The organism is Rhodococcus sp. KRD175 (assembly GCF_017168275.1).
Classification (GTDB): domain Bacteria; phylum Actinomycetota; class Actinomycetes; order Mycobacteriales; family Mycobacteriaceae; genus Rhodococcoides; species Rhodococcoides fascians.
In genome coordinates, this window is record NZ_JABFAQ010000007.1 from 195,092 (window position 1) to 540,997 (window position 345,906).

Sequence of the window (345,906 nt, forward strand, 5' to 3'; positions counted from 1 at the left end):
GCCCCAGCTACCGGCTCAAAGACCGGCAAGGGCTTGTCACACCAGTGGAGGCACCGGCATCATGAACCTGCCGGACACCGACACGTCAGGTCGTACACAGACCGACACGTGAGGTCGTCCACCGATAACGCGAGCAGTACACCGGGGGCAACGTCGAAAGCAACATAGTGGGGACTGGTGAAAGTCGGTTCGATCTCGAACAGGTCGCTGTAGAAGGCGGTGGCGGCCTGGGTCTCCCGGACGCCGATCAAGAACAGGTTCGGTGCAGGCATGGAGGGCTCCTCGAGTGGATGTCGTATCGATACCGAACCATCCAATCGCCTCATCGCGACAGAACCTGTCACCTTTTTCTGCCAACATCGGTCCGCATGAAGGCTTCGAGGCTGCTGCATATCTTGCTGCTCCTACAGACCCGTCAGCGCATGACAACTACCGAGCTCTCCGACCGTCTGGAAGTGTCTCGGCGCACTGTGCCGCGAGACGTCGAGGCGCTCTCGGCGGCTGGTGTGCCCGTCTATGCCGAACGCGGACGGAACGGCGGGATTGTCTTGCTCCCCAATGCACGACTCAACGCATCCCATCTGGATCCACCAGAACTCGAGGCCCTCTCCATAGCCGGTTTGGACAGCGCGCAGCTCGAACGTTTGGGGCTGTCTGCGGTATGGGAGTCGGCCGCGCGCAAGATCGCCGCCCGGCAGGCTGCGGCACCGGATATACCGGGCATGCTGGGTCTGGCGGACCTGGTACTGGTCGACAGCACCGCATGGTTCGCCGACTCGGAAACAGCGATCGACGTATCGGACCTGGCCTCGACACTTCGACGCCGACGACGACTGCAAATCCAGTACCGGCGTAGCGCCGAGAATCAGGCCTCGACGCGGGTGGTCGACCCGTACGGGATCGTAGCGAAATCAGGTCGCTGGTATCTCGTCGCCGACGACCAGGGAGACGGTCGACTGTTCGCGCTGGAACGGCTCTCGACCTACGAACAACTCGCCGCACCAGCTGCTGTTCAACCCGGGGAAACCCTCCGCACGAAATGGGCAGCGTTGAAAGGTCGCACCGAGAGACGAGGTCACGTGAGCGTCACCGTCCGCCTGCCGGAGAAAGGCCTCGACCTGGCTCGACGGGTACTCGCCGGTCGCATCCACGAGGTCTCCGCCGCGAAAGACGGCTGGTGCACCGTCGTCGTCCGCTATCCCGATATCGAGTCGGTACGTCAACTACTTCAATTCGGCGATCACATCGAAGTACTCACACCAGCCGCAGCTCGCGAACGCATCGGTCAGCTCGCCACAGTTCTGGCCGAAAAGCACTCGACCCCCGCCGGCTGACCCGGTCGGAATGCCCCTGCACTCGAGCGATGTCCCCGGTGTGCACGTTCCAGCACAGAAAAGGGCCCCGATCGCTCTCGTGAACGATCGGGGCCCTTTTCGGGTGTCTACAGGTCAGTGGCGTTCGGCACCGATGTGGTACTCGAAGACCAATCCAGCGGCCGAGGCGATGACGCACACGACGCCCAGAGCAATCAACCAGGGCTGGAAGAAGGCAAAGCCCAGAGCGGTGATCGACGCCGCCACGGCCAGCACGAACGGCCAGAAGCTGCCGGGGCTGAAAAAGCCCAGGTCGCCTGCGCCGTCACTTACCTCGGCGTCGTCGAAGTCTTCGGGCCGAGTGTCGAGCCGTCGCGCGACGAATCGGAAGTACGTTCCGACGATCAGCGTCAGGCCGACCGACAGGAAGATCGCCGTGACGCCTGCCCACTCGACGCCGGTTCGGCTCAATCCTGTGAACAGCGCATACACGATGCCGACCAGGAGGAAGAAGACCGTGAGGATCTCGAAGATCTTCGCTTCGATTTTCATATCAGCATGCTTCCTTGGTCAGTTGCCTTCGGCGACGGTGGCGGTACGGACGGTGCGATCGGTCTCGAACGGCGAGGTGCTGGTCGCGAGCGGGCTCTCGCCGATGGCTTCCAGTGCCTGCGCGTTGGTCAGCGCTTCGCCACCCTCGGACAACGGCTTGCGCAGCTCGATGTACTGCTCGAACTTGTCCGGGGACACGGCGCGAACCTCGAAGTTCATCATCGAGTGGAACGTGCCGCACATCTCCGTGCATCGACCGACGAACGAACCTTCGCGCTCGATTTCGCTGATCTGGAACACGTTGTCGGAATGGTTCTCCTCGGGGTTGGGGAGAACGTCACGCTTGAACAAGAACTCCGGAACCCAGAACCCGTGGATGACGTCCGAGGATGCCAGCACGAATTCGATGCGCTTTCCGGTGGGAAGGACGAGCACCGGAATCTCGGCGCTGGAACCGACCGTTTCGATCTTGTTGTAGTGCAGGTAGGACAGATCCTGGGGAATGGCACCGTGGATCGCGCCGGGCACGAACTCGCCGTCCTCGCTACCCTCGGCGCCTTCGCCGGGAGTTGCGGCGGCTTCTGCGGCGGCCTGCTCCTCTTCGTCGGTGCCCTCGTACTTGGCGGCACCGTCCTTGAGGTCGATCGTCCGGTATCCGAACTTCCAATTCCACTGGTATGCGGTCACGTCGACCTGGACGTCGGGATCTGCCTGCTTCTCGTCGACGTAGTTCTGCACCACGACGGTGAAGTAGAAGAGCACGGCGATGATCACGAACGGAACCGCCGTGTAGAACAGCTCGAGCGGAACGTTGTACGCGGTCTGACGCGGGAACTCCGGGGAGCTCTTCTTCTTACGGTGGAAGAGCACCACCCAGAAGATCAAGACCCACACGACGATGCCCATGACCAGGGCGGCGATGACCGACCAGGTCCACAGGTCGCCGATGCGTCGTCCCTGCGGAGTGACGCCCGAGGCGAAACCGAAATTGAGTACGTTGTCACTGCTGATGGAACAGCCCGACAGCATCAACGCGGCTACACCGAGAAATGCTGTCAGCCCCGCTCGCCGAAGGATCCGACTATGCGCCACGTTCACGCCTTCCTGATTGCCCACCACTGAAGAATAAGGGCTTCCACATGGAGATGCCCGAGTACTACGCAGCGTAGACCAAAGCTGACGCGGAGCCACCCTTGGGTCGTTACCTAGGTTCGAGCGTGTCTGCGGCATACTCGGTTGCTGATCGACCGTCCCGCTGACGACACGCGGAGATCCGGCCCCCGGCATTGTCCCCAACTGCGAGAAGAGGTAGCAGACGCTGTGTGTGGACTGCTCGGAGTACTGACATCTCACGGAACGACCGCCGCCGGCGTCGAGCTGGTGAGCTCGGCGACTCACTGCATGCGCCATCGAGGCCCGGACGAGCCCGGTGGCACCTGGCACGACGACGACGTCGTATACGGCTTCAATCGACTCTCGTTCATCGACATCGAACACTCGCATCAGCCGATGCGGTGGGGACCTCCGGGTTCACCCGACCGGTACGCGTTGGTGTTCAACGGCGAGATCTACAACTACCTCGAGTTGCGTGCTGAGCTCGCGCGCGATCACGGTGCAGAATTCGCCACCGAAGGTGACAGCGAGTCGATCGTCGCGGCATTTCACTACTGGGGCGCTTCCGCCGTGCAACGTCTGCGAGGAATGTTCGCCTTCGCCATCTGGGACACCGAGACTCGCGAGATGTTCATCGCGCGCGATCCCTTCGGCATCAAGCCGTTGTTCTACGCCACGGGCCCGGGTGGAACCGCGTTCGGCAGTGAGAAGAAGAGCGTTCTCGAACTGATGGAGCTGCTGGGCGTCGATCTCGACCTCGACCCGCGGGCCATCGAGCACTACACCGTGCTTCAGTACGTCCCGGAACCGGAGACGCTGCACGCGGGGATCAGGCGGCTCGAGTCGGGTTGCTACGCCACCCTCTCCCCCGGTACGCCGCCGAAGATCACCCGATACTTCACACCGACGTTCCCGGTGAAGCCTTTCGCTCCCGGCAGCGAGAAGGCTCGCTACCAGGAGATTGCCGAGGCGCTCGAAGATTCGGTCGCCAAGCACATGCGAGCCGACGTGACCGTCGGTTCCTTCCTCTCGGGCGGCATCGATTCCACGGCCATCGCGGCACTGGCGATTCGACACAATCCGAACTTGATCACCTTCACGACCGGCTTCGAGCGCGAGGGTTACTCCGAGGTCGACGTTGCAGCGGAGTCGGCAGCCGCGATAGGTGCTCGGCACATCGTGAAAGTGGTCGGACCGGAAGAGTTCGCGGCGTCCATTCCCGAGATCGTCTGGTACCTGGACGACCCGGTGGCCGATCCGGCGCTCGTACCGCTCTACTTCGTCGCCAAAGAAGCTCGCAAACACGTCAAGGTCGTGCTGTCCGGAGAGGGTGCGGACGAACTGTTCGGCGGCTACACCATCTACCGCGAGCCGCTGTCGTTGAAGCCGTTCGAGTCTCTACCCGCATTTCTACGCCGCGCAGCCGGATCGTTGAGCGAGCGCATTCCCGAAGGCACGCGCGGCAAGAGCTTGCTGCACCGAGGATCGATGACCCTCGAGGAGCGCTACTACGGCAACGCACGCAGCTTCAACGACGCGCAGTTGCGATCGGTGCTGCGTGAGTTCCGTTCGGAGTGGACGCATCAGGACGTCACCGCGCCCATCTACGCGCAGTCGCAGGGGTGGGATCCCGTGGCTCGTATGCAGCATTTGGACCTGTTCACCTGGCTTCGTGGCGACATTCTGGTCAAGGCCGACAAGATCACCATGGCGAACTCGCTCGAGCTGCGCGTCCCGTTCCTCGATTCCGAGGTCTATCGCGTGGCAGAGAAGTTGCCACTGGAGCAGAAGATCACCAAGAGCACTACCAAATACGCGCTGCGCCAGGCGCTGGAAGGCATCGTTCCCGGTCATGTTCTGCACCGCGCCAAGCTCGGTTTTCCGGTGCCACTGCGCCACTGGCTGCGCGGTACCGAACTCTTCGACTGGGCTCACCAGCAGATCGCCGAGTCACAGACCGATCACCTTCTGAACAAGGCCGCCATCGTCGCCATGCTCGACGACCATCGGGCAGGCAAATCGGATCACAGCCGTCGCCTGTGGACGCTGCTCATCTTCATGGTGTGGCACGGGATCTTCGTGGAGAAGCGCATCGTGCCGCAGATCGCCGAACCGGAGTACCCGGTCAACATCTGACGTGAGGCGACCGTGCCCGTCTCACCCATCCTCTGCGGATGGGTGAGACGGGCACGGTAAGCCTGAGACTCAGGCGGGCAGCAACGCGCCGATCTCCTCGCCGGCTTCGGCACCGTACGCCGCGCTCAAGCGCTTGATCGCGTCGTCGCGGTTGAGACTCCATTCCTGCGTTCCGGTGGTCTCGAGGACCAGCACGGCTACCAGAGAACCGAGTTGAGCAGCTCGTTCGATGCTCGCTCCGGCGAGGTGGCCGGTGAGGAACCCGGCACGGAACCCGTCGCCCACTCCGGTGGGATCGACCTTGCTCGTCTCGGGCACGACACCGATGTGGGTATGCTTCCCGCCCTTTTCGACGATATCCACGCCCCGCTTGCCCAGCGTGGTGACCCGCAGGTCCACCTTGTCCGCGATATCGGCGTCGGACATCCCGGTCTTCTGCTTGAGCAGTGCCCATTCGTATTCGTTGGTGAACAGGTAGGCCGCCCCGTCGATCAGGTCGGTGGCCTGTGCGGCGTCGAGTCGCGCGAGTTGCTGGGACGGGTCGGCGGCAAAGGGAACACCTGCCGCGCGGCACTGGTCCGTGTGGGCGGTCATCGCATCCGGATCGTTGGCCCCGATCAGCACGAGATCGAGCTCGTGCTGTGCGGCCAGCGCGTCGATGGAGATGTCGCGGGCTTCGCTCATGGCACCGGGATAGAACGACGCGATCTGCGCCATGTCCTCGTCGGTGGTGCAGACGAAGCGTGCTGTGTGCGCGGTGGCAGACACACTGACGCCACTGCAGTCGACTCCGTGCTCTTCGAGCCAGGTCCGATACTCGGCGAAGTCCGGCCCCACGGCTCCGACGAGGAGCGGAGAGCCGCCGAGGACCCCGAGTGCGTAGGCGATGTTTCCGCCCACTCCCCCTTTACGGATGACCAGGTCGTCCACCAGGAAGCTCAGCGAAATGTTCGCGAGCTGATCGGCGACGATCTGCTCGGCGAACCGACCGGGGAATCGCATCAGATGGTCGGTTGCAATCGAGCCGGATACCGCGAGAGTCACGAAGAAGAGCCTTTCGGAGTGAAGTTCTGGATGACCGACGAGCAGACACGACTGTGACCGATACACGAATACGTGTATCGGTCACAGTCGAGAGCGAGTCAGCTCAGTTGAACGAGTCGCCGCACGCGCACGATCCGGTCGCGTTCGGGTTGTCGATCGTGAAGCCCTGCTTCTCGATCGTGTCCACGAAGTCGATGGATGCACCCTCCACGTAGGGAGCGCTCATCCGGTCGACTGCGAGGGTGACGCCGCCGAAGTCGACCGCGAGGTCGCCGTCGAGGCTTCGGTCGTCGAAGAAGAGCTGATAACGCAGTCCTGCACACCCACCGGGCTGTACAGCAATGCGCAGCGCGAGGTCGTCGCGGCCCTCTTGATCCAGCAACGCCTTGGCCTTGGCCGAAGCGGTCTCCGTCATGGTGACCTTGTGCGCCGTGGTTTCGGTCGTTGTGGTCTCATTCGAAACGGTCATGGGCTCTCCCTATCAGTCGTACCAAACCCGTGAACAAACTCAACCGTACTCCGGGTTGCTCTATTCCTTGCGCGCGCCGCCCCTGTTCGAGGGCCCGGCAACAGCACTGCTCGCCACGTGCGCGGCCAGCTTCTCGAGCTGATTGGCCGCATCGGTCATGGCCACCTCCACAGACCCGGCGAACTCGCTGATCGAGTGAGCGGCCGAGATACCGGCCGACGCCAAGTCGTCCTTGCTCAACGTCACCTGGCCGGCGAGCACCACGGTCTCGATTCCGGTGGCACCGCCTGCAGCGGCGATTCTGGTCACCAACTTGCCTCGCAGCGACTGCGAATCGAACTTTCCCTCGCCGGTCAGCACAAGGTCGACGGAGTCCAGGAGTTCCCGCTGACCGGTTCGTTCCGCCACGACGGCAGCACCCGGCACCTGCCTGCCACCGAGCGCGAACAGGGCCGCCCCCATCCCGCCCGCGGCACCCGCACCGGGACGGTCTGCCACATCGTGGCCCGCAGCCGACAGAACGGCAGCCCAGTCGGCGTTCAGTTCTTCGAGTCGCTCGACCGTCTCGGTGTCGGCGCCCTTCTGCGGCCCGAACACCCGAGCAGCACCGGCATCGCCGAGCAGGGGGTTCTCCACGTCCGACGCGGCGACGAGGTCGATTCCCGAGAACCGTTCGATTGCCGACCCCAGCCCGCCGAGTGCGCGGATCATCGCTCGTCCACCGTCGGTGCAACTGCTCCCGCCGAGTCCGACGACGATCGACGTGGCGCCACTGTTCAACGCCTCGCTCAGCAGCTGTCCGACGCCGTAGCTGTTCGCCTTCAATGCCGACTGCGGAGTCAGTGGACCGTCGACGAGGTGCAGCCCGCAGGCCTGAGCAGATTCGATGTACGCCACCGTGCCGTCGAGCAGCCAGCGGGCCTGCACCGGCGTCCCGAGCGGTCCGTCCACGTCGGCGACGTGGACTGTGCCGATGCGCGAGGCCAGTACCTCGACGAACCCCGGTCCACCGTCGGATTGGGGTGCCAGTTCCAGCTCGTCACCGCTCCGGACGCCCGCCCATCCTCTGGCAATGGCGGCGGCTGCATCTGCGGCAGTCAGGGTGTCCCCGAAGGAGTCCGGCGCAATCATCACTCGCATTCTCGGAAGTGTAGGACCGCGGTACCCGAACAGCATCCGGTGCTGCGCCGCTGACCTGGCCGGTGTTCGAGGACCTCCGCTCATCCCATACTCTGGTTGCGTGAAGCTGCTACGCCGTGGAAACTCTGACAATTCGGACGGACAGGACTCGAACGAGCCCGAGTCGACTGTGTCCGCCGGCGAGGCGACCTCGCCGGTGTCTCTCGGCAAAGGCCGACCGACCCCCAAGCGCCGTGACGCCGAGGCCCGCCGCCGCGGGCCGGTCGCTCCGGCTCCCCTGACGAGCAAAGAGGCACGAGAGCGCCGCAAGGCGAACAAAGGCAGCAAGGAAGACCGTAAGGCTGCCTCGAACGAACGGCGTGCAGCAGCTGCGGAGCGTCGGGCGCGCATGCTTGCGGGCGACGACAAGTATCTGCTGCCTCGTGACAAGGGCCCGGTGCGTGCCTACGTTCGCGACATCGTCGATGCGCGGCGCAATCTTGTCGGCTTGTTCATGCCGCTCGCTCTCATTCTCATCTTTGCGCTGTTCCTGCAGCCGCAGGTACAGCAGTACGTCACTCTCGGCATGTTCGTGATGATGCTGTTCATGGTCGGCGAGGGCATCTATCTCGGCAAGATGATCAACAACCGCATTCGCGTCCGGTTCCCCGACACTCCCGACGGCGGCTTCAAGATCGGCTGGTACGCCTTCGTACGGGCGTCGCAGATTCGGAAGATGCGTGCCCCCAAGCCGCGAGTGAGCGCCGGCGAGGCCGTCTGACGTCGGTGGCCGTGCCGTCTCGAACGCTCGTCCTCGGCGGAGCCAGATCCGGTAAGTCCGCGCACGCGGAATCGTTGGTCACGACCCGCCCGGTCCGTTACGTCGCGACCGGACAGCGCGATGCGTCCGACGAAGACTGGCAGCAGCGCATCGAACTCCATCGTGCGTCGCGTCCGCCTGAGTGGACCACGGTCGAAACCGTCACCGGGCTGGCGGCGGTGGTGGCTCAGCGCTGGGGCGGCACCACGATGGTCGACGATCTGGGCACCTGGCTGACGGGAATGCTCGACGACGCAGCGGCCTGGGACCTGCCTCGCGGGACGATCGCTCCGGCCGTGGACGACTTGGTCGCGGCGGTCTCGGACTGCAGGTCGACTCTCGTGATCGTCAGCCCCGAGGTCGGCATGTCCGTGGTTCCCGAGTCGCGTTCGGGTCGACTGTTCCGTGACGAGCTCGGTGTCCTCAATGCGCGTCTCGCGCACGTGTGTGACAGGGTTCTGCTGGTCGTCGCGGGCCTCGCGCTGACCCTCAAAGAACCACCGGCGGATTCCCTGACCGCGAAAGGCCCAGTGTGACAACTCCTGTGGACGAGATTCCGGCACCATCACCGTTTCGACCGGTGCCCTCGCCGTCCGATTCCGCGCGGTACGAAGCTGCCGAGCGGCAAGGTCGGTTGACCAAGCCGGCCGGTAGCCTCGGCCGTCTCGAGACGCTCGGCGAGTGGATCGCCGCCTGCCAAGACGTCAGTCCGCCGAAGTCCTTCGAGCGCGTCCGTGTCGTCGTCTTCGCCGGCGACCACGGCGTCGCCGCTCATGGAGTGTCCGCCTACCCGCCCGAGGTCACGGCGCAGATGGTCGAGAACATTCGCGCGGGCGGTGCTGCGGTCAACGTCCTCGCGACCATCGCCGGGGCCACTGTTCGGGTGGTCGACATCGCTGTCGACGCCGACACCGATCCGTCGGTGTCCGCCTTCAAGATTCGGCGCTCGAGTGGTTCCATCGACCGCGAGGACGCACTGAGCGAGGACGAGGTGCGCGCCGCCGTCGCCGCCGGCGCTGCCATCGCGGACGAGGAGGTCGACGCCGGTGCGGACCTTCTCGTCGCAGGCGACATGGGCATCGGAAACACCACGCCCGCAACCGTATTGATCGCCACCCTCACCGATACCGAACCGGTCGCTGCCGTCGGCCGCGGCACCGGAATAGACGACGCCGGGTGGATCAGGAAGACCGCTGCGATCCGGGACGCGATGCGGCGGGCTCGGCCGGTCGCCAAGAATCCCAGCGACCTGCTGCGGGTGGCCGGTGGCGCCGACATCGCTGCCCTCGCCGGCTTCCTCGCGCAGGCGGCGCATCGGCGTACCCCGGTGATCCTGGACGGTCTCGTCGTCACAGCAGCAGCACTGGTGGCGGAGGACGGTGCGGCCGGTGCCAGCGCCTGGTGGGTCGCCGGGCATCGTTCGGCCGAGCCCGCCCATTCACTTGCCTTGCGGCACTTGCGACTCGAGCCGTTGGTGGAGCTGTCGATGCGACTCGGTGAAGGCTCCGGCGCGTTGGCGGCGTTGCCGCTCGTTCGTGCAGGAGTCGACACGTTGAATTCGATGGCGACGTTCGCCGACGCCGGCGTCAGCACCGGCGACCCCGAAGTCCGCTGACCGTGAGGCTGCGGGCCGAGGGTCTGGTGCTCGCGTTCTCGTGGTTGACGGTGCTGCCCGTGCGTGGACCGTCGCAGGTCGACAGGGTCCGCGCCGGTCGCGCGATAGCGCACGCTCCCCTGGTCGGTCTCGTCCTCGGGTGCGTGTGTGCGGCACTGCTGTGGGCGACGACGGTTGCCGGGTTGTCGGCAATCCTGTGCGGCCTCATCGCCGTTGCCGCCGCCGCGCTGCTGACGCGCGGGATGCACATCGACGGGTTGGCCGACACCGCCGATGGGCTCGGCTGTTACGGCCCGCCCGAACGTGCGCGCGAGGTCATGAAGTCCGGTAGTGCCGGACCGTTCGGGGTGGCGGCCATCGCTCTGACGTCGGCGATTCAGGCCGCGAGTCTGGGTCAACTCGCGCAGGAGCGACTGTGGTGGGCTGTCGTCGTGGTTGCGGTGACTGCCCGGGTGGCGGCAGTCCTGGCCTGCCGCAAGGGAATCGACGCATCGACGTCGGGCGGCTTCGGTGCGCTCGTGGCCGGAACGCAGTCCAACGCCGTCCTGACGCTGTGGGTGATTGCGGCAGCAGCTGCGTCGGTCTTCGCGCACCCCGATCGACCCTGGCAAGGGCCGCTGGTCGTCGTCGCGGTCCTGACACTGTCGGTGTTTGCCGTTCGACACTGCGTCCGACGCTTCGGTGGCCTCTCGGGCGATGTTCTCGGTGCCGCGATCGAGACCACCACGGCGTCGGCCGCGGTGGGCCTGTTGATCGGCAGCTGATCAGCGGAGCTTGGTCATCCAGCCGTGGGTATCGGCGAAGGTGCCGCGCTGGATGCCGGTGAGGGTGTCTCGCAGTGCGAGCGTGATCTCACCGGGTTCTCCGCCTACGATCTCGAAAGAACCGTCGGTGGATTTGACGCTGCCCACCGGGGTGATGACAGCTGCTGTGCCACAAGCGAACACTTCGGTGATCTCGCCCGCTTCGGCACCCTTGCGCCACTCGTCGGTGGAGATCCGTCGTTCTTCGACGGGGATGCCGGAGTCCGTCGCCAAGGCCAACAGCGAGTCGCGCGTGATTCCGGGGAGCAAGGACCCGGACAGCGAGGGCGTCACCAACCGGGCGTCGGAACCCGAGCCGAAGACGAAGAACAGGTTCATGCCGCCCATCTCCTCGACGTAGCGGCGCTCGGTGGCGTCGAGCCAGACCACCTGATCGCAGCCCTCGTCGCTGGCCTGCGCCTGCGCGAGGAGGGAGGCGGCGTAGTTGCCTGCGAACTTCGCGGCACCGGTGCCACCCGGTGCTGCCCGGACGTATTCGGTGGACAACCACACGCTCACCGGTTTGACGCCACGTGGGAAGTACGCGCCTGCGGGTGAGGCGATCAGCATGTAGCGATACGCGTCGGCGGGGCGCACACCCAGACCGGCTTCGGTGGAGAACATGTAGGGCCGCAGATAGAGCGCGTCCTCGCCGCCCGCCGCCGGGACCCACTCGTGATCGAGCTCGAGCAACTTCTCGATAGAGCCGATGAACAAGTCGTCCGGCATCTCGGGCATGGCAAGCCGCTTCGCCGAGGTACGGAATCGTTCGGCGTTGGACTGCACCCGGAAGGTGGACAGATCGCCGTTGGGCTGGCGGTAGACCTTCAGGCCCTCGAAGATCGCTTGGCCGTAGTGCAGGACCATCGCCGCGGGGTCGAGCTCGATCGGACCGTACGGGGTGATCCTCGCATCGTGCCAGCCGCCGTCGCGGGTGTAGTCGATGCTCACCATGTGGTCGGTGAAGTGCTTTCCGAATCCGGGCGCAGCGAGTACCACGTCACGCGCCGCGGAGGTTGCGGGCGAAGGATGCTGCACGTACGTGAATTCGGAAACACCTGTCATGCCGGGAATCCTATCGTGGGGTTCGTGGCGGTCTCACGCGGTCACCTGGTCTTGGCGACGACGAACGGCGGTGCGACCACTTCGCAGCGCAGGGCGCGGCCCCGAACGTCGACCTCGACCTCCGAACCCACCGCGGGAGCGGCCTGCGCGTCGAGGAGTGCAAGGGCGATACCGACCTTGAGAGTGGGCGAGAAAGTGCCGGAGGTCGTCGTTCCGAGATCGCGTCCCGACGCGCGCACCGTGAGACCGGGGCGTAGAACGCCGCGATCGAGAGCTTTGAGCCCGCGCAGAATCCGTGCCGGACCGTCTGCCTTCTGGGCGGTCAATGCGTCCTTGCCCCAGAACGAGTCCTTGTTCCACCCGATCGCCCAGCCGCATCGTGCTTCGAGGGGCGAGATGTCCTGCGCCAGTTCGTGTCCGTGCAGCGGGTACCCCATTTCGGTGCGCAGCGTGTCGCGCGCTCCGAGCCCGCACACCTGACCGTCCCGAGACCGCACCGCAGCCAGCAGCGCCAGGAACAACGGTTTCACGTCGTCGGCAGACGGGATCAGCTCGTAGCCCTGTTCGCCGGTGTAACCCGTGCGGCAGACCCGGACAGGCAGCGAGTTCCAGGTGGCGTCCTCGAATGCCATGTAGTCCATATCGGTCGGTAGACCCAGTTCCTGCAGAACCTCGGACGCCTTCGGCCCCTGCACGGCCAGCACTCCGAACTCGCGGTGCCGGTTCACCACCGAGACCCCGGCGGGGGCAGCGGCAGCCATCGCCTCGACCACAGCTGCCGTGTTCGCAGCATTGGGTACCAGAAACACGTCCTCGTCGGAGACGAAGTAGGCGATCAGGTCGTCGACGACGCCACCGGACTCGGTGCAGCACAGCGTGTATTGCGCTTTGCCCGGTTCGATTCTGGTCAGGTCGTTGGTGAGGACGGAGTTCACGAATGCGGCGGCCCCGGGGCCGGTCACCGACGCCTTGCCGAGGTGGCCGACGTCGAACAGACCCACCGTTTCACGCACTGCCGCGTGCTCGACGACGACGCCGGCGTACGAGACCGGCATGGTCCATCCACCGAACGGTGCGAACGTCGCGCCGAGTTCGGTGTGCACGGCGTGGAGTGGTCCTTCGATCAACTCGGTGTCGGTCATGGCGGCCACGCTAGCTCACCTCGCGGAGCGTCTCAGGTCGGTCGCCCCGGTGCGTCCCTCGATCGTCGACGCCGCCGACCGTCATTAGGATCGAGGGACATACACGTCAACCCCTACAGGAGCAGCCACGTGCCTTCCCCCTCGACGCTCACCCGCACTCTCGGACCCGACCTGGTTCTCGCGGGCAAGCTCGGTAAGAAAGTCGACGTACTCGTCGTCGCATTGAGCACGAGTGACGACGGCCTCGAACTCTCCATCACCGACGACATTTCCGACGATGCGATCGCCACCGAATTGCTCGACGCGTTCGAAGCCGTCGGTGCCACCGGCAAGGCCGACGAAGTGGTGCGTATTCCGGCTCCGGCCGGCCTGGCCGTGGCGAGTGTGTTGGCCGTGGGCCTCGGCAACGCCGCCGACATCGACAGTGAACGCATTCGTCACTCGGCCGGCACCGCGGCTCGCGCGCTGTCCGGTGTCGAGACGGCGGCCACGACGCTCTCGGCGCTCGATCTGGGTGCGGCTGCCGAGGGCTTCTTCCTCGGCGCGTACCAGTTCGCCGAGTTCAAGTCGGCTCTCTCGGCACCGAAGCCGTCTGCGCTTCCGGTGACTCGGATCGAGTTGTTGGTGCCCGACACTCGCTCCAAAGATGCCAAGCGCGAATTGGAGAGGTCGATCGCGATTGCCGAATCAGTGGCTGTCGCAAGGGATTTCGTCAACACTCCGCCCAGCCATCTCTACCCGGAAGAGTTCGCGGCTCAGGCCAAGGCGCTGGGCAAGGCGGCCGGCCTCGAGGTCGAGATTCTCGACGACAAAGCCCTCGAGAAGGGTGGCTACGGCGGCATTCACGGAGTGGGCAAGGGATCGTCCCGACTGCCTCGGCTCGTGCGCCTGACGCACTCGGGAGGCAAACGCGGCGCGAAGAAGGTTGCTCTCGTCGGTAAGGGAATCACGTTCGACACCGGCGGCATCTCCATCAAGCCGGCTGCCGGCATGGAGAACATGACCTCGGACATGGGCGGTGCGGCAGCGGTCATCGCCACGGTGGTGCTCGCCGCCAAGGTCGGTCTGCCGCTCGACGTCATCGCCACCGTCCCGATGGCGGAGAACATGCCGTCGGGCACCGCTCAGCGCCCCGGCGATGTGCTCACCCAGTACGGCGGCATCACCGTCGAGGTGATCAACACCGACGCCGAGGGCCGCTTGGTGCTCGCCGACGCGATCGTGCGGGCCTGCGAGGACGATCCGGACTACCTGATCGACACCGCGACGCTGACGGGCGCTCAGGTCGTCGCACTCGGCAACAGGACTCCCGGCGTGATGGGTACCGACGACTTCCGCGACCGCGTCGCAGCAATCTCGCAGGCGATCGGCGAGAACGGATGGGCCATGCCGTTGCCGAAGGAGATTCGCCGCGAACTCGACTCCAAGGTCGCAGATCTCGCGAACGTCACCAACGGTCGAGCAGGTGGCATGCTCGCCGCTGCTCTGTTCCTGAAGGAATTCGTCGCCGACGGCGTGGAATGGGCTCACATCGACGTTGCCGGCCCGGCGTACAACACCGGTGGTCCGTTCGGCTACACCGGCAAGGGCGGCACCGGGGTTCCGGTCCGAACCATGTTCGCGGTTCTCGAGGACATCGCCGACAACGGTTGATCGTCTCCCGTCCGTGCGCGAGGCCCCAGGCCCTCGCGCACGGACGGCGTCAGCTGTCGCGCTGCTGTTGTTCGCGCTGCCGAACGATCTTCTGCCGAGCGTCGTGATCACGCATCCGCTGCGGATAGCCCGTCTTGCGGACGTCGTACACCGGAATCTTCAGGTCCGATCCGATCTTTCGTACATATTTTTCATCGAGTGGTCGACGCGTCCACTCACCGTCGTTCGCGACCAGAACCACCGTCAGCGGCGTGACCGTCGTTTTCGGTTCCACGTAGGCCTCGACGCCGATTCGCGCCGAGGTCCAATCGGCCAGGTACTGGGCAACCGAGCCCTCGGGTGCCCGTTTCGCGCCCCCGCCGCTCGACTTGAATCGATCGAACAATCCCACGCGAACTCCTCTTTCGTACGGCCGGCGAAGTCCGAGTTTCGGTGCCGGATCTTTGTTACCCACCAGTTCGACAGGCGTGTTGCACGCCCTAGGGGAACGGCGAGGCGACATCAATGGAAGGATGACATTAGAGGGTTCAGCTCTCTTGATTGTGAACCAAGGCTCGTGAAGTGAGTAAGTGAGTTGCCGAGAGGGAGTGTCGACGTGGGCGCTGGATCGAGCCGAACGTGCTCGGTGAGTGTCGATCGCACCGGTGCCTCCGTCGAACCGAATCACCCAACTCTCGTCCATGAACCCTGTTCCGCCAGCACAATGGTCTGCGACCACAAGTCGTAAGAACTACATCACCCGCATACAACTGTCGAGGAGTCAACAGACATGGCCTTCTCCGTCCAGATGCCAGCTCTCGGTGAGAGTGTCACCGAGGGAACTGTCACGAGGTGGCTCAAACAAGAAGGCGACACCGTCGAAGTCGACGAGCCATTGCTCGAAGTCTCCACGGACAAGGTCGATACCGAGATCCCGTCGCCTGCTGCCGGTGTTCTCACCAAGATCGTCGCTCAGGAAGACGACACCGTCGAGATCGGTGGCGAGCTCGCTCAGATCGGTGACGCGGACGAGTCTTCCTCGTCCGACGCGCCGGCCGAGGACGCCGCTCCCGCCGAGGAGTCGGCACCGGAGGAGCCTGCCGAGGAGCCCACTCCCGCAGCCGAGCCCGAGCCGCAGGCCGAGCAGGAAGCTCCCGCAGCAAGTGCCTCGTCCAGCTCCTCCGACTCGTCCGGATCCGGCACCCCGGTGACGATGCCCGAGTTGGGTGAGTCCGTCACCGAGGGCACCGTGACTCGCTGGCTCAAGGCCGTCGGCGACGAGGTTGCAGTGGACGAGCCGCTTCTCGAGGTGTCCACGGACAAGGTCGACACCGAGATTCCGTCTCCGGTCGCAGGCACCCTGCTCGAGATCTCCGCCGAGGAAGACGACACCGTGGCCGTCGGCGGCCAGCTCGCAGTCATCGGCTCCGGCTCGCCCGCCGAGAAGGCCCCCGAGCCCGAGGCAACTCCGGAGCCCGAGGCCCCGAAGGCCGAAGAGCCCAAGGAAGAGCCGAAGCCCGAGCCGAAGCAGGAAGCCCCCAAGGCCGAGCCGAAGCCCGAACCGAAGCAGGAGGCTCCCAAGGCCGCTCCCGCCAAGGAATCGGCACCGTCGGGCGATTCGAGCCCGTACGTCACTCCTCTGGTCCGCAAGTTGGCGTCGGACAACGACGTCGATCTGTCGTCCGTCAAGGGCACCGGCGTGGGTGGACGCATCCGCAAGCAGGACGTTCTCGCTGCAGCCGAGGCCAAGAAGGCTCCCGCTGCTCCGGCCGAGGCCGCCGCACCCGCCGCAGCGTCGAAGCCCGCAGCACCGGCGACCGCGGGAGTTCGTCCCGAGCTCGCACACCTGCGCGGCACCACGCAGAAGATCAACCGAATTCGTCAGATCACCGCGAAGAAGACGCGTGAGTCGCTGCAGACTTCTGCTCAGCTGACGCAGACCTTCGAGGTCGACGTGACGAAGATCGCCGGCCTGCGCACCAAGGCGAAGGCGAAGTTCGCCGAGAACGAGGGCGTCAACCTGACGTACCTGCCGTTCTTCGCGAAGGCGGTCGTGGAGGCACTCAAGGCTCACCCGAACGTCAACGCCAGCATCAACGAGGACGCGAAGGAGATCACGTACCACGCCGATGTCCACCTGGGTATCGCGGTGGACACCGAGCAGGGCCTGCTCTCCCCCGTCATCCACAATGCCGGCGACCTGTCGCTGGCCGGACTGGCACGCGCGATCAACGACATCGCCACTCGCGCCCGTTCGGGTGGGCTCAAGCCCGACGAGCTGTCCGGTGGCACGTTCACGATCACCAACATCGGCAGCCAGGGCGCGCTGTTCGACACCCCGATCCTGGTTCCGCCGCAGGCGGCCATGCTGGGTACGGGTGCGATCGTCAAGCGTCCCGTCGTCGTCAAGGACGACTCGGGCAACGAGTCGATCGGTGTTCGCTCGATGTGCTACCTGCCGCTCACCTACGACCACCGGTTGGTGGACGGAGCCGACGCAGGACGCTTCCTGACGACCATCAAGCAGCGTCTCGAAGTGGCATCGTTCGAGGCCGATCTGGGTCTGTAGACAACCGGCGAGTGTCGCGCCACGTATTCTCGTAGGAGCGCGAAACATTCGCATCGGGGTCTCGTTCACCAGGGGCACGGACAGAGCATCCGGGGCATCATTCGTTCGCGAATGGTGCCCCGGAGTGCGTCAAGGAGGCTTTCGTTCACATGCGCGTAGTCATTGCAGGTTCTTCAGGCTTGATCGGCACAGCTCTCGTTGCAGCCTTACGCGGCCGCAGCCACGACGTCACCAGACTGGTCAGACGCTCACCGGCGGGACCGGACGAGTCGCAGTGGGACCCGTCGCACGGCAGTATCGACCCCGCTGTGCTGGCCGGTGCCGATGCGGTCGTCAATCTGTGTGGTGTCGGTATCGGCGACAAAAGATGGTCCGGTGCGTACAAGCAGCTGGTGCGCGACAGCCGCATAGCGCCCACCGAGGTGATCGCGTCGGCTGCGGCCGACGCGGGTGTCCCCACCCTGATCAATGCCAGCGGCGTCAATTTCTACGGTGACACCGGCGACCGCGTGGTCGACGAGACCGCTCCGGTAGGAGACGGATTTCTCGCCGAGGTGTGCCGCGATTGGGAGAACGCTACGGCTGCGGCGTCGGAGGCAGGTGTTCGCACGATTCTGTTGCGCAGCGGTGTGGTGCTGTCGCAGCGCGGCGGCATGCTGGGCAAGCTGCGCCCGCTGTACCTGTTCGCGCTCGGTGGTCGATTGGGCAGTGGGCGACAGTACTTCCCGTGGATTTCGTTGGAAGACGAAATCGGTGCCATCGTGCACGGTATCGAGAACGACTCGCTGCGCGGACCGGTCAACATGGTGGGGCCGACTCCGGTGACCAACGCCCAGTTCAACAGCGCGATGTCGCGAGCGGTGCATCGTCCGGCCCCGTGGGTGGTGCCCGGATTCGCCCTGAAAGCGGTCATCGGTGAATTTGCCGAGGAGGCGATCCTGACCGGGCCGCGAGCCATTCCCAAGGCACTCGAGGACGCCGGCTACACCTTCGAGCACAACACCGTGGGCGAGGCACTGCGGGTGGCTGTCGGCTCATGACCCGGCGTAGCGTCTCGGTTCATGAGTGACGTGAACGCACCGTCGATTCCGGCCACCGGCACCGACTCGGCCCGGGCCAGCAGCGAACCGGTCGTCGTGCGAGAGCTGGGCACCGTCGAGTACACCCAGGCGTGGGCTCTCCAGCGGGAACTGGCCGACGCCCGCGCCGACAATCGGGGCCCGGATACGTTGCTATTGCTCGAGCACCCTTCCGTGTACACCGCGGGGCGGCGCACCTCGGAAGAAGACATGCCGCGCGACGGTACCCCTGTGGTCGAAGTGGACCGCGGCGGCAAGATCACCTGGCACGGGCCGGGCCAGCTGGTCGGCTACCCCATCGTCGCGCTGGCGCAGCCGATCGATGTCGTCAAGTACGTCCGCCGGATCGAGGAAGCGCTGATTTCCGTGGTGTCCGATCACGGCATCGCGTGCGGGCGGGTGGACGGCAGGTCCGGGGTGTGGCTCGCGTCCGAGGTTCGCGCCGGCGTGCTTCTACCCGAACGCAAGATCGCGGCCATCGGCGTGCGAGTTCAGCGCGGCGTGACCCTGCACGGCTTCTCCCTCAACTGCAATTCGGCGATGACGGGTTTCGACGCGATCGTGCCGTGCGGAATCGCCGACGCCGGTGTGACGTCGCTGTCGCTCGAGCTGGGGCGAGACGTCCCGGTCGCCGACGTACTCGAGTCGGTCACGACGGCAGTTCTGGCCGCGTTGGACGGATCGATGCCGGTCAGAGAGCACGAGCTCGAGCACCCGGAGATCACCACCGCGACGGTGAACCCGCAATTCACGACGGTTCGGTTCGGCGCGTAGCATTGCTGGCGTGACTGTGGCCCCAGAAGGACGCAAGCTGCTCCGCCTCGAGATCCGAAACGCGGAGACCCCCATCGAACGCAAACCCAACTGGATCAAGACCAAAGCCAAGATGGGCCCGGAATACACCGAGCTCAAAGGTCTTGTGAAGCGTGAGGGTCTGCACACGGTGTGCGAGGAAGCCGGCTGCCCGAATATCTACGAATGCTGGGAAGATCGCGAGGCGACCTTCCTCATCGGCGGCGAACAATGCACCCGTCGATGCGATTTCTGCCAGATCGATACCGGCAAGCCCGAGGATCTCGATCGCGACGAGCCTCGCCGCGTGGCGGAGAGTGTGCAGGCCATGGGCCTTCGCTACTCCACGATCACCGGAGTCGCCCGCGACGACCTCGAAGACGGTGGTGCGTGGCTGTACGCAGAGACCGTCCGGTACATCAAGAAGCTCAACCCCAACACCGGCGTCGAGCTGCTGATCCCCGACTTCAACGCCAAGCCCGATCAGCTGGCCGAGGTGTTCTCCTCCCGCCCGGAGGTGTTGGCCCACAACGTCGAGACCGTGCCGCGCATCTTCAAGCGCATCCGTCCCGCATTCCGGTACCAGCGGTCGATGGACGTCATCACCGCAGCGCGTGACGACGGTCTGGTCACCAAGTCGAATCTCATTCTCGGCATGGGCGAGACTCCCGAGGAAGTCCAGGAAGCGATTCGCGACCTGCACGAGGCGGGCTGCGACATCCTGACGATCACCCAGTACCTGCGACCGTCACCGCGGCACCACCCCGTCGAGCGGTGGGTCAAGCCGGAGGAGTTCGTCGAGCACTCCGACTACGCCACCGAGGTCGGGTTCGCCGGCGTGCTGGCCGGCCCGTTGGTCCGCTCCTCGTACCGCGCCGGACGCCTCTACGCGCAGGCCATGGCACACCACGGTCGCGAACTGCCCGAGAGCATGAGCCACCTCACCGACGGCGGCGAAGCTTCTCAGGAGGCCAGCTCGTTGATGGCTCGGCTGGCTCCTCGCTGATCGCTCCGCTCGACGTGGCGCGATGCACGTGAGCGTCGGCACAGGCCGTATCCTGTGAAGTATGGCGAACGGCAGTAAAGCTGGCAAAGCGGCAAAGCCCAGCAAGGAAGCAAAGGCGGCTGCCAAGGCAGCCCGCAAGCAGGCATCGAAGGAACGGCGCAGCCAGTTGTGGCAGGCGTTCCAGATGCAGCGTAAGGACGACAAGGCTCTCCTTCCGCTCATGATCGGAGCGGTGGTCGGTCTCGGGCTGATTGGCTTCCTGATCGGTCTGGCCTTCGGCTTCCAGTGGTTCCTTCTCCCCATCGGTCTCCTGTTGGGCGTGCTGGTCGCGTTCATCATCTTCGGCCGGCGGGTTCAGAAGTCCGTGTACAAGAAGGCAGACGGTCAGGCCGGTGCTGCGGCGTGGGCCCTGGACAATCTTCAGGGATCGTGGCGTGTCACCAATGCGATCGCAGGCACCACTCATCTCGACGCCGTGCACCGGGTGATCGGGAAGCCCGGAGTGATACTCGTGGCCGAGGGTGCGCCGCAGCGTGTGAAGACCCTGCTGGCCCAGGAGAAGAAGAAGACCGCCCGGCTGGTGGGCGATACTCCGATCTACGACATCATCGTCGGCAACGGGGAGAACCAGATTCCACTGTCGGGTCTGCAGAAGTACCTGTCGAAGCTGCCGAAGAACATCGACGGCAAGCGGATGGACACCATCGAGTCCCGGCTGGCCGCGTTGGGAACCAAGGGTGGCCCGGCAATGCCCAAGGGACCGATTCCCGGTGGGGCCAAGATGAAGGGCGTTCAGCGGACCATGAAGCGTCGCTGACCCGTATTTCGACCGACAGCCCTGGTGCGTCGACCCCTCAGCGGGTCCGCAGCAGGGCTGTTCCCGTTGCGCGGTCGTGCATTCCCCGGCCGTCCATGTCGGTGATCACGGCCGGGACGACGAACAGCAGAATGAGCTGCCGCACCAATGCCCGGACGAAACCGACTCGCGCATGGGCGTCGATGCGTCCCACCTGTACTCCCACGATGAACTGCCCCGGGGTGAACGAGAACAGCGAGACGCTCGCGATTCCTACGACGAACCACACGGCCAGCACGATCGTCGAGATCAGTCCGCTGGTGGTGTAACCGCCGAGAATCAGCGACGCCACACCGGTGGCCATCGTCCAGTCCAGCAGCAACGCCAGGACTCTACGACCGGTTCCGGCGAGTGCGCCGACGCCCCGCGCGGGCAGACCGAGTTGTTCCCCACGGAAGTTCTGCGGCGGTCGTGGGTTCGCGGCCGCCGGTCCGGACAACCAGGACCCTGTCATTCGTGCCATGATTTCCAGGATAGGCGCGGTCGGGCACACGGAAAAACGGGTGGACGTACTGTTGTTCGTGCCAACCGTGAACCACGACGTGTAACACGGGCGAAACACGAGCTTGACGGGCGGGCAACACCGAGTCCATACCGTCAGTTCGACGGACTCAACTAAGGAGCAAAAGCGTGGCGTTTTCCACGGCCCAAGAGGTCATCAAGTTCATCGCAGATGAAGGAATCGAATACGTCGACATCCGATTCACGGATCTGCCGGGTGCACAGCAGCACTTCTCCATCGCTGCCAAGGCGTTCACGGCCGACACCCTGGAAGACGGCCTCGCGTTCGACGGCTCGTCCGTCCGCGGCTTCCAGTCGATCCACGAGTCCGACATGATCCTGCTGCCGGACTACGCCACCGCTCAGATCGACCCGTTCCGCAACGCGAAGACCCTCAACATGGACTTCTTCGTCCACGACCCGTTCACGCGTGAGGCGTACAGCCGCGACCCGCGCAACGTTGCGCGCAAGGCCGAGGAGTACTTGGCCAGCACCGGCATCGCCGACACCGCATTCTTCGGTGCCGAGGCCGAGTTCTACATCTTCGACTCCGTGCGCTTCGACTCGCAGGCCAACGGCGCGTTCTACGAGCTCGACTCGTCCTCGGGTTGGTGGAACACCGGAGCCGAGACCGAGGCCGACGGTGGACCGAACCTCGGCTACAAGGTCCGCTACAAGGGTGGCTACTTCCCCGTCGCACCGTACGACCACTACGTCGACCTGCGTGACGAGATCTCGACCAACCTGCAGAACGCAGGCTTCGAGCTCGAGCGTGCCCACCACGAGGTCGGCACCGGCGGTCAGCAGGAGATCAACTACAAGTTCAACACGCTGCTCCGCGCGGCCGACGATCTGCAGCTCTTCAAGTACATCGTCAAGAACACCGCATGGAAGAACGGCAAGTCCGCGACGTTCATGCCGAAGCCCCTGTTCGGAGACAACGGCTCGGGCATGCACGTGCACCAGTCGCTGTGGAAAGACGGCAAGCCCCTCTTCCACGACGAGGCCGGATACGCCGGACTGTCCGATCTGGCACGTCACTACATCGGCGGCATTCTGCACCACGCTCCGTCGCTGTTGGCCTTCACCAACCCGACGATCAACTCGTACCACCGTTTGGTGCCGGGCTACGAAGCTCCCATCAACTTGGTCTACAGCCAGCGCAACCGCTCCGCCGCGGTGCGTATCCCGATCACCGGCAACAACCCGAAGGCCAAGCGCCTCGAGTTCCGCGCGCCGGACTCCTCGGGTAACCCGTACCTGAACTTCGCCGCTCAGATGATGGCGGGCCTCGACGGAATCAAGAACAAGATCGAGCCGATGGCTCCGGTCGACAAGGACCTCTACGAGTTGCCGCCCGAGGAAGCCAAGAACATTCCTCAGGCACCCACCTCGCTGAACGCGGTCATCGACCGTCTCGAGGCCGACCACGACTACCTCACCGAGGGTGGCGTCTTCACCACCGACCTCATCGAGACGTGGATTTCGCTCAAGCGTGAGCAGGAGATCGCTCCGGTCAACCTGCGTCCGCACCCGTACGAGTTCTCGCTCTACTACGACGTGTGAGTCGGTAGATTTCACGAAGAAACGCCCGGCCGAAGCTTTTCGGCCGGGCGTTTTTCGCGTTCTCGATTGTTTCCGATCGGCAACTTTTGTGGCAATCCGCAAAGAAATTCAGACCGGTCGGCGTTTGATAGTCGGTACGCGGGGCAAAGACAACTACCGCTACCGGCGAACAGAGGACGACGACTGCATGGATGCACTGTGGGATTTCATCGTCGGGCGGCGAAGGCAGTTGGCGATCGATTCATATCTCCACGTGTCGGCCGTCATTCAATGCGTTGTCATTGCAACCGTCATCGGGGTGGCGATCGGTGTGCTCGTGTACCGAAGCCCCGCGGGCTCCGCAGTCGCCACGGCCCTGGCGAGTACGGTGCTCACCATTCCGTCGTTCGCACTGCTCGGAGTTCTCATTCCGGTGCTGGGTCTGGGCGTCAAACCCACTGTGACAGCTCTTGTTCTGTATTCGCTTCTCCCTATCATTCGAAACACCGTGGTGGGCTTGGCAGCCGTCGATCCGGCCGTTGCCGACGCGGCCCGCGGAATCGGAATGAGCCGCGCTCTGGTGTTGCGCCGCATCGAGATCCCACTCGCGTGGCCGTCGATCCTCACCGGGATGCGCGTCAGTACGCAGATGGCCATGGGCATTCTCGCCATCGCCGCGTACGCCAAGGGTCCCGGACTCGGCAACCTCCTCTTCTCGGGCCTCGCCCGCGTGGGTAGCCCCACAGCTCTACCGCAGGCTCTGACCGGCACTGTCCTGATCGTCCTGCTGGCGTTGATCCTCGATGGGATCTACGTGTTGATCGGCAAACTGACCACCTCGAGGGGTATCCGTGAGTGACTCGACCCGTACATCGAATGTCTCCGGCGCGGAAATCGTGCTCGAGAACGTGACCAAGAGCTACCCGGGGCAGAAGCTCGCTGCCGTCGACAACGTGTCGATGACCATCCCCGCGGGCGAGGTCGTCGTACTCGTCGGGCCGTCCGGTTGCGGCAAGACGACGACGATGCGCATGATCAACCGTCTGATCGAGCCGACATCGGGCCGCATCACGATCGGTGGCAAGGACGCACTGTCGATCGATCCGAACGAATTGCGCCGCACCATCGGTTATTCCATTCAGCAGGCAGGCCTGTTCCCGCACATGACGATTGCGCAGAACGTCGGGATGGTGCCGGGTCTGATCGGGTGGAACAAGAAGCGAATCGACGACCGCACGGACGAGATGCTGGACCTCGTCGGCCTCGATCCGGCGGTCTATCGCCAGCGTTATCCGCGGCAGCTCTCCGGCGGTCAGCAGCAACGCGTCGGAGTCGCACGCGCTCTTGCCGCCGATCCCCCGGTGCTGTTGATGGACGAACCGTTCGGCGCCGTCGACCCGATCACCCGCGGGTTGCTGCAGGACGAATTGATGCGTCTGCAAGCAGAATTGGGCAAGACCATCGTTTTCGTCACGCACGATTTCGACGAGGCGGTCAAGCTCGGTGACCGCATCGCCGTGCTCGGTAACCAGTCCACGATCCTCCAGTACGACACTCCCGAGGCGGTGCTCGCCAACCCGGCCGACGACACCGTGGCCGGGTTCGTCGGAGCCGGAGCCGCTTTGAAGCAGCTGACGTTGATGCGAGTACGCGACATCGAGCTGTCCGACGTGCCGGTGTTCGGCGAGGACGACTCGGTGGAGTCGATGAACTCCGCGCTGGGATCGGATCCCGAAGCCTGGGGAATCATCGTCGACTCCCGTAGACGCCCGATTCGGTGGACGGATCGACGCCACCTCGCGGGTGTGGGCAGCCTCCGTGACGTCGGGGTGCCGATGGGAGAACTGGTGTCGACCCAGTCGACCCTGCAGGATGCTCTGGAAGCTCTACTGTCCGAGGGCAATGCGACGGCGACCGTCACCGGCAATCGCGGCGAGTACGTCGGCACCGTGACCATCGACGTGCTGATCGACACCATCAAGTCGTTGCGGTCGCAACACGCGAACGATCACGACGAGCCGCGCGAAGCTGCTGGGACTCCGTCGTGACGACACTCGCCGATACCGGCGACGAGACCAAGGACGCCGCTCGTACTGCCAAGCGCGCCGAGCGAATTCGTCTTCTCATCCAGCCGGCCCTGGTGCTGGTGATCGTGGCGATTCTGTTGGTCTACGCGTTGACCAGAGACCTCACCGCGACGCAGGCCGAGACGATCAACATCAGCACGATCTCCACCCGGGTTCTCGAGCATGTGCTGATCACCTTCGTCGTCACCGCGTTGGTGCTCGTCATCGCCGTGCCTCTGGGTATTCTGTTGACTCGCAACGGGTATCGCAAGGCTGCACCACTGTTCATCGGTATCGCGAACATCGGGCAGGCCGCACCGGCCGTCGGCTTGCTGGTGTTGTTGTTCCTGTGGACGGGCGCAACGGGTTTCTGGACCGGCGTTCTCCCGATCGCGTTCTATTCGTTGCTCCCCGTTCTGCGCAACACCATGTTGGGCTTTCAGACAGTCGAGCCGAACTACATCGATGCCGCTCGCGGACAGGGCATGTCGAACATGGGCATTCTGCGCCGCATCGAATTTCCGCTCGCGGTGCCGTTCATCCTGGCGGGTCTGCGCACCTCGCTCGTGCTCGCCGTCGGCACCGCAACTCTGAGCTTTCTGGTCGGAGCAGGCGGGCTCGGTGTGCTGATCGACACCGGCTACAAGCTCAACCAACCACTCATTCTCGTCGTGGGTGCCGTTCTCGCGGTAGCACTCGCGCTGTTGGTGGATTGGCTGGGCGCACTCGCCGAGGCCTACCTCGGACCGAAAGGACTCCGCTGATGCGGCGCACCACCCGACGACTCGCAGCGCTGTCCGCCACCACCGTTCTCGCGCTGACGGGGTGCGGATTGCAGTCCGGCGGCGCGATGCCGTTGTCGGTCGAGGCCGGCAGCATCACTCCGCTCGAGGGGCTCGAAGGTGCCGAGTTCACCGTCGGATCGAAGGACTTCACCGAGCAGATCATCCTCGGCTACATCCTCGAATTCGCGCTGAGCGCAGCCGGTGCCGACGTTCGCGACCTCACCAACATCGTCGGCTCGCAGAGCGTTCGACTCGCGATGCAGAACGGCCAGGTGGACCTCGCCTACGAATACACCGGAACCGGGTGGATCAACTACCTGGGTAACGAGAAGCCCATTCCCGATGCCACGGAACAATTCGAGGCAGTGCGCGATGCCGACAAGGCCAACGGCATCGACTGGGTCAATCCCGCGCCGATGGACAACACCTACGCGCTGGCCATGAATCAGCAGGTCGCGCAGGAGACCGGTGTGCGCACGCTGTCGGACTACGCCGCTCTGGTGAACCGAGATCCTGCCGCCGCATCGCTGTGCGTCGAGACCGAGTTCAACAGTCGCCAGGACGGACTCCCCGGCCTCGCCGCCACCTACGGTTTCGATGCCAACGCCATCTCCGTGCAGATTCTGCAGACCGGCGTCATCTACCAGGCAACTGCGGACGGTTCGCAGTGCCGATTCGGTGAGGTGTTCACCACCGACGGCCGAATCAAGGGCCTGAACCTGACCGTGGTCGAGGACGACAAGGCGTTCTTCCCGCGATACAACGCGACTGTCGTCGTGCGGCAGGAGATCGCCGATCGCTATCCGGAGATAGCCGAGGTCACCGCGCCCATTTCCGCTGCGCTCACCAACGAAGCGATCTCGGAGTTGAACAAGCAGGTCGACATCGACGGCCGTGAGCCCGCGGATGTCGCGCGCGACTGGATGGTGAAGCAGGGCTTCGTCACCGCAGGCAGCGACTAGAGTCCGCCGAACGTCCTCTCCACGACTGCCTTGGCTCGACGCGTGACGCGCAGGTAGTTGTCGAGGAATGCCCCGGCGTCGCCGTTCTCCCACCCCGCCACCTGTGCGACGGCGGACAGGACGGCACCCGGTCTCGGCAGTTGGTCGGTCGGCTTACCGCGAACCAGGACGAGCGCATTGCGCGCTTTCGTCGCCAGGATCCACGCTTCGCGCAGCAGCTCGATGTCGGTCTCACTCATCAGCTCGGCTGCGCCGATCGCGTCGAGGGATTGCAGCGTCGAGGTGTTGTGCAGTGACTGGACCTTGTGTGCGTATCGGAGCTGGATGAGCTGTACGGTCCACTCGATGTCCGCCAGTCCCCCACGTCCGAGCTTGGTGTGAGTGGCCGGGTCGGCTCCCTTGGGGAGACGCTCGGAGTCGATCCGCGCCTTGATACGCCGAATTTCACGGACGGCGTCGGCAGACACTCCACCCTCGGGGTAGCGCACCTTGTCGGCCATCAGCAGGAATCGGATGCCCAGGTCCTGATCGCCCGCGACCTGATGCGCACGCAGCAGAGCTTGCACCTCCCATGCCTGAGCCCACTGGGAGTAGTACGCGGCGTAGGACGACAGCGTGCGCACCACCGGGCCGTTGCGACCTTCCGGGCGCAGGCCGGTGTCGACTTCGAGCGGAGGGTCCGTGCTCGGCGCTCCGAGCAGTTTGCGGATGCGATCGGCAATGGTGTTGGCCCACTTGACCGCAACGGTCTCGTCGACGCCGTCCACCGGTTCGCAGACGAACAGCACGTCGGCGTCGCTTCCGTAGCCGAGTTCGCCGCCGCCCAGGCGTCCCATACCGATGACGGCCAAGGTTGCCGGTGCCGGTTCGCCGCGCTCGATTTCGCTGGCTCTGATGGCAGCGGCCAGAGCGGCATTGATCACGGCGGCCCACACCGACGACAGCGCCCGACACACCTGAGGTACGTCGAGCATGCCGAGGATGTCTGCCGACGCCACCCGTGCCAGCTCGTGACGCCGCAGCGCCCTCGCCGCGTTGATCGCTCGCACCGGATCCTCGTACCGAGCCGAGGACGACAGGATGGCGCGGTAGGTCTCCTCCGGCTCGACGTCGAGCAGACGCGGGCCGGTGGGGCCGTCGGCGAACAAGCGAATGACCTCGGGGGCCTTGATCAGCAGATCCGGCACATAGGCCGAGGATCCGAGCACGATCATCAGCCGTTGCGCCACTGCGCCTTCGTCGCGAAGTACCCGCAGGAACCACGTCTGCTCCCCCGCCGACTCCGAGAGCCGGCGGTAATTGAGCAGTCCCGCATCCGGGTCGGGGGTGTCTGCGAGCCATTCGAGCAGGGTCGGCAGCAGCACGGCCTGAATCTGACCGCGGCGAGTACCGGAACCGACCAGCGCTCGCAGGTGGCCCAACGCATTCTGCGGCGTCGCATATCCCAGCGCGGCAAGCTGACGCGTCGCCGCGTCGGGGGTCAAACGCACTGTCTCCGAGTCGAACTTGACCACCGAATCGAGCAACGGCCGGTAGAAGAGCTTCGCATGCAGCCGACGGATGCGCTGGGCATTCCTCTTGATCTCGGCGTTCAGTACACCGAGCGCATCGCGATTGCCGTCGGGTCGCATGTGCGCCGAACGGGCCAGCCACCGAAGCGATTCCTCATCGTCCGGTGGAGGCAGGGTGTGTGTTCTCCGCATTCTCTGCATCTGCAGGCGATGCTCGATGAGTCGCAGGAATTCGTAGGACGCGGTCAGATTCGCGGCGTCGTCGCGGCCGACGTACCCGCCCTCGGTCAGAGCCGTCAGTGCATCGGTCGTGCCCAGTACGCGTAACGACTCATCCGTTCGGCCGTGCACCAATTGCAGGAGCTGGACGGCAAATTCGACGTCGCGCAGACTGCCGCGTCCGAGTTTGATCTCCCGCTCTCGAAGCTCGGTCGGCACCATCTCCTCGACTCGTCGCCGCATCGCACGGACCTCGGGCACGAAGTCCTCGCGCTGACTGGCCAGCCACACCATCGGGTTGACGGCATCGACGTAGTCGTTGCCGAGGGCGATATCGCCGGTCATCGGCCGAGCCTTGAGCAGGGCCTGGAACTCCCAGGTCTTGGCCCAGCGCTTGTAGTAGGCCACGTGCGAGTCGAGCGTGCGAACCAGCTCGCCGCGCTTACCTTCGGGGCGAAGCGCAGCGTCGACCTCGAAGAACGCCGAGGACCCGATGCGCATCATCTCGCCGGCGATCCGACTCGCCTGTGAGTCCGCCGGCTCGGCGACGAACACGACATCGACGTCCGAGACGTAATTGAGTTCGCGCGCACCGCATTTGCCCATGGCAATGACGGCCAGCCGCGTCGGACACGGGGCATCGGGACACACGGTCGCCACCGCCACCGCCAGAGCCGCAGTGAGCGCCGCATCCGCCATGTCGGACAGTTGGGCTCCCACCACCGTGTACGGCAGGACCGGTTCGTTCTCGACGGTCGCGGCGAGGTCGTAGGCGGCCAACACCATGATCTGGTCGCGGTACTTCTTGCGCAGGGCGATCACGGCGGGCGGGCCGGTGACGGACGCCCGGTACAGATCGGGTGCGGCATTGGGCCCGGTCTCCGGCTCGGCCCCGACGGCCTCGAGCAGTTCCGCGACCAGCGTTGCCTTGCTGGGCAACTGGATCTTCGCCGAGACACCGCTGCTCTGACCTTCCGCGGTCAGTAACAACCGCCAGGTGGTGTCGTCGGCAACGAGGTGGTCGGCGAGCGCACTGGACGCGCCGACGAGTCCCAGGAGGCGGCCGCGGAATCCCTTGTCGTTACGCAGTGCGGTGTCGAATTCGGCCCAGCCACTGCCGAGCATCTCGTACATGCGCACCAGCGTGCGCAGTGCGAGATCGGCGTTGGGGGCACGCGAGAGCGACCACAGCAGCTCCAGACTCTCTTCGCCCGTCCAGCCCAGGGTGCGCAGATCGGACGGCGCAGTCTCCTCGACGAGACCGAGGCGGCCAGGTCCGGGTACGACCGACCTGGAAGTGGGAGGACGCACCATCAGAATCCACCTCGGGGTGCCACAGATATACCTCGTCGTCAGTAATGCGACGCGAGGGTGCCCACGCCGGCATCGAACCTACATTCGGGATCGACTAGAACGTAGCCCATGGCAGCGGTGGGTTGTTACAGACCCCGCTACTCTACAAACCGAGGTACGCCCTCAGCTCGTACGGCGTGACGTGGCTGCGGTATTCCTCCCACTCGCGACGCTTGTTGCGCAAGAAGAAGTCGAACACGTGCTCGCCCAGTGCTTCTGCGACCAGCTCGGAACCCTCCATCGCGTTGAGCGCTTGGTCGAGGTTGCCCGGCAGTTCCTTGTAGCCCATGGCGCGACGCTCCGCGGAGGTCAATGCCCACACGTCTTCCTCGGCCTCGGGAGGAAGGGTGTACCCCTTCTCGATTCCGCGCAGGCCTGCCGCGAGCAGCACCGCGAACGCGAGATACGGGTTGCAGGCCGAATCGGGGCTACGAATCTCGACGCGTCGCGACGACGCCTTGTTCGGGGTGTACATGGGCACACGAATCAATGCCGACCGGTTGGCCGGTCCCCAGGATGCAGCGGTCGGGGCTTCGCCACCACGCACGAGACGCTTGTACGAGTTGACCCACTGGTTGGTCACGGCACTGATCTCGTTGGCGTGCTCGAGGATGCCGGCGATGAAGGACTTGCCGGTTTCGGACAGCTGCATCGGATCGTCCGGGTTGTGGAAGGCGTTGGCGTCGCCCTCGAACAAACTCATGTGCGTGTGCATCGCCGAGCCGGCCTGGTCGCTGAACGGTTTGGGCATGAACGTCGCGCGCACGCCCTCTTCGATGGCGACTTCCTTGACCACGTAGCGGAAGGTCATGATGTTGTCGGCCATGGACAGTGCGTCCGCGTACCGCAGATCGATCTCCTGCTGGCCCGGCGCTGCCTCGTGGTGGCTGAACTCGACCGAGATGCCCATCGACTCGAGCGCGTCGATGGCATGCCTGCGGAAGTTCGGAGCCGAGTCGTGCACGGCCTGGTCGAAGTAGCCGCCGTTGTCTGCCGGGGTCGGCGGTGAGCCGTCCTGGGGAGCGTCTTTGAGCAAGAAGAATTCGATCTCGGGGTGCACGTAGCAGCTGAATCCGAGGTCGGCAGCCTTGCTCAGCTGGCGACGCAGCACGTGGCGCGAATCGGCCCAGGACGGCGAGCCGTCGGGCATGGCGATGTCGCAGAACATGCGGGCAGAGTGCTGGTGACCCTTGCTGGTCGACCACGGCAGAATCTGGAACGTCGACGGATCCGGCTTGGCGACGGTGTCGGCCTCGGAGACGCGGGCGAATCCTTCGATGGCGCTGCCGTCGAAGCCGATTCCCTCGTCGAATGCACCTTCGAGTTCAGCGGGCGCGATGGCCACCGATTTGAGGTACCCGAGGACGTCGGTGAACCAGAGGCGGACGAAACGAATGTCGCGCTCTTCGAGAGTCCGGAGCACGAATTCCTTTTGACGATCCATGAACGCGAGAGTAAGCAAACGGAGTTAAATCTGTGTTACATCGTGAATTCAGTCTCACTTCGTGGAACTCTCCGCTCACCGCGCGCCCGGTGAGGTACGTGTCAGCAGACCAGCCCTTCGCCTGGTGGGACGAGGTCCACGAGGTAGTTCGTCAGCGGATCGTCGATGCACTCGACTCCCGAGAACGCCACCGTGTGTTGGGTGCCGTTGTAGGTGACCAGGTCGCCGCGCAGCTGGTCGGCCAGTTCCACGCCCGCTTGGTAGGGCGTCGCCGGATCGTTCGTCGTCGAGACCACCACCAGCGTGGGCAGCCCCTCCACCTCCACGATGTGGGGCTCACTGGTGTTCGGCACCGGCCAGAAGGCACACAGATCCAGCGGCGCGTTCCCGGCGGAGCGGCCGTCGTCGAGGTACGGCGCTGCCGCGCGGAACCTGGCGTCGGCCTCGTCGGCCTCCCCCCGGTCGGTGGTCGGCGGGCCGTCGACGCATCGGACGGCGTTGAACGCGTCGTCGATGTTGGTGTAGCTACCGTCCTCGAGCCGTCCGGAGTAGGTGTCGGCGAGGCGCAGCAGTGTGTCTCCCCTTCCCTCTCGCAGTTCGCTCAGTCCGGCTCGCAGCAAGCGCCAGAGCTGCGGTGAGTACAGCGCCTGTTGCGCTCCGGTGATCGCGTCGTCGTAGCTCAGTCCGCGCGGGTCGGTGGTGTCGGCGGGCTTGTCGACCAGCGGATCGACCAAGGTCCGGAACTGCGCCACGGCCTGGGACGGATCGGTGCCGAGCGGACAGGTATCCGTCTGCGTGCAGTCCGCAGCGAACTGGTCGAACGCGGTCTGGAACGCCGCACCCTGGGCGACGGCCTCGTCGACGGGCGACTGGTCGGGATCGAGTGCTCCGTCGAGCACCATGGCCCGGACGTTCGACGGGAACGCCTCGGCGTAGGCGGTACCGATGCGTGTCCCGTACGAGTACCCGACGTACGTGAGCTTCTCGTCGCCGAGCACTGCGCGGATGACATCCATGTCGCGGACGACTTCACGGGTGCCGACGTGTTCGAGCACGTCGGCCCCGGTGCGTTCGACACATTGCGCCGCGTAGTCGCGATGATCGGCTTCGGTGGCGGCGATCCCTTCCGGGCTGACGTCGACGTCCGGTTCCCGACGCTCTTCGTCGACTCCCTCGGACGTCAGGCAGCGCACTTCGGGTTCGGAGGCCCCGATTCCACGTGGATCGAATCCGATGCGGTCGAACCGGTCGGCGATCGGGGTGCCGTCGGCTTGCTCGGCGAGGTAGAGCCCCGACGATCCCGGACCGCCCGGGTTCATCAGGATCGACCCGATCTTCTCCCCCGTCGCCTGTGTGCGTGAGATCGCGATGTCGATGGTCTTGCCGCCCGGATCGGCGTAGTCGAGTGGCACGGTCACTCGGTCGCACTGGACTGCGTCGCCGAGTTCGGACCCATCCGTGTTGTAGGACTCGCACGATTCCCACTGCAGATTCTGGGTGTAGAACGCCTCGAGCCCGGCAGGAACAGGACCGGCCGGAGCCGAGAACGTGGAGTCGGACGCGGTGGACGGATCGGGGTCGGCACCGGGCCCGGGCGCGGAGCAGCCGGCGAGGACGAGGGCGACTGCGGACAGTGCCACGACCGACGTCGTGGTGCGCGTTCTCATGAGTCGATCGTGCCAGGTCTTTCCGGCCACACTCCATTCTCGCTGCCCGGCAGGGACGGCCGTCGAGCACTAGCGTCTACACGGTGCAGGCCCTCAGACTCGCCCTCGCCCAGATCAATCCCGTCGTCGGCGATCTCGAAGCGAATGCGGCGGCAATCGTCGATTGGACCGTCCGTGCCGCCCATGACGGTGCCAACGTGGTCGTGTTTCCGGAGATGGCCCTGACCGGGTATCCGGTCGAGGATCTGGCGTTGAATCCGTCGTTCGCCGCGGCATCGGCGCGGGCACTGACGGGGCTGGCGGAGTCCCTGGACCGAGCGGGGTGCGGCGATCGCATCGTCGTGGTCGGGTATCTCGACCGCGATGTCGAGGGCTCGAGAAACAGCGCGGCGGTGATCGTCGACGGCCGGGTCGCAGCTCGGTACGACAAGCATTCATTGCCCACCTACCGGGTGTTCGACGAGGCACGTTATTTCGCGCCCGGCTCCCGTTTGAGCATCGTGACGGTCAACGGCATGCGACTCGGACTCGTTGTGTGCGAGGATATCTGGCAACCCGGTGGATCCGTTGCCGCCTACGCCTCGGCCGGAGTCGATCTACTGCTGTGCCTCAACGCGAGCCCCTTCGAGCAGGGGAAGGACACGATTCGTCACTCTGTCGTCCAGCGCCGAGCCACCGAGATCGGGACCCCCATCGCGTACGTGAACGCGGTCGGCGGTCAGGACGAGCTGGTGTTCGACGGGGGAAGTCTCGTGCTCGGTCCCGACGGCTCGACGTGGGGCCGGGCTCCGCAATTCGTCGAGCACTTGCTGATCGTCGACGTGGATGCCCCCGCGGATCCGGTCGCGGACTCCCCCGCGGTGGCGGGCTGGACGATCGATCGCGTCGCTCTGCCCGACGTCGCGATCAGCGGCTGGCAGCGTACCGAGCCGTCCCTGGCTCAGCCCCTCGGCGCCGAGGAACAGGTGTGGGGCGCGTTGGTGACCGGGCTACGAGATTACGTGCACAAGAACGGCTTTCGTGCGGTCACCCTCGGTCTGTCCGGTGGAATCGATTCGGCGGTCGTCGCCGCCATCGCCGTCGATGCCCTCGGCGCTGACGCGGTGTACGCAGTGTCGATGCCCTCGGAGTTCTCCTCGGAGCATTCGCGCGTCGATGCCGAGGATCTCGCCGCGCGCACCGGCATTCACTTTCGAACCGAACCGATTTCCCAGATGGTCGCCGGCTTCGTCGACCAGCTGCACTTGACCGGCGTGGCCGAGGAGAACGTCCAGGCGAGATGCCGGGGAATCGTGTTGATGGCGCTGTCCAACACCTTCGGCCATCTGGTCCTTGCCACCGGGAACAAGTCCGAACTGGCGGTGGGTTATTCGACGATCTACGGCGACGCGGTCGGCGGCTTCGCACCGATCAAGGACGTGCCCAAGACGCTGGTCTGGGGATTGGCGCGCTGGCGCAACGAGTCCGCGATCGACCGCGGAGACGTCCCGCCGATCCCCGAATCGAGCATCGACAAGCCGCCCTCGGCCGAGCTTCGGCCGGGTCAGCTCGATACCGATTCACTGCCCGACTACGACACCCTCGACGCCATCCTGTTTCGGTACGTCGACCACGATCAGGGCGTCGCAGACATCGTCGCGGCGGGTTTCGACGCGTCCGTCGTGGCGGACATCGTGCGCAAGGTGGACACAGCGGAATACAAGCGGCGGCAGTATCCGATCGGCACCAAGGTCACCTCGCGGGCGTTCGGGCGCGATCGCCGGATGCCGATCACGGTCGGGAGGGGCGCGTACGAGCCCCCGATGTGACGATCAGCTGTTGGCGCGACTGTGACAAATTGCACTCCCTACCAGCATTCCTGCGACGGAAGGGCGGTGGCAGACTGAGCACGTCATCACACCCCATCCCGGGGACCCGCCAGGCGGGCCTCGAGGACCAGAAAGGGACAAAGATGTCCGAAAATGCTGTGTACGGCGGTTCGTCCACCGAATCTCCGGCGACCGCGCTGACCCGCAAGACCCGTACCCACCATCTGCTGCAGATGAAGGCAGAGGGTGAGCGCTGGGGAATGCTGACGGCGTACGACTACTCCAGTGCCCGCATCTTCGAGGAAGCCGGCGTGCCTGTGCTTCTCGTCGGTGACTCCGCGGCCAACGTCGTGTACGGCTACGACACCACCGTGCCGATCACCGTGGACGAGTTGCTTCCTCTCGTACGTGGAGTGGTACGCGGCGCACCGCACGCGCTCGTCGTCGCAGATCTGCCCTTCGGTACCTACGAAGCCTCACCGCAGCAGGCCCTCGAAACCGCTGTTCGTTTCATGAAGGAAGGCCTCGCGGGCGCGGTGAAGCTCGAGGGCGGCGAGCGGGTCGCACCGCAGATCGCCGCCATCACCGCTGCCGGCATCCCCGTCATGGCCCATGTGGGATTCACCCCGCAGAGCGTCAACACCCTCGGCGGATTCCGCGTTCAGGGTCGCGGTGACGCGTCCGAACAACTCGTCGCCGACGCCATCGCCGTACAGGAGGCAGGTGCCTTCGCCGTCGTCATGGAGATGGTCCCCGCCGACATCGCCGGCCAGGTCACCCGCAAGCTCACGATCCCGACGGTCGGCATCGGAGCGGGCAACGAATGCGACGCTCAGGTTCTCGTGTGGCAGGACATGGCCGGATACACCAACGGCAAGACCGCCAAGTTCGTCAAGAAGTTCGCCGACGTGGGCGATTCGCTGCGCACCGCAGCCACCACGTACATGTCCGAGGTGCGCTCGGGAGTCTTCCCCGGACCCGAACACAGCTACTGACCGTCGTCGTCTGATCCCGGTTCGGATGGCACACTCGGGCCATGACAATCAGACGGGGTACGACGTCCATTGCAGGACGAAGCGCAGTCGCACTGGTCGGTGCGGCTGCGCTTCTCGCCGTAGTGGGGGCATGCAGCACCGACACGACCAATACCGGTTCGTCGTCGACCACAACGACCGCTCCGAGCACGACGGTGGCGACGACGACTCCTGCGGGAGCGGCTGTCACCGATGCCCAGAAGCAGCAGCTGTGCACCGATCTCGAAGCGCAGCTGTCGAATTGGCGCGTGCAGGGCCCCACTCTCGGCCGCGGCGGTCTGAACATTCTGGTGCAGACCTGGGCTGCGCAGAGCGGCGTCATCAATCTCCAGGTGGTGCAGAATCGCGCGCTCGTCGACGACATCACGAAGGAAACGTGCTCGGACGTGCGGGACGAGGCCATCCGCTCCCTCGACATCCCGGATCTGGCCTCCGGTCTGGTCGGTTTCTAGGATGCGCACCTTGTACCCGGAGATCGAGCCCGTGCAGACTGGTCACCTCGACGTCGGCGAGGGGCAGCGGATCTACTGGGAGATCTCCGGCAACCCCGACGGCGAACCGGTGGTGTTCGTGCACGGCGGTCCCGGCGGTGCCACCAATCCACTGCAGCGTCGCTACTTCGATCCGCAGGTCTACCGCATCGTGTTGTTCGATCAGCGAGGCTGCGGGCTGTCGACCCCACATATTGCCGACGGGGCAGATCTGTCGGTCAACACCACCGATCGCTTGATCTCCGACATGGAGAAACTCCGCGAGCACCTGAACATCGACACCTGGTTGGTGTTCGGCGGATCCTGGGGCTCCACGTTGTCGCTGGCCTACGCACAGACGCATCGCGAGAGGGTGCGAGGACTCGTGCTCCGAGGAATCTTCCTCGTCCGGCCGTCGGAGATCGACTGGTACTACCGCGGCGGTGCCGGACACATCTTCCCGGACCTGTGGGAGGAGTTTCTCGCCCCCATTCCGGAAGGCGAACGAGACGGGGATCTGGTCGAGGCATATCACCGACAGTTGATGTCCGAGGACGACGCTGCCGCGACCCGGGCCGCGGTGGCGTGGTCGTCGTGGGAGGCAGCGACGAGTTACCTGCTCCCGAAACCCGATGCTGTACAGCATAATTCGGATGCGCGTTTCGCTCGCGCCTTCGCCGGAATCGAGAACCACTATTTCCGCAACGGGTGCTTCCTCGAAGAGAACCAGTTGCTACGCGACGCGCACCTGCTCGACGGTATTCCTGGTGTGATCGTGCAGGGCCGCTACGACGTGGTGTGCCCGGCCACGAGCGCGTGGGCACTGCACAAGGCCTGGCCGAGTGCAGATCTGGTGATCGTCGACGATGCCGGCCATTCTGCGGCCGAGCCGGGCATCGTCCACCACCTGGTCGAGGCGACCGACCGATTCAGGCCGTGACAGACGGATAGTCGAATCGGACTGTGCGCGAGTCGGTGTCGGCCCGAGTCAATCGGACCTTCACCGACTCCCCCGCAGGCGGCTCGCCGTCGCACTTGCCCATGACTATCGGTTCGGACACGAGCACCTCGGCGTCGCGCTTGCCCTCGGCACCGCGCAGCACCACTGCGTCGAACGTATGACCTACGCGATCTTCGAGCACGTGCGCTTCGGTCAGATCGATGCAGGCTCGGTCCACTTTCGATGCTGCAGAATCCGATCCACGCATGATCGCCGGTAGCTCCGGCAGCGCCTGCGCCGCCCACTCGGGGACGGGCACACCGGCGACCACGGCCAGACACACCTCGGTGGCGAACCGATCCGACAGCCGTCGCAACGGGGCCGTCACATGGGCGTACGGCGCTCCGATACCCGAGTGTTCGACGGAATCGTCGGTGCCGGGTGCATCGATGGTCGAGTTCGGGGTCCGACTGTCGAACGCCGAATAGTCCGCTCCCCGAAGCAATCCCGTGGCCTGAGTCATCATCGCCAGAGTCGACGGTTCGTCGGTGGGCAGGCCGGCGAGTACCGCGCCGGCGGACGCGCCGGCGGGCCACTCGATTCCGAGTGCGTTCGCGGTCTTCTTCAGGGTCTCGACGGCCTCGGGCGGTGCGGGCGGAAGCGTGCGTACGATGCCGATTCCGGCGTCGAGCATGATTCTGGCTGCGCACATGCCCGTCAGCAAGGACACCTCGGCGTTCCAGCCGTCCACTGCTGTTCGCGGTTGCAGAACGATTCGCCAACCGTGCCCGTCCGGAACCACTTCCTGCTCGGGGAGCGTGATGTCGATGGCTCCTCGACGCCTCGCTGCCTCCGCCCGTAGGTGTCCGAACTCGGCAAGGGCAGCGATCGACGGGTGCGGTGTGCCGGCGTCGAAGTCGGCTTGCACTCCCGCGTAATCGAGACGCGCGGTCGAACGCACGAGCGCCCGGGTGACGGTCCACGCCGCGGCTTCACCGACGTCGTCGAGTTCGATGGTCCACAGCGCAGCGCAGCGAGTCTGGCCCTCCAACAGGCTTCCCGAGCCCTCCGACAACTCACGCGGGTGCAAGGGAACAGATCCGTCGGGGAGATAGTACGTCTGGCCGCGTCGGCGGGTTTCCACGTCGAGCGCTCCCCCCGGCATCACCAGCGCACCCACGTCGGCGATCGCGTAGTGCACCACCAAGCCGTTGGCCGTCTTCTCGATGTGTACGGCTTGATCGAGGTCCTTCGAGCCGGGTGGGTCGATGGTGACGAAAGGAATGTCGGTGCGGTCGATTCTGCTGTCGGCGTGCAGGTCTCGGGCTTCGATCGCGTCGCGCATCACGTCTGCGTCGAAGACATCGGACAGACCGAACTCGGATCTGATGGACTCGAAATCGAAGTTCGGAGCCCTCAGCCGGGTGAGCAGCACCGTCAGTTGTTCCAGTCGTCGTCGGAGTCGGCGGCCTTGTTGCGGGCGGCTGCGATCTTCAGCGCCTGCTCTGCGGTGGCCTTGTCCGGATACGGACCCATGCGGTCGAGGGCATTGGTCTCCTTGCCCTGCACAACCTGCTTGGTGCTGATGTCGTAGTACCAGGAGCTGTCGTCGTCGGTCATGACTTCCAGTGTGCCCCATACAGCCACGCCGCAGGTGTACCGCGCGAGAAATTGGAGTGCGAACGAGTCGGCCTGTAAGCCGGATCCTGTGCATCGACCCGCTCTCGCGAGATCGAATAGACGACCATCCATCTGGGCACACCGTTGCCGGGTACCTCGAGCAGTCCACCCGCAGGCTCGGGCGAGCAGCCCTCGAGCACCTGCGCAGCTGCACCCCTTGCGCGGTGCAGCCTTCGACCTTGCTCCGGGCGGGGTTTACCTAGCCACCCCAGTCACCTGGGATGCTGGTGCGCTCTTACCGCACCGTTTCACCCTGACCTGCGTTTCGTTTCCGAAGAACCGAACCGCAGGCGGTCTGTTTTCTGTGGCACTGTCCCGCGAGTCACCTCGGGTTGCCGTTAACAACCGCCCTGCTCTGTGGAGTCCGGACTTTCCTCGGCCCGAAGCGGAACGGAACCTGTCCGTCGGTACTTCGAGCCGCAGCCGTCCAGCCAACTCGTTCGCGATTGCGTACTCTACCCGCCTCACGTCGGATGCCCGGCGATTGCCCGGCCATGAAGAACAGAGGCACTCACGATGGCCGCGGCAGCGGTGACGACCACCCCCACCCAGGCGGCGGACGTGTAGGCATCCTCTCCGGGGAAGGTGGAGCCCGGACTCGTTCCGGCGGCGAGTACCAGACCACCGACCGCGCTTCCGAAAGAGAATCCGACACTGCGCACCACCTGGTTGATACTCATGACGCTCGAGGTCTCCGCGGAGGGCACCACCGGCAGCACGACGGCCGGCAGCACGGCCGAAAAGCTTCCGACTCCGAAACCCAGAATCGCCATCACCGCACAGAGTTCAACGACGCCGGCGCGGGTACCGGCGAACAAGGCGAGAGCCACCAGAACGATCAGTGCGCTGACCGTCAGCGCGCTGGCTGCCCCCACCCGAGGCAGCGCTCTGGGTACCAGCTTGCCGGCGAGAAATCCGAACACCGAGAACGGAACCAGGACGAGGCCCGCCGCGAACACGTCGAGGCCGAAACCGTATCCGGCACCGGAAGGCGTCTGCGCGTAGCGCGTAGCGAGGGTCAGCAGCAGATACATTCCGATGCCGCCGAGAAACATTGCGCCGTTCGCTCCGACCACGGCCCTGTGACGAAACAACCGAAGATCGACGAGCGGCGCCGAGCTTCTCAGTTCGACGCGTACCCATATGCCCGCAGCGACGACCGCGATTGCAGCCAGCACCCCCGCCGTCCAAGGGCGGCTACTCCACAGCGCGGTCTCACTGATGAGAACGAGCACCAGGGTGAGAGGGAGCGCCAGCAGCACCGCACCCGGAACGTCGATCCGGGTCGCACGCTTGCGCGTCGAGGCAGGAACAACTCGCAGAGCAACGGCAAACGCCATGACCGTCATCGCAGCACCGAATCCGTAGGCGAGCCGGAGACCGCCGTGCTCGGCCAGAAACCCCGACAATGGATAGCCCACACCGACACCCGCAGTAGACGCGACCGACAACAAAGCGATGGTCGATCCGGACCGCTTGTCGGACAGATGATCTCGCACCACACCCATCAGCATCGAAGCCAGGGCCAGTCCCACTCCCTGGGCTGCGCGGCCGAGGAGCAGCCAGGAGAAGGACAGCGGCAGTGCGGTCAGAATGCCTCCGGCCGAGACGACGCCCAGTGTCCCGAGTATTGCTGCCCGTCGATGCGGACCCGATCCGAGGCGGCCCAGAACCGGTGTCGTGACGGCACCGGTCAACAAAGCCAACGTCAACGTCCATTGCGCACTGGAGAGGGAGACGTCGAAAGTGGTTGCGACGCTGGTGATCAGCGGGGCACCGAGGCTACCGACAGCGGCGACGACGACTCCGACGAACAACAGAGAAGGCACGAACATTCGTGATTCGTCGTGCTCGGAGCCGGAGATCAACGGTTCGTCTCGCTCGTGATGTGGTCGAACAATCCGGCGTGGATACGAGTGCCCACTCCGTTCGCCCAGGGTTGGTCGACGTCATGAATCTGCAGGGCCGCGCCACTGTTGAGCAGCATGCCGAACGCCAGAAACGCTTTGACGGTCACGGCGTCGAGACCGGTGACCTCTACGACGGTGTTCCACATCCGGCCGAACGCCTCTCGAACGGCGTCGCGCACCTCTTTGTCGCCACACGCGGCGAGGCCCTGCAGCTGCAGCAGGAGTGAGGTTCGATCCTCGAGCATGGCGTAATAGCACTCCCCCATCGAGGCCAAGGCTTGCTGACCGGTGGCAGTACCTGCGGCCTCGCGCATCCCATCCGCCACACGGTCGAACGACGCGACCACCAGCTCGGAGAAGAGTGCCTTCTTGGTTCCGAATATTCGAAAGATGTAAGCCTGGGTGATCCCTGCTTCGCGGGCGATCCTGTCGGTCGAACCGCCGTGCAGTCCGGACGCTGCAAATTCGTCTGCCGCTATCCGCAGTATTTGCTGCCGTCGTTCCGGGCCTGTCATCCGTCCTCTCTGCGCCATGCCGCCAAGTTACTGGTTACTAACTACTGACTTCAATGGTTGTTCTTGTGCGCTTCACTACAGTTCCTTCCATGAGTGAATGGGTTGCGCTGCTGCGCGGCATCAACGTCGGCGGCATCAACATCAAGATGGTCGACCTCCGCGCAGCTCTGGCCTCGGCCGGCTTCACGAATGTCCGCACGATTCTGGCGACCGGCAACGTACTGCTGCAGTCTCCGCTGGCGGCCGCCGCCCTGAAAGCACAGGTGGAGAGCACGCTCGCCGAGGCGTTCGGCTACCGAGCCTGGGTTGTCGTACTCGACGTCCCGACACTGAGGGCGATAGTGGAGTCCTACCCGTTCGACGCCGAACGGGAGGGCTGGCATCCTTATGTGGTGTTCGGTAACGACGATAGCCATTTGACCGAATTGTCCGCTCTTGCAGTGGAACTCGACCCCGATCTCGAGAGGATTGCCGAGGGGAACAGCGTGCTCTACTGGGAGGTGCGCAAGGGCAACACCACCGACAGTACGTTCGGAAAAGCCACGGCGAAGGCGAAGTACAAGGCCACGACCACCACGCGGAACGTCCGCACTCTCGTGAAGATTCTCGCGTGACCGTTCTCGCTGCGGCATTGGTCGCCGCCGTTCTCGTCTTCGCCATCGTTCGCCCGCGCGGTCTTCCGGAGATCGTTGCTGCACTTCCAGCGGCCGCAGTTGTTCTTCTCGTCGGCCTCGTCAGCCTCGACGCCGCCCGTGAGCAGGTACTCGAACTCGCACCCACCGTCGTCTTTCTGGCTTTCATCCTGATCCTGGCGCATCTGTCGGATGCCCTCGGTGTGTTCACCTGGATCGCTGCGAAGCTACGCCGCGGATCCAAGGGCAGCCCCCGCAGACTGCTGACCCTCGTGTTCGCCGCTGCCGCGGCCACCACAGCCGTACTGAGCCTCGACGCCACCGTGGTTCTGCTGACACCGGCCATCATCGGTGCCGCTCGGATCCTGGGGATGTCGCCACGTCCACACAGTTACGCCACTGCGCACCTGTCCAATTCGGCGTCGACCTTGCTGCCGGTGTCGAATCTGACCAACCTGCTGGCCTTCGCTGCGACGGGCCTGACCTTCCTGCACTTCACCGCACTGATGGCACTGCCGTGGATTTTCGCGGTCGCCATCGAACTGGCGGTGTTCCTGATCTTCTTCCGCGAGGATCTGACCCGCACTGCGACACCGACGGACTCCGCGACCGAACACAGGATTGACGACGTCCCAGCACCGCGCAGCACGCTCGCCATCCTGGGCGCGACCCTCGTCGGATTTGCCGTCGCGGGACTGTTCGATATCGAACCGTTCTGGGTGGCTGCCGTGGGGTCGATTGCGCTCGCGATCCCGGCACTTCGAGCTCGCCACACCACGCCTCGCGCGATCCTGCGCGGTGCCGATCTGCCCTTCTGTGGCTTCGTCTTCCTTCTCGGCATCGTCGTGCTCGGCGTGACGACGGGCCCGATCGGCGACTGGCTGGCGCGAATTCTGCCGTCCGACACCACCTTCGCGTCCCTGTTGGCAGCCGCAGCCATCGCGGCGGTGGCGTCGAACATCGTCAACAACCTGCCCGCAACGTTGCTGCTCCTAGCGGCCTTCGGCGCGGACGCTCCCCCTGCGTTGTTGCTGGCCATGGTGATCGGGGTCAACCTCGGCCCCAACCTCACCTACGTCGGTTCACTGGCGATCATGCTGTGGCGACGCGTCGCGTCGGCCAACGACGAGCCGGCAGACCTGCGCACATTCACCGTGCTCGGTGTCATCACGACCCCGTTGACCATCGTCGGAGCAGTGGCGGGCCTGTGGCTGGCGCTGCAGATCTGAGACCCGCACCTCCGCAGGATCAGGTCAGGTGAGACGTGTCGTTGACCAATTTCACCGATGCCCCGCCGTCGGGGTAGAACTCCGCGATGCTCAGCGACGCGAGGTCCAGATGCATTCGGTAGAGCAGTGACGGTCCGACGTCCAGTGCCAGTTGCAGCAGTGTTTTGATCGGCGTCACGTGTGTCACGACGACGATCGTCTTGCCCGCATAGTCTTCGATCAATCGGTCGCGGGCCGATTCGATTCGAGTGCGCACTGCGTCGAAACTCTCACCGTTGGGCGGGGCCACCGAGGTGTCACCCAGCCAGGCCCGATGTTGTTCGGGATAGCGGTCTTTCGCCTCCGCGAAGGTCAGACCTTCCCAGTCGCCGAAGTCCGTTTCGGTCAGATCGTCGACGGTGGTCACGTCGAGTCCGAGTGCACCGGCCGCGGCGTCGGCGGTCTGTCGGGCGCGGCCGAGGGGGGACGAGACGATCGCTGCGATGTCGTCGTGTCCGCCGAGCCGTGCCGCTGCAGCGGTGGCCTGTCGAACCCCCAGCTCGGTCAGTTCCGGATTTCCGCGGCCGGAATATCGCCGGTCGACCGACAGCGCGGTCTGGCCGTGGCGCAACAACAACATTCGGGTGGGGTCGCCCACTGCACCGGTCCACCCGGGGGCCGCCGCGGGCTGCTTCGCGGCCGGTTCGGAATCGGGCAGATCAGGGAGGTCGATTCCCTTGGCTGCGGCGTCCATCGCCTCGTTCGCCAGACCGTCGGCGTGTGAGTTCTGCTCCCGCGGAATCCATTGGAAGGTGACGTGATCGAACGTCCGAACAAGCTCTGCCGCTCGGCGATTGAGCGGAATCATGTCGGGATGCTTGACCTTCCAGCGTCCCGACATCTGTTCGACGACGAGTTTGGAGTCCATCCGAACGTCGACCTCACGGGCACCCACGTCCGCGGCCGCCGTCAACGCAGCGATGAGGCCCCTGTACTCGGCCACGTTGTTCGTTGCGATTCCCAGCGCCTCCCGGCGTTCGGCCAACACCTCGCTGCGATCTGCCGAGAACACCACGGCTCCGTATCCGGCGGGACCCGGGTTGCCGCGGGAGCCGCCGTCGGCTTCGACGACGACCCGTTGCGCGGCACTCAAATTCCGGACTCCTTGGTGCGCACCAGGATTGCGTTGCATTCCGAGCAACGAACCAGAGCATCGGCAGGCTTGTTGGCAATGCTCGCAATTTCGTTGCGATCGAGCTCGATTCGGCATGCGCCGCATCGGCGGGCCTGCAGCAACGCTGCGCCTCGACCGGTCAGTGCGCGCTGCTTCTCGTACAGAGCCAGCAGATCGGCCGGCATACCCGAGATCAATGCCTCGCGACGCTCGGCGCTCCGCTTCTCGGCGACGTCCAGGTCTGCGACAGCGTCGTCGCGGCGACGACCGGCGTCGACCATTTCGTCCTCGATCTGCGTCAGCTGCGCCCCGGCGTGTTCGTAGTCGCGCTCGCTGGCCTCGCGCTGTTCCATGACTTCGAGCAGTTCTTCCTCGAGGATGCTCTGCCGCCGTTCGAGACTGCCGAGCTCGTGCTGCAGCTCGGTCATCTGCTTGGGCGCAACCGTGCCGCTCTCGAGCATCTTCTTGTCGCGCGCCTCGCGCTGGCGAACGGCATCGACTTCGCCCTCGAGCTTGCGGATGTCGCGATCGAGGTCGTCCATCGAGATCTGCACCGTGACGGCAGCATCCTTGCGGGTGATGCGCTCGGCCTCGAGTTTGTCGACCTCCTGCTGCTCGGGGAGGGTCTTTCGGCGATGGGCGATCTGCGAGAGTTCGGTATCCACACCGGCCAATTCGAGTAGCGAGGCCTGGACTTTGGGATCGACGTTCACGCTTGATGACTCCTGCGACTATGGAAGTTGATTCCGATTACCCTACCGGCTGCGCAGAACGTACCGAGCCGGATCCGTCCACTCCCCCGGTCGCGGGGTTCGTCGGTCACAACGTCCACGGGTCGGTACGGACATCGCTGACCCTGCTGCTCCAGCCGTCCGTATCGCCGAATTCGGCGTCCACGATGCCCCTCGCCTGAGCACACCACGGGAACTCCGAGGCCCAGTGGGCCGTGTCGATCACCGCGGGCCCACCCGCCCTCAGGTGCTCGTCGACGGGATGATGCCTGAGATCGGACGTGACATAGACGTCGGCGTCGGTCCGCGCGACGGTTGCGAGGAACGAGTCCCCTGCTCCCCCGCACAGGGCGACGATCGACACCGTGGCGTCCGGATCGCCTGCCGCTCGCACTCCCCAGCTGGTGGCCGGCAGAGCGGCTCGGACGACATCGGTGAACTCGGCGAGGGTCATCGGATCAGGCAACCGTCCGATCCGCCCCAGACCGGTGCACGACGGTAGGGCCGCGGATTCGAAGACATCGAACGCGGGCTCCTCGTACGGATGCGCGCGCCTGAGCGCGGCCTGCATCCGGGCGCGGTCGGCCCGGGATGCAACCACCTCAATTCGGTCCTCGGTCACGGTGTGGACTTCGCCGACGACACCGAGCGTCGGATGAGCACCGGGCTGCGGCCGGAACTGGCCGAGCCCCTCGGTGTGCCAGCTCGCTTCGCTGTAGTCGCCGATCTCACCGGCTCCGGCGTCGAACAGCGCTTGGCGCACCGCCGCAGTATCGGCGGACGGCACGAATACGACCCATTTGTCGTGCGCCGGAGCAGGAATGGGATCGAGTGGCCTGGTGTCGATCACACCGAGGGCCGACGCGAGTGCGTCGGAGACACCGGGATCGGCCGAGTCGGCGTTGGTATGGGCGGTGAACAGCGCGCAGTCGGCCTTGATAAGGCGGTGGATCACCGAGCCTTTGGCGGTGTCGGCCGCAACCGAATCGACTCCTTTGAGCAGCAGAGGGTGATGGGCGACGATGAGGTCGGCGCCCCAGGAAATGGCCTCGTCCACGACGGCCGGGGTGACGTCGACGGCGTAGAGCACCTGTCGCACAATGGAATCCGGATCTCCGCATACCAATCCCACCGAGTCCCAGCTCTCGGCCAATCGAGGCGGGTATGCCTTGTCGAGAACCTCGATGACGTTCGCCAGAGTCACTGCCATGTCGATTGCTCTCCTCACAGAACGGTGTTCAACGCATGCACCAGTATGTCGACGTGTGCCGGGTCCCGTACGGCGACGCGTAGGTAGTTGCGATCCAGTCCGGGAAACGTGTCGCCGCGCCGAACCGCAATTCCCTTCGTGCGCAAACGTTCTCGGATCCGGTCGGCGTCATCGACCCGCGCCAGAAGAAACGGCGCTCGCGCCGGCCCGGCAATGTCGAGACCGAATGCGGTCAGTCTCGCGATCATGGCGTCACGTTCGGCGTCGATACGCAGCGCTTCGGCTCGGGCCTGCTCGACCGCGAACGGCTCGGTACAGGCACGGATTGCTTCGAGTTGCAGAGTGCCCAGGGGCCAGTGCGCACGGCCCCGCTGCATTCGTTCGAGTACGTCGGGATGGGCCAGGGCGTAGCCGCACCGCAACCCCGCCAATGCCCACGTCTTCGTCAGGCTCCGGAGTACCAGCACGTCCGCGACGCTGTCCGAGGAGACCGATTCTTCTGCTCCCGTCACTGCGTCGGCGAATGCTTCGTCGACCACGACGATACGGCCGGGCCTACGCAGACCGAGCACTTCCTCGCGGGGATGCAGCACCGACGTCGGATTGGTGGGATTGCCGACGATCACCATGTCGGCGGCCTCGGGCACCAGGCCCAGATCTAGAAGAAACGGCGGCGGGAGTAACACCCGATGCACGGGAATGCCGGCCTGCTCGAGCACCCAGTCGGGCTCGGTGAACGACGGGTGCACGGTTGCCACGAGGGCCGGCTCGAGCCGTGGCAGCATCGCGAATCCTTCGGCTCCGCCACCGAGCAGCAGTACCTCGTCCGGCGAGCGCCCGTGGTGTGCGGCGACCTGCTCCCGAGCCGCCCGCTCGGCTGCCCCCGATGGATACGAACCGAGCGAGTTCAGGGCTGCAGCGAGCCGATCACGAAGCCACGGGGGCGGTCCGTCACCGCGCACGTTGACGGCGAAGTCGACGAGGCCTGAGCCGACCTCGAGATCCCCATGATGACGGAGAAGTGCATCGGGGCCGGGCGCTGTATCGGACATCGCGACGAGCCTAGCCGTCATGTGCACCGATAGGCTCAAGCCATGTCTGCCGCTCTGCCCGCATCCGTTGTCCTGTTCGATCTCGACGGAACGTTGACCGATTCCGCACCGGGAATTCACGCAGGATTTCGCCACGCGCTGGCCTCGGTCGGCGCTCCCGAACCGACCGAACAGCAACTCTCTCTCGTCGTCGGTCCACCGCTGATCGACACGCTGCGCTCGATGGGCCTGGACGAGGAGGCAGCTCAGCGCGCGCTCGCCGCCTATTTCGACCGCTACGACGAGCGGGGTTGGGCCGAGAACACCGCCTTCGACGGCATCGAGACAGTGCTGACGCGATTGCAGGATCGCGGTGTTCGGCTGGGCGTGGCGACGTCCAAGTCGGAGCGCTTCGCCGTCCGGATTCTCGACCACTTCGGCTTGTCCCGGTACTTCGACTTCATCGGCGGTGCCAGCAACGACGGGTCGCGGCGAGCGAAGTCCGACGTCATCGCGCACTCGCTGACCAATCTCGGCATCGATCCCGTGGAATCCTCGGACGGCGGCACCGCAGGGGTGATCATGATCGGCGACCGCGATCACGATGTGCACGGCGCGGCTCGGTTCGGAATTCCGGCGGTCTACGTGGAATGGGGCTACGGCATCGACGGCGAGAGCGACGACGCCGCGTTCACCGCGTCGGACATAGACGAACTGGCCGCCGTGCTCGAGCAGAACACGCAGGCGTCACGATGAGCGAGCCACTGCACGTGACGTTCGTGTGCACCGGAAACATCTGTCGATCACCGATGGCCGAGAAGGTGTTCGCCGCGCACCTGAGCGAGGCGGGCCTGAGTGATGCAGTCCGCGTATCGAGCGCGGGAATCGACGGGTGGCATGTCGGCGACGGCGCAGACCCCCGAACGGTCGCAGAACTCGATGCGCACGGCTACGAGAGCGAGCACGAAGCGAACCAGGTGGGACCGGACCACCTCGCTGCCGATCTGATCGTTGCTCTCGACACCGGCCACGCTCGATCTCTACTGCAGTTGGGTGCACCGGCCGATCGGGTGCAGCTGCTGCGTTCGTTCGATCCCGACGCCGACGATGCGTCGGTCGCAGATCCCTACTACTCGTCGGATTCTGCGTTCACCGAGGTGCGAGAACAGATCGAGGATGCCGTGCCCGGCTTGATCGATTGGGCGCGGTCTCGGCTGACTGCCTGACCCGGCTACCGTGGTGGGGTGGAGAAGTTACGGTTCTTGCTGCGTCCGAAGTGGTTGGTGCTGGCCGCCGTCGCGCTGGCGTTCGCATTCTTGTGCTTCAGCGTGCTCGCTCCGTGGCAGCTGGGCAAGAACACCTCGACTTCAGCGCGCAACGACTTGATCACCCGATCGGTCGGGGCAGTTCCGGTGCCGATCACCGACGTTCTGACCGCGAACGGTTTCGCGGCCGACGACGAATGGCGGCGGGTGATCGCGCAGGGCAGTTACGTGGAGAATTCCGACGCCCTGGTGCGGCTGCGCAGCATTCGTGAGCAGCCCGCGTACGAGGTCATCACTCCGTTCGTCATCGACGGTGGCCCTACTGTTCTCGTCAACCGCGGATACGTGCTCCCGGTGGAGGGAACGCGACCGCCCGAGTTCGCAGCAGCCCCAACCGGCCCGGTCACTCTCGATGCCCGCGTTCGTCAGGCCGAAGGAACATCACGTGAGCCGATCCAGGAGGACGGCCGCCTGCAGGTGTACAACATCAACCCGGAGCAGATCGGCGCAGCGGTCGGTGTCGACGCGATCGACGGGTACCTGCAGCTCGACGACGGTCAGCCCGGTGGCCTCGGCCTCATCGAGCTCCCGCAGACCGACGCGGGCCCCTATCTGTCCTACGGGCTGCAGTGGCTGGCGTTCGGCATCATGGCACCGTTGGGTCTTGCGTATTTCGTCCGCGCCGAGCTGCGGGAGCGACGCATGTCTAGAACCGAGATGGCCGACGCGATGTCCGATGAGTCCGACCCCACGTCCGACGACGATTCCGCGTCGGACGACGAGGAAGAATTCACTCTTCCGACCCGGCGCGAGAAGCGGGCCAGGGCCCGCGCGGCATCACAGGCGAGAACGCCGACGGATCCTCGCCTGGCGGATCGATATGGCAAGAACCGCTGACGCAGCCGTCGCGATCTCTTGCACCCGCGTCGACAGGACGACTGCTCGCCGAAGGTCCCGTGCCGTGGGCGCTCGCCCGTCGCCGAGTGTCGGCCTGATCTCCACGCCGTGCCGGTACTGGGTGCGCCCGCCGAGTTGTAGTCCGAGCGCTCCCGCCGACGCGGCTTCGGGCACCCCGGCATTGGGGCTGGGATGACGGGACGCGTCGCGTCGCCACACCCGTAGCGCGTGTGCAGCAGAACCCTGCACCAGCGGTGCCGCGAGAACGGTCGCCGCACCCGTGACTCGTGCCGGCACCAGGTTCAGCGCGTCGTCGAGGCGTGCGGCGGCCCATCCGAACCGTAGGTATTTCGGAGACCGGTATCCCACCATTGCATCGAGTGTGTTGCTGGCTCGGTACGCCAGGATTCCCGGTACGCCGGCCAGGGCTCCCCACACCACGACACCGACTGTTGCGTCGGATGTGTTCTCGGCGATGGATTCGAGTGCCGCGCGTGCCAGCCCGTCGGAGTCGAGGAATGCCGGGTCACGTCCGCACAGTGACGGGAGCAATGCGCGTGCGCCGGGCAGGTCGTCTCGGTCGAGGTGATCGGCCATCGAGCGACCTACTACCGACAGCGATGATCCGCCCAGCGCGGCCCACGTCGCGGTAGCCACCAGAGCGGCCTCGGCCGGTGGGCCGAGACGCCACACTGCTCGCGTGGACGCGATTCCGAGTGCGGTGACGCCCCCGACCAGTACGGCGGTATGGATGACACCCGCAATCCTGTTGTCGCGGTAGAGCCGAGCCTCGACGCGAAGGGCAGCCGTTCCGAATCCTGCTACCGGATGCCAGCGCTGTGGGTCTGTGAACACTCGATCCAGGACGTAACCGACCAGCAATCCGATCGCTCGGGGGTGTGTCCACATCGCACGAATCTATCCACCGGCCATCCGGTGTGCGGAATCGGTACGGGTCAGGCCCAGCGCCGGTTGTACGCGCCGGAGAGCTGACGGCTCCTGAAGTCGATGTCGCTTCCGTCGTTGAGCAAGGCGATGGCCATACCGACGAAACCGATTGCTGCTACTACGAACATGGTCATGATTCCCCCAAGAATCGTTGTGGGCCTGCCGCGGCGGTGCCGTGGCCGACGTGTTCCGTAACAGATTGTCACCCGCCGGTAGGGCGATTCCCACTGCTTTGAGGTCGGCGTCACGTGTGTCTGTCGTCACGAGACGCCGGACACATAGAACGTCCAAAATTCAACGGCCACCGCCGATCTCGTGCATTTAGTGACCGCGACTATCGACCGACGGGCACCGCATGCATGTGCGGCTCCTCGGCCACGACCGAGCCGATGAAATCGTCCACCACCTTCACCCGCGCCAACCCCGTCAGCTCCCGCGGAATCACCGTCCAGTAGGTGCGTTCGACCGAGACGAGGCCCGGCAACACCGGAATCAACGTGTCGTCCGGTTCGCCGATGTAGCTGGGCAACGGCGCAATTCCCACGCCGGACCGCGCCGCGATCCACTGGCCGGTGATGTTGTTGGTCTGAATCTGCGCCCGACCGTCGGGCAGAATCGAATCCAGGATGCGCAACGGCGCAACGTCGAGCAGCGCATCCACGTAGGAGATCAGGGTGTGCCCACGCAAACCGTCGACCGAGTCGATCGTCGGCTGCGCAGCCAAATATCGCTCGGCGGCATAGAGCGCCAGGGTGTAGGTCGCCAGTTGCCGGGCCACCACCAACCTGGGCGACGGCCGTTCCAACGTGATGGCAATGTCGAATTCCCTGGTGGCCAACGAGTTGTGCTCGGTGGCGGTGACGAGTTCGATATCCAGATCGGGGTGCTTGTCACGAAGCGCACCCAGCTTCGGCGTCAGAACGAAGGCACCGAATCCGTCCGGGGCAGCGATGCGTACCGTCCCTCGCAGCGATCCGGTATCGGATGTCTGATCTTCGAAGGCGGCGATCAGCGTGGACTCGACGGTTTCGGCGTACCCGACCAGCCTTCGCCCCGCCTCGGTCAATCGCCATCCCGTCGGGGTTCGGTCGAAAAGACGTTGCCCTGCGGACTTTTCGAGTGCCGTGATGCGTCGACCGACCGTGGTGTGGTCCACGCCGAGCGTTCGAGACGCATCGGTCAGACGTCCCGTTCTCGACACTTCGAGGAAATAACGAAGGTGGTCTGGGTTGAACACTCGCCCAGCCTATCCCCCTGTGCATTTATGCACGGCAATCTGCGATTTTGGCCTTTGACATGTGCATCTATTCGAATGAGACTCGAGACACACCGATGGAAGGAACGAACGTTGACCGACGTCATCTCACACTGGCTCGATGGTAAGACTTTTTCCGGATCTTCCGATCGGACGTCACCGGTCACCAACCCCGCCACCGGGGAGGTCACCGGCACGCTCACGCTCGCCGATCGGAGCGATGCCCGCGCCGTCATCGACGCCGCCGCAGCTGCCTTTCCCGCGTGGCGCGACACCTCCCTGGCCAAGCGCACCTCGATCCTCTTCTCCTTCCGAGAACTGCTCAACGCGAAGAAGAACGAGCTGGCCGAGATCATCACGGCCGAGCACGGCAAGGTGCTCTCGGACGCCCTCGGCGAGATTTCTCGCGGCCAGGAAGTGGTCGAATTCGCCTGTGGCATAGCCCATCTACTGAAGGGCAGCTACACCGAGAATGCGTCCACCGGAGTGGACGTCTATTCCATTCGTCAGCCGCTCGGGCCGGTGGCCATCATCTCCCCCTTCAATTTCCCTGCCATGGTGCCGATGTGGTTCTTCCCCATCGCCATCGCCGCCGGTAACACCGTCGTGCTCAAGCCGTCGGAGAAGGACCCGAGTGCCAGCATCTGGCTCGCGCGGCTCTGGGCCGAGGCAGGCCTGCCCGACGGCGTGTTCAACGTGCTGCAGGGAGACAAGGAGGCCGTCGACGAACTGCTCGAGAACAAGAAGATCAAGTCGATCTCCTTCGTCGGATCGACGCCCATCGCCCAGTACGTCTACTCGACAGGCACCGCCAACGGCAAGCGTGTTCAGGCCCTCGGCGGTGCCAAGAACCATGCCGTCGTCCTCCCCGATGCAGATCTCGACCTGGCCGCGGACGCCATGGTCAACGCCGGCTTCGGCTCGGCGGGTGAGCGATGCATGGCCATCTCCGCTCTCGTGGCCGTCGGGAAGATCGCCGACGAGCTCGTCGCCAAGATCGCCGAACGCACCACACCACTGGTCACCGGCGACGGCACCCGCGGCGCCGACATGGGCCCGCTCGTCACCCGGGTACACCGCGACAAGGTTGCGTCCTATGTCGACGCAGGCGAGGCGTCCGGCGCCACGATCGTCGTCGACGGCCGCACCGTCCAACCCGACGGGGCTGCGGACGGATTCTGGCTCGGCCCCACGCTCATCGACCATGTGACACCGGACATGAGCATCTACACCGACGAGATCTTCGGTCCTGTGCTCTCGGTCGTCCGTGTCGACACCTACGACGAAGCCCTCACACTGATCAACGACAATCCGTACGGCAACGGCACGGCGATCTTCACCAACGACGGCGGGGCGGCACGGCGGTTCCAGAACGAGGTGGAGGTCGGCATGGTCGGTGTCAATGTGCCGATTCCCGTTCCCATGGCGTACTACAGTTTCGGCGGCTGGAAGAGCAGTTTGTTCGGCGACAGCCACGCTCACGGCACCGAAGGAGTGCACTTCTTCACGCGGGGTAAAGCCGTCACCAGTCGCTGGCTCGATCCCAGCCACGGCGGTATTGATCTCGGCTTTCCTGCAAACAACTGAGTTCTACAAAGCCCATGTGCGTGGAAACTCGTAGCCCACTACGAAGTTCCACGCACATGGAGATACCGCGAAGGAGCACTCCATGGTTGCCAACATCTCTTTTCCACGCTTTCTGAAGCTCGGCGGCGGTGCCGTCGCGGAGCTGGGTACGGTACTGACCGACCTGGCCGTATCTCGTCCCCTACTCGTCACCGATGCGTTCATGGCCGGCAACGGCTCGGCCGATCGACTGATGACGATCATGACCGAGGCCGGTAAGTCGCCTGCTCTGTTCTCCGGCACCGTGCCCGACCCGACGACGGATTCGTTGATCGCCGGTCTCGAAGCGGTGCAGCAGCATTCGGCCGATTCGATCATCGGGTTCGGCGGCGGCAGTCCGATGGACACGGCCAAGGCGCTGGCAATCCTCGCTGTGCAGGGCGGGACGATGCGGGACTTCAAGGCTCCGGTGCTCTCCACCGGTCCGGCGCTTCCGATCGTCGCGATCCCTACTACGGCGGGAAGTGGTTCGGAGGCAACGCAGTTCACCATCATCACCGACGTGGCCTCGGACGAGAAGATGCTGTGCCCCGGGCTGTCCTTTCTGCCGATAGCATCGATCATCGACTTCGAACTGACGATGTCGATGCCGGCGCGTCTGACCGCCGATACCGGCGTCGACGCTCTGACACACGCCATCGAGGCATACGTCAGCAAGAAGGCCAACCCCATCTCCGACGGCTTGGCGCTCAGCGCAATTCGCACCATCGGAACGTCGCTGCTTCGGGCGTATCGAGACGGAGAAGACCGGCAGGCACGCGAGGACATGATGCATGCGTCCACCCAGGCGGGAATGGCGTTCTCCAACGCCAGCGTCTGTCTGGTACACGGGATGAGTCGACCGATCGGCGCGCATTTCCATGTCGCACACGGACTGTCCAATGCGATGCTCTTGCCTGCCGTCACAGCCTTCTCCATCGGCGGAGCCCAGTCCCGCTACGCCGACTGCGCCCGCGCCCTCGGTGCGGCATCGGAAGCCGATTCGGACGCGGTTGCCGGAGGCAAGTTGCAGGACGCCATCGTCACGCTGTGCCGTGAGGTCGAAGTTCCCACTCCGCAGACGTTCGGCATCGACAAGTCGACGTGGGACGACATGTTGCCGCTGATGGCCGAGCAGGCTCTCGCGTCCGGCAGCCCCGGTAACAATCCGGTCGTTCCGACGGCGGAGCAGATCGTCGATCTGTACCGCCAGGTGTATGCCGGGATCTAGGCCGAGTCACCGGACACGCGGGCGGCAACCTTGTCGCGCCGCGTGTTTCGGCGTTGAACGATGATTCCGCCGATCACCGTCACTGCCGCCAGCACGGCCGAGAGCAGGATGGACGATCGCTGCTCGGGTCGCACGACCATCATGACGAGGACGAAGACGATGAATCCGATGGCCAAATAGGTGAGCCACGGGTAGAGCCACATCAGAACGGCCGGGCGTTCGCCGTCGCGATCGAGTTGGCGACGCAGCACGAGTTGACTGCTGGCGATAGCCAGGTAGACGAACAGAGCTACGGCACCGGTGGTCGCGAGCAGGTAGGTGAAGAGTTTTTCCGGAAGAATGTAGTTTCCGACGACGGCGAGGAAGCCGAGCACCATCGAGGCGATGACGGCAACCCACGGCACTCCGTTGGCGGTGATCTTCTTGACTGAGCGAGGCGCATCGCCGCGATCACCGAGCGAGTAGAGCATGCGGGAGGCGGTGTAGAGCGCCGAATTCAGGCACGACGCCACGGCGGTCAGAATGACGATGTCCATGATGGTCTCCGCGTGAGGAATTCCCATCTTGGACAACACATACTGGTAGGAGCCGGTTGCCGGGTCCAATTCGTTCCAGGGGACGAGCGCGACGATGACGAAGATCGATCCGAAGTAGAAGATCGAGATACGCCAGATCACCGAGTTGGTGGCGCGGGTGATCCCCTTTGCGGGGTCCTTGGATTCGGCTGCAGCGATGGTGACGATCTCGGATCCCATGAACGAGAACATCGTCGTCAGCATGGCTGCGATCACCGCACCGAAGCCGAGCGGCATGAAGCCGCCGGAGGCCCACAATTGGTCCACGCCACTGACTTCGGAGTTCGGCAGCCAGCCCAGGATGGCCGCGATGCCGAGACCGATGAACGCGACGATGGCCACTACCTTGACCAACGCGAACCAGAACTCGAACTCGCCGTAATTGCCGACGCTGATCAGGTTGGTCGCGGTGAGCGCAACGACGATGATCAGGGCCCACATCCATTGGGCACCGCCCAGCCAGTTGGTGAGGATGGCGGCAGCGGCGGTCGCCTCCACGGGGATCACCAATACCCAGAACCACCAGTACAGCCAACCGACGGAGAAGCCGGCCCAATGTCCCAGTGCCCGGGTCGCATACGTCGAGAACGAACCGGTGTCGGGGTTGGCGGTGGCCATTTCCCCGAGCATGCGCATCACCAGGATGACGAGGAGTCCGGCGAAGAAGTAGGCCAGCAACACCGCAGGTCCTGCGGTGGCGATGGCGTTGGCGGAGCCGACGAACAGTCCGGCACCGATCACTCCGGCTATCGAGATCATCGTCACGTGCCGCGGTTTGAGACCGGTTCCCAGTCCGTGCTCTCCGGTATCTGGCTTATCCGTAATTGCCATTTCAACAGTTCAGCACAAGGTCGGGCCCTTCGCAGCGGGTGACCGAATTGTCCAGACAATGCGTAGTACATAAGGCGGGCTTACTTACTTGGTCCGCCGGGCATACTGACGATATGACTGTCGATGTTGGGCGCACCACGGACTCGATCACCATTGTCGGCGCGGGTATCGCGGGTGCCGCCTGTGCCCGAGTACTGCGCGCGGCGGGCGTCCCGTTCCGCATCGTCGATCGAGGACGTGCCCCGGGCGGACGGATGTCCTCCCCCGAGCTTCACGGGCGTCGTGTGGATTTGGGTGCCGGTTACTTCACCGTCCGAGATCAGGATTTCGCTACGGTGGTGTCGGACTGGGAGTCGAGGGGCCTTGCGCGCCAGTGGGCCAACACCTTCGGCATCCTCAAACCCGATACCACGCCGTGCACCACCACCGGGCCGGTCCGTTGGGCCACACCACACGGGCTTCGTTCTCTGGTGCGAGACTTGCTGGAAGACTTCGATATCGAAGGCTCTTCCGAGTTGAGCGGCCTCCCCGACGGCCACGTCGTGGTTGCGATGCCCGATCCTCAAGCGACTCGACTGACCACAGTCCCCGACGCCGTCGGTTACGAACCGGTCATCGCGGTGGCATGTGGATTCGACGGGTTGGATGTGCCGTTCCGCGACGCGGCCTTCGTCAACGATCATCCCGATATCGCGTTCATCGTCGACGACGGTGCCCGGCGGGGTGACGGTGCGCCCGTGCTGGTGGTTCACACGACCCCCGAGCGGGCACAGCAGCACCTCGCCGATCCCGACGCAGTGATCGCCCCGGTCCTCGACGCGCTACGCGAACTGTCGGTAATCTCCACGGCACCCAACTGGACTCACGCCCATCGCTGGACGTTCGCAAAGCCTGCGGCGCAACATGATTCCACCTTTGCGCTCGAGCTGCGGGACGGGCGGCTCGTCGGATTCGCAGGCGATCAATGGTGTGAATCCGGCGCGCCCAGGGTGGAAAGCGCATGGCGATCGGGCACGGATCTGGGTACGGAACTGGTTGGTCGGCTCCAGAGCTGACGCCGTCACACCTCAGCTGATGAAGGTCACCGTCTCACTCAACGGTGCACGGCTGGTGCGGAATCCGTTGATCGGGTGGCTCTCGTCGGGGTAGCCGAACGAGATGCCGGCTACCACCCTGCGGGTATCGGGGATATCGAACCATTCGTGGACGAACGGCGAGTACGCGGCGAGCGCGGCCTGAGCTATCGCGCCGAGCCCGAGACTCTGCGCGCCCAGCAGGAACGTCTGCAGATACAGCCCGCAGTCGACGGCACCGTAGACACCCAGGTCCGCATCGGTGGTGATGATTGCCGCGTGCGGGGCGTCGAACAGCTCGAAATTGCGAATGAACTGACGCGTCGTCGCCTCGGTGTCGGACTTGACCACGCCGATGCTCTCGTAGAGCGCACCGCCACACTCACGACGACGTGCCCGGTGCAGGGCGTTGTAGTTGGCCGGAAACGGAAAATCCGGTTGCGGCACACCGGACGCCACATGTTCCACCAAGGCCTCGGAGAACTTTCGCGTGGCATCGCCCTCGGTCACGATTATTTGCCACGACTGGGTGTTCGACCACGATGGAGTGCGCTGGGCGGCCGCCAACAACTGTTCGAGCACGTCCCGTGATACCTGCTTCGGCAGGAACTGCCGGCATGAGTACCGCTCGTCGAGGAGTTCGGTCAATGCTTCGTACCGGGTCACGTCGTCCGCCTCGTGTCATCGCCATCGGGTGCGGAACGAACGTAGCAGGATGTCTTTCACCCGAGGGGCGGTGGCCAGGAATACCTGCACCTCAGGGTCCTTGAATGCGGCGACGAGGTTCTTGATGTTGTCGCTGTCCCCCCACCGACTACCGATCGTGAGCTGGCCGGCGAACTCGTCCGATGCCGGTGGTGCGACGATTGCGTCGAATCGGCCACCGCCGCAGGCTCTTCACGGTGCCGGACATTCATCTGGTCGAGCCGTCACCGCAGCGGGCGCCGGTGATCTTTCAGGCCGGAGCGTCGACGCGCGGCGTTCGTTTCGCGGCGCAGAACGCGGAGGTGATCTTTGTCGGCGCGCCCACCGAGGACACCTTGAGTAGACGGTCTCGAGTATGAGGCGGGCGTTGCGCGACGCCGGTCGTGATCCATATTCGGCACGGACTGTGAGCTGCTCGCCATGATCACCGAACAGATATCGGAAGTCGCCTACGCGGAGCACAACGCATATCGGCCGTTTGCCAGTGCATCGGCGATGCCGGTCCACGCATCGTCGGCTCCCCCGGCGAAGTCGCAGGAGTGGGTGGACGAGACCGAAATTGCAGCGTCGCAGTGTCTGCCGAACCGAATACACACCGGGCACATTGCGTCACAAGCTCTTCGGTAAGGGTGACCGACTGCCCGAGGAACATCGGGCGCAGCAAATCGTGCGGGAGGTTCGGTCAAGCCGAGAATCAGCGTCATGGTGGGCGCAGAGGGGTTCGAACCCCCGACCGCTGGTGTGTAAATTACCGGTTCACACTTCGAGCTGGGGTTTCGTGAATTACTCGAAGTTTCCCTGACTTACTCCAGGTTGCTCATTCATAGGGGTTAACGTGCAGAAATGGTCGGTCGAGCTTCGCAGTTCATCGCAAGCCTTCTCCGCTCTGCTTCCGCTTTTGCGGACTGGCTGCGGACTGGACGACGCTTGATCCCACCTGGCCGCAACCACAATCCGCGGCCGAAAGCATCGCCGGGACACGTAACCGCCAACGTGCTTCGATCACGCCGCTGAACCGGTCATGAGAGCGCGAATGGTCCGTAGGGACTCGTTCGGCGTGCTCGCGCCGGATCTGCCGAACTCGCCGATCCTCGATGTCCTGCTGCTCTCGCTCTTGCCGAGCGAGCTCGCGGCGTTCGGCCTCGGCGGCTGCGCGTATCCGCTCGGCTCGCATATCCGGTGTCGAGTCGCTGTTCGCGAACTGCCAACCGGACCGGAAGTAAACGGCAGCTGTAAATCTCGGCATCCGAGCTCGGAAGACTCCCTCGAGCTGTCGCTTGTAGTTCTCCGCTTCGAGGAGCTCGTCCGGGGCTGGTCGATCGGGAAATTGCGCGGTCCAGCACGCCACTCGTACACACACGACGCACTCCCATCCTGTGGGTGTGAGCCCCGATCGTGACGCGGTCGCCCCTGTATGTCGGACGTACACGGTCCGCGGTTCCAGGTGATGCCCGTTGTGGCACCGGGCCGGGACCTGCAGCGTCTTCACTGGCCCTCCTCCCATCGCGCGAGCGACGTCGAATCCCACCCGTGAGCGGGCCGTCCGGGTGGTGTCGTCAGGTCGTGATCCGCGAGCCACTGACAATAGGCGTCACGCTGCATCCCGCTCGCTGCCATCTCACGCGCTCGCTTCTCGTCGATCTCGCTCGCGATCGCCTCGGCGATGTGCCTCTTTTTCACCTTGCCGAGCCACCGACGCCAATTACTCGGACGGAGCTCGGGCGGGACGTCGTCGAACGTCAAAGCCGCGGGGCGACCCGCGTCCACCAGGTCGGCGGCGAGCATCGGTCTGGCCATCACGCACCCTGTCCTGCTCGGGGGCGCGCCACGCGCCCTTTGCCCCGTCGAGCTCCGCGCTCGTTGTCCCGTCCCTGATTCTGAGATCCGTCGCCGGTGTAGACACCGCGGATTCCGGTCTGTCCACCGCTCGCAGCTCCGGACGTCGAGCGGGCGGCGAGGATCCGCGCGTCCATGACCGATGCCAAGCGAGCTCGGGTCATACGAAGCTGCCGAACTGCGGCGACCGCGGGGTGCATCTTGATCGTTCCGCTCTTCGTCGTGATCGTGCGGCCGTCCGCGGCGAGAGCTGCGTCGAGCGCCGCGATGTCGTCGGTCGTGGCCTGTAGGTCCGCGGCGGTTGCGAGGTCGTCGGCCTCGAGGACGATTCCGACGCTCTTCGCCTTGGCGCGGTAGAAGTCGACGACCGACTCGGTGCCGGCCGCTGGGTCATCTGTGGTCATGTCGTCACGTCCTTTCGAAGTAGCGGCCGACGCCGCGGTTCGGTGCGCGGTCGGATGATCGCGGGGGTGGTCGGTTTTCCTGTACGGCACCGCGGGCGAGCGCGCCGATGGCCTTCTCGACTCGTCCCACGTCGACCGTGCCGTCCGGTTGGACGAACTTCGTGTGATCGAGCGCGGCGAGCAGATCCGCGACTTTCTGCGGCTTGAGACCGGCCGTGTCGAGTTGGCGAGTGATCGCCGCGTCGACAATCTGCGCTCTGAGTTCGTCGAGCAACTCGGATGATTCGAGGCCGCTGTGCTCGAGCTCGGCGATCCGGTAATCCCGCTCGGCGACCAACCACGCCGCGAGCTCTGCGTCGGTGAACACAGGCGATCAGTCCACCGGGCCGGACAGGAACGAGTGCAGACCCGCGACTTGAAGCCAGAAATCGTAATCGACCTCAGCGGCGAAGGGCGCGTGCTCGTAGACCTTCGCGAGGGCGCTTTCGGCCATGTCCAAGTGCTGCTCCTTGGTAGCCGTTGTGATCGGGTGCTGTGGCGTAATTCCGGCCATCGAGTCGCTCTTTCTGTTCTTGACTGGTGACAGGTCAATACTCATACCCCGTACCGGTATCTGTCCAATGTTCGCGGACCGCCGCCTGTAATCGCTTTAGCACAAACAGGATTCGGCTTAAATCGAACAGATCGTCGACCCAGACCACGCTGGACGTCGAGCTGGATCCGGCGTTCGAACGCGCGTTCAGCCTGAAAACGCCTGTTCAGAGCGTTTGAGGGCGTCCACATGCGGTTCTTTTCGCACCGCAGCCGACGAAATCTGCAGTACCTGGCTGCCCTCGCTTCGCAGGGCCGGGAGGGGGCTCCCACCCCTACCCACTACCGGGCGTCCGCACCGCTTTTATCAGCGGACTTCCCCTGCCAGACATGTGCTCCTGCACCCGCAAGTTCCGACTTGCGCTGATCGCTGTCTGGCATTGCTCGGGTGAGAAGTTGCCAGAATGCAGGGCCGTGGTGCGCTTCGCGCAGGTGCGCGAGCTCGTGTGCGAGCACGTACTCAACGAGTGCTGGGCGCAGCTGCATGGTTGCCCAGTGAATGCGGACTCGGCCGCTAGGTAGAGCCGATCCCCATTTGTTGCCAAGGTCGGCGACTTCAATCTGCAGAGGATCAACGCGTAAACGCTTGGCCCAATCCTTGGCTCGGGGCTTGAGCCAAGTCAGCCCTGCCGTTCGATACCAACCGATCAGGTGGTCATATCCAGGTTCGGCAAGGGCCCTCGGAAGGTTCAGCTTGCCTCGTTGCAGCCGCACTCGATGGTCTTCGGTCTCGACGATCCTGAGCTGATGGCTACGGCCAAGGTAGAGAAAGCCTTCACCATCGACAAGTTCCTTGACAACCAACTCTTGGCGGAGCGACTCTTTCTTGGCCAGCTTGCCGTAAATCCATTCCCGTTTAGACGCGAGGAAGTTTTCGAGCTCCGCTTGCTCGATGTCGGGTGCGGCCCTGAGTTGCAGGCTGCCGTCGCTGTCGATGGTCAGTTTGGCTTTTCGACTGGTGCCACCGGTTACGACGGGAATGATCATCCCATCAAGTTGTAACGTCATCGCAGTCACGAAGTCATCGCCTTCTCGCAGCAATCAAGGACTGGTTTGCTTTCGCAAGTTCCATCAACCTATCGGCCAGCGGACCCTGCTCGTCGAACGGGAAGAGGTCGCGTTCGTCCAGGCTGTGGATCAGCTGCCTCCGCAGAAAGTCTTGCTTATGTGAATTTTGCCAGAACCTCACGATACTGGCGTGCATCTCGACTTCGAGCACGATCTCCTGCGCCAGGTGGACGATATCGACGCGAATACGCTCGGACAAGGCTGAGTTAGCGGAAAATTCGGCTTCCAGCAGTCCGTAAAATCGTGCGACCAGTGGATCTTCGTGTACTGCGCTGCCGCTGTCATCACCCTTCGCATCCCCAAGCAATTCGGTCAATGCCAACGCGAGCTGATCCCACTTGTCGGTCAAAGTCTTCAGGATCTCGTCGAGCCGTTCGGACAACTTGGCGTAGCGAGCCGGATCTTCGTCGAAGTTCTTGCGAATATGAAAGCGGAGCGCATGCTCCATCTCCGACGCCTTGGCTTTATCGGAAGTCAGACCTTGGACCTTGGCCAAGAAGTCAGGGTCGGTGATCGACACCGGCGGGATTTTGGTGGCTATGTCGAGGGCAGTGACATGCTCGTCGATCAATTTGCGGACCTTTTCCCCGTACAAGGAACTGTCGAAGTCGCCGAGCCCTTCGTCGCGGTAGCGTCGCTTTGCAGCTAGCGAAATAATCCCGAGACGTTTGGCGTCCCGCACAAACGGCAGCGCCTCAGGGCGCGGCATGACGGTATCCATGGTGGAAAGGAACTGCTTCAGCAGCACTCCGAAACGGGCGCGGAGAGCTTCATCGGCCAACACCTGCACACAAGCCTCAACGTCCTCGGCCGTGTCGAAGGTATCGATACCAGCTTGGGCGAAGACGGCGATCACTCGTGCGTGGCGGTCACGCAGCTTGGGCAGTTCGTCTTTGATCGAAGTCAATGCGCCGATCGCGTCATCGGCGTCTTCGGGCGCGTACGCTTTGAGGGCCTTTTGCAGGTGTGCACCGACGCCGAAGTAGTCGACCAGCAGTCCAGCACTTTTGCCGGTGACAGTCCGATTGACCCGAGCAATGGCTTGCAACAGTTCAGCGTCTTGGATCGATCGGTCCAGGTAGAGCACTTGCTCGACTGGCGCGTCGAACCCGGTCAGCAACATCGTGCGCACAATTAGGAAGGCCACCGGGCTGGTCCTATCACCCAGCGGCCCGAGCTTCTTTTTGAACTGTTCGATCGAGGCGTCCTGACGTGACTTGTCGGTCCACTGTGCCCAGGTCGGATCATCGTTGTGGCTGCCCGAAATCACGGGGACGAATTCCAACGCCTTCAGCAGCTCAATTTGGGGAGCCGCACGCACGAGCGCCTGCGTTTTGCGGTCCAGACTGTCGATATCGACTGCATCACCGTCATAGTCGGCATGCAGATGAGGGGGTAGCGCCTCGATGTGAGCCACCAACTCATCTCGGGCAATTATCAACGCTTCGCGGTAGCGTGTCGTCGCCAGACGGCTTGCTGCAGTGACTTGCGCTTTGAAGCCGTTGGGCATCACCGTCGAAACATAATGCCACAGCATGGATTTTGCCTTGGCCGCAATCAAGTTGGGCGCTTCGAGAACCGACCCGGCGGTGGCGTAGCGGGTTTTCAGCTTTTCGATCTCGGCGTCGGTGTGCTCGGCGAACATGTCCTCAAATAGCTCATCCAGGTCGCTACCACCGGCCACCGCACCCTTAGCCGTCCGCCCCTCGTAGAAGATCGGCACAACAGCGCCATCTTCCTCAGCCTGCCGAATCGTGTACTTGTCGATGAAGTCGCCGAAGATTGACTCAGTACGCTTTTTTCCCTCACGCATGATCGGTGTTCCAGTGAACCCGATTTTGGCGGCATTCGGCAGGGCAGCCATCAGGTTCGCGTGCAGGGTCGACGTCTGCGAACGGTGCGCCTCATCAACCATGATGAGGACGGACTCATCGGTATTGAGCACGCCGAACGACTCGACACTTTCGTCACCGTCCATGCCCTGAACCATCGAACTCTTCAAGTCCTGATCGCGGTACTTGTGAATCATTGCGAACACAAGTGCCGGCCCGTGCTCAGCCAACATCGTTCGGAGCTTGGCCGACTTCCGGACACGTTGCACAGTTTCGCCGGACATCGTCGCTGTCGCAGCCAGTTGCTTCTCCAGGTCGGTCCGGTCCGTGATGATCACGACCTTGAACGCACGCAGGACGGGGTCGGAGCGCATGGCACGCACCAAGAACACCATTGTCAAGGACTTGCCCGAACCTTGGGTATGCCACACAAGGCCGCCGCGACGATCGTGCTCACCATCGATCTTACGAGTTTCGCCGGTTTGCAGGCGGTTGACCGCTTTGAGGACGGCGCGGTACTGCTGATAGCGGGCAACGATCTTTATGCGTCGGCCACCTGCCTCTTGAAACAGTGTGTAGTGACGAATGATGTCCAGAAGGTTTGCGGGAGTCAACATCCCAGCAACGAGCAGTTCTTGACCGGTTAACTCGCCAGCAGGTTTTCCTAGATTAGCGGCTAACTGGTCACGACTCAGCGGGGCGGCGTCCTTCCATTCAAGGAAGTGCTCAGGCCCAGAGGTGAACGTCCCGACACGAGCCTTGTCTCCGTATGTCGACACGACGAACTGGTTCGTCCAAAACAGCTGCTCACTACCCTCTGGTGTGCCGAGGCCGCGCTGATTTGCGTAGCGCCGCAATTGATCGATTCCTGAGGACATAGGATCGGTGACGTACGGACTTTTGCACTCAATCACCACCAGTGGGATGCCGTTGACGAAAAGCACCACATCAGGGACCACGAACTTCTTGGATTGACCGCCCGGCTCATCGACGCGGAACTGATTGACCGCCAGGAAGTCGTTGCGCTCCGGATGATCGAAGTCGATGAATTTGATTCTTTGGCTGCGGCCTTGATCCCACTCTGGGAGCCCTGCGACGGACACGCCTTCAAGGAGGCGCTGAGTCAGGCGCTCGTTGATTTCTATCAGCTTGCCGGTTTCCGTGCGTGTCAGTGCGGAACTAGCCTCGGACAACCGTGAGTTGTCGAGCCAAGACTGACCATCGGGGCCGAGGTTGATCTCTTGCAGAACCTTCCGCAGGCGGCTTTCGATTAGCGAACTACGAAACGACTCACGACCACTCACGGCCGGATCCGACTTCGACCCCTCGTTGTACGACCAACCAAGACCAACCAACTGATCGAGCAGCGGTTTTTCAGATTCTGTAAATTCCGGGCCGAGGCTCACGATGCAGTGTCCACTGCCACACGAACGCGGGTATTCAGAAGATCGGACATGAGGCCTCGCTTCATGGATCGAAGCTTCGCCACTTCGGCCGTTTCTCTGGCAAGGCGATTTTGATGAGCCGAGATTTTTTGTGTGATAGCCGTCTGCTCGGATAGCGGTGGCCTTATGCACATAGTCCGTAGGAAGTCTTTTTGTGTAAGAAAATCGCGCGCGCTGCCCTGCGATTGATCCATGTGTCTCCGGATAACATCTGGAAGCACGCACCATAGGAAATCAATATCTATACCCTGTTGAGGGACAAGGTTCCACATGTTCTGGTTCTGCAATGCAGGACAGATCGCCGCCGGAACGCGCCCGAGACTGCCGGTCGTCGCTCCCACCATTACGACTACTATCTCTCCCCCTAAAAGTCGCTGTTTGGGAAATCTATTCCAGAACTCGTCGGGCAAATTGCGCGTTTCACCCAGGTCTTCCAATGGTCGCCCTATGTTCGAGACTCGGAAATTAAGTATTCCATTGTCCTGATAGTCGTCGCTGCGAAACGCAAAGCCTAGCCGAACTGACAGCATCGCTCTAACCTCAACAACACTCCAACTCGCTGGCACGCGTCCGAGCGGGGAATCGATGAACTCATGACGATGAGTAGAAATACTCCGAAGTTCGCCGTCGGCGCTGATGCCACTAGTTAGCAAATCCCCCGCGAGGCCGCTCCCTACTACCCGAAGTTTGTCGATGATCTTCTCAGTGGCGCGAATCTGGTCCTCCAAGGTGTCCAGAATCTCGGCAATTCGACACTGCTCACGTGAAGACGGAATTGCCAGCTCTATCGAGCGCATCTCAGCTTGGGTAAGTTTGGTACGTGTCCCACCCGAAATGAAACGACGTATATCGCGGTGCACAAGACTCCAAAACAAGAAACTTTGATCGATCCCCTCTTTGGCGCGGATTATATGAGCATGATTATTCACCCAGGATTGGCCAGAGATACGATAGGCGATCGGCCTAGTCGCAAATTCATCGAAATTGCCTCCGTCCTCTGCCAGTAAAATGAGTGGCTCGTCGAAAAGCGGCTCGTCGATCCAACCTTGTTGGCCGTTGGCTCCATAGTAGGGGACTTGCCCGAGCCGCATTCTTCGCTCGTCAGAATTGATAGGACGACGTCGCGAATCAAGAACGTCCGCGATCTCACCAAGCGTAGTCGTGCGCCAATCACTCATAGCCAAGTTCCTTAAAAAAGCCAGCGAGTTTTTCGGCTGCGGCGTCGCGCTCCCCCTCAAGGCTTGCGAGGGTCACCTGATATTTGTCCCACCATGTCTCGAATGCGTCGATTACAGATCGGCGGTGTCGAGTTATCCGCTGGTCTGCAACGATCATAAGATCTTTTTGGAAGAGATTAAGGACGAGTGTTTGGGCGCTGGTGTCGTCGAGCGTGTTGCTTGCAGCACTGAGCTTTTCTGCAAACGCGGCTGCGTCGGACTTGAGTTGCTTCCTGGCTGTTGTCAGCTGCGTCTTGAGGTTCCTGAGTTCAACGGGCGATAGCTGCGGTTCTGCGTCGTCGGCGTCTTCTTCGTCGGGTTTGGAGGTGGCGGCCTTGATCGTCGAGTCGAGTTCTGCAACGTTGGCAGCACGGGCCGCCAAGCTGTCGAGATACTCAGGCAGCAACGCGCGCGCTACTTTATGGTCCAGGGGGTCGACTTTGGACTTTTCTTCGTTCAAGGCGTCGAGCACGGTTGAGACCCATGCTTCGATTAGGCCGGTGAACCCGATGGTGGCGAGGGTTTTAAGGTCGGGTTGATTGTCGCCCCACCAGCTGGCGATGATGCCGCTGACCACGAAGCGGTCGAGCATACCGATCGGTGCCAGTGCTGTCTGAAAGGTGGCGACCAGTTGTTTGCGTAGGTCGATCAGGTCAGCCGTGGTCTGTAGCCGCGTAAATCGGACTTGCTCTGCAGTCCACCAGCATTCGATCACCTCGGTGATAGCAGTTTCGGCGTGAATGACCCCAGTGTTGGTCCCGACCAGTTCCTTGAGCTCGAGTTTGGCGGTGACACTAGACACGAATTGCAGATAGTCGGCGTCACGCTCAACGAGAAGGTCGCTGATGCTCAATCCGTGGGTGGTGAACAGCTCCGACTTGGCCTCCACCTCAGCCTTGGGGATACCGCCGTGCAGATGTGCGCGCACGTCCTGCGGGTCCGGTGGTGGGGTGGTGTCGACGTAGCGGCGGATGTTGAGGTTGTCGTCGTTCTCGGCTAGTTCTTTGCGGCTCACGATCTTGGCGAAGGCCGGGATGTCGCCAAATTCGCGGTACGCCGAGACGATCTTCTCGATGTGTTCGGGTTCGATGAAGTTCTGGGCGCGGCCTTCGCGGTAGGCGCGGTCAGCGTTGATGAACAGCACCTTGCCCTCACGCTCGGCAGGCTTTGCGCCTTTGTGCCGCAAGATCAAAATGCACGCAGGAATGCCGGTGCCGTAGAACAGTGATGGGCCGAGGCCGATGACGGCTTCGATGGTGTCGTCGTCGAGGAGACCGGACCGGATTCGTCCCTCGTCGCCGCCACGGAACAGGACCCCATGCGGCATAACCGTGGCGACCATTCCGTCAGTTCGGGTGACAGCCAGCATGTGCTGAACGAACATGAGGTCGGCCTTTTTGCCGGACTCGGGGGTGTAGCCGTAACGGAAACGTTCGGGGAACGGGATGGCGTTCTTGCTGTAGTTCAGTGAGAATGGTGGGTTGGTGAGGACGCGATCGAAGCGCATCAACTCGCCGCCCTGGATGTGGGCGGGGTCTTCGAGCGTCCCGTCGTCGTTGTTACGCAGATCGGCGTCAGGGATGCCGTGGAGCAGCATGTTCATCTTGGAGATTGCCCAGACGCTGCCATCTTTTTCCTGGCCGGCTAGTGCGAGGTTGCGGCTGTTGCCGCCGCTTTCTTCGACGTAGTCCTTGGACAGGATCAGCATTCCGCCGGACCCTGTGCAGGGGTCGTAGACGCTCATACCTTCCCGGGGGTCTGCGATCTGCACCATGAGCCGCACAACGGAACGGGGCGTGTAGAACTCGCCGCCCTTTTTTCCCGCGGAGTCGGCGAAATCGCTGATCAGGTATTCGTAGGCTGCTCCCAGGAGGTCGGGGAACTCGAAGCGGTCTCGACGCAGCGGCTCTTTGTTGAAGTGCATGATCAGCTCACGCAGCTTCTTGTCCGACATCGAAGCTTGACCGACTTTGCGGGTGAAGTCGATATGCTGCAAGACCCCGTCGAGCGCCGAGTTGCGTTCTTCAAGTGCCTGCAAGGCTTTGTTCAGCTCATCGCCGACCTGCCTGTGCGCGTGATCGCGCAGATGGGGCCAGCGGGCACGTTCTGGAACGTAAAATGTGTCGTAGAACGCGGAGTTCTCGGCCCGTTTCTCGGCTTCGGTTTGGTCGCGGCCCTTGGCGAGCTGGTCGGCAATGACCTTGTCGCGTTCGGCTTCGAACTGGTCCGATGCGTACTTGAGGAACAGCATTCCAAAGATGTATTCCTTGTAGGCGGACGCCTCCATGGAGCCGCGTAGAACATCGGCTGCTGAGAAAAGATGCCGTTCGAGCTGCGGAAGAGTCAGGCGAGCCATGGATCGACCTTAGCCGCTTTCGTCGAAGCGAGGGCACGTACTCGCTCCTCGCGGCGTGGTGCTTTCGTTGAAGCTCAGAAAACGCGTTTAGGCTTCACCGAGAACAGGCGATAGGACTGATGAGTCCATCCACGCGTCGCACAGGCCCACCGACCAAAGCCGATGAGCCTGTGGCGCTTTGAGCTTCCTGGTGGTATCAGTGGCTAGCTCAGGCTGTCTGCCCCCGCGTATCGAGCCATACCGCGGGCCGTCGGGTCGACGATCTCGGTTCGGTGCTCGAGGGCGTCCTTGGCTCGCTGTACGCGTGACCGCTCTCGCGCGGCCTCAAGCCGGTCTCGCTCGGCCTTCTCGGCCGCGTAATGCGCTCGGCGCGCCTCGGTGTCGCGAGCGATCCGAGTGAGCGCCTTACCGCGTTCCGATGCGATCTCGGTGACCGGTGCCGGTGCCGGTGTCTCGCGTTCCGCGTTCGCCTCCCGCTGCTTCCCCTGCATCATCTGCAGCGCGTTCGGCCGATCCTTGAGGTACTTCGACATACCGCGGACTTCGATTCCGTCGTGCTGCTCGCTCATACGTCCACCTTCGCAGTGTGCTCTGCGTACCACTGCAAGGCCGCGACGGGGCTGTCGACGTGAGCGACCTGGACGCCGGTCTGATCGACGAACTGTGAGCTCCAAACGTCCTTCTCGATCATCTGAGCGTCGGTCCGGATCAAAGACTCGGGATGCTTCTCATCGAAACCGTTGTTCTCGACCAGAGCAAGCCACTGCCGCGCGCACTGGACCTGCCGCCAGCGTTCCACCAGCTTCGGCCACTTCTTGAAAGCGTCGAGCACGTTGTGTCGGCCGTCGGTGATGACGGCCTCCGCGTTGTCGACCTCGCCGGTCGCATCCACCAAAGTCCTATACACGCGCACCGATTCATCGAGGATCGACGTCGACTCCTCGCCGAGAACCTGCTCAAGTTCGACCCGCTCCGCTAGTACCGCCTCACGGTTCGCAAATGCCCAATGTCCACGCATTTGCTCAAGCAACTGCGATCGGTGCGCAAGCGGATGCGTGGTCGGGACCGTCGAGCGGTCGAACTCTTGCGCCGCCAGCAAAATCGACGGGACCTTCGCTTTCGCCTGCGCTGCGTCCCACGCTGCTGCCAACAGCTCACTGTCGCGCTGACCGGCCTCGAGTCCCATCAAGTACTCGAACTCTTCGTCGAGACGATGCTCGACTTTCTTCGCCCCGGCGGCGTTGCGCTTGATGCCGGCCAATGGGCCGTCGGTCAGTCGCTTTCCTAGCGCGTTGTCGAGCGTAGGCGACACCCCAATACCGCTGGCGCGCTCCCTGTCGTACTCGGCTCGACGACGCGCGGCCTGAGCATCGCTCTGCGCTACGCGTTCCCGGTGTGCGTGGGCGTCGGTATTACCGACGATCTCGTAAGCCTCGCGCGCCTCGAAGCCGCCGAGACTCTGGTCCCAGTTGCTCGAGTCGATTCCGCTTCCCTGTTCGTTGGTCGTCATGTGTTCGGTCCTCCGTATTTTCGGGTTGTCCTCGGATCGCTCGACCCGGGTTCCATCGTTTGGAATATTGGTGAATTACTTCGGGGCTGCCCCCCACCCCCACTTCGTTAGGGGGGTGGTGGTCCGGGACCAGACCGCAACCGAATGGTCCTGAGTGGTCCTCAGCAGGGCCGGGACCAGCTGACCAGCGAGTTCGTGGATTTCGGATGGTCTTGGTCCCCGACCAAGAAGTGGTCCTGAGAGTGGTCCTGAGAGTGCGGTGGTCCCGGACCACTCTTTGGCCTATGACCAGAGGTTTCGTTAAAGCTGACATACCGTGTTTTCACAGCTCGGCCTCGCGGTCGATTCGCTCGCTACGGAACTTCACCGCAGCGGCCCAGGTATCCGTTCCGGCCTTCACAATTCCGGCCTTCTCGATGTAGTTCGATTGCTGAACTCGGCGACTAAGACTTGCTGCGATGTGCAGTCGATCGAGTTCGGCGACCAGCGCCGCCACCTTCTCGTTTGCGGGCACTTCGCGGCCGTCGCTCGTCGAGAGCTTGAACTTTCCCTCCGGTATCCGCGTGTGCGTGAGTGGATTGTCTCGGCGTTTTATCCGGACGGACTCGGCGTAATCGGCCTGCCGGCGCTTGTCGAGTTTGAGTGTGAGCGAGTTCGATCCCTTGGCACTAGCGGTCAGAATGTAGTGCGCGTCCAGGTCCGACATCTTCGCCGACGAACCACGCGCACCGAGCTCGGCATTCTTTCCGAGATGATCCAGCCGAACCACTTCAATACCGGCGCGACGAAGCGGAAGGATCGACCGCCGATAGAGCGCGTGCCATGTGTCGCTGTCGTTCTCACTGCCTGCGATGAAACGTGACGCGGTGTCGAGGACTAGTACATCGATCTCGCCTAGTGCTTCGATCAACTCAAGGAACAAACGCGCGCCGCGAGGGGTGTCGAGACCGCCGTCGAGATCGGGGTAGGTGATGACGCGCAGGTTCGGCAGGTCGAGCGGCGCGTTCATCGTGTCGAGCCCGTCGGCCCACCATTCGGGGCCGTTCTCGGCGTCGAGGTAGACCACGCGCACCGGGTCGAATGTGTGCGCCGGATCGAACGTCGAGCGTCCCAGTGACCAGCTCACCGCGAGGTCTCGCGCGAGCAATGACTTTCCCGCTCCCGCTTCGCCGGAGACACCGATGTATCGACCGCACGGAATAACCCCCGGCTCGAGGTATTGGACAGGTAGGCGTTCCTCCGTGCGCAACCGCTTGAGGTCCAGCGGGACGTTGCGTTCATGCTCTGCATAGCTGTCAGGCGCGGTATCGGTCGGCATGGCAACGTCCTCGATAGTCGGCAATGTTGCTTCGCTGGTCAGCGCGGCGCTCGTCATCGCGGCGCTGGTTAGCGCGGCGCAGATTTCGGCCGTCCACTCGACCGCTGGTAACCATGGCTCGAAGTCGTCGAGGTTGAGCCCTGCGGCATGGAAATGTCGCGTGAGTTCGGTCCTCGGCAGGCCGACTGCGGCACCGAACACGGTCAGGTCGGGGAAGGTGTCGAGGTACGTCGAGTCGATCAGTTGCGTTGTCGCTGAGCTCAGTTCGAAGAACAGAACGAGAGGGGGATCGACGTCGTGCCGGCCGCTGAGTGCGTGATCGGAACGCCAGACCCGGCCGGCCGATTCCGCTGCGTCCACGAACCGATTTCCGGCGGTCTGGAAAGTGATGTTCTCGCCGCCGTCCTCGAACGCTTCGGCGGGAATGTCCTCGGGCCGATCGAGTACCGAGGCCCACGCGTCGAGCTGCCCGTCGCCGTATGGAAAGTGAAGTGCGATCCGGCCGACCAGATGCTCGGCAACGGCTCGATTGGCCTGGGCGACCACGGCGTCGCGCTCTGCTGCGCGGTACTTGTCGACGATGTCCGAAAACCTTCGATTGTCCTCGGCTGTTGCTGTCGACGGATACAGACGTTCACGCGGTATCGGTTCGCGCTCAATGTCTTTCGATGACATATTCCGACCTTTTCAAATATAGGTGTGTTACATGAATTCCATGGCTGCGCTCCCTTGGTGGTGGTGGTGGTGTTCGGTGGTGGTGAAGGTGTGTGGTGGTGAAGGTCAGGCCCCGATGAGCGTCTGAGCCTTGCACCGAGCGATATACAACTCGAGGTCTCGGCGGTCGTAGCAAACGCGATTGTTGAGCTTGTAGCTCGGCGGTCCCGTTCCGGCGCAACGCTGTTGGTAGAGGAATCCTTTTGTCACTCCGAGCACCTGCGCAGCTTGCTCGATGTTCAACCGTTCGAGGTGTTCGGCTACGGCCCGTTCCAAAGTCATAAGCCCTTTTGCGTCCATTGAGACTCCTTCGATTCCTGATTGGTGGCACTCGAGGTTCGAGAACCTGTAACTACTCACAGAGTGAGCTACGAAGATCGCAATGGCAAAAGTTCCCATATCGGACAGTTGCCGAATGCTGCTGTGCGCGTGAATGACTCGTGTCGCAAGGCTTACAGCGCCTCCCAAGCTCCCGCTGGCCGCGTGCGTTCCTGAATTTGAACCGTGTATTCGCGAACCGTTAGATAGTGACTTGCATCACAATTTGTGCAGTCCGCAAGATATTAAGCCGTCAGCTATTGTTCTTGTATGTCATCTTCCTTTACCTCCGACCCACAAAACCGCCTGGTGATGCGAAAATCGGTTCCCACCAAGCGTGTCAGCGGATCGCGTGTGGAGGATCGGTGGAAACGCCGCGACGGGTCACCGACGGCTCGCGCCGGTCAGGGCTTGCAGTGGCTGGCGCGGTACGTCGGCAGTGACGGGCGCGAACACAGCAAAGCGTTCCGAACTCAGAAGCAAGCTAAGACGTGGCTCAGCGAACAGAGCGCCGCAGTCACCCGCGGCGACTGGGTCGACCCGACCAAAAGCGCCGCGACGGTCGGACAAGTAGCTCAGGCATGGACCGCGGGCAACGCGTCGAAGACTCAAGCGACGGCTCAGGGGTACGGCTACGTGTGGCGTACCCATGTCGAACCGCGGTGGGGCGCTGTCGAGCTGCGCAACGTCGACCACGACGAGATCGTGGCGTGGGTCGGTGGGCTGAGCGACGGGACGGCCGCGACGCTGCGAAAAGACAAGGACACGGGTAAGCCTCTGCCCCTTGCTGCGTCGTCGGTTCGGCACTGTCACGCGGTGCTGCACCAGATCCTCCAGATGGCGGTTCGCTCGAAGCGACTAGGATCCAATCCTGCGAAAGACGTCCCGCTGCCAAAGATGCGAGCCAGCGACAAGGTGTTTCTGTCCGCCGCCGAGATCGACCGTTTGGTTCGCGCCGCCGATTACCGAGCGACCACCACCACGGCGCGGATGAAAGCGGGCCGAACCGTCGAACCCGACACCTCGGTGCCCGACGCACCAGCGAGCTCGCACGGCCTCGCGCTGCGGATCCTCGGGGGCTGCGGTCTGCGCTTCGGCGAACTCGCGGGTCTGCGGATCTCCCGCGTGAACTTCGACCGTCGGACACTACGGATCGACACCGCCGTGTCGGAGGTGGGGGGGCGGCTCGTCGTGGGCGACCCAAAGAACCACCGCGAGCGGACCGTTCCGCTTCCCGCTCACCTGGTAGCGCATTTGAGTGAGGTGTGCGAGGGCCGCGACGCAGGCGAATACGTGTTCACGACAGGGACCGGTTCGGCGTTGCGACGGAACAACTTCGCCAAGCGCGTACTAGCACCAGCGGCCAAACTCGCGGAGATCGACCCCGCGGTGACACTGCACTCACTGCGGCACAGCTTCGCCTCGATCTGCCTTTCCAACGGTGTACCGCCGAAGCAGGTGCAGGAATGGATGGGCCACCACTCACTCAAGCTGACCGCGGACCTGTATGGGCACCTGTTCGCCGATGAGACCGACAGGGCGCAAAGTCTGCTCGACGCCGCGTTCGGGTAAGCAGTAGTTGATAGACGCAACGGGGCGCAAGCGGATAACAGTTTTTCTACTGCGGACCAGTTGCGGACTGGCAATTCATCGATCCCGCTGAGACCACCGCTCTAGCGGACTGAACTGGCAAAACTTCGGTGGGCGCAGAGGGGTTCGAACCCCCGACCGCTGGTGTGTAAAACCAGAGCTCTACCGCTGAGCTATACGCCCCAGTACCGGTGGCCCGGAGATATCCCCGGGCCACCGGAACGCTTGGAGAAATTTATCGTGTCTGCTGTCTAACTACAATTCCGCAGGTCAGCTCACCTGTGCGAGTGCCTCGGCCCACGATGAACTGTCTCGGGCTTCCCCGGGACCGTTCATTTCGGCGAATCTGATGATTCCGGACTTGTCGACCACGAAGGTTCCACGATTGGCGAATCCTGCGCTGTCGTTGAACACGCCGTACGCCTGAGCCACTTCACCGTGTGGCCAGAAGTCGGACAGCAGCGGAAAGGTGTAACCCTGCTCTGCTGCCCAGATCTTGTGGGTCGGAGGCGGACCCACCGAGATCGCCAGGATCGCGGTGTCGTCGTTCTCGAATGTCGGTAGCTCGTCGCGCACTCGGCACAGCTCGCCCTGGCACGTGCCGGTGAAGGCCAGTGGGTAGAACACGAGCAGAACGTTCTTCACGTCCCGGTACGACGACAACGTGACCAATTGGTTGTTCTGGTCTTTGAGGGTGAAGTCGGGCGCAACAGCGCCAACCTCGATCGGCATCTAGAACCGTCTTCCTGTGTCGAGCATGGGCCTACCGCTTGCTGGCAGGGGTCTTGGGCTGAACCAATCGACTTCCGATCCAGTCACCGAGATTGGCCGCAGAGGTCTGCGTCAATCCGGCTGTCGGAGCGGACTCGGCAATCTCGCTGGGCTCCACATGACCGGACATGCCGGTCTTGGGGCTGAGGACCCACACGATTCCATCGTCCGAGAGCGGACCGATGGCATCCATGAGTGCATCGACCAGGTCACCGTCTCCGTCGCGCCACCACAGCAGTACGACATCGATCACCTCGTCGGAATCCTCGTCGAGGGTCTCGCCACCGATCGCATCTTCTACGTCGGCGCGCAGATCATCGTCGGTGTCCTCGTCCCAGCCCAGCTCTTGAACGACCATGTCGCGAGTGATGCCAAGTTTCTGAGCGTAGTTCTGAGCGTCCGCCGCGGCGACCACGGTGGTGACCTCCTTGAATTGTGGGTGCAGTAGACAAAGCGAACAGGGTCGAAGCCGTTCGCGCAAGCTGACCGCGCCGAAATTGCGTACATAAATTTCTACTGGTGGGTATCGGACCTCTGTACTACCAGAACCGACGAGATGCGGCAGGATTGGGGAGGAATCACGAGAACGAGGAATGTAGATCGCCGTCACAGGGGCGAGCTACCGGACCGGGCGCCACACCGAGCGTCCGCCACATTGAGGAGTGCACACGTTGTCCGAAGTGAACAGCGGCGAACGGCAGAACACATCGTCTGCAGGCAAGAAGGGCTCGGACGGCCGGGTCCGCGTCATCCGTGAGGGTGTCGCGTCGTACCTGCCCGATATCGACAACGACGAGACCAACGAATGGATCGAATCGTTCGACGGCTTGTTGGAGAGGTCCGGCCCCAACCGCGCTCGCTACCTGATGCTCAGGTTGCTCGAGCGCGCCGGCGAGCGCCGCGTTGCGCTCCCGTCGCTGACATCGACGGACTACGTCAACACGATTCCCACCGAGAACGAGCCGTGGTTCCCCGGCGACGAGTCGATGGAACGCCGCTACCGAGCCTGGATCCGCTGGAACGCCGCGATCATGGTGCACCGCGCACAGCGTCCGGGCGTCGGCGTCGGTGGCCACATCTCGACCTACGCGTCGTCGGCTGCGCTGTACGAGGTCGGCTTCAACCACTTCTTCCGCGGCAAGGATCACCCGGGCGGCGGCGACCACATCTTCATTCAGGGCCACGCCTCCCCCGGCATCTACGCCCGCGCGTTCCTCGAAGGCCGCATCCCGGCCGAGCGCATGGACGGCTTCCGCCAGGAAGCGAGCCACGTGAACGAGGGCGGCGGACTGCCGTCGTACCCGCACCCACGGCTGATGCAGGACTTTTGGGAGTTCCCGACGGTGTCGATGGGCCTCGGTCCGATGAACGCCATCTACCAGGCGCGCTTCAACCACTACTTGAACGACCGCGGCATCAAGGACACCTCCGATCAGCACGTCTGGGCGTACCTCGGCGACGGCGAGATGGACGAGCCGGAATCGCGTGGACTCGCACATGTGGCTGCGACCGAAGGCCTCGACAACCTCACGTTCGTGGTCAACTGCAACCTGCAGCGTCTCGACGGCCCGGTGCGCGGTAACGGCAAGATCATCCAGGAACTGGAGTCGTTCTTCCGCGGTGCCGGCTGGAACGTCATCAAGGTCGTCTGGGGCCGCGAGTGGGACTCGCTGCTGCACAAGGACCGCGACGGCGCACTGGTGAACCTCATGAACACCACGCCCGACGGCGACTTTCAGACCTACAAGGCCAACGACGGCAGCTACGTCCGCGATCACTTCTTCGGCCGCGACCCACGAACGAAGGAGCTCGTCAAGGATCTCTCGGACGACGAGATCTGGAACCTCAAGCGCGGCGGTCACGACTACCGCAAGGTGCACGCCGCCTACGCGGCTGCGATGTCGCACAAGGGCCAGCCGACGGTCATCCTGGCGCACACCATCAAGGGCTACACCCTGGGCAAGCACTTCGAGGGCCGTAATGCCACGCACCAGATGAAGAAGCTGACGCTCGACGATCTCAAGACGTTCCGCGATCTCCAGCACATCCCGATCTCCGACGAGGAGCTCGAGAAGGATCCGTACATGCCGCCGTACTACCACCCCGGTGCGGACGCTCCCGAGATCCAGTACATGCTCGATCGTCGCAGCAAGCTCGGCGGATTCGTCCCCGAGCGCCGCGTCGACGTCAAGCCACTGCCGCAGCCCGGCGACGACACCTACAAGACGCTCCGCAAGGGCTCGGGCAAGCAGGAAGTCGCCACCACCATGGCGCTCGTGCGCGTCATGAAGGAGCTGTTGCGAGACAAGGAGATCGGCCACCGAATCGTGCCGATCATTCCCGACGAGGCCCGCACGTTCGGTATGGACTCGTGGTTCCCGTCGCTGAAGATCTACAACCGCAACGGCCAGCTGTACACCTCGGTCGACTCGGAACTGATGCTCGCCTACAAGGAGAGCTCGGTCGGTCAGATCCTGCACGAGGGCATCAACGAGGCAGGCTCCACGTCGTCGTTCACCGCGGTCGGTACCTCGTACGCGACGCACGGCGAGGTCATGATCCCGCTGTACATCTTCTACTCGATGTTCGGTTTCCAGCGCACCGGCGACGGTCTCTGGGCTGCAGCAGACCAGATGGCCCGCGGGTTCGTGCTCGGTGCCACGGCAGGTCGCACCACTCTGACCGGTGAGGGTCTCCAGCACGCCGACGGTCACTCGCTGCTGCTGGCGTCGACCAACCCCGCGGCCGTGGCGTACGACCCGGCGTTCTCGTACGAGATCGCGCACATCGTCAAGGACGGTCTGCGTCGCATGTACGGCGGAACCGAAGGTGTCGAGGGCTTCGGCGGCGAGAACGTCTTCTACTACATCACCCTGTACAACGAGCCGTACGTACAGCCGGCCGAGCCCGAGAACCTCGACGTCGAGGGGCTGCTCAAGGGCATCTACCGGTTCGCAGAACCCCAGGAGGGCGAGGGACCCGAGGCACAGCTGCTCGCGTCCGGCGTCGGCATCGTCTCGGCCCGCAAGGCACGTGAATTGCTGTTCGAGGAGTGGGGCGTGCGTTCGGCCGTGTGGTCGGTCACCTCGTGGGGCGAACTGCGCCGCGACGGCGTCGAAGCCGAGAAGGAGTCGCTGCGTAACCCGGGTGCCGTCAAGCGCGTTCCGTTCGTCACCTCGGCTCTGGCCGATGCCAACGGCCCGGTCATCGCGTCCTCCGACTGGATGCGCGCCGTGCCGGATCAGATCCGCCAGTGGGTTCCGGGCGACTACGTCACCCTGGGCACCGACGGCTTCGGCTTCTCCGACACCCGCCCGGCTGCACGACGGGTGTTCAACGTCGACGCCGAGTCCATCGTCGTCGCCACACTGTCCGCTCTCGCGGCATCGGGCGAGATCGACAAGTCCAAGGCCGTCGAGGCTGCCGAGAAGTACAAGATCGACGACGTCACCGCAGCTCCGACGTCGTACGCCGATACCGGCTCGGCGTAGGTCTCCGCCATGATCGGCCGACCCCCGTTCCACCTCGCGACGAGAGTCCAGCGCGAGGTGGGCGGGGGTCGGGCGTAGGTTCTCCTTATGTCCGATGCGAAACCCGATTCACCGGACAGTTCGTCCGCGCGTGATGTCTCCCGGCGCGACGCTTACCGTGAAGCGTTGCGTGAGTCGTTGGCTCGTGACTCCCCGGCCCGTGACTCCCCCACCCGTGATTCGCTCACGACCGACAACGAGGTCCACCTTCCGGTCAACTCGTTGGCCCCTTCGCGCCAGAAACGCGACCCTCTGCCCGACGCCCTGTTGCGACGCGTCAAACAGTTCTCCGGCCGCCTCTCGACCGAGGCAGTGACCACGATGCAGGGCCAGTTGCCGTTCTTCGGCGACCTCGACGCCGCCCAGCGGGCCAGCGTCCAGCTGCTGATCCAGACGGCCGTCGACAACTTTCTCGAATGGCTCAAGAACCCGAACAGCGACATTCGATTCAGCCTCGACGCCTTCCAAGTGATCCCGCAAGACCTTGCCCGACGCCTCACACTGCGTCAGACCGTCGACATGGTCCGGGTGGCGATGGAGTTCTTCGAGCAGTGGCTCCCTGCGCTCGCCCGCAACGACCAGCAGTTGGTCGCGCTGACCGAGGCAGTGCTGCGGTACGGCCGCGAGCTGGGTTTCGCAGCGGCGTCCGTGTACGCCAGTGCAGCCGAGTCACGAGGGGCGTGGGACACCCGCCTCGAAGCCCTAGTCGTCGACGCCGTCGTCCGCGGCGACACGGGATCGGACATGCTTTCCCGAGCCGCCACGTTGAATTGGGACGCCACTGCGCCCGCGACGGTATTGGTGGGCACTCCCCCGGAAGATCGCGGCGTATCCGTCGTGGGCACCGTGCACTCCGTCGCTCAGAAGCACGGTCGAGCTGCGTTGGCGGTGGTTCAGGGGACCCGACTGGTGATGGTGGTCAGTGGCCAGCTCGACGACACCGCGGCGCATCACGCGTTCATCGACGACATGTTGCAGAACTTCTCCGACGGCCCGGTCGTCATCGGTCCCACCACCCGCACCTTGGGCGCAGCGCACTCGAGCGCGGTGGAGGCCTTTGCCGGCATGCAGGCCGTGGCGGGCTGGCGGGGCGCACCGCGTCCGGTGCACGCCGGCGAGTTGCTGCCCGAACGAGCGTTGCTGAACGACGGGGCGGCTATCTCGGCTCTCAACGATCATGTCGTCGTTCCGTTGGCCGCGGCAGGTTCGGGTTTGGCCGACACGCTCGATGCGTATCTCGACTGCGGCGGTGCGGTGGAAACCTGCGCTCGGCAGCTGTTTGTTCATCCAAATACCGTCCGGTATCGGCTCAAGCGTATTGCCGAGGTGACCGGTCGTGATCCCACTCACCCGCGCGATGCGTACGTCCTTCGGGTCGCGGCAACGGTAGGTAGGTTGGCTCGAACGCATCACGAACCGACATATCCAGCCCCATATGTCACACAAGTCACATTTGGTGAAGTGGTCACGTAACGCCGAACCGCCTTCCGGCGATAGCGGGTCTCCACGAGGCAATTTGTAGGGTTCCCACAAATTGCTTGTCGAGAGTTCATCGAGCGCGACATCACTGATGAGGGGCCCGACAGTGTTCTCTTAACCCTGTGATTGCGTTGCTTGCGCCCGGTCAGGGCTCCCAGACTCCCGGCATGCTGCTGCCTTGGCTCGAAATCCCGGGCGCGGCCGATCGGTTGGCGCTGTGGTCCAAGGCCTCCGGCCTGGATCTCGTGCGACTCGGCACCACCGCCACCGCTGAAGAAATCACCGATACTGCGGTGACTCAGCCACTGGTCGTGGCGTCGGCCCTACTGGCCTTCGAGGAAATCGCCTCGCGTGGACTGTTCCCCGACGACGCCATCGTGGCCGGCCACTCGGTCGGCGAGCTCGCGGCTGCTGCCATTGCCGGCGTGATCTCCTCCGACGACGCGGTATCCCTGGCGGCGGTGCGCGGTGCTGCGATGGCCAAGGCCTGTGCCCTCGAACCGACCGGCATGTCCGCCGTGCTCGGCGGCGACGAAGCTGCAGTTCTGGCCCGGCTCGAAGAACTCGATCTCGCCCCGGCCAACGTCAACGCTGCCGGTCAGATCGTTGCTGCAGGTCTGCTGACCAAGTTGGCGGAACTGGCCGAGAGCGCACCCGAGAAGGCGCGGGTTCGTGCACTCCCGGTCGCGGGTGCTTTCCACACCAAGTACATGGCATCGGCAGGCGACACCGTCGCCGCGGCCGCAGCCGCCATCACTCCGTCCGAGCCGACGCACACCTTGCTGTCCAACTCGGACGGTCAGCCGGTCGCATCGGGTGCCGATGCGCTCACCAAACTTGCTGCCCAGGTCACACGCCCCGTGCGGTGGGACCTGTGCAGCGCGTACCTGCGTACCGCGCAGGTCACCGGACTTGCGGAGCTGCCCCCGGCAGGCGCACTGGTCGGTATCGCCAAGCGTGAACTGCGCGGCGTGCCCAACCTCGGCCTGAAGACACCGGCGGACATCGCCGCATTGGCCGAGCTCGGATAGCTCGGTCACCTTCACACCGCAGTCTCGGTACTGCGGATCGACTTCCACTCCCCGAGTGGCAGAAATGCACAACCGCGTCTCGAAGCACATGACTTCGGCGTTCGACACAGAAGAGAAGGGAGCCACAACAGTGGCCAGCCAGGAAGACCTCATCGCCGGACTTGCAGAGATCATCGAGGAGGTCACGGGCATCGAACCGTCCGAGGTGACCATCGAGAAGTCCTTCGTGGACGACCTCGATATCGACTCGCTCTCCATGGTCGAGATCGCAGTGCAGACCGAGGACAAGTACGGCGTGAAGATTCCCGACGAAGACCTCGCAGGTCTGCGCACCGTCGGCGACGCCGTCAACTACATCCAGAAGCTCGAAGCGGAGAACCCCGAAGCCGCAGAAGCTATCAAGGCCAAGCTCGACGACTCCGCGAGCGAGTGACACGACCCATGACCAACCCATCCACCGCCAACGGACGCTTCCCCAGTGTCGTCGTCACCAGCCTTGCTGCGACCACGTCACTCGCGGGTGACGTCGATGCCACGTGGAAGGGTCTGCTGAACGGCGAAAGCGGAATCGGCACTCTGGAAGACGATTTCGTCACCGAGTACGACCTGCCCGTGCGGATCGGCGGACACCTCGCGGTGAACCCGCAGAGTCTGCTCTCGCGGGTCGAGATCCGTCGCCTGAGCTACGTGGAGCAGTTGTCCACGGTGCTCGGTCGCGAGGTCTGGAAGAACGCCGGCTCGCCCGACGTCGATCCCCTTCGCCTCGGCGTGTCGATCGGTACCGGACTCGGTGGCGGCGATTCTCTCATCGACGCCAACGACAAGATGAAGGCCGGCGGTTACCGCAAGGTGTCCCCGCTCGCCGTTCAGATGGTCATGCCGAACGGCCCAGCAGCGGTCGTCGGGCTCGAGCTCAAAGCACAAGCCGGCGTCATCACGCCCGTCTCCGCCTGCTCCTCGGGATCGGAAGCCATTGCGCATGCATGGCGGATGATCGTGATGGGCGACGCGGACATGGTCGTCACCGGCGGCGTCGAGGGATACATCGACGCGGTTCCGATCGCCAGCTTCTCCATGATGCGGGCGATGAGCACCAACAACGACAACCCGAAGGGTGCGTCACGTCCGTTCGACAAGGATCGTGACGGCTTCGTCTTCGGTGAAGCGGGTGCGCTCATGGTCATCGAGACCGAGGAGCACGCCAAAGCACGCGGCGCAACGATCCACGCCCGCCTGCTCGGTGCCGGAATCACCTCGGACGGGTTCCACCTCGTGGCCCCCGACCCCGAGGGCAAGGGTGCCGCGCGTGCGATGCAGCGCGCCATCGAGACCGCAGGCCTGCAGAAGTCCGACATCACCCACGTGAACGCACACGCAACGGCAACTCCCATCGGAGACACCGCCGAAGCGCTGGCGATCAACAAGGCAGTCGGAAATCACGCAGCGGTGTACGCACCGAAATCCGCTCTGGGCCACTCGATCGGTGCCGTCGGTGCCCTCGAGTCGGTACTGACGGTGCTGGCAGTGCGAGAGGGAATCATCCCTCCCACACTGAATTTGGAGAACCAGGATCCCGAAATCGATCTCGATGTCGTCAAGGGCGAGCCCCGCGTCGGACAGATCGACTACGCGATCAACAACTCGTTCGGATTCGGTGGGCACAACGTAGCGCTCGCCTTCGGTAAGGCGTGATCCACTGAGTCGACTTCTCGACTCAGCGAATCCCGCTCTCGCAGTGCATGATCCGAGCTGGGGCCGTTCTTTCGACGGACGGTCCCGGCTCGGGCCTCGCCCCCGCCAGGGGCCCTGAAGAAGGACAACGCGATGACCATTCTGGCCCCTGTCACACGATCCGGCACCTCTACCGATCCGCGCGACCCCCTGACCCGCCTCGAAAAGCTCTTCGACGCCGGAACCACTGTCCCCCTGCATGATCGGGACAAGTCGGGAATTCTGGCCGCATCGGGCGAAATCGACGGCGTCCACACCATCGCCTACTGCTCCGACGCCACCGTCATGGGCGGTGCCATGGGGGTGGACGGCTGCAAGCACATCGTTGCCGCGATCGACACCGCCATCGAACAGCGCGCCCCGATCGTCGGCGTCTGGCACTCGGGTGGTGCTCGCCTCGCCGAGGGCGTCGAGGCTCTCCATGCCGTCGGACTCGTCTTCGAGGCCATGGTGCGAGCGTCCGGCCTCGTCCCACAGATTTCCGTCGTCCTCGGTTTCGCAGCCGGTGGTGCAGCGTACGGTCCCGCCTTGACCGACGTCGTCATCATGGCTCCCGAGGGACGCGTATTCGTCACCGGACCCGACGTCGTTCGCAGCGTCACCGGCGAACAGGTCGATATGGAGTCGCTCGGCGGCCCCGACACGCACCACAAGAAGTCCGGGGTCTGCCACATCGTCGCCGACAGCGAGATGGACGCGTTCACCCGCGCCCGCCGTCTGGTGTCGATGTTCTGCGAGCAGGGCGAGTTCGACATCGCCGCCGCAGAACACGGCGACACCGATCTACGCGCACTGATGCCCGAATCCAACCGTCGTGCCTACGACGTGCACCCGATCATTCACGAATTGCTCGACAACGTCGAAGGTGAATCGACGTTCGAGGAGTTCCAGGGCGGCTGGGCTCGCAGCATCGTCATCGGTCTCGGCCGTATCAGCGGCCGCACCGTCGGCGTGATCGCCAACAACCCCATCCGACTCGGCGGCTGCCTGAACTCCGAAAGTGCCGAGAAGGCAGCGCGTTTCGTTCGTCTGTGCGATGCCTTCGGTATTCCGCTCATCGTGGTCGTCGATGTTCCGGGCTACCTGCCGGGCGTCAGCATGGAATGGGAAGGCGTCGTTCGCCGCGGAGCGAAGTTGCTGCACGCGTTCGCCGAGGCCACCGTCCCCCGCGTCACGCTGGTCACTCGCAAGATCTACGGCGGCGCGTACATCGCCATGAATGCCCGCGCACTCGGTGCCACTGCGGTCTATGCCTGGCCCGGCTCCGAGGTGGCCGTGATGGGCGCGAAAGCGGCCGTCGGCATCCTGCACAAGAAGGCGCTCGCCGCCGCACCCGAGGAAGAGCGTGAGGCACTGCACGACCGCCTCACCGTCGAGCACGAGAGCATCGCAGGCGGTGTCGATCGCGCAGTGGCCATCGGCGTGGTCGACGAGGTCATCGAGCCCAGCAAGACCCGAAGCACGGTTGCCAAGGCTCTCGCCGCAGCACCTGCGGCTCGCGGAAATCACAAGAACATCCCGCTCTGACCGACCCGACCACTACCTACTGCGGTCCGTCAGCCCTGCCCCCCTCTCTTATATACACCTCTCACGCCGCCCGCGAAAAGAACCCACCCCGGTTGGGATCAATGCGCCTTTCAGGCACTCCATGTGCAAGAAAGCCACATTGATTCACACCGGGGACGGGCGAACGAGGTCGATCGAGGTCGGTCAGCCCTGGATCCATCGGTGATCGTGGGCCAGTCGAACTACGGCCGATCGCACGTCGAGTATCTGCGCAGCCGTGAGCGTGCCGTTCGACGTCAGTAGTTGTTCGGTCAGCTCTGTGGTGAAGTCCGCCTCGGACAGGACGTCCGCGCCTGCGTCGTCGTGGCGCTGGTGACCACTGACGGGTGCGGTGTTGTGAAATGGGACGTCGGGTTTGTGACGGGTAACCAGAGCGGTCGACGTCGGCCCGTCGATGATCTGGACCTCGGTGGCCTTCAGACCACGGTCACCGTCTACGGCAACGTATTCGACGCGTACTCCCGGTGCCAACAGTCGTTTGTCGAAGTCCAGATCGTTGACGTGGATGAACACGTCCTCGCCGCCCTCGTCCGGCGCTACGAATCCGTACCCCTTGAACTCGTCGAATCGAATCACTTTTCCGGTCGACAACATCGAACTCACCACTCCACGGTCGTTCCCACATGCCTACCCCAGGCACGAACGCGAAACTACCGCCGCGACGAATCCCCGGCAACCGCTGCTAGCCGACGTTGCGGCTGAGCCAGGTCACTTCTGCTCCTGCGCCTCCGGTGCGGAACGGCTCGAGTGCGGCATCCCAATCCGAGCCGAGCGCGTGCTCCACTGCGGCGGCGAGGTTGCCTTGGTTGTTCTCCATCAGGGCGCGCAGTCGCATCTCGCCGAGCACCACGTCCCCGTTGGCACTCGTCGATCCGCGCCAGAGACCCAATCCGGGTACGTGCGAGAACCGTTCGCCGTCGACGCCTTCGCTGGCGTCTTCGGTCACCTCGTAGCGCAGCATCTGCCAGGAGCGCAGGATGCCGGCGAGCTTCGCTCCGGTGCCTACGGGCCCGATCCAGTCCGTGGTGGCGCGCAGCTGTCCGTCGGATGCCGGCTGCGCGGACCACTTCAAATTGGCACGGCAATCGAGGGCGTCGGATAACGCCCATTCGACATGCGGGCACAGCGCAGCGGGCGACGAGTGGATGTACACAACACCCGACGTCGCATCTGCGAATTGGTTCGATCCACGCATTGCACTACCTCCAGCTTCGACGAGGGACGTCTTCCCCAACGACCTCGACATGCTCGAACTGGTTGCAGCGATTCAACGCGTGTGTGTACTAGTGTGCCCCGAGTTGCCCCTGTTGCGCCAGTGCAATCTGTGAACGGTGGTGTTTCACCCGGCCAGGACGGCGTCGGAGAGCTCGGGCCAGAGCGGTTTGGCCCAATCTCCGAAGTTTCGATCGGTCAGCACCACGCACGCGATCCTCACCGACGGGTCCACCCACAGGAACGTCCCGGCCTGTCCGAAGTGGCCGAACGTTGCCCTCGAGTTGTTACTCCCAGTCCAGTGCGGGGTCTTGTCATCGCGCAGCTCGAACCCCAGACCCCAGTCGCAGGGCTTGTGCGATCCGTACCCGGGCACGATTCCGTTCAGTCCGGGAAATTGCACGTCGACGGCCGAAGAGAATGTCTGCGGCGCGAGGAGACTCGGCTGCAACAGTTCCGCGGCAAACTTGGTCAGGTCTGCAACGGACGAACGGGCACCGTGACCGGCCGACCCGGGCAACGACGTGTCGACCATCCCGAGCGGTCCGCAGACTGCCTCATCCAGGTAGTCGGGAAAGGTGATTCCCGACTCTGCTTCGATGAGTTCGGCCAAGACCTCGAATCCCGCGCTCGAGTAGATCCTCTTGGTGCCGGCCGGAGCCTGCACCTTCCGCTCGCCGAACGCCAGTCCCGAGGCATGCGCCAGCAGATGCCGCACAGTCGACCCCTCCGGCCCTGCGGGCTGGTCGAGCTCGACGGCACCTTCCTCCACGGCAACAAGCACCGCGTAGGCGGTGAGCAATTTGGTGACCGACGCCAGCTCGAAGACGCGCGCGGTGTCCCCCACCTCCTCCCGCACTCCGGCGTCGGTGACGACGGCGGCACTGACATGGTCGACGGGCCACGAGGCAGTGAGATCGAGGGTAGTCACGACTCCAGAGCCTAATTGTCTGCCGATGCCCGTGGATCGGTCCCCTGCCGGGCTAGTCTCGGACGACAGGAATGGGAGAAATGCGATGTCGGTTGTGTATGGATCGTGCAATCTGTGCGAGGCGATCTGTGGTCTCGAATTCACGGTGGAGAACAAGACGGTGGTCTCGATCCGCGGCGACGAGAAGGACCCACTCTCCCGGGGCCACATCTGCCCCAAGGCTCTGTCGTTGATCGACCTTCATGCCGACACCGATCGGCTCACCACACCGGTCAAGCGGGTGGGTGAGAAGTGGGAGAAGATCGGCTGGGCGGAAGCGTACGACCTCGTCGTCGATGGCCTTGTCTCGACGCGGAAGAATTACGGATCCAATGCTGTCGGGCTGTATCAGGGCAATCCCAACGTGCACTCGATGGGTGCGATGACCCACGGCATTCCGTTCACGTCGCTGCTGCGCACCCGCAATCGGTACTCGGCGACGTCCTTGGATCAGTTGCCGCACCAGCTCGTCGACCATCTGCTCTACGGCCACCAGCTCCTGCTGCCCATTCCGGATATCGATCGAACCGATTTCTTCCTCGTCCTCGGCGGCAATCCGATGGCCTCCAACGGCAGCATGATGACGGTGCCCGACTTCGCCAAAAGAGCACGCGCACTCCGTAAGCGGGGTGGCCGACTGGTAGTGGTCGATCCACGTAAGACCGAAACGGCGGATATTGCCGACACCCACTTCTTCGTTCGTCCCGGTAGCGACGCGCTGCTGTTGCTGGCGATGATTCACACGATCGTCGCCGACGGCTCCGTCCGTGTCGCCGACTACGTCGATGGTACCGATCGACTTGCCGATCTCGTCGCCGAATTCACGCCGACGGCGGTGGCACCGATCGTCGGCATGTCGGCAGACGACATCTCTTCTCTCGCACGGGACTTCGCTGCGGCGAAGTCTGCTGTGGCGTACGGCAGGATGGGAGTGTCGACGCAGCAGTTCGGCACGGTGTGCCAGTGGGCGATCCAGGTACTCAACATCATCACGGGCAATCTCGACCGACCGGGCGGTGCGATGGTGACCGATCCGGCGATCGATCTGATCTCGCAGGGCATCGTCGGTCGTGGCCATTTCGACAAGTGGCGCAGCCGCGTTCGCGATCTCCCCGAGTTCGCCGGCGAGTATCCCTGTTCGACGCTCGTCGACGAGATCACCACCGAGAGCAAGGACCAGATTCGTGCCATGGCCGTCCTGTCCGGCAATCCGGTGCTGTCGATGCCCGGCGGTAGTCGCCTCGACGAGGCCTTCGCCGGTCTCGATTTCATGGTGTCGTTCGACTTCTACATCAACGAGACCTCGCGGCACGCACACGTGATTCTGCCGCCGACGATGTCCCTCGAACGCGATCACTACGATCTGATCTTCAATTCTTTCGCGGTACACAACACTGCCAAGTACATGCCCGCAGTTCTACCCAAACAGACTGACGCCAAGCACGATTGGGAGATCTTCCGCGACTTGTCACTGCGCTACAAGAACCGCATGGCAGGCTCCACCGTCGATCGACTGAAGGCACGATTGACGCCGAAGAGCGTCATCGGCGAGGCCCGTCTGCGCCTGTCCCCTGCTCGCACTCTCGACATCCTGCTCCGTAGCCGACGAAAAGGGTTGTCGCTGAGGAAGCTTCGAGCCAACCCGCACGGCATCGATCTGGGACCGCTGCGTCCGGGCTTTCCCCAGAAGCTGAAGACCAAGGACAAGCGCATTCAATTGATCCAGGACGTCGTGGTCGGTGAACTGCCTGCCCTGGTGGACCTGATGCACTCGAGCGCGGTTCCCAAGGACGACGAGCTCCTGCTGATCGGTCGACGACATCTACGCAGCAACAACTCGTGGATGCACAACACCGCTCGGCTCACCAAAGGCAAAGCGCGACATCAGCTTCTGGCCCACCCGAACGATCTCCTCCAGCGCGGGATCGAGGACGGTTCGATGGTGTCGGTCACTTCCGCGGCCGGTACCGTCGACATCGAGGTTGCGGCGTCCGAAAAGATGATGCCCGGGGTGGTGAGCATGCCGCACGGATTCGGTCATCAGCGCCCGGGCGTGCAGCTCTCGGTCGCCACCACTGTCACCGGACCGAGCGTCAACGACATCACCGACCCCGCCCGAGTCGACGCGGTCTCGGCGAACGCGATTCTCAACGGCGTTCCGGTGCAGGTGAGGGCCAAGTAGCGCCCCCGATGGAACCATGAGACGGCGTGATTCTGTACGATTCTGCTGGCTCGTACCTGGTACGGGATTGGGGCGGTAGCTCAGTCGGTTAGAGCCGTGGACTCATAATCCATTGGTCGCGGGTTCGAGCCCCGCCCGCCCCACCAAGACTTCTGACATTGTCTAGATGCCGGGTCGTCAGACGGCCCCTGGAGCTCAACTAGCGGCCGTCGCCAGGGCGAAGCCGGGTTTACTCAGCCGATCACCGACTCTGCAAACTTCTTTCCACCGCTTGCGCAATCTTAGATCTAGTGCCGCTCTCGGCAGCCGCTGCCAACTGCGCGGCGGTCAGGAGCAGCGCTAAACGCCGTGTTGACATTTGGGCTGCTGTCCCCTCACCCGAGGGACATCCGTCGACAACTGCTGTCACGGTTGCAAGCTCACTCGGCTCTATGAAGTCGCGGTTATCGAAAGCAAACGACCGTAGAGCAGCGACCAGCGCCAGTACCGGCGCGAAGAATGGCAATACCAGGACCAAAAGTGGCCCGTATACGAAGACTCGGAGAACGATATTCGGCAAGTACGAATATGTCGCGTTGTCGCGTTCACCGAAGCGCTGGTCGATTCCGCTTCTGATCAAAGCCATAAGCGTTAAAAATGCAGAAGTTAAGACAAAGCCCGCAAACGTGCTTTTCACCCCAAACCATTGACAAGATGCCACGAGCAGAACCAGTGCTGACAACCGATATCCTGGTGCGACTGAAGTACGGGCCCGAAGAGAACACGCGATAGCGACTCCCAAGACCGCAGCTTGTGGCCACCACATTCCCTCGGGGCTCCGCCAGTCCGAGAGGGATACGATCCAGGTCGGCATTTGCCAACCCATCGATTCTACAGGTCCTCGATACCAATCGATGGGCCTTGGGAACCCCGACTCGTTGAGGATCGCTGACACACCAGCACACCACACCCACGTGGAAACGAGAAGCAAGAACGACATATCGATGAGGCGTGCCCATGTAGTTTCGAAGAAGTCCTGGACCAACCCTTTGAGACTGGTTTGCGCGGATTCGACGTTCATCATTCTATTACTCCCCCGGGGCCGAGTTCACTTTCGTGGAGGCTAGCGCGAGTGTCCGACAAGAAGGAATCCGTCATTGCGGACGGTGCCAACACAGGGGCGGGTACAGCGTCGCAGAAAGGGTGTTCACTTCACGTTTCAACTTCCTGAGCAAATCGAGCGATCCTTCACTACGCAACCAAGGAACTATGAAGCGCGGTGGCATACTACCTTTATCGTCACAGCGGTTGCTCTCCGATACAAAGCCGACCAATACACCAGCAGTGCAGCAGCATTGGCCCCGAACCACAGCCACGTCAGGAATGCCGCCACCACGCCGGTGACGAAGAATCCCAGCACGAGTGCCACCACCCAGCCGAGTAGGTAGGCGAGGATCGTGATGACCGCCGCTGCGGTACAGCGCCACGGGGATTGCTTCACGGTGTGTAGTGCAGCGCGCAGAGGGTTTCGGCAACCGTCCACTGCCGCTGGAAGTATCAGCAGCGCAATGACTATGACAATAGCCGGGAGCAGGGGGAAGAGAATTGCGAACGCAACGGCCGCCACGGTCAGCACCACGCACCACGCCAGTACCCGCGGTCGTCGCCACGTCCGGCTCAGTGCACCCGACGCGTTGCCGTCCACCACATCGAGTGCCGTCGAGGCGGTGAACCACAGCGCACACATCACCGTTGCGGCGGAAACGACGACCAGCGCAGCGAATCCGAGGGAGGACGTCGGAGCCGGATCCCCCACCACGGTCAGCGCCTGAATCAGAGCCGAGACAGTCGCCACCGATGCGAGCAGCAGCACCCCTTTCACGGCGCACCGACCGTCGAATTGCGATCGAGCACGTCCTGCACCGAACCCGAGTAGAGAACGGTCAGGCCGACCTTCACTTCGACGGTACTGGCATCGTCGGACGTGGCCGTACCGGTGATCGTCTCGTTACCGGTTGTCGTCCCGGCACATTCGATGTCCGCCCCGGTGCCCGAGCACACGGGCGCAACGAGGATCTCGATTCCTTGCTCGAACAGCACGTCGTTCACCGCGTAGCGGAGGTTACCGAGTTCCGCTCCCCCGACCGGGGCGAGCGCAGCGGTCTGCGAGCACCCCGCGCAGGCCAGCACCATCACCACCGTGAAGAGCTGCCTACGAACACCGTTCATCGCCCCTGCCTCGTCTCGTACGCAATCAGTCTGGCGTGCTCGTCGAGATGTTGCTGTTCCAGAGCGGCGTCGGTGATGGCGCTCAGGTCGAACGGCGCGGGCAGCAGGAGTTCGGTGTTGCGGTCGAGGCGCGAACCTCGTCGCATCAGCGGATTCTCGGCCCAGTCGTTCGCAGCCAACTCACGACTACGCGAGGCGAGGTCCAGGTAGCTGCCACTGTTTCCGGGCGTGATCGGCGACGCGTGATCGAGCACCGTGGTGAACAGCGACAATGTCTCGTCTCTGTTGTCGACGATCTCCACCACCTGCTGTTGCTGCGGAAAGTCGATTTACGACGCGGTGGTGATCTCCCAGAACCCTCGTCCGTCTCGCGAATGCGCCACGATTTGATTCTGGTGGGTGTGACCGTTGAGCCAACCGATCACCACAGGATATTTCAGAAGCAGATCGATGAATTCGTCTGCGCCGTACAGCTTCACCGACTGTCCCGGCCGCTGTGCACGGTTCTCCAGGGTCAGGCTGTTGTGGTGGGTGTAGATCAGGACGAGCTTGCGTTCGGCCTGTGCCTTCTCCAATTGCTGAGTGAGCCAGTCGAACTGGTCCTCGGGCACCGCCCCGTCGGGGCCGGCGACGGCGTTGCACGTGTCGAGTCCGAACGTGCGAACGTTCGGAGTCGGGTCCGCCGCCCACCAGGTTTCACCCGAGTCGAGGTTGTGCTGGGTGAAACCGTGCCCGATCGGCCCTGGGGTGGGAGTCGTCTCGAAGTGCTCTTGCATGAACTCACGCTGCTCGAAGAGATACCGAGCCGGATCCGCCGACACTGCCCGAAACCCGGGCCGGGCGCCGGATCCGACCCCGAGCGCATCGACCATCCTCTGCAGCGGACTACCCGTCGATGCGTACCCGGCCAATGCCGACGTGGCCGTCGCTTCGAGTGTGTACGCCTTCTGTCCCCCGACCGCGAGGGCATGCAGCTGAGAGGAGAGATCGAACGTGCCGAGCAACAACGTGTCGTGATTGCCGTAGACGGAATACCACGGGACGGGTAGCCCCACCGATTCGACGGTCCCCGACATCGCCTGCGTCAACAGATCGGGAAGCGTCGGAAATCCGTAGTCCCCGAACGACCCTCCCGACGGATCGCCCGGCCGATACGCCCACTGCGCCTCGGGCCACGCTTGCACGCCCTCGAAGACGTCGGATGCGCCACTCGTAGGCCGGACCGCGACGCCGTCGAGAACGTCTATGTACCAACGAAGTTCGAGATGAGAATGCATGTCGGCGCTGTCACCGGTGACAACCGCGGCTCCCATGGGAGCGCCGGTGACCGAACTGATTCGCGCATCCGCAAATGCCTTCACCATCGCGGCGGTGACGTGCACGGTCAGCGGGTCCTGCGGGTGGAAGGCCGAGCCCCATGCGGCATGGTCGGAGACGATCATGGGCTCGATCCGGCCGGGCGATTGCGCATCGATGACATGCATGTCCGACAGGTGCCCCAAGTAGAGCAACGAGCGTCTGGCCTGCACCCGAGACGCGCTGGGTGCCCGCCCGAGGATGTCGAGGCGAGGGACGTAGGGCTCCCCCGGCCCCGCAGCGAGCACCCGGTACCGACCGGGGCCGGTCGACGATCTCAGGATGGTCTGCGCCAGCGTTCCGCCGACATCGGTCTCTCCTGACGCCGGCTGCGCCCGAGCGACAAGGACGTGGCCCAGAACCTGCGGTGCGATTCCCCATGCCGCGGCGAGAGTGCCCACCCGAGTGACGAATTGACGACGCGACAGACCAGCCATGGAACTCCCCGAATCCGAGAACCGCACCACATGCGCCTCGCATCCGACGAGGTGACTGCCTATTTTTACAGGGAAAACCGCGGACTGGTTGGAATTCGAGCCTTCATGGCACCACTGTGACCGGCCAGCGGCCCGCCTTGACCAGTCGCACTGCCACAGATCCCGCCAATCGGTGCCCGGCGCGTTCGGAGGCCCCCACCACGACGGCGTCGGTGCGGAGTCCATCGGCAACCGCGACGAGTCCGTTGTAAGGATCACCCTGCGCAGTGCGGAATTCCCAGCGAACCTGCTCTCGCTCCCCGAAGCGGGCCACCGAGGTTCTGATGTAGTCGAGGAGTTCGTCGGCGATCTGTCGGCCCGTTTCCACCATCGAGATCCCCGCCTGGCCCCACGACGCGGTGGCGATGGGCTGCACGTAGACCAGCACCAGAAGCGATTGTTGCCTACGGGCCAGTCCTCCGGCGTATGCGGCGGCCCGCCAGGACGAATCCGAGCCGTCGACGCCCACCACGATGGACTTCGGGCCGTCGTGGCCGTACTCGAATCCCGTAGATTCCTGCGCATTGCTCACGACATGAGGCTACTGCCAGCCCGTTGGTGCAGGGACCCCGGCGCAGGGCGGTACGGTTGATGTGCTGCGCAACCGGTTTGCCCGGCATGCGCCACACGACGGGAGAAGCAATGACCGACGACGAACAGTTCGACGCTCCGTCGACCGACCCGGCAACTGTATTCGCCGCTCTGGCCGACATCGTGTATCGCGGCAGTAGCGCAGAAGAGGTCTACACCGCTATCTGCAACGCCGCGACGATGGTTGTCCCTCACTGCGATCACGCGAGTCTCATGTTGTTGCGCCACGGAAAGGCCGTCACCGTCGCGGCCTCGGATGACGTGGCACGCGTCGTCGACGACATCGAACGCGCCACAGGTCAGGGACCGTGCTTGGATGCGCTGACCACCGAGGCCGTCCAACTCGAGCCGGATTTCAGCAGCCCCACCCAGTGGCCCGCAATGGCTCGGGGTGTCCTGAACCGCACGCCGGTCCGGGGAGCGATGGGGTTCCGCCTCAAGGTCGACGAGCAGAAGGTGGGTGCTCTCAACCTGTTCACCGACACCGCGGGTGCCTTCGATGCCGACACCGCCGACAAAGCCGTCATCCTGACTGCGTTCACTTCTGTGACGGTCGGGGCGATGCTGAACGGCCAAGAGGCATCGACCTTGCGCGACGGCCTCGAGAGCAACCGTGAGATCGGCAAGGCGATCGGCCTCATCATGGCGTTGCACAAAGTATCCGACGAAGAAGCGTTCGCACTGCTCCGCAAATCGTCGCAGGATCTGAACGTCAAGATCGCCGATCTCGCATCGACGGTCGTCCAGCGGCACGGCAAGGGCCTGTCGAGCTGAACGAGCCGAGATCAGTGACCGCTCTGCACCTTCTTCGGTAGAGCGAACACCAACGCCAACGCAACGACGCTGAACGCGGCACTGACGGCCATGGCCATGGCGGCACCGTGCAGGAAGCCGGATCCCACGGTATCGGGGCCGGTGATGGTGAGTGAGCCGAACAGCACACTACCGATGACTGCGATACCGATTGCGGAGCCGACGCGCTGCATCGTCGAGATGACGCCGCTCGCGGCTCCTGCGTCGTCGCGGTCGACGGTTGCGACGATGAACTGCGCGTTGGGAGCGATGAACGCGCCGTTGCCCAAGCCCGCGATGAACAGCGGGACCAGCAGAGTCCAATGGGAGATGGTGTCGGCGGAACTGGTCGCCAAGATGATCCACAGCCAGATCAAGCCGATCGACACCAGCGATGCGCCGAGGATCAATACGGTGCGGCCGAGTCGGATCGTGAGCTTGTTGCTCTGCGAGGACGCGATGATGCTGCCGATCGCGAACGGTATCGAGACCAACCCGGACGAGAGGGCCGTATTGCCGAGCCCGGTCTGCCACAACAACGAGATGGTGAAGAAGATGCTGGTGAACGCCGCGAAGTACACCAGCGCGAGAATCACACCGCCGGTGAATGCCGGTCGGGTGAACAGTCGCGGCGGCACGAGCGGATTGTGTCCACGACCGGTGTGGATCACCTCCCACCAGCCGAACACTGCAATCAGGCCCACGCCTGCAGCAATGGTCACGTAGGTCCACAACGGCCATCCGAGCTCCTGGCCTTCGATCAGCGGTACGAGCAGCGCGATGAGGCCGGCGGAGATCAGCACCAACCCGAGCCAGTCGATGCCCGGCCTTGCAGTCGGCTCGGATTCATCCTTCTTCGGCAGCAGAACCGCCGCCGCGATCAGACCGACGATGCCGATCGGCAGGTTGACCCAGAAGACCAACCGCCAGCCGTTCTCCTCACCGAAAGCCTGGATGATCAACCCGCCGACGATCGGCCCCAACGCAGTCGACACTCCGATGACCGCACCCATGATCGCAAATGCCTTGCCGCGCACAGGACCTGGAAACAGCAGTTGGATGAACGCTGTGACAGCGGGCACGAACATTCCGCCTGCCAGACCCTGAACCACTCGGGCAACCACCAACTGCAGATCGTCCTGAGCGAGTCCGCAGGCGAAGCTGGCCACCGTGAACAGAGCGAGGCCGGTGAAGAACACCCACTTGTGCCCGATCCGATCCCCGACCTTGCCCGCCGGAATCAGGGCGAGACCGAACGCGAGCGCGTAGCCCGAGATGATCCACGACAGAACGGATTCCGACGCCTCCAGCGTCGTGCTGATCGTCGGCAATGCGACGTTGACGATGGTGGTGTCGAGCAGGGCCATGAACATCCCGAGCAACAGAACCACCAGGGCTTGCCAGGCGCGCTTGGGTACCTCGATCGCCGGTGGGGTCGCTGACGCAATACCGTCGGTCACTGCACTGCCCTTCGTAGTAGTCGCTGAGCAGTATCGACCGAACGGTCTGGTATTGCTAGCCGATCATGGCGGACGCGGCGAACACCCAGGACAGGCCGGTGGCCAGAGCCACGAACCCCGAGGCCACGATTCGACCTGCCCACTGACCTTCCAGCAGAGCTGTTTCCACGCGAGCCGTGTCGGCGTCGGTCGTCTCCATCGGTGTCATGTTCCACTTCCCACCCTGCATCCGCGGCCGTCGTTTCCGGCCGCCGGATACCCCGGGATTCGACGCCGAAACTAGCGCGACTCCACAATGGCCTCCACTGCGTCGAGAAATGGGTGCTGCGCGGCCAGCAGCTTTGTCCTCGCCAGCGACACAGGAAACCATTCGATGCGGTCTACCTCGGGAAACGATTGCATCTTCCCGGATTTCGGCGGCCACTCGATCTCGAATGTGTTGCTCATCGCAGTGGAGACATCGAGGTCGGACTCGATCCCGAACGCGGTGACGATCTTCCCGCCGCGCTGTGTGACGGTGCCGAGCTCGATGGGGTTGCCCGCAGGCACCTCGATGCCGACTTCCTCTCGGAATTCACGCTGAGCCGCCGCCCACGGGTCTTCGGCCTCGGTGAACTGCCCCTTCACTATCGACCACGCACCGTCGTCCTTCCGCGCCCAGAACGGGCCGCCGGGATGGGCGATCAGAACCTCCACCACGTCGGCGTTCACCCGAAACAGCAGAATGCCCGCGCTCTTGTTGACCATGTGATGAGCGTGCCATCAATTTGCACGCTCACCGTCATTCCCCATCACCATTCGAGCAGGCCCGCACGGTTCGCCCCTTGGGCATCGACACCGATTTTCGGTGAATTGCCGTCTTTTGACTGGGAGAGTGCCGCGAAAGCGGGTACCAGCTATTGTCTACCGATGCAAGAGCGCGCAGAATCGACCAGGCAGGCCGTACTCGTGGGAGCCGCATCGAGCTTCGACAAGTTCGGCTACGGCACAGCCAGTCTGAGCACCATCATCGCCAACGCCGGCGTCAGCAAGGGTGCGATGTACTTCCACTTCTCGTCGAAGGAAGATCTGGCGCAGGCCGTGATCGAGGCACAGATGGCTCTTGCCACCGCTGCCACCGTCACCATCATCGAAAGCACACCGAAGGCCATCGATGCCCTGATCCTGATCACCAAGGAGTTGGCGCGTCAGCTGCAGACCGACCCCATCGCACGTGGCGGCATGCGGTTGACGTTGGAATCGACGACGGCTCAGAATCCGAATGCGCAATCGTTCGACGACTGGATCGGAATGATCGCGAAGTTGACCGAGCGCGCCCGGACCGAAGGCGACATCGTCGACGACGTGGACACGGCCGCACTCGCCAGGATGATCGTTGCATCGTTCACGGGAGTTCAGACCGTCTCGGAGATGCTCACCGGACGCGCCGACCTCCAGCTTCGGATGACCGAGATGTGGCACCTGTTGCTACCGTCGATCGCCCCTCGCCGGCGACTGGCCCGGATACGAGCGGTAGCCGATGCACCGCTCATCGACTGGAACGATCGCTGAGCGGTAGCCACGGTTCGGGTGTCGCCGTGACGGACATCGCCGAGAGCACGACCCCGTCGTGCTCGAACTGAATGCGGTGAATGCCGTCGGTCGTGTCGCTGTCGACGATGACCGTGCACGGGTTGGCCCATTCGGCGAACCCCAAGAACCTGACCTCGAGGGACGTGAAATCCAGGTCCACGCAACCGGTGGCCGAACGCAACGCCTGACGGGCGGCTTCGAGCATGGTGACGCCCGGTAGGTATTCCACCGAATGATCGAACATCGCCAGGTTCCGCGGATCCGGAGCCACCACGAGCGTCCCGTCCGAGGTATGACGAGCCAGTACGACATCTGAGGGGTCGAGACGGCCGACTCCGGCCGGTTCTACCACCTCGGTTCCGGCGGGAAGGTACCGAAAGTGTGGGTCGGCCATGGTCGGCTTGCGGACCTTGGAGTAGACGTCCGGTCCGATGGGACGCACGGACGCCGTTCCGGAGGCGACGACCTGACCGCGGTTGAGCAGTCGAGCTGACAGCTTCAGGTTGTCCAGCGACTCGTCCTCGAATGTGCGGTCGGTCGTGATCGACTCGGCGACAAGCGAATCGTCGATGTTGTCGACCGACAGCAGGTCGAGAATGTCGAACCGGAAGTGCTCGATGTAGACCACGTGGTCGAGTGGGACGTCGTGTTCGACGTGACAGAACAGGCTCACTGCCTGCCGTAGCGCCTCGGCGATCATCAACGAATCGTGGGTGCGACGTACCGGTACGAACATGCGATGCGACGTCGGCAGCTGTACCGCCGCACGATGCGTACCGTCGACCGTCTCGTAGTCGGTCAACAGCACGTCCGCCGGAGAGCGCCGATGCACGAGCTGGCGTGGAACGGTGGATGCGTAACTCAAACTCACTTCAAAGCCCCTTAGAACCCGACCGATCCGTCTTTTTCCAGCACTTCCGAGCGTCCCGGATCGCACGAACAGTATGTCGCGAGACACCGACAAAACTGGCATCCGACGACCTGATTCATTCGATCGATATACAGAAGATTCGGTCACGATCTGATAGCTGTCCGGGACTCTCGGTACCACATGTGCGGTACGTTCTCGCCGACCGATCCGGTCACGGGCGAGCGACCCCGGACAGCAAAAATCCCCGCCCGGACAAGCCGGACGGGGACTGCGCTCCCCCACCTGGACTCGAACCAGGAACCCTTCGATTAACAGTCGAATGCTCTGCCAATTGAGCTATGGGGGATTACCTTGCGGCGTCACACTCTCGTGCGAGCCGTTGGAAACAATAGCGCACACCCCCTTGTGAGTACCAAATCGGGCCCACGTGAGCGCCGGAACAGCTTCCGCTGTGTACCGAATCGCCCTGCTCGAGGTTCGTCGGGCAAGATGGAAGAACGGCCGCACGCTCTACGGAAGGACCCACTGATGATTCGTTTGGTACTGGCGGCTGGAGCTGCATATGTACTGGGAGCCAAGGCCGGACGGGGCCGGTACGAGCAGATTCGTAAGACGGCCAGCGCCGTCGCGTCGAGCCCGGCCACCAAGAAGGCCATCGAGTTCGGCCGTCAGAAGTTGTCCGACTCTCTGAACACGCAGCCGAGACTCGAGCCGATGAAGCCGGTCGACGACGAAGACCAGGTTTTCGTCCCGCGCGATCAGCTGCGGCGCTAACCGACCTCGGCGACGCTTCCCACGGCGAGTTCGAGCAGGCTGCGGCGGTACTGCTCGAGGGCGATGAGATCACCGAACAGGGCGTTGTAGTCGTCCGGCTTCTCGGCGGGCGACATGCGCTGCAGCTTGGACTTCAGTTCGGCGACCTGTTGGCCCACCCACACCTCTTGGAGCCGGGCGAGCACACCGGAGATGTAGCGTGTCAGAGCGTCGTCGGCCACGCGCATCGGGTCGACGGCCAGCTCCGTCACCAACGACACCACCACTGCGTCCTTGGCCTGCTTGGCCACTGCGTCGACCCACTCCCCACCGCCCAGGCCCGCGGCAGTGCCGCCGGCCGCGGCCACAGCATCGCGCACCGCTGCGTACGCCGGATGGTGGAAGCTCTCGGGCGGTAGCGAATCGAAGACGGTGCCGGCGACCGCGGGCATCTGCAGCACCGCTTTGAGGGCCTCTCGTTGCGGCCACAGCGTCGGATCGGTGGGGTTCGGACGCGGCGGCCCGGCCGGGGCTTCCGTCGGCGCTGCCTGACGCTTCTCGAAGGGCACGCGTTTGCCGCTGGTGTCGCCTCGGGCACCCTTCTTCGCCTCGTCGCGCACGCGCGCGAGCACCATCGCAGTGTCGTCCCAGCCGGTCCATCCGGCGAGCTGCCTGGCGTACTCGTCGCGCAGTGAGGCGTCCTTGATCCGTGCAACGACGGGAACAGTGCGTTTGAGGGCTTCGACGCGCCCCTCGGGCGTGTCCAGATCATGCTCTCGCAGCAGCGATTTGACGACGAAGGCAAACATCGGGGTCCGCCGGGCCACGAGATCGCGAACAGCGTTGTCACCGGATTTCAGGCGCAGGTCGCACGGGTCCATTCCGTCGGGTGCGACGGCGACGAAGGTCTGCCCGGCGATCTTCTGATCCCCCTCGAACGCCTTCATGGCCGCGGCCTGGCCGGCGTCGTCACCGTCGAAGGTGTAGATCACCTCACCGCGAAAGTAGCTGTCGTCCATCATCAGTCGGCGCAGCATCGCGAGGTGGTCTTCGCCGAACGCGGTGCCACAGGACGCCACCGCGGTCTTGACGCCGGCGAGGTGCATCGCCATGACGTCGGTGTAGCCCTCGACGATGACGGCCTGATGCGACTTCGCGATCTCCTTGCGTGCCAGGTCGAGCCCGAACAACACTTGAGACTTCTTGTACAGCATCGTTTCCGGAGTGTTGATGTACTTTCCGGGCATCGTGTCGTCGTCGAACAGCTTGCGTGCGCCGAAGCCGATGACGTCGCCGCTCTGACTGCGAATCGGCCACACCAACCGGCGCCGGAATCGGTCGATGGGTGTGCCGCGCTTGCCCGGGGTCGCCAGGCCGGCGTCGACGATCTCCTTGGCTTCGAAGCCCTTGCCCAGCAAGTGTTTGGTGAGGGTGTCCCAGCCGTCGGGTGCGTATCCGCAGCCGTAGGCCAGTGCGGCGTGGCCGTCGAAGTTGCGTTCGGTCAGGTAGTCCCGGGCGGCCTGGGCATCGGGCCCGCTGAGCCGACCTGCGTAGAACTCCTGAGCCGCCGCGTTCGCGGCGATCAGGCGCGCTCGGGTCCCGCGGTCACGTTGGACCGATGGCCCTCCGCCCTCGTAGGAGATCGAGTAGTTCAGCCGATCGGCGAGTTGCTCGACGGCCTCGACGAACGAAATGTGCTCGATCTTCTGGAGGAACGAGTAGGCATCACCACCTTCGCCGCAGCCGAAGCAGTGGTAATGGCCGTGATTGGGCCGAACATGGAACGACGGAGACTTCTCGTCGTGGAAGGGACACAACCCCTTCATGGAGTCGCCGCCCGCGCGCTTGAGCGAGACGTAGTCGCCGACTATGTCTTCGATCCGTGTGCGTTCGCGAATGGCGGCAATGTCACGTTCAGGAATTCGGCCGGCCACGACTGGAGTCTAGCGTCGAACAAGACGCCCGACACCCGTCGATCAACCCCAGCTGGCCTGAGCCCCGAGCGACCGCTTGTCCACCAGTTCGAGTCGACTCTCGGTGTACGACGCGATCTGATCCACGACGACGCGAGTCCGTTCGGCGTCGCTGTTCGCGCGTTGCCACGCGGGCACCAGGATGGGATCGAGTTCGCCCGGCGCCGAGCGCATCAACCACTCGGCGACACGATGGATCCGGTCACGTTGACGTTCCTGCCGAATCTTGTGCCCAGCGTCGGACATGACGTACCGCAGTGCCATGGTCTTGAGCAGAGCCACTTCGGACGCGACGATCGACGGCACCACGAGGTCGGCATCGTACCTCGTCAACGCTGCCGTGCCGTACTTCTGGCGGGTTCCGTCGATGGCAGCCGTGGCGAATCGCCCGACCAGCTCGCTGGTCATGTGCTTGAGCGCCACGGATGCGGTGAGAGTGCCGTCGTATCTGCCGACCGCGACGACGACGTCCATCTTGGACAACCGGCTCGCCGCCTCGATCAACTCGTCGACGTCGAGTCCGCGGAACTCCGACACACCGAGTTCGGCCAGTGCCCGCTGCTCGATCGGATCGGACAGTGCGCGCAGGTCGATTCTGGCGTCGATGACGCCGTCCTCGACGTCGTGTACCGAGTAGGCGACGTCGTCGGACCAATCCATGGTCTGCGCTTCGAGGCACTTGTGCTTGTCCGGTGCACCGTCGCGTACCCAGCCGAGAATGGCCGAGTCGTCGTCGTAGGCACCGAATTTCGCGCCCGGCGCGGGCCTGGTCCACGGATACTTCATCGCGGCGTCGAGGGCGGCGCGGGTGAGGTTGAGTCCCGCGCTGTTGCCGTCGGAGTCGAGGATCTTGGGCTCGAGGCCGGTCAGGATGCGCAGGTTCTGCGCGTTGCCCTCGAATCCGCCGCAATCCTGGGCCACCTCGTCGAGGGCCCGCTCGCCGTTGTGTCCGTAGGGAGGATGACCGATGTCGTGTGCCAAGCCCGCCAGATCGACCAGATCGGGGTCGCTGCCGAGCCCCTCCGCGATGCTGCGCCCGATCTGCGCGACCTCGAGCGAATGCGTCAACCGGGTGCGCGGGGTGTCGCCGTCGCGGGGCCCGGTCACCTGGGTCTTGTCCGCAAGACGACGCAGGGCAGCACAGTGCAAGACCCGCGCACGATCTCGCGCGAACGCACTCCGATGCGAGGCGTTGTCCGCCCCGGATCGAAGCCCAGCGGTCTTGGGCGGTTCGGGAACGAATCGTTCGACGTCGTGCTCGGAGTATGTGCCGGTCATCTACTGGCCTGCCGTGTAGGAGAAATCAGCGGTGAAGTGCGTCAACTGGTACCACAGCAGAGCGCCTGTCTCCCTGGCTATTCCGTGCGCCTGCGACTCGCGGGTGTAGACGGCAGGCCCGGTGCGGGTGGGCGACGTCCACGCATCGAGATCGGCGTCGCGCGCCATGGTTCGGGTGCGCAGCGAGTGCCACGGATCGCTGACCAGCACCACCGATGTCTTGCCCTGATCTCGTAGCGTGGCACTGACGGCTTCGATGCTTTCGAGGGTGTCCGATCCGGTTTCGACGGCCACGATCGCGTCGGCAGGCACGCCCTGATCTATCAGGTAATTGCGACCCGACGCCGCCTCGGTGAACAGGTCACCTTCTTGCTTGCCGCCGACGGTGACGATCTCGGGAGCGATGCCCTGCTCGTACAACGACGCGGCCTGCGCCAAGCGTGCCTCGAACACCGTCGAGGGCGTACCGCTGTACTGCGCCGCACCGAGTACGACGATGGCGTCCGCCGCAGTATGGTCGTCGATCCGAGCCACCTGCCACACGCGCACCGCGGTGCCCGCCACCAGGACGAGGGCCATCAGTATCACTCCCGCGACCAACCGACCCGTCCAGCGTCCGAGCGTTCCGAAGAAGCCCAGCCGCTCGGGACCGGGGTCCGGGGCATACCGGTCGTCGTACGGGTCGCCGTACGAATCTCGGTCGAGAGTTGGATTCACCCCTCGAGTTTGCCAGGCCCGCGCATCTTCGGCGGTCACGGCGCGCCTCGGAAGGTCAGAGCCACCCGCGGTCCTCGGCGACTCGGACCGCTTCGGCCCGGGTGCTGGTGCCAGTTTTTCCGATCGCCGAAGAGAGATGGTTGCGCACTGTCCCTTCCGACAGGTGCACCTGCGCCGCGATGGCACCGGCCGTTCCACCCTTCGACGCTGCGCGAAGAACTTCCTGCTCACGGGCGGTCAGCGGGGAGACGCCCTCGGTGAGCGTCTCGGTGGCGAGGGCGGGATCGACGACGCGCAGTCCCATGTGGACCCGTCGTACGGCGTCGGCCAACTGTTTGGCTGGAGTGTCCTTGACGACGAATCCGGAGGCTCCGGCATCGATCGCACGGCGTAGATATCCGGGCCGGCCGAACGTCGTGACGATCAGCACTCTCGACTCCGGTACCACCTGAGCCAGCTCGGCGGTGACGTCGATGCCGTTCTTGCCCGGCATTTCCACGTCGAGCAGCACGACGTCGGGTCGGTGTTCGAGAACCGCCGCCACCACTTCGTCGCCTCGTCCCACCTCGGCGACGATGTCGAGGTCGTGTTCGAGCCCCAACAATGCCGCGAGAGCACCACGCACCAGCGCTTGGTCGTCGGCCAGCAACAGTCTGATACTCATGGTGCCGAGACCTCCACCTTGAATCCGCCGGTCGGAACCCGGGCGACCGTCAGTGAACCACCGGCAGCGCTCACGCGTTCACCCAACCCGCGGAGCCCGTTTCCTCCACAGTTTTCCTCGGCCGGCCCGCATCCGTCGTCGACGATGGAAATGCTCGACGGCGTCAGCATCACTCGGCAGCGGCGTGCGTGGGAGTGTCGCACCACGTTGGTCACCGCTTCGCGCAGGACCCAGCCGAACAGTTCGCGGTGTCGCAGTGGAACGACGTCGGCATCCGCGGGCAGCTCGACGTCGATGGCTGCAGCCAGCAAAGCTGTTCGTGCGCTTGCCAGTTCGGTGCCGATGTCGATTTGCCGCATGCCGCCGACGGTGCTGCGAACGTCGGCCAGTGCTTGCCTTGCAAGGGTTTCCACCTCGGCGATCTCGACAGCTGCTCGGGCAGCATCGATCTCGAGCAATCTGCCGGCCAGTTCACTCTTGACAGTGATGACGGTCAGGGAATGCCCGAGAATGTCGTGCACGTCTCGGCTCATCCGCTCACGTTCGGCGACGATGGCCAGATCCGCCAATTGCTGCCGCGCCACGGCCAATTCGTGGTTGCGCTGGAAGACCTGGGTGATACCCCACGCGGCGGCCGAGCTGATCAGCAACTGAAACGCGAAAAAGTTGTCGGGCTCCCAGGACGGGATGACCCGCGGTGCCACTTCGATGGCCACCACCATCACCGCGACCAACGTCCATGCCTGCCGAACCGGCAGCGTCATCATCGCCAGCACCGCGATGTAGATCGTTGCACCGAATCCGGTGGTTCCGATCAGCGCGCTCATCGCCGCGGTCAGGGCCAGCATTGCCGCGAGCGCGATCCAGGCCTGCCGTACCGGCAGCGGGTGTCCGCGGCGGTGACCGTTGCGAAAGCGCCAGAAGGTGGCCGTGAACACGACTCCGAACCCGACGATCGCGGCGATACCGAGGACCCGTGCCGCCACAGACTCCAACGACAGAATCTCGTTCAACGGATAGATCAGGTAGATCAGCCAGATGGCTCCGAACATCCAGCCGTACCGCCAGACCCTGCCCTCGGGGAGGTCGGCGGTGAACGTGGTCATGTCGCCCACGGTATCTCCGTGGGCGACACGATCGGTGGTTTCCGCGTCAGGCACGCTTGGTGTCTTTCCGGAACAGCAGCGCCGCTCCTGCGATGAACACCACCGCCCACACCACCAGGTTGACCACTGCGACGGCGAGGATGCCTGCGTCGGCCGAGGTGAACGGAGCCCGGGCCACAGTCGCCAGACCGTACAGCGGGGTGAACTTCGCCAGCATCGGGAACCAGCCGCTGTCACCGAGCGGGACGAACAATCCGCCGGCCAGAGCGAGGAAGGCCAGTACCGGTCCGAGGATCTGCATGACGTTCTCCGAGGGCAGCAGGTACCCCATGAACAACCCGAATGCGGCGAACACCGCAGATCCGAGCCACGCGATCACTCCGCACGCGAGCCACACCCAGATCGGCATGTCGGCTCCGAAGAATGCCGCGACGACGAACACCACGACGATCGCTGCAGCACCCATTGTCATGGCGACGAGCATCTTGGTGACGATGTAAGCGACAGGTTTGAGCGGAGTCAGTCGCAACTGCCTGCTCCAGCCCTGAGCGCGTTCGACGGAGACCATCGCTCCCCCACTCGTGGTGGCCAGCATCGCTCCGTAGACGGCCATGCTGATGGCGATGTAGCCCGTGACATTGCCGTGCGCGAAAGGGTAGTTGGTCCGGTAGTCCGACTGCGTACCGAAGATGACGAAGAACACCGGCGGCATGACCAACGTGAAGACCAACGTGCGCTTGTTCCGGAACAGGCGACGGATTTCGAGTCCGAGGAACGTGGGCGAAAATCCGCCGTAAGCAACGGCTCTGGCAGCGGTGGGGCGGGGCGAGGTCGTGGTCATCGGATACTCCCGGCGAGTTCGGTGTCGGCATCGGTGGTCAGGGCGAGGAACGCGTCCTCGAGGTTCCGCGAGACAATTTCGAGATCGGTCGCGTGCGCGTCGTTGAGCAGGTAGCGGGCAACGCAGTCGGAGTCGCGTCCGTGCACGATCACCCGGTCGCCGCGCGTCTCGACCCGGTCGACTCCGGGAAGAGCGAGCAACATTGACCGGTCGACACCGGGCAGAGTGGCGGTGACCGTGCGTCCCGCCGCGAGGTTCTTGACCTCGGCGGCGCTGCCGTCGGCGACGATCTTGCCGTGCCGCACCAACACGATTCGGTCGGCGTAGGCATCGGCCTCGTCGAGGTAGTGCGTTGCGAACAGCACTGTTCGGCCGGTACTCGCGTCCTGGCGAATGGCGTTCCAGAAGTCACGACGACCCTCGACGTCCATGCCGGTGGTCGGCTCGTCCAGCACCAGCAGATCCGGGTCGGGCAACAGTGCAAGTGCGAATCGCAGTCGCTGTTGCTGGCCGCCGGAGCACTTGGCCACTCGCCTGTCGCCGATGTCGGCGATGCCGGCCCGAGTCAGCACTTCCTTCACCGACCGAGTTCGGGCGAACAGGGCCGCGGTCAGTTCGACGGTTTCGCGGACGGTCAGGTCGCGAAGAAGTCCGCCGGTCTGCATCACCGCCGAGATGCGCCCCTGGGCGATGGCGTCGGCCGGAGTTCCGCCGAACACCGATACCGTCCCGGTGGTGGGTGTGGCCAGGCCGAGCATCATGTCGATGGTCGTGGTCTTGCCGGCACCGTTCGGTCCGAGAAAAGCGACTACCTCGCCCGGCTCGATGGACAGGTCGATCCCGTCCACCGCACGGACCGATCCGTATGTCTTCGTGACGCCTCGCAGTTCGACTGCCTTCGTTGTGGTCATGACAGCTACTCTGCTGCGATCCGAGCCCGACCACCTCGACCGAGCGTCACGATTGCACGATGACAACTGTCATGGATCGACCTGCTCGTTTCGGACACCCTGGAGCCGGTAGATTTCAGCGCATGGCAGTCCAGCACCGGCGGCATTCCAGCGCCACAGTCCGTAGGTCGGTCCATCGATTCCGTCGCCTCGCCGCAACAGGTGCTCTGACCTTGTTCGCTGCGGTTCTCCTCGCCCCCGGCGTCGCCTCCGCCGAGGCACCCTCGCGCCTCGCCACCCAGATCACCGACAACGTGCAGGCACTCGATCCGGACTCGCTGGCCGAGGTACAGACGTCCATCGACGACCTGTACGGCGGCAGTCAGCTCAGGCTGTGGGTCACCTACGTTGCGGATTTCGACAACATGTCGGCGGCCGACTGGGCACGGCAGACGTACGAACGGAGCGATCTCGGTCAGCGAGACGTCCTGCTCGCAGTGGCGACCGTCGATCGGTCGTACTACCTCGGCGTCAACACCGGGCTCTCACAGATCACCACGGCGGAGCAGGACGACATTCGTGTCAACGACGTCGAACCTGCGCTGGGCGAAGAGGATTGGTCGGGAGCGGCCATAGCGGCGGCCGGCGCTCTCGGCGAGGCCTATGCGTCGAGCGGTGGAGGTGGGTCGTCGGCACCGCTGCTGATCGGTGTCGGGGTGTTGGCCGTCGCAGGCGGCGGAGCTGTTGTCTACTCCTCACGGCGCAAGAAGGCTCGAGTGGCCGCCGAGGTGGAAGCGGTGGCGAAGATCGACCCGAGCGACCCGGCAGCATTGGCCCAATTCCCGATCGACGTTCTCGACACCCGCGCCAAGGAAATTCTGATCGAGACCGACAACGCCGTGCGAGCCAGCGAGGAGGAATTGACCTTGGCCCGAGGCGAATTCGGCGATTCGGCAGCCGCTCCCTTCATCACGGCGTACGACAACGCAAAGAAAGCTCTGGCCTCTGCCTTCGAGATCCGTCAGCGGCTCGACGACGCCATTCCTGAAACCCCCGATCAGCGACGGGCGATGCTCGTCGAAATCATCTCCTCGTGCGGCCAGGCAGATCGCGAACTCGACTCTCGGGTCGAGGAATTCGACGGATTCCGCGACCTCGTCATGAACGCCGGTTCGCATCTCGACGAGCTCACCCAAGCCATCATCGGCTTGACGGTGCGCATTCCGCAGTCCGAAGCCGTACTCGCTCAACTGCATTCGGAATTCTCCGAGACCGCATTGAAATCGATTGCCGACAACGTCACGATGGCCAAGGATCGAGTTGCGCTGGCCGAGGAGAACATCGAAGCCGGCCGCAAGGCCGCAGCACTGCCGCCCGGTAAGCAGGGCCCGGCCGTCACAGCGATTCGGACCGCGGAACGAGCCGTCGATCAGGCGAAGTCACTGCTCGACGGAGTCGACCACGCCCGCGACGACATACGGCACGCAATAGCCACCCTGCCCGACGCCATCGCGGACGTCCGCCGGGACATCGAGCAGGCTCGCGGACTGGCCGAACACGGCGGCACCGAACTGCAGGCGGCGATGACTGCGGCACAGACGGCATTGAAGAAGGCCGAGGCGGCACAGTCGAGCGATCCGCTCGGTAGTTACACCGCCCTTGCCGCAGCAGATTCCGAACTCGAGAAGATCGTCGACGAAGCATCGGCCGAGAAGGCCGCCGAGGATCAGCTGCGTGCGCGTCTGGAACGCGATATCGCGGCTGCTCAGGCGCAGATCACTGCTGCTGCGGACTACATCTCGACGCGCCGCGGCGGCGTGGGTGCCGATGCTCGAACGCGTTTGTCCGAAGCCGAACGGCATCTCGGTGCAGCTCGTCAGCTCGAGCCGGACAATCCCGACGAGGCTCTCAAGCACGCGCATGCCGCCAGCCAATTGGCTTCGCGCGCGTCGCAGATCGCCCAGTCCGATGTGCAGAACTGGGAAAATCGGCACGGCCCACGCGGCGGCAGTAGCGGCGGCAACGTAGCAGGCGCCGTGCTCGGCGGAATCCTGATCAACAGCGTGCTGCGCGGAGGCGGAGGCGGATTCGGTGGTGGATTCGGCGGCGGGGGCTTCGGCGGCGGTGGAGGCGGAGGCGGCGGCTTCGGTGGCGGCGGCGGCCGCTTCTGATTCGACCCAGACATGCGACAGGGCCCGATCTCTCACCGGCGGGTTCTAACGATCCCCGCAACACCCTCGATTTGAGGGAGTTGCGGGGATCGTGGCATGTGCTGGGTTGAAGGTGCGGTTTTTCGAGGCGTTGGACCGTGAGGACGGGAATGTCAGCGCGGCCGAACGTTGCCCACCGCCTCAACTCCCGTCCACGCAAAACGCTCGGCTGGAAAACTCCAGCCGAGCGTTTACGTGATCTACTGACAGGCATCTGACCATCAGGTGTTGCGAGGACCCCTAGAATCCGCCACCGAGAGATCGGGCCCTGTGTATTGCCTACAGCCCTACGCGCCGATCAGACGGGCGGCGATATAGCCCTCGACCTGATCGAGAGCCACGCGCTCCTGTGCCATCGTGTCGCGCTCACGAATGGTGACGGCGTGGTCGTCGAGGGTGTCGAAGTCGACGGTGATGCAGAACGGGGTACCGATCTCGTCCTGGCGACGGTAGCGACGGCCGATGGCTCCGGCATCGTCGAATTCCACGTTCCAGTACTGACGCAGTTGCTGCGCAAGATCTTTCGCCTTCGGCGTCAGGTCGGCGTTACGCGAGAGCGGGAGCACCGCGACCTTCACCGGGGCAAGACGACGATCGAGCTTGAGCACGACACGCTTGTCGACGCCGCCCTTGGCGTTGGGGGCCTCGTCCTCTGTGTACGCGTCGACGAGGAACGCCATCAGCGACCGAGTCAAGCCGGCGGCCGGCTCGATGACGTACGGGGTGTACCGGGTGTCGGTGGCCTGCTCGTAGTAGCTCAGGTCCTGGCCCGACGCCTTCGAGTGCACCGTCAGGTCGTAATCGGTGCGGTTTGCGACGCCCTCGAGCTCACCCCAGGCGCTGCCCTGGAAGCCGAAGCGGTACTCGATGTCGACGGTGCGCTTGGAGTAGTGCGACAGCTTTTCCTTGGCGTGCTCGTACAGCCGCAGGTTCTCCGGATCGATGCCGAGATCGGTGTACCACTTCATGCGGTAGTCGATCCAGTACTGATGCCACTCGTCGTCCTCGCCGGGCTTGACGAAGAACTCCATCTCCATTTGCTCGAACTCGCGAGTGCGGAAGATGAAGTTTCCCGGTGTGATCTCGTTGCGGAAGCTCTTGCCGATCTGGCCGATGCCGAACGGCGGCTTCTTGCGTGAGGTCGTCAGCACGTTGGCGAAGTTGACGAAGATGCCCTGGGCGGTCTCGGGGCGAAGGTAATGCAGCCCCTCTTCGTTGTCGACCGGGCCGAGGAAGGTCTTGAGCAGGCCGGAGAATGCGCGCGGCTCGGTCCACGAACCGGGCTCACCGGTCTCCGGGTCGCGGATATCGGCGAGTCCGTTCTCGGGCGGGTGGCCGTGCTTCTCCTCGTAGGCCTCGATGAGGTGATCGGCACGGTAGCGCTTGTGGGTGTGCAGCGACTCGACGAGCGGATCGGAGAACGTCTCGACGTGGCCGGAGGCCTCCCACACCTGGCGCGGCAGAATCACCGACGAGTCGAGCCCGACGGTGTCGTCGCGGCTGGTGACCATGTTGCGCCACCACTGCTTCTTGATGTTCTCCTTGAGCTCGACGCCGAGCGGACCGTAGTCCCAGGCCGACTTCGTACCGCCGTAGATTTCGCCGCACGGGTAGACGAGACCTCTGCGCTTGGCGAGGTTGGCGACGGTTTCGACCTTGGACTTGGGTGCCACTGGCGGAGCTCTCCATCTTCGGTTACATCGTGTACGAGGTGACGTGGGCGGTTTTCGCCCTGATCAGACTATCTGGCTCGGTCGTCGATTCCGAACAGCGGTCGGGCACCGAAATTGACATGCGCACCTGTGCATATCACAATGAATATGATTTGCAATAACGATGACTGCACTAGCCTGAGTTCATGACGTCGACCGTGCAGGGAGAATTCGACAACCGACCGGTGACCGAAGGAGCCGCAGCCATGTCCACGGTGCACACCCACAGAACCGACTCGTCCATGGAGAGGGCGGCGCATCTGCAGGATCCGGAACGCCCGGTGCACGACGACCCGTTCGCCGCCACTCCCCCGGCGTTACTTCCGCCGAAGGAGACCTTGGCCGCGGCCGGCGACATCCTGCGTGCACTGGCCGCACCGGTTCGGATTGCGATCGTCCTGCAGCTCCGAGAATCCGAGCGCTGCGTTCACGAACTCGTCGTCGCCCTCGGTGTGACACAGCCGTTGATCAGCCAGCATCTGCGGGTTCTCAAGGCGGCCGGTGTGGTCCGCGGAGAACGTAACGGCCGCGAGGTCCTGTACCGACTGGTCGACGACCATCTCTCCCACATCGTCGTCGACGCCGTGGCTCACGCCGAGGAAGGCCGAAACCTGTGACCGAGAAGACGACCGATACCGCCACTCCGAGACGACCCGTCGTGGTCGGAGTGCGCGCCACCAAACAACGAAGTGCGATCTCGGACCTGCTCGACACCATCGAGGAGTTCAAGTCCGCGCAGGATCTGCACGACGAGCTGCGCAAGCGCGGCGAGGGTATCGGCCTGACCACCGTGTACCGCACACTGCAGACTCTCGCCGACGCAGGAACGGTCGACGTCCTGCGTACCGACAACGGCGAGTCGGTCTACCGGCGTTGCTCCTCGGGCCATCATCACCACCTGGTGTGCCGAGCATGCGGATTCACCGTCGAGGTCGAGGGTCCCACCGTCGAGAAGTGGTCGCAGAGTGTCGCCGAGTCCAACGGCTTCAGCGACGTGAGCCACACGATCGAGATATTCGGCACCTGCAGTCAGTGCAGCACGGCCGATCACTGACCAGCTCTCACCCCACCGCACCCGCCAGGCGAGGCACCACCGAATCGATGGCGAACGGAATGGACAGCACCGAGTTGTACGTGATCGCCCCACGCTGATCGGTGGACAACGGAACGATGGCGTCGTTGCGGGCGGCTGTCAGTGTTCCGAAGATTGGATTCTCCGCCACGACGTCGTTGTCGTCGCCGGTGCCGAGATAGAGCACCACATCGGCGTCGAGCTTCGAGATGTTCTCAGCCGAGACCGGAACGAAGAAGTTGGTTCCGTTGTCCTCGGCCAGGATCGGGTCCGGAATCCCGAAGCCCAATGACGTGACGAACGTCCCCCGCGCGTCCCCCGGCAGATATGCGCCGAACTGACCGTCGTACGGAAGTACCACGGCGGCAGTCTTACCCGCGAACTCCGGATGTGCGGCTCGAACCTGTTCGAGTGCAGCCGTGGTCTGGGCGTTCAGCTTCTTGCCACGATCGGATTCGCCCATCGCGCGGGCGATGGTGTCGGTTGCCACCTCGCGATCGACGGCGTATGCCGCCGATCCGGCCGGTCGAGCGACGGTCGGGGCGATGTCACTGAGTTGCGCGTAGGTGGCCTCGTCGAAGCCGGCGTTCAGCCCGGTGATCAGATCCGGTTGCAGAGAAGCGATCAGCTCGAAGTTCGGTTCGGACTCCGAGCCCAGCAGCGTCAGTGGTGCGTCGCCCACCAACTCGTCGGTCCACGGACCGAGTCCGGTCTCGTAGAAGGTGTATCCGGTGTTTCCGACCGGGACGGTTCCGAGCGCGATGACGGCATCGGCGTCGGACACCCCGAGCGTGACTATGCGGGTGGGCTTCTCCGGAACGGTCGTGCTGCCGTAGATGTGGTCGATGACCACCGGGAAAACACCGTCCGCAGACTGGGCCGCGCTGTCGTCGGGTTCTGCTGTGGAGCAGGCAGTTGCGGACGCGCCGATGGCCATCACCGCCACCACTGCCGTCAGCATTCTGGATACTCGAACCGCCATTGCAACCGCCTTCACGTGAGTAAGTAAAGGCTTACCTTAGACGACCGTTCAGGGCAGCAAACCCTCGCGGGCCTTCTCGACCCCGGCGAGCACCAGAATCAACATCGTCAACATCGCTTCGTCGTCCAACCCGTTGGCCGGAAAGGTGTAGCGCAACAACACATCTGCCAGCTTGTCGTGGGTGTTGACCGAAATCGCGCCGAACTGCGAATCGGCATTGCGGTCGGCTACCTTCTTGTGTAGTGCGGGCTTGAGCGGTCGATCCCACGCCAGCACCGCGGTGAGCGAAAGCACCTCGAGCTCCGGCGAGAGCTGCACCGCGCGTAGCGAGCACAGCGCACCTGCATAGTCGAACCCCAGAGAGCCTTCCTCCCCCACAGTGACAGTGGCGAACTGCGCCAACGCCAACTGAGCCCGCGTCTGCAAGGTGAGGCCAGATACATCGTCACTCATATTTCACTCCACCGAATCGTCGGTCCCGCGACGCGAATTCGATGCAGGCCTCCCACAGATCTCGACGATCGAAATCGGGGAACAGTTTCTTCTGGAACACGAACTCCGCGTAGGCCGACTGCCACAGCAGGAAATTGGAGGTTCTCTGCTCCCCCGAGGGACGCAGGAACAGGTCGACGTCGGGCATGTCCGCCTCGTCGAGGTACTTCGCGACGGTCGCCTCGGTGATCTTTTCCGGGTTGATCTTTCCGGCGGCAACCTGACGCGCGATTTCCCTTGTGGCGTCGGCAATTTCGGCTCGCCCGCCGTAATTGACACACATGGTCAGCGTCATCACCGTGTTGTGCTTCGTCAGCTCCTCGGCCACTTCGAGTTCTTTGATGACGCTGCCCCACAGTCGCGGTCGCCGACCTGCCCAGCGCACCCGCACACCCATCTCGTTCATCTCGTCTCGTCGACGCCGGATCACGTCGCGATTGAAACCCATCAAGAACTTGACCTCGTCGGGACTGCGCTTCCAGTTCTCCGTCGAGAAAGCGTACGCAGACAACCACTGCACACCGATTTCGATGCAGCCACAGACGGCATCCATCAGTACTGCTTCGCCCTGCTCGTGCCCTGCGGTTCGCGGCAATCCACGATCCTGAGCCCACCGGCCGTTACCGTCCATGACCAGAGCGACGTGACGAGGAATCAGCTCCGGCTGCAAGATCGGCGGCCGCGCACCCGAGGGGTGCGGGTCCGGCGGGCGAACCGCCGGCCGTTCGTCAGGCCGGTGTTGCGGCTCGCGTCGTCGAATCACGGTCCCCATCCTGCCCGACGGTGTCGGCGAACACGGAGTCAGGTTGGGCCAGCGGCACCTGGTGTGGATGCGAGCGCTCGATGAGCGGAAGTGTGCGGAGCTGGCGTTCGAGGTGCCACTGCAGATGAGCCGCCACCAGGCCACTGGCCTGCTTTCGGACCGCATCGGAGGTGGTGACGGTGTAGTCCCACTCCCCTCGTTCGAGGGCCACCATCAAATCCAGAACACCGGTCGATGGCGTCGCAGATCCCGGCGGTCGGCAATGCACGCACACAGCGCCACCCGCGGCGACGTGGAACGCACGATGCGGCCCCACCGCAGCGCATCGAGCGCAGTCCGTCAGTGCGGGAGCCCATCCGGCGAAACCCATCGCACGCAGCAGATACGCGTCGAGTACCAACTCGGGCGGCCGCATGTGCTGCGCAAGGGCACGCAGCGCGCCGACGGTCAGCTGATGCAGGCGCTGCGCGGGGGCGTGTTCTTCGCCGGCCAGACGCTCGGCGGTTTCGAGGACTGCGCAGCCGGTGGTGTACCGGCCGTAATCGGCAACGATGTCCCCGCCGAACGCGTCCACCGTGTGCACCTGAGTGACGATGTCGAGGTTGCGTCCGGGATAGAGCAGGACGTCGATGTGCGCAAACGGCTCCAGCCGTGCGCCGAACTTGGACTTGGTGCGGCGCACCCCCTTGGCCACCGCACGGACGATGCCGTTCTCCCTGGTCAGCAACGTGACGATGCGATCGGCCTCACCCAGCTTGTGCTGGCGCAGGACGACTGCGTTGTCACGGTATGGCCTCACGCTCTCCAGTGTCCCACGTGGGCGTCGACGAAGATCGTTCCCGCGCTGACGGTGAGTCGATACTGTGCACACGTGGATTTCCATCGGTCGACACTCGTTGCTCAGGCTGCCGAACTCGCGTCGAGACGCGTCACCTCGGTCGAGGTGGTCACCGCTGCACTGGATCGCATAGAACGCAGTCAACCCACCCTCAACGCGTTCCGGATCGTGCGACGCGATGCCGCCCTCACCGAAGCCGCCGAGGCCGATCGGCTGATTGCTGCGGGCTCGTCCGCTCCCCTGCTCGGCGTTCCGATCGCAGTCAAGGACGACGTCGACATCGTCGGCGAACCGACCGCATTCGGCTGCGCAGGCCGGTTTCCGCTGGCCACCGAGGACTCCGAGGTGGTCCGCCGACTGCGTGCTGCAGGGGCGATCATCGTGGGAAAGACCAACAGTCCCGAACTCGGGCAATGGCCGTTCACGGGCGGATCGTTCGGCCACACGAGGAATCCGTGGCACCGAGACCGGACTCCGGGCGGTTCCTCCGGTGGCAGTTCTGCCGCGGTCGCAGCCGAATTGGTTTCCGCCGCTCTGGGTTCCGACGGTGCCGGCTCGGTGCGCATCCCGGCGTCGTGGACCAACCTCGTCGGCATCAAGCCGCAGCGCGGCCGAATTTCCACCTGGCCCGATGCCGAGGCGTTCAACGGCATCACCGTCATCGGTCCGCTCGCCCGAACGGTGGCCGACGCAGCCCTGCTTCTCGACGTGGTCTCCGGTGGGCACGACGGCGATCTGCACCGGCCGACTCCGCTGACCGTCTCTGACGCCGTCGGCCGCGACCCCGGTTCGCTGCGCATCGCGTTGAGTCTGCGCAAGCCGTTCATTCCGACACCCGCGGCACTGGATCCCGAGATCACGGCTGCGGCGTACGAGATGGCTGCCGTGCTGCGGTTGCTCGGTCACCGTGTGGTCGTCGACGATCCTGCGTACGGAATGTTGTTGGGGCTCAACTTCTTACCGCGGTCGTTGGCCGGAGTCGCGGCCTGGCTCGACCGCCTGCCCGACCCGTCTCTGGCCGACCCCCGCACCCGAGCCAACGCCCGGAGCGGACGCGCCCTCGCCGGCGCACCGCTGCGGGCAGCCCGCGCGGCGGAGCCACGGATAGCCCGCCGCATCGGCCAGTTCTTCGACGACTACGACATCGTGCTCGCCCCGACGACGGCCACGCCGCCTCCGCGAGTCGACGCCATCGACGGCATCTCCAACGCCGACACCGACCGTGTGATCACCGAACACTGCCCGTACACGTGGCCGTGGAACGTCCTCGGTTGGCCCAGCGTCAACGTCCCCGCGGGACTGACGAAAGCCGGTCTACCGATCGGTCTGCAGCTGATGGGCCACGAATCCACAGAGCCTCTGCTGGTCTCGGTGGCCGCTCAACTCGAGAACGTACTGCAGTGGCATCGCCGACGCCCCGAGCCGTGGTGGAACCGGGTGAGCGACACCTCGTAGCCTGCTCGTCAGGGCACGTCAGAAGCCGAGCTTGCCCATCTGCTTGGGGTCGGTCTGCCAGTCCTTGGCGATCTTGACGTGCAGATCCAGGTAGATGCGGGTACCGAGCAATTTCTCGATCTGCAGTCGCGACGCGGTGCCGACCTCTTTGAGTCGCGAACCGCCCTTGCCGATGATGATGGCCTTCTGGCTGGACCGTTCGACGTACAGGATCGCGTGCACATCGAGCATGTTGTCGTGGCCCTCGCGCGGCACGACCTCCTCGATGACCACTGCCAGCGAGTGCGGGAGCTCGTCGCGGACACCTTCGAGCGCTGCCTCGCGGATCAGCTCGGCCATGAGGATTTCCTCCGGCTCGTCCGTCAGTTCCCCGTCGGGATAGAAGGCGGGACCCGGCGGCAATTCGGAGGCCAGGAGGTCGACGAGCTTCTCGATCTGCTCACCGGATTCGGCCGATACCGGGATCACGTGCGAATTCTCGCCCAGCAACTTCGACAACGACATCAACTGCTGTACGACGCGTTCCTTCTTGACCTTGTCGATCTTGGTCACGATGCCGATCAGGGTGGTCTTCGGCGCGATGTGCCGCACTTGTTCGAGGATCCATCGGTCGCCCGGTCCGATCTTCTCGTCGGCGGGGATGCACAGTCCGATGACGTCGACCTCGGAGTAGGTGTCCTGCACCAGGTCGTTGAGGCGTTGGCCCAGAAGCGTTCTCGGTCGGTGCAGCCCCGGGGTGTCGACAAGGATCAGTTGCGCGTGGTCGCGGTGCACGATGCCGCGGATCGTGTGGCGCGTGGTCTGGGGCCGCGAGGACGTGATGGCGATCTTCGACCCCACCAGTGCATTGGTCAGGGTCGACTTGCCGGTGTTGGGCCGGCCTACGAAACAGACGAATCCGGATCGGAACTCTTCGGTGTGTTGCTCGGACATCGAGCACCTCCAGATTTCAGTGTTGGTGAGTGACGTCCGACGAGTCGTCGTCCTCGGTGGATTCTTCGTCGGGTTCGAGCTTTTCGACCAGCACGGTGGTGATGCGGACGCGGCCCTTGGGGTCGGCTCCGCCCTCGCCGCGCAGCAACAATCCGTGAGTGGTCACTTCGGAACCGGGCAGCGGCACTCGGCCGAGCTCGTAGCCGAGGAGTCCGCCGACGGTATCGACCTCCTCGGATTCGATGTCGATACCGAAGATTTCGCCCAGATCCTCGAGCGGTACCCGCGAGGACACCCGGAACCGTCCGTCTTCGAGTTGCTCGATGGGTGCTACCTCGTCCGAGTCGTATTCGTCGGCGATTTCGCCGACGATCTCCTCGATGACGTCCTCGATGGTCACCAGGCCCGCGATGCCGCCGTACTCGTCGACCAACAACGCCATATGGTTTCGGTCTCGCTGCATCTCGGCGAGAAGACTGTCGAGCGGCTTGGAGTCCGGCACGAACACCGCCGGACGCATCAGTTCGGAGACCTGTACGCCTCGCCCACCGTCGGTGGAGTAATACGTCTGCTGCACAAGGTCTTTGAGGTACACCACGCCGACGATATCGTCCACGTTCTCGCCGATCACCGGGATGCGAGAGTGCCCACTGCGCACGGCCAGCGACGTCGCCTGCCCCGCCGACTTGTCGGATTCGATCCACACCATCTCGGGCCGCGGCACCATGACCTCGCGGGCCGAGGTATCGCCCAGCTCGAACACCGATTGAATCATTCGGCGTTCGTCGTCGGCCACGACTCCGCGCTCGCGAGCCATGTCGACGAGCTCACGTAGCTCGATCTCGGATGCGAACGGGCCGTTGCGAAATCCCTTGCCCGGGGTGATCGCGTTACCGATGAGGATGAGCAGCCTGCTGATCGGCCCGAGGAGCCAGCCGAGGGCGCGCAACGGCAACGCTGCGGCGAGCGCGATCGAGTACGCGTTCTGCCTACCCAGCGTTCTCGGACCGACGCCGATCACGACGTAACTGACCAAAACCATTGCCACAGCGGTGATCACGAGCGCGGTGGTCGAGTCGATCAATTGGGTCAGGCCGCCTGCGAGCAGCACCGTGCCGCCGATTTCGCACAGAATACGAAGCAGCACCATGAGATTGACGTACCGCGGGCGGTCGGCAACCACGACGACGAGGCCGGTGGCACCCGGTCGCTCGTCCTTGACCATGTCTTCGATTCGCGCCCGCGAGACGGTGTTCAGGGCCGAATCGACGGCGGCGAACAAGCCGCCGAGAGGAACCAGCAGAACGGCGAAGACGATGAGTGCGGCAGCACTGCTCACGCGCTAGGACCCCGCACTCCCGCTGGTCCGAACACGCACATCATCGGTCGAGACCGTCGACGAAGCCGGCCTTGCCGAGCAGCCGAGCGTCTCGAACGGCCTGTTCGGCTGCCTGCTCCGCCCGCCTGGCGTCTTCGTACCATTCGGCCAGCAGACGGTTCTGCAGCTCGAACATTTCCTTCTCTTCGTCCGGCTCGGCGTGGTCGTAGCCGAGCAGGTGCAGCACGCCGTGCACGGTGAGCAGCGCGAGCTCGTGTTCGAGCGAATGTCCTGCTGCCGCGGCCTGATCCGCCGCGAAGGACGGGCACAGCACGATGTCTCCGAGCATCGCCGGTCCGGGCTCGGGAGCATCGGGCCGACCGCCCGGTTCGAGCTCGTCCATCGGAAACGACATCACGTCGGTGGGGCCGGGCAGATCCATCCAGCGCATGTGCAGATCTGCCATGGTTGCCGAATCCACCAGCACCATGGACAGTTCCGCAGCGGGGTGCACGTCCATGCCTGCGATCGCGAACCGTGCGACCGAGACCAGTTCGGGCTCGGAGATGTCCATCCCCGACTCGTTGGACACTTCGATACTCATCTAGCCACTACCCACGCTCTCGTTGCCTGCATTGCCGTTTCCGTACGCCTGAATCATCTTCTCGCCGAACGCGGCCCACCGGCACGGCGTTGCGCGCGGTTCGCGATGACGCCTTCCGATGCGGACTCGAAGCGCTCGTAGGCGTCGACGATTTCCGAGACGAGCCGGTGACGCACCACGTCACTACTGGTCAGTTGCGCGAAGTGGATGTCGTCCACGTCGGTGAGAATCTCCGACGCCGCACGAAGGCCCGACCGGGCACCGCCGGGTAGGTCGACCTGCGTCACGTCTCCGGTGACGACGATCTTCGATCCGAAACCGAGACGCGTGAGGAACATCTTCATCTGTTCGGCCGTGGTGTTCTGCGCCTCGTCGAGAATGATGAACGCGTCGTTGAGCGTACGGCCACGCATGTAGGCGAGCGGCGCGACCTCGATGACTCCGGCCTGCATCAGCTTGGGGATGGCCTCGTCGTCCATCATGTCGTGCAAGGCGTCGTGCAGTGGACGCAGATACGGGTCGATCTTCTCGTGCAAGGTTCCGGGCAGAAAGCCCAGACGCTCACCTGCCTCCACCGCAGGCCGCGTCAGGATGATGCGGCTGACCTGCTTGGTCTGCAATGCCTGCACTGCCTTGGCCATGGCCAGGTAGGTCTTGCCCGTTCCGGCAGGACCGATTCCGAACACGATCGTGTTGGCATCGATCGCGTCGACGTAGCGCTTCTGGTTCAACGTCTTGGGCCGAATGGTCTTGCCTCGACGCGACAGAATGTCCAGGCTCAGCACCTCGGCGGGAGAATCCGACACCCCCTCGGTGAGCATGGCGATCGACCGGCGCACTGCGTCGGGAGTCAGTGGCTGAGCACGTTTGGCCAATGCCGCCAATTCGGTGATCACCCGCTCGGCCAACGCCACATCGGGCACCTTCCCGGTGAGCGTCACGGCGTTTCCTCGTACGTGGATGTCGGCCGTCAGCATCTGCTCGAGCGCCCGGAGGTTCTCGTCGGACTGTCCCAGCAGCGGCATCACTGCTTCGGGGGCGAGCTCCAAGGTGGACCGAACGTCGCGCTCGGCGGGAAATTCGCTGTGTTCACTCACGTGGTGGCTATGGCCTGCTCTCTTGTTTCGACCGGTGACGCTGATGTTTCGAACGCGTCCGTCAGGTCGCGCTCGGACCAAGTTTAACGCCGCAGGATCGATGCGCATTCCTATTACCCACGGCGCTCGCCCAGGACGGCCTCGAGCGAGAGCGCCCAGCACCGCGAATCCGGGTTCAGGAAGGCGAAGTGGTCCTCGCCCGGCACGATCGCCGGCTCCGCGTCGTCGCCCGCGGCTCGTGCGGCCTCGACGTACCTCGAGCTCTGCGAAGCCGGGACCTGAAGGTCATCGGATCCGTGCAGACAGATCGTCGGGATGCCGATGGGTAGTCGGGCCAGAGGTGAGGCCGACCGGTACAGCTGGGGCTCGTCGTCGTAGCGGGCCTGCAGCAGGGCCTCGACCGCCGGATTGGTACGTCCCGACGCACCGCGCGGCTCCAGATCGAGGACACCCGCCTGCGAGACGATGCGCGACGGCCGGACCGTCGTGTCGGTTTCGCCGCCGAGCCACACTGCCAGGTGGCCGCCCGCCGAGTGCCCGATGACGCGGACATCGTCGACACCGACCGGGGCGTGGTGCTGTACCACCCCGACCACGGCGTCGAGTGCGGCGCGCACGTCGGCTTGCATCTCCGGCCAGTGCCCGCCCGCACCGACGCGTCTGTACTCGATGTTCCAGGCCACCGCACCGGCTCCGGCGACAGCTCGGGCGAACTGGGTGCCCAGATTCGACGCGTACTGCCCACTCCAGAATCCACCGTGCACGATCACGACCACCGGTGTCGCGGGCGTGACCGGCGCGGACGGCAGATAGAGGTGACCGAACTGTTCCGGATGCTCGCCGTACGCGATCTTGATGCGAACGCTCATGCGTTCGGGAAATCGGGCGGAAGTTGCGCCCACCGTGTCGTCAGAACGCCGAGAGCTCCCAACGCAACAGCTCCGGCCGTCGAGGTTCGCAGCACCGTCGGCCCCAGCACCACCGGGGTCGCGCCTGCCTCGGTCAGAGCCGCGATCTCTCTGTCGTCGAGGCCACCCTCGGGTCCGACGACGATCGCGACCTCGGGCACCGAATCGAACGGCAGGTCGCGGAATGCCGAGGTGGCCGCTTCGTGCAGGACGGCGACGATGCCGCCGCCCGCCACGATCCGGTTCACGAAGGCGTACACCGAGCGTGAATCGTGCAACTCGGAGACCTCGGGGATGTATGCGCGACGCGATTGCTTGGCCGCCTCGGCGGCGGTACTGCGCCAGCGCGCGACCCCCTTGGTCGCCTTGGGCCCTTCCCAGCGAGCGACGCATCGCGCCGACTGCCACGGCACCACGGCGTCGATCCCGGCCTCGGTGGCCAGCTCGATCGCCAGTTCGGAGCGGTCCGCCTTCGGCAACGCCTGAACCAGCGTCACCGTGGGCGTGGCTCGCGGCATGTCCGTGCGCGACTGCACCGTCAGTTCGAGTCGGTTCTTCTCGGCACCGACGACGACCGTGTCGGCCAGACCGCCGGCACCGTCACTGAGCAGCAGCCGCTCGCCGACTCGGATCCGCCGCACGGTCGCGGCGTGATGACCTTCTTTGCCGTCGAGCACGGCGAGCTCTCCCACGGCCGGCAGCGGCGTGAGATAGAAGACCGTGGGGGCCATGAATCAGCGCCCGCTGAAGGCTTCCCGCAACCGCGAGAACAGGCCGCCGCTGTGCGCCGAACCGGTGGTGACGACCTCCGCCGAATCGCGGTCGCGCATGGTCTTGAGCTGTTCGAGCAGGTGGGTCTGCTTGCTGTCCAGCTTGGTCGGCACGATGACCTCGAGGTGGGCGTGCAGGTCACCGCGGATACCGGAACGGAGCTTGGGCATCCCGTGCCCGCGCAGCACCGTCGTCGAGTTCGGTTGTGTCCCTTGCTCGATCGAGATCTCGGTCGGGCCGTCGATGATGGCGTCGACCGTCACCGACGTACCGAGTGCCGCGTCGACCATCGGGACGCGAACGGTGCAGTGCAGATCGTCGCCGTCACGGACGAACACCTCGTGCTGCTGCTCCACGATTTCCACGTAGAGATCGCCTGCGGGGCCGCCACCCGGCCCGACCTCGCCCTGCGAGGCCAACCTGATGCGCATGCCGTTGCTGACGCCGACCGGGACCTTCACCGAGATGTCCCGACGCGAACGCACCCGGCCGTCGCCGCCGCACTTTCGGCAGGGGTCCGGGATGGTCTCGCCTGCACCGCGGCAGGTGGGGCACGGACGGCTGGTCATGACCTGGCCGAGGAACGAGCGCTGCACCGACTGCACTTCGCCGGCACCGCCACAGGTCTCGCACCGAACGGGCTTGGAATCGCCGTTGGTGCCCGAGCCGGTGCACAGGTCGCACAGGATCGCCGTGTCGACGGTGATGTGCTTGGTGACGCCGGTGGCGCATTCGTCGAGGGTGAGTTTGGTTCGCAGCAGCGAATCGGCTCCGGGTTGTACGCGTCCCTTGGGCCCGCGCTGTCCACCGCCTGCGCCACCGCCGAAGAACGCTTCGAAGACATCGCCGAGGCCGCCGCCGAATCCGGCACCACCGAATCCGCCGCCACCACCGCCGCCGCCTTGCTGCAAAGGATCGCCGCCGAGGTCGACGATTCGACGCTTCTCCGGATCGGAGAGCACCTCGTATGCGGTGGAAATGTCCTTGAACCGGGCCTGTGCGGCCTCGTCCGGGTTCACGTCCGGGTGCAACTCTCGCGCCAATTTGCGGTAAGCGCGTTTGATCTCCTGGTCCGTCGCCTGCTGGCCGACGCCCAAAGTCCCGTAATAATCCCGTGCCACGTCGTCTCTTTCGTCCTAGAAGATGAATCTCGTTCGTTGATGCTGTGTCGCGGCCGCTGTGCCCCCGCGGCCGACGATTAGTCGTCGGCTCGCGTCAGCGCTCGGCCAGGACCTCGCCGATGTACCTGGCAACCGCCGCGACCGACGCGATTGTTCCTGGATAGTCCATTCGGGTGGGGCCGAGAACGCCCATCCCTCCCAGGACCATGCCAGCAGAGCCGTATCCGGTGGAAATCACCGATGTTCCGCGCATCTCCTCGACCTGCGTCTCCTCGCCGATACGCACGGTGACGGTGCGGGTGTCCTGCGTCACGGCGAGCAGCTTGAGTACCACCACTTGCTCTTCCAGCGCTTCGAGTACCGCTCGGAGCGATCCCGGAAACCCTGCGTCGCCCGCGAAGTCCGCCGCGTTGCGCGTCAGATTGGCCGTTCCGCCGAGAACCAGCCGCTCCTCGGGATGTTCGACGAGCGATTCCACCAGCACCGTGGCCGAACGAATCATCGCGTCACGCAGGGCGGGAGGTGCATTCTCGGCCAGCTCGGCCACGGCTGCGGACGCCGCCGCCAGCCGCTTGCCTTCCAGTGCGCCGCCGAGCAACCGCCGCAACTGGGCCAAGTTCTCGTCGTCGATGACGTCACCGAGTTCGACGATGCGCTGATCGACCCGGCCGGAGTCGGTGATGAGCACCAACAGCAGCCGAGCCGGTGTGAGAGCGACGACCTCCAGATGTCGAACCGAGGACGCCGACAGCGTCGGGTACTGAACCACGGCTACCTGCCGGGTCAGCTGAGCGAGCAGTCGAACCCCGCGGCGCAGCACATCGTCCAGGTCGACGCCGTTCTCGAGAAACTCCAGAATGGCGCGGCGCTCGGCCGCTGACAACGGTTTGACGTCGGCGATCCGGTCCACGAACTGGCGGTAGCCCTTGTCGGTCGGCACCCGCCCGGAGCTGGTGTGCGGTTGGGCGATGTAGCCCTCGGCCTCGAGGACAGCCATGTCGTTGCGCACGGTCGCACTCGACACACCCAAGTTGTGACGCTCGACCAGAGCACGCGATCCGACGGGCTCCTGAGTGGACACGTAGTCCGCCACGATCGCTCGCAGAACCTCGAACCGCCTGTCGTCGGTGCTCGACATCGGTGCCCACCTCCGTTCTCGTTGCCAATCGTCGCTCGAGTCTAGTAGCCGAGGAACGCATGCTCGTGCAAGGCCTTACTGTGGTCCGAGTGGAAACTGTCTTTCGATTCGGTCCAGCGGTTCGAGGCTCGCGATGATCTTCAAGGGTGTACGAGACGGAAAGCCCTACCCGGAGCACGGCCTGTCCATCAGGGACTGGTCGAGAATTCCTCCACGCCAACTGCGTTTGGACGAGATCGTCACCACCACCAAGGTGCTCGAACTCGACCGGTTGTTGTCCGAGGACTCCACCTTCTACGGCGACCTGTTCCCCCATGCTGTGCAGTTCCGAGGCGTCATCTACCTCGAGGACGGCCTGCACCGCGCTGTCCGGGCGGCGCTGCGCAGTCGAACGGTGTTGCACGCCAGAGTGTTCGACTACGACGCTCTGGGAGCCTGAGGGTTCGAAAGCCCGAGAACACTGCAGCCTGAAACAGATCGTTCAGGCCGCGGCGATGGTGCGCACCACGGCGTCGGCGAGCAACCGGCCGCGGTCGGTCAGCACGAGGTGATCGCCTCGCTGCACCATCAACCCGTCCGCCACGGTCTGCTCGGCGGCTGCGAGCTCGGTCGGCCCCAGCAGACTCATCGGCACTCCTGAGCGCAGACGCACGGTCAGCATCAGTTCTTCGAGATGACGGTCCTGCGCGGTGAGCAGCTCACTGCCCTGCACCGGCAGATCGCCCGCGGCGAGCCGATCGGCGTAGGTGGCCGGGTGTTTGACGTTCCAGAATCGCGTGCCGCCGATGTGGCTGTGCGCTCCCGGCCCGGCACCCCACCAATCGCCGCCGTCCCAGTAGCCGATGTTGTGCCGGCAACGCGCATCGGCATCGGCTGCCCAGTTCGATACCTCGTACCAGGACAGGCCCGCTGCGTTCATGGCCGTGTCGATGCGCTCGTATCGGCTCGCCAACACGTCGTCGTCGGGTGCGGGCAACTCACCTCGACGCACCTTTCGCGCCATGGCGGTGCCGTCCTCGACGATCAGTGCGTACGCGGAGACATGGTCGACACCCGCGTCGAGCACCGCAGCGAGGGACTGGTCGAGATCGCTGTCTCGCTCGCCCGGCGTTCCGTAGATGAGGTCGAGGTTCACGTGCTCGAAGCCGGCTGCGGACGCTTCCTTCGCTGCGGCCACCGCTCGCCCCGGAGTGTGGGTGCGATCCAGAACCGCCAGAACGTGCGGCGCCGCGGACTGCATGCCCAACGACACCCGCGTGAACCCGGCGTCCCGCAGCCGCTCGAAGAATGCAGGCGACGTCGATTCCGGGTTCGATTCCGTGGTCACTTCCGCACCGTCGGACAGCCCGAAGCTCGACCGGACCGCGCCCAATACGTCCGCGAGGCCGTCGCCTCCGAGCAACGACGGCGTCCCACCTCCGACGAAGACGGTGTCGGCTGTCGGTACTCGACCCGCGCCCGTTCCGATCAGGTTCGCCGCAGCGTCGAGTTCTCTGCGCAGACCCTCCAACCAGGACTGCGGCGACACCGATGTGCCCAGCTCTCCGGCCGTATACGTATTGAAGTCGCAATACCCGCATCGCGTGGCGCAGAAGGGCACATGCACGTAGATCCCGAACGCACGTTCCCCCACTCCGTCGAATGCGCCGGACGGCAGCTCGAAGACTGAGGAGGTATCGACGACGGTATTCACGGACTCCAGTGTCCCAGAGTTCACCGGCGGCCCGATCCACGCGCCGCCCAGGGCGCTGTGCACGCACGACTCGCACCCTGCCAGCCTATTTACCGGAATTTCGGGGTAAATAGGCCGCCGCGGTCGGCACCCGGTCGATGACGTGGCACAATGACACCCGTGACCGACTCAGGAATTCGACTCGTGGCGCGCCGCCACGTCGATCTCGGCCGTGTCTGCAGCGCGTCGTGTCGACACACGACCGGCTGCTGACCCAGCCCTCCTTGGAGCACGTCCATTCGATCCACCGGTTCCGCACCATCTCGTGAGCGCTCTTTTGCGCAACGATCGGAGCCGGCCCGCACCGAAGATGCAGGAGCATTGCATGTCGTCGACCAGCGACGCGACCACCGACGCTGCCTCCGCCACACCGCGAGAGCGAGCGCCGCGGCCGACCAAGCGTCGCGCCGAAGGCCAGTGGGCTCTGGGCTATCGAGAGCCGCTCAACGCCAACGAGCAGTCCAAGAAGGACGACAACCCGCTCAACGTGCGCGCCCGCATCGAGAACATCTACTCGAAGCAGGGTTTCGACAGCATCGACAAGGGCGATCTGCGCGGCCGGTTCCGCTGGTGGGGTCTCTACACCCAGCGTGAACAGGGCTACGACGGCACCTTCACCGGTGACGACAACATCGACCTGCTCGAGGCGAAGTACTTCATGATGCGCATCCGGTGCGATGCCGGTGCATTGAATCTGGAGCAGCTACGCACTCTGGCTCAGATCTCACAGGAGTTCGGTCGCGACACCGCAGACCTCTCCGATCGCGAGAACGTCCAGTTCCACTGGATCGAGGTCGAGAACGTCCCCGAGATCTGGCGTCGGATCGAGGCAGTCGGCCTGAAGACGACCGAGGCATGCGGAGACTGCCCGCGTGTGGTGCTCGGTTCCCCACTCGCGGGCGAAGCGGTCGACGAGATTCTGGACCCGACGTCAGCCATCGACGAGATCGTCGAGCGGTACATCGGCAAGCCCGAGTACTCGAACCTGCCACGCAAGTTCAAGACCGCAATCTCGGGTCTGCAGGACGTAGTGCACGAGATCAACGACGTCGCCTTCATCGGCGTGAACCACCCCGAGTACGGACCAGGACTCGACCTGTGGGTCGGCGGCGGCCTGTCCACCAACCCGATGCTCGCACAGCGCGTCGGAGTCTGGGTTCCGCTCGCGGACGTTCCCGATGTGTGGGAAGGCGTCGTCTCGATCTTCCGTGACTACGGCTACCGCCGGCTTCGCACCAAGGCGCGCCTGAAGTTCCTCATCAAGGACTGGGGCATCGAGAAGTTCCGCCAGGTCCTCGAGGACGAGTACCTGCACCGCAAGCTCATCGACGGACCGGCTCCCGAGAAGCCCGCTCGGCCCCGTGATCATGTCGGGATCCAGAAGCTCAAGAACGGGCTCAACGCCGTCGGTGTCGCGCCCATCGCGGGTCGCGTGTCCGGCACCATCCTCGCGGCCGTCGCCGACGCCGCCGAGAAGGCCGGGTCGGATCGCGTCCGATTCACGCCGTATCAGAAGCTGATCGTCCTCGATGTTCCGGACGAGACGCTCGAGCAGCTGATCTCGGACCTCGATGCGCTGGGCCTCCCTGCCCGGCCCTCGCACTGGCGCAAGAATCTGATGGCGTGCAGTGGCATCGAGTTCTGCAAGCTCTCGTTCGCCGAAACCCGCAAGCGCTCACAGGTTCTCGTCCCCGAGCTCGAAGAGCGCTTGTCCGACATCAACAGTCGACTCGACGTTCCGATCACGATCAACATCAACGGTTGCCCCAACTCGTGCGCGCGGTCGCAGATCGCCGACATCGGGTTCAAGGGACAGTTGGTCGACGACGGGGACGGGAATCAGATCGAGGGTTTCCAGGTTCACCTCGGAGGCAGCCTCGGCCTGGACAGTGCGTTCGGCCGAAAGTTGCGTCAGCACAAGGTCAACAGCTCCGAGCTGGGAGATTACATCGACAGAGTGGTGCGCAATTTCGACAAGCACCGCGAAGACGGCGAACGGTTCGCTCAATGGGCCGTGCGAGCAGACGAGGCGGATTTGCGATGAGTACCAGACTGAATTTGACGGTCGACCAACTGAAGGACATCGCCGAGCGCGGTGCCCGCGAACTCGACGGCGCAAGCCCGCTCGATTTGTTGCAATGGACCGAGGACACCTTCGGTAGCGATTTCATCGTCGCCTCCAACATGCAGGACGGGGTTCTCGTTCACCTCGCCGCACAGGTTCACCCCGGAGTGGACGTCCTGTTCCTCGACACCGGCTACCACTTTGCCGAGACCATCGGAACGCGCGATGCCGTTGAGGCCGTCTACGGCGTGCACGTCGTCAACGCCCGCGCCGAGAAGACTGTCGCAGAACAGGATGCGATCGACGGCAAGGACCTGTTCGCCCGCGAACCGAACCGCTGCTGCGCGATGCGCAAAGTGGCGCCGCTGAAGAAGGAACTGGCGAACTACAGCGCGTGGGTCACCGGCATCCGGCGAGTCGAGGCCCCGACACGCGCCAACGCTCCGTTGATCTCGTTCGACGACGCCTTCGGCCTCGTGAAGATCAACCCAATCGCACCGTGGTCGGACGAGGAGATGCAGGCCTACATCGACGAACATTCGATCCTGGTCAACCCTCTCGTCGACGAGGGATATCCGTCCATCGGGTGCGCACCGTGCACCGTCAAACCTGCCCCCGGAGCCGACCCGCGCAGCGGTCGTTGGGCCGGCAAGGCCAAGACCGAATGTGGGTTGCACGCCTCATGACACTCGACCTCACGACGGCGACCGTCGGACGCACCCATCTCGATGCAGATCGCTTCGACACCCTCGACGCACTCGAATCCGAAGCCATCCACATCTTCCGAGAGGTGGCCGGCGAATTCGAGCGCCCCGTCATCCTGTTCTCGGGCGGCAAGGACTCGACGGTTCTGCTGCACCTGGCCATCAAGGCCTTCTGGCCCGCTCCCCTGCCGTTCGCACTGCTGCACGTCGACACCGGGCACAACCTGCAGGAGGTGCTGGATTTCCGCGACCACGTGGTTGCGAAGTACAACCTGCGCCTGCACGTGGCCAGCGTCGAGGAGTACCTCGCCGACGGACGTCTCACCGAGCGCCCCGACGGCATCCGCAACCCTCTGCAAACCGTTCCTCTCCTCGACGCGATCTCCGAGAACCGGTTCGACGCCGTGTTCGGCGGTGCCCGACGCGACGAGGAACGCGCCCGCGCCAAGGAGCGAATCTTCTCGCTGCGCAACGCATTCGGGCAGTGGGAGCCGAAGAAGCAGCGTCCGGAACTGTGGAATCTGTACAACGGCAAGCACTCCCCCGGCGAGCAGGTGCGCGTGTTCCCGCTCAGCAACTTCACCGAACTCGACATCTGGCGCTACATCGCTCGCGACGACGTGGAGTTGGCCAGCATCTACTACGCCCACCAGCGCCCGGTGTATCAGCGCGACGGCATGTGGATGACGCCGGGCGTCTGGGGCGGACCGGCCGAAGGTGAAGAGTTGCAGACACTGTCGGTGCGCTACCGCACTGTCGGCGACGGATCCACCACCGGTGCCGTCCTGTCCGAGGCTGCCGACAATCAGGCAATCCTGGCCGAGGTCGCCGCGTCCAGGCTGACCGAACGCGGAGCCACTCGCGGCGACGACCGCGTGTCCGAGGCTGCTATGGAAGACCGCAAACGAGAAGGATACTTCTGATGAGCAGCACTGGCATATCCAATGGTCATTCCGCAGGCTCCACTCGCGGCACTCAGCTTCTTCGCCTCGCCACCGCGGGCAGCGTCGACGACGGCAAGTCCACTCTCGTCGGACGGCTGTTGTACGACACCAAATCCGTTCTGGCAGACCAGATCGACGCCGTCACTCGGGCCTCGGTGGACAAAGGATTGTCCACTCCCGATCTGTCGCTGCTCGTCGACGGCCTGCGTGCCGAGCGCGAACAGGGCATCACGATCGATGTCGCCTACCGGTACTTCGCGACGCCCAATCGCTCCTTCGTTTTGGCTGACACCCCCGGCCACGTGCAGTACACCCGCAACACCGTCTCGGGCGCGTCGACGGCGCAGTTGGTCATCCTGCTCGTCGACGCCCGCAAAGGCGTGATCACTCAGACCCGAAGGCATGCAGCGGTTCTGGCCCTCCTCGGCGTTCCGCGCCTGGTGCTCGCCGTCAACAAGATCGACCTGGTCGAAGACCCCGCGACGGTGTTCGCCGACATCTCGGCCGAATTCAATTCACTGACCTCCTCGCTCGGGTGGTCCACCGAGGACGTCATCGAAATCCCCGTCTCGGCGTTGCACGGCGACAACGTGGCAGTGAAGTCCGACAAGACCCCGTACTACGACGGGCCCACCCTCATCGAGCACCTCGAGTCGGTCCCGGTGGACGCCGAACCTCACCGGGTCGGTCTGCGATTCCCCGTGCAGTACGTGATCCGGCCGCGCACAGCGGAATTCCCGGACTACCGCGGATATGCCGGCCAGGTCGCAGCGGGCTCCGTCGACGTCGGCGACGAGGTCGTCATCCTGCCCTCGGGCACCCGAACGACAGTCGAGCGCATCGACACCGCGGACGGCGAGCTGCGTACCGCGCATGCCGGCCGTAGCGTCACCCTCGTCCTCGCCGACGATGTCGACGTCTCGCGCGGCGACACCATCGCCTCCCCGCAGGACGCACCGGAACCGATCGGCGACTTCGAGGCCACGGTGTGCTGGCTGGCCGAGAAACCGCTTCGCCCGGGCGCTCGTCTGCTGCTCAAGCACGGCACTCGTACCACCCAGGCCATCGTCGGGGCGCTAGTCGAGCGTTTCGACGAGCAGGACCTCACTGCGCACGAGGGCCCGGAATCGTTGGAACTTAACGAAATCGGACGCATCTCTGTTCGCGTTGCCGAGCCGATCGTGGCCGACGACTACGCCGTCAACAGGCACACCGGCAGCTTCTTGCTGATCGATCCGGCCGGTGGCAACACACTGGCAGCCGGTCTGGTGGGCAACGCACTGGCCGCGGTCGAGCTGGGGTCGGCAGTTCCGGCGTGACGGCTCTGCTCGCGGTAGCGCACGGCAGCCGCGATCCCCGCTCGAGCGAGACGATCCACCGCGCCGTCGACGTCCTGCGTCGACGGCGTCCGGATCTCGATGTGCGCGTCGCGTTTCTCGACCTGAATGAGCCCAGCGTCGAGCAGGTACTCGACGACTTGGCCGATGCAGGGCATGCCCGCATCGTCGCGGTTCCGCTGTTGTTGGGCAGTGCTTTTCACGCCCGAGTGGACCTGCCTGCCTTGTTGGCCGAAGCTCGGGTGCGGCATCCGCACGTATCGATCGGTCAGTCCGAGGTGCTGGGCGACGACCCACTTCTCGTCGACGCCGTTCGCGATCGTGTTCTCGACGCCGGTGCGGCGCTCGGTGATTCGACCGTCGGAGTCGCCTTGGCTGCCGTCGGATCGAGCGATTCCTCGGCGAACGACCGCAGCCGTCGAGTGGCGAACGAAGTGGTGTCCGGCACCGGCTGGGCGGGAGTTGTCACCTGTTTCGCCACGTCCGTCGATCCGTCTCCACTCGACGCGGTCGCACAGCTGCGCGCGCTGGGAGCCACCCGGATCGTGGTGGCTCCCTGGTTCCTGGCACCCGGGAGACTCACCGACCGCATCTCACAGGTGCTGGACGGCGTCCCGAACGTGACGTACGCCGATGTTCTGGGCCCTCATCCGGCAGTGGCCGAGCTCGCCTCCAGGCGGTACGACGCAGCTCTCGCGCACGATCGCTCGATCGCATAGCACGAAAGGTACTGCTCGTCCGATCAGTGCACCGGAGCCGATTCGGTCGTATCCGTGATCGTCGGAACCCGAGTCGCACGGACGTAGACGGTTTCGCCCTCGTGCAGCCCCAGCGCCTCGCTGTCGCCGCGCGTGATCTGCGCCGCGAACAACTCGCCGGTGGCCGCGTTCTTGAGCTCGACCTTCACCTCGAAGCCGAGGCGTACGACCCGTTCGACGACGGCCCGCGTCACCCCGGCAGATTCTGCCGTGCCACTCGCCTGCGCCTGTGCCAACGACGGGTCGCGTCCGACACGAATGTCGTGCGGGCGCACCAGAAGTCCGTTCAGCCTGGCCACCTGACCGAGGAACGACATCACGAAGTTGTTTGCAGGGCGATCGTAGAGATCCTCCGGGGTGCCGACCTGTTCGATTCTGCCCTTGTTCAGCACCGCGATTCGGTCGGCGACGTCGAGCGCTTCTTCCTGGTCGTGAGTCACCAACACAGTGGTGACGTGCACCTCGTCGTGCAATCGGCGCAGCCACGTCCGTAGATCTGCGCGCACCTTGGCATCGAGGGCACCGAAGGGCTCGTCGAGGAGGAGAACCTGCGGGTCGACCGCGAGTGCACGTGCCAGCGCCATGCGTTGACGCTGTCCTCCGGACAGCTGCGCCGGGTAGCGGCCTTGGAAACCCGCCAGACCGACGATCTCGAGCAGTTCGTCGACCTTCTTGGCAATTTCGGCCTTGGGCCGCTTGCGGATCTGTAAGCCGAATGCCACGTTGTCGCGCACCGTCAGGTGCTTGAACGCGGCGTAGTGCTGAAACACGAACCCGATCTCGCGACGCTGCGGGCTCACCCAGGTGACGTCCTGGCCGGCCAGCACCACTCGGCCCGTATCGAGCTGCTCGAGGCCTGCGATGGATCGAAGCAGCGTGGACTTGCCCGAGCCACTCGGTCCGAGCAGCGCCGTCAACGAGCCCTTCGGGATGTCGATGCTGACGTCATCGAGGGCGGCGAAATCGCCGTAGCGCTTGTTCGCGCCGACCACGGAGATCTCGATCTCGGAAGATGTCTCGGTCATTACTTCGTCCTCTTCTTGTCGAGAACCGTCATCAGCAGCAGCACGATGACGGCGATCGCCATGAGCAAGGTGGACGCCGCGTATGCGCCCTGCTGATTGAAGTCCTCGTACCGTGAATTGACCAGCAGTGTGAGCGTCTGGGAAATGCCGGGCAGGTTGGTGGAGACCATGATGACGGCGCCGAATTCTCCGAGCGAACGTGCGACGGTGAGCACCACGCCGTAGGTCAGTCCCCATCGGATGGCAGGCAACGTGATTCGCCAGAACGTCTGCCAGGTACTCGCACCCAGAGTCGAGGCAGCCTCTTCCTGCTCTTCACCGATCTCGTACAGGACCGGTTCCACTTCGCGAACGACGAACGGCAAGGTGACGAATATCGTCGCGATGACCATGCCGGGTAGCGCGAAGATGACCTTGAAACCGAGGCTTTCGATGCCACCGAACCATCCGTTGGCACCCCACAGCAGGATGAGCGCGACGCCGGTGATGATCGGCGACACCGCGAACGGCAGGTCCACGATCGCTTCGAGTATCCCCTTGCCGCGGAACCGTCCGCGTACCAATGCCAACGCTGTGACGATTCCGAACACGACGTTGATGGGAACGACGATCGCCACGATCAACAGGGAGAGTTGGAGAGCGGATTGCGCGGCGGGAGTGGTGATCTGCTCCCAGAACGCCACCACCCCGTCCTCGAACGTGCGAAACAGGATGGCACCGAGGGGGAACAGCACGAGCACAGCGAGATAGATCAGTGCGACGGCACGCAGGGACAGTTTGATCGGGAGACCGATTTTCACGAGATCTGCTCTTCCCGTCTGGCCAACCTGTTGCCGATGATGCGGAGCACGAACAGCACAGCGAAGGCGATTGCCAACAGCACCACAGAGATTGCGGCTGCGTCGACCGGCCGGTCGTACTCGATGAGTTCACGGATGTACTGCGAAGCGACCTGCGTGTCGTTGGGGATGTTGCCGCCGATCAACACCACAGACCCGAATTCGCCGATGGCACGGGCGAACGCGAGCCCACCGCCCGAGAGCACAGCCGGAAGCAGTACCGGCAACACGATGCGCCGAAAAATGGTCCAGTTGTTCGCACCCAGCGATGCGGCCGCCTCTTCGACGTCCTTGTCGAGTTCTATCAGCACCGGCTGCACCGCACGCACCACGAACGGGAGCGTGACGAACAGCAGCGCCACGATGACCGCAGGCTTGGTGGCGTTGAAGACGATGCCGATCGGACTCGACGGTCCGTACAGCGACAGCAACACCAAGCTCGCCACGATGGTCGGTAGTGCGAACGGCAGGTCGATCAGGGCATTGACGAAACGCTTGCCGGGAAACTCGTCGCGTACCAGAACCCACGCGATCAGAGTGCCGAGAAAGAGGTTGATCACGGCGGCAGCCACGGACACCAGCAGAGTCACCTTGAACGTGGCGATGGCACGTGTCTCGGTGACCGCATCCCAGAAACCACCGAGGCCGCCGTCGAACGACTGAACCGTCAACGCCGCCAACGGCAGCAGCACGATGACACTGAGCCACAGAACAGCGACACCGAGGCCCAGCGGACCCACCGAACCGGGGCCCCGGAACTTGCGACCTTCCCGCCCAGCACGAAACCGAGGTGTCGCACTGAGCGGGGCGATCGAACCCGGGGCCGCGGGTTCACCGGTCGACGACGACATCTACCGAGTACTTTCCTGGTAGATCGTCGCAATTGCGCCGTTGTCTCCGAACAGGTCGGCGTCGACCTGAGTCCAGCCGCCGAGATCATCGATGGTGTACAGCTTTTCGGGCGTGAAGAACTTGTCCGAGTATTCGGAGGCGATCTCCGGATTGGTCGGCCGGAAACCCGCCTCGGCCCAGATCTTCTGGCCTTCGTCGGAGTAGACGAAATCGTTCAGAGCATTCGCACGCTCGAGGTTCGCACTGCTGTTGATCACTGCCACCGGGTTGTCGATGCGGAAGGTGACGGGAACGTCCACGTGCTCCACCTTCTGTCCCTGCTCTTCGATGAGCAGTGCCTCGTTCTCGTAGCTCAGTAGCGCGTCGCCCTGTCCCTGCAGGAACGCTTCGGTTGCGGCGCGACCGGATTCGGGCTGCACAGGGAAGTGATCGGCGACGAGCGTACGAACGAAGTCGAGACCGGCCTGCTTGTCCTGGCCACCGTTGCTCTTGGCGGCGTACGGCGCGAGCAGGTTCCACTTCGCCGATCCGGAGCTGAGGGGGCTCGGGCTGATGACCTGAACGTCGGGCTTGATCAGGTCGTCCCACGTCTGGATGTTCTTCGGATTGCCCTCGCGGACGACGATGGTCACCACCGAGCCGAACGGCACCCCGCCGTACGCGTTCTGGTTCCAGTCCTCGTCGACCTTGCCCGCCTTGACAAGTCGAGTGACATCCGGCTCGACGGAGAAGTTGACGATGTCCGCAGGCGCGCCGTCGGCAACCTTGCGCGACTGGTTTCCGGATGCGCCGTAATCGGCGTTGATCGCCGTACCCTCTCCATCCTCGGTGGCTGCGAACGCCGGACCGATTGCGTCCCAGCCGTTCTTCGGCACTGCGTAGCCGACGAGTGTCAGAGCCGGGCCACTGGCAGTGTCCGACCCGCCCCCGACGACATCGCTGGAACCGCCGCCGCAGGCGGTGACCAGAAGAGTTCCCACAGCTGCGAACGTGGTGAGCAGATAACGAGAACGATGCCTCATTGCGAAAGGCCTTTCATGGTGGTGTGACGATGAGGAAAGAACACAAGACACGCAAGGAGATTCGCGCTGAGCGCCGTAGCAGTCAGGACCCGGCCGGCGAAGCAGCGAACTGGCGGCACGGACTCCGGTCCGTCGTGCGGACACACTGCACTACGCGGCGACAGTGGATCGACGAAACCGATTCGCGAAGGAAAGAATCAACAACAGTCGATATCGGCGACTGCCAGCATGCCGACAGCAATCAACGCCAACTGGTGGCGGACGCGGTACTCGGCGGCAGAAGACACGGTCAGGAATCTAGCAGAGGTTCCGGACCGACTCTAATCAGAGGAGTCGTGCGCGTGCACGACGGGCGCGTGTCAGCGAGTGATCAACCACGCGATGACGACCAACGCCAGCAGCGCGATCAGAGCCCATGTCACCCGAGACCGCGGCATTACAGTCCATCCTTCGTCGTAGACGTCGAGGCCGAGAGCTCGGCCTCGCGTGCTGCGCTGGCGTCACGGCCCAACACGCGCAGGATCACTGCCAGCACGCGATCGAACACCCGAGCCGAGACGAACGCAACCGGAACGAGCACTGCGAGGACGACGACCGACTGCGGAACGAACGGAAGGCCCGTCACCCACAGCTCGACGCCGTCCCACCACCGCGCGAACGATTCCATCCTCGCAGCTTAAACCAGGGCTCCACCTGAGCCGCGCCACGCCGAGTACGGCCTCTCAGTGGACGGCTGCCACGGATCGGTCGATGATTACGCCATGACGGCATTCGATGAGGTTTCGCCCGTGCCCCCGGTCGCCGAGGAGCCGGCCATGGGCTCAGGACATCCAGGCCTGGGCGGAACGGAAGTCCAAGGTGCGTTGGGCAGCACCGATGCGCCGGTGTCCACGTTGGTCTCCTACCGCAGCGCGTTTCCGCCCATCGACGACTACGCATTTCTCTCGGACTGCGAGACGACGTGCCTCATCGCCCGAAACGGCTCCGTCGAATGGATGTGTGTGCCGCGGCCGGACTCCCCCAGCATCTTCGGAGCGATTCTCGATCGAAGTGCCGGCCACTTTCGAGTCGGCCCCTACGGTCAGTCGGTCCCTGCGGCGCGGCGCTATTTGCCCGGCGGCCTCATCGTGGAGACGACCTGGCAGACCGAGACCGGGTGGCTCATCGTGCGTGACGCGTTGGTGATGGGCCCCTGGCACAACACCGATCAGCGTTCTCGAACTCACAAGCGCGCACCGAGCGACTGGGATGCCGAGCACATCTTGCTTCGAACCATCAAATGTGTCAGCGGCACAGTCGAATTGGAGATGAGCTGCGAGCCCGCCTTCGACTACCATCGGGCACCCGCGACATGGGAGTACACCGGCAAGGTGTACGAGGAGACCACCGCGACCTGCGAGGCGAGCGCCGACGGCGACCAGCCCACCCTGAAATTGACCACCAATCTTCGGATCGGCATCGAGGGCCGCGAAGCACGCGCGCGAACCCGAATGACGGAAGGCGACAACATTTTCGTTGCGCTGTCGTGGTCCGATCTTCTCGCACCGCAGACGTTCGAGGAAGCGGCCAGCAAGATGTGGCAGACCTCCGAATGCTGGCGGCAGTGGATCACGATCGGCCGATTCCCCGATCATCCGTGGCGCGGCTACCTCCAGCGCAGCGCTCTGACCCTCAAAGGACTGACCTACGCACCCACGGGAGCACTGCTCGCCGCGTCGACCACGTCGCTACCCGAAACACCTGGTGGGGAACGCAATTGGGACTATCGCTACACCTGGGTCCGCGACTCGACATTCGCTCTGTGGGGTCTGTACACGCTCGGGCTCGACCGTGAGGCCAACGACTTCTTCGCCTTCATGTCCGATGTAGCCACCAGTGCAGACGGGGAGGTCAACCCGCTTCAGGTGATGTACGGCATCGGCGGTGAGAAGACCCTCGACGAGGCCGAACTACCGCACTTGTCCGGGTACGACGGCGCCCGACCGGTACGTATCGGCAACGGTGCCTACGACCAAGAGCAGCACGACATCTGGGGCACCATGCTCGACTCGGTGTACTTGCACGTCAAGTCGCGTGAACACGTCCCGGAGTTCCTGTGGCCTCTGCTCAAGCGGCAGGTCGAGGAAGCGATCGCGAACTGGCGCAAACCCGACCGTGGCATCTGGGAGGTACGCGGTGAGCCCCAGCACTTCACGTCCTCGAAGCTGATGTGTTGGGTTGCGCTCGATCGCGGTGCGAAGCTCGCCGATATCCACGGCGAGAAGGACTACTCGACCAAGTGGAACGAAATCGCCGACGAGATCAAGGCCGACATCCTCGACAACGGCGTGGACTCGCGCGGCGTGCTGACGCAGCGGTACGGAGATCCCTCTCTGGACGCGTCGTTGCTACTCGCACCCCTCCTGCGATTTCTGCCGGCCGACGACGAACGCATTCGTGCCACAGTGCTCGCCATCGCCGACGAGTTGACCGAGGACGGCTTGGTTCTGCGCTATCGAACCGACACCACCGACGACGGTTTGTCCGGCGAGGAAGGCACGTTCACGATCTGCTCGTTCTGGCTCGTGTCCGCTCTGGTGGAGATCGACGAACTCCCGCGCGCCAAGCACCTGTGCGAACGACTGCTTGCCTACGCGAGCCCGCTCAAGCTCTACGCCGAAGAGATCGACCATCGCACCGGCCGTCACCTCGGCAACTTTCCGCAAGCATTCACGCACTTGGCGTTGATCAACGCCGTGGTGCACGTCATCCGAGCAGAGGAAGCGCAGGCATCGGGACACTTCCAGCCCGCCCACGCCAACCCCTGAGCTGTCTGGTTCAGCGGCCGAGTTGTCCCGCCCATTCGGCGACCAGCTCGGCCGCTGGTTTCGCCTGAGTGCGGCGATAGCCGGTCCCGGCCCACATCGACAGTCCCGACGGGTCACCCGCAGCTGCGGCCTTCGCGCGCATCGGCGCAGTCAGATAGTGCAGGTCGGGATACGCCAGCGGGGCGGCGTCGGAGTTCTCGCGCATGAACTCGTTCACCAAGCCCCGCGCAGGACGGCCCGAAAACGCCTTCGTCACTGCGGTACCCGACGCACTGGCCAGCTGCTCGCGGTGCACGGGCTTCGTTCCTGCCTCGGGAGTGTTCAGAAACGCGGTACCCAGCTGGGCTGCATGCGCAGCACCCGAATCCAGCAGCGGCGCAATGTCGTTGCCGTCCATGAGCCCGCCGGCCGCGATTCGGGGCAGATCCGATATCTCGCGCACTGCGACCAGCAACTCCGTCAACGGCTCTTCCGGAGCCGACCCGTCGAACGTGCCTCGGTGTCCGCCCGCCTCGGGACCCTGCACCACCAGCGCGTCCACACCGTTCGCGGTGGCGATGGACGCGTCGGAGGCGGTTGACACCGTTGCCCACACTTCGGTTCCCACCGAATGCAGCTGGGCAACCTCGTCGGCATCGAAGGTGGCGAAAGTACTCGACACCACCGGCACCGGATGGGCAAGCAGCCAGGCGAATTTCTCCGGGTAGTAATCATCGCGGCGTTTGAGCACGCCGGGTTCGGCGTCGAATCGCTCGAACCACGATGCCAGATGCTGGGCGTAGGAGTCGACATCCGCGCCCGACGGCTCCTCGGGTAGGAAAAGATTGACCCCGAACACCAGACCCCGCATCGAATCTACCTGCGCGGCAAAGCCATCCGGCGTCAGCAACGCGCCGGCAATCATTCCGAGTCCGCCGGCCTCGGACACAGCCCGGGCGAGCTCGGGAGTACTCGGACCGCCCGCCATGGGCGCACCGACAACGGGAACACGCAATTTCTTCAGGATGGGCGTCGTCACAGATTCGAAATGTACTCGCCCGACATTCGCGAGAGGGTTGGGCGGGGACCGCGCGCCCCTGTTGCCGACTGCGCGCCCCTGTTCTGAAGCGAGCGGGGGGCGCGCAGTCGGCAAAAAGGGTGTGAGGTTACGTCCGGCTACTTCTTCGGCTTGTCCGACGAGGACTCCGAGGACAGTGCCGCCACGAAGGCTTCCTGCGGAACTTCGACCCGTCCGATGGTCTTCATTCGCTTCTTGCCTTCCTTCTGCTTCTCGAGCAGCTTGCGCTTACGGCTGATGTCGCCGCCGTAGCACTTGGCAAGCACGTCCTTACGGATGGCGCGGATGTTCTCGCGGGCGATGATGCGAGATCCGATAGCAGCCTGAATCGGCACCTCGAACTGCTGCCGCGGAATCAGTTCCTTCAGCTTGGTCGTCATCTTGTTGCCGTAGGCCGCAGCGGCGTCCTTGTGGACGATCGCGCTGAAGGCGTCGACAGCCTCGCCCTGCAGCAGGATGTCCACCTTCACCAGCGCACCGCTCTGCTCGCCGATCTCCTCGTAGTCGAGGCTGGCGTATCCCCGAGTACGTGACTTCAGGATGTCGAAGAAGTCGAAGATGATCTCGGCCATTGGAATCGTGTAGCGCAGTTCGACACGAGTCTCCGACAGGTAGTCCATACCGCCGAGCTCGCCTCGTCGACCCTGACACAGCTCCATGATCGAGCCGATGAACTCGCTCGGCGAAATGATGGTGCACTTGACCATGGGCTCGAACACTTCCCGAGCCTTGCCCTCGGGCCAGTACGACGGGTTGGTGACGATGTGCTCGGCACCGTCTTCCATCTCGACGCGGTAGACGACGTTCGGCGAGGTCGAGATCAAGTCGAGGTTGAATTCGCGCTCGAGCCGCTCGCGGGTGATTTCCATGTGCAGCAACCCCAGGAAGCCGCAGCGGAAGCCGAATCCGAGAGCCACGGAGGTCTCCGGCTCGTAGGTCAGGGCCGCGTCGTTGAGCTGAAGCTTTTCGAGGGCGTCGCGCAGATCCGGGTAGTCGGAGCCGTCGAGTGGGTAAAGGCCCGAGTAGACCATCGGCCGTGGCTCGCGGTAACCGGTCAGCGGCTCGGTAGCACCCTTGCGGAACGTGGTGACGGTATCGCCGACCTTGGACTGACGGACGTCCTTGACGCCGGTGATCAGGTACCCCACCTCGCCGACGCCCAGGCCCTTCGTGGCCTTCGGGTCCGGCGACACGATGCCGACTTCGAGCAACTCGTGCGTCGAGCCGGTCGACATCATCGTGACCTTCTCACGAGGGTTGAGTGCGCCGTCGACCACTCGGACGTAGGTGACGACGCCTCGGTAGGTGTCGTAGACCGAGTCGAAGATCATCGCGCGGGCAGGCCCGTCCGGGTTGCCGACCGGAGCCGGCACCAGCTTGACGACCTCGTTGAGCAGTTCTTCGACGCCTACTCCGGTCTTGCCGGACACCCGCAGCACGTCGTCGGCCTCGCATCCGATGATGTGCGCGATCTCGGCGGCGTAGCGATCCGGGTCGGCAGCAGGCAGGTCGATCTTGTTGAGCACAGGGATGATGGTGAGCTCTTTGTCGAGAGCTAGGTAGAGGTTCGCCAGTGTCTGCGCCTCGATGCCCTGAGCAGCGTCGACGAGCAAGACAGCACCTTCGCACGCTTCGAGCGCGCGGGACACCTCGTACGTGAAGTCGACGTGGCCGGGGGTGTCGATGAGGTGCAGAACGAATTCTTCGCCGTCGACGACCCAGGGCAGACGCACGTTCTGCGCCTTGATGGTGATGCCGCGTTCGCGCTCGATGTCCATCCGGTCCAGATACTGCGCACGCATCGACCGGTCGTCGACGACGCCGGTGAGCTGCAACATCCGGTCTGCCAGCGTCGACTTTCCGTGGTCGATGTGGGCGATGATGCAGAAGTTCCTGATCCTGGACGGATCGGTGAACGTCGTGTCGGCGAAGCTGGGCACTCGTATCCTTCGGCTGGCGTGTTCGAAATGAGCGAACGGGTTTCCCTATCGTCCCACGAGCGGAACGGTGCGCCGTCCCCGGCTGTCCGTCGTGGCTGGTCGCCCGGTGAGTCAGGGCGGTTTGTAGCGCTGCCGCCGTGGCTACACTCGCCGCATGGCTGGCAACTGGAGCAGATTCGGCAAGGAACTGGGCAAGATCGCACTGCGCGAGGGCCCGAGGCTACTGCGTCAACTACAGAACTCCGGTGCGCTGCAGAAAGGCAAGGACGCGATCTCCGGAAGCGCGTCGCGCACACCGGCTCCGGCACCTCGCCCCGGCCGTCCGGTGGCATCGCAGACCAGGCCGACCGCCCAACGGGCGCGGACCATCGAGTACTCCCCCGATCTGGACGGCAAGGCCGATCCGGGTGAGATCGTCTGGACCTGGGTTACCTACGAGGAAGACGCCACTCAGGGCAAGGACCGCCCGGTGCTGGTCATCGGGCGTGAGGGCAACGATCTGCTCGGCCTGATGCTGTCGAGCCAGAGCAGCCGCGACGGCGACCGCGACTGGCAGTCGATCGGATCCGGTGCGTGGGACGCCGAGGGGCGACCGAGCTGGATTCGTCTGGACCGAGTTCTCGACGTGCCCGAGGACGGTATTCGTCGCGAAGGCGCAATCCTCGGTAGAGCTCAGTTCGAGTCCGTGGCAGATCGGTTGCGTCGGGACTACGGCTGGAACTGACCTCGTGCGCGTTTTGCGTATCCCTGGGTACGCAAAACGCGCACGACGCTAGGCCAGTCGCGTGATCTCCACGACCACGTCGAGAGCCGTCGAACCGCCGCCGGAGAAGATGCCCTTGAGCGGCGGGACGTCGGCGTAATCACGGCCGAGTCCTACCGACACGTGCTGCTCGTTGACGGCGATGGCGTTGGTCGGGTCGTAGCCCCACCACGCACCGGTCCAGGCCTCGATCCAGGCGTGAGACTGGCCCTCGACCGTCGCACCGATCGCGGCCTGCTTCTTCGGATGCAGGTAGCCCGAGACGTACCGACTGGGGATGCCGACGCTGCGCAGCATCAGCAGCGTCAGGTGGGCGTAGTCCTGACACACACCCTTCTTCTCCGACCAGGCCTCCACCGCCGAGGTGTGCACACCGGTGGTACCGGGAACGTACGACATCTCCTGGTTGACCCAGTTGGAGATCTCGACGACCGATTCCTGCGGCGGCAGACCCTTCGACAGCTTTTTCGCGACCGACGCGAGTTGCCTGTTCTTCGGCACGTACTCGGTGTTGTCGAGCACCTCGTTGAAGCGGTCGGTGATCGGGTCGCTGGCCAGCTCCTCCCATGAGGCGTTCTCGTCGGGGTAGACGAAGGGGTCGGTCTCGACCACCGACGAACCGGTCACCTCGAGCTCGGTGTGCGGCGCGTGCAGGTCGAATGCCGTCACCGCCGTTCCCCAGTAGTCGGTGTACCGGTAGGAGCGGGTCACCGGGTTGGTCTCGACTCGGTTCAGAATGACGTTCTGCCGGTTGTCACTTCGCGGCGTCAGTCGAGCCTCGTTGTACGACGACGTCACCGGTGCGTCGTACTGATAGCCCGTGGTGTGCACGACACGCATACGCCAGCTCACAGTTCACCTTCCAATTGATCTTCGTATGTGCCGGACCCGGCATCGGTCCACGCCACCCACGGCGCGGCATGGAAGTACTGCTTCGAGATCGCCTCGCCGAGTTCGCGGCAGGTTTCCTGCAATGCCAGCAGCCGATCCTGCAGGTCCTCGAGAATTGCACCGGGACGCAGGAATTCGAGCTCACTTCGAGCGCGACCGAGTAGGCGCTGCGCCTCGGCGCGGGCACCGACGCGACTGTTCGGCTGATGATCGAGCTGGTCGAGAGACCGTTCCGCCTCGGTCAGTGCGTAGAACACCGAACGCGGAAAGAGTCTGTCCAACAACATGAATTCCAGTACTCGCTGGGCATCGAGCGCGCCGCGGTAGGTGCGCAGGTAGGTGTCGTGGGCACCGGCCGAGCGAAGCACAGTGACCCAAGCCGGCGACGACGGCCGGTCACCGGCTCGCGAGAGCAACAACCGAACGATCATGTCGATGCGCTCGACCGAGCGACCGAGCAGGAGAAAGCGGTAGCCGTCGTCGTGGCTGAGGGTGGAGTCCGCGAGACCGGCGAACATCGCGGCGCGCTCCTCGATGTAGCTGAAGAACTCGGCCGGGCCGGTGCGCTTGGACGCCCTGATGCGCTCGTTCAATCCGTTGTACGTGGTGTTCAAGCACTCCCACATCTCACTGGACGTGACTTCACGCGCACCTCGGGCGTTCTCGCGCGCACTCGACAGTGAGTCCACGATCGAACCCAATCCGTCGCGGCTGAAGGCGACGACCTCGGTAAGCGACCACACGTCGAGCGAGACGTCCGGCTCGTGCTGGAAACCGAGCACTCGCAACAACACTCGCGAAGTGTGGTCGGGATCGACTGTGGCGTCTTCGAGAAGTTGGTGGACGGTGACATCGAGAATGCGGGCCGTGTCGTCCGCTCTCTCCACATACCGCCCGATCCAGTAGAGCGACTCTGCGTTGCGCGCGAGCATTTACTGTCCACCGCCGTTCGAGTCCGAGTTCGTTGCCTGCTGCTGTTGCTGCTGCTGCTGCTGATTCATTTGTTGGTCCATCGTCAGCTCCGGGCCTTGTTCGGCCATCGGTGACTCCGGCGGAACGCTGACGATCTCGTCACCGGCGAGCTCCTGCTCCTCCTGCGACGTACGGGTGGCGAGCACCCACGTGTCCTTGCTACCGCCGCCCTGGCTGGAGTTGACCACCAAGGACCCCTCCGGCAACGCCACCCGGGTCAGACCGCCGGGCAACACCCAGACGTCGTCGCCGTCGTTGACCGCGAACGGCCGCAGGTCGACGTGACGGGGTACCAAGCGATCGCCGATCTTCGTCGGCACCGTCGAGAGCTGTACGACGGGCTGGGCGATCCAGCCGCGCGGATCCGCGCGGACCTTCTTGCTGATGGTGGCGAGTTCCTTCGGCGAGGCGTCGGGTCCGAAGACGATGCCGTAGCCGCCAGAGCCTTCCACCGGCTTGATGACCAGTTCGTCGATGCGGTCGAGGACTTCCTCGCACTCGTCGTCGAGCCAGCACCGGAACGTGTCGACGTTGGCCAACAGCGGCTTCTCGCCCATGTAGTAGTCGATGATCGTCGGTACGTACGTGTAGACGAGCTTGTCGTCGCCGACGCCGTTTCCGACGGCACTCGAGATGACGACGTTGCCTGCGCGGGCGGCGTTGACCAGACCTGCCACTCCCAGCACCGAGTCGGGACGGAACTGCATGGGGTCGAGATAGTCGTCGTCGATTCGTCGGTAGATGACGTCCACCTGACGCTCACCCTCGGTGGTGCGCATGTAGACGATGTTGTCTCGGCAGAACAGGTCTCGACCTTCGACGAGCTCGACGCCCATCAGCCGAGCGAGCAGCGAGTGCTCGAAGTACGCCGAGTTCGCCACGCCCGGAGTGAGAACCACCACGGTCGGGTCGGCCTCGTTGAGGGCGGCCGATGCGCGCAGTGCCCGCAGCAGGTGCGAGGCGTAGTCGCCGACGGCACGCACGCGGTGACTGGCGAACAGGTCCGGGAACACCCGGGCCATGGTCCGGCGGTTCTCCATGACGTAGGAGACGCCCGAGGGTGAACGCAGGTTGTCTTCGAGGACACGGAACGTGCCCTGCGCGTCGCGCACGAGGTCGATTCCGGCAACGTGGATACGTACGCCGTTGGGCGGGGTGATGCCGACGGCCTCACGGTGGAAGTGCTCGCACGACGTGATCAGCCGTTTCGGGACGACGCCGTCCCGCAGGATTTCCTGGTCTCCGTAGATGTCGGCGAGAAACATCTCGAGAGCCTTGACGCGCTGCTTGATGCCGCGTTCCAGACGCGACCACTCCCCTGCTGCGATGACTCGGGGCACCTGGTCGAGCGGGAACGGGCGTTCTTGGCCGGACAGTGAGAACGTGATGCCCTGGTCGACGAACGCGCGTCCGAGCGCATCCGATCTGGCGTCCAGGTCCACGGCGTTCGCCGGGGCGAGCGCCGTGTGGATTCCTTTGTACGGCGTTCGAGTACGACCGTCCGAGTCGAACATCTCGTCGAAGGCGAGGCTGTACTTTCCGACGTCGGAGTACCCCCCGAACACCCCGTCTGCATCGGGTTCGACACGATCCGCTGACTTCGTTCTGGTCGCTTTGGCCTTGGAGGCGGCATGCGTTGCCAATCGCGGACTCATCCTGGCAATGTTGCTACAGAGACAGGAGTTAGGCGCGGTAGAAGCGTTAAATTCTTGAAACGGCTGTGGAGGGCGAAGCCGGATTGGGTTCTGCCGTCCTGTGCTGGTATTCTCGATCTTCGGCGCAGGGCTCAACGCTCAGCAGCAGACTTCGGGCATTCCAGCATGGATCGCCCTGACCGGAATACCGACGAAGACGACAAGGATTTTACGCGTGGCCAATATCAAGTCCCAGAAGAAGCGGATTCTCACCAACGAGCGTGCACGCCTGCGCAACCAGTCGGTGAAGTCCTCCCTTCGCACCGTCATCCGCTCGTTCCGCGAGGCACAGGCTGCGGGCGACAAGGACAAGGCTTCCGAGATTCTCCTCGATGCCGGCCGCAAGCTCGACAAGGCTGCCAGCAAGGGCGTCATCCACAAGAACCAGGCCGCCAACAAGAAGTCGGCACTGGCTCTCGCAGTCAACAAGCTCTGATCTCGTACTGAGCTCGACCGAGCCCGCTGCATCCGACGAGGACGCAGCGGGCTTTGTCGTGCGCCGGGCACCCCGCTAGCGGTCACCCAACGAGGCGACCTCGGCGACAGCTCGCTCCACCGCGTAGTCCGCGTCCGCTGCTTGGCCTTTGACGTCGGCGTTCAGTTGCGCCACTACGCGTAGGGCCTGCGCTATCGAGCGGCCGTTCCAGCCGCGCGCTTGGCCCTGCGCCTTCTTGATCTTCCAGGGCGGCATTCCCAGTTCGCCTGCCATCCGGAACGGGTCACCGCGACCGGCCGAGCCGACGAGCGCGATGGTGCGCACGGCATCGGCTAGCGCATCCGCGAGGAGAACGTGGGCCACTCCACGGTGCATGGCCCACCGCAAGGCTTCGAGAGCGCCGGCTCGATCACCGATGACGGCCTTGTCCGCGACGTCGAATCCCGATACCTCCGCCTTGCCCGAGTAGTACCGACGCACGGCGGCCAGATCGACTTTGCCTCCGGTATCGGAGACCAACTGTGAACACGCCGAGGCCAATTCGCGGAGTTCGTTACCGACGGACTCGACGACAGCCTCGATCACCTCGCCGCTGACGCGGACGTCCGCCGCGCGAAACTCGCCTCGGACAAAATCGATCCGCTCGGCCGGTTTGGTGAGCTTGACGCATTCGTGGACCTGAGCCCCGCATTTCTGGAGGGCACCGACCATCGCTTTGGCGCGGCCGCCGCCGGAATGCATGACCACCACGACGGCACCCTCGGGTGGATCGGTAGCCGCGTCGAGCACCAGAGCGACTGCATCCTTACCGGCCTCGGCCGCCGCCTCGAGTACGACGACACGGTCCTCGGCGAACAGCGACGGACTCAGCAGTTCGGCGAGCTCGGGAGCACTTGCGTCACCGGTCCGCAGCCGGGTCACCGGGAGGTCCTCCCCCGGGATCGCCGCATTCGCACGCACCTGCGTCACGATCGCGGCCACCGCACGATCCATCAGTAGTTCCTCGTCGCCGAGTACCAGATGCAGAGGAGCCACACTCGAAGTCACGACCATGATCGTGCCATGCGCCGCCGACACCACGGACATCCGCTTCGGACCGTCACTCACCACACGACGTGGGCCGTCCACAGCGCCAGAAGTGCAATCGCGAACGTGGCCGACACCCAGCGGAACAACACCCATCGCAGCGCGCCCAGGACCACGACAGTGCCGACGGTCGCCGCCGCGATTCCTCGGACACCCTCCGGAACGACGACCGATGCTGCCGGCACCGACGCCGCCCGCTCGGCCACCGTGATCAACCACCACAACGGTGCCGACGCCAGTTGCACCGTCATGTCGGCGAGCGAGGTACTGACCACAGCCAACACCGCCGTCACGATGCCCACCACGGTGATGGGGGCGACGACCGGCGAGACCAATACGTTCGCAACCACACCCACCACGCTGAAGGTTCCCGCCATTGCCGCGACGACGGGCGCCGTCACCACGTGGGCCGCCGCGGCGACCGCCACCACCTCCGCAGCTGCCCGGGGCCATCCTCGGGCCCGCAGCCAGTCCACCCAGATCGGTGCCACCAGCACCAGCCCCGCGGTGGCGAACACCGACAGGACGAATCCGACGTCCACGGCGAGCCGCGGCCACCACCCGAGTAGTGCCAACACCGCGCCGCACAAGGCCGGGACCGCTTGCTTCCGTCTGCCGGTCACCAGGGCCAGCAAACCGATCGACCCCATCACCGCGGCGCGCAACACGCTCGGGGACGGTCTGGCCACGACGACGAAGGCGATCAGAACGACGAAGGCAATCGTGACGGTGGCGCGAGGCCCGATCCCTATGCCGCGCAACACCAACAGCACGGCACCGATCAGGATCGAGAAGTTCGCACCCGACACCGCCGTCAGATGCGTCAAGCCCGCGGCTCGGAAGTTCTCGACTACCTGCTCGTCCAATCGTGAGACATCGCCCACGACGAGGCCCGGCAGTAGACCTGCCCGGTCCGACGGGAGCGAATTCTGCGCCACGTCTGCCAGATTCGAGCGAAACGAGCCCGCCGCCGACGAGACCGGTCCGGGCTCACCCACTGCCACCGGCGGACCGGTCGTTCGGATGACGGCCACGGTCATATCGGACCTGGTGGGTACCCCGAGCCGGCCCCGGACCGTGATCTGCTGGCCCGGAAGCAGTGCCGACCATGTCGACTCCGGTGCCACGATCGATACCCGGCCGCCGACGTAGAGCGCCTCGCCACCGACATCGACGCGGGTCATCTCCGCCTGCAACATCACCATCGGCGGCCCGGGCGCGGGCAGACGTCGCGGGTCTTCTTCGATGTCGACCACTGCCGTGATCCATGCCCGATTCTGCGCGGCCGCAGCCACTGGATGCTCCGCCACCGAGCGCATCTGGAGCCAGATCGCACCGCCGAAACACAACGCCACGACGATCACCGCGGCCGCCCCGGACCACACGTGTCTCGCGGTGTCCGCTCGACCCTTCGAGATCCTCTGCAGCACAACGGCTCCCAGCACCACGATCGCGCACGTCACCACCGTGGCCTTCACCGCCGCGCTCGGACCGGCGAGAATACCGGTCGCAGTGATCGACCAGGACGCCGCTGCCGCCGGAATCAGGCGGATGTCGAAAGGAACTGGTTCCTCGGAGTCCGTCGACGACGGCACCCCGGTCACGAGACTCGGACCAGGTCGCGAATCTTGGTGAGCCGACCCGGGCCGATACCGTCGACCTCGGCGAGCTGATCGACCGATACGAAGCGGCCGTTCGTGTCTCGCCAGCTCACGATCGACGTTGCCGTCACCGGTCCCACACCGGGCAGCGCATCCAATTCTGCGACCGTGGCCGTATTGAGGTCCACTGCTCCGCCGGCGGCAGGGCCCGCCTGGTCCGTCGTCGAACCGGCAACTCCGCCCGGCCCTGCGCCCTGACCCGACGTGGTGCCGCTGACCGGAGGGGCCGCCGGAGCCGGCACGAGCCCCACGACGATCTGATCGCCGTCCGACACCCGAGCTGCCATGTTCAGCGCCAACAGATCGGCACCCTCCACAGCCCCTCCCGCTGCGGCCAAGGCGTCGGCGATGCGCGAGCCCGGTTGCAGCCGAACGAGACCGGGATGCGCGACGAGTCCGACGACACTGACGACAAGTTCTGTTTCCGCGACCGGTGCCGTGCCGGCCGTCTTGTCCGGCGACCTGCCCGACGACCCGGATTCGGACATCGCCGAGTCCGGCGCGCGGGTATCGGCGGCGTCGGTGGAGACCACCGCCAGTGGTGGTGCGGGCGCAGGCGTCGGCGCATCTCGAAACACCGCGAAGCCGGCGACGAGGACCACGAACACACCCGCCGCCGCCAACGCCTTCACACCGGGTCGGCCGGGATCCATCCGCGCGAATCGCCACCGCTGCGGTAACAACGACGACCATGGTGATTCGGGACGCTGCGCGGCAGGAAGCAGCCACTCCGGATCGGGATGCACGACGCCGGCCTGCGGTTGCCCGATCGGCGGCTCGCCCTGGGGGTCATCGAATTCGTCGACTCGGCGCGGCTCGGCGCGCGCGGAATCACTCTGTCTCCGCACGGAATTCAATCGTGCCACCGTGTGTGCCCGATCGTCGTCGCCGCCCATGTCTCAGGACGCTAGCGCCCTCCGGACGGACCCGACCGGGGCGAACGGTGGTCGCGAACTGCCCTGTGCACAACCGAAAGTCTGTGGATGACGCGGCTCGATACGCCCTACCGATGATCAGGAGCGACGACTACGCCGACGGCACCGGGACCGACGTGTGCACCGAGCACCGCACCGAACGGCAGCACGTCGACGCTGGTCAGGTCTGGGATACGCGCCATCAGCATGGCTGAGACGTCCTCGGCTCGCTCGGCGCACTGCATATGATGCACAGCCACGACAACCCCGGATTGCGTACCGATGTCGGCCGCCGCGGCAGCTGCCGCGTCCACCAGCTTGCTCAGTGCTTTCGAGGAGGTTCGCGTCTTCTCGCGCAACACCAGCGCACCATCGCTGATGTGCAGCACCGGCTTCATCGCCAGGGCCGTACCGAGCAGGGCTGCGGCAGTGCCGATACGGCCGCCGCGGCGCAGGTGATCCAATCGATCGACGACGATGAAACATCTCGACGACGCAGACCTGCGAACAGCATCGTCGTAGACCTCTTCGAGTCCGGCTCCACCCGCTGCGGCATACGCTGCTGCCAGCGCCGGGTAGCCCAATCCCATTCCGGCAGAACCGGAATCGACAACCTTCACCAACGATCCGATCTGCTCGGCGGCCTGCCGCGCAGCCTCCCAGGTGCTCGACAGGCCCCGGGAGATGTGCAGTGCGACGACGCCCGCCCCTCGACTGCGTTCGAGAGCTGCGGCATAGACCTCGGTCAGCTCGCCCGGAGACGCCCCCGCGGTCGTCACCGGCTTTCCGTCGGTCGATTGTTCGGGAATCTCGTCGATACCCTCACGATGGTCGACGCCGTCCACCAACACATGCAGCGGTGCCACCGTGATACCGCACTCGGCGGCTACGGACGCGGGCAGGCAGGACGACGAATCGGTGACGACGGCGACGGTCATGGGTGCCGGATCGCTGCCGCCGCTGCCACCGGTCGCAACACCGTCAGCATTGCGTCGGCCACGGCCACGTGTGCATCCCAACCCCAATGGATTCCGTCGGGGTTGGCGTTCTCGGACTCGATGTTCGGACGAACTGCCTCCGCGAGATCGACCATCGGAACACCGTTTTCGTCGCTCCAGGCACGCAGCGCTCGTACCGCGGGCTCGCGCCCCGAATGCACCCGCCCGTAGGCGTCGCACCGATGCACCGACGGATAGGTACCGACGACGGGCAATTCCGGCCGCACGTAGGCCAACGCGGCGCGGGTCTGTTCGAGGTAGTCGACACTCAGTCGCGGCGGAAGCGCCACCGGCCAACCCAGATGTGACAGAACCGGCTGCACCGCTTGATAACCCGCGCGAACGACCCGCCGAAGTGCGGGCGGACGGATGTAGCGGATCTGCTCACGCAACGCGGTCGGTAGCGGCGACGGCAACGAGTCCATGCCGCCGATTCCGAGTACGACGGCACCGGCCCGCGGTATCACCGCCCACACTCGCGGATCCTGGGTCAGAGCCCACCACGCATCGCGGCTCGTCCAGCCGATACGGGCTACCAGCTCGACATCCCAATCCAGCTCTGCGGCAACGATATTGGGCCACAGTCGAGGATCGTCGACCGGCAGCCCGCCCTCGGGTCCGTAATAGCTCAGCGAGTCCGCCAGCACGAGCAGCACGGGGCGCGCGGCGGCCTCCTCAGAGGACGTCACTGGCCACCCGCGCCGAGGCGTTCCAGACGTCGAGCCGCCAGGACGGGTTGTCGCCGGGCCCGTGCGCACCGAGCTGTACCCAGCTGGTGTTGGCGAGGCCGCCGAGTACCGGCCAGCGATCGGTCGGCAGTGCGAGCAACGCTGCGGTCAGGGCCGCGATCAACCCTCCGTGCGCCACGAGCACCAGTGGTCGCTGGTCGCCGTCGGCACCCCACTCGGGGACGCCGCCGAGGAGCTCACGCACCAGCGGCACGCTGCGGTTCGCAACGTCGATGCGACTTTCCCCACCGGGCGGGGCGACGGTTGCGTCGGCACGCCAGGCCGGACGCGCCCCGGGGGCGATGTCGTCCACCTCGGTGTGGGTGAGTCCCTGCCAGTCGCCGAGATGTGTCTCCCGCAGCCGCTCGTCCGTGGACACCGGGACTCCAGCCGCGCCCCCGAGAGCTTCCGCAGTGTCGAGAGCGCGCTTGAGATCGGACGAGACGATGCGGATGGGCGCGCGGACAGCCAATTCGGCCGCAGCCGTCTTCGCCTGACTGCGGCCCAGCTCGGACAGATCGGTATCGAGCTGGCCCTGCATACGGTCGGTGGCGTTGTAGTCAGTCTGACCGTGGCGAAGCAGGATGAGCCGCCGGATCATTGCTCCGGTTCCGGTGCCGGATGCTGACCGAGGCCCGGAACCTCGATCGTCGGGCAGTCCTTCCACAGCCGCTCGAGCGCGTAGAAGTTGCGCTCCTCGTTGTGCTGGACGTGCACCACGATGTCGGAGTAGTCCAGCAGCGCCCAGCGGCCCTCTCTGGTGCCCTCGCGACGCACCGGCTTGTGTCCGGCCTCACGAAGCTGGTCCTCGATGTTCTCGACGATCGAGTTGACCTGACGCTCGTTGGGCGCGGAGGCGATCACGAAGCAATCGGTGATGTAGAGCTGGTCGGAGACGTCGAGGATCACCACGTCGCTGGCCAGTTTGTCGTCGGCTGCGAGCGCGGCGATACGCGCCATCTCGGCGGCTTCGGCTGTTGCAGTCACTTCGGTGTACTCCCACTCGTATGGCTCGGGTTCGCGGTCACTGCGCTGGTGACCGACCCGGCCGGTTGCTTCTTCTGTGGCGCCGGTTCCGACATGGTGACGGATCCGTCGAGGCGCTGCGCGCCCCGTGGTCGATAGAGGTTCCTCTTCGAGATGTATTGCACGACGCCGTCCGGGACGAGGTACCAGACCGGCCGATTTTCACCGGCACGACGTCGGCAGTCCGTCGACGATATCGCGAGTGCCGGGATTTCCATCAATGTGAGAGTGTCGGCGGGCAACGATCGTAGATGGTTGGCCAGATGATCGACGCCGAGCTCGAACCCCGGCCGCGTCACTCCGACGAACTTCGCGAGCTCGAAGAGCTCCTCCCAGTTCTGCCACGTCAAAATGGACTCGAGCGCATCGGCACCGGTGATGAAGTACAACTCGGCATCGGGGTGCTGCGCTCGAAGATCCCTCAGGGTGTCGACGGTGTAGGTCGACTTCTCCCGGTCGACGTCGACCCGGCTCACCGAGAACCGAGGATTCGACGCGGTGGCGATGACCGTCATCAAGTAGCGATCCTCGGCCGGGCTGACCGACCGGCCCTCCTTCTGCCACGGGGTCCCGGTGGGAACGAAGATGACCTCGTCCAGACCGAACGTGGCCGCCACCTCGCTCGCAGCCACGAGGTGACCGTGGTGAATGGGGTCGAAAGTGCCGCCCATGACCCCCAACCGGAGAGTCGGCGTGGTGTTCGTGTCCTCACCGGGGCCGGATTCGTGCTGCACAACCGACGATTCTACGTCCGTGGCAGCGACGCCGGTTACACGCCTCATACCGGCAACAGTCGTGAGACCACCGTCGCGAGCTGTTGGGCCGACCGACACTCGTGCATCGCAATCACGTCCGCATACACCTTGGCCGCCGAATCACCGGATCCCCACTGAGATTTGGGCTCGGGGTTCAGCCAGTAGGCGTGCTTGGCCACCGAGACGATTCGGGCCAACGCCGGCAGCTTCGGTTCGCGATAGTTCGTCCGGGCATCGCCCAGAACGAGAACCGAACTGCGGCTGGTGATGACCTGCGCGTACTTCTCGTCGAACGTCGTCAGGGCATGCCCGTAATCCGAATGACCGTCGTAGGTCACGAGGTCCGCTTCCCGCACGATCCGGCTCATGGCTGCCCCGAGGTCTGCCCCGGAATCGAAGAACCGCGTCACCTCGTCGGTGGAGTCGACGAACGCAAAGATTCGCACCCGGGAGAACTGTTCACGAAGAGCGTGCACCAGCAGCAGGGTGAAGTTACTGAATCCGGCCACCGACCCCGAGACATCGCACAGCACAACCAGTTCCGGCCGGGCACGACGCGGCTTACGCTCCACCAGATCGATGGGAATACCGCCGGTCGACATGGATTTGCGCAGCGTGCGTCGCAGATCGATGGAGCCGTGCCTGCTTCGACTGCGGCGCACCGCAAGTCGCGAGGCCAGCAACCGCGCCAGCGGTGCGACGTTACGCCGCAATGCAACCATCTCCGCGTCCGAGGCACGCAGGAAATCGACTTCCTCCGCCAGTTTCGGCACGCCGTAGCTCGCTACCCGGTCGCGGCCCAGTTTCTCGGCCGACCGTCGCCTCGTCTCGCTCTCGACCATCTTGCGTAGGTCGGCAATGCGTTGCGCTGCAGTACGTTTGGCCACCTCCGACTCGTAATTGTCGGTGGGCCGATCCGGCGCGTCGTCACTCCGGCCCAGCAGGCCGTCGAGGATCTTGCGAAGCAGCGTGTCGGGAGCAACATCACGAAATGCCTGATAGGCCGAGAACGACGGCCCGTTCGAGGACTTGTACTGACCGAGCTCTTCGACCATCTGGGCCGCCAGCATCTGGGTCAGTTCGGCCGCCTCCGCCGAGTCGTCCGAGAGCAGTTCGACGATCAGTTCACGCAACGCATCGATATCGACCTCGCCTGTCTCGGTGCGAGGCAGCGCGGTGTCGATCTGCCCCGAATCTCTGGTACCCGATGCCACCGGAAACCACAGGTCGAACAACGCGTCGAACACCCCGCGGTGCGTCGGACGTCTCAGCAGCGCGCAGGCCAGCCCCTCGCGGACCGCTTCTCTGTCCAACAGATCCAACACCGACAGGACGCGTCCGGCATCGACGGTCTCCGACGGCCCCACCGAGATCCCACGCTTGCGTAACGCCTCGACGAAGCCGACGAGATGCCCGGGAATTCCGTGTGGGGCGAGCATGTCAGTTCAGCCGCAGTTCGGCGGCGGCGCGCACCTGATCGGACTGATGCTTGAGCACCACTCCGAGCGTCGACCGGACCGCGTCGTCGTCGAGGGTGTCCATGCCGAGGGCCAGGAGTGTGCGACCCCAGTCGATCGTCTCGGCCACCGACGGCAACTTCTTGAGCTGCATCCCTCGGAGCACGCGGACGGTCTTGATCATCTGCTCCGCGATTGCCTCGGGCAGTTCGGGAACGCGGCTGGCCAGGATTCGACGCTCGAGGTCCGCGTCGGGGAAGTCGAGGTGCAGGAACAGGCAGCGGCGCTTGAGAGCTTCCGACAGTTCGCGCGTGGCATTGGAGGTCAACACGACGAACGGGGTGCGCTCCGCAGTGATCGTGCCCAGCTCGGGAATGGTGATCGCGAAGTCGCTGAGCACCTCGAGCAGCAGGCCCTCGATCTCGACATCTGCCTTGTCGGTCTCGTCGATCAGAAGCACGGTCGGCTCGGTTCGGCGAATGGCCTGCAGCAGTGGCCGAGCCAGCAGAAACTCCTCGGAGAACACGTCGAGCTTCGTCGAGTCCCAGTCGGCACTCGAGCCGGATTGGATACGCAGGATTTGTTTGGCGTGGTTCCACTCGTACAGTGCCCTCGCCTCGTCGACGCCCTCATAGCACTGCAGTCGCACCAGTTCGGCTCCGGTCGACTGCGCGACCGCCCGCGCCAATTCGGTCTTGCCGACTCCGGCGGGACCTTCGATCAGCAGCGGCTTGCCGAGGCGATCGGCGAGAAAGACCGATGTGGCCGTGGCCTTGTCGGCCAGATACCCCGTCTCGGCCAGACGGGCCTGAACATCGTTCACGCTCGCGAACAACGGTGGTGTCGTCGGTAGGGCACGGTCCACGTCACAACTCCTGGAAGATCGGGTCTGGCGGGTCGAGTGGCTGCAGGCCGGTCAGACGGGTCTGATGTGCCCGTCGCCCCACACCGTCCATTTGGTCGAGGTCAGCTCGGGCAGGCCCATGGGGCCGCGCGCGTGCAGCTTCTGGGTGGAGATGCCGATCTCGGCACCGAAGCCGAACTGCTCGCCGTCGGTGAACGCGGTGGAGGCGTTGACCATCACGGCAGCCGCGTCGACTCGTCGGGTGAATTCGCGCGCAGCACCGATGTCCGACGCGACGATCGCCTCGGTATGGCCGGTGCCGTATCGGTCGATGTGGTCGATTGCCTCGTCGAGGCCGTCGACCACCTTCAGCGCGATGTCGAGCGAGAGGTATTCCTGCGACCAATCGTCGTCGCCTGCAGGAACCAACCCCGGCAGATCACCGTGCACCGTGACGCTGTGCATCTGGAACGCCTGCAACAACCTCGGCACCATGGTCTCGGCGATCGCGGCATCGACCAGCACCGTTTCGGCGGCGTTGCACACGCTCACCCGGCGGGTCTTGGCGTTGAGCACGATCTTCTCGGCCGTCTCCGCGTCGGCGGAGGAATGCAGATAGACGTGGCAGTTACCCACCCCGGTCTCGATGGTGGGAACCGTGGCATCACGCACGACTGCGGCGATCAGACCCGCTCCCCCACGCGGGATCACGACATCCACCAGCCCGCGGGCCTGAATGAGGTGGGTGACCGTCGACCGATCAGCACTGCCGAGCAGTTGTACGGCCGATTCCGGCAGCCCGTGGCTCGTGAGCGCACCCTGCAGCGCCTCGACCAGGGCTGCGTTCGACTGCGCCGCGGACGAGGACCCCCGCAGCAGCACTGCGTTCCCGGATTTGAACGCCAGACCGAACGCGTCGACGGTCACGTTGGGGCGCGCCTCGTAGACCATGCCCACGACGCCCAGCGGAACCCGCATCTGCCTGATCTCGAGCCCGTTGGGGAGCGTCGATCCGCGGATGACCTCGCCGATCGGATCGGGTAGGCCCGCCACCTGCCGCAGCCCGGCGGCAATACCGTCGATGCGCGGTGCCGTCAGCCGCAGCCGATCGAGCAGACCCTCGTCCGTTCCCGCAGCGCGGGCGATCTCGATGTCGGCGGCGTTGGCTGCGAGCACCGGCTCCGCTGCGGCCAGCACGGCGTCGGCCGCGGCATGCAGCAGCGAATCCTTTTCCGCAGTGGTCAGCAACGCCAGTGCACGTGAAGCGACGCGGGCTCGGCGAGCAGCCGAGTGCACGTTCTCGCGCTCGTCGGCAGAGGACGGCACCGAAGCGGCCGAGACGGAAGCAGTCATGCACTACACACTAATAGGGCCGGGGAATGAAGCTGCATCTCCACGTCGTTGCAGCACAGCGTGGACATCGCCGACGTCACCGACGTCGAGACCGACAGACCGGAGGAACCACCTGTGAGTGCCCTGTTCGAGCCCCTGACATTGCGCGAGCTCACCTTTCCCAACCGGGTATGGATGGCACCGATGTGCCAGTACTCGGCCGACGAGACGGGCGAGAACGTCGGCGTCGCGGGCGACTGGCATCGCACCCACCTGGTGAGCCGCGCGATCGGCGGAGCCGGCCTGATCATCACCGAGGCCACAGCGGTCAGCCCCGAGGGCCGAATCAGCCCGTCGGACCTGGGCATCTGGAACGACGCACAGGCCGACGCACTGGCCGAGATCGTCACCGAGATCTCGTCCCTCGGTACCGTCCCGGGCATCCAGCTGGCGCATGCGGGCCGGAAGGGCTCGACGGCGGCTCCCTGGCTCGGTGGCACATCACTGCCCGCCGAGGATCCCCGGAGCTGGGAAACCGTGGGCCCGAGCGCCGTACCGTTCGGTCGTTACGCGACACCACGGGAGGCGACAGCCGACGACATCGCGAAGATCGTCGACGATTTTCGTAACGCTGCGCGGCGCGCACTGAAGGCCGGGTTCCAGGTGGCCGAGATACACGGCGCGCACGGATACCTCCTGCACCAATTCCTCTCGCCAGCCAGCAACACCCGCACCGACGCCTACGGCGGCGACTTCGCGGGGCGGACTCGCCTGCTGATCGAGGTGGTCGACGCGGTCCGTGAGGTGTGGCCGGCCGAGCTTCCGGTGTTCGTCCGTCTGTCGGCAACGGACTGGCTCGACGAACCCGAGAAGTCCGATGCTGCAGCCGACTTGGAAGCTCCGAGTTGGACCTCTGATCAGACTGTCGCGCTGGCGCAGATACTCACCGAGCACGGCGTGGATCTCGTCGATACGTCCACCGGCGGGAACGTACGCGCCGAGATTCCGGTCGAACCCGGCTACCAGGTGCCGTTCGCACGGCGTATCCAGAACGAGACCACGATGCCGGCCGCAGCGGTGGGGATGATCACCGAACCGAAACAGGCCGACGACATCGTTTCGCTCGGCGAGGCGACTGCGGTGCTCCTCGCCCGCGAGCTGCTGCGCGATCCGTACTGGCCACGGCGCGCGGCCCGCGAACTCGGAGTGGAGATGGCACCGGCAGTGGCACCGCAGTACGAGCGGGCCTACTGACAGTCACATCACGAGACCGGTCACACCACGAAACCGAGCTTCTTGTCGACGACGTTGCGCAGCTGTTCGCCGCGGAAGTATCGCTGCGCGTTGTCGGCGAAGACGTCGGCGAGACGACTCTTCCACCCCGACGCGTCCCCGCTCATGTGCGGAGTGACGACCACGTTCTCGGCCGCCCACAGCGGGTGGTCGGCCGGGAGCGGCTCGGTCTCGAAGACGTCGAGCGCAGCCCCGGCGAGGTGTCCGGAAGCGAGATGCGTGAGCAGTGCATCGGTGTCGAGTAGCTCGCCGCGACCGACGTTGATCACCCTGGATCCGGGCTTCATCGCGGCCAACACGGAATCGTCGACCAGGCCCCTCGTCTGTTCGGTCAGCGGGGCAACCAGAACCAGGTAGTCGGCCCGCCCTACTTCGTCCACCAGATCATCACTGGCGTACACGGTGCCGAAGTCTCCGTCGCCGCCTCGCGCTGTTCGACCCACGCCGGAGACCGACATTCCCACAGCACTCAGCAGAGTCGCGATGGCACGCCCGATTGCTCCGGTGCCCACGATCATCACGTATGCACCGTCGATGCGTTCGGTCTCGCGGTGCTGCCAGGTCTTCGAATGCTGCAGTGTGCGCGAACGTTCGGAGTCCTTCGCGAACGCCAGAATCTGAGCCAGCACGAACTCCGCGATAGGCCGGTCGAACACTCCACGTGAATTGGTCACGACCACATCGGATTCCACCAGTTCGTCGAACAACAACGAGTCCACTCCGGCAGCGGCGATATGGATCCACTTCAGCGAACCGCACTGCGGCCATGCGGATTCGACTGCGGGCGAGAAGAAATCCCACAGCAGCAGGGCATCGGCGCCGTCGACGGCCTCGGCGAGCGTGTCGGCGGTGGCATATCTGATGTCGGCGACCTTCGCGACGGAATCGAGTCCGTCGGGAAGGTCGCCGGCATGCAGAACGGCCAGAACCGGACGCACTACTTCGACTTGTATCCGACGAGCTCGACGCCGGACGCAGCGACCTCGTCGTCGTTGTCACCGGGGCACTGGGTGCCGCGCAACGACCGGCCCGCGGTCTCTGGCATCAACAGGATCGGAACGAACGCGATGGCAGCTGCGATCATCATGTACCAACCGGGGATCAGGTTGGAACCCGTTCGGTCGATCAGGAACGTCAGAATCAGCGGTGCCGTGCCGCCGAAGAGCGCCGTGGAGACGTTGTATCCGATGGCGAACGCTCCGTAGCGCACCTGGGTGGGAAACAGTGCGGGCAGCGTCGACGACACGCAGGAGCACATGATGACCAGCAACACGCCGAGACCGAGCAGGCCGATGCTCTGGCCGATCAGGCCGGTGTTGATGATCAACAGAAACAGCGGGACGCTGAAGACGAAGTACCCCACACAGGCGACCAGCAGCAACGGCTTTCGGCCCACCCGGTCGGACAGAGCGCCGATGGGGTTGATGATCAACATCATGATGATCATGATGGCCACGAGAGTGAAGTTGGACTGAGTCGTGCTGTGCCCCAACGTGTCGCTGAGGTACGAGGGCAAGAACGTGAGCACCGTGTAGTACGCGATGTTGAGCAGCAGCACGAATCCCATCAGAATCAGGATTCGCTGCCAGTACGTCAGGGTGGCCTTGAGGGAGGTGACTGCTCCACCTGCACCTTCTTCGACCGTGCCGCCGTCTTCCTTGGCCTCGGCGAACACCGGAGAGTCCTCGAGCCGGGTCCGCAGCCACAACGCGACGATGCCCAGCGGGAGCGTCACCAGGAACGGGATTCGCCAGCCCCAGGCCTCCATGGTCTCGTCTCCGAGCCCGACGTTGAGCAGGGTGCACAGGGTGGCCCCGCCCACCGTGCCTGCGAGGGTGCCGAATTCGAGGAACGACCCGAAGAATCCGCGGCGCTTGTCGGGCGCGTACTCGGCCATGAACACTGCTGCGCCGCCGTACTCACCGCCGGTGGAGAAGCCCTGCACCAGTCGGCAGACGAGCAACAGCAACGGTGCTGCGATACCGATGGTGTCGAACGTCGGCAGCACACCGATCGCCGCCGTGGCCAACGTCATCATCGAGACGGTCAGGACGAGGACCTTCTGACGACCGATGCGGTCGCCGAGCGGGCCGAGCACGATGCCGCCGATGGGGCGAATGATGAACGACGCGGCCAGCACGGCGAACGTGGAGAGCAGGCTCGCTCCCCCATCGTCCGACGGAAAGAAGTTGGCGGCGATGTAGACGGCCAGGTAGCCGTACACCGCGTAGTCGAACCACTCCACGGCGTTGCCCAGTGCGGACCCGCCGATCGCGCGATGCAGAATTTTCGTTTCGTTCGCGCTGAGTGTGTCGGTACTCGGCGGATATCCGGTCGGCGAAGCTGCCGACCCTGAAGTTTCGGTCACGGTCCAATACCTCTCGCTTTATGACAACGTGGAGCGTCGGTTTGGTACTTCGCAGCGTCCGACTTTACGTCGACGCCGGGCGCACGTCTCGAACAACCCCCTCTTGGAAAACTAAAGACCAGGTGGCGCAGCGATTCTGGTGGCGATCAACGCGTACGCCTTTGCGCTGTCGGTCAATTGCTGCACGGCGACGGACTCGTCCGGCCGGTGCGCCTGGTTTTCGATCTCCCCGGGACCGAGCACGACGGTGCGGATACCCATCTGCTGTGCCACGAAACCACCATCGCACGAAGCAGTCCAGATGTCAGTGAAACCGGCAGATCCGATGTCGCGAACCGATTGCATTGCAGTGGTGACCAATCCATCGTCCGCAGCGGTGAGAAAGCCCGGCATTTCCATCGACACCTCGAGATGTACCTCGATTCCCGAACCGGTGATACCTGCCGCGTCGATGCGCGAACGCAGGTCGTCCACCACCTCCGCAGCGCTCTCGCCGGGTAGCAGCCGACGGTCGACCGTGAGTACGCACCGGTCGGCAACCATCGACGTACCGGTGCCTCCCGTCACGGTGCCCACGTTCCAGGTAGCGGGACCGAGTTCGGCGTGTGGATCCTCGTCCAATTCGATCTGCCAGTCCTCGATGACGGCGACGATGCGGGCGGCAGCGGATATCGCATTGGCACCGTTACGCGGCCGACCTGCATGAGCCGAACGCCCGCGCACGTCGATCTCGATATTCGCGGCTCCTCGGCAACCGACGATGGTCACCAGGTCCGTCGGCTCGGCCACCACGCAACACTGGAAACGACGGGGCCCCGGGTCGGCGACGAATGCTCGAATACCCAAGCCCGTGTCTTCCTCGTCCACCAGACACGCCAACGTCATCGGGAAGCGATCTGCAAGACCGGCATGGTTCACCGCATCCATAGCGGCCACCACTGCGGCCACTCCCCCCTTCATGTCGCATGCTCCCCGTCCGACCATGCGCCCCTCTCGCACGACCGCGGTGAACGGATCCGTCGTCCAGCCCGTGCCCGCCGGAACGACGTCGGAGTGGCCGACGAACAGGACCCCGGGGGTGTCATCGGGTCCGATCGAGGCGATCACGTTCGGTCTGCCGGGAGCGACCTCGATCGTGCGAACGTCGAATCCCAGTGCGCGACATCGCTCCGCGAGTATTTTCGCGCATTTTTCTTCGGTGTCGCCCGGATTTTCACCGCCCGCCTCGATCAACGCGGCTGTGAGAGAAACGATCTCGTTCTCATCGACGGCGTCGAGCAGAGACTGCTGGGCACTCGGAACGGTCATCGCGTGGGGTCGGAGGCGAGCAGATGCTTCGATTTTTCCACCGCGACGGCCAACCGCCTGATGCCTTCCTCGATGCGCTCGGGTGTCGACGAGGCGAAGCACAGCCGTAGCGAATCGTGAAACTTGCCGCCCACCGACAACGCCGGTCCTGGAATGTAGGCAACACCCTCGGCCAGTGCGGTTTCGAACAGATCCTGCGTCGAGAAATCGTGGTCGTTTCCACGCAATGTCGCCCACAGGAAGAAGCCCCCGTCGGGATCCGTGGTGGACATCGCGTCACCGAAGTGTGTCGCAATGCTGTTCTGCATCGCCATCTTTCGCGGTAGGTACACCGCAGCCAGCGACCGCAGGTGCTCCTCGAGCAGCCCGCGCCGGATGTACTCGGCCACCATCCTCTGGGCCGGAAGATTCGTACAGGTGTCCATCGCCTGCTTGGCGTTGACGATCAACCGACGCGCTTCGGGGGCCGCGTCCACCCACCCCACGCGCAGACCGGGAGCGATCATCTTCGAGAAGGTCCGCACCGAGAAGATCAGCGGATCGTTCGGACTCAGCGCCCCGAAACTCGGAATCGGGTCCCCCGAGAAACGCAGCAGGCCATAAGGATCGTCGTCGAGAATCACCGAACCCCATCGGTGTGCCAACTCGATCAACAACAGTCGACGCTCGAGCGAGAGCGTGACCCCGGACGGATTCTGAAAGTTGGGAATCACGTAGATCATCTTCGGTAGACGCCCGGCTCGCTCGACGAGTTCGGGTAACGCCTCGACGATCAGACCGTCACTGTCCATCGGTGCCTCGAGAATGTCGCCGCCGTAGCTCAACACGGTGGCAGTTCCGTTGGTGTACGTGGGACTTTCGACGATGACCAGATCACCGGGATCGACGAACAGCTTGCAGGCGATGTCGAGACCCTGCATGCCGCCCGAGGTGATGACGACCCGATCCTCGGACGTGGGTTCGCCGACGGACTCGAGATACGCCAACAACGCGTCGAGCAGACCCGGATCACCCTCGGTGGCACCGTAATCGAAGGCGTCCGCTGTGAGGACACTGCCGGCGATCTCGGTGAACGCGGCAGCCGGAACCGTCTCGGCTGCAGGAGATCCCATCGCGAACCTGACGATGTCGTGTTTCTGGGCAGCGAGAAGCGATGTCGACGAGTCGATCACCGATCCCACCAGTTGGTCGGTGCGCAGGGCCCAGGGAATGGCAGGAGTGGAGCCCGCGGAACGACCCTTCTGGGCGGGAGTGGAGCCCGCGGAACGACTCGGGGTGGCAGGAGTGGAGCCTGCGGAACGACCCTTCTGGGCAGGAGTGGAGCCTGCGGCGGAGGTGGTCATGTCTCACTCCTTCGTCAGTAGTTCTCGGGGGTATGCGGTGAATGTTTCGACGCCGGTGTCGGTGACTCGGACTGCTTCGGACACCTCGTATCCGTAGTCGTCCATCCACATTCCGCCGATGATGTGAAAGGTCATGTTCTCGGCCAGGACGGTCTCGTCGTCGGTGCGTAGGCTCACCGTGCGCTCGCCCCAGTCGGGGGCGTACGCGACGCCGATCGAGTAGCCGATGCGCGAGGGTTTGTGGAGGCCATGCTTGGCCAGGCTGGTGTTCCATACCTGAGCCAGCTCGGTTGCGGTGACCCCGGGGCGGACCGTTGCCAGTACCTCGTTCAGCGCTTCACCGGTGGATTCCGCGAGGTATTTCAGACGCGGACTCGGCTTGCCGAGCACGATCGTGCGGGCCATCGGAACGTGGTACCGCCGGAACACGCCGGCCAGTTCGACGACGGTGGTCTCGCCGCGTACGAACCGTTGATCCGACCACGTCAGGTGCGGAGTGTCCGCTCCTGCCCCGGTCGGCAGCATCGGCACGATGGCAGGGTGATCGCCGCCGAAGTCGGCAGTGCCGCGTACCTGTGCGTTCATGATGGCGGCAGCGGCATCGCACTGCCGTTCCCCTACCGAAATTGCTTGGTGCGCAGCAGACATCGCGGCCTCGCACACCGTCGCCGCACCGCGCATCAACGCGATCTCGGCCGGCGACTTGACCACGCGGATCCAATTGACCAACTCGTACGAGTCGGTGAATCGGTACTCGGGTAGCGATTTGACCAGCGCTTCGAAGGCTTTGGGGCTGAAGTAGTACGAGTCCATCTCCAGTCCCACTTGACCGTGCTCGAAGTTGTTGACCAACCCCAACTCTCGTAGCTTGGCGGCTACCCAGACGAACGGGTGGGTGTCTCTGCGCTGAACGAACGTCTCCGGGTATCCGAAGGTGTGGTCCTGCGGCAACCACGACGTACGGAACGCACCGTTGGCATCCATCTCGCGAGCGAAGAAGTACAGCTCGCCGTCCAGCGGCACGTACAGCATCTGCGGGGTATAGAACGAGAGTGCGTTGTAGCCCAGCAGATAGTAGAGATTCGCGGGGTCGGTGACGATCAGCGCAGTCAGGTTCTGCGACGCCATGCGCTGACGGACGGCTGCGAGCCGGTCGGCGTATTCCTCGTCGGTGAACGTGATGGGCGTGCTGTTCGGTACGTCCGGGTAGCGAGCCAGGCCGGGAGCAGCCCGTCCTGGAGTCTGCGCGGGTCCGATTGCGGTGACGTAGGCATCGTCGGATGAGGCGTTCACGGGCACCCCCTTCGGGAGGTCTTTTAGTAGATTGTTGACAATCAGGCTATCCGCAGGTGCCGGTGGGGAGCAAGGGCTGCCGTGTTAAAGCTGTGTTGCGCCCGAAGGCTCTACCCGGGTGTGGCGAGTACGGATTGCTCGGCCTGCTCGTCGACCATGGCTCGCGTCAGATCGTGCACGGCGGTGTCCATGTGTTCGTGGACGCCATTCTCGAGCGCATCCCAATCCGATCCCAGCAGCAGATCGACGATCAGCTGATGTTCCTCGACCAGGGCTTCGGGACGGTAGTAAGCAGTTTCGAGATTTGCCATGCAAATGCGTGCCTCGGCCGCCAGCGTGGCGTACATACGAGACATCCGACTGTTTCTCGTGGCCGCTACCAGGGCAGTGTGAAAGGCAAGGTCGCGTTCGGCGAGGCCACGCCAATCCGCCCGATCGATGAAAGGCTGCATCTGCATCACGATGGCCGAGAGTTCGTCTGCGGTCTTGATCAGCTGGGCACGATCTCCATGTACCAGAGTCCATGCCGCACCGACCTCGATCGCTGCACGCGACTGGTAGATCTCGGCGACGTCGCCGCTGCTGAGCTCGACGACGAACACACCGCGGTTGCGGTAGCTGACGAGCAGTCCCTCCTGATTCAGACGCTGCAACGCCTCTCGCACGGGGCCACGTGAAATCTCCAGCTCCGCCGCGACATTCGCCTCGTTGATCTGTTCTCCGGGCGCGTAGGACCCGTCGATGATGCGATCGCGAATCTGATCCGCGATCACCATCGACGTGTTGCGTGCGTCGATCGGTGTCAGGCGTCTCGAACCGGGCATGATCAGAACCTTCCTCAGCTGCGGGGAATCGCGAAGTATTTGTACTCCAGAAACTCGTCTATTCCGACTTTCCCGCCCTCGCGGCCGAGTCCCGATTGTTTGACACCACCGAACGGGGCTGCCGGATTCGACACCAACCCGGTGTTGAGCCCCACCATGCCCACCTCTAGGCGCTCCCCCATTCGCAGAGCCCGATCGATGTCCTGGGTGAACACGTATCCGACCAGTCCCCATTCGGTGTCGTTGGCCAGCGCGACGACCTCGTCCTCGGTGTCGAAGGGAACGATAGCGGCCACCGGTCCGAATATTTCCTGGGACATCAGATCCGATTCGGTATCGACATCGGTCAGGACGGTCGGTGGGTAGAAGTAGCCCGGCCCGTCCGGGGCCGCACCACCGACGACGGCGCGGGCACCGCGCGCGAGAGCATCGTCGACCAGAGCCTGGACCTTGCCCCGGCCTGCGTCGTCGATCAGCGGCCCCACCTCGGTCCCGTGAGAAGCGCCCGCGCCCACCCTCAGCGCGCCCATTCGGTCGGCCAAAGCATCCGAAAAGCGTTGTGCCACACTGCGGTGAACGAAGAACCGGTTCGCTGCGGTACATGCTTCGCCCATGTTGCGCATCTTGGCAACCATGGCTCCGTCGACGGCGCGGTCGAGATCTGCATCGTCCATGACCACGAAGGGTGCATTCCCGCCCAGCTCCATCGACGTCCGCATCACCGTCGCCGCCGCTTGTTCGAGCAGAATCTTGCCCACTGCCGTGGATCCTGTGAAGCTGATCTTGCGGGCAGCGCCGCTGCTCATCCACGACCCCACGACACCCGACGCATCGGTGGTCGGCACGATGTTGACGACGCCCGCAGGCACCCCCGCCTCGTGGAGAATCTGCACCAGCGCAAGTGCCGTCAGCGGCGTCTGCTCGGCGGGCTTGAACACGACGGTGCAGCCTGCCGCAAGGGCAGGCCCGATCTTGCGAGTTCCCATGGCCAGCGGGAAGTTCCACGGCGTGACGAGAATGCAGGGCCCGACCGGCGCGCGGGTGACCACGATGCGGTTCTTCCCGTCTCCGGTCAGGGTGTGATCACCCGAAATGCGTACCGCTTCCTCGGAGAACCAGCGAAAGAACTCGGCTCCGTACGCCACCTCGCCGCGCGCGTCGGCGAGCGGTTTACCCATCTCGGCGGTGATGATCGCAGCGAGCTCCTCCGAGCGGGCCATGATCATCTCGTATGCCGTCCGCAGTATGTCGCTTCGCACTCGCGGTGCGGTGGCCGCCCACTCCGCCGCGGAGTCGACGGCTGCAGCGAGCGCTTTCTCTGCGTCCGCGATACCGCCGTCCGCAACCGTGGCGATGACCTCGCCTGTGGCCGGGTCCACGACATCGAATCGGGCGTCCGATACCGACGGCACCCACTCACCACCGATGAAACAGTCTGTGGGAGAGGTGATGCGCGGACGCGTGAGGCTGGTGGTCGAGCTGGCGGTCATGGCCGCGGTCCTTTCGTCGAACGTGGATCGAGTATCTGTGCCAGGTGTACGGATGCATCGTCGCCCGAGTCACCGGTCAGTTGGCGCACCTGCATGTGACAGCTGAATCCGTCGGTCAGAACAGGAGTGTCGGGTTCGGTGGCCCGCAACGCGGGCGCGAGAGCCTGCTCGGCGACATCCATGCTGAGCTCGTAATGCCGACTCTCGAAACCGAAATTACCTGCTACACCGCAACATCCGGTGGCCTCACGTACCGACTCGATGCCCACGGCGGCGAGGGCTCGGCGCTGCGTTGCATCGCCGAAGACGGCGTACTCGTGGCAGTGAGTCTGCACCGTGACCGCAGCCGGCATGTCGCCCGAGGGCTGCCAGCCCGCGCTTGCCTGATCGATCACCGCTCCCGCGAAGCTCTGGACGCGTGCCGCGACCCTCCTCGCCGCGTCCGTGGGGACCAGTTCGGGCATGTCCTTACGGAACGCGGCCGCACAGCTCGGTTCGGTCACGACGATCGGCCTGTCGGTACCGTCGTCCAGCGCCGCAACGGCTTTCGTCAGCTGCTTGCGAGCGGACTTCAGCTGACCCGTCGAAATCCACGTCAAACCGCAACACACATCCGTTCGGCATTCGGTGGTGCGTCCGGAGTCTTCGAGAACGCGTTGTGCCGCACCCGCGACCTCGGGGCGAAAACCTTGTGTGAACGTGTCGACGACGAGCACCACATCGGCGTCGCGGCCACCGCCGACTCGGACGGCATCGGCCAGTTCCTTCGACGACGCGAACCGAGGCAATGCGCGTTCGGTGGTCAGCCCACCCAGACGTGCCGCCACTGCCGACACCCGGGGTGTCAGCAGACGATTGAGCAGCGGTGCCGTTCGCTTCGTCACCGCGAGCCATCGAGGCAACCACCCGAGCGAGTAGTGCGACAGCGGCCGCAGCCGCCTCGCGTAGTGATGGTCGAGGAACTCCGATTTGTACGTGGCCATGTCGACGCCGACGGGACAGTCCGAGGAGCAGGCCTTGCACGACAGGCAGAGATCGAGCGACTCCGCAACGTCCTTCGATGCCCATCCGTCGGCCACCGTCGGAGAACTGCGCACCATCTCCTGCAGCACCCGCGCCCGGCCCCGCGTCGAATCCTTCTCGTCACCCGTCGCACGGTAGCTCGGGCACATGACGCCACCGGTTGTCGTTCGACATTTCCCCACGCCCACACAGGATTGGGTGGCATGGACGAACGGGTCCAGATCGGGTCGCGACCCTATCTGGTGCAGATCGAAGCTGGTCTTCCACTCCCGGGCCGGGATGCCTTGAAGCATCAGGTTGTCCATCAGGGGTTCGGGGTCGGTGATGGATCCGGGGTTCAGGATTCCCGCGGGGTCCCAGATGCGCTTGAACCGGGAGAAGGCGTCGAGCATGCGAGGGGAATACATGACCGGCAACAGCTCCGAGCGTGCGCGGCCGTCACCGTGCTCGCCCGAAAGACTGCCGCCGTGCTTGACGACGACGCGTGCGGCAGCGCGCAGGAAGTCGTACATCACTCGTCGTCCGGCGTCGGTGCGTTGGTCGAAGGTGATCCGTACGTGCATGCAGCCGGCACCGAAGTGGCCGTACATCACTCCGGTCAGATTGTGTTCGGCCAGTAGCGAATTCAGGTCCGCGAGATACGCCGACAGGTTTTCCGGTGCCACGGCGGCGTCTTCCCAACCGCCCCAGGACTCGACTCCACTCGCCAGGCGCGTCGCCAAACCGGCACCGTCCTCGCGCACCCGCCACAACGCTGCGCGATCGGCCGCATCGGTCACGATACGACCCTCTTTGACGCGCCCGAGCCGACCGAGAGCCTCGAGCAACCGAGATGCCTTGTCCTGCACCTCTGTCGCGTCGGCCCCGTCGAGGTCGACGTACAACCAGGCATTTCCTGCAGGGAGCCCTCGTACCGAGTCCGGTCCGCGGCGATACTCCATCGTGCCGGCGATGTTGTCGTCGATTCCTTCGACGGCGGCGGGTGAGAACTCGAGAATGGTCGTCACGTCCGCCGCGGCGGCCACCACGTCGTCGTATCCGAGACACAGCAGCAGTGCGGCTGGGGGTACGGGCACGACGGCGACGGTCACCGACACGATCACCGCGCAGGCACCTTCGCTTCCGACGAGGGCCCGGGCAACGTCGAAACCGTTCTCCGGCAACAGATGCGAGAGGTGGAATCCCGATACCTGACGCGGGATGCGACCCAACTCGACCCGTAGAAGGGCCAGATTGTCCGACACCAGCGAGCGCAGCTCGTTCGAGATACGTTCGGCTGCAGCGACAGCCGCCGAGTCCTGGGTTCGCAGCGCCTGCACACCACTGCGGGTGACTCGCAGCAGGTATCCGTCGGCGGTCACCACGTCCATGGCCACCGTGTGGTCGGCGGTGCGTCCGTACCGCACGGAGTGGTTACCGCACGCGTCGTTGCCGACGGCTCCGCCCACCGTCGCGCGGGTCTTGCTGGACGGATCGGGCGCAAAGGTGAAGGCACCGTCGGTCCGCGTCACCAGCTGACGTTGCAACTCCGAGATGACGATTCCGGGCTCGACGACGGCAGTCCTGGACTCGGTGTCGACCGAGAGCACCCGGTTCATGTGGCGCGAGAAGTCGAGGACGATCCCACGGCCGATTGCGTTGCCCGCCATGGAGGTACCGCCGCCACGCCCGATGACGACAACGTCGGCGGCGGCACACAGCGACACGACCGTAGCCACTTCGTCGGCGCTGCGCGGAAAGACGACAGCGGCCGGCGGGACTCGGTAGTTCGACGCGTCGTAGGAGTATTCGGCCAACCGTCGGGACGAATCGTCGACGTCGATGCCCAGTCTTCGCACTCGCTGTACGAGTGCGGGCACCTCGGAACGAACTGGGGCTGCTGTCACAGCACGTTCTTCAATGTCCGCGACAACGCGTCGAGTCCGAACGTCATCTCGTCGTCGCTCACGATCAGTGCGGGGATGATACGAACCACGTTGCCGAGCGCACCGCAGGTGAGCAACAGCAGCCCTTCGTCGATGGCACCCTGTTGCACCCGCAGAGCAGCGGCGGCGTCGGGATTGCCCGAGCTGTCGACGAATTCGAGCGCCTGCATCAATCCGAGTCCCCGAGCATCACCGATGGCCGGGTGCTGTTCCTTCAGCGCGAGAAGGCCGTCGAGGAGAACTCGGCCCTGCGCTGCCGCGTTGTCGACCAGCCCTTCCTCGCGCACGACGTCGAGGGTAGCGACTCCCGCCGCAGCAGCGACGGCGTTGCCGCCGTAGGTTCCGCCTTGCGACCCCGGCCATGCCTTGCCCATCAGCTCTGCCGATGCGGCGATCGCCGAAATCGGGAACCCGCTGGCGAGTCCTTTTGCGGTGATGAGGATGTCGGGGGTGATCGACGAGTGCTGATGGCCCCAGAACGTTCCGGTGCGTCCGACTCCGGCCTGCACCTCGTCGACTATCAGGACGATGCCGTGGGTGTCGGCGCGTTCGCGCAAGCCCTCGAGGAATGCAGGGGGTGTGGGGAGGTATCCGCCGTCGCCCAGCACCGGCTCGATGATGAACGCAGCCGTATCGGCGGGGCTGGACATCGTCATCAACAGGTAATCGAGTTCCTTCAGCGCGAAGGCGACTGCGGTGTCCATGTCCCATCCGTACCGAAATGCATACGGAAACGGTGCGATGTGCACCCCACCCATGATCGGCGAGAATCCCGATCGGAACTTGGTTCCCGCCGTGGTGAGCGATGCAGCCGCCACCGTTCGCCCGTGGAAGCCGCCGTGGAATGCAACGATGTTCGGTCGACCGGTTGCCATGCGCGCCAATCGGATCGACGCCTCGACTGCCTCGGATCCCGAGTTCGCGTAGAACACACTGTCCAACCCGGCAGGCAACACTTCTCCGAGCTTGTCCGTCAGCGCGAGCAGAGGCTGATGCATGACGGTCGTGTATTGGGCGTGGATGATCTTGCCCACCTGTTCGCGAGCTGCCTCGACCACGCGGGGATGGCAGTGACCGGTGCTGGTGACGCCGATCCCGGTCGTGAAGTCGAGGTACTTGCGCCCGTCGGTCCCGATGATCCAGCTGCCCTTTCCGTGGTCGACGACGATCGGGGTCGCCTGCTTGAGTGCGGGGCTGAGGTGGGTGCGAGTCGACGCTGTCATGGGTGCCATCGTCACCCACCGATTACGGATTGTCAACAATCTGCAATTACGAATTCGGGGCCGGATCACGCCGTTCGGTCGAGCCCAGGGCGATAGGTTTCGGTCGTGTCCGCATCGAACCCTCGCTCGAACAGCCCACGCATCGTCGTACTGGGCAGCATCAACATGGACCTGATCACTCGGACCCCCGCCCTGCCGGAACCGGGCGAAACCGTGTTGGGGACCTCGTTCGACACCGCTCCCGGCGGCAAAGGTGCCAACCAGGCGATCGCGGCGTCGAAATCGGGAGCTCGCGTGAGCTTCGTCGGGGCGGTCGGGGACGACGAATTCGGGCCGACACTGCGGCACACACTCACCAGCGCAGGCGTCGACGACCGTGCTCTGCGAACCGCAGCAGGAGCGTCCGGTATCGCCGCCATCACCGTCGACGACCGAGCCGAGAACAGCATCGTGGTCGTCGCCGGAGCCAACGGCGGTGTACACGAGCTCACCGACGACGACCTGGCAATCATCGACGAGGCCGATATCCTGCTGTGCCAGTTGGAGATTCCTCTCGAGACCGTGCTCGCGGCGTTCGAGTACGCGCACTCCCACGACATCGTGACGATGCTCAACCCGTCCCCCGTCCGGGATCTGCCCGACGCTCTGGTTGCCGCCACCGACGTCCTGGTGGTCAACGAGGCCGAGGAAGCGCGCATCGGGAGCCGAGCGGACGACATAGAACATGTGGTCACCACGCTGGGCGCACGAGGCGCGAGATACCGCGGCTCGGAATCGTTCGATGTACCGGCGCCGAAGGTCGAGGCGGTCGACACCACCGGAGCGGGCGACGCTTTCGCCGGGGCACTCGCGGCGTCCTGGTCGAGCGGTCCCCGCGCTGCAGTCGAATGGGCCGTCGCCGCAGGTGCTTTCGCTGCGACGGGAGCCGGCGCGAGCGCGTCCTCGGGAACGACGTCCCAGATCCAATCCCTCCGCAGTTCGGACGCGCGATGAATGCGTACGACCCGACCGAGCTCCGCCTGCTGCGCCGCGCACGCGATCGAATGGATCGCGATTTCGCGCAACCGCTCGACGTCCCGTCACTCGCCAGAACCGCGCTGATGTCCACTGCACATTTCAGTCGCCGGTTTCGGGAGGCCTACGGCGAGACGCCGTACGCGCATCTGATGACACGACGAATCGAGCGCGCCAAAGCACTGCTGCGACGCGGAGACGTCACGGTCACCGAGGCGTGCTTCGCCGTCGGCTGTACCAGCCTCGGGTCGTTCAGCTCGAGATTCACCGAGATCGTGGGCGAGACACCGAGCGCCTACCGCGCCCGCGATCATCGTGGCAGCCACGCCGTACCCAGCTGCACCGCGATGGTTCTCGGACGCCCGATGCGAGGGCCCACATCCCCGACGGCGGCGGTGACCGAGCCGAGCAGAATCGAAGAAGCATCTGCGGCCGGGGCGTCCTAGCCTTCATCCATGACACTTTCACTGAGCCACGTTCACGTCTACACCGACGACCCCGATGCCTCGGTTGCGTTCTACCGAGACGCTCTCGGACTCGAGGTCAAGAGCGAGGTGGCCAACGACGGCTACCGCTGGATCACGCTGTCCACCAGCGAACAACCCGAGATCGAGGTCGTGTTGTCGCAGCCGCACGCGGGCCGTTCTCGGGAACTGGGCGATCAGCTCGCCGCGCTGCTGGCCAAGGGCGAGTTGCCGGGACTGCTGTTCCGCGCCGACGACCTCGACGCCGCGTTCGAGCGGATCCGCGCGGCGGGTACGGGCGAGATACTGCAGGAGCCGACGAGTCAGCCCTGGGGTGCCCGCGATGCCGCGTTCCGTGATCCGGCCGGAAACATGGTGCGCGTCAGCCAAGCCTGAAGTGTGGCGCCCGCCTCGACTACAGAGCCGAGGCGAGCGCCAGACCGCCGCCGCACGCGAGTACGGACGCCACCAGCGTGCCGATCGCGTTGACGGCGGCGTCGACCCGGCGGCCCTGCTGCAGTAACCGCACGGTGTCCACGGTCGAGGTACTGAAGGTGGTGTAGCCCCCACAGAACCCGGTTCCGAGAACTGCCTGCGCATCGGTGGAGCCGGCGCGCAGCATCACCCAGCCGGCCAGCAACCCGAGCAGGAACGAGCCCGAGATGTTGATGCCGACGGTTGCCCACGGGAAGCTCGTGCGCGAGCTCAGCCGTGACTTCACCTCCGCATCGACGAAGAATCGCGCGACCGACCCGAGCGCGCCGGCCAGGATCACCAGGGCCGCGATCATCGGATCACTCTGTTGGCGAACATGATTCCGGCTCCGGCCGCCACAACTCCCAACACCACACTGACGACGGCATATGCCGACGCCAGTCCGGTGAACCCGCCCCGGACACCCTCGACCGCTTCGAGGGCGAAGGTGCTGTACGTGGTGAACGCGCCACAGAACCCCGAACCGCCGAGCAACCGGAGCCGACGCCGTCCACCCGTATCGGGACCACTGCGCAGCAGCGACTCGAGCAGCAACCCCAGCACGAAAGCACCGACGATGTTGATTCCGAAGGTGGCGAGAGGCCACTGCGACGTCGTGTGCGGGAGACGTTCCTCGATCGCATAGCGAGCAGCAGTGCCTGCCGCGCCGCCGACGAACACCGTCGCCAAGGCCGCGAGGTTGCGGTGCGATGCCGGGTCGCTCACCGCCGGCTCTGCTCTCTGTCGTACCGATGCTGCACGATGAACAGTATGACGACAGCGACGCACGCGACCGTAGGCAACTTGCGCGAAGACGCCGAAAGGCTGCTGCGTGAGCTCGCCGGCCCCGAAGCGGTGTTGCGCGAGGACCAGTGGACGGCAATAGAGGCGCTGGTCGTGCACCGTCGGCGTGCGTTGGTGGTCCAGCGGACCGGTTGGGGTAAGTCGGCTGTCTACTTCATCGCCGCGAAACTACTGCGCGCCCAGGGTCTGGGACCGACGGTCATCGTGTCGCCACTGCTGGCGTTGATGCGAAACCAGGTCGCCTCTGCGCAGCGCGCCGGGGTGCGGGCGGCGACCATCAACTCGGGCAACATGACCGAGTGGGACGAGATCCATCAACAGGTGAACTCGGGCGAGCTCGACGTGCTGTTGGTCAGCCCCGAGCGCCTGAACAATCCCGACTTCCGCGACCAGGTGCTGCCGTCGTTGGCCGGTGACGCCGGCCTGGTCGTGGTCGACGAGGCCCACTGTGTCTCCGATTGGGGACATGATTTCCGGCCCGACTACCGGCGGATCCGCACCCTCATCGCCGAACTGCGCGACGGCATACCCGTGCTGGCCACCACGGCGACCGCGAACGACCGGGTGGTCGACGACGTCGCCGCCCAACTCGGGGTCGGCGGCGGAGACACCCTGGTCCTACGCGGCGGACTCGCACGAGACTCACTACGGATGTCGGTGGTGCGGATCGAGAACGCCACCGAGCGCGCAGCGTGGCTCGGCGATCACCTGAAGACCCTGCCGGGCTCGGGAATCATCTACACGCTGACGGTCTCGGCCGCCAAGGATCTCGCCGCGCTGCTCACCGACCAGGGCCACGTCGTGGCGTCGTACACCGGTCAGACCGACCCCACCGAACGCGAATCACTCGAAGCCGACCTACTCGCAAACCGGGTCAAGGCGCTCGTCGCGACCTCCGCACTCGGCATGGGGTTCGACAAACCCGACCTCGGCTTCGTCGTGCACATGTGGGCACCGTCCTCGCCGATCTCCTACTACCAGCAGGTCGGTCGCGCCGGCCGCGCCACCGAACGCGCCGACGTCGTGCTCCTCCCCGGCCACGAGGACCGGCAGATCTGGAGTTATTTCGCCTCCGTCGCATTCCCGCGGGAACATCTCGTGCGACAGGTCATCGAGGCACTCGATACCGACAAGGCTCAGTCGACCCAAGCTCTCGAGCCACTGGTCGAGCTCAATCGCAGCAGGCTCGAGATGGTGCTCAAGGTCCTGGACGTCGACGGTGCCGTCAGACGCGTCCGTGGCGGTTGGATGGCCACCGGTGAGTCGTGGACGTACGACGCGAGCCGCTACGAACGCCTCGAGCAAGCCAGGGACCGTGAGCAGCAGGCGATGCTCGACTACCAGAGCACCGATGGGTGCCGGATGGAATTTCTTCGTCGGCAGCTCGACGACCCCGATCTCGGCGCACCCGGCACCGAGTCCGACCGTTGCGGCCGATGCGACAACTGCACGGGCGAGCATCTCTCGTCCGCGGTCGATGCCACGTCGGTCGACTCTGCGAGGGCCCGGCTCGATCGCCCCGGACTCGATCTCCAGCCCCGAAAGCAGTGGCCCAGTGGGATGAAAAAGCTCGGTGTATCGCTCTCGGGCAAGATCGGCAACCCGCACCGACCGGGTCGCGTTCTCGGCCGCCTCACCGACCTCGGGTGGGGTGGACGCTTGCGAGCCCTGCTGGATGCACCCGACGCTCCCGTCACCGAAGCGCTGGAGAAGGCCTGCATCTCGGTGCTGGCCAACTGGGACTGGGCCGACCGCCCGACCGCCGTGCTGGCCCTGGACTCCCCCACCCACCCGCTGCTGGTGCGCTCGGTAGCCGAGCGCCTGGCAACCGTCGGGAAGCTGGAGAACCTGGGAGTGATGCAGGTCAGACCGGGACATCCTCCGGTATCGGCCGCAAATTCGGCCTTCCGAGTTGCCGGCCTGGTGGACTCGTGGGAGGTTCCGGACGTATCGTCCGTAGACGGGCCGATTCTGCTCGTCGATCTGCTCACCGACACCGGTTGGACGTTCACGTGTGCGACCGCTGCACTGCAGGCTGCGGGAGCGGATGCGATCCTCCCCTTCGCATTGGCAACGCCCAAATAGGGCGCATTGGCATCGCCGAACCAGGGCCTTCTCGGAATGCGAGTTTGAAAACGCGCCAGATGGGTACCGCCAGCCGATCCCGAAATATGTGAGCACCATCACAATCGGCGGTTAACCAGGCAAAGCATGTTCGATTCGGGCGTCGATTCTCCGACGCACTCGATATGCTCCCGACTCCTTGTTACGGTCGTATTTCCTATGAAGCCTGCATTGCTGAGAGGTACCCCGCTCACTGCGCCGGACGCAGTGAAGTTTCGTAAGCCACAGATCTCCGACGGAGTCCGGCTCTGGGAGATCGCAAGAGATTCACGAGTTCTGGATCTGAACTCCAGCTACTCGTACGTGTTGTGGTGCCGAGATTTCGCGGCCACCACCGTCGTGTCCGACATCGACGGCCGCGCAGTCGGTTTCGTCACCGGATACATCCGCCAGGACGCCCCTCGAACGCTGTTCGTGTGGCAGGTCGCCGTGGATGCGGACCAGCGCGGCAAGGGACTTGCCGGTCGCATGCTCATGGAGCTGCTCGACCGCCTCGAGCCACAGGGCATCACGCACCTCGAAACCACGATCAGCCCGGACAACGAAGCGTCCATCGCAACCTTCACCAGCCTCGCACGCAAGCGAGGTACCGACATCGTCAAGTCGGATTTGTTCGCGCCCAACGATTTCCCTGATAGCCACGAAGCAGAAGAGCTCTACACCGTAGGCCCGGACGCATCGCGGAATTACGAAAGGAACAAGCAGAACATGACCGAAAAGAACACAGTGACAACAGAGAAGCCCGACGTATTCGAGACCGTCGAGTCCGGCGTGCGTAGCTACAGTCGCCAGTGGCCCGCCGTATTCACCACAGCGAAGAACTCGGTCATCACCGACGAGAACGGCAACGACTACCTCGATTTCTTCGGTGGCGCAGGCGCACTCAACTACGGCCACAACAACGACATGATCAAGAGCGCGTTGGTGGACTACATCACCAGCGATGGCATCACGCACGGACTCGACATGTCCACCGTCGCCAAGCGTGAGTTCCTCGAGTCGTTCAAGAAGAACATCCTCGACCCCCGCGGCTTGGACTACAAGGTTCAGTTCCCCGGTCCGACGGGCACCAACACCGTCGAGGCAGCGCTCAAGCTCGCTCGCAAGGTCACCGGGCGCGAGGCGATCATCAACTTCACCAACGCATTCCACGGCATGACACTTGGCGCGTTGTCGGTCACCGGCAACTCGATGAAGCGAGCTGGCGCCGGAATTCCATTGGTGCACACCACTCCGATGCCGTACGACAACTACTTCGGCGGCGTCACCGAGGACTTCCAGTGGTTCGAGCGCGTTCTCGACGACTCGGGCAGTGGATTCAACCGACCGGCCGCGGTGATCGTAGAGACCATTCAGGGCGAGGGCGGAATCAACGTCGCACGACCGGAGTGGTTGCGCGCGTTGGCCGAACTGTGCTCGCGACGCGAAATTCTGCTGATCGTCGACGACGTGCAGATGGGCTGCGGCCGCACCGGCCAGTTCTTCTCGTTCGAGGAAGCCGGCATCACCCCGGACATCGTCACCCTGTCGAAGTCCATCGGCGGCTACGGCATGCCGCTGGCGCTGACACTGTTCAAGCCCGAGCTGGACGTCTGGGCACCGGGTGAGCACAACGGCACCTTCCGCGGCTTCAACCCGTCGTTCGTCACGGCAAAGGCAGCCATCGACCACTACTGGTCCGACGACAAGTTCGAGAAGGAAACCCTCGCCAAGGGCGAGCACATCCAGGATCGGTTCATGAAGTTGTGCGCCAAGTTCGACGGCATCTCGACTCGCGGTCGCGGCATGGTCCAGGCTCTGGTGTTCGACGACGCGGAGTTGGCCGGCAAGGTGTCTCAGCTGTGCTACGACGAGCGTCTGCTCGTCGAGACCGCGGGCCCCAAGGACGAGGTCGTCAAGCTTCTTCCCCCGTTGACCACGACGATCGACGAGCTCGACCGCGGCCTGGACATCATCGAAAGTGCAGTGGCGAAAGTTCTGTCCTAGCAGCGTCCAGCACACACCGACATCGAAGGAGACATCGCATGATCGTTCGCACCACCGAAGAAATCACCGGAACCGACCGCGACATCTCGAGCGAGGACGGCAACTGGCGCAGCAAGAGAATCATTCTGGGCGGTGACAAGGTCGGCTTCTCGTTCCACGAGACCACCATCCAGCCCGGAACGGTGAACAACTTCCACTACGCGAACCACGTCGAAGCGGTGTGGCTCATCGAGGGTGAAGGAACGCTGACCGATCGCGAGACCGGACAGACGTACGAGCTCGGACCGGGGTCGATGTACCTGCTCAACGGGCACGAGCGTCACACCGTGGAGCCGCGCACGACAATGCGCATGCTGTGTGTGTTCAACCCGCCGGTCGTCGGCAACGAGACGCACGACGAAAACGGCGTGTACCCCCTCGTCGAGGTACCTGCGTAACGCATTTCGTCACAACACCGGGCCCGCACCGACGCATCGTCGGTGCGGGCCCGGTGTCGTCGTTGTCGGTCGATGCGTGACACGACTCTTCGCTATCCTGGACGAGGTGAATGCTCCGACCGCGCCCGCGGAAACGTATCGGCAATTGCTCTCGATGCTGGACGGAAGAACTGTTGCAGTGCTCACCGGTGCCGGCATGTCGACCGACTCCGGAATTCCGGACTATCGGGGTCCGAAGTCACCACCGCGCAATCCGATGACTTTTCAGCAGTTCATCGGTGATGCCGAGTTCAGAAGGCACTACTGGGCGCGTAATCACGTGGGTTGGCGACACATGGACGCGGCAGTGCCCAACGACGGCCACCGAGCCCTGACCCGTCTCGAACGCGCAGGAGTCGTCACCGGCATCATCACCCAGAACGTCGATATGCTGCACACCAAGGCCGGCAGCCGCAACGTCATCGATCTCCACGGTGTCTACGCCCGCGTGCGCTGCCTGAACTGCGAGCGGTTGGTGTCGAGGTTCGAGTTGGCCAGACGCTTGGATCGAGCCAACCCCGGCTTCGTCGAATCCGTTGCTCCGGCCGAGGGCGTCGAGATCGCACCCGACGCCGACGCGATCATCTCGTCCACCGCGCATTTTCGGATGGTCGATTGCGAATCCTGTTCCGGCATACTCAAACCCGACATCGTCTATTTCGGCGAGAGTGTCCCCAAACCGCGCGTTGCCGAGGCCTTCGACCTCGTCGATCGCAGCGACGCGCTGCTGGTGCTGGGGTCCTCGCTGACCGTGATGTCGGGCCTGCGATTCGTCAGACACGCGTTCAAGACCGGCACGCCCGTTGTCATCGTCAATCGGGGTTCTACCCGTGGCGACGAATTCGCCTCTCTCACACTGCATACCGGCTGTTCGGAAACAGCGACAGCGCTGGCCGACGCGTCCGATCAGGCGCGGACGAGATCGTCCGCGTGAACCACCGGACGCTGTAGCTCCGCGGCCAACTCCCCCGTGGACCGCCCGAGCATTCCGGACAACTCCCCGGAGTCGTAGGCGACGACCCCACGGGCCACCAGTACACCGTCGGTATCGACGAGAGAGACGACGTCTCCGCCGTGAAAAGAACCGGACACGGCCGTGATCCCCGCAGACAACAACGACCTGCGCCGCTCGACGACTGCTCGCACGGCACCGGCATCGAGGTGTAGCTCACCTGCCGCATCGGCCGCATGCCGCACCCAGAACTTTCGTGCCGACAACCGCGTCGGGCGCGCCGCGAAGGCGGTGCCCACTACGGATGTCGTCAGAGCGTGAGCAGCATCGGATGCCGCGGCCAGCAGCACCGGAACCCCGGCGTCGGCCGCCAGGCGCGCAGCAGAGAGTTTGGAGGCCATACCGCCGGTACCGAGCGCTCCCCCGGACCCGGCGACGACGCCGTCCAGATCCTCCGGGCTGGTCACCTCGGGGATCAACGTGGCCGAGCCCTTACGCGGGTCACCGTCGTACAGCCCGTCCACATCCGAGAGCAGGAACAGCGCGTCGGCACCGACGAGGTGTGCCACGAGTGCCGCCAACCGATCGTTGTCACCGAACCGAATCTCGGCGGTGGCCACGGTGTCGTTCTCGTTGACGATCGCTACTGCGCCGAGCGACCGTAGCCGATCCAAGGTGCGCTGCGCATTACGGTGATTGGTTCGCCGCGCGATGTCCTCGGCGGTCAGCAACACCTGCCCGACCGTGCGGCCGTACCGGTGGAACGACGAACTCCAGGCGTGGACCAGAGCAAGCTGCCCTACGCTCGCCGCAGCCTGCTTCGTTGCGAGGTCACGCGGGCGTCTGGTGAGGCCGAGTGGTGCCATGCCTGCACCGATCGCGCCCGACGAGACGACGACCACGTCGGTGCCGCTACGCATCCGCGACTCGATGGCGTCGGCCAACAGGTCCAGTCGAGCCAGATCGAGACCGGCATCGAGGCTGGTGAGCGCCGAGGATCCGATCTTGACCACGATGCGCTTGGCGTCGGCGATCGTACGACGGGTATCGGTGAGAGCCTCTGCGGGCGAATCGGATTCACGCACCGACACCTCGTCTACTCCTGTTCGGTATCGAGCCCGCGGCGAACCTGACGGGCGTGCTTGCGCTCGGAGGCACCGATGCGCTCGACCTGATCGAGTCGAGCATCGGTGCCGCGACCGGTCATCGTGATCTCGACACCGGCCGGGGTCTGCGGTTCCCAATCGAAGGACACGTCGCCGATGGTGACCGACGCGCCCGGCTGAGCGCCCGCCTTGATCAGTGCATCCTCGACGCCGAGCCGCGCGAGGCGGTCCGCGAGGTAGCCGACAGCCTCGTCATTGGTGAACTGCGTCTGGCGCACCCACCGTTCCGGACGGGTACCGCGCACGATGAAGCCGTCCGGGATGTCCGGATCCTTGACGACCTTGAAGCTGTCGTCGTTTCGTGCGACGGGACGCAGCACCTGACGCCGCGGCTCCGGTGCCGGGTGCGCTGTGCGGTAATCCTCGACGAGCTTCGCCAACGCGAACGTCAGAGGCTTGAGACCGGCGCGCGTCACTGCGGAGATGGTGAACACCGGCCAGCCGCGAGACTCGAATTCCGCGGTGACCATTTCGGCGAGCTCGGCACCCTCGGGAATGTCTGCCTTGTTCAGTACGACGATGCGGGGCCGGTCGGCGAGATCACCGAGGCTGGCATCACCGGACAGGGCCGGCTTGTAGGCCGCCAGCTCCGCTTCGAGAGCGTCGACGTCGGAGATCGGGTCACGGCCCGGATCCAGTGTCGCGCAATCGACTACGTGTGCGAGCACAGCGCATCGCTCGAGGTGACGCAGAAAGTCCAGTCCGAGACCGCGGCCCTGACTCGCGCCGGGGATCAGTCCGGGGACGTCGGCGACGGTGAACGTGGTGTCTCCACTGGAGACGACACCGAGGTTGGGCACCAGTGTGGTGAACGGGTAGTCGGCGATCTTCGGCTTCGCTGCGGAAAGAACCGAAACCAACGAGGACTTACCGGCCGACGGGAATCCGACGAGGCCGACGTCGGCGACGGACTTGAGTTCGAGGACGAGTTCGCGTTCGATGCCCTCTTCGCCGAGCAGAGCGAAACCGGGCGCTCGACGAGCCTTGGACGCCAGTGCTGCGTTGCCGAGCCCGCCGCGCCCGCCGGGAGCGGCGTCGAAACGCGTTCCCTCACCGATCATGTCGGCGAGGACGTTGCCCTTCTTGTCGAGCACGACGGTGCCGTCGGGGACCTTGAGAATCAGGTCCTCTCCGTTGGCCCCTTCTCGGTTTCCGCCCATGCCCTGAGTTCCGTTGCCGGCCTTCGCATGACTGGAGAAGTGGAAGTCGAGCAATGTGTGGACGTTGCTGTCGACGACGAAGATGACTCCGCCACCCTGACCGCCGTTGCCGCCGTCCGGGCCGCCGAGAGGCTTGAACTTCTCGCGGTGAACCGAAGAGCAGCCGTTGCCACCTTTGCCGGCGCTGACGTGCAGCACCACGCGGTCGATGAATCGTGACATAGCTGTCTTCGATCCTTTCTGGAAGAAAAACGGGGTGAAAAAAGCGATAGGGGCGGACCGGTCTCGTGACCCTGGTCCGCCCCTATCGGGAGCTGTGAACGTGCGCGGTGGACGTCCGACCCGGGCAGTTGCCTGCCGTGCCGGTCATCGTGAGCGCGAGCTGCAGAAGGACTAGGCCTCTACAGTGACCGGAACGATGTTCACGGTCTTGCGTCCGCGCTTGGCACCGAATTCGACTGCGCCGGGAGCGAGTGCGAACAAGGTGTCGTCGCCGCCACGGCCGACGTTGACGCCGGGGTGGAAGTGCGTGCCGCGCTGGCGGACCAGGATCTCGCCTGCGCCGACGGTCTGGCCGCCGAAGCGCTTGACGCCGAGGCGCTGTGCGTTCGAGTCGCGACCGTTACGGGAGCTTGATGCACCCTTCTTATGTGCCATGTTGCATACCCTCCTCGGGGTGAATCAGCTGAAAAGAACTCGGGTCCGGTAAGACCTGGTTACTTGATGCCGGTGACCTTGAGGACAGTCAGCTTCTGCCTGTGTCCCTGACGCTTGTGGTATCCGGTCTTGTTCTTGAACTTGTGGATGCGGATCTTCGGGCCCTTGGTGTGCTCGACGATCTCACTGGCGACCGAGATCTTTGCCAGCTTGTCTGCATCTGTGGTCAGGTCGGATCCGTCTACGACGAGGACCGGAGCAAGCGAGACAGCAGTGCCGGGCGCTCCCTCGATCTTCTCGACCTTGACGAGGTCACCAACAGCGACCTTGTACTGCTTTCCGCCGGTCTTGACGATCGCGTACGTTGCCATCGGAGGGCTACCCCTTGCTTCTTCGAACTTGCTCGCGTTGCGCATGGCACCGCGACTGGTCTGGTAAAACGTGTTTGCTTGCTCCCATTCGGCCGATTCGGACCGAACTGCATCCGAACCACTCGAGAACTGTTTCCACTTGCAGGACCGCTAGGCACAACAAGACAGTGTCACCGGGAGCGACTTATCAAGGTTACGGCAGAGAGACGGCCAGGGTCAAACCGCCTCGACCCCTACACATCGATGTCCACCGGCGGGCCTGCCGGACGTGCCGCTGCCCGTCTCCTGCGCGGACGTGCGGTCGGCACGTCCACCTGCTCGACAGGCTGCTCCGCCGCCGCTGTCAGCGGTGCTGAATCGGCCACCGTGTCACCGCCGACCGAACCTGCGTCGGCACCATCGTCGGCGTCTGCCGTGGCCGAAACCACCATCAGCACACCGGCATCCGGCGCAGCACTGGTCGGCGCGGCGGCCTTCCGCGCCACCCGTCGACCCCGGCGTGGAGTGGCCACCACCGGCTCCGGCTGAGCGGGGGTGGCGTCGGAGGACTGCGTCGCCCCGGTATCTGCGGAACCGCCGTCGCCGGCGGATTCTGCAGCCGGCACCGGCTCGTGAGACTGCGCGCTGTCCACGGTTGCCTGCGCGACGTCCGCGTCCTCGTTCGCCGCTGCCGCGACAGCCACGTCCTCCGCCGAGACCACGGTGACCGACTCGTCCTTGTCACCGGCGGAGCCGGACGATGCCTGCGAGACCTCCGCGGGGCTGACATCGGCCACCACGTCGTCGTGATGCGCTGCCATCGCCAGAGCCACGGGGTGTGCCCGCTTGATCGACGGGTCGACCACCGGGTGGTCGGTCCCGTCCGTCGTGCCCGACTGTCCGTTGGGCGTCGACCGCTCGGTGTTGTCGGACCGATCGTTTCCGTCGGACTTGGCGTCCTTGCCGCGTCGACGCCTGCTGCCGTTGCCCGAACCGTTCGAGTCCGAACGTGACGAGCTCGGGCGTCCACCGTCGGAGTCCGGCTTGGCGTCAATGGGGAACGGATGCACGATGATTCCGCGACCCTGGCAGTGCTCGCACGTGGTGGAGAAGGCCTCGACCAATCCCGTGCCGAGCTTCTTGCGCGTCATCTGCACCAGACCGAGGGAGGTCACCTCCGACACCTGATGACGGGTCCGGTCACGGCCCAACGCCTCGGTCAGGCGGCGGAGCACCAGATCACGGTTCGATTCCAGCACCATGTCGATGAAGTCGACGACGATCATGCCGCCGATGTCGCGCAGACGCATCTGGCGGACGACTTCTTCGGCCGCCTCGATGTTGTTGCGGGTGACGGTCTCTTCCAGGTTGCCGCCGGAGCCGGTGAACTTTCCGGTGTTGACGTCGACGACCGTCATCGCCTCGGTGCGATCGATCACCAGCGTGCCGCCCGAGGGCAACCACACCTTGCGATCGAGGGCCTTGGCCAGCTGTTCGTCGATGCGGTGAGCTGCGAACACGTCCACGGAGCTGCCGTTGGCCTCGTAGCGCTGCAGGCGCTCCATCATGTCCGGAGCCACGGTCTCCACGTAGTTCGACGTGGTCGTCCACGCCTTGTCGCCCTCGATGACGAGCTTCGAGAAGTCCTCGTTGAAGAGGTCGCGGATGACCTTCACCAGCATGTCGGGCTCTTCGTACAGCGTCTGGGGCTGCACGCCCTTGCCTGTTTCGGCGTTCGCGGACCGCTCTTCGATGCTGGCCCACTGGGCCTGCAGCCGCGTCACGTCGCGCGCGAGTTCTTCCTCGCTGACGCCCTCGGCCGCGGTCCTGATGATGACGCCGGCCTCGGGGGGAACGATGTCGCGCAGAATTTCCTTGAGTCGCTTGCGCTCGGTGTCGGGCAGCTTGCGGCTGATGCCGGTGGAACTGCCACCGGGAACGTAGACGAGGAAGCGTCCGGCCAACGACAGCTGAGTCGTCAAGCGAGCGCCCTTGTGGCCCACCGGGTCCTTGCTGACCTGCACCAGAACCTGATCGCCCGGCTTGAGGGCCTGCTCGATCTTGCGCGCGCTTCCGCCGAGACCGGCGGCGTCCCAGTTGACCTCGCCTGCGTACAGCACACCGTTACGACCACGGCCGATGTCGATGAACGCTGCTTCCATACTGGGCAGGACGTTCTGCACGCGGCCCAGGTAGACGTTGCCGACCATCGAGGCGGTGGCGCTACTGGTCACGAAGTGCTCCACCAGAACGCCGTCTTCGAGCACGGCGACCTGCGTGGTCAACGGATGGTCCGGGGTGGCCTTCTCGCGAACGACCATAACGCGGTCCACGGACTCACGACGAGCGAGGAATTCCGATTCGGTCAGAATCGGCGGACGGCGTCGCCCGGCATCGCGGCCGTCACGGCGACGCTGCCGCTTCGCCTCGAGCCGAGTCGAACCGGAGATGCCCTGCACCTCGTCGCGCGCTGCGCGGCTCTTGTTGCGCGGCTCGCGTTCGTGCACGACGGTGTTGGGCGGGTCGTCCTCGGACGACGCAGCTGCTTCTGCCGCGGCCTCGGCTCCGGTCTTACGACGGCGGCGGCGCCGACGACGACGGCTCGAGCCGTCTCCGTCCGAATCGCCGTTGTCGGAATCACCGTTGTCGGAGTCGCCGAAGTTGTCCTGAGCGCCGGACTCGGACTCGTCGTCACTGTCCTCGCCCTGCTTGTCCGACCCGTCGGTGGTGGCGTCGGTCGTGGCGTTCTGCCGATCGGACCCGCGGCCGCGTGACCGCGAGCGACGCGAACGCCGTCCCGAACTCGAGGGCTGGTCGTCGCCGGAGGTCTCGTCGGCATCGGAATCGTCGGACTCGTCCGCTCCGGTGGACTCGCCGTCTGCCGAAGAGGCGGACGTGCTGCTGTCCGTCTCGGAGTCGGTGTCGTCCGAATCCTCGTCGGTCGAGTTGTCGTCGGTCGAGTTGTCGTCGGACGACTGCTCTCCGCGTCCACGCCCACGACCGCGGCGACCGCGCCGACGGCGACGGGGCTGAGACTGGTCGTCGTCGTCTCCCGAGCCGTCCGCTGCCGAGGAAGCCCCGGACTCGTCGGAGGACGCATCCGAAGCACCGGACTCGGACACGGGAGCACCGGACACAGCGGTGTCCTGCGTGGCGGTGTCGGAGGCGACCGTAGAGACGTTCTCGGCGACGGGTGACTCGCCGGTGGCGGGCTCGTCCGTGGCCTTGTCGGACGTAGCGTTGTTATCGGACGGTGCCTCGTCCTTGGGTGCGGCCTTGCGGCTACGTCGACGCCGCGCGGGGGCCTCGGACGGCGCATCCGCCGATTCTGCTGCGGGCTCTGCCGCTGCCGGCTGCAGGAACACCGGCGTCGCAAAGGTCGTGGCCGTGGGTTGGGCGGCCTCGGGCTCGGCCGTGGGCGCGCTGGTGAACAGCGTTGCCTCGGCAGCGGGGACCTCTACCGAGGGAGCCGTCTCGGCCGGCACCTCTACCGATGCGGGCTCGGGCTGCTGGTCTGTCGACGCATCCGGTGCCGGCGACTCCGCTGCGGAGGCATCGGGGGCGGGTGCGGTCGGCCCGTTCACCGAATCGCGCACCGACTCGGCAACGTCTCGGCTCAGACTCGACTGCGCGCTGCGGGCTTCGATGCCGAGCTCACCGAGAGTGACGAGCAACTGCTTGCTGGTCACACCCAGAATCTTCGCCAGTGCATGCACGCGCAGCCTGGTCGGCAATTCGATGGTGTCGGGTTGCACGGAAACCGCGTCGGATTTCGCGGACGACACCGCGTCGGTGTCCTCCGGATTTCCTGCGTTCGTGCTCTGTACATCTTCGGGCGGGCTTTGATCGGCCACGTAGTCTCCTCGGGCCCCCGGGCGCGTTCATCCGAAATCGGGTGTGACGCGGCCACGCGAGGGCAATCCTTGTGTACTCACGTCGGGTTGGACGTCAGCTGTTCGGTCTCGCTCTCCACAAATCGTGTGAGCCACCTCGTGAATCTCGGTGGCCGACGACGGCGTGTGCAGTGCCTGGCTGGATGGTGGTGTCTCGGCGATCCGAGCGCCTGATCATCAAGCATGAACGCGAACGAGCCTGTCTCTCGTTCGCGACTCTGCGATGACGGGCAGCGGGTCGACGACAGTCATCCGATCGATCCCACGAGCACTTTTTCTCTAGCGAACTTCGGTGGAGCTGAACAGAGGTGGAGCGTGTGAACGTACAAGTGCTGTGGGGTCGATCTCCGTCGAGTATCCCACACGCGATGATCCGTACGAGCCACGCCGCACCGATCGGACGTCGAGCGGGTGCGGCGTGACTGCGGAAAGGCTCTGCGACGGGCTTCTAGGAGGCGGTCAAGTCGGGGAACCACAGGGCGATCTCGCGCTCTGCGGATTCCACCGAATCGGATCCGTGTACCAGGTTCTGCTGACCGTCGAGGGCCAGGTCACCTCGGATGGTGCCGGGAACTGCTTTGGCAACCGGATCCGTGCCGCCGGCGATCTGACGGAAGGCTTCGATGGCACGGGGGCCTTCGAGAACCGCGGCCACCACGGGCCCGGAGGTGATGAACTCGAGAAGGTCGGGGAAGAACGGCTTGCTCTCGTGCTCCGCGTAGTGAGCCGAGGCCACGTCGCGAGAGACGGTCTTGAGCTCGAGGGCGACGATGCTCAGACCCTTCTTCTCCACGCGGCCGAGGATCTCTCCTACGTAACGCCGGGCAACTCCGTCTGGCTTGATCAGTACTAGGGTGCGATCGGTCACGTCGACGACAGTAATGGACACCGGCACCCGGTCGCGCGGCGCATGGCCCCAACCGACCGGTCCGGTGTCAGTCGCGTTGCCCGGGCAGCATGCCGCGTCGAATGCGTTCGGTGATGTCCCGGCGCAGATAGAGCAGATACAGCCACACGGCAAGGAAGATCAGACCCACGGCGCCGATGGACAGATGGAACACCGCCCCGGCCATCACGAAGAACTGCAACGCGAGGTTGAGCTTCATCGCCCAGGGTTCGCCCTGTTTCCCCGCGGCCAGAATCATCACCACGGCGAGCGCCACGATATAGGTGGTCGAGAACCACGTTGCGCCGCCGCCGAGAGTCGCCACGACCGGAAGAGCGAGCAGAGTCACGATCGCTTCCAGTACCAGTGTGCCCGCCGACACACCGCGAAATCCCTTCCACGGGTCGGTTGTCGGTGGTCGAAACTCTGCTTCGCTCACGCGGGATCCTTTCCGAACAACGTGCGCGCTGCGCCCACGGTCACCACCGAGCCGGTGACGACGACCCCGGCACCGGACACGGCTTCGCCGGGCTCGGCCACTTCTTCGGCCAACCCGATTGCCGTTTCGAGCGCATCGGGCAGCGTCGACGCCACCACGACCCGCTCGTCGCCGAACTTGGCCACGGCTATGTCGGCCAACGCGTCGACATCCATCGCTCGACCGGACCCGTTGTGGGTGACGACGATGTCGTCGAACACCGGTTCCAATGCTTCGAGGATCGCGCCGACGTCCTTGTCCGCCATGACACTGACGACCCCGACGAGTTTGCGGAAGTCGAATTCGTCGGTCAGGGCGGCCGCCAGTGCAGCGGCCCCGTGCGGGTTGTGCGCGGCATCGAGAAACACCGTGGGCGCGTTACGCACTCGCTCGAGACGACCGGGATTGACCACGGTCGCAAAGGCTTCGCGCACGGTGTCCTGGTCGAGTTGACGGTCCGGGCCCGCCCCGAAGAATGCCTCGACTGCTGCGAGAGCGAGAGAGGCGTTGTGCGCCTGGTGCTCTCCGTGCAACGGCAGGAAGATGTCGGTGTAGACACCGCCCAGCCCCTGCAACTCCAGCTGTTGTCCGCCCACGGCTATCTGCCGACCGAGAACGGTGAACTCCGATCCGGCACGTGCCACGGCAGCGTCTGCCTGCACCGCCGCACGAAGCAGGACCTCGGACACCTCGGGTTCCTGCTTGGCGAGGATGGCCACCGTGTCCCGTGGCACGAGTAGTTCCGGTGCCTTCTTGATGATGCCGCCCTTCTCCCCCGCGATCGTGGACAGATCGTCCCCGAGGAATTCGACGTGGTCGAGACCGATCGGGGTGATGACGGCGATCTCACCGTCGACCACGTTGGTGGCATCCCAGCGGCCGCCCAGCCCGGTTTCGATGACGGCGACCTCGACCGGTGCCTCGGCGAAGGCCGCGAACGCCATGGCGGTGACGACCTCGAACTTGCTCATCCGCGGTCCACCGGCGGCCTCGGACTGTGCATCGATCATCTCGACGAACGGTGCGATCTCGTTGTAGGTGTCCACGTAGGTGCGCGGGGACACCGGACGGCCGTCGATACTGATCCGCTCGGTGGCCATCTGCAGATGCGGGCTGGTTGTCCGGCCGGTACGCCGATGGAAAGCTGTCAGCAACGCATCGATCATGCGGGTGACGGACGTCTTGCCGTTGGTTCCGGCCACGTGGATCGACGGATACGCCTTCTGCGGGGAACCGAGCAGGTCCATCAGGGCCGAGATTCGGGCGGTAGACGGCTCGATCTTCGTTTCTGGCCAACGCTTGTCGAGCTCGGCCTCGACGAGTGCGAGCTCGGCCAGGTCGACCGGGGTCGGTGGTGGTGACGGCAGGGCGTCGTCCGGCTCGGTCACTTAGCTTCCCATCGATTCGAGGCGCGCGCCGATGCGCGCGATCTCTTCGCGAGCGATCGTCTGACGAGTTCTGATCTTGTCCACCACCGCATCCGGGGCTTTGGCCAGAAATGCCTCGTTGCCCAGTTTGCCGGTCGTCTGGGCCAACTCCTTCTCCGCAGCAGCGAGATCCTTCACCAGTCGCGCGCGTTCGGCGACCAGATCGACTGTGCCCGAGGTGTCGAGCTCGACGACGACGGTGGCCTTGCTCGTGCGCACCTCCACCGATGCCGTCGCCGCGAAGTCCGCACCCGGCTCGGTCAACCGGGCCAGCGAGGTCACTGCCGAGATCTGGCCCTCCAGGTCGGCGTCGCCCACTCCCACGATGCGAGCGGCGACCTTCTGCGAGGGCTTGAGCCCCTGATCGCTGCGGAACCGACGAATTTCGGTGATGAGGCGCTGCATGTCCTCGATGCGTTGCGCAGCAACAGGATCGACCGGATCGGCGGCAGGGGTCGGCCACGTGGCGACCACCAGGGACTCGCCCCCGGTCAGCACCTTCCACAGGGTCTCGGTCACGAACGGGACGACCGGGTGCAGCAGGCGCAGCACCGCGTCGAGAACGTTGCCCAGGACTCCACGGGTGGATTCGGCGATGCTCTCGTCGGCGAACTGCACCTTCGCAATTTCGAGGTACCAGTCGCAGACCTCGTCCCACGTGAAGTGGTAGAGCGCCTCGCACGCCTTGCTGAACTCGTAGCGATCGAACGCCGAATCCACCTCTGCTCGAACCTGATCGAGCCGGTCGAGGATCCAACGGTCGGCGTCGGTGAGTGCGGCGCGCGACGGCAGCTCGGCCGGCGCTGCGCCGTTCATCAGGGCGAACTTGGTGGCGTTGAACAGTTTGTTGGCGAAGTTGCGCGAGGATTGCGCATGATCCTCGCCGACGGACATGTCGGCACCCGGGTTGGCACCGCGGGCCAGCGTGAACCGCAGTGCATCCGCGCCGAAGCGGTCGACCCAGTCGAGCGGATCGATGCCGTTGCCCCGAGACTTGGACATCTTCTTACCGAACTGATCGCGAATCAGTCCGTGCAGGAAGACATCTCGGAACGGAACCTGTGGGCCCTGCTTTCCTGCGGTGATGGCGTCGTCGGCTCCGACGTAGGTGCCGAACATCATCATCCGGGCGACCCAGAAGAACAGAATGTCGTAGCCGGTGACGAGTACGCCGGTCGGATAGAACTTCTCCAGTTCGGGAGTGGCCTCCGGCCAGCCCATCGTCGAGAAGGGCCACAGGCCGGAAGAGAACCAGGTGTCGAGGACGTCGGGGTCCTGCTCCCACCCCTCGGGTGGGGTCTCCCCCGGTCCCAGGCACACCGTCTCGCCGTCGGGGCCGTACCAGATCGGAATTCGGTGGCCCCACCACAGCTGACGCGAGATGCACCAATCGTGCATGTTGTCGACCCAGGCGAACCAGCGTGGCTCTTGACTCTTGGGATGAATGACGGTGTCGCCGTTGCGAACTGCGTCACCGGCCGCCTTGGCCAGGGTGTCGACCTTGACCCACCACTGCAGCGACAGACGCGGCTCGATCGGCTCACCGCTGCGCTCGGAGTGTCCGACGCTGTGCAGGTACGGGCGCTTCTCGGCGACCACTCGGCCTTGCTCGGCCAGGGCCTCACGGACCTTGACACGCGCCTCGAATCGGTCCATACCGTCGAACTGCGTTCCGGTATCGGCGATGCGGCCGGCCTTGTCCATGATCGACGGCATCGGCAGTGAGTGCCGAACGCCCATCTCGAAGTCGTTGGGGTCGTGCGCCGGAGTGATTTTCACTGCGCCGGTACCGAATTCGGGATCGACGTAGTCGTCGGCGATGATCGGTATTCGTCGTCCGGTGAACGGATGTTCGAGGGTGGTGCCCACCAGAGCCCGGTAGCGCTCGTCGTCGGGGTGCACCGCCACAGCAGTGTCGCCGAGCATCGTCTCCACGCGAGTGGTGGCCACGATGACGTGCGGTTCGGAGTCGTCCAGCGACCCGTATCGCAGCGAGACGAGTTCACCCTCGACGTCCTCGAACTTCACCTCGATGTCGGAGATTGCCGTCTGCAACACCGGCGACCAGTTGACCAGCCGCTCGGCGCGGTAGATCAGACCGTCGTCGAACATGCGCTTGAACATGGTCTGCACGGCCTCGGACAGGCCGTCGTCCATGGTGAATCGCTCACGGCTCCAGTCGACACCGTCGCCGATACGACGCATCTGGCCGCCGATCGTGCCGCCCGACTCGCGCTTCCAGTCCCACACCTTGTCGATGAACAGTTCGCGACCGAACTCTTCCTTGGTCTTTCCGTCGGCGGCGAGCTGCTTCTCCACCACCGACTGCGTGGCGATGCCCGCGTGGTCCATTCCCGGGAGCCACAGCACCTCGTACCCGAGCATGCGCTTGCGCCGACTCAGCGCGTCCATCAACGTGTGGTCGAGGGCGTGGCCCATGTGCAGGCTGCCCGTGACGTTGGGCGGCGGCAGCACGATGGAGTACGGCGGCTTGTCGCTGGTGGCATCGGCCTCGAAATAACCGGCATCCACCCAACCCCGGTACAGCTCGGCCTCTACCTCGCTGGGGTCCCAGCTCTTGGGCAAACGGTCGGCTGGGTTGTCTGGGGTCTCTGGCGCTGAACTGGTCACCGGTCGATTCTAGTGGCCCAGTATTCGCGGCATCGACGCGCTCTCGCCCAGGACATGCCCCGCCAGAAATGCCAGTACCACCTCGTACCAGACCTTGGCGTGTTGAGGCGTCAGAATCCAGTGGTTCTCGCCGGGGAAGTACAGGAATCGGTGCTCGGTCTGACCGTCGTCGTCGGCGGGCAGTCCCGATTCGCTGAGCAGTTCGTACCACAACCGTAGGCCCTCGCCGATCGGCACGCGATAGTCCTTGTCACCGTGGATGACCAGCATCGGCGTCGAGATGTCCGCGACGAACAGGTGCGGAGAGTTCTCCACCGCCATCTCGGGGGACATCTCCCGCGCCCAGTACCACGGTGCGTCGGTCGTCGGTCCGAACTGATCGAGTGCCCACAGACTGGCGTGGGTGACGATGGCGTCGAATCGGTCGGTGTGCCCGGCGATCCAGTTGGCCATGTACCCGCCGAACGAGCCACCCATTGCGGCGGTGCGCGTGTCGTCGATATCGGTTCGGGCAACCGCCACATCGGTCAACGCCATCAGATCGGTGAACGGGGCACTGCCCCACGCGCCCCAACCACGCTGCACGAAATTCTGGCCGTAGCCCGTGGACAACGCCGGATCCGGGAGCAGCACCGCGTACCCTCGCGCCACCATCAGCCATGGATTCCACCGCCAGGACCACGTGTTCCACGAACCCAGTGGGCCGCCGTGCACCCACAGCAGCAGCGGCGCGGGCGAATCGTCCGACACACCGTGCGGCAACGCCAGCCATCCTCGGACTCGACTGCCGTCCTCGACGGCGGTCTCGATCTCGGTCAACGTGCCGGGCAGCGGGCCGTTGTCGATTCCGGCGTCGAGGTCGACCACGGTGCCGTCGGACAGGTCGATCGAGACCGGGTGCGGGGCGGCCAGATACGAGGCGGCCACAGCGACTACGCGCTTTCCGTCCGACGACACATGGATGTGGGTGTACGCGTCGTCGGTATGCGTCAGACGACGCGGCTCCGCACCCGCCTCGATCACGAAGATCGGCGACCGGCCGTCGTCGTCCGCGGTGACCAACACGCCGGACCCGTCCGGCAGCCAGACCGGACCGATCGGCCATCGATCCCAGCCCGGAGCGAGATCGGTGACGGAGTCCGTACCGAACTCGTACTGCTGCAACGTCATTCGTGGCGCTTGTTCGGGAGTCGAGATCGATTCACGGACGAACGCGACGGCACGGCCGTCGGGCGAGATGGCCGGTGCACCCAGATCGGCATCCGCGTCGTCGACGATCGTGGTCCGTTCTCCGGTCCCGGTGTCGATGCGCACCAGTATCGTGCGGACGGTTGCCAGCGGGCCGGGCACCGACCACGTGGAGACGACGAAAGTGCCGTCGGCGCTGATGTCGAAGGCCGCTTCCTGCAGAGCGCCTGCCGCGTCACGCGTCAGATCACGCAGTGGTGCCGACTCGAGGTCGGTTTCCGTCTCGCCTGCGAACAGATGCGGGGTTGCGGGACCGAGATCGTGATCCCAGAAACGCACCGGCACACCGGTGTGCAGAATTGCATCCACCTTGTTCGTCTTGCGCTCGGTACGCAGGCCGTCGTCGTCCTCGTCTGTCGTGGACGAGCCGAACACCGGCGAGAAGCCGGCGAACCGATCGACGGACCGAGCCGCTCGCACGTCACCGATTCCCGCCGACCGGGTCTCGACCACGTGGGCCTCCCCGCCGGCGGCGGGCAGTATCCACAACTGTGCCGGATCATCCTCGCTGGAGCGGCGCGAGAACATCAGATTCCCGGACGCGGTGAACACCGGCGCGCTCTCTCCCAGCTCGCCGTGGGTGATTCGCCGCGCCGGAGACCGTCCGTCCACGTCGATCTCCCACAGCGACGTTCGGTACTCGGTGCGCGAATCACTCAGAGCAGCAACGACAACGACCGCACGAGAACCACTGCGATCCACCGCCAACCCCGTGACACGTCGGGCCGCGATGTACTCGTCGATGTTGTCGTAGACACTCATGCGAACGACAGTAGTGGCAACAGATCGTTCCGCGTCGGCTGTGTCCGGTTCAGTCCTCGCCGAGATCCTCACGCAACTGAGCGAGCGTGCGCGCCAGAATGCGCGACACGTGCATCTGCGAAATTCCGACCTTTTCGGCGATCTGCGTCTGAGTCATCGACCCGAAGAACCGGAGCACCACGATGCGACGCTCGCGCTCGGGCAGCTTCTCCAGTGCGGGCCGCACAGCGAGGTAGCTTTCCATCTTCTCGAGTTCCGGGTCGTCGGCACCGAGCGTGTCCATCAGCGGGAGGCGATCCTCGCTCACCACCGAATCGACCGACACGGTCTGATACGCGCTGCGGGCAAGCAGTGCCTGCGATGCTTCCTTGACGTCGATCCCGAGTTCGGCGGCGATTTCGCTCGCGGTCGGGGCGCGACCGAGCTTCTGCGACAACGATCCCACCGCCTGCGAGATCATCGAGTTCAGCTCTTTCATGCGTCGCGGTACCCGTACCGACCAGCCGGCGTCGCGGAAGTAGCGACGTGCTTCGCCCATGATGGTGGGGACGGCGAACGAGACGAAATCCGACCCACGCTCGATGTCGAACCGGTCGACTGCATTGACCAGACCCAGCCTGGACACCTGCAAGAGGTCCTCGTGCGCTTCACCGCGCCCACCGAATCGGCGCGCGATGTGTTCGGCAAGGGGAAGGCAGCGCGTGATGATGCGGTCACGCAGCACGGAACGCTGCGGTGAATTCTCGTCCAGCGCCTGCATCTGCTGGATCAGCGCGACCACGTCGCTGTAATCGTCGGACTCTCGCCGTGTGCTTCGTTCCTGCGGCACCGGCACTAGACCTTGCTCCTCCGCTTGACCACGTCGATCGCGACGGTGCGGCCGGCAACGTCGTCGATCGCGTCGTCGGCGCGGAGTTCGATGGAGTCTGCGAGAGTTTGCAATACGTGCCAACCGAAGCTGTCCTGCTTCGGGACCGACGTCGGAGTCAGCGTGGACGTCACGACGATTCGGATCCCGGCATCGTTGACGGAGAACCTGCACGAGAGTTCCGCGTCGGCGACCGAACCTTTGATGAGCTGGGAGCACACCTCGTCTACGACGAGTTTCACGTCGGCGATGTCGTCGAGAGTGAAGTCACTGAGCACCACGAGAGTCTCCGCGACGGCCCGCACCACCGGCAATTGGTCGGCTTCGGCGCGCACCCTCAGCTCGACCGGTGCACCGGAATCTCGCTCCAGTTCTTCGATCTTGCTGACCCCAGCCATCCGCACTTCCCATCGTCGCCAAGCAGTTCGTTTCTCGTGTGCCGAGCAAGACTACCCAGCGGGGAAGCTTTCAACCCTCGCAGTACACGGGTGTCGCCCCCCGAACACACCGCGGAACGAACCTGCGGTGAACGGCCGACCGGTGCGGGTGACGTGCGCCCGTCGAACTGGCACGATCGACACCGTGGCACATTCGGATGAGGATTACTCGCAGGCCCTACGAACTCTCGCCCAGCGGCTCGGTACGTCGACGTCGTACCGAGGCTGGGACGACACCGAGCACGACGTGAGCGACGCGACCCTGCGGCAGGTATTGGCTGCACGCGGTTACGCGACCGAGACCACCGAGGATGTCGATCGGGCACTGGAGGACATCGAGAACGCACCGTGGCGTCGCCTGCTTCCTCCTGTGGTCGTCACGACCCAGGGCACCGAGGCGACGGTGTGGGTGCATGTGCCACACGGCAATCCGGTGGAAGTGTCGATGGTGTCCGAGGACGGCGACGCCATCGAGGTACCGCAGGCCGACGTCTGGGTCGATCCGCGCGAGGTGGACGGACGGCTGATCGGACGTGCCACGTTCGTGGTGCCCGGCGATGCCCCGCTGGGATGGCACAGCCTCACAGCGACGACGATCGGTGAGGACAACACCGTCCGAACCTCGGACACGGTCGTCGTGGTCACACCGAAGTCGTTGTCGCCCAATGCCGAACTTGCCGACAGGCAACGTACCGGTCTGCTGGCACAGCTGTACTCGGTGCGCTCGACGCGTTCGTGGGGCATCGGTGATCTCGCCGACCTGGAGGACATGGTCGACATCGCCGGCCGCGTGCATGGATTCGACTATCTGCTGGTCAATCCGCTGCACGCCGACCGGCCGACGACGCCCGTGGAGGCCTCTCCGTATCTACCGACCACGCGACGCTTCTTCAATCCGCTGTACATCCGTGTCGAGAACATTCGGGAGACGGCGCTGCTCTCGCCCAAGCAGTTCGGCAAGATCCAGGATGCCGCGGCTCGATTCGACAAGGCGAACGTTCGCACCAAGAAGCTGAACCGGGACGCGACGTTCAAGGCCAAGCTCCGCGCCCTCGAACGCGTCCACAAGGTCGAGCGCAGTCCGGCCCGCGAGTCCGCGTTCCGGGCGTTCGTCGAACGCGAGGGCACCGGGCTCCGGGATTTTGCGGTGTGGAGCGCGCTGGCGGAGAAGTTCGGCCCGAACGATCCCGCATGGACCGATCGCGCAGCGCACCCCCGCACCGACTTCGTCCTCGAACAACGCGCAAAGCTGGCCGGGCGCATCGACTTTCACATGTGGCTGCAGTGGATCTGCGACGAGCAACTGGCCGCTGCCCAGCGGGCCGCGCTCGACGCCGGGATGGAGATCGGCGTCATGCACGACCTCGCGGTGGGAGTCGCCCGCGGCGGGGCCGATGCGTGGACGCTCGGCGACGTGCTGGTGTCCGGAGTCACCGTGGGAGCGCCGCCGGACAACTTCAACCAACAGGGCCAGAACTGGAATCAGCCGCCATGGGATCCGGATCGACTGCGCGAGATGGCCTACGTCCCGTACCGAGACATGCTGCGCACGATTCTGCGTCACGCCGGGGGCATCCGCGTCGACCACATCCTGGGCCTGTTCCGGTTGTGGTGGATTCCGCAGGAGGCCGAGAACGCCGGCGGCGGAACGTATGTCGAATACGACCACGAGGCGCTGATCGGCATCCTCGCCCTCGAAGCCGAGCGCGCGGGTGCGGTAGTGGTCGGCGAGGACCTCGGGGTGTTCGAGCCGATGGTGCAGGAATACCTCACCGAGCGCGGAATCTTCGGCACCTCCATCCTCTGGTTCGAGGCCGATGATTCCGGACCCATCCCGCCCGAGGACTACCGGACTCTGTGCCTGACGTCGGTGACGACGCACGACCTGCCTCCCACCGCTGGATACCTCGAAGGCGAGCACATCGAACTGCGGTCCCGACTCGGCCTGCTCGAGCGCGACATCGATGCGGAAAAGGAAGTGGATTCCCGTGCGCGAGAGGCGGTCCTGGACCTGGCCCGCACCCGTGGTTTACTCGCTGCCGATGCCGACAACCACGAGACCGTCGAGGCCCTGCACCGGCTGGTCCAGCGCAGCCCGTCGCTGCTGATCGGCGTCGCTCTCGTCGACGCGGTCGGTGAACATCGCATTCAGAACCAACCGGGTACGGACGAGACCCAGTACGGCAACTGGAAGGTCCCGCTCGCCGACTCCGACGGCTCGGCAGTGCTGGTCGACGACCTCGCCGAACACCCGCGATTGGTGTCGCTCGTGCGGGCAATGGCAACCGAGTCGTCGGACCGATGACACGAGGGTCCACAATCGAGGTATGAGCTTTCGACGTCGCCGCGTATCGAGTCGGCACTGATGGGCCGGATCACCGCTCGCAGACCCGTCGTCCGAATACGCGGCGAACACCGAGTCGACCGTCCCGACACCTTGGTGGTGGAGGAACCGATGGAACTGCGCGTCGACGGCAGAGCCCTTGCCGTCACGATGCGTACGCCGGGCCACGACGTCGAACTGGCCCACGGTTTCCTGCTGACCGAGGGCGTCATTGCATCGCGTGCCGATATCGCTGCGGCGCGGTACTGCGACGGCGTCGACGACGAGGGCGCGAACACCTACAACGTCCTGGACGTCACGCTGGCACCGGGCGTAGCAGCCCCCGAGACCGGGGTGGAACGCAATTTCTACACGACCTCGTCGTGCGGGGTCTGCGGCAAGGGATCACTCGACGCAATCCGGTTGCGCACCAAGCATTCTCCTGCTGACGACGACGTCGTGGTGACGTCCGATACCCTCGCCGGGCTACCGGACACCCTGCGCGCAGCGCAGAAGGTCTTCGACACCACCGGCGGCTTGCACGCTGCGGCACTGTTCACTGCGGACGGCGACATGCTCGTCCTCCGCGAGGACGTCGGACGCCACAACGCGGTGGACAAGGTCGTCGGCTGGGCCACCGAGCACGATCGAGTTCCGCTGCGCGGCACGATATTGATGGTCAGTGGCCGCGCCTCGTTCGAGCTGGCACAGAAGGCGGTGATGGCCGGGATCCCCATACTTGCAGCGGTGTCCGCACCGTCGTCTCTCGCGGTCGATCTCGCGACCGAATCAGGACTGACGGTGATCGGCTTTCTCCGCGGCCGGTCGATGAACATCTATTCCCGCGCCGACCGCGTCCTTGTGTCAGACGGTATCTTCTGAGTCGTTCCGCAGGCTCCACTCCCCAGCGACATCGACGAGTAGCTCGGCTGCGGTGGCGTTCCTGACGTCGTCCACCGAGATTCCCGGCGCGGTCTCGACGAGGCGCAGTCCGTTGTCGGTGACGTCCAGAACCGCCATGTCCGAGATGATCCTGTGCACGCAGGCCTTTCCGGTCAGCGGCAGAGTGCAGGACTGCAGAATCTTCGGTTCGCCCTTCCGGGAGACGTGCTCCATCATGACGATCACGCGGCGGGCACCGTGCACCAGATCCATGGCACCACCCATCCCCTTGACCATGTGCCCGGGGATCATCCAGTTCGCGAGGTCGCCGGTGGCGCTGACCTGCATCGCACCCAGCACGGCGACGTCGACCTGACCGCCGCGGATCATTCCGAACGACTGCGACGAGTCGAAGTAGGACGAGCCGGGAAGCACCGTGATGGTTTCCTTGCCCGCGTTGATGATCTCGGGATCGAGTTCGTCCTCGGTGGGATAGGGGCCGACGCCGAGCACGCCGTTCTCGGAATGCAGAATCACCGAGACGTCGGTCGGAATGTAGTTGGGCACCAGGGTCGGCATGCCGATTCCGAGGTTGACGTACTGCCCGTCGCCGAGCTCCTGCGCCACCCGAGCGGCCATCTGTTCGCGGGTCATCTTTTCGCTCATGCTCGTACCGTCCTCTGCTCGATGCCGACCTCGACCGGGCCGACGTGCACGACCCGCTGCACATGGATGCCCGGGGTGTGCACCTCGTCCGGACCGATCTCCCCCGGCTCGACCAGGTGCTCGACCTGCGCCACGGTGATCCGACCCGATGCGGCGGCGGGTGGATTGAAGTTTCGTGCGCTGGCGTGGAACACCAGGTTGCCGTGCCTGTCGCCCTTCCAGGCGTGGACCAGGGCGTAGTCGGCGACGATGCCGCGCTCCATCACGTAGGTGATCCCGTCGAAGTTCCGGGTCTCCTTGGGCGGACTCGCCACGGCGATGCCGCCGCTGCCGTCGTAGCGCAGCGGCAAACCGCCGTCGGCCACCTGCGTCCCCACGCCCGCGGGGGTGAAGAACGCCGGAATGCCGGCACCGCCGGCTCGCAGCCGCTCGGCGAGGGTGCCCTGCGGGGTCAGCTCCACCTCCAGTTCACCACCGAGGTACTGCCGGGCGAATTCCTTGTTCGATCCGACGTACGAACTGATCGTGCGCCGAATACGGTGGTGCGCCAGTAGCACTCCCAGACCGAAGCCGTCGGTCCCACAGTTGTTGCTGATGGTCTCGAGGTCCGTTGCTCCTTGCTCGAGCACAGCGGCGATCAGGATCTCCGGCACTCCCACCAGCCCGAACCCGCCCACTGCGATCGACGACCCGTCGGGGATGTCCGCTACCGCTTCTGTGGCACTGGCCACGACTTTGTCCAACATGCCAGCGACGGTACCCGACAATGTGCGTGATGTGAACAGGTTGCCACCATGCGAACACCTGTATACGGTGATGAGTGCGCTTGATCACCACGATTGTCAGGAGCTGTCGATGCTTCATCTCCCGCCCGAGTACCGGGACCAGACGGGTGTCCATGCACCACGCGACTTCGCCGAGTACCGGACCACTGCCCTGCGGCATCCGGCGCAGCCGTTGACGCTCCTCCCCCAACGATTGACCGAAATCACCGGTCCGGTTCTGGGCGAGGGACGGGTCACGGCTTCCGACGCCGACCTGACACTTGCGCGAGGTGGTGAAGCTCAGGGTCAACGCATCATCGTTCACGGACGAGTGCTCGACAGCGACGGCAAAGCGATCCCGAACACACTCGTCGAGGTGTGGCAGGCAAACGCAGGCGGACGGTACCGACACTCGGGTGATCGCTGGCCTGCACCTCTAGACCCACATTTCGACGGCGTGGGCCGAGTACTCACCGATGCCGACGGCCGATACCGGTTCACCACGATCAAGCCGGGCGCGTACCCCTGGGGTAATCACCACAACGCATGGCGGCCTGCCCACATTCACTTCTCGCTGTTCGGTCACGCCTTCACCCAGCGGTTGGTGACGCAGATGTACTTCCCCGACGACCCCATGTTCTTCCAGGATCCCATCTACAACGCAGCTCCCGAAGACGCGCGCGCTCGCATGATCAGTACCTTCGATTACGAAGCCACACAGCAAAACTGGGCTCTCGGATTCAGGTTCGACATCGTTCTGCGCGGACGCAACGCCACCCCGTTCGAGGAGGACGACCACGATGACTGACCCCGAGTTCGCTCCCCGGTACCCGGTGGTGACCGGTGCCGATTTCACCACCGCACCGTTCGGTCAGACGCCTTCTCAGACGGTCGGGCCGTACGTCCACATCGGTCTGCTGTGGCCGGACGGACAGGACGTGGTACCTCCCGGCACCGCCGAGGCGATCATCCTGACGTTCACCCTCGTGGACGGGGCTCGTCAACCGGTGTCCGACGCGATGATCGAGACCTGGCAGGCCGACTCCGACGGACGCTTCGACCATCCGGACGATCCACGGGGTGCCGTGGCACCACGTGTCGCAGGTTTCCGCGGCTTCGGTCGAGCATTTGCCGATGCACGGGGAACGATGACGATCACGACCATCAAGCCGGGGCCGTTGCCCGCCGAGAACGACCTCGTCGAAGCACCCCACATCGACGTCGGAATCTTCGCCCGCGGAATGCTCGAGCGGGTCGTCACGCGGATGTACTTCCCGGACGAGGCCGAGGCCAACGAAATCGATCCGGTGCTGTCCGCCTTGCCCGCCGACAAGCGAGCCCGACTCGTCGCCACCACAGTGGACGGCGGCTACCACCTCGATATCGTGTTACAGAACACCGATCCGGACGGAGACGAGACCCCGTTCTTCGCGCTGTGATGCACGCTCCCGAACTGATCGACGATGCGGTGAAAGAGGACCATGGCTTCCGATAGAGGGGCACTGTTCGATCCGACATTCGGCAGCGAGATCATCGCACCGATCGTCGGCGACCGAGGCTGGGTTCGGGCGATGTTCGATGTCGAGGCAGCCCTCTCCCGGGCCGCTGCCTCTGTCGGCGTGGTCGACGCGAAGCATGCGGACATCATCACCGCGGTCGCGGCAGAGCTGGGTGAATCTCTGGACATCACAGCACTCGGAGCGGCTGCAGCGGCCGGTGGGAATCCGGTGATACCACTGGTGAAAGTACTGCGAAACGCGGTGTCCGAGCGCGGAGTTCCTGCTGCTGCAGTGCACCCCGGGGCGACCAGCCAGGACATCATGGACACCGCGTCCATGCTCGTCGCACGTGACGCACTCACGGTCGTCGAGGCGTCGCTCGGTGATGCACATACCGCGGCGCGAGGCCTGGCGCTGGCGCACCGGACCACTCCTATGGTCGCGCGCACTCTCGGCCAGCAGGCGTTACCCACTACTTTCGGGCTGGTGGCCGCAAATTGGGCTGGGGCGCTGCATCGTTCGAGTCACCGTCTCGCTGCGGTTCGGCGGTCGTGCTGTGTGCAATACGGAGGTGCCGCCGGAACGATGGCCGCCGTACATCCGCACGGTCCGGCCATTGCCGCCGCGCTCGCGGAAGCACTGGATCTGGCACCACAGACTGCGCCCTGGCACACCGACCGCGTCACCGTCGCAGATCTGGCGTGCGCGTTGGGTATTGCCGCGGGCTCCATTGCGAAGATCGCCGGGGACATCGTGTCGATGTCCGCCACCGAACTGGCCGAGGTGTCCGAGAACGCACCGGGAGGTTCGTCGGCAATGCCACACAAGCGCAACCCGATCGCCGCCGTCACCGCGCGAGCTGCGGCCCGCCGGGTGCCGGGAGCCGTTGCGACAGTGCTGGCGAACATGGACCACGAGCAGCAGCGCGCCGCTGGACCGTGGCACGCCGAATGGGAGACCGTCACCGATCTGCTACGCCTCACCGGCGGCGGTGCGCATCGTATAGCGACGAGCCTGACCGGTCTGCATGTGCATCCAGATGCCATGGTGCGCAACCTCGAAGCGACGGGTGGTGCACTTCTCGCCGAACGGGTCACGGCGGCGCTGGCACCGCACACCGAGCGCGCCCGCGACATCGTCACCGACCGATGCGCAGCAGGTGCGCCACTGGACACGGATCCCGCCATCACCGCCTTCTTGACGCCGGCGGCGGTGCGCGAGATGTTGGATCCAGCAGGCTATGTGGGTCACGCACCCGACTTGGTCGACGACATCCTCGCTGCGTGTGCACCGGACACCGAACGCCCCACGGACTCGAAGGACATCTGATGACAGTCACTCTGGCTCACCACCGCACCGAGGGGCCGCACCCCGATGCGGATACCGTCGTGCTGATCGGCTCGCTCGGCTCGGACCGATCGATGTGGGACCCGCAGGTGGGCGCACTGTCGGCTTCCGTCCACGTGTTGACGGTCGATCTACGGGGACACGGTCGATCACCGGTACCCCCCGGCCCCTATTCCGTGGCCGATCTCGCCGGTGACGTTCTTGCACTGCTGGATTCACTCGCTCTGGAACGCGTCCACGTGGTCGGACTCTCCCTCGGCGGTGCCGTCGCTCAATGGATTGCGATTCATCGCCCCGAGCGGGTGCGCACTCTGACCCTGCTGTGCACGTCCGCCAAGTTCGGTGAAGCCGTGCAGTGGATCGACCGTGCCGCGACCGTCCGCGCCTCGGGGACAGCAGCACTCGCGGACGCTGTACTCGCACGGTGGTTCACGCCCGAACTCGCCGCCCGCGACACCGATCTCGTCGCACGGTGTCGACGCATGATTGCCGAGACCTGCGACGAGGGCTACGCGGCATGCTGTGAGGCGTTGTGCGAGTGGGATTCTCGCGCGGACCTTGCCAGGATCGCCGCTCCCACCCTCGTGATCGCGGGCCGACAGGATCCGTCGACCACTCCGGACGATCTGCGCATCATCGCCGATGGCATTGCAGGATCGACGTTCCTGACACTCGACCCGGCCGCACATCTGGCCAATGTCGAACAGGCAGGCCGCGTCACGGCGGCCATTGCCGCTCACGTCGGAGCGAATGCGTACTCCGCCGGACGGTCCGCGGCGCACGACACCGGAATGGCCGTACGGCGCAGTGTGCTCGGTGACGCCCACGTCGACCGCAGCATCGCATCGAGAACCGAATTCACGTCCCCGTTCCAGGATTTCATCACCCGAACCGCATGGGGCGACGTCTGGGCTCGTCCCGGACTCGACCACCACACCCGCCGACTGCTGACTCTGGCCGTTCTGACGGCCCTGGGTAACCACCACGAACTCGACATGCACATCCGAGCGGCGTTGCGTGCCGGTATCGCACCCGACGAACTCGCCGAGGTGTTCTTGCACACCGCCGTCTACGCGGGAGTACCGAACAGCAACAACGCTTTCGCATTGGCTCAGGCCGCCATCACCGAGAGCGAAACCTCGTGAGTGCCGCGGACACACCGCCGTCCTCGGATTACGTCCAGTCTCTCGGACGCGGCTTGGCAGTGATCAGAGCCTTCGACGGCGAGCATCCGCGTCGAACGCTGGCGGACGTGGCCCGAGCGACCGACCTGACTCGCGCGACCGCCCGGCGGTTTCTGCTCACACTCGTCGAACTCGGATACGTGCGTACCGACGGCTCGATGTTCTGGCTCACCCCGCGAGTACTCGAATTGGGGTACAGCTACTTGTCGAGTCTTTCGCTCCCCGAGGTCTCGGGTCCCCATCTCGAGGCGCTCGCCGAACGAGTGCGTGAATCGTCCTCGGTGTCGATACTCGACGGTGACGATGTGGTGTACGTCGCCCGGGTTCCGGTGAGCCGCATCATGACCGTCGGCATCAACATCGGCACCAGATTTCCGGCGTTCGCGACCTCGATGGGCCGGGTGCTGTTGGCCGGTCTTCCCGAGGACGAGCTGGATGCGTACCTGGAGCGAGTGCGGTTGACGCCGTTGACGGGCAAGACGATCACCACCGCGGCCTCGCTCGCGCGGGAACTCGAACGAGTGCGGGTCGACGGCTTCTGCCTGGTGGACCAAGAACTCGAAGAGGGACTGCGTTCGATCGCCGCACCCATCCGCGACAGCGCCGGCGTGGTTGTCGCCGCAGCCAACGTCTCGACCCAAGCTGCACGTCATTCTGCGGACGCCGTGCGCGCCGAACTACTCCCGGCCTTGCTCGACGCCACCCGCGCCATCGAGACCGATCTGCTCCGGGTGAGTACCGGAGCCAACGACAAGCGAGGAAACACCCATGCCTGAAGCCGTGATCTGCGAGCCCCTGCGTACCCCCGTCGGCCGTTTCGGTGGCCAGTTCCGCGACATTTCCGCCCAGGCCCTCGCGGCCACGGTCATCACCGAACTCGTTGCGCGAACGGGCATCTCCGGAGCGGACATCGACGACGTGATCCTGGGTCAGGCGTCACCGAACGGTGATGCACCGGCCATCGGTCGAATCGCCGCCCTCGACGCCGATCTCGGCATCGACGTGCCCGGCATGCAGATCGACCGACGCTGCGGCTCCGGCCTACAAGCAGTACTGCAGGCGTGCATGCAGGTGCAGTCCGGCGGCAACGACCTGGTTCTGGCAGGCGGCGTCGAAAGTATGAGCCAGACCGAGTTCTACGCCACCGGCATGCGGTGGGGCGTCAAGGCCGAGGCGGTCGCCCTCTCCGACCGACTTGCGCGGGCCCGAGTGACGGCGGGTGGCAAGAACTTTCCGGTGCCCGGCGGCATGATCGAGACCGCCGAGAATCTTCGCCAGGAGTTCTCCATCAGCCGCGCCGATCAGGACGCGCTGGCCGTGCAGTCGCATCGGCGGGCGGTCGCCGCGCAGAACAGCGGCGTGTTCGCCGAGGAGATCGTGGGTGTGGCTGTCCCCCAGCGTAAGTCGGAACCTGTTCTGGTCTCGACCGACGAGCATCCACGGGCCGACACCACCGTGGAGTCGTTGGCGAAGCTGAAGGCAATCCGTGCATCGATCGATCCCGAATCGACGGTCACCGCGGGCAATGCCAGCGGGCAGAACGACGGTGCCGCGATCGCCATCGTCACCACCCCCGAAAAGGCTGCGGCGCTGGGACTCCGACCACTGGCGCGACTCGCGAGCTGGGGCGTTGCCGGAGTCGCTCCGCGCACCATGGGAATCGGCCCGGTGCCCGCAAGCGAGAAAGCGCTCGGACGCCTCGGGCTCACTCTCGACGACATGGGCGTCATCGAACTCAACGAGGCCTTCGCCGCCCAGGCGCTGGCCGTGACTCGGTCCTGGGGTATCGAGTCGGACGACCCGCGGTTGAATCCTCACGGTTCCGGCATCTCGCTCGGCCACCCGGTCGGGGCCACCGGTGCCCGAATCCTTGCCACCCTGCTTCGTGAAATGGACCGCCGAGAAGTCCGCTACGGACTCGAGACGATGTGCATCGGCGGCGGACAGGGCTTGGCCGCGGTGTTCGAGCGACTGTCCTGATCGCTACTCACTGCTGTAGTTGCGCAGCCAGGCGCACAGCCGAGTTGGTCTCCCCGTAGCCTTCGTACCCGCCTGCCCGCTGCACCACCTCGAAGAAGAGGTCGTCGCCCACGGTGCCGGTGAAGAAGTGGAAGAACTCGCCGCCTGCGGAGTCGGCGTCGTACAGGATGCCGAGCCGCTGCATCGCGTCGAGGGTGTCCGGACCGAGACCGAACCGTGCGTTCAGGTCGCGATAGTAGTTGGGCGAGATACGCAACGGCGTGAGACCGCGTTCGGTCATCGCCTCGGCCGCGGCGTAGATGTCCTCGCATCCGAACGCCACATGTCCGACGCCTCCGCGGCGGGCGGCGGGCAGGGGGTCGGCATCGGACGGGCGACCGGGAACCATGTTGAGCGACAGGCGAATGGTGCCGTTCGTGGTCGTCAGGGTGAGGGCCTGGCTTCGCACCAGTCCGATCGCGTCCACGACGTCCTGACCGTCCCGGGGCACCATGCCGAACACCGAGCGGAGCAACAGCATCACGCCGTCCCAGCTTTCCGCCGGGACCGCGAGGGCGATGTGGTCCACGTGCGAGACCAAGGGCTTCACCTGCGGCACAGGCACTCTGGGAGCGAGGTCGAATGCGGACTGCCAGGCACCGGCGCTGTCTCGGGTGCGTAGGTCGAGCGAGGTTGCACCGGTGACGGCAAGCCGCACCACCGCGTCGTTCGCGTCGGCCACGCCCGGCATGGTGACCGTCGCGGCGGGGACACCCAGAGCGCGGGCTCTGGTCAACCACAGATCGGGCCGTTCGCTGCGGACCCCGATCTGGGCCAGAGCGGGCAGGTGGGCGGGGACGCCCGGTGCGGTCCACAGGGTATCGACGGTCGTGTCGACCGCGACGGCGAGTGGGCCCTGGGTGAACAGCGACAGTCCGTGTTCGCTGTGCGCGGCGGTGAGGTCGAAGCCGAGGTGACGCAAGGTGGTGCCCAACTGGGCGGCCTTGGCAGGGCCCGCGGCGATACGTAGGGACACGATGTTCTCGATCGGGCCGGGCGGAGGCGGGGAGAACAGATCGGGATTCGGCACGACGGTGTCGACGCTGCGGACCTGCTCCTGCAGGTGGAGCAGCGAACGGTGCGCGTCCGACGCCGTTCGGCCGGTGTCGGAATGTCGGAAGACGTCGTTGAAGATTTCGAGCGACCACGGGCCCGTGTAGCCCGAGGCCACGACGTCGGCTCCGAAGGTTGCCAGATCGAAGTTCCCCTGACCGGGGAAGCATCGGTGATGGCGACTCCACTGCAGGACGTCCATCACCAGGTGCGGGGCGTCGGCCAGTTGCAAGAAAAAGATCTTCTCGCCGGGTATCTCGCGGATGCCGGATGGGTCGTCGCCGCGGGAGAGGATGTGAAAGCTGTCGAGACAGGTCCCGAGCGCTGGGTGGTCGACCTGCCGGACGATGTTCCAGGCATGACGGTAGGTGTCGACGTGGCTACCCCAGGCGAGCGCTTCGTAGGCCAGCCGCAGTCCGCGGCGATGTGCACGCTCGGCGAGAGTTGCCATCTGTTCGATCAACATGTCGTCCTCGCGCACTGCGCCGGCCAACGGTGACGAGCAGACCAGCAGCAGGTCGCATCCCAGCTGTTCCATCACGTCGAATTTGCGTTCGGCGCGAACGAGGTTGCGCGCGAACTGGTCCGGGTCGTCGGAGTCGGCGTCACGGAAGGGTTGGTAGAGATCGACGGTCAGTCCCAGGTCTGCAGCCTTCTTCGCAATGTCTGCAGGCAGGTCCGGTGAGCTGATCAGATCCGGCTCGAACACCTCGAACCCGTCGAACCCGGCTTCGGCGATGGCGCGCATCTTCTCGTCGAGAGACCCACTGAGCGAGACAGTGGACACCGACGTGGCAATGGCCGTCATGCGGAGGCCCCGGCAGCAGCGACGCGATCTTCGCTGTCGATGAGGGTGCCCATGTGCGCGATCATCCGATCTGCGTTCGCAATTCGGCCGGTGAATATCTCGAAGGCGTCCGCTGCCTGGAATACGGCCATGCCGGTGCCGCTCAGGGTTCGGCACCCCGCTCGCGCTGCCTGCATGAGCAATTCGGTCTCGGCCGGCCTGTACACGACCTCCGAAACCCACATCTGCGGACGCAGAAATTCCTGCGGCACAGCAGATCCCGGGTGCTCGAGCATTCCGACCGGCGTTGCGTGCACCAACCCCGACGCTGTGCTCAGCACGTCGCCGAGCCGATCGAGGCCGGTCGAGCAGATCTCGGACTCGGGGAACAGCGAGGCCAGCGAGTCTCGAAGTTGCTGCGCCCGAGAACGATCGGCATCGACGAGTGTCAGCTTGACGGCTCCCCGGCGTGCCATTGCGTACGCGACGGCCGCACCTGCTCCCCCGGCTCCGAGTTGCACCACATCACTCAGATCGGCTCCCGGTAAGCCACGTCCGAAATTTCGGTCGAACCCGGACCAGTCGGTGTTGTGACCGATCGCGCGCCCGTCGGAGAACACAACGGTGTTGACGGCACCCAGACGCGCGGCATCCTCCGAGAGATCGTCGAGGCAGTGAAGAACCCGTTGCTTGCACGGGTGGGTGATGTTGAGGCCGCGAAATCCGAGGTCGGCTGCCGTGGCCACCAGCCGCGGTAGGTCGTCCACGGTCAGCCCGCGCCGATCGAGATCGATGATCCGATAGAGGTAGGTCAGACCGTGCTCGGCACCCTCTCGCTCGTGCATCGCGGGCGTGAGCGATTTGCCGATACCCGTCCCGATCAGCCCGCAGAGCAGGGATTCCGGCATGTCGATCTCCTCGAGCTTTAATGTACTAATTGGTGAGTTAGCTCGACGGTACTACGGTGACGGCACGCACACACCCTTTCTCCGCAATTCGCGGCGATAGAGTCGACCCATGGCTCCGCGTACAACCGACACCTCCGACGACAGCGGACCGGCCGTCAAACGTCGGCGCAACAGCGATCTGACCCGACACAACATCCTCGAGGTAGCCACGGAGGAGTTTGCGGACAAGGGCTTCGCCGGCGCGCGCATCGACGAGATCGCCGAGCGAACACACACGACCAAGCGGATGCTGTACTACTACTTCACCGACAAGGAAGGCCTGTACAAGGCCGTTCTGGAGCGGTCCTACCTCCGCATCCGCGAGCGCGAACGAGCCGTGGACGTCGAAGGACTCGGTCCGGTCGAGGCGATCCGCGCCATCGCATCGCTCACGTTCGACCATCACGAGCAGAACCCGGACTTCATCCGGCTGGTATCGACCGAGAACATTCTGCGCGGCGAACATATCGGCACTTCCGAGGCACTGAACAATCTCGGCAATCCGGCCGCCGAGCTGTTGGCCGACATTCTTGCGCGCGGGCAGGCCGACGGGCTCTTTCGAACCGATGTCGACGCGTTGGACATCCATATGGCGATCAGCAGCTTCTGCGTGTTCCGGCTGTCCAACCGATACACGTTCGAGGCACTGTTCGGGCGCGACCTCACCGACCCGGCGCACCGCACACGACTGCGGGCCATGCTCGGCGACATGATCATCGCGTTCCTCACCTCCACCGACGCCTGACACCGAGATCGAGCGACCCGCATCGCATCGGGGGTTGACACGTGGCATGGATCACGTTCAATATCTAAGAGCGCCCGGAGTTAACTATTTCGTACATTAGCGGCCGATCGGGTCGTGGATGTCGAACTGTGCGCCCGGCTTCCCGTCACACGAAAAGAGACGACACCGATGGATCCCCTCACGTCCGGTCACCCGCCCCTGCGCCCCGGAGCCAACCCGCGTAAAGCCGCAACCGCGGCCTGGGTGGGCAGCGCCCTCGAGTACTACGACTTCTTCATCTACGGCACCGCCGCTGCGCTGGTCTTCGGCCGCGTGTTCTTTCCCGGCTCCAACCCCGCCACCGGAACGTTGTTGGCCCTGGCGACTTTCGGGGTCGGCTACCTGGCCCGCCCACTGGGCGCATTGGTGCTCGGTCACATCGGTGACCGTTACGGCCGCAAGAAGGTCATGGTTGCCACCGTCCTGCTGATGGGAGTCGCCACTCTCGGAGTCGGCGTCCTTCCCTCGTACGAATCCATCGGCCTCGCGGCCCCGATAATCCTGGTCGTGCTGCGCCTGGCCCAGGGCTTCTCTGCGGGCGGTGAGCAGGCGGGCGCCAACTCCATGACCCTCGAGCACGCACCCGACCACCGACGGGCGTTCTTCACCAGCTTCACCCTCAGCGGCACCCAGGGCGGTCAGATCCTTGCCACCGCAGTCTTTCTCCCGGTCGCCATGCTCCCCGAGGACCAGTTGCTCAGCTGGGGCTGGCGAATCCCGTTCTTCCTCAGCGCATTCGTCGTTGTCGCCGCATTCCTGATCCGACGCTCGCTCGACGAGACCCCCGTCTTCGAGGAAGAGGTGGCGTCCGCCGAGCCGCAGCGTCTCCCGCTGACCGAACTGCTGTCCGAGCACTGGCCCGCCGTTCTTCGAGTCATGTTTGCCGCCGTGATCGCCTCGGTCAGTACGATATTCACCGTCTATGCGCTGTCGTACGCAGTCAACACAGTCGGCTTGGAACGAACTCCGATGCTGTGGGTCGGCGTACTCGCCAACGTCGTCGCGCTGTTCGCACTCCCGTTCTTCGGGTCGCTGTCCGATCGCATCGGTCGCAAGCCGGTGTTCCTGTTCGGATCGATCGGTTGCGCAATCCTCATGTTCGGATACCTCTGGTCCATCTCGGTCGGAAACTACGCGCTCATCTTCGTCTTCGGCATCGTCATGTTCGGTTTCGTCCACAGCGCGACGGGCGGTGTCTGGCCCTCGTTCTACGGCGAGATGTTCCCGGCTCGGGTACGTCTGACCGGAACTGCGCTGGGTACCCAGATCGGTTTCGCCATAGCAGGATTCGCGCCCACCATTGCCGGTGCCATCGCCGGGGCCGAGATCGGTGCGTGGTTGCCGGTCGCCATCGTCACCGCCGTGTTCTGCGCCGTCAACGTTGCGATCGTGTCCACGTCCAAGGAGACCTATCGCACGCCCACCGACGAGCTCGGACGATCCACTCGAACGACTCGGCGCGAGTCGGTCGCTCGTACGACGTCGAACTGACCCGCGATGATCGACGGACTGCGACCGGATCGCAGCGGTGAATGGCGTGTGTACGCCGTGCGCTATGCGAGCCGAACTTCCCTGCGCAGCAAGCACTTCCACTATGCGGACGAGCGCGGTCACGAGCCGCACCCCACCGCGTACTACGTGTGGCTCGCGCTGTCGGACACCGAGACCGTCCTCGTCGACGCCGGTCTCGCACCGGCGACGGCGTCACGGATGAAGGGACTGGACTACGTCGGCTCCCCCGTGGACCTCATCGGAGAGCTGGGAATCTCCCCCGGTGACATCGACGTATGTGTGCTGACCCATCTGCACTACGACCACACCGGAGTCGTCGCAGATCTGCCGTCGGCCCGCTACATCGTCCAGCAGAAAGAGCTCGACTACTGGAACGGTCCGTGGGCGACCCGCGTCGGGCAGGAACGCTGGTTGCACTCGCGGTCCGACATCGACCACGTCACGGGAAGTCCGCGTCTCGACATCGTCGACGGCGACCGCGAACTGGCACCGGGACTCTCGGTGCATGCGGTGGGCGGACATACCGCGGGCATGCAGGTAGTCAGCGTGCACACCGAGCGCGGGACCCTGGTGCTGGCGTCGGATGCGAGTCACTTCTACGAGAACATCGAATCCGACAGTCCCTTCGCGATTCTGCACTGCCTGCCGGACATGTTCGGCGCGTTCGACCGGATCAAGGAACTCGCCGACAGCCCCGAGCATGTCGTGCCGGGCCACGACCCGTTGGTGGCGCAGCGGTGTGTTGCGGTCGACCCGGACCTGCACCCGCACATCTCGGTCCTCGGCTGACAACCTCCCTGAAACAGAACGAGCCCCGATCATCGCGTTCGATGATCGGGGCTCGTTCTGTGTCGTGCCGGAGCTGGTCAGGCCGACTTGTCGCGTCGCTCCGGGCGTTCGGGCTTGCGCGGAACGATGGTCGGCAGGACGTTGTCGTTGACCGTCTCTGCCGTGACCACGACCTTCTCCACGTCGTCCCGGCTCGGGATGTCGTACATCACCGGAAGCAGCACTTCTTCCATGATCGCGCGCAACCCACGAGCACCGGTGCCACGCAGGATCGCCTGATCGGCAATTGCCTCGAGTGCCTCGGACGTGAACTCGAGCTCGACGCCGTCCATGTCGAAGAGTCGACGGTACTGCTTGACCAACGCGTTCTTCGGTTCGGACAGGATGGTGACCAGTGATTCCTTGTCCAGGTTGGTCACCGACGCGATCATCGGGAGACGACCGATGAACTCGGGGATCAAACCGAACTTGATCAGATCCTCGGGCATCACCTCGGCGAAGTGATCCTGCGTGTCGATCTCGGCCTTGGAACGCACCTCGGCTCCGAAGCCGAGACCACGCTTGCCGACGCGATCGGACACGATCTTCTCCAGACCGGCGAAAGCACCGGCGACGATGAAGAGCACGTTGGTGGTGTCGATCTGGATGAACTCCTGGTGCGGATGCTTACGTCCGCCCTGCGGCGGGACGCTGGCCTGGGTACCTTCCAGGATCTTCAGCAGTGCCTGCTGCACGCCCTCACCGGAGACATCGCGCGTGATCGACGGGTTCTCGCTCTTGCGAGCGATCTTGTCGACCTCGTCGATGTAGATGATGCCGGTCTCGGCCCGCTTCACGTCGTAGTCCGCGGCCTGGATGAGCTTGAGCAGGATGTTCTCGACATCCTCACCCACGTACCCGGCTTCGGTCAGTGCGGTGGCGTCGGCGATCGCGAACGGCACGTTGAGCATCTTGGCGAGGGTCTGGGCCAGATACGTCTTGCCGCACCCGGTGGGACCGAGCATCAAGATGTTCGATTTGGCCAGCTCGACGGATTCGCCGCGCACATCGCGCGCCTTGTCGCCGGCCTGAATGCGCTTGTAGTGGTTGTAGACAGCGACGGCCAACGTGCGCTTCGCAGCGTCCTGGCCGATCACGTAGTTCTCGAGAAAGTCCTTGATCTCGGAAGGCTTGGGCAGGTCGTCGAGCTTGACTTCGCTCGATTCGGCCAACTCCTCCTCGATGATCTCGTTGCACAGGTCGATGCACTCGTCGCAGATGTACACCCCTGGTCCTGCAATGAGCTTCTTGACCTGCTTTTGGCTCTTGCCGCAGAACGAGCACTTCAGCAGATCGCCACCGTCACCGATGCGTGCCATTCGGAGGTTCCTACTTCCTTGTCCGCGTACGACCCGGCCGACCGCATACGCGGAAGGACGGGCTACTTCTCGATCGATGGCATGCCGAGTTCGAGATGCTTCGACCGAGTTCTTGGATGCGACGCTACCCGTGTTCGCCGAACATGGGCGGGTTGTTTCCGGTGATTCGCCGCCCGTTTTCACCAATCACGGCATTCGGGGCGTGAATCGAGACAGCCGGGCCGAGTTGTCCACTCGTGCCCGGCGTCCGATCGTCTGCCGGACCGCGAGGCGATCCGACCGGTGGTACTTGCGTGCTACTTCTGAGCCGAGAGCTTGCGGTACTCGAACACGGTGTCGATGATGCCGTAGTCCTTGGCCTGCTCGGCGGTGAGAATCTTGTCGCGATCGGTGTCCTTGCGGATCACGTCGGGATCCTTGCCGGTGTGGCGGCCGAGGGTGGTCTCCATGAGTCGACGCATACGTTCGATCTCGGCGGCCTGGATCTCGAGGTCCGAGACCTGGCCCTGGATGCCGCCGCTCGAGGGCTGGTGGATCAGCACTCGTGCGTTCGGCAGAGCCGCGCGCTTGCCGGGGGTGCCGGCTGCGAGCAGTACCGCGGCAGCCGAAGCCGCCTGGCCGAGGCACACTGTCGCCACGTCGGCGCGGACGTACTGCATCGTGTCGTAGATGGCCATCAACGAGGTGAACGAGCCACCGGGCGAGTTGATGTACATCGTGATGTCACGGTCGGGGTCGAGGCCCTCGAGCACCAGCAGCTGTGCCATGACGTCGTTGGCAGACGCATCGTCGACCTGGACGCCGAGGAAGATGATGCGCTCCTCGAACAGCTTGTTGTACGGGTTCGACTCCTTGACGCCGTAGCTCGAGTGCTCGACGAAGGACGGAAGGATGTACCGCGAGGACGGCAACTGGTTGGGATCGAACAGGTTTGTCATCGTTTCTCCAAGATGTGAGTGATCGAGGGTCGCCGGTAGCGGCCGAATTACTCGCCGACTCCGCCGGCCTGCCGCGCGCGGCTGACGACGTGATCCACGAACCCGTATTCCTTGGCCGCCTGTGCCGTGAACCACCGGTCACGGTCGGAATCCTCGGTGATCTGCTCGACGGTCTGGCCGGTGTGCTGAGCGATGAGCTCGGCCATCTCACGCTTGGTGTGCGCGAACTGCTCGGCCATGATCGCGATGTCCGAAGCACTGCCGCCGATACCGGCCGAAGGCTGATGCATCATGATGCGCGCGTGCGGCAGGGCGTACCGCTTGCCCTTCGCACCGGCCGAGAGCAGGAACTGGCCCATCGAGGCAGCCAAGCCCATCCCGTAGGTGGCGATATCGCACTCGGCGAATTCCATGGTGTCGAAGATCGCCATACCTGCGGTGACCGAGCCACCGGGCGAGTTGATGTACAGCGAGATGTCGCGGGTGGGGTCCTCGGCCGACAGGAGCAAGATCTGCGCGCACAACTTGTTGGCGATGTCGTCGTCGACCTGGGTACCGAGGAAAATGATGCGGTTTTGAAGCAGACGCTCGTACACGGAGTCGCTGAGATTCAGCCCTGCTGCGGCCGAAGTCATGACGGGACTCTGCTCGTGCGAAGCCGCCGGATTCTGAACAGTCACGGTACCTGCCTTTTCCATAACAAATCGTTGGTTCCTGACACAGACACTAACGAAAGACGGCGGCTCCGGAGTCCCGGAACCGCCGTCGTTCGCTGTGAGCGTTACTTCTCTTGTTCGCCCTCGGAAGAATCAGCTGCTTCGACCTCGTCGGGAGCATCGGCGGGGCTGCCGAACAGCTCGGCGGTGTCGACGCTGGCTCCGTTGGTGTCGGTCACGGTGACGCGCTCGACGACCGAGGCAAGCGCCTTGCCGCGCTTGACGTCGGCGAACACGGCACCGAGCTGGTTGGCCTGCTGCACCTGCTGGATGAACTGCTCGGGCGGCATGCCGTAGCGCTGGGCCTGGAAGATGATCCGCTCGGTCAGCTCGTCCTGGCCGACCTGAGTGTTCTCGGCCTCGGCGATGGCGTCGAGCAGGAGCTGGGTGCGCACCGACTTCTCAGCACCCTCCTTGACGTCCTTGTCGAACTCCTCACGGCTCGAACCCTGCGACTCGAGCAACTCGGCGAGCGCTTCCTCGTTGTGATCGAGGCCGTGGATGGCCTCGTGCACCTGGGAATCGACCTCGGCCTTGACGACGGCCTCGGGAGCCGGAATCTCGAGGGTCTCGAGCAGCGTCTCGAGCACCTTGTCGCGGATCTGACCGGCCTGCTCCACCTTCGCGACTCGCTCGACGCGCGTCTTCAGATCGGCGAGCAGCTCGTCGAACGTGTCGAACTCGCTGGCGAGCTGGGCGAACTCGTCGTCGGCCTCGGGCAGCTCGCGCTCCTTGACGGAGACGACCTTGACCGTGACGACGGCTTCCTTGCCCGCATACTCACCGGCAACGAGCGTGGAGGTGAACTCCTTCGACTCGCCGGCCGAGACGCCGATGATCGCGTCGTCGAGGCCCTCGATGAGCTGACCGGAGCCGACCTCGTGGGACAGTCCGCTGGCGGTGGCCTCTTCGACGTTCTCGCCGTCGACCGTGGCCGAGAGATCGATGGACACGAAGTCGCCGGACTGAACCGGGCGATCGACACCGGTGAGGGTTCCGAAACGCTGACGGAGCGACTGCAGCTGCTCGTCGACGGCTTCGTCCTTGATCTCGAGCGGATCGACGACGACGCTGATGGTCGAGTAATCCGGCAGCTCGATCTCGGGACGCACGTCGACCTCGGCGGTGAACGTGAGCTCGGTGCCGTCTTCGATCTTGGTGATCTCGATCTCGGGCTGGCCGATGACCTTGACCTTCTCGTTGGTCACGGCCTCGGAGTAGCGAGAGGGAAGAGCGTCGTTGACGACCTGCTCGAGTACTGCACCACGGCCGACTCGCGCCTCGAGCAACTTGGCCGGAGCCTTGCCGGGACGGAATCCGGGGAGACGGATCTGCTGAGCCAAAGCCTTGTACGCGCGGTCGAAATCAGGCTTGAGCTCCTCGAAGGGCACCTCAACGTTGATACGGACTCGCGTCGGGCTCAGCTGCTCGACGGTGCTCTTCACGGGACATGCTCCTTTGTGGTGATTCTTGCTTGCTGGCAGTTCTGGCTTGCTGTCTTCCGCTCGCCACGAGCACGGTGAGCCGTGCCCGCGGCTCTCATTTGTCGGGGTGACAGGAATTGAACCTGCGACCCTCCGCTCCCAAAGCGGATGCGCTACCAAGCTGCGCCACACCCCGTCGTACGGACACCATTGAACAGCAACCGATAGTAGCCCCTCATGGGCGCCCCACCCATGACGTTCCGTGAGACCGGGCTCGACGGGCCGGTTTGGAATCCGGCAACCACTTTGGGTACAGTCTTGAAACGCAGGCGACGGAACTGGCGATCCCACGACTGTTGTTTGCACGCCGATGTAGCTCAATGGTAGAGCCCCTGTCTTCCAAACAGGCTACGCGAGTTCGATTCTCGTCATCGGCTCCATCGAAAGCCCCGCACTTCACGAGTGCGGGGCTTTTTCGTGTCCGCGTATCGTCGACAGTGTTCGAGTGAATCGGACGAACTGGACATGTATCGCCGATGGAAGGCTCAGAAGTGGAAATCGTCCTGATCGTCATCGTCGTGGCCGTAGTGGCACTGCTGGTGCTTCGCAGCAAGAAGAAGTCCGCCGCAGCCGCGGCCACCGCACTGGCCGATGCCAAGGCCGACGCCCGCCAGTCGATCGAACGGCTCGGCGGCCAGGTCTACAACCTCGTCGGCTCCGACACCGCATCCAAGCAGGCCCTCGCCGACGCATCCGAGCGCAATATCGCAGCAGGCTCGCAGATCGACCAGGCGACAACCGTCGAGCAGGCGAGGCTGGCCAAGCAGACCGCGTTGGAAGGGCTCTATTACATTCGCGCAGCGCGCCTGGCGATGGGCATGGACCCGGGCCCCGAGGTGCAGGGCATCGACGGCCAACAGCAGGCAGGCCGTGTCACCGAGGAACGCAAGGTCGACTTCGAGGGACGAGAGATCGCGGCCTCACCGGACCCGTCGGACCGGACCCCGAACTACTACCCCGGCGGACGAGTAGCGGGCCGACCCGTCCCCGCAGGCTGGTACTCCGAACCGTGGTGGCGTCCGGCCTTGGTCGCCGGCGCATGGGGAATGGGCTCGATGTTCCTGTTCTCGGCGATGTTCTCCGGCATGGCCGGGGTTCCGGACGAGACCGCAGCGGGTGGCGACCTGGGTGCGGACGGTTCCGACGGGGGTGCTGGCGACAATTACGACGGTGGCGACGCCGGAGCAGGTAACGACGGCGGTGACGGCGGCGGCTTCTTCGACAGCGGAGACGGCGGTGGCTTCTTCGACGGCGGCGGAGGCGGAGGGGATTTCGGCGGGTTCTAGCTCGCCGGCCCTACGTCGCCTGACAGACGGGGCACCAGAACAGGTTTCGCGCCTGCATCGTCGAGTGCAGGATCTCGGCTCCGCACACGCGGCACGGGAGGCCTTCCCTGCGGTAGACGTACGAACGCGGTCGGCGGGCACCGTAGGTGTCGCCGTGATCGTCCTCGGGCCGGATGGTGATGATGCGACCGCGTCGGACACCGATGGCCATGAGGTCCACGAGATCGAGCCAGATGGCGTCCCACTCGGCTCGGTCGAGGTCCTTTCCGGGCCGCATCGGGTTGATCTCGTGCCGGAAGAGGATCTCGGCGCGGTAGACGTTGCCGACGCCGGCGAGCACCTTCTGATCCATCAGCAACGTGCCGATGGCCGTGCGTGACTTGGATATTCGTGCCCAGGCCGCATCCGGGTCGGCGTCCTTGCGGAGCGGGTCCGGCCCCAGACGCGCCAGGAGGGCGTCGACCTGCTGCTCGGTGTACATCTCGCAGGCCGTGGGGCCGCGGAGGTCGGCACCGTACTTCTCCCCCACGATGCGCAGACGCACCGCACCCACCGGATCGTCCAAAGGCACAGCGTGTTCGGTGAACTTTCCGTACAGGCCGAGGTGAATGTGCACGATCAGGTCGGATTCGTAGCGGTGCAGCAGATGCTTGCCCCACGCCTCGGCCTTCTCGAGGACGAGGCCGTCGATCAGCGCGGCACCGGAAACGAACCGTCCCTGGGGACTGCTCGCCTCCACCGGTGCCCCGCCGAACCGACGTTGATGCAACCGAGCGAGTCGGTGCAGGGTATGCCCTTCGGGCACTTACTCGGGCTTTCCCGGAACCTCGGGTGCTTCGCCGCTGCGCTCGTACTCGGACAGGATGTCGATGCGACGCTGGTGGCGCTCCTCGCCCGAGAACGGGGTGCCGAGGAACGCGTCGACGATGGCCAGTGCTTCGGGCAACGTGTGCATGCGGCCGCCGATGCCGATGAGCTGCGCATCGTTGTGTTCGCGAGCCAACTTTGCCGTCTCGACGCTCCACGCGAGGGCACAGCGTGCGCCCGGCACCTTGTTCGCGGCGATCTGCTCGCCGTTTCCGGATCCGCCGAGCACGAGGCCGCGGCTGCCCGGATCGGCGACGACGCGACGTGCTGCGTCGATGCAGAAGGCCGGGTAGTCGTCGACAGGGTCGTAGTCGAAGGCACCGCAGTCGACGGGCTCGTGCCCGGTTGCCGTCAGGTGTTCGATGATCTGATTCTTGAACTCGAGGCCGGCGTGGTCGGCACCCAGGTATACGCGCATGCCTAGAGTCTGACAGGTGATGTCACGAGCCGAGAAATTCGCCGGTGTCGACGGCGCGAAGGGTGCGTGGGTGGTCGCATTGTTCGACGGCACGAGAGTGACGTGGACGGCCTGCTCCTCCGTCTCCGACGTGTTGGAGCACACCCGAGACTGCGCGCGAGTGGGCGTCGACATGCCGCTGTCGCTACCCGTGGACGGTTATCGCGTCAGCGAACTGGAGGCGAAGAAGTTCCTGGGGACGGCGCGCAGTTCGATCTTTCACACCCCGGTCGCGGATGTTCTGGGCGCGGTGTCGTACGAACAGGCGTGCTCGATCTCGCGGTCGAAGACCGGCAAGGCGATCAGTAAACAAACGTGGCACATCTTGCCCGCGGTCCGGGCGTGGCGAGATTCGGACTTCGATCCGGAACGGTACGTCGAAGTGCATCCCGAATGCTCGTTCAGGGCGATGTCACCGACCACGGTCTACGCATCGAAGAAGACCGGCCGCGGCGTCGGGCAACGGTTGGCCGCACTGACACGATGGACCGGGGATCTCGATCTGGACGACCTGCCGAACGGGCCGCTCGTCGACGACATCCTCGATGCCGCCGCAGCGGCGTGGTCGGCCAGGCGCTTCCATCTGGGCGAGCATCTGACGTTCGGCACCGACAACGGCTCGGATCGAATCGTCGCCTGATCCCCCGTGCGTGAACCAGCCCCTCGTGCGTGAAAGTTCGGATCCTGCTACGAGTTTCCACGCACGAGGGTCTCGCGATCAGTCGAACTGCGGGTCCTCGTTGCGGGTGCGCTTGAGCTCGAAGAAGTGCGGGTACGCCGCGAAGATCACCGACGCGTCCCACAACTTGCCTGCCTCTTCACCGCGTGGAATCCGCGAGAGCACAGGGCCGAAGAACGCCACGCCGTTGACATGAATGGTGGGAGTGCCCACGTCGGGGCCGACCTTGTCCATTCCTGCGTGGTGGCTGGTGCGCAGGTCCTCGTCGTAATCGGTGCTCTCGGCTGCCGAGGCGAGATCGGCGGGCAAGTCGAGTTCGGCCAAGGACTCTCGGATGACGACGTCGAAATCCTTGTTGCCCTCGTTGTGGATTCGCGTGCCCATGGCCGCGTACAGCGGCGCGAGGATCTCGTCGCCGTTGCTCTTCGCCGCGGCGATCGCCACCCGCACCGGACCCCACGCCTTCTTCATCATCGCGGCGTACTCCTCGGGCAGGTCGCGGCCCTCGTTGAGGACGGCCAAGCTCATGACGTGGAAATTGACGTCGATGTCGCGCACCTGCTGGACCTCGAGAATCCAACGTGAGGTGATCCAGCACCATGGGCACAGCGGGTCGAACCAAAAATCAGCGGTGTCTTTCTGTCCTGAACCGGCCACTGTCTGCTCCTCGAAAGTCGATGTCGCTGTCTCTTCATGTCGTAACACCCGGCCACCGCGCGGACATTCCACGCGACCCGTCAGCCAGCGCGCGACACGGCGGACGTGATGGGATGGACGGCACTACCCATAACTACACGAAGAGGTGTCGACTGAAGTGGTTGCTCCCAACCTGACGCGTGACCAAGCCTCCGAGCGCTCGGCGATCATCGGGGAAACGAAGTACGCGATCGTTCTCGATCTCACCGACGGCGAGGGCAATCCCGGCGAGAAGACGTTCCGCTCGCTCACCACCATCACGTTCGCCGCGACCGCCGGAGCGTCGACTTTCGTGGACATCGTCGCAGGCACCATCCGGTCGGCGACGCTCAACGGCACAGCGCTCGACACGACGAACTACGACGAGTCGACGGGGCTGGCGCTGGTCGATCTCGCCGAACACAACGAGCTCGTGGTCGATGCCGACTGCGTCTACTCGCACACCGGCGAAGGCCTGCACCGTTTCGTCGATCCGTCGGACGGTTCGGTGTACCTGTACTCGCAGTTCGAGACTGCGGACGCCAAGCGCATGTTCGCGTGCTTCGATCAACCCGATCTCAAGGCCACGTTCGACCTGAAGGTCACCGCTCCCGAGAGCTGGACCGTCATCTCCAACGCAGCGCACGGCGCCGAGCCGGCCGCAGGTGAGCACGTGTTCGATACGACTCCGCTGATGAGCACATACCTGGTTGCTCTGATCGCCGGTCCCTACGCCGAGTGGACCGATTCGTACACCGACGATCACGGCACCATCCCTCTCGGAATCTACTGCCGCGCATCGCTTGCCGAACACATGGATGCCGAGCGACTGTTCACCGAGACGAAGCAGGGTTTCGGTTTCTACCACGAGAACTTCGGCACCCCGTATGCGTTCGGCAAGTACGACCAGCTGTTCGTGCCCGAATTCAACGCCGGAGCCATGGAGAACGCCGGGGCCGTCACGTTCCTCGAGGATTACGTCTTCCGGTCCAAGGTGACGCGGTACTCCTACGAGCGACGCGCTGAGACCGTGCTGCACGAGATGGCGCACATGTGGTTCGGCGATCTGGTGACGATGACGTGGTGGGACGACCTGTGGCTCAACGAGTCGTTCGCGACGTTCGCCTCCGTGTTGTGCCAGTCCGAGGCGACCGAGTACACCAACGCGTGGACGACGTTCGCCAACGTCGAGAAGGCCTGGGCATACCGACAGGACCAGCTGCCCTCGACGCACCCCATCGCCGCGGACATCCCCGATCTGGCCGCCGTGGAGGTCAACTTCGACGGCATCACGTACGCCAAGGGTGCCAGCGTGCTCAAGCAGCTGGTTGCGTACGTCGGTAAGGAAGACTTCCTGGCCGGGTTGCGGGCCTACTTCGTCGATCACGCGTTCGCCAACGCAACGTTCTCGGATCTGCTTGCGGCACTGGAGAAGTCATCGGGTCGCGATCTCTCCGATTGGGGTGCGCAGTGGCTGCGGACCACCGGCCTGAATACTCTGAGCCCCGATTTCGATGTGGACTCGGAGGGCAAGTTCACCCGGTTCGCAGTGTCGCAGACCGGCGCAGCACCGGGCGCGGGCGAGCATCGCGTACACCGCATCGCGATCGGCATCTACGACGATGTCGACGGCAAGTTGGTGCGTACCGACCGCGTCGAGCTGGACCTCGATGCTGCCGAATCGACGAATGTCGAAGCGCTCGTAGGTGTTTCGCGCGGCAAGCTCGTGCTGGTCAACGACGACGACCTGACGTATTGCGCAGTGCGGCTCGATCCGGATTCGCTCGGTGTTCTCGTCGATCGGATCGGCGACATCGCCGAGTCGCTCCCCCGCACTCTCGCCTGGTCGGCCGCATGGGAAATGACTCGGTCCGCCGAGATGAAGGCACGCGACTTCGTGGCTCTGGTCCAGCGCGGAATCGGTAGCGAGACCGAAGTGGGTGTGGTGCAACGCCTTCTGCTCCAGGCGCAGACGGCTGTCACCAGCTACGCCGATCCGGCGTGGGCGGCCGAACACGGAGTCCCGGAGTTCGCCGACGCAGTGCTCGAGCTGGCCCGCGGTGCCGAGTCGGGCTCGGATCACCAGTTGGCGTTCGTCAACGCCCTCACCGGTACCGAACTCAGCGAGCGCCATGTCGAGGTATTGCGCGCCCTCCTGGACGGTGACGCCCAGGGGCAGTCCTTGGCCGGACTCGACATCGATACGGATCTGCGGTGGCGCATCGTCACCGCTCTTGCGGCGGCCGGAGCCATCGATGCCGAGGGGCTCGATTCGCCGGTCATCGATGCGGAAGCCGAGAAGGACAACACCGCCGCCGGAGCGCGGTCGGCTGCCGCTGCACGAGCTGCGCGTCCCAGTGCCGAGGTGAAGGAGCGGGCATGGACGACCGTCGTCGACGACGACGCGGTTCCGAACATCACGGCGCGGTCGATCATCGGTGGTTTCGCGGGCCCCGGCCAGGGCGAACTGCTCGAGCCGTACGTCGACCGCTACTTCGAGGCGATCGACGGCGTGTGGGCTCGTCGATCGAGTGAAGTCGCACAGACCGTCGTGGTGGGCCTCTACCCATCGTGGTCGATCAGCGAGCAGTCGTTGGCCGCAGCCGACAGGTTCCTCGAAGGCGACCTTCCACCTGCTCTGCGCCGACTGGTGATCGAAGGCCGGGCCGGAGTCGTTCGGGCACTCGCGGCCCGGGCATACGACGCAGGCTGATACAGGCACACAAACGACGAGGGCCGGTTGCGTCTCACCCGCGAAGGTGAGATGCAACCGGCCCTCGTCGTCGCCGGAACCGCCGGCCGAGAACTACGGGGATGGAGCGCGACGAGCTACGGCGCGAGGATGGATGCTGCCATCACGCGGACAGAGGTCACGAGACCGTCGATGAGGTTGCCGTCGCGGAACGGGCCGAGCGCAGCGGTGACGCCGAGCTGAGCAACCCGATCGGTAGCACGGTTCGAGACCCGCTTTCCGGTGCGGATCTCGAGCGCGTGCCGGTTGGGGTCGACAGCGATCAGAACCGAACGAATCGCATCGGGGGTGCCGGGGAAGACCGAATCCGCTCCCGCAGCCGGATCGACTCCCAGGTCACCGACGTAGATGTTGAACCGAATCTTCGTCTTCCGGGTCGCCTCGCTCAGTGCGTCGTCGAGCGCGACCAGATCCTGCGTCGCGAAAGGCAGGTGCTCCGGGCTCGGCGTGCCGAACTCGTGTGCCACCGATACGCGACCACTCGCCGTCAGCGCAGCCCCGAACGGCAGGTCCTCTTCTCGGACGTGACCGCCACGTACCAGCTCACCACTTGCCACTTGCAGCACCTCCGATCGAATCGGCTGTGTCCGCGTCGTGCGATCCGTGGCCTCCGAACGGAGTCACCTCGTCCGTAGCGCTCCACAGCAATGGCTCGCGCGTCCACTCGTCCGTCAGCCGGTACGGAGCGACGTCCATCCCCGGCTGCTTGTCGGTCAAGTAGGACAGCGCGCCGACGATTCCGATCACCGCAACCGGAATCACCCCGAATATCAGCGTGGTCTCCAAAATGCTCACGGGGTGTGACGTTAGTCGACAATTGCCCGTCGGACCACGTCGGGGCCGGTGTTGTGACCGAAAAGAGCCAACGACCGACAGTCAGGCAGCACCTTCGCCGAGGTACGCCAACCAGCTCGGGTCCAACTCCTTGGTCGTCGCCAGCAGACGCCAGTGCGGGCCCTTCGGCGGCACGAGCTGGGCTCGCAACGTCCACCCGATCTCACTGAGCAGCTTGTCCGCCTTGCGGTGATTGCAGGAGGCGCAGCACGCCACGCAGTTCTCCCACGAGTGGCCGCCGCCGCGGCTGCGAGGCACGACGTGATCGACGGTCTCGGCCTTGCTGCCGCAATAGGCGCAGCGGAATCTGTCGCGATGCATCAGTGCCGCGCGCGTCATCGGCACCCGCGCTCGATAGGGAACTCGGACGAACGTCCGCAATCGAATCACCGACGGCACCTGGACGGAGTAATCGGCCGACCGGATGAACGGCCCCTCCGGATCGTCGTGAATCACGTCGGCCTTGCCGCAAACGAGAAGAACCACCGCCCGGCGCATCGGAAGCGCGGTCAGTGGTTCGAAAGTTGCGTTGAGGAGCAGCACACGGCGCTTGACCCACGCCGGCACGGCGTCGTCACCCGTGGCGTTGTGGGCCGTCGGCACCACGCGCAGCGGAGAAGCCCCCGAGGCCGTCTCACGCTGGTCGTGCGTGGTGCGGCCCTCAGTGGGCGGGAGTTGTCGGTGGCGGTGTTGAGAGTTCTTCATGTATTACTCCATGGAGTGTCGGCGCCCGCGCATGGCTTGCGTGGAACACGGTTCACAGTGGAACACGAATACACCGCCCGCGCACAGCCTTTTTCTGCGCATTTTCTGTTGCCGATCGGTGAACATTCCGGTTTCCGATCGGCGAGTTCGAGGATCGATACCGCTATGCGCTGCGTGACTGGCAAGATTTCTGTGTCTCCGTAGACTTTTCGGGTGGCTGTATCAACCCTTCTGTCCGTATCGCCGTTACCCGAACCTTCGCTGCTGCGAGAGCTCGACACCCGAGCATTCGAACTGACCGACACCGGACGCGACTGGCTGGTCGACCGTCCGTTGCAGATCCTCGGATATCTGGTTCTGGCGATCGTGCTCAGGCTCGTGTTGCACCGAATGATCGACCGCTTCACTCGACACGACGCCGGCCGATCACCTGCACTTCTCCGGCCGTTACGCGACCGGTCCTCGGGAACGGTGAAGGGCGAGATACTCAACGAACGGCGCAGACAGCGGGCCAACACGATCGGTTCGGTACTCCGATCTGCGGTGTCGGTCATGATCCTGACCTGGTTCGTGCTGTCGGTGCTCGACGTCGTGGGTGTGAACGTCGCCCCGTTCATCGCGTCGGCGGGGATCGTCGGTGTCGCCCTCGGTTTCGGTGCGCAGAACCTCGTCCGCGACTTCCTGTCTGGAATCTTCATGCTTCTCGAGGATCAGTACGGGGTCGGCGACGTCGTCGATCTCGGTGAGGCGATCGGCACGGTCGAAAGCGTGGGATTGCGCGTCACCACGATCAGAGATGTCAACGGCACCGTGTGGTACTGCCGAAACGGTGAAGTTCTGCGGGTGGGCAACATGAGCCAAGGGTTCGCGGTAGCTGTCCTCGACCTCCCCGTCTCCCACACGGCCAACATCGACGAGGCCTGCGCGGTGGCCGAGAGAACCACCAACGAGGTCGTGGACTCCGGCGACTTCGACAGTGACATCCTCGAACCCCCGGAGATGCTCGGCGTCAATGCCGTCAGCGCCGATACCGTGACCATCCGGATCACGATCAAGACCCGACCCGGCCGCCAATGGGCGGTGCAGCGTCGCCTCCACCGCGACATCCTGCAGTCGTTCGACGATGCCGGTATCAAAGCCCCGTATGCGCTGGGCCGTCCGGGTGGGGTTGCAGTCGAGAGCAGCAGCTGAGGGACAATGAGCGTGACCGACGCCGACGAGGAACGAACAGAGAGAGTGTGATGACCGAACCGCAGCAGACGTTCTACGACGCGGTCGGCGGTGCGGAGACGTTCCGGTTGCTCACGGCGAAGTTCTACGAGGAAGTGGCCAAGGACGAGATCGTGCGGCCCCTGTATCCAGAGGAGGACCTGGCACCGGCCGAACGGCGGATGCGAATGTTCCTCGAGCAGTACTGGGGCGGGCCTCGTACGTACTCCGACGAACGTGGTCATCCACGATTGCGGATGCGTCACAACCCGTTTCGGATCGGGCCGCTCGAACGTGACGCCTGGCTTCGATGCATGCACATCGCGATCGCCTCGATCGACCCGGCGGTCCTCGATTCTGCGCACCGAACGCAACTCGTCGACTACATGGAGATGGCCGCCAATTCGATGATGAACTCGGCAATCTGAGAGCTACGGCGTCACGTACTACGGCGTCACGTACTACAGCGTCACGAACTACAGCGATGCGCCTCGCCGCGGGCCCGCTGCGCCACCTCTGAGGCGGCCGAGCCGTCGGCGGAGCGAGCCGGCTACCCCGAGCACGAAGCTCAGCGGCGCGGGCAGGTGCTGCCGCAAGATGGCGTGCTTACGCACGTAGTTGTCAACGCGCCATTCCGACCATGTGCCGGCGCGGAACAACGCCGCGTCGCCGGCGACCAGAGTCCGGGGCGCGTGATCTTCGCTGGACACCACGACCGACCCGTCCATGATGTGGACGATCTCGTCGACCGCGAAGTACCACCGAAAGCGTCCGGCCGTGCAATCCCACACATTGGTGGTCGTGGTGCCGTCGGTACTCCTGGACCACTCCGCGACGCGAGCCCGCGGGTTTCCCTCGAGGATCCACGTGGGTTCGATGGGACTGTCGGAGAGCGAAACATCTTCCAGCCGCACGGCTTCTATGGTCGAGGTTCTCATGGTGTCGTCGCGTCCTCACCGTCGGGCGCGGCGCCGGCCGCTGCACGTTTTACGTTGCAGAACATACAACACTTTCCAAACGTGCGGATACGTGTCGGTCATGTGAATGAGCACAATCCTTTACCTTCGGATCGACCGCCAGTGCAGGGTGCCGGGTGCACCCCAGCGCCCTCGAATCGTTCGCAGCCCATTCGTTTGGCACTATTGCCAGTTGTGACCGATCCGATCGAAAGCACCGAGTTGTCGTGGTGGCAGGACGCCGTCTTCTACCAGATCTATCCCCGGTCGTTCGCAGATGCGAACGGTGACGGAATCGGTGATCTCGACGGCATCAGAGACAAGCTCGGCTACCTCGAATTGCTCGGTATCGACGCCATCTGGATCGGACCGATCACGCGGTCGCCCATGGCCGATCACGGCTACGACGTTTCCGACCCCCGCGACATCGACCCCATGTTCGGCAGTCTCGAGATCTTCGACGCGTTGCTCGACGAGGCGCACGCCCGCGACATCAAGGTCACGATGGATCTGGTGCCCAATCACACCAGTAACGAACACCGGTGGTTCCAGGCGGCTCTGAACGCCCCTCGTGGCAGCGCCGAGCGAGCGCGCTACATCTTTCGAGACGGGCTCGGCGACGACGGTTCGCGGCCGCCGAACAACTGGCCGAGCATCTTCGGGGGTCCCGCCTGGACGCGAGTCGACGAGAAGGACGGCTCCCCCGGTCAGTGGTACCTGCACATCTTCGCGCCCGAACAACCGGATCTGAACTGGGACAACCCCGAGGTCTTCGACGACTTCGCGCGCACACTTCGGTTCTGGCTGGACCGAGGCGTCGACGGATTTCGACTCGACGTCGCCCACGGCATGGCAAAACCTGCCGAGCTGGCCGACATGAGCCTCGAGTTCAACGCACTGATGAAGAACGACGACGACGATCCCCGGTTCAACAACCCCCGAGTCCACGAACTGCACCGCCGCATCAGAGCCGTCATGAACGAATACCCCCACGCGGTGACGGTCGGCGAGATCTGGGTCCAGGACAACGTCCGGTTCTCCGAATACATCCGCCCCGACGAGCTGCACCTGGGCTTCAACTTCCGCTTGGCCAGTGTCGATTTCGACGCCGAGACCATCCGCGATGCGATCTCCAACTCGCTCGCGGCCGTCGAACTGGTCGGCGGCACCCCGACGTGGACACTGTCGAACCACGACGTCGAACGCGAGGTCACCAGATACGGCGACGGAGACCTGGGCTACCACCGGGCCCGGGCCATGATTCTCGTCGAATTGGCCCTTCCTGGAACAATTTTCGTATACAACGGTGCCGAGCTCGGGCTACCGAACGTGCAGCTGCCCGACAGCGCCCTGCAGGACCCGGTGTGGGAGCGGTCCGGGCACACCGAGCGCGGACGCGACGGCTGCCGAGTCCCCATGCCGTGGGAGGGTGATGCCCCTCCGTTCGGGTTCTCCACCACCGATCGCACCTGGTTGCCGATGCCGCCGGAGTGGAAGGGGCTGACCGCCGAGGCGCAGCTCGAAGAGGTCGATTCGATGCTCAGCCTGTACCGCACGGCGTTCGAATTGCGCACCCTGCGGCCGGAGTTCACCGGCGGCGGAATCGATTGGTACGGTGCCCCTCCCGGGTGCCTGGCCTTCCGGCGCCGCGGGGGCTTGATCTGCGCCCTCAACGCCTCCGACGAGTCGATCCCACTCCCACCCGGCGAAGTGTTGCTGACCAGCACTCCGCTGGTCGACGGGATGCTTCCCGCGAACGCGGCCGCCTGGCTCGTCTGAGCCGGCCGGCCGGCTCGTCCGAACCGGCCGACCGGCCACGCTCAGCGTTCGACGGTGAGCGACAACTGTTGGCCCGGGCGGCGAACGAACACCGACCCGAACCTGGCATCGAGGCGCAACCACACCTTGGTGGCGCGTACTCGTACCACCTCTGCGGCGGCGATCCTCTCCGGGTCGACGTCGATCGTCAACGGATCGTTACCGTCGTGCGGCACGAAACCCATTGCGGTCAAAGCGAATACGGTGCGCATGGTGACCGAGACGTCGTCGCCGTCACCGGTCACGTGCAACACCTGCTGTTCGAGCAACGAGCTCGGCGGCCCGTGACTGCTGCCGTGTTCCTTCGCCAGTGCGGCACCGCGCTGTGCGAGTCCGATGAGCACCCGCGCGGGGACGTCGTCGAGATGCTCGAATCCGCCGTCGGGAGGAAGGGTGCCACGCCACGCGGAGTCCATCGAGAAGCCCGGGTCGATCACGCCGTCGTCCGCGTTCTGCAGTGCGGACACCAACACATCGGCACCCGCACTGGTGTCGTCGGGCACGATGGTTCCCGCAATCACACGCGCGGCGAGCGCATCGAAACCGGTTGCCGCCCAACACGACACGCCCCCGCCGGCCCGAGTGCGCAACCGAACGACAGCAGCCTCGTCCAAGCGCAATGCCCTGCTGCAGAACGTCTGGAGGTTCTCCCGCTCGACCGCATCGGGAACGGTCAGAACGCGCTCATACACGCTGCCAACTCACCAGGAACTCGCGCTCGGCGGGAGTGAGCCGACGCAGTCGCTGCGCGTCGATGTCGAACGCCGCGATCTGCGTCGACGCCACCACCGCTGCCGGAGTATCCAGCGACGCCCCGCGTGCCCGCACCTCGTACCCCACGACGAAGTCCACCGCGCGGACCGCATCGATCCACATGAAGACGTCGAGGGGTCCGTCCTCGTGTCGCAGCTGGCCGCGATACTTCACGTGCAGATCGGCAATGACGGCACCGTGACGCAGATTCGCAGTCGGCCTGCCGTCCACCAGCAGCCACGGGATCCGCGCCTCTTCGAGCAACGTCACCATTCGCGCGTGGTTGATGTGTTGATACACATCCATATCCGACCACCGCACATCCACAGCGGCGTGAAAGCCCACCCGCTCGGTGGCGGGTCGCTTGTCGGACAGATGGTCGTCGGGCACACTCACGCGCTTACTACCTCTTCTCGATCGAACGGAAGTTCCATGGTGTCAGGGAACCATGTTTCTCACCTGTCGGGCGGCAACCGAGAGTGTGGCCAGGTCCAGCGTCCCCGTCTCGGCGATCTCGGTGAGCGCTGCACGCGAGCGGGCCAACCGCGACGAATTGGTCGATTCCCATTCGGCGATCTTCTCCGTGACCGACTCGTCCGGTTCGCCCGCGGCCAACACGGCCTTGGTGATTCCGCGAAGGGAGGCGTACAGATCGTCACGAAGAGCCAAGCGCGCCAACGAATGCCATCGATCGCCGCGGGCAAGCTTCGAGACCGCGGTGAGCAACCAGTCGATGCCGATGTGCGCGTCGAGCGCGAAGTAGAGCTCGGCCACCTCCGCCCCGTCCCGGTCGACGATGTCGGCGATATCGATGATGTCGAGCAAGCAGTACACGTCGAGCAAGCCGTAGATCCGACGTGCCAGCTCGGCCGGAGCACCTCGTTCCATCGCGGCCCCCGAACGCCGGTCCAAATCGACCGCCTGGTGACCGGAGATCCACGACGCGACCCGCGGCTGCAGAGCGCGAACCTGCCCGGCATAGCGACTGATCTCGGCCCCGACCGCCAACGGCTGCGGCCGATTGGCCAACAGCCACCGGGATACTCGATCGAGCATGCGACGCGATTCGAGCAGCAGCTCGGCGGACACTGCGGTGGGTACGTCGGCCGCACGAATCGAATCCCACACCTCGTCGAGGCCGAAGATTTCGGTGGCCGCGGCGAACGCGCGAATGGCGTCGGTGCCTGCGGCACCGGAGTCCTCGGTCAACCGATACGGGTAGGTGATTCCACCACAGTCGATGGCCTCGTTGGCGAGCGTCGTCGCCACCAGTTGACGCCGTAGCGGATGCGCCTTGATGGCATCTGCGTACGGATCCCGCAGTGGCTCGGGGAAATACTTGGGTAGCCGGGGGGCGAAGACGTCGCTGTCGGGAAGCTCGCTGTCGAGCAGTTCAGCTTCCAGTGCCAATTTCACGTGCGCCATCAACGTCGCGAGTTCCGGCGACGTCAGTCCACGCCCGTCTTGCTTGCGACGACGGAGATCGGCCTCGGTGGGCAGAGCCTCGAGCTCCCGGTCGAGCCCTCGACGCGTCTCCAGATCCTCGATGACCCGGCTGTGCACCGTCACCAGATGTGGTGCGTCGAATCTGGACGTACCGAGCAACTCGTTCTGCATGATGTTGTCCCACAACACCAATCGCCCGACCTCGTCGGTCATGGACGCAAGCAGCTCATCGCGGTCTTCGCGCGCCAGGTTTCCGTTGGTGATGGCAGTCTCGAGCAGGATCTTGATGTTGACTTCGTGATCGGAACAGTCGACGCCCGCCGAGTTGTCGACGGCGTCGGTGTTGATCTTGCCGCCGGCTGCGGCGTACTCGATCCTGCCCAGTGCGGTGGCACCGAGGTTTCCGCCCTCCCCCACCACGGCCGCCCGCACATCCACGCCGTCGACCCGCACTGCATCGTTGGCCTTGTCGCCGACTTCGGCGTTGCTCTCACTGGAAGCCTTGATGTAGGTGCCGATTCCGCCGTTCCACAGCAGATCGGCGGGAGCCTTCAGGATCGCGTTCACCAACTCTGGTGGTGACAGTGCAGCAACCGATTCGTCCAACCCGAGGGCCGAACGTGCTGCGGCGCTGATGGGTACGGATTTGCGGGTCCGCTCCCACACCCCTCCGCCGGCACTGATGAGCGAGGTGTCGTAGTCCGCCCACGACGACCGCGGCAGGGCGAACAAGCGCTCCCGCTCGGCGAACGACGACTCCCGATCGGGGTCGGGGTCGAGAAAGATGTGCCGGTGGTCGAACGCCGCGAGCAAGCGAATGTGTCGGCTCAGCAGCATGCCGTTACCGAATACGTCTCCGCTCATGTCGCCGACGCCGACGACCGTGAAATCCTGACTCTGCGTGTCGATTCCGAGCTCACGGAAGTGCCGCTTGACGCTCTCCCACGCACCCTTCGCGGTGATTCCCATGGCTTTGTGGTCGTATCCGGCGGATCCACCGGACGCGAACGCGTCACCGAGCCAGAATCCGTACTCGGCAGCGATGCCGTTGGCCATGTCGGAGAAGGTCGCGGTGCCCTTGTCCGCCGCGACGACGAGGTAGGTGTCGTCTCCGTCGCGGCGCACCACCCCGGTAGGGACCGATACCGACCCGGTGGCGCGGTCGAGATTGTCGGTGATGTCGAGCAACCCGGCAATGAACAGTCGGTAGCAGGCTTTGCCTTCCTCGGCGTATGCCTGTCGATCTCGGTCGGCTTCACCGGTGGTCACCGGAGGACGCTTGACGACGAATCCACCCTTGGCCCCGACGGGCACGATGACTGCGTTCTTGACCATCTGAGCCTTGGCGAGCCCGAGAATCTCCGTCCGGAAGTCCTCCCGTCGATCGGACCAGCGCAACCCGCCTCGGGCCACCGCACCGAACCTCAGATGCACCCCCTCGACGCGCGGGGAATACACGAAGATCTCGAACGTGGGCTTCGGTTTGGGCAGCTCTGCGATGGATTGCGGGTCGAACTTGAGCGAGAGGTACGGGCGATGTGCACCGTCGGATCCCACCACGAAGTGGTTGGTGCGCAACGTCGCTCGAATGAGCTCGAACATGCTGCGCAGAATGCGGTCGGCATCGAGGCTGACGACCTCGTCGATCAGCTCGCCGAGCTGGGTTCCGATGGCCTGCGCGTCCGCCTCGGCACTGGTCTCGGGGTCGAACTGCGCCTCGAACAGTCCGACGAGCAGCCGCGCGGTACGCGGATGCGCCAGGAGGACGCCCTCGATGTTGAACTGACTGTAGGGAAAACCCGCCTGCCGCAGGTACTTGGCGTATGCACGCAACACCACGGCCTGCCGCCAGTGCAGACCTGCACGCATCACCAGTTCGTTGAAACGATCCGCTTCTGCCGCGCCGCTCCACACGGCCGCGAATGCGTCGGTGAATCGATGCTGGACCCGGCTCTCGCGATCGGCCGTGCCTGCCTCGGACAGCTCGGCGTCGAGGTCCCCGTCGATGGCCGAGCGCAACATCTCACGCGAGGCGGAGAGACCGAAATCGTATATCCAGCAAGACATTCCGTCCGGACGCACCACCGGGTACGGCCGCTCGTCGTCGACCTCCACACCGAGACTCTGCAGAATGGGCAACACCTGGGACAGTGATACGCCCGCACCGCCGATGTACAGCGAGAAGCGCCAACTCCCCACGGCCGAACGCTCGTTTCGGTAGAGCTGCATGTCGATCGCTTCGTCGCCGAGTGCTTCGAGGCGGGCAATGTCCGTGACGGCCCTGGCCGGACTGAAGTCCTGCTTGTACGCCTCGGGAAAAGCCTCGGTGTAGCGCTGAATGCGCGCCGGGTCGACGGCTCGGTCGAGGGACACGGCGTCACCCAACGAGTCCTCCCACGTTCGGGTGGTCTCGGTCAGCGCCGCTTCGATCCGGGTGATGTCGTCGGCGGACAGGTGGGGAGAGACAGTGCCCGGTGCGCGGCGCACCGTCACGTGCAGCAGCGCGAGATCCGATTCGGTGACGCGTGCGGTGTAGTCGAGCGAGGTACCACCGAGCTCTCGGAGCAGTCGGTCCTGGATCGCGAGTCGGACGCGAGTGGTGTAGCGATCTCGCGGCAGGTACACCAGAGCACTGACGAAGGACCCACACGCATCGGGTCGCACGAACAGCTTGACCTTGCGCCGGCGACCCAGCGCCAGAACAGCACTCGCCGTTTCGAACAGCCACGAAGCAGAGGTCGCGAACAGTTCCGACCGCGGCATCGACTGCAGCACCTCGAGCATGGCCTGGCCGGAGAAGGACCCGAGATCATGGCCGGCCTTGGCGATCACCGACCGCACTCGACGCTCGATCACCGGAATGTCGAGGACGTTCTCGTGCAGCGCGGTGACGGTGAAGACTCCGACGAATCGATGCTCGGCGGAGTCGTCGGCGTCGATCACACTGACGAAATAGGGGTAGACAGCACGATGAACCGTGGCGGGGTTCGGACCCTGCGTCAGAGCAACCAGGTCGCGCTCACCGACCGGTTCGGGTCCGTCTCCATGTTGACCGGCATCGCGCAGCACACCCAGGCTGCTCGATTCCACACCGGTTGCGGTTCGGTCACCGTCGCTACCGTCGATCGTGTATCTCCGGTAACCCAGCAAGGTGTAATGGCCGTCGCCCAGCCAACGCAGCAAGGCAGCCGCATCCCGGTGTGCGACGGCTGCTTCGGAATCGAGGTCGCCGGACGCCGCGGCGACACCGTCCAACCGATCGGCCACGGCAGCCTGCACGCGACGCATCTCGTCGGTGTCGCCGACGACCTGACGCACATCGGCGAGTACTCGACTCGTCTCCTCTTCCAACTGCGCGACGGCATCGTCGGAGGTGGACGGGTGCAGCTGGACGTGTATCCAGGATTCGGCGATGCCGGCCGAGCTCAGCCCGACGAGCACTCCTTCTGCGTTCCGATCGACGGAGAGAATGGGATGGACCACGTCGGTGTATTCGATGCCGAGACGCGAGAGCAGCGACATGATCGATTCGACCAGCAACGGCATGTCGTCGGTGACGATTTGTAGGTAGCTTCCCGCAGCCTGCTGTGCTGCAGACTCGTTCGGTCGATGGACCGCCACTTTCGCCGTCCCCGGCAGCCGCCGCTCTGCGGCGAGCCGAACGTGCCGTCGGAAAGAGGTGATGTCGGGGGTATGCGCGGACACTGCGACCGCAGTGGCGTCGGTGTGCTCGAAATACTCCGTACGCAATGTCGCCAACTCGGCCACAAGCCTGTCGTCGAGCCGGTCGGCCCAGTCGTCGTCGGTCAGGTCAAGCGAGCGTGACATTGTTTTCGAGTACTCCCTCGTGAGGATTTCCCGACGCCCGCCGATCGCCGGTCGTCGATGACCCCTCGACCCTAGTGCGGGTGACCCCGCAACCGCAGAGATCTCGGGAACCAGCGCGTCAGGCCGATCCGGCAGTCAGGACGAATCGCTGTGTAGATACTCGCTCAGTGCAGTTCGTTCGTGTTCGCGCAGCGGCCTGGACGAGGAGGTGTCGAGATCGAAGGCCACCATCAGTGCCTCCGCGTCTGCACACACCGTTCCGTTTCGATCGGTGACGACGTGCCGAACGCCGTACGAGGTGGTCCCGATACGAGTGATCCACAGCTCGATCACCAGCGGGCCGGAGTCGTCCAGGATCGGGTGCAAGAAGTTGGTGGTCAACGTACGAACCACCACCGCGCCGCGACCTTTCGAGCCCCCCAGGACCGCGTTCAGAAACTGAACGCGGCCTTCCTGAAGGTACTCGACGAACCGGGTGTTGTTGACGTGCCCGAGGCGGTCGGAATCACCCCACCGCACCTGAAGTGTGCAGGTGAAGGTCTGTGCCGACATGTCAGTCTCGGGTCAGCTTCCGGTGCGTGACGCGGTGGGGACGCGCCGCGTCGGGGCCGAGCCGCTCGACCTTGTTGGCCTCGTAGCCCTCGAAGTTGCCCTCGTACCAGTACCAGGCAGCCTCGTTGTCTCCGAAGCCACCTTCCCACGCCAGGATGTGGGTGCAGGTGCGGTCCAGGAACCACCGGTCGTGCGAGATGACCACGGCGCAACCGGGGAATTCCTCGAGCGCGTTCTCGAGCGATCCGAGTGTCTCGACGTCGAGGTCGTTGGTCGGCTCGTCGAGCAGGATCAGGTTGCCACCCTGCTTGAGCGTCATTGCCAGATTCAGACGGTTGCGCTCACCGCCGGAGAGAACTCCAGCGGGCTTCTGCTGATCGTGGCCCTTGAATCCGAACGAGCTGATGTACGCGCGCGACGGGAATTCCGAGTTGCCCACGGTGATGAAGTCCAGGCCGTCGGAGACCGTTTCCCAGACCGTCTTCTTCGAGTCGATGCCGGAGCGGTTCTGGTCGACGTAGCTGAGCTTGACGGTCTGCCCGATCTTCACCTCGCCGCCGTCCGGCTCCTCGAGCCCGACGATGGTCTTGAACAGTGTCGTCTTACCGACACCGTTGGGTCCGATAACGCCGACGATTCCGTTGCGCGGCAACGTGAAGGACAGATCCTTGATCAGCACGCGGCCGTCGAAGCCCTTATCGAGGCTCTTGACCTCGACCACGACGTCGCCGAGGCGCGGCGGGTTGGGGATCTGGATCTCGTCGAAGTCGAGCTTCCTGGTCTTCTCGGCCTCGGCCACCATCTCGTCGTAGCGAGCCAGACGAGACTTGCTCTTGGCCTGGCGAGCCTTGGCACCGGAGCGAACCCAGGCGAGTTCGTCCTTGAGTCGCTTCTGCAGCTTCTGGTCCTTCTTGCCCGAGACCTCGAGGCGCTCGGCCTTCTTCTCCAGGTAGGTCGAGTAGTTGCCCTCGTACGGGTACAGATGTCCGCGGTCGACCTCGGCGATCCACTGCGCGACGTGGTCGAGGAAGTACCGGTCGTGAGTCACGGCGAGAATGGCACCGGCGTAGGCGGCCAAGTGCTGCTCGAGCCACAGCACACTCTCGGCGTCGAGGTGGTTGGTCGGCTCGTCGAGCAGCAACAGGTCGGGCTTGCTGAGCAGCAACTTGCACAGGGCGACGCGACGCTTCTCACCACCGGAGAGGTTGGTGACCGGGGACTCGGGCGGCGGGCAGCGCAGCGCGTCCATCGCCTGTTCGAGCTGCGAGTCGATCTCCCAGGCGTCGGCGTGGTCGAGCTTCTCCTGCAGCTCGCCCATCTCTTCCATGAGCTCGTCGGAGTAGTCGGTTGCCATCAGCTCGGCGATCTCGTTGTAGCGCTTGAGCTGGACCATCGTCTCGCCGAGGCCGTCCTCGACGTTCTCGCGAACGGTCTTGGTGTCGTCGAGAATCGGCTCCTGCATGAGAATGCCGACCGAGGCACCGGGAGCGAGGAACGCCTCACCGTTTCCGGGCTGATCGATTCCCGCCATGATCTTGAGGATGCTCGACTTACCGGCGCCGTTCGGGCCGACGACGCCGATCTTCGCTCCCGGGTAGAAGCTCATCGTCACGTCGTCGAGGATCACTTTGTCGCCGTGCGCCTTGCGCACCTTCTTCATGGTGTAAATGAATTCAGCCATGCCGCCCAGCTTATCGGTGCGGCCGCGTCGGAACACCATCGACCGAGTCCGCGCCGAGCCCACATCCGTCGTCCGCGGTCGTGCGCGGGTTGCATCCACCGGGGACGACGGATGTCGGCGGGCCGTCAGGCGGGTACCGCCTCGCGGACGTCGTCACCGATTCGATCGTGATCCGGCTCGTCCTCCGGTGGTTCGGCGGCACCCCGATCGTCGTCGGTGAGTGCCTCGTCTGCAGGTACTTCGGGCGCCACCGTCCTGGTCCGATGGATTGCCACGTTGCAGCGCGCAAGGTCCGGCCCGACGGCGCTGGCCCGCATCTCGAGGTCGGATCGTTCGACGCCGTCGCGATTGGTGTATTCGTTGGTGCGCAGCTGTCCGTAGGCGATGATCGGATCGCCCTTCATCAACGATGCGCCGACGCCGCGCACGAGTCGACGCCAGCACGTGACCGTGAGATAGAGGGTGCCGCCGTCGGTCCATTCACCGGTGTTGCGGTCCTGCCGTCGGGCATTGCTCGCCATCCGAAAGCTGAGGACCTCGTCGCCGGTGGGCGTGGAGCGCTTGACGGGATTGGTGATGACGGTGCCCACAACAGCGCACTGAGCTTCGTACATGGTGTCTTCCTCTCGATGAATATCGCGTGATTGCGATCGAGATCGACACTGCTACGCCGGAGCCGCCCGTGACGGACGTGTTCGCGAAATGTGGACAACCGCTGAGCCTGTGGATGAACGTCCAGGATCGGCTGGTCATGACGCCACTCGTGTCGGACCGGTGTGCTACTCGGTTGTTTCTACGTAAACGTGCCCACCGAGAGCCGGCACCACCCGTCCGGCGGTGAGCGACGCCACCAGCGCTGCAGTCGAATCGGCGTCTGCGACGGCGACGGTGAGCACGGCTCGAGTGTCGTAGGCGGTATCGAGCACCAAGGCCCCGTGTCCGCGTAACTCCGATTCGACGCGTCCCACCTCGGCGTGGTCGAGTTCGAGGGTCAGCACGTCGCGTCGCTCTCGGGTGAGAAACCGAGCCTGGGCAAGTGCCTCGGTGACCGCACCGCCGTACGCGCGGGCCAATCCGCCGGTACCGAGCTTGGTGCCGCCGAAATATCTACCGACCACCGCGACCACGTTGGTCAGCCGATGACCGCGCAACACCTCGAGCATGGGCGTTCCTGCCGTGCCGCTGGGTTCGCCGTCGTCGTTGGATCGCTCGATGCGGTGGGTCAAGTCTTCGTGGACGACAACGATGCCTGCAGCCGAGGATTCGACGATGAATGCCGAACAGTGATGTCCGGCAGTCGGATCCGCTTTCCGCGCCGCTGCGATGACCGCGCGAGCGTCGGCCTCGGTGCTCGCCCTGTCCACCACGGTGACGAACCGCGATCTCTTGACCTCGGTCTCGCACACAACCCGGCCGGCGATCGTTCGAAGCTCGCTCACGCGGCAGCCCAGCTCATGCAACAACCCTGATCATGCAATAGCCCTGATCATGCAGCAACGCTGTCCACGACATCGTCTGCGGCACGGACCAATTGGGCGTACATGCCGTCTTCGGCGAGCAGCGCCTCGTGGCTTCCGACCTCGCGCACGATGCCGTGATCGAGTACCGCGATGGCGTCTGCTGCTCGCACGGTGGACAGGCGATGGGCGATCAGAATGGTGGTACGGCCGTGCATCAAACCGTCGAGCGCTGTCTGCACTGCGCGTTCGGTGCGATTGTCCAGGGCGCTCGTCGCTTCGTCGAGCACCAGAATCGGCGGGTTGCGCAGGACAGTTCGGGCGATTGCGATGCGCTGCTTCTCACCGCCGGAGAATCGGTAGCCGCGCTCGCCGACCATCGTGTCGTAACCGTCGTCGAGGCCGTCGATGAAGTCGTGTATCTGGGCCGTCCGAGCGGCAGCCACGATCTCGTCGTCGGTGGCGTCGGGTTTGGCGAACCGCAGGTTCTCCCTGATGGTGGCGTGGAACAAGTAGGTCTCCTGAGAGACGACGCCCACCAGGTCGGCAATGTTCTCCGACGCCATGTGCCGCAAGTCGACACCGTCGATGGTCACCGAGCCGGCTGTCGGATCATGCAGGCGGGCAACGAGGTATCCCAGCGTGGTCTTGCCCGATCCGGTTGCGCCGACGAGCGCGAGCGTGCTCCCGGCCGGTACGTCGAGATCGATGTTGCACAGTGTCGGGACAGTCGCGGCGGCATAGGTGAAGTCGACGCCGCGGAAAGCGACATCGCCGCGCACGCTCTCTCGCGAGAGTGTGACCGGGTGCTCGGGTTCGGCGACATCGATGGGCAGGTCGAGATACTCGAAGACTCTGCCGAACAACGCCAAGGATGCCTGTACTTCGACGCCGGTGTTGAGCAATTGCATGGTGGGCCGGAACAATTGGGTCTGCAATGCGGTGAACGCGACCAGGGTGCCGATCGTCAATGCACTCCCCTGACCGATGGTGATGCCGGCGAACCAGTACACCAGAGCGGGCATCACGGCGAAGCTGATCTGAATTGTCGCCATCCGCCACTTGCCCGCCATCATTGCGGCCAGTTCGACACCGGCCACCTCGTGCGATCGGTCGGCGAATTTGTCGGTCAACGCCTGGGCGGAACCGGTGGTCTTGCCCAGAAGAATTCCACTGACGGACAGTGATTCCTCGATCTGGACGGACAGATCGCTGAGCAATTTCTGCCGCTTGGTCGAGATCTTGCGACGCTCGTCGCCGATACGTCGAGCGACTCGCACGAAGATCGGCAGGATGATCAGCGAGAACGTGGCGAGCTTCCAATCGAGCAGGAAGAGCGCGACCACGGTCGCTGCGACCGTCGTGGCGTTCTGCGCGATGGACGTCGCGGTGTTGGTGACGACGGATTGCATGCCGCCGATGTCGTTCGCGATACGCGATTGCACCTCACCGGTGCGCGTTCGCGCGAAGAATCCGAGGGACTGTCTCTGCAGGTGCGAATAGACCTGCACGCGCAGATCGTGCATGAGTTGCTGACCGACGCCGTTGGACATCCAGGTCTGCACCACGCCGAGAGTGTTGGTGGCGACTGCAACAGCGATCATGCCGACCGCGATGAGGCTGACGAGCGTGACGTCGCGGTCGGGAATTGCATGATCGAGGAGTTCGCGAAGAAGTAGAGGAGAGGCGAGCGCAATGATGGCGCTGGCCACGATGATCGCGCTGACGACAGCGATCTTGCGCCGGTAGGGCGTGAACAGAGCCAGGACTCGTCGGACTGGCGCTGGATCGGAAGCGAGTGGTACGCGTTCGGGACGGCTTTCCAAGTAGACCTCCGTGGTAGCTGAAGTAATATGCAGAGGTTACCTCACTATGAGGTTGTGAGCAAGCCTCGCTATGATCCGTCGTATGGACACCGGACACTCGCCCAACCTGAGCGATTCGTTCATGGCCGTTGCCCGAAGAATTCGGCGAAGCCACATGACCGCGCTGGAACCGTTCGGACTCAACCCGTCGCAGAGCAGGGCCATGCACGTCTTGGCGCGCGAACGAGAATCGGTCCGATTGCGTGATCTGGCCGAGCACCTCCGTATCGTCGCTCGATCGGCCACCGACATCGTCGACTCACTCGAAGCGGCAAAACTGGTGACGCGAGCGCCGGACCCGAGTGATCGACGCGCTGTCCTGGTCGAGCTGACCGACGCCGGCCGCGCCCTGCTCGACCGCGTCGACGAGGCACGACGTCAGGTGTCCGCGGACCTGTTCGACGGCCTCGAGCCGGCCGAACGCACCGAACTCGACCGGCTTCTGCACAAGATCGCCGGCAGCGACTGAAACGACGCTACTGCCTGCCGTCCCGATCGCGACGGGCCAGCTCGGCGAACATCGCGTTGTGCGCGGCCAGGTCGGCGTCGTGGTCACGTTCGGCGGCTCTATCACCGCGCCTGGCGTCGCGATCGTCGCTGCGGGACCACTGGATCAGCAGTGCGAGCATGACCAGCACCAGAGGCACCTCGCCGGTTGCCCACGCGATGCCGCCACCGAGCTTCTGGTCCCCCAGTAGGTCGGAGTTCCAGTCGAGGCCGAGCGTGCGGTAGAACCAGGCACCCATGACTGTGTTCATGCTCATCAGCGCCACACCGAAGAACGCATGGAACGGCAGTGAGCCGAACACCACGGCGAGTTTGGTGACCGGAGCAATCTTGCGCGGAGACGGATCGACGCCGATGACCGTCCAGTAGAACAGGTATCCGCTGAGCACGAAGTGCAGGTTCATCAACAGATGAGCTCCGTGACTGTCCAGCACGGCCCCGAAGATTCCGCCGAGATAGAGCACGTAGAAGCCGCCCACGAAGATCAGCGCCGCGACGAGCGGGTGGGTGACGAACTGCGACAGTCGACTGTGCAGGCCCATCAGCAACCACTCGCGCATCCCCGGGACGCCGTCCTTGCCTGCCGCGGGCAGGACACGCAACGACAACGTCAGTGCACCACCGAGCGCGAGCAGAACCGGCGCGAGCATCGACAGCATCATGTGTCCGGTCATGTGCACGCTGAACACTGCCGTGGAATACCGTCCTATGCCCGACGACGTACTGATCAGCAGTGTGAGGCAGCCCAGGACCCAGGCGACGGTGCGACCGACGGGCCACGCGTCGCCGCGCAGTCGCAGCCGACGGACCCCGATCAGATACACCACGGCCAGGACGATCGCGGCGGTGCCGAAGATCAGGTCGAAGCGCCAGTCGAAAGCCATACGAGCGAACGTCGGCGGTCCGCTGAGGTCGTATCCGAGCGCGGCCTCGGTCGGCGTCAGGTTCGGGTCGATCTCGGCGGGCGGTGGTGTTCGCCCGAGGCCGACGGCCAGACCAACGGTCGCGGCGAGAACGAGCACCTCGGCCCCGGCGAACCGGAGCAGCGGTCCACGGGCGGTGGGATCGGCGATCAGTGCGGGCAGAGCGCGGCGCCGCTGCATCCAGCCGAATCCGCCGAGCACGATCAACGCGAGAATCTTGCCCACGATCAGCAGGCCGTACGTCGTGGTGAACAGGTCGGCGAGGGACACCCGAACCAGGGCGTTGATGACTCCGCTGATGCCCATGACGACGAAGCAGACGCCGGCGATCGTGGAGAACCGCCGAGCAGCGACGTCGGTGTGCGCGCCGCGTCTGCGGACATGTGCAAGCAGTGCGAACAGCCCGCCCGCCCACAACGACGCGGCGCCGAGGTGCAGGATCAGCGAGTTGGTCGCGATGTCGTGCGATCCGCCCGCCGAGGAGTGACCACTGAGCGCAATGGGCAGCAGAGTGGCCAGCGAGAATCCGAGCAGCGCAGGCGTCCAGGACCACCGCAGTACCGTCCGCGATGCGATGGCGACGACGACGGCCATGATGGCCGTCCACCGCCATGCACTGGCGATCTCCACCTGATCCAGCGCGATCCACAGATTCGCCGGCTTCACGGCCTCGGCGAACCGCTGGCCGGAGGTGTCGGACAGCGTCAACGGCACGAGGAGAAGCGCACATACGGCCCAGACGATGGATGCGACCGAGCCGGTGCGAACCGCCCGGTAGCCGTCCACGTCGAGCACGCCGTTCTTCTGTGGCGGAACCAGGAACGCCGCCAGCAGGAACGAGCCGACCGCGATGACCGCTGCGATCTCACCGATCGCACGCAGGGCGGGCAGTCCGTAGGTGGTGGCCGGGCCGGGATCAGGGATACCGAGCAGGACCAACGCGTCCGACGCGGACAGCATGACGATCAGGGCAGCGACGACACCGGCGATGACGCCGGCAGTGACGAACACCGACGTGGTTGTCGAGCGGGGATCTGCACTGCCCGCACCCTCGTCCGACCGCACATCGCCGGTGGAGTCCCCGGCGTGCGACGGGTCGGTCTTGTCGAGATCCGGTGTGGCCATACCACCAGAGTAAGAGGTGTTCGGCAGTACTCGAAACGCGAGTCCTACACAGCGTCGTACTTTGCCCCGTCCTCGGCGTCCAGCGAGTCGTGGTGGATGCGTCCGTGCTGCTGCCGGAGAGGCGTGCCGCTCCCGCCCCATCTCTGGGCGATGATCTCCGCCGCAATGGACACCGCGGTCTCCTGCGGCGTGCGTGCACCCAGGTCGAGTCCGATCGGGCTCGACAATTGCGCGAGTTCGGTCTCGGTCACTCCTGCCGCCCGTAACCGGGCGATGCGGTCGTCATGGGTTCGCCGCGAGCCCATCGCTCCGACGAACGCCAGGGCCGGAATCCGCAACGCCACTTCGAGCAGTGGCACATCGAACTTCGGGTCGTGAGTCAACACACAGACCACGGTCCTCTCGTCCAACTCCCCCGCCGCCCACTGTTGGTTCAGGTAGTCGTGCGGCCACGCGACCACCACCTGCTCGGCAGCGGGAAAGCGCTGCGGGGTCGCAAACACGGATCGGGCGTCGCAGACGGTGACGCGGTAGCCCAGAAAGGCACCCTGCTGCGCAACCGCCGCAGCGAAGTCGATGGCACCGAACACGAGCATTCTCGGCGACGGCGCATGACTGGACACGAACACCTGCATTCCCCGACCGCGGCGCTGGCCGTCGGTTCCGTACGTCAGAACAGTCGAACGTCCCGCTGCAAGTAGCCCTTTCGCGTCGTCGGCAATGGCGGCGTCCGCCCGCGAGCTGCCGAGGGAACCGCGAATACCCGACTCCGTCAGAACTGCTCTCCGACCGACCCGTGTTGCGTCGGCATGAGCGATCACGGTGGCCACTGCAACCGGGACGTTGCGGCGCACGTTCGCCACGACGTCACCGAACTCGGGAAAGGTGTGCTTCGACACCGCCTGCACGAACACATCCAGCGTTCCCCCACACGTGAGCCCGACTGCGAATGCGTCGTCGTCCGACACCCCGTATCGAGTGAGTATCGGGGTACCGGACTGCATCACGTCGTGCGCCGACTCGTACACGGCACCCTCGACGCAGCCGCCGGACACCGAACCGGCGACCGCACCGTCCTGGCCGACCATCATCGACGCACCCACAGGACGCGGCGCGGAGTCGAATGTCTGCACAACCGTTGCCACCGCGGCCGCGTCGCCGGTCCGCCAGGCGTGCAGTAGCTCGTCCAGAATGTCGTGCATCGAACCTCCTTCGGGTGCCGGCCGGAACGTCTACGACATCACAGGCTTCCCCCTGCACTGCTCCCTCAACCCATGCCGGTGTGATCGCCGTAGGCGGAAAGGTACACTCGTCAACCGTGCTCGAGCGGGCCTGTCCGCGCGTGCCAGCCTCCGTAGCTCAGGGGATAGAGCAAGGGCCTTCTAATCCCTTGGTCGCAGGTTCGAATCCTGCCGGGGGCACCCTCTGACCAGCGCGAACGCTGGCCGACTCGCGTTACTGTGGTTGACTTCGCGTAACGAAGGGTTACACGTGCATCAGCTCACTCTCGGAGTCCTCTCACGTTCGCGCAAGCCCGATGAGCGTCGACTACCGATTCATCCTCTTCATTTCGATCGCATCGACGCCGACATTCGAAGCCGAATGTTCCTCGAATCCGGCTACGGCGAACCGTTCGGAATCTCCGACGAGCACCTGGCCACGCAGGTCGCGGGTATCGGCACCCGCGCCGAACTCATTGCTCGGTGCGACGTGATTCTGCTGCCGAAGCCTCAGGCCGAAGATCTCGAGTCTCTTCGACCCGGCCAGACGCTCTGGGGTTGGCCGCACTGTGTGCAGGACGAAAGGCTCACCCAGATCGCCGTCGATCGCAAGCTCACGCTGATCGCCTTCGAGGCCATGAACCACTGGACGCAGGACGGCTGGTTCAATCTTCATGTGTTCCACAAGAACAACGAATTGGCCGGGTACTGCTCGGTGCTGCACGCATTGCAGCTGATCGGTTCCACCGGGGACTACGGCCGCAGGTTGCGGGCCGCTGTCATCGGTTTCGGAGCCACGGCGCGCGGCGCGGTCACCGCGCTCAGTGCACACGGGATCCACGACGTCGATGTCCTCACTCAGCGTGGGGTCACGGCGGTGGGTTCGCCGATCCACTCGGCCAACATCGTCAATTTCGATCTCGACGACGCCGATCCCCGCCAGAGCCGAGCTCTGACTCCCGACGGTCGAATCCCACTCTCGCAGTTTCTGTCCGACCACGATGTGATCGTCAATTGCGTACTGCAGGATACGAACTCACCACTGACGTTCTTGGCGAACGAGGACCTGCCCACATTGACTCCGGGCACCCTGGTCGTGGACGTCTCGTGTGACGAGGGAATGGGATTCGAATGGGCTCGGCCCACGTCGTTCGCCGACCCGATGTTCACCGTCGGTGACAATGTGCACTACTACGCCGTCGACCACAGTCCGTCCTATCTGTGGAATTCGGCGACGTGGGAGATCAGCGAATCGTTGCTGCCCTACCTTCGCGTGGTTCTCGACGGGCCCGCGGCGTGGAGTGAGGACGCCACCATCGAGCGTTCCATCGAAATCAGGGAGGGTGTCATCGTGAACCCCAATATCCTTGCCTTCCAACATCGCAGTGCGGAGTACCCGCACACTGCAGCATGAGCGTCACGTGGGTCGAGGACGGCATCGAACGATCCGCGCGTTGGCAGTCGGAGAACGGTGCGCCGCCACCGCGGGTGATACGGATCGTCGACGACGCGACGACGGCGGACGTGGCCTACAAGCTGGCGACGATCGGCGAGTCTCTGCTGTGGCGTGGCGATTACAACAACGCTCGCCAGCTCCTGTCGGCCATGACGCGGCGGGTACCACCGGCCACACAGCCCGAGAACGCGTCGCCCGCCGAGCGGTTCCACCTGCATCGTCAGTATCAGGCGCGGCGCGCACGGGTATTGGGAATGCTTCTGGTGCAACTCGATTCGGATCTACGGCTCGATCTCGGCCGAGCGCCGGAGGTGCGATCGGCCGTAGCGGAAGCACTGGGTCCCGATGCCTCGGCCTGCGTGCTGTCACTCCGTGAACTCCTCGGGATCATCGGCGCACACGAGTGGCGCCGCAAGGGAGTGTTCGTGCCGGCGCTGGACGCGTCCGTTCATCCCCACTACGGAGTGTTCTCGCCTGTCCGCGGTGAGTACATCCAGCTCGTCGCCGACGCACCGCTACCTGCCACGGACCGGGCTTTCGACATCGGGACGGGCTCGGGTGTGCTGGCTGCGGTACTCGCGCGCCGGGGCGTACCTGCGGTGGTGGCGACCGACAAGGACCCCCGATCGGTCGCGTGCGCCCGCGCCAATCTCGACGCACTCGGGTACAGCGATCGGGTCGAGGTGGTGCAGACCGACATCTTCCCGAGCGGCCGCGCGGGATTGATCGTCTGCAACCCGCCGTGGATACCCACCAAGCCGACGTCGGGGATCGAGCATGCCGTCTACGATCCCGGTTCTCGCATGCTGAAATCGTTCCTCAGCCGCCTCGGCGGGCATCTGACGCCCGACGGCGAGGCCTGGTTGGTGTTGTCCGACCTCGCCGAGTTGCTCGGATTAGTCACGCGCACAGACCTCCTCGCGTCGATCGACAAGGCCGGCCTGACCGTCGTCGACCGGATGGACACCGTGCCATCGCATTCTCGAGCGACCGACGCCTCCGATGTTCTGCACGAAGCCCGGTCGCGCGAAACCACGTCACTGTGGAGACTGCGCCGCCGCTAGCCATCCGCGCCGAGACACGAGAAAGCCGCCCGAGCAATGCTCGGGCGGCTTCGTCGATCGTGCGGTGAGTCAGTGCCGGTCGCGGGTCTCGAACTCCCCGTTGATCACGGTGCCCAGCGGCGCGTCACGCTCGGCCTTCTTCGCGGCCTCGCGCATTTCGATTCCATCGGTGATCAGATCACCGATCTCGCGAGTGACGTCACGGACCGCTCCGGCGATGATCACCACGATTCTGCCGACGTGTGTCGCCGCAGACTCGGTGAAATCCTGCACGGTGTCCTTGTTGCGCTCGAACCTTCCCACCACCAGGACCGCCCCCTTCGAAGTCGTCACGCTGCGTCGGTCTTCTTACGCTCGACGATAACACTGGCCGGGGCCGCCGATCCGGTGAGCGAGTTGGGCAGAGCGAGCTTGAAGATCTTGCCCCACACGGTGCCGATCTGGTGGAAGAAGCCTCCGGTGTTGTACGGCAGGTCGTACTTCTGGCACAGAGCCTTGACCTCGGGTGCGATCTGCGGGTAGCGGTGCGCGGGCAGATCCGGGAAGAGGTGGTGCTCGATCTGGTGCGAGAGGTTGCCGGACATGATGTGGAACAGTGGCGAACCCTCGATGTTGGCCGATCCGAGCATCTGACGGACGTACCATTCGCCCCGGCTCTCGTCGGCGGTCTCCTCCTGACTGAAGGTCTGCACCCCCGTCGGGAAGTGGCCGCAGAAGATGATCGAGTACGTCCACACGTTCCGGATCAGGTTCGCAGCAACGTTGCCGACCACGGTCGAGGCGAAGAACGGCCCGGTCAGAGCGGGGAAGATGACGTAATCCTTGAGAGCCTGCTTGCCCGCCTTGCGCCACATTCCCTGCAGCAGCGGCTTGACGTCGTGCCACTTCCTCTTACCGGCGACGATGTTCTCGGTCTCGAGGTCGTGCAGCATGACGCCCCACTCGAAGAACGTCATGAGCAGGAATGCGTAGACGGGGTTGCCGAGGTAGTACGGGTTCCACTTCTGGTCCTGATCCATGCGCAGGATGCCGTACCCGATGTCGCGGTCCATGCCGACGATGTTGGTGAACGTATGGTGCATGTAGTTGTGCGAGTGCTTCCACTGGTCTGCCGGGCAGACTGTGTCCCACTCGAACACCTCGGAGTTCAGACCCGGCTCACGCATCCAGTCGTACTGGCCGTGCATGACGTTGTGGCCGATCTCCATGTTGTCGAGGATCTTCGCGACGCCGAGTGCGCCGACACCGGCGAGCCACGCCGGCGGGACGAAAGGCAGGTACATCAGTGCGCGTCCGGTGATCTCGAGCCCGCGCTGCGCCTTGATGATCTTGTAGATGTATTCGCGGTCCTCGTCGCCCAGTTTGGCGACGGTGCGGGCCCGCAGGTCGTCGAGTTCGCGGCCGAGCTCTTCGACCTGTTCGTACGTCAGTACGGTCGGCTCGTCGGGCAGCGTTTCGTTGCGTCGGAAGGGAATGACGGCGGTGGGCAGGATCGAGAGAATCGTTCCGAGCATCTGCTGATCTCCAATTCGATCGGGTGGTGGGCGGGAGCTCCGGGACTAGATGTCGATGTCGACGTCGCCGACGGCAACGGACACACAGAGCTGGATCTTCTTGTCGGATTCGGTGTCGGTCTCACCGGTCTTGATGTTCTTGGTGCAGCCGGACTTCTTCACCGAGGTGCAGGTGAAGCAGATGCCCATTCGGCACCCGTTGGCCGGCGACAGACCGGCTCCCTCGGCTTGTTCGAGCAACGTTGCACCGTCGTTCTCGGCGGCGACGTCACTTCCGGAGAACGTGGTGGTTCCCGTGACGTCGTCGCTCACGGTGGCGAAGGACGGTGTGAATTCCTCGAGGTGCAGTCGGTCGCCGAGCCCTGCGTCGTCGAAGAACGACGTCACGCCCTTCATCAGCCCGGGCGGACCGCACAGGAAGGTATCCGCGTCTGCGAACCACGGTGCCACGGCGTCGAGATGCTCTTTGCCGAAGAACCCGTGCAGGTCCCCGCCGGTCGTCTGCTCGGTGTATGCGAAGACGAGGTTCACGTTGTCGTGCTCGGCGGCGATCTTCTCGAGCTCCTGCTTGTACGCGACGTCGTTCTCGGTGTACGCGTAGTGCAGGAAGGTCAGGTCGCTGCTGTACCCCTCGTCCAGCAGCGACCTGAGCATGGACAGCACGGGCGTGATGCCGCTGCCGCCGCTGATCAGCAGCGTGCGCGCCGGGCGTGGCTGGGGAAGCTTGAAGGTGCCGTCCGCCTGCGACAGGCTGACGACGAGGCCGACGTGGGCGTTCTTGTGCAGATACTGCGAGACCAGCCCCTCGGGGTGCGCCTTGATCGTCAGCTCGATTCGGCCGTCCTTGCGGTACTGCGAACAGGCCGGCGAGTAACAGCGAGTCTGACGTACGCCGTCGATGACCACCCCGACCTGAACGAACTGGCCGGCCTGAAAGCCTTTCCACTGTCGGGTGGGGCGGATGGTCAGCGTCAGCGAATCTTCGGTGGACCGGTGTATCTCGGTCACTTCACCGCGCAGATCACGAACGGTCGTCATGGGGTCGACCAGCTCCAGGTACCGATCGAGCGCGTGGGGCGTGGCCATGGCCTCGAACAGGGAAAGAAGCGAGAACTTGCGCGAACCCGTGGGTCGCGTCGGACGTTCTTGAAGCGTCATTCCATCCTCCCTAACCGGATCGAACCCTACGACCCATTCAGTGAACGATTGTACACTAACATGAGTGTGACAGAGCGACACCGGTACCTGTCAACGTTTATGTGACCGCCATTACAGACCTCATGTGAAGTTCACGGGGACCGCGGAAGCAACCGGAGGGGAGATCACAGAGTGCCCGCCCATAAACTGGACGCCGTGACAGAACCGGGTACCCGCGCGGAGCGCAAGGAGCGCACGCGGCAGGCCTTGATCGACGGCACACTCGATCTGCTTCGCGAACGGTCGTTCGCGAGCGTGAGCCTGCGTGAGGTTGCGCGGTCCGCCGGCATCGTCCCCACCGCGTTCTATCGACACTTCGCGTCCATGGAAGACCTCGGGGTCGCGTTGGTCGAGGACAGCATGCGCATGCTGCGCCAGATGCTGCGCGACGCCAGACGCAACCCGAGTACCAAGACGGCCACCGAATCCTTCGGCATCCTGGTTCGTCAGGTCCGCAGCCACGAGGATCAGTTCCGCTTCCTCAGTCGCGAGCGCTACGGCGGAGTCACCGAGGTACGTCGCGCGTTCGCCACCGAGCTCCGGCTGTTCGTCAGCGAGCTGACCATCGACCTCTCTCGCATGCCCGGTCTCGAACGATGGGACGTCGCCGATCTCGAGATGACGGCCGACCTCCTGGTCTCGACGATGCTGACGGCGGTGGTCGGTCTGTTGGAAATCGACCGACCGGGTAGTCAGAACGAGAAAGACCTCATCGAACGCACCGAGAAGCAGATCCGGATGATCATGCTGGGGATGAGCAAATGGGAACCGCGACGGGCTTGACCGTCGGGCACGAGCGCGAGCCGCGAAGGAGCATCATGACCACCGAGGTACACATCGGCGAGTACACGTTCGAGCTGGCGCAGGCAGGTCCCGTCGACGGCGTACCCGTCGTTGCGCTGCACGGCTTTCCACAGACCAACGCGTCGTGGTCGCGGGTGACCCCCGAATTGACGGCCGCGGGCTGCCGCGTCCTGGCCCCCAACCAGCGGGGCTACTCCCCCGGTGCCCGCCCGATCGGCGTCGAGCACTACCGCATCGAGCGTCTCACCGAGGACGTCCTCGGTCTGCTCGACGCCTTCGACCTGAACTCGGCGCACCTGGTGGGTCACGACTGGGGCGCTGTGGTCGCCTGGCATGTCGCCGCCGAGCATCCCGACCGCGTCCGAAGCCTCACTGCCGCATCCGTTCCGCACTCTGCGGCGTTCAACTGGGCCATTCGCGAGGACCCGGACCAGCAACAGCGGTCCCAGTACTTCGGCTTGCTTCGCGAACCTGAGAAGGCCGAACGAGTACTGACCGAGAACGACGCCCAACGGCTCCGCGCGATGTTCGGGGCCGAAAGCCTCGACGACGAATACGTTCGCCATCTGACGGTGCCGGGAGCACTGACGGCTGCGTCGAGTTGGTATGCCGCGATGACGCGGGAGTTCGCGAACCTACCTGCGGTGACGGTGCCGACCACCTACGTGTGGAGCAACGGCGATACCGCCATCGGTCGAGCCGGCGCGGAGCGCTGCGCCGAGTTCGTCGATGCGCCGTACCGATTCGTCGAACTCGACGGCATCTCCCACTGGATCCCCGAGGAAGCCCCCGACAGACTCGCAGCCGAGATCTTGGATCGTATCGGGTCGGTCTAAACCTGTTCCGGGGCGCGAACTTTCAGCAATGCCAGCAGCCCGGCGGCGAGGACGATGATCAGCCCGGCGATACCTGCGCGGTCGGCGTCGAACATCCACACGAACAGCCCGAACAGCGAGGGCGCGAGAAACGACGCGGCCCGACCCGTCGTCGCGAACAGTCCGAAGAACTGACCCTCGCGCCCGGGCGGTGCCAGTCGGGCCAGGAAGGTACGCGCAGACGATTGCGCGGGCCCCACGAACAGGCACAGGATCAGCCCGAAGATCCAGAACATCGTCGGTCCCGACACGAACAGCAGAATGGTTCCGGCACCGATCATGGACGTGAGCGAGAAGACGATGACCTTCTTGGGTCCGATTCTGTCGTCGAACCGCCCGGCGACGATGGCACCGAGGCCTGCGATGACATTGGCGGCGACGCCGAACAGCAGTACGTCCGCCGCGCCGATGCCGTAGACGCTGACCGCGAGAACGGCTCCGAAAGTGAACACGCCCGCCAGTCCGTCTCGGAACAGTGCGCTGGCGATCAGGTAGTAGACGGCACGCCGGTCTGCGCTCCACAACTCGCGCACATCACGAAAGAGAACGCGATAGGACTCCGCGAAGCCGGCCTGTGCCGCCTCGGGATCGGCGATGGCCCTGGGTACTTCGGGAACTGCGAACATCACCGGGATGGCCGAGACCGCGAACCAGACGGCCGCCAGCACGGCGACGAGCCTGATGTTGAGCCCTCCATCGGTGCTCAGCCCCAGCAGGCCCCGAGTGTCGCCGTCCCCGACGATGAAACCGAGGTAGCCCAGAAGGAGTAGGACAATTCCACCGAAATAGCCCATCGCCCAACCGAATCCGGACACACGTCCGATATTGGCCGGGGTGGAGACCTGCCGCAGCATCGAGTTGTACGGAATACTGGCCAGCTCGAACATGATGGATCCGAGACCGAGCAGCAGCAGCCCGAGCCACAGATAGTGGTAGTCGTCCTGTACGAAGAACAAGCCGGCCATGGCCACGACCGTCAACGCGGTCAATAGCCCCAGCAGCCATTTTCTCTTGCCGCGGGCGTCGAAGTACTGCCCGCACACCGGTGCCAGCAGTGCGATTACGACGCTCGACAGCGCGATGGACCAGCTGAACCACGTGGTCGCCGAGATGGATCCGGGTAGGTCGTCACCGACGGCATCGGTGAGATACACCGAGAACACGAACGTGAGAATGACGGCATTGAACGCGGCCGATCCCCAGTCCCAGAACCCCCAGGCGGTGACCTGCTTACGCGTTGTGGCGACTCCGACGACAGCGGCCTCCGGCTGGGTTCCCATGGTTGCCAACACTAGCCCGCGACGGGCCCACGTTTGGGTGCACCTAGTTGCATAGTCACCACGTTGCATACATACTCTCGGGTGTGGCTTTGGAACACGCGATTCTGGTCTCCCTCACCGAGCTGAGCGGCTCGGGGTACGAGCTCGCCCGACGGTTCGACAAGTCCATCGGCTTCTTCTGGAGTGCAACTCATCAGCAGATCTACCGCACTCTGACGCGGATGGATGGAGCGGGCTGGATCACCGGCGAGGCAGTCGCACAGGACGGCCGTCCCGACAAGAAGGTCTATTCGGTCAGCACCGCGGGCCGCGCCGAGCTCGATCGCTGGATCGCCGCGCCGACCGATCCCTCGCAGCTTCGCGAGGAGCTCGCCGTGAAGATTCGCGGTGCGGCCAACGGTGACATCGAAGCGTTGAAAGTCGAAGTCGCCCGCCACCGCGACGTACATGCCACCCGTCTCGACGTGTATCGACTGATCGAGAAGCAGGACTTTCCGGCCCCCGCTGCCCTGACCGGTACCGCGCTGCATCAATACCTGGTGCTCCGCGGCGGGATTCGTGTCGAAGAAGGATTCACCGAATGGTGCACCGAGGTATTGGAGAAACTGTGAAGACCGAGCAGACCACTGGTCCGTACCCGAATCTGTTGTCGCCGTTGAACGTCGGCGCAACCACGCTGAAGAACCGCGTGATCATGGGATCGATTCACACCGGCCTCGAAGATCGCGCCCGCGACACCGGCCGCCTGGCTGCCTACTTCGCCGAGCGTGCCCGCGGCGGAGTCGCACTCATCATCACCGGGGGTTACGCCCCCAATCGCACCGGGTGGCTGTTGCCGTTCGGGGCCAAGCTGACCAACCGCATCGAGGCCCGTCGGCACCGCAGGATCACCACTGCCGTGCACCGCGAAGGCGGCAAGATCGCGCTCCAGATCCTCCATGCCGGACGCTATTCCTACCAGCCGCTGAGTGTGTCGGCATCGTCGATCAAGGCTCCCATCAATCCTTTTCGGCCCAGGCGATTGACCTCGAGGGGCGTTCGCTGGCAGATCAGAAACTTCGTGCGGTGCGCCCGACTCGCACAGAGCGCCGGCTACGACGGCGTCGAAATCATGGGCGGCGAAGGCTACTTCATCAACCAGTTCCTCTCCGAGCGCACCAACAAGCGACGCGACGAATGGGGTGGTTCCGCGGAGAACCGTCGCAGAATGGCAGTCGAGATCGTGCGGCAGATCCGTGCCGCCGTCGGATCCGACTTTCTCATCGTGTTCCGGCTGTCGATGGCCGACCTCGTCGAGGAGGGCCAGAGCTGGAACGACATCGTCGCCCTCGCCGAGGACGTGGAGGCCGCAGGCGCGAACATCATCAACACCGACATCGGCTGGCACGAATCGCGGGTGCCGACCATCGTCACCTCGGTTCCGCGAGCAGCATTCGCCGACATCACCGGCAAGCTCGAAAAATACGTGAGCATCCCCGTCGCCGCGTCCAACCGCATCAACATGCCCGAGATCGCCGAGAACATCCTCGCCCGCGGCGACGCGCAGCTGATCGCCATGGCCAGGCCGATGCTCGCCGATCCGTTCTGGGTCGAGAAGGCTGCTTCCGATTCCGCGGATCGAATCAACACCTGCATCGCCTGCAATCAGGCCTGCCTCGACCACGCCTTCGTACACAAGAAGGTCTCGTGCCTGGTCAACCCTCGCGCCGGTCGCGAGATCGACCTGCAGTTGTTGCCGACGAAGAAGACCAAGAAGGTGGCGGTCGTCGGGGCCGGGCCCGCCGGACTGTCTGCGGCGCTCACCCTTGCGCAACGCGGACACGCCGTCAGCCTGTTCGAGGCCAGGGGCGAGATCGGCGGCCAATTCGGTATCGCCCGTCTGATTCCCGGCAAGGAAGAGTTCGCCGAGACCATTCGCTACTTCTCCACCGCTCTGCGCGACGCGGATGTTGCGGTACACCTCGATACTCGGGTTACCGCCGCAGAACTCGCCGCGGGCGAATTCGACGAGGTGGTCCTGGCCACCGGTGTCACTCCCCGGATGCCGCAGATCCCAGGTATCGATCACCCGTCCGTGCTCTCGTACGCGGAACTGGTGCGCGACGGTAGGGCCGTCGGCGACCGGGTCGCGGTCATCGGTGCCGGCGGTATCGGCATCGACATCTCCGAGTTCCTCACCACCGACGCCTCCCCCACGCTGGACCTGAAGGAATGGAAGCAGGAGTGGGGAGTCACCGAGCCCGAGGCCGCGCCGGGCGCGTTGACCACCCCGGTGCCTGCCGCATCTCCTCGGGAGGTCTACCTCCTGCAACGCAAGCCGGGACGTATCGGGGCCGGTCTCGCGAAGACCACCGGGTGGGTTCACCGCGCAGCATTGAAAGCCAAGGGCGTGCACCAGCTTTCGGGCGTCAACTACGAGAAGATCGACGATGCGGGCCTGCACATCTCGTTCGGCGAGAAGCACGAACGACCACGCTTGCTCGAGGTGGACACCATCGTGATCTGCGCGGGCCAGGAGTCGGTCCGGGATCTGGTCGGCGAGCTGAAGGCCGCGGGCACCACCACACACATCATCGGCGGTGCGGACGTGGCGGCAGAGTTGGACGCCAAACGGGCGATAGAGCAGGGCACCCGGCTCGCGGCCACGATCTGATCTGTCCGCTAGCCTGTCTCACCGTGAGCCTGCCCAAGCCCAGCCCCGATGCCCGCGCCGTCGTCACCGGAGCCTCCTCCGGTATCGGTGAAGCCCTGGCCACCGAACTCGCCACCCGTGGTCACTCGTTGATCGTCGTGGCCCGACGTGGTGAACTGCTCGAGGCGCTGGCCGCGAAGCTCACCGCCGAGCACGGCGTCACCGTCGAGGTGCGGGCGTCGGATCTGTCCAACCGCGAGCAGCGCCAGGAGCTGGTCACCGAGCTCTCCGAGCGTGAGATCTCGATCCTGTGCAACAACGCAGGCATCGCGACGTTCGGACCGGTGGCCGGGCTCGATCCCGCGTACGAGCGCGATCAGGTGGAGCTCAATGCCGTTGCCGTACACGACCTCACGCTGGCAGTCATGCCCGGCATGATCGGTCGCGGAGCAGGCGGCATCCTCATCACCGGTTCTGCGGCGGGCAACATGGCCATCCCCAACAACGCGACCTACGCCGCGACGAAGGCCTTCGTCAACACGTTCTCGGAGTCACTGCGCGGTGAGCTCGCGGGCACCGGCGTCAACGTCACCCTGCTCGCTCCAGGCCCGGTCCGCACCGAGACACCCGACCCGGCCGATGCGTCGATCGTCGACAAGATGGTTCCCGACTTCCTGTGGATCGACAGCGCCTACACCGCGAAGCTGTCACTGGACGGCCTGGCGAAGAACAAGATGCGCGTCGTTCCCGGACTGCTCAGCAAGGGCATGTCGGTCGCCGGGCAGTACAGCCCGCGCAGCATCTCCGCGCCGATCATCGGCAGCTTCTACAAGAAGCTCGGCAGCTAGTACCCGAATCCTGGTCGTTCCGCGGGCTCCACTCCCGACTGAACAAGCTCAGCGCCGCCGACGCCGACCGGTTCCGAAGATGCTGCGCGAGATTTCCCGCCCGGCGGCCGAGGCAGCCGATCGAAGGAAGCTCTTCACCGCCGGGTTGCTCATGATGCGCTCCGCGGCCGACGGCCCGTCCGGCTCGCTCGGAGGCAGATCCGGCAGATCGGCGGGCAGCGGTGGGATATCGAACTTCTCGGCCGGCACGGCCACGTCCGTGACGCGTGCGTTCATCCGCTCGTAGGCGGACTCGCGATCGATCGTCTCGCGGTACTTGGCGGACAGGGTGCTCGACGACGCGGCAGCCGCGATGGCGTCGTTGCCGATGGTGTCCATCAGGGAGCGGGGCGGGCGAATCTTCGTCCATGCCACCGGTGTCGGCGCGCCTTTCTCCGAGAGCACCGTCACGATCGCTTCTCCGGTCCCCAACGACGTCAGTGCCTTCTCGAGGTCGTAGGCGTCGGTCTTGGGGTACGTGCGCACCGTCTTGTTCAACGCCTTCTGGTCATCGGGCGTGAACGCGCGAAGGGCATGCTGAATTCTCGCGCCCAATTGGGAGAGAACGTCGTTGGGGACGTCGGTGGGCAGCTGTGTGCAGAAGAAGACGCCGACGCCCTTCGAGCGAATGAGCTTGACGGTCTGTTCCACCTGCTGCAAAAAGGCTTTCGACGCGTCGGCGAAGAGCAGATGCGCCTCGTCGAAGATGAACACGAGCTTGGGCTTGTCGACGTCACCGACCTCGGGCAACGTCTGGAAAAAATCGGCCAGTACCCACATCAGGAAGGTGGAGAACATCACCGGGCGTGACGCCTGAGCACCGAGCTCGAACAGGGTGATGACGCCTCGTCCGTCGGGTCCGACGCGGAGTAGGTCCTCGGTCTCGAGTTCCGGTTCGCCGAAGAAGGTGTCGCCGCCGTCGGCCTCGAGATTGGCCAAGGCACGCAGGATGACTCCAGCGGTCGCCGACGAGACACCGCCGATGCCTTTCAGGTCGGCCTTGCCTTCGTCACTCGTCAGATGCATGATCACCGACCGCAGGTCCTTGAGATCGAGCAAGGCAAGTCCCTGGGAATCGGCCCAGTGAAAGATCAGCCCCAGGGTCGACTCTTGAGTGTTGTTGAGCCCCAACACTTTGCTGAGCAAAATCGGTCCGAACGCGGTGATCGTGGCCCGCACCGGCACCCCGATTCCCTCGGTGCCGAGCGAGAGAAATTCCACCGGGTGTCCGGCGGGAGCCCAGTCCGTCAGGCCGGTGTCCGCAGCGCGGCTGCGGATCTTGTCGTTGCCTTCGCCCGGCGCGGACAAGCCCGAGAGATCTCCTTTGACGTCGGCCATGACAACGGGAACCCCTGCGGCAGAAAGCTGTTCGGCTATCCCCTGGAGCGTCTTGGTCTTGCCGGTTCCGGTGGCCCCGGCAACGAGACCGTGCCTGTTCAACGTGGCCAACGGAATACGAATGCGGGCAGCGGGGTCGGTGACACCGTCCAGAACGACGGTTCCCAGTTCCAATGCCGCACCTGCCGATGTGTATCCGGCGGCGATCTCGCTTGCTTTACCGTGCACCGCCGGTGCCGACCCTTGCTCTGCGGCACGCGCCTCGGCCTCGGCGGCGTCGGCCGCAGCCAGAGCGTCGGCAGCCACCCGTGCGGCTTCCACGGCCGCCGCTTTGGCCGCCTTCGCCTTCTCGGCAGGGCTGAGCGTGGGTGCCGGCTGCGTCGGGTCGCCTGTCATGTCCGCATCCTTTCGTGAACGTGCGCTGAAGTGAACGGGGTCGATCGCCACCGCAAACCCTAGTGGCTGTGGTGCGCGCACTACTGTGGAGCGAGTGCAGGACAAACTCGTGTGGATCGACTGTGAAATGACCGGCTTGGACCTGAGCAAGGACAAGCTGATCGAAATCGCGGCGTTGGTGACCGACAGTGAGCTCAACATCCTCGGGGAGGGTGTCGACATCGTCATCCACGCCGACGACGATGCGTTGGCGAACATGCCGGCCGTCGTCACCGACATGCATGCCAAGTCGGGCTTGACCGACGAGGTGCGCGCGTCGACGGTGAGCCTGGAGGAAGCCGAGCAGCGCGTGCTCGCGTACATCAAGGAGCACGTCCCGGTGGCCGGAACGGTTCCGCTCGCGGGAAACTCGATCGGGACCGATCGTGGATTCATCTCTCGCGACATGACCGCGCTCGACACCTACCTCCACTACCGAATGATCGACGTCAGCTCGATCAAAGAACTTTCCCGACGGTGGTACCCGCGGATCTACTACGGGCAGCCGGCCAAGGGCCTTGCGCACCGCGCCCTGGCCGACATCAAGGAGTCAATCAAGGAGTTGCAGTACTACCGTCGTACCGCCTTCGTCGCGCCCCCGGGGCCGTCGACCAGCGATATCGCGGCAGTCGTTCAGGATCTCGACACGCAGCAGGGGGCGGATTAGCAACCTCGGATTCAACCCGCTAGTATTGTCGACGCTGCTGATGGAGAGCCCGAAAAGGTTCTGCGGACGCATGCAATGGTGGGCGTAGTTCAGCTGGTAGAGCACCAGGTTGTGATCCTGGATGTCGCGGGTTCGAGTCCCGTCGCTCACCCCAAACGAAGAAGGCCGGTCTCCTCGCGAGACCGGCCTTTTTTGTGTATCCTCTCCACCCTTCGCCAGGGTGTTCGAGCGGACGGTGCGTACCCACCCTGACCTCGAATTACGTTGTTGTAATTCACTTTTCGAGTTTCTTATGGGGTTTCTGTGACGTACGGTTACCAATGGCACTTTTGGGGAAGAAAAGTACCAACGTGATTCATGTGTTTTCTGCTACGTGAGTTCAGCGTGCCCCGAAGCGTCACCGAACATGCTCGACGCCCAGCTCGCACCCATCCGACGGGTGCACGGCGGGCAGAGACGAGGAGGCTTTTTCGTGGGTCGCAGAATGCACAGAGTCATAGCGGGTTCGATCTTGTCGGCAGCACTGTGCATCGGCACAACCGGCTTGCTCAGCCCAGCGGTGGCCACCGCTCAACCCACGATCGAATTACCTCAGATCCCAATCCCCCAGCCCGATGCGCAGCAGCGGGCCGCAATACTCGCCGCGGTGCTCGACGCCACCGGTGTGCTCATCAACCAGGTCGCGGCGATCGTTCTCGACGGCGACGTGCTGTCGGTGCCGGATACCGCAAATCCCGCGGATGTACCCGAGATCGAACTTCCGAGTGCGCCGCCCACGGTGGGGCTCGGAGGTGCCGTGCTCCCGATCGACGCAGGCAAATATCGCATCACTTCGGGTTACGGCGGACGCAACAACCCGACCGGCAACGGCGCGCAGTACCACCAGGGTGTGGACCTGGCTGCCGACAGCGGAACCCCGATCCATGCGGTGACCGGCGGAACCGTCGTTCAGGCCGGAGACGCGGGCGACGGCTACGGCAAGCTCGTTCGGGTCAAGAGCGGAAACACCGAGACCTACTACGGCCATCAGTCCAGCCTCGCTGTGTCCGTCGGTGACGAGGTGGCACCGGGAGATGTCCTCGGGGCGGTCGGCAGCACCGGCAATTCGACGGGACCGCATCTGCACTTCGAGGTCCGCAACAACGGCTCGAGCATCGAACCGGTCGCGTACCTGAAGACACTCGGGATCGATCCTTCGCTCTACCAGACCCGCGATCGAAGCTGATCGACACCGATCAGACAGTGGTGGCGTTGCCCGCTTTCCACTCGTCCCAGGGGATGTTCCAGTCGCCGAGACCATCGGTCCCCGACAACGTTCCACCGACGGTGTTCTTGACGACGACGATGTCGCCCCGCTTGGTGTTGTCGTAGACCCACTTGGCATTGGTGGGGCTCAGATTCAGGCAACCGTGCGAGGCGTTCGAGTACCCCTGCTGTCCCACCGACCACGGTGCGGAGTGGAAGAAGATGCCGCTGTACGACATCCGCGTCGCCCAGTCGACCGGAGTGCGGTACCCGGTGGACGAGTTGACCGGCACACCGTAGGTCGACGAATCCATGACGAGATGCTCGAATCGATCACCGATGATGTAGACGCCGTTGTCCGTCGGGGTGGAGTCCTTGCCCATCGACGTCGGCATCGTGATGACATCCTGGCCGTTGACGTTGAACGTCACCTGCTTGGTGTTGTCGTCCGCAGTGGCAATGACCGCGTCGCCGATCGTGAACGACGTCGTCGCATTCTCCTGGCCGTAGATGTCGTCACCGAGATCACGCCCGTACACGTTGACGGCCACGTCGACCTTGGTGCCCGGTGCCCAGTAGTTCTGCGGTCGCCAGCGAACCTCTTTGTTGTTTACCCAGTAGAACGCACCTTCCACGGCCGGCGTCGTGGTGACCGTGATCGCATTCTGGGCAGCAAGCTTGTCGGTGATCGCCTCGTCGAACTGGACCGCGACAGGCTGCCCGATACCCACCACGTCGCCCGGGTTCGGCAGAACGTAGGGCTTGGTGAAATTGCCCGGCTGGCTGGTGGTGAAGCTCGACACCGTGCTCGACGATCCTCCGAGTCCGTACGCATCGGCCTGCACTCGATACTCGCGGTTGTAGCCGAGGGGTTCGGTGTTGGTCCACGACAGCCCGTCCGGAGCAATGGCTCCCGATACCGGCTCGCCGTCGGGGTTGAGCATGGTGACCGAGGACAACTTGCCGTCGGCAACCGAGACGGTCACCGGGTCTGCCGGTGAGAATCCGACTGCTCCGTCGAGCACGCTCGCGGTCAGCTTCGGTTTCATCAGTTCGGTCATCGGGTTGGAATCGATCGGAACGGAGGGTTCGGAGATGTCCGTCTGCGAGCTGCACCCGGACAGCACCGCCACCGAAGCGACAACTCCCACCGCGGCGAGAACGAATCCTCGAGACACCCTCATGAACACACCACTTCCCACTTCGAGCCCGACCCGGACGATTCTGCCAGCGCAGAATCCACACATTCCACTCGACAGCCCGTTCGACAAATAACGTTCGAGTACCAATCGTGCTGCAGAAAGTTGGTGTTACCTCCCTGCCACACAGGGCGGTGCCGCGAACGCACATCACCGCCTCGTTCGACGCCCGGTGAGGACAACGTCATATCCGGCTAACCGATGTGTAATGGCCGCGCACACTGCACCGGGCACTGTGGAAGCCATGGTCACCACGGTGAAGACACTCTGCGCATACTGCGGCGTGGGATGCGGCATGGTGCTCGAGGTCGGTGGGCCGTCGGCGGCGAAGTCCCAGTCGAGCTCCCGGTCGACGCTGCCGATCGGGCCCACGGTCACCAAGTCGGTCGGCGACAAGACCCACCCGGCGAACTTCGGCCGACTGTGCACCAAGGGAAGCACCACCGCAGACATGCTTGCCGCGCCGGGCCGCCTCGACAAGGCTCGAATTCGCCACCGGCGCGGTGACCGGCCGGAGAGTACGGACACCTCGGTGGCCATCACCGATACTGCCCGCAGGCTCCGCACGATCCTCGGCGAACACGGACCCGATTCCGTTGCGCTGTACGTATCGGGGCAGATGTCGATCGAGGCTCAGTACCTGTCGAACAAACTGGCCAAAGGGTTCATCGGTACCAATCAGATCGAATCCAACTCACGACTGTGCATGGCCAGCGCGGGGACCGGCTACAAGCAGTCACTCGGAGCCGACGGTCCGCCGGGGTCGTACGAAGACTTCGACAACGCCGACGTGTTCCTCGTCATCGGCTCCAACATGGCCGACTGCCACCCCATCCTGTTTCTGCGAATGATGGACCGGGTCAAGGCCGGTGCGAAACTGATCGTGGTCGATCCGCGGCGCACCGCCACCGCCGACAAGGCGCACCTGCACCTCATGCTCGAACCGGGATCCGATCTGGCGCTGCTCAACGGCCTGCTGGCTCTGATCGTCGACAGCGGAAACACGGACCCTGACTTCATCGCCCAGTTCACCGACGGCTGGGACGCGATGCCGGAGTTTCTTCGCGACTACACCCCCGAGAAGGTCTGCGCTGCAACCGGTCTCGCCGAGGAAGATCTGCGTGCCGCAGCGGAGATGATCGGGACTGCAGAGAACTGGATGAGCTGTTGGACGATGGGACTCAATCAGTCCACCCACGGCACCTGGAACACCAACGCACTGTGCAATCTCCACCTGGCAACGGGTGCTATCTGCCGGACCGGAAGCGGCCCCTTCTCGTTGACCGGTCAGCCGAACGCGATGGGTGGCCGGGAAATGGGGTACATGGGCCCCGGACTGCCGGGCCAACGGGCGGTCACCAACGACACCGACCGCGCGTTCGTCGAGCAGGCCTGGAAAATCCCGCCCGGAACACTCCGCACCGACGTCGGTGGTGGAACCATCGAGATGTTCTCGAAGTTGGCTGCGGGCGACATCAAAGCTTGCTGGATCATCTGCACCAATCCTGTTGCGTCCGTGGCCAATCGAACAACCGTGATCGACGGTCTCGAGCGTGCCGAACTGGTGATCACCCAAGACGCCTTCGCCGACACCGAGACCAACCGATACGCCGATGTGATGCTGCCCGCTGCGCTGTGGACCGAGGCCCACGGTGTCATGGTCAACTCCGAGCGGAACCTCACGCTGTTCCAGCCGGCTGTCGATGCACCCGGCGGAGCACTCCCCGACTGGAAGATCATCGCCGACATGGCCTGCGCTCTCGGCTATTCCGAGTCGTTCACGTACTCCAGTGCCGAAGAGATCTTCGAGGAGATCAAGCAGTTCTCGAACCCCGCCACCGGTTACGACATTCGCGGCATCACCTACGACGGGCTCCGCGAGGGTTCGATTCAGTGGCCGTGCCCGCCCGAGTCGACTACCACCAGACACCCCATCCGGTACCTCAACGACGGAGTCAGCCAAACCCTGCGGGTGTCGGAGGACGGCTCGATTCCTGCCCTGTCGTTCCCCACCGCGAGCGGTCGAGCGCAGTTTCTCGCCCGACCCGCCATGGCACCGGCCGAGATGCCGGACGACGACTATCCGTTCCTGCTCAACACGGGGCGACTCCCCCATCAGTGGCACACCATGACCAAGACCGGCAAAGTCGCGAAGCTGAACAAACTGAACCCCGGCCCGTTCGTGGAAATACACCCGACCGATGCGGGCCGGCTCGATCTGTCCGACGGCGATACCGTCGAACTGTCGTCGCGTCGAGGCCGTGCGGTACTGCCCGCCGTGGTCACCGACCGAGTGTTACCCGGCGGCTGCTTCGCACCGTTCCACTGGAGCGACGAGTTCGGTGAATCCCTGGCGATCAACGCGGTGACCAATGACGCCGTCGATCCCTACTCGCAGCAACCCGAATTCAAGGCCTGCGCCGTGTCGCTGACGAAAGTATCTGCTGCTCAATCGGATTCGCCCGATACGTCCGAGGACGTGCACGATCCGGTCGACGCTCTCGCCGTGTTGGTCGGCCGCCCGAGCCGACCCGCAGAACCTTTCACCGTCATCGAGCAAAGTTACATGGCCGGCCTGCTGGAGGGACTTCGGACCGACGCAGGTCGCTCCGCGCCGGGAATCCCCACGTTGCCCGAACGGACCCCGCTGACTCCCGAGACGCACGCGTGGCTCGACGGTGCTCTCGCAGGCCTGTTCTCGCGCACTCCCTCGCCGGGCACCGAAGGAACCGCCGGGGACACCTCGTCGGCAGCGGGCAGACCACTGCTCCTGCTGTGGGCCTCGCAGACGGGAACTGCCGAGGAGTTCGCCCAGTCCAGTGTTTCTCATCTGCGAGCTGCTGGGTCTGCCGTCACCGAACACTCCATGGACTCGTTCACCGCAGACCGACTACCGGCCGAGGCCGACGTGTTGATCGTCAGCAGTACCACCGGGGACGGCGAAGCACCCGACAACGGCGCAACCTTCTGGGAGAGCCTGACAACCGATTCGGTACCCGCACTGGACGGAATCCGTTACGCCGTGCTGGCGTTCGGCGACTCGAGTTACGCAGACTTCTGCGGGCACGGCCGCAAGATCGACGAACGTCTCGAGCAACTCGGTGCGCGGCGACTACTCGGCAGGGTCGACCTCGAGCCCGACTACGAGAACGAGGCCGCCGAGTGGCTCGACTCGGTGAGCGCGCTGCTGGCAGGTGACTCGCCAACGTCCGACCCCGCGACCGCGCCTGCGGCACCCGCACGTCGGCCTGCGGCCGCTGACGTAGAACCGCGGTACAGCAAGAAGTCGCCCCTCGTGACTACTCTCGTTCGGAATCGAGTGCTCACCGCACGCGGATCGCTCAAGGACGTCCGTCAACTCGGATTCCACCTTCCTGCGGGCACCCTCGAATACGAGGTGGGTGACGCACTCGGGGTCTGGCCTCGCAACAGTGACCAGTACGTGCAGGAGTGGCTCGGTGCCACCGGACTCGACGGTGACGCCGTCGTCGACTTGGCCGAGCACGGTGAAATGCCGCTCCGTACGGCGTTGGGTCGGCACCTCGAGATCGCCCGTGCCACACCGGATCTATTGAAGTTCGTGCACCGGCGTACCGCGGACGACGACCTCGAGGCCATGTTGCATCCGGACAACAGACACACGCTCACCGACTGGATGTGGGGACGGCAATCGATCGATGTACTTGCCGCACATCCGGTTCGCGCGTCGGTGGACGATTGGCTCGGCGTTCTCAAGCCGTTGCAGCCGCGTCTGTATTCCATCTCCTCGAGCCCGAAGGAGAATCCCGAGGAGGTGCAGGTGACCGTCTCGGCTGTGCGATACAACGTGCACGGTGTCGCTCGACGCGGGGTGTGCTCGACGTATCTGGCCGACCATGCCGCCAACCATGACATCGGGATATTCGTACAGAAATCGACCCATTTCAAACCGCCCGAGGATCCCGCCACGCCGATGATCATGGTCGGTCCCGGCACCGGCATTGCACCGTTCCGGGCGTTCCTGCACGAGCGGCGCGCGCTCGGGCACACCGGCCCGAACTGGCTCTTCTTCGGCGAACAGCACGCGGACACCGACTTCTACTACCGCGACGAACTCACCGCGATGCTGAGCGACGGGTCGCTCGACCGTCTCGACGTCGCCTTTTCCCGGGATCAGAAGGACAAGGTCTACGTGCAGGATCGCATGCGCGAACACGGCAGCGAGCTCTGGAACTGGATTCACCGAGGTGCCCACTTCTATGTCTGTGGCGACGCGTCGAGAATGGCCAAAGACGTGGATGCGGCCCTGAAAGGCGTAGTCGCACAGCACGGGAAACTGGCCCCGAGCAGTGCCGAGGCGTACGTCAAGGCTCTCGCTGCGGAGAAGCGGTACGTGCGCGACGTCTACTGATCCGCAGCCACCAGCGGCGGGACAGTGCGCAGGAGGAAGGCGATTTGGTCTGCGACCACCTGCTCGAAGTCAGCACCGAGATAGATGTCGAAATGGCCTGCGTCGTAGGTTTCGATCTCGCCGAGCGGGGCTGTCCGGGCGTATCGCAGGGTGGCCTTCGCCGGTGCCACAGAATCCGTGTTGCAGACGACGAAGAGTATCGGGCAGCGGACGTCCTTCGCTCGACGTCCGGGCCGATGGCGCACGATCTGCAGCGCGAAGCGGGCGGCAACCCGATTGTGGAACGACTCGTCGGAGTCCGGAGCGAGCGCGAGGTACCCGTCGTAACTGTCGGGTGACGTCATCAATGCGGTAGTCCCCGGTCGTCCGGCGGTCGCCACCATCACCGGCGGCCGCCCGATCACCGATCCCAGCAGGTCGCGCACGGCCCGCACGGACAGTTTGACCGAGGTCCATGTGTTCGATGCGAGCCCGGAGGCGATGCCGTCGGTGAACGGACACTGCGCGACCACCGCGGCGACACGCTGATCCCGTGCTGCCGCGACGATGACGTGGCCACCGCCGAACGACGAGCCCCACAACACGATTCGCGAACCGTCCACGTCCTGCCGACCCCGGGCGCACGCGATCGCTGCCGCCCAGTCCTGCAACTGGGATTCGATATCGAGCAATTGTCGCGGTCGCCCGCCACTGTCTCCGAAGTACCGATAGTCGAACACCAGGCACGCGTAGCCCTCGGCGCGAAATCGTTCTGCGTAGGCGTCGAGTCGCATTCCCCGGGTTCCGCCGAGACCGTGCGCCATGACGATCACCGGGGCCGGCTCGGTGCTGTCGGGCAGGTACAGCCACGCCGCACAGTCGACGCCGTTCGAGTCGAACGTGATGTCCTTACGATCAGGGACCGCGCCCCCCGGCTGCGAATTCATGGGCGAACCATAGCCCAAAAGGATCGTCGGCGAAACGAAAGTGTGGGCAGTGAGGATAAGCGCCGCGCCCGCCGCCCGCAGGCGTGGGGCAGAGACCGACCGGGGCTTTTCTGCGGCTCCGACAGAGTATTGTTCCGACAAATTCGAGCGCTTACACGGCTTGGGTGAGTAATATAACATGGCCTGAACTACCATGTGGACAATGACGACTGGGTACCCGGGTTTCGACGACCGACTGAACGAGCTTCTCGCACGGCAGGCGGAGAAGTCCTGTGTATCCCCCGAGGCGTATATTCGGCGAGCGGTGATCGATCGACTGGTCGACGAACTGTCCGATGATCAGGACTCCGACGTCGGCTCATTACTTCGTGCTCTTCGGGACAGAACTGGGGATCGGCCTGTCACGGCCGCGGCGACCCGATTGTTCGGCACTGCGATCGACGAGCCCGAGCGTCTCGCTGCAGTTGCTCGCACCGGCCTGATGGATACCGACTCGGAGGCGGACTACGACAGGGTTGTGGCGATTGTTGCCGATGCTTTGAACGCCCCGTCTGCCGCCTTCTCTCTGCTGGACGACAAGCGTCAGTACTTCAAGAGCGCACTGGGGTTACCACCCGAAATCGGCAGCGCGCGTGAGGTTCCCATCGAAGGTTCGATTTGCCGATATGCGATCGACCTCGGTCAGCCCCTCGTGGTAGAGGACGCACGATTGATCGAGACTCTCAAGGATCACCCATCGGTTCAGGCCAAGATGCTGGTTTCCTACTTGGGCGTTCCGATCGTCGACGACGATGGCTTTTCCGTCGGCACCGTCTGCGTTTGGGATCAACGACCCCGCCAGTGGACGACAGGTCACGTTCAGATACTTCAGGATCTGGCCTGGATTATTCGCGAGCAAGTTTTCCAATAAACACGCTTTTTCCCACCACGCATTGACAATTTCCGCCCGCAACAGACCTGGGGTTTTTTTCAGCAACTCGGCTAAAAGCTTTCGGTCGCACGGGTATAGATTAAATAGGATACTGGGGATCATCCGAAACGAACTAGCCACCGGAAGTAGCTGTGTCCAAAACTCTGGAATCGCTGCACTCTCGCCCGCGGGCTGCCGGGACAGTGCAGAACTTCGCACCGCACTCTTTCGCAGATCGCCTTCGAGTCGATCCTTGGCACACCGCGATCAATGTCGCCGTCGACGCGTCCGCTGCTGCCGTCGCATTGATCGGTGCCCTGCTGTGGTACTCCGGCGATCTCGGCGAAACAGGCCGGTTGCCCTGGCTCTACTTGCCGCTCCTCATCGGAATCCTTACGGGAAAGTCGATGTACCGCCGCGGGCTTCGACGTAACTTCCTCGACGAGATCGGGCCAGCCGAGACATCAGTAGCATTCGCGTCGCTTGCTCTGCTCGTAGTGATGTTTCTGTCCGACACCGAATATCGGCCCAGTGCGTTCGTACTGAGGTTGTGGGTGCTGAGCGCCTTGACCATTGCGGTCGCTCGTTTGATCCGCGTGATTGTTCAGCGCGTCACTAGGACCCGGTTCGGCTCTGCCGCCCCGACGATAGTCCTCGGCAACGATCCCATTGCGCATCAACTGGTCTCGCGGATGCGCCAGTTTCCGGAGTACGGACTCGCGCCTGTTGGTTACGTCGGCGATGCACCAGTAGCCACTCTGGACTCCGGCGAGGCAGTTGCGGGGGAACTTCCCCATCTCGGCGTCCCCGCCGATCTCGAGACTGTGGCGCGCCGAACCAACGCCGAGGAATTGATCATCGCATTCGCGACCTCCGATGAACGAGACCTGGTGACAACGATCAGGATCGCGCACCGACTGGGAATGCGGGTGTGGGTGGTTCCACGGCTCTATGACGCAGTCAGCCTGAATACCCGCGTGGAACACATCGGCGGTCTGCCCCTGATGGTTTTGCCGCACGTCGATCCGAAAGGCTGGCAGTTCGCCGTCAAGGGAGTGTTCGACAGAGTACTAACCGCTGTTGGGCTCCTGCTCCTGTCACCCGTGTTCTTGACCTTGATGCTTCTCGTTCGTTTGAGTTCTCCCGGTCCGATCTTCTTCAAACAGGAACGGATCGGTCGGGACGGACTTCCCTTCGACTGCTTGAAGTTCCGCTCGATGCGTCCTCCGCGAGCTTCGGATGCCGAGTTCGAGAGAAAAGTTGGCGATGCCCCCGGCGGAGTCGAGGGGGTAGATCGCCGGACGCGTATCGGAAAAATCATGCGCCAAACATCCTTGGACGAGTTGCCTCAATTAATCAATGTTATCCGCGGCGACATGAGTTTGGTAGGACCTCGTCCGGAACGCCCTGAGTACGTGCACCCTCTTCGAGATGCAAATTCGTCGTTACGGCGAGCGACACCGAGTCAAAGCGGGCGTTACAGGCTGGGCACAGGTTCATGGCTTGCGTGGACAGACATCCATCGCCGACCGTGCCGAATGGGATAACTACTACATCGAGAACTGGTCGATCTGGCTGGATGTGAAAATTCTGTTCTTGACGGTCCTTGCCGTCCTCAAGCGCGCCGAAGATTGATTGTGCTCGCTGTGTTGTTCACGCCCCAAGCGTGCGCCACAAATCCGCTGCCCGGACGGGCGACCACATGACCGACGAATCGACAGTTCTCTTCCTCGCGCACACCGGCCAGGTGTCCGGTGCCGAGAAGGTGCTGCTGGATTTGATCGACGAGGCCACGCGCCGCGGCCATGCCACCGTGATCGCCTGCCCCGCAGGCCCATTGGCAGATCGCCTGCCCGACACGACGCGACACGTCCGCATCGACGAGCTCGGACTGGGTGGGCAACGTGGTGCCGCGCGCGGTATCGCGGCGATCAAGATGGTCGCACGATGGGTCGGGGCGGCGCGCGCCGTGCGCACGATCGCCCGCGCACCGGGCACCGCCACGGTCGTCAACTCGCTGTTCGCGCTTCCGGTGGCGCGGTTTGCGCGGCCCGCTCGCGGGGCGTCGTGGCTCGTACACGACACGATGACCTCTCTCAAGCAGCGTGTGGTGGTCCGGTTCGCCCGGCCGGCCGTTCGCGTTGCGGTATCGGTGTCCGAGGCCACCGCAGAACCGCTCCGAAAGGCCGGCCTCCCCGTGGTGGTGTCACACAACGGCGTGCCGTGGCCGGTTCCGCGGTTCGGCGGTGCGCTGCACTCTCCGCCGGTCGTCGGGATGCTTGCGTTGTTGACGCCATGGAAGGGGCACCGCGTGCTGCTCGACGCCGTCGCCATGCTCCCTGACGTCCGAGTCGAATTGGCCGGGGGAAGCTTCCCCGGTGATCGCGAATACGTCGACGAACTCCGCGCGCGCGCCGCGGAACCGGATCTTGCCGGACGTGTCGAGTTCCTCGGACACACCGATGCCGAGTCCGCTCTTCGCAGGTGGGATGTCGTCGTGCCGGCCAGTACTTCTCCCGAGGCAGGTCCGTTGTCGGTCTTGGAAGCGATGTCGCACGGATTGCCGGTGATCGGAACCGATCACGGTGGCACGCACGAATTCCTCGCCGACGGTGCTGGAATTCTGGTCGAGCCCGGCAACTCCGATGCTCTCGCTGCCGCCGTCTCGGCGGTGGTCGACGACGCCGATCGACGGCGGCTGCTCGGTGAGGCCGCCCGCTATCGGGTGGCCAGCCGGCACGACATCAGCGAGACACTGCCGGAGCTGTTACACCAATTGACCAGCTGATCGTGCCGCACCGTCGGCCAGAACACGGTGAAAGCCGAACGTCGAGCGGTGCGACTGTGTTTCAATCGACTCCCGATTGGAACGAGGGGGCACTGTGACTCGCGCACTGACGAGGTCCAACGAGCATTACCAATGGGGCATGGGCGTGATGACGTCGCTCGCTGTCACGACGCTCGTCAAGCGGATCGTGTCCGCCGCCGCCCTGGCCATGGCCGTCGTGGTCACCCTCGAGCTGGCGTTCGGGTACGGCGCGACCACCCCCATCCCCGCGATCGTGCAATGGACGTGCATGATCGCCGCGTACGTCATGGGCGCGTTCTGGTGGTTCGGACCGTGGCCGACGCTCGGGCAAGCCTTCGCCTTCGTCGTCATCGCCGATCTGTCGATCTTCGGAGCCACCATCACCGCGAATTTCGCGCCGGAAGTCACCCTCGGCAAATGCACCTTCCTCATCCCGATGGGAATGTTGGCCGGGTTCTTCTTCGACAAATGGCGACTCGCTGCTCACATCGCCCTGTGCCTGTTGGGAACGTCGATCGTCGCGGTGTACATAGTGCTGGAACGGGATGTGGACACCTTCGTGGCGGTGGTGCTGTGGGCCCCGATCGTGGTGACGCTGACCGGCTTCGTGCTGATGCTGCAGCTCACGACACAGTCGATACGAACCGAATTCGAGTAGTAGCCCGTCAGAACGTCAACAGGACTTTGCTCGATCGGGATGCATCGGCGGCGAGCGCGAACGCGTCGAGGGCGTCCCTCACCGGATACTCCGCGGTGATGACGGGTGCCACATCGAGTGAACCGTCGGCCAGAGCTTGGATCACGTCGTCCATCTCGGTGTTGAACCGGAACGAGCCGATCAGGTCGATCTCCCGGGTGATCGCCAATGACAGCGGCACCGGCTGAGGCCCCGCCGCAGGTAACCCGACCATGACGACACGACCGCCGCGAGCCGTGCCGTTAATTGCCGACGCCAGACCATGGTGGTTGCCCGAGCACTCGAACGTCACGTCGGCCTCGACCGCCGCGACTGCCGTCCCGTCTCGGGCGTCGACTGTTCGATGCGCTCCGAGTCGACGCGTCACTTCCTGGGCGTAGTCCTCGAGGTCGACCGCGACGATCCGAGCTGCTCCGGCTCGGCGAGCGACCGCCACGATGAGGGCACCGATCGGACCGGTCCCGACGACGAGAACCGTCTTGCCGGACACCGCCCCAGCACGCTCGACGGCATGCCATGCGACGCTCGCCGGCTCGGCCAACGCAGCAATTCTCAGATCCAGACCGTCGGGCAACACTCTGAGCATTCGTGTCGGGACGGCGACGTGACCGATGAACAGACCGTCGTCGTGCGGTATCTGCGCGGCGCTTCCCATGTAGCGGCATCCGGGAGACAGGTTCGGACGATCGACCGGATACTTCGCGCCGGTGGCGGCGGGAGTCGCCGGATGGACAGTGACCGGGGTGCCTTCACCGGGGCCACTGCCGTCTCCTGCGCGCCGAACCACGGTGCCCGACGCCTCGTGCCCCAATCGCATCGGCGCCTTCAGTACCGATTGCCCTGCCGCCCCGTGCTTCCAGTAGTGCAGATCGGAGCCGCAGATTCCGCCGTAGGCAATTGCGACGATGGCCTCGTCCGGCGAGGGGTCGGCCACCGCCACTGTTTCGACGCGGATGTCATCGGTGCCGTACGCGATCAGGGCGACCGTTCTGTCGGGCACAGGATTCGGTTCGGTGGTCATCGTGTCGTCCGTTCCGTTCGAGGTGGGCAGGTCAGACCCGGTCGAACACCGGATCGGTTGCGTTGGCCGGATCGGTCAGATCGCGATCGCGAGTTTCCGGTGCGAAGGATGCGGCGACGAGCACCGAGACCGCCATGATCATCATGTAGACCGCGACCGGGACCCAGGATCCGGAGAACGCGGTGATCAGTGCGGCGCACAGCAGAGGAGCGATTCCGCCGCCGAAGACGGACGCGAACTCGCGGCCGAGAGTGACTCCGGCGTACCGGTATCGAGCCCCGAAGATCTCGGGGAAGTAGCTCATCGTGACACCGACGGCCCCCTGGCACGCCAGGATGAATCCGATGATCATCACCAGGGTGATCAGTACGTGCGAACCGGTGCTGAGAGCCATGAACGTGGGAACCGGAAGAACGACGAGCAGGCTGACGATACCGATGTACACGGGCTTACGACCCACCTTGTCCGATAGCCATCCGAAGCCCCAGGCCGCGATGCCGCCGCAGATTGCGCCGATGAGCAGAACCTTGGGTATGAACGTGGGATCGACGCCGATGTCGTTCTTCATGTAGGACGCCATGAACACTTGGTACGTGTAGGACTGAGCGCTGATGCCGACGGTCATGAACATGACGATGAACAGCGGTCGCTTGCCGTTGGTGAACACTTCCTTCACCGGTGCCTTGGGTCGCTCCTGGGCCGCCTTCAGCTCCTGGAACACCGGTGACTCGTTGAGCTTGCGCCTGATGATGAACGCGGCCACGGTGACCAGGATGCTGCTGAGAAACACCATCCGCCAGCCCCAGGACATGAGCTGATCGTCGGGGAGCAACTGGGCGAGGATCCAGGCGATGGCTCCGAGAGCGGTGCCGAGCGCCGCGCCGGTCATGACAAGAGCGGCCAATCTGCCACGCTTTCCGATCGCGGCCGTTTCCGTCAGAAGCGTTGCGCCACCTGATTGTTCGGCACCAGCGCCGAAGCCCTGGAAGAATCGGCACAGGACCAGCAACACCGGGGCCAGTAGTCCCACCTGCTCGAACGTCGGCAGCAGACCGATGGCCATGGTCGCGCCGCCCATCAGCATCAGCGTGGCGACCAGAACCCACTTGCGACCGAGCCGGTCACCGTAGCGTGCGAAGAACAGTCCACCCAGTGGCCGGGCGAGGAATCCGACGGCGTACGCGCTGAAGCTGGCGATGATGCCGGCCGCCGGAGAGATGTTGGGAAAGAACAACTTGTTGAAGATCAGCGCGGACGCCGTGCCGTAGATGACGAAGTCGTACTGTTCGAGTGTGGTTCCGATGAGGCCGGCCCACGCTGCGCGTCGTACGGCGGACGGATCATGTTGGGCCGGAGCGATTCTGGGAGAATCTGACGGTTCTGTGGTCGTGTCCATGGTTGTCCTCGGGTGAGTTTCGGCCTCGGCCGAACGAAGGAAGGAGAATGAGTCAGTCGAGTGTGGTCCGGGATGCCGTGACGACGGGGCGGAGCGAAGAACTCGCCGCTTCGACGGCTGCGGCCATCGGACCGTGACGAACAACAGTATCCATCAATTCCGCTGTGCGTGTGATGAATTCGGGAAACTGCGCCAACTCGATGGGGAGTATGTCGCCGCGTTCGAGAACCGAGCGGACGAAATCCTCACTGGACGCTGCCGAAGCGGCAAGTCCTGCCAAACGCGCACGTGCAGGGTCGGCCATCGCATGCGCATGCGGGCCCGGGTCGAAACCGTCGGGCGGGCACACGCAGCAGAGATAGGCGGCGATGGTCAAGGAAAGGTGTTGCGGTACAACACCGTTTCGTAGGTGGTGGAGCGCTGGGTCCGGGATCCTCTGCGCGAGCTTCGCCGAGCCGTCCGAACCGACCTGCGCGGTCTTGTGCCCCAGAGCGGAGTTGGACCACCGCACGAACAGCTGGGCGATGTAGTCGTCGATATCCACCCCGTCCGGAACGGGCACGGTCGGGAGGTATTCGTCGACCAACACCGCTCGAGCTGCGGCCTCCACGAACGGGCGACCGATCGAGTCCGGAATTGTCGCGCGACCGTCGAGTGCGCCGAGATAGGCAATGAGAGAGTGGGTTCCGTTGAGCAGTCGAACCTTCATCAGTTCGTACGGTTCGACATCCTCGGTGAACACGGCACCACCGGCTTCCCAGCGGGGACGTCCTGCGGCGAACTCGTCCTCCATCACCCACATCGTGAACGGCTCCGCCGGCACGGCAATGGTGTCCACAGCGCCCAGCTCGGCGGTGGACTCGGCGTCGTACAACGCACTGCTGGACGGAACGATGCGATCGACCATGGAGTTGGGGAACGTCACCGCCGCCGCCAGCCACTCGAGCACGTCGTCCGCACCGCAACGGTCCAAGAACTGACGCACGAGTACAGCGGTGCGATCACCGTTCCCCAACAGGTTGTCACAGCTGGCCACGGTGATGGGAGCCCCGTGCGTTCGTGCCCGCATCGCCAGAGCCCTCGCGAGCTGCCCCACCGTGGTCGTCGGCGTTTCCGGCCGCTGCAGGTCCTGTTGCACTGCAGTCGATTCGAGGTCGAGGGAGCCCGTCCGGGACGACAGCGTGTAGCCCAACTCGGTGACGGTGATCGTCACGATTCGGACGTCCTCGTCCGCAATGGCCCGTACGACGGCGGCGGGGTCGTCGGCGGCGACCATGGCTCCCGTGTGCGCTCCGGGCACGCTCACCCTTGAACCCGACGGCGATATCTCGACGACGCCGTAGAGCAGTTCCTGAGCGAGCATGGCATCGACAATCGTCCGAGATCTGTTCGCTACACCCAGAATTCCCCACGAGCCGCCGTCCTGTGCCAGTGCCGCAGCGGTGTACACGGCCTGATGCGCGCGATGGAAGTTGCCCAGCCCCAGATGGACGATTCCGGTGCCGTCCGGTCGTGCTGGGACGGCCCCCGAGCAAGCGAGTGCCGAACGAGACAGTCTGGATTCGCTCATCTCGTCACCAGTCCGTCATCGAGCCGTCGAGGCGGCGAGCGACGGGGAGATACGCGGGCTCGTACGGGTACCGCGCCGCCAACGACTCGTCCATGTCGACGCCGAGGCCGGGGGCGTCACCGGGGGTCAGGTAGCCGTCGGCGAACGACCATGCGTGTGGGAACACCTCGTCGACCAGTGGGTCGTAGCCCATGAATTCCTGAATGCCGAAGTTCGGAGTGGCCATTCCGAGGTGCACGCTCGCGGCGAGGGTGATCGGCGAGACGTCGGAGGGCCCGTGCGGTCCGCAACGAACCTGGTGTACCTCGGCCAGCGAGAAGATCTTTCGGACATGACTGATACCGCCGGCATGCGCGATGGCCACCCGAATGAAATCGATCAGCTTCTCGGAGATCAACTGCTGGCAGTCCCAGATGGTGTTGAACACTTCACCGATCGCGAGCGGGGTCGTGGTGTGGTGACGCACCAGCCGCAGGGCGCTCTGATCCTCGGCGGTGGTGACGTCCTCGAGCCAGAACAGATCGACGTCCTCGAGCGACTTGCCCAGTCGCGCAGCCTGTTGCGGTGTCAGCCGGTGGTGCGCGTCGTGCAACAGCTTGAGCTCGGATCCCACGTGGTCACGCACCGCTGCGAGCACCCCGCGAACGTGATTGAGATACGCATCGGTATCCCAGACCTCTTCGACGGGAACGGCACCACGGCCTGCGGGTTCGTATCCCTGCGCGCCTCGGTGCACTCCGTACACGGACTCCAGGCCGGGAACACCCGATTGGGCCCGCACGGCGCGAAAACCCTGTGCTCGGCGTCGATCGACGGAATCGATCAATTCCGACGTGTCCCAGCCGGTGGCGTGGGTGTACGAGAGAATGCGGTCGCGGACGGCTCCACCGAGCAGCTGGTAGACGGGTTGCCCGAGGGATTTGCCCTTGATGTCCCACAAGGCGAGGTCGACGGCACCGATCGCGGCCATCGTCACCGGCCCACGGCGCCAGTAGACACCGCGGTAGAGGTATTGCCAGGTGTCCTCGATGCGTGCGGGATCTCGGCCGATGAGAAGCGGCGCGACATGATCTCGCAGGTACGACGCCACCGCGAGTTCTCTGCCGTTCAAGGTCGCGTCGCCGTAGCCGACGACGCCGTCTGCGGTGGTCACTTTGAGCGTGACGTAATTACGAGTAGGGCTGCAGACGATGACGTCGGCAGCAACGATCGTGTCGGTCACGAGTGCTCTGCCTTCTCCGTGAAGTTCTCTCCGGCAACGACATCGGTCAACGGTTCGCGCGCGGCGAGTCGACCGATGTTGGCGGTGATGTCGTCGACCCGACCCTCGAAGGTTTCGCGTGTGATGCCGGACGAATGGGGTGTCATCAGGATGTTGGGCAGTGTGTGGAACGGATGACGCGAGGGGGCACCGATGCCGTCGGCCGACGGGTAGTCGTACCAGACGTCGATGGCGGCGCTGCCGAGCGATCCGGCGGACAGCGCGTCGAACAGTGCATCCTGCTGCACGAGGGGGCCGCGCCCGACGTTGATCAGCACGCCGTCCGGTCCGAGAGCTGCGAGTTCGGTATCGCCGATCATGCCGGTGGTGCGCTCGTTCAGTGGTGCGGACACCACGACGACATCTGCTTCGGTCATCAGGTCGGACAGACGATCGGTCGATGCGGCCCAGGCCAATCCGTTCTCGGCAGCGTTCACCGATCCGCTTCCTGTGACCGCGATGCCCCGGCAACCGAAGGCCCGCAGCAACTGCCACGACTGCGCACCGATATGACCGAAGCCCACGAATCCCACCGTTGCCGAACCCAGCGAAGTCGACTGCCGAAGCGTGCGGTCGTACACCGGTGACGCCCACCGATCCTCCCGCATGAGGCGGTCCTGGCCGAGAAACCCGCGCCGGAGCACGACGGCGGTGGCTACGACGTATTCGGCGATCGAGCGTTCGTGGTGAAAAGTGTTGGCCACCAATGTCCGAGCGCTCAGGTCGTCGAAGGAAACGCCGTCCGTGCCTGCCCCCGCAACGTGCACCAGCTGCAGATCGGGTGCCGCCTCCGCCAGAACGGCCGGGAACTTTCCGCCGACATACACGGTCGCATCGGCGATGTCCGCGACGAGTGCATCGACGTCGAACTTCTCGTGCCACGACAGCTCGATATCGGAGGCGACTCGGCTCTCGAAGCGGCCACGATGCGGTAGGAGGTTGGAATCTGCGATGACGACCTTCATTTCGAGTCGTCCTTTCCTGGTGCGAGAGTGCGAATCCGAGCGGGCCCCGATGAGCCGCGGACCACGAGTTGGGTAGGGAGGTGGATGGTTCTGGGCGACGACTCCGGTTCGGCTGCCCGCTGGAACACCAGATCGGAGGACACCAGACCTGCACGGCCCATCGGAACGTTGATACTCGTCAGAGCGGGATGCGCGAGTTCGGCCAGGGGCGAATCGTCGATGCCGATGACGCTGAGGTGTTCCGGTACTGCCAGGCCCATCGACCGGACCCCGTTCATGACGCCGATGGCCATGGGGTCGTTGTGGGTCATGACGGCGGTCGCACCCGTGGCGACGACGCTGGCAGCCGCAGCATGGCCGCCGGCCAAGGTCTCCTGCTGCCACCCCAGTACATCGAGCACGATTCCTCGTGCTGCGCAGAACTGTTCGACGGCGTCGACGCGTCGCTCGTTGGACCACGATTGCGGTGATCCCTGGACGTACGCGAGATGCGTGTGACCGAGAGCTGCCAGGTAATCGACGGCCTGCCGGATACCGTCCTCGGAATCGGCCACGACACAATCGCATTCGCTGGAGGATCGGTTGACCAGCACCAGCGGTGTGTCGCCCGCCAGCTGCACGATGTCCTCGGCCGGTAGTCGTGGAGCACAGACGATCAGAGCGTCGACTCGGCCCTGCAGGTCACCGATCACTTCACGCTCACGGTCTGCGCTTCCGTCGGTGTCGGTGAGGACGATGGTCTGTCTGCGATGCCAGCCCTGCGCTTGCGCGGACTTGACGAAGCTGGCGAAGACGGTGTGGCCGATGTCGGGTACCACGACTGCGACCGTCGTCGCCGAGACGCGGGTGTCGGAGGAGCGCCCCGAGGCCGCGACATAGCCGATCTGGTCGGCGACGGCGATGATCCGAGCCAACGTGTCCGCCCCGATTCGATCCGGGTTGCTGAAGGCGCGCGATGCCGTCGACAGCGACACACCTGCTCGTTGTGCGACCTGCGTGAGCGTGGGTGCCACGGTTCACCTCCTGGGATCTTTGTGATGCCGAGCACAACGATGGCAGAAGTTGCGCAATATTGTCAACGCCTTGCGCAACAGAGGCCCGGGCGTACTGGGTCCGCGGTTTGACACACTCGACTTCGACCACGTCCGCACAGAGGGAGACTCACCTTGCGCACCTTTACGCACCCCCAGACCGGCACAACCGTGTCGAGCATCGTCCTCGGGTTCATGCGCATCCTCGACCTGGACGACGACAGGATTCGCAGGTTGGTCGACACCGCCCTGGACGTGGGAGTGACCGTCTTCGATCACGCCGACATCTACGGCGGCAGACCCCACGGGTGCGAGGAGCGCTTCGGACAAGCGGTGACACTCACTCCGTCGCAGCGTGAGCGCGTCAGCATTCAGAGCAAGGTCGGCATTCGCGACGGCTATTTCGACTTCTCGGAAGACCACATCGTGTCGACCGTCGAGGGTTCGCTCTCGGCTCTCGGCGTCGATCATCTCGACACCCTGCTGCTGCATCGACCGGACAGCCTGGTCGAGCCCGACGAGGTCGCGGCGGCATTCGACACACTGCACACGTCGGGCAAGGTGCTCGGTTTCGGCGTCTCGAATCACACTCCCGGTCAGATCGAATTGCTCGAAACGGCAGTCACACAACCACTTCTGTTCGATCAAGTGCAGTTGAGCGTCGTCCATTCGCCGCTGATCGCTGCGGGCCTGACCGCCAACATCGGCGCGCTGGACCAGTCGGTGGATCGTGACAACGGGTTGCTCGACTACGCGAGGGCACGCGGCATCACCGTGCAAGCGTGGTCGCCGCTCCAGAGCGGGACCTCGTCGGGTGTGTTCGTCGGAGATCGCGAGAACTACCCTGCCCTCAACGATGCGCTCGACGACATTGCCGGCCGATACGACACGACACCGTCCGCGATAGCGGTCGCGTGGATAACACGCCACCCGGCCGACATTCAGGTGGTCCTGGGGACCACCACGCCGGATCGGATAGCAGAGGCCGCTACGGGGTCGGACATCCGCCTGACCAGGGCGGAATGGTACGGCCTGTTCCGCGCAGCGGGTCACACACTGCCCTGATGCCGGGCATCGAACTGCGTTACCTTGCCGTTACCAAGTAGCGACGAATTCGTGATGTTGCAGGCTCGGTTCGGTGATGTTGCGCTGTCAGGATTACCGGACAGCGTGCACCGGAACCTGCAGCCCTCGGGTTCCACACCGAGCACGCCGGTTCGATAGGCCACCCGAACTGAGAGGTTCGCACCGTGACTGTTTCCGATTTCACCGATGTTCGCTCCACCGCCCCCGCTCGACGCCACTCGATCGGTATCGAGTCCTACTCCCCCGATCTGACCGTTGTTCGCGCCGTCGGCGAGCTGGACATGAGTGCACGAGCAGATTTGGTGAACGCCCTCGACGGTGCCCTACGGGGCAATGCAGTTGTGCTGCTGGACTTGTCGGCGGTGGACTTCATGTACTCGGGTGCCGCGAGCGTGATCGTCGATGCTGTCGAACGTTCCGACGGACGCGTCGAGGTCTTCGCTCCTACCCGGCCGGCGCGCCGGGTGCTCGATGCGGTGGGTGCGAGCTTCATCGGGGAAGATCCCTCCGCGCGCTGATTCGCAAGGTTTGCGTGCCGGTACAACCGGCAAACCTCGTGTGGACAGCGGCTCCAGTCGGTAACGACCGTGAATCGTCTCGAGAACTGGGGCGGCTTTCGTTTTGCCGCAATGGGTCCTCTTCACACGAGGCAAGGATCGACAATGTCCGACCAGTTCACCAAGAGCGACCCCACCACTGCTTTCTCCATGCCCGATCGGGACGACCAGCCCGAGCTCGAGCATCCGGGATTGACTCGCGACATGGTCACCGCACCGGATCACGGCGAGAAGTCGTACCGGGGTTCGGATCGGTTGCACGGCCGAAAAGCGTTGATCACCGGTGGTGATTCCGGGATCGGACGAGCGGTGGCGCTGGCATTCGCACGAGAAGGTGCCGATGTCGTCATTGCTCATCTCGAATCCGAGGGCCCCGATGCCCAAGCGACCGTCGACCTGATCGAAGCCGCTGGACGGTCGGGCCGAGCGATCGCCTGCGACCTCACCGACGAAACGCAGTGCACCAAGTTGGTCGACACTGCCGTGGAGGTTCTCGGAGGCCTCGACATCGTCGTCAACAACGCCGCGTTCCAGATGGCCCAGATGGGCGGCATCGCCGATATCACCACCGACCAGTTCGACCGTGTGCTCAAGACCAACTTGTATGCCTTGTTCTGGATTTCGAAGCACGCCGCCGCCGTCATGGGTGCGGGCGCCACCATCATCAACACCACCTCGATTCAGGCATCGAATCCGTCGCCGGAGTTGCTGGACTACGCCACCACCAAGGCGGGCATCGTCGCATTCACCAAGGGCCTGGCCGGCGACCTCGCCGGCCGCGGCATTCGAGTCAATGCCGTTGCGCCCGGACCTATTTGGACTCCCCTGATTCCTGCGACCATGCCTGCCGAGAAGTACGGCGAGTTCGGCGAGACGGTTCCGTTGGGCCGCCCGGGCCAGCCCGCGGAGTTGGCTCCGGCCTACGTCTTCTTGGCCTCGAACGAGTCCAGCTACATCACAGGCGAGACCATTGCGGTCACCGGGGGCACCCCGTTCAACTGATCTCGGGGTCTTCGGACTTCGACGCCCGCCACGCCAACAGCACCCCGTCTCCTTCGGGTCGCCGCCATGGCAAGAAGAGCGCCACAGCGATCGCGCATGCCATGGCGGCCCCGACGGTGACGAACGACGCGAGCTGAAATCCCTCCAGAGACGCGGCTTTCATCGCATACACGAGCTCCGCCTTCTGCGTCGCGAAGATCGGGTTGGTCGGCGCTTCGACGATTTCGATGACGCTGACGACGGTCTCACGGGCAAAGGCCTTCTGGTAGGGCTCCATGATTGCATCGGGAATGGCGTCGATTCGGGGGCCACTTTCGTGGTGTAGATCGACGCGACGATCGAGCCCAGCACCGCGACGCCGAGTGTTCCACCCACCTCACGGGTGGTGTCGTTCACCGCCGAGCCCGCACCTGCTTCGTCGAGCGTCACCGACGACATGATGGATTCGGTGGCCGGGCCTTGCACGATCGCCAACCCGAGGCCCATCAAGATCATCGAGACGACGACCGGTCCCAGGTACGGCGTTTCGACCTCGACCTGGCCCGCAATGAACATGCCGATGCTCATCACGACGAGTCCGAAGACGATGACGGCTGTCGTTCCTATTCGCTGCGCGATCAGTGTGGCCAGTGGTGCTCCGACCGCGATGGATACTGCGAACGGCAGTGAATGAACGCCGAACTGCAACGGCGTCAGTTCCATGACACCCTGAAAATACTGGGTGATCATGAACAGGAAGCCGAACATACTGAAGTACCCCACAGCAATGGCCAAGGCGGGCAGCGAGAATCGTCTGATTCGGAACAGATTCAGGTCCAGTACCGGAGACGGTGTTCGCAACTCCCACCACACGAACGCAGCAAGCGCGACGCATCCGGCGATGTAGCCTCCGACGCTCGCCGGTGACAACCAACCGTTGTGCGGCGCTTCGATGATCGCCCACACCACGACCGTGATGCCCGTCAACGACAGCACGATTCCGACAGGGTCGTACTTGCCCACATGTTCGGCTCTCGACTCCGGAACGCAGGCCAGTGCGGCCAACAGAACGAGCAGGGCAACCGGAACATTGATCCAGAACACCGAATGCCACGAGAAGTGCTCGAGCAGAAAGCCGCCCGCTGTCGGACCGATGGCGATGGCGAAACCTGCCATCGCCGTCCACGCTGCGATGGCCAGCGCTCGCTCTTTGGCGTCGGTGAAGATATTGATGATGAGAGCCAAAGTGGCCGGAAAGACCGCCGCCGCACAGACTCCCATCGCGGCGCGGGCGGCAACGACCTGCCCGAGGTCGGCGGCGACCGCGCCGCCCACCGACATCAGCGCAATGCCCGCCAGGCCGATGATCATCACCTTCTTGCGCCCGTATCGGTCTCCGAGGTGGCCGAAAGCGAGCAGCAATCCCGCGAACGTCAGCGTGTAGGCGTCGACCACCCACTGCAAGCCGCTGATGTCGGCGCGTAGCTGTAGCCCATCGACGGCAGGGCGACGTTGACGACGGTGTTGTCCAGTACGACGAGCAGCTCCGCTGCGCAGATCACGAGTAGAGCCAGATATCGGCCGCGAAGCTTCGTACCCTCTACGCGGTGTCGAGAAGTGGTGAGTGACGGCATGAGATCCCCTCCGGCTATGACGGTCGACATAGTTCCTGAAGGGAAAGTAACTGTAACTCGGCGTTATCGCAATACTCGCTATCGGGAACTCTGCCCACCCACTGCGTCCAGGACCGCGTCGAGCAGAGCCAACAACTCCCCCTCGGTCCGATCCAGCGCGGTGGTCGATCGCTGCGCTTTCGCCACGATCAGCGCACCCTCGATCGCCGATATGGAGAACGTCGCGAGCGCCTGGGCCCGCTCTCTCGTCAACCCGTGCTGCCAGAGCGATGCGGCGATCGTGTCTTCCCACGACGAGAACGACTCCCCGGCCGCGGTGACGGCACCGGGGGCGTTCGCCCCCTCGAGTGCGGCAGGAGCAATGGGGCAACCGGACACGAAATCGGTGCTCGACAGTTCACTGCGAAAGCCCTCGATGATCGCGCGCACCGTCGCCGCCGGCCCGACCTGAGCCAACCCCTCGGAGATCATTGCCCCCATCGCCGCGCCGGCCGTTCGCGTGGCCTCCTCGACCAGTTGAGGCTTGCCCCGTGGAAAGTGGTGATAGATCGAGCCTCTCGGCGCACCTGCGTGCTCGATGACGTCGGCCAACGAAGTCGCTTCGACTCCGCGCTGCCGAAACAACTGCGCAGCACTGCGCAGCATGTCCTCACGAGCACTGCTTCGATTCGCCATCCATCACCTTTCCGAACACGATCATTGACGTGACACCGAGTTACATCTACAGTCGCGTGTGACTATGACGGCAATCATATCCCGTCACGCTATCGCTGAACCGGAGTCACGCCATGCCCACCGAGACCGACGTCGTCGAACTGAGCACCCCGCTCCCACTTCCCTGCGGGCAGACCCTTCCGAACCGCGTGATGAAAGCGGCCTTGAGCGAGGGCCTTGGGACTGCCGAGCACGCGCCCGATACCCGGCTCGAAACGCTGTACCGCCGTTGGGGCGCGGGTGGCTACGGATTGGTGGTGACCGGCAACGTGATGGTCGACCGATCTCACCTGGGCGAACCCGGCAACGTCGTCATCGAAGACGACCGCGACCACGATGCGCTGGCGCGCTGGGCGAAATCGACCTCCGACGGTGGCGTCCCCATCTGGGTGCAGCTCAATCACCCTGGAAGACAGGCCAATCCGATCGTCACCCGTGCCACGCCCGTCGCCCCGTCTGCCATCGCGTCCGGCGTACCCGGGCTACCGACACCGCGTGCGTTGAGCGAGAACGAGATTCGAGACATCATCGACAGGTTCGCCCTGGCCGCGTCGGTAGCGGAGGCGGCCGGCTTCGATGGTGTGCAGCTCCACGGTGCCCACGGATACCTGGTGTCCCAGTTTCTCTCACCACTGTCGAACCGACGCGAGGACGCGTGGGGCGGAGACCTCGACGGCAGGATGCGATTCGTTCTTCACGTCGTGCGCGCCATCAGAGCGGCCGTGTCCCCCGGCTTTGCAGTGGGAATCAAACTGAACTCCGCAGACTTCCAGCGCGGCGGATTCAGCGAAGAGGAATCTCGCATCACCGTCGAACATCTCGTCGAGGAAGCGATCGATCTGATCGAAATCAGTGGCGGCAGTTACGAATCACCCGCGATGATGGGCACCTCCAGCACTCGCGATCGCGAAGCCTACTTCCTGGAATACGCCCACACGGTGCGCGACGCAGCCGAGAGCGTTCCACTTGCAGTGACCGGTGGTTTCCGCACCCGCTCGGTGATGAGTGCGGCCGTACGATCGGGAGAGTGCGACGTCGTCGGTCTCGGTCGCCCGACTGCTCTCGCCCCGGCAGTAGCCCGTTCACTGGTCGACGGCTCACTGGATCGGGTCGAGACTCCGCTCGTCGCGTTGCGAGTTCCGTCGAAAGCTGGTGCTTTCAAACAGATCAACGGCGCTCTGGACTTGCAGTGGCACACCGACCAACTGCAGCTCATCGGCGATGGAAAGCAACCCGATTCGGGACGCCCCGCCTGGCGAACAGCGATAGCAATGGTGCAGCGCAACGGCTGGGACGCGTTTCGCAGTCGGCGCGCCGGGGGCACCACGACGGCGTCCGCCGCAGCTGCGAAGTTCCGCCGGGAGCGGTGGATCGGAAAGCACATCGCCAACCCGCTCGTGAACGGGCTGGCGTCCGTCGGAGTCAGGACATCGCTGGTCACCGATATCGAGACCGTGGGCCGTCGATCCGGTCTGCGCCGGCAGGTGCCGGTCTCTGCATCGTTCGACCGGGCGGGAGCGTGGGTGATCTCCCAGCACGGAACCAGGTCCGGTTGGGGAGCCAACATCGGCGACGAGCCGCATATCAGGATTCGCGTCGGCGATCGCTGGCGAGCGGGCACAGCTACGTTCGTGCCCGAGGACGACGTCAGTGCGCGAGCGCGCTCTTTTTCCGCGAACCCACTGTTCGGGCGGCTCATCGGCGCAGGTTTTCGCGCCCTCCAGACAGACCCGATATCTGTGCGGATCGATTTCACCGATTGACAGGATGAGTGCTCGACGGTGGATCGTCGCACGACGCATAATGACCCGATGGCACCGATACCCACGGGCACGCTGCGCGAGACCGAGACCGGCTACGCCCTCGAGCTGAGCCGAACCGTCGCCGCGTCACGAGAGGATGTGTGGGCCAGCCTCACCGAATCCTCTCGGACCGCGTTGTGGTTCGGGCCCTGGGAACGAGTGACGGACGACAGCATCCGCGTCACCATGATCTTCGAGGACGGCGAACCCGTCGCCGACATGGCAATCGACGCCTGCGAGCCGCCCCAACGACTGGCCGTCCGTATGTCAGACGAGGGCGGCTGGCCGCTCGAGGTCAGGCTCACCGAGAAGGGCTGCGACACACTCGTCGTGCTGACCCACGGCCTCGACAGCACGGACGGCATCGGCGACATAGGTCCGGGCTGGGAGTACTACCTGGACATGCTGATCGCATCCAGGGACGCCGCACCGCTGCCGAGCTTCGACGACTACTACCCCGCACAGCAGGAGTACTACTCGTCTCTGCGGCCGGAATGACGTCAGTGATTGCGTAACGCCTCGATCAGCTCTTTCTTGTTCAGCTTGGAGTAGCCCTCCAGGCCGATCTCCTTCGCTCGATCGGTCAGTTCGTCGACGGTCCAGTCCTCGTACGATCCGGACTCGCCGCCCTTCTTGCCTACGTTCTTCCTGCCCTCGTTGGCCGCGGCATTCGAGATGCGCGCCGACTTCTCCTTCGAGTTTCCTTCGTCACGGAGCTTCTCGTACAGATCCTGGTCCTTGAGCTGGGGCTGGTCATCGTTGGTGGGCATGCTGGTCCTCCGTTCGATCGTTTGTACTGATACAACTACCCGGTGCTCCCGCCGGCAAACACACTTGCCTTCTGTCGCTGTGGGGTAGAACAACGAAAGCTGGGTACCTTCGGGACATGCCATACCTGGATCGTGTCGCGGACGTGTTCGTATTGAATCTCGGCACTCGCGACGTCGAGGACACCGAGAACCGGATGGGGCCGGATTGGGTGGCCGAGGTCAACGCTCTGCTCGACGAGGTGGAAGCCAGTAGTGGCCCGACTGCACTGGTCACGACGGCCACCGGCAAGTACTTCTCCACCGGAGTCGACTTGTCCTGGGGTGCCGAGAACCTGGACCAGATCAACCGGTTCATCGGAACGGTGCAGGAACTGCTGGTGCGGTTCTTGACCCTCCCGATGCAGACGGTGGCGGCCATGCAGGGGCACACCTACGGGGGTGCCGCATTTTTCGTCATGGCACACGACTACCGCGTCATGCGCTCCGATCGCGGCTTCCTGTGCTTTCCTGGCGTCAACATCGGTGCCACCTACAGCCCGGGAACAGTCGACATGGTCCGAGCCAAGCTCGCCCCGCACACGTTCCACGAAGCACTGACCACGGGCCGACGCTACGGCGGAGTGGACGCAGCCGCCCTCGGCTTGGTGGACGCAGTGTCCACCGAGGATCGGCTGCGTGACGACGCACTCTCGCGGGCAACGGATTTGATCGGAACCCGCGGCCCCGTCCTCGGCGAAATCAAGCGCACGATGTATGCGAGCGAGATACGTTCGCTGTCCACTCCGGTCGCCGGTGTGGACGAAATGGAATGGGCCGCAAACTGATTCTCGCTCGCTGCCGCTTACGCGTCGGCGACCAGCGGAGCGACCTCGGTACCGAGTAGCTCGATGCCGCGCAACAGATCACCGTGGGCGAGACGCGGATTGGTCATCTGCAGCGACAGTCGATCCACACCGCCGAGTTGCTCGCTCACCCGAACGATCTTGTCGGCCACGGTTTTCGGGTCTCCCATGAAGAACGCACCGTTGGGTCCCGACGTGGCGTCGAACTGCTGTCGGCTCGGTCGAGCGAACCCGCGCTCGCGAGAGATCTTGGTGAACATCTCGTTCCAGCCCGGGTAGATGGTGTCGGCTGCCGCCTCGGTGGTGTCGGCGACGAATCCGAACACGTGCAATCCGACTTTCAGCTTCTCCGGCGAGTGACCCGCTTGCGCGCCCGCGCGCCGATACAGGTCGACGAGCGGCGCGAACTGGCGCGGCTCTCCGCCGATGATGGCAATCATCAGGGGTAGGCCCAAAAGCCCTGCACGAGCGAATGATTCGGGGGTGCCGCCGACACCGACCCAGATGGGTAGCGGATCTTGCAGCGGACGAGGATAGATCCCCTGACGGTTCAGCGCCGGCCGGTGCCGGCCGGACCACGTGATCTCCTCGTTGTCGCGAATCTGCAGCAGGAGATCCAGCTTCTCGGCGAACAAGGAATCGTAATCGGCCAAGTCGAGTCCGAACAGTGGGAAAGACTCGGTGAACGAGCCTCGGCCGACCACCAAATCGATCCGGCCCTTCGAGATCAGGTCGAGAGTGGCGAACTCCTGGAACACTCGCACCGGATCGTCGGCACTGAGTACCTTGACCGCGCTGCCGAGCCGGATGTTCTCGGTGCGCGCGGCTGCTGCGGCCAGAATGATCGACGGAGCGGAGTCGTAGTACTCGCTGCGATGGTGCTCACCGATGCCGAACGAGTAAAGACCGACCTGATCCGCGAGGGCGATCTCCTCGAGTAGGTGCCCCATCCTCTCCTCCGGCGCGATGACGCGGCCGTCGGTCGGATCGGTCACGGAAGAGACGAAGCTGTCTACGCCCAGGTGCATTGGGTACCTCTCGATTCGGGATGACGAACCCATCAGCGTCGATGAAGGTTCAATTATTCCAGTGGACGGTGGGCAGAAAACTACTACTCTCCCCAACGCTTCGCCTCATCCGCAGCGAAGTACATCCGATTACTTGCACCGAAGCCGACCGACGCAACGCGTCACGCATGAGCTGTTATCGTGCGTGGGCGTTGGTTTTCGATGGCCGTGCTGGTCATCGGATCGTAAGAGGGAATCCGGTGAAAATCCGGAACTGCCCCGCAGCGGTGAGTGGAAACGACCGCGGTCATCGAGCACTGGGATTCGTCCCGGGAAGCGACCGCCAGTAGGAATCGTCCGAGCACGTGGTCGGACGGCGCGTCCGCGAGTCCGAAGACCTGCCACCGCGGCTGCGCCGCCGGCGTGGTCGCCTGTCGATCCCGAGGGACACGGTCGACGAGGTCGTCGTTCGCGCTGCGCGGATTCGCCTCGGATACCGTGCTTTTCGCAGGTCGCCAGGTCAGGGATCAGCGGAGAAAGTTGCGCATGCAGTCCAGATCGGTCCTGCCCCTCACTGTGCTCGCCGCCGCGATCTGGGCAGTGTCAGCCCTGTCGGCACTGATGTTCGGGGCCGCGCACATCCCGGCAACCGACGCGATGGGCTATCTGTGGGCCCAGCTGTCCGGCGGCACGATCACCGTCGGTGACGTTCCCGACTACCGCATCGTCGTCGATTCTCGGCTGCCGCGGGTGTTGCTGGCGACGCTCATCGGAGCAGGTCTCGCAGTGGTCGGACTGGTGGTGCAGGCGATGGTGCGCAACGCGCTCGCAGACCCCTACGTTCTCGGAATCTCGTCGGGTGCATCGGTAGGCGCGACGTCGGTGGTCCTGTTCGGCACGTTCGGCGCCCTCGGCATCTACGCCCTCTCGAGTGCAGCGTTCCTCGGCGCACTCGCCGCAACCGCCCTGGTGTATCTGATGGCACGCTCCCCGGTAGGGCTGGTGCCACTGCGCCTGGTCCTGACAGGTACCGCGTTGGGATACGGGTTCTCTGCAATGACGACCGTGCTGATCTTCCTGGCACCTCAGGGCGACGGCGCTCGCAGCGTGATGTTCTGGTTGCTCGGCAGCCTCGCCGGTGCTACCTGGGCCAGCGTCCCGCTGGCCGCCACAGTCACCGTGGCCGGAGTAGCCGCGACCGCTCTGACGGCCCGCAGACTCAACGCGCTGTCGATGGGAGACGAAGTCAGCGCGGCACTGGGCTTGAACGCAGCACGGCTACGGCTGACTCTCTTCGTGACATCCGCGGCGATGACAGGGTGCTACGTATCCATCTGTGGCGCAGTGGGATTCGTCGGTCTGGTCGTCCCTCACTTAGCACGGTTACTGGTCGGGGCCGACCACAGCAGGCTTGTCGTGATCACCCCGGTCCTGGGTGCGGCTTTCCTCGTCACCGCGGATCTGGTGTCCCGAACGGTTCTACCGCCGCAAGAGCTCCCCCTGGGGGCGATCACCGCGGCAGTCGGAGTTCCGGCGTTCGTACTGCTGATGCGTCGCCGCGGCGCGATGATCGGCGACCGTTGATGCGCGTCGACTACGACGACGTCGCAGTCGATATCGACGGCACCCGCATCATCGACGACATCACCATGAGCCTGGACGCCGGCAGCATCGTCGGCATCGTCGGCGCGAACGGGAGCGGCAAGTCGACACTGCTGCGGTGTCTGTATCGAGCGACCGAGCCCTCGACCGGACGTATCGAGGTAGGTGGCCGCGACATCACCGCAATCACCATGCGAGAGAACGCACGTCAGGTCGCAGCACTCACCCAGGACTCCTCGATGCACTTCGACTTCACCGCGCGCGAGGTCGTCGCCACCGGACGTCTTCCACACAACTCCACGTTCGGACGCAACCGCACCCAAGACGACGACGCGTGCGCTCGTGCCTCGACCGTCGCCGACGTGGAACATCTGTTGGACCGATCGTTCCTGTCATTGTCCGGAGGCGAACGCCAACGTGTTCTGATCGCACGGGCTTTCGCCCAGCAACCGAACGTGCTCGTGCTCGACGAACCCACCAATCACCTCGATATACGACACCAATACGCAGTGCTGAGCGCCGCTGCGAGCCTGCAGATCACCGTGATCGCCGCGCTTCACGATCTGAACATCGCCGCCCAATTCTGCGACCGCTTGGTCGTACTTCACGCCGGCCGCATCGTCTGTGCGGGTTCACCCGACGAAGTCGTGACCGAGAAGGTGCTCTCGACCTGGTTCGGGATCGGCGGACACATCGTCACCCACCCACGCCTGGGAGTTCCCCAGGTTCTCTTCGACGACAAGGACACTCGATGACCCACCTCTTTTGCCGGCCCGCACGATCGCCATTGCCGCGACCGCCGTTGCAGCACTGGTCAGTTCGTGCGGAGCCCAGGTCGACACAGCCACCGAGCAGGGTGGCGATCAGGTGACGGTCACCAACTGCGGCGAGCCGCTGACCGTGACCGGTACCCCACAGCGGGTACTGACCAACGACACCGGCATCACCGAGATGATGTTCGCCCTCGGCCTCGCCGACCGCCTCGTCGGATACACCAGCTACCCGGGCAAGGAGCGAGACATCGACTCCTCGCCGTGGAGGAGCGACTTCGACGCGGCACCTGAACTGGCCGACGCCTTCACCCGTGAGGTGATTCAGTCCGCGAACCCGGACTTCGTTTTCGCCGGCTGGAATTATGGCTACAAGGAGTCGACCGGTGTGACTCCCGATTGGATTCGCAGCATAGGCGCAGTTCCCTACCAACTCACCGAAGCATGCCGGCAACCCGGCAGTACTGCACGCGGAGTCATGGAGCCCCTCGACGCGCTCTACACCGACCTACGAAACCTCGGCGACCTCTTCGGAGTTCGTGACCGGGCCGACCGACTCGTCACCGACTACGAGAACCAGATCGGTGCCGCGAACGCCGGGGCTCCGGACGGCCGAGACCCGGCGCGGGTGTTCCTGTTCGACAGCGCCGATCCCGAGCCCTTCACCTCCGGCCGCACCGCAGCTCCGTCGCAGATCATCCGAGAAGCCGGTGGCAGCAACATCTTCGACGACCTCGACGATTCCTGGACCACCGCGTCCTGGGAAGCCGCAGCCCAACGCGACCCCGAATTCATCGTCATCGTCGATTACGGTGCCGGACCGTCGAATTCGGTGGACGCCAAGATCGCGCAACTCCGCGCACAACCCCTGATGTCCGGCACCACCGCCGTACGCGAGAACAACATCATTGCCCTCCCCTACGCAGCGCTCGTCGAAGGACCACGCAACCCCGCCGCCGTCACCACCGTGGCGGACTTCCTCCGATCCAAGGGCCGCTGACCGCCCACAGAAACCGACGGCAGCGATGCCTCGGCAAGTTGCGGCTACCGAGGCCCAAATCCAGTGCAGGCGCTCAGTCTTCGATCGTCACAATCGGAGAAGCCTGCTGCACCGTATAAGAGTTCCACGGCAGGGTCGCGAGGACGTCGGGCAGCCCGGGGTAATCGGAGACCCACGCTGTCGTCGGATCGACGCCTTCGGTTACGCACGATGCGAGCGCGACATAGGTGCCGGCCGGGATATCGGTGACGTGTTGGGTGCTGATTCCGATCTGGCCCCCGTCGTCGGTCGAATACAGCGACTGGCCGTTACCGACGACCTCCCACACCGGCGGCAGCACTCCGCCCGGTGCGGGAGCCAACGATGTGCCGCAGGCCAAGTCGCTACCGGAGTTGTTGGTGATCGTGTTGGTCACCGTCGATCCGTCGACCTCGAACGCATACGTCACGTCTGTCGATTGCGCCGCTGATGCCGTCGCTGGAAACGCCGCTAGTGCTGGCGCACAAAGTAGCGCTCCGATCAGAATCCGACTGGTCGATCGCATGGCAATCCTCCTGGTTCGCGTGAAGTATGTCCGAGTTGCCAGTCTGCATCAAAAAATACCGATCAGCATCTTTCGAACCGAATGCACCCGAACGGGGCGAGAAACAGGGTCGAGAACCGTTGTGTCCGTGTAATTTTGCAGATCCCTACCGGCCGTCGCTCAACGCTTCGCTTCGGCGCGCTTCTTGATGTATGCGTTCCGAACGCACAGGACGCGCCGGAGATACAGCTTGCCTGGAATATCCAGGATCGCAGCGCCGAGTCGTCCGCCACGGAATTCGACCGACATGATGTCGACCATCTGCGTATGACCCCGGCGTGCGAGAAAGAAATGCTCGTGGCGCATCGAGGCAAAGGGTCCGGTGACCTGCTCGTCCACGAAATATCTCGCGGGCTCGTACTCGGTGATGCGGCTGGTCAAGGTGAACCACACACCGAGATGCCTGGAGCGAATATGGATTTCATCGCCCAAACGAAGAGCACTCCGCTTCGAATCGACTCGCACACTCTCTCCGTACGCTCCCTGAGACTCGGCGTGAACGATTGCATCCGACTCCAGATCGAACACGTCAGCGGGGTTGGCCGCGATCGAAGTCGTGAGCCTGATGGTGAACGCCATGGGCACAGCTTTGCAGGTCGGTGGCAGGGTTGGCCGATGAGCTGATGGAACCGCTGTCGATCGGTGGCGTGGCCCTCACGTTCGCCACTCAGGTCGGCCACAGCAATGTCGCCCAGTGGGTCGACGGTGCTCGAACGGCAATGTTCGATGCGCTCCTGAAGGACGGGCCGAGTTTCGACGAACCTGACAGCCCCTGGCGAGATCGCATGCGTGAAGCTGGCGATGACCCCGACGGCGAGGGTCCGATGCCCGACGGCCTGTTTCACACTGGAGGTCTACATAGCAATGATCGTCAACCACACTGGAATCGAACTTACTCAGGAACTGTTGCGCAGCGGACAGTTTCAGGTCGGCGACTCGCTCGAATAGTGGAGGGCAGAGCCGAGTACAGCCGGTTGCGAGTTGTCGAGGGCTAGCGCGACTCGGAGGGATGTGATGGCCGGCCGAGTTGCTGACTGTTTCTCCCTGCCGCTCGACTGGATCCGAGCACTCAGCGGCGGAAACGGTCGAGATGGGTTGACGACGCGGGCTACCGAACAAAAATGCCCGTTCACCAACTTCGGTGAACGGGCATTTCGCTGTGCGCCATCAGGGATTCGAACCCCGGACCCGCTGTACAAGAGATGACAATTCAAGTGGATGCAGTCACGTCCATCATCGGCCCGTTGAGCTGGGTGTTCGGCGAATCGAGTGACCACCTGTGTCCGTCTGTGTTCATGCGAGTTCGACCCAAAGTAATGAGTAAAAGATGACCTTCAGCAACCCGCTCCCAGTCCACTGACGTCCCGCAAGATCTTGCACCGTCTAAACGGACCGCCGTGGATATTCGACTCCACCATGTTTCAAAGTGATGAGTTCGGAACCTTCTGAAACTACGTACTTCGGGACTACCTGCTGAACCGCACGGACCGATAACTCGCACATTTGCGACGCGACATAGTGCCGATAGCAAAGAGACCGAGTCAGCTGCATGAGCTGCGGGCGATAGATCACCCTCTCCTGGAGGCGACACCAACTACTACACGCCCGGTAGTATGAAGGTGGCGGTAAACGTCGATGCGCGCATTTGCCGCGGGCAGGGGCCAATCGACGGGAGTAGCTGCATAACCCGACGACACTGTCGCCGTCGGCTCGAAGGGGGGATCCACCATGAAGTCCACAGCGTCAGACCCGCTCCTACTCGGACACGGGACGGTGTACGAACCGCAGCACGACTCGCACATGCTTGCCGAAGCCGTCCTTGCCTGCGGCATTCCGAACGACTCACGGGTACTGGACCTGTGTACGGGGTCTGGAATTCAAGCCCTGACGGCCGCGACGCTCGGGGCTCATCGAGTACTGGCAGTGGACATCTCACCGGCAGCGGTCGAATCGACGAGGGCTGCCGCGCGGCGACTCGGCCTCGATATCGAAGCGCGTCAGGGCGACCTCTCCGTCGCACTGACACACGGCCCCTACGACGTCGTACTGTGCAATCCCCCGTATGTACCGAGTGCGCACCTACCACCCACCGAAGGCCCCTCGGTGGCGTGGGATGCAGGGGTGGACGGGCGAGCGTTCCTGGATCCACTGTGTCGTGCGGCTCCAGACCTACTGTCCGACAACGGGTTCCTCCTACTGGTCCATTCCGAACACGCTGACGTTCCGAAGTCGCTTGCGATGATGGAGGAAGGAGGCTTGACAGCATCGATCGTGGCCAGGCAAACCATCGGATTCGGACCGGTCTTGCTAGCGCGCGCCGCGTGGCTGGAGGCCAACGGCCTCATCGTGCCAGGATGCCGGATCGAAGAGTTGGCAGTGATATTGGCCCAGAAAAACATTGGTACCTAATTCGTCCCCTCGAGCGAACATGACTCACCCTGCGACGTCCGTCGCCGCCGCTGTCGACGGGCAACCGGCCCTGAGCACCAGAGCGAGTGGTCTCGTCACTGCAGGGCGGCGGCGAGGTCCGTCAGTGCAGCGGTCTCCGCGCCAGGGTCGGGGGTGCTCGACCGGATTGCGGTGAGCACTACGTCGATACGCGAGTCGAGCGCTGTCCACCCCGCAGCGTCGAGCGGCTGCAACGCGGGTTGATCGTCGTCCCAGGTGGTTTCGAGCTTCTTCGCAGCAGTTTTCGCCTCGTCCTGCTGACCGGACCGAACTGCCCAGGCAGTGTCGTCGACGATCGCGCGGAGCTCGGTGACCTGCTGCGGCGGGAACTTCGCGATCGCCTCCCCCGGCGCGAGATCGGTGATCGCAGCCCCCGAACCCTCCGCCTCACTTACCGGCGCTGTATGTGGCTGCGCAGACGCCCACGACAGAAGCCCCGCCGTGGCAACCGCGACTGCCGCGAAATAGACCAGCATCGCGCGCTCACGGCGCGCGTCTGTGGCGACCGGTTCGGGCTCGACACGGTGGTTCCCGATCACGTCTCGTTTCGTTCGCGTCAGATACAGCACCGTAGCCAGGATCGCGACCAGGAACACCACACTGGTGACGAATGTGCCCAGCCCGAGACCGTGCTCAGTGGCCGGTTGGGCGAACCAGTCACCGAGATTCGCCCCCAGCGGACGGGTGAGGATATAGGCCAACCAGAACGCCAACACTGCGTTCGCGCCGAGCCGCCAACCGGCGACGACCGCCACGATCAAGCCGGCGGGCAGAAGTACCGACGTGCCCGGGCCCCACCCGGTGATACTCAGCGTCCAATCGCCCGCCGCGGTCCCGAGCGCGAACGTCACCAGAATCGCCAACCAGTAGAACAGCTCTCGGGGCACAGTGACGATGCTGTGAATCGACAGGGTCCGCTCCCGCACGAACCACACCCCGAACACCACCGCCAACAACGCGGCGAACACCGACATACTCACCGCCAACGGAACACCGCGACTGTCGGTGAGGATGTCGGTGTACAGCGTTCCCGTGACACTGAGCACCACCACCGTCAGCCAGTACACGGCAGGCACGTACTTCGACAGCAAGATCTGAACCGCAAGCACCGCAACGAGAATCGCGGTGAACAATCCCGCCGTCGCGGTCAGTCCGACACCGAGGGTCATGTTCACCCAGTCCGCGACACTCTCCCCCACTGTGGTGCACAGGATCTTCACGACCCAGAACCAGACCGTGATTTCGGGGACCTTGCTCAGCGCCCGGTGGTGAACCGTCAGATGCTCGGAATCGGTGACATCGCTCATGAACCGGGACCGTACCCACGTGTTGCTGAAGGTCCGCTGAGGATCACCCACCGTGGATGCCGACCTCGCCGAACCACGCGTCTACGGCCCCCGGCGAACCGATCCCCGCGCGACCAGTTCCACGGTCAGCGCGACGGCGATGGTCTGCGCAAGCAACAACCCGGCGAGCACCAAAATCTGTACAGCCCCCGCCTGCAAGGCCGAACCACTGGCCAGCAACACGCCCACGAACGCACCCGGCAACGTCACCAACCCCACCGTCCGTGTCTGATCCAGGCCCGGCAGCAGCGCGTCGTTCGCGGTGGGCCGCACCACCTCCACGCGCGCATCACGTTCGGTCATTCCGAGGCTCAGTGCCGCCTCCACTTCTCCGTGCCTGTCGGTCAACGCGGCCAGTGCGCGGCGCGCGGACAGTGATGTTGCGGTCATCGTCCCGCCCAGGATGATTCCGCCGACCGGAACAATCGAGATGCCCTGCGCCGGAACGACACCGGTGAGCAAGCACAACGGGACCACGATCCCGACACCCACCGCCAGGGGAACCACGAGCCAGATACCGGACCTCCCCGACTCCGAACGCCGAATCGACGTGAACGCCGCAGCCCCGAACATCACCAGCAGCACCAGCAACGACGACCACAGATGCTCGAGCGCCGCAGCGAGAATCAACGAAATCGCCGCCAATTGAACGAAGCCGCGCAGAGCAGCAGCCGGAGCGGTGATCATTCGACCGATCGACGAGACCCGATAGATGACCCCAGCGAGCGTCACCATCACGCAACAGAGAACCACGAGCGGCAGACCAGGCTGGGCCAAGGAAGAACTCACCGGTCGAGTATGTGGCGTGGCCTGCATCAGTCTCAGACCAGGTCGAGGACAGAACCACTCTCAGCGCTTCTTCAGCGGCCGGTGGGCACCATGAAGCCATGTCCATCCAGCGGTCGACGTACGCCGAACAACACGTGGTCACGCAGGGTGTTCTCTGGACGTTCGCACCCGAGTTGCAGCGAACGAACAGCGTCGTCCCAGGAAGCTCCCACACTCTGGATCTCGAGCCCCTCGACCACGCGGGCAGACCTCGGAAAGGCCTCACATGATTACACCGGAATCCGGCTTCCGCAGAGCACGTATCGCTACTGCGGCAGTGGCAGGAGTCGGGGTCGCCGTCGTGATCGGAACCTCGGCACTGGCATTCCTCGATACTCAGAACACCGATACAGCCAACGCAGCGAGCGTCTCGGAAACGACTTCGACAACGCAGTCGGACAATGGGACCACCTCGTCCCCGAACCCGTTCGGTACCTCGCCGCGCGTCTCATCGGGATCCGGAACACCACACAGCACGACCCACGGCTCATGACTGTCGTCGCCGAGAAGAACTCGATAGCCGAGTCCCGCTGGCAGATGTGGAGCACCGACGTTCATCTTGTCGTGACCGACCCGAGGTCGCTCGAGGCCGCGGAGTCGCTGGTGCGCAGCGAACTCGACGCGGTCGACCACGCATGCAGCAGGTTCCGGCCCGATTCCGAAATCATGAACCTGACGGGATCACATGTCCGACCCGCCCCCGTCAGTGCCGTACTCGCCGACCTCGTGCTCGCGTCGCTGCACGCAGCCGACATCACCGACGGTGCAGTGGACCCGACGCTCGGCTCAGCGATGATCGACCTGGGTTACGACAGGGACTTCTCACTGCTCGAACCACCCACCGGGGGTTACTCCGCAACCGTCTCCGTCGTACGCCGCGCCGACTGGACAATGGTGACCCTGCACGACGGCATGCTCACGGTTCCGGAGGGTGTTGTTCTCGATCTGGGAGCGACCGCGAAAGCGCTGGCAGCCGACCGCTGTGCCGCACTCGTCGCGTCCGAACTGGGCTGCGGAGTTCTCGTGTCTATCGGAGGTGACATCTCGACGAGCGGTCCGCCGCCGAGCACGGGATGGCAGATTCGAGTGGCCGACGGTGACAACCAACCTTCGACGAACGTCACCATCGGGTCCGGCGTCGGAGTTGCCACGTCGAGCACCCAGCGGAGGCGATGGTCGAAAGGCGGAAAGACTGCACATCACATCCTCGATCCGCAGCTCTTGGTCCCCGTCGAACCAATCTGGCGCACAGTCACTGTCGCCGCACAGAGCTGTTTTCTGGCCAACACGGCCAGTACCGCCGCCGTCGTGAAAGGTTCGGCCGCCGTGCGATGGTTGAGAGACATCGGCCTTCCCGCGCGAATGATCGATGCCGACGGTGACACGACAGTGACACCCGGATGGCTCGAGAAGAGTTCCCACAGTGGACATCCGAACACCGAGGAGGACTGATGGATCAAGCACTGTGGGCACTCGGACGGGGAACCGGCATCGCGGCGTTGTTGATACTCACCCTCTCCATGGCATCGGGAACGGTGACGCGATCGGGGCGACCGATTCTTACGTTGCCACGATTCGGCGTCGTGGAACTCCACAAGAACACATCTCTACTGGGGTCGCTGCTCATCGTGATTCATGTGGGTGCACTGCTTTTCGATCCCTACGCACAGCTGAACGTCGTCGACTCAGTGGTCCCGTTTCTCGGGCGCTACCGGCCGTTCTGGCTCGGGCTCGGCACCCTCGCCGTAGATCTGATCATCGTTGTCGTCGCCACTGCTCTGCTGAGGCACCGATTGGGGCACAGAACATTTCGGGTCGTTCACTGGTCGGCGTATGCCTTGTGGCCGATTGCCCTCGCTCACGCCCTGGGGAACGGAACGGACGTCGGACACGCATGGTTCCTTTCCATTGCTGCAGGGTGCGCGGTACTGGTGACGGCAGCGACGACGTTCCGGCTCCGCCACGATTTTCTCGAATTCCACCACTCCAGAGCAGGAGCACAGCAATGACGACCTCCAGCCTCACTCACATTTTGTCCGGTGCCGGGTTCGACCTCGACCGACATGCGCACACGTTCGGGCCGGTGCCTGCCGGCGACGATTCGGTCATCACGGCTATCTCACGTTCCGGCCTGGCCGGGCGCGGTGGCGCAGGTTTTTCTACCGGGGCGAAGATGGCCGCCATCACCGGTCGCCGACCCGTAGTGATTGCGAACGGATCCGAGGGGGAACCGATGAGCAGCAAAGACGCTGTCCTACTATCCGATTCACCACACCTCGTTCTCGACGGCCTGGCGATCGCCGCGGAAGCAGTGGGTGCGACCGACGCATTCCTTGTCGTACCGGCCCCGAATACCGACCGGTTGCGCAGCGCCATCACCGAACGGCGACACAGTGGTTGGGATCGCACCGACGTCCACGTCGTCGTGTCCGCCGGACGCTTCGTCTCCGGGGAGAAGACGGCTCTGATCGCGGCGGTCGAGGGCAAGCCACCGATTCCGCGGTCCTCACTGGCATCGTCTTCGAAATCGGGAATGAAGGGACGTCCGACTCTCGTGCACAATGTCGAAACTCTCGCGCACGTCGCCACCGTTGCGCGATTCGGCGTCGACTGGTTCCGATCGTCAGGAACTACGAGCGAACCTGGAACGATGCTCGTGACGTTGTCCGGCGCAGTGAACAACCCCGGCGTTGTCGAGGTACCGATCGGAAGCCCACTCGAGTGGGTTGTCGGCGATATCGGACGAGCGGACATGGACAACACTCGCGCCGTGCTGGTCGGCGGTTATCACGGAACCTGGATCAACCGAGCGGACCTCGCAGGGCGACGCCTCTCGAGAGAATCTCTCGCCGCGATAGGCGCTAGTCCGGGAGCGGGGGTGGTACACGCGCTGGCAGTCCACACCTGCGGTCTTCGTGCCACGGCCGACATAGTCGACTACCTTGCACGGGAAAGCGCTGGGCAATGCGGGCCCTGCCTGAACGGGCTTCCCCGGCTGGCGTCGGAATTCGCCGACCTCGCCTACCACCGTCCCGGTGAACAGACGATCCACGAGATCCGCCGCTATGCCGGACTCGTCGACGGGCGCGGTGCATGCCACCATCCCGACGGAACCGTACGGCTCGTCCTGTCGGCCTTGACCGCATTCGCCGACGACGTGCGCATGCACAGCACCGGCCACTGCGAGGCAACAGCGCGACTGCGGAGAACCTGGTGAAACTCGACAGAACTTCAGAGTCCAGGCTTCACATCGACTGGACGCGCTGCGACGGCCGGGGCCTGTGCACCGAACTGCTCCCCGAGATCCTGTCCCGCGACGAGTGGGGATATCCGCTGTCTGCAACTCCTGATCCGACCGTCCCCTCGAGATCTCTGGGTAATGCGCTCAAGGCCGTCGACCTGTGTCCGCGGATGGCATTGGCGTTGCACTCACCGGACCGAACGAGACCGTAGAGCCATCTCGGCGATATCAGGTGAGTTCCTTCGATCCGCTGGGCTGATGCGTCGGAATTCTGATCTCGAAGCGTGCTCCTCCGAGCGGGGAACGGGAAACCGTCACCGAGCCTGTGTGGGCGGCGGCGGTGCCGGCGACGATGGCCAATCCGAGACCGGCACCGCCTTCGTCGCGTGTGCGGGATGCATCCAACCGTACGAACCGATCGAAGACTCGTTCACGCTGTTGTTCGGGGATCCCCGGGCCGTCGTCATCGATCACGATGACAGCGGACCCTCCGGACGGTGTGCAGGACAATTCGATTCGAGTGACGGCGTGCCGAACAGCATTGTCGACAACGTTGCGCACCATTCTCGCCAACGCGGGTTGATCTCCGGTTACCCGGACCGGAACGATCGACGTTCCCACAGTCAGATCCGTCATTGCGTCGATCCGTTTGCCTTCCTCGTACAGCACATCGTCGAGGTCGACGTCGACCGCGCCGAGCGGTGATTGCTTCTCGTCCGAACGAGCAAGCAGGAGAAGGTCTTCGATCAGCCGGCGCATCCGACGCGCTTCGGGCAACAACGATTCGTCGATCAGCGAGGCATCGATCAGCTCCGGCCTTGCTGCGGCGAGCTCGAGAGCGGCAGTAATGGTTGACAGCGGGCTACGAAGCTCGTGGGAGGCATCGCTGACGAATCGTTGTTGCGCGCGTTGTCCGGCCTGGAGCCGCTCGAGCATCCGATTCATCGTCACTGCGAGTCGCGCGATCTCGTCGCGGGATTGTGGCACCGGGATACGTTCTCCCAGATCTTTGTTCGAGATCGAGGCGACGCGGGTGCGTATGCGTTCGACGGGGCTCAACGCCGCACCGACGAGACGGTATGTCGCCAGCGCGACCAAAGCGACCACTACCGGACCGACGATGGCGAGCAGAATCGCGACTGTGGACACCACTTTTTCCACTGGCTCACGGTCGGCCCCGACCAGTACCGTCACCGGCCCGGCCGCCGTCTCCGCGCCGCGAGCTGTGACCCAGAAGTCACCGTCTTCGGCCTGTTCGATGCGTCCGAGATCCCTAGTGGTCGAGGGTGCGACCTCGACCGTGGACAATGGACGTCCGCCATCCGCCCGCGAGGAGGCCGTTACCGCCCCGCTCCCGTCGACGACCTGCACTATGCCGATCTGGCCGTCTGTTGCCAATGACGACTCGTCGATTTGCGCGGGACGATCGGTCTCGAGTTGCTCGCTGACCTGTACGGCCCGGGTGTCAGCGGCCGTGCGAGCGGAGGATTCGAGTGAGCTGTAGAGGATACCGATCAATGCGCCACCCGCCGCGATCAGGCACACGGCCAGGACCACGGTCGAGGCGACCGCGGATCGCACCCGCACCGTCCACGATCGTGGCCGCAAAAGGTCCACGGAGGTACCGATAGCTCTCATGGCGCTCAGTCTCCTGCCAGCCGGTATCCGACCCCGCGGATCGTCTCGATGCTCTTGCGCCCGAAAGGCTGATCGACCTTCTTCCGGAGATACCCGATGTAGACCTCGACGATGTTCTCGTCCCCGTCGTAGTTGACGTCCCACACCGACCGGACGATCTCGGACTTGGTGACCACGACGCCGCTGCGCCGCATCAGGAATTCGAGCACGCTGTACTCACGCGGGGTCAGCGCCAGTTCCGTTCCGCCCCTGGTGACACGGTGACGTGCGGGATCCAACTCGAGATCGCCGGCTGCGAGCACGGAAGGGCGTTCGGGAGCGCCCCGTCGGACCAGGGCGCGTAGGCGAGCAACCAAGACCACGAAGGAAAACGGTTTGACCAGATAGTCGTCCGCGCCGAGATCGAACGCGTCGGCCAGATCGTATTCACCGTCCTTGGCCGAGAGCATCAGAATCGGCGTCCACACGCCCTGCGCGCGGAGATCCCGCACGATGTCGTATCCATGTCTGCCCGGCAGCATGATATCGAGAACAAGAACGTCGAACTCCCCGCTCGCGGCACTGTGGAACCCGTTGTCACCGTCGTGCTCGACCTCCACGGTGAACCCATCGGCTACCAAACCGCGGCGGACCATCTCCGCCAGACGCACTTCGTCCTCGACCACCAGAACCCGCATCGACAACTCCGTCCGTATATGTGACGCAAGTACAACAGACCCACTCAGGCACCGACGAGCCGCTCTCAGCGGTTCTTCAGGAGCTGCTCTACACACTGATCGGCGTGCTCCTCTCCTCATCGATGTCCGCCGTTCACGCAACAGCCACCGAAGTGCTCACCGAAGCCGCCACCGCCGACGTCGAGATCGCCGGGTTGGTGATCGCAGTTGGCCTCCTCGGTACCGGGATCATGCTCCGCATCCGCTCCGACCGGGCCGGAGCGACGATCCTCGGCACGCTCGGCTTCGCGTTCGCAGTGGTGGTGCTATCCGTCGCTGTGCACAGCAACGGATGGCTGACCAAGTCCGACGCGCCTGTCGCGGCCTGGTTCGTCGATCACCGAACGCACGCGCTCGATGATCTGGCCCTTGCCGTCACCACAGCGGGTGGACCCGCCGAGACCGCCGCGTTGGGCCTCGTGGTTGCGGTGCTTATCGTGTGGAGAACCACACACTACGGCCCGGCACTGGTGATGCTGGCGACCGTCGCCTCGGCGTCGATGTTGTGCACGATCGTGAAACTGATCGTCGGACGCGAGCGGCCGCCGCAGTCGACCCAATTGATGCTCGAAACCGATTTCTCCTTCCCGTCAGGGCACGTCACCGGGACCGCCGCCCTGTCACTGATGCTCGCCCTCCTCGCAGGCACGCGGCGATCGAGGGCGGTACGGACACTGTTCCTCGGAATCGCCGTCGCGATCGTCGTTGCCGTTGCGTGCACACGGATGTATCTCGGCGTCCACTGGCTCACCGACGTTGTCGCCGGCGCGCTCCTCGCAGCCTGCGCAGTCACCCTCGGCGGTTACGCACTGCATCGTGTCGACTCCGGCGGCACCACCGATGCGGCGCCACCTCGCCTGCTGATGAACAGGATCTCGCTGTGACATCGGGATTGACCGGCGGCGTCCTCGACCCGAGCACGCTCGTCGCGACATTCGGGTTGATCGGGCTGCTCGTCGCCTTGTTCGTCGAGACGGGTCTTCTGATCGGGTTCTTTCTCCCTGGCGACTCTCTGCTCTTCACCGCCGGAGTGCTCGTTGCGCAGGCCGATCCGTTCGTTCCATTGTGGGTGATCCTGGTGTCCGCACCGATCGCCGCCACACTCGGCGATCAATGCGGCTACTTGATCGGCCGCGCCGCCGGCCCTGCTGTCTTCGACCGACCCGGTGCCAAACGGCTCGGCCCTGCGCAGCTTGCCCGCGCGCAGTCGTTCTTCGACACCTACGGTGCCCGCACTGTCGTACTCGCCAGGTTCGTTCCCGTCGTCCGGACACTCGCACCCGTCATGGCGGGGGCGTCGGGCATGAGATACCGAACGTTCCTCGTCTACAACATCATCGGAGGGATCGTCTGGGGTGCCGGCGTACCGATGCTCGGCTACCTACTCGGCGGAATCCCGTTCGTGCGCAACCACATCGAGGTCATCCTCATGGGGGTTGTCGTCCTGTCGATACTCCCGATCGCCGTCAACTACCTGCGCTCCCGTTCCAGAGCACGCAGAACAACACCTCGGCACGGGCACCGCCCCGACCCCGATACCAGTTCCGCCGCCCGGCACTGAACGAAGCTGGCAGCGAACACGCTTCGAGGCGACGCAGGCCGAAAACTCCCCCGCGGTCGCTGGGTCGGTCCTCTCCATCCGCTGACCACACCGGCAAACCGAAGCCCGCAAGTGCGGCCCATGGCCGGGCATCGGTGGCCCAAAGTGATGAGTAAGTGATGACCTTACGCTGTGGCCGCGCCCCGACGACGATCCGAAACCCGGAAATCAGCATGATGCGCACGTAACAGGCATGGAAGCATCGGCACCGACTCACTTGACTCCACGACACACAGTCTTGCGATTCGAGTCATCACCACCGCCGCGACATCGCACGCGACCTGGGAAATCACACCAAGATTCACTCATCACTTTGCCCGCAAAGTGATGAGTTGACCTGATCCGTCGAGGCAAAAAGATGACCCCTTGACCGGCATTTCCGCTGGTCAAGGGGTCATTCTTGTGCGCCATCAGGGATTCGAACCCCGGACCCGCTGATTAAGAGTCAGCTGCTCTAACCAACTGAGCTAATGGCGCCGATCCGCACCGCGTGTTCTCTGCGGTGCGGGAGAAACATTAACAGCAGATGCGGCCAGATGTGAAATCGGCTGGTCAAGGCACCTGTTGCGTCAGTTGAAGATCCTGCGAACCACGAGAACTGCTACCACTGCGCCGACTCCGAGCAGAGTGAACTTCACGGCCGGCTCGTTGAGCTTGGCCACCACCGTCTGCTTGGTGTTGGCGACGATGTTCTTGGGGCTGGCACGGACGCTCAGCTCGTCCAGCGTGCTGGCCAGCTGATTGCGAGCGGCCTCGATCTCGCGCTCGATTCGGTCGGTGTCCTTGGCCACGTGTCCTCCAACTTGTCTGCAAATAGTCTTGGTCGTACTCGAGCCTAGAGCACGGCGGTATTTCGATACTCTCGTGCGGTGACCGAATACAGCAAGCTCGAGCCGGGCGACACCGCTCCGGCGTTCACCCTGCCCGATGCCGACGGCAACGACGTCTCCCTCGCCGACTACGCCGGCAAGAAGGTGATCGTGTACTTCTACCCCGCCGCGAGCACCCCTGGCTGCACCAAGCAGGCCTGCGACTTCCGCGACAGCCTCGCCGAGCTCAACGGCGAAGGCCTCGAGGTCGTCGGCATCTCCCCCGACAAGCCGGCCAAACTCGCCAAGTTCCGCGACAAGGAGGAGCTGACATTCCCCCTGCTCTCCGACGAGGCGAAGACGACGTTGCAGGCCTGGGGTGCGTTCGGTGAGAAGAAGAACTACGGCAAGGTCTACGAGGGCGTCATCCGCTCCACGTTCCTCGTAGATGAGGCCGGCAAGATCGAGGTGGCGCAGTACAACGTGCGCGCCACCGGCCACGTCGCCAAACTGCGCCGCGACCTATCTGTCTGAACCGGCCAGCCGCTGCAGGAACAATGCTTCGGCGACGGCCATCTTCTCGATTTCCGTCGGGTCCACGCTCTCGTTCGGGGCGTGGATCCGGCATCGGGGCTCTTCGACGCCCATCAGCATGATCTCGGCGTCCGGCAACGCCTCCGCCAACGCGTTGCACAACGGAATGGACCCGCCCTGCCCCGCCGTCCCCATGGGACGTCCGAATGCCTCTTCCAAGGCACCTGACAACGCCGCGTACCCCGGGCCGTCTGTTCTGGCCAGGAACGGCGAACCGATCGCCTCACGCTCGACGGTGACACGCGCATTCCACGGCGTACGTGCCTCCAGATGCGCCACCAACGCGTCCTGCGCCTGCTGCGGATCCATCCCTGGCGGAACTCGCAAATTCAGCCGTGCCGAGGCTCGAGGGGAGATGGCAGCGGCCGAGCCCACGACGGGTGGGCAGTCGATTCCGAGAACGGTCAGAGCTGGGCGCGCCCATACCGCGTCGGCCACGGTGCCCGAACCCGCCAGAGCGACTCCGTCGAGCACCCCGGCGTCGGATTTGAACTGCTCGGCGTCGTACGGCACCCCATCCCAGGTCTGCGCGCCATCGAGACCGTCGACCGTGGTGTCACCGTGCTCGTTGCGCAGAGTCGCCAGCACCTGGATCAGCGCGCCGAGCGCATCGGGTGCCGGTCCCCCGTACATTCCGGAATGCACCTCTCCGGCAAGCGTTTCCACGTGTACGACGACGTTGGCTATCCCACGAAGAGTGGTGGTGACCGTCGGCAGACCCACCGTAGTGTTGCCGGTGTCCCCGATCACCACGACATCGGCAGCGAACAACTCTGGCCGCTCGTCGACGAGTGCTTCGAGCCCGCCCGTGCCCATCTCTTCAGAACCCTCGCAGACGATCCGCACGCCGACGTCGAGCGACTCCCCCACCGCGCGCAGCGCCAGCAGATGCATCAAGATGTTGCCCTTGCAGTCGGCCGCGCCTCGGCCGTACCACCGACCGTCACGCTCGGTCAGCTCGAAAGGCTCACTGTCCCAGTAGCTTCTGTCGCCGGGAGGCTGGACGTCGTAGTGCGAATACAACAGAACGGTCGGTGCTCCCGCCGGTGCCGGCCGCGAACCGACGACAGCCAGTGAGCCGTCGCTGGTCTCGATCAACTGCACGTCGGGAATCCCGGCGTCGACGAACGCCCGCTGCACCCACTGCGCTGCACCGACGCATTCTTCTACCGGGAACTGCCGAGGATCGTGCACAGATCGGAACCGGACCAGTTCTGCCAGCTCCGATTTCGCGCGAGGCATCGACTTCGCGATCGCGGATCGAATGTCGGCGGGGCGTACATCGGTCGGCATGGTTCCTCCAAACGAGAAATGACAGACGGGCTCTCGCCAGTCTGTCATTTGCTCGCACCTACCGAAGCGACACGTCAGCCTCCAGCCAATTCCTGCGCGATCCACTCACCTGTGTGCTGCCAGTGCCGATCCCAGGCTTCATGCTCGAGTTGCTCCTGGGACTTGCCCGGCTCGGGAACGACGGTGGGCACAGTCAATTGCGGCGGATCCACAGTCGCCGCAGCGGGCTGCGGGGTACCTGCAGGCGCAGCGCCCGGCGGTACCCAGGACGGCGAAGTCCACTGCTGAGGAGTCTCTTGCTGTGGAGTCCACTGCTGCGTCGTCCCAGTCGGCGTAGTCGTCGGCTCGACGGCCGAATCCGCCGTGGGCGGGAGCGTCTTGGGCAGGGCGTCGACCGGCAGTGCAGGCGCAATAGTCGTCGGATCGACGTATCGCGTTGCGCCGGCCAAATCGGTTCCGCCGTCGCGTCGGTCGGCGCTCTGTTCGGCGGTGCCATCCCCGTCACTCGGCAGCGTGGCCGCAACGGCGACACCTGCCGAGGCCACCCCGGCGAGCAGCACCGCAGCGAAGATCAGTTTGCGGCCGCCGGTCACTGAACTCGACCTGCCCGTTGCTGTCACCGGAGCCGTGAGCATCACCGAAGGGATCGTCTCCGGCCCTGCGGCCTCTTCGGACTCGTCGACTGCCTCCGTAACCACGAGGGCCTGATCCTCGACCGAAACCGATGCGAGCCAGGCCGCTCCGCAGGCGGCGACTCGATCTGCGGCACCCACTCGCACGACGGGCACACCGAGACCGAGGGAGAGAATGTCGATCAAGTCCCGGTTGCTCGATCTGTCTCCGAACAGCGCCACGGCCTGCGGTTTCTTGCCGGATTCGTCGACCACTTCCCATGCCAGGGGAATCGTGCTGCCGATTCGTTCGGGGGACATCGAGTCCAGGGCAGCATTCTTGGCGGGCGTGAGTGTGGCATCGGCTGCGTCGGCGAGAGAGATGGATACGCCGCGTTCGCCCATGTAATAGAGCAGCACCGTGCTCGCGTCGGCGAGGTCCTTCGTACGGGCCAACCAGGACAGGAACGACTGGGATGCCGAGACGAACACCGTCGACTCGTCGGTCACTGCCGTGGCGAGTTCGGCGCGCTCGGACTCGGACCGATGCACGACGGCGACGGCGTCGACCGACACGTTCAGCGTTGCTGCCTCGGCACGCATATCCGAGATCGCGCGCGGTAGAACGGCGGTCACGTCGGGGTCGAGCGAGGTGGTGGAGTGCGCGAGCACCTCCCCCGAGGTCGGCTCGAGCAGGACCGTCTGCATCGAGCCGGATTCGATCGCTGTACCGATTGTTGCCACTGCAGTCTCCCTGTGCTCGGGGTGAGGCTCCCGACCATGAACGTCGTCCCACGGACACGAACGACGGCCACCCTGCACGGAAATTGATTCAATGCCTATAACCATACCGGTTGCCCGTTTGGCTGGCTGATATTGAACTTGGGGATTGTCACAGCGAGACGGCCCGACAGCTGTCGACACACACAGCGGTCCCCCACAAGAACGACCGAATCCGGAGTGGGCGATGCGACCCGCACGACAGAAGTGGATACCGTGCACCCGCGACGGATAGCCTGACCGGGTGGAATCCTCTGCTCGTGCCCAGTCCTCGCGCCGTCTCGACGCCGCGCTCGAGTCGACGGCGCAGACTCAGGAGCTGATGCCGAGGCGCCGTCCCACGCAGGAACGCAGCCAACGCAAATTCGACGCGTTGCTTCAGGCGTCGCGTGAACTGCTCAGCGACGTGGGCTTCGAGTCGTTCACATGTGAAGAAGTCGCGTCGCGGGCGGAGCTACCGATCGGCACGCTGTACCAGTTCTTCGCCAACAAGTACGTCATCGTCTGCGAACTCAATCGTCAGGACCTCGTGGGAGTCCAACAGGAATTGGCAGAGTTCGACGGCGAGGTCCCGTCCCTGGACTGGGTGCGGTTCCTGAACAATTTCGTCGACCACATGGCCGGCATGTGGATGACGGACCCGTCGCGCCGCGAGGTATGGCTCGCGATGCAGTCGACACCGTCCACCCGCGCCACCGGGGTCATTCACGAGCGCGAGTTCGCCGATCAGGTCTCACGCATGCTCGGACCGTTGACGCCGCGCACACCGCGGCATCGTCGCAATCTGATGGCCCAGGTGTTGGTACACATCGTCTACTCGATGCTGAACTTCTCGGTGCAGGACGGCCAGAGCCACGAAGATGCCGTGGCCGAACTCAAGCGAATCATGATGGCGTATCTGCTCGTCGCGGAGAAGGAGAGCAGGCGCTCCGGTGGGTCGGTCAACACCGACGACGCCTGACCCGCTCGCTTCAGCCACACGAAAGGCCCGCCCGATCTCGTGGATCGGACGGGCCTTGTCGTCGTTCAGCGCGGAGTCACTCCTCCAGGATCGCCACCGCGGCGGCGATATCGCCGTCGTGCGTCAGCGACAGGTGAATCTTGACCGTCGGCAAAAACTCCTGCGCCATGCCGTGCAGCTTGATGGACGGTCGGCCCCACGCATCGTTGACGACCTCGATCAACGGGTACGGATTGTCGCCGATCTGCGGCGGCCGTGCGAAACGTGATGTCGCCCAAGCTTTCAGAACTGCTTCCTTGGCTGCCCACCGTGCTGCGTAGTGCCGCGTCGGGTCGGAGCTCTTGGTCGCCGCGTGCCGACGTTCACCCGCGGTGAAGCTGTCGCGAATCATCGTCGTGCCGACCTTTTCCATCTGCTCGGCGAAGTCGGACACCGTCACCAGGTCGAAACCCACTCCCAGGATTGCCATCAGATGGCACCCGGCAGACCGGAGGAGTAGACGTCGTCCTCGCCGAGGCGAGCGGACTCGTTGAGCAACACGTTGGCCTCCAGTTCGCGTGACGCCTTGGCCGGCGTCCCGTCATGTCCCAGTCGTCGATCGTCCGGCCGCTCGTAGAGGGAGTCGCCACCCACCATCGCGGAGATCAGCCTGCGCTGACCGGCGATACGACGTTCGTTCGCCTTCGCGATGTACTCCGCACGCCGCTCGGCCGGAACGGCCTCGAGGAACGCCTGAGGGTGCACCAGCGCGATGAGTCCGGACACGTGCCCGAAGCCGAGCGAGGTGAGCAGACCCGCCTTCAGCGGAACCGAGTCACCGAAGCGCAGCGGCTCACGAGCCCACACCAAGTGCTCGAAACCGGTCATCTTGTCGTCGACGCAGTCGAGGCTGCGGTTCGGCGGGATGACACCGTTGGCCAGCACCTGGCACAGGCCGATGAGCTGCCAGGCAGCCGCTCCGCCCTTCGAGTGCCCGGTGAGGGACTTCTGCGAGACGACGAACAGCGGAGCGCCGTCCGAACGACCGATGGCCTTGGCCAGGCGGGTGTGCAACTCGGCCTCGTTGGGGTCGTTGGCTGCAGTCGAGGTGTCGTGCTTGGAGATCACGGCCACGTCGTCTGCGCTGACGCCGAGTGCGTTGAGCGAGAGCGCAAGTGCCGAATCCCTGCCGCCGCGACCGGCGCTGAGTGCGCCGAGTCCCGGAGCCGGGATCGACGTGTGCACTCCGTCGCCGTACGACTGTGCGTAGGCCACCACTCCGAGGACGGGCAGGCCCATCTCGAGTGCCAGATCGCCGCGAGCGAGCAGAATCGTTCCGCCGCCGTGCGATTCGACGAACCCTCCGCGCCTACGGTCGTTGGCCCGGGAGAACCGTCGATCGCTGATTCCCTTGGCGGACATCGCTGCCGAGTCCGCCGTGGCCGACATGTCGCCGAAACCGATGATGCCTTCGGTGCTCAGGTCGTCGAATCCGCCGGCGACCACGAGCTGCGCCTTGCCCAGCTTGATCTTGTCGACGCCCTCCTCGACCGAGACGGCCGCGGTGGCGCAGGCGGCAACGGGGTGAACCATCGCGCCGTAGCTACCGATGTACGACTGAACCACGTGTGCAGCAACGACGTTCGGCAAAGCCTCCTGCAGGATGTCGTTCGCACGAGCATCGCCGAGCAGGGTGTCGATGTACAGCGAGCGCATGGACTCCATGCCGCCCATGCCGGTGCCCTGAGTGTTGGCGACCAACGTCGGGTGCACCCAGCGCATCAGTTCCGACGGGTTGAAGCCTGAGGAGATGAAGGCGTCGACCGTGGTGACGATGTTCCACAGGGCAACACGATCCACCGAACTCGCCATGTCGGGCGAGATGCCCCACTTGGTGGGATCGAATCCGGTCGGAATCTGACCACCCACGGTACGGGTGAGCTTCATCTTGCGCGGAACGCGAATCTCGGTGCCCGCCTTGCGAGTGACCTGCCAGTCGCTCGAATCGGGGACCGGTGTGATCAGCGTGTGCTCGGGATCGGCAGCCGCAAACGACCGTGCGTCGATCTCGGTTCCGACGACGAACGTGAGGTCGTTGTCGAGGAAGATCGAGGTCATTAGCGGAGCGGTGTTACCGACCATTGCGCCGTCGTCGCCGTACGTGCGGATACCGCACTTCTCGACCACGATGTCGTGGTACTTGTCGGCGATGTCCTCCTCGGGAACGAGGTCACCGGACTCGATGTCGTACCAGCCCGGCTTGGGATCGTTCTCCCAGGCGATCAGGCCGGTGTTCCACGCGAGTTCGAGAACGCCTGCGGCAGAGAGCTGCTCGTCGACCTCCATCTCGAAGCGAGTACGCGCCGAACCGTAAGGTCCGAGCTCACCTGCACCGACGATGACGATCAGGTCCTTCGGATCGACATCGAGGGTCGGCCACGCTGGAGCGGTGGTCGGGGCGAGCCGCGGAGGTGCGGGCAACGCGGCGATGACCGAACTGTCTACGGCCTCTTCGGTTTTCTCGGCCGCAGCAGCGGCCGCGTCGCGAGCAAGCTCGACGAGGTTGAGCTTGGTGTTGGCCAAGCCACCCGTCAGATCGGCGACGATGGGCTCCTGCGCAGCCTGACGACGTGCGTCGAAGGTGCACAGCCGCAGCAGCTCGGTCGCCATCTCCTCGGTCGACCAGGTACGGACACCTTCGGCTTCGACCGCCTCGACGATGGGATCGTTGCCGCCCATCAAGCCGGTTCCGCGAACCCACCCGATGTGAGCGTGCGCGATGGACACCCGCTCGGCCCAGTTCTTCTCCGAGCCCCACTTCGCGACGACTGCATCGAGTGCGGCCTTCGACTCACCGTAGGCACCGTCGCCACCGAACATTCCGCGGTTCGGCGATCCGGGGAGCACCACGTGCAGATGAGTGTCGATGTCGTTGTCGTAGCCGACCTTCGACAGTCCGGTGATCAGACGCTCGACCGACCAGAGCAGCACGCGCATTTCCATTTCGGCGCGAGCTCCGGCGTCGGACATCTCGCCCATGACCCGAGGTGCGGCAAACGGGAACAGCATCGTCGGAGTGGCAGCTGCCTTGACCAATGTCTTTGCGCCACCGGCAGTGTCGATGTAGTCACTGCCGATCCACTCGATGAGGGCATCGACGTCGGTGTACGACGCGATGTTGGCCGGAACCACCCACAGCGACGCTCCGTTGCGAGCGTTGTCGCGGTAGAGCGAGCGGTAGAAGCCCAGGCGCTCGTCATCGAGCCGCGAGGTGGTGACGAAGACCGTCGCTCCCCCGGCCAACAACTGAGCGGTCACTGCCGCGGCGATGGATCCCTTGCTGCCGCCGGTGACGACTGCGACGTCGTCGGCCCACTGACCCTTGTCCTCGGATGCGACCGCGATGTCTGCGATGCGTCCGAAGGTATCGGCGAGTACGGCCTTGTTCTCGTAGTCGGCCTTGGCCTTCCACCACTGTGCCTGTGCTGCAACGGCATTGCCTGCACCGGCGAAGGACTCAACAGCGACATCACCTGCGGTACCGAGCCACAACCGAGCCAGATCCTCACGGGCGGTGGCCCACCGGTCGTCGATCAGCACGGCGCGCTTGGCGTCGAACGCGGGAGCGACCAGGCGAGGCCAGTCGGAGCCGAGCTCGGCCGAAACCAGCTCCACCAGAGCAGCATCGGGGTTCTCGGCCAGCAGCGCGTTGGGTGCGTCCGCCAGGCCGAGCTGCTCGAGCACCAACCGGGCTGCGGAGGCGAGAACGCCGTCGCGACCGGTGATGTGCTCGGTGAACTCGCCCAGAGCAGCAGCGTCGACGGTTCCGCCGGCCCCGCCACCTGCCTGCGGCATGGACACTGCGATTCCGCGACGAGCGGCAACCGAAGCAACCGCGGCGTCGATAACGTTGTCGACGGCAGTGCCGTCGGCGAGAGCGCCGTCGGCCAGGCCACCGAGTGCACCGCCGCGGACCGAGGCACCGTCACGGGTACCCAGAGCGACCTCGGCGGTGACGTGGTGCGCCCAGCCGTCGCCCAGTTCCCAGGTCTTCTTGACGCGATCGGCGATGGAGGCCGGGCGTCGTCCCGAGGGGCCGAAGACCTTGCGGAGATGGTCGTTGATCGAGTCGCTGAGCACCGGGCCGAACGGCTTGTAGGTACGAGCCAGCTTGTTGACCGTGCCCGAGAGCGCACCCATGTCGGCGTCGGCTGCGCCGTCGATGGCACCGAGCGAGAGCTCGGAGCCGAGGTCGACGAGCAGCTGGTTACGACGCGAGGACACGCCGTCGCACAGTGCCTCGATGGTGTCGGCGGGCCCGATCTGATCGAGCTGCAGTTTGGTCCACAGTCCGATGAGGATCTTGGTCGCGTCGGCGGCGACGAACGCGATGTCGTCGGGACGAGGTCCACCCGACGGTGCCGCGGCCGGAGCGGGTGCTGCAGCCGGAGCGGCCGCTGCTGCCGGAGCAGCGGTTTCGGGAGCGGGTGTTGCCTCGTCCTCGTCGGCCGGAGCCGGGTCGGTATCGGTGCCGTAGACGATCGCGGCTTCGCGCTCGAGGTTCAGTACCTCGACCGGGTGCCCGAAGCGGCCGGGCAGCTTGAGAGTCTGCGACGCGAGGTTGGCCACGGTCGGTGTTGCACCGAGCCCGATCTCGACGAAACGCTCGACGCCCATACCGCCGTCGGACTCGTCTGCGAAGAGCAGATCCTGAGTCTCGATCCACCGGACCGGGCTGGCGAACTGCCATGCGAGCAATTCGGTCAGGATCACGCGGCACAGATCGCTCGGCCGTGCGGCCCACGAATCGAACTCCGCGAGAACGGTGTTCAGCGGCTCGGACGGTACGAGGTCGGCGATCTCCTGAACGAAGGCCCGGTCGAGCGAGAACGGCTTGGGCACCAGGTTCGGAATGTAGCGACCGACCAGGATCGCGGGATCGAGCTGCTCGGGCAGCAGGGTCTCGAGGCGGCTACGGAAATCGTCGACTCCACCGCGCAGAACCGTCGAGTGGAACGGCACGTCGATGCCCGGAACCATGATGTAGGCGGCCTTGCCGCCGAACTCTGCCCGGCGGATGGCGATCTTCTTTTCGAGCTCACCGAGGCCGGCAACGGTGCCTGCGATGGCGTACTGCGAGCCACGCAAGTTGAGGTTGACGATCTCGAGGAACTCACCGGACTCTGCTGCGACACCGGCGACAAAGCCCTGCACGTCCTCGTCGGCCAGGCCGATCTGGGACGGGCGGATGGCAGCCATGCGGTAGTCACTGCGGCCGTTCTCGTCACGGGGAACGAGTGCGTGCATGGCCGAGCCACGCTGGAAGACGACCTCGAGAACGGCCTCGAGCGGGAGCACACCGGCAACGGCGGCCAGAGCGTTGTACTCACCCACCGAGTGGCCGGCGAGAATCGAATTCTCCACGAACGCTCCGGATTCGCGCAGTTCGGCAACCTGTGCGACACCGAGAACGGCCATCGCAACCTGGGTGAACTGCGTCAGGTGCAGCACACCGTCGGGATGCTTGTGCGTGACCCCGCGGGCCTTGAGCGACGTCGGATTGTCGCGCACGACAGCGAGAATGGAGAAGCCGAGCGCGTTGCGGGTGTGCTTGTCGGCTCGCTCCCAGATCTCACGCGCGGCCTTGGAGCGAGCGCGTGCGTCCAGTCCCATACCCGGGCGCTGGATGCCCTGGCCGGGGAACGCGTAGACGGTCTTCGGCGCGGCGGTGCGTGCGGTGGCGACCATGACCAGTTCGCCGCCGACTCGGCAGGACACCTCGACCAGTTCGGCACCCTGATCGAATCCGGTGCGGTCGACGCGAACGTCGATCTCCGCTCCGGGACGGACCATTCCGAGGAAACGAGCAGTCCAGGCAGTGAGACGACGCGGAGGAGTCTTGGTGTCCTCATGGTCGACTGCGGTGACGGTCTGCTGCGCCGCAGCCGAGAGCCACATGCCGTGCACGATCGGGCTACCGAGGCCGGCGAGCAACGCCGCGGCATCCGAGGTGTGAATCGGGTTGTGATCGCCCGAGACCTGGGCGAACGCGGCCATGTTGCGCGGGGCCACGATGGTGGCCTGGCGACGGCGACGACGCGGAGTGTCCTTGGCGTCGGCGCTCAGCGAACCGCCGGCGCGAGCCGGATCCACCAACTCGCCCTTGCCGGTGCGTCCACGAATGGCGAAGCGCTCCACCAGAGTTGCGACGGCCGGGGCGTCGAGCCCCTCACCGAGCATGGCACCGATTTCGACGGTGACCTCGACGACGCGACCGAGATCGGTGTCGAGCACCTCTCCTGCAGCGGCCTTGACCACGAGAATCGAAGTGTCGGTCGGCAATTCACCGACGAGGTTGACGCTGTGATCGAGGTGCACCAGGTCGAGCATGCCTTCGATGACGTCGATGCCTTCGGCGTTGCGCGTCGCTCCGAGCACGGCGAAGACGGCGGGCCAGCAGGCGCCGACGAGGACGTCGGGAACGGCTTTGCCGCTGACGGTCAGTGTGTCGGGCAGTCCGGATCCGGTGACGCCGGCGTGGTCGGCGATCAGATCGGGGATCCAGGCGATGTTCAGCCGCGCGACACCGTTCTTGACCGTCGGAAGGTCCTGTCCTGCCGCAACTCCGAGCAGTGCCGACATGGCCTGCTGTGCATCCTCTGCGGTGACGACCGGAGCGCCGCCGTCGATCGTGGAGGCAGGCACCGTCAGACGGATGCGTACTTCCTTGCCCGGGGCGAGCGGGACCAGCAGTTCGACGTGCTCGGCATCGAGCACGGTGAGCGAGGAGCCGGTCTGCGGATGCGAGGCGACCGTATCGGAGTCGACGGTCCAGTCGGCCGGATCGCCCAGGCGTGCAACGGGGTTCTGCGTCATACGCGAGGCCCACGTGACGTCGGGTGCTGCCAGCACGATGCCCAGCAGTCCCGGTGCGATCTCGGCGTGGCGTCGGCTGGCGATGGCCGCCGGCTCTACGCCCTCGGCGAGAAGCTGGTCTGCGGTGGCCTTCTCGAAGCGGTTCAGCAGTTCGCCCACCGGCTCGTCGACGCGAGTGATACCGGCGACGGCAACGGTTCCGGGGATGATGCACACCTGATCGGCCGAGTAGCGAGCGTCGTGTGCCTGCCACAGCGAGTCACTGCGCCACCAGCGGCGTACGTCACCGTCGACGACGGGAACGAAGTTGACCGGCTTGCCGGGCATGCGGCACAGCGAGGTGAAGAAGGTGATGTCGGCCGGGTGCAGCACCACGTCACCGGCGTCGGGGAACTGAGCGAGCAGTGACTTCAGTGCTGCGCGCGGACGCTCGAGTACCTCGGCGTCGGCGAACAGGGTGGGGATGGGGCCACGATCGACCGGGTGCAAGCGTGCCTCGGCGCGCTGCAGCATTTCGAGGAAGCGCGTGCGCCAGGTGACGTCGAGCCACACCGATTCACGGGCCTCGGTCACGGCATCGGTGAACTCACCGCCGCAATCGAATTCGCTGCGCGAGTCCGTTCCGATGGCCAGATCCAGGTAGCGGCTCAGCCACTGCTGGTAGGTCATCTCGGCGACGTCGCCGAAGAACGGCTTGGCGGTGCCGTCGAGTGCGGCGATGATCTCGTCGCGGCGCTCGGCAACGGCGTCGGCGTTGCCGGCGACCTCGTCGAGCAGCCGACCGCAACGCGATGCCGCGTTGTCGATCTCGTGGATGTCGGCACCGAGCTGGCTACGGCCCGACGCCATTCCGCCGTTGGCGGTTCCGGCACCGACCCAGTCGGGGGTTCCCGGAGTGTCGACGAGAAGCTGCTTGACCTCGGGAGCGGTCGTGGCTTCCAGAGTGGCCATCGCAGCGGTACCGACGAGGATGCCGTCGAGAGGCATCTTCGGGTATCCGTGCACGGCAGACCAGGTTCCGGTGAGGTAGTCCGCGGCCCGCTCGGGTGTTCCGATACCGCCGCCGACGCAGATCACCAGGTTGGGGCGCGAGCGGAGCTCGGCGTAGGTGGTCAGCAGCAGGTCGTCGAGGTCTTCCCACGAGTGGTGCCCGCCTGCGCGGCCACCCTCGATATGGACGTTGACCTGGTAGGACGGAACCTCGTTCGCGATGCGGATCACTGCGCGAATCTGCGCGACGGTTCCCGGCTTGAACGAGACGTAGCTGATTCCGGCCTCGGAGAGCTCTTCGATAAGAGCCACTGCCTCGTCCAGTTCGGGGATGCCTGCCGTGACGACGACGCCGTCGATGGCCGCACCCGCTGCACGGGCCCGCTGCACGATGCGGCGACCGCCGAGCTGCAGCTTCCACAGGTACGGGTCGAGGAAGAGCGAGTTGAACTGGATGGCACGGCCGGGCTCGAGCAACGTGGAGAGCTCGGCGACGCGGTCGGTGAAGATGTCCTCGGTGACCTGTCCGCCACCGGCGAGCTCGGCCCAGTGGCCTGCGTTGGCTGCGGCCGCGACGATCTTCGCGTCGACCGTCGTCGGCGTCATGCCGGCGAGCAGGATCGGCGAACGTCCGGTCATCTTGGTGAAGGAGGTCTCGACGACGACGCGGCCGTCCGGGAGCGTCACGGGCTTGGGTGCGAATGCCGACCATGCCGGCTGCACCTCGGGTGCGGCTCCTGGAGTGAGCAGATTTCGGTGGCCGCCGCGTGAGGATGCCGCGATGATGCCGACGCCCTGTCCACGCAGCGCCGGGTTGGTCATGCGGGTGAGGAGGTCACCGGGTCCGAGGTCGAGGATCCAGTCCGCGCCGGCCTCGACGACACCGTCGATGGCGTCGACCCAGTCCACGGAATCGACGAGGATCTTCTGCGCCAGTTCGCGGGCCAGGGCGGCGTCGAGACCGCAACGCTGCGCCCAGGCGTCGACGAGCTCCACGGCGTCGTTCAATGCGGGGTGATGGAAGCCGATCTCGACCGGGAGCTGCTCGAAGACGGGTGCGAACACCGCGCCGCCGCGCTTCTTGGCATCGCGCTCACGTTCTTCCCGAGCCGCGATCTGCTCGCACTTCTCCTGCACGCGAGCCAACTGAGCCGGCGGCCCGGACAGCACGACGCGGCGACGACCGTTGCGGATGGCCAGAGCAGCGGAGCGTTCGGGTGCTCCCGGTATCTCGAGCTCGTCGACGATCGCCTGCAGACGTTCGGGCTCGACGTTGCCGACCGAGACCATCGGCGCACGGTCACCGGCACCGATGATGCCGCGGCGACGTCCGACGAGTCCGGCAGCAGCACCGACCAACTGCGCGATGGCCAGGAAGTTGGCGTCCTGTGCGCCGTCCGCGGCGACGGACTCGGCGGCGATGAGGCCCTGCGAGTGTCCGACCACCTTGACCGGCGGGGTCTGGGCGGGGTCGAGGCCCTGCAGCTTCAGCGCGCGCAACGCGGCGACCTGAGTGAGGAAGACGCCCGGCAGAGACACCGCAGCCGAAGTCAGTGCCGCTTCGGAAGGCCCGTAGGAGCCGGCGGTGTCGTCGTCGGCGAGGTCCTGCTCGAGCATCCAACCGATCGGGTCGAAGCCGACCGAGCGGACGACCAGCAGCTCGTCGGACACGGGCGCGAGTACTGCTGCGGCCTCGTTGACGAGATCGGTCAGTTCGGGCTCGAGCGCGGAATCGCGCGCGAGCTCTTCGAGCGAACTCAGCCAGGGCGCACCCTGACCACCGAACGCCAGAGCGTACGGTTCGCCCGCGGCGAATCGATCTGCCAGAGTCCGAGAGCCGCCACTGCTTCTAGGGGCTTTGCCTGCGTTGCCTGTGCTTCGCGAGCCGCGTCCGTGTGATGGTGTGCTCTCGTTGATCGTCAAGGCTGAAGATTCCTCTCGTGGACGTCTCGGGGGGTCGAGGCGTTCGCTGTGATGACTGCCGTGGTGCGTCGTGGGCAACAGGGCAAAGCGTGAGCCTGTCTTCGTCGACAGGTCTCCTTCGCGCTGCTCCAGGTTGACACAAAATCATGAGGAAATCCTCAGGTTTGCTCGGACGTCCGAGTGCTACCAGCGAGTACGTCCGTGCAAGCGCCTTTACTTTGTGTTTACCCAACTCGCGAGTAACCCGCATCGACCCTGGCGGGAGACTCGGCGGCGACAGCGAAACATGAGGGAACCCTCGCATTTTTCGTTATCTTTTTGTGATGTGATCTCGAGCACTCCGTGAGCGTCCGGTGACCTGTCGGTGGGGTCGTCTAGCTTTCTCCTACGAACCGCATCCGACAGGGCGGTCGACGAACTCCGGGGGGAATTCATGTATTCATCGGTTACGGACACTTGCACGACGGGCGAGCTCGAAGCAATGCTGTCGCACATCGAATTGATTGCCTCGCAATCGAATTCGCCGCACTGGACACCGGGGTGGCGCGGCGAATCCGAGGCGGCGCTACTCGATGCGATCTTCTCCGCGCGCGCTCCTTACGGAGGACCGACCAGTGGGGTGCGAGCGGTGATCGGACGGTGGCGGTCACACCGCGGCGATAACCGACTCGACGACTTGACAACCCTTGCAGAACTGACTTCGGATCCGGATCAGCTCGTGCAGATCCTGTCCAACCGTCAGCTCGTTCCAGGAAACAGCCGAACCAAGGCGGCGGCAGCCGCTGTGGCAGCGCAGACGCTGATCGCGTCGGGGTTGAGCCGTTCGACCGATTTCGAGCAGCACACGAAGGAACATTTCGATGCGTTCCGCGCGATCCCTGGCCTCGGCGAGACCACCTGGGAGTGCATGCTCATGCATCTGGGCGTGCGCACCGACAAGGCCACCGCACATCTGACCGCGTTCGTTGCCGACGCTCTCGAACCACTCCATCGAGAGCTGGCCGCCGACATCGCCGAGGAACGCTCCCCCGTGATTCTCGACGCCGCAGCGGACGCACTCCACGTCGATCTCGCCTCGCTCGAGCACGCGCTCTGGCGTTACCAGCACAAGCTGCGCAGACCGCCGCAGCGTCACTCCGAGGCTGCGCTCCGATCGGCGGGCTGACTCTGCGAGATCAGCACCTCGACGCCATCGAGGATGCACTCCACACCGAAACGATAGGCATGCACGGGGTCGCTCGCGGCGTCGTACGACGTCGCCGCGGCCGTCCCGATGCGGGACGACACCGGAAAACGCTCGCGCGTCATCACCCGCTCGATGACGGGTGCAGTAGCTGCCCACCACTGAGCGTCGGACATTCCCGACTGCTTCTTCACCCGATCGACCGCGGCCGAGGCCCTCGCGGTCCCCGAGACGTGAGTGAGAACCAGTGTCAACACCGAATCGATCTCGACGTCACCGAGCCCGGTACCGACGAGGGTGCGCAGCTCTGCCTCGTACTTGTCGTTGGTGTGCGGACCGAGCACCGGACGCGCACCGACGGCGTCGATCAGCCACGAATGTCGTTGATAGAGTTGCCAATTGCGCTCGGCAACAAAACGCAACGCGGACCGCCACCCACCGGGAACCGATGCCGGCTCGTCGACGTGTGTGTACAGATCTGCCAGAGACCGATCGATCATCAGGTCCGTCAACTCTTGACGCCCCGGCACGTGGGTGTACAGCGACATCGCGCCGACCCCCAGATGCTCGGCCACATTGCGCATCGACACCGACTCCAACCCGTTCGCATCGGCCATCTCGATTGCCGCGTCGACGATCGCGTCGACGCTCAGGCCGGTTCGGCTCGGTTTCGCGTCGACCCGCCACAGCAGTTCGAGGATGCGCGCCGGATCGAACGAGTTCTCCTTCTTCACCACCCGGCGAGCCTAATCGGACGTCGACGTGGCTCGAAGAACCGCGTCGCACGCACAGCAGCATCGGTTGTAGACTTCACCGGCACGCGCGAGTGGCGGAATTGGCAGACGCGCTGGATTTAGGTTCCAGTGTCTCAGGACGTGGGGGTTCAAGTCCCCCCTCGCGCACAACGGTCGTTCGACCCGGCTTTTCTCGAGACTCCCAGGTCTACAGGTTCCAACGTGTGAAGGTGGCTCGTATGTCCAGCGATCCCGACGACGACGCGATCTTCGCCGAAGCTTCCGACGAACGACGCTCTCTCGCACGCACTTTCGACACCCTGACACCCGAACAGTGGGACACCCCATCGCTGTGCGACGCCTGGACGGTCCGCGACGTCGCCGCCCATCTCGTGGTGCCCCTGATCGTCCCGCTCTGGCAGTTCGGACTCGCCATGGTGTGCACTCGTGGGAACTTCGACCGGGCCAATCAGATGATGACCCAGCGAATGAAGCGCAAGCACGGCGACGAATTCCCTGCGCTCCTGACAGCTCGCGCGGACAAGAAGTTCACCCCGCCGGGCCACGGTCCGCTGGCCCCGTTGTCCGACGTCATCGTGCACGGACTCGATGTATGCAGGCCGCTGGGAATCGAGCACCACGTTCCCGAGCACCGCATGGTTACGATGCTCGACTTCCTGGTGCCGGAAAGCGGTGCGGCACCGTTCAAAGGCCCCGAGCTCCGACTGCAGTGGCGCGCAACCGATCTGGACTGGAGTCGCGGCGAGGGGCCCGTCGTCGAGGGATCGGCGGGCACCCTGGCGTTGGTGCTGACGGGGCGCAGCAGCGCTCTCGCCGACATCACCGGTCCCGGTGCCGAGAAACTTGCCGAAGCACGGGCGAACCGTCGTCGGTCGTGAGTCGCACCTGGCTCGTCCATGGTGAGAATCACCGGCCGACCACCCGATGTGACTACCTTCGGTAGTAGTCGCTCCGGTACCGTCGAGTGGTGACCTCATCCCGCCCGAATCGTCGACCCTCGCTCATTGCGCTGGTGATCGTGTCCGCGGCGGTGTGTCTCGGTCTCGGCTGGTGGCAGTGGGAACGCTTCGAGGCGGTCGGCGGTAACGGGCAGAACCTCGGATACGCGTTCCAGTGGCCCTTGTTCGCGGCGTTCGTCGTCTACGCCTACCGCAAGTTCGTCCGCCTCGAAGACGAGGACCAGGACGAGCCCGACTCCGGGCAGCCCGACGGACCGACCGAGGTCCCTCTCGACCTGCTCCCCCAGCGCCGCGCGGCAGACCCCGACGTCGGCGATCTGGACGACCCCGAGGCCAGGCAACTTCTCGAGTACAACAGCTACCTCGCGGAGCTGAACGAATCCCGCGGGACCGACAGGAGCACCACGTGAGTTCGGCACCGGACAAGACCAAGGCGTCCACCAACAAGACTCGGAAGATCGCGTCGGCGCTGCTGCGCTATCGCGTGCTCGCCTACGTCACCGGTATCTGGTTGCTCGTCCTCGTGACCGAAATGGTCGCGAAGTACATTTTCAAGGTCGAGAATGTGCCCAACTGGATTGCGGTAGTGCACGGTTGGGTCTACCTCGTATACCTGATCCTGACGATCGACCTTGCTATCAAGGTGCGGTGGCCGGCCGGTCGGACCATCGGCACCCTGCTCGCCGGAACTGTTCCGTTCCTGTCGTTCTACGTCGAACACAAGCGCACCAAGCAGGTCAAGGCCGACTTCGGCGTCTGACGTCAACAGGTGATCGGCTGCGCGTTCACCGGATCCAGCGCGTTCTCCACCAGCCCCTGCGCCAGCGGATCGTACGAGATTCCAGTGTGCTCGACGACATTGCCGGGGCACACGTCCTGCAGCACCACGTTCGTATTTCCCGCTCCGGTGAGGAGCGACGCCGTGTACGGAACGACAACCTGGTCGTATCGGGTCACGATCGTCGTGTAATCGATTCCCGCGACTGTGTCACTGCCCTCGTTCAACCGCTCGAGCACGTCGTCCTGCACCGGCGGACCGGCGGTGGGATAGTTCGGCGGAGAGAGCGCCACTATGCGCGAGACGGTGTGATCACCGCCGAGGAAGCGGGCGTAGTAGCGCGGCACCGTCCCGCCCTTCGAGTGACCCACGATCGACACCCTCGATGAGCCAGTCGACTCGAGGACGGAATCGACGAACGTGGACAGCTCCGCGGCACTCTCGGGAATCGTTCCCAGCGCTCCCAACGCGGGCACCGGCCCGGTGTTGCCATAGTCGAGTGCGAACACGCAGTATCCGGCGTCGACCAGGGCCGGTGACAGCGACGACCAGTTCGCGTAGGAGTTCTCCAGGAACCCGTGTACCAAGATCACCGGTTCGGGATGCCGAGCGCTGGGAACGCATGAATAATCGTTCGCGCCCGCCGGCGTCGCACCGGGATGAGCCACCGAGTAGACCAAGGCCTCGGCGAAAGATCCCGCGACCGGCGCTGCCGAAGCAGGGGTGCCGAGCAGGCACAGGACAGCGGCAGCGAATACGGCCGTGGTTCTCGTCAACACTGCCCGCGCCGCCACGTTTATCGCCCCGTCAACGCTTCGAGAGCAGGAACCAGCTTGCGCAGCGCGCGGCCACGATGAGAGGCCGCGTCCTTCTCGTCCGGAGCCAACTGCGCGGCACTGCGGCCGTCCCCCTCCGGCACGAAGATCGGATCGTACCCGAATCCGTTCTCCCCCCACGGCTCTCGCGCTACAACGCCGCGCCACTCGCCGCGAACGACGGTCTCGGCTCCGCCCGGGACCACCAACGCACATGCCGACACGAAAGCAGCCCCGCGCCGTTCGTTGGGGGTATCGCTCAGCTGCGCCAGCACGAGCGCCGTGTTGGCCTCGTCCTGCCCGTGAGTTCCGGACCAGCGCGCAGAGAGCACCCCGGGCATTCCGTTCAACGCGTCGATTTCGATCCCGGAATCATCGGCGACGCAGGGCAATCCGGTTGCCGCCGCACCGTCGCGCGCTTTGGCCGCCGCGTTGTCCTCGAACGTCGCTCCGGTTTCGGGTGCCTCGGGAAACGGCGGCACCTCGTCGAGACCGACCAACTCGATACCCACGAGGCCGGCGGCGTCGAGTACCCGTCGCAGTTCTCGCAGCTTCTTCGCGTTACGACTGGCTACCAGCAGCTTGGTGTCAGGCACCGAACTTCTTCTTCGTTTCTGCGGTGGCAGGCTCGGGCAGATCCCCCGGGTACGGCAACGCCAGCGCCTCCCTCTGCACCTCGAACAGCTTGTCGATACCGACGAACGCCGAGTCGAGGAGCTTGTCGAGGGTCGTGCGCGGGAAGGTCGCGCCCTCGCCGGTTCCCTGGATCTCCACCAGAGTTCCGGTGTCGGTCGCAACGACGTTCATGTCGACCTCGGCTCGCGAATCCTCTTCGTACGGAAGGTCGAGACGCACCCGGCCGTCGACGACGCCGACACTGACCGCGGCGATCATGCACGAGATCGGCTGCGGGTCGGCCAGGCGTCCAGCTACTCGTAGGTAGGTGACGGCGTCGCTGAGAGCCACGAACGCCCCGGTCACGGCAGCAGTACGGGTGCCGCCGTCGGCCTGCAACACGTCACAGTCGAGGGCGATCGTGTTCTCGCCGATCGCTGCCAGATCGATGCACGCGCGCAGTGAGCGTCCGACCAGTCGGGAGATCTCCTGAGTGCGTCCGCCGACCTTGCCCTTGACGGACTCGCGTCCGTTGCGCGTGTGGGTGGCAGCGGGAAGCATTGCGTACTCGGCGGTGAGCCAGCCGAGGCCGGATCCCTTCCGCCAGCGCGGTACGCCCTCCTCGACGCTGGCCGTGCACATCACCCTGGTGTTGCCGAATTCGACCAGCACCGACCCTGCCGGGTGAGTGGTGAATCCGCGGGTGATCTTGATGGTGCGGAGCTCGTCGTCCGCTCTGCCGTCTTCTCGTCTGGACACGACTCGAAGCCTAGCGCGTCGTCATACGGTGAAGGCGTCCCCTGGCTCGACGGCATGCACCGGTCCGCTGAACTCTGCCTTCGCCTCGGCTATGACATCCTCGCGAGACGTCCAGGGCGGAATATGGGTGAGCAGCAGCTCCCCCACTCCGGCTTCCCGAGCGATGCGACCGGCCTCGATACCGGACAGGTGGACGCCCTCGGGCCGATCCGGGCTGTCGGTCCACGACGCCTCGCAGAGAAAGACATCGGCACCCTGAGCCAGATCCTGCACCGCCTGGCACATACCGGTGTCGCCGCTGTACGCGAATGTCTTTCCGCCACCGGTGGTGACCCGCATGCCGTACGACTCCGGCGGATGGAACACCTGCCGGGTCAGAATCGACAGCTGTCCGAATTCGATGGTCCGGCCGTCCACCCAGCGGCGTAGATCGATGGTGTCGGACATGTCGTCGATCTGACCGCCGCACTCGGCCGACGCCACTCCGAGCCGAAACGCAGTGTCCTTCGGTCCGTAGACGATCGCGCGCCCTTCCGGCGGGTTCGGATGGTAGCGACGCCACACGAGCAGACCTGGAACGTCGAGGCAGTGATCGGCGTGCAGATGCGAAAGCAGAACGCTCACGTCACCCGGATCGACATAACGCTGCAACGCCCCGAGGACGCCGGGCCCGAAATCGAGAACGACCGGCGCGGTCTCCTCTTCTTCCAGGAGGTAACCCGACGCGGGTGAATCGGGTCCGGACACACTGCCCGAACATCCCAGGACGGTAATTCGCATGTAAGCCATGCTGCCACGCCGAGCGCGTCACTCGAAACGTTCGGGCAGTATTGACCGCGCGAGTCGGCGAATTTCACGCCCGAACACAGCTGTGCTCGCGGTTACCTACCGCCTACGGAGTGGGACGATCGAGTGCTCTGGCGCGCGCTCTGTCGGCCCGGGCGTCGGCGGACAGCAGCCGAGCTGCGACGACCCCACCCACTGCGCCGAACAGATGGCCCTGCCAGGAGATGTTCGGATCGCTCGGCAGCACGCCCCACAGCGCGCTGCCGTACAGCACGAACACCACGACCCCGATCGCGAGCTGGCCGAGTTGTCGAGTGAAGAATCCACGAACGAGCAGGTACGTGATGAAGCCGAAGATCAGAATCGACGCGCCGATCGTGTTGCTGTAGGTGCCGGCCGTGAGCCAGGTACCGACGCCGCCGATCACCCAGACGATCCCGGTAGCAGCCAGACCACGCGCGATGCCCGAGAGCAACACCAGGAATCCGAGCACGATCAGGGGAACCGTGTTGGCGATCAGGTGCTGCCAGTCGTCGTGCAGCACGGGCGCGAACAGGATGCCCCACAAGCCGTCGGCGGAACGAGGCTCGATACCGTTCTGCTCGAGCCGTGAACCGCTCGCGACGTCGATGATCTCGATGATCCACAGCAGCGCCACGAATCCTCCGACGAAGACGGCTGCCTGCATCCACGCGGGCCGCACTCGCTCACCGGGAAGCTTGCCGGTCTCACTCATGATCGCCTCCAACCTCGGTCTCTCCACGGTACCGGTAGCGGCTACCTGCCGGTCAGAGACGCGACGCCGTGAATGCGGAGGGGAAGATCTGGCGATAGGTGGGGATGCCGGCCACCGACGTGGCGTCGAGCAAGGCCCGGACGATGGCTCGCTCGACGACGATCGCCGCGGCTTCGGTGACCGCGGCCAGTACCGGTAGTTCCGGGGAGAATGCTGCGGGCACTGAGGACTCGGCGGTGACGGCCCTGGTACCCGTGGACACGGCGAAGACGGTGTCGCCGTCGAGTGGCGAGTGCGCAGGCCGGATGGCCCGCGCGAGTCCGTCGTGACCCGCGACGGCTATTCGCTTGCACGACGCCGCCGACAGCGGCGCATCCGTCGCAACCACGCCGATCGTGGTGTTCAGAGCAGTGGCCTTGGGTTCGAGCGCCGCCGCGGTCCGCACCTCGTCGACGTCGGGATTGCGCATGCCGAAGTCCGCGGGCCCCAGTGTGCCGGTGCCCCACAACAACCCGGTGCACGGATCGAACACCGCGCCCACAGGGTTGACGACCATCAGAGCTGCGACCGTCACTCCGTCGGCCGGACCGCCCTCGATCACCGTGCTCGCGGTGCCCACCCCACCTTTGAGCACGCCGGCGCGAGCACCGACTCCCGCCCCGACCGATCCCGTCGCGAACTCGGTCGCCGCCGTGGCCGCAGCACGGTAGCCGAACTCCGCGGTGGGGCGCGCGGCCCAGTCGCCGACCGGAAGGTCGAAGATCACCGCAGCCGGCACGATCGGCACGACGTGAGCCGGACTGCCCATCGGGATGCCTTGTTCGTGTTCTTCGAGCCACCGCATGACGCCGTCGGCGGCCGCAAGCCCGTACGCACTGCCCGCGGTCAACAGGATGGCGTCGACCTGCTGAACGGAATGGCTCGGATCGAGCAGATCGGTCTCGCGCGTTCCCGGTCCGCCGCCTCGCACGTCGACGGCCGCCGTCGCCCCACCGAGAACGCGCACCACAGTGCAGCCGGTGGCCGAACCGGACCCCATCGCGGCGTCGTCGTCGAGTTCGTGATGATGGCCGACCAACAGACCTGCCACATCGGTCAAGCAGTCCCGGGGGCCGGGTTTCGAGAAGGCTGCGGTCACGTCGGCACCCTAGGGAACGAGGACCTGGACGAGGGAATCCTGCATCCAGGTCAACCAGTGGTACACGTCCAGATGGGGAGCACGAGGATCGCCCTCGTCGAGTACGTCAGGAGTGTCCGCACTGATGCCCAGTGTGGTCCCGAGCGCCAGTCTCACGTCGTTGAGACCCGTCAACCACGCGTCGGCCTGTTCCTGGGTGAGCACGATCTTTCCGCCGGAATCGGGCAGGGTCGCGAGGATCACTGCCCCGGCAGCCAACTTCTCGTCGATGATCTCGGGCTCGTGCAACCCGCGGAGGGCACCGTTCAGATCGGCCGGATCCTGATCGTCGTGTTCGGGATCGGCGCGGTGGAAGTCCGGCAGCAACCGGGCCAGCGCTGCATCGTCCGGCGGGCTGTTGTGGCCGGTACGCAGCCCGGTCAGCGCGGCGAGCTCGTCGGTGGGTGCCGCGGCGGAACGATCGCGTAGCAGGCTGAGAACGGATGCGACCAGGGACTTGAGCACCGCCGCCTCACGAGCGTCGATCTCGGACTTGATCTTGACCCCGGACAACGAATTCCGTCTCGTCCACGTGCGCACTGTCGGTGATGTCCTTCTCTGACGTAGAGGTGGCGAACTGACTGCTGACTACTTGTCCTGCTGCATGGTGGCCCACAGGCCCGCCGCGTGCAGCCTTTTGACGTCGTTCTCCATCGCATCGCGCTCGCCGCTCGAAACGACCGCCTTGCCCTCGGAGTGCACCTGCATCATCAACTCGGTGGCCTTGGCCTTGCTGTAGCCGAAGAGCTTCTGGAACACGTAGGTGACGTAGTGCATCAAGTTGACCGGGTCGTCCCACACGATGGTGACCCACGGAGTGTCGTGCGCTTCGTCGGCAGCAACGGCCTCGGTTTCGGCCGGCACCGCCTGCGGCGACGCCGCCGCGACTTCGAGTGCCGAGAAGCCGTCCACGGGCAGAAGCGATCCATCCACCGTCAACCAAGGCATGGCAACAGGGTACGGCGTGTCGGGCCGACCCCACACGTTCGCCCCTGCGCTCGTAGTGTGATCGAGGTGAGCAATGACGCGACCACCGATCACACGCTTTCCAGCCACGGAGCCAGCACTGCACTGCTGACCGACCAGTACGAGTACACGATGCTATCCGCGGCCCTGGCCAGCGGCTATGCAGACAGACCGTGCAGTTTCGAGGTCTTCGCCCGCAGGCTACCCGGCGGCCGCCGATACGGCGTCGTGGCCGGCACCGAGCGCATTCTCGACGCCGTCGATCGCTTCCGATTCGGCCCGGACGAGCTGCGTGTCGTGTCGAAGTTTCTCGACGCCGACACCGTCGAGTGGCTGCGCAACTACCGCTTCACCGGCGACATCGACGGCTACCGCGAGGGCGAGCTGTACTTTCCCGGCTCCCCCGTCCTGACGGTCCGCGGCACGTTCGCCGAGTGCGTGGTCCTGGAAACCGTGGTGCTGTCGATTCTCAATCACGACAGCGCAATCGCCTCTGCGGCAGCGCGCATGGTCGCCTCCGCCGAGGCCAGGCCGATCATCGAAATGGGGTCGCGGCGCACCCACGAGGAGGCGGCGGTCGCGGCATCGCGAGCGGCCTACTTGGCCGGCTTCACCGCGACGTCCAACCTCGAAGCAGTCCGACGCCACGGCGTCCCCGGAGCAGGCACGTCGGCCCACTCGTTCACGCTGCTGCACACCACCGCCGACGGCCCCGACGAGAAGGCCGCTTTTGCCGCTCAGGTCCGAGCGCTCGGGGTGGGAACGACACTGCTGGTCGATACCTACGACATCAAGCAGGGCGTGGCCAACGCGATCGAGGTGGCCGGTCCGGAGCTCGGTGGTGTCCGCATCGACTCCGGCGACCTCGGTGTCCTCGCCCGTCAGGTCCGCGCCCAATTGAACGCTCTCGGTGCGCCGAACACGCGGATCGTCGTCTCCGGAGACCTCGACGAGTACGCGATCGCCGCGCTGCGTGCAGAACCCGTCGATTCGTACGGCGTCGGCACGTCGCTGGTCACCGGTTCGGGCGCGCCGACGGCAGGAATGGTCTACAAGCTGGTCACCGTCGACGGCATTCCCGTCGCCAAGCGCAGCAGTCACAAGGAATCGCGCGGGGGTACCAAGGCAGCGCTGCGGACCGCGCGTGGGACCGGTACGGCAGTCGAGGAAATAGTGCACCCGTTCGACGCTGCCCCGACGGTCGAGGACGGTCTGACGGTGGAGACGTTGACCACGCCGCTGATGCGTGGCGGCCGGCGCGTCTCCGACCTACCGACCCTTGCCGAGGGCCGGGACCTCCTCGCGCGACGCCTGGTCAGCCTGCCGTGGGAGGGGCTCGCCCTGTCCCAGGGCGAACCGGCGATACCGACCCGGTTCGCCCTGGGCTAGGGGCGGTGTCGGTGCCGAACCCGGTGGGCGATCGGCAGTAGTCTGCATCGGTGCCGTCGAAGACCGAGTTGCCCACCGTTCCCGCTCTCCTGCAGGTTGCGGTGCACTCGCTCGGTGGCAAGGAACGCAGCAATCAGCTGACGATGGCCTCTGCCGTGGCGCATTCGATCGACACCGGCGAGCATCTCGCGGTGCAGGCGGGCACGGGCACCGGCAAGTCCCTCGCGTATCTCGTGCCCAGCATCAGGCATGCGGTCGAATCGGGGAAGACCGTCATCGTCTCGACGGCCACGATCGCGCTGCAGCGACAGTTGGTCGACCGCGACCTTCCACGTCTGTCCGACGCACTGACCGAAGCTGTGGGTCGGCGTCCGAAGTTCGCGATCCTCAAGGGCCGCAACAATTATCTGTGCATGAACAAGATTCACACCGGTGCCGCACAGGAGGCACCGGACGCGGAGTTGTTCGACCCGTTCGCCGTCTCGCGGATGGGCCGCGAAGTGGTCCGGCTGACCAAGTGGTCCTCGGAGACCGAAACGGGAGATCGCGACGACGTGGTGCCCGGCGTGAGCGACCAGGCGTGGCGTCAGGTCAGCGTCACCGCTCGCGAGTGCCTCGGGAAATCGCGGTGCCCCGTCGGCGAGGACTGCTTTGCCGAGCGCGCCCGCACCGAGGCCGCACAGGTCGACGTGGTCGTGACCAACCACGCGCTGCTCGCCATCGACGCGATCACCGGAATTCAGATCCTGCCCGAGCACGACGTCGTGGTCGTCGACGAGGCCCACGAATTGGTCGACCGAGTGACCGGCGTTGCTACTGAAGAGCTTTCGGCCGCCACCGTCACCGCGGCCGCACGCCGTAGCGCCAAGCTCATCGAGGAAGAGACCGTCGATCAGCTCGAAGGAGCTGCCGAGAACTGGGCCGCGATTCTGGACGAACTACCGCCCGGTCGATGGCAGTCCCTTCCCGACGGCGTCGGACCGGCCCTGGCGTCCGTCCGCGACGCCGCCTGGGCCGTGCGCACCGCGATCGGCCCGAACAAACAGGGCATGGCGGGCAGTGATCCCGAGGCCGCCGCGGCCCGCAGCGCAGCACTCGTGGCAGTCGACGAGGTGCACGACAGCGCCGTACGAGTGCTCACTGCCTTCGACGAGCCCGACCCGGCCAAGCGCAAGGACGTCGTCTGGCACGCCGTCGACGATTTCCGAGGAAACGTCAAACGCACCGTTCGCATTGCTCCGCTCTCGGTGGGCGGGCTGCTGCGCGCACGGTTGTTCGCCGAATCCACCGTGGTGCTGACCTCGGCGACGCTCACCGTCGGCGGATCCTTCGACGGCCTGGCCGTCAATTGGGGCCTGCCCGCAGAGAAGCCCTCCCGCAGTGACACAGCCATGGCGTCGGGAGTGGAACCACCCTCGGACAACGGATCCATTCGCTGGAATTCGTTGGACGTGGGCTCGCCGTTCGATCACGCTCGCGCCGGCATCATGTACATCGCCAAACATCTGTCTCCGCCCGGACGCGACGGCCTGTCCAAGTCCTCGCTCGACGAGATCGAATCGCTCGTCGAGGCAGCCGGTGGTCGGACGCTCGGGCTGTTCTCGTCGATGCGCGCCGCCAAGGCCGCGGCAGAGGAGATGCGCGAACGACTCGACACCCCGATCCTCTGCCAGGGTGACGATTCCACCGGCGCACTGGTGCAGAAGTTCGCCGACGACGAGGCCACCTCACTGTTCGGGACGCTGTCGCTGTGGCAGGGCGTCGATGTGCCCGGTCCGTCGCTGAGCCTGGTGATCCTGGATCGAATTCCGTTCCCCCGGCCCGACGATCCGCTACTGGTGGCTCGGCAGCAGGCCGTCGAATCACGTGGCGGCAACGGCTTTCTCGCGGTGGCCGCCAACCACGCTGCCCTGTTACTGGCGCAGGGCGTCGGTCGACTGCTCCGTAGCGTCGACGACAAAGGTGTTGTCGCCGTGCTCGATTCGCGCCTGGCGACCGCCCGGTACGGCGGCTATCTGCGCGCGTCCTTGCCGCCGTTCTGGGAGACCTCCGACCCGGAGGTGGTCCGCAAGGCCCTCACCCGCCTGGCCGGAAATTAGCTGCCCCCTACGGCGTCGACACCAGACCGAGCTCGGAATCGGAGGCAAGCCCGTGGTGCCGCGGCAACACCCGCACCGTGTAGCCCACCGCTCCACTGTGCGGTAGCCGCGTCTCGCCCGCGTACACGTGCTCGTCGCCCTCACTGCCCACGTGCGACATCTCGGTGGTGCGAATGTCGCTGAGGTCCTCGCCCTCGTCGACGCGTCCCACCACGGTCTGCACCACGACGGCACCGGGTTCCATACCGCCGAGGTCGACGATGGCGCGCAGCGACAGTTCGGCACCGATGACGGGGGTGTCCGGCAACCCCTCGCTGTCGACTCGGGTGACTTTCACGTTGCGCCACGCCTGCTCGACGCGGCCGCGGTACGACGCAACATCCTTCGCGCCGTGGTAGCCGTCGGACGACACCGCCCGGGCGGAGTGCGCAGCGGGCGCGTAGTAGCCGAGTGTGTAGTCCTGAACCATGCGCGATGCCAACACTTTCGGTCCCAGCTGTTCCAGTGTGTGTCGGACCATCTCGATCCAGCGAGCCGGCACACCGTCCTCCCCGCGATCGTAGAATTTCGGCAGCACCGCCTGCTCGAGCAATTCGTAGAGGGCAGCGGCTTCCAGATCGTCGCGGCGATTGTCGTCGGTGATGCCGTCGGCCGTCGGGATCGCCCACCCGTTTTCGCCGTCGTACATCTCGTCCCACCATCCGTCGCGAATCGACAGGTTGAGGCCGCCGTTGAGCGCCGACTTCATTCCGGACGTACCGCAGGCCTCGAGGGGTCGCAACGGATTGTTCAGCCACACATCGCATCCCCAGTACAGAAAGCGCGCCATGGACATGTCGTAGTCGGGTAGGAACACGATGCGGTGTCGCACATCGGCCTCGTCGGCGAACTTGACGATCTGCTGAATGAGCGCCTTTCCACCGTCGTCGGCCGGGTGCGATTTTCCGGCTACCACCAGCTGAACCGGGCGGACGGGATCGAGCAACATCGCCCGCAATCGCTCGGGTTCGCGCAGCATGAGCGTCAGACGCTTGTACGTCGGTACGCGTCGAGCAAAGCCGACGGTCAACACGTCGGGATCGAATACATTTGCAGTCCAACTTATCTCGGCCTCGGTCGACCCTCGCTCCAGTGCCGAACGCCGCACCCTTCGGCGCACCTCGTCCACCAACTGCGCGCGCAACGCGTTTCGAGTGGACCACACCTGCTCCGAGGACAACGGCCCACCTGCCTCGGCCTCCCCCTCGTCCCATTCCCGCGCCGCCCACGTCGGCGCATGGACACCGTTGGTCACCGATCCGATCGGCACCTCCGACGCGTCGAATCCTTGCCACAGGCCGTTGAACATCTCGCGGCTGACGATTCCGTGCAGCTTCGACACTCCGTTGGCGCGCTGCCCCAAGCGAAGGCCCATGTGCGCCATGTTGAACACCGACGGATCACTCTCGCCGCCCAGCGCCAGAATTCGGCTCATCGGCAATCCCGGCAACAGGGCCGAGTCCGGTGCACCGTCGCTACCGCCGAAGTAGTGCCGCACCAGATCGGCGGGGAACCTGTCGATGCCGGCAGGCACCGGGGTGTGGGTGGTGAACACCGTGCCCGCCCGGACGGCGGCCAACGCCGAATCGAAGTCCAACCCGCTACCGGTGACGAGTTCACGGATGCGTTCGACCCCGAGGAAGCCGGCGTGGCCCTCGTTCATGTGGAACACCTCGGGATCGGGCAGACCGTGCGCGCGCGTGTAGGCCCTGATCGCGCGTACTCCGCCGATACCGGCGAGGATCTCCTGCTTGATGCGGTGGTCCTGATCGCCTCCGTACAGGCGGTCGGTGACTCCTCTGAGCTCGGGATCGTTGTCGGCGATGTCGGAATCGAGCAGCAGCAGCGGAACGCGTCCCACCTGAGCGATCCACACGCGGGCCCGCAGCACGCGCGACCCCGGCATCGACACGTGTATCAACACCGGTGAGTCGTTGTCGTCGGTGAGCAGTCGTAGCGGCAGACCGTGCGGGTCCAGGGACGGGTAACGCTCGGCCTGCCAGCCGTCGGCCGTCAGCGATTGCCGGAAGTACCCCGAGCGGTAGAGCAGTCCGACGCCGATCAGCGGTAGACCGAGATCCGACGCCGCCTTGAGGTGGTCGCCGGCCAGAATGCCGAGCCCACCCGAGTAGTTCGGCAGCACCTCGGTGACTCCGAACTCCATCGAGAAATAACCGATGCCCGACGGCAGAGCTCGCCCCTCGGCGAGCTCGTTCTGGTACCAGAGGGGTCGGGCGAGGTAGTCGTGTAGATCCGCCTCGGCGGCGTCCAGTTCGGCCAGGAACGATGCGTCTTCGGCGAGTTCTTCGAGCCGTCCGGGTGCCACGGCACCGAGCACAGCCACCGGATCGCGTTCGAGTTCGGTCCACAGCAGCGGATCGATGTGCTCGAAAAGATCCTGCGTGGCCGAATGCCACGACCACCTGAGGTTTGTCGACAGCTCGGCGAGGGCATTCAGACGGGCGGGAAGGTGGGCTCGGACGGTGAATCGACGCAAGGCTTTCACAGAGCCGAACCCTACCCACGGATACCTGTGTCGATGGGGCGCTCGGCGAAAATTTCCTCGTGCGCCCGTCGCGGGCAGTATGCGTCGGCGCACGCGCCATCTGCGCTGCTGCACTACGGTTGACGAGTAGAAGCACACCAAATATCGGTTCGATCAGAGGTTGCGCCCGCGCAGCCATACCTCTAACGAAGAATGGAGTGTGAAGTGACAGGTCGACTTGGTATCGACAATGTCCTTCCAGATACGACGACCGGGAAATACCCCGCGAAAGCGGTGGTGGGCGAGACGTTTCCAGTTTCCGCCGATGTCTGGCGCGAGGGTCACGACGCAGTGGCCGCGACGCTGTCGGTGCGTGGACCGGGAGGCAAGCTCGAACGCATCCCGATGACGCCCGGCCACGAGCCGGACACGTTCGACGCGGTGTTCGTCCCATCCCGGCCCGGCTACTGGATCTGCCGTATCGAGGCGTGGAGCGACCCGATCAGCACCTGGCGTCACGCCGTCGAAGCGAAGCTCGGAGTGGGCCAGAGCGCCCACGAACTCGCCAACGACCTCGAGATCGGGGCGCGCCTGTTCCTCCGCGCTGCCACCGGCGTTCCTGCGGAGAGCAGGCAGCTGCTCGCCGACGTCGCCGCCGGCCTGCGCGACACCGACCGCCCGCTGCCGGCGCGCGTGTCCTCGGCGTTCGCATCGTCGGTCACCGAGCTGCTGTTCCAGCACCCGCTGCGCGAGCTGGTGACCAGATCACGGGCCGTGAACGTGTGGGTCGACCGAAACCTGGCCCTCAACGGTGCCTGGTACGAGTTCTTCCCGCGCTCCACGGGCGGGTGGAACGAGGACGGATCACCGCGGCACGGCACGTTCGCGACATCCATCGAGCAGTTGCCGCGCATAGCGCGCATGGGCTTCGACATCGTCTACCTGCCTCCGATCCACCCGATCGGCACGATCAACCGCAAGGGCCCGAACAACACGTTGACTCCGGGCCCCGAGGATGTCGGTTCGCCGTGGGCTATCGGATCCAAGGACGGCGGGCACGACGCGATCCATCCCGAGCTGGGAACCGAGGACGACTTCCGTGCGTTCGTCGACGCCTCGCGAGAGCACGGCCTCGAAGTGGCGCTCGATCTTGCCCTGCAGGCCGCTCCGGATCATCCATGGGCCGCAACACATTCGGAGTGGTTCACGGTGTTGCCGGACGGCACCATCGCGTACGCCGAGAATCCGCCGAAAAAGTACCAGGACATCTACCCGATCAATTTCGACAACGACCGCCGTGGCATCTACGAGGAAGTGCTACGCGTGGTCCGATACTGGATCTCGTTGGGCGTCAAGATTTTCCGAGTCGACAATCCACACACCAAGCCACCGGACTTCTGGGAATGGCTCATCGCCGAGGTCAAGAAGACCGATCCGGACGTGCTGTTCCTGGCCGAGGCGTTCACCCGGCCGGTTCGCATGTACGGTCTCGCGCAACGTGGGTTCACGCAGTCGTACACGTACTTCACGTGGCGTACCGCGAAGTGGGAGCTGACCGAGTTCGCCGAGGAGCATGCCCGACGCGCCGACGACGCGCGGCCCAACCTGTTCGTCAACACCCCGGACATCCTGCACGAGAGCCTGCAACACGGAGGACCCGGAATGTTCGCTCTGCGAGCAGCTCTGGCCGCCACCCTGGCTCCGACGTGGGGCGTGTACTCCGGGTACGAACTGTACGAACATCAGGCCGTGCGCGAGGGCAGCGAAGAGTATCTGGACTCCGAGAAGTACCAGTTGCGACCGCGCGACTTCGAGGGTGCGCTCGCCCGCGGTGAATCGTTGGAGCCGTGGATCACCACCCTCAATTCCATCCGCCGTGCGCATCCGGCCCTGCAACAACTGCGCAACATCCATTTCCACACGATCGACAACGAAGCGCTGATCGGATACTCCAAGTTCGATCCGCAGACCGGCGACTCGGTGTTGGTGGTCATCAACCTCAACCCGTTCGGAGCCGAGGAGGGCACCGTCCATCTGGACATGCCCGCGCTCGGTCACGACTGGCAGGACACCCTGACGATCAAGGACGAGGTAAGCGGCATCCATTACGACTGGGGCCACACCAACTTCGTCCGACTCGAGCCCTGGACCTCGGTGGCGCACATATTCACGCTCCCCCACATTCCCTATCCGGCACGAATCGAACTGGCCTACCGCGGCAACCGAAAGTGAGTGGATTCAACGTGACCAAGAATCCGACGACGCCCGAAGACACCGTCGCAGCCCCGTCCGACAACGACCTCGATCTCCTCGCCGCTGGTCGGCACTACAACCCGCATTCCGTGCTCGGCGCGCACCCCGTGCCGGGCGGAACAGCGATTCGTGCGCTGAAGCCCGACGCGGAGAAAGTGATCGCGCGCGTCGGAGGCGTCGACCACGAGTTGACCCACGTCGCCCACGGCCTCTTCTCTGCGCTGGTGCCGGTCGAGGACCTGATCGATTACCGGCTCGTGGTCACCTGGCCAGGTGGGCACGTGTCCGAATCTGCCGACGGGTACCGGTTCCTACCGACCCTCGGTGAACTCGACCTGCACCTGTTCGGCGAAGGTCGCCACGAGCGTCTGTGGGACATCCTCGGAGCGCACCAGCAGTCGTACGCCACTCCCGACGGTCCCGTCACCGGCACCTCGTTCGCGGTGTGGGCCCCTGCCGCCCAGGGCGTCACGCTGGTGGGCGACTTCGACGGGTGGACCGGCCGTAGTTGGCCGATGCGCGTCCTCGGCTCCACCGGAGTCTGGGAGCTGTTCGTCCCGAACATCGAACCCGGTGCCCTGTACAAGTTCCGCGTCCACGGCTCCGACGGTTCGGTGAAAGACAAGGCCGACCCGATGGCCTTCGCCACCGAGGTTCCGCCGTCCACCGCGTCGGTCGTGACCGCGTCGACGTACACCTGGAACGACGAGAAGTGGCTCGACACCCGAGCCGGCATCGAACCCACGCAGGCTCCGATGAGCGTCTACGAGATCCATCTGGCGTCGTGGCGACCGGGCCTGGGTTACCGGGAGCTGGCCGAGCAACTGGCCGAGTACATCATCGAGACTGGCTTCACTCACGTGGAGTTGCTCCCGGTCGCCGAGCACCCGTTCGGCGGATCCTGGGGCTACCAGGTGACGTCCTACTACGCACCGACGTCCAGGTTCGGCAGTCCGGACGACTTCCGGTTCTTCGTCGATCACCTGCACAGCGCCGGCATCGGCGTCATCGTCGACTGGGTCCCCGCTCACTTCCCCAAGGACGAATGGGCCCTCGCCCGCTTCGACGGTGGGCCGCTCTACGAGCACGGAGACCCGCAGCGAGGCGAGCAACTCGACTGGGGCACACTGGTTTTCGACTTCGGCCGACGCGAGGTCCGCAACTTCCTGGTCGCGAACGCGCTCTACTGGATCGACGAATTCCACATCGACGGACTGCGCGTCGACGCCGTCGCCTCGATGCTGTACCTGGACTACTCGCGTCCCGAGGGCGGCTGGTCGCCCAACATCTACGGTGGCCGAGAAAACCTCGAAGCGGTGTCCTTCCTGCAGGAGATGAACGCCACGGTGCACAAGAAGCACCGCGGAGTCGTCACCGTTGCCGAGGAGTCGACCGCCTGGCCGGGCGTCACTCGCCCGACGAACGTCGGCGGGCTCGGGTTCAACATGAAGTGGAACATGGGGTGGATGCACGACACCCTCGGCTTCGTCGGGCGCGATCCCATCCACCGCAGCTACCACCACCACGAGATCACGTTCTCGCTCGTCTACGCGTGGAGCGAGAACTACCTGCTGCCCATCAGCCACGACGAGGTGGTGCACGGCAAGGGCACGCTGTGGACCCGCATGCCCGGGGACGACTACGCCAAGGCCGCAGGGCTGCGCGGAATGCTCGCCTACATGTGGGCACATCCGGGCAAGCAGTTGCTGTTCATGGGTCAGGAGTTCGGTCAGACTCGCGAATGGTCCGAGGAACGAGGCCTGGACTGGTACCAGATCGACGAGGAGCCGTTGCACCGAGGTGTGAAATCGCTTGTCGCAGATCTGAACTCGACGTACCGGTCGCATCCGGCACTGTGGACGCTGGACACCTCGCCCAGTGGCTACTCGTGGATCGACGCCAACGACACCGAGAACAACGTGCTCAGCTTTCTGAGGTACGGCTCCGACGGTTCGGTTGTCGCGTGTATTTTCAACTTCTCCGGTTCCGAGCACGGCAGCTATCGTGTGGGACTACCGGAACCAGGCCGTTGGATCGAGATCCTCAACACCGATGCAACGGAGTACGGCGGCTCCGGAATGGGCAACCTGGGTGAAGTGACGGCAACATCGCACTCGTGGCACGGTCGACCGGCATCAGGCCAGGTTGCACTTCCCGCCAACGGGGCGATCTGGATCAAATTGGAGCAGTAGATGACCGGCGGCCGCAGACCACGACTTCTGGCTGCGGCCGCCACTGCAGGGTTACTACTGTTGACATCGTGCGCCGCCACCGTCGGCGGTAATGCAGTGTCGATCTACGAGAATCCGTTCACGGTCGCCGGCCTTCCGGTCACCAGCGGACCGAGCGGACCGCGTCCGGGAGTACCGGATTCGACCATCGCCGTCGAGAACGCCGAAGGCACCGACTCGGACATCTTGGCAACCAACGCGATCGACGACATCCAGCAGTTCTGGGCCGAGCAGTATCCGGCCCTGTTCAAGGGCTCGTTCACGCCGGTCTCGACATTGACCTCGTGGGATGCGTCGGAGGACGAGGGATCCGGCATCCGGTTCTGTGGAGACAGAACCGGTGGAGTCCCCAATGCCGCGTACTGCACCCGCGACGACTCGATCGGGTGGGACCGCACCATTCTGCTTCCGGCGTTGGTCGACGCGTTCGGGCCGATGTCGGTGGTCATGGTGATCGCGCACGAATACGGCCACGCGATCCAGCATCAGTCGGGACTCGTCGGCGACGACACCCCGACCATCGTGGCCGAGCAGCAAGCCGACTGTTTCGCCGGCGCATTCATCCGCCATGTCGCAGAAGGCGATTCGCCGCACTTCACCATCAACACCTCGGATGGGCTCAACGGTGTTCTTGCTGCGACCGTCGCGGTGCGCGACGTGGACCCCAACGATCCCGAATCGGTGCACGGGTCTGCATTCGAGCGAGTGACTGCCGTTCAGATCGGGTTCACCGACGGTGCAGCTGCCTGCACACGCATCGACGAGGCCGAAATCGATTCACGCCGAGCGTCGTTGCCGCAGAAGTTCGACAGCGCCGACGATTCCGGTGAGCTACCGGTCACCGAGGACTCCCTGGGCGCATTCACGCGATCGTTCGAGACGGCGCTTCCCGTCGCCGATCCGCCGACCGTGGACTACTCGGGATCGGACACCGAGTGCACGGACGCCGAGGCGACCTCTCCGGTGTCGTACTGCCCGTCGACCAACACCATCGGTGTCGATGTGGAGGACCTGGCCGAAATAGGGCAACCCGAGACACCTCAGCGCGGAGACATCCTGCCACTCAACGTATCCGGTGACTACAGCGCGTACGTACTGTTCGCGTCTCGCTACACCCTCGCAGTACAGAAGGAAGCGGGCCAGACGCTCGACGACCCGCAGACCGCACTTCGATCCGCATGCCTGTCCGGAGTCATCACCGCAGCGTTGAGCGCCGAATCCAACGAGGCCGCTCTCGAAATCCGGCTCTCTCCCGGCGATCTCGACGAGGCCGTCTCCGGTTTACTCAGCGACGGATTGGCCGCCAGCGACGTCAACGGAACGACGCTGCCGTCCGGATTCTCCCGAGTCGACGCGTTCCGCTCGGGAGTTCTCGGCGGCAAGCCCCTGTGCGATTCGCGCTACAGCTGAGGGATTCAGTACAGAGCGGACGCGAGTTTACGACGTGCCGAGACCACCAGAGGATCGGCGGCGTCGAACAACTCGAACAGCTCCAGTAGGCGGGTACGCAGGGCCGTGCGGTCGTCGCCCGCACTGATCTTGATTCCGTCGATGAGCCGTGCGAAAGCCTGTTCCGGCTGCTGCCCGGCCATTTCCGCGTCGGCCGCATCGATCCGGGCCTGCACGTTGGCGGGATCGGCGTCGGCCACCTCGACGGCATCGGGTGCAACGTTCTGCACCCGAGCCAAGAACTTGACCTGACGCAGCGCGGCGACCGCGTCGGTGTTCTTCGGCTCGGCGTCGATGATTGCCTGATACGCCGCCGCTGCCTTGTCGAAGTCACCCTCGTCGATCGCCTCTTCCGCAGCGACGATGCGCGGATCCTCGACCTCGGGTTCCGGCTCGGCGGCGGGAGCCGACCCGGGTGGACCGGACAGCTTTCCGGCGGTTGCCTGCTCGACGGCCTGCAGCCACTGACGCAACTGCTCGTCGGATTGCGTGCCCTGGAAATCGGCGAGCGGCTGCCCACCCGCGACGGCAACCACCGTGGGAATGGCCTGCACGCCGAATGCCTGCGCGATCTGCGGATTGGAGTCGACATCGACGCGGGCATGTATCCACGTGCCGCCGGCCTCGACGGCAAGTTGCCCGAGCTGACGCGTCAACGCCTGGGACTGCGGCGACCGAGCCGATCCCAGGTCGACGATGACCGGTACCTGCATCGATCGCTGCAGAACCTCGGCTTCGAAATTGGCCGTGGTCACGTCGACGATGGGAGCCAACCCTCCCGCATCGCCACTGGCTTCGGCAGCGGGAGCAGGTGCCGGACGGTCCTTGAGAACGGACAGGTCGACGGCTCCGGCAATGGATGCGGGGACGGCGGCCGACGGGCGGACAGGAGGACGGGAACCGGGTCGAGTCACGCCCTACAGTTTGTCACTAACGCGATGTGTCATCCACTGGCGGGCGGTCAGGACAGAACCTTCGCGTCGGCTGCGGGTCGGCCACTGCTCAGCTCGGCAAGGCGTCCGGTACGCACGGCCCAGATCTCGAAGACCACGGTTCCGAACGGCGGAAATGCCGCGACCAGCGCCAGCAGCGTGGCCTTGACGTCCCACTTCAGCTTGACGGCCGTCAGAACGGCAACGGCAAGGTACACGATGAACACCGCACCGTGGATGGGCCCGAAGATCTTCACGCCGATCTCGTTGCCGTCGGCCGGCAGGTACTTGAACGCCATGCCGACCAGTAGTCCGAGCCAGGTGAACGCTTCGAGCACGGCAATGAAACGGAAGCGTTTGGCCGTGCTGCTCAGGTCGAAGAAATTCGTCATGCCCGCTATTGTGCCCGGTTTGCTACGACAGAACGTAGTGGCTCTGGTCTCATCGGACCAGAGCCACTACCGACTCAGCTCTTCGGGACTCGAACGATGAGCGCGTCGCCCTGTCCGCCGCCGCCGCACAATGCTGCGGCGCCCACTCCGCCACCGCGTCGCTGCAGCTCGAGAGCCAGGTGCAGTGCGATGCGAGCGCCCGACATTCCGAGGGGATGACCGATCGAAATCGCCCCGCCGTTGACGTTGACGATCTCCGGGTCGATGCCGAGCTCACGCGTCGACGCGATTCCGACCGCTGCGAACGCCTCGTTGATCTCGACGACGTCGAGGTCCTTCGGGTCGATGCCTTCCTTCGCGCAGGCCTTGGCGATGGCGCGAGCGGGCTGCGACTGCAGGGTGGAGTCGGGGCCGGCCACCACACCGTGCGCGCCGATCTCGGCGAGCCAGGTCAATCCGAGCGACTCGGCCTTGTCCTTGCTCATCACGACGACGGCGGCGGCACCGTCGGAAATCTGCGACGCGGATCCGGCAGTGACCGTGCCCGCCTTGTCGAACGCGGGGCGAAGCTTGCCGAGGGAATCGACCGTGGTGTCGGCCCGGATTCCTTCGTCGGCAGTGAACTGGACGGGTTCACCCTTGCGCTGCGGGATCGACACGGGCACTACCTCGTCGTCGAAGACCCCGTTCTTCCACGCCGCGGCAGCCTTCTGATGCGATCCGGCCGCGAAGGTGTCCTGCTCCTCACGGCTGATCGCCTCCGAGCTCTGATTGCGCTGCTCGGTGAGCGCACCCATGGCCTGATCGGTGAAGATGTCGTACAGACCGTCGTATGCGAGGTGGTCGCGCATGGTGACATCGCCGTACTTGAATCCCGCCCGCGACTTCTCCAGCATGTGCGGTGCCTGGGTCATCGATTCCTGGCCGCCGGCGACGACGATCTCGAACTCACCCGCGCGAATGAGCTGGCCGGCCAGCGCGATGGCGTCGACGCCGGAGAGACACACCTTGTTGATGGTCAGAGCCGGAACGGTCATCGGGATACCCGCAGCGACGGCGGCCTGTCGGGCCGGGATCTGCCCGGCACCCGCAGTGAGGACCTGGCCCATGATGACGTAGTCGACCTGATCCGGAGCGACGCCGGCCTTTTCGAGTGCGCCCTTGATGGCAATTCCGCCGAGGTCGGAACCCGAGAAGTCCTTGAGCGCACCCGAGAAGCGCCCGACGGGCGTACGAGCACCGGCGACGATGACTGTTGTGGTCACGATTTCCTCCGAAAGTGTGAAGACGGCCTTGTCGAGATCAACGCTCGCCAGGCTCCTACCGATACCAGCCTGGCGGAACACCGGGACGCAGCTGACGCTAACGTCTTGTCCATGACCTCCAGCACGCAGTCTTACACGGGTGCCCCACTCCGCTCCGACCTGGTGACGGCTATCGACCACGTCGGTGTCGCGGTACCCGATCTCGATGCCGCAATCGCCTGGTACACCGACCACCTGGGCATGGTTGCGGTGCACGAGGAAGTCAACGAAGAACAGGGCGTGCGCGAGGCGATGCTCTCGTTCCCCGGGGCAGGCGAGAAGTCGGCAGCACTGCAGTTGCTCGCGCCCATCGACGAATCCTCGACCATCGCGAAGTTCATCGACCGAAACGGCCCCGGACTCCAACAATTGGCGTACCGAGTAACCGACATCGAGGAGATCTCCACCGAGTTGCGCGCCCGCGGCGTTCGGTTGCTCTACGACGCCCCCCGCCGTGGTACGGCCGATTCGCGTATCAACTTCGTACACCCCAAGGACGCAGGCGGAGTACTGATCGAACTGGTCGAACCGAACCACAACGCGCACTGACCGAACTCGGTGATTACGCCGTATGGCTCTCCACTTGACTCACCGGTAAATTGACGGCCATGGCCATCGATCATGAACGCACTTCCACGGTGCAACTTCCCTTTTCCATCGTTCGGAAGGGGTTCGATCGCGACGAAGTCACCAACTACTTCGAGCGATTCGACGCCGAATTACGGCTGACGACGGCCGACCGTGATGCCGCCGCGGCACAGGCGCGTGATCTGGCCAAGCAACTCGACGACGCTCGCGACGAGATCGACGAACTGCGCAAGGACATCGACCGTCTCTCGGTGCCGCCGACCACCGCGGAAGGCATGAGCGATCGCATCTCCCGCATGTTGCGACTTGCGTCGGACGAGGCCTCCGAGGTTCGCGCGAAGGCGCACGCGGAGTCCGAGGAGATGATCTCGGTTGCGCAGCAGGAGAGCACTCGCCTGCGAAGCCGTCACGAATCGTTGGTCGCAGAACTCGAGGAGCGCCGCACGGCACTCGAAACCGAGCACGAGCAGACCATGGCTCAGGCACGCACCGAGGCTGCGCGCGTCGTCGAGGCCGCACAGGCTGAGCGCGACAAGCTGGCTGCCGAGTCCGAGGCCAAGCGCGCCGAGGTTCAGGAAGACTTCGAGATCACGATGGCCGAGCGCCGCACCAAGGTGCTCACCGCGCTCGAAGAACTGGAAGCGTCGAGCAAGGCCGATGCTGCTCGCCGTATCGAGGAGGCGACGACCGAAGCCGCACGCCGGTTGCAGTCCGCGAGCGAGCAGGCCGAGCGGCGCATCGCGCACTCGAAGGAATTGGCCGAGGAGCTGCGCGTGCTGCGAAGTCGCGTCCTCGCTCAGCTACTGGGTATCCGGGGCCAGCTCGATTCGGTACCGGCCATGCTGGCCTCGGTCAACCGCGAAAGCGAGTTGCTGGACAACCCCGACCCGACGGCCATCCTCAAGAAAGAAGAAGAAAAGGCTGCGGCGAAGGCCGAGAAGGACAACGACGAAGAGAAGGAATCCGCCGACTCGGCGTCCTGACTTCGCGGCACACGCTCGGCCTCCCCCGCTAGGACCATCTACGGGTGAGGCCTCGCGTGTTTCTGCCGCTCCAACACCCGGTGTGCCAATGTCTGCGGTTGTCGGCTCCCCCGAAGTCGTCCGACGGCCATGCCACGATGTGGGCGACCCCTGGCCGTACCTCGTGATCGCAGCCCGGGCAACGGTAGGTCTTGACGGCCTTGGCACCGGGAATCATCCGCGTCGTGTACGTGTCCCCGTCAGGACCCACCTCGACGCGATTACCGCCCAGGACGGAATCGGTAGCCGGGCCGAGACTGCTCGGACCACTCCGACTCGCTTTGCGGGGCTGATTGCGACGAGGCACGCATCCAGTGTAGAGAATCGCGCCGCTTCGACAGACAGACGTCAGAAGAGCCGGAACTCGGTGCTGTCGGTGCCGCGGAGAACGTCGTAGTCGAGTGTCAGACAACGAATACCGCGATCGGTGGCCAGAGTCTTCGCCTGCGGCTTGATGACCTGTGCGGCGAACACACCGCTGACCGGTGCCAGCAACGGGTCACGATTGAGCAGTTCGAGGTACCGAGTCAACTGCTCCACACCATCGATTTCACCGCGACGCTTGATCTCGACGGCGACAGTGCCACCATCTGCGTTGCGGCACAACAGATCCACCGGTCCGATTGCCGTCATGTATTCACGCCGCACCAGGGTGTACCCCTCACCGAGGGTGTTGACGTGTTCTGCGAGCAACTCCTGCAGATGAGCCTCGACACCGTCTTTGACCAACCCTGGATCGATCCCCAATTCATGACTGGAATCGAGTTCGACGTCGTCGATCGTGATGCGAAGTTCTTCGCCCGCCTTGTTGGTGACGACCCATTTGATGGTCTCGTCCTCGGTGGTCTCGACCATCCAACAGGGCGGAGACATCCAGTTGAGGGGCTTGTACGCCCTGTCGTCCGCGTGCACACTGACCGATCCGTCTGACTTGACGAGCAGCAGGCGTCGAGCGGAAGGGAGATGTGCAGTGAGGCGGCCGATGTAGTCCACTTGGCAACGAGCAATAACTAAACGCACTCGACCACCATAAGGCAGCACGGCCGTTACTCTGTGACCACCATGCCCCAATTCAGACGATCTGCCGCTCCGCTGGGTTCCCGGCTCCTCGGAGACACCACCGAATCGCCGCGCCGACGCCGGATCCGAATCCAGCTGTTGCTGACGGTGTTCCTGGTCCTGTCCAACCTGATCGGTGCGGTGATCGTCGGTGTCCTCATCAGTGTCGTCGTTCCAGGCCCGAACGTGCTGGACATGGACCGCTACTGGTGGGTGAACTTCATCGTCGTCCCGGTGTACGTCTTTCTGGCATTCCTGGTCGGTGTCGTCTGGGGCACCACACGCGCGCTGAGCAGTCTGCGGTGGGGCATAGAGGATCGCGAGCCCACCCGATCCGAGCAGGTCGCGACGCTGGCCATGCCCTGGCGCCTGACGCGCATGCAGATTGCGCTGTGGACCGGTGGACTGATTCTGCTCACCACGATCGACGGCATCATCGACCCCCAGGCGATCCCGAAGGTGGCGTTCACCATCGCCGCGGGCGGCACAGTTGTATGTGCCTTCAGCTACCTGCTCAGTGAGTTCGCTCTGCGGCCCATCGCGGCTCGTGCCCTGCAAGCGGGCGACCCACGACGCATCCGAATCGCCGGTGTCATGGGGCGTTCCATCCTGTCGTGGTTGCTGGGAACCGGCGTTCCGGTCTCCGGCCTGATGATGATCGCGGTGTTCCGCTTCCTTCGACCCGAGACCAGTGCAAACCAGCTCGCTGTGTCCATCCTCGCGCTCGGCGGCATCACCATCGTCTTCGGATTCGCCCTGACCGTCCTGGGCGGTTTCGCGACCACCTCCCCCATCAACAACGTGCGGGCGGGCATGGCCGAAGTCGAGAAGGGCAACATGGATGTCCGACTCGCGGTGTACGACGGCACCGAGCTCGGCGAACTGCAGAGCGGTTTCAACCGCATGGCCGACGGTGTGCGCGATCGAGAGAAGATCCGCGACCTGTTCGGACGACACGTCGGACACGAAGTAGCCGAGAAGGCCCTGCAGTCCGAAAGTGAACTCGGGGGCCAGGAGCGCGATATCGCAGTGTTCTTCATCGACCTGGTGGGCTCCACCGAATTGGCCGCTTCACGACCGCCGACCGACGTAGTGGATTTACTCAACCGCTTCTTCGCCGTCGTCGTCGACGAGGTGGACGAACACGGCGGCTTCATCAACAAATTCGAGGGCGACGCGGCGCTCGCCATCTTCGGAGCACCGAACGACATTCCGGATCACTGCGGATCGGCACTCTCGGCCGCACGTGCCATTGCCCGCCGATTGCTGGTCGAAGTTCCCGAGTGCAGCGCAGCCGTCGGCGTTGCAGCCGGCCGAGCCGTTGCCGGCAATGTGGGAGCAAAGTCGAGATTCGAGTACACCGTCATCGGCGATCCGGTAAACGAGGCTGCGCGACTATCGGAACTGGCCAAGAGCGCTCCCGGTGCGATACTCGCTTCCAAGACAGCGGTAGACGGTGCTGCCGAAAACGAAGCGGACCGCTGGGAATTCGGTGATCGAGTAACCCTTCGCGGACGATCCGCAGAGACAGTTCTGGCGAACCCCAAGGACGTGAAGGTTTCCGCAGACGAGGCCGAATCCGTTCACGCCTGATCCACCCGATCGCTGGGCTCAGTACGTGTAGTGCACTGTGCCCCTGCCGTTTTCATCACTGACGACTCGGCCGTCCTGTGCCCGGTCCCCCTCGCGAATGCGCGCGCGTTTGTCGAACGCTCACGACGTCGCTGACGATTCTGCACGCGCCTCGCGAATGCGGGCGCGTCTGCAGAATCGAAGTTTGCCCACTATCGATCGCCAAGCTTCGATGGGCAGTAGTTGGCTTGTTGGGGTTGGGTCCGGTTCGACGGCCCGACAAACGCGCACGCGTTTGTCGGGTGCGCGCAGTCTGGTGTCGCTGTTCTGCTCGCGTCCGGCGAGTGCGCGCGCGTTCGCGGCCCTGGGGCGAGGGGACGGGCGGTCCGTATGACGAGTGATGGGACTGGGGGTGCAGGTGTCGATGCCTGCGCGTTCAGTTCAACGAAAGGGGTGAATACTGTTGCGTGGGTGGTGGTTTCGAATGCAAACAACCCCCGACCGTGATGGTCGGGGGTTGTCTGGCTCAAGTTGTGTTCGGCGGTGTCCTACTCTCCCACACCCTGTCGAGTGCAGTACCATCGGCGCTGGAGGGCTTAGCTTCCGGGTTCGGAATGGGACCGGGCGTTTCCCCTCCGCTATGGCCGCCGTAACTCTGCGAAACAGTGTCACGAGCGAACCTGTCACCCACACTCGTGTGGGGTGCCGGATTCGTGTATTCGGTTGTGTTACTGAACAACTACTCGTGTGTTGTTTCAGATATTGCACAGTGGACGCGTAGCTTCTTTGTGGTAAGTCCTCGGCCTATTAGTACCAGTCACCTGCATACATTGCTGTACTT

General features: G+C 64.5%; 309 protein-coding genes, 9 tRNA genes, 1 rRNA gene, 1 other RNA gene, 4 pseudogenes and 1 riboswitch. Of the genes and pseudogenes, 131 read left to right on the forward strand and 193 right to left on the reverse strand.

What is annotated here, in order from left to right:
- Positions 1–59: 59 nt before the first annotated feature.
- On the reverse strand, positions 60–272 hold the full coding sequence (locus tag J1M81_RS13150) for a hypothetical protein (RefSeq protein WP_241258029.1): 213 nt from the start codon (positions 270–272) through the stop codon (positions 60–62).
- Positions 273–368: 96 nt separating this feature from the next.
- Between J1M81_RS13150 and J1M81_RS13155 the strand changes: the two genes are divergently transcribed.
- Complete coding sequence (locus J1M81_RS13155; RefSeq protein ID WP_032374367.1) at positions 369–1,334, forward strand: YafY family protein; 966 nt, start codon at positions 369–371, stop codon at positions 1,332–1,334.
- A 114-nt stretch (positions 1,335–1,448) separates the two neighbouring features.
- On the opposite strand, the gene J1M81_RS13160 is transcribed toward J1M81_RS13155, so the two are convergent.
- Positions 1,449–1,865: a cytochrome c oxidase subunit 4 gene (locus J1M81_RS13160; RefSeq protein ID WP_027497386.1), complete on the reverse strand. Its 417-nt coding sequence runs from the start codon at positions 1,863–1,865 to the stop codon at positions 1,449–1,451.
- A gap of 18 nt (positions 1,866–1,883) precedes the next feature.
- The gene (locus J1M81_RS13165) at positions 1,884–2,963 is read right to left on the reverse strand and encodes a cytochrome c oxidase subunit II (RefSeq protein ID WP_027497387.1); all 1,080 of its coding nucleotides are present in this window, start codon (positions 2,961–2,963) and stop codon (positions 1,884–1,886) included.
- Positions 2,964–3,185: 222 nt separating this feature from the next.
- Between J1M81_RS13165 and asnB the strand changes: the two genes are divergently transcribed.
- Entirely contained in the window at positions 3,186–5,114 is a 1,929-nt protein-coding gene (gene asnB, locus J1M81_RS13170; protein WP_027497388.1) for an asparagine synthase (glutamine-hydrolyzing), read from the forward strand.
- A gap of 69 nt (positions 5,115–5,183) precedes the next feature.
- Here asnB and J1M81_RS13175 read toward each other — a convergent pair whose 3' ends face one another.
- The 3 genes from J1M81_RS13175 to J1M81_RS13185 all read right to left on the reverse strand — a co-directional run bounded on the left by J1M81_RS13175 (position 5,184) and on the right by J1M81_RS13185 (position 7,767).
- Complete coding sequence (locus J1M81_RS13175; protein ID WP_032374545.1) at positions 5,184–6,158, reverse strand: carbohydrate kinase family protein; 975 nt, start codon at positions 6,156–6,158, stop codon at positions 5,184–5,186.
- A 103-nt stretch (positions 6,159–6,261) separates the two neighbouring features.
- A complete protein-coding gene (locus J1M81_RS13180; RefSeq protein WP_027497390.1) occupies positions 6,262–6,627 on the reverse strand; it encodes an iron-sulfur cluster assembly accessory protein in 366 nt (121 codons plus the stop codon).
- Between the two features lie 60 nt (positions 6,628–6,687).
- Entirely contained in the window at positions 6,688–7,767 is a 1,080-nt protein-coding gene (locus J1M81_RS13185) for a glycerate kinase (protein ID WP_206498157.1), read from the reverse strand.
- Between the two features lie 100 nt (positions 7,768–7,867).
- Here J1M81_RS13185 and J1M81_RS13190 point away from each other — a divergent pair, with 100 nt between their 5' ends.
- From J1M81_RS13190 to J1M81_RS13205, 4 genes are read left to right on the forward strand one after another with little or no spacing between them, the layout of a single operon-like run.
- Positions 7,868–8,527 carry a DUF3043 domain-containing protein gene (locus J1M81_RS13190; RefSeq protein ID WP_027497392.1) on the forward strand — a complete coding sequence of 220 codons (660 nt, stop codon included), beginning with the start codon at positions 7,868–7,870 and terminating at the stop codon, positions 8,525–8,527.
- Between the two features lie 5 nt (positions 8,528–8,532).
- Positions 8,533–9,102, forward strand: coding sequence for a bifunctional adenosylcobinamide kinase/adenosylcobinamide-phosphate guanylyltransferase (cobU, locus tag J1M81_RS13195; RefSeq protein WP_032387842.1), 570 nt, complete (start codon positions 8,533–8,535; stop codon positions 9,100–9,102).
- The gene (gene cobT / locus J1M81_RS13200) at positions 9,099–10,181 is read left to right on the forward strand and encodes a nicotinate-nucleotide--dimethylbenzimidazole phosphoribosyltransferase (protein WP_206498158.1); all 1,083 of its coding nucleotides are present in this window, start codon (positions 9,099–9,101) and stop codon (positions 10,179–10,181) included. Before cobU ends, cobT begins: the two co-directional genes overlap by 4 nt.
- 2 nt (positions 10,182–10,183) lie before the next feature.
- Positions 10,184–10,945, forward strand: coding sequence for an adenosylcobinamide-GDP ribazoletransferase (locus J1M81_RS13205; protein ID WP_206498159.1), 762 nt, complete (start codon positions 10,184–10,186; stop codon positions 10,943–10,945).
- On the opposite strand, the gene J1M81_RS13210 is transcribed toward J1M81_RS13205, so the two are convergent.
- Together J1M81_RS13210 and gcvT are read right to left on the reverse strand one after the other, a co-directional pair.
- Positions 10,946–12,049, reverse strand: a complete 1,104-nt coding sequence (locus J1M81_RS13210; RefSeq protein WP_206498160.1) for a branched-chain amino acid aminotransferase — start codon at positions 12,047–12,049, stop codon at positions 10,946–10,948.
- Between the two features lie 41 nt (positions 12,050–12,090).
- Positions 12,091–13,191 (reverse strand): glycine cleavage system aminomethyltransferase GcvT, encoded by a 1,101-nt coding sequence (gcvT, locus tag J1M81_RS13215; RefSeq protein ID WP_032374548.1) that lies wholly within the window; start codon positions 13,189–13,191, stop codon positions 12,091–12,093.
- A gap of 129 nt (positions 13,192–13,320) precedes the next feature.
- Here gcvT and J1M81_RS13220 point away from each other — a divergent pair, with 129 nt between their 5' ends.
- Positions 13,321–14,844 carry a leucyl aminopeptidase gene (locus tag J1M81_RS13220; protein WP_032374372.1) on the forward strand — a complete coding sequence of 508 codons (1,524 nt, stop codon included), beginning with the start codon at positions 13,321–13,323 and terminating at the stop codon, positions 14,842–14,844.
- A gap of 49 nt (positions 14,845–14,893) precedes the next feature.
- Here the strand turns inward: J1M81_RS13220 and J1M81_RS13225 are convergent, their stop codons facing one another.
- Positions 14,894–15,235, reverse strand: coding sequence for a hypothetical protein (locus J1M81_RS13225; protein ID WP_032368429.1), 342 nt, complete (start codon positions 15,233–15,235; stop codon positions 14,894–14,896).
- 378 nt (positions 15,236–15,613) lie between these two features.
- Between J1M81_RS13225 and sucB the strand changes: the two genes are divergently transcribed.
- The 5 genes from sucB to J1M81_RS13250 all read left to right on the forward strand — a co-directional run bounded on the left by sucB (position 15,614) and on the right by J1M81_RS13250 (position 21,086).
- Positions 15,614–17,392 carry a 2-oxoglutarate dehydrogenase, E2 component, dihydrolipoamide succinyltransferase gene (gene sucB / locus J1M81_RS13230; protein WP_032374373.1) on the forward strand — a complete coding sequence of 593 codons (1,779 nt, stop codon included), beginning with the start codon at positions 15,614–15,616 and terminating at the stop codon, positions 17,390–17,392.
- Between the two features lie 149 nt (positions 17,393–17,541).
- On the forward strand, positions 17,542–18,432 hold the full coding sequence (locus J1M81_RS13235; protein WP_032368125.1) for a TIGR01777 family oxidoreductase: 891 nt from the start codon (positions 17,542–17,544) through the stop codon (positions 18,430–18,432).
- A 21-nt stretch (positions 18,433–18,453) separates the two neighbouring features.
- On the forward strand, positions 18,454–19,245 hold the full coding sequence (gene lipB / locus J1M81_RS13240; RefSeq protein ID WP_032374374.1) for a lipoyl(octanoyl) transferase LipB: 792 nt from the start codon (positions 18,454–18,456) through the stop codon (positions 19,243–19,245).
- Positions 19,246–19,255: 10 nt separating this feature from the next.
- Complete coding sequence (gene lipA, locus J1M81_RS13245; RefSeq protein WP_176456727.1) at positions 19,256–20,269, forward strand: lipoyl synthase; 1,014 nt, start codon at positions 19,256–19,258, stop codon at positions 20,267–20,269.
- Between the two features lie 61 nt (positions 20,270–20,330).
- The gene (locus tag J1M81_RS13250; RefSeq protein WP_027497404.1) at positions 20,331–21,086 is read left to right on the forward strand and encodes a DUF4191 domain-containing protein; all 756 of its coding nucleotides are present in this window, start codon (positions 20,331–20,333) and stop codon (positions 21,084–21,086) included.
- A 37-nt stretch (positions 21,087–21,123) separates the two neighbouring features.
- Here the strand turns inward: J1M81_RS13250 and J1M81_RS13255 are convergent, their stop codons facing one another.
- The gene (locus tag J1M81_RS13255) at positions 21,124–21,588 is read right to left on the reverse strand and encodes an RDD family protein (RefSeq protein ID WP_032370280.1); all 465 of its coding nucleotides are present in this window, start codon (positions 21,586–21,588) and stop codon (positions 21,124–21,126) included.
- Between the two features lie 167 nt (positions 21,589–21,755).
- On the opposite strand from J1M81_RS13255, the gene glnA (J1M81_RS13260) reads away from it, so the two are divergent.
- The 5 genes from glnA (J1M81_RS13260) (at position 21,756) to J1M81_RS13280 (ending at position 26,984) form a co-directional block, all read left to right on the forward strand.
- Positions 21,756–23,192: a type I glutamate--ammonia ligase gene (gene glnA / locus J1M81_RS13260; RefSeq protein ID WP_027497406.1), complete on the forward strand. Its 1,437-nt coding sequence runs from the start codon at positions 21,756–21,758 to the stop codon at positions 23,190–23,192.
- A 187-nt stretch (positions 23,193–23,379) separates the two neighbouring features.
- Positions 23,380–24,030 carry an ABC transporter permease gene (locus tag J1M81_RS13265; RefSeq protein ID WP_027497407.1) on the forward strand — a complete coding sequence of 217 codons (651 nt, stop codon included), beginning with the start codon at positions 23,380–23,382 and terminating at the stop codon, positions 24,028–24,030.
- Positions 24,023–25,219 (forward strand): ABC transporter ATP-binding protein, encoded by a 1,197-nt coding sequence (locus J1M81_RS13270; protein ID WP_027497408.1) that lies wholly within the window; start codon positions 24,023–24,025, stop codon positions 25,217–25,219. The genes J1M81_RS13265 and J1M81_RS13270 overlap by 8 nt, the downstream gene beginning before the upstream one ends.
- Complete coding sequence (locus J1M81_RS13275) at positions 25,216–26,001, forward strand: ABC transporter permease (protein WP_027497409.1); 786 nt, start codon at positions 25,216–25,218, stop codon at positions 25,999–26,001. Before J1M81_RS13270 ends, J1M81_RS13275 begins: the two co-directional genes overlap by 4 nt.
- Positions 26,001–26,984, forward strand: a complete 984-nt coding sequence (locus J1M81_RS13280) for a glycine betaine ABC transporter substrate-binding protein (RefSeq protein WP_206498161.1) — start codon at positions 26,001–26,003, stop codon at positions 26,982–26,984. Before J1M81_RS13275 ends, J1M81_RS13280 begins: the two co-directional genes overlap by 1 nt.
- On the opposite strand, the gene J1M81_RS13285 is transcribed toward J1M81_RS13280, so the two are convergent.
- The 3 genes from J1M81_RS13285 to J1M81_RS13295 all read right to left on the reverse strand — a co-directional run bounded on the left by J1M81_RS13285 (position 26,981) and on the right by J1M81_RS13295 (position 33,178).
- Positions 26,981–30,028: a bifunctional [glutamine synthetase] adenylyltransferase/[glutamine synthetase]-adenylyl-L-tyrosine phosphorylase gene (locus J1M81_RS13285; protein ID WP_206498162.1), complete on the reverse strand. Its 3,048-nt coding sequence runs from the start codon at positions 30,026–30,028 to the stop codon at positions 26,981–26,983. The genes J1M81_RS13280 and J1M81_RS13285 overlap by 4 nt on opposite strands.
- Before the next feature lie 142 nt (positions 30,029–30,170).
- Entirely contained in the window at positions 30,171–31,511 is a 1,341-nt protein-coding gene (gene glnA / locus J1M81_RS13290) for a type I glutamate--ammonia ligase (protein ID WP_027497412.1), read from the reverse strand.
- A gap of 101 nt (positions 31,512–31,612) precedes the next feature.
- Positions 31,613–33,178: an alpha/beta hydrolase gene (locus tag J1M81_RS13295; protein WP_206498163.1), complete on the reverse strand. Its 1,566-nt coding sequence runs from the start codon at positions 33,176–33,178 to the stop codon at positions 31,613–31,615.
- A gap of 83 nt (positions 33,179–33,261) precedes the next feature.
- On the opposite strand from J1M81_RS13295, the gene J1M81_RS13300 reads away from it, so the two are divergent.
- The 4 genes from J1M81_RS13300 (at position 33,262) to pip (ending at position 37,430) form a co-directional block, all read left to right on the forward strand.
- Complete coding sequence (locus J1M81_RS13300; protein ID WP_032374377.1) at positions 33,262–34,986, forward strand: NAD+ synthase; 1,725 nt, start codon at positions 33,262–33,264, stop codon at positions 34,984–34,986.
- Between the two features lie 143 nt (positions 34,987–35,129).
- Positions 35,130–35,981 carry a 3-methyl-2-oxobutanoate hydroxymethyltransferase gene (panB, locus tag J1M81_RS13305; protein ID WP_032368131.1) on the forward strand — a complete coding sequence of 284 codons (852 nt, stop codon included), beginning with the start codon at positions 35,130–35,132 and terminating at the stop codon, positions 35,979–35,981.
- Positions 35,982–36,022: 41 nt separating this feature from the next.
- The gene (locus tag J1M81_RS13310; RefSeq protein WP_045841259.1) at positions 36,023–36,472 is read left to right on the forward strand and encodes a hypothetical protein; all 450 of its coding nucleotides are present in this window, start codon (positions 36,023–36,025) and stop codon (positions 36,470–36,472) included.
- 1 nt (position 36,473) lies between these two features.
- Positions 36,474–37,430 (forward strand): prolyl aminopeptidase, encoded by a 957-nt coding sequence (gene pip / locus J1M81_RS13315; RefSeq protein WP_032374378.1) that lies wholly within the window; start codon positions 36,474–36,476, stop codon positions 37,428–37,430.
- Here the strand turns inward: pip and J1M81_RS13320 are convergent.
- The 5 genes from J1M81_RS13320 to J1M81_RS13340 all read right to left on the reverse strand — a co-directional run bounded on the left by J1M81_RS13320 (position 37,420) and on the right by J1M81_RS13340 (position 41,553).
- Positions 37,420–38,865 carry an RNB domain-containing ribonuclease gene (locus J1M81_RS13320; protein ID WP_032374379.1) on the reverse strand — a complete coding sequence of 482 codons (1,446 nt, stop codon included), beginning with the start codon at positions 38,863–38,865 and terminating at the stop codon, positions 37,420–37,422. The genes pip and J1M81_RS13320 overlap by 11 nt on opposite strands.
- Positions 38,866–38,867: 2 nt before the next feature.
- Complete coding sequence (locus J1M81_RS13325) at positions 38,868–39,050, reverse strand: hypothetical protein (protein ID WP_027497419.1); 183 nt, start codon at positions 39,048–39,050, stop codon at positions 38,868–38,870.
- A gap of 59 nt (positions 39,051–39,109) precedes the next feature.
- An RNA gene (gene rnpB, locus J1M81_RS13330) (RNase P RNA component class A) lies at positions 39,110–39,549 on the reverse strand.
- Positions 39,550–39,574: 25 nt separating this feature from the next.
- Positions 39,575–40,945: an MFS transporter gene (locus J1M81_RS13335; RefSeq protein WP_206498164.1), complete on the reverse strand. Its 1,371-nt coding sequence runs from the start codon at positions 40,943–40,945 to the stop codon at positions 39,575–39,577.
- A gap of 29 nt (positions 40,946–40,974) precedes the next feature.
- Complete coding sequence (locus J1M81_RS13340; RefSeq protein WP_241258031.1) at positions 40,975–41,553, reverse strand: TetR/AcrR family transcriptional regulator; 579 nt, start codon at positions 41,551–41,553, stop codon at positions 40,975–40,977.
- A 71-nt stretch (positions 41,554–41,624) separates the two neighbouring features.
- On the opposite strand from J1M81_RS13340, the gene J1M81_RS13345 reads away from it, so the two are divergent.
- Both J1M81_RS13345 and J1M81_RS13350 read left to right on the forward strand, forming a co-directional pair.
- A complete protein-coding gene (locus J1M81_RS13345) occupies positions 41,625–42,149 on the forward strand; it encodes a DUF1697 domain-containing protein (RefSeq protein WP_206498166.1) in 525 nt (174 codons plus the stop codon).
- A complete protein-coding gene (locus J1M81_RS13350; RefSeq protein WP_206498168.1) occupies positions 42,146–43,396 on the forward strand; it encodes an SLC13 family permease in 1,251 nt (416 codons plus the stop codon). Before J1M81_RS13345 ends, J1M81_RS13350 begins: the two co-directional genes overlap by 4 nt.
- A 19-nt stretch (positions 43,397–43,415) precedes the next feature.
- Here the strand turns inward: J1M81_RS13350 and J1M81_RS13355 are convergent, their stop codons facing one another.
- From J1M81_RS13355 to cobC, 4 genes are all read right to left on the reverse strand, one after another.
- Positions 43,416–44,528: a bifunctional RNase H/acid phosphatase gene (locus J1M81_RS13355; protein WP_241258033.1), complete on the reverse strand. Its 1,113-nt coding sequence runs from the start codon at positions 44,526–44,528 to the stop codon at positions 43,416–43,418.
- Positions 44,525–45,262: a zinc ribbon domain-containing protein gene (locus J1M81_RS13360; protein WP_032387854.1), complete on the reverse strand. Its 738-nt coding sequence runs from the start codon at positions 45,260–45,262 to the stop codon at positions 44,525–44,527. Before J1M81_RS13360 ends, J1M81_RS13355 begins: the two co-directional genes overlap by 4 nt.
- A 106-nt stretch (positions 45,263–45,368) precedes the next feature.
- On the reverse strand, positions 45,369–46,490 hold the full coding sequence (locus J1M81_RS13365; protein WP_206498171.1) for a Nif3-like dinuclear metal center hexameric protein: 1,122 nt from the start codon (positions 46,488–46,490) through the stop codon (positions 45,369–45,371).
- 14 nt (positions 46,491–46,504) lie between these two features.
- Positions 46,505–47,542 carry an Rv2231c family pyridoxal phosphate-dependent protein CobC gene (cobC, locus tag J1M81_RS13370; protein WP_206498173.1) on the reverse strand — a complete coding sequence of 346 codons (1,038 nt, stop codon included), beginning with the start codon at positions 47,540–47,542 and terminating at the stop codon, positions 46,505–46,507.
- A 42-nt stretch (positions 47,543–47,584) separates the two neighbouring features.
- On the opposite strand from cobC, the gene J1M81_RS13375 reads away from it, so the two are divergent.
- Genes J1M81_RS13375 through J1M81_RS13385 form a run of 3 tightly spaced genes read left to right on the forward strand, consistent with a single transcriptional unit; the run spans position 47,585 to position 49,683 of the window.
- Positions 47,585–48,277, forward strand: coding sequence for an HAD-IA family hydrolase (locus tag J1M81_RS13375; protein ID WP_206498174.1), 693 nt, complete (start codon positions 47,585–47,587; stop codon positions 48,275–48,277).
- Positions 48,274–48,747, forward strand: coding sequence for a low molecular weight protein-tyrosine-phosphatase (locus tag J1M81_RS13380; RefSeq protein ID WP_176457143.1), 474 nt, complete (start codon positions 48,274–48,276; stop codon positions 48,745–48,747). The genes J1M81_RS13375 and J1M81_RS13380 overlap by 4 nt, the downstream gene beginning before the upstream one ends.
- An 18-nt stretch (positions 48,748–48,765) precedes the next feature.
- On the forward strand, positions 48,766–49,683 hold the full coding sequence (locus J1M81_RS13385; RefSeq protein WP_206498175.1) for an SURF1 family protein: 918 nt from the start codon (positions 48,766–48,768) through the stop codon (positions 49,681–49,683).
- On the opposite strand, the gene J1M81_RS13390 is transcribed toward J1M81_RS13385, so the two are convergent.
- From J1M81_RS13390 to J1M81_RS13395, 3 genes are all read right to left on the reverse strand, one after another.
- On the reverse strand, positions 49,624–50,592 hold the full coding sequence (locus tag J1M81_RS13390) for a cobalamin biosynthesis protein (protein WP_206498176.1): 969 nt from the start codon (positions 50,590–50,592) through the stop codon (positions 49,624–49,626). The two genes, J1M81_RS13385 and J1M81_RS13390, sit on opposite strands and share 60 nt — an antisense overlap.
- Positions 50,593–50,639: 47 nt before the next feature.
- On the reverse strand, positions 50,640–50,765 hold the full coding sequence (locus tag J1M81_RS26650; RefSeq protein ID WP_255032530.1) for a hypothetical protein: 126 nt from the start codon (positions 50,763–50,765) through the stop codon (positions 50,640–50,642).
- A gap of 200 nt (positions 50,766–50,965) precedes the next feature.
- Positions 50,966–51,868 carry a LysR family transcriptional regulator gene (locus tag J1M81_RS13395; RefSeq protein ID WP_032384613.1) on the reverse strand — a complete coding sequence of 301 codons (903 nt, stop codon included), beginning with the start codon at positions 51,866–51,868 and terminating at the stop codon, positions 50,966–50,968.
- Between the two features lie 75 nt (positions 51,869–51,943).
- On the opposite strand from J1M81_RS13395, the gene J1M81_RS13400 reads away from it, so the two are divergent.
- Both J1M81_RS13400 and J1M81_RS13405 read left to right on the forward strand, forming a co-directional pair.
- The gene (locus J1M81_RS13400) at positions 51,944–53,473 is read left to right on the forward strand and encodes a CoA-acylating methylmalonate-semialdehyde dehydrogenase (protein WP_032384612.1); all 1,530 of its coding nucleotides are present in this window, start codon (positions 51,944–51,946) and stop codon (positions 53,471–53,473) included.
- A gap of 82 nt (positions 53,474–53,555) precedes the next feature.
- Positions 53,556–54,722 (forward strand): iron-containing alcohol dehydrogenase, encoded by a 1,167-nt coding sequence (locus J1M81_RS13405; RefSeq protein WP_206498177.1) that lies wholly within the window; start codon positions 53,556–53,558, stop codon positions 54,720–54,722.
- Here the strand turns inward: J1M81_RS13405 and J1M81_RS13410 are convergent.
- Positions 54,719–56,128: an amino acid permease gene (locus J1M81_RS13410; protein WP_206498179.1), complete on the reverse strand. Its 1,410-nt coding sequence runs from the start codon at positions 56,126–56,128 to the stop codon at positions 54,719–54,721. The two genes, J1M81_RS13405 and J1M81_RS13410, sit on opposite strands and share 4 nt — an antisense overlap.
- A 113-nt stretch (positions 56,129–56,241) precedes the next feature.
- Between J1M81_RS13410 and J1M81_RS13415 the strand changes: the two genes are divergently transcribed.
- Positions 56,242–57,183 (forward strand): NAD(P)/FAD-dependent oxidoreductase, encoded by a 942-nt coding sequence (locus J1M81_RS13415; RefSeq protein WP_032399948.1) that lies wholly within the window; start codon positions 56,242–56,244, stop codon positions 57,181–57,183.
- 12 nt (positions 57,184–57,195) lie between these two features.
- Here the strand turns inward: J1M81_RS13415 and J1M81_RS13420 are convergent, their stop codons facing one another.
- Positions 57,196–57,867: a nitroreductase gene (locus J1M81_RS13420; protein WP_032399947.1), complete on the reverse strand. Its 672-nt coding sequence runs from the start codon at positions 57,865–57,867 to the stop codon at positions 57,196–57,198.
- Between the two features lie 15 nt (positions 57,868–57,882).
- Positions 57,883–58,068, reverse strand: a pseudogene (locus J1M81_RS26350) (hypothetical protein); the annotation flags it as partial.
- On the opposite strand from J1M81_RS26350, the gene J1M81_RS13425 reads away from it, so the two are divergent.
- Positions 58,050–58,265: an LLM class flavin-dependent oxidoreductase gene (locus tag J1M81_RS13425; RefSeq protein WP_032399946.1), complete on the forward strand. Its 216-nt coding sequence runs from the start codon at positions 58,050–58,052 to the stop codon at positions 58,263–58,265. The pseudogene J1M81_RS26350 and the gene J1M81_RS13425 sit on opposite strands and share 19 nt — an antisense overlap.
- A gap of 1,126 nt (positions 58,266–59,391) precedes the next feature.
- Here the strand turns inward: J1M81_RS13425 and J1M81_RS13430 are convergent.
- From J1M81_RS13430 to J1M81_RS13480, 11 genes are all read right to left on the reverse strand, one after another.
- On the reverse strand, positions 59,392–59,706 hold the full coding sequence (locus J1M81_RS13430; protein ID WP_206498181.1) for a hypothetical protein: 315 nt from the start codon (positions 59,704–59,706) through the stop codon (positions 59,392–59,394).
- Positions 59,703–60,146, reverse strand: coding sequence for a hypothetical protein (locus J1M81_RS13435; RefSeq protein ID WP_206498183.1), 444 nt, complete (start codon positions 60,144–60,146; stop codon positions 59,703–59,705). Before J1M81_RS13435 ends, J1M81_RS13430 begins: the two co-directional genes overlap by 4 nt.
- A 4-nt stretch (positions 60,147–60,150) precedes the next feature.
- The gene (locus tag J1M81_RS13440; protein WP_206498184.1) at positions 60,151–60,513 is read right to left on the reverse strand and encodes a hypothetical protein; all 363 of its coding nucleotides are present in this window, start codon (positions 60,511–60,513) and stop codon (positions 60,151–60,153) included.
- Positions 60,514–61,019: 506 nt separating this feature from the next.
- Complete coding sequence (locus J1M81_RS13445; protein WP_206498259.1) at positions 61,020–61,745, reverse strand: M48 family metallopeptidase; 726 nt, start codon at positions 61,743–61,745, stop codon at positions 61,020–61,022.
- A 13-nt stretch (positions 61,746–61,758) separates the two neighbouring features.
- Positions 61,759–65,043, reverse strand: coding sequence for a type I restriction endonuclease subunit R (locus tag J1M81_RS13450; RefSeq protein ID WP_206498186.1), 3,285 nt, complete (start codon positions 65,041–65,043; stop codon positions 61,759–61,761).
- Positions 65,040–66,260: a restriction endonuclease subunit S gene (locus J1M81_RS13455; RefSeq protein WP_206498187.1), complete on the reverse strand. Its 1,221-nt coding sequence runs from the start codon at positions 66,258–66,260 to the stop codon at positions 65,040–65,042. The genes J1M81_RS13450 and J1M81_RS13455 overlap by 4 nt, the downstream gene beginning before the upstream one ends.
- The gene (locus J1M81_RS13460) at positions 66,253–68,655 is read right to left on the reverse strand and encodes a class I SAM-dependent DNA methyltransferase (RefSeq protein ID WP_206498188.1); all 2,403 of its coding nucleotides are present in this window, start codon (positions 68,653–68,655) and stop codon (positions 66,253–66,255) included. The genes J1M81_RS13455 and J1M81_RS13460 overlap by 8 nt, the downstream gene beginning before the upstream one ends.
- A 203-nt stretch (positions 68,656–68,858) precedes the next feature.
- The gene (locus J1M81_RS13465) at positions 68,859–69,224 is read right to left on the reverse strand and encodes a hypothetical protein (protein WP_206498189.1); all 366 of its coding nucleotides are present in this window, start codon (positions 69,222–69,224) and stop codon (positions 68,859–68,861) included.
- Positions 69,221–70,165 carry a hypothetical protein gene (locus J1M81_RS13470; protein WP_206498190.1) on the reverse strand — a complete coding sequence of 315 codons (945 nt, stop codon included), beginning with the start codon at positions 70,163–70,165 and terminating at the stop codon, positions 69,221–69,223. Before J1M81_RS13470 ends, J1M81_RS13465 begins: the two co-directional genes overlap by 4 nt.
- Before the next feature lie 322 nt (positions 70,166–70,487).
- Positions 70,488–72,158 (reverse strand): AAA family ATPase, encoded by a 1,671-nt coding sequence (locus J1M81_RS13475; protein WP_206498192.1) that lies wholly within the window; start codon positions 72,156–72,158, stop codon positions 70,488–70,490.
- Positions 72,159–72,263: 105 nt separating this feature from the next.
- Positions 72,264–72,497, reverse strand: a complete 234-nt coding sequence (locus J1M81_RS13480) for a helix-turn-helix domain-containing protein (protein ID WP_206498193.1) — start codon at positions 72,495–72,497, stop codon at positions 72,264–72,266.
- A gap of 288 nt (positions 72,498–72,785) precedes the next feature.
- Between J1M81_RS13480 and J1M81_RS13485 the strand changes: the two genes are divergently transcribed.
- Positions 72,786–74,087 carry a site-specific integrase gene (locus J1M81_RS13485; RefSeq protein WP_206498194.1) on the forward strand — a complete coding sequence of 434 codons (1,302 nt, stop codon included), beginning with the start codon at positions 72,786–72,788 and terminating at the stop codon, positions 74,085–74,087.
- 129 nt (positions 74,088–74,216) lie between these two features.
- On the opposite strand, the gene J1M81_RS13490 is transcribed toward J1M81_RS13485, so the two are convergent.
- From J1M81_RS13490 to J1M81_RS13500, 3 genes are all read right to left on the reverse strand, one after another.
- Positions 74,217–74,288 (reverse strand) — tRNA-Val (locus J1M81_RS13490).
- Positions 74,289–74,375: 87 nt separating this feature from the next.
- Positions 74,376–74,837 (reverse strand): peroxiredoxin, encoded by a 462-nt coding sequence (locus J1M81_RS13495; protein ID WP_027497443.1) that lies wholly within the window; start codon positions 74,835–74,837, stop codon positions 74,376–74,378.
- A gap of 31 nt (positions 74,838–74,868) precedes the next feature.
- Positions 74,869–75,291, reverse strand: coding sequence for a DUF3052 domain-containing protein (locus J1M81_RS13500; RefSeq protein WP_027497444.1), 423 nt, complete (start codon positions 75,289–75,291; stop codon positions 74,869–74,871).
- Between the two features lie 256 nt (positions 75,292–75,547).
- Between J1M81_RS13500 and aceE the strand changes: the two genes are divergently transcribed.
- From aceE to J1M81_RS13530, 6 genes are all read left to right on the forward strand, one after another.
- On the forward strand, positions 75,548–78,367 hold the full coding sequence (gene aceE / locus J1M81_RS13505; protein ID WP_206498196.1) for a pyruvate dehydrogenase (acetyl-transferring), homodimeric type: 2,820 nt from the start codon (positions 75,548–75,550) through the stop codon (positions 78,365–78,367).
- A gap of 87 nt (positions 78,368–78,454) precedes the next feature.
- Positions 78,455–79,879 (forward strand): CdaR family transcriptional regulator, encoded by a 1,425-nt coding sequence (locus tag J1M81_RS13510; RefSeq protein WP_228139233.1) that lies wholly within the window; start codon positions 78,455–78,457, stop codon positions 79,877–79,879.
- Between the two features lie 128 nt (positions 79,880–80,007).
- Positions 80,008–80,916 (forward strand): ACP S-malonyltransferase, encoded by a 909-nt coding sequence (locus J1M81_RS13515; protein ID WP_032370259.1) that lies wholly within the window; start codon positions 80,008–80,010, stop codon positions 80,914–80,916.
- A gap of 88 nt (positions 80,917–81,004) precedes the next feature.
- Complete coding sequence (gene acpM, locus J1M81_RS13520; RefSeq protein WP_045841363.1) at positions 81,005–81,349, forward strand: meromycolate extension acyl carrier protein AcpM; 345 nt, start codon at positions 81,005–81,007, stop codon at positions 81,347–81,349.
- 8 nt (positions 81,350–81,357) lie between these two features.
- Entirely contained in the window at positions 81,358–82,608 is a 1,251-nt protein-coding gene (locus J1M81_RS13525) for a KasA/KasB family beta-ketoacyl-ACP synthase (protein ID WP_027497449.1), read from the forward strand.
- 132 nt (positions 82,609–82,740) lie between these two features.
- Positions 82,741–84,174, forward strand: coding sequence for an acyl-CoA carboxylase subunit beta (locus J1M81_RS13530; protein ID WP_206498197.1), 1,434 nt, complete (start codon positions 82,741–82,743; stop codon positions 84,172–84,174).
- A 183-nt stretch (positions 84,175–84,357) separates the two neighbouring features.
- Here J1M81_RS13530 and J1M81_RS13535 read toward each other — a convergent pair whose 3' ends face one another.
- From J1M81_RS13535 to J1M81_RS13545, 3 genes are all read right to left on the reverse strand, one after another.
- Positions 84,358–84,807: a cold-shock protein gene (locus J1M81_RS13535; RefSeq protein WP_032368157.1), complete on the reverse strand. Its 450-nt coding sequence runs from the start codon at positions 84,805–84,807 to the stop codon at positions 84,358–84,360.
- An 88-nt stretch (positions 84,808–84,895) separates the two neighbouring features.
- Positions 84,896–85,408, reverse strand: coding sequence for a DUF3145 domain-containing protein (locus J1M81_RS13540; RefSeq protein WP_032368158.1), 513 nt, complete (start codon positions 85,406–85,408; stop codon positions 84,896–84,898).
- 144 nt (positions 85,409–85,552) lie between these two features.
- A complete protein-coding gene (locus tag J1M81_RS13545) occupies positions 85,553–86,356 on the reverse strand; it encodes a serine hydrolase (protein ID WP_032399941.1) in 804 nt (267 codons plus the stop codon).
- Between the two features lie 85 nt (positions 86,357–86,441).
- Here J1M81_RS13545 and J1M81_RS13550 point away from each other — a divergent pair, with 85 nt between their 5' ends.
- Positions 86,442–88,577 (forward strand): molybdopterin-dependent oxidoreductase, encoded by a 2,136-nt coding sequence (locus tag J1M81_RS13550; protein ID WP_206498198.1) that lies wholly within the window; start codon positions 86,442–86,444, stop codon positions 88,575–88,577.
- 69 nt (positions 88,578–88,646) lie between these two features.
- Positions 88,647–88,723: transfer RNA gene (locus J1M81_RS13555), tRNA-Ile, on the forward strand.
- A gap of 95 nt (positions 88,724–88,818) precedes the next feature.
- On the opposite strand, the gene J1M81_RS13560 is transcribed toward J1M81_RS13555, so the two are convergent.
- From J1M81_RS13560 to J1M81_RS13580, 6 genes are all read right to left on the reverse strand, one after another.
- Positions 88,819–89,640 (reverse strand): hypothetical protein, encoded by an 822-nt coding sequence (locus J1M81_RS13560; RefSeq protein WP_206498199.1) that lies wholly within the window; start codon positions 89,638–89,640, stop codon positions 88,819–88,821.
- A 183-nt stretch (positions 89,641–89,823) separates the two neighbouring features.
- The gene (locus tag J1M81_RS13565; RefSeq protein ID WP_155288646.1) at positions 89,824–90,438 is read right to left on the reverse strand and encodes an EI24 domain-containing protein; all 615 of its coding nucleotides are present in this window, start codon (positions 90,436–90,438) and stop codon (positions 89,824–89,826) included.
- Complete coding sequence (locus J1M81_RS13570; RefSeq protein WP_032390971.1) at positions 90,435–90,785, reverse strand: hypothetical protein; 351 nt, start codon at positions 90,783–90,785, stop codon at positions 90,435–90,437. Before J1M81_RS13570 ends, J1M81_RS13565 begins: the two co-directional genes overlap by 4 nt.
- The gene (locus tag J1M81_RS26360) at positions 90,782–91,090 is read right to left on the reverse strand and encodes a hypothetical protein (RefSeq protein ID WP_241258035.1); all 309 of its coding nucleotides are present in this window, start codon (positions 91,088–91,090) and stop codon (positions 90,782–90,784) included. The genes J1M81_RS13570 and J1M81_RS26360 overlap by 4 nt, the downstream gene beginning before the upstream one ends.
- A 24-nt stretch (positions 91,091–91,114) precedes the next feature.
- The gene (locus J1M81_RS13575; RefSeq protein ID WP_230593417.1) at positions 91,115–92,578 is read right to left on the reverse strand and encodes a metallophosphoesterase; all 1,464 of its coding nucleotides are present in this window, start codon (positions 92,576–92,578) and stop codon (positions 91,115–91,117) included.
- Between the two features lie 103 nt (positions 92,579–92,681).
- Positions 92,682–93,149, reverse strand: a complete 468-nt coding sequence (locus J1M81_RS13580) for a universal stress protein (protein WP_027497473.1) — start codon at positions 93,147–93,149, stop codon at positions 92,682–92,684.
- A 110-nt stretch (positions 93,150–93,259) separates the two neighbouring features.
- On the opposite strand from J1M81_RS13580, the gene J1M81_RS13585 reads away from it, so the two are divergent.
- Entirely contained in the window at positions 93,260–93,982 is a 723-nt protein-coding gene (locus J1M81_RS13585) for a GAF and ANTAR domain-containing protein (RefSeq protein ID WP_027497474.1), read from the forward strand.
- Positions 93,983–93,993: 11 nt separating this feature from the next.
- Here the strand turns inward: J1M81_RS13585 and J1M81_RS13590 are convergent, their stop codons facing one another.
- The 3 genes from J1M81_RS13590 to J1M81_RS13600 all read right to left on the reverse strand — a co-directional run bounded on the left by J1M81_RS13590 (position 93,994) and on the right by J1M81_RS13600 (position 96,207).
- Complete coding sequence (locus J1M81_RS13590; protein WP_204878792.1) at positions 93,994–95,460, reverse strand: MFS transporter; 1,467 nt, start codon at positions 95,458–95,460, stop codon at positions 93,994–93,996.
- Between the two features lie 55 nt (positions 95,461–95,515).
- Positions 95,516–95,668 (reverse strand): hypothetical protein, encoded by a 153-nt coding sequence (locus J1M81_RS13595; protein ID WP_167327872.1) that lies wholly within the window; start codon positions 95,666–95,668, stop codon positions 95,516–95,518.
- A gap of 71 nt (positions 95,669–95,739) precedes the next feature.
- Positions 95,740–96,207: an NUDIX domain-containing protein gene (locus J1M81_RS13600; protein ID WP_167327871.1), complete on the reverse strand. Its 468-nt coding sequence runs from the start codon at positions 96,205–96,207 to the stop codon at positions 95,740–95,742.
- Between the two features lie 162 nt (positions 96,208–96,369).
- Here J1M81_RS13600 and J1M81_RS13605 point away from each other — a divergent pair, with 162 nt between their 5' ends.
- Positions 96,370–97,011, forward strand: coding sequence for a ScbR family autoregulator-binding transcription factor (locus tag J1M81_RS13605; protein ID WP_027497477.1), 642 nt, complete (start codon positions 96,370–96,372; stop codon positions 97,009–97,011).
- Here the strand turns inward: J1M81_RS13605 and J1M81_RS13610 are convergent.
- On the reverse strand, positions 96,989–97,903 hold the full coding sequence (locus J1M81_RS13610; RefSeq protein ID WP_206498200.1) for an AfsA-related hotdog domain-containing protein: 915 nt from the start codon (positions 97,901–97,903) through the stop codon (positions 96,989–96,991). The two genes, J1M81_RS13605 and J1M81_RS13610, sit on opposite strands and share 23 nt — an antisense overlap.
- Positions 97,904–98,176: 273 nt before the next feature.
- Positions 98,177–98,249: transfer RNA gene (locus J1M81_RS13615), tRNA-Asn, on the reverse strand.
- 182 nt (positions 98,250–98,431) lie between these two features.
- On the opposite strand from J1M81_RS13615, the gene J1M81_RS13620 reads away from it, so the two are divergent.
- Positions 98,432–98,677: a hypothetical protein gene (locus tag J1M81_RS13620; RefSeq protein ID WP_206498201.1), complete on the forward strand. Its 246-nt coding sequence runs from the start codon at positions 98,432–98,434 to the stop codon at positions 98,675–98,677.
- Here J1M81_RS13620 and dnaG read toward each other — a convergent pair.
- From dnaG to J1M81_RS13655, 7 genes are read right to left on the reverse strand one after another with little or no spacing between them, the layout of a single operon-like run.
- Positions 98,674–100,590, reverse strand: coding sequence for a DNA primase (gene dnaG / locus J1M81_RS13625; RefSeq protein WP_027497480.1), 1,917 nt, complete (start codon positions 100,588–100,590; stop codon positions 98,674–98,676). The two genes, J1M81_RS13620 and dnaG, sit on opposite strands and share 4 nt — an antisense overlap.
- 42 nt (positions 100,591–100,632) lie before the next feature.
- Positions 100,633–101,907, reverse strand: a complete 1,275-nt coding sequence (locus J1M81_RS13630; protein WP_027497481.1) for a deoxyguanosinetriphosphate triphosphohydrolase — start codon at positions 101,905–101,907, stop codon at positions 100,633–100,635.
- Positions 101,908–102,624, reverse strand: a complete 717-nt coding sequence (locus tag J1M81_RS13635) for a YdcF family protein (RefSeq protein WP_027497482.1) — start codon at positions 102,622–102,624, stop codon at positions 101,908–101,910. It abuts the gene before it with no gap.
- 55 nt (positions 102,625–102,679) lie between these two features.
- Positions 102,680–103,288 carry a response regulator transcription factor gene (locus J1M81_RS13640; RefSeq protein ID WP_027497483.1) on the reverse strand — a complete coding sequence of 203 codons (609 nt, stop codon included), beginning with the start codon at positions 103,286–103,288 and terminating at the stop codon, positions 102,680–102,682.
- The gene (locus tag J1M81_RS13645; RefSeq protein WP_032374557.1) at positions 103,285–104,394 is read right to left on the reverse strand and encodes a sensor histidine kinase; all 1,110 of its coding nucleotides are present in this window, start codon (positions 104,392–104,394) and stop codon (positions 103,285–103,287) included. Before J1M81_RS13645 ends, J1M81_RS13640 begins: the two co-directional genes overlap by 4 nt.
- A 46-nt stretch (positions 104,395–104,440) precedes the next feature.
- The gene (locus J1M81_RS13650; RefSeq protein WP_027497485.1) at positions 104,441–105,235 is read right to left on the reverse strand and encodes an ABC transporter permease; all 795 of its coding nucleotides are present in this window, start codon (positions 105,233–105,235) and stop codon (positions 104,441–104,443) included.
- On the reverse strand, positions 105,232–106,146 hold the full coding sequence (locus J1M81_RS13655; RefSeq protein WP_032374420.1) for an ABC transporter ATP-binding protein: 915 nt from the start codon (positions 106,144–106,146) through the stop codon (positions 105,232–105,234). Before J1M81_RS13655 ends, J1M81_RS13650 begins: the two co-directional genes overlap by 4 nt.
- A 122-nt stretch (positions 106,147–106,268) precedes the next feature.
- Between J1M81_RS13655 and J1M81_RS13660 the strand changes: the two genes are divergently transcribed.
- On the forward strand, positions 106,269–108,296 hold the full coding sequence (locus tag J1M81_RS13660) for a YgcG family protein (protein WP_032374421.1): 2,028 nt from the start codon (positions 106,269–106,271) through the stop codon (positions 108,294–108,296).
- Positions 108,297–108,622: 326 nt separating this feature from the next.
- On the opposite strand, the gene J1M81_RS13665 is transcribed toward J1M81_RS13660, so the two are convergent.
- Positions 108,623–110,008, reverse strand: a complete 1,386-nt coding sequence (locus tag J1M81_RS13665) for a glycine--tRNA ligase (RefSeq protein ID WP_032368169.1) — start codon at positions 110,006–110,008, stop codon at positions 108,623–108,625.
- 281 nt (positions 110,009–110,289) lie between these two features.
- On the opposite strand from J1M81_RS13665, the gene J1M81_RS13670 reads away from it, so the two are divergent.
- The gene (locus tag J1M81_RS13670) at positions 110,290–110,664 is read left to right on the forward strand and encodes a metalloregulator ArsR/SmtB family transcription factor (RefSeq protein ID WP_080733342.1); all 375 of its coding nucleotides are present in this window, start codon (positions 110,290–110,292) and stop codon (positions 110,662–110,664) included.
- Positions 110,661–111,101: a Fur family transcriptional regulator gene (locus J1M81_RS13675; RefSeq protein WP_032368170.1), complete on the forward strand. Its 441-nt coding sequence runs from the start codon at positions 110,661–110,663 to the stop codon at positions 111,099–111,101. Before J1M81_RS13670 ends, J1M81_RS13675 begins: the two co-directional genes overlap by 4 nt.
- 7 nt (positions 111,102–111,108) lie before the next feature.
- Here J1M81_RS13675 and J1M81_RS13680 read toward each other — a convergent pair whose 3' ends face one another.
- From J1M81_RS13680 to recO, 4 genes are read right to left on the reverse strand one after another with little or no spacing between them, the layout of a single operon-like run.
- Complete coding sequence (locus J1M81_RS13680; protein WP_032374559.1) at positions 111,109–112,101, reverse strand: iron-siderophore ABC transporter substrate-binding protein; 993 nt, start codon at positions 112,099–112,101, stop codon at positions 111,109–111,111.
- Between the two features lie 48 nt (positions 112,102–112,149).
- Positions 112,150–112,554, reverse strand: coding sequence for a hypothetical protein (locus tag J1M81_RS13685; RefSeq protein ID WP_027497492.1), 405 nt, complete (start codon positions 112,552–112,554; stop codon positions 112,150–112,152).
- Positions 112,547–113,356, reverse strand: a complete 810-nt coding sequence (locus J1M81_RS13690; protein WP_027497493.1) for an isoprenyl transferase — start codon at positions 113,354–113,356, stop codon at positions 112,547–112,549. The genes J1M81_RS13685 and J1M81_RS13690 overlap by 8 nt, the downstream gene beginning before the upstream one ends.
- Positions 113,322–114,155, reverse strand: a complete 834-nt coding sequence (gene recO / locus J1M81_RS13695; RefSeq protein ID WP_032374422.1) for a DNA repair protein RecO — start codon at positions 114,153–114,155, stop codon at positions 113,322–113,324. Before recO ends, J1M81_RS13690 begins: the two co-directional genes overlap by 35 nt.
- A 72-nt stretch (positions 114,156–114,227) precedes the next feature.
- On the opposite strand from recO, the gene J1M81_RS13700 reads away from it, so the two are divergent.
- The gene (locus J1M81_RS13700) at positions 114,228–115,649 is read left to right on the forward strand and encodes an amidase (RefSeq protein WP_032368172.1); all 1,422 of its coding nucleotides are present in this window, start codon (positions 114,228–114,230) and stop codon (positions 115,647–115,649) included.
- Between the two features lie 18 nt (positions 115,650–115,667).
- Here J1M81_RS13700 and era read toward each other — a convergent pair whose 3' ends face one another.
- The 8 genes from era to hrcA all read right to left on the reverse strand — a co-directional run bounded on the left by era (position 115,668) and on the right by hrcA (position 123,539).
- A complete protein-coding gene (gene era / locus J1M81_RS13705) occupies positions 115,668–116,582 on the reverse strand; it encodes a GTPase Era (protein WP_027497495.1) in 915 nt (304 codons plus the stop codon).
- A 16-nt stretch (positions 116,583–116,598) separates the two neighbouring features.
- Positions 116,599–117,921, reverse strand: coding sequence for a hemolysin family protein (locus J1M81_RS13710; protein ID WP_027497496.1), 1,323 nt, complete (start codon positions 117,919–117,921; stop codon positions 116,599–116,601).
- Between the two features lie 40 nt (positions 117,922–117,961).
- Positions 117,962–118,504, reverse strand: a complete 543-nt coding sequence (gene ybeY / locus J1M81_RS13715) for an rRNA maturation RNase YbeY (RefSeq protein ID WP_032368173.1) — start codon at positions 118,502–118,504, stop codon at positions 117,962–117,964.
- Between the two features lie 53 nt (positions 118,505–118,557).
- Entirely contained in the window at positions 118,558–119,601 is a 1,044-nt protein-coding gene (locus J1M81_RS13720; RefSeq protein WP_027497498.1) for a PhoH family protein, read from the reverse strand.
- A gap of 113 nt (positions 119,602–119,714) precedes the next feature.
- The gene (locus J1M81_RS13725; RefSeq protein WP_032374424.1) at positions 119,715–120,470 is read right to left on the reverse strand and encodes a S9 family peptidase; all 756 of its coding nucleotides are present in this window, start codon (positions 120,468–120,470) and stop codon (positions 119,715–119,717) included.
- On the reverse strand, positions 120,467–121,240 hold the full coding sequence (locus tag J1M81_RS13730) for a 16S rRNA (uracil(1498)-N(3))-methyltransferase (RefSeq protein ID WP_032374425.1): 774 nt from the start codon (positions 121,238–121,240) through the stop codon (positions 120,467–120,469). The genes J1M81_RS13725 and J1M81_RS13730 overlap by 4 nt, the downstream gene beginning before the upstream one ends.
- 3 nt (positions 121,241–121,243) lie before the next feature.
- Positions 121,244–122,401: a molecular chaperone DnaJ gene (gene dnaJ / locus J1M81_RS13735; protein WP_027497501.1), complete on the reverse strand. Its 1,158-nt coding sequence runs from the start codon at positions 122,399–122,401 to the stop codon at positions 121,244–121,246.
- A gap of 94 nt (positions 122,402–122,495) precedes the next feature.
- Positions 122,496–123,539 (reverse strand): heat-inducible transcriptional repressor HrcA, encoded by a 1,044-nt coding sequence (hrcA, locus tag J1M81_RS13740; RefSeq protein WP_027497502.1) that lies wholly within the window; start codon positions 123,537–123,539, stop codon positions 122,496–122,498.
- Positions 123,540–123,672: 133 nt separating this feature from the next.
- Here hrcA and J1M81_RS13745 point away from each other — a divergent pair, with 133 nt between their 5' ends.
- Positions 123,673–123,978, forward strand: a complete 306-nt coding sequence (locus J1M81_RS13745; protein WP_027497503.1) for a type II toxin-antitoxin system VapB family antitoxin — start codon at positions 123,673–123,675, stop codon at positions 123,976–123,978.
- Positions 123,979–124,020: 42 nt separating this feature from the next.
- Here J1M81_RS13745 and hemW read toward each other — a convergent pair whose 3' ends face one another.
- Positions 124,021–125,232: a radical SAM family heme chaperone HemW gene (gene hemW / locus J1M81_RS13750; RefSeq protein WP_206498202.1), complete on the reverse strand. Its 1,212-nt coding sequence runs from the start codon at positions 125,230–125,232 to the stop codon at positions 124,021–124,023.
- Positions 125,233–125,596: 364 nt separating this feature from the next.
- On the opposite strand from hemW, the gene J1M81_RS13755 reads away from it, so the two are divergent.
- Genes J1M81_RS13755 through J1M81_RS13775 form a run of 5 tightly spaced genes read left to right on the forward strand, consistent with a single transcriptional unit; the run spans position 125,597 to position 131,040 of the window.
- Entirely contained in the window at positions 125,597–127,315 is a 1,719-nt protein-coding gene (locus J1M81_RS13755) for a nitrite/sulfite reductase (RefSeq protein WP_204878802.1), read from the forward strand.
- A complete protein-coding gene (locus tag J1M81_RS13760) occupies positions 127,312–128,022 on the forward strand; it encodes a phosphoadenylyl-sulfate reductase (protein ID WP_206498203.1) in 711 nt (236 codons plus the stop codon). Before J1M81_RS13755 ends, J1M81_RS13760 begins: the two co-directional genes overlap by 4 nt.
- Positions 128,019–128,963 (forward strand): sulfate adenylyltransferase subunit CysD, encoded by a 945-nt coding sequence (gene cysD, locus J1M81_RS13765; protein ID WP_027497507.1) that lies wholly within the window; start codon positions 128,019–128,021, stop codon positions 128,961–128,963. The genes J1M81_RS13760 and cysD overlap by 4 nt, the downstream gene beginning before the upstream one ends.
- The gene (locus J1M81_RS13770; protein ID WP_206498204.1) at positions 128,963–130,303 is read left to right on the forward strand and encodes a sulfate adenylyltransferase subunit 1; all 1,341 of its coding nucleotides are present in this window, start codon (positions 128,963–128,965) and stop codon (positions 130,301–130,303) included. Before cysD ends, J1M81_RS13770 begins: the two co-directional genes overlap by 1 nt.
- Positions 130,300–131,040, forward strand: a complete 741-nt coding sequence (locus J1M81_RS13775; protein ID WP_206498205.1) for a sirohydrochlorin chelatase — start codon at positions 130,300–130,302, stop codon at positions 131,038–131,040. Before J1M81_RS13770 ends, J1M81_RS13775 begins: the two co-directional genes overlap by 4 nt.
- Positions 131,041–131,063: 23 nt before the next feature.
- Here J1M81_RS13775 and J1M81_RS13780 read toward each other — a convergent pair whose 3' ends face one another.
- From J1M81_RS13780 to J1M81_RS13800, 6 genes are all read right to left on the reverse strand, one after another.
- On the reverse strand, positions 131,064–132,104 hold the full coding sequence (locus J1M81_RS13780; protein WP_032368179.1) for a sulfate/molybdate ABC transporter ATP-binding protein: 1,041 nt from the start codon (positions 132,102–132,104) through the stop codon (positions 131,064–131,066).
- A complete protein-coding gene (gene cysW, locus J1M81_RS13785; protein ID WP_027497511.1) occupies positions 132,104–132,904 on the reverse strand; it encodes a sulfate ABC transporter permease subunit CysW in 801 nt (266 codons plus the stop codon). The genes J1M81_RS13780 and cysW overlap by 1 nt, the downstream gene beginning before the upstream one ends.
- The gene (gene cysT, locus J1M81_RS13790) at positions 132,901–133,794 is read right to left on the reverse strand and encodes a sulfate ABC transporter permease subunit CysT (protein WP_230593414.1); all 894 of its coding nucleotides are present in this window, start codon (positions 133,792–133,794) and stop codon (positions 132,901–132,903) included. The genes cysW and cysT overlap by 4 nt, the downstream gene beginning before the upstream one ends.
- Positions 133,795–134,817 (reverse strand): sulfate ABC transporter substrate-binding protein, encoded by a 1,023-nt coding sequence (locus tag J1M81_RS13795; protein WP_032368180.1) that lies wholly within the window; start codon positions 134,815–134,817, stop codon positions 133,795–133,797.
- 197 nt (positions 134,818–135,014) lie between these two features.
- On the reverse strand, positions 135,015–135,104 hold the full coding sequence (locus J1M81_RS27015; RefSeq protein ID WP_310180897.1) for an Ms4533A family Cys-rich leader peptide: 90 nt from the start codon (positions 135,102–135,104) through the stop codon (positions 135,015–135,017).
- Positions 135,105–135,253: 149 nt separating this feature from the next.
- Complete coding sequence (locus J1M81_RS13800) at positions 135,254–135,484, reverse strand: hypothetical protein (protein WP_027497514.1); 231 nt, start codon at positions 135,482–135,484, stop codon at positions 135,254–135,256.
- A gap of 94 nt (positions 135,485–135,578) precedes the next feature.
- Between J1M81_RS13800 and J1M81_RS13805 the strand changes: the two genes are divergently transcribed.
- The gene (locus J1M81_RS13805) at positions 135,579–137,624 is read left to right on the forward strand and encodes a glycoside hydrolase family 15 protein (protein WP_094621104.1); all 2,046 of its coding nucleotides are present in this window, start codon (positions 135,579–135,581) and stop codon (positions 137,622–137,624) included.
- Between the two features lie 10 nt (positions 137,625–137,634).
- Here the strand turns inward: J1M81_RS13805 and J1M81_RS13810 are convergent, their stop codons facing one another.
- Both J1M81_RS13810 and lepA read right to left on the reverse strand, forming a co-directional pair.
- Positions 137,635–138,642, reverse strand: a complete 1,008-nt coding sequence (locus tag J1M81_RS13810) for a nitronate monooxygenase (RefSeq protein ID WP_206498206.1) — start codon at positions 138,640–138,642, stop codon at positions 137,635–137,637.
- A 137-nt stretch (positions 138,643–138,779) separates the two neighbouring features.
- Entirely contained in the window at positions 138,780–140,627 is a 1,848-nt protein-coding gene (gene lepA, locus J1M81_RS13815) for a translation elongation factor 4 (protein WP_045194648.1), read from the reverse strand.
- Between the two features lie 148 nt (positions 140,628–140,775).
- Here lepA and J1M81_RS13820 point away from each other — a divergent pair, with 148 nt between their 5' ends.
- On the forward strand, positions 140,776–141,345 hold the full coding sequence (locus J1M81_RS13820; RefSeq protein WP_027497518.1) for a type II toxin-antitoxin system PemK/MazF family toxin: 570 nt from the start codon (positions 140,776–140,778) through the stop codon (positions 141,343–141,345).
- Between the two features lie 48 nt (positions 141,346–141,393).
- On the opposite strand, the gene J1M81_RS13825 is transcribed toward J1M81_RS13820, so the two are convergent.
- From J1M81_RS13825 to J1M81_RS13835, 3 genes are read right to left on the reverse strand one after another with little or no spacing between them, the layout of a single operon-like run.
- Positions 141,394–142,236, reverse strand: coding sequence for a transglutaminase family protein (locus tag J1M81_RS13825; protein ID WP_196248540.1), 843 nt, complete (start codon positions 142,234–142,236; stop codon positions 141,394–141,396).
- Positions 142,233–143,207 carry an alpha-E domain-containing protein gene (locus J1M81_RS13830; protein ID WP_032368183.1) on the reverse strand — a complete coding sequence of 325 codons (975 nt, stop codon included), beginning with the start codon at positions 143,205–143,207 and terminating at the stop codon, positions 142,233–142,235. The genes J1M81_RS13825 and J1M81_RS13830 overlap by 4 nt, the downstream gene beginning before the upstream one ends.
- Positions 143,208–144,761 carry a circularly permuted type 2 ATP-grasp protein gene (locus J1M81_RS13835; protein WP_230073984.1) on the reverse strand — a complete coding sequence of 518 codons (1,554 nt, stop codon included), beginning with the start codon at positions 144,759–144,761 and terminating at the stop codon, positions 143,208–143,210.
- Between the two features lie 355 nt (positions 144,762–145,116).
- Here J1M81_RS13835 and rpsT point away from each other — a divergent pair, with 355 nt between their 5' ends.
- Positions 145,117–145,377 (forward strand): 30S ribosomal protein S20, encoded by a 261-nt coding sequence (rpsT, locus tag J1M81_RS13840; RefSeq protein WP_027497522.1) that lies wholly within the window; start codon positions 145,117–145,119, stop codon positions 145,375–145,377.
- A gap of 75 nt (positions 145,378–145,452) precedes the next feature.
- Here the strand turns inward: rpsT and holA are convergent, their stop codons facing one another.
- The 11 genes from holA to J1M81_RS13895 all read right to left on the reverse strand — a co-directional run bounded on the left by holA (position 145,453) and on the right by J1M81_RS13895 (position 156,199).
- Positions 145,453–146,424 carry a DNA polymerase III subunit delta gene (holA, locus tag J1M81_RS13845; RefSeq protein ID WP_027497523.1) on the reverse strand — a complete coding sequence of 324 codons (972 nt, stop codon included), beginning with the start codon at positions 146,422–146,424 and terminating at the stop codon, positions 145,453–145,455.
- 56 nt (positions 146,425–146,480) lie between these two features.
- Positions 146,481–148,067, reverse strand: coding sequence for a ComEC/Rec2 family competence protein (locus J1M81_RS13850; RefSeq protein ID WP_155289577.1), 1,587 nt, complete (start codon positions 148,065–148,067; stop codon positions 146,481–146,483).
- Positions 148,064–149,020 carry a ComEA family DNA-binding protein gene (locus J1M81_RS13855; RefSeq protein WP_080733328.1) on the reverse strand — a complete coding sequence of 319 codons (957 nt, stop codon included), beginning with the start codon at positions 149,018–149,020 and terminating at the stop codon, positions 148,064–148,066. Before J1M81_RS13855 ends, J1M81_RS13850 begins: the two co-directional genes overlap by 4 nt.
- 107 nt (positions 149,021–149,127) lie before the next feature.
- A complete protein-coding gene (locus tag J1M81_RS13860; protein ID WP_032374431.1) occupies positions 149,128–149,976 on the reverse strand; it encodes a DegV family protein in 849 nt (282 codons plus the stop codon).
- The gene (gene octT, locus J1M81_RS13865; protein WP_027497527.1) at positions 149,973–150,725 is read right to left on the reverse strand and encodes a diglucosylglycerate octanoyltransferase; all 753 of its coding nucleotides are present in this window, start codon (positions 150,723–150,725) and stop codon (positions 149,973–149,975) included. The genes J1M81_RS13860 and octT overlap by 4 nt, the downstream gene beginning before the upstream one ends.
- Positions 150,712–151,365, reverse strand: coding sequence for a histidine phosphatase family protein (locus J1M81_RS13870; RefSeq protein ID WP_206498207.1), 654 nt, complete (start codon positions 151,363–151,365; stop codon positions 150,712–150,714). Before J1M81_RS13870 ends, octT begins: the two co-directional genes overlap by 14 nt.
- Positions 151,362–151,751: a ribosome silencing factor gene (gene rsfS, locus J1M81_RS13875; protein WP_027497529.1), complete on the reverse strand. Its 390-nt coding sequence runs from the start codon at positions 151,749–151,751 to the stop codon at positions 151,362–151,364. The genes J1M81_RS13870 and rsfS overlap by 4 nt, the downstream gene beginning before the upstream one ends.
- Positions 151,748–152,461 (reverse strand): nicotinate-nucleotide adenylyltransferase, encoded by a 714-nt coding sequence (gene nadD, locus J1M81_RS13880; protein ID WP_027497530.1) that lies wholly within the window; start codon positions 152,459–152,461, stop codon positions 151,748–151,750. Before nadD ends, rsfS begins: the two co-directional genes overlap by 4 nt.
- Before the next feature lie 107 nt (positions 152,462–152,568).
- Positions 152,569–153,984, reverse strand: a complete 1,416-nt coding sequence (locus J1M81_RS13885; RefSeq protein ID WP_206498208.1) for a VWA domain-containing protein — start codon at positions 153,982–153,984, stop codon at positions 152,569–152,571.
- Position 153,985: 1 nt separating this feature from the next.
- Positions 153,986–154,867: a MoxR family ATPase gene (locus tag J1M81_RS13890; protein ID WP_027497532.1), complete on the reverse strand. Its 882-nt coding sequence runs from the start codon at positions 154,865–154,867 to the stop codon at positions 153,986–153,988.
- A gap of 51 nt (positions 154,868–154,918) precedes the next feature.
- A complete protein-coding gene (locus J1M81_RS13895; protein WP_032384540.1) occupies positions 154,919–156,199 on the reverse strand; it encodes a glutamate-5-semialdehyde dehydrogenase in 1,281 nt (426 codons plus the stop codon).
- Between the two features lie 114 nt (positions 156,200–156,313).
- Here J1M81_RS13895 and J1M81_RS13900 point away from each other — a divergent pair, with 114 nt between their 5' ends.
- The gene (locus tag J1M81_RS13900; RefSeq protein WP_032374567.1) at positions 156,314–157,432 is read left to right on the forward strand and encodes an NADH:flavin oxidoreductase/NADH oxidase; all 1,119 of its coding nucleotides are present in this window, start codon (positions 156,314–156,316) and stop codon (positions 157,430–157,432) included.
- Between the two features lie 20 nt (positions 157,433–157,452).
- Here J1M81_RS13900 and J1M81_RS13905 read toward each other — a convergent pair whose 3' ends face one another.
- The 9 genes from J1M81_RS13905 to J1M81_RS13945 form a co-directional block, all read right to left on the reverse strand.
- On the reverse strand, positions 157,453–158,409 hold the full coding sequence (locus J1M81_RS13905; RefSeq protein ID WP_206498209.1) for a D-2-hydroxyacid dehydrogenase: 957 nt from the start codon (positions 158,407–158,409) through the stop codon (positions 157,453–157,455).
- Positions 158,409–159,839: an MFS transporter gene (locus J1M81_RS13910; RefSeq protein WP_051365181.1), complete on the reverse strand. Its 1,431-nt coding sequence runs from the start codon at positions 159,837–159,839 to the stop codon at positions 158,409–158,411. Before J1M81_RS13910 ends, J1M81_RS13905 begins: the two co-directional genes overlap by 1 nt.
- Before the next feature lie 111 nt (positions 159,840–159,950).
- Positions 159,951–161,147 (reverse strand): M20 family metallopeptidase, encoded by a 1,197-nt coding sequence (locus tag J1M81_RS13915; protein WP_032374435.1) that lies wholly within the window; start codon positions 161,145–161,147, stop codon positions 159,951–159,953.
- Entirely contained in the window at positions 161,144–162,490 is a 1,347-nt protein-coding gene (locus J1M81_RS13920) for a PLP-dependent aminotransferase family protein (RefSeq protein ID WP_241258037.1), read from the reverse strand. The genes J1M81_RS13915 and J1M81_RS13920 overlap by 4 nt, the downstream gene beginning before the upstream one ends.
- Positions 162,491–162,493: 3 nt before the next feature.
- Positions 162,494–163,672, reverse strand: coding sequence for a Xaa-Pro peptidase family protein (locus J1M81_RS13925; protein WP_032374568.1), 1,179 nt, complete (start codon positions 163,670–163,672; stop codon positions 162,494–162,496).
- A gap of 221 nt (positions 163,673–163,893) precedes the next feature.
- Positions 163,894–164,607, reverse strand: a complete 714-nt coding sequence (locus J1M81_RS13930; protein ID WP_230593412.1) for a GntR family transcriptional regulator — start codon at positions 164,605–164,607, stop codon at positions 163,894–163,896.
- A gap of 14 nt (positions 164,608–164,621) precedes the next feature.
- On the reverse strand, positions 164,622–166,097 hold the full coding sequence (locus tag J1M81_RS13935; RefSeq protein ID WP_032368192.1) for an NAD-dependent succinate-semialdehyde dehydrogenase: 1,476 nt from the start codon (positions 166,095–166,097) through the stop codon (positions 164,622–164,624).
- A complete protein-coding gene (locus J1M81_RS13940) occupies positions 166,094–169,006 on the reverse strand; it encodes an FAD-binding and (Fe-S)-binding domain-containing protein (protein WP_080733331.1) in 2,913 nt (970 codons plus the stop codon). Before J1M81_RS13940 ends, J1M81_RS13935 begins: the two co-directional genes overlap by 4 nt.
- Entirely contained in the window at positions 169,003–170,268 is a 1,266-nt protein-coding gene (locus J1M81_RS13945; RefSeq protein WP_032374571.1) for an aspartate aminotransferase family protein, read from the reverse strand. Before J1M81_RS13945 ends, J1M81_RS13940 begins: the two co-directional genes overlap by 4 nt.
- A gap of 165 nt (positions 170,269–170,433) precedes the next feature.
- Here J1M81_RS13945 and J1M81_RS13950 point away from each other — a divergent pair, with 165 nt between their 5' ends.
- The 3 genes from J1M81_RS13950 to J1M81_RS13960 are packed head-to-tail and all read left to right on the forward strand — an operon-like array spanning position 170,434 to position 172,142.
- Positions 170,434–171,261: a ribokinase gene (locus tag J1M81_RS13950; protein ID WP_052061432.1), complete on the forward strand. Its 828-nt coding sequence runs from the start codon at positions 170,434–170,436 to the stop codon at positions 171,259–171,261.
- Positions 171,258–171,728, forward strand: a complete 471-nt coding sequence (locus J1M81_RS13955; protein ID WP_206498210.1) for a helix-turn-helix transcriptional regulator — start codon at positions 171,258–171,260, stop codon at positions 171,726–171,728. Before J1M81_RS13950 ends, J1M81_RS13955 begins: the two co-directional genes overlap by 4 nt.
- Before the next feature lie 9 nt (positions 171,729–171,737).
- On the forward strand, positions 171,738–172,142 hold the full coding sequence (locus tag J1M81_RS13960) for a VOC family protein (RefSeq protein ID WP_027497546.1): 405 nt from the start codon (positions 171,738–171,740) through the stop codon (positions 172,140–172,142).
- A gap of 19 nt (positions 172,143–172,161) precedes the next feature.
- Here J1M81_RS13960 and crcB read toward each other — a convergent pair whose 3' ends face one another.
- Complete coding sequence (gene crcB, locus J1M81_RS13965; protein WP_027497547.1) at positions 172,162–172,536, reverse strand: fluoride efflux transporter CrcB; 375 nt, start codon at positions 172,534–172,536, stop codon at positions 172,162–172,164.
- Positions 172,533–172,946 (reverse strand): CrcB family protein, encoded by a 414-nt coding sequence (locus tag J1M81_RS13970; RefSeq protein WP_080736430.1) that lies wholly within the window; start codon positions 172,944–172,946, stop codon positions 172,533–172,535. Before J1M81_RS13970 ends, crcB begins: the two co-directional genes overlap by 4 nt.
- A gap of 45 nt (positions 172,947–172,991) precedes the next feature.
- Here J1M81_RS13970 and J1M81_RS13975 point away from each other — a divergent pair, with 45 nt between their 5' ends.
- The 5 genes and pseudogenes from J1M81_RS13975 to J1M81_RS13990 all read left to right on the forward strand — a co-directional run bounded on the left by J1M81_RS13975 (position 172,992) and on the right by J1M81_RS13990 (position 178,544).
- Positions 172,992–175,109: an ATP-dependent DNA helicase RecQ gene (locus J1M81_RS13975; RefSeq protein WP_206498211.1), complete on the forward strand. Its 2,118-nt coding sequence runs from the start codon at positions 172,992–172,994 to the stop codon at positions 175,107–175,109.
- Positions 175,110–175,307: 198 nt separating this feature from the next.
- Positions 175,308–175,808: pseudogene (gene ectA, locus J1M81_RS26365) on the forward strand (diaminobutyrate acetyltransferase); the annotation flags it as partial.
- A gap of 48 nt (positions 175,809–175,856) precedes the next feature.
- Positions 175,857–177,134, forward strand: coding sequence for a diaminobutyrate--2-oxoglutarate transaminase (gene ectB, locus J1M81_RS13980; RefSeq protein WP_045841368.1), 1,278 nt, complete (start codon positions 175,857–175,859; stop codon positions 177,132–177,134).
- A 38-nt stretch (positions 177,135–177,172) separates the two neighbouring features.
- Positions 177,173–177,571 (forward strand): ectoine synthase, encoded by a 399-nt coding sequence (locus J1M81_RS13985; protein WP_027497550.1) that lies wholly within the window; start codon positions 177,173–177,175, stop codon positions 177,569–177,571.
- A gap of 154 nt (positions 177,572–177,725) precedes the next feature.
- On the forward strand, positions 177,726–178,544 hold the full coding sequence (locus tag J1M81_RS13990; protein WP_032368456.1) for a Sir2 family NAD-dependent protein deacetylase: 819 nt from the start codon (positions 177,726–177,728) through the stop codon (positions 178,542–178,544).
- Here J1M81_RS13990 and proB read toward each other — a convergent pair.
- The 12 genes from proB to J1M81_RS14050 all read right to left on the reverse strand — a co-directional run bounded on the left by proB (position 178,517) and on the right by J1M81_RS14050 (position 194,486).
- The gene (gene proB, locus J1M81_RS13995; RefSeq protein WP_371832571.1) at positions 178,517–179,596 is read right to left on the reverse strand and encodes a glutamate 5-kinase; all 1,080 of its coding nucleotides are present in this window, start codon (positions 179,594–179,596) and stop codon (positions 178,517–178,519) included. The genes J1M81_RS13990 and proB overlap by 28 nt on opposite strands.
- Positions 179,597–179,658: 62 nt before the next feature.
- Positions 179,659–181,110, reverse strand: a complete 1,452-nt coding sequence (obgE, locus tag J1M81_RS14000; RefSeq protein ID WP_032368196.1) for a GTPase ObgE — start codon at positions 181,108–181,110, stop codon at positions 179,659–179,661.
- A 171-nt stretch (positions 181,111–181,281) separates the two neighbouring features.
- Positions 181,282–181,545, reverse strand: a complete 264-nt coding sequence (gene rpmA, locus J1M81_RS14005) for a 50S ribosomal protein L27 (protein ID WP_027497554.1) — start codon at positions 181,543–181,545, stop codon at positions 181,282–181,284.
- Positions 181,546–181,604: 59 nt separating this feature from the next.
- Positions 181,605–181,916: a 50S ribosomal protein L21 gene (rplU, locus tag J1M81_RS14010; RefSeq protein WP_027497555.1), complete on the reverse strand. Its 312-nt coding sequence runs from the start codon at positions 181,914–181,916 to the stop codon at positions 181,605–181,607.
- 233 nt (positions 181,917–182,149) lie between these two features.
- Entirely contained in the window at positions 182,150–185,749 is a 3,600-nt protein-coding gene (locus J1M81_RS14015) for a translation initiation factor IF-2 N-terminal domain-containing protein (protein ID WP_206498212.1), read from the reverse strand.
- Between the two features lie 487 nt (positions 185,750–186,236).
- A complete protein-coding gene (gene ndk, locus J1M81_RS14020; RefSeq protein ID WP_027497557.1) occupies positions 186,237–186,656 on the reverse strand; it encodes a nucleoside-diphosphate kinase in 420 nt (139 codons plus the stop codon).
- Between the two features lie 67 nt (positions 186,657–186,723).
- Positions 186,724–187,113 (reverse strand): DUF4233 domain-containing protein, encoded by a 390-nt coding sequence (locus J1M81_RS14025; protein WP_027497558.1) that lies wholly within the window; start codon positions 187,111–187,113, stop codon positions 186,724–186,726.
- The gene (locus J1M81_RS14030; RefSeq protein WP_206498213.1) at positions 187,110–188,540 is read right to left on the reverse strand and encodes a folylpolyglutamate synthase/dihydrofolate synthase family protein; all 1,431 of its coding nucleotides are present in this window, start codon (positions 188,538–188,540) and stop codon (positions 187,110–187,112) included. Before J1M81_RS14030 ends, J1M81_RS14025 begins: the two co-directional genes overlap by 4 nt.
- A complete protein-coding gene (locus J1M81_RS14035; RefSeq protein ID WP_032384532.1) occupies positions 188,541–191,210 on the reverse strand; it encodes a valine--tRNA ligase in 2,670 nt (889 codons plus the stop codon).
- A 9-nt stretch (positions 191,211–191,219) separates the two neighbouring features.
- Complete coding sequence (locus J1M81_RS14040) at positions 191,220–193,220, reverse strand: alpha/beta fold hydrolase (RefSeq protein WP_032370219.1); 2,001 nt, start codon at positions 193,218–193,220, stop codon at positions 191,220–191,222.
- A gap of 49 nt (positions 193,221–193,269) precedes the next feature.
- Positions 193,270–194,055 carry a SigB/SigF/SigG family RNA polymerase sigma factor gene (locus J1M81_RS14045; RefSeq protein WP_032368200.1) on the reverse strand — a complete coding sequence of 262 codons (786 nt, stop codon included), beginning with the start codon at positions 194,053–194,055 and terminating at the stop codon, positions 193,270–193,272.
- Complete coding sequence (locus J1M81_RS14050; RefSeq protein WP_027497563.1) at positions 194,055–194,486, reverse strand: anti-sigma factor; 432 nt, start codon at positions 194,484–194,486, stop codon at positions 194,055–194,057. Before J1M81_RS14050 ends, J1M81_RS14045 begins: the two co-directional genes overlap by 1 nt.
- 184 nt (positions 194,487–194,670) lie before the next feature.
- Here J1M81_RS14050 and malQ point away from each other — a divergent pair, with 184 nt between their 5' ends.
- Positions 194,671–196,830 carry a 4-alpha-glucanotransferase gene (gene malQ, locus J1M81_RS14055; RefSeq protein ID WP_032374575.1) on the forward strand — a complete coding sequence of 720 codons (2,160 nt, stop codon included), beginning with the start codon at positions 194,671–194,673 and terminating at the stop codon, positions 196,828–196,830.
- A 60-nt stretch (positions 196,831–196,890) separates the two neighbouring features.
- Positions 196,891–197,730, forward strand: coding sequence for a formate dehydrogenase accessory sulfurtransferase FdhD (gene fdhD, locus J1M81_RS14060; protein ID WP_032399923.1), 840 nt, complete (start codon positions 196,891–196,893; stop codon positions 197,728–197,730).
- On the opposite strand, the gene J1M81_RS14065 is transcribed toward fdhD, so the two are convergent.
- The gene (locus J1M81_RS14065) at positions 197,713–198,396 is read right to left on the reverse strand and encodes a CoA transferase subunit B (protein WP_045841272.1); all 684 of its coding nucleotides are present in this window, start codon (positions 198,394–198,396) and stop codon (positions 197,713–197,715) included. The genes fdhD and J1M81_RS14065 overlap by 18 nt on opposite strands.
- On the reverse strand, positions 198,393–199,142 hold the full coding sequence (locus tag J1M81_RS14070) for a CoA transferase subunit A (protein WP_196249563.1): 750 nt from the start codon (positions 199,140–199,142) through the stop codon (positions 198,393–198,395). The genes J1M81_RS14065 and J1M81_RS14070 overlap by 4 nt, the downstream gene beginning before the upstream one ends.
- A 109-nt stretch (positions 199,143–199,251) precedes the next feature.
- Here J1M81_RS14070 and pcaH point away from each other — a divergent pair, with 109 nt between their 5' ends.
- The 6 genes from pcaH to J1M81_RS14100 are packed head-to-tail and all read left to right on the forward strand — an operon-like array spanning position 199,252 to position 205,170.
- Entirely contained in the window at positions 199,252–199,968 is a 717-nt protein-coding gene (gene pcaH, locus J1M81_RS14075; protein ID WP_032374444.1) for a protocatechuate 3,4-dioxygenase subunit beta, read from the forward strand.
- Entirely contained in the window at positions 199,961–200,599 is a 639-nt protein-coding gene (pcaG, locus tag J1M81_RS14080) for a protocatechuate 3,4-dioxygenase subunit alpha (RefSeq protein ID WP_032389268.1), read from the forward strand. Before pcaH ends, pcaG begins: the two co-directional genes overlap by 8 nt.
- 42 nt (positions 200,600–200,641) lie before the next feature.
- Entirely contained in the window at positions 200,642–201,988 is a 1,347-nt protein-coding gene (gene pcaB, locus J1M81_RS14085) for a 3-carboxy-cis,cis-muconate cycloisomerase (RefSeq protein WP_032399921.1), read from the forward strand.
- Entirely contained in the window at positions 201,988–203,151 is a 1,164-nt protein-coding gene (gene pcaD / locus J1M81_RS14090; protein ID WP_032399920.1) for a 3-oxoadipate enol-lactonase, read from the forward strand. The genes pcaB and pcaD overlap by 1 nt, the downstream gene beginning before the upstream one ends.
- Positions 203,148–203,966: an IclR family transcriptional regulator C-terminal domain-containing protein gene (locus J1M81_RS14095; RefSeq protein WP_027497571.1), complete on the forward strand. Its 819-nt coding sequence runs from the start codon at positions 203,148–203,150 to the stop codon at positions 203,964–203,966. The genes pcaD and J1M81_RS14095 overlap by 4 nt, the downstream gene beginning before the upstream one ends.
- Complete coding sequence (locus tag J1M81_RS14100; protein ID WP_027497572.1) at positions 203,959–205,170, forward strand: acetyl-CoA C-acetyltransferase; 1,212 nt, start codon at positions 203,959–203,961, stop codon at positions 205,168–205,170. Before J1M81_RS14095 ends, J1M81_RS14100 begins: the two co-directional genes overlap by 8 nt.
- Positions 205,171–205,177: 7 nt before the next feature.
- Here J1M81_RS14100 and J1M81_RS14105 read toward each other — a convergent pair whose 3' ends face one another.
- Positions 205,178–207,070: a sugar phosphate isomerase/epimerase and 4-hydroxyphenylpyruvate domain-containing protein gene (locus J1M81_RS14105; RefSeq protein ID WP_032399918.1), complete on the reverse strand. Its 1,893-nt coding sequence runs from the start codon at positions 207,068–207,070 to the stop codon at positions 205,178–205,180.
- Positions 207,067–207,957, reverse strand: a complete 891-nt coding sequence (locus J1M81_RS14110) for a shikimate dehydrogenase (RefSeq protein ID WP_032399917.1) — start codon at positions 207,955–207,957, stop codon at positions 207,067–207,069. The genes J1M81_RS14105 and J1M81_RS14110 overlap by 4 nt, the downstream gene beginning before the upstream one ends.
- Positions 207,958–208,066: 109 nt before the next feature.
- On the opposite strand from J1M81_RS14110, the gene J1M81_RS14115 reads away from it, so the two are divergent.
- From J1M81_RS14115 to J1M81_RS14125, 3 genes are all read left to right on the forward strand, one after another.
- Complete coding sequence (locus J1M81_RS14115) at positions 208,067–208,741, forward strand: TetR/AcrR family transcriptional regulator (RefSeq protein ID WP_032399916.1); 675 nt, start codon at positions 208,067–208,069, stop codon at positions 208,739–208,741.
- Between the two features lie 168 nt (positions 208,742–208,909).
- Complete coding sequence (locus J1M81_RS14120) at positions 208,910–210,271, forward strand: MFS transporter (protein ID WP_032374578.1); 1,362 nt, start codon at positions 208,910–208,912, stop codon at positions 210,269–210,271.
- Positions 210,272–210,277: 6 nt separating this feature from the next.
- Positions 210,278–211,081, forward strand: a complete 804-nt coding sequence (locus J1M81_RS14125) for an N-acyl homoserine lactonase family protein (protein ID WP_052061414.1) — start codon at positions 210,278–210,280, stop codon at positions 211,079–211,081.
- A gap of 77 nt (positions 211,082–211,158) precedes the next feature.
- Here the strand turns inward: J1M81_RS14125 and clpX are convergent, their stop codons facing one another.
- The 5 genes from clpX to J1M81_RS14150 form a co-directional block, all read right to left on the reverse strand.
- A complete protein-coding gene (gene clpX, locus J1M81_RS14130) occupies positions 211,159–212,439 on the reverse strand; it encodes an ATP-dependent Clp protease ATP-binding subunit ClpX (protein ID WP_027497577.1) in 1,281 nt (426 codons plus the stop codon).
- Between the two features lie 296 nt (positions 212,440–212,735).
- On the reverse strand, positions 212,736–213,377 hold the full coding sequence (locus J1M81_RS14135; RefSeq protein ID WP_008715342.1) for an ATP-dependent Clp protease proteolytic subunit: 642 nt from the start codon (positions 213,375–213,377) through the stop codon (positions 212,736–212,738).
- A gap of 47 nt (positions 213,378–213,424) precedes the next feature.
- The gene (locus tag J1M81_RS14140) at positions 213,425–214,075 is read right to left on the reverse strand and encodes an ATP-dependent Clp protease proteolytic subunit (protein ID WP_072692168.1); all 651 of its coding nucleotides are present in this window, start codon (positions 214,073–214,075) and stop codon (positions 213,425–213,427) included.
- Positions 214,076–214,158: 83 nt separating this feature from the next.
- Entirely contained in the window at positions 214,159–215,538 is a 1,380-nt protein-coding gene (tig, locus tag J1M81_RS14145; protein WP_032368208.1) for a trigger factor, read from the reverse strand.
- Between the two features lie 101 nt (positions 215,539–215,639).
- Positions 215,640–215,713, reverse strand: a tRNA-Pro gene (locus tag J1M81_RS14150).
- Between the two features lie 170 nt (positions 215,714–215,883).
- Here J1M81_RS14150 and J1M81_RS14155 point away from each other — a divergent pair.
- Positions 215,884–215,957, forward strand: a tRNA-Gly gene (locus J1M81_RS14155).
- Between the two features lie 111 nt (positions 215,958–216,068).
- Entirely contained in the window at positions 216,069–216,863 is a 795-nt protein-coding gene (locus J1M81_RS14160) for a hypothetical protein (protein ID WP_032400027.1), read from the forward strand.
- A 10-nt stretch (positions 216,864–216,873) separates the two neighbouring features.
- On the opposite strand, the gene J1M81_RS14165 is transcribed toward J1M81_RS14160, so the two are convergent.
- Together J1M81_RS14165 and J1M81_RS14170 are read right to left on the reverse strand one after the other, a co-directional pair.
- A complete protein-coding gene (locus J1M81_RS14165) occupies positions 216,874–217,668 on the reverse strand; it encodes an Fpg/Nei family DNA glycosylase (protein WP_206498214.1) in 795 nt (264 codons plus the stop codon).
- Positions 217,669–218,148, reverse strand: coding sequence for a ribose-5-phosphate isomerase (locus J1M81_RS14170; protein ID WP_032374451.1), 480 nt, complete (start codon positions 218,146–218,148; stop codon positions 217,669–217,671).
- 19 nt (positions 218,149–218,167) lie between these two features.
- Between J1M81_RS14170 and J1M81_RS14175 the strand changes: the two genes are divergently transcribed.
- Positions 218,168–218,827: a DUF429 domain-containing protein gene (locus tag J1M81_RS14175; protein WP_206498260.1), complete on the forward strand. Its 660-nt coding sequence runs from the start codon at positions 218,168–218,170 to the stop codon at positions 218,825–218,827.
- A gap of 78 nt (positions 218,828–218,905) precedes the next feature.
- On the opposite strand, the gene J1M81_RS14180 is transcribed toward J1M81_RS14175, so the two are convergent.
- Positions 218,906–219,523: a DsbA family protein gene (locus J1M81_RS14180; protein WP_032370209.1), complete on the reverse strand. Its 618-nt coding sequence runs from the start codon at positions 219,521–219,523 to the stop codon at positions 218,906–218,908.
- Between the two features lie 157 nt (positions 219,524–219,680).
- On the opposite strand from J1M81_RS14180, the gene pepN reads away from it, so the two are divergent.
- Positions 219,681–222,254: an aminopeptidase N gene (pepN, locus tag J1M81_RS14185; protein WP_206498215.1), complete on the forward strand. Its 2,574-nt coding sequence runs from the start codon at positions 219,681–219,683 to the stop codon at positions 222,252–222,254.
- Between the two features lie 116 nt (positions 222,255–222,370).
- Here pepN and J1M81_RS14190 read toward each other — a convergent pair whose 3' ends face one another.
- The 3 genes from J1M81_RS14190 to J1M81_RS14200 form a co-directional block, all read right to left on the reverse strand.
- Positions 222,371–222,850: a DUF5130 family protein gene (locus J1M81_RS14190; RefSeq protein WP_027497586.1), complete on the reverse strand. Its 480-nt coding sequence runs from the start codon at positions 222,848–222,850 to the stop codon at positions 222,371–222,373.
- Positions 222,837–223,088: a hypothetical protein gene (locus J1M81_RS14195; protein WP_027497587.1), complete on the reverse strand. Its 252-nt coding sequence runs from the start codon at positions 223,086–223,088 to the stop codon at positions 222,837–222,839. The genes J1M81_RS14190 and J1M81_RS14195 overlap by 14 nt, the downstream gene beginning before the upstream one ends.
- 81 nt (positions 223,089–223,169) lie before the next feature.
- Complete coding sequence (locus J1M81_RS14200; protein ID WP_174557300.1) at positions 223,170–223,832, reverse strand: HNH endonuclease; 663 nt, start codon at positions 223,830–223,832, stop codon at positions 223,170–223,172.
- A 231-nt stretch (positions 223,833–224,063) separates the two neighbouring features.
- Here J1M81_RS14200 and J1M81_RS14205 point away from each other — a divergent pair, with 231 nt between their 5' ends.
- On the forward strand, positions 224,064–225,023 hold the full coding sequence (locus tag J1M81_RS14205) for a mechanosensitive ion channel family protein (RefSeq protein ID WP_045841372.1): 960 nt from the start codon (positions 224,064–224,066) through the stop codon (positions 225,021–225,023).
- Between the two features lie 50 nt (positions 225,024–225,073).
- Positions 225,074–225,469 (forward strand): globin, encoded by a 396-nt coding sequence (locus J1M81_RS14210; protein WP_027497590.1) that lies wholly within the window; start codon positions 225,074–225,076, stop codon positions 225,467–225,469.
- A gap of 48 nt (positions 225,470–225,517) precedes the next feature.
- Here the strand turns inward: J1M81_RS14210 and J1M81_RS14215 are convergent, their stop codons facing one another.
- The gene (locus J1M81_RS14215; RefSeq protein ID WP_032370207.1) at positions 225,518–225,979 is read right to left on the reverse strand and encodes a cupin domain-containing protein; all 462 of its coding nucleotides are present in this window, start codon (positions 225,977–225,979) and stop codon (positions 225,518–225,520) included.
- A 189-nt stretch (positions 225,980–226,168) separates the two neighbouring features.
- On the opposite strand from J1M81_RS14215, the gene J1M81_RS14220 reads away from it, so the two are divergent.
- The gene (locus J1M81_RS14220; RefSeq protein ID WP_371831955.1) at positions 226,169–227,776 is read left to right on the forward strand and encodes a glycoside hydrolase family 13 protein; all 1,608 of its coding nucleotides are present in this window, start codon (positions 226,169–226,171) and stop codon (positions 227,774–227,776) included.
- Positions 227,777–227,817: 41 nt separating this feature from the next.
- Here the strand turns inward: J1M81_RS14220 and J1M81_RS14225 are convergent, their stop codons facing one another.
- The 8 genes from J1M81_RS14225 to J1M81_RS14260 form a co-directional block, all read right to left on the reverse strand.
- Positions 227,818–228,507, reverse strand: coding sequence for a hypothetical protein (locus J1M81_RS14225; RefSeq protein WP_094644326.1), 690 nt, complete (start codon positions 228,505–228,507; stop codon positions 227,818–227,820).
- Positions 228,500–228,964, reverse strand: a complete 465-nt coding sequence (locus J1M81_RS14230; RefSeq protein WP_045841282.1) for a thioesterase family protein — start codon at positions 228,962–228,964, stop codon at positions 228,500–228,502. The genes J1M81_RS14225 and J1M81_RS14230 overlap by 8 nt, the downstream gene beginning before the upstream one ends.
- A gap of 42 nt (positions 228,965–229,006) precedes the next feature.
- Positions 229,007–233,842: an NAD-glutamate dehydrogenase gene (locus J1M81_RS14235; RefSeq protein WP_206498216.1), complete on the reverse strand. Its 4,836-nt coding sequence runs from the start codon at positions 233,840–233,842 to the stop codon at positions 229,007–229,009.
- A 135-nt stretch (positions 233,843–233,977) separates the two neighbouring features.
- A complete protein-coding gene (locus tag J1M81_RS14240; RefSeq protein ID WP_027497596.1) occupies positions 233,978–234,394 on the reverse strand; it encodes a thioesterase family protein in 417 nt (138 codons plus the stop codon).
- A 1-nt stretch (position 234,395) separates the two neighbouring features.
- Positions 234,396–236,075, reverse strand: a complete 1,680-nt coding sequence (gene ettA / locus J1M81_RS14245; RefSeq protein ID WP_027497597.1) for an energy-dependent translational throttle protein EttA — start codon at positions 236,073–236,075, stop codon at positions 234,396–234,398.
- 125 nt (positions 236,076–236,200) lie between these two features.
- Positions 236,201–236,689 carry a single-stranded DNA-binding protein gene (gene ssb, locus J1M81_RS14250; RefSeq protein ID WP_048318588.1) on the reverse strand — a complete coding sequence of 163 codons (489 nt, stop codon included), beginning with the start codon at positions 236,687–236,689 and terminating at the stop codon, positions 236,201–236,203.
- 165 nt (positions 236,690–236,854) lie between these two features.
- The gene (locus tag J1M81_RS14255; protein WP_094717959.1) at positions 236,855–237,514 is read right to left on the reverse strand and encodes a YigZ family protein; all 660 of its coding nucleotides are present in this window, start codon (positions 237,512–237,514) and stop codon (positions 236,855–236,857) included.
- 47 nt (positions 237,515–237,561) lie between these two features.
- Positions 237,562–239,358 carry an ABC transporter ATP-binding protein gene (locus J1M81_RS14260; RefSeq protein WP_206498217.1) on the reverse strand — a complete coding sequence of 599 codons (1,797 nt, stop codon included), beginning with the start codon at positions 239,356–239,358 and terminating at the stop codon, positions 237,562–237,564.
- A gap of 82 nt (positions 239,359–239,440) precedes the next feature.
- Between J1M81_RS14260 and J1M81_RS14265 the strand changes: the two genes are divergently transcribed.
- Entirely contained in the window at positions 239,441–239,866 is a 426-nt protein-coding gene (locus J1M81_RS14265) for a MarR family winged helix-turn-helix transcriptional regulator (RefSeq protein ID WP_239535212.1), read from the forward strand.
- Between the two features lie 7 nt (positions 239,867–239,873).
- On the opposite strand, the gene J1M81_RS14270 is transcribed toward J1M81_RS14265, so the two are convergent.
- Both J1M81_RS14270 and J1M81_RS14275 read right to left on the reverse strand, forming a co-directional pair.
- Positions 239,874–241,952 (reverse strand): cytochrome c oxidase assembly protein, encoded by a 2,079-nt coding sequence (locus tag J1M81_RS14270; RefSeq protein WP_206498218.1) that lies wholly within the window; start codon positions 241,950–241,952, stop codon positions 239,874–239,876.
- Positions 241,953–241,996: 44 nt separating this feature from the next.
- On the reverse strand, positions 241,997–243,154 hold the full coding sequence (locus J1M81_RS14275; protein WP_045841288.1) for an XdhC family protein: 1,158 nt from the start codon (positions 243,152–243,154) through the stop codon (positions 241,997–241,999).
- Between the two features lie 146 nt (positions 243,155–243,300).
- On the opposite strand from J1M81_RS14275, the gene J1M81_RS14280 reads away from it, so the two are divergent.
- From J1M81_RS14280 to J1M81_RS14290, 3 genes are all read left to right on the forward strand, one after another.
- A tRNA-Arg gene (locus tag J1M81_RS14280) sits at positions 243,301–243,373 on the forward strand.
- Positions 243,374–243,443: 70 nt separating this feature from the next.
- A complete protein-coding gene (locus J1M81_RS14285) occupies positions 243,444–244,586 on the forward strand; it encodes a N(5)-(carboxyethyl)ornithine synthase (protein ID WP_032406772.1) in 1,143 nt (380 codons plus the stop codon).
- The gene (locus tag J1M81_RS14290; RefSeq protein WP_206498219.1) at positions 244,583–245,692 is read left to right on the forward strand and encodes a class I SAM-dependent methyltransferase; all 1,110 of its coding nucleotides are present in this window, start codon (positions 244,583–244,585) and stop codon (positions 245,690–245,692) included. Before J1M81_RS14285 ends, J1M81_RS14290 begins: the two co-directional genes overlap by 4 nt.
- Positions 245,693–245,761: 69 nt before the next feature.
- Here the strand turns inward: J1M81_RS14290 and J1M81_RS14295 are convergent, their stop codons facing one another.
- Genes J1M81_RS14295 through J1M81_RS14305 form a run of 3 tightly spaced genes read right to left on the reverse strand, consistent with a single transcriptional unit; the run spans position 245,762 to position 248,364 of the window.
- Positions 245,762–245,998 (reverse strand): hypothetical protein, encoded by a 237-nt coding sequence (locus J1M81_RS14295; protein WP_027497606.1) that lies wholly within the window; start codon positions 245,996–245,998, stop codon positions 245,762–245,764.
- Positions 245,999–246,021: 23 nt separating this feature from the next.
- Positions 246,022–247,206 carry an acyl-CoA desaturase gene (locus tag J1M81_RS14300; RefSeq protein ID WP_032368223.1) on the reverse strand — a complete coding sequence of 395 codons (1,185 nt, stop codon included), beginning with the start codon at positions 247,204–247,206 and terminating at the stop codon, positions 246,022–246,024.
- 45 nt (positions 247,207–247,251) lie between these two features.
- Entirely contained in the window at positions 247,252–248,364 is a 1,113-nt protein-coding gene (locus tag J1M81_RS14305) for a ferredoxin reductase (RefSeq protein ID WP_032368224.1), read from the reverse strand.
- A gap of 195 nt (positions 248,365–248,559) precedes the next feature.
- Between J1M81_RS14305 and J1M81_RS14310 the strand changes: the two genes are divergently transcribed.
- Both J1M81_RS14310 and J1M81_RS14315 read left to right on the forward strand, forming a co-directional pair.
- Positions 248,560–249,186: a TetR family transcriptional regulator gene (locus J1M81_RS14310; RefSeq protein ID WP_032368471.1), complete on the forward strand. Its 627-nt coding sequence runs from the start codon at positions 248,560–248,562 to the stop codon at positions 249,184–249,186.
- A gap of 35 nt (positions 249,187–249,221) precedes the next feature.
- Positions 249,222–250,043, forward strand: coding sequence for an alpha/beta fold hydrolase (locus tag J1M81_RS14315; RefSeq protein WP_206498220.1), 822 nt, complete (start codon positions 249,222–249,224; stop codon positions 250,041–250,043).
- On the opposite strand, the gene J1M81_RS14320 is transcribed toward J1M81_RS14315, so the two are convergent.
- Positions 250,040–251,362: an MFS transporter gene (locus tag J1M81_RS14320; protein ID WP_206498221.1), complete on the reverse strand. Its 1,323-nt coding sequence runs from the start codon at positions 251,360–251,362 to the stop codon at positions 250,040–250,042. The two genes, J1M81_RS14315 and J1M81_RS14320, sit on opposite strands and share 4 nt — an antisense overlap.
- A gap of 83 nt (positions 251,363–251,445) precedes the next feature.
- Between J1M81_RS14320 and J1M81_RS14325 the strand changes: the two genes are divergently transcribed.
- Genes J1M81_RS14325 through cmrA form a run of 3 tightly spaced genes read left to right on the forward strand, consistent with a single transcriptional unit; the run spans position 251,446 to position 254,842 of the window.
- The gene (locus J1M81_RS14325; protein WP_045194555.1) at positions 251,446–251,973 is read left to right on the forward strand and encodes a PadR family transcriptional regulator; all 528 of its coding nucleotides are present in this window, start codon (positions 251,446–251,448) and stop codon (positions 251,971–251,973) included.
- The gene (locus J1M81_RS14330) at positions 251,943–254,015 is read left to right on the forward strand and encodes an NADPH-dependent 2,4-dienoyl-CoA reductase (RefSeq protein ID WP_206498222.1); all 2,073 of its coding nucleotides are present in this window, start codon (positions 251,943–251,945) and stop codon (positions 254,013–254,015) included. Before J1M81_RS14325 ends, J1M81_RS14330 begins: the two co-directional genes overlap by 31 nt.
- A gap of 23 nt (positions 254,016–254,038) precedes the next feature.
- Positions 254,039–254,842, forward strand: coding sequence for a mycolate reductase (gene cmrA / locus J1M81_RS14335; RefSeq protein ID WP_032370197.1), 804 nt, complete (start codon positions 254,039–254,041; stop codon positions 254,840–254,842).
- Between the two features lie 48 nt (positions 254,843–254,890).
- Here cmrA and J1M81_RS14340 read toward each other — a convergent pair whose 3' ends face one another.
- Positions 254,891–256,615 (reverse strand): helicase HerA-like domain-containing protein, encoded by a 1,725-nt coding sequence (locus J1M81_RS14340; RefSeq protein WP_206498223.1) that lies wholly within the window; start codon positions 256,613–256,615, stop codon positions 254,891–254,893.
- A gap of 94 nt (positions 256,616–256,709) precedes the next feature.
- On the opposite strand from J1M81_RS14340, the gene orn reads away from it, so the two are divergent.
- The 3 genes from orn (at position 256,710) to J1M81_RS14355 (ending at position 258,546) form a co-directional block, all read left to right on the forward strand.
- Positions 256,710–257,321 (forward strand): oligoribonuclease, encoded by a 612-nt coding sequence (gene orn, locus J1M81_RS14345; RefSeq protein WP_204878852.1) that lies wholly within the window; start codon positions 256,710–256,712, stop codon positions 257,319–257,321.
- Between the two features lie 78 nt (positions 257,322–257,399).
- Positions 257,400–257,475, forward strand: a tRNA-His gene (locus tag J1M81_RS14350).
- A 330-nt stretch (positions 257,476–257,805) separates the two neighbouring features.
- Positions 257,806–258,546 (forward strand): M23 family metallopeptidase, encoded by a 741-nt coding sequence (locus tag J1M81_RS14355; protein WP_241258044.1) that lies wholly within the window; start codon positions 257,806–257,808, stop codon positions 258,544–258,546.
- Positions 258,547–258,556: 10 nt separating this feature from the next.
- Here the strand turns inward: J1M81_RS14355 and J1M81_RS14360 are convergent, their stop codons facing one another.
- Positions 258,557–259,750, reverse strand: a complete 1,194-nt coding sequence (locus J1M81_RS14360) for an Ig-like domain-containing protein (protein ID WP_032370364.1) — start codon at positions 259,748–259,750, stop codon at positions 258,557–258,559.
- 223 nt (positions 259,751–259,973) lie between these two features.
- On the opposite strand from J1M81_RS14360, the gene J1M81_RS14365 reads away from it, so the two are divergent.
- Positions 259,974–264,155 carry a bifunctional nitrate reductase/sulfite reductase flavoprotein subunit alpha gene (locus J1M81_RS14365; RefSeq protein ID WP_241258046.1) on the forward strand — a complete coding sequence of 1,394 codons (4,182 nt, stop codon included), beginning with the start codon at positions 259,974–259,976 and terminating at the stop codon, positions 264,153–264,155.
- On the opposite strand, the gene J1M81_RS14370 is transcribed toward J1M81_RS14365, so the two are convergent.
- On the reverse strand, positions 264,149–265,081 hold the full coding sequence (locus tag J1M81_RS14370) for an alpha/beta hydrolase (RefSeq protein ID WP_032389275.1): 933 nt from the start codon (positions 265,079–265,081) through the stop codon (positions 264,149–264,151). The genes J1M81_RS14365 and J1M81_RS14370 overlap by 7 nt on opposite strands.
- 202 nt (positions 265,082–265,283) lie before the next feature.
- Here J1M81_RS14370 and J1M81_RS14375 point away from each other — a divergent pair, with 202 nt between their 5' ends.
- From J1M81_RS14375 to J1M81_RS14390, 5 genes and pseudogenes are all read left to right on the forward strand, one after another.
- Positions 265,284–265,991 carry a GAF domain-containing protein gene (locus tag J1M81_RS14375; RefSeq protein ID WP_206498224.1) on the forward strand — a complete coding sequence of 236 codons (708 nt, stop codon included), beginning with the start codon at positions 265,284–265,286 and terminating at the stop codon, positions 265,989–265,991.
- A gap of 407 nt (positions 265,992–266,398) precedes the next feature.
- Positions 266,399–267,358: pseudogene (locus J1M81_RS14380) on the forward strand (sugar transferase); the annotation flags it as partial.
- A gap of 64 nt (positions 267,359–267,422) precedes the next feature.
- The gene (locus J1M81_RS27020) at positions 267,423–267,626 is read left to right on the forward strand and encodes a sugar transferase (RefSeq protein ID WP_353806414.1); all 204 of its coding nucleotides are present in this window, start codon (positions 267,423–267,425) and stop codon (positions 267,624–267,626) included.
- A gap of 67 nt (positions 267,627–267,693) precedes the next feature.
- Positions 267,694–268,779, forward strand: coding sequence for a glycosyltransferase family 4 protein (locus tag J1M81_RS14385; protein WP_206498225.1), 1,086 nt, complete (start codon positions 267,694–267,696; stop codon positions 268,777–268,779).
- Positions 268,780–268,873: 94 nt separating this feature from the next.
- Positions 268,874–269,458, forward strand: a complete 585-nt coding sequence (locus tag J1M81_RS14390) for a hypothetical protein (protein ID WP_027497630.1) — start codon at positions 268,874–268,876, stop codon at positions 269,456–269,458.
- Positions 269,459–269,465: 7 nt separating this feature from the next.
- Here J1M81_RS14390 and J1M81_RS14395 read toward each other — a convergent pair whose 3' ends face one another.
- Genes J1M81_RS14395 through J1M81_RS14420 form a run of 6 tightly spaced genes read right to left on the reverse strand, consistent with a single transcriptional unit; the run spans position 269,466 to position 276,723 of the window.
- Positions 269,466–270,518, reverse strand: coding sequence for a zinc-binding dehydrogenase (locus tag J1M81_RS14395; protein ID WP_206498226.1), 1,053 nt, complete (start codon positions 270,516–270,518; stop codon positions 269,466–269,468).
- A 31-nt stretch (positions 270,519–270,549) separates the two neighbouring features.
- Entirely contained in the window at positions 270,550–271,914 is a 1,365-nt protein-coding gene (locus J1M81_RS14400) for an MFS transporter (RefSeq protein WP_206498227.1), read from the reverse strand.
- Between the two features lie 52 nt (positions 271,915–271,966).
- Positions 271,967–273,484: a mannitol dehydrogenase family protein gene (locus J1M81_RS14405; RefSeq protein ID WP_206498228.1), complete on the reverse strand. Its 1,518-nt coding sequence runs from the start codon at positions 273,482–273,484 to the stop codon at positions 271,967–271,969.
- A 4-nt stretch (positions 273,485–273,488) separates the two neighbouring features.
- On the reverse strand, positions 273,489–274,706 hold the full coding sequence (manD, locus tag J1M81_RS14410) for a D-mannonate dehydratase ManD (protein ID WP_206498229.1): 1,218 nt from the start codon (positions 274,704–274,706) through the stop codon (positions 273,489–273,491).
- Positions 274,703–275,710 (reverse strand): 2-hydroxyacid dehydrogenase, encoded by a 1,008-nt coding sequence (locus J1M81_RS14415; RefSeq protein WP_206498230.1) that lies wholly within the window; start codon positions 275,708–275,710, stop codon positions 274,703–274,705. The genes manD and J1M81_RS14415 overlap by 4 nt, the downstream gene beginning before the upstream one ends.
- Entirely contained in the window at positions 275,707–276,723 is a 1,017-nt protein-coding gene (locus J1M81_RS14420) for a LacI family DNA-binding transcriptional regulator (RefSeq protein WP_206498231.1), read from the reverse strand. Before J1M81_RS14420 ends, J1M81_RS14415 begins: the two co-directional genes overlap by 4 nt.
- 153 nt (positions 276,724–276,876) lie before the next feature.
- Here J1M81_RS14420 and J1M81_RS14425 point away from each other — a divergent pair, with 153 nt between their 5' ends.
- The 3 genes from J1M81_RS14425 to J1M81_RS14435 all read left to right on the forward strand — a co-directional run bounded on the left by J1M81_RS14425 (position 276,877) and on the right by J1M81_RS14435 (position 279,386).
- Positions 276,877–277,806 (forward strand): aldo/keto reductase family oxidoreductase, encoded by a 930-nt coding sequence (locus tag J1M81_RS14425; protein WP_241258048.1) that lies wholly within the window; start codon positions 276,877–276,879, stop codon positions 277,804–277,806.
- A gap of 185 nt (positions 277,807–277,991) precedes the next feature.
- Positions 277,992–278,345 carry an STAS domain-containing protein gene (locus J1M81_RS14430; RefSeq protein ID WP_027497637.1) on the forward strand — a complete coding sequence of 118 codons (354 nt, stop codon included), beginning with the start codon at positions 277,992–277,994 and terminating at the stop codon, positions 278,343–278,345.
- A 144-nt stretch (positions 278,346–278,489) separates the two neighbouring features.
- On the forward strand, positions 278,490–279,386 hold the full coding sequence (locus tag J1M81_RS14435; protein WP_045841308.1) for a glucose 1-dehydrogenase: 897 nt from the start codon (positions 278,490–278,492) through the stop codon (positions 279,384–279,386).
- Here J1M81_RS14435 and J1M81_RS14440 read toward each other — a convergent pair.
- A pseudogene (locus J1M81_RS14440) lies at positions 279,379–280,999 on the reverse strand (MFS transporter). The gene J1M81_RS14435 and the pseudogene J1M81_RS14440 sit on opposite strands and share 8 nt — an antisense overlap.
- Positions 281,000–281,077: 78 nt before the next feature.
- Positions 281,078–281,674, reverse strand: a complete 597-nt coding sequence (locus J1M81_RS14445) for a TetR/AcrR family transcriptional regulator (protein WP_241258050.1) — start codon at positions 281,672–281,674, stop codon at positions 281,078–281,080.
- Positions 281,675–281,787: 113 nt separating this feature from the next.
- On the opposite strand from J1M81_RS14445, the gene J1M81_RS14450 reads away from it, so the two are divergent.
- Both J1M81_RS14450 and J1M81_RS14455 read left to right on the forward strand, forming a co-directional pair.
- Positions 281,788–283,476, forward strand: coding sequence for a nitroreductase/quinone reductase family protein (locus J1M81_RS14450; protein WP_206498232.1), 1,689 nt, complete (start codon positions 281,788–281,790; stop codon positions 283,474–283,476).
- A 48-nt stretch (positions 283,477–283,524) separates the two neighbouring features.
- The gene (locus J1M81_RS14455; protein ID WP_206498233.1) at positions 283,525–284,013 is read left to right on the forward strand and encodes an SRPBCC family protein; all 489 of its coding nucleotides are present in this window, start codon (positions 283,525–283,527) and stop codon (positions 284,011–284,013) included.
- A 2-nt stretch (positions 284,014–284,015) separates the two neighbouring features.
- Here J1M81_RS14455 and J1M81_RS14460 read toward each other — a convergent pair whose 3' ends face one another.
- Positions 284,016–284,285 (reverse strand): Rho termination factor N-terminal domain-containing protein, encoded by a 270-nt coding sequence (locus J1M81_RS14460; protein ID WP_027497643.1) that lies wholly within the window; start codon positions 284,283–284,285, stop codon positions 284,016–284,018.
- 116 nt (positions 284,286–284,401) lie between these two features.
- On the opposite strand from J1M81_RS14460, the gene J1M81_RS14465 reads away from it, so the two are divergent.
- Positions 284,402–285,109, forward strand: coding sequence for an enoyl-CoA hydratase-related protein (locus J1M81_RS14465; RefSeq protein WP_032368246.1), 708 nt, complete (start codon positions 284,402–284,404; stop codon positions 285,107–285,109).
- Positions 285,110–285,126: 17 nt separating this feature from the next.
- On the opposite strand, the gene J1M81_RS14470 is transcribed toward J1M81_RS14465, so the two are convergent.
- Positions 285,127–286,155: an LLM class flavin-dependent oxidoreductase gene (locus J1M81_RS14470; RefSeq protein ID WP_032370179.1), complete on the reverse strand. Its 1,029-nt coding sequence runs from the start codon at positions 286,153–286,155 to the stop codon at positions 285,127–285,129.
- 175 nt (positions 286,156–286,330) lie between these two features.
- Positions 286,331–286,555: riboswitch (cobalamin riboswitch) on the forward strand.
- A gap of 125 nt (positions 286,556–286,680) precedes the next feature.
- Between J1M81_RS14470 and J1M81_RS14475 the strand changes: the two genes are divergently transcribed.
- From J1M81_RS14475 to J1M81_RS14485, 3 genes are read left to right on the forward strand one after another with little or no spacing between them, the layout of a single operon-like run.
- Complete coding sequence (locus tag J1M81_RS14475; RefSeq protein WP_032399536.1) at positions 286,681–287,718, forward strand: iron ABC transporter permease; 1,038 nt, start codon at positions 286,681–286,683, stop codon at positions 287,716–287,718.
- A complete protein-coding gene (locus J1M81_RS14480) occupies positions 287,718–288,491 on the forward strand; it encodes an ABC transporter ATP-binding protein (protein ID WP_032399496.1) in 774 nt (257 codons plus the stop codon). The genes J1M81_RS14475 and J1M81_RS14480 overlap by 1 nt, the downstream gene beginning before the upstream one ends.
- Positions 288,492–288,501: 10 nt before the next feature.
- Positions 288,502–289,506 (forward strand): ABC transporter substrate-binding protein, encoded by a 1,005-nt coding sequence (locus tag J1M81_RS14485; protein ID WP_241258052.1) that lies wholly within the window; start codon positions 288,502–288,504, stop codon positions 289,504–289,506.
- 73 nt (positions 289,507–289,579) lie between these two features.
- Here the strand turns inward: J1M81_RS14485 and J1M81_RS14490 are convergent, their stop codons facing one another.
- Together J1M81_RS14490 and J1M81_RS14495 are read right to left on the reverse strand one after the other, a co-directional pair.
- Positions 289,580–289,954 carry a hypothetical protein gene (locus tag J1M81_RS14490; protein ID WP_230592961.1) on the reverse strand — a complete coding sequence of 125 codons (375 nt, stop codon included), beginning with the start codon at positions 289,952–289,954 and terminating at the stop codon, positions 289,580–289,582.
- Positions 289,955–290,209: 255 nt separating this feature from the next.
- Entirely contained in the window at positions 290,210–290,668 is a 459-nt protein-coding gene (locus J1M81_RS14495) for an SRPBCC family protein (RefSeq protein ID WP_206498234.1), read from the reverse strand.
- Positions 290,669–291,817: 1,149 nt separating this feature from the next.
- On the opposite strand from J1M81_RS14495, the gene J1M81_RS14500 reads away from it, so the two are divergent.
- Positions 291,818–292,498 carry a HemK2/MTQ2 family protein methyltransferase gene (locus J1M81_RS14500; protein ID WP_206498235.1) on the forward strand — a complete coding sequence of 227 codons (681 nt, stop codon included), beginning with the start codon at positions 291,818–291,820 and terminating at the stop codon, positions 292,496–292,498.
- Between the two features lie 95 nt (positions 292,499–292,593).
- Here J1M81_RS14500 and J1M81_RS14505 read toward each other — a convergent pair whose 3' ends face one another.
- Entirely contained in the window at positions 292,594–293,844 is a 1,251-nt protein-coding gene (locus tag J1M81_RS14505; protein ID WP_032368483.1) for a hypothetical protein, read from the reverse strand.
- Between the two features lie 81 nt (positions 293,845–293,925).
- A complete protein-coding gene (locus J1M81_RS14510; protein ID WP_032368253.1) occupies positions 293,926–294,672 on the reverse strand; it encodes an ABC transporter permease in 747 nt (248 codons plus the stop codon).
- A 528-nt stretch (positions 294,673–295,200) separates the two neighbouring features.
- Here J1M81_RS14510 and J1M81_RS14515 point away from each other — a divergent pair.
- From J1M81_RS14515 to J1M81_RS14530, 4 genes are read left to right on the forward strand one after another with little or no spacing between them, the layout of a single operon-like run.
- Complete coding sequence (locus J1M81_RS14515; protein WP_094631403.1) at positions 295,201–296,163, forward strand: FAD:protein FMN transferase; 963 nt, start codon at positions 295,201–295,203, stop codon at positions 296,161–296,163.
- Complete coding sequence (locus J1M81_RS14520) at positions 296,163–296,720, forward strand: ferric reductase-like transmembrane domain-containing protein (RefSeq protein WP_032368256.1); 558 nt, start codon at positions 296,163–296,165, stop codon at positions 296,718–296,720. Before J1M81_RS14515 ends, J1M81_RS14520 begins: the two co-directional genes overlap by 1 nt.
- Positions 296,717–297,928, forward strand: coding sequence for an NADH-ubiquinone oxidoreductase-F iron-sulfur binding region domain-containing protein (locus tag J1M81_RS14525; RefSeq protein ID WP_206498236.1), 1,212 nt, complete (start codon positions 296,717–296,719; stop codon positions 297,926–297,928). Before J1M81_RS14520 ends, J1M81_RS14525 begins: the two co-directional genes overlap by 4 nt.
- Positions 297,925–298,164 (forward strand): ferredoxin, encoded by a 240-nt coding sequence (locus tag J1M81_RS14530; protein WP_206498266.1) that lies wholly within the window; start codon positions 297,925–297,927, stop codon positions 298,162–298,164. Before J1M81_RS14525 ends, J1M81_RS14530 begins: the two co-directional genes overlap by 4 nt.
- 16 nt (positions 298,165–298,180) lie before the next feature.
- On the opposite strand, the gene J1M81_RS14535 is transcribed toward J1M81_RS14530, so the two are convergent.
- The gene (locus J1M81_RS14535; protein ID WP_206498237.1) at positions 298,181–299,590 is read right to left on the reverse strand and encodes a cell wall metabolism sensor histidine kinase WalK; all 1,410 of its coding nucleotides are present in this window, start codon (positions 299,588–299,590) and stop codon (positions 298,181–298,183) included.
- Positions 299,591–299,595: 5 nt separating this feature from the next.
- Positions 299,596–300,267 carry a response regulator transcription factor gene (locus tag J1M81_RS14540; RefSeq protein WP_032379305.1) on the reverse strand — a complete coding sequence of 224 codons (672 nt, stop codon included), beginning with the start codon at positions 300,265–300,267 and terminating at the stop codon, positions 299,596–299,598.
- A 122-nt stretch (positions 300,268–300,389) separates the two neighbouring features.
- On the opposite strand from J1M81_RS14540, the gene J1M81_RS14545 reads away from it, so the two are divergent.
- Together J1M81_RS14545 and J1M81_RS14550 are read left to right on the forward strand one after the other, a co-directional pair.
- Complete coding sequence (locus J1M81_RS14545; protein WP_206498238.1) at positions 300,390–301,190, forward strand: phosphatase PAP2 family protein; 801 nt, start codon at positions 300,390–300,392, stop codon at positions 301,188–301,190.
- The gene (locus tag J1M81_RS14550; protein ID WP_283348251.1) at positions 301,187–301,867 is read left to right on the forward strand and encodes a DedA family protein; all 681 of its coding nucleotides are present in this window, start codon (positions 301,187–301,189) and stop codon (positions 301,865–301,867) included. Before J1M81_RS14545 ends, J1M81_RS14550 begins: the two co-directional genes overlap by 4 nt.
- Positions 301,868–302,309: 442 nt before the next feature.
- Here the strand turns inward: J1M81_RS14550 and J1M81_RS14555 are convergent.
- Together J1M81_RS14555 and J1M81_RS14560 are read right to left on the reverse strand one after the other, a co-directional pair.
- Positions 302,310–302,383: transfer RNA gene (locus J1M81_RS14555), tRNA-Lys, on the reverse strand.
- 92 nt (positions 302,384–302,475) lie between these two features.
- Complete coding sequence (locus J1M81_RS14560) at positions 302,476–302,697, reverse strand: DUF3618 domain-containing protein (protein ID WP_027497653.1); 222 nt, start codon at positions 302,695–302,697, stop codon at positions 302,476–302,478.
- 78 nt (positions 302,698–302,775) lie between these two features.
- On the opposite strand from J1M81_RS14560, the gene bcp reads away from it, so the two are divergent.
- Complete coding sequence (gene bcp / locus J1M81_RS14565) at positions 302,776–303,249, forward strand: thioredoxin-dependent thiol peroxidase (protein WP_206498239.1); 474 nt, start codon at positions 302,776–302,778, stop codon at positions 303,247–303,249.
- On the opposite strand, the gene J1M81_RS14570 is transcribed toward bcp, so the two are convergent.
- On the reverse strand, positions 303,238–304,602 hold the full coding sequence (locus J1M81_RS14570; protein WP_206498240.1) for a dipeptidase: 1,365 nt from the start codon (positions 304,600–304,602) through the stop codon (positions 303,238–303,240). The two genes, bcp and J1M81_RS14570, sit on opposite strands and share 12 nt — an antisense overlap.
- Positions 304,603–304,676: 74 nt before the next feature.
- Positions 304,677–305,957 carry a hypothetical protein gene (locus J1M81_RS14575; RefSeq protein WP_206498241.1) on the reverse strand — a complete coding sequence of 427 codons (1,281 nt, stop codon included), beginning with the start codon at positions 305,955–305,957 and terminating at the stop codon, positions 304,677–304,679.
- A 358-nt stretch (positions 305,958–306,315) separates the two neighbouring features.
- Between J1M81_RS14575 and J1M81_RS14580 the strand changes: the two genes are divergently transcribed.
- Complete coding sequence (locus tag J1M81_RS14580; protein ID WP_080729227.1) at positions 306,316–306,954, forward strand: TetR/AcrR family transcriptional regulator; 639 nt, start codon at positions 306,316–306,318, stop codon at positions 306,952–306,954.
- A 76-nt stretch (positions 306,955–307,030) separates the two neighbouring features.
- Here J1M81_RS14580 and J1M81_RS14585 read toward each other — a convergent pair whose 3' ends face one another.
- Both J1M81_RS14585 and J1M81_RS14590 read right to left on the reverse strand, forming a co-directional pair.
- Positions 307,031–307,423, reverse strand: a complete 393-nt coding sequence (locus tag J1M81_RS14585; RefSeq protein WP_008715184.1) for a holo-ACP synthase — start codon at positions 307,421–307,423, stop codon at positions 307,031–307,033.
- Positions 307,423–316,722, reverse strand: coding sequence for a type I polyketide synthase (locus J1M81_RS14590; protein WP_206498242.1), 9,300 nt, complete (start codon positions 316,720–316,722; stop codon positions 307,423–307,425). The genes J1M81_RS14585 and J1M81_RS14590 overlap by 1 nt, the downstream gene beginning before the upstream one ends.
- 481 nt (positions 316,723–317,203) lie before the next feature.
- Here J1M81_RS14590 and J1M81_RS14595 point away from each other — a divergent pair, with 481 nt between their 5' ends.
- Entirely contained in the window at positions 317,204–317,887 is a 684-nt protein-coding gene (locus tag J1M81_RS14595; RefSeq protein ID WP_206498243.1) for a hypothetical protein, read from the forward strand.
- On the opposite strand, the gene J1M81_RS14600 is transcribed toward J1M81_RS14595, so the two are convergent.
- On the reverse strand, positions 317,854–318,642 hold the full coding sequence (locus J1M81_RS14600) for a TetR/AcrR family transcriptional regulator (RefSeq protein WP_206498244.1): 789 nt from the start codon (positions 318,640–318,642) through the stop codon (positions 317,854–317,856). The two genes, J1M81_RS14595 and J1M81_RS14600, sit on opposite strands and share 34 nt — an antisense overlap.
- Before the next feature lie 83 nt (positions 318,643–318,725).
- Here J1M81_RS14600 and J1M81_RS14605 point away from each other — a divergent pair.
- The 4 genes from J1M81_RS14605 to J1M81_RS14620 all read left to right on the forward strand — a co-directional run bounded on the left by J1M81_RS14605 (position 318,726) and on the right by J1M81_RS14620 (position 320,379).
- A tRNA-Leu gene (locus J1M81_RS14605) sits at positions 318,726–318,807 on the forward strand.
- 71 nt (positions 318,808–318,878) lie between these two features.
- On the forward strand, positions 318,879–319,538 hold the full coding sequence (locus J1M81_RS14610) for a maleylpyruvate isomerase family mycothiol-dependent enzyme (RefSeq protein WP_206498245.1): 660 nt from the start codon (positions 318,879–318,881) through the stop codon (positions 319,536–319,538).
- A gap of 89 nt (positions 319,539–319,627) precedes the next feature.
- On the forward strand, positions 319,628–320,029 hold the full coding sequence (locus J1M81_RS14615) for a transcriptional regulator (protein ID WP_206498246.1): 402 nt from the start codon (positions 319,628–319,630) through the stop codon (positions 320,027–320,029).
- Positions 320,026–320,379: a DUF3817 domain-containing protein gene (locus tag J1M81_RS14620; protein ID WP_027497662.1), complete on the forward strand. Its 354-nt coding sequence runs from the start codon at positions 320,026–320,028 to the stop codon at positions 320,377–320,379. Before J1M81_RS14615 ends, J1M81_RS14620 begins: the two co-directional genes overlap by 4 nt.
- 2 nt (positions 320,380–320,381) lie before the next feature.
- Here the strand turns inward: J1M81_RS14620 and J1M81_RS14625 are convergent, their stop codons facing one another.
- The 8 genes from J1M81_RS14625 to clpS all read right to left on the reverse strand — a co-directional run bounded on the left by J1M81_RS14625 (position 320,382) and on the right by clpS (position 326,233).
- Complete coding sequence (locus J1M81_RS14625; protein WP_308051275.1) at positions 320,382–321,176, reverse strand: alpha/beta fold hydrolase; 795 nt, start codon at positions 321,174–321,176, stop codon at positions 320,382–320,384.
- 17 nt (positions 321,177–321,193) lie between these two features.
- Entirely contained in the window at positions 321,194–321,808 is a 615-nt protein-coding gene (gene rdgB, locus J1M81_RS14630; protein ID WP_206498248.1) for an RdgB/HAM1 family non-canonical purine NTP pyrophosphatase, read from the reverse strand.
- Positions 321,801–322,586 carry a ribonuclease PH gene (gene rph, locus J1M81_RS14635; RefSeq protein WP_206498249.1) on the reverse strand — a complete coding sequence of 262 codons (786 nt, stop codon included), beginning with the start codon at positions 322,584–322,586 and terminating at the stop codon, positions 321,801–321,803. Before rph ends, rdgB begins: the two co-directional genes overlap by 8 nt.
- 21 nt (positions 322,587–322,607) lie before the next feature.
- Complete coding sequence (locus J1M81_RS14640; protein WP_027497666.1) at positions 322,608–323,366, reverse strand: cyclic nucleotide-degrading phosphodiesterase; 759 nt, start codon at positions 323,364–323,366, stop codon at positions 322,608–322,610.
- A 112-nt stretch (positions 323,367–323,478) separates the two neighbouring features.
- Positions 323,479–324,060 carry a rhomboid family intramembrane serine protease gene (locus J1M81_RS14645; protein ID WP_288124427.1) on the reverse strand — a complete coding sequence of 194 codons (582 nt, stop codon included), beginning with the start codon at positions 324,058–324,060 and terminating at the stop codon, positions 323,479–323,481.
- A gap of 100 nt (positions 324,061–324,160) precedes the next feature.
- Complete coding sequence (locus J1M81_RS14650; protein ID WP_206498250.1) at positions 324,161–325,246, reverse strand: P1 family peptidase; 1,086 nt, start codon at positions 325,244–325,246, stop codon at positions 324,161–324,163.
- A gap of 9 nt (positions 325,247–325,255) precedes the next feature.
- Positions 325,256–325,825, reverse strand: a complete 570-nt coding sequence (locus J1M81_RS14655; protein ID WP_032399488.1) for a DUF2017 domain-containing protein — start codon at positions 325,823–325,825, stop codon at positions 325,256–325,258.
- A 48-nt stretch (positions 325,826–325,873) separates the two neighbouring features.
- Positions 325,874–326,233, reverse strand: a complete 360-nt coding sequence (gene clpS, locus J1M81_RS14660; protein ID WP_228139244.1) for an ATP-dependent Clp protease adapter ClpS — start codon at positions 326,231–326,233, stop codon at positions 325,874–325,876.
- Positions 326,234–326,383: 150 nt separating this feature from the next.
- Between clpS and J1M81_RS14665 the strand changes: the two genes are divergently transcribed.
- Positions 326,384–327,640, forward strand: coding sequence for a nicotinate phosphoribosyltransferase (locus tag J1M81_RS14665; protein ID WP_230590992.1), 1,257 nt, complete (start codon positions 326,384–326,386; stop codon positions 327,638–327,640).
- Positions 327,641–327,690: 50 nt separating this feature from the next.
- Positions 327,691–329,739 carry an ATP-dependent DNA helicase gene (locus J1M81_RS14670; RefSeq protein WP_032399486.1) on the forward strand — a complete coding sequence of 683 codons (2,049 nt, stop codon included), beginning with the start codon at positions 327,691–327,693 and terminating at the stop codon, positions 329,737–329,739.
- Positions 329,740–329,746: 7 nt separating this feature from the next.
- Here J1M81_RS14670 and glgP read toward each other — a convergent pair whose 3' ends face one another.
- A complete protein-coding gene (glgP, locus tag J1M81_RS14675) occupies positions 329,747–332,284 on the reverse strand; it encodes an alpha-glucan family phosphorylase (RefSeq protein WP_206498251.1) in 2,538 nt (845 codons plus the stop codon).
- 204 nt (positions 332,285–332,488) lie between these two features.
- On the opposite strand from glgP, the gene J1M81_RS14680 reads away from it, so the two are divergent.
- Genes J1M81_RS14680 through J1M81_RS14690 form a run of 3 tightly spaced genes read left to right on the forward strand, consistent with a single transcriptional unit; the run spans position 332,489 to position 338,157 of the window.
- The gene (locus J1M81_RS14680; protein WP_027497674.1) at positions 332,489–334,495 is read left to right on the forward strand and encodes a maltotransferase domain-containing protein; all 2,007 of its coding nucleotides are present in this window, start codon (positions 332,489–332,491) and stop codon (positions 334,493–334,495) included.
- Between the two features lie 11 nt (positions 334,496–334,506).
- Positions 334,507–336,708 carry a 1,4-alpha-glucan branching protein GlgB gene (gene glgB / locus J1M81_RS14685; protein ID WP_032368540.1) on the forward strand — a complete coding sequence of 734 codons (2,202 nt, stop codon included), beginning with the start codon at positions 334,507–334,509 and terminating at the stop codon, positions 336,706–336,708.
- Positions 336,709–338,157: a metallopeptidase gene (locus J1M81_RS14690; protein WP_206498252.1), complete on the forward strand. Its 1,449-nt coding sequence runs from the start codon at positions 336,709–336,711 to the stop codon at positions 338,155–338,157. It begins immediately after the preceding gene.
- A gap of 5 nt (positions 338,158–338,162) precedes the next feature.
- Here the strand turns inward: J1M81_RS14690 and J1M81_RS14695 are convergent, their stop codons facing one another.
- From J1M81_RS14695 to J1M81_RS14705, 3 genes are all read right to left on the reverse strand, one after another.
- Positions 338,163–339,110: a tetratricopeptide repeat protein gene (locus tag J1M81_RS14695; RefSeq protein WP_230074654.1), complete on the reverse strand. Its 948-nt coding sequence runs from the start codon at positions 339,108–339,110 to the stop codon at positions 338,163–338,165.
- A gap of 47 nt (positions 339,111–339,157) precedes the next feature.
- Entirely contained in the window at positions 339,158–339,529 is a 372-nt protein-coding gene (locus J1M81_RS14700) for a DUF3817 domain-containing protein (RefSeq protein ID WP_176457953.1), read from the reverse strand.
- 65 nt (positions 339,530–339,594) lie between these two features.
- Complete coding sequence (locus J1M81_RS14705) at positions 339,595–340,785, reverse strand: acetyl-CoA C-acetyltransferase (protein WP_206498253.1); 1,191 nt, start codon at positions 340,783–340,785, stop codon at positions 339,595–339,597.
- 111 nt (positions 340,786–340,896) lie between these two features.
- Here J1M81_RS14705 and mce point away from each other — a divergent pair, with 111 nt between their 5' ends.
- Positions 340,897–341,373, forward strand: coding sequence for a methylmalonyl-CoA epimerase (gene mce, locus J1M81_RS14710; protein ID WP_204857365.1), 477 nt, complete (start codon positions 340,897–340,899; stop codon positions 341,371–341,373).
- 59 nt (positions 341,374–341,432) lie between these two features.
- Positions 341,433–342,395 (forward strand): hypothetical protein, encoded by a 963-nt coding sequence (locus J1M81_RS14715; RefSeq protein WP_027497681.1) that lies wholly within the window; start codon positions 341,433–341,435, stop codon positions 342,393–342,395.
- Between the two features lie 28 nt (positions 342,396–342,423).
- Here the strand turns inward: J1M81_RS14715 and J1M81_RS26370 are convergent, their stop codons facing one another.
- Both J1M81_RS26370 and nucS read right to left on the reverse strand, forming a co-directional pair.
- Positions 342,424–342,741: an ATP/GTP-binding protein gene (locus J1M81_RS26370; RefSeq protein WP_072692233.1), complete on the reverse strand. Its 318-nt coding sequence runs from the start codon at positions 342,739–342,741 to the stop codon at positions 342,424–342,426.
- Between the two features lie 41 nt (positions 342,742–342,782).
- Complete coding sequence (gene nucS, locus J1M81_RS14720) at positions 342,783–343,454, reverse strand: endonuclease NucS (RefSeq protein ID WP_027497682.1); 672 nt, start codon at positions 343,452–343,454, stop codon at positions 342,783–342,785.
- Between the two features lie 42 nt (positions 343,455–343,496).
- Here nucS and J1M81_RS14725 point away from each other — a divergent pair, with 42 nt between their 5' ends.
- A complete protein-coding gene (locus J1M81_RS14725) occupies positions 343,497–345,086 on the forward strand; it encodes an adenylate/guanylate cyclase domain-containing protein (protein ID WP_206498254.1) in 1,590 nt (529 codons plus the stop codon).
- Positions 345,087–345,600: 514 nt separating this feature from the next.
- On the opposite strand, the gene rrf is transcribed toward J1M81_RS14725, so the two are convergent.
- Positions 345,601–345,717: ribosomal RNA gene (gene rrf / locus J1M81_RS14730) — 5S ribosomal RNA — on the reverse strand.
- Positions 345,718–345,906: the final 189 nt, after the last annotated feature.

What these genes read in the sequence shown, in the direction of transcription:
- J1M81_RS13820 (WP_027497518.1), top strand. Translation starts at nt 140,776, where the DNA reads ATGGCTGGCAACTGGAGCAGATTCGGCAAGGAACTGGGCAAGATCGCA.
- J1M81_RS13535 (WP_032368157.1), bottom strand. Translation starts at nt 84,807, where the DNA reads ATGTTGTCGACCGGAAAAGTGATTCGATTCGACGAGTTCAAGGGGTAC.
- J1M81_RS13630 (WP_027497481.1), bottom strand. Translation starts at nt 101,907, where the DNA reads ATGACCGGCACATACTCCGAGCACGACGTCGAACGATTCGTTCCCGAA.
- J1M81_RS13380 (WP_176457143.1), top strand. Translation starts at nt 48,274, where the DNA reads ATGAGCGAGCCACTGCACGTGACGTTCGTGTGCACCGGAAACATCTGT.
- J1M81_RS13780 (WP_032368179.1), bottom strand. Translation starts at nt 132,104, where the DNA reads ATGACCGAGACATCTTCCGAGATCGAGATCTCCGTGGTCGGCGCGAAC.
- J1M81_RS14535 (WP_206498237.1), bottom strand. Translation starts at nt 299,590, where the DNA reads ATGAGAGCTATCGGTACCTCCGTGGACCTTTTGCGGCCACGATCGTGG.
- gcvT (WP_032374548.1), bottom strand. Translation starts at nt 13,191, where the DNA reads ATGACCGACACCGAGTTGATCGAAGGACCACTCCACGCCGTGCACACC.
- cysT (WP_230593414.1), bottom strand. Translation starts at nt 133,794, where the DNA reads ATGTCGTCGTCGACCGGTGAACCCGCGGCCCCGGGTTCGATCGCCCCG.
- J1M81_RS14070 (WP_196249563.1), bottom strand. Translation starts at nt 199,142, where the DNA reads ATGTTGGACAAAGTCGTGGCCAGTGCCACAGAAGCGGTAGCGGACATC.
- J1M81_RS14300 (WP_032368223.1), bottom strand. Translation starts at nt 247,206, where the DNA reads ATGCTCGGAACGATTCTCTCGATCCTGCCCACCGCCGTCATTCCCTTC.
- J1M81_RS14125 (WP_052061414.1), top strand. Translation starts at nt 210,278, where the DNA reads ATGATCGACGGACTGCGACCGGATCGCAGCGGTGAATGGCGTGTGTAC.
- sucB (WP_032374373.1), top strand. Translation starts at nt 15,614, where the DNA reads ATGGCCTTCTCCGTCCAGATGCCAGCTCTCGGTGAGAGTGTCACCGAG.
- J1M81_RS13485 (WP_206498194.1), top strand. Translation starts at nt 72,786, where the DNA reads ATGTCATCTTCCTTTACCTCCGACCCACAAAACCGCCTGGTGATGCGA.
- J1M81_RS13405 (WP_206498177.1), top strand. Translation starts at nt 53,556, where the DNA reads ATGGTTGCCAACATCTCTTTTCCACGCTTTCTGAAGCTCGGCGGCGGT.
- J1M81_RS14105 (WP_032399918.1), bottom strand. Translation starts at nt 207,070, where the DNA reads ATGACGGCCATTGCCACGTCGGTGTCCACTGTCTCGCTCAGTGGGTCT.
- J1M81_RS13585 (WP_027497474.1), top strand. Translation starts at nt 93,260, where the DNA reads ATGACCGACGACGAACAGTTCGACGCTCCGTCGACCGACCCGGCAACT.
- J1M81_RS14215 (WP_032370207.1), bottom strand. Translation starts at nt 225,979, where the DNA reads ATGAGAACCTCGACCATAGAAGCCGTGCGGCTGGAAGATGTTTCGCTC.
- J1M81_RS14595 (WP_206498243.1), top strand. Translation starts at nt 317,204, where the DNA reads ATGCTGTCGCACATCGAATTGATTGCCTCGCAATCGAATTCGCCGCAC.
- J1M81_RS13855 (WP_080733328.1), bottom strand. Translation starts at nt 149,020, where the DNA reads ATGGGCGGCGACGACGATCGGGCACACACGGTGGCACGATTGAATTCC.
- J1M81_RS13410 (WP_206498179.1), bottom strand. Translation starts at nt 56,128, where the DNA reads ATGGCAATTACGGATAAGCCAGATACCGGAGAGCACGGACTGGGAACC.
- nadD (WP_027497530.1), bottom strand. Translation starts at nt 152,461, where the DNA reads ATGGGCGGCACTTTCGACCCCATTCACCACGGTCACCTCGTGGCTGCG.
- J1M81_RS14400 (WP_206498227.1), bottom strand. Translation starts at nt 271,914, where the DNA reads ATGGACACGACCACAGAACCGTCAGATTCTCCCAGAATCGCTCCGGCC.
- J1M81_RS14665 (WP_230590992.1), top strand. Translation starts at nt 326,384, where the DNA reads ATGCTATCCGCGGCCCTGGCCAGCGGCTATGCAGACAGACCGTGCAGT.
- J1M81_RS13155 (WP_032374367.1), top strand. Translation starts at nt 369, where the DNA reads ATGAAGGCTTCGAGGCTGCTGCATATCTTGCTGCTCCTACAGACCCGT.
- J1M81_RS13235 (WP_032368125.1), top strand. Translation starts at nt 17,542, where the DNA reads ATGCGCGTAGTCATTGCAGGTTCTTCAGGCTTGATCGGCACAGCTCTC.
- crcB (WP_027497547.1), bottom strand. Translation starts at nt 172,536, where the DNA reads ATGATCGCGGCCCTGGTGATCCTGGCCGGCGCGCTCGGGTCGGTCGCG.
- J1M81_RS14340 (WP_206498223.1), bottom strand. Translation starts at nt 256,615, where the DNA reads ATGACAGGCGACCCGACGCAGCCGGCACCCACGCTCAGCCCTGCCGAG.
- J1M81_RS13390 (WP_206498176.1), bottom strand. Translation starts at nt 50,592, where the DNA reads ATGTGGACACACCCCCGAGCGATCGGATTGCTGGTCGGTTACGTCCTG.
- J1M81_RS13800 (WP_027497514.1), bottom strand. Translation starts at nt 135,484, where the DNA reads ATGGAATCGTTCGCGCGGTGGTGGGACGGCGTCGAGCTGTGGGTGACG.
- J1M81_RS14305 (WP_032368224.1), bottom strand. Translation starts at nt 248,364, where the DNA reads ATGACGCTTCAAGAACGTCCGACGCGACCCACGGGTTCGCGCAAGTTC.
- J1M81_RS14235 (WP_206498216.1), bottom strand. Translation starts at nt 233,842, where the DNA reads ATGTCACGCTCGCTTGACCTGACCGACGACGACTGGGCCGACCGGCTC.
- J1M81_RS14210 (WP_027497590.1), top strand. Translation starts at nt 225,074, where the DNA reads ATGACCGAACCGCAGCAGACGTTCTACGACGCGGTCGGCGGTGCGGAG.
- J1M81_RS13605 (WP_027497477.1), top strand. Translation starts at nt 96,370, where the DNA reads ATGCAAGAGCGCGCAGAATCGACCAGGCAGGCCGTACTCGTGGGAGCC.
- J1M81_RS13920 (WP_241258037.1), bottom strand. Translation starts at nt 162,490, where the DNA reads ATGACCACCTCCGCCGCAGGCTCCACTCCTGCCCAGAAGGGTCGTTCC.
- J1M81_RS13365 (WP_206498171.1), bottom strand. Translation starts at nt 46,490, where the DNA reads ATGGCAGTGACTCTGGCGAACGTCATCGAGGTTCTCGACAAGGCATAC.
- J1M81_RS13760 (WP_206498203.1), top strand. Translation starts at nt 127,312, where the DNA reads ATGAGTACCAGACTGAATTTGACGGTCGACCAACTGAAGGACATCGCC.
- J1M81_RS14240 (WP_027497596.1), bottom strand. Translation starts at nt 234,394, where the DNA reads ATGTCGGCACAGACCTTCACCTGCACACTTCAGGTGCGGTGGGGTGAT.
- J1M81_RS13655 (WP_032374420.1), bottom strand. Translation starts at nt 106,146, where the DNA reads ATGACCACAACGAAGGCAGTCGAACTGCGAGGCGTCACGAAGACATAC.
- J1M81_RS13480 (WP_206498193.1), bottom strand. Translation starts at nt 72,497, where the DNA reads ATGGACGCAAAAGGGCTTATGACTTTGGAACGGGCCGTAGCCGAACAC.
- pcaH (WP_032374444.1), top strand. Translation starts at nt 199,252, where the DNA reads ATGCTTCATCTCCCGCCCGAGTACCGGGACCAGACGGGTGTCCATGCA.
- J1M81_RS13945 (WP_032374571.1), bottom strand. Translation starts at nt 170,268, where the DNA reads ATGACAGCGTCGACTCGCACCCACCTCAGCCCCGCACTCAAGCAGGCG.
- J1M81_RS13595 (WP_167327872.1), bottom strand. Translation starts at nt 95,668, where the DNA reads ATGACACCGATGGAGACGACCGACGCCGACACGGCTCGCGTGGAAACA.
- J1M81_RS14475 (WP_032399536.1), top strand. Translation starts at nt 286,681, where the DNA reads ATGCAGTCCAGATCGGTCCTGCCCCTCACTGTGCTCGCCGCCGCGATC.
- panB (WP_032368131.1), top strand. Translation starts at nt 35,130, where the DNA reads ATGTCCGAAAATGCTGTGTACGGCGGTTCGTCCACCGAATCTCCGGCG.
- J1M81_RS14500 (WP_206498235.1), top strand. Translation starts at nt 291,818, where the DNA reads ATGAAGTCCACAGCGTCAGACCCGCTCCTACTCGGACACGGGACGGTG.
- J1M81_RS14450 (WP_206498232.1), top strand. Translation starts at nt 281,788, where the DNA reads ATGCCCACCGAGACCGACGTCGTCGAACTGAGCACCCCGCTCCCACTT.
- J1M81_RS13250 (WP_027497404.1), top strand. Translation starts at nt 20,331, where the DNA reads ATGGCGAACGGCAGTAAAGCTGGCAAAGCGGCAAAGCCCAGCAAGGAA.
- J1M81_RS13670 (WP_080733342.1), top strand. Translation starts at nt 110,290, where the DNA reads ATGGAGAGGGCGGCGCATCTGCAGGATCCGGAACGCCCGGTGCACGAC.
- J1M81_RS13265 (WP_027497407.1), top strand. Translation starts at nt 23,380, where the DNA reads ATGGATGCACTGTGGGATTTCATCGTCGGGCGGCGAAGGCAGTTGGCG.
- clpX (WP_027497577.1), bottom strand. Translation starts at nt 212,439, where the DNA reads ATGGCACGCATCGGTGACGGTGGCGATCTGCTGAAGTGCTCGTTCTGC.
- J1M81_RS14505 (WP_032368483.1), bottom strand. Translation starts at nt 293,844, where the DNA reads ATGAGCGATGTCACCGATTCCGAGCATCTGACGGTTCACCACCGGGCG.
- J1M81_RS13930 (WP_230593412.1), bottom strand. Translation starts at nt 164,607, where the DNA reads ATGCCCGGTTCGAGACGCCTGACACCGATCGACGCACGCAACACGTCG.
- J1M81_RS14610 (WP_206498245.1), top strand. Translation starts at nt 318,879, where the DNA reads ATGTCCAGCGATCCCGACGACGACGCGATCTTCGCCGAAGCTTCCGAC.
- J1M81_RS13180 (WP_027497390.1), bottom strand. Translation starts at nt 6,627, where the DNA reads ATGACCGTTTCGAATGAGACCACAACGACCGAAACCACGGCGCACAAG.
- J1M81_RS14715 (WP_027497681.1), top strand. Translation starts at nt 341,433, where the DNA reads ATGGCCATCGATCATGAACGCACTTCCACGGTGCAACTTCCCTTTTCC.
- acpM (WP_045841363.1), top strand. Translation starts at nt 81,005, where the DNA reads ATGACTTCGGCGTTCGACACAGAAGAGAAGGGAGCCACAACAGTGGCC.
- J1M81_RS14275 (WP_045841288.1), bottom strand. Translation starts at nt 243,154, where the DNA reads ATGCACGACATTCTGGACGAGCTACTGCACGCCTGGCGGACCGGCGAC.
- J1M81_RS14270 (WP_206498218.1), bottom strand. Translation starts at nt 241,952, where the DNA reads ATGGCCACACCGGATCTCGACAAGACCGACCCGTCGCACGCCGGGGAC.
- mce (WP_204857365.1), top strand. Translation starts at nt 340,897, where the DNA reads ATGACCTCCAGCACGCAGTCTTACACGGGTGCCCCACTCCGCTCCGAC.
- J1M81_RS13685 (WP_027497492.1), bottom strand. Translation starts at nt 112,554, where the DNA reads ATGAGTGACGATGTATCTGGCCTCACCTTGCAGACGCGGGCTCAGTTG.
- J1M81_RS14375 (WP_206498224.1), top strand. Translation starts at nt 265,284, where the DNA reads ATGACGACTGGGTACCCGGGTTTCGACGACCGACTGAACGAGCTTCTC.
- J1M81_RS14065 (WP_045841272.1), bottom strand. Translation starts at nt 198,396, where the DNA reads ATGAGCGAAAAGATGACCCGCGAACAGATGGCCGCTCGGGTGGCGCAG.
- ettA (WP_027497597.1), bottom strand. Translation starts at nt 236,075, where the DNA reads ATGGCTGAATTCATTTACACCATGAAGAAGGTGCGCAAGGCGCACGGC.
- pip (WP_032374378.1), top strand. Translation starts at nt 36,474, where the DNA reads ATGCGCACCTTGTACCCGGAGATCGAGCCCGTGCAGACTGGTCACCTC.
- J1M81_RS13460 (WP_206498188.1), bottom strand. Translation starts at nt 68,655, where the DNA reads ATGGCTCGCCTGACTCTTCCGCAGCTCGAACGGCATCTTTTCTCAGCA.
- J1M81_RS13745 (WP_027497503.1), top strand. Translation starts at nt 123,673, where the DNA reads ATGATCTTCAAGGGTGTACGAGACGGAAAGCCCTACCCGGAGCACGGC.
- J1M81_RS13345 (WP_206498166.1), top strand. Translation starts at nt 41,625, where the DNA reads ATGAGTGAATGGGTTGCGCTGCTGCGCGGCATCAACGTCGGCGGCATC.
- ectB (WP_045841368.1), top strand. Translation starts at nt 175,857, where the DNA reads ATGACCGAAAAGAACACAGTGACAACAGAGAAGCCCGACGTATTCGAG.
- ybeY (WP_032368173.1), bottom strand. Translation starts at nt 118,504, where the DNA reads ATGAGTATCGAAGTGTCCAACGAGTCGGGGATGGACATCTCCGAGCCC.
- J1M81_RS14570 (WP_206498240.1), bottom strand. Translation starts at nt 304,602, where the DNA reads ATGCCGACCGATGTACGCCCCGCCGACATTCGATCCGCGATCGCGAAG.
- J1M81_RS14415 (WP_206498230.1), bottom strand. Translation starts at nt 275,710, where the DNA reads ATGAAGGTCGTCATCGCAGATTCCAACCTCCTACCGCATCGTGGCCGC.
- J1M81_RS13530 (WP_206498197.1), top strand. Translation starts at nt 82,741, where the DNA reads ATGACCATTCTGGCCCCTGTCACACGATCCGGCACCTCTACCGATCCG.
- J1M81_RS13730 (WP_032374425.1), bottom strand. Translation starts at nt 121,240, where the DNA reads ATGGCCCCCACGGTCTTCTATCTCACGCCGCTGCCGGCCGTGGGAGAG.
- J1M81_RS13600 (WP_167327871.1), bottom strand. Translation starts at nt 96,207, where the DNA reads ATGGTCAACAAGAGCGCGGGCATTCTGCTGTTTCGGGTGAACGCCGAC.
- J1M81_RS14445 (WP_241258050.1), bottom strand. Translation starts at nt 281,674, where the DNA reads ATGGCGAATCGAAGCAGTGCTCGTGAGGACATGCTGCGCAGTGCTGCG.
- pcaB (WP_032399921.1), top strand. Translation starts at nt 200,642, where the DNA reads ATGGCTTCCGATAGAGGGGCACTGTTCGATCCGACATTCGGCAGCGAG.
- J1M81_RS14645 (WP_288124427.1), bottom strand. Translation starts at nt 324,060, where the DNA reads ATGCAGGCAGCCGTCTTCGTCGGAGGATTCGTGGCGCTGCTGTGGATC.
- J1M81_RS13915 (WP_032374435.1), bottom strand. Translation starts at nt 161,147, where the DNA reads ATGACCGTTCCGAGTGCCCAGCAGTCTCTGCTCGACGCCGTCGATGAG.
- J1M81_RS13255 (WP_032370280.1), bottom strand. Translation starts at nt 21,588, where the DNA reads ATGGCACGAATGACAGGGTCCTGGTTGTCCGGACCGGCGGCCGCGAAC.
- J1M81_RS13435 (WP_206498183.1), bottom strand. Translation starts at nt 60,146, where the DNA reads ATGACCACAGATGACCCAGCGGCCGGCACCGAGTCGGTCGTCGACTTC.
- J1M81_RS13650 (WP_027497485.1), bottom strand. Translation starts at nt 105,235, where the DNA reads ATGACCACGACCTCGCCCCGCCCCACCGCTGCCAGAGCCGTTGCTTAC.
- J1M81_RS14520 (WP_032368256.1), top strand. Translation starts at nt 296,163, where the DNA reads ATGGATCAAGCACTGTGGGCACTCGGACGGGGAACCGGCATCGCGGCG.
- glnA (WP_027497412.1), bottom strand. Translation starts at nt 31,511, where the DNA reads ATGGATCGTCAAAAGGAATTCGTGCTCCGGACTCTCGAAGAGCGCGAC.
- J1M81_RS14515 (WP_094631403.1), top strand. Translation starts at nt 295,201, where the DNA reads ATGACTGTCGTCGCCGAGAAGAACTCGATAGCCGAGTCCCGCTGGCAG.
- J1M81_RS14050 (WP_027497563.1), bottom strand. Translation starts at nt 194,486, where the DNA reads ATGGCTGGGGTCAGCAAGATCGAAGAACTGGAGCGAGATTCCGGTGCA.
- J1M81_RS14170 (WP_032374451.1), bottom strand. Translation starts at nt 218,148, where the DNA reads ATGCGCGTATACCTGGGTGCCGACCACGCCGGCCTCGAGTTCAAGAAT.
- J1M81_RS14140 (WP_072692168.1), bottom strand. Translation starts at nt 214,075, where the DNA reads ATGGAAAAGGCAGGTACCGTGACTGTTCAGAATCCGGCGGCTTCGCAC.
- J1M81_RS13210 (WP_206498160.1), bottom strand. Translation starts at nt 12,049, where the DNA reads ATGACAGGTGTTTCCGAATTCACGTACGTGCAGCATCCTTCGCCCGCA.
- era (WP_027497495.1), bottom strand. Translation starts at nt 116,582, where the DNA reads ATGTCCGAGCAACACACCGAAGAGTTCCGATCCGGATTCGTCTGTTTC.
- J1M81_RS14480 (WP_032399496.1), top strand. Translation starts at nt 287,718, where the DNA reads ATGCGCGTCGACTACGACGACGTCGCAGTCGATATCGACGGCACCCGC.
- J1M81_RS13770 (WP_206498204.1), top strand. Translation starts at nt 128,963, where the DNA reads ATGAGCAGCACTGGCATATCCAATGGTCATTCCGCAGGCTCCACTCGC.
- J1M81_RS13805 (WP_094621104.1), top strand. Translation starts at nt 135,579, where the DNA reads ATGACGGCATTCGATGAGGTTTCGCCCGTGCCCCCGGTCGCCGAGGAG.
- J1M81_RS14355 (WP_241258044.1), top strand. Translation starts at nt 257,806, where the DNA reads ATGCACAGAGTCATAGCGGGTTCGATCTTGTCGGCAGCACTGTGCATC.
- cysD (WP_027497507.1), top strand. Translation starts at nt 128,019, where the DNA reads ATGACACTCGACCTCACGACGGCGACCGTCGGACGCACCCATCTCGAT.
- J1M81_RS14040 (WP_032370219.1), bottom strand. Translation starts at nt 193,220, where the DNA reads ATGAGTGTCTACGACAACATCGACGAGTACATCGCGGCCCGACGTGTC.
- J1M81_RS14120 (WP_032374578.1), top strand. Translation starts at nt 208,910, where the DNA reads ATGGATCCCCTCACGTCCGGTCACCCGCCCCTGCGCCCCGGAGCCAAC.
- J1M81_RS13185 (WP_206498157.1), bottom strand. Translation starts at nt 7,767, where the DNA reads ATGCGAGTGATGATTGCGCCGGACTCCTTCGGGGACACCCTGACTGCC.
- J1M81_RS13955 (WP_206498210.1), top strand. Translation starts at nt 171,258, where the DNA reads ATGAATGCGTACGACCCGACCGAGCTCCGCCTGCTGCGCCGCGCACGC.
- rpmA (WP_027497554.1), bottom strand. Translation starts at nt 181,545, where the DNA reads ATGGCACATAAGAAGGGTGCATCAAGCTCCCGTAACGGTCGCGACTCG.
- lipB (WP_032374374.1), top strand. Translation starts at nt 18,454, where the DNA reads ATGAGTGACGTGAACGCACCGTCGATTCCGGCCACCGGCACCGACTCG.
- J1M81_RS26650 (WP_255032530.1), bottom strand. Translation starts at nt 50,765, where the DNA reads ATGACCATGTTCGTAGTAGCAGCAATCGGTTTCGTCGGTATGGCCATC.
- J1M81_RS14585 (WP_008715184.1), bottom strand. Translation starts at nt 307,423, where the DNA reads ATGGCAATCCTGGGAGTGGGTTTCGACCTGGTGACGGTGTCCGACTTC.
- J1M81_RS13295 (WP_206498163.1), bottom strand. Translation starts at nt 33,178, where the DNA reads ATGAGAACGCGCACCACGACGTCGGTCGTGGCACTGTCCGCAGTCGCC.
- J1M81_RS14640 (WP_027497666.1), bottom strand. Translation starts at nt 323,366, where the DNA reads ATGCGAATTACCGTCCTGGGATGTTCGGGCAGTGTGTCCGGACCCGAT.
- J1M81_RS13150 (WP_241258029.1), bottom strand. Translation starts at nt 272, where the DNA reads ATGCCTGCACCGAACCTGTTCTTGATCGGCGTCCGGGAGACCCAGGCC.
- J1M81_RS13960 (WP_027497546.1), top strand. Translation starts at nt 171,738, where the DNA reads ATGACACTTTCACTGAGCCACGTTCACGTCTACACCGACGACCCCGAT.
- J1M81_RS13445 (WP_206498259.1), bottom strand. Translation starts at nt 61,745, where the DNA reads ATGACGTTACAACTTGATGGGATGATCATTCCCGTCGTAACCGGTGGC.
- J1M81_RS14470 (WP_032370179.1), bottom strand. Translation starts at nt 286,155, where the DNA reads ATGCACCTGGGCGTAGACAGCTTCGTCTCTTCCGTGACCGATCCGACC.
- J1M81_RS14330 (WP_206498222.1), top strand. Translation starts at nt 251,943, where the DNA reads ATGGTGCACCGAGGTATTGGAGAAACTGTGAAGACCGAGCAGACCACT.
- J1M81_RS14725 (WP_206498254.1), top strand. Translation starts at nt 343,497, where the DNA reads ATGCCCCAATTCAGACGATCTGCCGCTCCGCTGGGTTCCCGGCTCCTC.
- J1M81_RS13550 (WP_206498198.1), top strand. Translation starts at nt 86,442, where the DNA reads ATGTCGGTTGTGTATGGATCGTGCAATCTGTGCGAGGCGATCTGTGGT.
- ssb (WP_048318588.1), bottom strand. Translation starts at nt 236,689, where the DNA reads ATGTACGAAGCTCAGTGCGCTGTTGTGGGCACCGTCATCACCAATCCC.
- J1M81_RS13830 (WP_032368183.1), bottom strand. Translation starts at nt 143,207, where the DNA reads ATGCTCGCGCGCAACGCAGAGTCGCTCTACTGGATCGGGCGGTATGTG.
- rplU (WP_027497555.1), bottom strand. Translation starts at nt 181,916, where the DNA reads ATGGCAACGTACGCGATCGTCAAGACCGGCGGAAAGCAGTACAAGGTC.
- J1M81_RS14460 (WP_027497643.1), bottom strand. Translation starts at nt 284,285, where the DNA reads ATGCCCACCAACGATGACCAGCCCCAGCTCAAGGACCAGGATCTGTAC.
- J1M81_RS13310 (WP_045841259.1), top strand. Translation starts at nt 36,023, where the DNA reads ATGACAATCAGACGGGGTACGACGTCCATTGCAGGACGAAGCGCAGTC.
- J1M81_RS13325 (WP_027497419.1), bottom strand. Translation starts at nt 39,050, where the DNA reads ATGACCGACGACGACAGCTCCTGGTACTACGACATCAGCACCAAGCAG.
- J1M81_RS14100 (WP_027497572.1), top strand. Translation starts at nt 203,959, where the DNA reads ATGCCTGAAGCCGTGATCTGCGAGCCCCTGCGTACCCCCGTCGGCCGT.
- hrcA (WP_027497502.1), bottom strand. Translation starts at nt 123,539, where the DNA reads ATGTCGAGCACCGACGACAGGCGGTTCGAGGTTCTGCGAGCGATCGTG.
- J1M81_RS13885 (WP_206498208.1), bottom strand. Translation starts at nt 153,984, where the DNA reads ATGCTCGCCCCACACGGAATTCCCGGGCATCTCGTCGGCTTCGTCGAG.
- pcaG (WP_032389268.1), top strand. Translation starts at nt 199,961, where the DNA reads ATGACTGACCCCGAGTTCGCTCCCCGGTACCCGGTGGTGACCGGTGCC.
- J1M81_RS13640 (WP_027497483.1), bottom strand. Translation starts at nt 103,288, where the DNA reads ATGAGTATCAGACTGTTGCTGGCCGACGACCAAGCGCTGGTGCGTGGT.
- J1M81_RS14405 (WP_206498228.1), bottom strand. Translation starts at nt 273,484, where the DNA reads ATGAGCGAATCCAGACTGTCTCGTTCGGCACTCGCTTGCTCGGGGGCC.
- J1M81_RS14435 (WP_045841308.1), top strand. Translation starts at nt 278,490, where the DNA reads ATGTCCGACCAGTTCACCAAGAGCGACCCCACCACTGCTTTCTCCATG.
- J1M81_RS14545 (WP_206498238.1), top strand. Translation starts at nt 300,390, where the DNA reads ATGTCCGCCGTTCACGCAACAGCCACCGAAGTGCTCACCGAAGCCGCC.
- J1M81_RS13975 (WP_206498211.1), top strand. Translation starts at nt 172,992, where the DNA reads ATGACGACAGCGACGCACGCGACCGTAGGCAACTTGCGCGAAGACGCC.
- J1M81_RS13280 (WP_206498161.1), top strand. Translation starts at nt 26,001, where the DNA reads ATGCGGCGCACCACCCGACGACTCGCAGCGCTGTCCGCCACCACCGTT.
- obgE (WP_032368196.1), bottom strand. Translation starts at nt 181,110, where the DNA reads ATGTCACGATTCATCGACCGCGTGGTGCTGCACGTCAGCGCCGGCAAA.
- J1M81_RS14455 (WP_206498233.1), top strand. Translation starts at nt 283,525, where the DNA reads ATGGCACCGATACCCACGGGCACGCTGCGCGAGACCGAGACCGGCTAC.
- J1M81_RS14385 (WP_206498225.1), top strand. Translation starts at nt 267,694, where the DNA reads ATGACCGACGAATCGACAGTTCTCTTCCTCGCGCACACCGGCCAGGTG.
- J1M81_RS14115 (WP_032399916.1), top strand. Translation starts at nt 208,067, where the DNA reads ATGGCTCCGCGTACAACCGACACCTCCGACGACAGCGGACCGGCCGTC.
- J1M81_RS13835 (WP_230073984.1), bottom strand. Translation starts at nt 144,761, where the DNA reads ATGTTCGACTCGGACGGTCGTACTCGAACGCCGTACAAAGGAATCCAC.
- J1M81_RS14525 (WP_206498236.1), top strand. Translation starts at nt 296,717, where the DNA reads ATGACGACCTCCAGCCTCACTCACATTTTGTCCGGTGCCGGGTTCGAC.
- J1M81_RS14315 (WP_206498220.1), top strand. Translation starts at nt 249,222, where the DNA reads ATGACCACCGAGGTACACATCGGCGAGTACACGTTCGAGCTGGCGCAG.
- J1M81_RS13950 (WP_052061432.1), top strand. Translation starts at nt 170,434, where the DNA reads ATGGACCTGATCACTCGGACCCCCGCCCTGCCGGAACCGGGCGAAACC.
- J1M81_RS13560 (WP_206498199.1), bottom strand. Translation starts at nt 89,640, where the DNA reads ATGATGAACGTCGAATCCGCGCAAACCAGTCTCAAAGGGTTGGTCCAG.
- J1M81_RS27020 (WP_353806414.1), top strand. Translation starts at nt 267,423, where the DNA reads ATGCAAATTCGTCGTTACGGCGAGCGACACCGAGTCAAAGCGGGCGTT.
- J1M81_RS13375 (WP_206498174.1), top strand. Translation starts at nt 47,585, where the DNA reads ATGTCTGCCGCTCTGCCCGCATCCGTTGTCCTGTTCGATCTCGACGGA.
- J1M81_RS13860 (WP_032374431.1), bottom strand. Translation starts at nt 149,976, where the DNA reads ATGACCGTCGCCGTCGTCACCGATTCGTCGTCCTGCCTGCCCGCGTCC.
- J1M81_RS13570 (WP_032390971.1), bottom strand. Translation starts at nt 90,785, where the DNA reads ATGAACGGTGTTCGTAGGCAGCTCTTCACGGTGGTGATGGTGCTGGCC.
- pcaD (WP_032399920.1), top strand. Translation starts at nt 201,988, where the DNA reads ATGACAGTCACTCTGGCTCACCACCGCACCGAGGGGCCGCACCCCGAT.
- J1M81_RS13455 (WP_206498187.1), bottom strand. Translation starts at nt 66,260, where the DNA reads ATGAGTGATTGGCGCACGACTACGCTTGGTGAGATCGCGGACGTTCTT.
- J1M81_RS13645 (WP_032374557.1), bottom strand. Translation starts at nt 104,394, where the DNA reads ATGACCACGTTCACCGCCGACCTCCCCGAGGGCAGGGTCTGGCGGTAC.
- J1M81_RS13340 (WP_241258031.1), bottom strand. Translation starts at nt 41,553, where the DNA reads ATGGCGCAGAGAGGACGGATGACAGGCCCGGAACGACGGCAGCAAATA.
- J1M81_RS13475 (WP_206498192.1), bottom strand. Translation starts at nt 72,158, where the DNA reads ATGTCATCGAAAGACATTGAGCGCGAACCGATACCGCGTGAACGTCTG.
- J1M81_RS13335 (WP_206498164.1), bottom strand. Translation starts at nt 40,945, where the DNA reads ATGTTCGTGCCTTCTCTGTTGTTCGTCGGAGTCGTCGTCGCCGCTGTC.
- J1M81_RS13990 (WP_032368456.1), top strand. Translation starts at nt 177,726, where the DNA reads ATGCTGGACGGAAGAACTGTTGCAGTGCTCACCGGTGCCGGCATGTCG.
- J1M81_RS14690 (WP_206498252.1), top strand. Translation starts at nt 336,709, where the DNA reads ATGACCGGCGGCCGCAGACCACGACTTCTGGCTGCGGCCGCCACTGCA.
- J1M81_RS14495 (WP_206498234.1), bottom strand. Translation starts at nt 290,668, where the DNA reads ATGGCGTTCACCATCAGGCTCACGACTTCGATCGCGGCCAACCCCGCT.
- J1M81_RS14580 (WP_080729227.1), top strand. Translation starts at nt 306,316, where the DNA reads ATGCCGAGGCGCCGTCCCACGCAGGAACGCAGCCAACGCAAATTCGAC.
- J1M81_RS14290 (WP_206498219.1), top strand. Translation starts at nt 244,583, where the DNA reads ATGAGCGTCACGTGGGTCGAGGACGGCATCGAACGATCCGCGCGTTGG.
- J1M81_RS13935 (WP_032368192.1), bottom strand. Translation starts at nt 166,097, where the DNA reads ATGACCGCCAGCTCGACCACCAGCCTCACGCGTCCGCGCATCACCTCT.
- J1M81_RS13160 (WP_027497386.1), bottom strand. Translation starts at nt 1,865, where the DNA reads ATGAAAATCGAAGCGAAGATCTTCGAGATCCTCACGGTCTTCTTCCTC.
- J1M81_RS13285 (WP_206498162.1), bottom strand. Translation starts at nt 30,028, where the DNA reads ATGGTGCGTCCTCCCACTTCCAGGTCGGTCGTACCCGGACCTGGCCGC.
- J1M81_RS13425 (WP_032399946.1), top strand. Translation starts at nt 58,050, where the DNA reads ATGCCGGTGGTGCGACGATTGCGTCGAATCGGCCACCGCCGCAGGCTC.
- J1M81_RS14110 (WP_032399917.1), bottom strand. Translation starts at nt 207,957, where the DNA reads ATGCCGGAATCCCTGCTCTGCGGGCTGATCGGGACGGGTATCGGCAAA.
- J1M81_RS13495 (WP_027497443.1), bottom strand. Translation starts at nt 74,837, where the DNA reads ATGCCGATCGAGGTTGGCGCTGTTGCGCCCGACTTCACCCTCAAAGAC.
- J1M81_RS14360 (WP_032370364.1), bottom strand. Translation starts at nt 259,750, where the DNA reads ATGAGGGTGTCTCGAGGATTCGTTCTCGCCGCGGTGGGAGTTGTCGCT.
- J1M81_RS13870 (WP_206498207.1), bottom strand. Translation starts at nt 151,365, where the DNA reads ATGATCCGGCGGCTCATCCTGCTTCGCCACGGTCAGACTGACTACAAC.
- J1M81_RS13470 (WP_206498190.1), bottom strand. Translation starts at nt 70,165, where the DNA reads ATGACGACCAACGAACAGGGAAGCGGAATCGACTCGAGCAACTGGGAC.
- J1M81_RS14370 (WP_032389275.1), bottom strand. Translation starts at nt 265,081, where the DNA reads ATGAATTCGCAGCCGGGGGGCGCGGTCCCTGATCGTAAGGACATCACG.
- J1M81_RS14395 (WP_206498226.1), bottom strand. Translation starts at nt 270,518, where the DNA reads ATGACCACCGAACCGAATCCTGTGCCCGACAGAACGGTCGCCCTGATC.
- J1M81_RS13755 (WP_204878802.1), top strand. Translation starts at nt 125,597, where the DNA reads ATGTCGTCGACCAGCGACGCGACCACCGACGCTGCCTCCGCCACACCG.
- J1M81_RS13415 (WP_032399948.1), top strand. Translation starts at nt 56,242, where the DNA reads ATGACTGTCGATGTTGGGCGCACCACGGACTCGATCACCATTGTCGGC.
- J1M81_RS13985 (WP_027497550.1), top strand. Translation starts at nt 177,173, where the DNA reads ATGATCGTTCGCACCACCGAAGAAATCACCGGAACCGACCGCGACATC.
- J1M81_RS13575 (WP_230593417.1), bottom strand. Translation starts at nt 92,578, where the DNA reads ATGGCTGGTCTGTCGCGTCGTCAATTCGTCACTCGGGTGGGCACTCTC.
- J1M81_RS14320 (WP_206498221.1), bottom strand. Translation starts at nt 251,362, where the DNA reads ATGGGAACCCAGCCGGAGGCCGCTGTCGTCGGAGTCGCCACAACGCGT.
- fdhD (WP_032399923.1), top strand. Translation starts at nt 196,891, where the DNA reads ATGGGCCGGATCACCGCTCGCAGACCCGTCGTCCGAATACGCGGCGAA.
- J1M81_RS14465 (WP_032368246.1), top strand. Translation starts at nt 284,402, where the DNA reads ATGCCATACCTGGATCGTGTCGCGGACGTGTTCGTATTGAATCTCGGC.
- J1M81_RS13795 (WP_032368180.1), bottom strand. Translation starts at nt 134,817, where the DNA reads ATGAGGCATCGTTCTCGTTATCTGCTCACCACGTTCGCAGCTGTGGGA.
- J1M81_RS14540 (WP_032379305.1), bottom strand. Translation starts at nt 300,267, where the DNA reads ATGCGGGTTCTGGTGGTCGAGGACGAAGTGCGTCTGGCGGAGATGGTC.
- J1M81_RS14265 (WP_239535212.1), top strand. Translation starts at nt 239,441, where the DNA reads ATGGACACCGGACACTCGCCCAACCTGAGCGATTCGTTCATGGCCGTT.
- J1M81_RS13660 (WP_032374421.1), top strand. Translation starts at nt 106,269, where the DNA reads ATGGCAGTCCAGCACCGGCGGCATTCCAGCGCCACAGTCCGTAGGTCG.
- J1M81_RS14135 (WP_008715342.1), bottom strand. Translation starts at nt 213,377, where the DNA reads ATGACAAACCTGTTCGATCCCAACCAGTTGCCGTCCTCGCGGTACATC.
- cobC (WP_206498173.1), bottom strand. Translation starts at nt 47,542, where the DNA reads ATGTCCGATACAGCGCCCGGCCCCGATGCACTTCTCCGTCATCATGGG.
- J1M81_RS13400 (WP_032384612.1), top strand. Translation starts at nt 51,944, where the DNA reads ATGAGACTCGAGACACACCGATGGAAGGAACGAACGTTGACCGACGTC.
- J1M81_RS13525 (WP_027497449.1), top strand. Translation starts at nt 81,358, where the DNA reads ATGACCAACCCATCCACCGCCAACGGACGCTTCCCCAGTGTCGTCGTC.
- J1M81_RS13540 (WP_032368158.1), bottom strand. Translation starts at nt 85,408, where the DNA reads ATGCGTGGATCGAACCAATTCGCAGATGCGACGTCGGGTGTTGTGTAC.
- J1M81_RS13510 (WP_228139233.1), top strand. Translation starts at nt 78,455, where the DNA reads ATGTCCGATGCGAAACCCGATTCACCGGACAGTTCGTCCGCGCGTGAT.
- J1M81_RS13680 (WP_032374559.1), bottom strand. Translation starts at nt 112,101, where the DNA reads ATGGCGGTTCGAGTATCCAGAATGCTGACGGCAGTGGTGGCGGTGATG.
- J1M81_RS13725 (WP_032374424.1), bottom strand. Translation starts at nt 120,470, where the DNA reads ATGAGCGTTCGCATCAAGATCGCGTACGGCGAGCATCCGGAACAGTTC.
- J1M81_RS14365 (WP_241258046.1), top strand. Translation starts at nt 259,974, where the DNA reads ATGGCCGCGCACACTGCACCGGGCACTGTGGAAGCCATGGTCACCACG.
- J1M81_RS13620 (WP_206498201.1), top strand. Translation starts at nt 98,432, where the DNA reads ATGATTCGTTTGGTACTGGCGGCTGGAGCTGCATATGTACTGGGAGCC.
- J1M81_RS14175 (WP_206498260.1), top strand. Translation starts at nt 218,168, where the DNA reads ATGTCACGAGCCGAGAAATTCGCCGGTGTCGACGGCGCGAAGGGTGCG.
- J1M81_RS13465 (WP_206498189.1), bottom strand. Translation starts at nt 69,224, where the DNA reads ATGAGCGAGCAGCACGACGGAATCGAAGTCCGCGGTATGTCGAAGTAC.
- J1M81_RS14200 (WP_174557300.1), bottom strand. Translation starts at nt 223,832, where the DNA reads ATGAAGAACTCTCAACACCGCCACCGACAACTCCCGCCCACTGAGGGC.
- J1M81_RS13895 (WP_032384540.1), bottom strand. Translation starts at nt 156,199, where the DNA reads ATGACTGCTTCCGTCTCGGCCGCTTCGGTGCCGTCCTCTGCCGACGAG.
- clpS (WP_228139244.1), bottom strand. Translation starts at nt 326,233, where the DNA reads ATGCCTTGGTTGACGGTGGATGGATCGCTTCTGCCCGTGGACGGCTTC.